This window comes from Blautia sp. JLR.GB0024, assembly GCF_037000545.1.
Taxonomy (GTDB): domain Bacteria; phylum Bacillota; class Clostridia; order Lachnospirales; family Lachnospiraceae; genus Blautia; species Blautia celeris.
On the sequence record NZ_JBANBF010000005.1, the window covers coordinates 1 to 348,898 of the forward strand.

Below are 348,898 nucleotides of genomic sequence, written 5' to 3' on the forward strand. Positions count from 1 at the left end.
AGAACAACAGTGATGCAAGGGTGGGTTCTGCCTGAAACTCCCGGGCGCATCTTACCCATGCTTCTCTCTGCTGTCTGCTGACTGTTTTGTTTTCATTTTTCACTGCACGTATGAGCAGATTCTTGGGCGTGTGCTCCACATCAATAAACTCCAGGATCTGCGTGTCGTACCCTGCGCTTTCCAGCATCTGCGCCCTGAGCCCGTCTGTGAGGATGGCCGCAAAACGCTCCTTTAATATGCCGTACCCAAGTACAGGGGCCAATGTGTCATTGGAGATCTGCCTGTTCAGCTCATGCTGACAGCAGGGCACAGACAGGATGACAGAGGCACCCCATCTCACTGCTTTTGCCAGGGCATGGTCCGTAGCGGTATCGCAGGCATGAAGCGTCACAACCATATCCACATGGCTGCACCCTTCATAGGATGCGATATCTCCCTGATAAAAATGCAGTTTTTCGTAATGATATTTTTCTGCCAGACGGCTGCATGTCTCAATGACGTCCGCCTTCAGATCCAGACCGATCACCTGGATATCATAGCCTTTCAGCTCATGCAGATAGTGATACATGGCAAATGTGAGATAGGATTTGCCGCACCCGAAGTCAATAATATTCACTTCTCTGTCTTTCGGGAGCCTTGGCAGGATGTCCTCAATAAACTCCAGAAAGCGGTTGAGCTGCTTAAATTTATCATAACGGGCATGTTTCACCTTACCCGCCTCATTCATGATTCCCAAATCTATCAGATAGGGCACCGGCACCCCTTCCTGCAGCAGATATTTCTTCTGCCGGTTGTGGGTCAGCATAGGGACAAAATCCTCCCTGCCCTGTATTTTCTTAGTCTTGATGGTCAGTCTGCCCTTCTTGCTGGCAAGCACTGTCCCCTGAACGCCTTTTGCCTCCAGCTGAAGCTGGCGGAACTCCTGCTGCATCCAGTTGTCTGTGAGACAGAGGACTTCATCCCTCTGATGGTTTTCATGAAGCTCCTTCTGTCCCACAGTCCTTGTAACCTGATACATAACCTGGCCCTTTAAAAGCAGAGGGCGTATCTGTATTTTAGACGGCCCCTCTTTTTGGCGGGGGCCGCTGATGATAATTCTGATCAAATCTTCATTTATATATAAATCCAGAAATTTTTCCAGTTCTGTCATATTTTCTCTCCTAAATAAAATGCTTTCCTCAGCATCATTACTATTGTAAAAGTTTTATGACAAAACCGCAAGCCCCAAGTGCAGTTTTCTTGAGACTCTTCTTACTTTTGCTGACACTCAGCGGTATAATCTTCTGCAGCGCCTGCGCCGGCATCTGCGTCTGTACACTTCGTTGAAGAACAGGACCTCTATCAGATCCTGCAGCGCTTCGTCCGGAAGGTTGCCGCATCTTCTGCAGAAACCGGATTCCACTCCCATCCTTCCGCTATCTCTGCGTATCTGGCTGTGGATGGAATCGCAGACTTTGCGCATCATGTATTTGTCCGGATATTCATCGTACATCCTGCTGCCCTCATAATCCATACGGTCACATGCATCCTCCACATAACACTGGATGTATGCGGCGTTTTCCGGGTAATTGGCGCGCAGGCGCCGCATATCCTGCTGCATCACCCGCTCCTGCCCCAGTATCTCTTCCCTGGGGTCCGCTTTCTTAACTGCCATAAAAAACCTCACTGATTCTTCTCATAGTCAGTATATGCAGAAAAGAAACCCGCGTCACTGTTCCACAGCGGTCCTGGGCGTGTAGGGCGGTACCTGCCCCCCGGGTTCTATAGTGTTGGACACATAGGTGAAACCATCCCCGTCATCTGCCCCGCGTATGGTGACCTGATGGGTAAAGAGCCTGTCATTTTTAAGCTGTGGACTGACCGCATCAACTGTCAGGGTCAGGGTTCCATCCCCGTTATCCTGTAAATCCACCACCTCCGGAATCCTCTCTGTCCAGTCAGCAGTGTTGCTGCCCGCGATCTGTATCCAGGGATATGTCCCTGTTCCGCTGTTATATCCTGCCTGCACCCTTAACTGCTCCACAGGTATACTGAAATATTTCTCGATCAGATCTTCAAATTCACTGCTGCCGATCCCCTCCGGATACTGGGCACTGTCCGGCAGGCTCCCCTGGTCAATTCGGTAGAGCACATCATACAGGTCGTTGAAGTTCACCTGCCGGAAGTTGGACTCATCCCATTCCACAAGGAACAGATTGTTTCCCTCATAACCGATGGGCTCTATGTACTGCTCACACATTTTGCGCAGCTCTTCGTCCAGGGGGAGCACGCGTATGGCATCGGTACCGTCTGCCTCCATCCCCTCCGGAATATATCTCTCATAGAAAAGGTAGCCTTTCTTTGTATACGCCCATTTCCAGGCTTTGTACCGCACCATATCCACCACATATGGCTCCTGCTTTTTATTCCAGTCCACGATCGTGGAGGTGATGGTCACTGCTCCTGTTTTGTCTGAGGTGAAATCTATCTTTTCCATTCCTCCGTCATCGTGAATGCGGTAGATGGAAACAGCTGCATCCTCTTTTTTCTCCTGACCTGCCAAAAACTTCTCCGCAAGCTGGTAGTTCTCCATGTTCTCCCTGTTCCTGTTATCCAGGGCAGCATACCCCTGGCTTCCCATCTTCTTTACCAGGGCTGCCACAGTGTCCATGGAAAGCACCTCCTCCTTGCCGCTGTTCTTCTTTGCCTGAACTAAAAGGTCCTGATAGCTCTTTGCAGCCTGGACAGCGGCCTCTGTCAGGGTTTCTGACTCATCGGCAGGTATTTCCATCTCATAATAGCTGTTTTCCTCTTTTACAGCCTCCCGGTCCTCTTCTTTGGCGGTATCGGCACTGACAGTCACCTCTTCCTTCTGCTGTACCTTGTCTCCGCATCCGCCCAGGATCAGGCTTACTGCTGTCACACACATCATAACCCCTTTTAATCTCACACCACGTCACTCCTTTGCCAGCATTTCATCCAACAGTGGTCTGTCCAGATCCACCACATAACCGCTTCCTCCGCGGTCTTTCACATCCTCCACCATGTTGAGCATCAGGAAACTGTTTGTCTTGTCCCCGTCCGTATTGAATACGGCAAACCATCCAAGCTCCGTACCATTTTCATCATCCTGGGATGCTTTGATCTCCGCGGTTCCCGTCTTGCCGGCCAGGTTCGCTCCTTCTGTATAGGCACCGTGGCCGGTCCCGTTCTCATCCTCGATGACTGCCGTCAGATCCTCTTTTATCACAGCGGCAGCCTCCTTGGAAAAGGCACCTGCGATCCAGTATTCCGGTGTTTTATTGTCTGTCATCTCCAGATATGGCTTTATCATATTTCCGTCGCCTATAAACGCGGAGTAAATACAGGCCAGATGGAGGGGATTCATCAGAATCTGTCCCTGGCCGTATCCGCTGTCCGCAAGCTGGATCTCCGAAGTGATTCCGTCTTCATTGGAATACTGGGATTTGCTCATACCGATCTCAAATGGTATCTCCTGCCCGAATCCCAGTTTTTTCAGTTGTTCCGTCAGTGTATCTGCCCCGATTTTCAGCGCTGCCTTGGCAAAATAAATGTTGTCTGAGTAGACAAGGGCATTCCGCAGAACCGCCTCATCCCCGTACTCATGCAGCGTTGTGATCCGGTAATCCCCCCAGCTCTCATCCTTCTGCCAGGAAAGGCCGCTGGCTCCCAGGTTCTCGTCCGCCGAAAGGGTTCCCGTTGTAAGGCCCACCGCACCGATGACAGGTTTGAAGGAGGAACCGGGCACCCAGCTTTCTCTTGTCCTGTTGTACAGGGGCTTATCCTCATCGTTGTTCAGGGAATCCCATTTCTCCTGAGACATTCCCAGTACAAAGTCCATGCTGTTGAAGGTGGGTGTGGATACCATTGCCAGCACCTCACCTGTCTTAGGGTTCATGACAATGGAACTGCTCTTGTCGTTCTTATACTGCTCATACACACTCTGCTGCAGGTGGCCGTCAATGGTCAGGGTAATATTCTCCCCGTCCTTCGGGGCTGCCATGGCAAGTGCCTCCTTTTCGCTGCCCTCTGCGTCCACAATGGAAATCTTATAGCCTTTCCGGGCCTTCAGCCTGTCCTCGAATAATTTCTCCAGACCGCTTTTTCCCAGAATGCTCTGTTCGTCATAGCCTTTGTCCCTTAATTCTTCCAGTTCCTCTGCGTTTATCTCCTGGACATAGCCCAGAAGATGAGATGTGCACTCCCCATAGGGATAAACCCTGCTTTCCGCATCAGAGATCATCACACCGGGAAGCTCCAGCAGTTTATCCTTCAGGGTGGCCTCCCCCTCACCCACAGGGGTCTCCAGCTGGCTGCTGCTCATCTTCTTCACAGGGACAAAGGAATCATCCTTCACCCAGGAAGCATCCAGCTTTTCGGAAATACTGCCGGCTGTGGTCCCCAGAAGCGCTGCTATGGTTTCCAGCTCCTCCTGGGGCTGGACCGCCATTTTGCCCGGAACAAGCCCTACATTGGCAACCGTCCCCTGGCCTGCCAGAAGCTCACCGTTTCTGTCATATATCTCTCCCCGCTTTGCGTCTATGCTGACAACACTCACCTTGTCCGCTGCCTTCAGATTGGGGAATATCATGGAATCACTCCACTTAATGTGCCATTTTCCGCTCTCCTTCTCAAAAAAAGCGTCATTGTCGAAGGAGATTTCCCCTGCCACGGTATCCATGGTGACTTTATAGGATATGGGCTGGCTTTTCTCCTGCTCCTCGGAAATGTCCAGACGGATATTCTCTGCCTCTATGCCCTCATATATTTTCTGGTTCCTGACGACAAAGTCCTCTGCATTCACGGTATTTCTGCTGGCCTCATCAAGCAGTGCATACATTTTGTCATATCTTCCCTTCTCGATATAACCCATGTACTCCTTCAGCACATCCTCACGCTTCTCCTCAAACTTTACCTTGTACAGAACCAGGCCCGCCGCACACACGGCGATGGCCGCCGCGATGCCTATCACTGCCGCTGCTTTCTTTCGCTTCATAAAATAACCTCCTTCATGTAAATACACTCCCTATACAAAAATCCTACAAATGTAAGATATAGTTTCACCCAATATATTACACCTGTAGGACTTATTGTCAAGTATTTTCTTTATTCGGTTTTCGCGTCCCCGTCACCGGTGTTCTGCGCATCTGCAGGCACATCGGTCACTTTTGCAGTCTCCTGGAGGATCTCACAGGATTTGCTCCAGAGTACATTGGCTTTCACCATGGTCTCATCGCTGTACGCGCTCTTGAGGGCCTCAGCATCCTTAAAGCCATAGTCTTTGGCAAACTTCTCAAGCTCTGCCTCATAGTCTTCCACAGAGATCTCTACTTTCTCCGCATCGAAGATAGCCTGCACGATCAGAGACTGCTGCAGGATGTTCTGGGCCATCTGTGTCATGGTCTCCTCTGCCTGTTCTGTGGAAATGCTCTGGGATTCCCAGTATTCCTCCAGAGTCATGCCGCTTGGGCTGGCATACTGCTCCTGGATCTTGTTCTTTACATAATCCATGGTCTCGGACATGGGTTTCTCCGGATATTCCGTGATCTCTGAGCTTTCCACAACTTTCTGGAACAGGTCGGATTTGAGCTGACTCATATAGTTCAGGTCAGCATTCTCCTTCAGGGAATTTTTGATCTCCTCTTTATACTCATCCACGGTCTGCTTGTCTGTATTGTTCTTTACCCACTCATCTGTCAGCTCCGGCGCTGCCTTGATGGCATTGATCTTCACCTTGAACTGCACCGGCTTGCCGGCCAGGTCAGGATTGTTGCTGTACGGGTCCGGGAAGGTCAGGTCAAGGGTGACTTCCTCCCCTTTGCTCTTACCGATCAGGCCGCTCTCAAATCCGTCGATAAAGGAATTAGAGCCGATGAGCAGATCTGAATCCGTGGCGGAACCGCCGTCAAATGCCTCTCCGTCCAGGTATCCTGTGTAATCAATATTGACGGTATCGTTCTCCTGTACCGGTCTGTCCTCTGTGATCTCCTCTGCCTTGTAGGTGAGCTGCTGGCTGATGTAATCCTCCACATCAGCGTCCGTAATCTCTGTCTTTGTCTCTGTGACTTCCAGGTTCTTATAATCTCCCAGTTTCACATATTTGCTGATATCATCCACATCGACAGCCACCACCTTGCCCTTGCTGTTGGTATCTACTGCCGTATCCTCCGCGGATGTCTCAGTCTTTTTATCATCGTCTTTGCTCTTGTCACTCTTCTTGTCACCGCATCCTGCTGCCATCACTGCAATACTGAGAGCCAATAGCGCCATGATCAGTTTTTTCTTCATATACAATTCCTTTCGTCTGTGGTTTCTGGTTTCCGCATAAGGAAGTTATACCACACATGACCTGAAAAAGGAACCCTTTCTTTCACATTTTTATTGCCTTTTCACAGAAACAATGCTAAAATAATAGTTGCGTTATCAGTCCAGATTTTAGGAGGTCTAACACAAATGGTGTGGAAAGTTCTACTGATTATTTTAATCGTTTTGGTAGTCGTTCTTGCCGTTTTATATTTTCTTGGCAAGAGGGCACAGAAAAAGCAGGAAGCACAGCAGGAGCAGATAGAAGCAGCAAAGCAGTCCGTCTCTATGCTGGTTATCGATAAAAAGAGGCTTCCCATTAAACAGTCCGGTCTTCCCCAGATGGTGATCGATCAGACACCGAAGCTTATGAGACGTTCCAAACTCCCCATCGTAAAGGCAAAAATCGGTCCCAGGATCGTTACCCTGGTGGCGGACGAGCAGGTCTTTGAGATCATCCCCGTAAAGAAGGAAGTCAAAGCAGAAGTAAGCGGTATCTATATCACCGGTGTCCGCGGACTGCGCGGTGCTTTGGAAGCTCCCCAGAAGAAAAAAGGGTTCTTCAAGAGAATGCGCCTCAAAGCGGAAAACATTGCCAAGGGAAACAAAACAGAGAGTAAGGATACGAAAAAGAAAAAGTAAAAAACTGCCGCCCGGGAAACGAAACCCGGACGGCTTTTTTATGATGCCAGGTGGAAATTGCCTGCGGCCTGGGGCTTCACATTTACACAGATCTGGCAGTCCGCTGTATGTATATCGTTGATCTCCAAAGCGTAGTCAATGAGGATATCAATGTTCTCCTCCTGCTCCTGCACATCTATCCTGGTTGCTGAGATTCCCATCTGCATATCTCCGAAAGGAGTTGCATAATAGGTCAGGTTCTTCTTGGCCTCCTCAAAGATCATGTGCGTGTTGGTGAGGCCCTTTTTCTGCACCTCCACATAGCCCTGCATCACTTTGATCATATTTTTTGTGATAGTGTCATATCCTTCCTGCACTTCCTCATAGCAGATGAAATGATGGCCATTCCTGTAGTAATAATCTCCCTTTGCCACCACTTCCACTTCTTCCGGCTTCTCCCCGGCTTCAATCGCCTGCATCCCTTTTACTGTTATCAGTACATCTTTTGTCATGTTCAATACTCCTCAATATTAATCTGCTTGGTCATCCTCACATCGTAGGGCAGGATAGAACCTGCAAACTCCTGGAAACGTTCCTCCGCGTCACTGACATAGAAGCGGTAGGGGAACTCCTCCTCCTCGTGTCCGTCATTCTCAATCCCATGTTCCTTTAACAGCTCCCGAAGTGCCCTGGCAGTCTCATAGGCGGGGTTTACCAGGGTAACGCTTTCCCCTGCCACCTGACGCATCAGGGAACGCAGCAGCGGATAGTGGGTGCAGCCCAGGATCAGGGTGTCCACGCCCTGTTCCAGAAGGGGGTCCAGATAGCGTTTTGTCACTTCAACCGTCACTTCATCCTTCAGCCATCCCTCCTCCACCAGGGGGACCAGCAGGGGACAGGCCTGGCCGATTACCTGGATCCGGGGATCATATTCATGTATAATGGCAGGGTACAGCTCGGAATTCACCGTTCCTCTTGTACCAATCAGGCCGATCTTCTTATTTCTGGTAGTCCGGGCAGCCACTTTTGCTCCCGGTTTCACCACACCGATAATGGGAATATCTATCTCCTCCCGTATGGTTTCCAATGCCATGGCACTGGCGGTGTTGCACGCTACTACAATGGCCTTTACCTCCTGTGTCTGCAGGAAACGTACAATCTGACGGGAATATTTCAACACGATCTCTTTTGACTTGCTTCCATAGGGCACTCTTGCAGTGTCCCCAAAGTATACTATCCTCTCACTGGGCAGATTGCGCATGATCTCTCTGGCAACTGTAAGTCCGCCCACGCCGGAATCGAAAACACCGATCGGCGCCTGTTTATTCTGGTTCATATGAAAACCCTCTTAAAATTTATTTTCTATTTTAACCGTGTTTCCATTTTACCCTCATTGAGGCCAGAATGCAAGCCGCAACCTTTAAAACCACTTAAATCCTATTTTCACCTGATCCCTTTTTTCCGGATCATTCAGAATTGTCAGGAATTCCTCCTCTGTGAGGACTTCTCTCAAATCTTCTTTTTTCTCCTCAGAAACAATGCCGTGGGACTCATCGAGAAAGCACAGGCTCGGATAGAGGACGCACCACCAGTTGTGCCCTTCTGCCTTCCCGATCTTCACATTCAGGGCCTCATACTCTCCTGCAGGAAAGGTACAGTCCCCGTAGGTCTTGTCAGGGAAATACGTCTTTTCCACGGCGGCAGCAACAGGGTAATCATACCCTTCATCCGCGATCACCTGTCCGGCAGCCTCCTCAATCTCATCCAGATGCGTTTTGACAGCCTCTCTGGTCGCTTCCAGGGATCTGTCTTCCCCCAAAATTCCTTCCAGATAGTCCACAATCTTGGTCTTAACGTGAAGCTTCAGGTTCTGGTCCTCCTCCGTATCGCTGTTGGCAACCACGTGCAGGCGGAAGATCTCCTTTGCGATCCCCTGCTGTACTTCATTTTCCAGACGTGTCTGAACGGTTTCTTTTTCTCTCTTCAGTGTATGTATACGCACAGCGCCGACCAGCACAGTGGCAAGCAGGCCTATGATTGTAGCGGCGATCCAGATATTTCTCTGCATTCTTCTTCTCACAGCAAATCCCTCCGTCTTATCCGGCATACCGGCGCGGAAAACTTTATGCCTCCGCACCGTATGACCGGTATTTACTTCTCATTTATTGTTACTGTTCACTGCGTGCCCAGCAACACGCTTCGCGATGCACAGATATGGAGCATTCTGCTCCATATCGCGCTGGCTGCCTCGGGATTTTCATGCCTTCGGCCTGAAAACACCTCGCGGGACAGTGGCGTGTGAACAGTAACCATTTATTTTCTATAGACAGAGTATTGCCGCATCTTTACAGGCCTATTCCTGATTCAGCATAATTTTATCATCCAATGCGCTTACCTCTCCCAGAACGGGGCGCTCTTCCCCGTTGTGCCATGCGTTATATAAGTCCTGAAGGTCTGTCTGATCCTGTGCCCGGCTGTCGGGCCGGTTCTCCACAATGCCGGTGAGATAATCCCCAAGGGAATCCATCTGCTGCCCGTCCATGCTCATAACATCCCCCAGCTCACTGCAGGAGAACACGTAAATATTTCCCGCCACCGAAGGTTTTTCCTCCAGATAGTGGAGCAGGTTCTTATATGCCTCCTCATGGTCAAGCAGGCCCTTTCCCAGAAGCAGAACCTTCAGGTGTCCCGTATCCAGGTAGTCCTCCTGGCTGTTCTGAAAGTCTTTTTCCGCGTCCTCCATGGTCTTTCCCTGATAAAAATCCGCCTTTTCCCCGGCTTTCTGGTTCTCCCCGTCCTTATTCTGCCCGGTCACACCGGACAGGTCGGGAAGGCCGTAATAGACCTGGTATGCACCGTCCTTAAAATCCACACCCATGGAGAGGGGAAAGCTGCGGTTCTCCAGGGCCACCCCGCAGGCCGTCAGATTACAGGCCAGGATAACAGCCAGGAGCACTGTCTTACTTTTCTTCCTTATCATGATGTTTCCCCCTTCCGTACGCGATTCCCGCCCAGAGTGCCAGCAGAAGGAACAGGGGCGCGCAAATATTCTGCAGAACCTCCCGGTACCATTCCAGGGAAATACCTGCCTTTTCACATCCCAAAGCACACACCAGAATCCCTGCAGCAAGATAAGGCGCCCCCTTTTCCATATGGCCGCGTTTTAACAGTTCATGGTTATAGAAAAAAATGCTGCCCACAGCAAAAAAGATGCAGAACATAACTGCAGCGATGAAAAAGATGTCCACGCGCTCCAGAAAATCACCGGGCAGGTCCACGCCTGCCATCATATCAAACAGCGGGTAGGATTTCTGCACATAGCCTCCGGCGCCGAATGCCCCCTGCAGAAGTATGAGGGCTGCAGAGAGAATGCCAAGCAGCAGAAACACGGAACCGTTCAGCGCCTTTCCCGCGTTGCCCGCCCGGTCCACATTCCCCAGGGTAAAGGGAAGGAAAAATACAGGCAGGAAGGTACAGAATACCCGGTAACATCCCTGTATAAGCCCCTGCAGTGACAGAGACCCGGTCTTCTCCAGATAGATACCTTCGACTCTTGTCACAGACAGCAGAAACATGGCCGCCAGGACAAATAAAATGATGGGAAAGCATATCTCAGCCATACGCGCCCTGCGCTCCAGCCCCTGGTGGCTTCCCAGATAGCATACCACAGCCGTAACGGTGATGATCACAAAGGGCTTGCTGCTCTCAATGAAAAAACGGCCCGTTATCCTGCTGGTCACAAGAAGCAGGAAAACACCGGTAATAAAGAGATAGGAAAGATGCAGAAGACAGAAAATCTTTCCCGCGTATTTTCCCATATACCGTTCAGGACATAAATAGCAGGGCTTCATGCGGATAAAAAATATGCTGGCTGCAAAGAAGAGAACCCCCATCAAAAGAAGGGAGAGCACCCCCTGCCTGCCCTCCAGATATGAGGTGACAGGGATGGTGACCAGATAGATGCCGAGCTGCCCGAGAACAAGCTGTCTGAAAAGCTGTCTGTGGGAAATCCGTTGATTGTCAGCGAACATGCTTCTGTCCTCCTTTTGTTTTCAGGCGTACCTGTTGTTCCCTTCTGGCATAGAGGGGTCTCCTGGTCATAAACCGAAGCGGCGCCAGGACAATGCCGTCTGACTCTCCCCTGTATCCCGCATTTCTCTGTGCGGCAAATGGGGTCAGATAAGGGATACCAAAGCTTTTCAGGCCTGCCAGATGGCTGATGACCAGGTAAAGGCCCAGAAGCATGCCGAAGACGCCCATAGTGCCTCCTAAAAGGATAAAACCGAATTTCAAAAGCCGGAACGGGGCGGTAAACTCCTCATTTGGAATGGCAAGGGTAGCCAGCGCAGTCACTGCCACCACAACCACCACGATAGGACTGACCAGATTGGCTTCCACAGCCGCCTGTCCGATGATCAGGCCTCCCACAATACCGATGGTTCCGCCCAAAGGCCCGGGTGCGCGGACCCCCGCCTCCCGGATACTCTCAAATGCCACTTCCATGAAGAAGACTTCCAGGATTCCCGGAAAAGGAACCCCTTTTCTGGCCTCCGCAAAGGAGAGAATCAGGTTTGTGGGCAGTACCTGTGTGTGGAAATTCGTCACCGCCAGATAAGCACCTGAAAAGAGCATGGCAAATGCAGCGGCTATATACCGGATGATCCGCAAAAAGGACGCCAGCTCAAAATGGTTGTACTCATCCTCACTCACCTGCAGAAAATCATTGAAGGCAGCCGGGAGCAGGATACCCATAGGGGAGTTATCCACCAATACCAGGACTCTGCCGTTTAAGATTTCCATGGCGCACTTGTCAGGGCGCTCAGAGGTCTGGAACTGCGGAAATGGAGAGAGCCAGTTTTCCTCTGCCAGATGCTCCACTATGCCGCTGTCCATGACACCGTCGATCTCAAAACTCTCCAGCCGTCTGTCCAGTTCATCCAAAAGCTCCGGACGCACCAGCTCTTCCATGTACAGAATCTGCACCAGGGTCTGGCTTCTGACGCCCAGGGTCTTTTCCTTGACTTTCAGCTTCGCATTCCTGATCCTTTTCCGCACAAGGGCAGAGTTGGTCTTGACTACATCGGAAAACCCTTCCTTGGAACCGCGCAGCACCTTTTCCCTGGATGCCTCCTGTACGCCCATGTTGGGATACCCCTTGCTGGATACCTTGATGGAATGGGGATAGCCGTCAAAAAAGAAAATAGCATTTCCCGCAAACATGGCTGCCAGGGCTTCTGACATGGTGTCCAGTGTTTTAACATCGGAGATTCCCAGGCCGTTTTCATCCACGAACTCCAGGATCTCATCCTTCGGCATTTCCCACATATGGTTTACCAGCTTGCCGATGACGGAGTCCTCCAGCATCATATTGCTGACTGCCACCTCAATATAGACTACAAGACAGCGTATCTTCGGTTCCTGTCCCAGAATCATGGGACGGATAATGATGTCAGCACAGTCTTTCAGTGTATTTCTGATGTGGTCTTCATTTTCCTGTATATGAATGGATATCTCGTCTTTATTTTTCATTTGAAAGGCCCCTTTCCGCTCTCATAATGCTGTGGTATATGCGGTATCAGACCGCATTTGCAGCACAAAAAAGAGAGACGTAATTTTTACATCTCTCTTAGAATATCCATTTCTTCTATTATTATTCCTGCTCATTCAGGCTTCGGATGATGGCCTTCTGCTGGTTGTCCACATGGACATAGACGTATTTCAGTGCGGACTCCTTGTCCTTCTTGCGCAGTGCCTCGCAGATGGCCCTGTGCTCCTGGGCAAGGGTACGGCGCACGGCAATATCCTTCAGATATTCGATGCGGTAGCGGTACATCTGTTCCCTTAAGTTGCTCAGCAACTGTACCAGCCGTTTGTTATTGGTGGCCTTATAAATGATATCGTGAAACGCCACGTCCATCTCCGCAAGCTCAGTCAGATCCCCGTTCTCGGTCAGGCTCAGGAACCTCTGCTCCACCTTATCAAGCTCCTCCAGCTCCTCAGGGGTGATCCGCTCACAGGCCAAACGGATGGCCAGCTCCTCCATACCTTTTCTGACTTCCAGCACATCATTCAGGTCACGCTCTGTGATAGAAGCCACTTTTGCCCCTTTTCTGGGAGCCATGACTACCAGGCCCTCCAGCTCCAGCTTCCGGATAGCCTCCCGGATGGGGGTTCTGCTCACACCCAGTTTCTCAGCCAGGGCAATCTCCATAAGCCGCTCACCGGGTTTTAAATCACCTTTTAATATTGCCCTCCGCAGAGTATTGAAAACCACATCCCGCAGCGGAAGGTATTCATCCATATGCATTTCCAAATCCGTTGTCATCTGTGTCTTCCTCCATTATTGAATACTGTAGTCAAGAAAACGGTTCTGGCGATCTTGCTCTCGCGCAGTGCCTCACAGGCCTGCTCTGCTGTCGCCTTGTCATCAAAGAGTCCGAAGACCGTAGGACCGCTGCCGCTCATCATGGCATTGACTGCGCCGTGGTCCTTCATATGTTGTTTGATCTCCTCGATCACAGGGTATGCCGGAATTGTCACGCTCTCAAGAACATTTCCCATATGTTCGGCAATCCTGTTCAAATTGTGCCATTGGAGCCCCTCCAGCATTCTGTCTATCTCCGGATGCTGCACGATCTCCGATGCATCCAGCTTCTCATAGACAAATTTCGTGGACACGCTGACAGGCGGCTTCCCAATGAGCACGTAGCAGTCCGGACAGGGCGGCAGAGCACGCAGCTTCTCTCCGATTCCCTCTGCAAGCGCAGTGCCCCGAAGCAGGCAGTACGGAACATCCGCACCGACTTTCACGCTCCGCTCCATAAGCTCCCGCACAGTAAGCCCCAGTCCGAACAGTCGGTTCACTCCGATCATGGCAGCGGCGGCATCCGAACTCCCGCCTGCCATGCCGGCAGCGACCGGTATGAATTTCTGCAGATCCACAGTTATCCCCTTCTTCACTTTGAACTCATCCATCAAAAGCTGCGCTGCTTTATAGACCAGATTGTTCTCGTTCGTGGGAATAAACGGCAGATTTGTAGTAATGGAAATCCCCGGTTCCTCTTTGATATCAATTTCTAACTGGTCATACATGTTGATAGTCTGCATGATCATGCGGACCTCATGATAACCGTCTTCACGTTTTCTGACTACATCCAATCCCAGATTAATTTTCGCCAGTGCCCTTAATCTCATCTTTATCTCCTGTGTTTCCTTCCATGCGCCCAAAGGCGAATCGTTAAATGTTTATTGTATATTGTATTCGTTTTTATACACTTTATTCTATACGATATGCCTCCTTTTTTCAACACCTAAAAATATTATGATTGCACTTTCACCTGTTACGATTCCACTTTCTTTGTTAAAATCAAGGTATCATACGGTCTTACCTCATCACTTTCCAGATTATTGAGCTGCACAATGGTTTCGATCGTCGTGTAGAATTTCTTGGCGATGTCCCAGAGTGTATCCTGGGGCTGTACCTGATAGCCCACAATTCCGGGCATGCTCTGGAGCTTCTCCCTGTCCAGCTCCCGCTCTTCTATTTCCCGGATAATGCCTGTGTCTGTCTGCTTTAACACAAGGGCATTTAGATTCATAACGATCTTTACTTCTATCTCATCGCTGTCAATCATGGTGGTTGACAGTTGTTCCAGATCCGTCCGCAGGTGATAGGTGCAGTTTTTCCCTATTCCCGGAGCTTCCACCACATGGGAGAAGGGGATCATGGCATCCATGGAATAGAACGGCATATCATCATCCCCTATAATATAGAGGATTCTCACCTGCACAATGCCCTCCACCTCTATGCCGTTTTCCACAGGATGGGTGTCGTCTACTTTCACATTCCCGTCGCTGTGGCAGATCTGGAGGATTTTTCCCTGGTTCTGTTCCATTTTAATGCGGTCGCCTACCCGGCATTTGGAATTATTTTTTACCAGCAGGCTTTCCAGCTTTCTGTTCTCACGTATGGGGACGCATTCTTTTACCGGGGTGTATACGTCCAGAAGAAGGGACATTTCCTCTTCCTCATAGATCTTCATCTCCAGTTCCAGAACAGCGTCCACGCCTATAAGGCGTTCCTCCCCGTCACTGTCTGTTTTTACCTCCAGCTTGCTCTGAGGCATTGTCACATCTATGTTTGGCACCATATCCACAGTGCAGCCCACGCACTCCAGCTCCTGGTAGAAGGGGACAGAGTGCTCCAGCCACTGCAGGGAATTATTGTCATCATCACCCCGGTACAGGGCAAATATGAAGAGTTCGCCTTTTACGCCTATCTTATCATTTTCAGCCCGGATATCCATGCCGCGGACCTCCACGGTGTTCCACAGCAGTTCGTGGATATTGGGCTTGTTGGATGCAAGGGCAATATCCTCTTTTACCCGCATGGTATCCTTTTTATGCACCGCGATCCCCATGACGGAGATGTCCCTTTTTTTCTGGGAAATGCCCTCTGCATCCACACCTGCAGGCAGGTCTGTCTCCTGCATTTCCTCCACGGATGCGGTAAAGGTGACCAGGGCTTTGATGTTCAGCTTTCTGGAATTGATAAGCTGGACACTCAGGTCCTCAATGTCCCATTTTACCCGAACCTTGTCACCATTTTCCAGACCCTCCAGATGCATGGTCTCCCCAATGGGCAGGGTGCCCAGGAGACTTTGGATCTTACGCTCCTCGCTGTCGCTGACATAGAGGAGATAGACCATCAAAGCGCCTGTCAGGAAAGCATGGCCCTCGGATATCTGGACATCATCTATATGGATCTCACCTTTTTTCTGGATCATCCGGCCTACGTCCGGCTTGATATCCGGCACATTTAAATCTTCGTCAAAGGTAATCTGGCTGACAGCTTCACATTTTGTATGCATCATACGCATCTGTTTTGTTATTAATTCCACAATAAGCCCTCTTTTCTATTCAAAGATTACCGGTTCTTCCCGATATTTCATTTTCACCACCAGATATGGATAGGATGGCTCGTCTTTTAGGTCTTTGTCCTCCTCCGGCCCTATTAGGGTGGTCTGTAGATGGATGGCATTGTCCCACAGGGACAAGTCCTCAATTTGGATACTGTATCCTCCTGTCTCTTGTTTGCCATAGCCTTTGAGAAGGTATAGATAGGAACCGTCCTGATATGTAAGCTGGAATTCTGATTCTTTGTTTTCTTCTATCAGTTCCTTGACTTTATCAGGAAAATCCTCTTCCTTCATCACTGTGTACTCTGGCTTGACTCCGTCCTGGGCTTTGACTTTTTCTATGCTGCAGGATGTCAGAGGGAGGGTCAGGAGGCAGATGAAACATAGTGTTAGGATTAATTTTTTCAATGTTGGGGGGACCGCCTTTGGTTTTGGGTGCTCTTAGCAATAGTGTATGTGGAGGGTTGATATAATATGACAGAAATGAAAGCTTAGATTTGAAATCCGGATAAATAGGAGAACACCCCTTCTGCAAATTCATCATTCACAGAAGGAGTGTCCTCCTATTGTGTTGCTTATCCGTCACATATCCAACTTTATTTCAATCCAGGTTTTCAAATTTTCTCCTGGCTGTATCCAAAGCAGGGTCTCCTTACTGTTCAGTGCATCCGGCTTTCCGGTCCAAGGTTCCAGGCAGATAAATTTCTCTGTCTCTACATACCATATCAGTAAGTATCGAAACACATCGTCAAACGCTACTGTAAGTTTATAAGCTCCAAAGTCTGCTCTTACTTCTTTCTCCTGGTTATCCAAGACCAGATAACCTGCTTCCTTTTCCACATCAGGGATTTTTTTAGGACATTTTTCTATTTCATTTGAAATAGTATTTAATACTTTGGAAGCCCGGATCCGTACATCTACCTGTTCCGGAATTCTGAAATATGGATGAAAACCGCTGCTAAATGGCATTGGCTTTTTTGATAAGTTTTTATACTCCTGCAAAATTTTCAGCGAATTTTCCTGAAGAATATACGTAAAGTTCAGGTTGAACTCAAAAGGATATATCTTTAAAGTTTCCTCCGTACTATTCAGTTCCAGTACCATTTCTCCCTTTTCCTCATTTTTACCCACCAGTTTCCAGGGGAAATTTCTGGCTAATCCATGGATTGGAAGATGATATTCTTTTTCATCCAATGTATAGGTATCGTCTTTCAGTTTACCTACACATGGAAATAAAATAGGAACTCCTCCTCTGATGTATTTTTCTTTGTCTTTATAAATTTCCCCGTCCAAATGCAAAAGATCTTTTCCCTGCAGTAAAATCCGGGTAAGTATTCCTCCTCTTTGGTCATTTATTTCCACAGCACTGCCTGTTTCGCTATTATACAAACTATATACAGGATACCCATATGGGTCATGGATTCTTTCTATTTTATACATGCTTTGCTCCATTCTTATTCTATGTCAATGGGCTTTCCTGTTTTGACAGACTCATGAATTGCTGCAATAATTATCGTATTTCTCAGTCCGTCTTCTTCTGTTGCCAATGGCACCCCGTCTTTCTCCAGCACATCAATATAACCGTTAAGCATATGTGCCGGCGGCGCATTCAGGTAACCATTTACCGGTGTTCCCAGAATTCTGGGGTTCTGAAACTTTTCCGGTGACGCCAATTTTACCATCTGTTCACACAAATCAATACTTACACTGCTTTTTTCTCCTACAATCATCATTTTCTGGTCTGCCACTACAGGATAAGATTCAGGCAGTACCCATGTTGTTGTAAATACCCCTGATGTTCCATCTTCATAAGTTAAAATTGCTTCTATAGAATCATAGGTATCAATATCCTCGGCCAGCAGTTTCTTTTTCACACCGGTTGCATAAACTCTTTTTACTTCCTTTCCGGTATACCAGGATGCCATATCAATAATGTGGGGGAACAAGAACCAAGCAGGTGTGGATTTTCCTGCCCAGGGAAGCATTTTCTTAGGTACATATTCCGTATCATTCAAAAGTGAATAAATATTCAGAATATTTCCCACATCCCCTGCGTCAATCATTGCTTTAGTATTGATAAACGGAAGACTCCAGCGGTTTTCAAACGCAACCATGCATTTCACCCCGTTTTCCCTGATTACATCTGTCATCTCTCTGCATTCTTCCACAGACGTGGAAAAAGGTTTTTCCACCATCATATTCAGCTTATGTCTGGCTGCGTACAGAACCGCTTCCCGATGCATAAAGTCAGGTGTAGCTACAATCACTACATTAATATCAGCCTTATCAATCATCTCCCGAAAATCTGTATAGGCTTCTGCACCATAATTTTTTGACATCTCCTGCGCTACCGTTTGATTGGTATCGCAGACCGCTCTCACCTCTGCATTAGGATTTTGGCTGATAACACCTGCATACATCTTTCCACGGATTCCCATTCCGATAATTCCAAATTTCTGCACCTTTTTATCCTCCTATTCATTTTCAATTTTTATGATTTGCATCATACGCTTCCTGCATAATATCAAACAGTACATAATTGTCTACCGGCACTTCTTTCGTCAGTCTTCCAGAATCTATAAATACTTTCTGCTGATTTTCATAATATTTCTTGATTGTTCCATCTCCTAATCCTTTAGCAACAAAATCAGAAGTGATCCAGTTTCCTGTATCAATAGTATCCAGCATGGTCTGTTCATCGGCTTCACAGAACTGAGCTGTCCACTTGGCAACTTCTTCAATATTTTCAGCTCTGTAGTCCATAGCTTTCTGAATCGCTCTTGTGAAACGGACAAGCACATCATGATTTTTCTCTGCGTACTCTTTTGTAGTGGCAAAGCTGTCCGGAAACGTGACCTTGTCTATATAATCTTCATTTGTTGCAAGTACAACTGCATTGTCTCCCAACTGTTTCTCGATGATTTTATTATTTGGTGCCCAGGTTGCGCAGGCATCCACACTTCCGCTGACCATTGCAGACACCATACCATTCGTGTCCATTTCCACAGTTTCCACATCATCAGGACTAAGTCCGTTTTCTTCCAGCGCAATATTAAAAATTGCTTCTGCTGATGTTCCGGCGCTTGTAGCCACTCGTTTGCCTTTTAAATCTTTTATGCTGTTTACACCTTTATCTTTGTTGCCTATGATTGCATCCGCTAAACTGGTACTTACAATTTGAAAAATATCTGCCTGTCCTTCGGCACACAGAGCATGGGCGCCATGACCAATCTGACAGATTTGAATATCTCCGGAAGCCATAGCTGCGATTTCCGGCGGTCCGGATTGAAATTGTATGGTTTCCACGTCCAATCCCATCTCTTTAAAATACCCCATCTTTTCAGCCGTAATATAAATAGCCGCACTTCCTAAATTCGGCATATAACCAGCTTTAATCTTGGCTGTCTCAAATTTTTCCTTACTTGTGTTCTCTGTGTTCTCTGCCTTCTTCTGTGTCTCAGATTTCTGGCTTCCTCCTCCACATCCGGTCATGATAACTGCTGCCACAACAATCGCCGAAATTAACCCATACATTTTTTTTCTCATTTTCTTTCCTCCTCGCTTTTACTTTCTTACCTCTAGGTACTCTTTATAAACTTCCGACCAGATGTGGTTTTTGATTTCCAGAAATCTGGGGGACATTTTTGTTTCCTGTGTTCTCGGATAAGGAATATCAACGTCTACAATCTCTTTGATTCTTCCTGGTCTGGCACTCATGATCACTACCTTAGTAGCTAAAATTATAGCTTCTTCCACATCATGAGTGATAAAAAAGCAGGTTTTCTGTTCTTTTTCCCAGGTTTCTATTAATTCTGACTGAAGCTGTGTCCTGGTCTGGGCATCCAAGGCTCCGAATGGCTCATCCATCAATAGGACTTGAGGCCTCGCCGCATAAGCTCTGGCAATAGCCACTCTCTGTTTCATACCACCAGAAAGCTCCTTGGGATAGGAGGATGCAAACTGCTCCAAATCTACCAGTTTCAGATATTTCATAGCTTCTTCCTCTAGTGCTTTTCCCCGAAGTCCCTGTAATTTGGGAGCATACTCCACATTCTTCAGAACGGTCAGCCAGGGGAACAATGCATATTGCTGAAAAACAACTCCCCGCTCCTGTCCTGTGCCCTCTACTTCTTTATCATTTACGTAAATATGCCCTTCTGTGGGTTCCAGCAAACCGGCTATCATATTTAAAAGTGTAGATTTACCACACCCTGAAGGCCCTACTACGCAGATAAATTCATTTTCTTTGATGTCCATATTGACATTACTTAAAGCCAGGACTTCGCCTTTCCGAGTCTGATATTTTTTATTCACATTATCTATCTTTATCACTGTGCGCCTGTCGTTTCCTGCCATCCCGTAAGCCTCCTCTCTAAGAACCGAATACCCTTCTCCATAAGTAATCCAATCACTCCGATAATGATAATACCTAAAAGAACCGTTGACATATCATAATATCCCTGAGCCTTTTGTATCATCATTCCCAGTCCTTTAGACGCACCTGTTAATTCTGCAGCAATTAATGTTGTAAGAGATGCGGACACTCCCAACCTTGCACCTACTAATATAAATGGGGTGGATGCCGGTATGACTACATGGAAAAAAATTTCTCTGCTCCCGGCCCCCAATACCATAGCCGCTTTAATTAATGTTGTATCCACATTACAGACGCCCTGATAAATCGTTACCACCATAACAAGAAAAGATGCGATAAAGATTACTATGATCTTTGCTTTTTCCCCAACACCTGCTCCGGTAATGACCAGCGGTATGTATGCCAAAGGCGGAATGTTACGTAAAAACTGTATCCATGGTTCTACGATTTTCCTGAATGGGGCGTACCATCCCATAAGAATTGCAATTGGAACAGACAGAATAAAACCTATACAAAATCCTGTCAGTACCCTAAATAAACTGATTCCTACATGTCCCCAGAGCGTCCCGTCCCTGATCTTATCTACTGCCTTCTGAGCAACCTCCCATGGCTCAGCAAAAATGACTCCGCCTGCTTCTGAACTTGCTATAAGTATCCATAATGCCATTGCTGCCGTCAAAGATATGCACATCCATATCCATGACGGAACTTGAATGAATTTTCCTTTCTTTACTTTTTTCACGTTGTTACCCCCTCGTATATTAAGCTTTTTGTTTAACATCATCATAGCACTTTCCTTCTTTTTTAATAGTATGAAGTTTTTTCATACTTTTTCTGAAAAAATGGGTCCCCGGAGAGTATTCCCGACTCCCCGGAGACCGCAGCTTCTTTTAAAATAAATGTTCCAGATTCAGATCACGAATCATCTTTACAATTTCTTTTGTTCTGGAACACTTGAACTTTCTAAGCAGACCTTTAATCTGTGTTTTAACTGTCACAACTTCTACGCATCGAATGGAGGCAATCTGAGCAACCTTTTTACCATCCAGCAAAAGCTTCACCAATTCCCTCTCCGCAGCTGTTAATGCAGACAGGTTATTGACAAAATACAAAAGGCTTTGCTCCGATCTCCTCGCTCTTGTATATTCCCTTAAAACAACTTTCCGGACTTTATTATCCAACAAAGTTTTTCCATTAAACGCTGCCCGGATATGAAGCAGGGCCTCCTCCTCGGAAACTCCTTTAACAATATAATCAACCGCTCCCGCCCCCATGGCCGTTATAATAATCTGTTCTGTATCATGAGCTGTAAGAAAAATAATTTTTAAATCCGGTCTTATCTCCCGCAGGTTTTCTGTAACAAGAATCCCTGTATTTTTTTCTTCCATTTCAATATCCATAAGAACAATATCGCACTGAAGAGACTGTAGTTTTGACAAAGTCTCTCTGCCGCTGCAGGCAGTTCCCACCACACACATATCCTCCTGTTTCCCAATCATATCCTCCAAGTCTTCTACCAGAATCCGAAAGTCGTCTGCTATAAATACGCGTATCATAATAAATCACCCCGATTCTTTTGCCTTATGCCCCTTGTAAATTGGAATGTAGATATAAAAATCCGTACCTTTTCCGGGCATACTCTCCACCCGAATCATACCCAGATGTTCCTTCACGGTCTGCATTACATATGCAAGTCCCATTCCCCAATTATAATTTGTATTTTTACTGGTATAAAAAGGTTCAAAAATTTTTTTACACTCTTCTTTATCCATTCCTCTGCCATTGTCTTTAATATGAATTAGCAGATATAGTTTTTCAGCTTTAACTGTACACCAAACAGATACCGCCTGCCCCGGAATTCCTGCCTCATATGCGTTTGTCAGCAGATTACTCACTGCTTCTCCCAGATATTTCTTGTCTGCCAGGACCAGGTATCCTTTTTCACATTGATACTTTACCATACCTTCCGGATATTTTTGATGAAACCGACTGTCAGCAGTTTTTAATATCTCTTCAGGAGAAACAGGTACCAGATGAATATATCCTGTTTTAACACTTCTATAGAGTTCTTCCATACGTTCCAGCATGTTCTGATTCATGGTATGTAACTGTCCCAGCATATTTTTCAGGGATTCTTTATCTGGTACATCTTTCTGAAGTTCTGTATCTAGTCGCTTTTGTATAACTCTTTCAGCCAATATCTGGTTCTTTATACTGTGAACAAAAATCGGCACTGTAGTATGTGCATCCCTGATTTTTTTCTGCAGTCCCAACTCTCCCTTTTTCTCATCAAATTTCAGTTTTCCGTATTTCCGTATATTCCAAATCCCGACTGCTATAACAACAACTGACATAATGGTGATCGCATACCATACCCGAACATTTGAAATCAAGTTTAGATAGGTTGTTGCATAAAAGCTGCTGTATTGTATGGAATACATGCGGTATACCTGTACAGGATCTTGGATCGCATAGGCAAAATATACTAAAACCACACTGAATAAAAAAATAATTATGTTGCGAAACATCTTCTTTGAAAAACGGATAGTAGCACAAAAATATTCCTGCAGCAGCATAACCGCAGAAATTAGAATGTAAACAGAAATCCATCCAAGCATAAAAAAGATTAAAAATTTCTGATTTTCGGAATTACCGGAAAACAGACGATAAAAGATGCTGGGATAATAAATGATCAGGCTAATCCCAGGCAACAGACAGGCAAGTAGTCTGTACTTTCTATATTTCGGCCTGGACGCCCCTGTATTATACTCACACACCAGAAATAGAAGAAGAAGGGGAAAAATATATCTCCCCACAGCAATCATATAACCGATTTTCGGCAGAGAAAGATTTAAAAAAGAAATTTTTTGCTGAATCCGATTATCCAGGAAAAAAAATCGTCTCTGTTCCACAGTCAGCCCGCCGGTCTTGGCAAAATATATGATGATTCCTGTAAACATCAGCAAAAACATAGCGCAAAGCATCAACATATACAACGATTTTTTATCCCGGTTAACAGCTACTAGAATCATAGAAGAAATTAAGAAAAGCATTAATACCAAAAAAAACATAAGAATACTCCATCAGGCATTCACAATAAAAGTTTTTAGAATAATAAAGACAGCATATTATTTATCATATACTTTAGGGTATATAACAACCAAACAATTGTCAATATGGTTTTTAATTCCAATTATTAGGTGCTGCTGTTCTCTCCGGTCTCAGCAGTACGCATCGCATAGCAAATTTATCCCATGCACGGATGGCAGTGTCCATACGCGTCCATGCAGTCATCCTGTGGATTCTTCATGCAGAGATGAACTGCAGCCTTTTTAAATGTCATCGGAAGTGCCAGAACGTTTGGATTTTCTCCAACATATTTTTTCTTTGCATCTTCCAGCGCCTCTTCAAAACATGTTCTTGTTTTAAGCCCCATTCCTCTTGCATATCCCGGTTCCTGTGCGCCTACAATATAAATTGCGCTGGTATTCATTTCCGCAATATGTCCGCAGGAAATCATACTGAAGCCGTGAAACGGGTGGAATGCGTTTGTAAATCTGTATTTTCTGATATACTCTTCATTGGTAGCAAAATACTCCCCATACCGGTTCATATCCGGCAGAGTATTCATATAATCATGCTGAAACATCTCATACATTTCTCTTAGATACGGCCACAGTTCATCATGAAAAAATCCATTGCACAAAGAAGAACAGATAATGACACAGTTATCGCTCATAACTCTCTTAAAGCGAAGTACTTGTGCGCTCAGCGCCTGCATCATCATAATTGGATTAGTCCCCATGCCGTCTCCGTAATGGAACTTCTGCGGCATGCCGAATACCAGTACATCATATTTCTTCTCAGCCCAATGTACATACGTTCTCTTATCTGCCACTTTCCAGCTTTCCGGCATCATTTCCTTTGCATACCCTGAAAAAACAGCAATCTGTCTGGAATTTGTGTCCAGAACAGCATCACAGCAGAAGAACGGATGCCCCATTTTTTCTTCCATATACATAGATATCTCATCAAACTTTGTTCTCATAAGGCTTCCGCCGTTTACAGGAGTAAAATCTTTTCTGTGCATAATAGAGGGGACGTGATGACTTGCAATACTCTGCCAATTGGTAATACCGGTAGCGCTGTGCTTGTATCCTCCTGAATAACCGCCGTAAGGGTTCCCCTGTACATGCCCGATCAGTATTGGAATATCACTTTGGAAGACATATTTATTCATATAAACCGGATCCCCTCTTCTGGTCGTACCCAGGTTCACCATATGCTCCTGATCTTCACTGTCATGACTAATAATCTGTCCCGTATGCCAGAACTGGGAAAAAAGCTCTTCTCCAAAAATCGCTTTTGCATCCGCTTCCTTACTTCTTGGATGCAGACCGTTGGAAATAATAAATAAAATATCTTTTTTCTCTACACCTGCAGCATACAACTCTTCCAAAATATAACGGATGCTCAGCTTTCTGTGGCTGGTCGGCTGTTCCCCTCCCTTTACCCTGTCAGGCACTACAAATGCTACTTTGCTTCCTTTATGAGCCACTTCTGACAAAACAGGCATACCGATGGGATGGGCAAGACTCTCCAGATATGCCTCTTTCAATTTCCCCTCCGGAATATAATCGGGATCTTTCACCGTCTCTCCCGGTATGAAAATATCTGTATTATCTGGAAGGACTGCCTCCATGGTGCCATGTCCGTATTCAAATGCTAATTTCATGCTTACGCCTCCGTTCATTTTCCTTTTTGCTATTAATTTATCTTCCAAGATATAATGATATTATCTCCAGATACTCTTCCGGATAAAATCCTATCTCTCCCTGGAACCGGGTAAGGGCGATCAGCCCCCCGTCGATTTCCGGTATAGATGCTATCATAGCGGCGTTGTCCTTTTTTAACCCGCCTCCGTAGACAATATTCATACCTCCAGTTTTTTCCTTGACAAATCTGGCGATTTTACTTATATAATCTTTATCTGCCGGTGTCTTTCCGGGTCCGATCGACCACACAGGCTCATAGGCAATGACTATTTTAGACCGGTCGACGCCTTTCAGGCCCACCTCCAGCTGTCCGCTCAGAATTTCCTTCCATCGCTCCTGTTCTACACTTTTTTCTCCGATACAATAAAGAACCTTTAGCCCTCTCCCGACGGCAGCCTTAACCTCTTCGTTTAAAATCCGATTCACAATTTGGGAATTCCCTGAACCGGCCATTTCCAGAATACCGCCTATGTGGTTTCTCTCCTCACAATGACCGATCAGAACTGCCTCACATCCCGCCGCCTTCATAGCGGCTGCAGGGCGATCTGTGGTAAAGGCTCCGAAATTCCCTCCCAACTGCACATCCTGCCAAAAAACCCCCTGACAACCAATCTCTATCGGACTTCTTTCTGATCTGGCTTCCAGTGCTCTGAAAAGATGCAGTTCGGGAAAAAACATGGCAAATTCCGCTTCTTCTGCATACTTTTTCAGTTGTTCCTGAGTATTCTTTATAATAAAACTTCCCCATTCTTCTATCTTTACAATACGGTTCACGCCGCCCAGCGCTTCCGGCACATCAAATCTTTTCAAATTCAGATATATATATTTCATTCTATTGTATTCCACCCCTTGCGTTTGCTATCTTCCCGGCCTCTCTGTGTTAAAAGAAACCATTTGGGGAAGTCCTTCCCCAATCAGCGGTCTGCACCACTTTATAAAACTCTGTGTCACACCGTTACCCTCTGCGTTGATAAAATTATCTGGCATCTTTTTCTCATACATCATGACCTCGTTGATATCAGCCAGGAAAATCTCCATCCGGTAAGGATTATCAGAAACTCTATGAAAAGCCACCATTTTTCCCGAATCTCCCGCCAAAGCCGCTCTGCAGGCCGTCCGCCCGGCATTCACAGCTTCTTCACAGTCTATCTGGCTCTGCATACCTATGGAAGCTCTGCCCAACAATCCCGGTTTCTCACCTCTGGCTTTGTAACCTAGTTTCTGAATGACCAAATTTGCCAGATGAGAACTCACATCGCCGAAATACGTTGCCCTGTCTGTCTGAAATATTGGTTTACTTATTGGTTTTCCTTCACAATCCGTCAGACCTTCGCTGGCAACCACCACAATACCGCTTTTTCTTTTTAGAAGTTTTTCCACATCGGCAATAAATTTTTCTTCATTAAAAGCTCTCTCCGGAACATAGATCAGATCCGGGCCATAACCCATTTCTCCTGCCAGAGCGCTTGCCGCTGTAATCCATCCCGCATTTCTGCCCGAGGCCTCCAGCACTGCCACATGAATAGGAAGAGACCTTACATCTGCACAGAGTTCCTGTGTACAGGCCGCTATATAGCGGGCCGCGCTGCCAAATCCGGGACTGTGGTCTGTCACTGCAATATCATTGTCTGTAGTTTTAGGAATTCCCATGATCCGCACATCTAGCTTTCTTCGGATACAAGTCTCATGCAGTTTTCCGCAGGTATCCATGGTTCCGTTTCCTCCATTGAACAATACGTATTTGATTCTCTCTGCCTCCAGTATATCTGCCATTTTCTCATAATCTTCCTGCCAGATGGGATCTCTGGAAGTACCAATAGCCGTTCCCGGTGTCTGCAAAAGGAGCCGCAACTTTTCTTCCGGTATGTTTTCCAGTTCAATCCATCTTTTTTCTAAAAATCCTCCGGTTCCATTCTCAGCCCCGTAGATATGCTGGATATTACCGGAATTCTTTGCTTCCTCTATTGCCCCATACAAGGAAGCATTCAGAACTGCCGTGGGCCCACCCCCATGTACAATCAATAAATTCTCCGCCATAATCGCTGCTTATATTCCCCTTTCTTAAACAATGTTAACCGGTAGAAAGCTGACTGCTTCAAAGAATAAACATGCCCTGCATCTAACTGAAAATTTTATTTTCTTCCTTATATCTAACTGCCATCTCTTCTAAAGATACCGGTTCAACAAGAGGCGCTTTTCCATAGGAGCCAAATTCGACAATAAGGGTTCCTATTGCTTCTTTAACCCCTTTTTCAATTACTTTTACCAGCTCGGCAGTATCCGCATTCGGTATGTTTCCGTACATTACGGTATCCATAATGGGAGGCAGAAATACTCTTGGGTCAAACTGTTCCTTCTTCTCTTCCAGCAATTTATATATGCCGCCAACAAAAGGGCTCGTTCTCTTATCCTGATGGAAGTAAAAATATTCCTTCAAATTCCGCGTCACAGCCAATCGGATATCCGTATCAACATTTATCTTCCCGATTCCGCATGGGATTGCCGCTTTCAGTTCTTCTACGGATATTCCGCCGGCGTTCTGTATATTTCCGCCCAAAGCATTGATCTCGTCCACAATATATCCGGGAACTGTAGAAGACCCATGGGATACCAGCACTCCAAAAATCTGTTCATGCATCATACACTCTTTAATTGCAATAGGAATTTCTTTTCTTAATTTTACATCCTTTCCCTTTGAAGCTCCATGCATAGTCCCATAGGATATCGCCAATGCGTCACATTCTGTCTTCTTAAAAAATTCAACGGCTTTAAGCGGATTTGTATAAGAAGAAGTTTCAGAAAATACATGATCTTCCACTCCCGCCAGCACTCCCAACTCACCTTCGACGGAAACACCTCTCTCATGGGCATACTTTACCACTTCTCTTGTAAGCTCCACGTTTTCCTCAAAAGCAAGGGATGACCCGTCAATCATCACTGAAGTATATCCCCCCTCTATGGCAGCCTTACAGGAATCAAAATTTTTACCGTGATCCAAATGCAGTACAACCGGTATCTGTGAGTATTCCGAAAATTTTTTCACAGCAGCCGCAATATTTGCAGCTCCAATTTTTTTATCTTCCAGGGTCGCGTTCTGAAAATCCGTACGCCCGCCCATAAATCCGTTGGCAAGATCCGCTCCCTGCAAAATTGCCGCGGAGCGAAACATTTCATGTACTTCAATGGCTGCCTTTGCCTGAGTCACTGCATTGATGTTAAAGGCTCCCTGGGCAAAATGATACTTGTCTATAGTTTCCAGTAATGGCCTTAATGGTATTAACGGCATATTTTTTCTCCTTCTTTTTGAATCTTATTTCCTTTTACAAAAGTATCCGTCACATTGTATTTCTGATCCAGGATTACTACATCAGCATCTTTTCCTTCCTCCAGGCTTCCTATCCGGCTGTCTTCCCCTATAATTTTTGCCGGATTTATTGTGAGAAGCGGAAGAATATCTTCCAAATCTTTTCCGGTAAACTTCATGAAATTTATTAAGGCTTGTCCAGTAGTAAGGGTACTGCCTGCCCTGACGCCAGTTGCTTCTAATTTTGCATCCCCGTGTTCTACCACCACATCATTTACACCTAGTTTATATTTTCCGTCCGGAAGACCTGCTGCCATAATAGAATCTGTAACTGCTGCCACCCGGTCATACCCTTTCACCTTTAAAAGCATCCTTACCGTGCCGGGGTGCAGATGCTTCCCGTCACAGATCGCCTCACAGTAAATATCAGATTCCAACACAGCTCCCATAAGTCCCGGGCGGTGCTGATGGAACAATCCCATGGCATTGAATGTATGAGTACATGCCCTGGCTCCCTGTTTGATACATTTCCATGAAGTTTCATAATCTGCTCCGGAATGCCCTACAGAAATAGTAATCCCCATTTCCCGAATCTGAGGGATTAGTTGGGGAATGTCTTCAACTTCCGGCGAAACAGTAATATAGCGTATGTTTCCTTCTGCCTCCATCTGATATCTCTCCAGCAGATCCATATCCGGCTTTTTAAGCAAAAATTCCGGCATCGCGCCTTTATACTGGCTGGACAGAAAAGGCCCTTCCAGATGAATACCAAGTAAATTTGCACAATTCTCGTTCTCTTTTTTGTGTGCTATTACTTCCCTGATACAAGCTATAGTCCGTTCTTCTGTATCTGTTAAAATGGAACAAAGCCATGTGGTAGTACCCTGCTTCGCAAAAAAATACCCGATTTTTTGAAAATCCTCCTTTGAAGCAGCATTAACATCTATACCACAGCCCCCATGAGTATGCAGATCTATAAAACCCGGAACTACATACTTTCCTTTGGCATCATAGATTTCACCATCTCTGGCACCTTCCCAGGGAGAAAAAAAGCCGGAAATCTTACCATCTTCTATACACAAGTCTTTTCTTTCCATGCGTTTTTTATCCAGCCTGTAAATATATCCTCCTGTTATCCAGGTTTTCACTCCTGTCCCTCCAGTCCGGCTACAAATTCTGTGATTTTTATATTAATATCCGGGTGCCCTGTCAGCAGAGAAATCGGAAAATCCGATGTTGCTTTCCCGTATGCAGCTCTTCTGACAACTGCTCTGTGCCAGTTTCTGAAACAGGCCAGCCTGATCCTTTTGGAATGTGAAATCTCATACATACCGATAGTCACACAGCAACGAGGCATGTCTTCCAGCGCTCCGTTAAAATCCCCTATAGCATTCGCCGCCCTTGTTTCTTTAGTAATCTCAAGAATTCTTGTCTTCTGATTCAGGAATTCTTCTTTTGTCAAATCAGGATCCGCTTCATTAAATGCCACATGTCCGTTGATTCCAACACCCCCGAAACAAATATCCACTCCTCCAAGCTCTTCAATCAGCTGCGGAATATACTCCAGGTTCTTGGGATTGGGAAATACTCTCTGTTCTTCGGGCATAAGAAGTTCCTTTTTGATCTTTCCATAGACATTTTTCTGCATAAACCCACGGAAACTCAATGGATGCTCTGTACTAACCCAGTTTTTCTCATCATCAAGATATTCATCCATATTGATAAACCATACATTTTTCAAAGAGATCTCTTCTTGATTTATTGTATTGACAAAATAAGGATACTGACCCACAGGACCTACCGGACAAATAAAGACTGTCCTTTTACCCTGAAGATTGTTTTTTCTGATCTCCTCCGTCATCTCCTGTGCCATAGACTGAAACACGGCAGCATTATCTTCCATTACAATAACTGAAAGTTTCGGTCCGTTTTTCAAAAGTTCTTCTTTCCCATAGTCATAGTATATATGCTTCATTTGTCTCTCCATCCTTTCCATCGTTCTTTGTTACTCAAATTATATGATAATCCTACTGATATTTTCAACAAACTTTTGTTATAAATCCCCCTTTTTCATGTCTTATTTACGCAAACGTTATCCTAACTCAGCTTGCTTGTTCTGGTCATTTCAGCTATAATATATATATCTATTAACCATTATATTGTGAGGTTTGAATATGACTTTAAAAGAAATTGCCAAAGAAGCTAACGTATCCATCTCTACCGTTTCCCGGGTAATTAATCAAAATAACACAAAAGCCGCAAGTCCTCAAGTTCAGGAACGCATATGGGAAATTGTAAGAAAAAGCGGTTATACACCCAACAGTTCCGCTAGAGCGTTAAAACTTGGGCCAAATGTCCCTGTTTTAGAGACAAAGGCTAAGGCCATTGCCTGTTTTTATGCCAGAGGAGATGTGGCAGTCTCTGATTTATTCTTCTCTCATATTGCAAAGGCCATCGAACAAGAAGCCTTTAAGAGTAATTTTTTTATGAAATATTCCTTTACTGCACTTGAAATTTCAAATCCTGAGATTGTGTCAAGAATTGCAGCATTTCAAGTAGATGGTGCTGTAATTTTGGGACGTTATGATAAACAATTGCTCCAATTTCTAACGGAACATTACAAACATATTGTTTATGCCGGTTTAAATCCTATGGGTAACAAATATGACCAGGTAGTTTGTGAAGGTACGGATATCACCTTCAGCGCCATATCCTATCTTCATGAACTTGGTCATACAAAAATCGGGTATATTGGGGAACAGAACAATGAAGTGCGCTATACTGCTTTTAAAGAGTCACTGGAGAAATTAGGGCTGCCTTTCCTGCAAAAAAATACCGCTAACGTAAAACTTTCTTATGAGGGGGGCTATCAGGGTGCCCTTCATCTAATGAATGCAAAATCGGACATTACTGCTATATTCTGCGCTAATGATAATACTGCTATAGGCGTTATCAAAGCACTGAGAGAACGTGGATACCGAATTCCGGAAGACATTTCCGTTATAGGAGTAGATGATATTGAAACTGCACAATACCTTTCGCCAATGCTCACTACTGTACATATTCCTACAGAAGATATTGGACGCGTAGTAGCAAAAATTTTAATTGACCGCATCAACGGCGGACATAAGCTTCCTATGAAAATTGTGCTTCCCTTTTATATTGCGAAACGAGACACCTGCGCCCCGCCGTCTAAACATAGAAAAACCTTTACAACCCCGGATTCTCCCACCTGATCTATGACAAAAAGCCTTATAGAAAACTGTACTTCTTATACAGTCTCTATAAGGCTTTCTCTTTGGTATCTATTTTTCTGCCATAGACAATTTTATCTGCGTTCCTTTCACAGATAACAATACGGAATAACACTTATATTTAATCCGCCACAATATTCTGCAGCCATACTCCCTTTTTCACCAATATAAATCCAATGAGACATTTTATCATATCTCCCATCTGCACCAGTATATAGATTGCCACTACGGGCAGCAGGGTAAAATGGCTCAGAGAGAAGGCTATGGTCACACTCACTGCCCAGATGAACACACTGTCAAACAGGAAGGTGACAATTGTCTTTCCTCCTGAACGCAGGGTGAAGTAAGCGGCGTGGAGGAAGGCATTCTGCGGCATGAAGACCGCGGTTGCCATGATAAAGTATTTCGCCAGCTCCCTGGCCTCCTGGTTGGTGTTATAAAGCATGGGGAAAAGCGGCGCAAGAAGGAGCATCAACAGAGCCACACCGGTACAGCAGAATACGGAGAAGGCTATCATCTTCGTATCTGTATCCCGGGCCTCCTTCATCTTGCCCGCACCCAGAAGCTGTCCCACCACAATGGCCACGGAATCTCCCAGGGCTATAAATACTATGTTGAATACATTATTGATGGTATTGGCAATGTTCAGGGCAGCCACCACGTTTAATCCCCTGATGGAATAGCACTGGGTCAGCATAGCCATCCCGGCCGCCCAGAGAGCTTCGTTCAGAAGAAGGGGCGTACCCTTGATCAGAATTTTCTTCGTCAGCAGCGCCGGAACTTTCAGCGTGCGGTACAGCCCTTCAATATATTGGTTGACCTCTTTATGCTTGTGTGTCCAGTGAATGACAATGGCAGCCTCCACATATCTGGAAAGAACGGTCGCTATGGCTGCACCCCGCACTCCCAGTACCGGAAATCCGAATTTTCCGTAGATCAATATGTAGTTGAACACCAGGTTAATGACAACGGCCGTGATACCGGCCTTCATAGGTGTAACCGTCTCCCCGCACTCACGCAGAGTGCTGGCGTATACCTGAACCATCATAAACGGCGGAAGCCCTATCAGCATAATGTAAAGGTACTGTTTCCCGTAAGCAAGTGTAGCCGCCAGATTCTCCGCGCTGCCCTCCCCGTGAAGGTACATGCTGATAAGCTGTTCCCCTCCAATGAGGAAAACGATGACAGTGCCCACTGTAAGGATCAGAGCCATCCACAATTTATACCGGAAGGTATTGCGGATACCCTCATTATCCTTCTGTCCAAAATACTGTGCCGTAAATATACCGGCACCCGACACACCTCCGAAAATACAGAGGTTATAAACAAAGATAAGCTGGTTTACGATCGCAGCACCTGACATCTGCTCCGTACCGATTCTTCCTACCATGATATTATCCAGAAGACTGACAAAATTGGTGATGCCGTTCTGTATCATAATAGGTATGGCAATAGCCAGGATCATCTTATAAAATTTTTTATCTCCGATGAATTTCTTCATCACTCCGGTCTTTCCCATTTTTCTCTAAGCCCCCCTAAAATCAGCGATATACTACATAACTTACTACAGGAAATCTTCTTTGTAAAGAAAATAATTTGGAATATAATGACGATTTTTCGCGGGGATTTTCGTTAGAATAACAGGATTTGTTAAAAACTTCTGTATATGGAGAGATGCTTTTGGCCGGAGTTGTGTATTTTCTGTATATTAGGGCTAAATATGGCTTGCATCCCTTTCCTGTTTTCCGTATAATATAAGAAGTTCCAGGTATTGGATACGGCACATCATATATAAAATTTCCGGCCAGGTATGCCTACGGCATATCTGGTTTCTTATCCAATAACATATACCATAAATGGCATCCCGTAATTTATGGCACAGCAAGTGTGCCCCGTAAGGTATACCAAACGGTATAGAAAGGTGAGTGTTATGTTCCGCTTTATTCTTGTATGCATTGTAGTTGTAGGATTTCTTATTTTATCCATTCCGATCCTGCTGGTTGAATGGGTGATCGGTAAATTTAACCGGAGGGCAAAGGACATCAGCTCCCTGCGCATTGTCCAGGCAGTTTTCAGATGTGTCCTTAAGATTACAGGGTCTGATATCCAAATCATCGGCCATGAAAATGTCCCCCATGACACGGCAGTCCTTTACATAGGAAACCACAGAAGTTTCTTTGACATTCTTCTCACCTATGTCCTGTGCCCGGATCTGACCGGATATGTTGCCAAAAAAGAAATGGAGCCGATTCCCCTTTTGTCCAGCTGGATGAAATACCTGCACTGTCTGTTTCTGGACAGAAAGGATATCAAAGCGGGTATGAAGACCATTCTGACTGCCATTGATGAGGCGAAAAACGGCGTTTCCATCTGCATCTTCCCCGAGGGAACCAGAAATAAAAATGAAAGTGAACTGGATATGCTTCCCTTCCATGAAGGCAGCTTTAAGATAGCCACCAAATCAGGATGTCCTATTATCCCTATGGCGATCACCAATTCCGCTGAAATTTTTGAGGCACATTTTCCTAAGATCAAACCTGCTAAAGTGATCGTGGAGTATGGAAAACCCATTTATCCGGACCAGCTTTCAAAGGAAGATAAAAAACGTCTGGGGGCGTATACACAGGAAACTATTTTGAATATGCTGAAGAAACACAGGGAAGACTTCTGAAGGTAAAATTTTATAGTTTATACTGCAGTTTATCGTAAAAAACGCTGTTTCGGTTATTCTATTATTATAGAAGGAATACCGAGGCAGCGTTTCTGGATTAAACAGAAGAAAAATGCCGCAGAAGAGAGGGACAAAAGAATGATGAAGAAGAAAACATACAATATGCTGACAGACCCGCCCGGGCGCTCGCTGCTGTTTTTTGCGCTGCCTATGATTTTAGGGAATCTTTTTCAGCAGTTTTATAATATCGCAGATTCTGTGATTGTTGGAAATTTTGTTGGGGAACGGGCGCTGGCCGCTGTAGGTGCCTCTTATGCGATTACAAATGTATTTATTGCCATTGCTATCGGCGGAGGGATTGGAAGTTCTGTGATCATCTCCCAATGTCTCGGCGCAGGAAAGAAAGGCAAAATGAAGACAGCCGTATTCACCACGCTTATCAACTTCCTTGTGGTGAGTATTTGCCTGGGAGCGCTGGGACTTTTCCTGAATCACCGGATTCTGGGATGGGTGAATACGCCCAGAGAGGTTTTTTCGGACGCAGCGCTTTATCTGGCTGTATATTTTGCCGGGCTGCCGTTTTTGTTTATGTATAATGTGGAGGCGTCCATTTTCAATGCGCTGGGAGATTCCAGGACGCCGCTGTATCTGCTGATATTTTCCTCTCTGCTGAATATTTTCCTGGATATGTTGTTTGTCATACGGTTTCAGCAGGGGGTGAGAGGGGTTGCTGTGGGTACTCTGATTGCTCAGGGAGTGTCTGCTGTAATTTCGTTTGGGCTGCTTCTGCGGAAGCTGAAGAGGTATGAAACAGATGAACACTGGCGTGTATATGATGCCGGGCTTATGTTTTCCATGGTAAGGATTGCGGTTCCCTCTATTATCCAGCAGTCTATTGTGCAGATTGGGATTCTTCTGGTTCAGTCGGTTGTCAACAGCTTCGGAGCTTCTGTGCTGGCCGGTTATTCCGCGGGAATGCGAATCGAGTCTATCAGCATTGTGCCTATGCTGGCTATGGGAAATGCCATGTCCACCTTCACTGCCCAAAATGTGGGTGCCGGACAATTGGAACGGGTGAATAAGGGATATCGGATGTGTTATGCAGCGGTGCTGAGTGCCGGGGCATTTCTGTGTATTCTCTATCAGTTGTTTGGGAATGTGTTCGTCTCAGCGTTTTTGGACGCCGGAAACGGAAGTGCCGCTTTTCAGACGGGGCTGGATTATGTGAAGTTTCTTTCGTTCTTTTACGCTTTTATCGGGCTGAAAGCATCCACAGACGGACTGCTGCGCGGGGCCGGGGATGTGAAGGCTTTTACAGTGGCTAATCTTGTGAATCTCTCTATCCGGGTGATCGTGACAAATGTGTTCGCGCCGGTGTATGGCATTCAAGTGGCATGGATGGCTGTGCCTATGGGGTGGGCGGCCAATTATGTGATATCGTTTGGGTGGTATTTGACGGGGAAATGGAGGAGGAGATGGGAGACTGTTGGGGTAAGATGAAGTTTTGCTGAATGCGGGTATATATGATATAAATGAAAGACCTGGGTTTATCAGGGGGATACCGGTATTTCTCGGGTCTGCACTGCTGTTAAGATTGGTTTGAGGATTCCCTTCCACTATGGGGGTGGGGAATCCTCGTTTATTTTGATGGAACTATCTCCAGTGGTTATGGTACTTGATTATCTTTACGTGAGCTTTAAGACGGCCTATGATATTGATCATTCTACTAAGTTATTCATAGACTGCGTAAATAAAATGCAGGCGGTTCATTCCACCATAACTTTGCAGCGCTTTTTGCAGCATGCTATTCCAAATTTTAATATGTGATTTAGCCCGATTGCTTTTAGCTCTTCTGTATAGTTTTTCTCCTTAATTTGCCGCAATGCCTGTCTGCATCCCACCTCAAGGTTGGAGTCCTCAGAATATTTTAACTCTACCACAATGCCTAAATCTTTTTCTTCAATTTCTACAAGTATATCGCTGTAACCATCTCCGGATTCACGATTGGACCATACACCCCAGCTATCCTTAAATCCAAGCAGTCCCAGCAAAATCCCATGATAAAAATTCTCTTTTCTATATTTTCCCACAAAAGTATCTCTGATACTGATAGTTTTTCTAAGATAGGCATTAAAGTACATTTCCACTCCTGCTGCATCACCATTTTCAAATGCATCGCAGAACATATTTAATGTATCTCCATCTCTCTTCGTCATATCCTGGAACCATTCCATAATCTGTCTCGTAAATATCTTTCTCACTTCCTGGTTAGGAATTACCAGGTTAAATATATCATCATCAGATTTTCCCTGCTGTGTCAGATACCCTGTAGTAAACAGAACACTCCATATATTATCTGTATCGCTGTACAATTCACGATAGGTTAATTCCTGCCGGATTTCTTTTCTAACTGCTTTCCCCTCAACCAGGCGCTCAATCTCACGTTTTGTTGTATTGCTTTCCGCATTTTCTATAAAGTATCTGACAGACTGATTGCTGCTGGTATTGGACCAGTAATCCTTTGGCTGTACTTTGGGATCAAATCTGAGTTCATCACAATAGCATATCACATCCCAGGGACAATAAACATGAACATCACCAAAACGATAACCGTCATACCAATCCTTTATAGTTTCATAGGACGCAGTAAGTCCATAGTATTCCAAAAGTTCTCTTACTTCTTTATCTGTAAATCCAAAGTATTCATCAAACCGGACATCCGTGATGGAAAGCACTTTCATATTATTCAGCCCGGTAAAAATGCTTTCCTTTGACACCCGCAGACAGCCTGTTAACACAGCAAACTGCAGGCTGTCGTTAGTTTTTAATACCTGCTCAAACAGATTGTGTATCAACATAATCATCTCTTCATAATAGCCATTATCAAAGGCCTTTGCCAGGGGGACATCATACTCGTCAATCAGTATAATGACTTTTTTGCCATAATGTTTCTGCAGCAGCATGGATAGCGTCTGCAGACTTCCCATCAGCAGCGTGTCTGACATAGTAAAACCCTGCCTGTTGCTTTCATCCACTGCAGTCAACTGATTGTACTGCATTTTTTCTTTCTCGTTCAGGTTATTGCTTTCGGATAAAAAATAGAACCTCAGCGCTTCATTCCCAATAATGGAACGCATCATATCCCGCGCAGCTGCAAAATCTATGCCGTTTACACCTTTCAAGCTAATTGAAATAACTGGAAATGTGCCCATATATTCTTTGCAAAGGCTTGTTTCTTTTGAAATTTCCAATCCATTAAATAACTTTTCTGTATATGTTATGTCACCCTCAATGTCCAAAAAGCTTTTCAACATACTCATGTTAAGGGATTTGCCAAAACGTCTGGGGCGTGTAAAGAGATTTACTTCTCCCCAATTATATAGAAGGTCTTTGATCAGACCTGTTTTATCAATATAATAAAAATCTTCTGTCCGAATTTTTTCAAAGTTCTCTATTCCAATTGGGAGTTTCTTTTTTATTGCTGTATTCATCTTTATGCTCACCTCTTTCTGCAAGGTCTGGTCACTAAATTTGAATTCACGCTATTGCGCAGGTGATGACAAAATTCAAACAATTCAAACTTTTCTTTGATAGAGGCAAGACATTTCAATCCACACCACCGCGTAGATAGTGACATAGTAATGTATACCAGAATCATGACCGATTCCGATTTCAATCCACACCACCGCGAAGGTGGTGACAGCAAAAATGCCCAAATTTCATAGCTATTTTTGTATAAAACTCCTAATTAATAGACTCTTTCACACTAATCTCACCACCCCTTTCCCTTCTATTCCTCCTTTTTCCATCACCCAACACCCCAAAATATGGTGCGAATCTCCCAATGTTTTTCTGTTCACTTCCTATTCGCACTAGAAAATCAAAGTCGAGTCCGCTGCTATCCCCCTGTCAACTCCCATATGCTCCACTTTAGTCTTATAGTTATTCCCCAAATAATAAAACCTGAGGCTGTCAACTTCCTTATCAATAATATCCCCCAATACAGCCTTCAATGAAACACACTGTGTGTTATCAAGAATGCATTCAAAAACAGAATTCTGCACCCGTCTTCCATAATTAACACATTGTTTTGCAACCTTTCTTAGACGTCTTTTCCCGGCATCTGTCTCAGTATTTACATCATATGTAATCAAAACCAGCATCCTCTCACCTACTTCCAGAAAAATGGCGGGTACTCATCTAAATCTTCCCTCAGATAACGAGCCAAAAGCATTGCCTGGGCATATGGTATCATTCCCCACTCCACTTTATCACCCAAATACGGATGTGTGATAACATCTTTCTTTTTATTCTGCCACTCTGTCAGCAGCAGCTTCCTGCATTTATCACTGATCAATACCGCGCCATCTTCCTTAACAGAAAAATCCTTCTTATTCACCATCTTTCTATTGATCATGGTGAGCACAAAACGATCCACTAAGACAGGCCGCAGTTCCTCCATCATATCAAGTGCCAGCGAAACCCTTCCGGGCCTATCTGTATGCATGAATCCCACATACGGGTCCAATCCCACACATTCCAGTGCCGAAGCGCACATGTTCGTCAGCAAAGTATAAAAGAATGAAAGCATTGCATTTACATTATCTAATGGTGGTCTCCGGTTTCTCCCTTCAAACTTAAAGTCTTTTTTCTGCTGTAAAATCAGTTCATTAAACACACCAAAATAAACGCTTGCCGCTTCCCCTTCATATCCTCTCAACTGTTCCATACTTGTACAGCTCTTCACATAATTTAAGGACTGCTGCAAATTGACAGAGGCACGTTTTACCTCCTCAACATCAATCTGAAGTGCGTGATCCCTTATTGCTCTTTCAAGAACCCACCGGGAATTATATATTTTCCCTAAAATGCAATTACGGGCAATTACAAGACTTGCCTCATCTTCTTCGGAAACCTTGTACTGCTTCTTTCTCAAAACAACATTTCCTCTAACATTACCAGTCACTCTTGCCAGGAATCTGCCCTGGGGTGTCATAAAACAAAGTGAAATATTTCTTTCCGCACATCCTCCCATAAGTGCCGGGCTTGCACCTCTGTAGCCAAAAGAAACAATGGCTTCCAGATTATGCAGCGGAACTCTTCCCACTTCCTTTTCCTTATCAAGCACCACTACATTTTCTCCATCCAGGGAAAGGTATCCGTCGGGAGAGGTGATATATAACGTATTCAGCAATTTCTTCATTTGTCATCCTCCCCAATGGCAGATTTTATATATTCTTTTACTGAAGCCGCTTTTCCTAATTTCGGCAGACAGATGTCTTTCAGGGAACATGCGTTACAGCTTTTCGACCATTTAACCTTTGGGGTATATTTTCTGTCAAAATACTGATGCATTTCTGAAAACATGGTTCTCACCTGTTCCTTCAACTCATCGGTAAATTCTATTCTTTCCCGCCTCTTTATCTCTCCATAGAAAACGGCTCCCTCAGCGATCGTACACGACAGCATTTCCTCCAGACACATAGCCTGGGCTGTCAACTGGAGAATATCTATCTGCGTATCTTTCGGTTTCCCCCTTTTATACTCAACGGGATAGACCTGAAAGGTCCCTCGGTGCCCGTGAAGCGTGATTCCCTCCTCAGCCCGACGGAATTCCACAATATCACATACACCGCTGACCCCCATCTCCCTGGAATGTACGGGCAGCCCTCTGCTGATTACCACATCATTCCTTTTCTCTGAAGAATATGTGTCATGTGCTCTCTTATGAAGTAATTCCCCCTCCACAGTCCGGACATTTTCCTGCCACTGCTGCTCAACATGTATTAATGCCCACTGCCTTCTGCAAAAAGCAAAATGCTGGATTCCTGAGAGCATCAGGTAATCCTCTTCTTTATATTCCTTCATATTTTTCTTGAAATCTCCACTGTTTCCGGAATCTGATCTTCATGGATTTCAACGCTGTAATCCTGATATTTTCTGGGATAAATCACATCCTCATGTTTTCTGACCTCAACTGCGTCAAATAATTTATATGCCGGACAGTCTCCGAATTCTTTGCTGTGTTTAAAAATAATAAGCTCACGCACCGCCATCTTTCCTCTGGCGGCAGAATGATCGATCTCAAACATATTGATAATGGCCTCCCAGAGAAGTTCCAGATCATCCTCTGTAAATCCGGTCACCTTTCTGGCCAGGTTCGCTGAAATATATCCTTCCATTCTGTAAAGCGCATATGGAATAATATTCTTCCTTCCCATCTCTGTGCTCTTATTTTCTGCATCCTTTTCTGTTGTGATCGCAACGCGGGTTATGGTCACTTCCTGACTCACGACCGGGTCAATACTCCTGGCAAATCCAAGCTGTACAGGGCCTCTGACCTGCCCGCAGTTGAGGGCAGCTTTTACAAATGTGGTCATGACAGCTCCAAACGTACGGATATCAAAGAAGTTGCCGCACATAAAATCGCGTATCTTTTTATCCACATCCGGATCCTTCTTCTTTAACTCCTTGATTTCCTTCTCATTTGTCTTCAAATATTCGTAGGCGGTATTATCACTCCGATTAAGCGGTATATCCTCTTTAATATAAATTTTATACCCTTCCTCTTCTTCCTTTACTGCCTCCACATAATTTCTTATCTTTCTTTTGATACACACATCTGTGACAATCCCATATCCGCTTTCCGGATCGATACGGGGCAGATTACCTGCATCCGGGTCCCCGTTTGGATTTCCGTTTTCCACATCAAATAAAATCACGAACTCATACCTGTTTTTAATTATCTCTGACATCCTGTGCTTCCTCCTTATCCTTTTTCTCATAACGTTTTTGGTTCTGATGATAATATCCCAGTATGAACATTCCCTGTTCTTCCAATGAAAGCCTTCTGGGACAGGGAACCATCTGCTCTTCTGTTACCGGCATTTTATCCTGCAGTTCGCCCAGCAATTTCTCAAAATAAACAACTTTACCATGGTTAGAAATCTTTCTGATATGGCTGTTCTTTAATTTGAACAATACAGGGAAAATGGCTGCCGGTGTGGCACAGGCTGAATTAAAATATTTGTCCTTGATAGTCGCATTGATTCCCGGGTTTGCCTCTTCCTGAATTGCTTCCAGCACCGCAAATTCCCGGCCCAGTGTATAAGCTACATTTTTGCTGTTCTCGTTCAGACTCACAGTTATCTCCTCCTCCTTATCATATCCATTACGGATCAAATACGCCTTGATAATAGATGCCCTGCCCTTTGTGATCTTATGTATATGGCTGTCTTTATCATCCTGCTCTGCCCTGATCCTGCCCATTACGCCCTGGAACAGGGATGCCGGATACTGCCCTCCGGAAATGATTGCCCGGTATACAGCTCCGGCCATATTTGCGGTTGGCTTCTTATCCCTGGATTTTTTATTTACGGTTTCCTGAAGCATACGCCAGACACCCATATAACGCATTTCATCTGCTGCCGGCCGTACAATATCCATCCTGTCATAATGTTCTTTCAAATGTCTGAGGATGTTTCCGAAACTGTCCTGGTAGAAAAAACGCACTGCAATCCTGGCCGCATTCGGAGCAAGTCCCAGGATATAAAAACGCTGGTCCAAGGACAAACTTCCTTCCACTTCCTCCACGACAATAGGCTTACCCATTTCCAGACTATTAAACACACCCGCTACAATCGCCTGATTGTCAACTGTAGGTTCAACCGCTCCGCCGAATATATTTTGATATATTTCTTCACCATCCTCAGCCCAGTATACAACTGTTGTATCACCGATCTGGCTTGTATGGGACTTATCCGCAAGGAGATGATTAAGGGCTGTTGTATATGCATATGCCGCATAGGTCCCCACAGGCGCATTGTAGCCCTGTTCTTTCCCGAAAGACTCAAATGCCGGTGCGTTAAAAGATACAAGTGCCGCACCGCTGGACTGTGCCCCCGGCACTCCTTTGATCAACCCATGAATTCTGGATATTTCTGTCTTCTGCCCGGTCACAAGACAGATTCCTTCATTGTCCGTTTCAGCGCCGTCTCTGTAGATTTCCCAGGCTTCTCTCACATCATAATCATTCTGCACCCAGTCACCATCTACACAGAAGATCAGATTTGCCCCGGCTATCATCTCTTCCAGGCTATCTGCAAGCGCAGGATGTTCTGCGGCACCGCCCGGATTCCAGCTTTCAAAAAAATTCCGGACTGCGGCAGCAGCGTTTCCTTCCACCCCATCCAATATTTCCAAATGTTTTTTCTTTGCCGCAGCGAAACATTCTTCTGAACGCTTAGGTTTCCCTTTATTATCGATTCCCAGGAAATATCCCGAATTATCACACAAAAAGTTAGATGATACCCCGGAAGAACGCGTCACCATCTCGGGCACTCTCAACAGCTGCGGCTCCATTACCGTTTTCTTGCCCTTCTGCTTTTCTAACTTAAGAGGAATCACGCGTAAAAGCTCACCTTTTTCAGAAATATCCAGCGCAAAGGAGACTTTGGCTGTACACCATCCCGGGCTGGTGATTTTCTCTTTCTTTTCCAATGCCTCATAATATCTAACCAATGACTGCAGGATCATCTGACCACCTCGCAATCCCGTACGTCAAGTACACCATTTTCCATGACTGCCCTAAAAAACATAGGGGTGATATCCTCCGGGTTCGAGTAGTCAAAATCATACAGCATGTACCCTAAATCCTTTACTGTATCCGGATAAGCCGTCTCTACCGCCTCTTCCTCAAAAAGCTCAAAGTTCACCGGAAATTCCCTGCATCCGAAATACGGCATATGATAACATTGCCCTCTGCGCAGACGCCTCATAATAATGTCCTTAAATTTGCCGCAGTTGTCCGTCTGATTTGCCTGGTCAGTCATGTCAAAATGCGCCTCAATCACATATTCCACATCCTGCAGCAGAATGGCAGCCCTCTGTACGATCTCTTCCTTAGTGCTCAGGTACAACGGTTTATTTGCCCCATTTATAACACTCAATACATTTCCGGCCTGCACTTTGCTTTTTACTTCATTACGTCGGATACTGGTAAACTGTATGGGTTTTCTGACGTAAATCTTGTCTATCACCCAGCGAAGGCCGGGATGCCAGTAGATGGCTTCCAGAATCCCTCTTGCAGCCGACGGTGTAATGACATCGTAACTGCAGCGCTCAACTTTCATTTCCGGCCGGGAAAACAGTGCCCTGTCCCCCCAGACTCTTACGCGCACACCATGGCTCATGTCTCTCCTCCTCCCGTTAATCTATTGGAATCTATATTCTGAGTTCTGCCTGCATACCTGGTATGGATGCTGCCGGGATCACACTGCAGAAATCTATTTTTCTGTCCGTAATCACCCAAACAATGCATCTCCTCTCTCGGCTTTGACAGTCAGGCCTCTGTCTTCTGTGTAAAACTCTTTGCTGCGCAGCACATAGAAATCCGTGTCAATATCTGTGCACAGCGCTTCCAGCATACCCGCCCCGTCCAGATTATTGAAATCATTTTCATAAACATTTACACAATACTGCCCTGCAGCCCTGAATAATTCCCTGGAATGTTCTCCCCTTCTCAACCGTTCCGCAATATCTGCGGCTTCCTCCTCCATATCCACCAGAATCGTCTTGGTTTCTGATTCAATAATATGGAATTTACCTGCCACATCTGCAAACGGAAAACTAAAAGACGGGATTCCCTTTTCAAAATCCTCAAGAATACTTTTGGTATCCAGACCTTCTCCCCGGAAACGGTAAAGTCTCTTGAAATATTCGTGGATTGCCTCCGGCGATGTGATGTCTTCATATTTTCCCGTAATTTGTTTCGCTACAGATATGGGCAGCTTCAACTGCGCAGGAATATGAATATCCTCATCCTGCTCCAGGGTGAAAACCATTGTATCACAATCCACTCTGTTCCTGTTCCCCTCCCTATTGCATCGGCCTGCTGCCTGAATCACAGAATCAATTCCGGCAAGCTCCCTGAAAACAGAGGCGAAGTCAAAATCAACACCGGCTTCTACCAGACTCGTTGCAATCAGCTTACACGCCCTTCCATCCTTCAGCCTCTCTGTTATTTCTTTTAATATCCTTCGTCTGTGCGCGGGATACATATAGGTGGATAGGTGATATACATCTTCTCCCTTCAGGGATTCAAAGACTCTCTGAACACGTTTTCTGCTATTTAGGACGCATAATACCTGATCTTTTTCTTCAAGATATGAAATCAGATCTTCCTCTGATATCTCACCAATATTTATGACTTCTGTTCTTTTGAAGAACTCATACTGTCCCTTAACATTTGGGCATATCTCCTCTGCTTTCATAAAGTCCGGGAAAAAATCTTTCAGTGCCGGCTGTGTCGCTGTGCACAGAACCGCGGTACAGTGATAATTATAGATCAGTTCACTTATTGCCCGGATGCATGGCTTCAGGTAATTCACCGGGAGCATCTGCGCCTCGTCGAAAATGATAACGCTATTGGAAATGTTATGAATTTTACGACATTTAGAAGATTTATTTGCAAAGAGGGATTCAAAAAACTGGACGTTTGTGGTGACTACCACCGGTTTATCCCAATTTTCTGCCGCCAACTGCATGTTTTCCAGTTCCTCGGTATTGTCACAGACTACACTGCAGTGGTTTTCCAGGACATTCCTGCTGCCCAGGATTTCTTTAAAGACCCGGGCGTTTTGTTCTATGATGGACGTATAGGGAATGACGTAAATAATACGTTTCAGATTATGCTCTCCTGCATGCTGCAGGGCAAATGCCAATGACGATATGGTTTTGCCTCCACCGGTGGGAACTGTCAGCTGATAAAGCCCCTGCTGCTTTTTACCTTTTTCCAGACACGCCCGCAGAATGGCTGAACGTCTTCCATCCACTGTATTTTCATCATAATTTGTCAGCCAGGAGGCTATATGCTCATACAGCCTGTCAAACAACTGCTCTATAGAATCATAATTTCCTCTGGTATTGCTCTCCGGCCTCATAAAATGCTCCGTATCCAGATAATCTGCATCTACCAGACAGGAAAAGAGCATACGGATAAAAAAAGCTGCGCTAAACCCTCCTCGTCCTATAGGTTTCAGCGGCAGGGCCGGAAATGCCGGTATTTCAATCTCTTCCTTAAAAGCCTGATAATCTTTCAGTTCTTTTTTCATTCTTCCATAAAATGTTGCCGGTTCTGCAGGTGAACCGCCGTCTGGCAGACCGGAATGATGACCGGCTACACAATATGCCTGCATGACATTTTTATTGCGGTATAGTTCCTGAGCACCCGCAGTTGCATGATCGACTTTCGCACCTCCGCGCAGACGCTTCTGAAATTCAGCGGAATATTTTCCGATATCATGAACCAGACCACAGCCGTACCCCCATTCTTCACTGTCAAAAGAAGCTGCAAATTCAGCGCTTAATTTAGCGACTCCCTCCAAGTGTTCTCTGATGGTCTGTTCTCTTAATTTATCATCACTTATATGGGCTAAATACATTTATCTTCCTCTATTTTATCTCTCGGTTACATTTCCATTATACACCATGTATACATTTTGCACAATATTTATTGTATTTCATTGCTGTATTACGTCACTTTTACTATATTAATCGTGTACTTATTCAAAATTGAGTGTTTGGTGGTCTTTGATATTTATTATATAAGCAGAATTGAGGAATACGCCCGGAAACAAACAGATAAATGCCCCTTCATAAAGCCAAAGACATTCTGCAGTGCCTATAAAGTCCACTGCTATTCCGAAGAAATGAAAAGATGTGATAAAGAAGTGATGAAATATGCCTGACTCAGAATGCTGTTCCATCATCCTGTTTTTGCCGTCCTGCATGGATATGTAACTTCAAGGCAAAACACAAAGAGTAAAAAACACAAATGCCAACAGATGAACCCGCCTGCAGACCATATACGGCAGATTCATCTTTTTTTACAGACATCCATTATCTTTTTACATATCCAGCATCCTAAATATACCCCTAAGGTATTATGGATCATGTCATCCCACTCAAAAAGCCCACGTTTTAATACTAACTGTAAAAATTCAATACAAAATGACACTGACAGTCCTGCCGCGGTTATCCTCATCACCCCAACACGTCTGCCAAATGCCGCGTACAGCAGCACTCCCATGGGCATCAGCAGAAGCACATTCAAAAATATTTCCTCTGCCATGGATACGCTGCGATACTGTATGGTAAAAACATAGGACCAAAAAGGCATCAGTTCATATTTCATTTCCGGATAAGGATTCCGTGAGAAAACGGTGGACAAAAAAACAATATACAACCAGACAAATACACCTGCTATACAGACTGCCTGCCCTGTCTTTATTATTTTTCTTTGTACCATGAAGATGAGGACAGCAGCCAGCAGGATACTTAGAATCAGGAACAATACAATCTGCTTCTGCGATATCTTCGGAAAATGATTATTGAATATTTCTATTAAGTCCATATATCTGACAACTGCCTTTCTTCTGCTGCTAATGCGCAGATTTTTTCCTGCTTCATGTAAATAAATTCCTGTGACAGCTTTATTTTTATTTTACTCCTGGTTTTTAGATAATAAACAAAACAACGTGGGAATAACTGCAAATTTTTCAGTTCTGGATTTTACTTTTAACCCCGCCTCTATAAATTATACGCCGGAGTGATATTTAGAAAATCTCTTCCATTTTAACGTCTGGTCATCACGATGTCAACTTTTCATAAAAGCACATCACTTTTCAGCATTGTCCGCATATAACAGTCCATCTCTTCGCACTTACACCAAAATCATATTTTATTCTGCAGTATATAACACAGCAGACAACATTACCCCCAAATGCATGAATATGCAAAAATATTTATAAGCCTTCCTTAATTTCCATCATTACACCTTACTTTTATCCACTAATCTGCAACAACAGTAGCATAAAATAGTAATAAATGGTATACTGAAACAAAATATAAAAGGAAGTGTACTCATGATTTTCCATAAAACACCCCCTATTTTGCCATTCACAGCCCGAATCCGCCAATCATGCCTCCGACAAAATCAATGGCCCCCTCCCCAAATGTAAATACCGCAGGGATATTAATACACAGCCGATAATCTACGGCCTATCATACCAAGGAGAATTTCATATGACAGAGAAATTGATCGTAAAAAATCTTGTAAAAGAATACGACGGAGAACAGGTTCTAAAATCCCTTTCCTTCGTAGTAAAGGAAGGGGAATTCCTCAGTGTCCTCGGCCCCAGCGGCTGCGGCAAAACAACACTGTTAAGAATCCTCATCGGTCTGGAATCCCAGACTGCAGGAGAAATACTGCTGGACGGAAAAGACATAAGCAAGCTTCCCGCATCCCAGAGAGGAATGGGAATCATATTCCAAAATTATGCCTTATTCCCCAATATGACAGTTCTGGAAAACGTAGAGTATGCCCTGAAGATCAAACCTGAAACAAAAGCAGACTCAAGAAAACGTGCCGAAAGAACCTTAGACATGATTGGCATGAGTGACCAATTGAACAAAAAGCCCCATCACCTCTCAGGAGGCCAGCAGCAGAGAGTTGCAATTGCCCGCACTCTCGCCTTAAACCCATCCATTGTTCTGCTCGACGAGCCGATCAGCGCACTGGATGTTGAAAATAAGGAGATCATGAAGAGGGAACTGAAAGACATTCAGAAAAAATTCCATTCCACAATGATCTATATCACCCATGACCAGGAGGAGGCTTTCTTCCTGTCCGACAGGATCATGGTAATGAGCAACGGGACGATTGAACAGCTGGACAGCCCTCTGGAAATATACAATAACCCTGCGAATGAATACATCCGAACCTTTGTGGTAAACCATTTAAACCAGAAATTTGATTCTTTATCAAAATGTATCGGCAGATTGTAGGACGGAGGAGATATGAAGAACAGAACCTTTCAGAGCCTGAAACTTTTCATAGGCATATTTTTAATTCTGCATGTTTTATGCCCGATCATCGCCTTAGCTACTCATATTTCCTATGGTGATATCAGTGAAGTCCTGTCAAGCGCACAGTTTGCCCCAATGCTTTGGAATTCATTTCTTTCATCGCTTGTGACTACTATTGTCTCTGTAAGCATTGCCCTGCTTCTGGCATGGTGTGTCAACAGGTCAAATATCCGGCATAAGGGTGTATGGTCCGTGATATTCACGCTGCCAATGCTGATCCCGTCTATTTCCCATGGTATGGGGCTGACACTGTTATTTGGTGACAATGGCTTTTTTACAAATTTAACCGGGATCAACATCCATTTATATGGATTGACGGGAATTGTGATCGGCGCAACTTTGTATTCCTGCCCGATGGCATTTTTAATGCTGACAGATATCTTTCAATATGAAGATTTTACGGTATATGAGATGGCAGATGTGCTGGGGCTTTCTAAGAAACAGCAGTTAAAGGCAATTACACTTTCAAATCTTAAAAAACCGTTAATCTCCGCTTTCTTCGCCGTGTTTACCGTCGTATTCACGGATTATGGTGTGCCGTTAATAGTAGGCGGGAAAATGATGACTCTGCCGGTCTATATGTATCGGGAAGTTATTGGTCTGCTTGATTATTCAAAGGGCGGAATCATCGGGGTCATTCTGCTGATTCCGGCAGTGATCGCCTTTATTATTGATCTGTTAAATAAAGATAACGGGACAAACAGTACAATCACGAAACCGTATGTGATTGGGAAGAACAGGAAACGAGATATTTTTTCCAGGATTGTATGTGTTGTAACTCTTGTTTTGATCAGCCTTCCGATTATTACGTTTGTCATTTTGAGTTTTGTGAAACAGTATCCTGTAGACTTTAGTTTTACCTTTGACAATATAACGGAATCTCTGGATCTGGGGATTGGCGGGTATCTGCTGAATTCGCTGTTTATCGGGCTGACGACAGCTCTGGCCGGTACATTGATTACATATTATGCTGCATTTGTGACGGCGCGCTCAGGGAAAAACTTTTCTTCCATGGCTATTCATTTGATTTCTCTGGTTTCCCTGTCATTTCCCGGTATTGTGCTGGGTTTGTCCTATGTACTGTTCTTTCAGGGAAGCTTTGTTTATGGAACGATCGCTATTTTGATCACAGTAAATATCACTCACTTTTTTGCATCGCCGTATCTGCTGGCTTATAATTCGCTTTCTAAGTTTAACAGTAATCTGGAGGATGTCGCGTATTCTCTGGGAATCTCTAAGATGAAAATGCTGGTTGATGTGTACATGCCGTGTACAAGAGGAACGATTCTGGAAATGTTCAGTTATATTTTCGTAAACTGTATGGTGACCATTTCGGCGATTTCCTTCCTGGCGAATTTCAGAAATATGCCGCTGGCACTTCTGATCCCGCAGTTTGATTCTCAGTCACTGATTGAACCTATTGCATTTATTTCCATTATTATTTTGCTGGTCAATGTAATTGCAAAGGGCGTGATCTATTTCCTGAAAATGTATTTTGCAAGGAAGGAGAATTGAGGGATGAAGAAAATATTAGCGGGGTTAGTTGTTGTAATCATGGTTTTATATTTTGCGATAAATAAGCAGGAAAGCAATACTTTAGTGATTTATTCTGCGCTGGAGCAGTACAGGAATGATGATCTGAAGGCTCATCTGGCCGAGAAATTTCCGGATTTGAATGTGCAGATCATGTATATGCCCACTGCTAAGGTTGCTGCTAAGATTCAGACAGAGAAAGAACACTCCGATGCGGACATTGTGCTGGGGGTTGAGACCGGGTATATGGAGAAAATGAAGGACTCACTGGCTGATGTGGCAGAATATTCACATTTGGATTATATTGACGGTATGCTGCCGGAGCATGGGAAGTATTTGATATGGGAAAGTTATGGGGGTGGATTTGCGGTAAATACGGAGATTTTGAAGAAATATGGGATTGCGGAGCCGAAGACTTACGAGGACTTACTGAAACCGGAATTTAAGAATAAGATATCTATTCAAAATCCAAAATCCAGTTCTACGGGGTATAATTTCTATCTGAATCTCAGGAATATATGGGGGGAGAAGAAGACGCTGGAGTATTTTGATAAGCTGAATGATAATGTGAAACAGTATTCCGAGTCGGGTTCCGGTCCGGTGAAGCTGCTGATCCAAGGGGAGTGCGCTGTGGGTACGGCGCTCACTTATCAGGTGGTGACGGAAATCAATAATGGCAATCCGCTGAAGATGATCTATCCGAAATCCGGGTCGCCGTATTCGCTGGATGGGGTTAGTGTTGTGAAGGGGAAAGATGATAAGGGGGATGTGAGGGATGTGTTTGAGTATTTGGTGAATGAGTATTTGGTTTATGATAAGGACCATTATAATCCGGGAAAAATATTGAAGGGGCAGAAAAGTGAGATGGAGAATTATCCGGAGGATATTAAGTATGCAGATATGACGGGGATTGATGATTTGGGGTTGAAGGATGAATTGCTTGGGAAGTGGAAGTATTGAGGGGATTATAAAATGGGAAGGAGTTCAGCAGGGCGATGGCCCTGCTGAAACTGTTTTCAGGATTCTTTTATTGATGTAAATAACGATAGATTAGTGCATACTGCACGGAGTTTCAGTGCACACTTTCCGACGATAGCGTGCATCCTTTCCGCTACATAGTGCATTCCTATATTGGATATACTGGTGCGGTGAAACCGCTGTTCCGGAAAACTGGAAACCGCCAGTCCGGTAAATGGAAACCGTTAATCCGGAACAGGGTACCGCTATTAAGTACTTACTGAGTGCGAGTTTACTCGCTTAATGCCGGATCCAATCCATATACCTCCCGCATAGACCGATAGTTTACTGAATCTGTTGGAATGATATTGATCTTATAGGCATCATGTTTAATGCGGTCGAGGATTGACTCCGCAAGAGGACTGTCATCGCCTCCAAGCTGGTCGTGCCATCCACTCTGATCGTACTGCGAGCAGAAGATCGTGGATGAGTTCCTGCGTCTTCGATGAAGAAGTTCCAAAATATCATGCTGTTCAGACTCTGTCGGCCTGAGAAGGAGCCATTCATCAATGATCAGAAGTACAGGATTGCCATACTTGGCTTGTACTTTTTTATAAGTGCCGTCATTACGTGCCATTTCCAGGTCAAGAAGTAGGTCAGGAAGACGGACATATTTGGTTTTAAAACGCTGCTTGCATGCTTCCATGCCAAATGCGCAGGCCATATATGTCTTTCCGCTTCCGGTGGCTCCGGTGATGAAAAGATTTCGATGTTCTGTAATGTACTCACAGGTAGCCAGTCTTTCAATCATAGTGCGGTTAAGTTTGCGCCCGGATAAATAGTTGATATCAGAAATGTGGGCTTCAGGCTGATCAAATCCGGCATTTCGGATCAGACGTTTCAGGCTGTTGCTTTTCCGGTTGCTGTACTCAATATCAACCAGCATCGCAAAACGGTCCTCGAAAGCAACTTCTTTCATTTTGGGGTCATCCAGTTGGGTACGGAAAGCGTCAGACATTGCTGTCAGCCGCATTTCAATCAGTTTATCCATTGTACTTTGTGTAGTCATAATTCCTTACCTCCGATAGTAATCAGCGCCTCTTGTGAGCGCATGGTTGTTAGTTGCGGGTGTGGATGGCTGCTCCTTATTGGCTGGATCTACCCTGTCATTTCCAGTATCAAGGATGTTCTTGATGCTTTTATAGCTGGGTGTTGCCGTAAAGGAAAGAGCCTTTTTGCAGGCCGCCTCAAGGCGTTCAACAGAGTACTTGTCTGCAAGCTTTAAAAGCCCCATACAGCTTCTGTATGACTGTTGCTCCACACGTTTGGAGGTAAGGATGTTATCTATTACTTGGTAGGTACTATTACCGATACGTTCCGCCCATTTGCGGAAACGATCTCCATTCCATTCGAGGTATTATTGGTGGGAAACCGGCATATGGTCGGTAATTGTGCTGTATTGTCCCTTTCACCCATAAAGCCGGCGATGGGATGCGATACGGTTGTTATTGTAAAAAATCTCAATGGTCTTATCTGTAACCCGCATATCGACTTTGCGCTTTATATATTCATGCGGAACTGAGTATAGCATTCCGGCGCAAGATATGTGATAATTGAACTGAACGGTGGCTTGTTTCCATTCTGCCAGTTCATAAGGGGCAACAGGTAAGGGCGCCAGCAATGGCAGTTCTTCGTCGCGGAAGATCTCGTACCGGCTGCCCTCTTTCTTTTGAAATGGACGGCGGCTGAATGTTTCCAGCTTTTTTCGTATAGCCTGATTTAATTCACCCAAAGAGAAGAACTGTTCATTGCGTAGGGCTGCGGTGATCCATGTAGAAATATTTCCTACACAGCCCTCGGCATTTGGCTTGTCCTTAGGGGCCCGGACACGGGCGGGGATGATGGCAGTGCTATAGTGTTCAGCCATTTCCTGATAAACAGTATTGATCCGCTGGTCTTTCCAGCCTTTGTTATGGTCAACCGCTGTACGGCAGTTATCAGGCACCAGAATCTTGGCAACCCCGCCGAAGTATTCATACCTATGTACATGGGCTGCAATCCAGGAAGGCTGCTTTTCGTCGATGAACGCTTCAACATAAGGATACTGGCTGTAAGTCATAACACCGACAAAAAGATAAGCATTGATGATCTCTCCTGTATCAGGATTAGTGATGTAGGCAGGATCCCCTGCCCAATCAACCTCTACCTGTTCTGCAGGTTTCCGGTTGATGTGCATGGTTGCCCGCCGTTTTAGTTCGTCTTGTTGGATATAATAACAAAACTGTGAATATATCAGCGGTTCGTCGCCGGCAAGGCGGCATTCTTCAAGGTATTCTGTCCACAGAAGTTTTTTATTAACTCCATTGCGGAGCAGTTCCTTGCGGATGTGGGCATAATCCGGCATATGTTTGTTGGTATGAGCCTGCTTCCCGTTCGGTTTTGGAAACAGCAACTGCTCAATTACAGGGTCAGTCTGATCTGCATCAAGTGGCCACGAAATATTTTGCTCCCGGGCAGCCTTTAGAACCTTATTGACAGTTTTCTTTGAGACACCGCAGCTGAGCACGATATTGGTTTGGCTGAGATTCAGACTGGCAAGTCTGATAATCTCTCGGTACTTAGTCATAAAAGATGACCTCCTTCAAATGTATTTACGCCATAGACGTATGAATACATTATAAAGGACTCGCAGTAGCGGTTTCCGCCAGAACGGAATAACGGTTTCCATCAATCCGGAACAGCGGTTTCCAATCTCCGGAATGGGGGTGTAAAATCATCCGGAATACTCAGGGGGCACCCGGGAGCACGTTTATCACTCATAATGAAACCTCTAAATATAGTGAATTTCTATCTCCTATCAAACGGAGTGTAGCAAAAATCTATTTACTATACATTATGAGTTCAAAAACGTAAATGGTAAAGCTACCCAAGATTTAAGTGCTTACGATAATGCTACGCTTTCCTTCCGTCATTTGTACTCTGTGTACTGGTTTCTTTTGTCTTGCCATAATAAAAGGCCCTCCTATGATTTTTATTTTATCATAGAAGAACCTTATAAATCCTATTTTACAGAAAAAGTTTCACACTCTCATGTTTTACCGTATACCATGATACGAGCGAACACACATCTGTATGGTTACTGTAAAAGTACAAATCAACCCAACGTATTTTTGAGAGTATTTCAATTCCCGAAGCACATAAAATTACTATCTCCAGAAAGTCTTGTAACAGAATGTATACAAAAAGCCCGATATATCATAAATACGGACAGTCCCTCTTAATAAAAGTTCATTACTTTCTAAGGCGTTTCAAGTATGAAACAATTGCCTTAAATTGTGATGTCCTATAATAGCACAAAATTAACAACACATTAGGTACTACCAATACAACTATTGCGCGATAAAAAAGATTAATAACTGAGTACTCATGTAAAAATTTTATACAAATCAGATATGTAAAAGCTCCAATTACAAGAAAAAAGCCTGTGTCAACAATACTAGGTAAAAGTACATTTTTCAATTTGCATTTAAAAATACCCTTCGAAATAACCAATGATTCGACAGGAAAGTACAAAAATGCAAATACAAAGCATGTCGGAATCAAGACAAAAATTATGTTTTTTGTTATATATACCAATGAAATACTGAGTAATGCATTAACTATCATTCCAATATATGGTTTATACCAATCATTCTCCCACAGTCCTCCAGCATCCTTAAATGTCATTCCAATTATTCTAAATTGCCATAAGTAAAAATAAAATGCCAATGCTATTGCAATCGAATCGGCTAGCAAATAATCCCTTCCCAACCAAATCGTTATAAAAGGCTGAATTAAACACAATAAAGCAATAGTACACCATCCAATTATCCAATGCCAAACAAATGCACAATTATTATACATTTTTAACATTTGCTCGGGTGATAACACGATTATCCTATTTCCAATTCCTGCAATTAATGCCTGCTGAATAATTGAAATAATACCAATAAGTGCAGTAATAATATAATAATAATTATTATACTTTCCAAGGATAGACAACCCAAGAAAAGCCGATATAACAATACTATCAATTGAAACCAGAAAAGCCCCTCCTACTTTATGTCCTAGTAAAGGTAATACTTTTCTAAATATCCCCTTAGCAGTATCTGCGGTTGGCATCGTTGACGGATTAATTCTAGGAAAATGCTTTCTCGACGCATATAAATACATAATATTTCGCGGAATAATTGTTATCAACATAACACCGATATACAGATAATAATTCTCAAACGAAAGCAATACAATTATCTGTAAACCATATTGAAAAATATCTGAAACCAATTGAATTCTTGCTTTTATATCATTTCTTTGATACGCAGCAAAAACTGATGTTCTGTATGATGCAAATAAGTACCCTGAAACAGTATTTAATAGAAACATATAGAACAAAATATAGACATTAATGCCTACTGGTGTTTCTCCGTGAATTAACGATTTAACGAATAATGAAACAATTACACCAATACATAAAATAAAACCAGCTATCAGCAAATAGGCTTTACGGTAAAGATAAAGTAATTGATTTATTGTATCGTAATCTTTTTTTACAATACTACTATACATGCTAAAAACAATTGCACTTCCTATCCCTAATTCACTTAAATTTAACAAAGACAATACCGACGTAAATAATCCATCTAATCCAACATACTCTACTCCCAATTTGTATACAATAACTGATCGTACTATAAAAGCACAGAAAAGCATTACTATTTTTGAGAGAATTCCCCACAAAGAACTTTTAATTGTATTCTGCAAAACATTAATTTTCATATATCACACTTTCTTTTTACATGATTTTTAACATTGTTAATTAATGATTAATCTTTACAGATGATATTTTCTATCCAACAATTAATTATCTTATTACGTTCCATTTTATACAACTCCCTATGACTACATTTCGAAAATATCTTCCGTCTTTCAGCACTATCTATCAATTCACAGAGCTTCTCTGCGTACATTACAACATCAAATGCAGGAACTAAATATCCATTCACACCATCACAAATTAGTTCATCAGGTCCTGCATTAATATCAAATGAAACAGAAGGAAGGCCAGCTTGTAAAGCTTCTATCAAAACCATACCAAGCCCCTCAAATCTTGATGTTAATGCAAAAATCGAATAATCCTTGTACCGGTCAAGCATATTATCCGCATAACCTCTTAATATCAAACGTCCTTCTAAGCCATTAGCTCTAATTTTTTCCTCTAACTGCGTTCTTAGTAGCCCATCACCTAAGATTTCCCACGTCCACCCTTCGTGTTTTGCTAGCACTAGTTTTGCTATAGAAATGGCATAATCAAATCCTTTTTGCTCAACAAGGAATCCACAACTGAGTATTTTTCGACTTTCAACACTATATTTATTCGAAAACGTGTCCAAATTTTCAATAGGATTATATATTTGTATTATTTTATTGCTATTTGTAAAATTTCTAATATAGTTCTCACGATCTCTTTCTGTTAACACAATTATCCTATCGAATAGCATCCTAGCGATTTTTCTACCCAATCCAATTAAGCTATATGGTTTCCCTACATAAAAATTCATATGCTCCCATGCAACCTTTTTTGTTTTTCTTAATAAAGGTAAAGATAAAAATAAAAGTGGAACGAAATCCATTCCAGATACCACTAACACATCATACTTATTATTGCGAAAATGATTGTTTATTATATACTGAATATGCATAAATTCTTTCTTTAGGCTCTGAACATCATGAGTAATACTTATTACCTTCACTTTTTCATTCAAAGTAAAGCTTTTTTTCCTATATTTAATAATATCTTTGAGTGTTATTACCGTTATTTGACAATCTATTCTCTCGATTAATCCATTAATGATATTTACTGCAACACGGGTATCTCCACCAGATCCGTTAATATTATGAACAAAGAAACATATTTTTTTCATCGGACTATCTCCTTACTTTCCAAAATAATATATCTTTTTTACTAAAAGAATACATTTGGACTTACATCTCCCGGACCTCGCTCTTTTATACTTTTCCGCTATTGCTTTGTAACCCTTTTTTTTATATTCTTGCATTAATTGTTCATTGTCATTAGGTTTTGTGCAAGGGTGACTAAGCTGTGGATTGTCTGCCAATGCCCTTTCATCATTAATCTCATGAACCTCAATGCTTTTCATAATATTTGTCATTACTCTGTTTCCTAATTCATTATTGACAATTACCAACGAAAGCCCATGCCGTCTATGCAATTCAGGTCTAATAGCCTTAATTCCCCAAAAGTCGCCTAATGTAATGTCTCCAACTCGTTCTTTTGTAGAATACTTACACTGATAACAAGATTCTCGATACATATAGCCCATCATAAAAGTATAAAAATACGAAGACATGTTCCACGTTCCAATATATTCACATAATCTCATAGTATTCTTTTTTTTATATGTTATCTTGTTTAGATACTGCCCCATTCTTCTATCTTTATGCCTGAAGTCAAACGACAGAATATCAATGTTGTATCTATTCTCTAAATAGTCAATATACGTTTCAAACACTCTTCCTGGTATAACCCCGTGACATACAATATCCAACAAAACTAGTTTGTCTTCATACTTTTTCTTGTATCTCTTCATTCCCGCCACTTGGCACGGTGTTCCAGAGAACAATACTAAGCGATTGGATTTTAATGCATTCTCTATCTGTAAAAAAATAGTCTTTGATATGCTGCTTTGAAGATACTTACTTTTCTGCAATAGATTAATATCCTTAAGATTATCTATAATAATATGCTCAACATTTTTATTATTAGTCCATGCCGCTCCCACAACTATTCCACCTTGAGAAATAACATACTCTGCTAAACATGCAAAAACGCCTCCTGATGATGCCCGCATATAAGCATCATTTTTCTTGTTGAATGCAGCGTACACTTTTCCTGTTTTTTCTTTTACAACATCATTTACTTCTGGACAAATCCTAATACATCTATCACATTCAATACATTCTGAGTAATCAATCCAAGGTACTTTTCCTCTTAAAATATCATCTTTCACTGAGATTGCGTTGACTGGGCATGAACTTAAACACATCATGCATCCCGTACATGTAGTTACTCTATCAATCGTCACAGTTCAATCCCCCTTAAACTTAATTAGTCACTTAATATTATTGAATCTAATTTCTTCTTCGAATTATCAATAAAACATTTAAAATCTTCATTCACTTTTACATAATTAATCTTATCGATAAACTGATCAACTATATTTCTCTCAGTAATCATTCTATTAGTTACGCTTTCTGATACAGAAAGAAGTGATTCAATTCTTGAATGATTCCTTTGTGGATTTAAAACAGAAAATTCTTTATTAAACAAAATCGAAAATGCTGTCGCGTGGAAAGAACTTGAAACAACGTAATCTGCATATTTAATATAGCTCAAAAAATCTAACGGATCCAATTCTTTAATATGTATATCGCAATCGCACTTTCTTCTAAATCCACCAATTTGAATAACTTTTCCTCCACGTTGTTTCCTATATTCTTCAATATATTTATCCAACAACTGAGAATTTTCATAAATCAGATACACCAGTAAATATTTGTCCTTTACCTGCCTAGTTGTCATCATATCTAAATATACAGATTCATCAATTAAAAATACAGGATCACATACCCACTGAACTGAGTGAGTAAAAATATTATCAACTATCTGTTTTTCTCTCACGGTAATTGAATCAAATTTTTTAGTCTTTAATTGCAATTTTTCAATTTCTTCAGCAGTAAGCGAATCTTTTCCAACACTTGCTGCATATGCTATTTTTTTCACTTTGTTGTTACCAATAAAAGAAAGATAATAAGCGTCATCTAACCCGCAAGCATAGCTTGGATTCCATAACTGATCACTACCAGATATTACAATATCTACATCAAAATTGTGGTTTAGAAGATCAGAATATGTTTTAAATAACTCCGGTGTAACTTTTAAATAGTTTTCTCTAAATGCCTTCAGTTTTTTTTCAATTTCAATATGCGTAAATAAATTCAAAGTTAAATTCAATATAATTGATTTAAACTTGTTTCCATTATATCTCAAATAGTCCGGACAGTAATTTATAATACTACAGTTGCATCCTCTTGATTCAATGTACCTCTGAAGCGCAAACGCCTGTAGTGATGAACCACTATTATCTGTACAATGCAATGTAATCGTCAAAACATCTTTCATAAAAATTATACCTCTGTTTTCCCATATTCAAGAATATCTGCAATTCGACGACAAGTCTTTCCATCTCCATAAGGATTAACTGCATGTGCCATAGCATCGTAACTTGCCTTATTCTCCAGCAATTCTTTGAAGTTCTCATATATAACTTCTTCATCTGTACCAACAAGCTTAAGTGTGCTGGCTGCGATTCCTTCTGGACGTTCCGTAGTATCTCTCATAACGAGTACAGGCTTACCAAGAGAAGGAGCTTCTTCCTGGATTCCGCCAGAATCTGTAAGGATGAGATATGAATTGGCGAGTAAGTTGTGGAAATCAAGAACTTCCATCGGCTCAATGATACGTATTCTATCACAGCCACTCAGTTCCTCAACTGCAGTCTGACGAACCACTGGATTCATGTGGATTGGGTAAATAGCCTTCACATCTGGATGCTCGTCAATGATTCTACGTATTGCACGGAACATATGGTGCATTGGCTCACCAAGATTCTCTCTTCTGTGAGCGGTGATAACAATCAATCTGCTTCCCTCTGCCCAGGCAAGAACCTCATGCTTGAAATCGGAACGGACTGTGGTATGTAGTGCATCAATTGCGGTGTTTCCTGTGACATAGATTGTCTTCGGATCCTTTCCTTCCCTTATCAGATTATCTGCACTTCTTTGTGTTGGTGCAAAATTATACTTAGATATAATGCCCACAGCCTGTCTATTAAACTCTTCTGGATAAGGACTGTAAATATCATAAGTTCTCAGCCCCGCTTCAACATGGCCAATCGGAATCTGCTTATAGAAGCAAGCTAGTGCTGTTACAAAAGTTGTGGATGTATCACCATGAACCAGAACGACATCCGGCTTTACTTCCTCCAACACACCGCCAATTCTGTTCAAGATATTTGTAGTTACATCAAACAGCGTCTGACGGTCTTTCATTATAGAAAGATCATAATCAGGGACTACCTTGAATATCTCAAGCACCTGATCTAGCATTTGACGATGCTGACCAGTTACGCAAACAACCGTCTTAATTCCTTCTCTTGTTTTTAGTTCATTTACCAATGGGCACATTTTTATCGCTTCCGGACGCGTGCCAAATACCAACATTATAGTTTTCATTTTTTAATTCAACCCCTTATATAAACTCATTAATCTTTTTTCCATAATTTCCCATGAAAATTGTTCCACGAAAAATTTTTTCTCCTTATCTGACATATTACATAATTTTACCAATTCTTTTGCTCCTTTTTTTATAGAAGTTTTATTGCATTCAACTGCAACTCCAAATCCATTTTCTGTTAAAACATTGTCCATGCCAGTATTCTTAAACATCATCAAAGGCTTGCCTAAAGCTAATGCCTCATAGAATTTATTAGGTGCAGCATATTTGTGATTATTAATTAAAGGATCATAAAATGCAAACATTGCATCGCATTGTATCTCCAGCGAAATAACATTTTGATAATCAAGTTTTCCATAAAAGAAAACATTTTCATTTTCTTTAGCTATTTTTTCTATTCGCTCTGCTAATGGACCCATTCCGCCTATATGCAACTCTATATTTTCAATATCTTTTGTTGCATCTATTGTTTCTACAATAAATCGTTCAGAAGTTAGATTTCCAACATAACATAGTTTAAATCTATTTCTATTTAATTTGTAGTCAACTAAATCACACCTTAATTGCCTTTCAGATGGTGAATTATGAACAACTAGTAATTCTCTATAATTTTTAGTTTCAATTTGTTCTTCACGCTTTTCTGTACATATTATCGTGCATTTTGCTCCTTCAATGGCTTTATGTTCTAACTTTCTAAGTATAAAATCAATTGGTTTTGGGAATTTTTTTGTATCTGGAAAATAATCATAAATGTCATATATGTAATCTTTGGAAAACCGCTTAATGGTTTTACGTGACGGCAAATATGTAAACAAATCACATGCGTGAATGACATCATAATTCGCTTGATTATCTATCAACCATTTCTGAATTGTGGCAAGAAATTTAATTAAGGGAAACAAATTTTTCTTTACACCACCTCCCCAAACGGAAGGAATACCAAACCTGATAATATTTACATTATCATATTGGTCAAATTTTTGATCCAAAATTTCTCCGGCTTTTCCTCCACGATTCCAAGCAAGAATAGTAATTTTTATACCCTCTACCTGCGCAATAGAAGAAATTTCTTTTTCTACTCTTGGATCAGGATCAACTGCATTAGTTCTTATATATATCACTCTCATATCTATCTTGTATGATAATCAGTAACCTAATTACCATCCTTTCCTCTCATTATATGGCAGTAGTTATTTTAGATTCTCTTCAATGTCTGTCGTCTTTTCCATTCAAAAACAAAATAGTCATCAAAAAGACATAAATTAAATTCAAATAAATAAAACTAGATAATAAAACTAAAAACACCGATATTGTTAAAACTTTTTGGTAGGTACTACTAAATAATCTTTTTCTTTTAAAAAACGGAACAATATATAAGCATATACCTATTAATCCAGTAGAATTCAAAATGTAAGTAAAGCTACTCATATACTCTAAATATTTGGTATCCATTATATGAATACTATTCTGTTCTAGAAAAGTTCCTATGTTGCCAACACCAACACCTGCTACTTTATTAATAACCGGCAATTGATTGAAAATCATAAAACCTCTTAAAATACGCATTTTCCCTGATGAATATGATGCGTCAGTAAATATCTCTGATACGCGACTGATAACGGAACCTTCATTCAGTGCTGTAGCATAAACATATACTGAAACACCGATTACAAACAGTGGTACAAACAATATCTTTACAGAGATTTTAAACCGTTCATTCAAGATAAAATAGATTCCCCAAACTACCATTAGTAAAATATATGCAGTTCCTGACTTTGCCAAAAATAAAATAATTGAAGAAAAAATTGCTATTTTGTAATCTTCTCTTTCAAAAGCAAATAATGCCATTACAATTACAGGTACAAAATATGCAACCAAACTGGCTGGTTCAAGAAATATAGATTCCATTCTATTCATATTAACACGCTGCAAAGCAAGAACAATGGGAGAGGTCTCAGCATAGTTAAGTTTTAAAAATGGCAAATATAATGTTATATGTCTTCCAGTAATGTAATAGAAAACAAATTGAAACAAAAACACCATTCCAAGAATATATACTATTTTTTTATATATATTCCAAAAAAATTGAATATTAAAATGCCTTTTGAAAATAATTGTAAAACTTAATATATACACCAAATCTCTAAATAATCTAATCGCACTTGCTGCATATGAATAGTTTGTGTAAAATACTAACGACAATACTGTTGTTATGACTGCAAAACAATAAAAAGCAAGAAAAGGGGCTTCTTTAGGAATAGTAATTCTGGTATCTTTAATCAACGTGGTCATAATTATTCCTAATAATACAATCTCTCCTATACTTAAAACCCCAAAAGAAGGCATACAGTATATATCCAGTATAGGCAACATTGCAAATAGAATTATTACACACTTATCATACTTACTAATTTTGTTTTGGTAATAGATTCCTGTATTTATCATTAATACTTTCCTTTCACGATTTAGTTCAAATAATTTGATGGAATATTCTATTATACCCATCAACTATTTTCTTCCATGAATATTTCTCAGACATTCTATTCTTTGCTCTATTTCCTATATCCCATATTTTTTTTTCACTCATCATATCCACTTCTTCAATTAATTTCTTTAAAGAATCCTCATCTTTAAAATATACTGCTGCATCTCCACCCACATATCTATTAAATGACACATCATTAAGTAGGTTTACATTAGTTTCAGCCATTGCTTCAAGTAGTCCTGGATTTGTCCCTCCTACAGAATGCCCATGAATATATCCTCTTGCATACTGTCGAACATAGTGAAGTATTTCCTTATCATACAAAGTCCCCGCCATAATTACTCGATCATCATCAGGATAATGAGTACTATCTAAAATATGCTGATGAAACTTTTGGATTTCTGTTTTATAATTTGTAATAATCAAAAGCTTCTTATTTGTCTTAGACTTCATAAAGCCTTTAATCATCATTTCATAATTATTTTCTGGTATATATCTTCCAAGTACTAGATAATACTCATCCTTTTCGATTCCCCACTTATTGAAAAAATCTTTACCTTTTTCAGGCATTGGTTCTGCTACAGCGGGCACTAGGTCAACTCCGTAGGCAACATAATCAAGTATTGGTTTTTTTCCAATTAATAATTTTTCATATACTTCTTGAATTCCTTCATTATCACACGCAAGTAAATCCATTGACTTTGCCATCATAATCGCCGAAACGAATGCGTATACCTGAACCAGCTTATTCCACTTTGTTCTTTTCCACTCTACTCCAGCAGGATTTTCCATGAGCTTTATGCCCAGATTCTTGATTTTTTTCTTTTTAAGCCAAACATACGGTCCTACTCTCAGACCCAAATAGAAAAATATTGGATTCTCTATTTTTCTTTCCTGAACGTATTGAATCGCATAATCTGTGCAATTTTTATCATACTTCATCATTGCACTACTGCCGGTAGATGGTTCGCATACTCTTATGCAAGTAATAAACTCATTATATTCAATAATCTCCTCTGCTTCCTTTTTGTCTACCTTCTCAAAAGCATAGAAATGAACACCATCATCTTCCCAATTATCTAAAAGACCATGCGCAAAAGTCTCCCAACCACCATAGTTTTGTGTATATCCTCGAAGACCGATAATAAAAACATTCTTATTAGCTATAGCCATTATTTGCTCCTAACCGAACCGCACCATGTTCACTTACATCAATTTTTCAACCAATAAGCTATCTGATTCTTTCTCAATTTCCTTAATAGAATCCGTATAACTCACTATACGATAGTTCTCTTTGTACTCACTCAGTTTCATATCATACGCAAAGCTTCCAAATGCTTTATCTACAGCTGGTAAAAACTTTGCCGCAATTCTAAATATCCATCCAAATCCACTCATCAATAACATGTTCTTCTTGTTTACAACTGCTATATCTTTTATAATCTGTGCAGTACAAGTGTACTCAGCATTCTGTGGCCAGAATGTACCCGTTTCTTCATTCTCTATCAGTAATCGTACAAATTCAGCTAAATTCTTGTTATAGAGCATGCTTCTGGTGTTCTTAATATTAGGAAAAATTGGAAATTTTCTTGCAAAGGAAGAAAGGTTATTGTAATGGCTCTTCATTCCAAGCCCATACAAAGCTGGGGCACGAATAATCGCAACTTTGAAGCATTCGTCTTCAAGCTTCTTAATCCCCTCTTCAGCTTGCAGCTTACTCATTCCATAAAAATTAGCCGGATTGGGTTTTGTATCTTTTGTAATAATAAATTGCTCACCAATATGAGAGCTGTCACCATAGACAATACCACTACTCATAAAGATGAATTGATTGACTCCGCTTTTTTTGGCTTTCTTTGCAGTTTCAATTGTAAGGTCACGGTTAACTTTGTAGAAAAGAGATTCCATAGAAGGATCTAGTGTCACATGTGCAATTCCAGCAACATGATAAACAGTATCATACTTTGAGAAATCGAATGACTTCCAAGCATCATCTCGCATATCTAAACTGTCTACTGAATACTTTTCGGGCCACTTAATCAGCCATTTTTCTATACACATTCCAACGCAACTACCTGCGCCTGTTATCAATACTCTTTTCATTGTCAATCCTCTTTATTTTTTATCGTCTTCCATTATCTCTGCTGCAATTCTCCCATCTGTGGTCTGATTCTCAACATCCTTCTGAGAGAATACCAAAGCTATAGTTTTGAAGAATATTTTCGCATCCAATGCAAAACTTATATTATTCACGTAGTATATTTCCTGATTGTATTTCTCCTGGATGGTCTGATTATTTCTGCCATGGATTGCTGTCCAACTTGTAATACCTGGAAGTACTTCAAATCGGATAAGCTGTTCCTCGTTATATGTACCAAGGTCATTAATCAAGAACGGTCTAGGACCGATAAAACTCATTTCACCCTTTAAGATGTTGATAAGCTGTGGAAGCTCATCGATACTAGTTTTTCTGACAAAATTTCCTGATTTTGTCATTCTCTCTGTATCACTTAAAGCACGACCATTTTTATCCCTAACTTCCGTTCTCATCGAACGCAGTTTATAGATATGAAATATCTTCTGATGATAGCCAGGTCTTGATTGTTTATAGATTACAGGACCTTTAGACTCAAGCTTAATCCAAATAGCCGAAAATCCCATTAGAATTGCAGAAGGAATCAAAAGTAGGATTGCACAAAAGCAGTCCAAAAATCGTTTTACCTTTATATAGCTCTTCTGCTTTGCCGTAAACTTATGTGTACTCTTATATTCAGAATAATTTATCTCACTCATTTTGCAGGATTCCCCTTTACAATCGCTCCATCAGGAACATTCTTAACCACAACAGAACCCATACCAACCAGAGACTTATTTCCTACATGATGACCTTCACGGATAGTAGAATTTCCAGAAATATAGGCCCTCTCTCCGGTGCTTGAACTACCAAACATAATCGTCTCGCCAACGATAAAAGAATGTGCACCTATCTGAACGTTATGAGAAATAAAACAACTACTATCTACCTTGCTGTCAGTGTGAACTACTGTGTCATCAATTGCACCTCTAGCTATGACTGTATTAGCACCTATCTGCACCTTATCTTCAAGTATAACTCCTCCGAATTGAGGAATTGTTGCTGAAGAGCCATCTGCTTTTCTCATTGTGGTAAGACCATCTGCACCAACAACAGTGTTCGCACGAATTACAACGTTATCACCCAAAATAACTCTTCCAAGCAGTTTTACACCCGTATCAATATAGCAATTCTTACCAGTTACAACTTCATCACCAATGTATGCTCCTGGGAAGATTACAGTCCCCTCACCAATCTGCGCGTCTTTTGCGATGTATGCTCCATTAATGACCTCATACTCACAAGGCTTTGGCAAATATGTAATATCGTTATCAACAAAAAACATGGCATACGCCTGTCTTGGATTTTCTACAAATACAAATACATGCTTTTTAGCTAGCTCAGCAGGAATCTCTTCGCCCTCTGGCCAGAAAACCAAACAGTTATTAACATTATTCAAACTTACTGCTTCAGACAGATGTTCTTTTGTACAGAACATAACCGAATTATTTGCGGGTTTGTTCAGAGAAGCTGCTCTAGTAAGAACATAATCTCTATCTGAATCGTATTTATTTATATTTACACTAAAGAACCTCTTTTCCATTGTTTATTCCTTTCCAACGATAAAAACATAGTTTGTTGTAGCCGAACCGCCGATATTTAACATCAATGCATTCTTAACCTCACCATTTTTAACCTGGTACTTACCAGCTTTACCAGCTACCTGTTTATAGATATCAAGGAACATTCTTGCGCCGGAAGCACCAACTGGATGACCACATCCAATCAAACCACCAGATGGATTTATAGGCTTCGCACCGTCAAAGGCGATCGTTCCATCCTCTACTGCGTTCCACTCCTCTCCTGGTTCAGTAATACCAAACGCAGATATTGCTGCATATTCAGATGATGTAAAGCAGTCATGAGTTTCAAAAACATCAATATCATCGATAGTCAATCCGCTTCTTCTATAAGCATCAAGAACTGCCTGTCTTGTCCACGGAAGAATGTACTTATTGTCCTTACTCTCTTCCATCTTCTTATCAAAACGCATCGGAGCCACTCTATGACCGTACCCCTTAACAACCGGAGCCTTTTCAATGTTTCTCTCATCAATAAATTCCTTTGAGCAGAGAATTACTACTGCTGCACCGTCTGTAACCTGTGAACAGTCAGAAGTAGCCAGTCTTCCACCAACAAGCATATTCGTTGCTGTTCCACGCATATTTGCTTGCTCATAACTCATAAACCATTTACGAGTCTGGGCCATTGAATTGCGCTTCGCATTGGAATAATTAATGTTTGAAATCTGGGCCAGTGCGCTCATATATCTATTTTCATCCAAATTATATTTCTTTATTGTTTCATCTGCAAGTTGGCCAAATAGTTTTGGAAATGGGAAATCAATGCCTTTTCCTTCTTTCTCATAATAAGCAGCACGACCGAGAATATCTCCCCCCGCCTTACTATCAACAGTCTTCATCAACTCCCAGCCAATAACAACTGCAACATCATAATCACCATTCTGAATCTTTGTTATTGCTGCATCAAGAGCGACAGAACTGGAAGCACAAGCTGCCTCGTAACGTGCACAAGGCACTCCATAAAATGCAGGACTTACTTCAGTAATAAACGCCCCAAGATGTCCTTGACTGATATACTGTTCAGCAATGAAGTTTCCTACATAACAAGCCACTCTGTTATCCTTGTTAAGAGAAATAATATCTTCATATGAAAGACCTGCATCGTTCAGACCATCTGTGAGTGCCTCTTTCAGAATACCAACAACATTCTTTCCTTCTTTTGTCCAGTTACGTTCAAAATCGGTCTGGGCACCACCGAGAATATATACGTTGTTCATTCCTACACCTCACTTCTTAGCTTTGAAATAGATTCTGAAATCATACTTGGAAGGTTCAATCAATGACAATAAATAATCAATATCTACACCACCAAGCTCAAGTCTCTCTTTTACTAGTTCCTTAAAATCTGTCACCTCTAAAATTGCATCAACAACAGCCATAGGCGGGCACCAGTTAAATCCAGCTGCCATTACATCATCTGCGTCATGAACACTGAATCCAACTTCTTCTGAAGCCGCTATTGAATAAATAACATATTTAAGTAAGAAGTGCAGACACATCTCAGCTTCCTGAGAATGATTATCAATCAATGCCTGAAATGCAGATCTGTAGCTTCCTTTTCTCAGCTTACGTATCATTGTTTCAGCAAACGGAAACACATATTTATTTGCTTCTCTATAAGAATCAGACGCAATATCATACACATACATCTGCTTTACACCACTATCAAATTTTTTCAGATAATACAAACCGCCACCAGATTTTCTACCAAGCTTTCCTTTCTCAACTAACTTATTGATGTAACCGGGACAGATAAACGAATTATGTGAAAAGTCATTAGTGTTGGCATATATGTTATCAACTATAGCCTTATGAACATCCAAACCTACGAAGTCAGCTGTAGTGATAGGTGCCATTGTTCTACCCGTGTATGCCCCCAAAATAGCATCCACATAATCAATACCACCATTATCTTTATACTTTTCTGCATACTGGAGAGCTTCATTGATAAACTGAAAACCAATTCTGTTACCCAAGAAAGCAGGGCTGTCTTTAACTACTACTACAGTACGAAGAAGTTTATCTGAAAGATATTCCTTAAGATCGGTGAAAAGACCCATATCGCTGTATTTCGTTGGAATCAGTTCGCATAAAGTCATAGCATATGGCGGATTAAACATATGTACGCCAAAGAAATGACTTCTCAAATTATCAGGGAAACATTCTGCTAATGTAGTAATCGAGAGTCCCGATGAACCAGAACAGGCAATAGCATGAGACGACATCACTTTTCCAATTTTCTGCATCAACTCCACTTTTGCTCCAAGTTCTTCTTTGATATGCTCAACGATAATATCCGATTTTGCTACGCATTCATCTAGCATAGCATAATCTGCTGGAATCAAGCGTGATGCAATGCTATCTGCCCTTACAGATGAAACCGACTTTGCTACTGTTGCTTTTGCCTTATTAATATCTCTGCAAACAAGATAAACTGTGCAACCACCGAAGGCTGCATAGATTGCAGCTACATTACATCCCATCGTTCCGTTTGCACCAACAATAGTAACTGTCTTTATTTCTCTCACAAGTATTTCCTCCATATAATTATCTGTTTTTTTATTCTCTCTTAAACGCACATTCAAAAGCTTCCGCATAGTTACATCCAGCCTGCACCCCTCGATACGCTGCTAACCCTTCAAGTGCTTCATTACTCCTTGGATGGGGATATGGTCTCATAACTCCTTTATAAGCAGATAGAGCCTTAATCTTTATCTCAACGCCTTCCTTACCGATCTCCACAAAATAGTTTGGAGAAAATCTGTTAGCCGAAGTATCAAAAGACCATTCAGTGCTCGAAGGTACTTCCATGTAAAGGAGTTCCTTTAATGCCGGAAGATTATCTCGTCTCTGAAATAATCGACATGCAGCTTGAGCTGCGTAGGAAGTCTGAACATGGTCATTGTTTGTATCAGAAGGATGATGAGTAAAGATTGCTTCTGCCTTCCAATCCTCAATACACGACTCAATAAACTGAACCAACTGAAGATGAGGTACCGTGTTCATCTGAATGTTTGGAAAATCAGCATGGTATGCCTTTTCCACACCAACAATAGAAAAGGCCTTTTTTTCGTCCTCCAATAAAGTAGATGACAAGTCTTTTCTAGCCGCGGCCTGACTTACCATAATTGCTACTGCAACGTTGTGTCCTTCTTCAACCAATTTATGTATTGTTGCGCCTGCACCCAAAACCTCATCATCTGGATGTGCAACTACCACTAAATAATTCATGTCCATTCTCCCTTATTATTTCTTAAAAGAAACTCTCGTCTCCAACAGCCTTTTGTGGCCTCCTATATTCCGTACAACTATGTACTTTATAGCCATCCGGCACATAATTCTCACATGCCACGACAGCATTGCAGTCGAGCTGAGCAAACTCACCTACAACAGAATTATGATTAACAATTGCTCCTGCACAAATGAAAGAACCTCTTTTCACTTCCGCATTAGTGCTAACTACTGCTCTTACTTCAATCACACACCCGGCACCAACTGCGGCACTTTGACTCACCACTGCTTTTGGGTGAATCAAAGTGATTGGTTTTTTCAATCTTTCAAATATTTTTTCTCTGATTTCCGGATTTCCGATAGCAACAATCGATCCATCATATCCACCTTCAATTTCTTCAATTTCATTTATCTTCCCGATTGCTTCTGGAGAGTTATCATCCAGAAAATCAATCTTTTTATAGCCAATCATTTCAGCTATTTCTTTTACTAGCCGACCATAACCTCCAGCTCCTATAATCAATAAAGATCTCACTTAACCACCCTCCGTATGAGACTAATGTGCTATTCTTTTCTATGTGAATACCATTCTTATGACAATTATGCTTTTACATTTTTTTATTACTTTGTTTTGCGGTAACTATTCAGGAAGCTCTATTCGAAAATAAAACCAGGGCATCTTGAACTCGCGTTTTTGATTGCGTCATATCCCTGCTTATGAGCAGTTCCAACATATGACATGATTTTCAGATAATCTCTAGCACCGTCTTTGCTGCAAAAGCAGACGTACACCTTGGTCTTGACTTTTATCATCCAAATATCACGTTCCGCCTGATTATTATCGAATAATACCATAAATTTGTGGATAAATATGCCTATGGATGCCTTTTATTATCAAGGCTTTCTACCAAAGCAAGGATCTTTCCTTTTTTCTTCCGGCCACTCTTTTTCTCTGTGGTGACCGGAAGAGGATTCTCTTCCCAGGTTTGTTTGATAAGTTCCTTGTATCGCTTATCAGACATATGATAGTGATATAGTTGAGAGTCTCTTTCCTGCCTCAGCACCTTTCTCTTTGACCTTCTTCATTTCTAACAGAAGGTCTATAAATACAAATGCCTATTTCTGTTTGGGATGGATCTCTATAACACTAGTCAATTCCCGTAATAAGTGGGCACAGCAGATGGTATGCTGACAGTCCTCGTAGTTCCAATACAAAGCCCAACAGTCATGCATTTTTATATGAAGGAACTATCACTTCGTTCCCAGCCTCGATTCCAAATAATCTAAGGATGTTGATGCAGAATTAGCTCCCATTGGAAGTCAGGCTCAAATTGATCTTGACTTAAACAACAACGACCTGCGTCCGCGCCGCTTCAAGATAAAAATCGCCAGCACCATTCTTCACAAGCCCGATGCCTACAGATATAAGGAGTACTCCACCACCAGTAGATCACATCACATTCTTTTATTGACCAGTCACATCGAGTAATCATTTTCATCCGAGCTGCCACAGTACAACTGTGGTAGCTCTTTTTTTATTTTATAAATCATCCTTCTCAGGAGATCTGATTAACATGCCAGTGCATTGATATGCTCATCAAGTCTTCTGAAAATAGCATCCAACCAGTGCTTCATAAATTGACACAGTTATCTGATTTCTTCTATTATTTTCATCGGTAATTCTCCCTTACATAAAGATAGCCCCCCGGAATCTCTGAGCATTTAATTAATGAGGTATTTCGTTCTAGCAGCCGCTGGTTCTAACTTATTAATTGGAGGTGTATTTCATTCAAACCTGTTAACATTGGTGGAGATTCCGAGAGCCTATAAATTTCTTATTTTTAGAACCATTGTTCCTTTTATATACTTGCTTATTAAAAAACGATAATATGCCTATCTAATAATAATATTTTCAAAAGAATTCTCTAAATTTTAACAACAATAAGCTTGCCTGGTTAAATTCCTCTACAGAAACAGGCTTAGCCGATTATCTCCTTATTCTATTTTTGCTCTGTAAATTGGGTTAATAGAACGGCAGCAAAAGGTCACGTATATCGACTAAGACTAGCAGTCCTCCCCATTTTAAACAAAAAATTATAAAGATGAGACTCGACTAAGCCACCAAACCCTTGTGGATACTGGTTTTTCTCTGATTGTCCCTATTATATAATTATCGATAGACTTTTTGATTAAAGCTTTCAAACGCGTTGCCGTCGAAATCCAACAGCATAATACATAATTTTACACATTAGTCAAATAAAATTACGCTAATTTAAGCAAAACTCATTGTGAAATAGTCCTATCCTGTTTGTAAGTTGGCACTACACCTTGCACCATATCACAAATGTCCTCCCGATTAGAGTAACTAGCAATAGCTAATTCCTCTAAATCTCCTAAAAATTTCCCAGAGTCAAACGGAATCGGACTCCCAATATGTATCAACTTATTCGGCGTAGTCTTCATTCCTTCCTCCGCCATCAACTTCTCTTCATAAAGCTTCTCCCCAGGCCTCAACCCAGTATACACAACCGATATGTCCACATCCGGCTTATACCCCGACAACTTAATCAAGTTCCTTGCCAACGTATCAATCTTCACCGGTGCTCCCATATCCAGCACAAAAATCTCTCCACCCTTCGCATACGTTCCCGCCTGCAGCACGAGACTTACCGCTTCAGGTATCGTCATAAAGTACCGAATAATATCCGGATGCGTAACCGTAACCGGCCCGCCAGCCTCAATCTGTTTCTTAAAAAGCGGAATCACAGACCCATTACTTCCTAAAACATTACCAAATCGAACCGCCACAAAATCTGTAGGCTTCCTCTGACCGTCTTCATGTTCCCCAAATTGTTCTCTGGTAGCAGCAACCATATCATAATCTGCACCTTCATCATGCCCATTCAAATCCGGCAAAACAATCGGCTTCCCTTGTTTACTCAGCCTGTCCATAGTCTGAATCACCATTTCACACAGCCTCTTGCTCGCCCCCATAATATTCGTAGGATTAACCGCCTTATCTGTACTGATCAGCACAAACTTCTCACACCCACTCTGCAGTGCTGCGCTGGCAGTCTTATACGTTCCCAGAACATTATTCTTTATCGCCTCACAAGGACTTGTCTCCATCAAAGGCACATGCTTATGTGCCGCCGCATGATAAACCACATCCGGCCTATACTCCGCGAACACACTGTTAATCCTTCTGCTATCCCTCACCGACCCAATCAAAACAACCAAATCAAGTTTCGGATATTTCCTCCTCAACTCCTGTTCAATGTCATAAGCATTATTCTCATAAATATCAAATATAATCAGCCGTTTCGGACCATGCGCTGCAATCTGCCGACACAACTCACTGCCAATAGATCCACCTCCACCGGTAACAAGAATCGTCTTATTCCTTAACGCATTGAAGATTTCCTCCATGTTTACCTTAATCGGATCTCTCCCCAGCAAATCCTCCACAGCCACACTCTTCATTTTACTGATCGACACTTCCCCATTCACCAACTGGTAAATCCCCGGAAGTATCTTCATTTCACACCCAGTCTCCTTACAGATATTGAGAATATCTCTTTTCTCCTCAGCCGAAGCACTGGGAATCGCCAGTAAAATCTGGTCAATCTTATATTTTTCCGCACTCAGCAGAATATCATCCCTGCCTCCAACTATCGGAATACCTTCTATGTAACGCCCCATCTTATTCGGGTTGTCATCAATAATACAGCAAACCTTTGCCTTCACTTCACTGGCCCGGTTCAAATCTCTGATTATAATCTGTCCTGCGGCTCCCGCACCAATCAGCATCACCCGATGCAGCACGGCATCCTCTTCACTCTGTTTATTCCGACTGCGCTCCAGCAGAATAAACCGATAAGAAAACCTAACAGCAACCGAAAACACAAACTGCAGCATTATTCCAAACAAATAATAGGAAACGGGCATTCTCTTCACAAACAAAGTAATCCCAACAATCTGCACCAACCCGGTAATCACATTCGCCGCCCCAATCCGGAACAGCTCACTAAAACTTGCAAACCGCCAAACGCTCTTATACAACCTAAGCGCCCAATACACTCCAATACAAACCACCGTATACCAAGGTGCAAACTTCAAAAACGCCCCCAGATAAACATCCGGAATCATAGAGTATCTGCAGTCAAACCGAACCCACAGAGCCAGCATAAACGCCGCGTTCACAGCCACAACATCATACAGCATCAGCCAAAGCGCAATCGCCTGCCAATGTTCCATGAATTTTCTTTTCTTACCGGCCTTCCGCATCAGCTCTTCCTGAATCTTATCCCTCTCATCATTGGCCTCTGCTGCCTTCCATTTTCTCTCCTCGTCACCGGTCATACCAGAGCGGTTTCCCCTGCTCTCGTCATCTCCCGCATCCTTACCGCCTCGAATAAACGCTTCCTGCTCTTTATCCTCTCTCTTTCTGTCTCCGGAGTTGATCTTCGCCAAAGCAAACACCATCACAAACAGAAACAGTACCAGCAGAAGCAGCAGCACAATGATTATCTGCCACATAATATCTCCCCTCGTATTTTCTATTTCTTTTATTTCTGTTATTCTTTTTATTATTACTTTGAATATTCTCTGCCCCCAAAGAGCAATTCTTCGCCGACACCAAAAGGAGCCGACCGGCGATATTCAACCGGAAACCATGCGTCACTGGCGCACGGCCTCTTGCCGGTTTCCCGGCATCTATATAAGAGTGAATATTCACACTTATTTCCAAATCATTTTCGCTTTCGCTCGAAATCTTTCTGGCATTTCACCCCAAGATTTCTGGCGCTGTTCAGGAAACGGCTTCCCTGATGTCCATTTTCGCATTCGAACATGGCTCCGTTCTTCCTGATTTTTCCTCCGCAGACAAAACATCTGCTGCTTGTCCCTTCCGCACTGAGCTCCAGAACCACAATCCCGGCACTCCATGCCTTGTATTTCAGAAACTCTCTTATCCGGCTTCCCAAATACAGCGGCGAATACATCCCGGAACGATACTGCACCATCTTTGAAAATTCCTTGTCATAAGACGGAATCACAATGACCCTTGCCTCTTCCCTCACACAGAAATCCACGATTTCCCTGCTCACCTGGTGCGCATAGTGATCAGAAAGATTTTTTAACCGCAAATAATATTTGTGGTTGGGCTGCGTCACATTATCTTTGTCCGTATAAACTCTGGACTTCTCAATCTTCTCCAGAAGGACTTTGCATTTGCTCCTGTAAGCATCCCCGCCTCTGCAGGAATACACTGCTTTCTGTTTCCCATCTGCATCCAACACACAGCACATGGCAAAAATGTCTGTGTTCGTAAACTGAACACTGCATACATTCTCCCGGTCCTTCATCCGCTCTTTCGCGTTCCTGGCATCCTCTGTCTGCTGTTTGACGGGCACGTGAAGCCAGAACTCCTTCTCCTTAAAAACAACCGTCGGAGAGAGCATCAGAGCTTCTTCCGGAATCGACTGCCCTTTTAACCTGCAGTCCATCCAATTCCACCTGTTTCCGTCCCATACCTTCAGGGAAATCCTGTTTTCCTTAAAATCCTTATACATCCCCTTAAAGTAGGTAACAGACGCATCAATGGTATCCGGTATGGTGTAGACCAGATCATCGCCGGAGTTTTTATACTTTTCCGTATAACTCTTCAAACTGGCAGATGCCTTGTTAATCGCCGAGCGCCTGAAATAGACAGGAACCCTGCCAAAAGGCAGCGGCCGCTCAGGTATTCTTCCGTCTCTTCCCACAATCGTCAGGCGCTCTAATGCGCCCTGCATCTGAAGAACGTTCAGTTCCCAGATTTCCTCATGCTCCAGAAGCAGGCGGAAATAAAAATCCAGGACCTGTCTGTAGTATTTCTCAGTCTCTGTCAGCCACTCCGGATGAGAACAGCGAAGTTTGTATTTTATTGTCTTAATGCTGTATCCTGTTTTCATTCGTTTATTCCAATAAATGGGACATATTTTTTTAGAAATGCGACATAAGAGGGAAAAGACAGGTCAGAAGGCGCATTTCGCGGCTTCTGACCACTTTGATGACCATGAATGAGTTGGTTTCATAGATTTGTGAGCTGGTTCATATATCTGCGCTTGGTGTCGGGCTGGATGTGGACGTATAAGTCCAGCGTTGTCTTTACGGAAGTGTGGCCCAGGATTTCGGAGAGGGACTTTGTGTCAAAACCCTGTTCGATCCAGCGGCATGAGAACTGGTGGCGCAACGCGTGAATCTTGATGTGGGGAATCTCACATTTTTTCAGCAGGGCTGCGTATCGTCGTTGTATGGTTCTTGGCTCCATGCATTTTTCCGTGCCTGTCAGGATAAAAAATCTGCCGTCTTTTTTCAGAGGAGCTGCCAGTTCCAGAAGCCTGTCGGGAAGAGGGATTACGCGGATGGAGGTTGCTGTTTTTGGTGTGCCGATGTTTAAATGGGTGCGGGAACATTCTTTTTTTCCGTCGGTCATGAGCATGTTCAGGTTTTTGACGCGTGTCACTGTGCGGCGGATATGGAGCCTGCACCGGGTGAAGTCAATGTCTTCCCATTTGAGCCCGCTCAGTTCTCCGACCCGGATGCCGGTATACATACACAGCAGGATGCCGAAGGAAAAGGAGTCCATATCACTCTGCAGGCAGGCATCCAGTTTTTTGTAATCCTCACTGCTCATGATCTGTATATCGCTGCTGCTTGAGGGAATACGGGGGAACTTAAGAGGTTCAGCCGGGAAAAAGCTGAACTCCTGGGCATACCGGAGGATATTTTTGAGCACACTTATGATAACATGGATACTGCCGTATGCCATGCCCTGCTCCAATTCCCTCTGTACAAAGCCTGATATGGTGTGGTTTGTGATCTTTCTGACCTGCATATTGCCCAGAATAGGGAGAATATGGTTGTCCAGGATTTCTTCGTAGTTTGAATATGTGCTCTCCTTTACGGTATAGCGGATATGTGCTTTCCACTGTATACTTACTGTACGGATCCGGTCATCCTGGGGTGGGGCGGAGGACCGGCTGGTGTACATAGGCAAATTAGGAGTCTCAGATATGATCTTGGCTTTCTTGTCTTTTACTTCCGTGTAGGATTTGCCGTACAGATATCCGTAATGGATCTTGCCGTCTATGTCACGCCCTTTTATATATCGGGCTTCCCAGCGGCCGTCTTTTCGTTTTCTGATATTTTCGCCTCTTCTTGGCATATTGACCTCCTTAAAATTAAGAATTTCTTAAATGAATTCAGACCATTTTTTTGACCACTAATGATTATCTATTAATAATGAAAAAATACCGTGGTTTTCATTTTATATCCGGTAAAGTTTTCCAGAAGTCCAGAATATACTAAAAATAGCCAAAAAATTGCCATTATTTTTTGGCATATTGACTTTAAAGACTTTTAGCGTTAAACTTAGTTTTGACTAAAGACCGGAATATTATTTTTGTTAATACTTTTTCTTGTCTTTAGATGTCGCATTTCTAAAATAATGCGGTTCAAAAAAAGGAGCCCGCCTCCGCGCGAACTCCTGCAAATACCAATTACAATGTTACCAAAGTGAAAGCCCTCGCCGACATCTCTGCCGGCAAGGGCTTCCACTTTTTAAGACTATTCTTATTATCAACTTCAGTATCTCACACACTTGAAGTTCTTGTCAATCATTTTTCCTGTATTTTAAAGCTTCTCCAGGCATTCCACCACTTTTTCAAACTCCATGAAATGTGATGCCTTCACCAAAATGGTATCTCCATCCTGAATGATACCCGGCAGGGCCTCCAGAAGAGTTTCCTTTTTGGCAAAATGTACAATGTCTTTTGCAGGCGCCGCCAGCCTGGCTGCCTCAGCCATATCCCCTGCCAGTTCACCTACACAGATGATCTTATCAATATCTCTCGCCGCGGCATATACCCCGACTTCCCGGTGCATCTCCACCTCGTCTTTTCCAAGTTCACCCATGTCTCCCAGTATGGCCACTTTTCTTCCCAGCGCATCCTGCAGCACATCCAGGGAAGCCTTCATGGATACCGGATTGGCATTATAGCAGTCATCTACAATGGTCTTTTTTCCGGCCTCTATAATATGGAAGCGGCCGCTCAAAGACTGCAGACTCTCAATCCCTTTTTTTATCCCCTCCAGGTTCATTCCATAGATAAGACCTACGGCAGTTCCGGCCAGTGCATTGTATACCATATGGCGTCCGGGAATAGGTACCAAAACCTGGAAACTCTCATTTCCTGCGTGGATACGGCAGGAAATTCCTTTTAATCCCATGCTCCTGATCTCATCCGCCCAAATCCCCTGATGGTTCATCACGCCGAAGAATACCGGCGCAATTCCGTTAACTTCTTTGACTGTGATCAGCTTATCGTCATCCCCATTCAGGACAACATGACCATCCGGCTCCAGGTAATCGAAGATCTCTGTCTTGGCTTTCAGGATGCCGTCTCTGGATTTCAGAAACTCCAGATGGCACAGGCCGATATTGGTGATCACACAGGTATCCGGCCGCGCGATTTTAGCCAGGCGGTGCATTTCTCCGAAGTCGCTGATTCCCATTTCCAGGACCGCGATCTCATGCTCCGGGCGCAGGCCGAAAACGGTCAGAGGAACTCCCAGTTCATTGTTGAAATTTCCTTTTGTCTTTAACACCTTGTACTTCTGTTCCAGCACAGCGGCGATCATTTCTTTGGTGCTGGTCTTGCCCACACTCCCTGTGATCCCCACCACCGGAATGTCAAGCTGCTTCAGATAGAACTCCGCAATGTCCTTTACAGCCTGAAGAGAAGAATGCACCTTTATATAAGGAAAGCTTTTTTTTCCGATGTCCTTCTCCGTGAGGGTGCACAGGGCTCCATTTGCCATCACACTGTCAATAAAATCATGGGCATCCACACGTGCACCTTTAATAGGAACAAACAGGAACCCCGGCTCTGCTTTTCTGCTGTCCGTTACGATTCCCTGTACTTCCCGGTCCTTCATCTCTTCGCTGCCCACATATATGCCGCCGCAGGCTTTGGCTATATTTTCTAATGTCAGATTTTTCATGGCACACCTCTGGTTATTTATATTTTTTCAGGGAAACCTCGATCAGTTTCTCGCACAGTTCCGGATAATCCATTCCCAGTGCCTTTGCCTCCTGGGGAATCAGGCTTGTGGGGGTCATTCCCGGCAGGGTGTTTGCCTCCAGGCAGTACATGTTTCCGTCTTTGTCCATGATGAAATCCAGTCTGCCGTAGGCCTGCAGTCCCAGTGCCTTGTAGCCCTGCTCCGCGTATCTCTGCATTTCCCTGGTCAGTGACTCGGAAATCTCCGCCGGACAGGTCTCAATGGTGGATCCCGCCTCGTATTTGTTCTTATAATCATAAAATCCCTGCAGCGGAGCGATCTCAATAACCGGATAAGCTTTGCCGTCCACGACAGCCACAGAGAACTCACGCCCCTCGATAAACTGCTCCACAACCGCCTCATTTTCATAGGAAAAGGACTCCTCAAGGGCAGCCTCATATTCCTCCTGATTCTTGGCAATACAGACACCCACGCTGGAACCTCCGCAGCATGGCTTCACGATGACCGGGAAGTCCATGTCATAGTCTGCCAGCTCGCTGCTGCATTTTCCCTTCTGCAGAGTTACGCCTTTTGGAGTGGGCACTCCCTTTGCCTCAAATACCATTTTTGTGATTCCCTTGTCCATGGCCATTCCGCTGCTCAGCGGACCGGAGCCGGTGTAGGGAATTCCCATGAGGTCGAATACGGACTGTACCTTGCCGTCCTCCCCGTTGGAGCCGTGCAGAGCCAGGAACACCATGTCTGCCGCTTTGCAGATGTCAAGTACGCCGGGACCGAAGAATTCTTTCCTGCTTTTTACGGTCTCCTCCAGTTCCCTGCTCTTTTCCTGCATGTAAACAACTTCCGCATCTATATCATATGTCTGAGGGAATAATTCCTCTCCCCAGCTTTCTTTTCCAAAATAAGCGTCTACCAGTACCGCTTTGTGATTTCTTCTGCGCAGAGCTGTGCAGATGCCCTGTCCGGACACAATGGAGACTTCCCTCTCTGTACTGCTGCCACCTGCTAAAACAACTATATTCATACTCTTTCTCCCTTATGCAGCCATTCGGTTTCTTTGCTCTTTTTATACTAATCAATTTAAACTTTTTTGTCAATGATGATGCCGTCTAAGGACATGATCTGCAATAAATATGACACGGCATGTGCGTTACTTTTTTACCTGCAGAAATACTTTTTCACATATTCTCCCCAACATTTCTCCATCATTTTATCTATTATATCTATATTTTCTCCACCACTTTTATCCATATTTACCAACTTTATTACATATTTTTTCTGTCAAAAGTATATTTTGACATATAAACAGGATAAAAAGTCATATATTCTATGCACTTTTTACAGTAAACTATATGGTAGTCCAACAAGTCTGATACTGGTTGGGTCATATTCAGAATGGATACTGAAATGTATCGGGGAATATAAGGACATATGCACAAATGTGCTGTTTCCTTCCTGTCATGCATTTTTGGTATGCGACAAAACAAGGGTAGCTGAGGAATCCCGGAATGCTCTGGGGCTGGTTCCTATTTTCTGCTTAAACGCTTTGGAAAATACCAGCGCGTCTTTATATCCCACCATTTCCGCGATCTGCTTGATCGGCAGCGCAGTGGTCTGCAGGAGCAGGGAGGCTTTATTCATCCTGACACCCAGCAGGTAGTCATAGGGGGAAACGTGATGAACCTGTTTGAATATCTTTGTCAGGTAGCTGCGCGTAATGCCGATATAGCTGCACATGTCATTGACACTGATATCTTTATGGTAATTTTGCTCAATATAGGCAGCTGCATAGTCCGCATATTCCTGCCGGTGGTAATCATTGAACTGCTGTCTGGTATTATGTGAAGTCTGATATTCCCGAATCATACCTGCCAGAAAAAGGGCAAGCTGGCTCTGGCGCACTAGGTCATTGGCATAGGTAAGCTGATGGGCTGCCAGCATGGCATCCACGCAGGCAGTCAGTGCTTCCTCCTGCTCAAAATGACCGACTCTCTGCTCAGCAGAAAAACCGGCATGTTCCAGGCATTCATACGCCCGGATGCCGTCAAATGCTGCCCAGACATAAGACCAGGGTTCTTTGGCATCCGCCCTGTATACAGTAGTCTCCTCCGGCATGATCAGAAACGCATCATGGGCTCCAAGCTCTGTTGTCTTTCCGTCTGCCGTAAAAGTGCCCTTCCCGCTTATAACATAGTGCAGAAGATATTCCTGACGGACAGCCGGTCCGTACGTATGCCCGGCCTCGCAGATTTCCCTGCCGCAGTAAGCCAGATAGAGCTCCACGGAATTCTTTCTGAGAAATTCCAGGCATTGATATTTTGGAGACTCCGTATATTTTACCTCGGTATCCTTATGTCCGCTGTCCATTCTGAATTTCCTCCTTTGCACCTCTGCATTCATAAAATCAGACTATATTTATTATAGCATTATGCATGTCCGGTGAAAAGGGTAATGTAAAGCAGTATTAAGAAAGGAGCGCAAGTATGAAAAGAAACAAGAAAGCCTCTAAAGCCCTGTCATTCTTCATGGCACTGGCACTGACCGCCGGAAATCTATCACCTGTCGCAGTCAAAGCCGATACCATAACCGTGGATAAAAATATCCTGCAGGGTCTGATTCCCACCACAAATGCTGAGGGAGGCATCACGAATCCCGAAGCTGCCACAGACGGCATCAACTACGACAGTGATGTGGATGCCAACAACACCCGGATCGATGCCGGGGCCGAAATCGGCGGTGATGACAATGGCTATTCCCAGTGGAATCCGGTATACCTTCAGTATGATTTCGGTGATGTATACAGCGTAAAAGCTGTGGATCTGTACCGAAACACTTATCCGGCTGCAACTTCCACCTTTAAGGATGTAAAGGTAGAAGTATCAACCTATGAGGATTTCTCAGACAGTACCATCCTCTATGGAGATCCTGACGGGGAAGACTTTTTGGAAACCGTTGATACCAAAGGCGAATCCCAGTATCTGGCGCCTGAAACAGCGATTGAAGCCCGCTATCTCCGTGTATGGGGAAAAGGCCACTACATAGAAAACACAAACAGTGCATGGAAAGGCTACAGCAGCGGCGTCCTCTTTACAGAGATCGAAGTCATCGCTTCTGTGGAACAGGAACAGCCTGCCCCTGATCCGGATCCCGGTGATGATGAGGAAATGGTAGACGCCAACATTATGACCGGCCTGATTCCTACCTCCAATACACCTCACCAGATCGTAACCGGAGGTTCTACGGTTCCCCAGGTACAGATCCTGAACCCGGAAGCAGCCACCGACGGTGTGAAATCAGGCAGTGAGGATGATTCCAACAATACCAAGATCATTGCAGGCCAGGAAATCGGCGGTAATGACAACGGCTATTCCGGATGGGACCACGTCTATCTCCAGTATGATTTCGGTAAAGTCCGGGACGTAAAAGAGATCGACCTATACCATAACACTTATCCCAATGCGGTTTCTACCTTCAAGGATGTAAAAGTAGAGCTCTCCTCCACAGAAGATTTTGCAGAGAGCACCATCGTATCCGATACGGCTGATTATGAGGAAACCACCTCCAACAAGGGACAGCCTCAGGTTATCACACTCCCGGAAACCGTATCTGCACAGTATATCCGTATCTGGCAGAGAGGACATTATATCCAGAATACCAACAGCTCATGGAAAGGCTACAGCAATGGCATTCTCTTTAATGAAATAGAAGTCATTGCCAGCATTCCGAAATCCGAAGTTCCCGCTCCGCCTCCCGAAGAAGAAGCGCAGAACATCGCCCTGGGCAAACTTCCATACGTCCGCGGTCTGACCCCTACTAATATAGAGGCGATCACAGACGGCGCAGTGGATGACAACTATGCAGTTCACAACAGCACCGGTGAACGCTGGCTGCAGTTTGAATACAAAAACGCATATCAGATGAAAGAGATCTGCTTCAAGCTTGAAGAGGGCACCTACCAGTCCGTTAAGGTCTCCGTATCCTCTTCTCCGACAAGCGCAGGCCAGACTGTATTCCAGGAGTATAACTGGACACAGGGTCCTGACATGCAGACCATCACCCTGGACACACCGGTCACGGGAAAATGCGTGCGCTTCACAGTAAACAAAGACAACAACAACCCCACCAAATATTCCGAAGTGGAAATCTGGGCTACGGGAAAATCCTACGACGAATCCAAACCGGAATACACCGCACCGGATTCCAAATATGATACCCTTGTATGGGCAGATGAGTTTGACGGCGACAGCGTTGATGAATCCAAATGGAATATTATTGACGGCATGGCAAACCATGCAGCCATTTACAACAAAGGCGCAGTCAGCATCGTAAAGAATGGAGACAAAAGCTGCCTGGCTATCAACTCCAAAAACTATGAATCCACAGACGCGCTGATCGACGCTGTAGGCTGGGATCAGTACGGCTCACAGGAACTGGCAGAGAAAGTCACATGGTCATCCGGCCGTCTGGAGTCCAAGAATAAGTTCTCCTTCCAGTTCGGACGCATGGCAGTCCGCGCGAAACCAAACGATTCCAAGGGTATCTGGCCTGCTATCTGGATGCTGTGCCAGGATGAGACAGGACATGACGAGATCGACGTGCTGGAATACCTGGGACAGGATGCATGGTCAGCCTGGACCACCAACCATTTCGGTATTCTGGGCTACAACAAAGGCTCTCACGGTATTGCCACCAACAATTATGAAGCATGGTGCCAGGATTTCCATGTATTTGAAGTAGAATGGGATCCGGAGGCTATCACCTTCTTTATCGACGGTAACCAGGTACACAAAACTACCCAGGCCAAAGATGACGGCAGAGACGGCATGCACACACGCCCCATGTTCCCGATTCTGGAAACACAGGTAGGTGACGGCTGGGTCGGCGATGTGGACTACAGCAAACAGGATACAAAACAGGACAGTGATTTCCTGGTTGACTGGGTACGCGTATACCAGACCGAAGGTCAGGCAGTTGCACGCTTTGACGATCTGACAGATATTTCGGGCGGAACAAATGACGACTACTTTATCAGTGCATCCTCCGCAACAGACGGTCTTATGACACTCACAAAAGGAGATGCTCCTTATGAGGACAAAGACAACTTCTATTACGGCGGACAGCCAAGATACGAAGACAGCAGAGTTGCCGTAAAAGAGAACGCAGAAGACCAGTCCCTTGTATATAAAATCCCGGGTGTAAAAGACGCGCATCTGACAGCTTACTATCAGACGCTCAGCGACTATGCCGTATGGGACGGAAGCGCATGGACAGACAAAGGCAAATGCATAAAGGAAACACTGCAGAATGGCGCCTCCCTTGATTTCCGGGTATACACTTCTCCGAACGGAAAAGACTGGACGCAGTTTGAAAACGTAACAACTGTAAACAACTTCCCGGAAGCTTATCCGAGCTATGCCCGCATCACATTTGACGCTTACGGACTTCCGGAAGATACTAATTATGTAAAAGTTACCTTCCCGAATTATAAAGGTGTCACATACACTCTGAATTCAGGCGAAGTGAAAGAAGTACAGAACACAGATATCCAGCTTGCAAAGGTAACCTTCCTTCAGGATCAGCAGGAAGCGGCTGATAAATCTGCTCTGGAAGCAGTCATCGCAGAAGCTGAGGCATTAAATGCTGAAGATTATACCACAGAAAGCTGGAACAGCTTATCAGATGCCCTGACTGCGGGAAAAGCACTTATGGACGATGCTTCGGCTTTCGCTGAAGAAATAGAGGATGCTGCCGCAGCGATCCGCAGTGCCATCGACGGCCTGGAAGTTAAGCCGGAAGCAGACAAAACCGCACTGAAAACACTTCTGGACAAAGCGGCAAAATTAAAGAAAAGCGATTATACCGCTGCATCCTGGAAGACCCTTACAAAAGCTGTCGAAAAAGGCAGACAGGTTCTGGATGATAAGAAAGCTTCTGATAAAGACATTGCTGATGCAGCAACTTCTATCCAGAAAGCTATGGACAATCTCAAAAAAGTCACCAAGACAAATACTGCATCCTTAAAAGCCGCACTGGACAAGGCTGCAAAACTGAAACAGAGTGACTACACTGCATCTTCCTGGAAGAATCTCACCAAAGCAGTCGATGCAGGCAAAAAAGTATTAAATAACAAAAAAGCTTCGCAGAAAGATATTGATAAAGCTGCCAACAGCATTCAGAAAGCCATCTCTAATCTGAAAAAAGCCGCAAAAGGTGTTTGGAAACAAAATGCCAAAGGCTGGTGGTATGACTACGGCAACGGAAAATGGCCTGCAGGCAAATGGGAATCCATTGACGGCAAATGGTATGCATTTGACGCAGACGGATACATGCGCACAGGCTGGTTCCGCGAAGGAAATACCTGGTACTATCTGACAAATTCAGGCGCTATGGCTACCGGTTGGGTCAAAGTAGGCTGCTGCTGGTATTATCTCCACAATAACGGCGCTATGGCTACCGGATGGGTCAGCGTAAACGGTACCTGGTATTATCTTACAAATTCAGGCGCTATGGCTACCGGATGGATCAAATCAGGCCAGACCTGGTATTACCTCACATCCTCAGGCGCTATGGCTACCGGATGGATCAAACCGGGAAATGACTGGTATTATCTCACAAGCTCAGGTGCTATGGCTACCGGATGGGCGAAAGTAGACGAAAGCTGGTATTATCTCACAAGCTCAGGTGCTATGGCTACCGGATGGATCAGACTGGGAAATAACTGGTATTACCTCAACGCATCCGGCCGCATGGCTACCGGATGGGTCAAACTCGGCAGCAGCTGGTACTATCTCACATCCTCAGGTGCTATGGCTACCGGCTGGATCAAAGACAGCGGAAAATGGTACTACCTGACATTCTCAGGTGCTATGGCTACCGGATGGATCAAGGTAAACGGAACCTGGTATTACTTAAACGGCTCAGGCGCTATGGCTGAAAACACATGGATTGGCAATTATTATGTCAACTCAAGCGGTGCCTGGACGAAAACCCGATAAATAAATTTTGGCAGCACCACTCACTTTCCCGGGGGAAACGGAATCCACAAAGTTCCCTTCCTCCGGGGAACATGAAAGCAGGCAGGCAGGTGAAAATTCACCTGCCTGCCTTTCTATCAGTATACCACAACCGGCACACCTTTTTCTATGTTGTTATAAATCTTCTCCGCATTGGACGGCGGCGTATTGACACAGCCGTGGGAGCCGTTGTTGATGTATTCAGAACCTCCGAAGCTGTCTCTCCAGTCCGCGTCATGAATTCCCGTGTTGGCATAGAAGGGCATCCAGTATTGAACCGGTGAGGAATAATTCTCGCCTACCAGTGTGGCATTTCTTTCTTTATACATAATGCCGTAGATTCCCGTATGGGTATCCCATCCCTGGTTGTGGTTTCCTGTGACTACATCGGTGCTCGCCAGAAGCTGTCCGTCCTTGTAGAACCACATGTGCTGTGCCTGAAGGCTGATCTCCACGTATGTATTTCCAATATCATTGGTATCCCTCACATAGCCTCTGTAGGTATACTCAGGCTCCATGGTCTGGGACTGGCCGCTCTTTATAGCCTCAACCAGTTTGGCAGTGGTGTCATTTCTTGCGATGAGCCAGCCGTAATCACCGCCGCTGACTGTGATGGTCTCCCCTGTGGAGGTCACAAACTGACGGGGATAGCCGAAGGTGTCATATTTCTTTGCCATTTCCACCACATACTCTTTTGCTTTCTCCTCATCCAGAACCACATCACCGTTCTCGTCCGTGGTAAGCCAGTTCTTGATCACATCCTTGTTCACCACTTCCTGCCTGTCAGAGAAATCAAAGGTCACGGTAACGCCCAAATATGCATTGCTCTGATCCCGCTGTTTGATCAGATTCTCGTCCGTGCTGTATACTGTGGGCTTCAAATAACAGTCCTCAGCCTCCAGATCCAGCTCCGTCTTTCCTCCGTCAATGGCTTTCAGGATCTGTTCTTTTACCTTGTCCTTATCCAGGGCATTTCCCATCACCTCAGGGACGATCTCATATCCCGTATCCGTATCACCCAGGTAAGCATCTGCGGGCTGCGTGATATTCGCCTCCTGGAATGCCTCCAGGGCATCCACTGCCGCGTACAGCATATCTTTGTCATAGGTCGTGGTGGCTGACATATCATAATCGTTCTGATGCGCAAATGACAGGAACCATAGAAACGGATTCTGCTTGTCCTTCAGCTCCTGGATCTTGCCGTCATCCACATACTGCATGTTCATCTGTGACGCCACTATGGATTCTGTCCTGCCGTCCCGCTCCTTTAAATGCAGGGTATAGGATGCGATCTCATCCACAATGCTGTCCTCCACAGCCTCCACGCTCTTGCCGGAGGCATTCATTCCGTTTATCTGGGAACCCAGATAGAAATGTTTGGTAAAGTATACGACACCGGCTATGTATCCAAGCACCATAAGTGCAATATATCCAATCAGTATGCCCAGTACAATTTTCTTTGCCTTCGTGTACTTACCCTTTTTCCCTTTCTTTTTTTTCATAACCTCTACCCCTTATGTTATAACTTTTTCTATCCGTAACGGTCCAAACGTCTGTTCCGCCACGTGTATCCGCCCATTGTAAATTGCTCTGCAACGGGACAAATACCTGTCCTTCGTTTTCTATTCTATTTCATTTTGATTGTCGAAGTAAAGTGTTTTATGCAAAATTCATTAAAATATCACATTTCTGTAAATTATCCGAAATTTACAGATACTTCTGTAACGAAATAGAAATACTGCTTCACACAATAAGGCAGAACCTCTGCTGTTCTGCAAAAGTTCTGCCCTGTTTTATCATACGCTATGTCTGTTCTGCAGGATTTATTCTGCCAGAAGTTTGTCTATGCTGACCAGTTTTACACTGAGTACAAAAATCTCTGTAGCAAGCTGCAGTTCCTCCGGTGTAGGGAAGCTGGGTGCAATACGAATGTTGCTGTCATGAGGGTCAACGCCGTATGGGAAGGTTGCGCCTGCCTCTGTCATCTTCACGCCTGCCTCTGCTGCCTTGGCTACGATATCCTTTGCACAGCCCTCCATGGAGTCAAAGGAGATGAAGTATCCGCCCTTGGGTGTGGTCCATGTTCCGATTCCTGCCCCGCCGATTTCTTTCTCCAGTGTGTTCTCCACTGCCTCGAATTTCGGACGCAGAATCTCCGCGTGTTTTCTCATATGCTCGTGCATGCCCTCAATGTCCTTGAAGAAGCGCACATGTCTTAACTGGTTGATCTTGTCATGGCCGATGGTCTGGATCGCCATATGTTTTCTGAAATCAGCCAGGTTTCTCGGAGAAGACGCAACGGCTGCAATACCGGAGCCAGGGAAGCTGACTTTTGAAGTGGAAATGAATTTGTACGCCAGGTCCGGATTGCCTGCTTTCTCACATTCCTCCAGAATCTCCAAAAGGAAATCCTGCTCCTCATATAAATGATGGATGCAGTAAGCGTTATCCCAGAAAATACGGAAATCTTCCGCTGCCGGTTTCAGTCTGGCAAAGCGTTTTACAGTCTCCTCAGAGTAGGTGATACCCTGCGGATTGGAATATTTCGGCACACACCACACACCCTTGATGGCCGGGTCAGCGCTTACCAGTTCCTCTATCATATCCATGTCCGGGCCTGTGGGAGTCATGGGAACTGTGATCATCTCTATGCCGAAATATTCTGTGATTTTAAAGTGACGGTCATATCCCGGTGCAGGGCACAGGAATTTTACTTTATCTAACTTGCACCACGGAGTGCTGCCGCATACACCGTGAGTCATGGAACGGGAAACGGTGTCGAACATAACGTTCAGACTGGAATTGCCGAAGATCACGATCTGGTCTGCAGAAACCTCAGTCATGGCTCCCAGCAGTCTTCTTGCTTCCGGAATACCATCCAGCAGACCGTAGTTACGGCAGTCAATCCCTGTTTCACATTTCAGTTTATCGGTGCTCTTTAACTCCTCCAGCATATCCATTGCCAGCTCAAGCTGCTTCTTGGACGGTTTTCCTCTGGACATATCCAGATTCAGTCCTTTTGCTTTTACTTCCTCAAATTGTTTTTCCAAATCGGCTTTCATAGCCTGCAGCTGCTCTCTGCTCAGTTCTTTATACGGCGTCATGGCTCTCCTCCTGGTAATCTTCATAATTTTAATCACTGCCCCGGTAAAGTGTTCCGTGCAGCTCTCCTGCAATTATGCTTCGTTATGTGGTATTGTATGATAGAATATGACTTAATGTCAAGAACTTCTTGCATTTTTGGTAATTTTTTCCCCTTTTTATCGGGTTTATGGTTTTTTATATGCAATTTAACAAATGAAATCCTGCATTTTCCTCACTGTCGCTTTCTTCTGCCGCTGATAAGCCCGGGCAGGAGCAGTATCTCGTGCATAAGAAGCGGAATAGCGGAAATGCCCAGCAGCCACTGCCACTCCCCAAAGGAGAGTTGCACCGTCTGAAATGCCTGCACAAAATACGGTACCTCCGTGACCATGACCTGAAGGGCAAGCCCCAGGAAAAATGCCAGTATCATGAATGGATTATCCAGATGGTTCATTCTGAGTACGGACTTATCCCTGTCACGCATTCCTATGGCGTGGAAGAGCTGGGATACCCCCAGTACGGTAAAGGCATAGGTCTGCCCGCCCCTGTGGAAGGCATAAAGAGTAATGGCGCTGATCAGCATACCGTAAAATACAGTGAACAGCCAGCCCCCATGGGCAAACAACCCTTCATTGGGGTCTCTGGGCTTCTTCCTCATGAGAGACGCTGGATCATTTTTATCAACTCCCAGGGCCAGCGCAGGCAGGGAGTCTGTGATCAGGTTCACCCAAAGGATATGACTTGCCTTCAAGGGCGTCTCTAGGGAAAGCAGGACTGCCACAAACATAGTGATGATCTCGCCAAAGTTGGAGGACAAAAGGAACAGAATGGATTTCTTGATGTTCACGTAAATGCCTCTGCCCTCTTCCATGGCCTTCTCAATGGTGGAAAAGTTGTCATCTGTCAGCACCATATCCGCCGCATTTTTCGCCACATCCGTGCCGTTTCTGCCCATGGCAATCCCGATGTCAGCGGCCTGCAGGGACGGTGCGTCGTTGACACCGTCTCCGGTCATGGCTACGATCTGTCCGTTTTTCCGGAAACGGCTGACGATCTTCACCTTATGGGCTGGGGTCACGCGGGCAAATACCCGCAGGTCTTTCATTTTTTTAGCAAAGCGCTCCTCGCTCATATTGTCCAGCTCCGCGCCGGTGACGCACTGGTCCATGGAGTCCGCGATACCGATTTTTTTGGCAACCGCCAGGGCTGTGTCTTTGTAATCCCCAGTGATCATTGCCACCTGTACCCCTGCCTTTTTCAGAGTGCGGATGGACTGGGTGACTTCTTTTCTGGGCGGGTCCATCATGCCGGCCATTCCTGCGAACACCAGGCTGCCTGTGAGGGCTGACTCGCTCTTATCTTTTACATGTTCCTTATAAGCAAGGGCCAGCACGCGCAGTCCGTCCTGGGCCATTCCCTCCATTGCCATGCGGATCTTCATGCGCTGCACTTCTGTCATGGGAACCGCTTTGCCCCGGACTGTCACAAACGCGCAGCGTTCCAGAAGGTAATCACAGGCCCCCTTCACATAGACCGTCTCGTTGCTGCCGTCTCTGTGTACGGTTGCCATGTATTTTCGTTCTGAGTCAAAGGGGATTTCATAGGTACGTGGATATTGTTCCTTTAATTTCTCCCGGTTATACCCCATTTCCTCACCCATATGGAGAAGGGCAAGTTCTGTGGAGTCACCGATTTCCTGTTTTCCCAGCATACTGTTGTTGCACAGAAGAAAGCCCTCCATCAGGCGGGGAAATTCCCTGCGGCGGACTTGTGACAGAGGAAGCTTGCGGTCATCGCCGTAGATTTCCACTACCTTCATCTTGTTTTCTGTGAGGGTACCTGTTTTGTCGGAACAGATGATGCCCACTGAGCCAAGAGTCTCCACTGCGGGAAGCTTCCTTATAATGGTGTTGACCTTTACCATGCGGGCAACGCCCAGGGCAAGGACAATGGTAACCACAGCGGGAAGGCCCTCCGGTATGGCTGCAACAGCCAGGGAGATGGCTACCAGAAGCATCTGCAGAATGTTCCTGTGCTGGACAACGCCCAGAAGGAAAAGGGCTGCGCAGAGGACAACTGCCACAATGCTGAGGATTTTCCCCAGGTCACCCAGGCGTTTCTGCAGGGGTGTCAGCTCTGTCGGGGTGTCGTTGATCATGCCGGCTATCTTGCCAAGCTCTGTCTCCATGCCGGTGGCTACCACAATGCCCTCGGCACTTCCCTTCATAGCTTCGGTTGACATAAATGCGATGTTCTTCCACTCTGCCATAGGGATTCCCTGGGACAACACGGTATCTGTCTTTTGGACCGGCATAGATTCTCCGGTGAGTGCGGACTCGTTTGTATGGAAACCTTGTACTTTTATGAGACGGATATCTGCCGGTACCTGGTCTCCTGCCTCTATCTTGACCAGGTCTCCGGGGACGACAAAGGATGCAGGAATCTTCTTGTAAATACCGTCACGTTTGACGACTGCGGATGGGGCTGTCATTTTCTTTAAGGCATCCATGGCTTTTTTTGCTCTGCCCTCCTGGATGACGCCTACGGTGGTGTTCAGGGCTATGACTACAAAAATAATAGCTGTATCGCTGAACTGGCGGAGGAGCATGGAGATTGTGGCGGCCATGAACAGGATAAATATCATGGGGTCGTTGAGCTGTTCCATGATCATGTCCAGAATTGTCTGGTCTTTGCCTTTTTTGAGTATGTTTTCTCCGGACTGGCGGAGTCTCTCGTCAGCCTCGGTGGAGGAGAGGCCGATGGATGAGTGGGTGTGGAAGGTTTCTTCTAATTGGGGGGTTGTAAATGATTCGTACATGGGTTCACCTCCTTGGATAATGTATGCTTGACTTTTTTGGGTTAGACTAGGTATAGTTATATAGATAAGGGGGGACGGGAGCTTGCGCGCGGGAGGGAGGGGGATGTCGTTTGCTTTCGTATGAAGCCGATTTCTACACTTTGCGGAGATTGTGCGTCTGTATCGGACTTGAAAGTCCGCTTCAGACGCACAATCTCCGCAAAGTGTAGCCTCGGAATACATACAGCAATGCAAATGACATCCCCCTCCCTCCCGCGCGCAAGCTCCCTGGTTACGATAAACTGGAGGAAAAAGAAAAAGAGAAAAGATTTTTTAGATTCTGGTTTGGCAGAAGATAGGGCGTAGTGGTTGAGGAGCTTAAGGTTTTTGAAAGATGAAAAGGGAATGGAATACTTGTAGGGAAGAGGGCAGTTTGGAGCTGCGGAATAAAGAATAAAGGAAGATTGAGAGGATTATAGTATGTGGATTGCTGATGGATGGAAGGATTATGAGATTATTGATACTTCTGATGGGGAGAAGCTGGAGAGATGGGGGGATTATCTGCTGGTGAGGCCGGATCCGCAGGTAATCTGGGATACGCCCAGGAAGAACAGCGGGTGGAAGAAGATGAATGGGCATTATCACCGGAGTAAGAAGGGGGGAGGGGAATGGGAGTTTTTTGATCTGCCGGAACAGTGGTGTATTCGGTATGGGAAGCTTACGTTTAACCTGAAACCTTTCAGTTTTAAGCATACCGGGCTTTTTCCGGAGCAGGCGGTGAACTGGGACTGGTTTTCCAAAAAGATCCGGGAAGCCGGAAGGCCGGTTAAAGTGCTGAATCTCTTTGCCTATACGGGAGGGGCAACTCTGGCTGCCGCTGCCGCCGGGGCTGCGGTCACGCATGTGGATGCCTCTAAGGGGATGGTTTCCTGGGCTAAGGAAAATGCTGTGTCCTCCGGGCTTGGAGATGCGCCGATCCGGTGGCTGGTGGATGACTGTGTGAAATTCGTGGAACGGGAGATACGCAGGGGAAATCATTATGATGCCATTATCATGGACCCGCCGTCTTACGGAAGAGGACCTAAAGGCGAAATTTGGAAGATTGAAGAAGCGATTCATCCGCTGATCAAGCTGTGTGCACAGCTTCTCAGTGACAAACCGCTTTTCTTCCTGGTGAATTCTTATACCACCGGACTTGCGCCGGCAGTGTTGACTTATATGCTGGCTACAGAACTGAAAAAGTTCCATGGCAGGGTGGATTCCCAGGAGATCGGGCTGCCCGTCAGGGAAAGCGGACTGGTGCTGCCCTGCGGCGCTTCCGGTCGCTGGGAATGTGTTGATAAATAAGTGTTATGAGATGAATTTCAGGCCCTGCCTCAGAAAGTCTGTGACTTTTTGACCGCGGAGCAGATACTCATCACCGGCGTTTTCTATATGCCGGTAAAATTCGTTGAACTGATCTATGAGTTTCTTTGAGAAAAAACGGTAGTAGCCGGATATTCCATTTTGGACAGCCATGGCAAATACGGTGTCCCGGCAGAAGTAAATGGTACTCTGCAGGTCGTCGTATCCGATATATGGATTGTTGTTTTCCAGAAGGAAAATCCGGATGCTGCTGTTTTTTTCTAACTCTTCTATGAGGTGGGTGATGTGACGAACACGCCATTCCCGCTCCACTTCCGCCTCTTTCCCGAAAATGTTGATCTTGCCATCAAAGATATAGTCCATGAGTGTGGACTTATATACCACCGCTGTGACCGGTGCCTGGAAGGAGTTCCTGTTCATGTTGTACTGAAGAAGGGCACTTTCCTGATCCCCGGTGTATTTCCTGCAGAGCTCCCAGAGCATGTCATCGGGCAGATGGATGATATGCATGGAGCGCAGAAGATAGCGGTATTCGTTCTGCATCATATAGTCAAAGATATATTTTTCCTGGTACATTTTATGTACGGAGTATTCTTCCACCAGAGGTTTCCTGGAGATGAGGCAGGCATATGCCGCTTCGTAGTAGGCATTGACCAGAGGGAGGCTTCTTATGACCGTGGTATATTTTTCCCTGGTGAACGGCTCCTGTATCTCAGTGACAAGAAGGCCGTTCTTTATGACCAGCACGGGAATGTCCGCGTGCTCGTGGGGCAGTTCGTAGAAATCATACCGGACGGAATGGATGGCATTCAGGTACATGGCTATACAGCGGCAGTAGGCGTCTGTCTGGTTTTTGAATTTCTCCATGTCTATGAACTGATGGATTCGGACTGTGATGCCTCTTTTCTCAAGCGCCTCCAGCTTTTTAAAAAAGTCATTTTCCTTTGTCACGTACTCCTGGAAGGGGCAGGTCACTATAATGTCCACGTCCCTCTCCGCACGGCTGCAGAGCTCATAGATCATTCCGCCCACGGCACCGGCCACAGTCTCCTGGTCCTGCCAGAGGGAGTCATAGGAAATCCGCTCCTGCACCTTTCTGTGCTCTTCCTTTTGTTCCTTCTGCTTCAGGAGCGACTGAAGAAGGCATTTTTCCAGGGCCTTTTCCAGTCCTGCTCCGTCATATTCCAGTCCCAGAACTTCTTTTATTTCTTTTTGCTGGGCTGCCTCTGTGTTGACGGCAAAGAAATGAGCCATTTTCCCAAACAGCTCCTCTGCATTTCTGGACGAGGGCAGTTTTGCACCGCTCTGCCATTTGCTGATATAGGAGACATCGTATCCCATTCTGTCTGCCAGGACCTGCGGTTTTACATTCGAGATACGGATCAATTTCTGTAGTAGTGCACTGAATTCCATGGCGTTCCTCCTCCTGATACATCAACCGGCTCTTTAATTGGAATTATATCAAATTCGTGTGATAAAAGCAATTTCACCTGTGAAATTATTGACAATTATTGACTTAAATGAAACTTTGACAATTCATTTTCCTCTGCTTTCCTTCATCCTCAGTCCTTTGTATTTCCGCCGCGCCTGGGATATGCTTGGTACATAGGGAAAATAAAGCAAAATATCTTCCCTGACAATGCTGGACTTCAGCAAACATAAAAAATGAGGAGGTAACTATTATGGGTCGTATGGAAAACAAGGTCGCTGTCATTACAGGTGCCGGCGGGGGACTGTGTGAAGGGATCGCCAGAAGCTTTGCCAGAGAAGGGGCAAAGGTCGTATTGGTGGACAAGAAACCCGTTGTTCTGGAAAAAGCTAAGGAAATCTGTGAAGATGGGGGCGAAGCTCTTGGACTGAACCTGGACATATCCGTGGAAGCGAACTGGAAAATCATTCTGGAAGAAACGCTCAGGAAATTCCAGACCTGCAATGTGCTGGTGAACGGTGCCGCCGAATTCTCACTGACAGGTGATTGGAACAGCGGACATCCCGGATTCCTGGAAAACTGGGATATTGTCTATAAGGCAAATGTTATGGGGCTTGTGTACTCTGTTCAGACCTTTGTGCCGTATTTTATCGAACAGGGAGGCGGAACTGTCATGAACTTCACTTCCTCCACGGGTATCACTTATGTGGGAAGCGGCTGCCAGGCTTACCCGGCTTCCAAAGCTGCCATCAAGATCATCACTCAGGATATGGCTGCACAGCATGCCAAAGACCATGTGCGCTTCAACTGTGTGGCCCCTAATTTCTGCTATACACCGGAAAATGATGAGATTTACACAAAGTTCCACGATTGGTTCCTGAAAGATACCCCTCTGGGATTCCTTGGTTCTGTGGAAGACGTGGCAAACTGCGCCCTTTACCTGTGCTCAGATGAATCCAAATATATCACAGGCGTATGCATTCCCATCGACGGCGGATATACAGCCTGCCATTAGGCGTTCATCACGAGGGAGGATACTTTTATGGCACAGACAAAAACTAAGAATTTCTATGGGTGGAAGATCGTAGTCTGCTGTTTCTTGATTTCCATGTTCGCCATGGGTATCATCAGCAATACCATATCCTTTTATATGAAACCCGTATGTGAGACACTGGGATGCTCTTATGTACAGTTTTCGTTCATCAATGTGGTGAGCTGCATCACCAGTATGCTGGCTGCCATCCTGCTGGCTCCTAAGATTGAAGGCGGAAATGTAAGAATGATCATGCTGGTATCCGCGGCAGCCGCCGGGCTGGGGTTCGGACTGCAGGGCATGGCTACACATATCTGGCACTTTTATGTATTATTCGGTATCACCAATCTGGGAATCGGGGGACTGACCTCCCTTCCTATCAACTACCTGATCACAAACTGGTTCAAGGACAAAAAGGGACTTGCCACTTCCCTGGCCTTCTCCGGAGCCGGCATCGGCGGAATCTTCTGGTCCCCTGCAGTGTCGGCTATGATTGGGAAACTGGGCTGGCGGAATTCCCTCTTCCTGTCAGGTGCGGCTGTTGTGATCGTCAGTATCCTGGCATGTCTCTTTATCCGGAAGACGCCGGCTGAAATGGGACAGGAACCTTACACCAACCGTGATTCACAGCCGAAGGAAACACAAAAAGCTGCCAGGGCACCCGCATGGGAAGGCGTTACAAGAAAGACAGCAGTGGCCTCCCCGGCATTCTGGGTCTTTGTCCTCTCCCTGATCTGCATGGGAATGCTGGCCGCAGGCGTCATGACCCAGGTTCCCACCTATTTTTCAGAGATTGGCCTCAGTTATGCGGGAATCATGGCCCTGTTCAGCGGAGTCTCTATACTCGGCAACATACTGGGCGGTATGATCTTTGATAAACTCGGCCTCATGGGGGGCATGGCATTTACCTGTATCTGCAATGTGCTGGCACTTGTATGCCTGCTCATCTCAGGTAAGAACACATTCTTTGCATACCTGTTCGCCGCAGCGATCGGTATGGGCATGGTGATCTCCATGCTGGGGCCGCCGCTTATGACCTCAGGGCTTTTCGGTACAAAAGAATACGCCAGGATCTACAGCATCAGCAACGCTTTTTTCCTGGCCGGCTGCATGATCGGCCCCATGCTCTCCAGCGGACTGCGGACAGCTACCGGCTCTTACACTGCAGCGTGGAGTGTTTACATAGCTATTTCTATTTGCTGCTTCGTATTTGCGTTCATTGCGCATGGACTGAGCAGGTCATTTAAAAATAAGGGATATACAGACAACATATAAAACAGTGATTGATTAAGGAGGAAAATATTATGAATATACCGGCTGACGAACAGATCATGAGTTTGGCAAAAGAGGTTCTGGCATTTGCAGGACACGACTACACCCCGGAACAATTAACAGAGATTCCCAAGATTCTGGCTACCAAGAACAAATATTGGTGGTGCGTGGATATGCAGCTCTGGGATATGATGCCTGAGGTTTATGTGGAACCCTTTGAATTTTATTCCAACGGGCATAAGGTTCCCGTCAAAGATATCGCTGACCAGGTAAAACGCGCCAGCACCGTATGCGATGATTCCATGGTCCCCATACATATGGGCCACAATCCCATCGTGCAGTTCACCGGTGAAAAAACAGCCCGCGTACTCACCCGTCTCAATGACTACCACACCTATAAGGATGACGATTCCACTTATGAGGGATGGGCATTTTATGTAGATGATTTTGTAAAATGTGATGACGGCGTATGGCGCATACAGACCCTGCGCCTGACTTACAGAAAGATCCTCGGCGCGCTGAGGACACAGGGATAAAGGAGGAAATCTAATGAAGCTCACACAGCCTGTTTCTATTGGAAACCTGACACTGAAGAATCGCATGGTCATGGCCCCCATGGGGGTTGACCTCGGGAATTATGACGAACGCACCAGGGCTTATTACCTGGCCCGGGCAAAAGGCGGTATCGGCATGATCCTCTGCAACACACTGGCCACACCGGAGATCGAGGGGATGTGCCCCTCTTCCCTTCTCGATGCGGACAGTTATGAAGATTTCCGGGACATGACAGAGAATGCCCATCGTTTTAACTGCCGGGTCTGCGTACAGATCCATCCCGGCAACGGAAGGATCACCACACCGCCGCCGGGAAGAGACAAACCCCTCGGTGCCTCGGCTGTACCCTGGATGGACCCCAGGGTCATCTGCGAGGAGATCACAAGAGATGAGATCCGAATCATTGAAGACGGATTTCGCAGGACTGCCCGCTATGCCAAAAAGGCCGGCGCAGATGCCATTGAAATTCACGCTTACGGCGGATATCTCACTGACCAGTTCCTGACAAAACGCTGGAATGTCCGTACAGATGAGTACGGCGGTGACCTGACCGGAAGAATGCGCTTCCTTACGGATCTGATTGAAATTGTAAAGACCGATTTGGGAGAAGATTTCCCGTTGATCGTAAAATTTACGCCATGTCATTATCTGCCGGCGGAAGCAGGTTACAGGGATATGGACGAGGGTCTTGAGATTGCAAGACGGCTGGAAGCCCTTGGTGTACATGCACTCCATGTGGATGCCGGATGCCATGACAACTGGTTCATGGCTATGCCGCCTGTATACCAGCAGGAACAGGTACTGCAGCTTCGCAGTGCGCACGCTGTCCGAAATGCAGTGGGCATACCGGTCATCTCCCATGGCCGCCTGAGCAATATCTCCAAGGCAGAATATGCTCTGGAACATGGAGATCTGGATATCGTAGCCATTGGCCGCGGACTGTTAGCTGACCCGGAACTCCCCAATAAACTGACAGCCCATGAAACGGATAAGATTCGTCCCTGCATCTCCTGCAATGAAGGATGTATTGCCAGAGTCTGCGCAGGACAGAGCGTCCAGTGCGCGGTCAATCCCAATGCCGGGCTGGAAGGCGTTAATGATCTGAAGCCTGCCGAGGCACCAAAGAAAGTCCTCGTTGTAGGTGCCGGCCCCGCAGGCTGTACGGCGGCAATCACGGCGGCTCGGGCCGGTCATCAGGTAGAACTCTGGGAAAAGAGGGAGCGTATCGGCGGAAATGTACTTGCCGCATCCCGTCCTTCTTTTAAAGCAGATATGGCAAACCTGCTCTCCTATTACCAGAACGAGCTGACAAGACTGCAGGTTCCGGTGAAATTCTGTATGGAAGCTGACAAGGCTGCTGTGGATACCTTGAAACCCGATGTGGTCATCTGGGCAGCCGGAGGCAGACCAATCGCTCCCGGCTCCATCGAAGGCATTCACGGAGACAACGTGTGCACAGCCATTGACGCCCTGCTCAATAATGCGCTTCTGGGCGAAAATATAGCCGTTATCGGCGGCGGCCTTGTAGGACTGGAGACAGCAGTTGACCTGACCCAGAGAGGCAAGAAGGTGACTGTAGTGGAAATGGCACCCAAACTTTTGCCGGAACCGGTATTTATGCAGAACATGATGATGATCATGGGACTGGTGAAAAAATATCAGATACCTTCACAGGTCAATACCAGGCTGCTGAAAATAGAACCTGACGGTATTGTTGTCCAAAAGGAAAACGGCGAGGAGAAAATCCCCTGTGATACCGTAGTCCTTGCCATGGGCTTCCGGCCGGATGACTCTGTATATGAGGAAATTGCCGGAGACTACAAGACTGTGAAAGTGGGAGACTGCGTATCCGCAAGAAAGGTTTATAATGCGGTACATGAAGCTTATGACGCAGTGAGAGAACTGTAATAATTGACACTTTACATACGACAGGGGAGGACTTCCGTATATGGAGATCCTCCCCTGTTTTTTGCTGTTTAATTCCGCTCCTCGCTCCATTCCAGGAAGTCACCGGTGGCGGCGTCAATCTCGAACTCATATTCCGTACCGTTGTAGTAGATATCACCTTCGTAAATCATCTTTCCGTCATCATCATCCAGCTTTATGCGCAGATCCTTCTCACTGGCTCCCTGCACCTTTGCAAGAGCCGCGGCGGATGCCTCCTCCCGGCTTACTGCCGGGTTCAGGTCTGATGCGCTGTCCTTGTTAAAATCATTTTCAATCTCAAAATCAGAGCTTAATATTTCGCCTGTAGAAGCGTCGATCTCATAATCATATTCCTTATTATCGGAATAAAATTCCACATCGTAGACCTGACGACCGTCATCATGGTCTTTTTTCACGCGGATTCCCGTGATCTGTTCCTCCGTCACACCGGCATCGGAGAGAGCTGTCTTCCTGGCCTCATCCTCGGTGACTGCAGAGGCTGTGCCGCTCTGGGAATCACTGCCGGCTGCCTGACCTGCTCCATTCTGGGAATCACTGTCGGCTGCCTGGCCTGCTCCATTCTGGGAACCACTGCTGTTTCCTGACTCCTGGCCTGTTTTCTTCCGGGAACTGCTGCTGTTCCCAGACTCCTGGTCCGTTCCATTCTGGGAACCACTGCTTTCGGACGTCTGGCCTGTGCCCTGCGCGGCATTCTGGTTGGTTCCCGTACCGCCGCAGGCTGTCAAAAGCGCTGCGGAAATGACTGCTGCCATCATAAATGTAATATATTTTTTTCTCATACGATAAACTCCTTTCATACTTTGTATATCCAGCGGACACATCCGCTATTCTTTGTATACGGTAAGTTTATCAGAGAAAGATTAAAAACAGATTAAAATCCTTAACTTTTTTTCTCTTTCGGAATTCGGAAGGTAAATCTGCTTCCCCTGCCCGGCTCACTTACAGCCTGTATTGTCCCCTTATGCACACTTATGATCCACTGCACCATGGAGAGCCCCAGCCCTGAGCTGCTGACATTGCCCTGCGAGCTGTCGTTATTGTTCTGCGAACTCCCGTTATTACTCCGCGAGCTGTCGGCCCGGTAAAAACGTTCCCAGATGTGGGGCAGATCCCGGGCACTAATCCCAATTCCGTCATCTTCCACATATCCGGTAACCGTATCCTCATCTTCCCAAAGCCCCATATGGATGCAGCCTCCTTCTTTCCCATATGTGACTGCATTCTGAAGAAGGTTGAGCCAAAGGCGGATCAGCAGGGTTTCATCTCCACGCACCATGATATCGGGGCTGATTGCCGTTTCCAGCCGTATCCCTTTTGCCGCCGCGATACCTTCCATCTCCGCTGCTGCCATCTGGGAAAGCCCGGTAAAGTCCAGTATCTCCATTGTCACCTTCTCACGGCCCTGGTCTGCTCTGGACAGGAGAAGAAGCTGGGAGATCATCCGTGACAGGCTGTCTGCTTTTCTCTGGATAACCGTGATTTCCTCCCGCACCTCCCCGGAAAGCCCGTCACGGGCAAGAAGGGCATCACACTGCATCAGAATAACGGAAAGAGGGGTACGCAGCTCATGGGAAACATCCGAAGTGAACTGTTTCTCACGTTTCATACTGTCTTCAATCTGCCCAAGCAGACTGTCAAAAGTGGAGGCAAGGCGGTATATTTCATCCCTTCCCTCCCCCAGTCCAATCCTTCTGGACAGATCCTCCTCCTCCCGGATGGCACAGACTGTCTCCGTTATATGGGCCACCGGACGAAGTGTTCTTCTTGTCATAAAGTACCCCAATACGGCAGTGAGCACCACCAGAAGCGGAAGACAGATAAGCGCCAGGCGCAGGGTGATACGGAAACTCTCCTCCGCATCTGTTATGGAAATGATTCCTCTCACCATCAGGTTCACATTCTCTTCCGGCGCATAGGACATATCAAGGACATAATATTCCACGCTCCCGGTCTTCTGTCTCCGCACCTGACCGTCCCGAAAATCCATGGACTGGTCAAATCCGTAAGGGATCTTGCCGTACAGTAGTGTTCCATCCATATCATACACAGAGAGATACACGCCGTTTTCCAGCTCCAGGATATCCGAGTCAAAATCCAGCCTTCCATCCTCCCAGTCAATGTCATCAAAAGCTCCGGTCACACTTTCCCGCAGCCGGTTCTGGACAGAACTTAGTATCTCCCTGTTGCTGAGAGAAAACAGGACCGCCAGTACTGCACAGATATTCACGGTCATCAGAACTGTATAGAGAATCGTCAGTTTTTGTTTCAAAGACAGATTTTTCATATGGGTTCCCTCAGAACATACCCGGCACCCCGTACCGTATGGATGAGTTTTGGCTCAAATCCCTCGTCAATCTTCTTCCGCAGATACCGGATATAGACATCAATTACATTGGATCCCCCCGCGTAATCATAATTCCAGATATGCTGTTCCAGCTTCTCCCTGGACAGAACAATGCCCGCGTTCTGTATCAGATATCTGAGCACGGCAAATTCTCTGGACGAAAGGGTAATCTCCTTCTCTCCTCTGAAAACACGGCGGGTATCCAGATGCACATGCAGGTCCGCCACAGAGCACACGCTGCTCTTTTCCTTCTCAGGCTTCCGCAGCATGACGCGTATCCTGGCGGAAAGCTCCTCAAAGGCAAAGGGTTTTACAAGATAATCATCCGCCCCCAGATCCAGCCCTCTCACCCGGTCCTCCACGCTGTCCCTTGCGGTGAGAAGCAGCACCGGCGTGGTCTCCTTTTTCCTCCGCATGGTTTTCAGAACCTCCAGCCCATCCATCTTCGGCATCATAATATCCAGGATCACCGCGTCATAACGGGCACAGGCCAGACAGTCCAGTGCCTCCTCCCCGTTGGTGCAGGCGTCCACGCTGTAGCTCTCAGCGGTCAGCTTTTTCACCAGCAGGCGGTTCAGATCACGTTCATCCTCAGCGATCAATATGCGCATCCTGTCACCTCTACTTTCCTATGATGTACCCTGCCGCTGCCCGGAGAACTTTCCTTCCATCTCCGTGTCATCTGCTGTACCACAGCCATCCCGCCGCAAGCAGGACCTGGACAGCCAGGATAAGTGGCAGGCCCAGCCTGAATTTTTTGTGCAGGGTCTTATGCCGGAAGAAATCCATGCCGCAGACAGCTCCCACAGAACCGCCAAGTACGGCCAAAAGCAGGAGCGTGGACTCGGGTATCCGGTACTTTTTATGTTTTGCCTTCCACTTGTCCATACCAAACATGGCAAAAGACACCACGTTTATGACAAGCAGCCAGGCGGCTATGAATTTTATCATTCCATCTCTTTCTCAGGTATTTTGATCTCACCTGCCAGATTTTTATAGAACATCTCCTCGATTTTCTTTCTTTCCCAGTGTTTGCCCAGTATCCACATAACCTTGGTGACAATGGCCTCTGTGCTCATATCATATCCCTGGAAAGCACCGGCCTTGAGAGCCGCTTTGCCGGTCTCATATACGGAAAGGTTGCTGCCCTCATAAGGACACTGGCTTTTCACTACAACAATCATTCCCTTGTCGATCACCAGGCGCAGCTCGTCCAGCACCTCGGAGGACAGAGTGGGAATCCCTCCCATTCCAAATGCCTCTATGATCAGTCCCCGGTACCCCTGTTCATACAGAAACTGAAAAATCTTACCGTCAAATCCCGGTACCAGCTTGATGAGAAAGACCTTCTTCTCCAGCCTCCGCTCCAGAACGCAGGGGCCTGACGGGGCCGGAATGATATTTTTATAGATTTCCAGTCCCCTGGAATCCACCTCACCCACATAGGGATAATTGATACTCTCAAAAGCGTGGAAACTTCTCGTGCGCATCTTGCTGGCCCTGGTCCCCAGCATGATTTTTCTGTCAAATGCCAAAAATACGCCGGGCATGCCGCTGCCTGCCATATGGATAGCACATCTGCAGTTCTCCACCGCATCCGCCAGAGGATTTGTAATGGAGAGCTGGCTTCCGGTGATAACTACCGGAATAGGGATATTCAGCAGCATAAAGGACAGCACAGAGGAGGTGTAAGCCATGGTGTCCGTGCCGTGGAAGATGACGATCCCGTCGTATTCCTTATATTTTTCATAGACGGCCTCTGCCATGGCCTGCCAGTTCTCCGGCTGGATGTTGGCGCTGTCAAGCTGGAACAGTTCGTAGAAATCCACCTCATAAAGGCTTGTGATATCAGAGATATAGGACAGGATATCTTTGCTGTTCAATCCGGGCAGCAGGCCGTTTTCGCTGCTGACACAGGCCAGAGTTCCGCCTGTTGTTATTATCAGTATTTTCTTTTTCATTCGTCTTTTCCTCTTATTTTTTACTGTCCCCCCGGCCACGGGGATATATACATCCCAAAGCAGGATGGAAACCCGGCGGCCAAGGGGAATACTGCCTCAGGAATTTCATGTCTTCGGCCTGAAAACACCCCGCGGGGCAGTGATGTGGATAGCGGTCAATATATTTCAGTGTAACGTAACAACAAGCAGTTTTCAATGGATTTTATATAAAAACCATGCTAATATAGGAAAATAAAGATAAACTTATTACATTCACAACAGGAAATATCAGAAAGAATTCAGAAAACGAGGTGTATAGTATGTATGGTTCCACATTCGGAAATATATTGAAAATATCGACCTGGGGAGAATCCCATGGTGCGGGGATCGGCGTTGTCATTGACGGCTGTCCCGCAGGACTTCTGCTCTCCGCGGAAGACATTCAGGCTTACCTGGACCGCAGAAAACCGGGCCAGTCACGTTTTACCACCCAGAGAAAGGAAGCGGACGAGGTAGAAATCCTCTCCGGCATTTTTGAGGGGAAGACCACAGGCACCCCCATCTCTCTCATGGTCCGCAACACAGATCAGCGCTCCCACGATTACAGTGAGATCGCCAACTATTACCGCCCCGGACATGCGGACAGAAATTATGATATCAAATACGGATTCCGGGACTACCGGGGCGGCGGACGCTCTTCCGGGCGTGAGACCATCGGACGTGTGGCGGCAGGTGCCGTGGCCGCCAAAATACTTGCAGAGCTGGGCGTGGAGATCACCGCCTACACCCTCTCCATCGGCCCTGTCACCATTGACAAGAGCAGATTCGACAAGGAGGAGATGGGACGCAATGCCCTCTATATGCCGGACGCAGAAGCCGCGAAGAAAGCCCAGGCATATCTGGAAGGCTGTATGAAGGAGAAAAATTCCTCCGGCGGTATGGTGGAATGTGTCATTAAAGGTGTCCCCGCAGGTATCGGAGAGCCTGCCTTTGAAAAGCTGGACGCCAATCTGGCGAAAGCCGTCTTTTCCATCGGTGCAGTAAAATCTTTTGAAGTGGGGGCCGGCATCGCTGCCGCCTCCTCAGATGGTTTACATAATAACGATGCATACCGCATGGACGAAGAGGGAAATGTAAAGAAAAAGACAAATCATTCCGGCGGTATCACCGGAGGGATCAGTGACGGCGCGCCAATCCTTATACGCGCTGCCTTCAAGCCAACCCCTTCCGTGGCTGCGGTCCAGGAGACTGTGAACCGCCAGGGAGAGAATATTGAAATATCCATCAAGGGCCGCCATGATCCCATTATTGTACCGAGGGCTGTTGTAGTGGTGGAATCCATGGCTGCCCTTGTGGTGCTGGATGCCATGCTGGGCAGTATGACCACACGCATGGATGCGGTCAAAGGTTTCTTTAAAAATCTTTAGAATTTTTTTCGATTTATACCACGTCACTTTTTAATTTTGATTCCTATACTCAGTATAGTAACAGCAGGAGGACCGCAGCGTAAGCGGCCTTCTGAACACAGGAGAAGAGATACCATGGAAATGAATCACATTTTAATCGTAGAAGACGACAAGGACATCCGGGAGGCAGTTGCCATTTATCTGAAAAGCCAGGGATATGAAGTATTTCAGGCAGGCGACGGCGTAGAAGGGCTGGAGATGCTGGAGCGGGAAGAGATCCATCTCGCAATTGTGGATATCATGATGCCCCGCATGGACGGTATCACCATGACCATGAAACTCAGGGAAAAACACGATTTCCCGGTTATCATGCTCTCAGCCAAATCCGAGGAGGTGGATAAGGTTATGGGGCTGAACATCGGCGCCGATGACTATGTCACCAAACCATTTACCCCAATGGAGCTTATGGCAAGGGTGAACTCTCAAATGCGTCGGTACAAAAGATTCATGGAAAAACTGCAGCAGAAAGAACAGGAAAACACAGATACCATTTACACCATGGGCGGGCTCGAGCTGAACGAGAGTACCTTCGAGGTGCGGGTAGACGGAGCCCCTGTAAAAATGACCCCCATGGAATTCAAAATTCTCCTTCTGTTAATCAAAAATCCTGGAAGGGTATTCTCCGCGGATGAAATTTATGAACGTGTGTGGAATGAGCGTGCTGTGAACACAGAGACGGTCATGGTGCATGTCCGCAACATCCGTGAAAAGATTGAGATCAACCCTAAGGAGCCAAAATATTTAAAGGTGGTGTGGGGAGTTGGATATAAAATTGAAAAATTCTCGTAAACTTGCAGTCGTGCTGGTGATCCTCGTCATATTGCTGCCTTCACTGGCTATGATGATCATCCGCCCGCACTATATCAAAGGCCAGGGTAATTCTGAGCCGAATTTCAACACTTCCAGCTTCATGAGCACACTTGTGCAATCCAATTATGTGCTCTATGCGGAAGAAAAACAGAGGGAAAACCAGGCGGCCATGATTCCGTTTGACATCTTTTTCCCTTCTGCAATAAACGACAAACAGACAAAAGAGAACGAAGAGGACAAAAATTCAGGTTCCAAGTCCAATACTTCCTCCCGGGAAATATCAAAGGAGTCCCTGGACGAAGAGAATTTCCCCTCTTCCAAATACAAGAACAGCTACGGAGATGAATACGGAGGATACTCTTCAGAGGAAGCCATCATCGCATCCGCCAATGAGATTTCCAACTACTTCTCCAGATGGGAGCATAACTTCTCCACCCTGCGCTCTTATCTTCAGTATGAAGTGAGGGATGAAAACGGAAAAGTGATAGACTCCAACGCAACAGAGGAACTGGATCCGCTTCTCTCCCAGACAAAACCCGAGGCGCTGGATAAGAAATACGCTTTCGGCGCTATTGTCAAATATGATGAGAGCGGAAATGTATCGCAGGCAGAGTTTTTCTACGGAAAACCCGGCAACGCCACACAGCTTCTCAACGAACAGGTCCGTCAGAACCCATGTTCCAGCTTTGACGACCAATACGGCATGGATGCGCCTTTCCAGAAACCACAGGGCCGCACCTATATCTATCTGATGACAGCAGAAAATCTGGCATCCTTTATGGAAAGCTCAAACGGATATATGGAATACCTGGGCGTTGACACTTACCGCTCAACCGCCGATCTGTCCATTGTCTTCATTACTCTGCTGGGTCTGGTAGCCGCTGCAGCACTGCTTCTGCCGTTTATCAAACCGCTGCAGCTGGGAGACGAGAAAATATTCCAGGTACCTTTTGAACTGGTCTTCATAACAGCCAGCTTTGTTCTGGGATTTTCCCTTTCCATGTCCGTGAACGGCAATACCATGAGCAATGAACCAATTTACAATGTACTGCACAGCATCGGTGTACCCAAAGGGCTGGCCTCTGTGCTTCAGTATTTCTGGGGATTCATCGGGTGGGCGTTTATCTTTGCAGTGTGCTACTGGGCGGCAGGATGTATCAGAACCGTCTTTGTCATAGGACCGAAACGATACATCCAGGAACGGGTGATCATTTACCGCATCTGGCCCTGGGCAAAAGGCACGGTCAAAAACATTTACAACAGTATGCTCCATATCAATCTGAAAGATGATACCACAAAAGTTCTGATCAAAGTGGTACTGATCAACTTTATCATACTGGGATTTATCAGTCTGATGTGGGTCTGGGGCATCGGAGCACTGATTATTTACTCCCTTGCACTGTTCTTCCTTCTGAGGAAATACTGCAATGACCTGCAGAAACAGTATCACAGACTGCTGGACGCAACCAACCAGCTTGCCGAGGGCAACTTGAACGGTACGATTCCTGAGGAACTGGGCGTATTTGAACCGTTCCGCGGCGAGATCACCAAGATACAGAGCGGCTTCAAGAAGGCTGTGGACGAAGAGGTCAAGAGCCAGAAAATGAAAACGGACCTAATCACCAACGTATCGCATGACCTGAAGACGCCATTGACAGCCATCATCACTTATGTGGACCTTCTGAAGGATGAGAATCTGCCGGCCGAAGAGAGACGTCATTATATTGACGTTCTGGAACAAAAATCTACACGGCTGAAGCTGCTGATCGAGGATCTCTTTGAGATCAGCAAAGCGACCAGCAGAAATGTAACACTGAACATTATGGATGTGGACATTGTAAGTCTGATGCAGCAGGCAAAACTGGAGCTTCATGATAAGATTGAGGCATCCAACCTGTACTTCCGCTGGCGTCTGCCCGAGGATAAAGTAGTCCTTCCTCTTGACAGCCAGAAGACCTACCGTGTATTCGAGAACCTGCTGGTGAACATCACCAAGTACGCCATGCCGCGGACCCGGGTGTATGTGGATATGGAGAACGACGAGAAACGGGTACGCATTTCTATGAAGAATATCTCAGCCTCAGAGCTGACCTTCAACCCGTCGGAGATCACCGAACGGTTCGTCCGGGGTGATGCCTCCAGAAATACGGAGGGAAGCGGGCTGGGCCTGGCGATTGCCAAGAGCTTTGTGGAACTTCAGGGCGGAAGCCTGCAGATTATGGTGGATGCGGATCTGTTTACTGTGGAGATCGTGTTCCCGAAACCTTGATACAAATCACCCCGGTACTGCTCATAGACTGCAGTACCGGGGTTTCTTTTTTCCTTATGCCCAGTAGATTCTCATTCCTGTCTCATGGCTCATGCGCTCCGGATGCCCTTTGACCCTGGAGGATAATGCAAAGATATCTCTGTAGGAATTCTGCGCAATACAGTTTCCTTCATGATCCGTCATGCTGACATACAGATTCCACCTCTGCCCTTCCCCATATCCTTCCGGAAAATGGATGATCTCTCTGACGGAATCCGGCTCCATATGGATTTTTGCGGTATTCTGCTCCACCACTTGCCCGCTTTCCGTCTCTGTTATCACCCAGAAAACTTCGCAGTCCCCGTATTTTTTATCTGTATCGTTTACGGCATAGAGGCCATCCAGTGCATCTCTGTATTTTGCAAAAACACCTACCGGGCTGTTGCTCTCCAGCATGGCCTGAAGTCCTTTTTTCGGAATCCCCCACCAGTCGTACAGACCATAAAAGCTTTGGGGACACAAATCAATGAACATGAACTGCACATACCCGGAACACGGCGCATATTTCTGGATTCTGTAGTGTTCTGTATAGTATTTCAGCAGTTTATACTGATAATCCTGGATGGCAGGGATCTCCTTTTCGATACCTGCGAGACGTCTGTATACAGCCGGGACTTTTTTCAGGCTTTCTGCACAGGCAGGCGCATCAAATCCATACTCTGTATTCAGCTTCTCCGTTGTCCCATAGATTTCCCTGTACTCGCCCCCGCTGAGTGATCCCAGATAATTGTGGCTGTCCCCGCTGAAAATGTCCTCATCGCAGAAAGAACCCTTGATGATGGGACGGTCAGGGTCCATCTCCTGCAGTTCCCGGTAAAGCCTCGGCCCCGGATTTTCCTCCATGAATCTTCTCCTGGTGTCCCCATCCGGGTCCACACAGCCGGGTTCATTCATGCCGATCCAGCAGATAATGGAGGGATGGCGCATCAGCATCCTGACGTTTTCCTTGTAAATGCCGATGAACTTCTCTGCCCACTCATCTGTAGATGGGTGCGTCCAGTTATACTCTGAATCCTGGATGACCGCAATGCCCATTTTGTCGCACAGGTCATAAAACATATCCTGTTCCACATGGACATGAACCCTCACAAGATTAAAGCCTGCTGCCCTGATGTTAAGCAGGTCCCGGTAATACCGCTCCTCTGTCATGGCAGAAATATAGCAGTCAGGAAAATAAGAGGTTCCACGGACAAAAAAATCCCTGCCGTTCAGACGGAAACGTGTGATCTCTTTCGTCCGCACGATCACTGTTTTCCGGAATGCAAAAACAGACTCTTTTCCGCATACCCTGCTGCCGTCTCTCTCAATCCAAACTTCCGCGGTATACATCCACGGCTGGCCGTGATCCCAGGTGTTCCAGAGAAGAATATCCTCCATATTGACGAAACACGTCCTCTCCTCCTCACCGGCCTCCGCTGTAAAATCCAAAACCGCTTCACTCTTACAGATTCCGGATCTCTCATCCCTTATCTTCAGTACCATCCTGTACTTGGCACCGGGTGTAAGTCCTGCAAGTGCCGCCTTTGCCTTTACCAGTGCGCTGTCCATGTCTTCGGAAAGCTCATAGGATATCTCCGGCCGATGCTCCATGAACTCCTGTTCGGTCATTATGAGTTCCACCCTGCCGTAAATCCCCACAGGGTTCACATCGCGCTGTATGAATGTATCTGAATGCTCATAGGTTCCCTTCACCATTCTGCGCTTCACAAGAATGGTCCTGGAATCCTCTCTCTTCTTCTCCACTTCATCGTCCCAGGGAGAACTCACCTTAACGATGAGAAGATTCTTCTCTCCCGGTTTTACAATGTCTGTGATATCAAAGGAAAACGGCGCGGAATATCCCTCATGTTCCCCTGCAAACTGTCCGTTCACCCACACTTTGCAGTAGTAATCCACGTTGGTAAACCTCAGCCGAATCCTCTGCTGATCTCCTTTTGGTAAGTCAAATTCATGCCGGTACCACCAGGGAGCCTGGTTAAAATATCTGAGTTCCCTTCCGAAATAAGGCTGGCCGGCAAACAAAAGCTGCAGATGTTTTAACCCGCTTAGTTTTTCCCATTCCGAGATCTGGGGGCCCATCTCCGTAAAAGCTTCTCTGTCTGTATACAGGCCCAGCTCTTCCCCCGTATCATGTACATCCTGGAGAATATACCAGCCATCCTCCAGATTCTTTACTGTCTCCATATCCTGCATCCTCCTTTGTATCAGCTCTTCACTGCGCCTGCAGCCATACCCTCTATGATATTTTTATTCAATATAAAATAAACAATCAGTGTCGGAAGAATAGAAATGACAATGGCGGCAAATGTGCTGCCCCAGTCCACTCGTCCGAACTGCCCCACAAAATCGTTCAAACCGATGGGAAGTGTCTTCATCTCCGACGAAGATATGAATGTATTGGCATATGTAAATTCATTCCACACAAAAACAAAATTGTAAGTGAGCACCGTCATGGTGGTATTCTTCGCCATGGGAACTACGATCTTCCAGAAAACAGTACCCATCCCTGCGCCGTCGATCACTGCTGCCTCCAGCAGGGAATCCGGCAGGAACTTAAAAAATCCCGTGTAGAGATAAATACACATAGGAAGCCCAAATCCCACCTGCGGCAGTACCAATGCCCAGTATGTATTCCTCAGCCCCAACGCATTGTAGATCTGGAACATGGGGATCAGACAGGCGAATATGGGAATCATCATTCCAAAAAGGAAAAATCCCATCAGCGCATCCGCATGTTTTATTTTCACCTTGCTGATCACAAAGGCCACAGGACAGCCCAGGACTACAATACCCAGCAGGGTCAGTACAGCAACGATGGTACTGTTTAAAAAGTATCTTGGGATTGCGGAGATTGTCAGAGCGCTTATATAGTTCCCCAGATAGAAGCTTGATGGGAGGGCGTATTGAGCGGTGTATGTCATCTCCTCCGATGTTTTCAGGCTGGAACAGATCACCCAGAAAATAGGATATATCTGTATCATTACTATGATAAGCACTATAAAATAAAAAATACCTCTTACAGCCTTGCTTTTCCCTGCATGTGTCATTCTGATTCCTCCCCCTTCGCAGTCCCCAGCAGTCTCTGGATAACGAATACCGCCGCCAGACATTCCACCACAAGAAATACCGCCAGGGTACTGCCATATCCAAAGTCAGCAGAGTTAAACGCTGTTTTGTACATATAGGTCGCTACCATTTCCGTCGATTTTGATTTATTATCCAGTATATAGAAGACATCAAAGGTCTTCAAACATCCATTGATCAGCATCACCACTACAATACTGAAAATATTCTTTATCAAAGGCAGTTTGATATATCTGTACTGCTGGATGAGACTGCACCCGTCCATAATGGATGCTTCCAGTACATCCTTGGAAATGGATACAAAGGCAGAATAAAATATGATCATATACAAACCGCAGTATTTGTACCCGTCAATCAGTGTTATAGTGACAAGGGCAGTCTTTGAATTTGCCAGAAGGGCAATGGGGTCCATTCCCATTTTCTCCATCAGATAACAGACCAGGCCCTGTGGCTGTGCGGAAAGCATCTTGGAAAATATCTGACAGATTGCCATGGACGATATGATACAGGGTATAAAATAAATGACACGCAGCACATTGGACCCCTTGATGATATGGGATAACAAAATTGCCAGGAACAGACCCGCAAGAAGCTGGAACGAACTTCCCAATAGTACAAATTTCAGGTTATTCACTACAGCCGATTTAAACGTCCCATCAGAAAACATCCTTACATAATTGGCAAGACCTACAAATTCCATATCTTTAATGCCGTTCCAGGAAAAAAAACTATAACCCACAGACCACAGAATAGGAATGATCACCGTAAGAAAATATACGAAAAAAGCCGGAAGTACAAAAAGCGCAGGCTGTATTTTATTTCTGGGTTTCATCTATACTCCTCTCCTTCCTGAGTGATAAGGGTCCGGTCTCCCCTACAGGTTCCGGACCCTTCCTTTTTATTCCACATCAAAATAGTCCGGCGCATACTGCGCTACCGCTTCATCCATTCTCTGACAAAATTCTTCTGGAGTGGATTCGCCCATACCCAGATTAGCCAGTTCTTTTCTGTAAACTTCGTTTGTGGATGGGTCCAGACGGACATCCCAGCACTGAGCAAAGGTGCCGCAGTTTTCCAGATCCTTCAGAATCTGCTGTGTCAGTTCCGGAAGTTTATCCGGGTCACTAGGCATCATGGACGGCAGCATATCAAATTCATACATAGCCATATCCGCGAAATTGTCCCATACAAATTTAATGAAATCCTTCATAGCCGGAGTCATGGAATCTTTCAATACCGCAGTTCCGATGCCGCAGTTGGCATAATAGTCATTCTCTGTTGTCGCATCTTTATCACTGTCTATTGGAAGCTTGAATGTAGAAATATCATCTTTTAATTCTTTATTCTCATCCACAAGATCCGGAGTATCCCACGTCCCTGTGTATAACATGGCAGCACCTTTATTCAAAAACAGGTCCATCTGTGCTGTGGCATCCGAATTTGTCCAGCCTTCGCTGAAATACTGCGAGATCTGCTGTGTATATTCTGCTGTGGCGATACCCACCTCTGAATCAAACTTTTCTTTACCCATTCTGGCATTATCAATAAATTCATTCCCTGCCATACGGAATGCCTTAAATGCCGGATATCGCATGATCATATCATAGTTGCCGGCTGAGATTGGTGTGTACCCGGCTACTTTCAGCTTTTCACATGCTTCAAGCAGTTCTGTCAGGGTCTTGGGCGTCTCTGTGATTCCGGCATCCTCGAACATTTCGGTATGATACCAGAAATACTCCACATTTCCCTGCCAGGTCATCAGATAATTACTTCCGTCGCTCAGTTTCGGATAATCCAGTGCAATGTCAAAGAACTTATCCTTTAATCCCAGTTCGTCATATAGGTCATCTATGCTGTAGATAATTCCCTTTTTGCAGATACCTTCAAAAAAGGCCTCCGGGTCCGCATCAAACCAATCCGGCAGTTCGTTGCTGGATGCCAGAATTTTTATTTTCTGGAGATAGGTTGCCCTGTCCGCTATGGATTCTACATTAAATTCAAAACCGGGATGATCCTCCTTATACATCTCCGCAATCTTCTTCAGTGTCTTAAGAGCTGCATCTGTCTCACCTCTTGCACTGACGTAATTGATCACCAGATCTTCTGAGTCAGTATTATCACCGGATTCCTTTTCCTGCGTCTTCTGTGTATTTTCTTCCTTTTTATCACCGGTTCCCCCATTGCCTCCGCATCCGACTGCCGTTACACACATGACTGCAGCTAAACCTGCAGCTGCCAGCTTCTTCAGTTTCATCCTTTTTTCCTCCTTTAAATTTGCCTTATCATCATGACGTCCTGAGATTCGGTTTTTTCTGTTTTTTGTTTGTAGATTCATTATAGAAAATTTTTTCGACAAAATATATGGAAAATTTTAAGTACACTTGGAATATTTTCCTATAGTTCTCAGATTGCTTGTGACATAAATCCGATTATTGTATAATAACTTGTAGCCAGACGGCAATTCTACGCATCTAATGTGCTGGCTGTAAGAAAAGATTCTGAAGCCAGGTAGAAGTCCTATTGCCAAAGTGGCTGTGAAAATATTCATATGAAACCAATGGAGAAAAAAAGGAGCTTTCTATGAACAGGATAAAACACTCTGTATTCTACATTTTTTCAACTTTTCCTATTAAACACCGGCTGCTGATCACCTACCTTTTTCTGAGTGGTTTTATATTAGTCATCACAGCAGTCGCATTTTATAACACTGCTAAAAATGCGCTGGTTGAACACGCTACCTTATCCAGCCAACAGCAGCTTACGATCATCACCAACAATCTAAGTGAAAAAATAGGCCATATTTCCGACTATGCCATTACCCTGTCCATCAACAGTGATATTGGTGAAACCCTGAAGGAAAACCCCACGGTACCTGAAAACGCACTGTCACGCTTTTTTGTAAATTCCACGCTCACCAAACAGGCACAAAGAATTATTGGTTTACATAAAAATATATCTAATTGGGATATTCTTGACACAGAAAACAATTGGTATCACAGCAGCACGGATATCACAGAAGAATTGACCCCTTGCCTGTCACCGGAATTTCTGCAGGTATTGCAGACGGATCCTTCCTTCCACTTTTTAGGTCCTTACACGATTGACGGCACACCAACATTCGCCGCCTTAAAACCAGTTACGGACATTGACACCACAAAGTATCTGGGCACCGTCGCCCTTCTGATCCAGGAATCCAGCATATCCTCCGCCTTCCGGGACCTGCCGGACAGTGATCTGCGGAATTTTTACATAACGGACTCTGATAACAGGATATTGTCCTCCTCAACATCCGAGGGAATCTATGAATCTTTTGCCTCCTATACGGGAATCAGCACCAAAGAGATGAAGAAACTGGAAGATACGAATATGGCAACCGCCTATATCCACGGAACAGAGACACTGCTCATCAGAAAGGAATATCCCGGGCTGGACTGGTATGTGGTGAACCTGATACCTCTGCAGAATCTTACCATGGAGCACAGGACTGTGCTGCAGACCATTGTTCTCATATGCGTACTGCTGTTCATCCTCTCCCTGTTCTTCTCCATGCTCTGCACAAGGACTGTGACAGCCCCCATCCAGCGCCTGGCCTCCAAGATGGAGACAGCTTCCATGGGCAACCTGGATATATCCGCAAGCTATCACTCCAACGATGAACTGGCAGTTCTGTACAAGCAGTTCAACCTTATGATGCAGCGCATACAGACTCTGATCGATCATGTATATGAAGAACAGAGCGCAAAACAGGAGATGGAGATCCGGCTGCTCCAATCCCAGATAAATCCCCATTTCCTGTACAATACACTGAGCACTATCAAATCCCTGATTGAACTGGAGATGAATGAGACCGCCGTAAAAGCAGTGGCCGCAATGTCTGTCTTCTACCGGAATTCCCTTTCAAAAGGACGGTTCATCATTCCTCTGAAGCAGGAACTGGAATTGACAGAGCAATACCTGTACATACAGAGCCTCCGCTATATGGAATATGTAGATTATGAGTTCAACCTGACAGCCACATTTCCCATGGACCAGATCGACATACCTAAGCTTACGCTCCAGCCTATTGTAGAAAATATATTTGTCCATGCCCTATCCACAGAAAAATGTCATATCTGCGTCAATATAACCGAGGATGACGCAAACGTAGCAATAACCATAACCGACAACGGAACCGGTATTCCCCCAGAAAAGCTGAAAGAGCTGCAGACATCCATTTATTCCGGCAGTGTGGATGGCAGATCCTTTGGCCTTCCCAACATTCACCACAGGATCATACTGTTGTACGGAATGAACTATGGCCTTACTATAACCAGCCGGGAGAAAGAATTTACCGCAGTCACAGTAACTCTGCCCAAAGGAGGAGCAAAAGATGAAGACCCTGATAATTGTTGATGATGAACTGTTTTTCCGCAAATCCATCTGCAGCCTCATCAAAAAACAGGAAAACTATGAGATTATCGGCGAAGCCAACAACGGAGCTTCCGGTGCTGAAATCATCCGGGAACTGAAGCCTGATATTGCCCTGGTGGACATTTCCATGCCTGTCATGGACGGCCTGGAGATGATCCGTTCCCTTGTTCCGGACTGCCGGACAAAATTCATCCTCTCCACAGGTTACAGCGACTTCGCCTATGCGAAGCAGGCCATTACTCTGGGGGTAAAGGAGTATCTTCTGAAGCCGGTGGACAACCGGGAACTTCTCGACTGTCTTGATAAACTGAGTCTGGAAATTGACAGCGAACGCCACAGACAGGATGTAATATCCGACTACTATCAGTCACGGAGCATCTACCAAAAACACATGGCTCTTAACTTCTTCAGCAAAGCCATATCAGGCGACTGCCAACCGGAGGAATTCGCCGTGCTGAAAAAGCAGGCAGAGCTGGAAGGCACAGACTGGTTCCTGGTACTCTCCCTGAAACTGAACAGCACCAATACCTCTGTGTGGAACTGGGAAACCGACCTGGCACTCTGTCATTCCATTATGGAAAATATCTGTACGGAAGTCCTTCACGGAACATATGAGCATCTTCTTTATGTGGATTACTCCCTTTCCCACCAGTATATTATCCTGGGGCTGAAGGATGGCTCCTGCCAGGTTCCCCGTCTGGAAGAACTGTGCGAACACCTGATAAAGCTGCTGAAGGATACGGTCCATATACCTGTGAGCATTTTCAGCGGAACACCGCAGCATGGTGCCCAGGGAATCAAAGCTTCCTATGAGGAGGCACTTTCTGCCCAGCATAACAGCAGCTATAAGAATCTCACGGTATTTAAGTATTACAGCCGGGAAGTCCTTTCCCAGGATATGGATATCACATCCGATATCTGCCGTGAACTTCTGCTTCTGCTGCGCAGAAAACAGGGGGAACAGGTGATCCAATACATCTGCAGCACCTTTGACAGAATGCAGGAGACGAACTGCCATATCCGCAAGACCCGGCTTACGGCTGCCTTATTTATCACAGTGCTGGATGATTTCATTACGGAATGCGGCTGTTCGGACATGGAATTTACAGAACTGCAGAATGCCCTGGATTCCTACCGTAACTGCGAAAATATTGACCAGCTCAAAAAGCTGATCACAGACACCTACATCTCCGCTTTAGAACGTTTCGGAAAAAATACGGAGTCCGGCAAGACTCACCTGATATCGGATATCCAGGATTATATTGGTCAGCACTACATGGACCCTGAATTAAGACTGGAAACCATTGCCGCCCATTTTTTCGTCAGTCCCCAGTACCTGAGCACACTGTTCAGCCAGGAAAGCCACAGTACACTGAGCAGCTACATCAATACTTTCCGAATGCACAGGGCCAAGGAATTTCTGCTGCAGCAGTCTCCTTCCATACAGAATACAGCGGCACTGTGTGGTTTTACGGATGCAGGGTATTTCAGCAAATGTTTTAAAAAATTTTACGGGATATCGCCTAAGAACTTTTTGGCACTCCGGTCCTCCTGAACATGCAGGGGAACTTCCGGCTGCCGGGCGCGGAGCAAACAGCGGCTATTTCTGTGTGAAAAACGGTTGGATATTGCCAAACCCTTTCTTTTGTGCTAATTTAAGTAGTATTGAAAAAGAAAGAGCAGCTTTTTTATGTACGGCCAGCGCAGCAAATGTGCAGGCCTGACCAAATAGCTGCGGGAAAGGACCCAAAAATGGCAGACATACTAACCAGGGCCGCTGCACTTATCTGCATGATTGCCCTGGCGTTTACATTGAAAAAGATACATATTTTGAAAAAAGAGGACTTCCGTGTGGTGTCCGCACTGGTGGTTAAGATCACACTGCCGTGTGCCATCATCAATAATTTCAGCCAGATGGATTTTGACACCTCTCTCTTTTTTCTGGTTCCCATTGGATTTTGCGGAACCTTCTTTCTGATCGGAACGGGATATTTTATGGCGAGAAAGAAAAGCCCGGATGAGAAGGCTTTTCAGATGATCAACCACTCAGGGTTCAACATCGGCACCTTTGCCATTCCCTATCTGCACAGCTTTGTAGGTCCCTCCGGGGTGATCGCCGCTTCCATGTTTGACATCGGCAATTCCCTGCTGTGCACAGGCGGAACCTATGCCTTGGCCTCCAGTGTGCAGAACCCGGATAACAGAACCACCATAGGCTCCCTGTTAAAAAAGACCTTTTCCTCCGTACCCACCCTGACCTACCTGCTCATGACACTTTTAAGCCTGCTGCATCTCAGGCTGCCGGGGGGCATACTCACCTTTGCGGGAATCGGGGCGGAGGCAAACGCATTCATGGCTATGACAATGCTGGGAATCGGCATGGAACTCACCTTAAACCGCAGACATTTTTCATCCATAACCCGTATCTTAAGTGTCCGCTACCTGGTGGCCCTCATATTCTCCCTTGCCGCCTGGTTTCTGCTTCCCTTTGACAGAGCCCTGAAAAAAACACTGGTCATCCTGCTCTTCTCACCGCTGGCATCCTTTGATCCGATCTTTACGGAAAAATGCGGGGGTGATGTGGGACTTTCCAGTGAAATCAATTCCATCAGTATTATTATCAGCATTGTGTGCATGACACTGCTTTTGATCATTTTGTAAAAAATAACGGTGAACATAGCTGCCTTCCGGGTACGCTGTGTTCACCGTTTTCATTTTCTCTATCCGACCTGAATCTGGCAGACCTTCATGGCCTCCAGTGCATTCTCATGGCTCTCTTTTGTAACTCCCGCGCAGCAGGACGCATCCACAGAGATCACTGCCTCGGGGAGCGCGGCTTTCAATATCATGGCATTGGAGATAATGCAGATATCTGTGCACAGACCCACAAGTTCAATCTCATCATACCCTTCTTTTCCTGCCAGATGCGCAAGAACCGTACTTCCAAATGTAGGCTTCTCCACCAGTCTGCATCCGGCTGCAAGCCTTCTCAGCTCCGGTATCAGCTCCCACCCTTCTGTATCCCTGATGCAGTGCGGAACGGGCAGATTCTTTCCCTCCTGGGTGTCCATGTAATTCTTCTCATGTGTATCAAGGGTGAACACCACCGTTTTCCCCATCGCCTTAGCTTCTTTGACCTTTTTAACCACATTTTCCACAATGGCTTTGGCTTCCGTTGTGCCCAGAGCACCGGTCACGAAATCAACCTGCATGTCAACCACCACTAATAACTGCTTCATTGTCCTCATCCTCCATTTCTCATATGATACCACAGAATATCCGGCTTTACCCATAAAGGGCATCCCTGTAAATATTGGCTTTCTCCTGTCCCTGCAGGATCCGAAGGGCGCCGTAGGCCAATGCCTCCAGTTCCATCTCACCGGGCATGATCCTGACCGGTCCCAGGAAATCAATATAATCGGTGATCCAGTCCGTCAGCATTTTGGAGTGTGCCATACCGCCTGTGAGAATTATGGCATCCACATTCCCCTTCAGTGCAGGGGCAAGCTGTCCGATCCCTTTTGCCACCTGATATGCCTGCGCCTCATACAGAAGCTCAGCCTTTTCATTTCCCTGACGTATCATTTTCTCGATTTCCCGGCAGTCATAGGTTCCCAGATACGCTTTCAGTCCCCCGTCTCCGCGGATTTTCCGCATCAGCTCTGCCTTGGTATATTTCCCGCTGTAACACATGTCTACAATATAAATAATGGGCACACTCCCGGAACGCTGCGGGGAAAAGGCTCCGCCGTCGTCACTGAGGGCATCCACTATTTTCCCGTGTCTGTGAGCTGAGAAAGAGATCCCGCCGCCCATATGCGCCACCAGAAAATTCATCTCCTCATAGGACTTCCCCGCTTCCTCCGCTGCCTTTCGTGCCATTGCCTTACTGTTTAACACATGGCAGAAGCTCTGCCGCACCACCTCCGGAATGCCGGTGATACGCGAAATTTCCATAAATTCATCCGAAGACACCGCATCATAAATGAAGGCGGGAATCCCAAGCGGTGCAGCCACCGCATCTGCGATCAGTGCGCCCATATTTGATGCATGGGGACTGACGGGGCCTTTTAAGATCCTGTCTTTCATTGCCTGATTCACGGTATATCCGCCTGCTTTTACAGGAGGAAGAAGTCCGCCCCGGCCAACAACAGCGCTTAACTGTTCCACCTGATAGGAATGTGCCTCCAGACAGGCCAGAACCATATCTCTTCTAAAAGGAAACTGTTCTTCTATATCCGGATGGCTGTCCAGAAACGCAGGATCATGCTCAATGTCTTCCCGGAACATTTCCTGCCGGTTTCTGAATACAGCTATTTTCGTAGATGTGGAGCCCGGATTTACTGCAAGTATATCGTATACCATTTCCTTACCTTCCTTTACAAATGCGTCTTTTTCCTCAGCTCCTCGCCCAGGGCCCTGCCCTTAAATATAGCCAACGCGGACAACATGAGCACCGCCCCTGCCACACACAGCACCGACGGAAGCCTCACGCCGACTGCGCCGCACAGAAGAAGAATCAGGGGGATCAGACTTCCCACGGACACTATGACCATGTAAATCATATAATGTGAGACCGGCGCCCTGGTCACGAACACCACCACCCACAAGATCACATAGACAGCCAGCAGCACAATAGGTATCCCGAAATCCACAGACCATCCTCTCCACCCTGTAATAAAATCCCAGAACAAAAAGACTGCCCACAAAAGCACTGCCTCCCAGACTGCATTCTTGAACAGATTCCTGCGCTTTACGATAGCGACCGCTGACAGGATCCACATGCAGCCCACACCGGCCAGCACATAGCCTGACCAGAAACTGTGAAAACCCATGGTCCAGTTCACAGAAACCGCAGCAACACATACCGCAATGCAAACAAAAGAAAATATGCGGAATCCCATGGCCATGCGGGAGTTTTCCCTGGTGAAATCCGGGAACATCTGATTCTCCTCCTCCGGGATACCCTCCAGATTCCCCTGGCAGAGAGGGCATTTTCTGTGGGGATTCCTGACTGTAATTTTGCAACGTTTACAATACTGCATCCTCAATCCCCTCCTTTTTCCCCGCCCAGTGCTATGATCTCCACCGGGATACCCTGTCCGGTCAGCATCCGGAAGAAATTCCGTTCAATCCTTGTATTGGCATAACCGGATGTGAAGCTGACAGTCAGCCTGTCTTTCCAGGAACACATACACAGCTCCATTTTAGGTGTGCTGGTGTAAAAGTCAAACCAGTCGATATAGGGTTCACACTCCCGGGGCATCTGTATTTTTCCGATATTGGAGAAAACGGCTGTGTCCGCGGAGGTGGATAAGGCAGCTCCGGCCTGCATGCCCCACAGTTTGAGGGGAAGAGGCAGAATGCGCATAAAAGGATTTTTCTCCATCCGCATAAACCCGTTCATCCGGGCTGCGATGCGCTCCGGCGTCAGCTCCCTTTTGAAAAAATCCGAGGTGAACGCAATGACATCCTCCAGCTTTTCACTCTGTTCGGAAAAATTATATCCGATATCGATCCATCCAAAGAAATTCCGCACAGAGGAGGAGGGAAAGTAACTCCTGAGATTCACAGGTATCATGAGCGCCACCGGGCGTTTTTTCTGTCTAGGACTCATATCCATGGCAACCGCGCAGAGAAAAACAGCGGTAAGGTATACGGTTATGGTAGTCTGAAAACTGCGCGCAGCCCGGATCAGGGCATCTGTGGGCACAATTCCCTCCACAAGTCTCATCTGGCCGTATTCCAGGCGGTGATATTTAAGCTGATGGGATTTGTATTTCGGAATGTCCTTCACCAGCGCCTTGTCGGAATAGTATTTGTCAAAGCTGTCCTCTGCCATCTCCTCATCCGTGGCATCTGCCTGTACCTGGGAGACAGGGCCTGTGACCATATCCGGATATGCCTCCATCAGATAATAGTACACAAGGGTTCTGAGAAACTGAAGGGCCCCGGTGCCGTCCGTGAGGGCATGGTATGTCTCGAAATTTATGCGTTTTTTATAATACGTGACCTCAAACAAAAGATTTTTCTGGTCCCTCACATAGATCTGGCTGCAGGGCGGGCGGTATTCCTCCCTGACAACAGGCTTAAGCTCCGACTCCTCCAGATAATTCCAGAAAATGCCGCAGCGAAGGACACAGAGAAAAAGGCTGTAGTCCTCCATACACAGATCAAGGGCTTTCTGCAGCTTTACCTGGTCGATCTCTTCGGTGAGCTGACAGGAAAGCCGGAAGACGCGCTCATCCTTCTTCCCGCTGGTAGCAGGAAATATCTTTGCTGTATTCTCCAGGGTTCTCCACTTTTTTCTGCTGAAATGGGCCATTCTCTCACTTCACTTTCCATAACCTAACTTTTTAAAAATGCATTGATGTAATCATACGTCTCCCGCACAGCGGAATACACGGGTTCCAACAGGAAAAATCCATGGATACCGTCCGCGATCCGGTGCAGTGTCACATCCACGCCTGCTGCCTTCATCCGCCGTGCATAATCCTCCCCCTCATCCCGCAGCGGGTCCAGTTCCCCTGTGATCACCAGGGCTCTTGGAAGGTTTGAAAAATCCTCAGCCAGAAGAGGCGCAAAATAAGGGTTCTGCGTGTCCGCTTCACAGCTCTGGTAAAAATCCAGATAATCTGCCATGTTCTGTCTGGTCAGAAGATAATCCCTGCCGTTTTCCAGAACGGACGGATACGCATTTTCCTCACTATAATCATTATTGACACAGGGATAGATCAATATCTGTCTTTTCGGAATAAATTCCCCTCTGTCCCTGGCCATCTGGCAGACAGCCGCAACAATATTCCCCCCGGCGCTGTCCCCCATCAGGGTGATCTGGTCAGGTTCCGCATTTAAAATCGTCCTGTCTCCAAACACAGCCTTTGCCGCAGCATAACAGTCCTCTATCTGGGTGGGAAATCTATGCTCAGGTGCCAGAGGATAGTCTATAGACACTACCACATGGGCCGTGTTTTTCGCCAGGTTCCAACACACCCGGTTATAAGATTCCACGCTCTCTGTCACAAATCCGCCTCCGTGTATGTAGAGGATGACCGGATAGATATTGTCTGACATTTTGCCTGTATCAAGGGATTTATTCTTTTCCTGGAAGGCTTCGATATCCACGGTGTCGTAGGATTCCTCATTGGGAAAATAGATGCGCACAGGCACTTCCCTTCCTTCATTGTAGATCTTCGTGTCCAGTGTCCGGTAAAAGGGCTTGAAGGGATCCAGGATCTTCAGATTCATGATCCGTCTGGATTTCTGCAGGTCCAGTTTCGTCTCAGGGTCAGACAGCGCTTTCAATACCAGGTGCATTGCTTTATTCATAAATTTTCCTCTATTCTACTAGTATACATCCAACCAGTGTCAGTGTCCCCGGACCGTAATAATAAAGAATATCATTTTTCTGGCACACCTCACTGACAAGCATGCCGTAGGCCTCCATTGCGGATGACTGGCGCTCCGGAAACCGGCACGGCGCATGGGGGTAAGTGCACTCCTTACAGTTTTCACAGGCCCCGTCTCCCAGAACAAGAGCACCGGGATATTCCTCACGGACCATCGCAGCAAACTTGTGGAATGCCTCCTTGTGGCGCTCTCCAAGCTCCTGCATTCCCTCTATATCAAAGCTGTCCTCCAGTTCCCCTGTTGTCTGTACGATCAGTCCTCCCGCATATTTGTGGATCTGCTCGCTGCACTCTTCCAGTGTGCCGCATCCGGGCGGACAGACCCAGTTCTTATTGTAATGCTGACATTTGTTCTCCGCACATGCGCTGCGGACCTCACTTCTCACCTGGATCGTGGATGCATCCAGATCTCCTACGTGTGAAAAACCGCAGGAAAGCGCTTTTTGTTTTAATTCCTCATACTTTTCCGGCATTGTTTGCCCTCCTTTATCTGTGGTAATTTCAGACAACTGTAATGAGCAGGTTTGACCTGTATTCTTATATTGATTGTTGCAGATAATCGGGCTGGTGTCAATGTGAAATACAAAGGAAAGGGACTGCTGTGTTTATAACACACAACAGCCCCTCTCCGGAAACTCATATTTAACTCATTGAGAACATATTACCACTTCTAAGGGAGGATATTTCTAAGTAAAGTCTATTTTTTAACTACTTCATAGCCCTGAAAATCTGCTGCCTTCTGCAGGTATTCCGGATCCAATCTCGGCATAAGTTTACCAATCTCCCATGGAAATACGGTATAGAACCATCTGTTAATACGGTCCACATAGTTGAACCAGCTCCACAGCAGGCTCTTCAGCTCTTCTTTTGTCTGGATCGTATCATAGGAATCCTCGATATCCAGCGTAAACTGCCACATCAGTTTCAGGTTCAGCCATGGTGCGGGGCATCCCTCGCCAAACTGTCCGCCCATAAGATTTGCCATCTCGTGGTTCAGATATACAAACATCTGCTTGCAGTGTTCCAGTGAAAATCTTTCATCTCCTAAGATGCAATACATTGCCGGTTCAATCGTCCACCATCCCATAGCCTGTGTATCACCTGTCAGGAAAAAGAGATTACCTAATGTCTGCCCCTGTGTACCTGCACCACTGGGGTAAACTCCCATCTTTGACATAGTTATATATTCCGGCTCATCAAACCAAATTCGGTCATTTTCGGCTTCGATTTCTGCCTTAACGTCTTTCCAATGTTTTCCCATTTTTTAACCCTCCATTCTACTGATTGTGATAGTTCCCAGTTTATGATACAGGAAGCTGTGATTCCACAGGTCCTCCCGTGCTTTTTCCAGGTCATCCATGCATTCTTTATCAACCTGGAGCACATATGCCCCGCCTGATCTAAGCGGCTCTGTACAACTCGGACCATAACAAAACAGGATATTCCATCCGCACCAGATCAGTTCACCTGCCTGAACTTCAAGTTTTCCCGGTCCTGATACCAGATAGGGGCTGTCCTCAACAAGAGGGCTTGTCTGGTCACCAATGTATTTCGGCGGATCAATTGGGGGCCTTGGGAATAATACGGTCAAATCCCCCGTAGACAAAGTTGGATGTGAAAAGAATTTCACTGGTTTTTCGAGGAATTCCCAGAAATTCTCAGCCATCACAGGTTCTTCCTTGTCCCTAAGTGTTCCCGTGAACTTGATTCCACAGCTGGGAACCTCAAACAATACTTTTCTCATAGTTTTTACCTCCATTTTTTTGTATATGTAAATCCTTTGCAGACCTACATTCAGATTAAATTTTTTCCGGCGTCCACAGGTATAACCGCGCCGTTTATATAATTACTGCAGGCTGACAGAAATAGTATCAGTTCCGCCACCTCTTCCTTACTTCCCCTGTGCAGCGGTATGCCTCCTATTGTTATGACACGTTTCTCTTCATCAACGATTTCTCCTCTGGATGAAAGAATATCATTACCCTCAGCAGAATCCAAAAAGGATGCCGGGCACACTGCATTGCACTGAATGCGTGGAGAATATGTAACTGCTAACATCTGCATAAGTTTTGCAAGTCCGATCTTTGCTATGGAATGGGGAATAAAATCCGGCCAGTTCTCATAATATGAGTTCCCTATGATAGCCAGCATCCTGCCCCCGCCGTTTTTCAGCATTAAGGGCGCTGCTGCCTGGCTGAGAAAAAAGGCCCCTTTCAAAATGATTTCCATAGAACTGTCCCACACAGCTTCTGTCACCTGATCTATTGGCTGTTCATTAAAATTACTGGCATTGTGCAGAAGGATATCCAAACGTCCATAATATTCTTCCATCCTTTTGACTGCCCTTCTAAGCTGCGGTATATTTCTGTTGTCCGCATCCACAGCCAGGCACCTGCGTCCCAGCTTTTCAATTTCTTTCTCTGTCTCTTCCGCTTCTTTCGGCATATGGCAGTGCGTTATCACGATATCTGCACCTGCCTCTGCATAACTGCGCGCAAAATATCTACCCGCCTTCTCTGCCCCGCCGGTGACCAGCGCTACTTTTCCTTCTAATTGAAAATCCATCTGCACCTCCTATGGCATGGGCATGATTTCTCCTCCTGCCGCGAATATAGTCTGTCCTGTCAGATATCCATTTTCGGGAATAAGGAATACCATAATGGCATATGCAATATCCTCCGGGGATGCAAATCTTCCGAGAGGATTGGCTTCCATCTGCTTTTTTTCAATTCCGTCCCAATCCCCGCCCCGGTTCTGACCGGACGCGGCAATCTTTCCCGGAGCCACTGTATTCACAGTTATATTATATTTTCCTTCTTCCAAAGCCACCGTTTTACTAAATGCATTCATTCCCGCTTTTACTGCCGAGAATGGTGCACACCCTTCAAAGAAGCGGCATGACAGACCGCCCGATAAGTATACGATCCTTCCATACTGCTGTTTTCTCATATACGGGATCACTGCCTTACAGACATGAAAATGTGCCTGCATTGCTTCCACATGGGGTTCCCAGTTCTTCCAGCTCATGTCTGCTGCCCTGCATGGTTCAAATTCTTTATCTCTGTGGATAAGATTCACGACCCCATCCACACGTCCCAGAAAACCGCATGCCTCCCCCACACATCTGTGCATATCCGCTTCGGCTGCCGCATTCCCCTGGATCACAACAGCTCTGCATCCCAGCGCCCTTACACACTCCGCTGCATTCTCTGCCTTTTCTCTTCCGCGGTTACAGTGGACCGCAATATCTGCCCCCTGCTCCGCCAATATCCGGCAGACCGTTATACCCACTCTTCCTGTGGCACCAAACACTATGATTTTTCTGCCGTCCAGAGCACTTTTCATCTCCATCCCTCCAGTTTACTGATACATATTGCTCAAACCAAAGATTCGCTCAATAACATAGATAACAACAAACGATATCAGTATAAAAACTGCTGAAAACGCGGATACCATGGGTGAAAACTGTTCCGTTATATGTGTATACAGCCTGAGCGGATATGTTACAGTCGAAGCATTTCTTAAAAACATGATAATGACAGCTTCATCAAAGGAAACAACAAAAGCGAATATGATTCCCGATATGATTCCTCTTTTTATACATGGAAGTGTAACCTTATACAGCGTCTTCATGGGCCTCGCCCCCAGCACCAGGGATGCCTCCTCAAAACTGACATCCAGCCCGTAAAGTGCCGCTGTCACACTTCTGATCACATACGGAATCTGTATAGCACAGTAGGATAAGACAAGTTTCCAATACGGCACCACGAACTTCCAGGAGGAAAATGCCAGCAGAAAGGCCACTGCGTATACTACAGTCGGCACCACCATAGGGGCCATAAAAACCAGTTCAAATATCTCCTTTAACCTTCCCTTTGTCTTCCAAAAATAAAGGCTGACCATTGTTCCCAGGACAGCAGAGATCAATGTGCTGACTACAGCTATCTTTAAGCTGATGAATACGGATTCAAAAAAATCCACATTATGCAGTGCTTCTGAATACCATTTTAGTGTAAACCCATGGGTGGGAAATACTGCCCGGTTTCCCTCTCCAAAGGATGTAATGATCACTACGATCAGGGGCAGGAGGAGAAACAGATAAACAACGGAGTTGAAGATCGTCCCTGCCACTTTATATTTACGCATAATTCCACCTCTCCCTCCGGCTATTCCTGTATCCTCATCTTATTTGAGAGGAAACTGGATAATGTAACAATAAACATTGAGACAAACAATAATACCACTGACAGTGCCGCTGCAAAATTCCAGTCAAAGATAAACATAGTCTGTTGATAAATCATATTTGTCATGACCATTACCTTTCCGCCGCCAAGCATCACCGGCACCATAAAAGCTGCTGTATTCAGTGCAAACACTAAGAGTGCGCCGGATACAATACCCGGGGATGTAAGAGGGAGTGTCACCTTGAAAAAGGTCTTTACAAAGCCTGCACCAAATACATAAGATGCCTCCTCCACATACGGGTCCACATTTTCAATCGGGCTTATCATGATCATAGCAAAGTATGGAAGTCCACAATGGATCAATCCCATGATCACACCAACATTACTTCCCAGAAAGTTCTGTGGTTCGGAAATAATATGCAGTGCCTGCAGGATGATGCTGAACACACCGCTCTTCGGCAGAATCGCCATCCATCCAAACATACGAATGGTTATGGATACCCAAAGAGGAAGCACCAGAAATGTTGTTGCAATACTCCTCTTCCAGCCTTTCATATGGGCAATCTTATAGGCAACCGGATATCCCATAATAATACAAAACACGACTGACCAGAGGCTCAGTATAAGTGTCCTTGACAAAACCCCTATATAATACCCATCCTTAAAAAAGGCCATAAAATACTCTGCTGTATACTCTCCTGTCTCTTTGTCACAGATACTCAGCCACAGCATCCTGCCAAGCGGTATCAGATAAATCACCATCAAAAAGGCCAGGGGAAGAATAATGTACCACTTATTTACATAGGTCCACTTTTTTTCTTTTTGTTTCATACACACCCTCCTGTTCTGGTTTCCACCCGCCCGTCTGATATACAGACGGGAATCGGGCGGAGGGCTGAGTCTTAATTCTTAAACACCTTATTCCAGCGGTCAACAAACTCTGCTCTGTCTTCTTCTGTTATCATCTCCTGGTCAAAGAATATCAGTTTCTGTATCGCCTCTTCACCATATGGCATGAATGGCTGCAGTTCCTCGGGAACTTCGCATTTCCTGTTGGATGGTGCATAGAAGTTATTTGTGGCATAAGCGTATTCTGCTTCCACTCCAATCAATTCATTGACCAGTTCATTGGCCAGTTCAGGCACCTTTGTGTTTTTGGCTACCGCCACATATGTTGGCATTCCCGGAAGACCTTCTTCCAGATCTGCATAAGAGATCTCGTCATGTCCGTCATTGGACAGCATAGCTGTTCGTCCGTTGGTATGAATAGCGATCACTGCGTCTCCATTGATAAGAGCCGTATCCGTGTCACTATGCTGGGTGGATACCATATATACATTGGGTGCCAGCTCTTCCAACTTTTCAAAAACACCATCCCAGCACGATTTGTCTGTAAGGCTGGTATCAAAAAATGCATGTGCTGCCATTTCCGCCAGTTCGTAGCCGCCGCCAAAAGTCACGTCGCTGACAATTACTTTACCGGCATACTCCGGATTCCAGAGATCCTTCCAGCTTGTGGGCGCATCGATCAGGTCATTGCGGTAAGCAAAACCCCTTGTTCCCCAGTTTGTGATAACGCCATATTCATTTTCCTTTGCCTCATCATATAAATCCGGTGCATTAGACATGGCATCATAATCCAGCTCTTTCGTCACACCCAGTAATTTTCCGTTCATCATCTCATAATAGTTCACATGCAGGACATCCACAGAAGGGTCATCGCCTTCCGCTTTCAGTTGGGCAAGGGGCGCTGAGCCAAGCACGATTTCCATGGTGGCTCCGGTCCTCTCCTCAAACGCAGGTTTCACAATATTCCTCAATGTCTCTTCATATGTGCCGCCCCAGGATGTGACTCTTACCGTCTGACCTGCAAAAGGTTTTTCGGATGTGGTGTCATCTGCATTGCCGTCTGTTTTTTCACTGCTTTCTGTCGGTTCCTTCGTCTCTGTCTCTGCCGGTTTCTGTTCATCTTTCCCGGAATTGCCGCCGCACCCTATACATCCCAGGGCCACAGCCGCACTAAGAGCCAGCATTGCCATTTCTCTTTTCATTTGTGTACCTCCTTTGTGGAATTTTATATTTAAAAACTGTATCCTTACAGCTTTTAACCGCATCTCATCAACCCACAAGTACCATTTTCTCCTTATTAAACTGAACCTTGACAGCATCCCGGACTTCAGCAAATGCATAATCCGGATGAATTTCGCATTCAAGCGCAATACCACTTGCCAATCTGACTTTATACCTGACTACAGACCCGAGGAAATTTCGTTCTTCCACTACGGCATCAAACAGATTCTCTTCTGTGGATTCAACGGGAAAGAGATTGATATTTTCAGGACGGACCAGAATAAACCTTTTATCCCCCACATGAATCTTCGCAGGTGATATACAGTGCACCAATATACCGTTATGGAGCATAACCTCCACATGCCCCTCTGAAATCTTTTCTACTACCCCTTCAAGAAGATTAGCATGACCGATAAAGTCTGCTACAAACTTTGTTTTCGGCATACTGTAAAGCTCTGTCGGAGATGCAAGCTGCTCAATCCTGCCTTTATTCATAACCGCGATCCAATCTGAGATGGTCAGAGCCTCCTCCTGATCATGAGTCACATAAATGGCAGTGATATTTAACTGTTTTAAAAGATTACGAATCTCAATTCGTGTCTGGACTCTCAGTTTTGCATCCAAGTTGGAAAGAGGCTCATCGAACAGCATGATTTTAGGTTCTACCACCATAGCCCTTGCCAGTGACACTCTCTGCTGCTGCCCTCCTGATAACTGTCTCGGAAAGCGGTCCTCCACTCCTTCCAGCTGCACAATGGAAAGAACCTCTTCTGCCTTCTTTCTGAGAATTTTCTTGTCCTTGATCCCCCTGTTTTTCAAGCCATATACCACATTGTCGTAGACGCTCATGTGGGGAAACAAGGCGTAGTTTTGGAAAACCATGGCTATATCCCGCTTATATGGCGGTTTTTCTGTAATTTTCTCCCCGGCTAAAAATACATCGCCTTCTGTCGGTGTAAGCAGACCGGCAATCATACGCAGGGTTGTTGTCTTTCCGCACCCACTTGGTCCCAGCAGGGAAAGAATATCTCCTTTTTGTATCTGGATATTGATTTTGTCTACTGCCCGGAAGCCTTTATACTCTTTTACCAGCTCTTTGAGTTCCAGTTGACTGCTCATTTTATCCCTCCTTTATTGGATTATATATGTATATATTTATGTATAGTCCAAATTACAAGTAATTTCTGTTGTTATCCTTTTTCGTCCGTTCACAATTACCTTTGATGGTTTTGATTATAGTCACGCCATATGAATTTGTCAATCATTTTTTCATATTTTTTGCAATTTGTTTACTTATTATCCAACTATTACCTATTTAATGCTGTTTTTTTAGTTTATTTATACGCTCTTTTTCAGTCATATTGATATATACAATTTCATTTTATTTTATATTCCTATTGTTTTATCAAATCTATTATGCTATAATACCCCCAAAAGATATACATATATACATTTGATTAAATTTGTATACTTCTATGAAAGGAGACGGTCTTATGAAAAAAATCATTAACGATCCATTTAACTTCGTCGACGAGTCAATGGAGGGAATCCTTGCAGCCCACAGCAATCTTTTGAAGGCAGCAGAAGGAAATGTAAGGGCGATTGTCCGGGCTGACGCACCTGCAGCCCATAAAGTAGCTGTTGCCACAGGGGGCGGATCAGGCCACCTGCCTGTATTTCTGGGTTATGTAGGAAGAGGCATGGCAGATGGATGCGCCGTGGGCAATGTCTTTTCTTCTCCCACCTCATCACAGATGAAACAGGTAACAAAAGCAGTGGACAGCGGCAGAGGGGTTCTCTACATCTACGGACGATATCAGGGCGACATGATGAACTTCGATATGGCTGCAGAGGACTGTGCGGAGGACGGCATTGAGGTCCAAACGGTTCTGGTCACTGATGATGTAGCCTCTGCCCCCCGGGAAGAATGGCAAAAGAGGCGAGGCGTGGCCGGTTTGTTTTTTGCTTACAAAATAGCCGGTGCGAAAGCGGAAACCGGAGCCGATCTGTCATCTGTCAGGACTGCTGCTGAAAAAGCCGTCTCCAATATGAGAAGTATGGGAGTTGCACTTGGTTCCTGTACACTTCCCACAGTAGGCAGACCTACCTTTTCCGTCTCAGATGATGAAATGGAAATTGGTATGGGTATCCACGGAGAGGCAGGCGTACAACGCTGTAAACTTGAAAACGCTGATCAGATTGCAGCGACTCTGGTTGATTATGTGGCAGAGGATCTGCCTTTTTGCAGAGGAGACGAAGTGGCTGTATTGGTAAACAGTTTAGGCGGCACCCCTCTGGAGGAGCTTTATATACTGTATCGGGAAATCAACCGGTTACTCACTGAAAGAGGCATTCAGATATACCGCCCTTATGTCGGACGATATGCTTGCTCAATGGAAATGCCCGGTGCGTCCCTGACCCTTATGAAACTTGATGACGAGCTGAAGGAACTGCTGGATGCCCCTGCCGAGACACCTTTTTTTGTACAGAATTGAAAGGAGATACCCATGAAAAACCAATTATCCACAGAAGATATCCGTCAGATGATGCTTCAACTCAGCGATCATATGATATCCGCGGAAACCATGCTCACAAATCTGGATTCTGCCATCGGAGACGGCGACCTGGGCATGACCATGGTAATAGGCTTCACGGAAATCAAACAGAGAATACTCGGAGAGAGCTTCGGGTCTATTTCAGAGCTCCTGCTCTCCTGCGCAGATGCCTTTGCCCAAAAAGCAGCATCTACATTTGCCACCCTTTTGATTTCCATGATGAAGGCAGCCGGAAAAGAGGCAGAGGCCCTGACCTTTGTCGACACTCCAAAAGCCGCACAGTTGTTTGATGCGGCAGTTGCCAGTGTACAAAAAAGAGGAAAAGCGCAGCTTGGCGACAAGACCCTTCTGGATGCACTGATACCGGCCGCTGATTCCCTGCGCTGCTCATCCGAATCAGGGCTGCTCCTTCCGGAAGCTGCCCTGCGCGCTCAGGAGGCTGCCTCTGCCGGGGCAGAAAAAACAATAAACATGAAAGCCAGAACCGGGCGCTCCGGATATCTGGGGGACAGAACAATCGGGCAGAAAGACCCCGGTGCCGCTGCAATCGTTTTAATTCTTCAATCCTTTACGTCATACATCGTATAAGCAGAAGAAAATACAGAAAGGTTCCGTTTATGCGGAACCTTTCCCGAAGACGGAGGTAATGAATATGAGACAGGTTTCTGCAGAAAGTATGGGAACCCGGCCTTTACTGCCGCTTATTCTGACACTGTCATCTCCCATTATGCTCTCTTTACTCGTGCAGTCCTTATATAACATCATTGACAGTGTATATATATCTCACTATGACAGCAACGGCCTGACAGCCTTATCTCTGGCGTTTCCTGTGCAGACCCTGATTACCGCTGTGGCATCAGGAACCGGTGCCGGCACTAATATAATAATTGCAAAAGCATTAGGTGCAAATGATAAAAAAAATGCATCCTCCACTGCATTTAACGGGTTTGTTTTGTCATTGATTAATTGGAGCTTTTTTGTTATAATAGGCATACTGATTTTAAAACCATATTTTTCCATTTTTACAGCCAACACAGAAGTGGCTTCTTTGGGGCTTAAATATTTAAACATTATACTTCTCTTCTCAATTGCTCCATTCACTGAAAATGTCGCTGTCAGAATTCTGCAGGCAACAGGCAATACTATCCTGCCTATGATATTTCAATCGACTGCTGCCCTGCTGAATCTGATATTAGACCCTGTTTTCATATGGGGATTCGGAGTCATCCCTGCAATGGGTATTTCTGGGGCTGCAATTGCAACTGTATTATCGCAGTTTCTCTCGGCAACTCTGGCAGTGATTACAGTTTTTTTTAAACAGACTGTTCTGACTGTATCATTCCGTATTCCCAGTTTTAATTTGATAAAGGAAATCTTTGTCACGGGGCTTCCTTCTGTATTGGGAATGGCTCTTGTCTCGGCTTATATCTCAGGGCTCAATGCTGTCCTTGCACGTTTTTCCGAGGATGCGGTATCCTCCCTTGGTATATACTATAAGCTGCAGACCTTTCTGCTCATTCCCACTTATGGCTTAAATCAGGGAGTAACTCCCATTATGGGATTTAATTATGGTGCGAAAAAATACAAACGCATGTGGTATACTTTATGGTACAGCCTTGCCATATCAACAGTCACACTTGTTGCAGGTACTCTGTGTTTTTGTCTGTTCACACGGGAAATACTGCTTCTCTTTCACGCTTCGGACAGCCTGATGTACACCGGGATACCTGCATTGAGAATCATAAGTACAAGTTTTCCGTTTTTTGGACTGACAATTTTAATGCCTACCCTGTTCCAAAGCACTGGCTATATTCGACAGAATATAATCATAACCCTGTTAAGAGAAGTTTTTCTGCTTGTGCCGATTGCCTGGGCATTCTCGCATTTTGGGCTGATATACACATGGCTGACATTTCCCATATCAGAAAGTATTGCAGCTTTTCTAACCTGCTATTATACTTATGTGTTGTTCCGGGGACCACTGGCTTACCGGCGTCTGTCCCCCGAATAATTATGCTGTATTTCATTACAATGAAGTGGAGGATTTTTCTTGAAATCAACAGATATCGTCATCGACAAATCATCTGACCAGCCTATCTATCAACAGATAGCAGACAGGATCACCCAGTCGGTGCAAAAAGGATTTTTAAATCCAGGGGACAGACTTCCCACCAGCCAGGATTTCTTCGATAATTACGGCATTGCGCGCGGAACCGTAAAACACGCCTACAATATTCTTGAAAAGAACGGAATCGTAACGGTAATTCAGGGCAAAGGCTCTTTTATAAAGGACAAAAACAGCTCTGTTCAAACCATTGACGCAGTAGACCAGTATCTGGATGAACTGCTGACACTGGGCTTTTCCCTGGATGATATTGAAGGGCTTATCAGCCAAAGATTAAAAGCACTTCAGGACGAACAAAATGTCTTTAAAATCGCAGTAATGGAAAGCTGTCCGGAACTGCTTGACTGCCTGATCACAGATTTAGAACAGTTTCCCAATACAAAGGTTTATCCTTTCCTGGTAAATGATATGGGTGGTAAGCATACCTTTACACTCTGGGAATATGATTTGATCGTGATAATGGAAAAAAACATACCTCTGTTTCTGGGAACTGAGATTGAACATGAAATAAAAAATAAGATTCTGCCCATCTCCACGATCCTGTCTTCGGACACACTTAAACTTCTGGCAAAAATAATCCCCGGAGAGTCAGTAGGAATCTTATGCCAGACAAAACGTTTCGCAGGGATTTTAAAATGGGAGCTCTCCTCACTGAATGCAATGCTGTCCCCAAAAGAAGTGCTGCTGTACAGTACCTGCTCCGCAGACGCTCTGCTTTCCTTTTTAAAAACCAAACGTCATTTGCTCATATCTTCAAACTATGAACAAAACTGTTCTTCGGAGCAGAAAAAAATACTCCAGGCATATGAAGAGAACGGCGGCAGACTTTTACCGGTTCAATATACAATAGACAACGGTTCCGCGCTCTATATTGAGGAGTTTATAAGAAACTATCATTTCTCACATTATAATACTTCACGTTGAACAGGGGTATCATTATGAATATCAGTATAGATAAAAACAGTTCTGTACCAACCTATTTACAGATAACAGAACAGATCAAAGAAAAAATAAGCAGCCGGGAACTAACCCCGGGAGACAGACTGCCCACAGAACGGGAACTGTCCGAGGCGATCCATATTTCAAGAGGTACCATTAAAAGAGCTTATGATGAGTTGGGTGATGTAGGGATTCTGGAAAGAGTTCAGGGAAGCGGGACATTCGTTGCCCAACTGCAGGATTTATCCATTTTAGATAACAGTGACAAAGCAGCCCGGGTAATTGATAAGATGATCACTACCCTTTCCCACATGCATCTTTCCTATAATGAGATGGAGGACCTTATCAACTCAAAGCTTCAGTGGAAACGCCAGGAATCCCGTAATATACGGGTAGCTGTCGTGGATTGTAATATGGAGACACTGAGCCTTATCAGCAGCCAGCTCTATAACATCTCCGATGTGGATGTCACGGAACTGATACTCAGCGACATTGTAAAATCACCGCAGAAGCTTACTTACGGCTATGACCTGATACTCACAACAAAAAACCATTATCTGCAGGTAATCGATCTGGCACCCAGCCTCGCCAGCCATGTTATGAAAGTCGCCATTGTACCTTCACAAAAAGTCCAGTATGAGCTGGCCGGTATCCACGAAAATATGTCTGTCGGAATCTGGTGCATGAGCCAGGAATTTGCCAGTGCAGTCTACGATAATACCATGAGACTTGGCCAGGGAACACCGCGGATTGACTTTCAGCTTGACAATGCGCCATACTCTCTGTCCGATTTCCTTGAGGGTAAAGATGTGCTGATCCTTCCATATGATTATCTAAGCGGAAGCAGAACAGATGAACCGGAGGTCATCCAAAAATTTATGCAAAGCGGAAAACAGGTGATTTTCTTTGAGTATCACATCGATCAGGGTTCCCTGATCCATATTACACATGAACTGGAATTGTGCCGTGAAAACAAAAAACCTGTTTCACTGTAGTTCTGCAGTTCTCATCACCGAAAGGCGGCTCCTGCCGCCTTTCTCTCACTCTCTTTGACATCTCCTCATTATTTTCCCCATTTCCGGCAACAATATAAAATAAATCGTAACTTTTCAGCCATCTGAACAGTTCCGATCAATCAAACCATTGGAGGCCAGAAATGAAATTATGTAAACTTATCCCCATATCCCTTGCCGCCTTTCTTCTGCTGACCGGATGCGGCTCCGGCAAATCCAACATCGAAGATTACCTGAAGGAGGAAAATGCCATCATGGGCAGGATGATGGAGGAAATGGACAGTGCCCGGAACACCGGCAGCGCTGAGCTTGACTTTCTGCACGGCATGATTCCCCACCACCAGTCAGCCGTGGAAATGTCCAAAAGTTATCTGGAATACGCCGGAAAAGGCGGAGAGTTCAAAGGCCTGGCAGAAAACATTATAAGTGCCCAGAATAAAGAGATTGATCAGATGAACACCATGATAGAACGCTTTGAGAAAGTGAAAAGCCCTGATTCCGACAAGGAGGAGGCCTATCTGGAAGAATACCGCGCCATGATGGACACACACCACAGTTCCCACACAGCAGCTGAGACCACTGACCTGGAGGCAGCATTTGCCCAGGGCATGTCCATGCATCACCAGATGGCAGTGGATATGGCAGAGATCATCCTTAAATATACGGATGACGAGGAGCTGACCCGGTTTGCCGACAATATTGTCACACAGCAGGAAAAAGAAATTGACGAAATGCAGTCCTATCTGGATAAAAATACAGACAGCGGCAGCCATGAGCACTGATTTGCTCCTGTAAAATAAGATAATCACTTATCTGTTATTGATTTTTGATATCTCTGTGTTTGATTTTTTTGTATTATTATAAGTAATGTTACGGAATATAGAAATGGAGACAGTCTGTTTGGGAGTTAAAAAAACAACATGTAATAAGATTTCAAATAAATATGGATTATCGGGATCTTTAAATCCAAGAAAAACAATTGATTTTCCGTTGTTTTTTCTTATAACCTATGCTATATTATGTATAGAAAAAGGTTTAGCCATATCCATTTAGGTGGCAGCCTTATTGGATGATTGGAGTCCTTTGGACTTCCGCCTACCTTGTTTTTGGGAACAGGGTAGGCTTTTTTATTTCCGCTTGTTTCTACTCTCTATGTAGGCAAGCAGTGCTACGACAAACAAAGCAAAAGGCAACCCTGTATATGGATAAACCGTATTAACAGTCTATCATGGGTACCGCAAACATTGCAATCTCTTTTTATACAGACAGCGCTACTGCCTCTCCTTATACTGCGTAGGCGTCATCCCCTTATTCTTCTTAAAAGCAATGCAAAAGCTGTTCACACTCTGGAACCCACAGGCATATGCTATCTCCTTTACGGGCCTGTCCGTTGTCTTAAGATAATATCCGGCCTGCTGCAGGCGCACTGACACAAGGTAGGCATGGGGAGTCAGACCAGTCTCCCGTTTGAACAGTCTGAGAAAATAGGAGGCATCCAGGGATACATGATCTGCCAGCTCTTGAAGCGTAATATTGGACCGGAATCTTTGCCGTATATAGGATACTGCCCGCTCACACGGGGTCATTGACTCTGTATACGGCAAAGTATAATCAGGCATTCCCAAAAGAAAGGACAGCATATCCGTAATATATTTTGCCATCCATATTTCCTTGTAGGTTATCTTACTTTCCAGAAGCTCCAGCATATACCTGAGCGGCCGCAGCACCTGCGCCGCCTGCCTTTCTGTAAGCGAAAAAACATTGCCGCTCTGTTTTACTATCATATCATAATAGCTTCCGGCGCATCTGCCGTCAAAATGAATCCACTCTATCTCCCATCCGCTGTCCGAGCCGTAGGCGTGGGGCTGATAACAGTCTATCAGACATGCCTGCCCCTTGCTTAAATGATACTTCCTGCCGTCAAATTCCAAATATCCTTTCCCCTCCCGCACGTAAAAAAACAGGTAGCTGTCGTATGCATTTCTGGCAATATGGTAATCCCTTTCATATGTAAAATCCCCCAGACACAGCGGATACAGCACTTCTCTGCAGGCCGCTGTGGTGGGAACACAGAAGTATATTTTCTCTATCATCTTTCTCCTCCTAAATGTCAATTTTTTTATATAGAAAGTCAACTGCCGCTGATGAAATTCTCCCTTGTTTTTTATAGAATAACTATAAGAATACACCAGGCAAAGGAGAATGTAAATGAAATATGAAATAAGCGCCGAGGACAGAAAGATCCTCCGGGAGACAGCAAAAAAGCAGATGGATTTCGCCTGTCAGGAGCGCAACAAAATCCTGAAAGAAAAATGGTACCTCCACAATGCCCTCCGGGGCGAAACACCCATGGTTGTTCTGGAGTCATGGGGATTTAATGATGAGGTCATCACTCCACGCTTAAAATGTACCGGAGAATTTGCCAGAAAAACCGAGTTTGAGCTGTACCAGAACTTTGTAAACCAGGAGCTCTTTGACGATGACCGGGTAACGCCTGACCGCTTTGAGATGGGATACCATACGGAATTCAAGCTGTATGACCTGGACATGCACAAAGAATTCGCAACCGGCAGAGAGGAGGAAGACACCTCCGGTGTCAGCATGCGTTTTCTGCCCGTGATCGAAGACCTGGAAGATGACTTCCATAAAATCAAGCCCAGCAGATTTTCTGTAGATATTGAGGGCACCGAACAGGAATTTCAGCTTCTCACAGATACGTTTGGCGATATCCTGCCGGTAAAAATGAAAATGGACTGCCTCTACAGTGTCCCCACACAGTTGATCATCCATCTCATGGGAATGGAAAATATGATGCTGAATCTGGCACAGTATCCTGATCTCTTTAAAAAACTCATGGACCAGGCCGCTGATGACACGCTTGCATACTACGATATGCTGGAAGAAAACCATCTGATCCTGCCCACCACAGAGTACGAAAGCGTGGGACAGGGAACCTTCGCATTCAACCATGAACTGCCGGACACGCCCACTGTGGACGGAAGATACCTGACACGCCGCGATGTATGGGGCTACATGGACTCCCAGGAGACACTGAGTATCTCCCCTAAAATGTTTGAGGAGATCATCTTCCCGTGCTACGAAAAAATCGGTTCCCAGTTCGGCCTTCTGTCCTATGGCTGCTGTGAACCCGTGGACAGGGTCTGGGATAACTGCATCAGCAAATTCAAAAATCTCCGCAAAGTTTCCATCTCCCCATGGTGCAATGAAGAGTTCATGGGCGAACGCCTCCGGGGAAGCAGTATCATCTACCACAGAAAACCTGCAGCTACCTTCCTCGGTGTCAGCGGCAGGGATCTGGACGAGGAGGCTTTCCGCAAATATATCCGCAGAAGCCTTACCGCCGCCAGGGGCTGTAAGATGGAAATCACGCAGAGGGATATCTATACGATTGACAATAATGTACAGAAAGCCCGGAGATATATTCAGATCATCCGGGAAGAAATTGAAAATAACTGGAAATAGATATCTGCCCGGCCAGCGAGGCCGGGCAGATATCTTTTTGCTGTATCAGTTGATTTTATAAGTACCGCACCTGTCACCATTTCCTCTGTAAACAGAAACACTGCTGCAGTCTGCATCTATTATCCATTCATCTCCTGGTTTCAGATTCGGAATATTGCTTCTGCCGCACATCTCTTTATCGGCATTCATCCATTCCACATAATATCCTCTCATCTCGTAACAGGGCAGATCCTTTCTGCATCTGATGGCAGCCCTCCCTGCCTTCCATTCTATAGCAAATGAAGCGCACTCCTTTTGCTATGATTTGTGGGAAATTTCTTCCAAAATCTGAGCATTGCTGTAATCCGGATGTCTTTCCTGCAGTTCTGCAATTCTCATTACAAATCCCTCTTCCGCATCAAGCCAATGACAGATCGTTATTGCCGTAAGTCTTTTATTCAGCATTTTACGAATGATATTGACTTCCTCTTCCTTCTTTCCTTCTATCTTACCTTCTGTCTTTCCTTCCTCTTTTAACTCTTCTAATGCCCTGCACACTGTGATTCCCTCCTTCCCCTCATTTGCATCAATATCCTGCCCCAGCATTGTAAGTAACGCTCTGCTGGCCTCTGCAGACAATTCCTCCAGTTCCTTTCTATGTTTTTCTACATATCTTTGAAGATCTTTTTTATGGTTTCCGCACTTTAAAGTTTCCAATATCAATCTCCAATCACCCGGAAATTTACTCGGATCTATATTCCTGGGATCGATCAGATGTACTTTATATTGGGGGAAATACTCCTTTAACTCTGCCGCACCATCCGGCAGCCGGATCATCTCCTCCACTGTGAGCGGACCATCCCAGGGCCTGTCCCCATAATAGAAAACAATACTTACCACCGGCATGAGCTGTTCCCCTTTATGAAGTCCTGACAAAAACTCCGCTGGTGTTTTCAGATTTCCTGCTTTCCTGTTTTCTTTTTGTATTTTCTTCATCTGGTCTCCGTACTGAACGGAATCATATAAAAGCATGCGCACCGGCATCCCATAATGTATCTCACTCTGGTTTTCACAGATAAAGATCACATACATCGTGTGAAAATATGCCTGTTTAACCGTATCTCTTATCAAGGTTTTTTTATTGGATCTGCCATCGGCTTCCCAGGGAAGCTGATGAATCATTTCTCTCGGAAGCCGCTCTGCATACTCCGGCCTCAATACCTGTTTCCCTCCGAAAACCGCACCGTTCATAAAATCACAGAACACCTGGGGGTTATCAAAATACGGCGTAATATTATCATCCTTTACTCCCATTTTTCCTCCTTATATAATTTTCATTTCCCGGAAATCAACTGGCCGAATGGCCGGAATAGATAAATATACATGCTGCCTGTCGCGGCGATTTGCTGATTCCAGAATATCACAAAGAGGGTAACAGGGCAAATGAACTTTTTATAAATTCAATAAAAATACACGAAAACATTTTTATGTTATTATCAGTATATAATGCAACTATATATTTTGCAATACCATATTCACATATTAAATATTCCCCAAAGCTATTCACCAAATGATCCTTAACAGCCCAAAATCACTGCTTTCTCGCATATATCACTGTAATATTGTCCATCAATAACCAGAATATGATATTCCTATTCAACAGGCAGGATAGTAAAATAATGGCAGAACAAATGGAACGGCGGATACCTTTCAGCCCCTCCGCCTTATCAAAAATAAAGAAGTCTAACATATGTCACAAAAATCACAAGTAAAAATCTGGGAAGCCCCCTGCGTTATCCCCACCAATAAAGTCTATCCCCCCGAAAAAAGCCCTCTTTTCATTGAAAAACGAGCCTACCAAGGCAACACCGGAAAGTTCTACCCCCTTGCGGGGCTGACAGGCCCCTGAATCTCCGGCGGGATCGAGTTCAACCGGCCCCAGCACAGAAGACACTGGTGGGGTACAAAATATACCAGAAAGAACTGATGCCCCCCCCAGCCAGCCGAGCCGCTGAAAGCGCCAAAGGACATGAACTCCCTGGAGGAACTGTATCTGGCCGCCTCTCATCTGGAGTAATACCGCCATGCCACCTGTGACCCTGCGGATTACTATCAGGAGGGACTACGGCGTGACGCTGCAGATACCCACCTGAACAACGGCTATAACCTGCTTCTCTACCGCAGGGCCACATTCATGAGAACATTGCCCACTTCCAGGCTGCCGTAGACAAACAGACCACGAAAAATCCCAATCCCTATTCCGGAGAATATTATTTCAACCTTTGCCTGGCTCTGGAGGCGGACGGGCAGGATGAAAAGGCCTTTGATTCCTAGATCCGCACCTTAAAAGCCGCTGCTGTCGGTACCGGGAAGGCGCTTGAGGAATGGAAACGGCTAATGCGCGGAAAATACGAAAGCTGCCTCCTGTGATTATTGTTTTCCGAACAAAACCGAAGAGATTCGTGTTCTGGAGACGGCCATTCAAATGCTGAACTCTGCACCGATGGCAAAATATTACCTTGGAAATCTGCTCTACGATAAAAAACAGTATGACAGGGCAGCCCCCCTGCGGGAGGGCTGGAATATGACCAACTGGCAGCAAAACTGAACCAACCTGTAGAGCAGCGGCTTGCCGTATCTGGACAGACAGGCTGATTATCAGGAAGCTATTATGCTCCTGGATAAATAAACAGAACACAAAAACCGGAAAACCACATTCTCCATATGGTTTTCCGGTTTTTTACATCCATTTCTTATGCCGTTTTAACGCTCTTTCCAAAAAGTGTTCTGATTCCATCAATAGCCATAATCACTGCCAGAACCACAATGGGCACGATCAGTACACATTGCAGGCCTTCCACCAGCGCCTGCCCTGTTCCGCCTGCCAGTTTCAGCACATTATTCTTAAATGTGAGTACCAGCGTGCTCAGTGTAGCTGCCAGCATAAAGAACATGGGGAAGTAGAACATCCTGTTGTTCTTCCCGATTCTCTTTAACCAGCATGACACAGCCAGGAATGCGGGCACAGATACAAGCTGATTGCAGGCTCCGAACAATGCCCATATCTTCTGATATCCCGCGATCGTCAGAAGGGCTGCGCAGGCAATTGTGATAACAGTCGCCACATACATATTGCTGAGAATATTCATCTCCCCGTTCTTCTTTGAAGCAAACAGCTCCTGGAACAGGAAACGACCCAGACGTGTTGCCGTATCCAGGGATGTGAGGGCAAATGCGGAGATCGCCAGAAGAATGATCGTCTTCATGGTAGTCACAGCCATATCCCCCATTCCCATGTTTGCGAAAAAGGTACTGATTGCTGTCGCAAAGACAACAGGCGGCGTGCCAATCTCCGCATAGGCACCGTCGGAAGTCAGATAGCCCACTGCAATTAAAGCAATTACAGCGAGGACACACTCGATCAGCATGGAGCCATATCCGATCATTTTGGCATCCTTCTCACTGTTGAGCTGTTTTGATGTGGTGCCGGAACCAATCAGGCTGTGGAACCCTGACACTGCACCACAGGCAACTGTGATAAACAGGAAGGGGAACAAGGTCTGTCCTCCGATATTCCATCCGGTAAATGCCTTGAGCTGTACATTCGGATTGGTGAAGAAAATACCAATGGCAGCGGCGATCATCATAAAGTACAGCAGAAAACTGTTCAGATAATCGCGAGGCTGCAGCAAAATCCACACAGGTGCCACTGAAGCAATAAATATGTAAATAAAGATGACCACGAGCCATGCTGTCTTGGAAAAGTAGATTGGGCTTTTCAATCCCACAAAGATGCACAGCGCCAGAAGAAGGACACCCACAATTGTGGAGACACCCAGATTTACATTCTTCCGGTTCAGGAATCCGAATCCCACAGCCAGAGGAATGAACAGCATGGATGCCATCGCAACAGAACCGTTAGCTGCATTCTTCACCATCTCCCCGTCCGTATTTGCTGTAAATCCGGCAAATGTTCCTGCCACAATATCCGCAAACGCCGCAACGACCAGTATCAGCACCAGCCAGGCAAACACAGTAAAGCAGACTTTGGACTTGTAAGAAATATTTTCCTCTATCACCTCTCCCAGGGATTTTCCTTTGTGGCGGATGGATGCAAACAATGCGGAAAAGTCCTGCACTGCTCCAAAGAAAATACCGCCGATAACAATCCACAGAAGCACAGGCACCCAGCCAAAAATAGCTGCCTGAATGGGCCCGTTAATAGGACCTGCCCCTGCAATCGATGAAAAATGATGGCCCAGCAGCACAGGCGCTTTTGCGGGAACAAAGTCCACGCCGTCCTCCTCTGTGTGGGCCGGTGTCTCCCGTTTCGGATCCACGCCCCACTGCTTTGCCAGCCAGGAACCGTAGGTCACATAGGCAATCAGAAAAATCACAATTGCCGCACCCAGAATGATTACTCCACTCATAACTCTTTGCCTCCTCTTTTTTGATGAATATTTGATAATGAAAAAAATAGCAACATCTTTTGTACCTATTCAGCAGGCCTGCGCATTTACTGCACTGGCCGTAAGAAAAAGTTCAGCAGCGGGCAAAATTCCTATCACCAAAGGCGATTCTGCATGGATTTTGCTCCTAACTGTGAGGGTACTGAAAAGTTACCATCTTTTTATATCCTTTAATCAAATCCTTTGCCGCAGGATTACCGTATATCCTCCTGTTTTCCATATCAAGAAGCACAAGCCGCTCCTCTGAGAACCCTCTCACGGCAAAACGATAGTTTTTCCGGAACTTTAATTTTTTCAGTGTCTGTAATGTCTCAGGAGATACCGCTTTTTCTGAGACGAACACACCTGTCAGATATGTATACATGTGGTCCTTAACAGGCTCTGCCTCCCCTCCCCTGACCAGCTCCGGCTCCATATGCTCCAGGAGCTGCTCCTGGAAACGCAGAAGATCTCCAGCGTGTATCTCCTCCCTGCACTGAAAAAATGCGTGTTCAAAGCAGTGGGCACGCCACAGCTCCGCGCGTTTCACCAGCACATATTTGGCGCTGGTCATGCTAAACCCGGCATAGGCATCATAGACTTCACCGTGAAACTCATACGGCTCCTCCACATCAAAATTCGGCCGGTAAGTATCCATTATTTTATCAAGTACCATCTGTCCATTCATTTTATTCTCCACATGAAATCAGTATATGATTTAAAGTAATATCCTATTAACTTTATAAAGTAATTATAAAATTTGTATAAAAATATAACATTATATTCTCTTTTTTACAACCCCTTTGTTTCATTTTTCATATCTGCCATAACTTATGGTTATATCTTTTCAGCGCACAATAAGCACCGAAAAAAACCGGGAAACCACACTTTTCTATGCGGTATCCCGGTTTTATGCGGTATTTCTGAAGGCTGACGCCTGTTCCCAAACGGCGGTTACATAATCTGCTGCACATACTTTGAACCCTTAACGGACTTCAGCCTACTCTGCTGGAAACAGGGAAGGATTATGCCGGAAACAGTGCTGTCTCACTTGGCCTTCCCGGTTATTTCTTCTATATGAATCTTCCATACTCCCGTTATCTTAAGGCTCCTCGCCACTTCCTTGTCAAATTGTCCCATATTTGCAGGCGTATGCCGTTCACAGAGGATTCTGAGTGCATGGATTTTTTCTTCATCCTCCGTCACCTCACAGATGGTTCCGTTTATGACTGCCGATTCATACAATGTGGTAAAGCTGTCCGTCTGCCTTTCCGTATCACCTACACAGACAAGGCATACCTGCGGATGCCTGTTTAAAATATCTATTTTTTTACCTGCCTTTGCCGTATGGAAATAGACGAAGTCTCCGTCTCTTACAATGGTCACAGGAACTGCATAGGGCATTCCCTCCTGATCTGTCATGGATAATACCGCCCATTCACATTTGTCTGTTACCTCCAAAGCAAATTCCCGTGATTTCTCCCTGTCTTTCCTTCTCATGTGAATCCTCCTTATCTTTTTGTACACAGTTTATAATTGTTCAGCCTTTGGCTGCCCCGCCGGATGCTGCCCTGAGATTTCAAGGCAATTGCAAGACAGATGTGCACAGACCACATAAAATGCAGTCTGTGCACATGCCTTTTTGCTGTAAAATTTTATAACCGGATAGCAGCCTAGCTTTTGTTAGGATGATTCTATCATATTCTCACAAAAATGTGTGATTTTTTTATAGGGAGTCCACCCCTAAACGGATATACTGCTCCTGCGGTGCCTCAGCCTCCTTCATTCCTCTCACCAATTTTTTGCACATTATCATCTCCAGTTTTTCATCCTTCAAAGGATGCATTTGATAGTAGTCCTCCTCCTGGTCAAATAGCTGCGATTCTGAAACAAATGCGATATCTCCCGAATAATCCTCCGGTTTCTTGATTGGTATCTTATAGACCGGATATCTTGTATATGAGAGATATCTCCCCATCTCAATCTCTTCCGCATACTCCTCCCCAAAATAACGCCATACCGTACTTGGAATTCCGCAATACTGGTGAAGAGGCTGGTTCTCCAAGCTCTTAGGTGCCCGGAAATATACATATTTTCCGTCACAGACGTTTACCGCACGTCCGAACCATCCATATATCACCTGTTCTCTGGCTTCTGCTCTGCCATCCATAGTTTTTACCAGGGAAATGCCTTTTACCCGTTCAGGTATCCTGCAGTTGTGATGTTCTAAAATTGTTGGCATCAAGTCTATATTCTGTGTCAGCTGTGTCACCCTTTTCCCCCTGTTCTCTTTTCCGGGCCTCTTCATCATCAGAGGAATATGGGCCATCTCATTATAAGCATGCATAAAATTTTTTCCTGTAAATCCGTGTTCCCCAAGCATATGCCCATGGTCCGTGGTGAGTATGATCAGAGTATCTTCATACAGGCCATTTTTCTTCAGAGAGTCTATGAATCTGCCAAACCATCTGTCCGTCATGGTAAGTGTAGCAAGGTAACATTTTTCAAGATGCGCTACAGCATCAGGCGGTTCTGTAACCGGCGCATAGGAAGACCAGTTAAACTCCCTGCCCTCATAAGTATCGTGGTACATCCTGAGATATTCTTCCGGACAGTCAAAAGGTTCATGTGGGTCAAAGCTTTCCACCATCAAAAAGAAGTCATCACACCCCCTGTTGTCCTCCGCCCAATCACAAGCTGACCGGAAAGTCTTGGGTGTAGGAAATTCTTCCTCTGTCAGGAAACGACTCCGGTTCAACAGATACTGCGGCGATTTCCTCCCATATCCCTCCGGGTCCACCCACGGCTGCCTGACACTGGATACCCAGGCATCAAACTCCTGACCTCTGTGATAGTCCCATGTGTTGAACAGATCACAATAATTTTCTCCCCCTATCTCAAAATAGTGAGTATGGTCTGTTGTAATATGTGTGTAGACACCATTCTCCCTGAGGACCTGGGGAAGCGTGATATCAAAAGGTTCAATACCTCCCCATCCTCTCTCCAAAAACTGCATTCTGCCTGTAAAAATATCACGCCTTGCCGGCATACACGGTGCGGAACCGATATAATGGCTGTCATATATCACGCAGTCTCGGGAGAATCTGTCTATATTCGGTGTGATTCCCACCGCATTTTCATCGTAAGTCTTCAGATACCGCCTGTTCAGTGTATCCATCAAAACAAGAACTGTCCTCAAATCCTTTTCCTCCTATCCTTTGATTCCTGTGGTCACGATGCCCTCCACAAAATATTTCTGCATAAAGATATAGAGCACCAGAAGCGGCAGCATGATGAGTGTCGTAGCTGCCATCAGATAATTCCACTGGGTCACAAATTCCTCCTTGAACACGCTGAGCGCAAGCTGGACTGTCCACATATCCTTTTTAGCTGTTATGATCAGCGGCCATGTATATTCATTCCATGTACTCGTGGTCTTAAAAACGATCAATGTGGCAAATATCGCCTTGCTGAGTGGAATATAGACTCTGACAAAAGTACCGAATCTGGTCAGTCCGTCTATCTTTGCCGCTTCATCGAGCGCCTTTGGAAAATTGAGGAAAAACTGACGGAACAGGAACACACCGAAAGCCCCAGCAATATACGGGGCGACCACTCCCGCATATGTATTGATGAGTCCTGTTCCTCCCTGCCCCAGGATATTGTTGCCGCCTGCCAGCGGAAAGTATTTCATAGCTACAAAATTCGGAAGCATTGTAACCTGCTGCGGAATCATCATTCCCACAAGTGCCAGCATAAAAAGCATATCCCTGCCCTTAAAATTTAATCTGGCAAAAGCATAACCCGCCATAGAATTGATGACAAGGCTGATGCCCGTTGCCACTACAGTGACAAAAAACGTGTTATAGAAGAATCTTCCCCAATCTGACGACTTCATGGCGTCTGCATAATTGGAGAACAGCCATTTCTCGGGCAGCAGACGGAATACCGGAGCTGCAATCTCCGAGGAGGTCTTCAGGGAAGTAAAAAACATGATCAAAAACGGCAGCATGATGACTGCACAGAAAAATACCATCAGCAGGAGCAGCAGCCCCTGTCTCACTCTACTTTTTTTCATTTACCACCCTCCTGTCAAATATCCAGATCCTGGCCCTGGTTGCCGTATTTAAAATTCAGTATTGTGAATACAAACACGATCAGCAGTAAAAATACCGCCTCAGCAGCTCCATAACCCATCTTATATTCTGTAAATGCCCTTGTATAAATCTGATGCACAATTGTCGTCGTTGAGTTCATAGGGCCTCCTGATGTCATTACATTCACCTGCTCAAATACATTAAAGGCACTGATCACTCCTGTGATCATTATAAAAAAGGTCACAGGTTTCAGCATCGGCAGTGTGATATGCTTAAAACACTGAATGGCATTGGCCCCATCTATCTTGGCAGCTTCATATAAATACGCCGGGATATTATTCAGCCCTGCCAGGAATAAGGTCATGTAATAACCAATCCCCTTCCAGATGCCCATGACGATCACAGCACCGAGAGCCAGCTTTTCGTCATACAGCCACTGCTGTGCCGAAATTCCCAGCATCTCTGTCAGTACATTGATGACTCCGTGGGTCGGGTCATACATCCACAGCCAGACCATGGACATAGCCACCATGGATGTCACATATGGCATATATATGATCCCTCTGAAGAACTTTGTCCCCCACAGCGCCGCACTTCTCAGCGCAAGTGCCAGCAGAAGCCCCAGTACCATGGTAAAAAACACAGTAAACACCACATATATCAGCGTATTCTTCACTGAAATCCAAAATAAACTGTCTGATATCATAGTCACATAATTCTCCACCCCCACAAAAGAGATGGATTTAAGATTAAAATCCGTAAAACTAAGCCCGATATTCACCAAAATCGGAAACAGCACGAACATCACAAAAAATATATAATAAGGTGCAATGAACACATATCCGCAGCGGTCATCACCAATCCTCTTTGTCCTCCTCATAATCCGTCCTCCCAGCCAAAAAAGCGTAAAAATAGACTGCGGACAAGCATCCGCAGCCCGTTTCACATGATTTATTTTGATATCTCTTTCGTAAGCAGATCATTTGCGTCATTGAGTGCTTCCTGTGCTGTCTTCTTTCCGTTGATGACTTCCTCATATGCCACAGATACGTATTTGTTCAGCTCGCTTACCCACGGTACCGTTGCCTTTCCCTTTCCGTTCTCCACATAATTCAAAATAGCGCTCTTCAGCTCCTTATCACCGGATTCCATATATTTGTCCTCCAGGGATTTCTTGACAATAGGAGTATTGAATGTCTCGGTCCTGTCCCACACTACATCATTTGACATCATATGCTCCATAAATAGCCATGCCTCATCTTTATGCTTGGAACTTCCGCTCATGGCTATGAGCTGATATCCGCAGAAACAGACGCCGTCACCGGAATTCTCATCCTTTTTCAGAATCGGCAGGTATCCCAGTTCCGCGTCAGGATAATTTGCACGGAATGCCTGGATATTGGCAGTGGAGAGATTACTGATCGCTGCGTTTCCGTTTACAAAAGGATGCTCCTCCCCTTTCTGCTGGTCGTGTGGTATAGAGATGTTCATCTGAGCCATTTCCCCAAGGAAATTCAGAGCTTCCACAGCCGCCTCATCTGTAAATGCCGGCTCCCCCTTTTCCTCATCCACCACCTTGGAGCCTGCGGTACGCATATAAGGTTCTGTGAATACAAGAGAACTGTCTATGGATGGGATGTCCAGCCCCGCGAATACAACCTTATCCCCTTCGCGTTTTGTCAGCTTTTCCGCAGTGTCCTTCAGTTCTGCCCAGGTTGACGGCGGATCTTCCGGGTCCAGACCTGCCTCCTTAAAGACATCTTTGCGGTAAGTATAGATCTGCGGATTCGGCAGCACACCCAGTGCCACCTGAGTCCCCTGGTATTTCCCCATCTCGTATGCACTGTCGAACAAATCCTCTTTTTCTTTCCATTTTTCTATATATGGCTCTAACGGCTCAAAGTCTCCAAGAGACCCTCTTGATCCCACCTCCGCCAGGACCACTGCTATCACGTCAGGATAGGTGTCACTGAGCGTCGCTGCATTCAGCTTTGTCTCCTGGTCTGAAATAGTGGTAGACATCCCCGTGGCCTCCACCTTGATATCCGGATATTTTTCGTTAAAAGATTCCACACAACGCTGGGCAAATTCTGTGCTCAGCTGGTCTGTACCCTGATACCAATACTGCAGTGTAACCTGTTCTTTCTCATCTCCCGTCTTTTCCTCCTGGCTCTGTCCGCACGAGCTCAGAAGTCCGGATACGACGATTGCTGCCATAGCAACGCTTATTGTTCTTTTTCCTTTCATAACTTACGCTCCTTTTCATCAACTTGATGATAATATCTTACCAGATGTGATACGGGAATCACGTGAATTTTTTCGGCAGATTTATTCTTATTTTTTGATTGTGCCGTTTTTTCCTACGCAGAAACAACTGTTTCGGTAAAATCTTCAGGTTCATTTATAATTTTTTTGGTTTTGTGCATTTTACACAATTTAACAGCTATTTTCATTTGATTTTCGTATATTTATATTATATAATGAATTCGGTTCCTGAAAAGTCGTATTTTGTCGAAAGGGGGAGAAAAATGAAAAACAGCCGCCGGATTTCTTCACAAATTCTATGTATTGTAATCATTGCTTTTCTTCTCTTCTTTCTGTTCACCACCTCCATCATTTCCTATCAATACCGGAAGAATACGTCTGAACTGATCACGCTTTCAAGCCAGCATTCTGTCCAGCAGCTGAATGAGGGTTTTAATACCTTTTATCAGCAGCTCATATATATCATGGTACAGCTCTCTTCCGACAGCACGATAAAATCCTATCTCGAGGAGACACCGGAAGATACTTTCTGTTACTATCAAATGCAGAGATATGTCAATACCTATCTGCAGAGTTATAACGGTTTCTTCAGCTATTCCAATGTAAATATCATCCTATACGGAAAAAACAACTGTACTTACACTACATATAATGAAACCGTGGCCCTGGAGGATACTGGTATTATGGATGAAGATTTCATGCAGAAGGTACAGAAGAATCCTAAAAGAATGGGAATAGACTACTATCACAGGGGCATCACCAGAGAGACCCGGGATAAGTATTATACGTTTACCGCCTGCTCCCTTTTTGATCCGTATTCCCAGTCTCCCTATGGATATATCCTGATTGCCATTGATGAATCCTGTTTTTCCAGCTTATATTTCAATCTAAGGCAGGATGACAACCGCTTTTCTGTGATGACGCATGACGGACTGATCCTGTCCGACTCCGACCCCAGACAGATTGGAAGGACGGACAGAGAACTCCTTGACATCTCCGGTTCAAAAACAGCCAGCATTGCAGTGGATTATCAAGACAAGAAATACATTCCTGTCTCCGCTGAAAATGCTTTTTTCGATGTCAGGATCGTGCAGCTCACAGACTATTCCACTATAACATCAAAAGTATTTTCCAACACCTTGATCGTTGTCTGCATTACAGGACTGATTCTGGCTGCGGCACTGCTCTTTTTAGTCTTTGCCGTGCGGCGTATCACCCGGCCCATACAGAATCTGACAATGGCCATGTACAACATTGACTGGGACAGAGCCTCAAAACGACCTGCTGCTGTAAACTGCGGCGGATGTCTGGAAGCGGAACAGCTTGGTGCCGCATTTGACAAGATGTTCCTGGAACTGGACACATATCTGGATAATCTGGCCCGGGAACAGAACGCCAGAAGACTGGCGGAACAGAATGCCCTCCAGAGCCAGATCAATCCTCACTTCATTTATAACACTCTGGCCTCCATAAAGTATCTGTCAGCAGCCGGCCGCAGCCAGGATGTCATAAGCGGTATCACTGCCCTCATAGATATTCTCAGAAAAACCATTGGAGATACCAGAGAGACGATACCGCTGGAGGAGGAATGTGCCCTGTTGGAGAGCTACTTCAAGATACAGCAGCTCCGATACGGAAACGGCATACGGCTGATGCTTCAGATATCTGAAGACTGCCGTAACTTCCTGGTCCCCAAATTATTCCTGCAGCCCCTGGCCGAAAATGCTATTTTCCACGGATTCACCGATAATAATCCGCTGGGGGATATCAGTATCTATGCAGCCAAGATGGAGGACACACTGATCATAGAGGTCATCGATAACGGACAGGGTATCCCCTCCCATATCCTTGCTACCATACTATCCGATGATGCAGCCCTAATCCGTAATAAAGGGTTCACAGGCATCGGTGTAAAGAATGTAAATGACAGAATAAAACTGATTTACGGCGCTGCCTATGGCCTGCATATCGCCAGCCTGGAAGGCTATGGCACACAGATTACTATAAAACTGCCTCTGATTGAACCCGGTACAACCCACTGTATATAAACTGCCGTTTGGTCACTGCTTTAAAGGGAGGAAACTGGAAATGGAACAGCATCTGACTAAAATATTGATCATCGACGATGAACTGCTATTGAGAAATGGAATTAAATACCTTTGCAACTGGGAAGAAAATGGATTTACCATCGCCGGCGAAGCCTCCAACGGTCTGGAGGCCCTGCACATGATAGAGGAAATACAGCCAGACATCATTTTGACAGATATCATCATGTCTGTCATGGACGGAATTGAATTCACAAAGAAGCTGAAAGAACAATATCCATGGATACATATTATCGTTCTGAGCAGCTACGATGACTTCGAGTATGTGAAATCCCTGTTTAAACTCGGAGTTGCCGACTATCTTTTAAAACCTGCTCTCGATAAGGATGAACTGCTTGCCCTTATGAACAGGCTCAGGTCCGCCTCACCCGGTATCAGAAGCCATGCATCTGCCGCCCAGACATTAAAAGAACTGCTCCATGGCGGTACTCTGTGCTGTCTTGATGCCCTGCAGCGTTTCCGTGATGCGCATACGGATTTCCTGGAAACAGAACCCTATCTTCTTCTAACCGGAAAAATCCTGAGCGATATCTCTTTCTACACTTTGGAAAAAAAGATAGCCCCTGAAATTGCCGGACAGTTTGCCCCTCATTCCCACGCTTTCTGTATTTCCGACGAGGGGTATCTCTGCATCCTTTTGCAGACAGTTCCGGAAAACAAAGACCTGGTGCCCGCTCTGTCAACTGCACTCGTGACAATGCTTGAACGGAAGACAGGCAGAAAAATGATTTTTACCCTGTCCGAACCGTACAATGACCTGTCCTGCACACTCACCAGATATAAGGATTGTATCAGGCTTTTGGAATACAGCTTTTATTTTCCGGAAAGAGAATTACTATACCCTGAGGATATAAAGGCTTCTGCACTTCCATTCCCTCAACAGGAGTATCAGAAAAATCTTGATCCCCTGTATCTCCCCGGGGTCCGCCACCTGCTCAGACAATATGTACGCCGTACTGTAGAAAGCCCCTCCACAGAGGTATTTGTATTTAAAAAACAGATTGAAAGTGCTCTATACTCTCTGATTCTGGCGCTGACTATGGCCGGTTTTGACACTTCCGGCATTAATATGGAAAAAGTGAAATATTTCAAGATGATAGACAAAGCCCCTGACTATGCTGTCCTTGACAAGATACTGGATGACTTCTTCCTGCTTGTGAACAATCTGGTGCAGCGTGAAACTGCCAGACGTGACCTTGACCTTTTTTATCAGATCAAAAGTTATATAGCTGATAACTGCAATCAGGACCTGAAGCTGTCTGATATCGCCCAGGCATTTCATCTGAACTATACCTATCTGTCCACCCTGTTCTATCAGAAGACCAACGAGCATTTTTCGGATTATTTGAACAAGGTGCGTATAGAAAAAGCCAGGCACTTGCTGCAGACACAAAAATTGTCCATCGCTCAGGTCAGCGAACAGGCGGGTTTCATAAATCAGGGATATTTTTCTAAGATTTTCAAAAAATATACAGAAATGTCACCAAGAGAATATCAGAAAATATACCAGCGGGGCAAATGAATGCTCCGCTGGCCCTTATCTGCAGCAAGACTATCCTAAAATCTTCTTCAGATCTTCCTCCGGCGTACTAACAGGCGAAATCTGAAAATTCTCCACCAGATAATTTAACACATTCTCAGAAACAAAAGCAGGCAATGTCGGCCCCAGATAGATATTCTTGATTCCCAGGTGCAGAAGTGTCAGCAGAATGCTCACGGCCTTCTGTTCATACCAGGAGAGCACCAGAGTCAGAGGCAGTTCGTTGACGCTGCAGTGAAAAGCTTCTGCAAGGGCGACTGCCACCTTGATAGCGCCGAATGCGTCGTTGCACTGGCCCATATCCATAAGTCTTGGCAGACCGCCAATCTCACCCAGGTCCAGATCATTAAAACGGTATTTTCCGCATGCCAGTGTGAGGATAATGGAATCCTTCGGCGCCTTCTGTACAAACTCTGTATAGTAATTCCTTCCTGTTCTGGCGCCGTCACATCCTCCTACCAGGAAGAAATGGCTGATCTGTCCTGCTTTGACAGCCTCCACAACCTGACCTGCAGCACTTAAAATGGTATCGTGTCCGAAACCTGTAGTCAGTGTGCTGCCCCCGTTGATGCCTGTGAACGTTTTCTCCTCTGTAAAACCGCCCAGCGCAGCAGCCTTCTCAATGACCGGTGTAAAGTCCCGGTCCTCGCCTATATGCACCATACCCGGATAGCTGACAACACCTGTGGTAAATACCCGGTCCCTGTAGCTATCCTTAGGCGGCATAATGCAGTTGGTGGTAAAAAGCACCGGGGCCGGAAGTCCGGCAAACTCTTTCTGCTGGTTCTGCCATGCAGTGCCGAAGTTTCCTTTCAGATGCGCATATTTTCTAAGCTCCGGATAAGCATGGGCAGGAAGCATCTCTCCATGTGTATAAATGTTGACGCCTTTACCCTCTGTCTGCTCAAGAAGCAGTTTCAGATCCCTCAGGTCATGACCTGAAATGACGATAAACGGGCCTTTCTCCACTTTCATCTCCACTTTAGCCGGAGCGGGAATTCCGTAAGTCTCTGTGTTTGCCCTGTCAAGCAGCTCCATGCATCGGAAATTCACTGCGCCTGCCTCCATAACAAGAGGGAGCAGATTGTCCATATCCCTGTCCTCCCCGATGGCAGCCATCCCCTTGTAGAAAAATGCATTTACCTGTTCATCCGTATAACCCAGTACCATAGCGTGATAAGCATAAGCCGCTGTTCCTCTGAGTCCGAAAAGCAGGAGAGATTTCAGGGAACGGATATCCTCCTGGTCTTTCCAGAGCATCTCCATGGGATAGTCTGATGTGCGGCCGCAGGGTTCCTGGCAGGAATTACAGCCGGGTACATATTTTTCCTTCTCCTGATGCACGGAAGCAATCTGTTTTTTCAGGGATTCATCATCAAAATTAACATTTGTAAGGGTTGCAAAAAGTCCTTCCATCATCAGACGGTCTGTCTCCGGTTCTGCCTTATCCTCTCCCACGGCATGTGCAAGTCCAATCAGGGCGCCTGTCAGCTCGTCCTGAAGCTTTGCAGTGGTATCCTGCTTGCCGCACACTCCTCTGTTTCCTTTACATCCGCTGCATCCTGCAGTCTGCTCACACTGAAAACAAAACATTTTTTCTTCCATAATTGATTTCCTCTCTTTTCTTAACTTTTTTATTTGTACAGCACTTTTTCCATTCAATACCGCATAACTGCTATATCAAATCTCCCTGTGTCGTTACCGTTACCACCTGAAATGGTATTTCCTTTTCTGATCTTGAAAGGGCATTTTTCACTGCGCGCTCGATTCCGCCGCAGCATGGAACCTCCATACGCACCACTGTTACACTTTTTATATCATTTATCCCCAGGATCTCCCCCAGTTGTTCGGAGTAATCCACACTGTCCAGCTTCGGGCACCCGATCAGAACCACTCTGTCTTTCATAAACTCCCGGTGGAATCCCGCATAGGCATAAGCCGTACAGTCAGCCGCGATCAGCAGGTCGGCCCCTTTAAAAAAGGACGCTGCCGGAGATACCAGTTTTATCTGTACGGGCCAGGGGCGGGAGCCGCTCTCCTCAAAGGCTATGGCCCCTGTGGGACATACCGGAAGGCAATCTCCGATGCCGTCGCATAATTCTTTTTTCAAAAGCTTTGCCTTGCCGTTCACCATACCGATGGCACCCTCATGACAGGCACTTGCGCACAGCCCGCAGCCGTTGCATTTGCTCTCATCTATCTGAACCAGTTTTCTTGCCATTGCAATTCCTCCTCTGTTCTTGTCTTTTCATGGATAATATACTATAATTAAAAAAATCATTCTGTTGTAGGTACAACAAATAAGAAAGGATTCTAACATTTATGAGTGAATTTCCCGTAAAAGAATTAAAACACTCCCCATTATTCAGAGGAATCACTGAGGATGAACTCACCGCCATGCTGGACTGCCTGTCGGGAAGTATCCGCCAATATAAAAAGGACGCCTCCATCTTCCGGTGGGGTGACCGAATCTCACAGATTGGACTTATCCTGAAAGGTAATGTACACATAGTCAGGGAAAGCTACTGGGGAAAGGAATCTCTTCTGGCCAGACTCGGCCCGGGGGACCTGTTCGGTGAAACCTATGCCTGTGTTCCTCAGGCAACCTTTGACGGGACAGCGCTTGCCGCTGCTGATACGGAGATCCTGTTTCTGGATCTGAAGCGCGTGCTGACCACCTGTTCCTCTGCATGCCGCTTTCATACCAAACTTATTCAGAATCTGCTGGGCGTTCTGGCGGAAAAAAATCTGCATTTCTCCCGGAAAATAGACTGCCTGACGCCGCACACCATCCGTGCCAAACTGCTGGAGTATTTTTCCCAGCAGATGAGGCTTCAGAGCTCCAAAAAATTTACCATTCCCTTTAACAGACAGCAGCTCGCTGACTATCTGTCCGTTGACAGAAGCTCCATGACCGTTGAATTATATAAAATGAAGGATGAGGGGCTGATCGACTTTGATAAAAATAATTTTACGGTCTGCTGAGATTCCCTTTTGCGGCACAGGTACAAAAAAACTGCCATAAAATGAAAAATAAACTTTCACATTTTATGGCAGCTTTACTGCTGTACATTTCCGTTTTTTCTTTTTTAATCCAGCCAGCACTGTCCCTCACCGATTTTGCTGGTGAAGATACGTCCTCTGTCCTTCTCGTACTTTGCCTGATGATACTTGAACAGCATATTGCCGTCCCCTGTCTCACCCAGAATCTCAATCTTGCCCGTCACATGGGAAAGGACATAACGGAAGCATTTTCCCTGGCCGCTCTGCATCTGTTTTGCATCTTCCACTACACGGTAAGCTTCATGGAGAGGTACCTGGAACTGGCTGTGTACGCCTGTTACCGGCCTGCACTGGAATACGTAGTAGGGAATAATCCCCATGGCTGTAGTTTCCTGCAGAAGTTTTCCCAGAACCTCCGGCCTGTCATTCACCCCTTTTAACAGCACGGTCTGGTTTTTCACCACGATCCCCGCACGCATCAGTGTATGTACTGCTTCCCTGGCCTCAGAGGTCAGTTCATTGGGATGATTGAACTGGGTCACAACGTAGATCTGTATTTTCTTTCCATACTCTGTCAGCATGTCCACCAGTTCAGGGTCTGTTGTGATCCTTTGGGGAAGCACTACCGGTGTCCTGCTGCCGAAGCGGAGCAGGTTCAGATGTTCAATCCCTGAAAACTCCTCCAGATACTTTCTGATGGTCCCATTGCTGTTGAGGAATGCATCACCGCCGGACACAAGTACATTGTTGATCTCCTTGTGCTCCCGCACATACTGTGCCATATCACTGATATACTCCGCGATTTCATCCCCTGACAGGCCCACAAGACGCTTGCGGAAACAGTGGCGGCAGTACATGGCGCACTGGTTTGTGGAGAGTATCAGCACTGTGGCATCGTACTTATGCTGCATTCCTGTCATGACAGTGTTGTCGTGTTCACCGCTGGTATCCATTTCACCCCCTGCTTTCAGCTCCGCGTCCGCCGGGATGCAGAGTTTCCTCACAGGGTCCTCCGGGTCATTTTCATCCACCAGAGACAGGTAATAAGGATTCACAAACATGGGAAACATATCCTGAATCTTACAAAGCGCAGGGAGTTCCTCCTCCGTTATATGCAGGCGTCCTGCAAGCTCCCTGACATCATCGTATCCGTTATCCAATAACTCTTTCCAATCTGTCATAATCATGTCTCCCCTTTCATCTTCCTGACAGCCGAATGCTGCCTTTTATCACATTGTAAACACTGTATAAAAGTATTGTACTAAATTTCTTAAAAGATTTCATCTATTTTCCTTTAATTTTTATGCAATATTTACAAAATGTTTATATTTTCCTGCATGATTATGGCAAAAGTACCGTTTTTCAACGGCCTGTTACGCCCGCCGGACCATGATTCCTCCCCCGTAAATGTCCCGCGCCCGATAAACTGAAAGCCGGCCTAAAAGTTATATTCATATAAATACATCTCCAGTCGGAACCTCTGTCCGCCCGGGCTTACCAGCAGTTCTCGGCAGTCCAGGCGCTCAAATTCCTGACTTTCATAGAATTTATAGTTACAGGTATTATCCGTATAGACATAAATGCTCTCCGCGCTTTTTGCCCGGAAGTAGCCTCTTAACTGTCCCCACAGTTCTTTTCCCACACCGCAGCCCCTGACGGCCTTTGACACGGCAAAGAACACCACCTCACCGTCAAATTTCTTTCCGCAGCTCTCCAGCATATCCCTGTCCGTTTTCTCAAATCCCCGGAACTGCTTTGCCACTTTCCTTCCGTCTCCGGCCATCATCAGCCTCAGGCCGCTGAAAAAACTGCTTATATGCATTCCCGGATTCATTTTCCTGTCCTTCCCGTATTGTCCCACAATGATTCCCACGACCCTGTCCCTGCAGACTGCCACCCTGGCATAGGTTTTCTGTGCCAAACAGCCCCGCAGATATACCTTTGCCATCTGTTTTGCCGTGGACGGCCTGTCGCAGATACTGTCATAGTTCCATGTGTCCCTGATAATCTTCTCGATATAGGGATAATCCTTTCTCTCCAGATCCCTGTATGTTACATTCAGCTTTCTCTGTTTCATCTTTCCACCTCATTAAGTGCCGCACCCGTTTTTTCCGGTACCCGGCTTTTTTGCTGTTATATGACATTCTAAATGATACAGCTACTGTAAGGTCAAGAAAAAAACTATGAAAAATGCATGAACGTAACGTAAAAAGGCATGGAACCCGGCTGTACCGCCGGGCCCATACCCTTATCCCACTTTCTCTCAGGAACAGTAAATGTTCAGCGCATCTCTGAGAAATTCCGCCGCTCCGTCCTGAACCTTGTCGTAATATGCCTTAAACCTCTCATCCGCGGCGTACATCTCACCCATCTCTCTGTGGGCCTCCCTGGAATACGCGCCGTCTCCCCAGAACATGCAGAGCCACTGTCTGTGCAGATCGCAGGCCTTCTGCGCAGTCTCTCCTGCGGGACTGCCGTCCTCCATGGCTGCCTTCAGGGTTTCCAGAATCTCCTTACTCAGCTCCTCCTGTCTGTTCCACTCTTCCCGGCTCATACCTGCAAGCCTTTCGTTGGATGCATCAACAGCATCCTCCCCATAGGCCTTCCGCACCTCCCTGCCGTATTTTTCTTCATTTTCCTTTATCAGATCACGTTTAAATCCTTCAAATTTTTCTTCGTCACTCATCATCGCTCTTCCTTTCATAGAATCCAGAGTCTTCTTTACATTTGATATGAGAATCTCTGTCTGCCTTTTTTTCTGCAGAAGGGCTGTAAGATGGTCCTCCAGAGCCTTTTCCCTGTCAAATCCGGGATTTTTTATGATCTCCCTGATTTCCTCCAGCGGCAGGCCCAGCTCCCGGTAGAACAGAATCTGCTGCAGCAGATCCACCTGCATCTGCCCGTAGATGCGGTAGCCGTTTGGATTTACCCGTTCGGGCCTGAGTAATCCAATCTCGTCGTAATACCTGAGCGTACGCTTGCTGACTCCGGATATCTGTGCCAGCCGGTTCACTGTATATTCCATCTTTCCACCTCCTTCACCTGAAAGGATAAGGGTTTACGCAGCGTAAATGTCAATACTTTTTTTCAGGAAATTTTATTTCTTCTGTTTTCCAGAGCGTTTACCATGGTTCCATGCTTCTTATCCAGGTCAAAGAACAGGGCTGCCAGTATCCCCAGGCCGGAGAGGAGCACGGGGATCCAGAAAACATTTCCCTTGATGGCTGCCAGCGCTCCTGCTGACTGCACACCGCCCGCCGCATAACCTCCCGCCCCCAAAACAATGGAAGAGATAATGGGCGCAAAGGCGATTCCCAGCTTATTGGTGCACATCATCACAGATGTCATGATTCCCTGGGGACGTTCCCCTGTCAGGTACTCCACCTCATCCATGGTGTCAGAGCACGCAGAGTACAGCGGCCCTGTACAGAGATTGGAGGCCACGCCGCAGAGGAAGTTAAACACGACCTGTCCCGCTACATTGCTGCCGGAAGCAGCCATGCCCAGTATGGAAAGTATCATACCCAGACTTCCAAGCACCATGCATTTCCGGTTTCCCACCCGGTCCAGCACCTGTCCGATGAACGGCGAGCTGACCAGCATGGAAATAGGTGACATGGCAAGAAGCAGGGTTGCCAGGTCTTCATTTTCCAGCACATATCTGGCATAGTAGACGATTCCGGAAGTCCGCAGCGTAAGCGCGCAGGTGATGAGAAGTGCGACCACACACAGAGCCATCCAGGAACGGCTTCTGACCGCATAGCGCAGCTCGTCCGTAATCTTCACCTTGTCACTCTGCACGGCAATCCTCTCCCGGCATTGTACAGTACAGTTCATAAGAAACACTGCACTGATCACCGCAAATACAAGTCCCGTAAAAATATACCCTTTTCTGCCGCCCCCCAGAAACGCTACAAGGGGAAGGGTACAGGCATTGGATATCATGGTTCCCACCCCGATCCCCATAAGCTTGTAATTATTGATGCTTCTCCTCTGCTTCACATTTCCGGTCATCATGGACAGAAGTGTCCCGTAAGCCGTGTTGTTCACCGCATACAGCACACAGAATGTCAGATAGGTAAAAAAAGCGAACGCCGTCTTTCCCGCTGCCGATACATCCGGTACCGCGAACATCAGAAAGAAAAACAGCATGAGCGGTATGGTCGTTGCATACAGAAAAGGCTTTGTCCTGCCCAGCCGCGAGTGTACTTTGTCAATCGCCACGCCGGTAGCGAGATTGGCAAATGCCTCTATGATTCTGGCCGCACCCAGAATAAGCCCCACTGCAGCCACAGAGATGCCCACTGTGTCTGTGTAATAATAGGACAGGTACGCCGATGTAACCCCAAAAGTAACGCAGTTGGCAACATCGCCGCCGCCGAAACTCAGCTTCTCCATTGTTGTAAGCTGTCTCATTGTCATGGTTGAATCCCCCGTATCATTTCCTGTTTTGCCTGCGCATTCCTGATAAAAGCAAAGGCCTCCTCCTCCGGAAGCGGTTTTGCAAAATAAAAACCCTGGATGTAATCAATCCCGCAGCTTTTTACAAACGCCTCCTGCTGGGCATTCTCCACTCCCTCCGCAAGAACCTGGAGCCCCATCTCGTGAAAAACAGTTGACAGGCTCTTAACCATGGCTGCCGTCTCCTTTTTCTCCATGGCAGACCAGACAAGGCTCTTGTCCAGCTTGACGGTATCCAGGGGAGTGTTCATCACGGATACGATGTTGGAGTAACCTGTTCCGAAATCATCCAGCTCGATCAGAATGCCCCTCTGCTGCATTTCCAGGGCGAACTCTTCTACTGTCTCCGCATTGTCGGCAAGTATGCTCTCGGTTATCTCAATCTTGATCTTGGAAAAAGGTGTATGGTTTGCCTCAATGATCCCCTCCACCTTTTCCGCCAGCCCAATCTGGGAAAACTGCTGTCCGGAAAAGTTCACATGCACTCCGTCAAACTCAATGCCGTTCTCAGACAGCCGGTTCACAAATTTGCATACCTTATCAAGTATCTGGTAGGTGATCTCCACGATCATCCCTGTCTCCTCCGCAACAGGAATAAACTCATTGGGAAAGAGAGGGCCAAGGGGGGAATCCGGTATGCGCAGCAGAGACTCTGCAACCGTATATTTACCTGTGGCTGTGGAAATGATAGGCTGATAATAGACAGAAAAGCTGTTGTTCTTCAGGTTCTCCTCCAGTATCTCCACTATTTTCCGGCGCCTTCTCAAGGAGGCAAGCATCTCGTGGCCGCAGTAATAGACATTCGTGTCAGATGCCGCCTTTGCCATGGAGACAGCGTATTCAATCCCGCTGATCAAATCCTCCGCTGTGTTGGCGCATTCCGGATATCCCACAACACCGATGACCGCCGGAATGACACAACTGTTTTCCCCTGATATCCAGGGCTGCTGCATTCTCTGCTCCAGTTTCTTCACATTATAACTCATACTGGCATCAAACGGCCCATAAGACAAAATGACAAACTCATCGCCGCCGAAACGGTACAGACAGTGAGGTTCTGAAATGCTTTTAAGGTAAGATGCAATCTCCTGCAGAAACAGGTCCCCGTTATGCTGCCCATAGGTATCATTGATCCGCTTAAATCCTCTTAAGGAGAGGACCGTGATATTAAAATATTTGGACTTTCTGATCAGCAGCTCTATCATTTTAAGGAACTCCTGCCGGTTGGGCAGCCCCGTGAGATAGTCTACGGAATTTTGTTTGTTCTGGAGATAGAGATAAATGATCAGCAGCGCGCAGGTCGCCGCCGAGCCGGAGAGGATCACAGTGGGATAAAGCTGCTGTACAATGATGACCAGCAGCGCGATCATGGGAAATATGACAAGTATCCTTCTGATCGCCGGTTCCATATATTTTCTCCATATCACAACCACCGCCATGGCTGCCACACCATACAGATAAAAGATAATATATGTAACGGATATCAGAGGTCCCCGTGTATATGTGCCGTCGGAGCAGATGCTGAATAATACATTTGAAAACAGATTCATGATCACCAGCAGGAAATACACTGTCCCGGGCAGAGATGTCCATATAATGATCTTCATGGTATTTCCTTTATTTTCAAACACAGCAGCCAGAGTGTAGAAAAAATAAGCCATGCCCATGAGAGGGGTGGCAACAAAATAAACCGTTGTGACCAGCCAGGTCAGAAAACAGGGGAATTTCTCAGGATAGGCGATCATGACTGTTGACGCAATGTTGAAGGACATGGCGCAAAAAGTCACAAAAAAGCAGAACTGAAACAGACGGTTCCTGAGTGAAGGAACCAGATTACTTTTCCTTGAATAAAACCAGATGATGATAAGGTTGATTTCGGAAATACACTCCGCCACTATATTCCAATGCATAACTTTTCCTCGATTATGTGCGACTTATAAAGTTATTTTATAATTATTCCTTTACTTAATCAACCTATAAATAAAAAATCGTACACGGAAACAAACCGATGGTTCCGGCTGAGATCCGTCTAAACCATCGGTTTGTTTCGTTCAGGTCAGGCCTTGTGGTCACTGCCCAGAACATTCACTATCTTATGTGCCACCAGTTCTTTGACATTGGCTCTTCCGGCTTTCAGATATTCCCTTGGGTCAAAGGCTGAGGGCTTCTGCACCAGTACCTGCCGGACGCCTGCTGTCATGGCAAGGCGCAGATCTGAATCAATGTTTATCTTGCACACAGCGGATTTTGCAGCACGACGAAGCATATCCTCCGGGATCCCTATGGCGTCAGCAAGTTCTCCTCCGTTTTCCTGTATGATCTTCACATACTCCCGGGACACACTGGAGGCTCCGTGGAGGACAATGGGAAAATCGGGAAGGCGTTTTGTGATCTCCTCCAATATATCAAACCGAAGCTGGGGTTTCTGGCCCGGCTTGAACTTGAAGGCGCCGTGGCTGGTGCCTATGGCGATGGCCAGGGAGTCCACGCCTGTGCGCTCCACGAACTCCTGCACCTCATCGGGATGCGTGTACATGGCGTCAGAGGCGTCCACTTTTACATCGTCCTCCACACCTGCCAGTTTTCCCAGTTCCCCCTCTACCACTACACCTTTTTCGTGGGCATATTCCACTACCTGTCTGGTGATCTCCACATTCTTTTCAAAATTGTACTGTGAGCCATCGATCATGACGGATGTAAAACCGCCGTCGATACAAGCCTTACAGGTTGAAAAATCCGGGCCGTGGTCCAGATGGAGGGCCATGGGGATATCATTTTCTATGAGGGCAGCCTCCACCAGTTTCACAAGATAGGTGTGGTTGGCGTATGCCCTTGCGCCTTTGGACACCTGGAGGATGACCGGAGACTTCAGCTCTCCTGCCGCCTCTGTGATACCCTGTACGATCTCCATATTATTTACATTGAAGGCTCCGATGGCATAGCCGCCCTCATAAGCTTTCTGAAACATATCCTTTGTTGTCACTAATCCCATGATAAACTTCTCCTTCTCCTATTTTCTGCAGACAAACAGCGGCAGGCCGTCCTCATCCATGGGGACCTGCACGTTTCCTTTTACAAGCGGTTTTGCATATGTCAAAAATTCCTCTCCCAAATCTGTCCCGTCACCTGTGATCCAGGACAGGGGAACCGTTTTTTCCCGGTTGCAGATATGATCCACATCCTCCAGACCACAGGACAGGCTGTAGGGTGCATCGCTTTTTCTGATGAAGGAAATCATTTTGCCTGTTTCCCCCTCAAGAGCTGCCTGCACACCGTATCTGCCTGCCATGACAGCCTCCTGCTGGTCCGCGGCTGACAGCATGGAGACAGAGCAGCGCTGGCTTACATTTAATTCCACGGAGCGGGCTTTCACACCCAGTCTTCCCCGCACCAGACGCTCCAGGTATTTCCCGCAGCCTGCCAGCATCTTGTGGCCAAAGCTGTCCAGTCCGGCCTCGCTGTCGTATTCGCATACAAATACACCGTCTTTGTCACGGATTCCCTCTGAGACGCACACGACCACCGCATTGTTCACGGAAAAGCACTCCTCCACCTTTTTCAGGAACGCCTCCTGGTCAAAGGGCACCTCCGGCAGATATACGAGCAGAGGGTTGTCTCCCCTGAATTTCCTTGCCAGCACCCCTGCGGCTGTCAGCCAGCCTGCATGACGGCCCATGATCTCCACGATCGTGACGGACCTGGTGTCATATACGCCTGCGTCAACGCAGATTTCCCGCACTGTGGATGCCACATATCTGGCAGCGCTGCCAAAACCCGGCGTATGGTCTGTGAGGACAAGGTCATTGTCAATGGTCTTCGGTTCCCCAAGCACTACAATACTGCTGCCCATCTTTCTCCCGTACCGTGACAGCTTGCTCACGGTATCCATGGAATCATTTCCGCCGATATAGAGGAAATATCCGATGCCCATGTCCTCAAACTTTTCAAACAGTGTCCTGTACACCGGGTCCTCCAGATCCTCCGGCAGCTTATATCTGCAGGAACCAAGATAGGCTCCGGGGGTGGTCAGAAGCCCTTTCAGCTCATCGCCGGGAAGCGCCTCGTCAAGATCCAGGACTTTTCCCTTTAAAAATCCTTCAATTCCGTTCACCATGCCGAAGCATTTTCCTATCTTTTCCGGGTGCAGCCTCGCCTGGGCCGCAGCACCGTATAGGCTGCTGTTGATGACAGCCGTCGGCCCTCCGGACTGGCCGACCAGTATATTCTTTAACTCCATGTTCAAAAATACCTCCGTTTTTCACAGCCTGTCTGTTCAGGCTTTGTCCCCTTCTATCAGATCAATTCTCCTCTGGTGCCGTTCGGCCCCTGAAAATTCCGTGTGGAGGAACGTATCCGCGATCTTCACCGCCAGGCCGGGCCCCACCACTCTGCCGCCCAGGGCCAGGACATTGGCATTGTTGTGCTGCCTGGTGGCCTCCGCGCAGAAACAGTCCGTACACAGGGATGCCCGGATGCCCGGCACCTTATTGGCAGCTATGGAGATTCCGATGCCGGTTCCGCAGATCAGGATTCCTTTCTCACAGGTGCCGCTCTTTATGGCGTCTGTCACTTTTCTGGCATAGACAGGATAGTCCACTGCATCCCTGCCCTCACATCCCAGATCTGTATATTCTATATTTTCATCTTTCAGGTAACGGATGATCTCCAGTTTCAAATCGTATCCGCCATGGTCACATGCGATCGCTATCATGGGCCTCCTCCTTCTCTCATTACATATTAATGTAAAAATACCCCGTCCACTCACCGGATTGCGTTTGCATACAAACATACTCCGGGCAATGAATGGACAGGGCATCAATCAAATGGCTGTAAGCGGAAATTGTTTTGAACGAGGGCTATTTCTCTGTATCCGTAAATGGAATATCAGCAAAATATGTTTTTCTTACAGCCGTATTCAGATTGTCTGTTACTTTGTTTGCCATCATCTCATAGATTTTCTGGTGCGCCTCAAATAATTCCCGGCCTCTTCCAGTCTTGATCATTGTCTCCACTGTCTTCATCCTCATGGAATATGTCAGCACCCGCACCACCTGGTTGATCTTATTCACCAGGGGATTCTTTCCCATATCTGATATGGTATTATGGAATTCATTGTCAGCCAGGAAAGCATTCTCTACGTTCTCCGGCCCTTTTTCTATCTCTTTCTCCATGCGGTTCAGCTTCTCTTTCAGTATATGTAAATCGGCCTCCTGAATCTTCTGCATGGCGAGCTGCATCACACCAACTTCTATCAGTTCACGCAGTTCCATAAGATTTTCATATGAATCCTCTTTGTCTAAAATAATACCGTAAATCATAGGGTCTATCATGCTCTCAGAAAATCCCTCACAGACAAAGGTTCCCTCTGCCCGCCTGATTTCAAGCACTCCCAGATATACCAGGATCTTAATGGCCTCCCGGATGGAATTTCTTCCCACACCCATGCTCTCAGCCAGTTCCGCCTCTGTGGGAATCTTATCCCCGGGGCGCAGTTCCCTGTTGAGCATGGCCTCCGTCAGCGCATTGATCACCTGCTGCACTACCGATTCACTGTTTACTTTCTTTAAATAACTGATGTTCTGCATTCTACTCACCCCTTTATCGGTTTATCCTACAACCAACATACTACCATAAAAATCAGATTTTGTCTATTACAGCCGGATAAAATAAGGGGGTGTCTGCATTTGGTTAATCCATATGGGAACCGCCGTTGATGTCGATCTCTTCGCCTGTAATATAGGACGCTTCTCTGGATGCCAGGAATACAATGGCATTTGCCACTTCCTGTGTCTCACCGGGGCGGCCCATGGGGATTCCGTCAATGATCTTATCTGCATCTTCTTTGGGAAGTGATTTCCAGATCTCTGTGTTGATCAGTCCCGGGCAGACACTGTTCACGGTGATGCCTTCTGCAGAGATCTCTCTGGAAAGGTTTTTGGAAAATGCAAGTACAGCCGCTTTGGATGCTGAGTAGTGTGCTCCGCCGAATACGCCGCCGCCTCTTTTGGCAGATACAGAGGACAGGTTAACGATCCTTCCGTATTTCTGGTCACGCATTACCTTCATGCACTTCTGTGTGCAGAGGAACAGGCCGAACATGTTGACTTCAAAAATCTTTCTCATATCTGCCAGTGTCATGTCCGCAACCGTCACCTTCTGGGAAATACCTGCGTTGTTTACCAGCACGTCGATTCTGCCATAGGCGTCCATGATGTCATCCACCATTTTCTGTACGGATGCTTCATCTGTGACATTTACGGTCACTCCCATAGCCTCTCCGCCCTCTGCCCTGATCTCATTTACGGTGTCCTGTACACCGGCCTCATTCATATCCGCGATCACTACGGCTGCTTTCTGTTTTGCAAAGGTTTTTGCAATGGTCCTGCCGATTCCTTTCGGTGAGCCGCTTCCTGTTACGATTACTACCTGTCCGTCAAAATCAAACATTTTCTTATCCTCCTGATAATTCTTCTCATACTTATTTCACTAATTCTTTTGCTGTCTCCACAATATTTTCCACTGTGATTCCGTTCATTTCCAGCAGTCTCTCATAAGGAGCAGACTGTCCGAACTGATCCCGGATACCGATGCGTTTTACCATGCATCTGCCTGTCTCTGCTGCCACTTCGCTGACTGCACTGCCCAGGCCGTTCATGATGTTGTGGTCTTCCACTGTGATGATCTTACCGGTCTCATTTACACACTCCATAACCGCATCTGTGTCCAGAGGTTTGATGGTGTGCATATCCAGCAGTTTCACGGATACACCCTGTGCCTCTAACTGCTCTGCCGCTTTCAATGCGATGGAAACAGTATCGCCGTTGGCAATGATAGAAATATTTTTTCCTTCTTTTAATTTGTTGGCTTTTCCAATCTCAAACTCCACGTCTTCCGGGTAGATGACCGGGATCGCGTCCCTTGTAAAACGCAGATACACAGGCCCTTCATATTCTGCCGCTGCTTTTACCAGTTTTTTTGCTGCATGATAATCTGCAGGCATGAGCACGGTCATGTTGGGTATGGTGCGCAGAACACCCATGTCCTCAATGCTCTGATGGCTTGCGCCATCATTGGCAGGGGTAACGCCGCCATGGGAGCAGGCGATCTTCACATTCAGTTTCGGGTAACAGATTTCCTGGCGGATCATCTCGCACATCCTCAGGGAACCGAATACCGCGTAGGTCACTACAAACGGGACTTTTCCGCAGGTCGCAAGACCTGCCGCAACACCGGCTGCGTTCTGCTCCGCTATGCCCACATTCAGATACTGCTTGGGAAGCTGTTTGCGGAACTCTCCTGTCTTGCAGGATTTGCCTATATCTACGTCCACTACATATATATCATTGTCCAGTTTGCCCAGCTTTACAATCTCTTCACCAAAGCCATCTCTGGTCGCTTTCTTTACTTCGCTCATATTCTTATCCTCCATCCGCTTATGCTGATTTTCTGACTTCCAGTTTTTTAAGCTGCGCGTCCAGCTCCTTCATTGCCTGCGCATACTGCTCATCATTTGGTGCCACTCCGTGCCATCCGCACTGGTTCTCCATAAAGGAAACGCCTTTTCCTTTTACTGTGTTGGCAAAGATGCATTTTGGTTTTCCGTTCTTTCTCATGCGGATTCTGTCCAGAGTGTCCACGATCTGCTTCATATCGTGTCCGTCAATCTCATAGGTATCGAATCCGAATGCCTTGAATTTATCACCCAGGTTGATGTTTGGCATGACTTCATCTGTGGTGCCGTCAAGCTGCAGATTATTGTTGTCTACGAATACTACCAGGTTATCCAGCTCGTATTTGTGCGCAGTCTGGGCTGCCTCCCAGATTTCACCTTCCTGGCATTCGCCGTCACCCACGACTACGAATACGCGGTAGTCCCTGTTGTCCTTTTTCGCTGCGATTCCCATTCCTACGCCGCAGGCAAGTCCCTGGCCGAGAGAACCTGTGGAGATATCAATGCCGGGACATTTTTTCATATCCGGATGGCCCTGCAGAATGGAACCTTCCTGGCGGAGGGTGCCAAGCACGGATTCATCGAAGAATCCAAGCGTTGCCAGAGCCGCATACTGTACAGGGCATACATGGCCTTTTGACAATACAAAGCGGTCTCTGTCTTCCCATTTCGGGTTCTTCGGGTCCAGATTCATCTCCCTGAAATACAGGGCTGTCACAAAGTCAGCAGCGGAGAGGGAGCCGCCGGGATGTCCGGATTTTGCTTTGTGGATCATGGTGATCACCTTTTTCCTCAGTTCAATACTCTGTCTCTCCAGTTCTTCAACACTTACATTTTTCATATTCCTCGCTCCTTTTTATAAGAATAATAATGAGATTTTAGGTATATAGGTTACTAACAGCAGTACGATCAATGCCGCTATGATCAGTGATACAACTGCTTTTGATATCTGCTTCAGATTTACATTTCCCACACCGCAGGCCACATAGAGGTTTACACCTACCGGAGGTGTGAAAAGTCCGATTGCCAGGTTGACGATCATCACAACGCCCAGGTGGATCAGATTCACGCCCAGCGCCTGTGCCACCGGTACGAACAGCGGGGTAAAGATATATAACGCTGAGGTCGAATCCAGGAAGCATCCTGCGATCAACAGGATAATATTTACTATAATAAAGAAAACAATTACATTTCCGCCTGTGGCATTCTGAAGTGCGGAACTGATTGCCACGTCGAGTCTTGCCCTTGTGAGCACATAGGCAAACAGGCTGGCTGCCGCTGTGATGAACATAACGGTGGCTGTTGTGGATGTGGTATCAAGAAGCAGGGCATAGAATTCTTTCAGCCTTATTTTCTTGTAAATAAAGATTCCTACAAACAGACCGTATACCACAGATACCGCCGCGGCCTCTGTGGGGGTAAAGATACCGCCGTAGATACCGCCCAGGATGATGACCGGCATCATGAGTCCCCAGAAAGCATCCTTGAATGCCAGCCAGCGCTCTTTCCTGCTGGCCTTCGGCAGTGTCTTCAGATCGGATTTTCTTCCTACCAGAAGCGCCACTACCATGAGTGCGAATCCCATCAGGAGACCCGGTACCAGTCCTGCGATAAACAGGTCCCCGATGGATGTATCGGCGATGGAGCCATATACCACAAAGGTTATGGAGGGAGGAATGATGACCCCTATGGCTCCGGCCGCTGCCATTAACGCTGCGGAAAACGCAGGTTTATAGCCTGATTTGATCATGGCCGGCACGATGATAACTCCCAGTGCCGCCACGGTTGCCGGGCCTGAACCGGAAATTGCCGCGAAGAAGCAGGCAACGATGACACATACAATGGCAAGTCCGCCTCTGATATGTCCTACACAGGCCTCGGCCAGTTTGATGAGTTTCTCAGATATTCCCGCTTTCTCCATGATGTTTCCTGCCAGGATGAAGAAAGGAATTGCCAGTAATACGAATTTGCTGGTTGACGCCGACACGATCATGGGAAGACTGCTCATTACCGTGTCAAGCGGTCTTCCTGCCCCCTGGGCAATCATAGCTACCACGCTGGAGGTACCGAGGCACACAGCTATGGGCGCTCCCATGAGAAGCAGTACGGCGAAGCTGATAAATAGAATTGCTGCTACCACTATTTGCTTACCTCCTCTTCCGGATTTCTCTTAATCTCTTCTATCAGAACCTGTATAAACCGTATTGTCGCAAAGAATGCACCGATCGGTACAAAGGAACCGAAGATCCATTCCGGCCACTGCATGCCTGCTGTGACCTGTCCCAGAATCCTCTGATTCCTCACCATAAGGATTCCATAGTAGAAAATAGCTCCGGTAAACAAAACTGCCACAAAGTAACCGATGATCTTCAGCACCTTCTCTGCCTTCGGCCCGACCGCGTCGGTCACAATGCTCAGTCCCAGGTGCGCTCTCCGCTTTGCCGCTATGGCTGTACCCAGCATACTCAGCAGTACGAAGAGATATGTGGTGATCTCCTCCGAGAAAGAAAAGGATGCACTGAACAGGTATCTGGCAACCACGTTCGCAAATGTGAGGATCGTCATAACGATCAGGCAGGCCGCCGCCAGTATCTCCTCTATCTTGTCAAATATCCGCATTTTATTTCCTCCCTCTCCTATTTGCTCTCTATCCGGAAAGCTTCGCAGGCTTTCTCGCCGTATTTTTCAATAAATTCCTGTTTCACGCCGCTGATCTCTTCCTTGAAAGCATCCAGTTCTTCCTCCGTCAGTTCTGTCACGGTCATACCCTCGGATCTGAACTCCTCCACAATGTCAGCCTCCTCCTGCTCCACAGTATCCCTTCCCCACTCACAGGCTTCCTTTGCCTTCTCCTGGAGAAGGTCCCTTGTTTTTTGCTCCAGGGATTCCCAGATCTCTGTGTTGGCTACAAACAGGTCGTTCTCATATGTATAGTTCCATAAAGTGAGGTAGTCCTGGATCTCATCCATCTTGGCGGACTCTGTAATGCAGATACCGTTCTCCTGTCCGTCGATGGTTCCCTGCTGGATAGCTGTGAAGACTTCGCTCCAGCTCATGGCTACCGGATCTGCCCCTAAGGTCTTAAAGAATTTCATATAGACTTCACTGCCCGGCACACGGATCTTCAGTCTCTTCACATCCTCCGGTGTACGGACCTCACGCTTGCTGTTGGTGATCTGGCGGAAACCGTTGTGGAAAGAGCCCAGATAGGTGATTCCCTTTGCCTCCAGCCGCTCCGCGTAGTATTCCCCTCCGGTGTTGTCAATGATCTCTCTGGCATGCTGGTAATCATCAAAGATCCACGGGATCGTTGCCACGGAAAGCTGTTCGTCAATGACTGCCATAACACATGTGGCATAGGCTGCCAGATCCACGCCTCCGCCTGCGATCATCTCAATTCCCTTTGTGGAGTTTCCTCCTGCAAGCTGGTCGTTGGGATAGACGGCTATGGTCACATTTCCATCGGATGCCTCCTCCACCAGTTCCGCAAATTTGTCCGCCACTCTGGAGTCGATCTGAATGTCCGTTCCGTTCACTGCCATGACCAGTTCAATCTTCTGATACCCTTTTCCGGCTTCCCCGGAAGCCTCCACATTCTTCGTTCCGCCGCTGCACCCCGTAAGCAGCCCTGTCATAACGGCTCCGGCAGTCAGCAGGCTTAACACCCTAGCTTTCATAAATACCTCCTTTAGTGTCCCCCCGTTTTTTAACATCCTACGTTGGTTGTTTTTCTATGATTACATCCTAACATCCCATGTTCTAAAAGTCAACTGTTTTCGGTAGATTCCATTATATGTACAATTTTTATCTCTATTTTCTGTACATTATGCACAGAAAGAGAATCAGACACCCCTGATTCTCCTTTGCTGCAATCTGTTCTTATCTTCTAATTCTGTTCTGAAGAGGATATGTTCTCTTCACTGATCAGTTTTCCGTTTCTGATCGTGATGGTCTTATCGGAAAACTCCAGGACCCATTCACAGATGTAAGCATCGCCTGCCATCTCATTTTCCCATCCCATGCTGCCTTGGACAAAGAGTCCTTTTCTAAAGCGCAGGGCCTTCAGGTAGGTACGGGTGCCGATGATGTTGCCGCTGCTGTCCTCTATATTTTCTGTCATTCCATTGAATTCCAGTTCGCCTCCTTTTGGCGTCAGCTCCAGATATGCTCCGTTTTCCTTCAGGCCGTAAGACAATTTTACATCACTGGACAGAACATTTCTGCTCCCCATGCTGTACCCTGTAAAAGTCCAGACCAGGGCCGCGGCCAGAATTATGACAGCAAACGCCGCAGCGATCAGTACCTTTTTCCTCTTCTTCCTCATTCCCACGATCAGAGCTGCATCCGTCACGTCCGCTTTCGGCAGGATCTCAGGAACTTCCCCGGTCATCTCCCGGTAATATTTACTGCATTTTTCACATGTCTTTAAATGTTTTTCAATTTCTCTGTTGCTCTCCTCGCTGGTCAGTCCGTCTGCATAGGAAGGCAGAAGGTCCTGTACTACATCACATTTCATGCCTGTTCTCCTCTCTGATTTTCTGCTTGCCCCGGTAAAATGTTACCCGCGCCCAGTTCTCGTCCCTGCCCAGTATCTCCCCGATTTCCCGGAAACTGAAATCCCCGCTGATTCTCAGATACATGACCTCACGTACAGGTTCCGGAAGCTGATGCAGTCTCTTGTACAGGTACAGCCTCTCATCCCTGGCTATCAACTCCTCATCGGGCTGCATGGCATCTGAGGGAATTTCCTTTTCCGGCTCATACACTGCTGTCCTCTGTGACTGTTTCACTTCTTTTATCCAAAGGTTCTTTGCAATCTGGCAGAGCCAGACATAGAGTCTGCAGTCACCCCGGAAGCTGTCTATGGATTTCATGGCCCTGAAAAACGTCTCCTGCGTCAGTTCTTCCGCAGTATGGGGATCATGGCAGAGGCTGAACAAGTATTTGTATACCTGGACAGCATATTTTGTGTAAATCTGCTCTATATCCTGCATCTTTCGTCCTCCTTATCCATAAGAGTTGCCAGCGTTTCTTTCGTTACAGATAATTTTAAAATTTATATTTTATTAGTTGTAAATTGTGGTAATAAACAAGACAAGTATATCTTGAATTAATATCTTGAATCTGTTATGATAAAAATATAAAAAGAACAACCGCCCACAAGGTGGGTTGACCAGGAAATAAAGGAAAGAAAAACCACCCTCAACTGGCCAAGTATTCGGGTGGTTTTTCTATGTTAAGTCAATGACAAATCAAATAATAGTGTCAATAAAACCCTGATGATTCAGCACAGCCCGTTACACCTTAGCTTTGAAAAGTGCAATCAACCTTTCAAAGCCAGGGCGTAACGGGCTATATTAATGAAACCTGCAGATTATCTGCATAAATTGCAGGCAGCGTCAGTCCGCATATCTTCGCAGACGCTCCGTTATGCTCTTTCCCGTCATCCGGCTGTACATGAAGACTGCGGTCAGTATACAGATTGCAGGCAGGCTTGCCGCAATTACTGCCGTCCATGCCCAGGGATAATAGAATTTAAAATAGAGCAGGTCCTGTTTTATGGCCTTTCCCAGAAACCAGAGGACAGCGGAGCCCAGCGTAAGAAGAATCCCAATCACACTCAGGCCATAGAATGCACCTTCCAGGACCACCAGCCTGCCAAGCTGTTTTCTGGTCATCCCCACGCTCTCCATAACAGCCAGTTCCTTCTGCCTGGATGACAGACTTGTATAAAGTGTATTGAAATAGTTTGCAATTCCCATCACCATCAGCAGAACGCTCAGTACCCCCATAACAATCCGGCTAGCGCGGATATAGGAGGAGGCGTCATTCAGGGCATCTGATTTGCTGTTCATATAGATGTAGTGCTTTTCATCTCTGGTCCTGTTGTCCTGCTGTATAATTCCGGTAATCTCCTGTTTGATAAGCGGTTCCTTCTGCCTGTCCACATCAATCTGTATACCGAAGATTTTTTCCTTGAAATTCAGGCTCCTGAAAGCCTTCTCTGTCATGATAAAATAATTGATCCCGCTTCCGTGGGTTGTCATATTCAGTTTGGGAAAGTGTTTTTTTGATATATCCAGGTATCCGGCGCAGGAAAGTTCCCCTTTCAGATACTTGTCATCCACTTTATTCTCAAATAGTGAAAGGCTGTAAAAATGCAGAGGCATTCCAATCGTTTCATCACCATCTTCCTGCAATTCTTTTGACAGCTCATGCGTATGCAGAAGCATGGTGCCTGTACCGTTTTCGAGGCTGTCCACATCCGCATTTATCCCATATTCCTCCACATATTCTCTCAGTTCTTCAACAAACGCATCGTCTACAATCTGTAACGTGGCAAAAAAACTTACGGCTGTGGTGCCGTATACAGATTTCAGACGGGGCAGAAGGGCTTCGTCCCCTCCCTCCTCTGTTCCGTTTGTCTCAGAGGGCATATTGATCATGGCAAAGCAGCCTTTTGTATATCCCATTTTGTCTTCAGACACACCATCAACTGCAAGTATTCTGTCTCTTAACTCTTCTGTAATGACCGGTGTGTTATCATCCCAATCATATGATGCATATCCCGCGTCACGGTCAATGTTTGTAAAAGTACTGATTTCAAAGTCGTGCCGCTCCTCAATACTGTTTGTAATATCCGTCCCCCTGCTTATGACTACTGCTCCCAGCGCACAGATACACCCCATGCTCAGGGACAGCAGGGTGACTGCAAATCTTCTCCCGGAACGTGTAATATTCCGCCATGCCATCCCTGCAATGGATGCCCCGTCACTGCAGTGTTTCCTGCTTCCACGTCTCTGCAGGATACTGCTCCGCGGCTGCCGGGTGCGCCTCTGACGGCGGTAGGTATGGCTGGCTGCCGCAGATGCAGTCTCCTCGTAACGGACAGACTCTATGGGACTGAACTTCACCACTTTTCTGACAGCGATCCCTGCGGCCAGAAGCGTTGTCAGTCCTACGAACACCACACTGGCTGCCAGAAATGCGGGATAAAACACAGCCATCCCTCCGGCACTTCCCATACCGTGGAGATATAATTCTCCCAGCGTCCCCGGAAGCAAAAATTTCACCACAAAAGAACCGGCAGCAGCCCCTAAAAGGCATCCTGCAAGAATCATTCTCCCGGTCTGGCAGAACACAATCTTTCTGATCTGTCCGCCGGTCGTGCCAATGGTTTTCAACAGACCATACTGGCGGATATCATTGCCAAGAGTGATGGACATTACATTGTAAATCAGCAGAAAGGCTCCCCCCAGAATCATAACACTGCAGAGAAATGCCACCATATAGCTGCCGATAAAATCCTCCACCACCGTAAATGCCAGGGAATTCATCCCAATAAACTGCTGGGCAACAGATTCCGTGGACACATCCTCATAAAGTTTCGCCTCCATAAGTTCACCGTCTGCAAAAAAACCGTTCTGTTCCATGAGAATATAGCTGGCCGGAAATAGGGGAATCCCCAGACTTTCCAGATATTTCTCAGAGAAGTAGGCCACAGGGGCATTCAATATGGGGTTTACATAATCTTTATAATAACCGGATAAGACGAAACTGCTCTCTATGGCATCCCTGTTCTCCTGAAACCGGAGTTCTGCATCCAGTGTCATTCCTATATGGGGATTTTCAATGCCAAGCTGCTCTAATCCACGAAGGGGGAGCATAACTTCATTCGCTTCTTCCGGGTAATGGCCTGTGACATCTGTGTAGGCCGGTCTTATCAGTTTTTCAAATGCCGTATTGTCGAGAACCGTACAGCCCAGTACAGGTGCTCCGCCCTTATACCAGACGGCAAAGTCTTTTTCCAGGCCTGTATTTTTCACATAATCCAGTGTTTTTATTTTTTCATACTGCTTTTCTGAGCCGTCTTCCAGGGAGAGGCTGGCAACGCTGCCGTCATTTCTGGCGTATAAGAGATAGTCTGCCTCCATTTTCCCCCTGGCAATGCTGAATGCTCCGAATACCATGAACACAGCCAGGGCAACTGCCAGCGTCAGGACACGGTTTCTCCCCCTGTTCTTCCTGTAATTGGCCCGCGCAAGCTCCCGGATGACTTCCCTGTTGTTATTCCTTAATTCCATAGTCATTCCTCCCTCCTGCAGATCCGCCCGTCTTCCATCCGGATCATCCGGTCGGTCATCTGGGCAATCTCCTCATTGTGGGTGACTATGACTATGATCTGGGAATATTCTTCCGCCATGGTCTTCATCAGACCAATTACCTCCAGACCGGTTTTGGAATCCAGGTTTCCGGTGGGTTCGTCCGCCAGAACGATGGCCGGTTTTGTCACCAGCGCCCTGGCTATGGCGACTCGCTGCTGCTGCCCGCCGGAAAGGGTGTTCGGCATCTGGTGCACCTTCTCATCCAGGCCCAGGGAATGAATGATCCTGTCCACAAATTCTTTGTTGATCTTCACACCATCCAGCTTCAAAGGCAGAACAATATTCTCATACACATTGAGCACGGAAACCAGATTATAATTCTGGAAAACAAAGCCGATGTTCCTGCGCCTGAATACGGTCAGTTCATCGTTATCCATGGCTGCCAGCTCATATCCTCTTACCATCACGCTTCCGGTGGTGGGATAGTCCAGACCTCCCAGCATGTTGAGAAGGGTGGTCTTGCCGCACCCGGAGGAACCTATGACTGCGATAAATTCTCCCTCACTGATATCTATGTCCACGCCGTCCAGCGCCCGGACTACCAGCTCCCCTGTTTTGTAAATCTTCTCAAGGCCTCTTGTCCTTAATATTTCCATACTTTCCTCCTTGCCTGCCCGTTTATTTGTAAAATATGGTCCATATATACACCCTATATCTTTACATACCCTCAAGATAACAAACAAATCTAACAATCTTCTAACAGGGAAAAAACTTTGATAAAATTCCGGGAAACTCTTTTTTATCTTTCCGTCTCAGCATAGACAATCTGTACTCTTCTGTCAAACATATTTCTGTTGAAACCAAGGACAAAAAAACAGGGACAGATCAAATGAAACCCGCTATTCAGTACTTTTATAGTCTGTTTCCGCATTGCGGGACACCCCGTACTGAACAGTTGCTTAAGAAGAGTCTGTTCCTGTTTTATTATTTATTTTAACTTTATCATTTTTCGATTAGGATATTCTGTCAATTGTAATCGGGGTTTGGTCTCCGGTAATCGCTTATAGTTACTGCATATATCCGAATCGACCGCATAAGCAAGCAAAAATTCCTTTGTAGTACCCGGTCTTAAGGAAAAAGCAATGCCCGGAAAACCCGGATTCAGTACCTCAAACGCATTTTCATCAGGCAATATAAAGTAATTTGTCCCTGTCAAAGTAAGATAATAGATTGCCAGTCCTCTTTCAGTTCCCTCCATATTATCTATATTACCTCCCGATACTCTGACTAAATAAAAATACTCAGTTGCTTCATCCGGTGTAAATTTATCGCTGAGATTATATTTTTCCAGAAATTCATCTACAGGCAAAAATTCATTGTCCAGAACTTCCAGTGTATAACCATCCAGGCAGTCCCCTGAGTTATCATTAAAATCACTGCCGAAAGGAACAACCTCATGCTCATTGTACTCTTTAACAACTGCTCTCTTAATATCTGTATTAACCATAAAAACACGAATACTGAAAAGCGTCAGAAAAGCCAGAATGGAACCTGTAATAATAACGTTCTTTTTCTTCAACAGCAACTCCCTCCATCCATAAGAATAGTTAAGAATCCGTATTTACTATCTTCCCACCCTCTAAAAGAAAAACTTCATCTGATATTTCCTTCAGCAGATTAAGATCATGACAGGATATAATAACCAATGCACCACGCTCCTTCTGCTGTGCCAGAATCGTCTTAACCATACCTATTCCTTCTGTATCCAGGGCATTTGTGGGCTCATCCAGAATCACTATATCCGGTTCTCCCATAATAGCTGCGGCTATTCCCAACCTCTGCTTCATGCCAAGTGAATATTTGCGGTATTTCTTTTTATCATACGGTTCAAGTCCTACCCGGCTTAATGTATCTCTGATTTCCTGTTCAGACAAATCACGCTTAATATCTGCCAGTATTTTTAAATTATCGAAACCCGAATATCTGTCTAAAAAAGAAGGCGTTTCCAAAAGAAATCCGATGCTTTCCGGAAATTCAATATCTTTACTCAAAATCTTATCGTTAATCAATACAGTTCCTGATGAGGGACGTATAAAGCCAATAATAGCCCTCATCAGCATTGTCTTTCCTGAACCATTGATACCCTGCAGCCCGTATATTTTACCGGAATACATTTTCATTGTAACATCCTGCAGGACAAGATTTTTATGAATTTTCTTTGTTAAATGATTTATCTCTATCGTTGTCATCATATATTCACCTGATTCTTATTTAAAATATCATAATGCTGAAATCTTATCAGACCCGTTATCAGGGACACCGTAATTATCATAACAGATATAAATAAGCCTGTATTTACAGAAACCCCTTTGTTCCAAAACCATACATGCCTGAGAATCATTGCATAATTACCAAATATATAAGGCTGGGCCCAATATGCTGATACAATCCAAAAAACGCAGCACAGCAGAAAACTGAACATAGGACCAACAAACAGGGCGAAAGTCATCTGCGCCAAATTAATGGCTGCGGAAACCAGCACTGGCAAAAGAAAGGCTGAAACCGGTATTGCACTGCATTCTTTTATTCCTGTCTCCATTCCAAATGCAAATAGTATACTTTGCAAATCCATATTAAAAGAAAGTGACAGTAAAATTTTATTCAACATACACAGTAATACGCCAAGGCATCCTATAATTAGATGAAATAGAATTGTACAGATAAAATTCCAAAAACATTTGGACATCCACCAAGAAGAACGGCTTTTACCATATACCAGTATCTGTGTCCCTATATCCTGCATATTTCTAACCGGATAATTTAATACCAGAAATGCCGGAGTAACAAACAGCAAAATCCAGACAACAGGGAAAAGAAAAGGATTCCCGGGTGAAGGAATATATTCCTTCATCCCTCCATAAAGAAAAAACCAATAATCAGCAAAAGACGCAGAATTGGGGTTAAGCATATGTAATACCTCTAATTGCTTTACTTGATTCCTGAAATTTACAAATGTTATTATAGCAATGAATATGGGACATAAAAACAAATCTTTATTTTTTAAAATTCCATTTTGTATATCGAATCCTATATTTTTAGTAAATTTCATGTTTTCGCTCCCATACCATAGTTATTGTAAATGTAACGAAAAATATTACAGCCATTTCTATTAAAACAACAGACCAGGAGGCATCATATGCAGCACGTACCGGTCTAAGAAAATACAAGGGTGATATTTCTTTATAAGTAATTCCATAAGAGGTATAAACAAACTGTCTGGTATAATGAAGAATCAGAAATATAAATAGCGGCAGAATAACAACAACAGACTTATACTTTACAAATGAGGATAACGAAAAACTGATGCAGGAAATAAATCCGCAAAAAACAAAGTCAATACAAATATACAAAAACACATATAAAAAAGGAACCGTGTAATAGAACATAGACATCAGTGAATTTCCAAATACTCCATAAGCTGTATCGTATATTACGACTGGTGTAACAGCCGGAAAAAACATAGCAGTTAATATGAAATTAAATAAAAGAGGAACTACCATAGCCACAGCCCCTGAAAGAAAAACCGCAATGTACTTGGATAGTAAGTATGTTTTTGCTCCTGATTGGACTACAATTATTCTATTATATCCATTGTTTTTTTCCTCACAATAAGACCAACCATAAGGAATCGCAACAAGCAATGGAAAAACAAAAAAATACATGGAGGACCCAAGTGAAAATGGCTCCCCGCCGATCCAATGATTAAACAATGAAAACATCTCCGGTACAGGGTTTTCGATAACAGATGTTGTTTTTGATAATTCTTCCAGCATATATAGATGTCTCTGATATACGTCAATATTATATACCAGGCTAAGCATAGTAATGGCACATCCTATTATTACGGAAAAAGCGAAAAATTTATTTAGGATCGCTTTTCTTATTTCTATTCGAACCATCTTTTTCATATATAATACCCCGACTATAAATCCAGTTTAATATATTTTACTACAGATTCATCACCGCCATAGGAAGTACAGAGATAGAAATTATTTTTATCATATACATCTGTATCTACAGCCCAAGCAACTTTTGCATCCATGCTGTTACCTTTAGAAAGCTCATAATGAAAGTAGTCTGAATTATCCGGTTCAGCAATACTAATTGATTTTGAAAAATAACATGGATCTGTTATACATTTTGTTTCTTTACTGTCCGGATCCATATAAATCAAAGATAACGCTGCTATATTGAGATATTCAGCGTCAATATTTTTAATATTAATATCACAAACCAGAAGGCTGAACTCTGCAACATCTTTATATACTATTTCTCCATCTCCGGAAGGCAAATTATAAAATGAAGCGTTCACCATCTGCTCCCTTTGTATAGCGGCTTCTTCCGGTGAGGAATAGAGTTTTGCATCAGTAAGCTCATAATTTAAAATATGATGGGGTACTGCTTCTCCCCTAAGCTCAAAAGCTTCAACAATTTCCCCCAAAAAATAAACACTATCTGCTCTTTCATCTATTTTTATTTCCTCCTGCAAGATATCACTTGATCCCTTTCCATATTCTCCATAGGTTTCCTTTTTGTTTTTTTGTGAACATGCTGTCAGACAGATAGCTAAGACTGTTATGGTCATTACAAATATATGAGTTTTCTTCTTCATGCGGGATACTCCTCTTTTGATTTATGCCGGAAATAAACTATGTAGTTTATTTCCGGCATAAATCTATTGACTTTTAGTTAATTTGCCGCTGGATAATCTCCTGCACAGTCTGGACTCCAGCAACCCGTTAAATAACCTGTAGTTCCTGATTTTGTTGTATTAATCCATAATTTGCAGCTTCTATAACCTGATTCATATATATTATTGCGTACTCTTCTTTTGGCAGTCGGTACAATAGCATGTCCATTAACTGTCAAATTTTTACCACTTGGTGTACGCGATTCAACCCATAAATCAAATCCTGATGTATTTTGAACATAATTTGATGAAGCATCACTTTTAGGACGTTCAAGTGTTATGGCAGCCTGACTATAGGAAAAACCTATAAGTTTATTTGGAAGCGGCATATCTCCTGTATTAGCAGCACAAACTGGCACTCCCGCCATAACAGATATACTCAAAGCACATAACATACCCAAAATCTTTCTTTTTTTCATAAGCATTCTCCTTTTCTCATACCTACTACATTAAGCACCATTAAATTTATATAAGAATACAGTTTATATACTTACATAAATCTTTTTAATAATCCGAATTATTATGTATTTATAATACATAATAATATATATATTGTCAATGCATATATTATCTGTTTTAATAAAAATATATATTGATTTTTTATGTTTAATGATGTATTATTGATGCATCTATAAATAAGTATTATCTCACTCAATAAAGAAAGGACGAACAATGAAGCAGCTTTTCCAAAAAGAAGAAGATGTTATGGATGCGATATGGGATATCGGCCATCCCTGTGTTATTTCTGAAATTTTAATGACTCATCCAGAATTAAAAAGAAATACTGTAGCAAAATTGCTTGTCACTTTAGAAAAAAAGGGATTTCTTGAAGTGGACTCCATTGTTCAGACAAAGACCAGAACAGGAAGGGCATATAAACCGACAATAACAAAAGCTGCTTATGAAGAACAAAAGCAGCTCTTTGATACTGTGATTCACGAAGACAATGCCCGAAAAGGTGTTTTTTCCTTTATTTCAGCTTTGGTAGAATCGCAAAATATTGACGATGATTTTATTCAGGAAATGGATTCATTAATTAATAATTACAAAGAGAAAATAAGGAAGTGATATATGGAAATTTCGTTCTCATCGTTTTTTGCATGTTCGATTTCACTTACACTGTTAATTGGTATTTTATATCTGTTACTGTTTCATAATCATATTTTATCAAGATTTGGTATCGTATGTATTTATGTTTTCGCTTTGTTCATCATATTAAGAGGATATCTTCCCCTTGATTTTCACTCCATTCACCTCACTAAAAGTTTTTATTCTGATGGACTTTTGCTGGATTTGCAGTATATGTTTAATACTACTTTATTTTCCATTAAAACCTTTGCAATTACACCCAAAGTTATCTTTACAATAATCTGGATTTCAGGAACGTTTTTTTATCTGTTTAAAAGAATAACCGGCTATCTATTTTATCATAATTACCTGAATCACATAAAGTCAACAGTTTCTGTGGAGATACAGACAGCTTTCGACGAAACTTATTATTCTATCTTTCCTCATGGAAAAAACAGATGCCGAATTATAATCTCTGATAATTTGGGAACCCCCGCTATTTTTGGTATACGGAATCCTATTATAATTTTACCTGATATTTATGCCAAAGAAGATTTGAAATATGTTTTTAAGCATGAATTACTTCACTTGAAGCATAAAGATTTTATCATTAAATTTCTGGCTGATATAGTGACTGCATTATACTGGTGGAATCCATTGTTATTACATTTTTTATTTCCGCTTTTAAATCAGACACAAGAATTATTCGTGGATTATTCATTGACCCAAAACCTGTCGCAACAGGATAGGACGGAGTATTTGGAGTGCATATCTAAATCGTTAAAACATCTAAACCATCGTCAAAAAAATCGTATGAATGTTTACGCATTGGCAGATGGACACTCCCGTTCAAGGATGATTCAGCGTTTGAATTGTATTATTCATGGCAATGTTAAAGGCGGTTCCATTTTTAGTCTGTCATTTATTGCAGTTTTATTTATACTGTCATTCAGTTTTGTATTGGAACCGGTTTACTTTCCAGAATATGATGAAGATGGAGATAAGATATACTATTATGACGAAAACAACTCTTATTACATAAAAAACGGACATGAATTTGATTTGTATCTTGGTGGAAAATTTGTGTATACTACATCATCAATTGTTGATGAATTTAAAAATTTCCCAATATATGAAAGTGAGGAGGACATTAAACAACATGAAAAATAACTACTTAACTATAATAATAACCGCATTAACATTATCAACTGTTATACCTGTTCCGGTTTCAGCAGAGTCCACAATTACGCACCCTGCTGATGAAAAAATGCTTACCGAAAACGCTCTTACAAGAGCAGATAAAATAGCATATCAATACAAAGAAATAAACGGTATCCTCTATAAAAGATTATATAATTTTACGGCACATAAAGCATTAAGTGATTGGATACGTGTTTAGCGCAATGACATAAAATATATCCGTATTTCTCTTTTATACAATGCAATAGTAGACTCCAGGATTTAGAACATGATATACTCTGCTCTAAATCCTGTTTGTGTATATTTATTCCTCAGGTATTTTTACCATATTACTATAATAAAATCTAATATGTCTATTCAACAGGGAAGATAAATGGAAATGGAAGTACCGTCCGCTTCCTTTTTCACTTTCAAAAACCCTTCATGCTGTTTCACGATCTCTCTTGTGATATACAGTCCTATACCGAATCCCTCCTGGCTGTTCACGTTGCTCCCCCTGTAAAAACGACGGAAGATGCGGTTCTCATCATCAACGATCCCCATGCCGAAATCGCGGACTTCAATCTGTGTGAACATTTCATTTTTCACTGCCCGGACAATGATTTCTGAATTTTCAGGGGAATATTTAATGCTGTTGTCCAGCAGATTGGCTGCTGCCTCGGAGATCCAGTTTCTGTCATGGGGAAGAGAGATGTTTTCCGGACAATCCAGAGTTATTTCCATGTGTTTTTCCTCTGCCTTCCTCCTTACCTGGAAAATGGCTTTTGCCAGGGTCTTTCTGAGGTTCTGTCTCTCTTTTCTGATCTGGATAATGCGGTGTTCCATGCGGGATGCGGAAATGAAGCTCTCTGTGAGAAACTTTATCTTCCGCTCTGACTGCTCCACTGCCCGGATGCAGGTATCCTGCTCCTCTGCTGTCAGCTCCTGTTCACGCAGAAGGGAAAGGTAGGTCTCCATATTGGTGAGAGGGGTTCTGATCTGATGGGCAATCTCTGACAGAAAGCGGCGGACCTCCTCCTGTTCTTCCAAAAGTTTTTCATTGTATTTTGTCACAATGGCATGGATTTTTACAGTCTGTGCCTGGAGTTTTGATACCAGGCTGTCAGCGGTTTCTGTTGTGACAGGGCTGCCGTTTCCCTGAATAAGCTGTTCCAGAATATCGGATATCTGTATCAGATCATCCTCGTATTTTTTTCTTATACCTGAAAACACCGGGAGATAACAGCAGAGAAAACAGGCCGTCAGAAGCAGATATCCGGCATCCGCGGTCAGAAAGGAAGCCAGAATCCCCGCGGCAATGGGCAGGATTCCTGCTGTGTAATATATCTTTTTCTTCATAGGCTAATCTCCGAAAGTGTATCCCAGGCCGAATACATTTTTCACAAATATGGGATGGGCATTGTCCGGTTCTATTTTCTTTCTCAGGCGGTTGACGGTGACGCTCACTGTATTTTCCACCACAAACTGACCGTCAATATCCCAGATTCTCTCCAGTATGATCTCCTTTGTCAGAATTTGTCCGCGGTTTTGGACCAGAAGTTCCAGAAGACTGTACTCCTTTGCCGTGAGATTTATCTGACGCTCCTGGTAAAACACCTGTTTTTTCTTCCAATTGATCTTGAGGCCGCGAAACAGAAAACTGTCTTCCTCCCCGCCGCTTCGGCGCAGAATGGCCTCAATCCGCTTTTTCAGCACACTCATCTGAAAAGGTTTGACCACATAATCATCACATCCGGCCTCGAATGCCTCCAGCATATCGCGCTCTTCATCCCTGGCAGTCAGAAAAAGAACCGGTATCTTACTAAAGCGTTCCGCCTCCCGGCAGATGGAGATTCCATTCCCATCCGGCAGATTTATGTCAACCAACATCAGGTCAGGGTTATCCTGCAGCAGAGCGATCCCATCCCTGCATGATTTTCCGGCGGTCACCTGATACCCCTCTTTTTCCAGAGTGATGACAAGGGCTTTATTCAGAAGTTCGTCGTCTTCAATCACTGCTATTTTCTTCATCTGTACTCCTTTTTTTCGTTATCTATCCTGAAATTATAACAAATAGCAGAGATTCTGAACAGAGGGAACTATCTCGACCTTTGGTCTGTTGCAAATAGCAGGAGCCAAAATATAAAATTTTTATAACCCATTGACAGAACATCCGAATGCTGTATCCTGTCACTATCTGTTATTTAACCCTGCAGTATATAGCGGGCTATAAGGCAGGCTGCCCGATACGGGTATGGCTCATTTGCAGCCAGATCATTCATCTTAGCAGGCTTTCCTGCATTCCGGCGTTTCGCCAAAAATCTCAATTTATTTATGAAAACAAAATATCCGGATGCGGAACTTATGTCACTATTTTGCCGTGTCTGTTTGAAAGCGTGGTGCTGCTTTTGACATAATTTTTGATTGAATATCTTGTTATAATTTGCTAAAATAAAAGGAGATAATGCATGAGTGATATTGCATATCAAAATAAAGATATCGTATCAAAAATATTCGGTCACGGGCTGAAGGAAAAATCCCTTGAGGTCTATGGCATTCCTATGTCCCGGGTTGTGAATGTCCTTCCGGTGAATCTGCCGGCAATCGAGGCCAGCGAACTCAGTACGGATAATCTCTTTGAGCCGGAAGATCATTCTGTGGCACTGATCGACTATGAAAGCCAGTATACGGAGCTAAGCAAAGTAAAATATATCAATCACATAGCCAGGTTTCTAAAACGGTATGGGGCAGGGAGCCCAACAGGAAAAACTCGCATTAAAACTGCTTCTAAAAGGCCAAAGCCCGGAAGAAATCTCCGCAAAAACAGGCCTGCCCATAGCTGCATTAAATCAAATCAAAAATTAGCATATCTGTCATTTACATTTCTCAGGCTGAAAATCCCTGCATCTTCCCAATCTAAAAGATTATAAGCGCAGGGATATTCATGTCTAATATATGTTTTCTTCTGTTATCTGCTCCGGAAAATATATCTGATTATAAGAATCCATCATATATTCAACCGGAAGTACACAGAGCATGCAGTATAAAACGGCTCCCGTTATAACACTGATCCGTACCATGGGAAACGTTCTCCACTGGCGCACAATAACCAGTGTAAACACCACTGCCATCCAGATCATAAACACCATTGTCAGTACCCTCTTGATGGTAAAGCCAAAGGCGGCTATATAAAGCACCATTTTACTCATGGCAGTCAGTATAAGAAGCAGAGTGAGTACAGAAAGAAGGACATTGAGCCAGCGCAGCACTGCACTGCTCTCTTTTCCTTTTCTGGAAAACAAATTGGCTCCCAGCAGAAGGACCAGATTCAGCGCAGCGATCTGGCAGAGTTCAAAAAATCCTCTCCTGGCATATTCCGCATAGGTAAAGTTCTCCGGCCGGATTCCGGCAAAGGCGGAAAACAGATATTTTCCCTGCAGCCCTATGAACAGCAGATAAATGGCGCATACGATCAGTATGGCTGTAGTGACGGCCGTATTGGGCACGATCCGGATAGAGCGGGAGGTTTCCCGGAGCTCCTCTTTGTCAATGCAGTCCGTATTTCTCTTATGGATTCCACCGTAAATCAGTCCGAATAAATATGCCGAAACAGGCAGGGAAAGTATCATCCTGGCAAGAGTATACAAAAAGTGCTCCTGGATATACAAACCACTGTTCTGCATCAGCCTCTGAAACCCTTCATCCGCACTAGACAACAGGGGAAGCACAAGGAGCAGAACAGGGACAGCTATGATAATGCCCAGGATAATATAGCGGATATCCTTCCCTCTGCCCTTCTTTTGAAACTCCTCGTCCGTATCCCTGTCCTCGTGTATTCCCGTTATAATCTTAAAACCACATCCGAAGTTACCGAAAGGCACCCGCAGCAATGCATTCCATCCGTCAAACACAACCCACTCCGACGTCTTATCCTTTTCCAGAAGACTGCCGGATATAAGCAGTGTCCAGTAGGCCGCACATACGATCAGCATTGGGACCTGCAGAAACGGCATGGCGCTCCAAAAGGCATACGGCACTCCAACGCCCAGCATAATGACCATCCAGAACCAGCTCTCCCGTCCCGGACGTCCCCCCTTCAGGAAAATATAGGCCAGTACTGCAGCCGCATATGCAGCAGTATAAAATGCCAGATGACTGCCGAACTCCATGCTGGTAAAGGTATATACAAACCCATATCCCACCAACAAATACAGCCAGGCAAAACATTTATCTTTTCCATCCGCCTCTATGGGTTTTGCCTTTATCCACTCATTTTCCTCAAAAACAGGCGCACTTTCACAGGGCAGACCGTTCTCACTGCCTGCCGGCATTTGTTTTTCCGTATTCATATTTTACTGCTCCTTTCTCACTTCTGATTTTTTAACCCCAAACTGCCGTGAGCGTTTGATAACTACCCATATATTAATCGTCCACATACTCCAGAATATCTCCGGGCTGGCATTCCAGGGCCTTGCAGATACTGTTTAATGTGCTGATCTTTATCGCTTTGGCTTTGCCGTTTTTCAATACCGAAATATTGGCCATTGTGATTCCCACACGCTCAGACAGTTCCGTGACGCTCATTTTCCGCTTCGCAAGCATAACATCTATATTAATAATAATCGCCATCTTCTGTCCCTCCTATATGGTCAGATCCTGGTCTTCCTGTATTTGGCTTGCATTATAGACCAAATGGGACAGGGCAGCACACAGGACTGTGAGTGTAATGCAGATAAACAAAATCAAAACAATGCCGAATAAATAGCCGATCCCCAGAGAATACCACCCCAGAACACAGAACATTGCCAGAAACAGGGCGTAAAGCACACTGTCAGCCAGTGTATAGTGGCTCATCTGCTTAAGCGCCTCTGCGTTTTCCCGGCAGAAAGACTTGTTCTCCCCGATCCTGCTGCATACGCCCCAGAATTTGACCAAACATAGGAAACAGGGAATCGCTGTTATCCAGATGAAGATACAGGTTCCCCAATACACACCTTTTCCCGCCTGTCCGTCCAGCACCTGCCTCAGTACCGAGGGCAAAAACCACGCCACCAGCGCCAGAAACAAGATTCCGGTTCCGGCTGTTATTAATTTCAAATACTTTGACATTTCTGTTTGCTTCATGATTCTCCTCCTGCAGTTTCAAAATAGATAAATGATTTCTGTCCTTTCTGGCTCCATTATATTGCTTGCGAATCGTAAAGTCAATATGTTTTTATTGTTTTACGATAAATTTTATTTGTATTGGATTAAAATCCGTTCTACAGACAGCGTTTTCCGTACAGCAAAACCCAAAATAATTCTCCCGAGCAGCAGCAGAAAAAAAAGCCAGGCACCGGTGTGCCTGACTCCTTTGGACAGATGCTCCCTTTTTCATTTACAATTCCCTGTAATATGGACATATATCTTCATAGTGCCCATCCTTCATCAGAAAGCCGCCGGGAATGACGCCCAGTTGTTTAAATCCCAGTTTTTCATACAGATGCCGTGCTGCCCTGTTAGTCCTCACAACAGCATTAAACTGCAGAATCCGGAATCCGCACATGCGGCCCTGTGTGAGACAGTCCTTTACCAGCATCTCCCCGATGTGTTTTCCCCTGGCTGCAGACTTCACCGCATAACTGGCGTTGGATATATGGCCGCATCTGCCCACATTGTTCGGATGCAGAATATACAGTCCCAGAATCTCACCTGTCTCTGCGTCCTCCGCCACCCCGCAGTATGTCTGGCAGCAGAAAAATTCCGCGCCCGTTTTCTCATCCAGCAAATCCAACTGCGGGTAAGCCACGCCCTCCTCCACCACTTCGTTCCATATGGAAATCATACTCTCTATGTCTTTTTTCTCAAACTTTCGGACATTAATACCCATAAATTCTCCTCCTCTGTGTCTCATTTTTATCCGTAATTTTATTATACAATCCCTGTCAACCATAAATCCTATATTTCCTGCATTACAACTCTTTTTTTATTATATTTTTGTGTTAGAATAGTAATAAAAGGGGGAAATTTTATGGGCAAAACACTGGTAAAAATATTTTTAGTACTGGTATTTCTCGGGGTGCTGCTGAGTCTGCTGCCCTACGCATGGATACTGCTGATCCCGGCAGTCTTTTTGTACCGGAGAAAATTCAGGGAGGAACCGCTCAGGAAGAAAAAATACACTGCGGCACTGGGCGTTCTTTCTCTGTTGTCACTTGGTACCTTCGGCTACGCCCAGGCATCCGGCCCTGCGGTTGAAAAGATATCCATATCTCCCACATCCAACTATGAGATGGATGTGAATGCAGAATATCCAATCAACATTCAGGTCCAGCCTGAGGATGCACGCCTCAAAAATCTTGAACTGGTAACAGATAACGGCCTTTTGACCCTTGATTATTCTAAGGGCGAGACCTCCGGAGTTATCAAAAGCTCAGGAAAGACAGGGGAAAGCAATGTCTATCTAAAGACAGAGGACGGCAAAAGCAGCAACGCCATACATATCTCTGTTACGGATAAGAAAGCCGAAGCCAAGGCACAGCAAAAGGCCGAAGCCGAGGCTAAAAAACAGGCCGAAGAAAAGGCTAAACAAAAGGCAGAAGCCGAGGCCAAAAAGCAGGCCGAGAAAGAGGCAAAACAAAAAGCAGAAGCCGAGGCCAAAAAACAGGCCGAAGAAGAGGCTAAACAAAAGGCAGAAGCCGAGGCCAAAAAACAGGCTGAGGAAGAGGCAAGGCTCCAGGCTGAAGCTGCCGCAAAACAGCAGGCTGAGGAGGAGGCAAGGCTCCAGGCGGAAGCCGAAGCCCAGCAGCAGGCGGCTGAGGAGGCAAGACTCCAGGCTGAAGCAGAAGCTGCAGCCCAAGAGGCAGAGGCCGCTGCAGCCCAGCCCGTAGAGCAGATGGTCTGGCTCTCGGCGACCGGCGAAAAATACCACAGCATACCCAACTGCGGCAATATGAATCCCGACAATGCCCGCCAGGTTCCGCTTTCCCAGGCCGAGGGCCGGTATGAAAGATGTAAAAACTGCTGGTAAATGCCGCAAAGTAAAATTCCTGTGCACCATGAAGGCGCACAGGAATTTTACTTCGTCTAGTCTGTTATTATAAATTTTTTCTGTCCTTTATAAAGCCATCCACTTCATCAGCGGAAATGTCGAGCGCATATGCGAATTCACTGTACAGCGCTTTCTCCGCTATCTGGCGGTACTTTTTATCCATACTGGTAATAGAGCCTCTCTTCGTGGTTCTCTGGTACAGTGTTTTCAGAATTTTCACCCATGCTTCACATTCGCAGCTTGAAATGCAGGTCTTGTATTCCCGCTCCCTCATCCGCTCATTTGTAACCCAGAGAATATCAATGTCATCCATCTCGTCAATCAATGTCAGTGCCTCTTCTCTTGTCGCAGGTCTTCTGATATTGTGTTCACCTTCCACAGGGATGTATGCCTTCTCCTTTTCATCATCCACAGACTGCATGGTATAGTATATTTTCTTCCTGTCAGCCCCCGAAAAATCCAGAGTTCCCACTTTTTGAACCTTATACAATCCCCTGCATTTAAAAACTACAATATCGCCTTCCTGTATCATACGGCACGCTCCTTCCATATCCAGAAAAGCCCTGACCTGCCGAAAAGGGCAAGACAAGGCTTATCAATGCGAGTTCCTACAGTCTTAGTATAGCACCTTTCAGAAATTATTGTAAGTGTTATTTTAATGTATTGACAATTTTCAGCGATTCTCCCAATAGAAAGGCAGTTTTAGCTTGTACAAATCACACATATGCCCCTCTCTGTGACCTGTCCGCCTGCCCAGGCTTCCGGAGAGCGGCGCATTGGCAAACTAAAAAAGCGTAAATCCAAAACCTGGATTTACGCTTCCTGCCACTGGGTAATCTCATTTTATCTGTGGTACAGCTTATTATAATACTCCAGAGAATAGTGATACAGCTCGTCTCTGGCAATCTCTTCTTTTACAGGGTCCGGGGTCTCTGTCATGATCCACGCCATCATTCTGCCGTTCTCTCCGAAGTGATCCACATAGTCGCGGATTGCCGCACGGATCTGCTTTTCATCCCAGTCCGCACCGATATTGACGGGGAAACAGAAGGTCATCTGTTTTCCATAGGTGTTGTGCAGGAAATCCGGATCATTTGCGTTTGCCTGAGGTGTCCACATATCAATGCCCATCTCCAGCATTTCCGGCACATACTGCATATTGCGTCCGCAGGAGTGCAGTTCTATGAATTTGCCCTGGTCTTTTACGAATTTCAGATAACGGGATGTAGCCGGCATAAGCTGTTCCCGGAACATTTCGTTGGAGAAAAATCCGCTCCGCTGGGTTCCCCAGTCATCGTGATAGAGAACGCCGTCCACTCTGCCGTAATATTTGAAGATCTGCTCTGTACTCTCAATCTTATAGTCCGCCATTTTCTGGAAAAACTCCTCCAGAAGCTCCGGCTCCTCATAGAAAGCCACCAGGGATTCATCAAAAGGAATCAGCTCATGCAGCCTCTCAAAAACACCTTCCACGCACTCGTAAATATGAGGCCTGTCAGGGTCCAATGCCTTCTGCAGCTTCTCGCCGTCAGCCTTGAAATCCACAACTGACAGATCCGGCCACGCAAGCTCTTCCTTCCATTTTGCAAAGTCAGAGATGGTACGGGTTCCGGGACGGGTGATCATACCGTTGATTCCCTCCACCATGAACCAGTCAACGCCCCACCAGTCATAACCATCCACCTCCGGAACCGGGTGTTCCTCCATGGCGTCCGGCCAAACTGTATTGGATTCATAAAAATACGCCGGCATCCAGTAAGGCTCTTCCCCTTTTACGCACCGGATATAGTTTTCCCTCACGCTGATGGGCCGTTTCTCAATGGGTGGCTTCGGCTGCTGGAAAATCCACGGAAAACTTCCCTCTGCCTGCCAATGTTTGGAATAATCCCTGTTTGCCGCTGTCTGCATAAATTTCGATACCATACAAAATACCTCCTGTCCTTTTTACACCAATAATACACTTCTCTCTTAATAATATTATTGTAGTCAATCAGGACAGAAGATGATAGAGCACTGCATTACAAAAATGGAAAATTTGAAAACTGCATTTTTGTATGGAGCATACCAACCTTTTTATTTAACCCTGCCTGTGCTGCCGCGCACGATAAGCCTGGCGGGCACAATGATTTTCAATCCGATCTCTCTGCCGGAGGCTATGTGTTCCTCCAGGATACGCACTGCTTCCTCACCTAAAAGTTCCATGTGAAGCCGCACGGTGGTAAGGGAGGGAACCAGATAATTGGCTACGGATATGTCATTATATCCCACCACACTCATATCTCCCGGAATCTGCAGCCCTTTTTCGCTTATGGCCCGATAACACCCCACTGCCAGCGCATCGTTGCTGGCGAATACAGCCGTGGGCCTCTCCTTCTCCTCCAGAAGCTCACGGCACAGCACATAACCGTCCTCAGGAGTAAATCTCCCGAGTCTCACAAGAGACTCCCGAAATTCACCTGTCCGGTCCATATATTCTTTATAGGCCACAATTCTGCTGTCATACACTTCCTCGCCGTCCCTGTCCACCTCGTAACCGCCAATGAACGCTATTTTTCTGTGGCCCAGTTCGGTCAGATAGTCCAGGACCGCTTCCACAGACCCTGCCAGATCATTGACGACGCAGTCAAACCTGTCCGACTTTGGCATGGCGTCCAAAAATACGGTGGGCTTTCCAAACGCCTCAATCTGCCTTACCATGCTCCTGCTGAATGTTCCCAGACACAGAAGCCCGTCAAGCCCCGCCAGATCCTTCAGTTCCTCCAGATTCTGTATCTGGCGGTATTCTATATTTTCCGCCTCCAGCTTTCTCTCCACTGCAAGACGGACGGTAAGATAATAGATATCCCGCAGTTCCTCCTCCCTGGTATAGGAGTAATAGACTCCCACCGCAAGGCGGCGCTTTCTGCTCTTTCTCTCTTTTAACTGATACTGCAGTTCCCTGGCCGTGTCGAATATCTTCTTTCTGGTCTCTTCCTGCACATTCAGTGTATCATCGTAATTCAAAACCCTGGAAACAGTTGCTGTGGAAAATCCGGTCCGATCTGCGATGTCTTTTATTGTAGCCATCTTAGTTACCTCTCTGTATGATACAATTGTAAACACTTTAGCATCATCTTATCATATCACCCGAAAGCCCGCAACGGATTTATACGGTTCCCTCCGTACCCGGCGGAACACTTCACGAAGATTCCTCTCACATATCCCGCGCCTCTGCCGGCATCTCCGGCTCCCCGGCAGAATTCGCAAGTATGACAGCCCCCAGGATTATGACGCATCCAAGTATCATGCGCAGGGTAATGCTCTCATGGAGAATGATTACGGAAAATAAGGTTCCGAAGACAGATTCCATGGACAGGATAATGGCCGCCTTGGTCTCATCCACATATTTCTGGCATGCGGTCTGAAGAAGATAACATATGGTCGTGCTTATGATCCCAAGGTAGAGTACACTGCCCCATCCCTTTGCAGTGACCTGAAACTGTACCTGCCCGGAGGCTGCCATGAATACCAGGGACAAAACAGCGGCTGTACACATCTGAACAAAATTCAGCACAGACGCCCTGTATTTCTTTACAAAGATACTGGTCAGGAAAATCTGGAAAGCAAATCCCACTGCACATATGAGCGTCAGCCCGTCCCCCAGGCCCAGGGATAAGTCCTTATCCAGGGACAGAAGACCAACCCCCGCAATTGCCAGCACTGCGCCTGCTATCCCCTTCAGCCCCACCTTCTTTCTGCAGATCAAAAACGCGATAAACGGTACGATCACCACATTCGTCGCAGTCAGAAACGCATTCTTTGACGGCGTGGTATACTGAAGCCCTATGATCTGAAGGGAAAATCCGAGAAAAAGCGCAGTCCCCATAAGCGCACCTGCCTTTAATTCTTCCCTTTTCACACCTTTCAGGCTGCGGATGCTGATCCCTCCCATGAGCACAGAGGCCAGAAGAAAACGGATCGCCATGATCTGAAAAGGCAGAAGGCTGTCAAGGGCCATATCACTGGCTACGAATCCACCGCCCCAGATGACCGTGACTACGATCAGTCCTGCAATTGCCATGTATTTCTTCATAACAGCCTCACGCCTCCAGGGGCTTCAGACAGATATCCGGCCCGATACTGCATAAAAATTCCGCCAGCACGTCAATACATGCCTGTACATCACTCATACTGCACACCTCTGCCGGATTATGCATGTAGCGCAGGGGTATGGACAGAACCGTAGTCGGTATCCCCCTTCCGGCAACGTGGATAGCATCCGCGTCTGTGCAGGTCCTGCCGCAGCCGTTCTCCCACTGGCAGCTTATATCCAGATTCTCCGCCGCCTTTTTCAGGCGCCCCACCAGCATTTTATGGCTGAAGGAGTTCTGCAGAAATACAGGTCCGCCCCCAAGCCCGATCTCTCCGTTTTCAATGGCCCTTGTCCCTTCATAGTCGCTGGTATATGTCACATCCACTGCAACCGCCAGAGTGGGGGCGATCCGGGATGCGCACCAGGAAGCGCCGTGTTTTGTAAGCTCTTCACCCACCGTGGCCGCTGCATAGACGCCGCATGTACAGCCCTTTTCTTTTGCCTTTCTGGCTGCTTCCAGTATAATGTACCCGCCCAGCCGGTTATCCAGTCCGCGGGCACAGAGCCTGTCATTCAGAAGCTCTCTGTAATCTGTGTCAAAGATCACCGGATCCCCCGGTGCTGCCGCCTCCATGGCGTCCTCCCTGGAAACCGCTCCGATATCAATGATAAGATCCGTGATCTCCGGCTCTTTCTTGTTCAGGGAGCTGTGATTGCGGACTGCGCCGAAAACAACTTTTCCGTTATGGATGACTCTGACTTTCTGCCCCGGATATGTGCCGGGATAGATACCGCCGGCTTTTGATACATGGAGCATTCCCTTCTCCGTTATATGTGATACCATCAGGCCGATCTCGTCCATATGGGCGGACAGCATGACCTTAATTTGGGATGCCGGATTGATGACACTCACCACATCGGCGATCTCATCCGTATAGATCTCATCCGCAAATCCCTCCGCGTATTTCATAACTTTTCTCTGTATATCCTCCTCAAACCCTGAGACGGATGCTGTTGAAAGCAGCTCATATAAAAATTCTCTGCTCATTTTCTCCTCCTTTCCTCTACACTGTTTGAAGCGCTCGCTCCCGCTTTTTATTGATCCGGTAATACAGGACTGCACTGAGCAGGAATCTGGATACCTGGTCCACTGCAATGATCAGCCAGACAGCCGTAAGCGGCAGTCCCAACACATAGGCCGCCAGCATACACAGCGGGATCCTGACGATCCAGATACCGAATCCCGCCACCAGCATGGGGGCATTTTTGTAGCCCATGGCCCTGATGGTCCCATTGTATATCCTGGACAGGTTCTGGGGAATCTGGATAAATCCCATGACAAACACATACACAACGCCAATGGCCTGCAGTTCCGGCTTGTCTGTCATCAGCGTCATAAAGAACCTGGGCAGGAAAATGAGAAGCAGAGAGGTAATGGAACTGATCACAACCCCGACCTTCAGCAGTTCTTTGAAATATATTTTCCGCAGTTCCTCATCCTGCCTGCCGATGGCTCTCGCTGCCAGTGTGGTGGATGCTGTGCTGAAGCCGATGGCCGGCATCTCCGTGATCTCCTCTGCCTGTATGCCGAGCTGGTATGCGGCAAACGCCTGATTTCCGTAAAACAGGATCACCTTGCTTAAAATAATGGCAGAGAACTGCCAGAACATACTCTCCAGCGCTGCCGGAATCCCTGTTGTGTATATGTCATAAATACATCTTCTGTCAAAGCTGAAAAACCGGTGCGCTGCAGGCATTTTCCGGAACAGCCCGCCCTTCTTTTTATACAGCAGATAAAGCCCGGTGCACGCCCCCACCGCCTGAGCAGTCACAAGGGCAGCCGCAGCCCCCTTGATTCCCATGCCTGGAACGCCGAAAGCGCCGAAGATAAAGCAGTATCCGCACACAATGTTGACCACATTCATGAGCACCGCAATATACATGGGCACCTTGGTATTGCCGTACCCCTGGAAAGATGCCGTTACCACGGTCATGATCACCACAAAGGGAAATCCAAACACAATGGTCTTCATATATCCCTGAGCCAGGGACAGAATCTGGGCATCCTTTGAGAAAAATCCCAGAAAAAGCGGTGCCTGAAAATACAGCACCACCTGAAAGATAAGTACAATGATCAGCTCTGTCAGCATGGTCTGCTCCGCGATCTTCCTGCACTCCTGATGTCTCCCCGCGCCGTATGCACGGGCGATCAGGACCGTGGCACCGATTGCCACGCCCTTGTAAAAGCACCATAAGGTATCCGTGATCCGGATACAGATTCCCTGTGCGGAAATATCGTTTGCAAGCAGTCGTCCCACCATAGCCGTGATCACCAGGTTAGCTGAGATCTGAAGTATGTTTTCCAGTATCATCGGAATAATGATTTGATAAATTTCCCGTTTTATAGCCTTTTTTCCGTACACAGAAACCTCCATCCTTTTGAAAACGGGTGTCATAAGGCACCCGTTTCCAGTTTATGTGCTGTCTATTCTTTTATTTGCCGAATTTTGCTTTCATTTCCTCCTGTTCCGCATTGAGAACTTCTGTGGGGTCACCGTTGTTCAGCATAACCTTTGCCATGGAGTTCTTGGACATTTCCAATGCCTCCGCAAAGTTGGCTGTGTAATTTACCTGTGGGACAGTCTTTCCTATCTCTGTGAACAGGTCAAAGATCTTCTGGCCTCCGAAGAACTCATCTCCCTCTTTGAACACGTCAGATTCCAGCGCTTTTAAGTAAGAGGGGTACAGGCCGTAATTCTGGAATCCTTCCACATTGGCATCCACGTCCTCCATGACGTATTTTACGAATGCCTTTGCCGCCTCAGCGCTCTTGCTGGCTGAAGGCACGGCAAGAACGGAACCGCCGTTTGACGCGCCCTGGCTTTCCGAGTCTGCCTGGAACTTCGGCAGCGGCATAACTGCCCACTTGCCATCCTGGTCGGGAACCGCATCCTTGATGGAACCAACCATCCAGACAGCGTCTGCGATACATGCGAACTTGTCTGCGCCCATGCCGGCTACCATGTCATCCCATGAGGAGTTGTTGAAGGTAATGCCCGCGTCGTACATTTTCTTACAGGTCTCCATAGCCTGGATGGAAGCTTCTGAATTCACCTGGGTGTTGCCGTCCTTGTCAAAGTAGAAGCCGCCGCCCTCCATCATGAGAAGCCTGTATGTAGTATCATTTCTGGATTCCGCCATGCACAGCATGTCAGCTCCTGTCTTGTCTTTTAAAACTTTTCCTGCTTCAATGAAATCGTCCCAGGTCACAATATCCTCTGCCTTGATCCCTGCCTGCTCGAACAGATCACTTCTGTAGAACATGCCGCACGGGCCGGAATCCCAGGGATAGGCAATAACTTTGCCGTCAACCGTGCACTCTGACAATTTGATGGGGAAGAAATCATCGGGGTTGATCATATCTGTGAACTCTTCAAATTTTCCCGGGAATTTCTCTCCGAACTTTGCCATCTGTTCGCCTTCAATGGACACAATGTCAGGAAGTCCGATACCTGACTGCAGGCATGTGGTCATCTTCTGATACACCTGGTCTACGCCCATCTCCTCAAAGTTAAAACTCACATCCGGGTTTTCCTCCTGGAACTTTTCCGCCCACTCTTCCAGATGGGCCAGTGCCACGTCCCAGCTCCAGATCGTGATCTCACCGGAGAGTGCGCCTTCCTTATCACCGGAAGCCTCCTTTTTCGCTCCGCCGCTCCCGCCGCAGGCTGTCAGGGACAATGCCATCACTGCTGCTGTTACCAATGCCGCTGCTTGTTTCTTTTTCATTTCTTTATTCCTCCTTAAATTTTTTTACAGAATCAGATACACTACTCTTTCACCGCACCGCCCATGACGCCTGCCACGAACTGCTTCTGGAATACCAGGAAGATGATCATAATAGGCAGAACCGCGCAGACGGTCGCCAGCATGATCACACCGTAGTCTTTTCTCCACGCCACACCATCCAGCATAGCCAGGGCTACAGGGAAGTTGTACATGGATTTTGTACTGAGAATGATCAAAGGCCACATAAAATTGTTCCACATACTCATGAACATATAGATTCCCAAGGCACCCACCGCAGGTTTCTGTGAGGGGAGCACCACTTTCAGGAAAATACCAATCTCCCCGCAGCCATCTATTCTGGCAGCCTCAATAAGGGAGGTTGGGAACGCCAGCATATTCTGCCGCATCAGGAAAATACCGAAGGCTCCGGCAAGACCGGGAAGCACAACCGCCTGATAGGTATTGGCCCAGCCGATATTGTTCATCAGCGTGAACAGCGGCACATACATTACCTGTGCGGGAATCATCATGGTTATCATGATAAGGCCGAACAACAGGCCCTTTCCCTTAAATTCAAACTTCGCCAGCGCATATCCCGCCATGGAGTGCAGCACTATGGCAAGGGCCGTGTAGCTGACTGTCATGATGGTAGAATTGGTAAGGATCCTCACAAGGTCCATTTTCTTGTTCAGGTTCGCAAAGTTCTCTGCCAGATGGGAGCCGAAAAACAGTTTCGGCGCTGCGCTCAGGATCTCCGCATTGGTGTTCGTGGCTGACACGAACATGAAATAAAAGGGAAACAGGGAGATCAGTGCTGCTATGGTCAGGAACACATAGGTGAAAACCTTGCGTCCGCTTATCTTCTTTCCTGTTGTTTTCACGAATTGTCACCTCCATTTGTAGCCTTGAACTGGACAAAGGACAGTATGCCGATAATGATCACCAGGGCATAGCTGAGTGCTGCCGCATACCCGAATTTGTAATACGAAAATCCGGTGTTGTACAGGTAATGCCCAATGGTTATGGTGGCATTGTCCGGCCCTCCTTTTGTCAGTACAAAGGACTCATCAAACAACTGCAGGGTTCCGATCGTGGAGGTAATGCTTACAAACAGGATGATGGATTTTACCATGGGAATGGTGATCCGGAAAAACTTCTGTAAAAAAGAGGCCCCGTCCATATCCGCTGACTCGTAAAGCTCTGTGGGGATTCCCTTCAGCCCGGCGATCATGATAATGGTGTTATAGCCGGTCCACCTCCAGGTGATGCCCATAATGACAACAGCCCTTGCGCCCCACACGGAATTCAGCCAGTCCACACCGCTCCATCCTACAGAGCGGAGAAAATGGTTTACCAGACCGAAATCGGTGTTGAACAGCAGTTTAAAGATCATAGCATAGGCAACCAGTGCTGTCACAGAGGGCAGAAACACGCTGATTCGGTAACAGGTCCTGAATTTCAGGAAATTCTCTTCCACCAGAACTCCCAGGATCAGGGACAGGATCACCATAACAGGCACCTGGATCGCCAGATAGATAAATGTATTGCCCAGGGACTTCCAGAACACCGGGTCCCTGAACATGGTCACATAGTTGTTGATTCCGCAGAACAGGTACTCCCCGCCCTCAAAATCATAGAAGCTCAGCGCCAGCGATTTGATCACCGGATAGACCATGAACACCCCGAACAGGACTATCATCGGCAGTAAAAATATGTACGGCGCCGTTTTTTTGTTCACAAAGTTTCTTTTTCTTTCTTTTCCCCCAGCCATTTTTCTCTTCCTTTCTTACCTTCTCCTGTATTGCTCCGCCTTCTTAGCAAGGTCTTCCCGCTCTGCTCCGAAAATCTTCCAGGTAAATGCAAAGGGTTCGGGATAAAGCCTGTCCTTTTCCAGACACTCAGCGCCCCAGCTCGCACTTCCAAGCCCATGCTGTGCATAGTCTACGGACAATTGGATATGTTCTGTCCTGTGCAGCTCGTTTGTGTGGGAGGCCTGTGTCAGATCTTCCTGGGTGTAGTGCAGTGCGCCAAAGGAGAATACTTCTTCTGATGCTATGCAGATTCCGCTGCCTGAATCTGTGAGAAACGCGGCCCAGCGGGTATCCTGATGGTTTCCTGTCTCCTGGGGCACCACGTAGGGGAAGTAAAAATCCTCCACCTGTTTTTCCCATAAGCCCACCGGATTTCCATCCCTGCAGTCCGGGTATGTCTCCAGGGGTCCTCTTCCATACCAGACAGCCTGCTCACAGGATTTGTCCAGCACGAACCGCATACCGATCCGCGGGAAACTCTCCGGAAGCTGGACACCTGTGGGAACACCGCTGTATCTGGCGGTCACCAGTCCATCCGGTGTGATGCGGTATTCCGCCTCCACGATCACTTTCCAGTCCACGGTAATAGGCGCGTATATCTGGGAAACCAGGATGGAAACAGCCTGTTCCTGTTCTCTCACCGTCACCTTCTCCACCATGTTCGTCATGGATTTCAGCATGCCTTTTTCCCAAATCTGTGCAGCGTTCTTGTCATTGTCAACAGGAGCTCTCCAGAAGTTCAGGCCAAGGCCCTTTCTGATCAGGCGCTCCCCGTTTACTGTATAGCCGCTGAGATATCCGTGGATTCTGTCAAACTCGGCGGTGAAGTTTTTCCCTTCTATATAGATGGTTCCGCATTTTTCCGTGAGACAAAGACCGCCGGATTCTGTTCCCTCCGAAACTGGATGTGCTGCCGGTTCTGCCTCTTTTATGCACTCCTGATGGAAGGCTGCTTCGTAGTGTTCTTCTTCGGTCCATTCCTGCTTTTCTCTGAAGCGTACGGATATTGTGAGCCAGATATCCTGTGTCTCTGTCCAGTCCTCTGCAGTCTGCGGGTCATACAGCGCAATGCGCCTGCTGCCGTGAGGGGCAATTCCGCCCAGATCTGCTTTTCCTTCCGATAAAACTCCCTGCAGTGTATGGACCCGGAAGGTTCCTTCCAGATGGGACAAATCCGTAAAATCGTATTTGTTGTGTACTGTGATCTCTCCGGTGTCCTTATCAAACCCGGAAAAGGTCACCGGCTCCATCACTTTTTTCACCTGCAGGACAGCCGGAGTCGGTCTTCTGTCTGCCTGCACCAGGCCGTCACAGCAGAACGCGCCGCTGTTTGGATAATCCCCGTAGTCTCCGCCGTATGTAAAACAGCTTTTGCCTTCCCTGTCATATTTTTTGATTCCGTGGTCGATCCATTCCCAGATAAAGCCGCCCTGCAGCCTTGGGTACCGCTCAAAGATCTCCCAGTATTCCTTCAGCCCGCCGGGGCCGTTTCCCATGGCATGGGCATATTCGCAGACCACATGCGGTTTCTTCCTGGTAGTGTCTCTTCCCAGGTCTTCCAACGCTTTGTGCCTGGTGTACATAGTGCTGTAAACATCTGCAATGGAGGCATCCCTGTCCTCCTCATAGTGCACCAGTCTGGTGGGGTCATACGCTTTTATAAACCTTCCGCTGGCAACAAAGCTGCTTCCGAATCCCGATTCATTTCCCAGTGACCAGAACAGGATGCTGGGATGGTTCTTGTCTCTTCTCACCATGCGCTCAGCCCGGTCCACATAGCTCTTCTCCCACAGGGTATCATCACTGATCCGGTTCATGTTTTTGGTGTAAGCCATCTGGTTGCATTCCAGGTCAGCCTCCTCCATGACATAAAAGCCGAGACGGTCACACAGATCCAGGAAGTCCGGGTGCGGCGGATAATGAGCCGTGCGTACGGCATTAATGTTATACTGTTTCATCAGATACAGGTCTGCCAGCATATCTTCCTTTGTAATGCATCTGCCTGTCTTTTCATTCCAGTCATGCCGGTTTATGCCTTTTAATTTGATTGCTCTGCCGTTTACCCAAAACAGGCCGTCCCTCAGACAAATCGTTCTGAATCCCACCCATTCGCCGTAGGATTCCACCACCTCATCTTCTCTCTTAAGCGTGATGACCAGCCGGTACAGATTCGGCTGTTCCGCTGACCAGGGCCGTATGTTGTCCGGTCCTGCCTCTGCAAGATAGTCTGTTTCTCCTCTGCTGCCGCGTATCCGGCGGGTGTCTTTAAAAATAACCTGTTCCCCGTCAAGCAGCTCGGTCTCTACGGAAAGCTCTGCCTCATCTTCCGTATGGTTCTCAAAGACAGCCTCCAGCCGGAACTTCCCTCTCTTTCCCGGCACACTGCAGGTGTCCTGCTGTTCCGTCAGCAGCTCTGATGTGATACGGCAGTCCAGCATGTGTATTTTCGGCCTGCTGATCAAAGATACATCCCTGATGATTCCGGCAAACCACCACATATCCTGGTTTTCCAGATAGCTGCCGTCACAGAATTTGTAAACCTTTACTGCCAGAACATTGTCCCCGTCCTTTAAGGCCTCGGTCACATCAAACTCCGCCGTATTGCGGGAGCCCTGACTGTATCCTATAAAAATGCCGTTGAGCCATACATGGTAAGCGCTCTCCACACCGTCAAACCGCAGGATATATTCCCTGTCCTTCTGCTTCTCTTCACAAAAGGTATGGCGGTAGACGCCTGTGGGGTTGTCCGCCTGTATCCCCGGGTCATCCAGGATGGGAAAAAGTGCTATGGCGTCATTGTAATGGGGAAAATCACAGCCATTTAACTGCCAGTGTCCCGGAACCGGTATAAATGCAAATTCCCGGTCATCATAAGTTTCCTCCACACATTCTTCAGGTACATAGAAAGGAGACTCATAATATGCGAATTTCCACTGTCCGTTCAGCAGACGGAAATTTCCGCTCTCCTCTCTCTTTCCTTTCACGGCTGATTCCCTGTCCGGATAACCGCAGTAAAACGGTCTGACCGGAAGGCGGTTCCTGCCAAGAACCTCTACATTGCTCCAATCCCTGTGTCTGTATAAGTATTCCATTTCTTCCCCCTTCTTTTATTCAGGACAGCTTTCCCTGAGTATCAACTGATTCGGGACCACTATTTTCAAGCCCCGCTCCCTGTCGGTCCAAAGGCATTCCATCAGTGTTTTGGCTGCCATCATACCAATCAGGTCATTGTGCAGCTTCACTGTGGAGAGAGCCGGTGTCACAAAGGACGCTGCCTGGTCATCATTACAGCCGATGATCGCCACGTCACCCGGAACTGCTATTTTTTCTTCCTCCAGAGCCTTTAAAAAGCCGATCGCCATGGTGTCGTTCTCCACAAACACAGCTCTGGGGAGCCTTCCCTTCCGGATGATCTCTTTTCCCAGACGGTAACCGAACTGGGTATGATTGGACTGGGCCAGGTAAATATATTTTTCATCGTATTTTTCCAGGCTTTTCATGATCTGGCGGAAATACAGGAACCGTTCATCCCTGTGGAGCTTTCCATTGACTTCAAGCCCATAAGTACCCATATATCCAATGGTGTCAAATCCCTTTTTCAGAAAAAAGTCCAGCGCTTTTTTCACAGCCTGTTTAAAATCATTTACCACACAGTCGGCTTCCAGCTTCTCGTCTTTGAGCTGAAAGTCAGCGCATACCACCGGCAGCCCGGAGTCCAGCACAGCCCGGCGGAATATCTTTTTCTGATACCAGAGCGTTGAGTAACCCACAAAGACAAGCCCCTGGTACCCTGAAATCCTGGATGCATTGGCATCCAGCATGGGCTCAAACACCTCTTTTACCTTGAAACCGTTTTTCTCCAGCTCCATTTTAATGTTCATGCGGATGACCTGGTAAAACCTATCCTCCACTTCCTCTGTCTCGCCGTACAGGAGCATGACGCCTATGGTGCCTCTCGTGCCCTGGATGGCGGAATATTCAAAACACCGATTGTATCCCAGCTCGCCTGCCGCCTCCAGGATTCTTTCCTTGGTCTTCTGTGAGACCGAGAAAGTAGTGTCATTTTTCAAAACCCTGGATACGGATGCGGCTGATACTCCGGCCCTCTGTGCAACATCCCGTATTGTAGCCATATCCCCACCTCTTACTTACTTAACGCCTGTTTTGTTTAGTTAATATATTATTTGTTTAGTAAATATATGTATCTTCCTTACATCCTCACAATACTTGAATTAATGGGGTTTGTCAACAATATATTTCGTATTTTCCCGCATTTGTTGTGCATATCTGATATTTTTATGACTTTTATATAAATTCCTACCCCATATATTTAGTAAATATACATAAAAGAAAAGGGCTGTTTTCCATGGTAAACAGCCCTTTTCTTATGCAGTTAGTAAATTTATTTACTATATCAGTATTCCACCACACCGTAATATCTCCGGTCATCAGGATTGTGATCCCTCACCACGGAGAAATAGTAACAGAACCACTCCAGCGGCACGAACATGACAAAGGGTGCCAGATCCGGGTGAAGCCCCATAGCGAAATCCGCGTAGTCAAGCACAATGGCGGTTCCTTTCCACCGCTCCACAAACTGCAGTGCCCTCTGTGTGATCTCCCTGGCAGAATCTGTGGGAACCAAAAATAAAAACGGAACGCCTGATTCCACGATCTCCAGGGGACCGTGACGGAATTCACCGGCCTGGATCACCGCCCCGTGAGACCAGAGAAATTCCATGCCGGTGATAACGCCCTCCTTATAAGCAAGAGGGACCATGGAGCTGGCTGACACTGTGTAAAATCCCTTCAGACTTCGCAGGGGTTTTGTCATTTCCAGGGCCTTCTTTTCAAAGTTTTCAATGTGGTATCCAAGCACCTCGGGCAGGCGCTTCATATCGGACAGTATTTTTTCCATAACCTCTGTGCTCTCGCCGCGGTCTATGGCAGTGCGGGCGATCAGGGTGTAAAGCGCCGCAAGCTGGCATTCCCACATGGCCTCTGCGTGATAATCCACCACAAAGTCTGCCTCCTGACCCAGAGGATTCTCCTCCCTCTGATTGCAGACACCCACTGTCATGATTCCCTGCTTTCCGGCTTTTCTGAGTCCTTTTACGATTTCTTCCGTGGTGCCTGACTGGGATATGAATACCGCCAGCATTTTTCTGTCACCATAGACCGGCATGGAATCTATGAATTCCCACCCGGTGTAGGCATTTACTGCCAGTGTCGTGTATTTGTCCGCCAGGTATTTTGCTGTACTGCCGGCAGCGCTGGAGCTTCCGCAGCCGACAAAACAGATACGCTCCACCTGATTCTCTTTGATATAAGCCAGAATGGGGGCTATTTTAGCGTCCGCTGTCTCCAGAAAATCCGCCACCTCTTTTTTCATGTCTGCTGTTACTAAAAAATGTACCTCTTCTTTGTTTAGATTCAACATATCTCTTTTCCTTTCTTCAGTCACTGTGTCAGTTCTATTTCCAGTTTCACTTTGTCCGTCCGCATATAGGCCCTGCAGTATTCCACCACCTTTCCCTGCCTGTCGTATGTTTGGAACGTAAAGAGAAAAACACTGCTGCCCTCCGGTATTTCAAGCCATTTTGCCTCTTTCTTCCCTGCTTTGACAATCGTCACTTCCTGTCTGGATTCGTGGAGACGGACGCCTCTCTGTTCCATGATCTCATACAGAGAAGACGCCTCCGGACTGCAGGAACGGACCTCCCCCAGTATCTCTTCCGGAACATAGGTGTATTCCACAGAGACGGGAAGGCCGTCCCCCAGACGGAGCCTCACGATCTCATGGATTCCCCCGCCCTGTGCAGGCATCTCCATATGGGAATACAGAGGCGCACAAGACAGCATTCTCCATGAAAGAATCCTGCTGCCGGCCTTTCTGCCCTGTTCTCTCATTGTCTGGGTAAATCCGCAGAGGCGGCACACATCTCCTTTTCTGGGGACTGAGGAGGCATAAGTTCCGGAACCTTGTCTCCGCTTTATCATGCCCTCACTTTCCAGAACAGCAAGCGCGCGGCGTATGGTCATTCGGTTTACATAAAATTTTTCCGCTAATTCCCGCTCTGAAGGGAGTCTGCTGCCCAGCGGGTATTCCCCGTCTTCTATTTTCTTTCGGATAGCCCCGGCTATGCCGGCGTATACGAAACGGTCACCCCCCGCCATATCACCAGGCTCCAAAGTGGCCGATCGTGAGGGCTGCTTTGTCTGCCCCGGCCTGCATACAGCGTTTCAGCGGCTCACCTTCTAATGCTCTGCTTAAAAATCCCGCAATGTAGGAATCTCCCGCCCCCAGGGTGTCCACCGCCTGCGCGCCCGTAATGCCAATGGCTGTGTATTCTTTTCCGTCGTAGGCAACACTGCCGTTCTCTCCCAGTGTTGCTATTACGCAGCCTGCCCCCTGTTCTTTTACGCGTTTTAAAAGGTTTCTGGTAAATGTGTTGTCTTCCCGGCAGGAGAAGAAGGCATAATCTATATATGGAGCCAGAGAATCTATCTTAGGGGCGTCATATTTGTTTGAGAAATCATAAGATGTTTTTACTTTGGACGGCAGTCTGCCCAGACAGGCATCACACTGTCCCCAGACTGCCATATGTACACAGTCAAAGCCCGCCAGATACCGCAGATCCTCGTCAGACAGCACAAATCCCTCCAGAACATTCAGAAAGTCCTCCCCGAATTTTCTGTCTCCATCCACAAGTTCTATGTATGTGACTGCTGTCTTCCCCTCTTTTCTCTGCATACGGACAGTCTCCACCCCCTGCTCCTTTAACTTTTCCTGCATCATGTCACCAAAGGTATCTGTGCCGATCCAGCCCAGGTACGCGGTGTCCATGCCAAGCTGCCGTCCGTAGACAGCCACATTCACCGCGTTTCCGCCGGGATAGGCCCATCCCTGCCGCTCATAGAAATCCACGCAGTTGTCACCGATCGCTGCCAGCCTCATAATCTTCCTCCATCCTTAAAATACTGGTAAATCTGCATCTGTCACCTCTTGTGAGGGAGCAGGCATATTCCACCTTAACTCCGTTTTCATCAAATGCCCGCATTTCCATCACTGCCAGGGCATCTCCCCGGCTGCAGTTTAAAATCCCCGCCTCCCTTGCATCGGCTGCCCTGACGCTCATAGTCTGCTTTCCCCGGATCAGGTGTATTCCGTACTCCTCTTCCAGAAGGCGGTACAGGGAACCGGTCAATGGTTTTGTCTGCAGATCCGGGGCAATGCAGACGGGAATATAAGAGATTTCAAGGGCTGCCTCCTCCCGGTCCACGCTGCGCAGGCGGACGGTCTCTGTGATATCCGACCGGGGCGTCAGCCCAAATTCCTCCGTCAGCGCGTTCCCTGCCGGAATCACCCTGCAGGACAGAAGCTTTGTGGTCACGGTACTTCCGTTTTCCTGTGCCATTTGGGAAAAAGATTCAAAACGCTCCATGTGCCTGAGTATTTTCTTTTCCGCGGCAAAGGTTCCCACCCCTTTTACACTGTATACGATTCCTTCCTCCTTCAGCCGTTCAAGCGCTGCCCGCACAGTCCCCTTCTGTACTTTGAACCGCTCTGCCAGTTCCTCATTGGACGGCAGACGCCCGCCTCCTTCCAGATGGCTGTTCTCTATATACATCCGGATTCGGTCTGAAAGATAAAACCTGTCTCGGTGCATTGTATCCCCCTTTCAGTATGTATACCAATTAGTTATTTTTCTATACTGCAGACTATACACGCTAAAACACAGAGGAGCAAGAGGGGGAGGGAAATATCGTGAATGTGCATAGTAAACGTGATTATTTCTTCTTATATAAATGGATGGTGGGATTTTTGTATCATATTTTCAGATGTGGTAAAAGAATTTACTTTTAGGTCTCGCCGCCCGCCAGAGCGTGTTTGGACTGATCACTGCAGGAAATAAACCAATGCCAAAAGGGAGATGCTGTGCAGTCTCACAGCATCCCCCTCTGTTCCTCTTTTTCCCGACTCCTTCTTCTGAAACGAAGCGCAAGCAATACAAATGGCAATACAATCTCAGCCAGCATGATAAGGGCAGGGAAATGAAACTCCCAGGTAAATTCCCAGTATCTGAAAATCTCTCCGTTGTTATAAATCCAGGAGACAGTCCCGGCAGCAGCAAGTCCTGCGGAGATTATGGATAAGAGCAGGCTGTTTGTCTTCCTGCTTCCCAGAAAACGATACATATCCAGACATGCCAGAACAAAACCGCCTGACATCATCCAATTTCCAATCATGCCTACCGTATAGCTGACAAATATGGAAGTGGGGCCATCCGCACCGCCAATCAGACTGACAGACTCTCTGAACTGTCTTTGAACCATACTCTTCATATAAAGATTCATAGCAAGGATATATACCGCATAAACAGCCGCCGCTGCACCGAGCACTAAAAATATATACCTGAAACCGCCGGGTTTTCTCTCCGCTCCCAGCTCCGCGTTAAACCGATCCGCCACCTCTTTCGGGCTTCCCAGATCCTCCAGTATCTTATCCACGGACCAGCCGGCTTCCATTCTGGCATGGATATCCGTGCCCAGATCCGCATTGATCCTGACTTTCATTTTCAAAGGAACCTTCAGTTTTCGCTCCACTGCGTTTACATACTTTTTGATTTTTTTCTGGTCTTCTGTCATTCGTCTCCCTCCCCGCATAATTTTGTGATACAGCTCTGGAAATGGGTCCACAAATTTCTGTACTCCCCGTATGTCTCGCGGCCCTTTTCTGTTATGGTATAATATTTCTTCGGTGCCGCTCTCCCCTCTCCGTTCTGCCAGAAGGATTCTATGAGTCCGCTGTCTTCCAGACGGTAGAGAACAGGATACAGGGTACCCTCCTTCAAATCAAAAAATCCTTCTCCTCTCTGCTCCAGGTTCTGAAGAATTTCATATCCGTAAGTGCTCTTCTCCTGCACCAATCTGAGGACCACCATATCCAGGACACCTTTTTTAAGCTGCTGCGCAAACTTATTATCCATACCTGTCCTCCTTTTTATAATACTTAGTATTACTAAATACTATTATATACTAATACTATCTCATGTCAATCATTATATTTTGACACGCTCAAATTTCTGAAATTGCTGCCCGCTCTTACTTATTATATTTCCGCTTAACTGCCCTGCCCGCCAGGAATAAAATAAGCCCAGGCAAAAGGAACTCAATCCCCCTTACAGCCACGAACAGACGAAACGGAGCGGAATTACTCATCTCATCATATTGATAAAAATCCACACTGCTTCCCACACAGAACCCCACTGCCAGCAGCACGGCAAAACCATAAAATACTTTATAGATATTTTTTCTGTCCATTCATACCTCCTGCTAAGTATCTGCTGTCAATCACAGTATAACAAATCCCCCGTCAAAAAGATACAGCCCGGCATGTCTCTTTCCGAACATCCCGGGCTGTTGCCGTATACTGCGCAGTCAAGCTGCTCTCTTTGTGGGCAGCTCCGCCTTAGGCAGTACCTTATCGTGCCTGTGCATATGAAGAAACGTCCCCAGAAGAATATAATAAAGATAGAGGGCACCCCCATTGCTGAACCTGTTGACAGAAAAAAACGGAAAAAACACCTGGCTGATATCCCCAAATCCCATCATCGCCAGAAGAGAATATAATACCATCATACTAAAAGCGGTCAGCACACCGGTGCATATGATATTGCAATACTGGTTCGTCAGCTTCCTGATATCATACAGCATCCACAGAAAAACACCGATGATCAGCAGGATCATAACAAATATCCCCAATATTCCCGCACTGCCGAATAACCGCAGAAGCATTCCCGGGGTATCATCCATATCCAGGTATTTTCGGACACTCTGTGCGATCCTGTGGTCCCGGATGGCCCTGTATACCATGGGAACCCCAAAAAGCGCCAGCAGCCCGGGAAGACTCCATAATTTTATAAGGAACTCACGCCTTTTTATCCGGAACCATCCCCTGCGGACAGCAATCGTTAAGATGATCACATGCGCCAGTACGACCATGAACGTAAAAAAGTATTGCCGGGAAATCATACTGAGCAGACACACTACACCGGCAATTGCCAGCAGCCGGCGCACTTCACCATATCCGCCCTTCCGGTAATAAAATGCCAGCCCGCCAAATCCGGCCACGTTACTGAACAGCATGGTCTGATATGCCATGTCGGTCAGATGAAAGCCTGAATCCTCAACAGCCGCACCGCCGAAGACACTTATCATCATAAATACGGCACTGATTATAAAAAAGAGAAGCCAGAGCTGATAGGGCTTGGAGAAATATTCCTTCCTGTAACCGCCAAAAGAGAACATGAGCAGAAAAAACAGCCCGGTACCGCGCCAAAGCATATACTTAGAAACGTCGTCCGGCATTTCACCCTTAAAATACGCAATCGCAAGCACTACAGTCAGCAGGTCGATCCCTATAAAAAACAGCAGAAGCTTTACATCCAGCCGTGTTCTGTGCACCTTGTCAAGCTCAATCCCCGTCTCCACCGGGTCGCCCATCTCCTCCACGGCCCTTTCCACAGCCTCCTCCCGGCTCATTCCCTTTCTCCGGAAATATTCCGTATCCTCCTCAATATGTCCCAGCAGCTCCGTTCTGATATCTTCCCATATACTCTTGCACCGGATCTGTTCTTCCACAGTCTTCAGATACTCATGAACCTTCATAGGCCGGCCCTCCCAGTACACGTCTGACTGCCGTTTCGTATGTCTCCCATTCTTCCTTTTTTCCGTCCAGATGTCTGTGCCCTTTTTTTGTGATCCTGTAGTATTTTCTTGTCTTTCCGCCTGCTTCCCTCTCGTACGCCTCCAGAAATCCCTTCTCCTCCAGTCCGTGAAGAAGCGGGTAAAGGGTGCCTGCTTTCAGTTCAAATACATTCTGCGACCTATCCCTCAGCGTTTCGATCATCTCATATCCATACATTTCCCGCTCCGACAAAAGCTGAAGCAGCAAAAGCGTTGTACTGCCTGACAGCAGGCTTTTATCCAGTTTATTTGCTTCCATTACTGTTCCTCCTCTCAGCAGATGATGCCGTCTGCAGCGCCGCAATACTCACTTTCTGAACAGAGTGGCGATCATAGCTGCCACGAATATGGGCACCCACATAAAACAAAGGCCGCACAGCAGCCGCATCACAAATGTCAGGCCCGAGTCTGCCAGAAGTCCCATTCCGATACACGCCGCCAAAATACTGAAGATGAGAGCGGCTGCACTCAATATGATTTTTCCCATCCTGGTTTTCATAAGCATTCATCCCCTTTCTTCAACCCTGACTGCAGAGGCAGAAATGAAGATCTGTCGCTGTCCGTCACTATATAGATAATCTATATATCGTTCATCTATATAGTATCACTATCCGCCCCTCTTGTAAAGCCCCACTGCTTCATTTTTACACAAAACTATTTTGTCAGCGTCACTGTTTGCTCCGTACCCGGCAGCGCGTTTTGCGATAGTGCAGATATGCTTCTTTTTTTCCTGTATTCAAGAGGCGTATCCCCGGTCTTTCGCTTAAAAGCCGTAATATAATAGCTGACTGTACAGAACCCTGTCATCTCCGCGATCTCCGATATATTCAAATCCTTCTTTTCCAGAAGCTCCATACTCCGGGAAAGCCGGTATTCCAGCAGATACTCCCAGGGAGTCATGTGCACCATCTTCTTAAAAAAACGGCAGCACTCCCCTTTGCTGATATGGGCAGAGGCCGCAAGCTGCTCCAGGGTGAATTTCTCCCTGTAATGTTCATGCAGGAAATTGAGCAGTACGGCTGTGCGCTGCTGTTCCTGCGCGCTGTAATCAATCTTCCCCCCGGCATCAAACAGATTTTCACACAGCAGCAGCCACAGACGCTGCAGATGCTCACAGACCAGCAGCTCCCTGTGCGGGGAGGCCTCTCCGAAATGGGCAAAGATCCAGGACAGATTCTCCACTGCCTCTTTTTCCCAGCATTCTCCCGTATCGGCAAAATGATAGAAGGGCCGGGCTTTGGCAAATGTCCGGTAATACTTTTCATAATAAAAGCTCCCTTTATACCCATACAGCAGAACCGGATCAAATATAATGGTGCGGTATCTGACCGTCTGCCCGCTTCCCTTTTTCAGCGTGTGGAGCGCATCCGGAAATATCAAAAAGGCCTCCCCTGCCCTAAGTCTTGTCTTTTTCTCCAGAACCTGTACCTCTGCCTCCCCTTCCAGGATCAGTGATATCTCCACCTGCTTCTGCTGGTGCCAGTTCACAAAATTATTGGCATACTCATCCAGATTGTCATAGAAAATTTCAGCCGGAAAGGAGTATGTGCCAAGCAGAAGCGTAGAACACAGATCCTTGTCCACAGGTACGATTTTATCCAACATGGTTTTTCCTCTTTTCATCAATATTTTGCAATAAATAACCGATATTTTTAAAGTTTTTCATATGTAAAGTTAATATAATTATATCTATAAATATTTTTTTACACAAGGAGCAAACATTGAAAATAAAAGATGATTTCATAAAATCCCTGTTGTTTATCACGTTTCCCATTGTTCTGCAGAGTCTGCTCACCACGGCCGTAGGCTCGGCTGATGTGTTGATGCTTAGTTATGTCAACCAAACTGCTCTCTCTGCGGTTTCACTGGCCAACCAGGTACAATTTGTACTGAATCTGGTTTACGTGGGGCTTCGGACAGGCACAACGGCCATGTCAGCCCAATACTGGGGCAGGCATGACACAGCTTCCATACGGCGCCTTACCCTGGTTGTACTCCGCTTTTCCATGGGCGTTTCTCTGCTCTTCTTTCTGCTGGCCTTCTGTATGCCAAGGCAGCTTATGCACATCTTCACATCAGAGCCGGAGCTGATCCGGACAGGGGCAGAGTATCTGCGCATTATCGCTTTCTCCTATCTCTTCATGGGAATGTCACAGATCTATCTCTGCGTCCTGAAATCCATCCAGCAGGTGGGTAGAAGCGCTGTCATCGGTTCTTTCACACTGGCTGCCAATGTATTACTAAATGCAGTCTTTATCTTCGGACTCCTGGGATTTCCCAAACTTGGGGTGACAGGAGTTGCCATAGCCACGGTCATTTCCAGAGCAGCGGAGCTCGGTCTGTGCGCAGTGGATGCGGGCCCGGTAAAAAAGATCCGCCTTTCCCGTACGGATTTTCACGACGCAGGCGCTGTTCTGACTAAAAACTTTTTAAAATACTCCCTTCCCGTCACTGCCGAGGGCTTTGTATGGGGCGGCGCCACTGCTGTCCTCTCCGCTATCATGGGACATCTCGGCTCTGACATTGTGGCCGCCAACTCCGTGGCCTCTGTGGTACAGGGACTGGCTACTGTGGTATGTTTCGGGTTTGCCGAGGGCGGTGCGGTTCTGCTTGGAAAAGAACTGGGAAAAAGCAATTATCAGAAAGCAGGCGCCGATGCGTCAAAGCTTATGAAGGCTGCCCTGCTGAGCGGTCTTGCCGGCGCTCTGCTCATGCTCCTTTTAAAACCACTGGTCACAGATATGGTCCGCCTGTCACCCCAGGCCCTCATCTATCTGAACAGTATGTATCTGCTGCAGGCTTTAAACGCAGTGCTGGCCTCCTTCACAAATACCGCCATCTGCGGCATTTTCTGTGCCGGAGGGGATACGAAGTTCGGGCTGTACTGTGATTTTCTTGTAATGTGGGGTTATTCTGTACTGATCGGACTTTTTCTGGGATTTGTCTGGAAACTGCCGCCGGTCACAGTTTACATAATTATGAATCTGCACGAACTGGTTAAGACGCCGTTTGTCCTGAAACATTATAAGGGCAGAAAATGGCTGAAAAATATTACTATTTAATTTTAAGGAGGATATACAACCATGACAATGGAAGAAAGAAAAGCAAAAGGACTGCTCTGGACAGACACACCGGAGGCCATGGAAGCCCAGGCGAGAGCCCGCGGACTGGTTTATGACTTTAACCACACAAGACCTGAGGAAAAAGAAAAAAGAATGGAACTGCTGCAGCAGATCTTTGGCTCCCTGGGAAAAGACGTATGGATCGAACCGCCTCTTACCCTGGCATTTGGCAAAACAGTTTCCATCGGGGACAACACATATATCAACTCTAATCTGACCCTTGTGGATGACTATACCATAAAAATAGGCAGCGGTGTGCTCTTTGCCCCCAATGTCACCATCAGCGCAACCGGACATCCCGTACACCATAAACTGCGCACCCACGGAGAAATGTACTCCTTCCCTGTCACCATCGGGGACAATGTATGGATCGGAAGCGGTGCTGTTATCCTGCCGGGAGTGACCATTGGCAATAACTCGGTCATCGGAGCCGGAAGCATTGTGACAAAAGATATTCCCGCAGACTGCATTGCTGTGGGAAACCCATGCAGAGTTCTGCGGGAAATTACGGATGATGATTTGATCTATTATTATAAAAACCGAAGGGTGGACGAGGAAACTTCAGAATGATCACAGAACAGGCGCTGCCGGAAAGCATGCAGCCTGCTGTCTGAAGCAGCATCTCCCTGTCGCGGCAGTCAAGGGCCCGGGTCATAAGCTTACTGATATCCCCGGCCTTCTCTGCCGCCAGATTGGCAAAGAAAGAAAAGTCTGACCAGGCTCCGGGTATATAATCATCGGAAAAGCGGAAACTGAAAAACACCAGAATGCTGATTCCGGCAATCACTGCCACAGGAAAACAGATACTGCAGATTTCCTTTACCCAGCTCTTCCATTCTGCACTGCGATATGTCCGCCGAAGCCTGGCTGCGGCCAGTACAAATAAGACCCACAGGGGAGCCATGAGGAACAGGCCCCCCAGACCACAGAACAGATCACCCTCTGACTTTACTTCCGGTTCCCCCGGAAGAAGCCCCAAAAGCGTCTGCAGCGCACCGGACGCAGGCATATCTTCATATTTCACCTGCACCCTGCTGTACGGTGTTCCGGTGTCTCCCTGAATGATACATACAGCATCTGTCACATCCAGAATTCCTCTGATCTGGTATTCTCTTCCCAGTACCTGTAACTCTCCCCCGGTTCCATCCAGGTTAAGCTTCCCGGCAAGTCCCCTGCTGATCACACATCCGGCCCGGTCACCGGAGGATACCAGGCTTCCTGCACAGAGTTTTCCGGGCATGATCAGATTCATATTTCCTGCTGCTCTGATAAGCTGCGCTTCTGTCCTCTGTCCCAAAGACGCGTTTGCCGCATTCACTTCCTCCGGCTCTTTCCACAGCGTTATATCTTTTATATATCTCTTCTCATTTTCTCCGGCGTTCTTCCACCAGATTTCCATCTGCTCTCTGGTTATGGGCGCATTGCGGTACACAAGGCCAAGCTCCCCGGCGGCATGTTTTTTAAGGCCGCTGCTGCAGGAGAGGCCCATACCCGCGAAGCATACCAGGATGACAACCGCCAGCAGAAAACTTATATCTTTTCTTCTCACTCTAACCGTACCTGATTCCCCTCCTCCACATATTTACTGGATTCTGTTATGATAAGGCTGTTTCTGCCTATTGCTGACTTCACTGCCGCATTTTTATCGTCTTTGTCCAAAACAGTTACCGGAACGGACACTGCGGTGTAAACCTTGCCCAGGATGCCGTCTCTTACCTCTGCTGTCAGCACAAATGCCTGTCCCTGTGTCTCATGCAGACTGCCAAGGGGAATCACCTGTTCATAGGAACCGGATTCCCTGGATGCCTCATACGTGAAGGCTGTGCCAAGCTTCAGCTGTTTTCCTTCTATCTGTCCGCACCAGACCATTCCGCCGGATTCTGTCTGGTTCTCTCCTGCCGGGGATGCTGTATTCTGAGAGGATGCCTGTTCAAAACGCTCCGCCCTCACTGTCACAGCCTCCGTACTCCCCGAAAGCTTGACGCTGATCTTATCACCTTCCTGTATCTTACCTGCATCTTCAGGTGCTATCTGACCTTTTGCCTCCATGGTTTCAGACGCAATTATGATCTGTTCCGTACCGGCGGTCACAGCGCCTTGTGTCACACCTGCTGACTGAAAGATACCGGAGGCGCCGGCACTTACAACCCCATCTGCACTCTGGATATCTGTCAGCTTTTTAAATTCCGCCTCTGCGCCCTGGATATCCACCTGGATTCCTTCCACACTGAGGCTGTTTGACTTTTTCTTCTTTTCTTCATTCTGCTGCGCGTTGGCTTCATTTTGGCTGGCCAGATCATACTGCTCAACCGCCTGGTTATAGGAGATGACCTGATTGTTCAGGGCGTCTGCCGCACCCTGCATTTTTTCCTCTGCTGCCTGCACTTTCTGTTCCCACTGTGCGTATTCCGACACAGAAGTGTCCTCATTCTGAGGCGCTCCGGTTCCCGTATCGGGATATTCTCCCTGGGCGTCATTCCGGCTGTCATCTCCCTCTGTACCGCTGTCTGCAGCCGGAGGAGTGTCCGGTATATTGCCGGTTTGGGCAGGCGGAGGGTTATTTGCCAGCTCCTCATACTCCGCGGCTGCCTGATCGTAGTCCGCCTGTGCCTGGGCCAGCAGTTCCTCCGCATTATTGAGGGAAATCTGTGCCTGGGCAGTCTCCGGTGTACGGGCATCCTCCTGTCCTGCCAGCTTCTGCTGTTCAAGCTGCAGATTCAGCTTTTCAATCTCCCTGTTCTTTGTCTCTATCTTCTCTGCCAGGTAATCCATATCCAACTGTACCAGTGCCTGCCCCTCCTCCACTGCTGTCTGTGGTTTCACAAGGATCTCTTTTATCTTCTGTCCCTCAGGCAGAGACTGGCTGTACTCTTCCTTTGCTGTGATCGTTCCGCTGCCCGTCACCGTCTGGGTCAGCACCCCTTTCCCCACCTTGGCTGTCTTTACCTTAGCAACGGTTATGGAGGAGGCTGCCCTTGCCACCACAGTGCAGCACAGCATCAGCACTAAAAAATATATCACTGCTTTTCCCGCTTTTTTTCTCATAACTACTCCTTTAACCCCGATGCCACGATTCCCTGCTCCAAATACTCCTGCCCCCATAAAAAGATCAGCACTGCCGGCAGCATCATCACAATAGATGCCGCGAAGGAACTTCCCACCTGATCCGTTGTGATCTGCGGAAGATAGAGGGAGAGCGGCAGTTTTGCCTTTGTCTTCAGAAATGTCATAGGTGCCTCAATGGCATTCCAGTATTCCAGAAAATTCAGCAGCACTGATGCCATGATTCCCGGCATCCCAAGCGGCACTCCCACATGAAGAAAAATCTTAAGCTGCCCGGCTCCGTCCACCATGGCTGCCTCCACAAGGGCATCCGGTATGGAATGAAAAAACTTCTGCATGATGAACACCGGAAACGCCGAGAAAACCCCGGGCAGAATGATCGCCAGGTGGGTATCCATGAGTGATAAATTGGAAAGCACCAGATAACTGGATACCATGGTAACCTGGAAGGGCATGATCATTAAGATCATATATAATAAAAATAAAATTCTCCGCCCTGTAAAACGGTATCTGCCAAATGCCCACGCCGCCGGCATACCGACCAGCACCTGCCCCAGCAGAATAGGTACCACCTGTTTGACCGAATTCCAGAACATCACGAAGAAATCCGGAGAATCCAGCAGCAATTCCACATAGGGTCTTAACGTGGGATAGACAGGCAGCAGTTCCATCTGAACCGCCTGCCCGCCTCCGCCCAGCACCCCGCCGTAGGCTGCCTTCAGTTCCTCCGGTCCCATAAATGAGTTTGGAAACATGACCAGCACCGGCACCCAGAACAGAAGGCAGAACATGGCCAGCACTGCCGTGCGCACTGTCTTTTTTTTATTCACTGCTCTCCTGCCTTTCGTTCCACCATTCCACTAATACCAGTATCACACTCACCGCAATTGCCATTAAAACTGCCGCAGCGCTCATTTTCTGTATATCCAGCTTGGTAAACCAGTTATTGAACAGGTGCTGCAGCATATAAATGCTCTCATGGGGATAGTCCCCCGCGATCAGATACGCCTCCCGAAACACCCTGAAGGCATTTACAAAGGACAGGACCCCTATGAGGAAAATACTGCCCTTCATCTGGGGCAGTGTAATATACCGAAAGCACTGAAATGCCCCGGCACCACTGACTCTGGCCGCCTCATACTGCTCCTCCGGAATAGCCAAGAGCGCGGCGATCCACAGCACAATATCATACCCCATATTCTTCCACAGATAAGACCCCACCAGGATCCAGAAGGCATATCCTGTATTCATCCAGTCCTGCCCGGTCAGATGCAGCATTTCCAGCATCTGATTCACAGCGCCGTTCTGGTCAAATAAAAGCTTCCAGAAAACTACCACGGAAGCCACCGGAATTGCCATGGGCAGGAGAAATCCTGCCCGCAGTACCCTGGCAAACCCGGTGATGCTGTTTAAGAAAACCGCCGCCACAAATGACAATGCCAGAAGCAGAGGCAGACAGATGCACAGAAACCGCACCGTATTGCCCAGTGCCTGCCTGAAAGCACCGTTTTCCAGCACCTGTCTGTAATTATCCATCCCCACAAAAAGCCCACCCACTGCCTGAAAAAAGGAACGGCGTATCACATCTGCGAAGGGCAGAAGGACAAAGACCAGCAGGCCCAGCAGACTGGGTGCCAGAAATGCGTATGCTGTTTTATTCTGACAGGTAGGTGTCCATTTTCTGGACAATTGCCTTTGCCGCTTCTGCGGATGTCTCTGTACCTTCATAACATTTCTCCACTTCTTCCATAACTGTGTCATACAGTGTCCGGTTTGGAATGAAAGGATTATCCAGTGTGCGGATCAAATCCAGATAGATTTGAAGGGTCTGACTATCGGCATTCCCGTATTCCTCCATGACTTCCTCCCCTGTCTTGGGATCTTTGAAGGAACTGCTTACAACGTCCTGCTGCGCAGCTTCTGTATCTGCGTATGCCAGCATATTCTTAAATGCGCTCTCTGTAACGGGATAGCCGTCCATTGTCTCGCTGCCCTGCACATCATCCGCCAGAAGCGCTTTTATAAATAACTCTGCTGCCTCCTGCTGCTTGGACGATGCGTTGATTCCCGCAATGGTGTACGGCACATAACAGTTATTGATAGTCTGTGGTTCAATCCCTGCTTTCTTGATGCTGTAGGCAGGATACATCATACTGCTGTAACCCTGTAATTCATATAATGATACCCTTCCATCCTTTAATGCGCTGAAATAACCCGCTGAAAAATACACATTCTTGTCTTCGTTCTCCTCCGGATCATATCCGTAAGCTTCCTCCAGCATTTTCGTATCCATATTTTCAAAAATCTTTAAGCAGTCATCTAAAAACTGTGTCATTTTCTCCTCATCAATGCCCCCATCTTCTTTTACGAGGTCCTGATACATGATAGAAAGCAGTGACTCCGCAGCAGGGGTGTGTATCGAATCTCCCAAAACCTGGGCATCCGGATTCTCATTCAGATAAGAAGTCAGGGATTCCAGACTCTCCAGAGCTTTGCCGCTGTCATCCTTGGCGGCCATAATCGGAAGTCCCACACGGGCCGGAATGCCGTAGACCTTCCCGTCTCTGTCAAGCGCTTTTCCGATATTCTCCAGCATACCGCTGTCTTTTACCAGCTCGTCCCTGAGACCGCTTATATCCATCAGGACTCCCTTTTCTATGTAGGAGTCCACCGGAAGTCTGTCTAAGATCAGCACGTCAGCACCCTCACCGTTTAGAAGTTCTGTGTTCAGGCTGCGGATATCATCCGAATTTGGCTTTTCATACTGTCCGACCGCGTAGCTGTAGTCCACTCTTATATCCGGGTTCTGGGTCTGGAACAGGCTTATGGCCTGCTCTACGGTTTTGTTCTCTTTCAGGCTGTAAACGGTCAGTGTGTTTTCCGCTGAAACAGGCATTTCCTTGTTGTAGGTGTAATGTGCCATATACAGTCTGCCCTTGTCATACTCGTTGTACAGAGCGTAAAAATCATCTTCCTCCCCGCAGAAAAATGACGAAACACCAACCTCTGATGCCCCCATTTTCCCGTAAGACCCATCAAGCAGTGTCTCTATCAGATCGCCTGTTTCCTGAAAACGGATAAGCCCTTTCTCGGTCAGTGAGTACCATGTCCCGTCAGATCCGGCGGCAATATTATAAGACTCCCCTTTCTCTTCAAGCGGTACATTTCCCACCGCTGAATAATCCTCTGTGTCATAGAAATCAACACTCTTTCCATCCTTTGCCGTCACGGCCAGTCTGTTCTGTGATGCACAGATCGTATTCTGATAATTTGACATCATGGGTTCCATATCAGCCGAAAAAACTTTTTCACCGTCTTTGTAAATCTCAGCCTGCCCTGAACTGCCATTTCCCACACACAGACTTCCGTCTGCCAGCGCATCTATATCTACCAGCATGGCTGTATACCCGCTCTCATCTGCTTTCAGCAGATTTTCAGGGGTAATATCTTCCCATGTATCCCCATCCGAATTATTTTTTAATACATGCCAGCCATAGGGAACATCCTCAGATGTATTCGTGGGGGTTCCCATTGCATACAGGTTTCCGTCCTGTCCATACTCAATATGGTTTACATACATCTCTGCAGATGTCAGCCCTGTTTCCTCCTGGGCTTCAGACCATTTTCCATCCTGATACTGATAGAAATAATACTTCATACCTGTTTCCGCATTTCCGCTGGAAGTATACAGCCAGAGGGTTCCATCCTTTTCATATGCCCCCACAGGCGTTTCCCCATCCTGTACAGGCGGCTTTAAATCCTCCTCCACATAGCGCCCCATGGCCTTCTCCTGGCTGTCCTTTTTATTGTTGTCCGCTTCCTTTGTCTGTCCGCCGCATCCTGACATCAGGCCTGCTGCCATCACAAGGCCCATTCCTGCGGCCAATATTTTTCTCCACTTCATATTAAAAACTCCTCTCTGCCGGTGATTCTGTCTGATTACCCGGCCCCTTCATCATTTAGGATATCAGATAAATCTCAAAAAGACATTTAAAGCCTGTGAGAATTTTTAAAGATTTTTTTGAGAAATGAATGGTATAATATTTGAGAGAAAAGAAACGTACTTAAAAAGGAAAGGAATGATTACCCATGCGAATTTTATTGATAGAGGATGACCAGGAACTCTGCCATGTGCTGAAGATTTCTTTAGAGAAGGCCGGATATCAGACGGATATCTGCCTGACCGGAACCGATGCGCTGTATTATGCCCTGCAGCCGGTTTACAATCTGATCATTTTAGACCGTATGCTTCCCGGCATGGACGGGCTTTCCCTCTTAAAATTGATCAGGAGCAGTGATATTGCCACCCCTGTTATTCTGGCAACCGCCATTGATGCCGTACCGGAACGGATCGCAGGCCTGGACTGCGGTGCTGACGATTATATTGTAAAACCTTATGATATAGAGGAACTCATGGCACGTATCCGGGCGCTTATCAGACGACCGAAACCCATGGAGGACCACCAAAATATGGAATACGGGGATCTGACCTACCACACTGCCACCTTAAAACTCACCTGCGGAGCGCAGACACAGCAGCTTTCCCGCAGGGAATCCATGCTTATGGAGTATTTTCTGCAGAATCCGGACCAGACCATTTCCAGACAGATGCTGTATTCCCGGGTATGGGGGCCTGACGGGGAGGTGGAGGACGGAAATCTGGATACCTATATTTATTATCTCCGCAAAATTCTCAAAAAGCTGAAAAGCCGTGTCCAGGTCACCACCGCACACGGAATCGGCTATCGATTGGAGTGCCCGCCATGCTGACAACCTTCCGAAGACGGCTGACCCTGCTTTTTGCCGGGACCACCAGCCTGATCCTGACTGTCATATTCCTCATTGTCTGGGTATACCAGAACCACCTGTACCAGGCACAGCAGGAAAATCTGTTTCAGAATTATCTTCTGGAACTTTCCACTAAGCTGGAAGCTGATATACATTTTTCAGATAACTGGCTCGCCTTGATGGAGGCGGAGAACCGCCTGATCATTCATATAGAAGAGAACCGCGTTCCTCTGTTTTTCCCCGGCTCCTGGGAACCGGCCTCCGGCCGCAGCGAATTGATTGAAAAGGCCAGAAAAAAAGCCTTAGATGAGCAGGTGGATATCAGCCGCCCTCCCCTCACTACCTCCATGAGGAAGACTTCTGTCATGCAGATTGAGGGGGAAAAGGGGGATATCTACCAGGCGGCCGCCCTCCTGATGCCCTCAGGCAGTACCTCAAAGGCCCTAATACTTCTGCGGGATATTACAGAGATGAGGCAGCGAAAGCTTTCCCTGGGTATTTTCTTTCTGCTGCTGGATCTGGCCGGATTTGCCGCGCTTTTTCTGGCGGCCCGCCTGATTCTTGGGCGTGCCATGCAGCCGATCGCGGAATATCAGCAGAGACAGACTGACTTTATTTCCGCTGCCTCCCATGAACTGCGCTCCCCGCTCACCGTCATCCAGACCAGCGCTTCTGTCATAGAGGACGACCCGGGACAGGCAGCAGCCATGTCCCAAATCATCCGACAGGAATGCAGCCGTTCCGGGAAGCTTATCCGTGACCTGCTGCTTCTGGCCTCCTCAGATTCGGGTACGCTCTCCAGGAAACTGGAGGAGGTGGAGGCAGACGCCCTGCTTCTCCGCCTGTTTGAATCTTATGAGACAGTCTGCAGACAGAAGGATATCTCCCTCAAACTCCATATGCCGGATGATATTCTGCCGCCGGTCCTCTCAGACCCGGCGTATCTGTACCAGCTCTTGTCCATTCTGCTGGAGAATGCCATAACCTACGGCATACCGCCTTCCGGGGAAAAGCCCGTGATAGAACTGTCTGCTCATCAGTCCGGACGGCATATCACCCTGTCCGTCACTGACCACGGACCGGGCATTCCGGATGAAAAAAAGGAGGCCGTATTCCGCCGATTTTACAGGGGGGACCCCTCCCGAAGCAAAAAGGAACATTTCGGACTGGGCCTGTCCATTGCCAGTGAACTGGCCCGCCAGCTAAAATGCCGCCTTACGGTCCTGGACACCCCGGGAGGCGGTGCCTGTTTCCGAATAGAATTGACGAAAACGGGAACCAGCAGCTCTTAACGCTCTGGTTCCCGTTTTCTGTGCATCGTTTCAACTTCCTCTCATAGGAAAAGCCTGTAAAAACAAAAATAACCCGCTGCAGCCACAACAACTGCAGTTCCTGTATAAAGAATTTTGTTTTCCGCCCTTTTCCAAAATACATACCCGATAGCAGCCATCCCGGCCAGATCAAAAAGGAACTGAAAAAGAAATGTCTTATTATGGAACAGATATATTGCCACCGCTACAGTCTCAGCTCCAAGCCCTCCAATGGGCAGGCCGTACAGAAAACTGCCGGGGCTTCCCCCTTTATTCCAGAAGTACAGTACAAATCCCCCTATACTGCAGAGGCACGCCAGCGCCGTATAAAGTGCCAGCAGATTCCAATGGAATCCCTCGTTGTCAAACATGGGAAGAAACAGACCCAGTATATATTTCAGTAAATAGAAGCTGATATTCATAGCCGTGAGGTACAGCATCACATTCACCGCGGCATTCCGATTGGAACGGCTGAAAAGCACCACAAGGGTAACCGTTACCATCCAGAAGCCAAACAACGTTGCGATGGAACTCAGGCTCCATAAACTGTCATACGGAAAAAAATCCGTAAGTCTGGTCAGGATTCCTGCCAGACATCCCAGCCCTGCCATAAGAATATATGACTTTAAAGCACGCGGTTTACGTTTCGTTTCACTTCCCCGGTTTCTCATCCTGTCCTCCATCTGCTTTCTGGTTCCGGCGGTTTCTATATTCTCTCCTTCTCTTCTCGTCCACAGGTGCCAGCCATTTTTTCAAAATCTCACTCAGCTTCTGGAGCATAATGGGTTTTGCCAGAAAGTCGCTGAATCCTTCTGCCAGAAACATGGCCTGTGCACTGCCGGACGCGTTTGCTGTAAGCACTACTACGGGAATGCTGCAGCAGTTCTTGTCCGGCAGCGCGCGTATCTTTTTCAGCGCCTCCATACCATCCATTCCGGGCATCATGTGGTCCATGAAGACCAGATCATACCTTTCCTTTTTGACCGCATCCACTGCCTCCTGACCGGAGTGTACACAGTCCACCTGCATGCCGTAAGGTTTCATAAGCTCCTCTGCGATCTGCAGATTTAAATCATTGTCATCCACCAGCAGCACCCTGGTATACGCATAGTCCGGGGCCGTCTCCGTGGATAATGCGGTTCCGGCTGCGGGACCGGATGCTTCCAGTTTTTTCAGCAGAGCTGCAGCCTGTATACTGAAAAGAGGCACAAATATGGTCAAATCCTGTGCCTGTACTGACATCAGGGTATGTTCCTTCATTTTCAGCAAAGTGATCAGGGACACCTGGGCCGGCACTTCCTTTCGGTCCAGATTTTGTATGGTCTCTCTGTCTGCCATGGCATATCTGTATTCCCCCGCCCGCAGCTCCTGCACAAACGTTTCATGATCTGTGCAGATTCTGTAAGACATATTCATACGTTTCAGGCATTCTTCATAATACTCCCTCATCAGGGAGTCCGGTTCCATTATCAGCACACTTCTCTTTTGGGGAAACCCCGGTTCCAGAAGGGAGGTCCCCTTCTTCTCTGCCCTCTGCGTAATGCAGGCTGTGAACACGGAACCTTTTCCATATTCACTCTCCACAGAAATATGACCGTCCATCATTCTGCACAGAGCACTGGTTATGACAAGACCCAATCCGGTTCCTTCCCCATTATGACTGTATTTGCTGTCCACCTGGCTGAAACTCACAAACAGTTTGTCCATATCCTGTTTTCTGATACCCACACCGGTATCCTCCACACGCATGGTCAGGAACGCATTCTCTCCCTCCTGCCGGCAGCAAAGAGTCAGGCGGATATGTCCCTCTTCCGTAAATTTCACGGCATTTCCCACAAGGTTCACCAGGATCTGCCGGACACGTGCGGCATCACCGGTCAGACGGGCCGGAACGGATTCATCCACATCCACAAAAAAGCGGACAGGCTTTTCATCTATTTTAATGGCAGCCATATAGATCAGGTCGTAAAGAATATCCTCCAGCTCATATTCCTCATTCCGGATTATAAATTTTCCGGACTCTATTTTTGAAAAATCCAGTACATCGTTGATGATCGCCAGCAGACCTTTACCGGAGTTCAGGATACTGCGCACATACTCCCTCTGCTTGCTGTCCAGGGCAGTGCGCATCAGAAGTTCCCCCATTCCCACAATGGCATTCATGGGAGTCCGTATCTCATGGCTGATGTTGGCAAGAAATTCTGACTTGGCCTGCGCCGCATGTCTCTGGCTCTGGGAGAGCGCCCACAGCACAGCCGCAGCAGCCAGAAGCGCCAGAAAGACCACTCCCGCCGTGATGCTGATCGTGGCAAGCTCCTTTGTCAAAAGATCTGTCTTGGCGGTGATAGCCTCTTTGGAGACAATATTCACAACCGTCCAGTCATGTATTCCCAGGGGACAGTAATATGCATACCGACTGCTTCCAAACTGTTCATAGAGGATCATGCCGGATTTTCCTGCCTTTATATCTGCTTCCGTCCGGGAGAGGTCTGCGCCCTCCCTGATCTCCGCATTCTGCAGGACCCGGAAGAAGTTATTGTAATCCATGCTCTTATTATGCAGAACCAGACTGCCGTCCGTGTCTATGATGTAGGAATAGCCTTCCCCGCCGTAGCTCTCTATGCCCAGCACTTCCTGAAGCTTTGAGGCCTCCAGCATGGCGGCCAGAACGCCTGCCGGTTTTCCTGCTTCGTCCTTCAAAGGAACACTCATTATAATACCGGATACAGCCCGGTTCGTTAGGATATGCCTGACAAGACCGCTGATCTGGCTCTCCCCTTCCATGGCTGCCTGAAAATAGGCTTCTCCGGATACGTCCCCATCCCTGGAAGATTCCGTGGCCTTCAGCATACCGTCTGCCTCCGCGTACCCCACATAGGCAAACTTATGTCTCCTGGCAATATCCTGCAGATAGGGGAGCCGTTTTTCCTCCGGTATGGCAGGCAGTGCGTTCCCGGCGGTCTCCAGGGAAACCTGAGTATCCTGCACCACGTTTTGTATGTAGGAGACAATGTGGTCCGCCGTCTCTGCCAGATGTGCCCGGTTCTCTTCTTTGATGGTACTGTCAAATTTTCTGATATAGCTTGCGGCAAATGCTGCAAACAGCAGAATCACTGCCAGCAAAGCTGCCAATACAGCCACAAACGGCATCCGTTTCCGGGCCTCTGTCTTTTTCTTTCCCACGGGATTTCCCCCTCACTTCATTTACATTTCAGCCGTTCCTGCCTAAGCGCCTCCATCTTTGCCAGGCATTCCTCCGCGGTTTCCTTCCCATCCGCATCCATATATTCCAGAATACAGGAGGCATCCATCTGGGAGAACCCGCGTATGCGCAGCCATGCGGTTGAATCCCGGTAATGCCGCTCGATCAGGCGCTCCGCCTCCAAATACTGCGGCGTGGAAATACTGGCTACCTGATTTTTGAACACAGGCGCTGTGTATATTCCCTCGAATACAGCATTGTAATTATAAGGGTCCGCAAGAAATGTGATAAAATCCAATGCGGCATCCAGCCGTTCACTGTTCTTATTTACAATAAAAAGGCCAAGATTCGGTCCCTCAAAGGTTCCCTCCTCCGGTATCCCTACAAAAGCAGGCATGATTCCGAATTGGGAGGCATCCCCTGTAAAATCCGTATACAGCCAGGTATCCCAGCACAGCATCATGGCGTATTTTCCGCTGTCCATGGCTTCGCTCATTCCGTTCCAGTCATCTGTCCGGTAAGTCTCTCCCAGATAACCCTTCTGCGCCATGGTTTTGTACCAGTCTGCCACCTCTCTCATCTGAGGCAGATCGTCATAGCCCAGAGTGCCGTCGTTCAGGCCATTCAGTATGTCCGTATCCTCCACCAGACAATCCATAGGAAATTGGTAGAGAAGCATGGAAATCTCTTTTCCGGGCATATACAGAGGGGTAATCCCGTTCTGCATAAGGGTCTCGCAGACCTGCAGGAACGCTTCCTGCGTACCGGGAACTTCCAGGTTATATTTTTCAAAGATTTCTTTATTGTATAAGGTGCCGGAAACCGACGCCTCCCAGTGGGGAAGACCGATGATCTTCCCGTTGTATACTGTCTGGTTAATGGATGTATCGGTCAGGTCATCCACCCAGACGGCATCGGAAAAGTCGTAAAAGTTCTCATCCGGCTGAAAGGCTTCAATATTGGTTCCGCCGTAACTCAAAAGAATATCCGGCTTCTCAATCTCCCCCGCCACGCTTGCCAGAACCTGCTGTTCAAATTCTTCCTTTGGTATCTGGACAATTTCCAGCTCATTGTCCGTGAATTCCTGATAGCGGTCAAAGGCTTTTGTTATGTAGCTGCGCTCCATCTCCGGGTAGATTCCCCAGATCACCAGCTTTTCGCCGCTGATGCTGCCCCAGTCATACTGCGGCTCGTCAAAAGCTGCTGCGCTTTCTGTGTGAGCCTGCCTGCTCTGCGCACAGCCTGATAAAACCATGGCCAGTCCCATAACTGCCAGGACTCGGACTCCCTTTTTCATATACCTTTTCACCCCGCCTTTGGACTGCTTTTTAATCTGTATTTATTTGTAACTGTGAGGACACTGAACCATTTATATTTATTTTAACATTTATGGGGGGATATGTCGATATGAGTGAAGAATATAAAGTTTCTTTATAGAATGAAGAAAGGTGACTGCAGAAACGTTTCCGATCCGCTTGAATCGATTGCGTTATAATTCATTACCTTTATAAATATAATCATTAAGGCATATTTTCGCCTTTATCTTATCCGGCAGAATAATATGATTAAAATTCAGGCCTTTTGCCACATGCTTAATCACACTATATATTTCTGTGTCCATATCTTTTTCCAATATAGCCAGAACCTGAGATGGAAACGCTGTCAGTTTCTTAATGTCTTCAAGCAACGCCGATGAAGGTACATAGTGATTACCCTCCCTGCTTAAACCCAGACAGAAATTCACATTGCCCACCACTTTATCAACAAAGAGATAAGGACGCACATTATTATAATCCCCGGTAATCTTTGTTATTTTTGTAATATTCATTATCGAAGGCAGGGCTGCCAATTTTAAATATGTAGTTCCATCCTTTTTAAATTGAAACTCATTTACACTTAATTTATTTTCTATACACTTTCTATAGAAGTTTACCGACTGATTATGTAATACTCGACCATCTCTTTCAATTAACTCTATTCCAGTAAGATGTTGGTAATTTCTCTCATAGAAGGCCACCTCTATGCTTCGTATGCAATTATCCTGCCTCTCACGATAAATAATCAAAAATTTTTTATTTGATAATCTCTTCCTGTACTGTTTTGCACAGTTCAGAACCATTTTTTTAGCTTCCTCTTTTGTATATTTCATATATTAATCCTACATTTCCATAAATTTAAAAAGAGAGTAATAACACCACTGTGTTACATACCCTCTTTTCATGGCTAATTTTAGTGTTGTCTGCCAACGACCAGTAAAAGACTGGTAAACATATCGGATTTTAGTGTTGTCCGCCAACGGCCAATCATATGAACATGATTGACAAATATTTCAGATTTAAGTGTTAGCCCACTAGAAAAGCACGCTTTTCTTCTAACTATTATTATATACAAATGCAGTTTTTATGTCAAGAGACTAATCTCTATTTTTTCTTTGTTATTGCAAATTTTTAATTATCATATGCACTTAATCGCATAGAAATATGTGTATCTATTTCCCCTATGGTGAATATTTTACTCCCTGTATTCCACCGGATATCTCCTACATATCTCATCATACAAAAAGCAATTCTCATCATGGTCATTTATCATCCCGCATGCCTGCAGATGGGAGTACACGGTAATAGAACCCAGATATTTAAAGCCCCTCTTCTTCAGATCAGCACTCACTGCGTCGGATAGTTCATTTTTCGCGGCACCCTCAGTCTGATGGCTTCTGTAAACAAGTGTCTTTCCCCCTGTCCAGGACCACAGATAGGTGTCAAAGCTGCCAAACTCTTCGATTATCTGCAGGAACCTGCACGCATTATTAATGACTGCCTGAATTTTACGGAGGGAACGGATCATTCCGGGTGTCTCCATGATTTCCTGTATTTTTCCCTCATCATACACAGCAATCTTCCTGTAATCGAAGTCATCAAAACACTGGCGGAATATATGGCGTTTTTTCAGCATCATATTCCAGTTCAACCCGCACTGCATGACCTCCATCATCAGAAACTCAAACTGTTTCCTGTCATCGTGGAGGGGAATTCCCCACTCCTCGTCATGGTATTTTTGTAAAATCCCATTGTCCTTACACCAATCACATCTCTCGCTCATGCCTTCTCCTTATATGTGCTTTTTATTCTGTATCTGTTCCGCTCTCCCTTTTTCCCCATCTGCTCCTGCGGCATTTTGAGGGCTAATCTTGAAAATCAAACAGTCTTTCTGCATTCCCGGTTGTAATAGTTATAACTTCCTCATAAGTTAACTGTTTCAAATCTGAAATTGCTTTTACGACTTCCATAAGATTCAGGGAAGTATTTCTGCTCCCGGGGGCTTCTTTGGGTTTTACGTAGGGGGAATCCGTTTCAAGCAAAATGGCCTCCATAGGTATCTGCCTGACTGCATTTCTTACTGCTTCCTCCTGCGGATATGTAATTCTGCCTCCGATTCCGAGAAAAAGTCCCATATCCATATATTCCGCCGCTCTGGCAGTGTCGCCGCCAAAGCAGTGTACCACGCCTGAATGCTGCAGAGGATGTTCCTTTAATATCTGAACAGCCTCGTCATCCGCATCTCTGATATGAAGAATCACCGGAAGTTTTATGTCCTGGGCAATTTCAAGCTGTTTATGAAACCAGACCCTCTGCCTGGCTCTCATTTCTGTGTCCTGAACGCGATAATAATCCAGCCCGGTTTCACCAATGGCAACTGTCTTACTATCTCCTGCCAGTTTCCTGAGTTCCATTTCCCATTTTGTATCCTGCTCTGCATTTTCTTCACCGAGACAGTTGGGATGGATTCCCACGGCATAATAGATCCAAGGGAAGTCATCAAAGAATTTCCGCATCATATGATTGGAATCAAATGTTATAGCAGGATTTACAACCTTTTCCACCCCTGAAGAAACTATTTCCTCCAGCAGACTGTATCTCCCGCAGTCGAACCTCTTATGATCGTAATGTACGTGCGTATCAATCAATATTTCTCACCTATCTTCCAAACAGCCCGGAAAGTGGTTTCAAAGCCTCTCCCAGATTCTCGATTGCCTGGTTCAGGCTGTCTATATCCAGGTTTTCCAGAGCGGGTACTACAGAGTCATTAAAGGTCTTCAAGGTCTGCCGCAGATCCGTCACCAGCCCCGATATATTGATGACCAGTACCACGCCCACTGTGATCAACACCACTGCTATGATTCCAAGCAGTACAGCGATCATCCTTGATACAAACAACTGTTTTCTGAGAAGTTCTGTCTGCTCCTCCTCAAATGTGATCCTGTTATCGTTCATGCTGCCCCTCCTCATTCATATTCTGTTACAAGTATTCTATCACATTTTGCTGTATCTGATGTAAAGATTTACAGATTCTAAACAGCAAAATATCACCGGCCAAAATCCCACCGGTGATATTCTCTGTCCTGCTGAATGTTACTGCGCATTTTTCTCTGCCGGTTACTAATAATGCAGTTCCGCCGGCAATTAAATCATGGTCGATTGTCTTGCCTCGATATACAGGTCAATATCTTCCACAATATACTTTTCTCCGGTTGTATGCAGAGCTTCAAAACAGGAAAAGATATAATCCCATACTCGGTATTTTGTGAATAGTTCAGAAATCTGTCTTCCGGTCAGGCCTTTTGCTGATTTATACTGCTCGGTACAATAGATTAAAAAATTACCTTCTTTACTCATAATCATGCCTCCTCCGGAAATATAAATGTACCTGTCTTTTTTTCTTCATCAAACATATTAAACAGGGTTAGAGCGCTCAAATGCCACAGCTTCGTATCTTCCTGCTCCAGAAAGGAATATACCTCAGAATCATAAAATTCTTTAGTGGCAGACACTTCATCATACGGATAATTCTCAGTGATCAAGTGAATCACCTGCGGTACAAGAAGCATAAGCATAGCTTCAAATTTCTGCTTTTCCATTAAAATTCCCCCTCCGGCACTGTGCCGATAAACTTTAAGTAGTTTAACGCCTTTTCTGAGGTAAGCACTAACTGGTTATATAACTTTTTGATTTTAAGAGCCTCCAATGTCTGCTCCTTAGTTAATACTCCCGCAGTATAAAGGGTAAATGTGGTATAAACATCATCATTAGCAACAGGACCAAAGATAAATTCAAATGTTTCGCCCTCATAGCTGCCTGATCTGTTATCCGATACGAAATCAAGCCATACCTCATCAGCAGTATCAAACCGTAAAATGGAACATTCTGCAAAGGCTTTCTGTTCATCAATCTCATAGATATTGACAATCCTGCGTCCATTTTTTCTGCGCCTGTAAACCTTGTCCGCAAAGCCTATGGCCTGCTTTTTGTTTGTGGTGGTATAGAAACCAAAACCAAAATCCAGAAACCGGTTCTGCTGAATCAGCTTCGGTTCGGAAACGACCACATTACTTCCATGATACAAAATCATAAATTCCCCTCCAATACCTTTGCTGCAAGTTTTTGTTCTTCCAGCAGTGATTTAATCATTGCCTCAATATGATGACGCCTGTCAATCTGCTGTTTAAGTGTTTCAATTTCCTTCTTCCCAACGTACTTGGAAATAATCTTTTTTCCATCCCGGTATTTCAGGTAGTAGTAAGTATTACCTTTGACCTGCTTTTCAGAAATTGTGCCCTTTGGCAATTCCGCAAGAGCCTCCTGGTATTTTGCAAGCATATAATCAATCCGCTGCTTTTCCTGCAGCAATGTACTTATAATTAAATTCATTCTTTTCACCCATCTATATTATACCCAACATTTCTCAGAATATCAATGGATGTTGTGTAAATATAATTATACAGCCGCAGCACCTGAGTTGCAGTTCACTGAATGTTACTGCGCATTTTCCTCTGCCAGTTTCTTAATGGAAATCTCCTCTGTCTTATCTCTGTATTTCACTGTGATCACTTCCTGTCCGGTCAGCTTTATTTCCTCACCGTCTGCTCCCAGAATCGTATTTCCATCCGTAAATGTATAGCCGCAGGATACGCCTCTGTTATCCGGAAGATTTCCGGTGTCATCATAGTGCTCTATGATCTCTATTTCATATTCCCCTTTCTTTTCTGCTGTCAGGGTAAGCCCCATTAGTTTTGGCCGGAAGTCAATGGACACCATGCCATTCTCCATCTTATTGTATGTCATTTCCACGTCTTCAGAAGATGCCAGCTTCTCCCTGCACGCCTCCTCTGCCATTTCTTTCAGGCTGAGTTCTTCTGTTTTATCCCCATACTCTATCCGCAGAACATCATCCTCTGAAATCTGTTCTGCCTTTCCCTCCGGTGTAAGAACTGTCTCCTCATCTATAAAGGTATAACCGCAGTATGCATTTCTGTGATTGGATTTATTCAGTGGGTTTATTCGGGAAGCCCTGACGGTTATCACATTGGTATCTCCCGGTTCTGTCTCCGCATAAAGACATATATTTTTATCCTTTGGCGCAAACTTGATCGTCACAATTTTTCCAACATACTCTTTTGAAAGGTTCACGTCCCCGGACTTTACATTCCAGCTCTTTCCGTAATAGTAACTGAGTCCGCCGAATATCAGCGCGCATATGAGAACCGTCAGTCCGACGGCCTTCCAGATTATCCTTTTTACCTTCTTAAACGGCCGAATCGCCTTCCTATTCGCTTCTGTCATTTCCGGTTTCTGCACTTCCTGTTTCATCTCGTCCAGATACGCCCTGCATTCCCTGCAGTCCTTCAAATGCTCCTCAATCGCCCTGTCACTCTCTCTGCTGGTCAGCCCGTCCACATAGCTGGGAAGCAAATCCCTGATAATTTCGCACTTCATAGTCTTACCTTCCTTTCACAATTTTCTGCTTTGCCCTGTAAAAAGTCACGCGGGCCCAGTTTTCATTTTTACCGAATATCTCCCCTATTTCCTTAAAAGAAAATGCACCTGTTATGCGCAGAAGCACCACTTCCTTTGCAGTCTCGTCCAATATATGCACCTTTTTAAACACATCCATCTTCTCTTCTCTGATACAGAGCTCATCCTCCGGTCCGGCCTTGTCGGAGACCATACTTTCCTCCAGCATGGATGTACCCTTTCTCTTTCGTTTGTCCAGCTCCTGATACCATAAATGCTTGGCGATCTGGCAGAGCCAGGTAGACACCTTACAGGTTCCGTCATATTTATGGGCTGAGCGCACTGCCCGGTAAAATGTCTCCTGGGTCAGCTCCTCCGCGGTACACTCCTCGCGGCACAGGGTCATCAGGAAACGGAACACCGAATCTGCGTATTCCCTGTAAATGACATCCATGTCTAACATCTCTTCCTCACCTCTCTTTACTCATATATCCGGGAAATAGAGTTTTCGTTACAGAAAACGTGAAATTTTTTCTTTTTGATTATACCATATACCATTAATGGCATCCCGTTCGGTACCAAGGGGGTTCTCTAGTTTTCACAGACTTTCAGATAATAGTCCTACATGGAGATATATCCCAGCTGGGCTATTATTCTGTTCGTCAAACCGGAGATTCGTCTACACCTTCCTTCAGACTCGCAGTTACCCACGACGCCCTTGGTGTTCAACTGCATCCTTCCCACTACCGGGCGGATTTCGAGACTTTCACCCTATAGAACGCGCGCCCGCCGGGCGCACTAAAAAGCACTCTGTATCTTTTGATACAAAGTGCTTCAATGTACAAGAGCGTGTTTGAAAATTCATACTGACAAGCTGCAGGATATTTATCTTTGCAGTTCCACCAGCAATTCCCATCTGCCATTCCGCTTTCCGCCCAGCCGTTTGATATAACCCTTTTCCTGCAGCACTTTTGTCCTGTTCTTCACGGTTCGTTCTGACTTTCCAAGCTTTTCAGCTAACTGCTTCTGCGTTATAACAGGATTCTTAGAAATGTTTTTAAGAATTTCAAATTCATCCAAAGTGCAATCCAAAGTGCAATTTTTGCACTTTGAAATCTCTTCTGCTGCACTTTTAATTTCCTTTTCATCTGAATAATCTACATGAAGATAACGATTTTTTAATTGATGATGCCTGTCCATCAGAAAATTCTCAAAAAACAATTCCAAATACTTCGTTGTTGCATGGATATCATTTTTTAAATCATTATAATTAGCCCGCACTAAAGCATTGCGGAAATACCATGAGTGTTCAGCAAATGCTTCATTACTTACCTCAAATCCCAGAGTCTTTAGATACTTTATAATAAATACTGCTGTTGCCCGGGTATTTCCCTCGCAGAAGGGATGAATCTGCCAAATATCAGATGTAAACTTTGCAACATGTTTCACTGCATCTGATACAGTCATTCCCTCATAAGAAAACCGTTTTTCCATATTAAAATCATAGTCCAATGTATCTTTTATACTGTCACATGATGCATAAAATACCGTCTCTCCTTTTAGCACCCATTCTTTTTTTGTAATATTATATGGTCGGATTTTCCCGGCATGATCAAATACACCTTCAAATAGACGTCGATGTATCGTCAGCCATTCAGCAGGTGAAAACTGAAAAGTATGCTCGCCCAAAATTCTTGTGATCCGTGTTGAAACAATATCCGCCTCTTTTGTATCATCTTCTAAGTCTCTGCGTTCGTCCCGCTCTTCATAGTAGCTTTGAATTCTCTTTTGCGCTGCATCAATATTTATTTTTCCCTCAATATGTTCTTTTGCTGTTTCCAACAAATATTCCGATATCTTAAGTCCGTCTACATCCTGAAGACCAATAGCAGTCTGCCAGGACTCACTTTTCTCTGCCTTATCAGGTTCTCCCTGCCGAATATAATTTTCCAGTTCAAACTGCCATTTCTTTTCCTTTGACACTCCCTGTACCGCCTTCCCTGTTATGACATGGCAATATACCTACAAGTACATTATATATTTCTGTTCATCTCCGGTCAATACGGAACAGTCCGTCACAATACAATCCTCTCCATCCTCCGCAGTGACACCCTGTACATCACATACATAAACAGTGCCACTCCAAAAATCAGCCCCAGTTCCATCACAAACAACTGTACCTCCGCTGCATCCAGGTGCATATCATTAAAATAAATCAGCAGCATGGAAAACACAAGAACAATCGTGCTCCCGGCAGCTGTCGGATATGTGAAGATCTTCCGCAGTTGTCGGCGAATCACCCTTTCTATATAATTCCTGTCCGCTCCAAGTCTTCCCAGATCGCTGAAGAGCTGCCTGTTGTCCATTGCGATAGTCACGCTTCTCACATAGGTCATAACACCCACGGCTGCCAGGGAGATCACCGCAATATACACACTCAGCAGCACAAAAACAGCAACCATCTGCATGGCGTCAGCCTTTATCAAAACTTTAAAAAAGGGTGCGTATTTCCAGTCACTCATAAGCTCCGGATTATCCACGGAAAGACCGGCTTCTCCGCTGTAAAAGTATTCCTGTCCCTCCTGTTCGGCGCATTTTTCCTCATAGGCATCGTACAGCGCCAGATGGTCCGACAGTGCTCCCGCATGGGCAATGTATTCCTTTTTCAGTTCCACGGCAAACTCATATGTGCTGTATACATCCTTCACACGGAAGAAGACCAGCTTCTCCCTGTCGGTTTTACCCGCTTCCGCAAAGCGCCGGTAATCCTCATCGGAAAGGATAAAAGTAAAAGGTTCACTGGTATTTGTCAAATTATCGAACTCCTCCGTCCCCTGATAGGACAGTTCCCTGTTCTCTACAGACAGCAGACAGTCCGGTTTCACCCATATGGACGGGTGGTATCCGCTGGGAACGATGGTCTTGTATTCCCCGGGTTTAAGCTCTGTCCCGCGCCCGGCAATCCTGGAAAAATCAGATGCCCGGACAAACGAGGCCAGTTTCCCGGAATTCAGATCCACATATTTCCCGCTGTCTGTCAGATCCCGCATCCGGTAATCCACATACAGCACCACTGCTTCTGCCTCCTCATATGTCTCTATATCCACGTTATACTTTTTCGCCAGCCCGAAAATATCATCCCTGGTGATCTGCTTTTCTTCTGCGGGATAATGCATGGAATAGTCATACGGCGCGTCCTCTCCCCCGGCATAGGCAGAACGGTAATACATGGCTCCCCAAAACGCGGACAAGAGCAGGACAAACACCAGAAGTGTGATCACACACATATTTTTTGTCGTCTGTCTTGCCGTAAAACGCATCAGATTGGCAGACACAATATTCTTATAGTATTTTTCCGGGTTCCTGCCCTTGCCTGTGCGCCCTATCGCACTCAGCATAAAGAGATACAATCCGGCCGCGCTGATACAGTAAGTGACATTCCAGAAAGAGGGCATGACAAACAGAAACCCTCTCATGCAGACTGCAGGCACTGCCATTGCCAGCACAAGCCCTACAAGGATGAGAAAGATGCCGGCCCTGCCCGTCCATGGCTTTATCTCTCTCACCATCTCTGTCTTCCTCTGTTCATTTAATATATCTATAAGATTGACCCGCCGAATAAAACGCAGACCCAGCAGGAAAATGCACAGGACCAGAAAAAGCGCGAATACAATGCCGATAACCAGTCCTCCGGCCCCCACCCGGTATTTCATCCCTGCTTGTGTGAGGATCAGTGCCTCAAATCCCTTCCATATAAGAAAAGAGAGGGGAACCGCCAGCACAAGCCCCCCGAGCGCGTACCGGGCCGTCACTATCCCCACTTCCACGGCAAGGCATTTTCCCAATTTTCTTTTTCTCTCGCCCAAGGCTAAAAGCACTCCGATTTCTCTGCTCTTATGCCGGAAAAACAGATTTGCACCGTAGACCGTAAAAACCGTACACCCCACAAATGTGACTCCCATCATAAGCCATGACAGCTTTCTGGTATCTCCTCCCTCCGGCAGCAGCCCCTGCACGGTGGGGGAAAAATACATAAGTGTAAAGGAAGTCACCAGCAGCACGGAGAGAAACACGCATATTCCCAGCAGGGTATACTGATTCTTATTGTGCCGCCGCAGTTTCCCCATAATTTTATTCATTGTCATCAAAGTCCCCTCCCAATACACGTATCGTATCCAAAAGCTCATCCATAAACGCTTTTCTGTCTCCTCTGTTCTCCCGTATTCCGCTGACCTGTCCGTCCTTCAGGATAATGACCCTGTCGCAGAAGGAAGCCGCGAAGCTGTCGTGGGTCACCATAAATACGGTTGCCTGCATGGTATCCCTTGCTTTGAGAAACGCATCTATCACTGCCCTGCAGGATTTGCTGTCCAGATTTCCCGTTGGCTCATCCGCCAGAATCACCAGCGGGTGGTTCATAAGCGCCCTTGCCACAGCGGTCCTCTGCTTCTCCCCTCCGGATATCTCAGCCGGATACTTCTGCATGATCTTATCAATCCCGAATACCCGGCAGATATTCTCCGCCTTTGACTCCATCTGGGCAGCCGGGCGCTCATCAATGATCTGGGGAAGACAGATATTTTCAAAGACAGTGAGGCCGTCCAGCAGCATAAAATCCTGGAAGACAAACCCCATCTTCCTGTTTCTCACCTTAGCCAGTTCATCCTCCTTCAGTCTGGATATATCCTCCCCTCCCAGAAGAACTGCCCCCTCATCATAAGGAATGAACCTGGAAATGCAGTTTAAAAGGGTGGTCTTTCCGCTGCCGGAAGGCCCCATAACAGCCACAAATTCCCCCTTCTCCACCTCTATGGATATATCCTTCAGAACCGGGTATACCTGGTTACCAATCCTGTAGCTCTTTGACAAATGTTCCACCTGCAGCATAATATTCTCCTTTCACTGATAAAAAACCTGCTGTCTGTCTACACTTTAAATGGTAATACAGAAAGGAAAAACCCGCATTCGGCCCATTGTAAAGTTTGACACTGATTTTGTAAAGTTCCGGGAAAGAATCGACAACCGCCCGGACTTCCTGTAAAATGCAGATAACAGGATTATAAAGGAGTGACTTGCTATGGTAAAAATAGGAATCTGTGATGATGAACCGGAGATGAGAAAACCTCTCCGCCAAATACTGGAACAGGTCTTACAGCTTCAGGGCGTGGAATATCTGATCTCTGAATCGGAATCCGGTGAGGAACTCACTGCCGGAATCTCCTGTCTTGATATTGATATTCTCTTTCTGGATATTGAAATGAGGAGCCTGGACGGCATAGAGACAGCCAAACTGCTGCGCAGAAAGGGGATGAAAGGCATTATCATATTCGTAACCGCTTACCCGGATTTTGTCTTCCAGGGCTATGAAGTCCATGCCTTTCATTACATTCTGAAACCTTACCGGAAAGAAAAAATAGAAGAGGTTCTCAGACAGGCCCTGCATGAGCTGGATCTGTCAAAGGAACAGTATTTCGTAATAGAACAGAAAGCAAGAGTCATCCGCATCCCTCTCAGTCAGACCATTGCTTTTCAGAGCGACCGCAGGAAGGTGGAGGCCCTTTTGGAGGAAGACTTTGTTGCCTTTTACGGCAGGATAGATGAAGTATACCGGGAACTTCCCTCCTGCTTTATACGGATCCATAACCGGTATATCGTAAATCTGAATTATGTGACTACGCTGGAGAGGGACCGGTGCATACTGGGCAGCCGTTCCTTTCCGGTCAGCAGGGCCTTCCGGCAGGAACTGGAAACGGCCTTTGCCAGGGCAATGCTGAAATAAAACAGGGAGGGAAAAAGTATGGACAGTCAAATCATCATGGAAAGCGCAGGGCGGCTCATAAGCATGGGGCTGTATGTGGTCACGTCGTTTTTCTTCTGCCGTATGCTCTGTTGTATCCTCCCTCAAAAAGAGGGACGTTTCTATGATATTCTCATTTTTATATCCGGCATTTTCATTCCCGGCATGGTCATTGACCCTGAGGACATGTTCAATGTCACACTGGATCTGGTCTGGCTGCTGCTTCTGACGCTTTTTTGCTTTAAAGGCTCTGTAGTCTCCAAGTTCTCTGTGACGGCTGTCATCTATCCTCTGATCATTGCCCTGAACTTCCTGGTATCCGACATTTCCCTGAGCATCTGGCTTGCCAGCGGGAAGAGTTTGCCGGTAGATCTGGCAGTCACTATCCTGGACGGCTGTATTCATATTCTCTTCTGGTATCTGATCTACAGAACCTTTGTCAGCAGAGTCCGGCAGGCCAGCCGACTGTACAGCCGCAATACCTGGATTCTTCTGGGAATCATCTGCCTTGCCTCCCTTGTGAGCATCACAGGGTATATTTATTATCCCCCGGAGGAGACCTATAAAATATGGCCCTGCGCCATTGCCTGCATGGCAACCAATATAGGCAGCCTCTATCTGGCAGGGTATTTTGTGAATACCATTCAGCAGGAAATGGAGCAGGACAACTTGAAACTTCAGCGTGTTTATTATGAAGAACTGGAGAGAAACCAGACAGAAATACGCAGATTCCGCCATGATATGAACCACCACCTGCTGGTCATCCGGGATTTGTTTGACCGGGAAGACAGGGAGGCCGCCCATGCCTATTTTCGGGAACTGGAATCCCAGATAACGCCCAAAAACCGGTGCTTCTGTAAAAACAGCGTTCTGAATGCCGTACTGAACGCAAAATACAGCCAGGCTGAAGACAGCGGCATTGACTGCTTTTTCCACATTGATCTGCCGGAAGTCACAGCCATTGACCAGGTCAGCCTGTGTTCCATATTCGCCAACACACTGGACAACGCCATTGAGGCCTCACGGAAAATACCTGAACCGGAAAAGCGCAGCATTTCCGTCAAGGCCAGAATAGCGGACAACGGATTCTTCAGCTATGAGATCAAAAATGAAAAGAGAAATAAAGTCCTCATGGATAAAGGAAACTATATCTCGGATAAGAAAAACAAATCCGAACACGGCCTGGGTCTCTCCAATGTACAGAGGACTGTGGAAAAATACAATGGAACACTGCACATTTCCTATGATGATACCTCTTTTACCGTGGTCATACTCATCGGAAACGCTCTGTAGCTAATCCACATCCGCCCGCAGCCTCTCAATCACGCTTTCCTTCTGTGTCATCTGATAAATAAGAGGCGGAACCATAACACATACCGCGATGATGACCGCAAATAAAATCAGGTTATAGAGGACAGGCAGAGAGTACCCCATATTGTACACCTTTACACTCTGGAAGACTATATAACTAAGGGGCAGTCCCACGGCCATAGAGAGCAGGATAGACAGTATTCCGTAACCAAGTCCCTCCTGGACCAATACCTTCCTTATCTGCCCCGGCGTCATGCCCAGGCTCTCCAGAGTGGCAAACTCCTTTGCCCGGTTCTGGACACCGGCTGCCATCATGTTGATATAATTCAGAATGGCGAGCACTGCCAGGATTATGCCCAGTCCGCCGCCCAGGACTTTCACCTGCTGCTCCGATGACTTCATCTCCTGGTACCGGGTCAATTTTGAATCAAAAGAAATTTGTTTTTCATCCCGGAAGACACTTTTTACTGCTTTCTCCGTCTCTTTGTCATACGGCTTCTCATACTCTATCCGTACCACTTCAGTTAAAATATTATCCCCCATAAGTTCCTTCGCCAAAGTATTGCTGACCAGCAGATTCGGGCAATAGCCTCCGGAATATTCAGACGGGTCATCTATTACATTTCCTCCGTCCATACTGCTTTCTCCAGTTGCTGCAACAGTTATCTCATGCTCTTTCTCCGGCTCCTGACCATCCGGAAGGAAAAAACGAAATTTTTTTCCTACTGCCTCCTCTGCAGATGCCCAGAATGGCACTGCGATGGCAGTCTCTCCCTTTTCAAAGGCTTCCTCGTCTAAATTCCCTCCCAGAGTATCATTTATCTTCCGGAATTCCTCGGGACTGATTCCCACGAAACGCCCGTCGAATATGCAGTTTAACGCACGCGGATCTTTTTTGTATTCCTCTATATCTTTTTCATAGTCCCCCGGTGAGTATCTGCTCTGATATAGTCTTTTATAATACGGACCTAATAACTCCTCCTGATATGGGACAATCATCTGTGCCGTAGTCACCGGCCTTATCTCCTTCACGCCCTCTATGGCGCGGATCTCATCCAGTCTCTCTTCCGTAATAAGAGGCAGTTTTTCTTCCAGGGTTGTCTGATTATTAACCGTAATATCACACGAACGGATCTGATTCAGGATATTTTTCGCGTCATTTCCCCTGATCACTGCATTGACACAGAGAAATACAGTCAGAACTACGAAAAAAGAGCCCAGGATCACAGCGGCCTGCTTCCTGTCCCGGAACATATTCCTGCGGGCCATGTCCTTCAGACCTCTCTCCCGCTCCTTCTGCTTCTCCCTGCCTTTTGTAAGCCCCGTGTAGCTGACAGCTTCAATGGGGGAACACTCCCCTGTGATAACAGCCGGTTTTCGGCAGCCGGCAATGACTGTAGCTGACGAAAACAGGGCGGCTCCCACGTAAATAAGAGGATGTACCGTGACAATCTTCATTCCTGACATTTCAGGGTCTATCAATCTGAGCGCCGTAGGGATGAGTCCGGCCGAAACCGCTGCTCCAAGCGCCATCCCCACCGGTATGCCCATACAGGAATTCCAAAGCGCCTGAAGATAGACCAGACGTTTTAACTGCACAGAGGTCATGCCCAGAGTCTTAAGCTGCCCGTAATACCGAATGTCCTTTGAGACAGAGATATAAAGCGTATTATAGACAAAGAGATAGCCGCTTATAAGAATCATCACAAGCAGTCCCCCAACGCCCACTGCCATCCTGATAAAATTCTGCATAATATGGTCATCTGCTATGAGCATCTGCCTGTCCTGCAAATCCAGGGGTTTCTGTATGTTCATAATATCTTTCGCGGAATAAAGAGATTTCTTTAAGGTGATCTTCAGCGCTCCCTGGGTAAAATCTGTCTGCTTCACACCTGTCGTCTCATAAAACGACTGTGACACATAGCCATACTGCTTTCCGGAATAGTCCCTGTAATATCCGCTTAAAATAAACGTTTTGCTGATATTTTGCTGTGCAGACACCGAATCTTCCAGCTCCTGTCTCTCGGGGTCCTCGGCTAAAGAATAGTAGGTGAGGGGTAATTCCATTCCGATCTCCGGCTCCTTGATTCCCATGTCCTCCAGAGCCGCAGTGGAAAGTACCAGTTCCTCCTCTTTTTTCGGATAACTCCCTTTAAAAAACTCGTATGCCGGAATGCACTGCTTTTCCCAGCAGGTGTCGTCCACCCAGTAAAGCCTTGTTTTATCAAGGGATACATCCCGGTATGTCTCAGCAATGGCACATTTGACAGCGACTCCCGCATACTTTACGGATTCCATATCCCTTACCAGCTCCACCTGGTCTGCGCGGGGTTCCGTCAGTTCCATGTCAAAATCCATTCCGTTCATGCGGATAGCGCGCTGGGATACGGCATCCCAGTAACTGATACCGATTCCCAGCACTGCCGTTATCAGAAATGTAGTGAGGATAACCGCAAAAACAGTGAGCGCATTCCGTTTCTTATTTGCCCTGTAAGTCCTCATTGCCACAGAGGCGATGATTTTCCTATTGTTCACCTTCATCATACAGCATCACCTCCGCAGATTCTTCCATCCTCCAGACGTATGATCCTGCCTGCCATCTGGGCGATTTCCTCGTTGTGGGTGATCATGACCACCGTCTGGCCCAACTGCTCGCCGGATACCTTAATGAGTCCCAGGACGTCCTGGCTGGTGCTGCTGTCCAGGTTGCCGGTTGGTTCGTCAGCCAGGATAATGGCCGGCTTTGCTGCCAGCGCCCTGGCAAGGGCTACCCTCTGCTGCTGCCCGCCGGAGAGCTGATTCGGCATGGCAAACTTTTTCTCTCCCAGACCCAGCATCTCCAGAATATTCTCCACAAATTTCCTGTCGGGCTTGATGCCGTCAAGCTGGATGGGAAGTATGATATTCTCGTATACATTCATAAGCGGGAGCAGATTGTAGTTCTGAAATACAAACCCGATCTTCCTGCGCCTGAATATGGTCAGCTCATCCTTTGTCATACCGGATATGTCCCTGCCGTCCACGATCACCGTTCCGGATGTGGGCACATCCAGACCGCCCAGCATGTGGAGTAAAGTAGATTTTCCGCTCCCGGATCTGCCTACAATGGCTATAAATTCACCTTTTTCCACAGTAAGGCTGATTCCGTCCAATGCCCTGACCGTTGCATCTCCCAACTGATAATATTTCCTCAGATTTTCCGTAACCAGTATTTCCATATGAAAAGTCCTCCTCGTTCTTGGTTCTCCTACAATATAACAGAGAAAGCTTTCCACATCCTTTCTCAAATATGACAAGATTGTAATATTCTCAATTCCTTCTCAGATAAACAGAAAATTCCGCTCCGCTGCCCGGTTCTGATTTTACCTTGATGTAACCTCCCTGCTTTTTTATGATTTCCCGCACAAGATACAGACCGATTCCAAGGCCTTTTTCCCCGGATACTTCCGGGGATCGGTAGAACCTCTGGAAAATCAGTCCCTGTTCTTCCTCACGGATGCCGATTCCCTCATCCTTCACACGAACACACAAAAAGGATTCATAGGGAACCGACAGGACACGGATCACAGACTGGGCCGGTGAATACTTCACCGCATTGTCCAGAAGGTTGACCAGTGCCTCCACAGTCCATTTCATATCAAAGAATGCGCTTTCCGGGGAAGACTCCGCCTCTATGACAATCCCCTTTTTCAGTGCCTGCATCTCCACAGCCTGACATGCCCTGGCGATCAGCTCATCCACGGAAGATTTCTCCACATGTACGGCGATCATCTCTGTTTCCAGATAGGAGGAACGCACCAGTTCCTTCATAAAAAAGTCCAGCTTATCGGCCTGTCTGTGAATCTGGGAAGCCATTTTCCCCGCCTGTTCCGGAAGCTCCTGTTCCTCCAGAAGACCTGCATAGAGCATAATATTCGTCAGAGGCGTACGTACCTGATGGGAAATGTCTGAGATCAGTGCCTTTACCAGATTCCGTTCCCTGTCCGCCTGTTCACAGTTCATCCGTGACATCTCCACAAGCTGGTTCAGCCGCTGTATGACAGCAGAATCCATAGATTCATCATAACTGCACTCCTGGATGGTTCCGCCGATTGCCCGGTCAAGCTGCTCCAACACTGTGTCCATCTGCCTTCTGATACGCCTCCGGTACCGGAAAGTATAACCGGCAGCCCCCGCAAATGCAGCGCAGGCAAGGACGACGGCAGATATCAGCGCCCCGCTCATAAGGAGTTCTCCCACTGATATCCTTTTCCATATACGGTCTTGATATGCTCCGGTTTGGAGGGATTATCCTCCAGCTTATCCCTGAGGCGGCGGATCCCGACAGAAAGAGCATTGTCCTCCACATACTCCGTGCCGTCCGGCCACACCCACTCCATCAGACGTTCCCGGGTCAGAATCTGTCCCGGATGAAAGACCAGCAGATATAAAATGCGCTGTTCTGTCCTGCTCAAATCTACGGGTATCCCGTTCTTTAAAAACTCCATGGTTGCAAACTGAAAACGGAATGGTCCCTGTGCATAATCCGTCTCCTGTTCCGGGGCCGTCCTCCGAAGAAGCGCCCGTATCCTTGCCCGCAGGACCATGGTTGAAAATGGTTTTGTGATATAGTCATCCGCGCCGCATTCCAGCCCCCGCACAATATCCAGCTCCATATCCCTGGCAGTGAGGAGGATAATGGATACCTTGCTGCTCTTCCTTATCTTCCGGCACAGTTCAAAGCCGCTGCCGTCCGGCAGGTTCACATCCAGTATGAGCAGATCAAATGTCTGCTGACGGAACTTTTCCTCTGCCTCTTTTATGGTACTGCAGATCGTAAAGGAAAAGTCATCACTCATGAGTGCCATCTCCATCCCCGCTGCCAGATCTGCGTCGTCTTCCAGTATGAGAATATATTTCAAGTTTTTTCTCTCCTTTCTTATGGCAGAATGTCTGCTGTCTCAGCCGCCAAAAAGGTACACGAAAGAATCGCATACCTTTATAACGTCAATATAAATTTTAAATACTTTCCTTCTTTTGCAGCCGTCAGCGTACCTCCCATTTTCTCTGTCAGACATTTGGCGATGGTGAGTCCCAGCCCTGTGCTTCCCTGGTTTCTGGAACTGTCCGCAGTGTAAAAACGCTCAAACAGCCTTCCCGCTGTCTCCTCTGACATTCCCTCCGCATCGTTCGTAAAAGATATGACTGCCCTGCCGCCCTCTCTATCCAGGCGGACGGACAGCTCTCTTCCGGCATATCTGCATACATTCTGCAGAAGATTCTGGAACACGCGCTCTAACCCGTCCTTGTCTGCCCGGACATTCACCGGCCCCTCCATAATATTTATGTCAACCAGAAGATTCCTGGCAGTCAATTCCGGATAGTAATCCACAATGGTCTCTCTGAGAAGACGTGCAATATCCACATGTTCCACCCTGGGGGTGTAGTCTTCCCCGGAGAACCTGGATAACTCATAGAACTGGCCCACAAGCTGCTGCAGAAAGCGGGCTTTTCGTTTTACCACCTCCAGTGCCTCCCGGTCCTCCGGGTCCAGAGCTGTTTTGTCCATAATATCCAGATATCCGATCATGGAGGTAAGAGGCGTGCGCAGGTCATGGCTGATATTTTCAATCTGTCTCTGGAATTCCTGCTCTCTTTTGGCATATTCCAGGTGCTGCTCCCGTATCTTCCTGAGCGCCTCATTGATGGTTACAAGAAGCTCCTCCATCTCTCGGTCAGGCGCAGGCAGTTTCAGCACCCGGTTGGCCTCCAGTTCGCCGCTGATTTCCTTCAGCGCACGATTGGTCCGTCTGACTGCTCCTGCCATGGTTCTGCATCGCAGGAAAAAATACAGAGAAGTCAGGCTCAGCAGACCCAACACGAAATACAGCAAACTTTCCACACCCCTTTCCTTCACACGGTTCGGACAAACTCTATCCGATTTCCTTTTTCCTGCTTACTAAAATACCCGCTGCGCCAAAGATAAGAATCCCGGCAGCCCCTGCTATGATGCATTTTGCCAGTCCGGAGGGAGTATCCCACAGACAGTGGTACCCCGACATATTGGCACTCACCTCAAAGCGGAAGATGTTCCAGGGCATCCATCCGGCGATCTTACGCAGAATTTCCACCTTAAACCCCGCATAATAACAGATGACAGGAATCACATTCATAACCGCAAACCAGACGATCGCTGCCACCACATCCTTCTCAAAAAGGGTGAGTAAAGCCACCCCCAGAATCACAGCCGCAAAGGCACTGGGCATTGCCGCTCCGATTCCCCCTGCCATCTTTCCCAAAGGCTCGGCCGCGGGACCACCCAGCAGCAGATAGGCACTTCCCACGTAAAAGACCAGGATAACTGCCATACAGCAGAGAGCTGTGGCGATACTGACAACACATTTTCCGATAAAAATATGTATCCTTGGAATCCCATAAGCCACCACGTTCTTCAAAGTACCGTTTTTTCTCTCATCACCAAACAGCAGCGCCGCTACGACAAAACCCGATATAAACAGAATCTGCAGATTAGCGATCAGATTATTCAGTGAAAAGCTCATAAGGCCGTATGGAAAATTTGTAATATTCTGATTGCTTATATACAGCACCAGATTCATCAGCACCAGCAGCCCTGATGCGATTCCTGCTGCCACGTACATTCCCCTGCTGTGTGTAATGCGGTATCCCTCACCTTTTATATAATTAAGCATATTTCCGCCCTCCGTTCTTCAAATCCATATAATACTCCTCCAGCGTCACCTGTCTTCTCTCCAGCCTTGAGATATCCATCCGGTTCTCGCTGGCAAGGCGGCTGTACGCGCCGATATCCATCATGGGATTGACAATATGAATGGTCTTGTCCGGAAGGACCTTGTAGCTTTCCGTGTGAAATTTCTTTTCCAAAACAGCAGTATACCGCTCCGGTTCTGACACATTGATCTCAATGTAGTCCGAACACTTTTCTTTTATCTCCTCCGCGGTGATCTGCTCAGCCAGTTTTCCGTCCGTAAGGAACCCATAGACTGTGGCAAGCTGCTCCAGCTCTGTGAGTATGTGGCTGGACAGGATAATGGTAATATTCTTCTCCCGGCTGAGCCGCTGCAGCAGATTCCTGATCTCTATGATCCCGCTTGGGTCCAGGCCGTTGATCGGTTCATCCAGGATCAGCAGCTCCGGTTCACCGATCAGGGCAATGGCAAGGCCAAGCCGCTGCTTCATGCCCAGGGATAAATCCCTGCACCGCTTCTTTTTCCGGTCTGCAAGCCCCACCAGCTCCAGGACTTCATCCACTGCCCTTTTGCCCGGAACCCCTTTTAATATCCGGTAATACTCCAGATTCTTCTCCACGGAAATCTGGGGATAGAATCCCGGCGCCTCTATGACAGCTCCGGTCCTTCTCCTCTGTTCCTCCATATCCTTCCGGCTGTGGCAGCCGAATAAGGTAAGCTCCCCTTCATCCGCATAAATATGGCCTGACAACAGTTTCAGAAATGTAGTTTTTCCTGCCCCGTTGTCCCCTACCAATCCGTAAACGGCTCCTCTTTTTACAGTTATGTCAACCTTATCCAGTGCAGTAAAACTGCCGTACCGCTTGGTGACTTTTCTCGCTTCCGCTGCATATGCTGTCATATCTTTTTCATCCTTTCCTGAACTTATCTCTTCATGTGGCTATATTATAATCGGCCGCTTTTTAATAAGTCTTCAAGAAACTTTAAAGAAATCGTAAAGACGGATTCACGCCATTTTAAATCCGATGCCCCAGACTGTACGGATATACTCCGCCTCCGGGTCTATGGCTGCTATCTTTTTCCTGATATTACTCACATGGACATTGACGGTGTTATCCTCCCCGTAATACCCGTTTTTCCATACCTGTTCATAGAGGCTTTCCCTGGAAAATACCTTCCGGGGCTGCTGTATCAGAATGCACAGAATCTCATATTCGTATCTGGTCAGGGAAATCTCCCTCTGCTTTACCGTGACGGTTCTGGATGCCTGATCCAGTATCAGGTCTTTATACGTGTATCGTTCAGATTCCGTTCCGGCACCCAGACTGCCGCAACGCCGGAAAGCAGCCATGACGCGTACCAGCACCTCCTCCGGCTCAAAGGGCTTTGTGATATAATCATCTGCCCCAAGCGTGATGGTCTCCACCTTGTTCTTAAGGGCAGTCCTGGCAGACAGGACAAGGATTGGAATCTGCAGTCCCATCTCCGTACGCGCCATTTTGATAATCTCCTCCCCGCTGATTCCAGGAAGCATCAGGTCCAGCATGATCATGTCCGGCGTTTCCCTCTCAAGCCTCAGCTGTGCCTCTGTTCCCGAATACGCAGCCGTTGTCTCATATCCCGCCTTCGCAAGAATCCGGCACAGCAGCCTGTTTATATCCGTGTCATCCTCTATCACTAGTATTCTCTGCATAAAAATCTCCTGGTACTTTATACTTTATCAAGGATTATAACAGATTCCTCAGTAAACATCAAAGAAACTTCCCTCAGGTTTGCAGCCTATTCCCTATTCCTCCACTTCTATTTCCAGGCCCTCCATGTGGTGTTTTCCCATCTTGTGACGAGCCTTTCTGACCTCCACAGTGTCAAATATAATGGAGAAATCATAGTCCTCAGGATAGAGTTCCGCAGCCGCCACCTTCAGCCTAAGCCGTTTATGGCTGATGAGCATCTTTTCATTTCTGAGCTGTACCAGGACATTTCCGTTCTTATCTGCCGGTTTCACCACAATTCCGATCTTTTCATCCGGCAGTATGGTCACACTGTCGCCTCTGGTAAATTTACGCACAGCGTCCATGCTGTCCCTGACCACGGCTGCTTTTTCAATACGCGGCGCGTGAAGCTTTTCCAGCCTGCTGCTGCCGCCGTGCAGGTGCATATTTTGAATCAGAGCCTCACTTCTCTCCCCATATGCCTCCCTGGCTGCAGCAGCCAGCATTTTGTCCGGAAATCCCAGTCTCTTTGCAATATACAGGGCACAGCTCTCCCCCGCCTCACCGACTTTCAGCCGATATAAAGGCTTCAGGCTGTCTCTGTCAAACTCCATTCTGGCATTCTGCACGTCCCCGTACCTGTCCGCGTATTCTTTCACCTCAGGATAGTGGGTAGTGACCAGAAAGAGGGCACCGCTCCTGCGCAGTTCCTCCAGTATGGAAATGGCGATTCCCATTCCCTCCTGAGGATCTGTTCCGGAACCCAGTTCGTCCATGATCACAAGGCTGTCCGGTCTTACCCGTTTTAAAATGTCCAGCACATTTTTAATGTGGGCTGAGAAGGTTGACAGATTATCCGAAATATTCTGCCCGTCACCGATATCACACAGGATCTGGTTCTGCATACATATATCGGCTTCCCTGCAGGGAACGTGCAGGCCCGAGCAGGCCATTGCACTCATCAGCGCCACTGTCTTGATAGCCACCGTCTTACCTCCGGTATTCGGTCCCGTAATGATCACGCCGCGGATTCCCCTGCCGATCTGAAAGTCCAGCGGTACACAGCTCTCCTTCTCCAGCATGGGATGTCTGGCGCCTTTCAGCTCCATATACTGTTCCAGGTTGATCTTCGGTTCCACGGCATCCATTTCCAGGCTCAGTTTTCCCTTGGCAAACATGAAGTCCAGCTTTTGGATGACCCGGATGTCCTCCATCAGCTCTGCTTCCCTCTCAGCAGTCATATTGGTGAGAGTGTACAGGATTTTCCGTTCCTCCGCGTCCTCCTCGATCCTGTATATTTCCAGCTCCTCCCGAAGGTTTGCCACTGCCTCCGGTTCTATGAACAGTGTGGCGCCTGTGGAAGACTGCTCCACAACGCTGCCCGGAACCATGGACCTGCACTCTTTCTTCACAGGGATACAGAATCTTCCGTTTCTGGTGACTACAAAGGAGTCGTTCAGATACTGTCTGTTGGTTTTCAGTGCCCTCTCTGCCCTCTCACTTACTTTTTCCTCCAGGATCTGAATCTGTTTTTTGATATCTTTTAAATAGGCGGAGGCATAGTCATCCACTCTTCCGCCTCTGATACAGCGCTCTATCTCTTCCTGCAGTTCCTCAGGAAAGGCCAGGTTTTGGTTATAATAGGCAAGGCTGATCCGTCCCTCCTCACCTCTTAGCAGATAGGATTTCAGCCGCCGCACGGCACTCAGGAACATGCCGGTCTCCTCAAGCTGTTCCGGCAGGAGCATATCACCTCTGACCGCCTTCTGCAGATATTCCTCCACATGCTCCATGGCCGGTATGGGCGGAGTTCCCGCCAGCTCTATCATAGCTCTCGCCTGGGTGGTATCCCGCTGCTGCTTTCTCAATTCCGTCTCTGACAGGATGGGAACCATTTCCATGATTCTGTTTCCCGCATTCTCTGTGGCGGCGCATTCTTTTAATTTTTCTAATATATGATAATATCCGATTGTTTCCAATGATTTTCTGCTCATGTTTTTTCCTCTCTAAAAAAGACGTAACCGTTCCGACAAGCTGAACACAGACCCGTCTGAACTATTACAAAAAGACCACAGATACATCGCCCCGAACGGGTATACGACTTCTGTGGTCTTCCATGAGAAAAATCCATACAGCAGCGCAAAAACAAGCCGCCTTCAAAGCAGCCAAGCACTGTATTCTCTCCATCATTCCAATATATTTGAAGTGTATGATAAGGGTTCGTAAGCGAATGTATCAGCCATCAGGGTACACTGATACAAGGATAGGGTATCAGAAAAAATGATATACTATCCCTACAGATTATTCGATTATTCTGTAATCTCCACTACGGAAACCCTCAGCACAAAGACACCTCATTTCTAAATTGATATTTATTTACTGTAACTGTTCAGCGGCCTTACAGTTACGGGCAGACCTGCTGAATCGTTACGGTTCTTCCTGCATTATAACCGCCGGACGCGGCTTTGTCAAACCTGAAATCTGTTATATTCACGATAACAGTCCCTGCAGAGAATCTCATCCCCCTGCAGATGCATCATATTTTCCGATGCAGTCTCCCCGCAGCGGGAACAGCAGATGGATTTGAAGATCCTTGCATTTTCCGGCAGTGCGATCTTTGTCTCCTTTACATCAAACATTTCCTCGAAACTGCACGCCTGATAATACCGGAAGGATTCCCCTTTGCTCAGGCCTTCCGGGCGTGGTTTCAGAACCAGGCGTACGGATTTGCCGGTATCTCTGTTATAGAAGGAAAATGCCTGCTTTCCGCACATATGAAAGAGCAGATTCCCCTTTCCCACACTGCATCCCAGTATTACCTGAATGGCATCCACGCCGCAGGCGTCATTTTCTGAAATACACACAAGCTGTTCATCCCGGGAGACACAGCAGTCTTTCCCCATCTTAATGTCCAAAAGTTCCATGGCGTAAAGAGCTGCCTTATAGCCAATGGTAAGGCCGCCGCACTCATGACCATGAAATTCCACACATTTTTTCCAGATTTTATCGTTCATTTTTCTCCCTTTCTATGAAATATCCTACCGAAGCGTATTCTGACTCTTATCTGCCGAAATACTCCCTCTGCTATCTCCTGCCTCTCTCTTTTCCCGGCCCTGCTGTTTCCACCTGAAGAATTCTCCGCCTTGGACCTGTATCCTCCACCTTTACCCTCTGGGTGATCAAAAATCCCACAGCGGCAAACACAACGCAAAGCCCCAGCGTGGGTCTCAGTCCGATCCTGTCCATGAGAAACCCGCCCGCCAGATTCCCCACACAGCTTCCCACTCCGACTGTCACCATACCAAAGATGGTCTGTCCCACGATCCTGTCCTTCTCCTTCAATTCCTGGTTGATGAAGAACACGGAGACCGGCGTAAAGATACCAAAGGACAGTGACTGCAGCGCAAATCCCAGAAATGCCACCGCCAGATTCGGCGCCAGAAAGATCACCAGCGGGCGAAGAACAAAGAACACGCTGCTCAGCTTCAGCAGTTTCTTACAGGATACCTTACGGATGAGATAATTGCACAAAAACATGGCGGGCATCTCACTGGCTGCACAGAAGAACGCTGCGATCCCGAAAGTACCGTCCGTTCCCCCAAGCTCACGCACGATATTGATCATATAGGTACCGAGGATGGAGCTTGTCATATAGCAGATTCCGAACCCGGCTACAAACAGCAGCAGAGGCCTGTTTCCCCTGAGGATCTCCATCACACTGCTGGACAGCTCCTGTTCTTCCCTGACCACGGAAGATTTGGGGTCCTGCATGGAGAGCACCACCACAAAAAGCAGAAATTCCATACCTGCAAAGGCAAAGGTGAGAATCCCCGGATAAAAATGTTCCACAAGCTGCCCCAGGATCACGGCGCTGACAGCATAGCTGACTGAGCCAAGCCCTCTGGAAATGCAGAAATTCACCTCGTATCCCTGGTTCATGTATTCCATTCCCATTGCCGTGATCAGCGGCGTAATTGAGTTGTACAGGGTGTTCAGCACAAGATACAGCCCTACAATGGCCATTTTCGGCAGGGGTACCGTCCCCAGGACAAGATACCCCGCCGTCACTGCCAGTATGATCAGCAGGATCATTTTCTTTAAGCTCAGCCCCCGGACCTTTTCCACCACTCCGGCCAGAAACGGCTGCATCCATATGCTGATAAACGCCGCACCGCCCACGGACATTCCCACAAGCGTGTTGGACAATCCCTTATACTGCAGAAACACCGCTGCAAATCCCATGATCGCGCAGCTTGATACCCAGTAAAAACACTGAAGCAGTGTATATTGATGACGCACCTGCACACTCTTTATCCGTTTCATCTCATCCTTATCCTTCCGATCATCATGCATCTTTCACCCTTTATATACCAAATGCTGACAATCGTCAATAGAAAAAAGAACTAAAGAAATGGAGAAATTTTTGTTAGTTTACCGAAGGGATTCTACATCAATATCCGCTGATAAAACCGCCTGATTCAACGCTTCACTGTCTGCGCCCTCTTCTGCTGCCTGTACCCACAGATCCATGTCATCGAAAACATAAATTTTAAGTTCCGATATATCCATTCCCCGGACAGCATTCACAGATTTCCCGTAAAATTCCGCCGTGGGTGTCAGTCTCTCCCCGTCCTGATTAAATATGATGGTTTGACACTGCTCGTATGTCCGGCCCATCTGCTCAGCAAATTCTTCATATGTAATGCCGAAATCATCCGAACCTCCTGTCTTTTCCCTCATAACAGATTCGTACTCTTCCCTGGTGATCTCTCTCTCCGTATAGGGCGCGTCTGTATATGTGATCACCTGATACGGCGATACAAATACTTTATTCAGGCTGTATCCGTTTTCCTCTTTGTTTACAGGTATCTCCTTTACTGCCTCCGTGTCCACTTCAAACGGCAGTTCCAGGCTCCACGCACCCTGAATCTTATGGAAAGCTGATATGTCCTCCGCATCTGTTTCATTGATATCATCATATCCGACCATGGAAAGCTGAAGTTCAAGAGTACCTGCCTGCAGGTCCTGTTCCTCCAGATCCAGCTTCAGCATGCCCACGAAGGTATTGTCATCCACAATATTTCCTTCCAGGTTATTGTTCATCAGCCTGATTTCTTCCGCACTGTCAGAGAGCTTCCAGTCTCCCTCCAGATACAGGATATTTCCGGGGATGTTGTTCAGTCCTCCCTGCTCCACATCCACCTCTGCCGTCACAAATACGGAAAGCCCGTCACAGTAAATCTCCGATGCGGTGATTGTCACACCTGCATCCTGAACCGTATAACCGGAATCAGCGGGAATTGTGCCGTCAGCCTCCTCCCTGGACAGGACTTCGGCCTTATCACTGTAATCTCCCGAAAACGTGGACTGATGCTGAACCTGTTTAAAAATTTCACCGAGGATCGGTATTCTGGCCGCAAATGCAGGATTTGCAAAACAGACTGTTGTCACGGTAACGGCCGCCGCTGCTGCTGCCGCTGTATATTTTATCCAATTTCTTTTGCCGGGTTCCCGTTTTCCCTCTTTCTCGGGAAGGTTTGCAAGTGTCGCTGTATATCTCTTCCATACCTCTTCCGGAACCTTTGTGTCTTCCCTGAGACCTTCGATCATATTATCAAAATTTTTCATATCAGATACCCCTTTCCAATCCGCAGTGTACTGCTTTTTTCTGAACATCCGGCATACTACGGGGTGGCTCCCCGCTCATGTTGTACTGCTGTTCCAGCTTTTCCCTGGCTTTCGCCAGTCTGCCTCTCACTGTGCTCTGGTTTATCTGGAGGATTTCCGCGATCTCCCTCGTCTTGAATCCCTGCACATAGTATAAAATGACTACAATCCGGTATTTCTCATCAAGACTGTTCAGGAAATCCCTCCACTCCACATTTGCATAGCTTTCATCCTGCGCCCACGCCTCCGGCAGGGATTCCTCTGAGACCAGTCTCTTCCTCTGCCGGTAAATGGAATTGCAGTGATTGATCAGAATTCGTGTCAGCCAGGTTGCAAAATACTCATCCTTTTTCAGAGTATCTATCTTCTCCCAGCATGTAAGGGCTGTCTCCTGCATGGCATCTGCCACATCCTCGTCATTTTTCAAAATGGCTTTGGCCGCCTTATATAAAGCAGGCCCCTGCTGCTCCATAAGTTTCTGGAACGCGGCTTTGTCGTGCTTCTTGGCCCTTTTGATCAGTAATATGTTCATACTCATCCCCCTTTGTGGAGTCCGGAGCTCCTGTTCGCTTTGTACACTTATTAGATGGGCGAGGCGGGGATTTTGTCCACCCGGGTATCTGATTTTTGAAACAGGCAATCATGCCTGCAAATTTTCACTGATATCTCTTATATAATATCACGTATCAAAATGTGTTCCCTTTTACGAAATTTCCAGCTTTCCCTGTCCTGCGAATGCTCAATTAAAAATTCTATGGCATCTCTGTAATTTTCCTCTGCGCTCTTCTCAATCAGCAAAAGTCCTTTTTCCCTGTCCTGCTCAAATTGATATTTTCCATAGTAACAATACAATCCATAATCATAATCAGCCATATAAAGCCCCGCTTTCTGCGCCTGCTCCAAATAACCCGCTGCCTCCTTCAGATCCATCCGGTTTCCGGCATCTCTGAACAAAAGTCGTGACAGATAACAGGCTGATACCGGATCCCCCTTTTGAGCCGCCTCCTCCAGATAATCATATGCCTCCTCGGTTCTGTTTTTTATACTGCAGATACAGCCTGCGAGTCTTGCACAGGGAATACTGCCGCATGCATATCCCTCCATGGCTGACTCCTCCGCTTTTTCATAGTTTTCCTGAAAAAAGAAACCTTTTGCCTTTTGATAACAGGAAAACCCATACTCCTCCTTCTTTACAGCCTGTTCCTGGGTTCTCTTTACTTCCTGCAGTGCTTCTCTATATTCTTCCGCATTTTGAAATCTTTTCTTTGGATCTGCGGATATCATCTTAAGCACCATTTCTTTCCACCCGGCAGTCCCCAAAACAGGAGGCGCCGGCTGTTTTTTCTCCATCAGAGCCTTCAGACCGGAATAGGGATACCGCATCCCATTCAGGACATAGTATAGCACCGCGCCCACAGAATATATATCACAGGTAAAATCCGATTCTCCTCCCAAAGCCACTTCCGGGGCACAGGTGCCAAGGCTCCCAAGCTGTGTTACTACCGTCGCATGGGTCAGCTCCCTTGCGATTCCAAAGTCTCCCAACTTGAATTCGGGTTCTTCCCATCCGGTCACAAAGATATTTTCCGGCTTAATATCCCGGTGGATTACATGGAGTTTTTCCATAGCGCCCAGAACAGCACACATATCAGAAGCCAGCTTCCATAAATCTCTCAAGGATATGTATCCTTTACCTATGATTTCCTCCTTCAGCCAGCAGGGAAACGTTTTAAGATATTCCATTTTCAGTGCCAGATAAGCGCTTTCCTTTCCGGCAAATTCCCGGTAATCATATATTTTGACCACATGAGAATTTTCTGCCAGAAGTTTCATGTACTCAGCTTCCTCCCGCAGATGCTTTTGGTATATCTGATGTTCTTCTAATTTCATGATTTTCAGAGCATAGATGTCCCCGTCTTCTGAAAGCACAAGATAAACCTCGGCAGACTGTCCGCATCCAATCTGTCTGATCATTTTCTCATTTTCTTTCAGCACACCTTCCTGATAAAGCATGGCCCTCATATCTCTCATTGCAATATCCATAAATTCTCCTTAATCATTTCCACCATAACCGCTGCATCTACAGCAGCTGCAGAAACAGCTCCAAATCTTCCTCCGGTTCCCTCAGTTCCAACTCACGGATTCTTCTCTTTACATAATCCGCTACGGATTCTAACTCCCCCTCTTCATAAAACTTTTCTATATCAGGGGCACCGGATTTCTTTTTCTGCACCAGCACATCTTCAATATTCTGGAAACTGCACGCTTCTTCATTCCATACAATATCCGGACAGCACCGATCGATCAGCTCTTCCAGGCCGGCAGTAAGCTTTCTGCCGGCATCACTGAACAGAACAGAATCATTCAGATACAAATCTTCCAGGACAAAAATCACCGCTGATTCTATCCTGTCCTTTGGACACAGGGCTTCCATCCCGGCAAGCTCTAACATGCGGTTAATATCCTCCACCGGCATGGTCAGATGAATGCCCATGGCAATCAGAAGATTTCTTCTGGGGACAATACCTTTTCGCTTTAAGTGTGAAAAAGCATTGTTATATGCATTTTTCAGCTTTTCATCATCCACCAGACTGTTTATATTGCGCTCCTCCAGTTTAAAGTACTCTTCCAGGAACTTATAAAGCTTACGGTTTCTCCCTTCAAATACTTCCATATGTTCTTCCAAAAACTTCTTAAACTCCTGATCTCCCATTACTTCAAGAAGCGCTGCATTGAGCTCAAAGGTTTTCTCTTCCGTCCCATCCAAATGCTTCTGTTCCGGCTCCTTTTCCTCCTGCATTTTCCTGTATTCCTCCATATAAAATTCATACATGGAATAATCCTTTTTATTGTGAATCAGGTAAATAAAGATGGCATCTTCAGGGTTCTTAACATATAGTGCGGGATATTTTGCATTTCTGGTAAGCAGCCGGTTAATCTGCTCCAGCTGAAATCCCCAATACATGCCGATTCCCACAACCTGTTCCCGTTTTGTGGGAATTTTCTGTTTCCACTGTCTGGCAGTATTGCGGGTAACTTTGCAGTAAGCCGCAAGTGCAGCGATCGTACCGTTTTTTTCTTCCATCCAATAAGCAAATACATCTGCCCACACGGTCATCGCATCCTGATGTTCCTCCATCAATTTCAAAAAGTTCTCGTTATCTTCGCAGCGTTCCAGAATATCTCTGAATGCCATAGTCCTAAGTTCTTCCATAAAATCCTCCTTGTATTATACTAGAAATTCCATTTCTATTGAATTTCCAGCAGCACTGCCGTGACATTATCCCCGGCCCCTTTCTTGACTGCCTCTTCCGTCAGCACATCCGCCCCACAATCCTGCTGCAGAAGCCCTAAAATCTCCTCCGGCTCTGTCTTATCCAAAAGACCATCTGATGACAATAAGAGTTTATCACCTGCCTGATATTTATTTCTGCTGTAAAACAAATGGTCCACAGACACTCCGGAGTCATCTCCCAGGTAACCGAGAAGAAGGTTTCTCTCACGGCTTTCTCTGTATTCTTCCCGGGATATTGTCCCTTTTTTTAGTTTTATTCCCGCCATGGACTGCTCCTCACTCAGCATGGTAATTTTACCGTTTCTCACCAGAAATATGGGGCTGTCCCCTATATTAAATGCCTCTATAGTTCCGTCCGGGTTCAGCATCACCAGAGCAATGGTCGTTCCGCCTCTGGCCTGTCTGCACCTGTAATAATCCACGATTTCCTGGTTTAGCCTGCGTATCTCTCCGGCAATATCCATTGGCGTAAAGGGCCTCTTTGCCTCCCGTAAAAGTCCTTCAAAATATTCTACTGCCTTACGGGACGCATCCTGCCCATACTGTTCTCCCCCCATCCCGTCACAGACTATGTAGATCTGCTGTTTTGTTAATTCTGATGTCCCTTTATAGCAGAATTCTCTGCTCTGATCGCTTATTTTCTCTGTATCAATCAGAAAATCATCCTGATTTTCCGACCTGCCTCCCACTCTGGAACTGGCTGATATTTTAACACTGTTAATAGTCTTCATAGTCTCCCCATTCTTTATCACACTTGTCATTGCTTCTTATTGTTCCAAAATAGCTTTTAGCTCTTCTTTCCCCAACTGATTCTTAGCCAGGAGCTGCCTGACAAGAAGGTCGATGGTATTCCGGGACTCTTTGACAATCTCGATGGCCTTTGTAAGCTCCTGTTTCAGCATCTCATTAACTTTCTGCCTTACTTCATCGCCCAGTGTTCCATGCTGCATTTCTTTCTCTGAATACACGGCCAATCCGAATTCCTCATCCATTCCGTAACTGCAGATAATACTCCTGGCAATGCCGGTAGCCTGGCGCAGATCACCTGATGCTCCGGTGGAATTACCGTCTTTTTTCCCGTAATAAACGATTTCTGCCGCTTTTCCTCCCAGTGCCGTGCGAATCATGCCCAGCATCTCCTCATAGGTACGGATAGGCCTTTCACCGGAAGACTTCTGCATATAACCCCCATGTCCGCCTCTGGCTGCAATAGTCAGATAACAGGGCAGTTCCCCGTTCTTCCAGCTCAGAAGTGCATGGCCGGCTTCGTGCCTGGCTACACGTTCCAGATATTCCCTTCCCCAGTCTTTCTTTTCTCCGTGCATCGTGAGTTCAAAAGCTTCATCCAGAATCCTGTCTGTGACAGCCGTTCGCATTTTATGAGCATTTCTTTTTGCCAGCTCCACCACAGATTCCAGATTCGCCAGACTCATTCCCACAGAACGTTCCGCAATCTGTTTTAAAATATCTTCTGATATCGCTGCCTGACATTTCCCTGTCTGCAGTTTCAGATACCGGTATCTGGCAGCCTCGTCCGGCAGTCCTACGCGTATCTTCCTGTCAAATCTGCGGGACAGGGCCTGGTCAATCACACCGATTCCCTCTGCCGAACGGTCTACCTCATAATTTGTGGCTGCCAGTACGAATATGGGGCGCCGGGGATCTGTCTTTATGCCATCCATTTCTGCAAGCAGGGCATTCAGTGTTGCCTCCTCTGCTCTTCCGGACTCTCCACCGGTGCGCTGCCGCCCAATCGTGTCTATTTCATCAATAAAAACTACAGAAGGCGCATATTTTCTGGCTTTTCCAAACAGTTCCCGTATGGCTGCCGGACCGGTACCCGTATACTGTTTAACAAAACTGCTGGCCTCCGCTGCCAGAAAAGTCACTCCTGATTCTCCCGCCATAGCTTTTGCCAAAAGTGTCTTTCCTGTACCCGGAGGACCGTACAGCAATACACCTTTTGGGGCAGTCAGCCCTTCTGCCAAGAATCTTCCGGGTTCCTTCAGATACTGTACAAAAAACTTCAGCTCTTCTTTCGCCGCATCTGCCCCAATCACATCCTCAAAACGGACTTTTGGTCTTTCCGCATCAGTCATCACATGCTTCTCATCTCCGGCTGACAGTACCTGCTCCAGGGCAAAATCCCGAAGCCGGATTTTTATGGTTTTTCCGCCTTCCTCAATAATCGGCGCCGTGTCAAAAGTAAGAATTTTAGCCTGTTCCTTCAGCTGCCTGGCCATTCTCTGCATATATGTGGCTTTCGCTATTCTGCGTATCTGTTCTGCTGCACCATCCCCGCTTTTCTGTCCTCCGCGTATCACCCCGCACACGCCTTCTGCTGCAAGCCTGCGCTCCAGCTCTTTATCTATGACAGCTTTCTGCCCGGCTCCTTCCACTTCTCCTTCCATCAAATAAATGGGAAGTTCCGGTATCTGTCTGTGGAGCATCCGGATCCATCCCCTTATTTCTGCCAAATCGGAAGCACCCAATGGTACATGGTCAAAACAGCATATTGTTTTGGACATATCTGCATCCCGGCCGCTTCTGCAAAGAGGCTTCATCTGCAGCACAGCAAACTGTATATTCTGCGCCTCTACGATACCTGCAGCTTCCTCTTCATCTTTCGCTGTATGGATACGCAGCTCTTTCAGTTCCTTTTCCAGATCCTTTTCCCCTGTGCCCAGAAGCAGCATGTCCGTCTGTCCGGGATTCTTGTAAAGCCGCCGAATCTCTTTCTTATCTTCCGGAATCTCGGTGACAAATTTCACGGTCTGAAGCGCGGAAAGGGACTTCTCTATATTTTCTTTTGTAAACAATTCAAACACTTTGCGCAGCTCATCCCGCAGAAAGTTTCCTGCTTTTGCGGACAGGTTCCTGGCATCCGGCTGACCTCCCTGGGCAAAAAGAAGACTTGTAAAAATGCTCTTTTCTCCCACAACTTTTATCTGATATGTATCTTCAAACTGCTTGGCAGCTTTGACAAAGGATTGTTCGCATATATTTTCCAGGTCTTTTGCCTGCAAATGACGGAACATCAGTACATACCCTGTACTCATTCTGGAACAGACTGCCTGAGGAAAGTAGGGAATACCGGTTGCCGGATCCACATCTGCGCCCAAAGCATCCAGTATTTTCTTTGGTGATAAATCTGCCGCATCCGGAGCATCCTCCGCCTCATATATGGTCCTGCCCGCATTCGTGGTAAAGATAATGATAGTGTCTTTGAAGGAGATCTTATTTCCTTCATATAAATCTGTCAGACTTCCTGCATCCAGAATTTGAAGAAAAAGATGAATAACTCCCCTGGAAGCCTTTTCCACTTCATCAAAGAGCAAAACACACCTGGGATTTTTTTCTACGAATTCGGTCAGAATACCTTTTTTCGCATTGTTGTACGTTTTTGCAAATCCTGCCAAATCGCATTCGGAATCCTTGTGTGAATAACCACTCATATCCAGACGTAAAAATGGCAGTTCCATTTCTTTTGCCGCTTCCTCTGCAAGGAATGTCTTACCGACCCCCGGAGGACCTGCGAATAGGAAAATACCGCTGGGTTTTCTCCGCTCCGGGTTGACAGCCTCTGTTATGCCGGCGTTCCAGATTCCGTCTGCAAAAGCATTTACCGCATGTTCCTGCCCATGTACCCGTGCAAGAAGTGTTTCCCTGAGTCTGCCTACTTTATCCACAAGGTGTTGTATCTGCTCTTTCCTGTGTATTTCCACCTCACTCAGGGGGGTTGTATGGTTTATATATGTTTTCAGCACTCTCACCGAAGTCAGCACTCTCTCCCCACACCGTTCCGCACCTGCAATACACAGGGCCAGAAAAAGCTTGCAGCTCTCCTCTGCCCTTTTGTCATCTGCTGTCTCCTGGTTTCCGTGATGCCTGATATAGCGAATAATATCCTCAGCCGGTACTTCCTTCAATACACTGTTCAAATCAAAAACTTCCTGCAGCATCGCATCATCCGGTGCCAAATGCAGATATCCGGCCATAAGCTCTACAGGCATTCCTGCAGCTTTAATAATTTCCAGAAGGATCCGGTCCTCTCCACTGAACCCGGCATTTTCTCTTTTATGATTTTCCGCCATTTTGATGGCATAAAGAAAAACTTTTGAATATTTCATAATATTCCCCCTTAATTTTATTTCAAAGCCTCCAGAATCTGATTTTTAAATTCTCTGGCTGTTGTATAGGTACTGCTCTCTTTCTCTTCCTCTTTGAGCACTTTATCAATTACCTTTGCCAGTCTGACCGGGATTCCGGGGTTTCTGGTCAGGATAGGCTGAACATCATTTTTATAGATATATTCATAAATATCTTTACAGCCGTTTTGGTCGCGCACATACCTTCCTGTAAGAAGATAATAATATGTAGCTGCTGCTGACCATACATCCACCTCAGGCTTTGCGTCCCGATAGTGATTAAGCTGCTTTCTGGAGCAGAATAAGGCGGAGCCGCAGTACTGTCCTGACAATGTAGGTAATCCCCCTGCAGTCTGTCCTGCAAGTTCAAAGGCTTTGGCAAGACCAAAGTCAGAAAGTTTAACCGTGCCGTCCTCTGCCAGCAGTATATTCTGAGGTTTAATGTCTCTGTGCACCACACCTCTTACCTGCCTTTTACCTCCCTTTGATTCCATGATAATCTGCGCATTATGAGCATAATCCAGGGCATCTAATATCTGGCATATGATTTCCGTTGCAAGACGCAGCCCCAATTTGCCTCCATTGTTTGCACACAGATCCTCCAGGCTGCCCCCTTTGCAGTATTCCATAAGAATGTGAAAATCCCTGCCGCTGAAAAGCAGCTGATGGGTTGTTACAATGTTTGGATGCTTCAGCTGCATCATAACAGATGCTTCCCGCATGAACCAGAAGCGTTTCTGGGGATTCGTCTGCGCAGCGGGATGCATGAGCTTTAATGCCATCTGTTTATGGGTCTTTACATCCTCCACTAACTGTACACTGGCAAACCCTCCATGCCCCAGCGTTTTCAATATTCTGAGACCCACAACTGCATTGGCATACTCCCGTTCTGCCTCTTCCTGTTTTTTAATGGCTTCATTGACTATATCGGAAATCTGCATTTTTCCGTCCGGCTTCTCTTCTTCGATATTCACGATGAACTGTTCCCTGTAACCTGCAGTTCCCATACCTATCACGTCACTGTCCTTAAGCCTGACCTCACGGTAGGAGCCTCTTCTTCCCTCCTCCGCTGACATGCCGTCCTCTCTTTTTCCGATGATCCTGCCGTTTACATAGGTTCCGTTAAGGCTTCCCATATCTCTGACAACGACATATGGAGGGTCAATTTTGAAAAATGTATTAAACCTGGAAATCCTGTCATTACCTGTTACATTTATTTTATTTACAATGGTTCTGTCTTCTTTTGCCGTTCTTCCGATGATTGCTGTATCTACGCAATGAAATGTCCATGTCTGTCCCTTCAGACTTCCTTCTATACATTTGATGGTTACCATATCACTCATGATTCTTCCTCCTCCATATCTGTTTGTTATCTTACTGGTAACTGTTCCGTACTCCCGCCTTTGGCGATGGAATTTTTACTGCTGCTGAATAGTAACTATTATTGTACCATATACAAATTTACTCATATCATTACTTTCAGGCAGATCACGGAAATATTATCTCTTCCTCCGGCAGAATTTGCTGCCTGAATCAAACCTGTACATATTTTTTCCGGCTTCTTTCTGTTTCTGATTATTTTAAGCATCCGGGAGTCCTTCACAAGCCCATGAAGGCCGTCACTGCAGAGTAGAATGGTCTCTCCCGGTTTGGTATCCGTAACAGTTACGTCTGCTGTGGCCGGACTCTGCATCCCCACATATCGTGTAAGCATGGAAGAGAAATGCTCTCTTTTTATCTCTGTTTCAGACATATCTCCATGCTCCCGGGCAGCCTGTGCAAAATTATGGTCTACTGTAACCTGACGCATTTTCGTATCATAGCGGACAATTCTATATCCCCTGCTGTCACCCATGTGAATCCAGATGGCCTTCCCGCCCAGAAGCATGACACCTGTAAAAGTGGCACCGTACTGGATAGCTCCATGGCAATTCCCCTTTTCATAAATTTTATTGCTGACCTCCTCCAATCCCTGTCTGAGTTCTTCTGCTGCCCGGTTCACATCCTGATGTTCTATATAGTTTTTCCGTACCTCTTTTGCCACCACAAGCATTGTCTTAACTGCTAATTCTGCTGTAAGCGTCCCATACAAAACGCCTCCCATTCCATCCGCCACCGCAAAGAATTCTGCCGCCGGGGAACAAAGAATCCTGTCCTGGTTTTCTGTTCTTACTTTTCCTATATCTGTTCTTACAGCCGCCAATACTCCGCATTGTTTTTTCATCTTCATAATTCCTGCCTGTCCTTTCTTATCACTGACTGTTTCTATGGATTCTTCTGATTCAATCTCTTTTTATTTCAGACTTACCGCCTTTTACCTGCGTACCACTTCCCCATACTCGTGTGTGGCCTTCATCGTTTTGGGAAAAATCATCCATGATATTTGCCCTGGATATCCTGCAGGCTACATTTCCAAGATAAAGTGTCATCCTGTCTTCCAAATCTATCTGATATACTTTCTTATTCTTATAATATACACCATTCCTGGAACCGCAGTCTTTTAGAAAAAAACCTTTTTCATCACTGGCAATAACCGCATGCTTTTCTGACACATAGGAACTCCTGATTCTCAGGTCACACATCCTCCCCCTTCCTATATAGAACCCTTTCGTTCCCACATCACCGATTTCCTTTCGCTTTACCACATTTCCCTTCGAATCCAACACTTCTATTTTCCAGAACCCCATAATGTGTGTCTCCATCATTCTGTCTTTTACTTCCTGAAACTCCTCCCCGAGCTCTCCCATCTCCGGCGGAATTTTTCCCAGCCCACCGCATACCCGGGTGATCACAAAAATAATCACTCCCAATATTAAAATAACGGTTATCTGACCTAATAAACTTGACATGCTCCTTACCTCCTGTGTGGATTATTTTTTAACTGTCCTCATTATATCTCTTTTGATTACAGGACTTTATTTATAAATAACCACCTAAAAAAAGAGGCGCCCCCCGGCAGCCTCTTTTCCGTGATTGTTCCTTAATTTTTTTTATTTAACTCCCTGATTTCCTCCATCTTTTCCTTCATTTCCTCTTCGCTCCAAAAGGGAAGCTGCATATAAGAAGCCTCTTTGTGTTTCTCTTCAAATGCTTTGGAGTAATTTGCCTGCTGCTCCACAGGCACTCCCACAAACCAAAGCCCCTTTGTATAAGAGGATTCCATGATCGCTGAGTAATCCAGATCCTCTGTATAACTGATAATTACTCTGTCCTGACTGCTATTCACCTTTTGAAGACTGGTGAGGGGAGTATAGTCAGCTATTGGATTGCCCTGAAGGGCAAGCACTTTATACTCGATGCCTGCAGGAAGTCCGGAAATATCCGTTATCCGGTTCTGATCCAGCAGAAGCCCCTCCACGTCTGTTCCAAGTGCGCTCAAAACCGTAATATCCTGTATCCGATTTCCTCCCAAATCCATATAAGACAGTTCCTTGCTGTCCTTCACCGCTGTGATATCTTCTATCTGATTTCCCCGGACAGACAGTATCTTCAGATTCCATTTCTTCTCAAGCCCTGCAAGGGACGAAAGCTGATTGTTATCTGCCCTTATTTCGGACAGCTTCTGACATTCTGCCAAAGGTTCCAAAGCCGTAATCTGATTATCCGAAATTCTCAGGGTCATAAGCTCAGTAAAGGAATTATCTAAGGCGGAGATATCCGCAATCCGGTTTTTTTCCAGATTCAAATGTTCTAACTTACTGCAGCTTCTGATCGGGCTGATATCCGTAATCCGGTTCCTGTCAAGTTCCAGGTTCACAAGTCTTGTCATTTCCGAAAGGACGGAAACATCCTGAATCTGGTTTTCCCCTAAATCCAGCAGCCGCAATTCCCTGCATCCGTTCAATGGTGACATATCCGAGACCTGATTGCCTCTAAGCCGCACTGAGCTGAGGTCCTGACAGAACGTCAAAGGGGTAATGTCTGTAATTCCGGCCTGGCCTGTTTCTTCTGTCCGGCTTACATTTAATTCTTTTAATTTTCCACATGCCTCCAATGCTGACAGATCATCTATGCCTGAGTTTTCTCCGCTAAACCTGGTAAGATTCGTACAATATCCTATGAAGGACCAGTCACACCCCTGTATAAATGTATTGTCCAGCTCCAGAGTGCGAAGATTTCCCATCCCTTTCAAAAATTCCAGGGTACGAATCCCCTTTGTATCGGACAAAACCAATGTATCCAGGCCGGTAAATCCCGCAAGAGAAGCACCAACCTCCGATAAATCAGCATAATTTATCCTCAATTTTTCAATCTGAGGATAACTGCCGTCCGCAAATATCTGCCCGTTAAGACTCTGAAAATTTTCCCGGTCTCCGATTATCTCCAGATATTTCAGATTCTCCAGCTTCTCCAGGGGTTTCAGCGAAGTAAATCCGATACAGTCTCTGATTCTGATCTGCTCCAGATTCTCCATAGCAGCCATCCCTTGGATTGCCTGATCATCCAGCCTGCAGGATTCAAGATACAGAGATGTCCTTTTCTTGTCTTTTCCCACTTGTTTCAGTATCTCCGGTGTTACTGTCATATCCCGTATAAGAGATGACATATCTGTATACTTATAAGGATTGGCTCTCCACGCAGTGATAATACTGATCAGTATTATAAATAGTATAAGCCCTGCTGTTCCCATTAAAAGAAATTTCTTATTTCTAAATATTCCTGTTTTCTCTCTTTTTTCCTTTCTTTTTACTTCGTATACTTTAGTATCCGCTTCTGAGCTCTCTTCGTTTTTTGCTTCTATGACCTCTGCTTCTGCACTCTTTTCTTTCTCATTCTCCCATCCCTCTCCCCCTACTGTAGCCAGGTCTTCTGAAAATTTCTCCGCTCCTCTTTCCCCGGCAGTTCTTTCCTGTTCCCCCAAAGCAATTTGTATTTTGTCAAGCAGTTCCTCCATGGACTGTATACGGTCCTCCCTGCGGACTGCCATTCCTTTCATCAGCACCTCTTCCAGTGCGGGAGCAATCTCCACGCCAAGGTCAGAAGGCCTGGAAATCCGGTCCTCGTGCAAGCGCTGCAGGCTGTATTGGGGGGTAACCCCGGTTATGCATTTATAGATTGTGGCACACATTGCATATACATCGGTCCATGGTCCCTGATCGTGACCACCTCTGCACTGCTCTTCCGGAGCATAACCCGGTTTATAAATGATACTGAGTGTCCCCTCTGCATTTTCCACATCCCTGGCCGCCCCAAAGTCCAGCAGTTTTATCTCATTTCCTTCCAGCACCATAATATTGTCCGGACTGATATCCCTGTGTATCAACCCTTTTTTGTGAATCTTCTCCAAAACCCGCATTACCGGTTTCATGTAATCAAGAGCCAGAAAAACGGGCAGCCTTCCGTACTTTTCTATATATTTTTCTAAGGTAATACCATCCAGATACTCCATGACAATATAGACTGTCTGATTGGCTTCAAAATAATCCCTTACATTTACAATACCCGGATTACCGGCAAGCCTGGCCATGGTTCTGGCTTCCTCCAAAAATCTCTGTTTCTCTTTTTCCGAAACATAACTCTGCTTTTTATATTCTTTGACTGCTACCGGCATCTTCAGAACCAAATCCTGCGCCAGATATGTAGTCCCAAAACCACCGGAACCGATCACTTTCTGAATCTCATATTTTTCATTCACAACGGTTCCCAATGGCAATCTTCCCAGTATAGCTTCATCCAACACTTTTTCCCCCTCACACTGTCTCAACGTGCAATGTTCTATGGTACATCTAAAACTTTTTTTAATCATACTATATTTTTCACGCCTGTTCCATATATTTCTATTATCTGCTATACAATTTATTATACATATTCATGACTGCCCCTTTTAATTGGATTCCGTATCCGCTCTCCTCCAGTTTACAGGCAGCCACTACATAATCCTCATTGAATGTGACCAGATAGCACTTGTTTTTATCACCGACCACTTCTGCCGTCCCGCTCTTTGCACAAATTCCGTATTCTGTCATTCCGTAATACTGACCTGCTGTTACCTGCATAAGATTTTTTAATGTTTCAGCGTTTTCTTTACGAAGGGGAATCGCCAGTTCTTCTTCCTTTCCCTTATACAGTGTCTTTCCGTCCAGAGTAATCTCGTCAACCAGGTAGGGGCGCAGCATGACGCCTCCGTTTCCAATACTCTGGGCTATCATTGCCAGATGAAGAGGCGTCACCAGAGTTTTTCCCTGACCGTAACCGGTATCTGCGATCAGGGCCTCACTGTAATCCCCCATATCCAGATGTGATTCCAGTGTAGTAAAATCCAGTTCTATATCCTGCCCGATCAGATACTGAGACGCTTTCCTCTCCAAAGTGCTTCCCCCAATCCTGAGAGCCATAGTACCGAAATATACATTTGAGGAATTACCTAAAGCTTCCTGCAATGCAATGGTACCAAAAGCCGCATTTCCACTGTTTTTCACCACATGACCTCCAAGGACAGTATTTCCCTTATCTTCTATGATATCTTTTTCAAGCCCTTGCTCTAAAAGGGCAGCAGCGGTAACCATTTTAAACGTACTCCCCGGTTCTGCTGCATCCTTAAACCCATTTGGGAGGAAAAACCCCTCCGTCTGATTCCACTCCTCCATGTGGTCAGCAATCTGATTCGCATTAAATTCTACTGTTTTTGAGGAAGCTAAAGCAAGTATTCTGCCGGTACGGATATCCAGAACTATCATAGAACCTTCCATCCCTTCAATCAGGCTGTATGCCTTTTCCTGAATCTGATGGTTTAAGGTAAGTGTTATATCTGCTCCCTTTTTATTTTCTCCCTGCATATAAAGATAGCTCTCATATCTTCCCCGCAGCCCATATTTGCCATAAACCGGGTCATTATACCCAAGAAGCCAGGAGTAAGATTCCGGATAAAACAAAGTACCGCTTTTCCCCGGCTCTGTTCCCTGGGAAAGAATAGTTTTGCTGCTATCCCAAATCGCACCTTCTATGGTCTCCTGACGATACATATTTTTTAATGTACTCTTCTTTAGTTCATCTGTGCCGGTGTTGAGCCCTTTAACTGCAGAGGTTCTTCCCATAAGAAAATAGCAGAATACCACCACCAAGGCCAGGATAACTGCCAGCAATACTTTAGTTCTCTCTAATAACTTTTTCTTCTCCATATCTTTCCCTCTCCTCTTTTCCATTTGCTTTTCTTCCAAAGTTTCTGTGGTCTGTACTGCCACACCCCAGGTACAAAATCAGCGCTGCCATCATAAATGCGGCCATAAGTGCTGTTCCCCCATTACTGACAAATGCAATCGGAACTCCTGTCATCAGGAAGAAACCTGTGGAGCCCAGAATCATGAGCATAGATTCTGCAAACAAATAATAGACACATCCAACCACAATACCGGTATTTTTCCCTGATTCTGCCCCCAGATAAAGTTTAATACCTTCCACCAACAATGCCAAAAACAACAAAACCATAAGAATTCCAACTGCCAGTCCCATATGCAGCAATATGGATGTAAAAATGTAATCAGAATCCTCCACAGGTATCTTAACCGGATAGTCACTGCCAAACCAACCGCCCAGAGCCATGGCTTCTCTGGCTTTCATTCCCTGGTATCCGGTCCCCAGAGGATCATTCTCCGGATGCAGCCATATAGTAATTCTGGACTGGACTTTTATGACCACGCTACAGCACTTTTGTAAAAACGCAGAGATATCTGCCCTGCCATTGGCATACCAGAGAATCCCTGCTCCAATACCTGCTCCTGTAATTCCCACACCTGCAAAAGAAACCAAAAGACCCAATAAAAAACGCCACGATTTTAAAAACAAAATGCAATAAACACCATAAACCAGAAGCATGAGAAGAAAAGATCCCATCTCGCTGATACCTACGGAAAATAATAAATTGATGCCCAGATATCCTCCGGAGACCAGCAGTTTCATCCAGTCTTTCCACTCCATACAACAGAAAATCATTGTATTCACATACACAAACAGTATTTTTATAAATTCTGTTGGCTGGATGGAAAACGCTCCAAATGTAATCCATGCCCGCGTTCCCTGGGCATCTGTTCCCAAAATCAGCAGTACAAGATAAATCATCACTGTGGCAAGCACAGCAGACACAAGTATTTTTTCAGGTTTCCAGATACTGAGCCATTTGTAATGGGTAAATATCATAATTCCTGCTGCCGCCACTGATGCAAGAAATATAATCTGTTCTTTTACCGCATAAGATGAAGATTCATTCTGGATGATACACTGCATGGCAATTCCCATATACAGCAGTAAAATGCAGAAAACAGGAAATTTGAAACTTGTTTTATGATAAAATGAAAATATAAGGGCAAGAGCTGTCACTGCCAGCATAGGCAGAAACAACGCCAGATAATGCTCCAGGCTTCCTCCTCTTGCTTTCACAAAAAAAACCGTTACCGTTTCTGCGCCTAACAAGGACAGCATTATTCTGCTAAATGCTGGGTTTCTTACTGCGGATTCTATTTTTCTTCTCATATTGCAACCTCCCGGCCTCATTGCCTGTGTTTTCATTTCTTTTATATTTATTATATATAATTTATTTTGAGGTTCTGTTTTTATTTGACCACTTTACCCGGCTCATGTTTATGCACTGCACTCTGAATAGGTACGGAACAGGGGGAAGGAAATTTTTACGCAACAGAAAAACCCCGGAAACCAAACGGTTCCGGGGCATCTTATACTTGGGCGCTATGTACCGCCCAAATAGAATCAATCTATTATTTTCTAAAATTCATTAACCATTTCTGCGGCAAATTGAAGAATCACTACTGCATCACTACTGTCTGAAACCGCATCCCGGTTCACATCCCCTGCCTGCAGCTGCTCTTCTGTCAGCTCATAAATCTCCGCGCTGTAGGCAAGAACTTCAGACGCATCCTGGGTATCCACTGTTCCATCATGGTTTACATCCCCAAGAAGCCGCGCTTTCAGAACTTCTGCCACCAGGTTCTTCAGGGCTTCTCCTATATTATCCCGGTTTGCTTCCTGATTCTCATACACAGCTCTGGCCTCTATCACTACAGCTTCCAGACCTGCAATGCTGCTTTCCACATACTTCATAGATTCCGTCAGGATTTCCTCTGCCTTTTCTAATGCATTCTTCAGCTCCTCTTTGTCCGCCTTTCTTACAAGGGAGGTCATGGCCTCTGCCAGGCTGTTATAGGCTTCATTCTGTTCTGTTTCTGAAGCATTACTGTCATCGGCAACGGCCTGGGCTGCCGTCAGAGCAATTCTTAATTTTTCCACACTGGACGGCGTATACTCCTCCTCCCTGGTAAGCATGGCTTCTGCTGTCTGAATGAGAATATCCAGTCTGGTATTGCTGTCCGCCGTAAGAAGACTGGTAACAGCTGTCAGCAGTTTTGTGGTAGCATTGTTGATAGTTCCCTGGTCTGCTGCAGTATTGTTATAGACTGCCTGGGCTTCCAGAAGAGCTGTCCTTACAGCATCCACACTTTCCGGCGTATATCCGGACAGGCTGTCCGTATCTGACAGAACTGCCTGAGCCCCATCAATAGCTGCCTTTAATCCCACTTTCTGACTGCAGTTTTCCACCCGGTTACATGCGGTGATAAGGTCAAGAAAAGCATTGTCTGCATCTTCCTGTACAGCATCGGGATTCTCAAGGACTGACCTTGCCGTATCCAGGGATTCCTGTACTGGCTGCCAGCTTTCCTCTGTGTAGCTTCCTTTTTCTGACTGCTCTTTTTCCATCTTTTCAGCCATGGATACCGCCAGTTTCAAAGCAGATAAATCAATATCTGAAGGTTCCGGTTCAGGTTCTGGTTCTGGCCCCGGCTCTTCACCGCGGTCATAATCACGGAATATGCGGAATGCATCCAGAGATACCTTTGGTCCGTTTCCTTCCGGATTCTTTTTGTCCAAAAGTGTGATTTCCACTGTATGTCCGCCATACTCCAGATCCGTGCATTTGATAATACTCTGCTGCTGTCTTCCGTCCCCGTAAGAGTCATAGAGGCTTACCTCTTCTCCATCGGCGACAACTTCACCGTCCACCGCAATCTGAATATACCCCAGTCCCGGATTCTTGTTGCTGAACATCTCAAATCCTGTTCCTTCAAACCCAAAGGAAAAGGCTGCGCCTGCCTCCTCTGAATACATCTCCACTTTAGAATACTGCCTGTCATCCTCCCATTTTTCCCATCCTCCTTCTGTCTGTACAGAAGTGTCGTAATTATAGATAAGGTATGGCTTTCTCAGGCTTTTCAAAGCATCAGATACTGCGTCTTTTGCTTTCTGGATTTCTGTTTCCGATGAAGCTTCTGTTATCTCCTCCGCTGCTTCCACAGCCGCCTCCAGGCGTTTTACACCTGCCTCTTCGTATGCTTTTTTATCTACCTTCTCTGCTGCCCGCAGAATATTGTCCAAACCATCTGCAGGATTAACTGCCTGTCCGTAAAACTCAACTTCAGCCACGTTACAGTAATCTGACGAACCGCTGCTGAGTCTATAGAAAGTATAAGCCTGATCTGAATTGCCTAAATAAACACCATTGTAGATTGGATTGGTGTACATCTCCTCAATTTTATAAATCGTTTCCCAGTTTTCCTGGTCATTGGAACCCTGTATTTCGGTGCCGATGATTCGGTCATCATAGCCGGCTCTGGTCACAAAACGGAAACCTTCCAGGATAAAAGGCCCGGAAAGCTGTATTCCTGTATAGCCGCCGCCTTCTCCATCATATATGGTGTCTGTATTCTGGTCAAATGCATTGGACGGAGGATTCTGTGTTTCCCACTGGCCCTGTGTGCGTCCGATGACTTCACCTGTCAGAAGGTCCTGCTCCATCATGCCTTCCTCGACGACAATTTCCTGTTCCTGTACATTATCGGGCAGTTCTTTTGGGAATACCTGTACAACGACACTGCCTGCTTTCTCTCCGGTCAGTCTGCCGTCTTCTGTGATCACGGCTTCACCGTCTTTGTTCTTAACGCTCCATGACATTTCCATATCGTCGCGCACGCCGAATTCTGTTTCCACGGAAGCGTTTAACTGAAGAGTTTCACCGCTGCGCACAGATTCTCCGCCGGTAATCTGAATCGTTCCTACTGCAGTCTGAGCCTCTGTGTCATCTTTCTTGTCAAAAAGGAACACTGCTGCGGTCTCTGCATTGGTAAGGCAAAGCTTTGCATCCTGGATTCCCACACCCAAAGTGCCGTCCTTTGTCAGAATATTACATCCTTCCTCCACAGACCGGATCTGCCACTGGTTCCCCTCCATAGCATGAACCAGTTTATTGTCCACACAGGCCAGTTCTTTACCGCTCTTTACATTTGTGAGCCTGAAAAGTCCCATTCCTGCATTTTCAACATTCCATTTCTGTGAAACTCTCTTATCGGATGATGTACTTATTACAACCTCCGTATTTTCCTGCATGGATACAATATCCAAACTGTCTGCTCCATTTTTGATCTCGTATGTACCATCCCTGAAGTCCTCTGTGTAAAATACAATTTCCGCACTTTCATTTTCCTTCAGTTCCAGACTGACCACAGACTCCTCCCTGCGTATCTCTCCGTTTCCTGATAGAATTTCAACATCGGATACATGAATTCCGCAGCTTACATCCAGAGTCTGATCTGCATCGGATGTAATGACTGCCTTTACGGTTCCCGCTTCCAGGTTCCACTCAAGGCTGTTGATCTCTGCCAGGCTTCTGGATAACATACCCTGGATACTTCCGCTGTTCCACTCCTTTGGAAGTGCGGGAAGAAGCTCAATCTCTCCTGTATCGGAGTAAGCCAGAGATTCCAGAATCATAGCAGGTATGGTGATCAATGCATCTGTACAATAAGCACTGTCACGATTTCTGTCATGGTTGGTCATCATAGAAGAATAGTACAAATGACTTCCTGTGAGCAGCTTGTTCAGGCATACCTCAACGCCCTCACCATTTTTCAGCCTGGCTTCTGTCAGTCCCTGATGAAGCCATCCGTGGCTGGCATTGTCATCTCCTGTATTGCCGTTTTTACGGTTTTCCAGAGCTTTTTCTGCCCCTTTCACCAACTTTTCATCTTCTGTATCATGGGCAGGCCATACACCGTACATATGGCTTACATGCCTGTGGTTATTCTGCTCCCAGTAATCTCTCAACGCCCACTCTTTCAGTGCGCCGTCTGAGTCATACATATATTCCGGAAGCTGCTCCTTCAGCATTTCCCATTTCAGGACTGCCTCCTCGTACCCCGGTCTCTTTACCTTTTCTTCCAGGGCAATGGTCATCTCCAGACCGCTTCTGGCTGCCGCAATATCCATAGTGGAGTTGGCTGATGTGGCGATCCAGGTATTGCCCGGGGTGTTCTCCGGTGAATACCCGGGCAGGATCAGATATCTCTCTCCTTCTTCCAAAGCCGTTTTTCCCGCATCGAAATGTTTATATCCATCTGATCCCACATAATATCTGGGGTCTACTATCTGTTCCCAGAAATTGGCCTGTTTGGTGAGCAATGGCAGAAGCAAGTCCTGCTCCAGGTCAAAATACCCTCTGTCCTTTATTTCCTGAATCTCTGCGTCGCTCAGATCTTCGTCTGTCACACTCAGTACAGAGCGGAGTGCGTCCAGATCGATATCTTCTCCCAAAGGTATCTGCTGATTTCCATAACACTGCCAGTATTCATAAATGGGCAGCAGCAGCCAGCTTGCCCCTGCGTTCCAGTAATTAAAGGGGTAATTCTTGTCAAAATGCACCAGATTTCCCCTGTCTCCGTCAGTCCTGGGAGGTGCCATAATGGCATCGCTCATCCCATATACCTTTGCCGCATTATCCTCAAAATCAGGCAGAATCCGCAGAAGGAAATTCATATAACCCTCTGAAGCATTCTGCAGATTTCCGATATTAACGCCTGAGATCTGCAGATTCACATTGGCATCTGTAGTATAATCAGCCTGCCAGTATCCATTCCAGGCGCCCATCCACATTCCGCTTAATCTGGATGTACTATAACCAGAAGCGCATATCTGGGCATATCTTCCCGCATAAAAAGCCCGCTCCAGCATAGCATGGTTTAATGTGCCGGAACTTCGCTGTTTACTGATCAGCGCTTCGTTTGTCAGCCCATTGTCTTCCTCATTCCCTGCCAGGTCAAAGGTAACTTTATTAAATTCCCTGCTGTGCAGTTCCTTATGCGGTTCCAGAGCCTTCTCATAGTCAAAGGCACCCTCTGTCTGATATGCCTTTTTTTCCGCCACTTTGCGTGTATCTTCCACTAAGGTATCCACCAGAGCATATTCTGTCTGTTGTGCAAAGGCTTCTTTTGTCCCCATTTCTATATCCCGGTCAGACTTTGTAATGAGAATCAGTGTCTTGGCATCCTTAACCCGGATACCGTAATTCTCATTTTCGCCTGCATTGAGATAATCATCAATGGTACCCAAATTTACTCTTTCCTGGCTTCCTCCTATGGCAATGACTCTTGTGATCCCGGCAAATCCGCCGTTTTTCAGTTCGCTGTTTTCATAAACCGGGTAATGTGCCGCCAATCCCAGGTACTCACCCTTTTCGTCCGCCAGTTTCTTATATTGAAGCCCGGAATCAATTTCCCTGTTCTGGTCAATGGCCATATCCGACAAATCATCTATAGATATGGTGGTATTGATTCTGCTCCCGCCATCGGAACTGTTCAGACATGTAACTGTCACGTTGTCTTCTCTGGAAGTGAAGGTGGACCTGGTCCACATCTCACCCTTTGCAGTAAACTGTACTCCCACCTCAGCGGTTTCATAATCTGTCCACCTCTGATAATCCTCTACGGCCCCTTCATCCAAATCGTCCATTTTTACTCTGAGCTGATGCCCCGGATGCAGGGTGTAGTCATATTCCAGCCATGGCTGGGCACTGCTCTGCCACTGCCAGTTGTTCATTACTGCCTGCCGGGCATCCTCAAGTTCCCCTGACATATCTCTTGTATCACGGTAGTCATTGGTGGGCATATTGAACTTTGTATTCTGAAATATAAAAGTATCGTTTACCGGATGACAGGATACCATGACCCCGTTTTCCCCATTGCCGCTTACCATTGCCTCCCGCCAGTTAAGAGTGCCTTTCTGAGGGTCTTTATAAGTATCAGACACTACTTTTTTTGCACTGCTTACTGCATCTTCCTTTGTTTTTGACGAAAGACGGGTATCTGCCGCCACGGAGAGCGGCGTTGTACAGAGCAGGATTCCCACCAATCCCATACACAGGCCGGAAAATGCCGGACTATGTACCATTTTCCCTACCGGTTTTTTTGCCTTCTTTTTCATTTTGTCTTCCTCTTTCACTGAAGCATATCTGGAGTGCATTTCAGAATCCACTCCAGATATAGCTTTCTATATTGTGCACTTAAAACCCGCTTATTTTTTCTGCTGAAAATTCAAGGATCATCGATGCATCACCAGTGTCAGATACACTATCCCGGTTCACATCTCCTGCTTCTGCCTGTTCCTGAGTTAATTCCTTTAACTCCGCATTGTATTCCAGCAGCTCTGCTGCATCCTGAGTATCAACGCTTCCATTCAGGTCCACATCACCAAGAAGACGTGCTTTTAATATCTCTGCGATCAGCTTCTTCAGCGCTTCTCCTGTAGTATCGGCATCTGCTTCCTCGTCTTCATATACAGCCTGCGCATCTGTTTTTACACCTTCCAGTCCGCTTATGGTGCTTTCCACATATTTTGCGGACTCCGCAAGGATTTCTTCTGCCTTATCCAGTGCATTCTTCAGCTCTTCTTTATTTGCCTTTCTCACAAGTCCGGTCATAGACTCTGCAAGGCGGTTATAAGCATCACTGATTTCCTGTTCACCTGCCTGTGCGTTATCACGAACTGCTTTTGCACTTTCTAATGCTTCTTTTAAGATCTGTACACTGGATGACGTATATTGATCTTCGTTTTCCAGCAGCTTTTCGGCTGTCTGAATCAGAATATCCAGTCTTGTGCTGTCCTGTTCTGCCAGAAGACATGTTACGGCGGTCAGAAGATTTGTTGTGGCTGCATTAACTGTTCCCTGGTCTGCGGCACTGTTTTCATACACCAGTCTGGCCTCTGCAAGAGCTGCTCTCACTGCTTCTGCGCTCTCAGCCGTATATTTTTCCAGGTTCTCCGTATCAGCCAAAATTGCTTCCGTTCCCTTTATTGCAGCCTCCAGCCCTACTTTCTGTGTACTGTTCTCCAGCATGCTGCACGCGGTGATCAGGGAAATAAAAGCTTCGTCTGCCTGTTCCTGTGTCAAATCTGATGACAGCAATGCTTTTGCAGCATCTAAAGCTTCCTGCACGACTGCCCAGCTCTCCTGAGTATAGCTTCCCTTACCTGCCTGCTCCTCTGCCATCTTTTCCGCCATGGCAACTGCGAGTTCCAGGCTTGCAGTATCAACGCCTTCTGTTTCCTGTGTAATTTCCTTTAATATCCACTGCTGTCTGTCTCCATATTCATAATTCCATAACTGTACATTTGCATCATCTGCCGGAGAGGCTGCTGCTTCATCCATACAGAAACTGCTGTTTCCTTTGGAATGAATAGAATAATATCCTCCCCCTGTAGGTTCCAGTATCCAGTGGCGGTTATCTGCCCCGTTTCCATATTCCCACAGCAAAAGATTCGTACCATTCTCATATCTCCCGCCGTCAATATCAATACAAACGTCCGGATTGGCTGCGGGACTGATCTTATAACTATCTCCTACAGGTGTGAAGATCCACTGCTGATTTTCTGCTGTATCATCTTTGGACGCAATCTGTACATTCGCATTATTTTCTGCCCCCTGGGCATATGCTAATACATAGTCCGGATTGTTTCTCAACTGTATTTGATAGGTCTTTCCTTCCTCTGGTTCAATTGCTTCCGGAATCTCTGTATTTTTTATGATTTTCACCGCAGCAACTTTATCGTTCCACGCCCCCATAGAAGCGGCATCCCCGTCAAAAACGCCATACGCGCCTGTTGTCTCTCCTTCATCATAAACATAGACTGTATAGCCTTCCGGAACCTGAATGGAAGACGTCGCGTCAGCGGTGATACCTGCTGCCTGTAAATCAGCAGCACTGTATACTCCCGGCATAAGTGTTGCTGCTGTTCCTTTAAAATCATTGTCTGACCAAAAGGTAACTCCCTGAATATCCGGTATCATTTCATTAAAAACAATTTTTACAGCTCTTCCATTTTCATCAACAGCATCCAGTGCTTCCGGTAATGTGATATGAAGTCCCTCTTCATCCTGAGTATACGTAAGAGGCATTTCTGTTCCATCCGCCATATATACACCTGCAACAGTCGAACCATCTAACACATCACTTTTTAAAGTTTTTATATCCATGATCCCATTTTCCGGATTTCCAAGGGCGATCGCATACAGGGTGGTATTATCCTTGCTCCGCGTAAACCGGATATCATCACTGGTTCCTGACATAGGAGTCTGCCAAACACCTCCGCCCATCACGGTTGGGCCTTCACCATAAACGGACCATGCCCGTGTACTGTATACAGCCTCCCCATATCTTTCCAGCCAATCACCAATTTCCAGCAGAATATCCTGCTGTCCCTGCGGAATAGAACCATCCGCTCTGGGCGAAATATTAAGCAGTAAATTTCCGTTCTTACTGATCTTGTCTGCCAGAGCATTGATCAGTGTTTTTGCACTGTAATATTGCATTCCGTCTGTATAACTCCAGGTGCCCTGACTTACGGAATCGTCTGTCAGCCAATAAAAATCTCTCATTCCACCCGGGCCGCCTCGTTCATAATCCGGCACTGCACTTTGCTCTGTAAATCCATCATTTATTTCGTGATTATATTTGTATGTAGCTACAACACCATCCCCATTCTCTTCCACATCCTTATTGTAAAAGTATGAAAGAAATTCGAGCCTGGCTTCTTCACTCAGCAATCCAACCTGAAAATCCTGCCAGATAATATCAGGATCATATTTATCAATTACCTCCTTCAATTTTGCCAGCCAGTATTCATCTCTCTCTTCCTCGGTTGAGAACTGACCATATAATTTTTTCATATCATCCACAGTCATTCCCTCCACAGGGGTTTCCCATGGTTTTTCATCCCAGGCAGAACTGTAAAATCCTCCGGTAACATTATAGGCATGATGCATAGCAGATAAGACCTTCATATCCTCACCACGGATCGCCTCAACAAAAAGCTCCGCCAAATCCAGCTTTGGACCAAGATCTACAGAATTCCAGGGATTTACATCACTGTCCCACATAGAGTATCCGTCATGATGCTCCATAACCGGTCCTGCGAACTTAGCTCCTGCTTCCTTAAATAATTTTGCCCATGCATTGGGATCAAACTTACCGTCCTCACTTCCCTGGGCATAATCTGCTGTCAATTTTGGCGCAAACTGCACCCAGTTTCCGGCCTTGTCCTCTGCTCCCACGATAAAGTTATGGTATGGCCATTCTGTCGGCCACCCATAAGTGTTTACATGATAATCATAGCCCGCTCCGGATCCGTTATACATATGCTGTCCGTACCATTCATCCACATGTTCCGGAGTTGTAAATGCTCCCCAATGAAAATAGATTCCGAATTTTGCATCCTGAAACCATTCCGGTGCCGCAGTAACCTGCTCCACGGAATCCCAGCTTGGTTCATATGAATTTACTTCCAATCCTTCTGCCCGTGCCTCCGTAGTCTGACCTGCCGGCAAAACACTGCCTGCCACTGCTGCGGTCAACGCCAAAGCACACATTTTTTTTCCTCTCTTCTTTTTTGCCATAATTCCCTCCTATTCAGTACCCTCACAGTTACGAGCAAAACCCGTGCAGAATCACCTTTGGCGATGGAATTTTTGCCTGGCTCACTCCTGGAGTCCCTATTATCTTTGATCAGAAATAGTGTTTAAATTATTATATCATGGCAAGATTCAAACCTTTTAGTATTTATTTCCTTCTATTTTTTACTATTTTAATATGTCATTTTCCACTTTTTAAAATTTTTAAGAATTTGGTAATTTATTTGGAACTTTAGTAACTATTCAGCAGGTCTGCGATGGTACTAAACAGTTATGAAATTTATTATAAAAAAAGAGTATGGCCAAATCTCCATACTCTTCTTAATCAACATTCTGTTTTTAATTCCCTGATACTTATCAACTTCCAAAAGATTTTCTATATGACATTTTTTAAATTATTACTTTGTTTTATTTGCATTAGAATTATTTTCTGTTTTTTGTATTTTTTATAGCCGGCAGGGATACGGTTACTGTAGTCCCTTCATTTTCCCGACTGTCGATCTGAATCCCGTAAGCATTACCATACATCAGCTTCAGCCTGTCATCCACATTATTGATTCCGATTCCGCTGTAGTGTTCTGTCTTCGCCGTTCTGGAAGTCAGCTCCTGCAGACGCTCTCCTGTCATACCCACCCCGTCATCTGCAATCTGAATCTGTAGTTTTCCCCCCAGCGTACGGACCATAACCTTAATATTCCCCTTTGTTTCCCCTGGAAACGCATGGAAAAAGGCATTTTCCAAAAAAGGCTGCAGTATCATTTTAGGCAGCGTGTAATCCTCACACCCATATGTAACAAAATATTCCACCTGCACTTTATCACCATACCTGGTATTGTTAATGAATACATAATTTTTCAGGTTCTGAATCTCTTTATCTATAGTTATGTATTCATCCATATTGCTGATAGTGTTCCTTAAAAGGGCTATGAAAGCATCCAATGTTTTTGTAGACTTTTCCACATCTCCCTGGAATATCAGCCATTTAATGCTGGCAAGAGTGTTGTAAATGTAATGCGGATTAATCTGCATCTGAAGAGCTGAAATTTCCGCTTTTCTCTTCTCCTTCTGTATCTGCATCACCTCTTCAATATACCCGTTCATCTCATCCAGCATGGCGTTATATGTAGAAGATAATTCTTCTATTTCCCTGGATCCTGTAAGGTTAATGTGTTCATTGTATTTCATCTTTCTGGCATTGGACATCTTTTCCACCAGATTGGAAAGCGGACTTGCTGTCTGATGTACAAAATAGAAGACAACCACACAGGATATCATCATAATAATTACGCAAATTATGAGAATAGTTGGGGTATCATATATTTGTTCCAGGGCTTTTTCGTTATTAATAATTCCGAATGCCGTACACTTATAGTAGGGCAGATTTATGTTAAGAAGCGTATTAGTACTGGAAAACTCAGTTACCATCTGCGTTCTTACAGACTCTTTATCGGAGGAAGAGACAACAATCCCATGTTCATCTACCAGATAAAAATTTGCGTACTCTGAGGCAAAATAATCATAGAATCCCATGAAATCTTTCTCTTTCATGGTTACATAAGCCACCCCGTAAGGTACCTCACTTCCCGGGGACTTCAAAGCTTTTACCGCCATGACAACCGACGTATTTCTGGTGGTAGCAGTATAGCCGTTCTCTTTAAATACATACTGCACAGACTCAGGGTTCTCCATAGCGTATTTAGCTTCCTCTGATTCTATGATTTCCTCCACCGGCGTGGTTATCGTCTCCTCACGATCCAGATAACTTCCCCCATTTTTGCTTACAGCCAGCACATTAATATCGTCCATACTGGATGGTATGGCTTTTTTCATATCATAGTCCGCGTTGTAAGCATTTTTAAAAGCGATCTGAGGATTAGGGGCCTCCTGCTGAAGATAAAGTTTCAGATTCCAGCTGCTATTCATTTCACTGTACAGCTTCATCAGATCTTCATGGTAGGAGTTCAGTTCATCCTCAATACGTAAAAATACCTGCTCCTGAGAAAGCCCGTATGTTTTCACAAATGTATTTTTGGAAAGGCTTACGATCACCGATGTCACCATCAATACAGCTCCCAGAATCCCCAGGCTCACCACTGTAAGAATCTTAATAACCATACTGTTCGCATATATTTTGCCTTTCATCTCTGTCACCAGTTTTCCCTTCTGTATGTACTGGGGGTTTTCCCTGTAATTCTTTTAAACACTCTGCAGAAATAACTTTGATCCGCATATCCCACAGCGGAACTGATCTGGGAAATAGACATTCTGGATTTCACAAGTAACTCACATGCTTTCTGGATACGGATATTATTCAGATATTCACTGAATCCTTCACTTACATGCTGGTTAAAATACGCTGACAGATAAGAATAGCTAAAATTAAACTCTTCCGCAAGTTCCTGCAGATTCAGATCCTCTGCTGAATGCTGCTGAATATAATCCAGCATTTTTCCCAGGTAAAGGTTTTCGCCTGTATTATCCAAAATCCTCCCCAATTTTCCCAGCATTTCTTCATATACTTTCAGGAAATCATCACAATATGAAGCCTCCTCCATCTTTCGGAAGTATTCTCTTCTTAAGTCTTCAAGCTCTTCCACATGTTCCTCAGAACTTCCGACAATATTATATAAAAGATTCTTAGTCTGATTCTTAAGTTTGAATTCCTGCATCTGGTTTTTGACAGCTTTATAAATGTATTCACTGAATAAAGCCATAGCCTCAGAATATTTCCTAACGGCTATGGCTGAGGTGAACTTCCTGAAATCAAACTTTCCCATAGGCTGTTTTTCAGAATATAAATTCAGCTCTTTGTACAGATGAATTCCTTTATTATAAAATGCATCATGCTCAAGAAATCCCGGCCTTCGGAATTCCTGCCTCAATTCCTCCAGGTGTATGTGGCGCTCCCCCAGAATTCCCAGCACACGGTCAGACAAAAGGGATGCCTCCTCCAGAAAGTTTTCCAGAGCCTCTGTAATTTCATCCTCATCTTTTCTTCCATAATTGAGTACCACACACATGGTTTCCTGACGATACAAGAACTTCAGATATCTGCAGCAGCCCAGTTTTTTTAAAAATGCTTCTGTTTTCTCATACAGAACCGGTGAAACAACTACTCCGCTCTGGTTCCTGTAACTCAGCGGCAAAACAAAAAGTCTGAAACAGCTGTAAGGGAAGGTATCCCTGAAATCCTTTCCGCTGCCCTTTCCTTCCGTGAAAAAATCTTCCATCTTTTTCTCAATACTGGAAGACTTTTTTCTCCCAAGCTGGAGTCCCGGAATCTTCTCAGCTGTCCGGCTCAGTATCTTCAGCAGTTCTTCCGGATTGAGTGTAGGTTTCAGCACATAGTCTACTGCGCCGTTTACCAATGCCTCCCTGACATACTCAAAATTATCATAGCTGCTGAGAACAACTATTTTTATATCCGGGTATTCCCTGTTGACTATCTTAATGAAATCAAGACCGTTCATGACAGGCATTGCGATATCACATAGAATAATATGAGGATTTATCTGAGGGATCAAAGCAAGGGCCTCTTTCCCATTGGACGCTTCCCCTGCGATCTCGTATCCCTCTTCTTCCCATCTCATCATAAAACGTATTCCCTGGCGCATAATGAATTCATCATCTATCACCATTATCCTGCATGTATTTTCCATAGTCTTTTTCCCATCCTCGTTCCTTAAAAATAAAAGCCCCCAAGTTTCATTACATTTAAAAATCCGGGCATATCTGATTTTAGACACACCCGGATTCTGTATCCTTCATTTTTAGAAAGATACGATCTTCTCAGCAGCATACTGCAGTATAATAGCTGCATCACCGGAGTCCGCCGCTCCGTTCCTGTCTGTATCTGCTGCTTTTAACTGTTCATCTGACAACTCTGTAAGTTCCGCATTATATTGCAGCAGGACAGCAGTATCTTCAGTATCTACTGTACCGTTAAGATTCACGTCTCCCATCAAACGAGCCTTCAAAATCTCGTCTATGAGCTTTTTCAGTGTCTCTCCCACACGCTCTTTATCTGCTTCGCTATCATCATAAACTAATTGTGCTTCATCTGTCAATATCTGAAGTCCCGCAATACTGGAAGGAACATATTTCTCCGGCTGTGCCAGTATTTCTTCTGCCATATGGATGGCATTTATAAGCTCATCTTTATTCGCCTTTCTCACAAGTGATGTCATAGCTTCTGCAAGCTGAGCATATGCCTCATCTGCATTTTGAGCAGTTTTTGCATACTCAATGGCGTTCTTGAGACGTTCCACACTGGATGGTGTATACTGATCTCCTCCGGCCAGCAGTTCTTCTGCCTTTTGGATGAGAATATCCAATCTGTCAGCCTCCTCTTTTACCAGCATACCCGTTACCGCATCCATAAGTGTTCTGGCCGCCTGGTTTACGGTTTCCTGGTCCACATCCTTTTCAAACACAGACTGTGCATGAGAAAGTGCCTCTCTAACGGCCTGAACGCTTTCTTCTGTATATTCCTTCAGCGCCTCTTCATCCCTGAGAATCGATTCTGTTCCCTGGATCACTGCCTTTAATCCCACCTTCTGCACTCCGGTTTCCACCATATTGCAGACAGTGACCAGATTCAGAAAAGCAGTATCCACCTCTTCCTGCAGGGCCTGTGGATTCTCTCTGACAGTTCTGGCTTCCTCAAGAGCCTCTGCTGCTGCTGCCCAGCTTTCCTCTGTATAACACTGGTTCTCCGCCTGTTGTGCTTCCATCTTTTCAGCCATTAGAATTGCCAGGTTCAGGCTGGTCATATCGGCTTCTGTCTGTACTTCCCCATTCATCTCTTCCAGTTTGGCTGTAATATCTTCTGCCGCACAATCAAAATCCTCCTGAACAGTAGTTGCCTGATAGAAAAGAGGTTTTGCATTCAGTACAAGTTCATCCAGAGCAGCCAGCACGTCTTCCCCATACTGACTTCTGTCGAGTGCCTCTGCCTGTAAAATGGCATCTTTTAAGGGCTGTGTTTCCAAAATCCCCTGAATTCTGATATAAGACAATACCGGATCGGGACCTCCGTCGGAAGCCACTGTTACCGTCACATTTTCTTCTTTACTTATTGTAAATTCATAAGACTCCTCATTCCACGGATTGCCGTTATTCCATGTATTTGCCTTTCCAAGCTCTGTGGTCCCTTCCTCCGTCATAAGTGATACTTTCATAGGCCGGTCCTGGTTCCACCATTCCTTGAATCCCAGATTCATTCTATAGGTACCTGCATCAAGAGGAACTGTATATCTGATTTCCTGTCCTGCTTCTGCATACCATCCCATATCGTAGCTGTCTTCTTTATTTCCGTTATATGCGCCATAGTCGTCCAGATAGCCCCAGGTTCCCTCTGTATATTTCTGATCAGGGGTTTCATTTATGAGTCCTGCATAGCTGTCTGTTTCACTGTATACCGGAGATTCCGGATTATTACAGTCAATAAAATACCTGATATTTTCCGGAACTACCTGTACTTCTGCGGATGCTGCTACAGAAGTCCCCTCCACATATCCATTCAGTACCACATCCTCTGTGAAATCCGTGCCTTCCAGTTCCCAGGTCACTGCCTTTTCCACGATATTTCCCATATTAGTCTGTGCAAATACAGTATCAGGAAGCACAGGAATCACACCGTTCACCGTATATACCGGCCCTAACTCCTGAATTTTTTCAATCTTTTCTTCCAGGGTTCCATGGATGATCTTGGCATAATTAATCTCCAGCAGTCTGCCTTCCTGTCCTTCTTTTTTTGTGATGGCAACTGTGTGGGTTCCCTGATCGAGCTGTCCTGTATAGTAAAGCAGTGCCTCCCCGTCCTTATCCTCTGCCTCCAGAGAGACTTCCACCGGTTCTTTACCGTCGACAGATATAAGGACCGATGCCCCTTCCGGCGCTTTACTTCCATAGATCATAGCCTGCGTTCCATCGAAGGTAAATGTAACAGAGGCATTCTCTTCATTGCTGTATTTACCTCCGCCATACTCCTCTGATGATTCTCCCCAGCTGCCCTCGTATGAGAACTTATTGCTCTCTGAAGCCCATGGTTTTTCAGGGTTTTCAATATCTGCTTCTATTATCTCACCATAATTACCCGGATCGCAGATAGCTGCACCGTCAGAGTTCCTTACCACATAAGTAGAGACAGAGTTTGCGGGAAGCATTATATCAAGCATACCGTCTGTCACATCCTGGGTTTCTGCCAGCTCACAGCTTTCTGTATCCGATGTTCTGTATAATTCTGCTGTATCAGCTCCATGAAAAGCCCCCAGATCCAAAGTCTCCTGCCGGTCACCGCCGAAGTTCTGGGCAACAACCACCAGTTCATCTCCTTCCGGAGAAATGGCTGCACACATATCAGCATCATCTATATCAATCATAATATATCCCGCCTTCAGATACTTACTGTACTGCATCATGGTGTAGAACTGTTTTGTCACAGCCCAGTATCCCTCACCGGGAACCCCTTCTTTCCTGTTTCCGTCTGCATCTACCAAATTGGTATGATAGTCAGGCACAGGCTGTCCGTCTTTTTCAAACACCGCATGGAGCAGACCCCAGTTGGAATTTGTCTGGAGATATTCATATTCGCTGTCTGCCACAAGCCATGCGATCCATGCGGAGGGCTGCATATACTTAAGGTCTGCCATGATACCCTCGCTCTGGGAGCGGGTATTAACCGCGTCCATGGATTCATGGCACCCCTCATAATGGCTTCCGCCGCCCTTTGTCACTTCTGACATCCACAAGCCTTTATCATTTGACTTTGCTATTCTGTGCAGTTCTTTTCTTTCACTGTCATTGCCGCTGTAGGTATGGGCACTTATGGTCTCCATATTGGCCTTCACATCATCATCCAGCCGGTTGAAGGAGTTGATTGCACTCCACAGACTGGTTTCGTCTGTACCCGTGATCATCACATCATCAAGAGTGCCCTGGAACTCATCTGCATCCATTGCATTCTGCATCTCTCTATAGGCCTTTGACTGTACTTCACCGTTGTTGAAAATACATCCCTCCTGCTTTGTACTGCCTTCATACCAGTAACTGGTGTCGGGTTCGTTCAATGGTTCCACATAAGACACCCCCACACCAAATTTACTCTCCAGGTTCTCATCCACCCATTTTGTGGCTCTTGCCATATACATGGCAAAATCGTCATAGCAGTCGTCTTTCAGGTTGTTGGGATTCCCCCAGCTTCCTCCGGTGGATGTCCCTGACTTTGTCATATAATAAGGCGGAGAGTTAGAAAATACTTTATTGATAACATCATTCTCCCTGCCGAGTTCTTCTGCATAGGCCTTTCGATATTGGTTCGCCTGCTCCAGCATCCAAAGCTGCCCCGCATCGCTCATCTCCTCTGTGGTCTTACCGTAAAAGAGCTCCGGGTCAAAAGCCGCCGTACCGTCCGCCGTTCCTGTCATATCTTCTGTCCACCCGGGTACCAGACCTTCACACCTTTTCATACTGGAATTTTCCCGGTCACCGCCGCCCACGTTGTAACGGACAATGTTAAGATTTAAATATTCCGGTGAAAATGCCAGTTCTGCAATTTCTTCCCGGTCCGGTCTGCCGTCGCCATTCCAGTCCGCATCTCCCCATGAGCCAATCACGTTGCCCCACCAGCAAAGTGAGGTCCCCCAGCCTTCTAAAGTCTGGTGGTGAATATCCGGGTCTGCGGTGATGCTGCCCGCTTTTGTCTCATCTATACCTGCCAGCACAGGCGATGTACCTGAAAGAATCATGGACGTTCCCATAACAAGTGCCGATATCCCGGCTGTAGTTCTTCTGAGTCTTTGCTTTTTCCTCATATGTCTCTCCTTTATTTTCCGGCATTATTTTTTCATGTATCAAACAGGACGGATACAGAAGTGCAGGGATATGGGCTGGTCTGCCTTTACCTTGAAGGGCTCATGCACCGGGGCTCCCCAACTGTCATCGCCGCCTACGCCAGTCTGGACTGCCAGCAGCCGCAGCCAGGTATAATGTACCTGCGGAAGTTCTTCCCTGTGCATGGCATTCTCCAGTTCCCAGCAGCTGTAGGGAAGCACACTTGCCGTAAATGGTTCCTCCGCTGCCTGTACGCGGATACCTTTCCCATTTCTGTCCGTAATGTCTATATACCGTACTCCTTCTCTGCTGCCGCACTCCTGGGGAATCAGGTATTTTGCCATATTCTGTTCTGCTGTACTCCGGTGAATGCCCAGTTTTGCTCCGCACCTTCTGTCCGGATAATTTTCCTCGGGTCCATATCCATAATAGGAGAAGCAGTTCTTTTCTTTTTTTAGTTTAAAATCTATTCCGAATACAGGAATATACTCTTCAGCATGAATCCCCGGATAATAAAGGGACACTTCCAGTTCCCCTCCGGCAGTTATAGTATATTCCACCCTGCACCGGAATTCCTCGGGAAATCTGGCTTTATACTCTGTAGATATCTTAACTGTATTTTTGCTCTCTTTTACACGAAAACTATCAGATATATACTGAATCCCCATAGAAGCGGCAATCCATCCGCTGTCCCTGTAAAGAGACTGCATGCCTTTGTCATTGTCTGTAGAAGCCCTGTAAAAAGAGGGTCGGGGAGTTCTGGTAATATACTCTTCCTCATTATATACAAGGGAAATGATCCCACCTTCTCCTTTGGAGAACATACAGGAAAATCCCTTTCCTTTTACCCCTATATTCACATCTCCATATACCACTTTGAACTGCTGTGTTTCCTCTTCTGCGATTTTTCTCTCCTCAGGTTTCCATTTTCCTATAACTGTCTGTCCAAATGCCACCTCATGTCCGGCCAAAAGCAGAGTCTCCCCTTTCTTTAACACCGCAGTGACCGTGACCACATATTCATCCTGTATAGAGGGAAGATATTCTGCAATCGGTACAGAAACCATTTCACCCGGTGCTGCCTGGATCTCAAGAACTTTCTTAGTCAGGCATACCCCTTCCTTTTCGGCTTTTAAAAGGAATCCATACCTGCTCAGATCCGTGAACAAATTCCTGTTCTCCACTGTCACCTCTTTCCGGCTCACTGTAATACGAATATTGGAAAAAAGCTGTTTTACCTCCTGGACTTTAGGGGAAACAGTTCTGTCAGCATATACGATGCCATTGGTGCAGAAGCAGTAATCTGTGGCACGCTCATCAAAGTCTCCGCCGTACACAAGTCTCTCTTCCCCATTCTCTTCTTTTTTAAAGACAGCCTGGTCAATATAATCCCAAATAAAACCACCCTGATATCCCGGGAACATATCTTCCAATTCTGTATATAACTCCATCCCTCCCAGTGAGTTGCCCATAGCGTGCATATATTCGCAGCTTATATAGGGCTTTGCTCCCGGAGTTCTGAGATATTCCGCGATTTCCTGCGGCTTCGCATACATTCTGCTCTCCATATCGCTGATATGTTCATATTCTCTTCTCCAGAATACCCCCTCATAATGGACCAGCCGGGAATTGTCCCTCTCATGAAAATAACGGCTCATGGCAAGAATATCTTCCCCTGCATAGGATTCATTTCCGCAGGACCATATTACTATGGAAGGGTGGTTCTTATCCCTCTCCAGCATGGATTTTGCCCTGTCAAGAACAGCTTCTTTCCACTCCGGAAGAGAACCAGGTACATTCCAGGATGGTTCACATACACTTAATTTCTGCCAGGAACCGTGGCTCTCAAGATTCGCTTCGTCAATAAGATAGATCCCGTATCTGTCGCAGAGTTCATACCACAGGCTTTGGTTTGGATAATGTGAGGTTCTCACTGCATTGATATTGTTTTCTTTCAGAAAACGAATATCCCACATCATGTCCTCCTCAGTAATGGAACGGCCTCTGTGGGCATTGAATTCATGCCGGTTGACCCCATGGAATACAATGCGCTTTCCATTTATACACATAACGTTGTCTATCATCTCAAAATTCCGGAATCCCACGTTCTGGCAGACTATCTCCACAGTCTTTTCCTCTATATCACTGATGGTAATTTCAAGTGTATACAGATAAGGGTCCTCTGCAGACCATGCATGGACCTTTCCCGGTTTCATGGTGATCCGCATATTTTCCTTTACCGGCAGTACAGACTCTCCCATACAACAGTGGTCCCTGTCCCATAACACTGCCCGTACCACTCCCCGGGACTCTCCCATGATCTGAAGTTCTGCATCCAGGATTCCATCTGTGTAATCGTTTTCAAGGCCTCCATGAATGAATATATCTCTTACATGCACAGAGGGTACTGCATACAGGAACACATCCCTGAAAATCCCCGAAAAACGCCAGAAATCCTGGTCTTCCAGCCAGCTGGCACTGCTTCTTTTATACACTTCCACAGCCAGCTTATTGTCACCCTCATGCACAAAATCCGTCACTTCAAATTCCGAAGGAGTAAAGGAATCCTCACCATATCCCACAAATTCACCATTCAGCCATACATAGAATGCAGTCTCGACCCCCTGGAAGTTCAAAAATATACGTTTTCCCTTCAGTGCCTCTTCCAGACGGAAATATTTCACATAAGATGCCGTGGGGTTATATACTTTTGATATGTATGGAGGCCTTAATTCTTCCTGGCCATCCCATGGATACATGGTGTTAATGTACTGGCATCTGTCATACCCCTGAAGCTGTATGTGTCCGGGTACCTCAATATCCGAAAACTCCCGGCAGGAATTTTCCATTTTATAAAAATCCACGGCCCTCTTTGACGGATTCTCTGCATAAGAAAACTTCCATCTGCCGTTCAGGCTCTGGATAAGAGCTGACTCTCCCTGTTCCATCTCTTCCCGGTTCAGATAAAATGTGTGATCTGAATGGGCCTCACATCGATTTACCTGAAACACTTCCGGATTCTCCAGCCACTCTAACATTGGTTTCATTTTATGTCTCCTTTTTCCTGAAAAGGGGCAGAAACCATTAAGCTTTCCGCCTTATAATTTCTGCCCTTTATCATACATTAAAATACAGTTATTTTTTCTGCCGCGTATTGAAGAATGGATGCTGCATCATTGCTGTCTGCCATTCCGTCTTGATTTACATCAGCTACCTGATTCTGCTCATCTGTAAGCTCTCCCAGTTCTGCAACGGCTTTCAGCACTTCTGCTGAATCTTCCGTATCAACAGCTCCATCCATATTCACATCACCCATGAGACGTGCTTTCAGGATCTCGTCAATCAGTTTTTTCAGGACCTCACCAACAGCTTCCCCATCTGCATCCTCACTGTCATATACAGCCTGAGCTTCTGTTGTCACGGTTTTCAGTCCGGCAATGCTTTCCTCCAGATATTTTTCAGACTCATTCAGAATCTCATTGGCTTTATCCAGTGCATTTTTCAATTCTTCTTTATTACCTTTTCTTACAAGTGTGGTCATAGCCTCTGCCAGTTTGTTGTAAGCTTCATTGATCTCTGCTTCTGTTGCCTGTGGATTATCATTTATTGTCTTTGCTGCGTTCAAAGCGTCCTCTAATATCTGAATACTGGATGCTGTATATTTATCCTTGTCTTTAAGAAGGCTTTCTGCTTTCTGGATCAAAATATCCAGTCTTGAGCTTTCTTCATCTACAAGCATTCCGGTGACTGCATCCATTAGGCTCCTGGATGCCCGGTTCACTGTTTCCTGGTCTGCGCTGTCTTCTGCAAATACACGCTCTGCCTCCGCAAGTGCATCTCTTACTGCCTGTACACTTTCTGGTGTATACTGCTCTAAAGAAGCCTCATCCGCCAGAACGGCTTTTGTTCCTTCAATGGCAGCCTTCAGACCTACCTTCTGCACACCGTTTTCCAGAAGATTACATGCTGTCATCAATTCAATGAATGCGCTGTCAACCTGTTCCTGTGTAGCTTCCGTATTTTCCATCAGTGTTCTTGCGCTGTCCAGGGCTTTCTGTACATTCTCCCAGCTTGCTGCAGTATAACACTGGTTTTCCTTCTGTTCCTGCTCCAGTTTTTCTGCCATGGCTACTGCCAGTTCCAGGCTTTTGCGATTCACTTCATCAGAAGGTTCTTCCTTCTCAGTGCCTGCAATTCCCATCCAGCTAAGTACCGGATCTCCGCCGCCTCTTTTACTGATACTTGCCATAACCTTACCTGCTTCAGTTACCTCAAATGCCTGATCGATCTGCAGATCCTTGTCACTGGATGCCAGTGAAAAGTCCTGTTCTGCCAGCACCTTTTCTCCCATGCTGATCGTCAGTTTCATATCTCTGTTGGTATTCCACCATTCCTGGAAGCCGGCTGAAAGTGTATAGGTTCCGGGCTGAAGTTCAAATGCGTATTCAATATTTCTGCCGCTCTCTGCCCACCAGCCGTTTTCAAGACAATTGTTTCCGTCGTGGTATCCCACATCATAGCTGTCAGGGGATTCTGCATCTGTTGTACCTGCAAATCCGGCTTTATTTTCTTCTGTGTATTTGGGGTCTGCAGTTTCGTTCTTTACCTTGCTCCCCAGTTCTTTCTTCACTGCGTCAAAATATTCTGATGTCTCTGCACCGCTGTCGAAGAAATACAGCGTGTTCTGGTTGATCACATGAATATCATGTGTAAAGGTTCTTCCTTTTTCTGTCATGGTTCCTGTTACAGTGACAGTCCCCATTTTGTTTTCATCATATTCCGGTACTTCCCATGTTACCGGTGTGGTCTCTTCCTCTGTTCCGTAGGTAATGGTGATTTCCGCCGGAAGCTGCTCCATAATAGATGCAGAGGAAGAAACTGCAGCCGGAAGCTCAGTCTTTATCTCAAAGTTTCCTTTGCCGTCCAAAGCGCTTAAGTCCCAGTTTTCATATCTCCTAAGAGCAATTCTGTTATCCGGCTGGAACTCTACCGGGAGCCATACATATCTGGATTCACTTAAATCTCCTGCATTCCATCTGTCACCCATGTAGATATATTTTCCGTTTTCTGCATCAACAGGGAATACGCAGGTACTCTGTGTATGATATGTGGTATCACTTTCCCAATCTGTACATGGGTCTCCCATATCTGTCCAGGGGCCCATTGGATGATCTGCGACCGCATATTTTGCAGGGTTCGGACTCCATCCGGTACATCCTGAATTTACCATATAGTATTTATCACGGTATTTGAACATAGCCGGAGCTTCTCTGGACCAGCCTATAAAGTTACGGGTAAAATCAACGCCTTCTTCCGCCTCATCACGGTCAACTGCCAGCTGTGTATAATCTTCGCTTAACTTAGAGATAAATGTAGTTTTGTTTCCCTCAGAAGAATAAATCACGTATGCAGTTCCGTCATCGTCTTTGAACAGGTTCATATCACGGACAGAGCCGCGGCCTTCCCATCCGTCATAACCGTGATCTGCATTCGGATCATTGTGGTAATTCAATTTATAGCTTCCCAGAAGTTTGAACGGACCTGTAGGACTGTCGCTGATGGCTACGCCTGCTTTTGCCTTTCCATAGTCTGCATCACTTCCCGGATAACGCCCATCTGCATGGAACCAGATGACATATTTTCCTGTCTTTTCGTTATAAAGCATTTTAGGGCGTTCCATTACTCCGCTGTTTTTATCCAGATCAATAAAAATCTGTTCTTTTTCTTCTTCCGTACAGTCACCATACAGGCTGCTGAAATATTCGTCTGTCTCAAACTGCTCCGGATTTTCCATGGTACGCAGAACCACGCCCTCATCGGTCCAGTTATACAGATCCTCAGAGCTGTACATATGAATACCGCCTACAGGCCGGTAATCATTGGTTTTGTCTTCACCGATCCAGTACCATTTTGTAACCCCATCTATAGTGAGCTGCTGTATCTGTCCGCCATGTGCCTGAATCTGGTTTCCGTTGGTGTCATACATAGGCTCACCTGCCACACCTGTAAAAGAAGTGTAATTTGGAGCCTCTTTGTTCTCCTCATCCACTGCCCTTACCTTCACATAATTCAGAATAGGGTCCTGATTGGTGCCCGTCCTTCTGGGTGATTTTACCTGTAAGTTCAATTCCCCATCTGTGACTTTTACTTTAAAAGTTCTGCTTACCCATTCACCGTATTTTAATTCTACATCTGTAGCCACGGTCTGATCTTCCATCATGACATTGACCATACGGTTATCCCAGTAATGTTTGAAGGCAACCGTTACCTCATAGGTGTCCTCCTCCAGTCCTTCAATGGGACTCGTGGGGACCTCAAAAGAATACCCCAGAGCACTTTTATACTTATCAAACTGAACTGTATCTGACATATAAATAAAGCTGTTTCCAATATCTGTTGCATCATCGCCGCTGTTGACTGCCTGGGAATATTCATTTTCAGCATCACGCCCCCATATAGTGCTGGTACCGGGATCTGTCCCATACTCCTGGTCAACAGAGGACTGCATAAGCCCCATACGCTCTGACTCCTGATTAGGTACGACAGAAGGGTCCGGGGTACCGCAGTTTACAGTATAGAGCACATTATCATTTGCTTTGATTTCATCATAAGTCAATTCAACGCTGCTCTCCTGCTGCATGGGCATCTCCTGCTGTTCCGCCGCCATAACAGGCGCAGCCGGAGCTATCACGGATGCACTCATGGCAAGCACTGACATTCCAGTGACTGTCTTCTTAAAACATCTTTTGCTTTTCATAGAAACCTCCATCTTCTGATTATTTGGATTCTTTATCTTTCCTTTTCTTATTCAGCACAACTTTACTTCCCAGAATAACCGCTATGGCTCCTGCACCCAGCGCCAGGTAAAAACCTACCGGTGATTCGTCACCTGTTTTGACGCCACCACCTTTTTTGCTGCTGCCTCCCTTTTTGTCATTGCCGGAAGGTGTGCTTTTGCCATCATCTTTGTTATCCTTGTTGTTGTCTTTATTGTCGTCCTTGTTCTGACCTTCTTCTTCCTGTTCTCCCCCTACCGTATAAATGATTTTAGGAGTGGATGCCTCATGATTACCCCGGTCACCTGCCAGTTTCTCGGCCTCTATCTGAAAGGTGATCTTATCGCCTTCCTTTACATCATCTTTCAGTTCAAACGCAATGTCCAGAAGGCTTCCATCTGCGGCAACTGCCTGGGCCGAGGCAAATGCCAGGACCATCTCCCCCTCCTCTTTGTTGCCAGTGAGGCAGTCGTTTACCTCCACCATGCCACCCGAGAGTGCTTCTCCGGATTCGCTTGATACAAGTGTTATTTTTTCAGCCTCGTAAAACACCCGAAGTTTTCCGTTTGTCACATCATCCCCATTTTCCATCATACAGCTTACCTGAAGGGATTTATCTTCTTTCTTGTAATCCTGAATTTCCATAAAAACCTTTGGATTTTCCGCTGCATGAATGGATACCGGACGTGGTATCAGCATTAACGAAAGAAGTCCCACTGCTGCTATCATCCCTTTTTTCATCTTCCTTCTCCTTCCTTTACCGGGATATGATTATCCTTTTACAGAACCTGTCATACCTGCCACAAACTGCTTCTGCATTAAGAAGAATATCAGTGCGGTAGGCAAAGTAGCAAGAACAACGGCAGTCATCATCATGCCGTAGTCCGGTGTATAAGAAGATCCCATAGCTGATATGATCAGCGGCAGGGTTCTCTTCTGCTCTGACTGCAGTGCGATCAACGGCCACAAATAATTATTCCAGCTTGTCATAAAAGTAACTACAACTGCTGCTGCATAAGTAGATTTCATGGTCGGCATATATATCCTTGTAAAAATACCGAACTCTCCCAATCCATCAATTCTGGATGCTTCAATCAGCTCTTTCGGAAATGTCTTGGTATTCTGCCGAAAGAAAAAGATCAAGAAAGCGGTTGCAACAGCCACAATAATAACAGCTCCGGAAGAATTTAACCCAATCCAGCTAAGAACCGGAATCTTGTTGAATTTACTGAACAGGCGAAACAAGGGGACCATCAATGCCGCGAAAGGCACCATCATAGACAGAAGCACAATGCTGAATACCCTGTCTCTTACTTTTGACTTATAAACTTCAAATGCATAACCAGCAGCAGATGATATGACCATGGCCAATGTGGTGGTAACCACAGCTATGATCAGTGAATTCTTAAATGCAGTCATATACTGCAGATCTGACTCCATGAGATGTTTCAGATTCTCCATGAGATAGGTTCCCGGAAGCAGTGTTCCCTTCGTAACATCTACTGATTTGTTGGTTGCCGCAATTACCATCCAGAAAAATGGAAATATGGATACTACGGTAAGGATTATCAATATTATGTACTGAACCACATTCATGGCTTTTGTTTTCTTACTCATCCTTGTCACCCACTTTCATCTGAATAAATGATAATAATACAATTAATACTACTATTACATAGGAAACTGCCGCAGCATATCCAAAATTAGGCTGATATTTGAAAAGCAGGTTGTATATATACTGTGAAATCGTAATGGTGGCATTCGCCGGACCTCCCTGCGTTATGTTCATAGGTTCATCAAACAACTGAAGTGTTCCGATCGTTGAATTGATTGTAGTAAATAAGATGATCGGTTTCAGCAGAGGAAGTGTCATGTAACGGAATTTCTGGAAACCATTGGCTCCGTCAATAGAAGCTGCCTCATACACAGAATCATCAATACTCTGAAGACCTGAGAGGTAAAAAATCATATTGTATCCTGTCCACCTCCAGGTAATGGCAAAGATGATCAAAACTCTCGCAAAAATATTATTGGTCAGCCAGTTGATCGGCTCTGCTATCAGATGCAGATTCATAAGCAGACCATTGATAAATCCGTCATTTGCAAAAAGACTCTTAAAAATAATAGAATAAGCAACCAGTGATGTCACACACGGCAGGAAAATAGCTGTTCTGAAAAATCCTCTGCATTTCAGCTTTTTGTTATTTAGCATGGAGGATATACCAAGAGCCATGAGAATCATCAACGGAACCTGTACGATCAGAAATAAAACGGTGTTAAATAATGCTTTCTTAAATGTAGAATCCGTCAGCAGACGTTTATAGTTGGCAATTCCCCCAAACTCCAGATTATTGGCAACCCCTGTCTGGAAGGAAGTAAGAAAAGCCTGTACCATTGGGTAAAATACAAATGTGCAAATTAAGACTAAACTCGGTATAATGAAAAGCCATGCTCGTCTGTCTAATTTACTATACACGTTAGTTTTTTTCATAGTATGCTCCTAAAAATAGGGGTACCGCATTTCCTGCAGCACCCCTCTTACTTTTGCTTTATTGTGCTGTGGCAGCTTCTGCCTGAGCCTGATAATCCTTCAAGGTACTGTCTATATCAGCTCCGCCGACAATGGCCTGTACTGCTTCTGTCATTAAGTCTTCAATCGCATATGTATTTAAACCATAATTTACTGAAGGCACATTTCCTGTCCACTCGGCAAAGTCCCCGAAGATTTTCTGTCCGCCGAAGAACTCACTGCCTGCTTTATAATTTTCACCCTCAACCGCCTTGTTCATTGTACTTACCAATGTAATGTCAGATGCCAGTGTATTCATCAGTTCTGCACTGCCTGCAAATGTATTCTTAAGAAAATCTTTTGCCACATCCTCATGACCCACATTTTTCAGTACATACCATCCGCCACCGCCGATAGATGATGCATTCACAGATTTGTCATTGGCTTCCATTTTCGGGAACTGAGCCACAGCCCATTTTCCGCTCTGGTCCTCTGCTTTCTGGATAGATGGAGCAATCCAGCATCCTGTTATAACAGAGGCAACATCTCCGTTATTAAATGCACCTACAAACTGATCCCAGTCAGAAACCTGTTTTGTACAACCTGAATCAACTAATGCTTTGTATACGCTAATGGCATCTTTCAGGGCATCATTGCCGGCAATTGTCACCTTTCCGTCTTCTCCTGTGTACCATGCTCCTGCGCTCTGCATCATCATGCGGATCTGACCGATATCACTTGGATCCAGTGTACACATATCAACCCCGCATTTTTCTTTTACAGCTTTACCAATCTCCATGTATTTTTCCCATGTCAGGTTCTGCATATCTTCCTGTGTATATCCGGCCTGTTCAATATAGTCTGTACGGTAAAAAGTTGCAGCCACACCACTGTCAAAAGGTACTCCGTAAGTTTTACCATCTACCTGGTTTACAGCCGTTTTATAACTGGCGAAATCCTCCGGATTTACAATATCAGATAAATCGGCAAATTCATCTTGGTAAGATGTCAGATATCCCTGTGCTTTATAGTCTTCTATCAGAACGATATCAGGAAGTCCCTCATAAGAAGATGATGAAAGGCTTGTATTTAACTTTGCTACAATATCATCCTGTGCCATTGTTACAATATCTATTTCCACATCCGGATTGGTTTTTAGATACATTTCTTTTGCATCCTGTGCAGCTTTGATATTAAATGCCTCATCCCATGCCCATATAGTCAGCGCATCCTCTTTTTTATCAGAATCTGCTTCTGTTTTTGTCTCAGTTTTAGTTTCTGTTTTATCGCTGCCTCCACATGCTGTTATTCCCATAGCCATTGATGCGGCAAGCATAACGGCAAATACTTTTTTTACTTTCATTTCTGTCTCTCCTCTTCGTATTACTTAATTTCTATTGATATTCTAACACGTCCTTCTGAAAACCCTTTAGGAATATATTAATTTGATTTTTTTAATATTTTACGATGCTTCTACGAATTTAGGATTTTTTTCTGATATTTGTACTTTTTCTATAAAGTAAAAAGATAGTATCCATGAAGTGTGTACTCCACGAAATACTGTCTTTTTACTGCAGTCTCAACAGAAAAACCCGCAGAACCTAAGTTCTACGGGCATCTTATGCTTGGACACAATGTACCATACGATCCTCTATGTGATAAAATATCAGCAGATACTTTTAAAACATTTTTTTTGCGGTATTCTTTCTGATCATCTTTCTGATAAGCAGTATGAGCAAAAAATAAACTGCACATACTATAATCCCCGCAACACAACTCCATGACGCCAATACATACCAAAGACTTTTTACTCTTTGAATTTGATAATTGGCTATCTCTCCCCGTTCGAGAACCGTAAGCCCTAATACAGCAATTGGAAAACATGCACCCAAAATAAAAGCTATAATTGCCCCCAAAGCCGTCAGCGCTTTTTGATAAAATCTAACTTTTTTTAAAGGATTATTTTTTAATTCAACATCAGAAGTTTGAACATCTATCTGCATTTTCATATCATCCATCTTTTTTTTACAATCTTTGCATTGGCTTAAATGTCTATCAATATCCTTTTTCGTTTGTTCCGATAATATATCATCCTGATACAGCGGTAATAGATCCGAAATAATATAACATGGAAGCTCTTTATTCATCTTTCAAAATCTCCTTTACAATTTTTTGTTTTCCCCTAAAGAAAGTGACCCTTGTCCAGTTTTCTGTTTTGCCGATAATCTCACCGATTTCAGCAAAAGATAAATTACTGATCAACCTCAGATACATGACTTCACGCACCGGCTCATTCAAATCATGTATCAACTGTAAAATCTCTTTTTGTTCCCATTGAACATTTATATCTTTTTTATCTTCTATTTCCAGGATATCATCCTCTATGGATAAAACCTCCTGATGTTTTCTTACATATTTCAGCCAAACATTTTTAGCGATTCCACACAACCATGTCAATATGGAGCTATTCCCCTTAAACCGGTCAATACATTGAACAGCTTGAAAAAAAGTCTCCTGCGTAAGCTCTTCTGCAAGATGTTCATTATTTGTCTTACTCAATAAAAACAAAAATACTTTTTTTGAATACATCTCGTATATTTCTTCTATCGACTGCACGTTTACCCTCCCCTCCTTCTACTCGTTAGTACCAAATTCTCCTATTTTGTTACAACCTTATATTATATTTTTACACAACAGAAAAACCCCGGAAACCTTACGGTTCCGGGGCATCTTATGCTTGGACACAATGTACCATAGATACGAATCTATATTTAGATTATATTACTCGATGATTGCAGCAACACGGCCTGAACCAACAGTACGTCCGCCTTCACATTTTAATCTGACCCAAAACGCGGACCTTTAAGGACAGTTTTTATCCTAATCGCTGCTATTACCGCTATTTTTACGAATTATAATGTGCCACCGCAATTTTTTTAGAACCATATTAGAACCACGGCTTATATCACTATACCTCTGTTCTGCTCCAGATAAATCCTTACACTAACCACAATGTCCTCAGCAGAATGTAATTGCTCCGCAGTCTCATCTAATGAAGCAATGTAGAAATCATCATAATCGCTGGCTTCTCTTTTCCGTTTTAGGCGCCCCAGCTTTCTCCCAATCTCTCTAGGAAAAATATCTGTAGCCACAAAATACTGATTAAAATATGCAACCGCATCTTTGTGTCTTTTAAAATCAACCTCCCCCAAAGCTAATACTGCCTTTATTGCATAAAATGCAGCATAATAGCCCCGATTAATAGCATCCTTATAATGTCGGTTTTCCATACACAATTTTGCTGTTTCTAAAGTCTCCAACGCGGTCCGATACCTGTATATGCATAAATCTTCCGCTTTGCTATCCATTTATCACTACCCCTTCATCTCTTACATTTCTGTAGAAAGGCAAAGTGTCCACCCAATATTCATACTGTGCTTCATTCTTTATTATCGGAGAAATATCTATGCCCGTCTCGATTTCTATTTCAAAGGCTATATCATACACATCATTTTCAATCCGCTTAATTTCCGAATCACTCATTTTAACCAATATCATTAAATCCACATCGGAAAAATCATGATTATCCCCCCGAGCATAGGAACCGTAAAGAATCACCTTCGATAAGCTGCTGCCCAACAGCTTTCTCAACTGCAAAGAAAACTTATATACTACATTCCTTACATCATCTGGCATATCACATCCTCCTTTCATTTTTATTATATCCCATCCAATTTCCTTTGTATACAAGAATATATGATCATCTTACTAATGCCGCTTGTCCAACAATAACAATTTGCCATTAAAACATGCTGAATCCACATCAGCTATCAAAAATAGAACCAAAACAGAACCACGCCTTACGTTCTGTCGCCCACACACTGCTCTGCTGCAAACACTGAGTGCCGAATCTTTTATTCTTTTACACAACAGAAAAACCCCGGAAACCTTACGGTTCCGGGGCATCTTATGCTTGGACACAATGTACCTACGGTACAAATCTATATTTAGATTTAATTACTCGATGATTGTAGCAACACGGCCTGAACCAACAGTACGTCCACCTTCACGGATAGCGAAAGTAAGACCCTGGCTCATAGCGATCGGGTGGATCAGCTCGATTGTCATCTCTACGTTATCACCAGGCATGCACATCTCTGTGCCTTCCGGTAAGTTGCAGACACCTGTAACGTCTGTTGTTCTGAAGTAGAACTGCGGACGATAGTTGTTGAAGAACGGTGTATGACGGCCACCCTCGTCTTTTGTCAGAACGTAAACCTGAGCTGTGAATTTTGTATGGCAGGTGATGGAACCTGGTTTAGCCAGAACCTGTCCTCTTTCGATCTCGTTTCTCTGAACACCACGAAGCAGTGCACCGATGTTATCACCAGCCTGAGCCTCGTCTAACAGTTTACGGAACATCTCGATACCTGTTACAACTACTTTACGTGTCTCTTCTTTCAGACCAACGATCTCAACTTCTTCAGATACGTGAAGAACACCAGCCTCTACTCTACCGGTAGCAACTGTACCACGACCTGTGATAGAGAATACGTCCTCTACAGGCATGATGAACGGTTTGTCTGTGTCACGCTGAGGATCCGGAATCCAGCTGTCAACTGCAGCCATCAGTTCCATGATCTTGTCGCCCCACTCGCTGCTGGGATCTTCCAGAGCTTTCAGAGCAGAACCCTGGATGATCGGTGTGTCATCGCCCGGGAAGTCATACTCGCTTAACAGCTCACGGATCTCCATGTCAACCAGCTCAAGCAGCTCTTCATCGTCAACCATATCACATTTGTTCATGAATACAACGATGTAAGGAACGCCTACCTGACGGGACAGAAGGATATGCTCTTTTGTCTGAGCCATAACACCATCAGTTGCAGCAACAACCAGGATAGCGCCATCCATCTGAGCAGCACCAGTGATCATGTTTTTAACGTAGTCAGCATGGCCTGGGCAGTCAACGTGTGCGTAATGTCTGTTTTCTGTTTCATATTCAACGTGAGCAGTAGAGATTGTGATACCACGTTCTCTCTCCTCCGGAGCTTTATCGATATTAGCGAAATCTACTGCTGCGTTACCTGCAACTCTCTCAGAAAGAGTTTTTGTGATAGCAGCTGTCAGAGTTGTTTTACCATGGTCAACGTGTCCGATGGTACCAATGTTACAATGCGGTTTGCTTCTTTCAAATTTAGCTTTTGCCATTTTGAATTTCCTCCTTATTCACATGCGCCCCGTCTGGGCAATTTTATTATTTTTTTGTTGCCTCATAACGAGGCGGTTGGAATATCAATATATTCAACCTGCTATCCTTGATTATATTGCAAATCAAGGATATTTGCAAGTTTTTAATTATTATTTTCCTGTTTTTACTGAAAGTACTTTTTCCTGTACGGATTTCGGAACCGGCTCGTATTTCTCGAAGAACATGGAGTAGTTACCACGGCCCTGTGTTCTGGAACGCAGGTCTGTTGCGTAACCGAACATCTCAGCCAGAGGAACGAATCCGCGGATCATCTTGCCTCCGCCGATATCATCCATACCCTCGATACGTCCACGACGGGAGTTGATATCACCGATAACATCACCCATGTAGTCTTCCGGAGTAGTAACCTCTACACGCATGATAGGCTCCAGGAGAACCGGTGCTGCCTTCGCCATAGCTTCCTTGAATGCAAGAGAACCTGCAATGTGGAATGCCATCTCGGAGGAGTCGACCTCATGGTAAGAACCATCATATACGTTTGCGTGGATACCAACAACCGGGAATCCTCCCAGGATACCAGCCTTCATAGCTTCCTCGATACCTTCGCCGACAGCCGGGATGTATTCCTTAGGAATAGCGCCACCAACAACTGTGGATTCAAACTTGAACAGTTCTTCACCGTTGGCATCCATAGGCTCGAATTTAACTTTACAGTGACCGTACTGTCCACGACCACCGGACTGTTTTGCGTACTTGCTGTCAACATCAGCGTTCTTGGTAAAGGTCTCTTTGTAAGCAACCTGAGGAGCACCAACGTTAGCTTCTACCTTGAATTCACGAAGCAGACGGTCAACGATGATCTCCAGATGCAGCTCACCCATACCGGCGATGATTGTCTGACCTGTTTCTTTATCTGTATGCGCACGGAAGGTCGGGTCTTCTTCGGCAAGTTTTGCCAGAGCCTCACCCAGTTTGCCCTGTCCTGCTTTTGTCTTAGGCTCAATAGCCAGCTCGATAACAGGTTCCGGGAACTCCATGGATTCCAGGATTACCGGATGCTGGTCATCACAGATTGTATCACCTGTTGTGGTGAATTTGAATCCGATGGCAGCAGCGATATCGCCGGCGTAAACCTTATCCAGTTCCTGTCTCTTGTTAGCATGCATCTGCAGGATACGTCCAACACGCTCTTTTTTGCCTTTTGTTGCATTCAGCACATAAGAACCGGAGTTCATGGTACCGGAGTAAACTCTGAAGAATGCCAGCTTACCAACGAACGGGTCAGTCATGATCTTGAATGCCAGTGCTGCGAACGGTTCGTCGTCAGAAGAATGCTTCTCAACTTCGTTTCCGTCCATATCCTGACCTTTGATAGCCGGGATATCTGTAGGAGCAGGCATATATTCCAGAATGGCATCCAGTAATTTCTGAACACCTTTGTTTCTGTAAGCAGTACCACAGCATACAGGAATGGCTGCACATTCGCAGGTTCCTTTTCTCAGGGCTGCTTTCAGAGCTTCAACAGAAGGTTCTTCACCTTCCAAATATTCCATCATTAAGTCATCATCTAACTCGCAGATCTTCTCAACTAACTCTGTGTGATACAGTTCTGCGTCATCAGCCATATCCTCCGGGATATCTGTGATGGAAATGTCCTCGCCTTTTTCATCATTGTAGATGTAGGCTTTCATTTCAAACAGGTCGATGATTCCTTTGAATTCATCCTCTTTACCGATTGGGAGCTGAAGACAAATTGCATTTTTACCTAAACGAGTCTTAATCTGTTCTACGGCACCATAGAAATCTGCACCCAGGATATCCATCTTATTGATGAATGCCATACGTGGTACATTGTAGGTATCTGCCTGACGCCATACATTTTCAGACTGAGGCTCAACGCCGCCTTTTGCACAGAATACACCAACAGCACCGTCAAGTACACGTAAGGAACGCTCTACCTCTACGGTAAAGTCAACGTGACCTGGGGTATCGATGATATTGATACGATGTTCCAGTGCGCCCGGTTTGCTTTTACAGTTTTCCTGTAAAGTCCAGTGACAGGTGGTAGCGGCGGAAGTAATTGTGATACCTCTCTCCTGTTCCTGCTCCATCCAGTCCATGGTAGCAGTTCCTTCGTGAGTATCACCAATTTTATAATTAACACCAGTATAGTATAAGATACGCTCTGTAAGAGTGGTCTTACCGGCATCGATGTGAGCCATAATACCAATGTTTCTGGTTCTATCTAACGGATATTCTCTTCCAGCCAATGGATTTTCCTCCTCTAGAATCGATAGTGAGCAAATGCTTTATTTGCCTCAGCCATCTTATGCATGTCTTCTTTCTTCTTAACAGATGCACCTGTGTTATTCATAGCATCTAATAACTCATTAGCCAGTCTGTCCTCCATTGTCTTCTCTCCTCTTTTACGAGAATACAGAGTTAACCAACGAAGAGCTAATGCCTGACGTCTTTCCGGTCTAACCTCGATCGGCACCTGATAGGTAGCACCACCGATACGTCTGGCTTTTACTTCCAGAACCGGCATGATGTTGTTCATTGCTTCTTCAAAAACTTCGATTGCCGGTTTGCCGGCCTTTTCCTCCATTTTAGCGAACGCACCGTATACGATCTTCTGAGCTACACCCTTCTTACCATCTAACATAATGTTATTGACAAGTTTGGTAACCACTTTATTTCCGTATAACGGATCTGCTAAAACGTCTCTTTTTTGAGTATGTCCTTTACGTGGCACGTTACTTCCCTCCTTAATCATTATCAAAATTCGGACAACGGTCATTGCCCTTAACGATTAGATCATCGGTACTCACACAACTATTTTGTATGTCCGTACTCGGTAAATCCTATATAGAAACCCGCAGCCACAACCTGGGTCTATGGAATCCCGGTACAAAATCAGTCTTAATAGTTATATCTGTGACTTCAAATGATTCTAATTAATTATTTTTTCGGTCTCTTAGCGCCGTATTTAGAACGGGCCTGACGTCTGTTAGCAACGCCTGCTGTATCAAGTGTACCACGGATGATGTGGTATCTTGTACCTGGTAAGTCTTTTACCCTGCCGCCACGGATAAGAACAACACTATGTTCCTGAAGGTTATGTCCTTCACCTGGAATGTAGCTTGTTACCTCGATTCCGTTGGAAAGACGAACTCTGGCGATTTTTCTAAGAGCAGAGTTAGGCTTTTTCGGTGTAGCAGTTTTAACCGCTGTACACACACCCCTCTTCTGCGGAGAAGACATATCTGTGGTCTTCTTCTGTAAAGAGTTAAAACTCTTCTGAAGCGCCGGAGCTGTGGACTTCTTTACGGAAGTCTGACGTCCTTTTCTTACTAACTGATTGAATGTTGGCATTCCATTTCACCTCCTGTATTATTTCTCTTCTATATTATTATAGAAGAAATGAGTGGCTGCCAGTTATTCATTATCATGAATAAATGATTTTACGCGCAAAAAAACTGCGTCTCCATGCACGCTCTCTCATTATATCCATGGAAAATCGTGCTGTCAAGGAAATTTTTCAAAAAAATACAATTTTACGGGTATTTCTTCATTTTCAAACGCAGAATGCGCTCCACAGAGGCGTCGATTCTCGCTTCGCTCAAATCTCCCTCCTCCACGGCATCCAGCACACCATGGTAGGCGGCCCTGAAATCATCCGGCATCAGAAGCATGTCCGCACCGGCCAGAAGCGCTTTCACAGAAGCTTCAGCCGGACTGTACACCCCGGATACCGCCTTCATATTCAGGGCATCCGTGATAATAAGGCCGTCATATCCGTACTTGTCCCTGAGAAGTCCTGTCAGAACCTGCTCTGAGAGTGACGCGGGCGTATCATCCCCCAGGGATTTCGGTATGGAGATATGCCCTGCCATGATGAAATCAGGCTCTGCCTTGATTCCTTCCTGAAAAGGAACCAGTTCTTCTGCCTCCATCTCCTCCAGGGTCTTGTCCGTGTAAGCCCGCCCTTCATGGCTGTCCTCCACAGTGCCCCCATGCCCCGGAAAATGCTTCAGGCAGGCGGAGACTCCATTGTCCTGCAGCCCCTTAACCACCTGTGACGCCATAGCACCAACCAGACGGGGGTCTTCCCCAAAGGAACGGTTCCCTATAACAGTATTGCCAGAATTGGTAATTACATCCGCATCAGGAGCAAAATCTATATTAAATCCTAATTCTTTCAAATAGGATGCTAAGTTTTTTCCCACATCATAGGCCCGGGAAGTATCCTTACTGTCCCCTATGGCCCGCATACTCTCATATCTGGTGACAGAGAAATTTTTGTTTCCCGCTACCCGGGACACTTCTCCGCCCTCCTCATCCACCCCCAGAAATACCGGAACCCCCGCAATCTCCTCCGCGTAGCTCTGGGTCTTTGACAGCATTTCCTTCAACTGATCCGGTCCCTGGATATTACGGGAAAAATATACGATCCCGCCCACAGGGTACTGCTCATAGGCTTTCTTTGTATCCTCACCGGCAACGGTAGCCGCATCCACCTGGGTGATGTCCTCAGGTGTGACAAAGAAAAGCTGCGCTGCCTTCTCCTCAAGGCTCATGCTCTTCACTTTATCCTTAACCTCACGGGAAATATCAGGTGATACATAGACCTGGGACGGCCCTGTATCCGTCTCTTTGGGGTTCTCCTGTACCGTATCTGCCGCGTTTACAGGCTCTTCCTCCTTTTCCCCGCTTTGGGTATGGGAGGCAGATGCTGTCTCTGTTCTCTGGTTTCCTGACTTTAAGGTAATGACGATCAAGACAATGGATAAAACGACGATGATGACTCCCATGGGAACCAGCATCCATAAAGGTGACTTTCTTTTTTTGTTCATACTTGTCCTCCTTTAAAAGACTGCATAACCTGAATATACAAAACCGCTCCTCCGGTCATTTTCCGGAAAAGCGGTCTTTTGTATGTTATAGCATTATTCTTCTGTCAGTTCGGCTTCCTCTTCCTCCTCGGAAAGTTCCACCTCATCAACCTCATCTGTCAGCTGAACAGCTTCCTCTTCATCCTCCGCCGGAAGTTCTTCCAGGGCTTCAGCAAGTTCAAGTTCATCCTCGTACTCCTCTTCATCCTCAGCCAGATCTGTATCCAGCTTAATGTTGGAGTAGCACTTCATGCCTGTTCCTGCAGGAATCAGTTTACCGATGATTACGTTCTCCTTCAGACCGATCAGCGGGTCGATCTTGCCCTTGATGGCAGCTTCTGTCAGAACCTTTGTGGTCTCCTGGAAGGAAGCTGCGGACAGGAAGGAGTTGGTCGCCAGGGATGCCTTGGTGATACCAAGCATAACCTGTTTTCCATCTGCCGGCTCTTTGCCCTCTTTGATCAGTCTCTCGTTCTCTTCCTCATAGTCCAGAACGTCAACCAGGGTTCCCGGCAGGAATTCTGTATCTCCGTTGTCCTCGATGCGGATCTTCTTCAGCATCTGGCGGACAATAACTTCAATATGCTTATCGTTGATCTCAACACCCTGCAGACGGTATACACGCTGTACTTCCTGGATCATATAATCCTGAACAGCGCGGACGCCCTTGATCTTCAGAATGTCATGAGGATTGACACTACCTTCTGTCAGCTCATCACCGGCCTCCAGATACTGTCCGTCCTGAACCTTGATACGGGAACCGTAAGGGATCAGGTAAGTCTTGGAGTTGCCGTCCTCATTGTCTGTGACGATGATCTCACGTTTCTTCTTTGTATCCTTCAGTGTGGCGACACCTTTGATCTCTGTGATGATGGCAAGACCTTTCGGCTTCCTTGCCTCAAAAAGCTCCTCCACACGGGGAAGACCCTGTGTGATATCGCCGCCGGCAACACCACCAGTATGGAAGGTACGCATGGTAAGCTGTGTACCTGGTTCACCGATAGACTGGGCTGCAATGATACCTACGGACTCACCCACCTGTACCGGTTCACCGGTTGCCATGTTGGCACCATAACACTTGGCGCAGACACCGATGTGGCATTTACATGTGAGGATCGTACGGATCTTAACGGAATCATATGGTTTCCCATTCTCTTTTACCCCTTCTTTTACCACACGTGCGGCACGTTTCGGAGTAATCATATGGTTTGCTTTGACGATCACTTCGCCTTTGGCGTTCTTGATGGTCTCGCAGGAGAAACGTCCTGTAATACGCTCCTGAAGGCTTTCAATCTCTTCCCTTCCGTCCATGAAGGCTTTCACCCACATACCCGGAATCTCGCCTTTGTCTTCACAGCAGTCCACCTGACGGACGATCAGATCCTGGGAAACGTCAACCAGACGTCTTGTCAGGTAACCGGAGTCAGCGGTACGCAGAGCTGTATCGGACAGACCTTTACGAGCACCATGGGCGGACATGAAGTATTCCAGTACGTCCAGACCTTCACGGAAATTGGACTTGATGGGCAGCTCGATGGTGTGACCTGTTGTATCGGCCATCAGACCACGCATACCGGCAAGCTGTTTGATCTGCTTATCGGAACCACGGGCACCGGAGTCAGCCATCATGAAGATGTTGTTGTACTTATCAAGTCCTGTCAGCAGGGCTTTGGTAAGCTCATCGTCAGTCTTCTTCCATGTCTCAACGACTTCTTTATATCTCTCTTCTTCCGTGATAAGACCACGTTTGAAGTTCTTGGTGATAAGGTCAACCGTATCCTGTGCCTTCTGGATCATCTCAGGTTTCTGAGGCGGCACAGTCATGTCGGAGATAGATACGGTCATGGCAGCTCTGGTTGAGTATTTGTATCCTGTGGCTTTGATCTTATCCAGCACCTCTGCGGTTCTGGTAGCGCCATGGGTATTGATTACTTTCTCCAGAATCTGTTTGAGCTGTTTCTTGCCTACCAGGAAGTCAACCTCCAGCTTCAGCTCATTGCCCGGAACGGAACGGTCCACAAAACCTAAATCCTGCGGAATGATCTCATTGAACAGGAAACGTCCCAGTGTGGAATCCACAATGTCTTCCAATACTGTGCCATCCGGCTGAGTCTTGCTGCAGAGTACATGGATTCTGGTCTGCAGTGTGATATATCCGTTCTCATAAGCCAGAATGGCTTCGTTTACACTCTTGAAATACTTGCCTTCACCCTTAACGCCCGGTCTCTCCTGTGTCAGATAGTAGATACCGAGAACCATATCCTGTGAAGGAACAGCCACCGGACCACCGTCAGACGGTTTCAGCAGGTTGTTCGGAGACAGAAGCAGGAAACGGCACTCTGCCTGCGCCTCAACGGACAGAGGAAGATGAACCGCCATCTGGTCACCATCGAAGTCGGCGTTGAACGCGGTACATACAAGGGGATGCAGCTTGATCGCTTTACCCTCAACCAGAATAGGCTCAAATGCCTGGATACCCAGACGATGCAGGGTAGGAGCACGGTTTAACATGACCGGATGCTCTTTGATGACATCTTCCAGTACATCCCATACTTCCGGTTCCAGCTTCTCCACCATCTTCTTGGCATTCTTAATGTTGTGAGCAGTACCGTTGCTTACCAGCTCTTTCATAACGAAGGGCTTGAACAGCTCAATTGCCATCTCTTTCGGCAGACCGCACTGGAAAATCTTCAGTTCAGGTCCAACCACGATAACGGAACGGCCTGAGTAGTCAACTCGTTTACCCAGAAGGTTCTGACGGAAACGTCCTGATTTACCTTTCAGCATATCGGAAAGGGATTTCAGTGCACGGTTACCCGGTCCTGTGACCGGACGGCCGCGGCGTCCGTTGTCGATCAGGGCATCGACAGCTTCCTGAAGCATTCTCTTTTCATTGCGGACAATGATATCAGGAGCGCCCAGTTCAAGCAGTCTCTTCAGACGGTTATTTCTGTTGATGATCCTTCTATATAAATCATTTAAGTCAGATGTTGCGAAACGTCCGCCGTCTAACTGAACCATAGGACGAAGGTCCGGCGGAATGACAGGTACCACTGTCATGATCATCCACTCCGGACGGTTTCCGGATTCACGGAAGGCTTCCACAACCTCAAGACGTTTTACAATACGAGCACGCTTCTGTCCTGTGGAATCCTTGAGGCCGGCTTTCAGCTCCTTGGATTCTCTTTCCAGGTCAATGGCTTCCAGCAGTTCCATAATGGACTCCGCGCCCATTCCTACGCGGAACGCGCCGTCGCCGTATTTTTCTCTGGCATCCTGGAACTCTTTCTCTGTCAGTACCTGTTTGTACTGCAGCTCCGTGGTGCCTGCATCCAGAACAATATAGTTGGCAAAGTACAGAACTTTCTCCAGGGACCTTGGGGAAAGATCCAGGATCAGTCCCATTCTGGACGGGATACCCTTGAAGTACCAGATGTGGGAGACCGGTGCTGCCAGTTCAATATGGCCCATACGCTCCCTGCGGACACTGGCTTTTGTTACTTCAACGCCGCATCGGTCGCAGACAACGCCTTTATAACGGATCTTCTTGTATTTACCGCAGTGACATTCCCAGTCCTTGCTCGGTCCGAAAATCCTCTCGCAGAACAGGCCGTCTTTTTCCGGTTTCAGGGTTCTATAGTTAATGGTTTCCGGTTTTTTAACCTCGCCTCTGGACCAGTCCCGGATTTTCTCCGGGGACGCCAATCCGATTTTGATGGCATCAAAGGTCATTGGCTGATATGCCTCTTTATTTGCTGTTTCTGGCATTGTGGACTCCTTTCCTTACTCCTCGACAAGAGTATCATCATCTAAGCTCAAGAATGCTTCTTCATCCTCTTCCGGCTCATCCTCCACGTCTACTAATTCTTCACCCTCGAATTCCTGTTTTGAGAATCCGTAGTCTCCGTAATCTTCTTCGCCGCGGTGTTTGGAATCACCTTCAATGATGGAGCGCATATCTGTCTCGCCATAGTCGATATTCTCCATGATTTCCACTTCTGTCATGTCTTCTCTGAGGACTCTGACATCCAGACCCAAGGACTGCAGCTCCTTCAAAAGCACCTTGAAGGACTCCGGAATACCAGGCTCCGGAATATTGTCGCCCTTGATAATCGCTTCATAAGTTTTTACACGTCCGATCACATCATCGGATTTCACTGTCAGGATCTCCTGCAGTGTGTAGGAAGCACCATATGCCTCCAGTGCCCAAACCTCCATCTCTCCGAAACGCTGGCCGCCGAACTGAGCTTTACCACCCAGAGGCTGCTGTGTTACCAGGGAGTATGGGCCTGTGGAACGTGCGTGGATCTTATCATCTACCAGATGATGCAGCTTCAGGTAGTGCATGTGTCCGATGGTTACAGGGCTGTCAAAATATTCACCTGTACGTCCGTCACGGAGCCTTACTTTACCGTCACGGGAGATCGGCACGCCTTTCCACAGTTCTCTGTGAGCTCTGTTATCGTAAAGGAACTGTAAAACTTCCGGACGCAGCGTATCTTTATGCTTCGCCTCAAAGTCTTCCCATTCCATGTTCACATAATCATTTGCAAGATCCAGAGTATCCTGGATATCATTCTCGTTGGCACCGTCAAATACCGGTGTGGCAATGTTGAATCCAAGGGCTTTTGCCGCAAGACTCAGATGAATCTCCAGCACCTGTCCAATATTCATACGGGAAGGCACGCCCAGAGGGTTCAGTACGATGTCCAGTGCACGTCCGTTCGGAAGGAACGGCATATCCTCAACAGGAAGCACACGGGAAACAACACCCTTGTTACCATGACGGCCGGCCATCTTGTCACCAACAGAGATTTTTCTCTTCTGGGCAATATAGATACGGACTGCCTGATTTACGCCCGGAGACAGCTCATCGCCGTTCTCTCTCGTAAATACTTTTGCGTCCACAACGATACCGTACTCACCGTGAGGAACCTTCAGGGAAGTGTCACGCACTTCACGGGCCTTCTCACCGAAAATAGCACGGAGCAGTCTCTCCTCTGCAGTCAGCTCCGTCTCTCCCTTGGGAGTTACTTTGCCGACCAGGATATCACCTGCGCGGACTTCAGCACCGATACGGATAATACCGCGCTCGTCCAGGTCTTTTAACGCATCATCACCAACACCCGGAACATCACGTGTGATCTCTTCCGGCCCTAACTTTGTATCTCTGGCTTCCGCCTCATATTCTTCAATATGGACAGAAGTATAGACATCATCCTGTACCAGTCTTTCACTTAACAGGACGGCATCCTCGTAATTGTAGCCTTCCCAGGTCATGAAGCCGATCAGCGGGTTCTTGCCCAGCGCCAGCTCACCGTTTGAGGTGGACGGACCGTCAGCGATCACCTGGCCTGCTTCCACATGCTCGCCTTTGGTCACGATAGGCCTCTGGTTGTAGCAGTTGCTCTGGTTACTTCTCATGAACTTGGTCAGGCGGTAAGTATCTTTTGTACCGTCATCATTGCGCATAACGATCTCTTTTGACGCTGCGCACTCTATGGTACCGGCTTTTTTCGCCACTACGCAGACGCCGGAGTCAACGGCTGCCTTCACTTCCATACCGGTTCCTACAACAGGAGCCTCCGTGGTGAGAAGAGGCACAGCCTGACGCTGCATGTTGGATCCCATCAGCGCACGGTTGGCATCGTCATTCTGCAGGAAGGGAATCAGGGCCGTAGCTACAGAGAACACCATCTTAGGAGACACGTCCATGTAGTCAAACATATTACGTTCATACTCCTGTGTTTCATCCAGATAACGTCCGGAAACGTTTTTATGGATAAAGTGCCCTTCCTCGTCCAGCGGCTCATTGGCCTGTGCCACATGATAATTATCCTCTTCATCTGCTGTCATATAGACAACTTCATCTGTAACCCGCGGATTCTTCGGATCTGATTTGTCAATCTTACGGTACGGCGCTTCCACAAAACCGTACTGGTTGATCCTGGCATAGGATGCCAGGGAGTTGATCAGACCGATGTTAGGACCCTCAGGAGTCTCGATGGGGCACATTCTTCCGTAGTGGGAATAATGTACATCTCGAACCTCGAAACCTGCACGGTCTCGTGACAGACCGCCGGGGCCCAGTGCGGAAAGACGTCTCTTATGGGTCAGCTCACCCAGCGGGTTGTTCTGGTCCATGAACTGTGACAGCTGGGAGGAACCGAAGAATTCCTTCACGGCTGCTGTAACCGGTTTGATATTGATCAGGGACTGGGGAGAGATACCTTCCATATCCTGTGTTGTCATTCTCTCGCGAACCACACGCTCCAGTCTGGAAAGACCGATCCTGTACTGGTTCTGCAGCAATTCACCCACTGCACGGATACGTCTGTTGCCCAGATGGTCGATATCGTCATCATTGCCCAGACCATACTCCAGATGCATGTTATAGTTAATAGAAGCAAGGATATCTTCTTTTGTAATGTGCTTTGGAATCAGCTCATGGATCTCACGGCGGATTGCGTCCTTGATATCCTCAATATCCTCATTCTCTTCCAGAATCTTAGCCAGAACTGGATAGTAAACAAGTTCTGTCACTCCCACAGAAGAAGGATCAATGTCCACATAGTTGGTGATATCCACCATCATGCTTGAAAGGACTTTGATGTTGCGCTCCTCACCCTGAATCCATACATAAGGAACTGCCGCGTTCTGGATCTGGTCAGCCAGTTCTTTTGTTACAACTGTGCCGGCCTCTGCGATGATCTCACCTGTTGTGGTGTCCACAACCTCCTCAGCCAGCATATGGCCTGAGATACGGTTTCTCAGCAGTAACTTTTTGTTGAATTTGTAACGGCCTACTTTTGCCAGGTCGTAGCGTCTTGGGTCAAAGAACATGCTGGTGATCAGGCTCTCTGCGCTTTCCACAGCCAGCGGCTCACCCGGACGGATTTTCTTGTATAACTCCAGCAGACCTTCCTGATAACTCTCAGCAGTGTCTTTTGTAAAGCTGGCTAAAATCTTCGGTTCTTCACCGAATAACTCTATAATTTCTGCATTCGTGCCGATACCTAAAGCACGAATCAAAACTGTAATAGGGACTTTTCTAGTTCTGTCTACACGTACATAGAATACGTCATTGGAGTCGGTCTCATATTCCAGCCATGCACCCCTGTTCGGGATAACGGTACAGGAATAAAGGGTTTTGCCCAGTTTGTCGTGAGCGATAGCGTAGTAAATACCCGGAGAACGTACAAGCTGGCTGACAATAACTCGTTCAGCGCCGTTGATTACGAAGGTACCGGTTGCAGTCATTAACGGCAGATCACCCATGAATATTTCATGTTCACTGATTTCGTCATTCTCTCTGTTGTATAATTTTACCCTTACTTTCAGAGGAGCTGCAAAAGTAGCATCCCTCTCCTTGCATTCTTCGATGGAGTATTTTACCTCATCTTCACACAAAGTAAAGTCAACAAATTCCAAGCTCAATTTACCGCTGTAGTCGGCGATTGGAGAGATATCTTCAAAAACTTCTTTTAGACCTTCGTCCAGAAACCACTGGTAAGAGTCTTTCTGTACTTCAATGAGGTTCGGCATTTCCAGTACCTCTTTCTGGCGCTGGTAGGTCATTCTCATGCTCTTACCGGTTGTAATGGGACGGATTCTATTTTTCTCCATTGACGTTTCACCCCTTGTATGTTTTAATTTTATTATGCTTATACCTGAGCCCCCTGACCGAAAGTTTCCTTTAATAAGGTTAATTTCAATCATAAATAGAACGACAGGCATAACTTGCCATAATAGTGCATTTCTCACTATAACACACCCTGTCAAGCCTGTCAACCATTTTTTGTTAAAATATTTTCCCGCTTTTGGGGAACAATTGTCTTATATATTCTGTCGAATTTCACAGCATTTCCTGCAGCCTTTCCACATCTTTGATATGCATTTCCTGACCCTGTATGCTGAAAAATCCCTCTTTTTCCATCAGTTTTAATTCCTGGTTCAGTGACGACCGGCTCACATGGAGCATATTAGCCATTACAGACTGAGAAACCGGCATGGGAATGGCCGCCCCCGCCACAATATCATTCATTCCCACGATCCAGTAGGCAATTCTCTCACGGATTGTCTGGTAATTGAGACAGTTGAGATAAAGCTGGTCTTTCAGCCCCCGCTGTGATATATAGAGTAAAAGGGAATACATCAGCAAATTATCACGCTCCAGCATCTCCTCCAGAATCTCCACGGGAATCCAGGCCACCGTGGATTTTTTGGCAGCCACCAGGGTATAGGTGTAATACCTTTTACCGGAAAAGTAGAGAAGCTCCGGGAAAATATCATTCTTTTCAAAGTAAGCGTTGCAGAGCTCATCCCCATTGACAGTATGGCTTACTGCCTTCAGAATGCCGTCCAGCACAATCCCAAAAGAGTTGATCTTACTGCCCTGAGGATATATGATCTCTGACCTCTGATATGTCTTACGGTTCATATACGGCCGGTAAATGCAGCTTCCCACACAGAGATCTGCAAAGGGTACCGGACAGCTTATCTTCGGATCTTCAAAAAAACTATGCATTTATACCCCTCCCAACATTCCCCGCAAAAAAAGAAACGCAAAGAGGGGCTGTCAAAACAGCTCCTCCCTGCGTCTTATTCTGCTTATTCCAATGGTCTGTCCAAAATATCACACAAATCATCATAATCCTTCTCGCCATTAAATCTCTGGACCTCTTCCCCGTTTTTGTAGATCACAACGACGGGAATTCCTCCGATATGGCACGCATCCAGCAGATCCTGGTTGGAATCCACATCCACATAGCGCACCTCGTACATTCCCTCATACTCTTCTGTGAGGGCTTCCTCCAGAACAGGATGAAGTGCCTTGCAGTGTACACAGCGCTCTGCACCGAAGAGCACAAGCACGGGTTTTCCTTCTACTTTAAGGACATCGTCATTCCAGCTCGACATGGTCACCGGTTTGAAGAAATCTTTGTTCACCTCAAAGACTTTCTCCCTCTGTGTCACATCTTCTTCGTCGTCTGTGGCCACACAAAGTGCCACATCTTGATAATACGGCAAAGTTCCTTCAATATCAATGACTTTTTTTGCCCCAAACGCTCCGGCACCCGGTACCCGGTATGTCACATTGTCAATGGGTGCGATGGGAACCTCCGTGGGAACCGGCTCCTGCGGCACATAGCTGTACGGATAACGGTACGCGCGGTAGATCATATTGTTCTTCGGTCCTTTTTCATTGTGTGTATAATACGGTGAAATCCATTCCCACACGATCTCATGATCCGGTGTCACTTCAATGACACGGCCGTCTGAGCCTTCCGTAACCATGGTATTTCCATTTGGCAGGCGCTGTGCGCTGCTGACATAGGGGCTGTAGAATTTGCTGGCGTCGGTGGGAACCGCATGGCCCAGTTCCTTTGGTGTCAGCTTCCAGACAACCTCCAGGGTTACCGGGTTAAACTCCAGCACACGGCTGTAATCGCGCAGAGCGTTCTTAACACCGATAGGAGCAGATGGATTGGGAACCCCGTAGCCGCCCCAGCCGCCGTTGTCAAATACCATCAGATTGCCTTCACCCGGCAGCCCTTTCGGAATCATATGAAAATGATGCTGGCCGATGATCCAGCCCAGCTTTTTCAGTTCCGGGGTGGCATTGAAGTCAGGTCCGATGCGCCATACAATCTTTCCTGTCTCTTTATCAAGGATAGCCAGAATATTGGCCTCCCTGCAGTCAAAAATAATATTTTCCGGTTTGAACCGCATATCACCCTGGTCATACCATTTGTTCGGGCCAAGGTAGCTCATGCAGTTTACATGAAGATAGTCGCCTACACCGCCGTCTGAGGAGCGCATGTTCGGATCTCTGAACAGTGCGTTTTTGGCGGCCTCGTCAAATCCCAGTTCGTCAAAGTGTTCACTGATGGACCATTTCCAGAGGATGTTGCCCTCCCAGTCCACTTCGATCATGGCATCATCCAGAAGCTTTTTATCGGATATCTTCGGGTTTCTGATCGTCTGGTGTACCAGGATCAGTGTGTTGCCTTCCAGGGGCTTTGCATCCATACCCGGAACATAGTATCCGACGGGATTTCCCTCCCTCTGATAGTCATGGTGCTGACGCGCCATCCAGCGATGGTCCCTGCCCGGGTCATCAATGTTCTCAAAGTGGTCAAATTCCCAGACAATATTTCCGTCATAGTCGATCTCGATCAGGTTGACACCGTCCTGCATACCGTAATCAGGATGACGGTATCCTGACAGACCCATCACATACCCGCCCGGAAGAAGTTTCGGCGGCATGGCATGCATATTCCAGCGTCTGATCTCATTTCCGTTCATGTCGAACAGCAGAACGCCGTCGTTGATAAGCGGAACGATCGTATATCCGCTCCAGCATTTCTCCGGATTGTAAGCAGTGACTCCGTGTGGAAAAACAAGTGGCTGACCCATAATCAATTACCTCCTGAAGTTAATCATTATATTTTTTAAATAGGTTCCTGTCTGTTGATAATACTTACTTTACTTCCAATAATTTTCCGTTTTCATAAAACGCAGTGGATACCGTGTGCTCTATCTTCAGATTCTGATAGAGAAGGTTCTGGCGTGTAATGTCCTGACGGTAAACCTTCCACTCTCCCCTGAGCTGCTGTTCCAGGTCTGATACTGCCTGAATCTCTTCATTGCTGTATGGATTGTAGAACACAAAGGCAATTTTCCCTGAATCCGGGCTTAAAATGCCCTCAATCTGCTCAAGCTCCTTCACGTAACGCTCAGAAGCCACCGCAGCCACTGCGCCGTCTGCCGCGGAGGTGACAACCTGGCGCAAAAATGTCTGCCTGCAGTCGCCCACTGCATAAAGCCCCGGGATGCTGGTTTCCATCTTGTCATTGACCTTGATGTACCCGCTTCTGTCACAAGTGACCATATGGCGCACGGGCTCTGTCTGAGGCACCATACCCACAAAGAAAAACAGTCCGTCCGCTTTAACTTCTCTGACCTCACCGGTCTCAACGTTTTTCAGCACAAGAGCTTCCACATGGTCTTTTCCTTTGATCTCCTGGACAGTGGAGCTCCAGCAGAAATCAATTTTAGGATTTTTATAGGCATGTTCTGCGGACACCTCGTTGCAGTCAAGGTGGCCTTTCTCATGGAGCACAATGATCGTGACTTTAGAGGCAAACCCGGTCAGATAATCCGCTTCCTCAACAGCCTGGTCTCCTGCGCCCAGCACGTAGATCTCCTTGCCTTTGAAAAATTCCGCATCACAGGTGGCGCAGTAGGCAACACCATGGCCCACAAATTCTTTCTCTCCGGGAATCCCCAGTTCCCTTGGACGGGTGCCCAGATCCAGGATCACACTGCGTGCCTTGAAATCTCCTCTTCTCTTTGTGCTGACAATGAAAAGATTGTCTTCTTTGCTGATCGCCGTCGCTGTGGTCCGTTTCAGCTCCACTGTGGGATGGCTGGATGCGTGCTCCCGGAACCGCTCCATCAGGTGCTGGCCGCTGTCCACGATCGTGCCGGGATAATTCCGGACTTCATAGGTATCGTTGATACGTCCGCCATAGCTTCCTTTTTCCAGAAGAAGCGTTTTCCGCTCCGACCTGCCTGCGTAAATAGCAGCCGCAAGACCGGCAGGCCCGCCGCCCACGATAATCAGATCATAAATTGATTCCATAATTTTCATCTCCTATTCTAATTTTTCTTTCACTTTAACCGTTTTTAAAGAACCCTCTCTTCCCACGCCCGTGACCACCCAGAAGATGCAGACTCCTGTGAGGATCAGGCAGTAAAAGGAAGAACAGAAAATCTGAAACGGTGACACAGTGGGCAGATAACTGTGTTTCTGCACCATCTCATTAATGATCGTCACACTTCCCATAACGAATGCGCTGTTAATGGGAATGATGGAGCTGAAGTTCGTCGCATTGGCTGTCAGCAGGATACTCCGTCGTTCCGGAGAAATACTGCTCTCCTGTCCGATCCTGTCCGCTATGTCACCGAACAGCAGGATTGACGGCAGCACACAGCCGGCAAGAAGAATGTTAACTATAACTATTCCTAAAGCCAGAACTGTCTCAGCGCCCCGTTTTGTCTTTGTAAATTTCCCTGACAGGATAATGCTGCAGCATCTTTCCAGCATTCCTCCGTCCACTGCCACTGCGATCAGTCCGTAAAGCAGGATGGTGGACACTGTCACGTCAATAATCCCATAAATACCTTCAAATATAATTCCGTTCAGCCCTGCCGTTTCATAATCAATGCTCACAATATCGGAAAATGTGAACAGACCGGTGATCAGCCCTAATACAAAGCCCGTAATAATTGCAAAAGAAACTCCTTCAAATAAGTTTCCTGTCTTAAAGCAGATACACAGAAGGACCACAACAGGTACCAGCATCCAAAGTCCTCTTGCATCTGAGAACTGGGAAAGCTGTGTCATGTCTCCCACACTGCCCTCCCCGGCACCGAATATTAAGTACAGAACCGTTGTGACTGCTCCCGCAGCCAAAATATAAGGAGTTCTCTGTTTCAAAACAGTCAGAAGCTTGGCCGGTCTTCCCGTTCCCCGTTCATGTTGTATCATTACTGTGGTGTTGATCACCTGTGAACTGGGAGACAGCGCATCCCCGAAAAAGATTCCGCTGATCAGCGCTCCGCTCAGCATAGAGGGACTGGCCCCCAAAAGTATTCCCGGAGGATAAAAAATGGGAATCACCGCAAACAATGCCGCGATCGGAGCACCTGCTCCCATAGAAATCACTGCTGAAGCCAGGAATGCAAAGACCACAAACCCGCTTTTTGTAATTCCAAGCTGAAGGCTCAGCCAGATAAATCCGCCCCCTATATTTCCCGTCATCATAAGCTTGGAAAAAATCCCTATGACCAGGAAAATAAAAATAAGCCTTGAATTTCCGTACTGCGCCAATCCATGCACAACAGAATCCCAGTATTTCCCTTTGTTCCTGCACAGGAAAAACCCTGTCAGAAGAGAAATCACTGCAGCAAAAATCAGCCCTTTCATTGAATAATAATGTAACCCCACCGAAAATATTCCGCCTATCAGTATGTACAGCACAAAGGGCATCATGGCAAATGCCTGTGTCCCCCAAAAAACCAGTTTTGGTTTTTCTGTTTCCATGCCGCCACCCCCGTTTCCTTTAGATAGTTAAAAGTATAACACACCTGGAAAACAATACCTGTTTCCGCGCCAACACTTACACAATTTTTTTTAAATTCTCACAGTTTTTTTGACATAACCGACAAAAAACCGGCGATGTCAGGTTCTTTTATCCTGTTATCATCGGTCTTTAATTTAACAAGAACATTTTCTGCATCCCATTCCATTCACTGGTATAAATAGACAATTTTATTGTACTTTCTTATACATATATATACATTGACATATATTTAAATATGTTATATGATGAAGATAGTATTTATGTAACTATTGTGTACGTATTCAGTTGACTGAATAGGTGCACTATTGTCAAGTAATCTTCTGATCACTGAGATAAGGAGGGGATCTGATGAAGAACATGGAAGGCAGCAGTTACAACGACAAACTGGACAGGCTCGACAGATGCGCCGGTCTAAAGAAGGTTGACCGGGTGCCCATCGGCGCGGCCACCTTGTATTTCCCCGCAAAATACTCGCATATTTCCTACGAAGACATGTATTACGACCAGGAAAAATACAAAAATGCTTCTGTCAGATTTGCAAAAGATTTCAACTGGGACGCAGCATGTATGCTCAGAACTTTTGAAACAGTCACACTTGGCTTATCCCTGGCAGGGACTGATCCGCAAAACGCAGTAAACACAGCAGTAGCCTCTGTTCTAGGAGGCGGATTCGCACACGATATTCTAAAAGACAATTATTCATCACATCCAGGAAGAGAAATTCCCTCAGACACAGAATCCCAGTTTAAAATCAAAAATCCGGTCATGACCTCCGAAGAGTATGATGAGTTTATTGACGACCCCCTCGGTTTTCTGAACCGCAAAGTGGTTCCCAGGGTATATGGTGCTCTTGAAGAGCCCGGCAGCTCTCAGTCTATATGTGCGCTCATGAAGTTTGGCATGAAACTCGGAACAGCGCTTGACGACCTGCAGGTATTTACACAGGAAATGAAAACAGCGGACTGTCCGCCATGGTATATGGCCATCTGCCCCAATCCCCTGGACGTGCTGGGGGCATTTCTGCGAGATTTTGATAAAGTCATTCTGGATATCCACCGGGTACCGGACAAAGTCCACAAAGCCTGTGAGGCTCTGCTTCCCATTCTTCTGGCCGTAGGAAAAGCCACAGGTGAAATATCTTATCAGCTCACCGGATCCAGAAGAGTATTTTTCCCTGTCTGGTATAACAGTTTTCTGTCGGAAAAACAATACAGAGAATTTCACTGGCCCTATCTCAAATACCTCTGCGAAGAACTGATCAAAGCCGGGTACACACCCCTCCTGTCCTTACAGGGTACATATGATCATCTGCTGGAAACACTTCTGGAGCTTCCCGCAGGTAAAGCGATTGCCTGGTTCGACAGGACAGACCCGGTCAAAGCCAGAGACATCATAGGAGACCACATGTGCATCGCGGGAGGAATCTCGCCCTCACTGCTGATCGGGGGCAGCGTTCAGGAAATTGACCTGCAGGTCAAGAAACTGCTGACCGAGATGAAAAAAGCCGCCGGCTTTATATTTACTCTGCCGTTTAATGCCATAGGTCCGGCGAAAATTGAAAATGTACTGGCAATGACAGAGGCAGTACACAGATATGGCGGTTATACCCAACCGTGAAAGGAGGTCCATTATGATTGATTTAACATCACTCACAAGTGCAGTCGGCGAACTTGATGAAAAAAAGGTTATGTCCATGCTGCAGGAATTTGTTGCAGGTGCTCCTGAGACAGAGGAAGCAGCCCAGGCCATCACTGCATGTCAGAAAGGCATGGAGAAAGTCGGCCAGCGTTTTGAAACAGGAGAATATTTCGTAGGAGATCTGATATTTGCCGGAGAACTCCTCACAGAGGCAATGGAAGTCTTAAAACCAATAATCGGCTCTGCCGCAAGACAAAAGGTCGGCAAAATTGTATTGGGAACTGTCCAGGGCGATCTGCATAACATTGGCAAAAATATTTTCAAGAGCATGGCGGAAGCAGCCGGATTCACTGTATATGACCTGGGTATCAACGTATCGCCGGAAGCCTTTCTTGACAAGATAAAAGAAGTGCAGCCCGATATTCTGGGTCTCAGCGGTGTCCTCACCATGGCTGTCGAATCTATGAAAAAAACTGTTGACCTTGTAAAAGAAGCCGGACTGAGAGAACATATCAAAATCACGATCGGAGGCGCATGTGCAAGCTATGAAGCCATGCAGGTCTCAGGCGCTGATGCCTGGTCCACCAACGCCGCAGAGACTGTGAACGTATGTCTTGGCTGGGTCGGTCAGCACCAGGAGTGAAATCATATGATAATTATCGGTGAAAAAATAAATGGTTCCATCCCCGGCATCAAACAATATATCACCACTCAAAACAACCGGCGCATCAGGGAACTGGCAATCAGACAGACCGAAGCAGGTGCGGATTATCTGGATATCTGTGCAGGGACTGCCGCTGCCCATGAAGCCGGAACTCTGAAATGGCTGATTGCCCAAGTACAGGATGCCGTGGATACTCCTCTGTGCATTGACAGTCCGGACGCAGAGGTTCTGGAAAAAATGCTTACCCTTACAAAGAAACCCGGGCTGCTCAATTCAGCAGCTCTGGAAAAGGGAAAATGTGACCTGCTGTTTCCCCTGATATCAGACACACAGTGGCAGATCATCGTACAGACAACGGATGATGACGGGGTTCCCGAAGATGCAGAAAACCGGATCAAAATTGCAGATGCCATACTTGATAAAGCAGCCAGGTACAGCGTGAAACCGGAACAAATACATATAGATCCTCTGCTCACTGCAATCTCTGCGAATAACCAGTCCATGGTGGTTTTTACAGAGGCCGTCCGGGGTATAAGAAAACTATCTCCGAAGCTTAAGATAACTGCAGCCATCAGCAACCTTTCCTTTGGTATGCCGCTCAGGCAGGTGATCAACCAGCATTTCTACGCAGTTGCCGCTTTTCTGGGGCTGGATTCAGCAATTCTGGACCCATGCAGCCGAGAGCTGTATACATCCAGACTTGTCATGGATGCGCTGCTGGGAAAGGACCGTCTGTGCCGCAGGTTTACCAATGCCTACAGAAAAGGCATGACCGGCCGCAAAAAACCCGACTGTTAATATGCAAAACCAACGCCCGCATAAGTATCAGCCCCATTATAAAAGGAGTCCCCAAATGGCAAAACTGTCATTTGAGGACTCCTTCTATTATATTCATTGTCTCAACAATTTACACTGATTTTTCCCGTAAAATACCACACCACTATGGCAGTCCATGAGGGATATCAATTTACTAAAATTCTTATAGTTACCAGGATTTTCAAGGGAATATGGACATATCCCGATAACCGGCATATCCTGTATTGCCTGGTTCAGCCTGGCCTCAAAAGAAAGCAGGGCTTCCGCATTACCGCCTATGCAGTCCATTGCAGGAGAACCGGATGCCCACAGCCGGGTATGCCCCTTTGCAACGGCACTTTCAATGCCGGCGCTCCAGGCCCGGAGTGGTCCTTCTACTCCCTCCTTGCGATACAAAGACTGAAAATCAATCACATTAAGCAGACCTTCTTTTTCCAGCGTCTTCACATCCAGCCCGTTTCTCTCATACTGCTCACAGACCTTATCCGTCTCCTGCCACCAACATCCTTTCATGATACCGGCCCCCTCACTGAGAGCCCGGCGGAAAAATGAGACTTCAAATTCTGTAATTTCAGAATCTTTCTCTGTAATAAGAAGCAGGTGTTCCTTTTTATTCAGTTTATCCCACAGAGAATTGGATATCTTGCTGCCGCTGCTCATGACAGATTTTAACTGTTCCTCACTGATTCTCCATTCTTTTCCAATCTTAACAGCAGACAGCCTCCCCTGCTTCAGCCATCTGTATATCGTAGTCGTAGTGGTCCTCAGATACGCTGCCACTTCAGTCACCGTCAAGAGTTTCTCCATGATTTCTGCTCCTCCTGTGAAACAAATATATCTGCCTCTATCATATCACAGATGATTTTTCTTGTCGACGACAAACAAATCCCTCTGCCAAGGTTACCCTATACGCAAAAAAGCCCTGGTACCATATGGATACCAGGACTTAAATGATTCATTTTTACAAGCTTTTCTACGCTTAAATTATTTAAGTGTAACTTTAGCGCCTTCGCCCTCAAGTTTAGTTTTGATCTCCTCAGCCTCAGCTTTGGAAGCAGCCTCTTTAAGAACTTTCGGAGCACCGTCAACAACTTCTTTAGCTTCTTTTAAGCCTAAGCCGGTAACTTCACGAACAACTTTGATAACTTTAACTTTGTTAGGACCAACCTCTGTCAGTTCTACGTCAAACTCATCTTTCTCTTCTGCTGCTGCTGCACCATCACCTGCTGCTGCAACTACAACGCCTGCTGCTGCGGATACACCGAATTCTTCTTCGCAAGCTTTTACTAATTCATTTAACTCTAATACAGATAACTCTTTGATAGCTTCAATAAACTCAGCTGTTGTTAATTTTGCCATTTTTATTTACCTCCAATTTTTTGTTTTATTTTCGTTTGATTGTACGTCTGACTTTGTCAGCGTATTAAATTACTCTGCTGCTGCTCCACCCTGCTGTTCAGCAATCTGGTTAAGCACACGAGCAAAGTTTGTGATAGGAGACTGGATACTTCCAAGCAGTTTTCCAAGCAGTTCTTCTCTTGAAGGAACTTTGGAAAGTGCCTCGATTCCTGCCTTGTCGTAGTAAGCGTCTTCAACAACACCTGCTACTAATTCCAGAGTCGGAACATCCTTTGCGTATTTTGCAAGGATTCTTGCCGGAGCAGTTGCATCTTCCATACATACTGCCAAAGCGTTTGTTCCCTCTAAATGCTGGCATAATTCTTCACAAGGAGTTCCTTTGAAAGCAAAGTTCATCATTGTGTTTTTGTATACTTTGTAAGTAACACCAGCTTCTCTTAATTCCTTACGCATTTTTGTATCCTGCTCAACAGTGATACCTTTGTAGCTTACTAACACTACAGATGCGGCATCTTTAATACTGCTGGCAATCTCGTCTACGACCGGTTTTTTGAGTTCTACTTTTGCCATGAATTAGTGCACCTCCTTATTTTTTTAGGCTGCGCTGCTCATATATCGAAAGGTACTTCAACGATTAGTACGAAAAAAACCTCTCTGCATAGACAGAGAGGCTTCATCAATCCTAATAATTGCAAGAATGAATCTTTCCTCGGCAGGCGTTTTGTCCTTATGCCTAACGGCACCTGCTGTCTTCGGCAGCTATTCCTGTATTAAAATACCATGCAGGACAAGTATTGTCAAGCATTTTTTCAACTTTTTTCATCTGTGTCCTCATGTATCCTGCTCCATGAGAACTTCTTTTGCTGCCGCTTTCAATTTGCTGTCTTTTTTCTTTACCTCTGCTTTTTGTACTTCTGTCCGGATTTCCTGTTTTGCCGCTTCTGTTTTGATCTGGCTCTCCAGTACACCTTTTACATCCTTCAGCGGCAGATATCCGTCCTCTTCCCTCTCAAGGCATTTCATGACCAGCATATTCTGCCCGGCTGCAAAAGGCTCGCTTATCTCACCTGCCTGCATGCCGGCTGCCAGCATCCAGCGCAGACCGTACACGCCGCTTTTTCCCTCCTGGGTATCAAGGGAATTCATCTCCAGCTCATAAAAGCTGATATCAGGGAATGTTTCTGCCAGCTCTTCCTTCTCCATGCCGCTCTCCATAGCTTCGGCCGCATGCCGGAGTATTTCTGTGTTCTCTGCCTTTGTCTCTGCTGCCAGCACATTCACTTTATTTTCATACCGATAGCTTTCCAGGTTCTCTTTGTATGCGGATTCCAGTTCCTTATCTGTGATAGTATGCTCTTTTTTCAGCGCCTCCGTCAGTTCTGATTCCAGTTCTGTATAGAAATACTGATAATAAGCTTCTTCCGTATAGGTGATAAGTCCATAGTTCACCTCACCGGAAGCTTCCTTCCGGCTGCGGGACGCATTCTCCTGCTCCATGGAATCCTTCAGCGATTCGTAATCTGCATCTGCACGGATTCCCCGGGTCTCTGCCATGGATGCGATCACCTTGTCCCGTATCAGTTCCTCCTCCGCAAGACCCATGATCTCTTCTAAAGGTGTACTGCCATCTATCCTGCCGGTCCAGAAGTCCTTCCTGTTTGCCTCCTCTGTGGAATACCCGCTTTTCACCTGTGCCCGGAGTCTCTGCAGTACGAGCTGGTACTCTTCCCGTACAACGTCCTGACCGTTTACTTCCATCACGGTACGCATCTCTTCCGGCTTCTGAAATCTGATATAGATGATCAGACCTGCCAGCAGCAATAGAACCACTCCGAAAACAGCATTCACAATATATTTTTTCCGCATCTGTCGCTCCTGAAAATGGGAGCTGCCGAAACAGCCCCCATACATGTCTTTTAAATTCTGTATCTTAGTTTCTGTATTTCCGTTTCTTTCCGAAAATCACCACTGCTCCTCCTGATAATACCAGAAGTCCGGCCATAAGTGCAAGCGGTGTTTCATCGCCTGTCTTGGCACCGGAAGATTTTTTATTTCCGTTTGTTGTGGTGGTATTCTTCTTTTTGGTGCCGGGAGTGCTGGTTTTCTTCAGGTTCCTGACTGCCTTCTCCAAAGCCGCCTGCGCCTTGTCTACCTGAGACTGTGTTGCATCCTCATCCTCCAATACCGTCTTCGCTGCCTCCAGTGCCTTTTGGAAGTTCTTCCAGCTTGTGCTTGTATAACTTCCCTGCTTGTCATCTTTATGCTTATCATAGAGTTTCTGCAGTTCTGTCTTATCAGCCTTTTTGGAATCCGTCTTCTCCTTCAGTCCCTTCACTGCGCTTTCAAGAGATGCGGCTGCCTCATTGATCTCTTTCTGGGTTGCAGAATCATCTTTCAGGACCTTATCCGCCTTTTTCAGGGCAGCGGTAAATGTTTTCCAGGACTCATCCGTATAATTGCCCTGCTTGTCATCCTTGTGGGCTTTATAGAGTTTTTCCAGAGCGGTTTTGTCGGCTTTGATCTCCGGATTTTCCTCAAGTGCCGCGATCGCAGATTTCAGGGCTTTCTCTGCATCGTTCACTGTATCCTGGTCCACATCATTGTCCAGAGCATTCTTTGCATCTTTCAGCGCGTCTGTAAATGCCTTCCAGCTTGCGTCCGTATAATTGCCCTGCTTGTCATCCTTGTGGGCTTTATAGAGTTTTTCCAGCGCCGTTTTATCGACTTTGACCTCCGGATTTTCCTCAAGAGCTGCAAATGCATCTTCCAGCGCTTTCTTAGCATCATTTACTGCTTCCTGGTCCACATCACTGTTTAAAGCTTCCTCGGCTGTTTTCAGCGCGTCTGTAAACACCTTCCAGCTTGCGTCCGTATAATTGCCCTGCTTTTTATCCTTGTAGGCATCATATACTTTCTGCAGTTCTTTTTTGTCTACAGCCGGAGCCGGTTCGTATTTCTCCAATGCATGAAACGCCTCTGTCAATGTATCTGCTGCTGCCTTGATGGAATCTTTTGTGGCATTTGCATTTACTTTCTCCAGTCTGGCAGCCAGAACCGCATTCCGGTATGCCTTCCAGGAGGCTTCTGTGTAATAGGACTCTTCCTCTGCAGGAGTAAGGGCCAGAGCTGTATCAATGGCGGTTGTATCCAGCTCTTCTTTTGCTATTGTATATCTCTCGTACAGGGAAACATCATCCAGCAGGACAGACGCCGCGTCACTGTTGACGCTGAGGCTTATCTTATTGTATTCCTTTGTGGTAAATGCAAGTTTTACCTTTCTCCATCCTTTATCGGAAGCTTCTGACTCGGGTTTGGCATTTCCAAGCTTGATGTCACCTGTATGAGTAACATTGTTATGATGTTTTGCTTCAATAGCAACTTTGTCAACATCGGAATCATTGCATTTTATCCAGGCTTCACATATATATTCTGTATTAGCCTTAACCGGAACCTTGCCGATCTCCGAGTACGCTGTCCCTTCACCGGTCTTCTCCACTTTAAGACTCTGTTCACCACTGTGGGCATCCTCTTTTGTGACTCCTACACGGCTCTGCCATTCTCCCCAGTCGGATTCTTTTTTCTCAAAGCCTGCATTATCATTATCAGGATTATACTCTTTCAGGATATTGTCTGCTGAATCCGGAGTATTTTCCTTTATGTCATCCTTCTTCATCAAGTCTTTTACCGCATTTTCCAGCCTTGCTGCATAGCTGTCGATCATATCCTGTGTCACAACAGGGCGGGCAAGTGCCGTTTTCGCAGCTTCCAGAGCCTTCTGCATTGCGGTAAAACTGCCGGATTCAAAATCAGCTTCCCGGTATGCTTCTGCCATGGCTGTCAGGGCTTCCAGATATGTCTTGTCCACTTCCGGCCGCTCTGCTTCGCTTTCACCCTGGTATTCAAATGCACCCATATCCAAAACTGCTGTTCCGCTTTCTCCCGTATAAGGAGCGGGATTGCCTTCATAGTCCTTATTTTCAATGGTGATCTGTGTCGGTACCAGTTCATCCGCTACTTTCGGCATAGATTCCTGGGGAACCGGCATATAATCCATACCTGCATCAATACAGGGTGAGGTGGATTTAAGCTTGAATCCATCCGGACTTCCCAGGGTCACCGTATTGTCGGAAAAACTTCCTTCTGTATAGTTTGTCGGATCTGTAAACTGAGGATCTGCGATGACAGCACCCTGGTCCTCATCTACCGGATATATATCCGCAATACTTCCGTATACACAGTTATTGGCATAGGTGACACCGTCGTTATTTACGAATTCATCACTGTCGCCGCAGAAGATATTGTTGTAAATATCGGTTCCGCTGGACGGAGGAGTTCCCCATGATGCCTGCTCTACTGCATTTATCTTGTACCCATGGTTCCAGTACATGGTATTGTTGTAGAACTGGTTGCCGATACTTCCGTATTCACCGATACGCAGAATGCGGGCGCCGTTAAACAGGCCGTCGTTTACACTGACATTGTATCTTGCAACTGCATTGACCGTGTAGTTCGGTCCCGGACAGGACATCCAGAAGCCGCCTTTGTTGTCATGGCTGTAATTGTACTGATACATAACATTCTGGTTGCCGTAGTCAAAATCAAATGCCATGCCATCCTGATAACTCTCCGTATGGGCCGCCTCATTGTACTGCATGGTCACATTATTGCAGTCCCACATCCAAATAGCCGCATGCGCAGGGTTTCTGCTGTAATCCCAGTCCTCGCTGGCGCTTTTCACGATCAGGTTCTTCTCTGCAATGCCGCCGTCTGCATTGATCAGGACGATGCCGTCACCGGCTACATCATAGACATAGTTCTCTGCCACATATACATTTGGCCATCCGACCCATCTTCCTTTTCCGGCTTCCTGTGAACCGCTGCCGCCGACTAATACTCTGGATGCCCAGGAGCTTTCCATATAAATAGCCTCATGGCAGACATTTTCCACCTTATTGCCAACGATAGTCAGGTCTGTAAAACTGGATTCAACCACATCTCCGGTCACCAGGGCAATCACGCCGCCTGAGCCTTTCTGGGCACCGCCCTGCATGTAGCCGTTGACATCATGTACATAGTTATTTTTCACAACAACACCCGGCAGATCCCCTGCATCGTGGTTTTCCACAAGGATACCAGTGAGCAGATACCGGCTCTGTTTCTTATTGGCATTGTCTTTTACCAGGTCTGCCTCATCCGTCTCCCAGTTGGTCACTTCCAGGTTCTGGACTGTGATGTAACTGGAATTGTAAATGTGGACTGCTGCCACATCCTGCTTCGGTGCGTTCTTATTGGTCTGCCACGGATTACCGCTGCCGTTGATGACCGGATCTGCACCCTCGCCGTATCTGTCCACATATACGGGGTTCTCCGGGGTTCCTGCTGCCTCCTGCAGTTTAAGCTGCTCACCGTTCCATGTGCAGCCTGCTTTTAAAAGGAGTTTTCCCCCTGCCTGGAGACGGAGTCTCTTTACGTTTGCAAAGGTCTTCCATGCCTGCTCCGGTGAGGTTCCGGTATTGGAGTCATCCCCGCCAGCCGCATCAATATAGAAGGAATCGCTGCTTATGATCGGGGTATCCTCGTCCGGGATATCAGGAGTGTCAGGATTGTCCGTCTTTACGAGCCTGATATTTCTGGCCTTGGCAGTTCCTTTATCCAGCCAGACACTGATATTCTTTGAAGTTTCCCCTGCCGGCATCTGGAATTTAACAGAAATGGCCTCCCACTCATTTGTCTTTGTATTTTCCGCAAAAGACTTATCTGTCTTGTCTGTCCCTGGTTTCTTCTGGGCTATGGAAATGGCATTTGCAGTGTCCGCATACACCTCTCCGCTCAATTCATACCAGGCTCCCGGTTCCAGGCCGTTTACATCCCGGTTAATACCATTGGCTTCTTTGCCGGCATCAAATGCACTGTAGTTAACGCCATCCTCCTGCCCAATGGTGATCACTGCAGTATTCGGCCATTTTCCCCAGCCGTTTAACCCATCTGAGAAGTCACCGTTTGTCAGAAGATTGGTCTCCTCCTGTGACCCCTGCTGTTTCTCCAGGCTGCTGACAGTGTTCACCAGCTCTGCTGTAATGGCGTCCACTTCATCCTGGCCTTTCTGGGCTGCTTCATAGGAATTGGCATCTAAAAATGTCTTTGCCTCGTCTGTCTTGCTCTGAAGCGCTGCAAGAGATTCCGGTGTATAGATATCTGTCTGTCCCAGCTTCTCTTCCGCATCGGTGACTGCTGCATTCAGGTCAGACAGATTCGGTGCTTCATACAGTTTTACATCATCTGCAAAAGCATCGCCCGCGTTTGCGTTCAGCCAGGTATACACATTTGGTTTCCGGGCGCCTTCCCACATGGTAAAACGCACAGCAACTTTAACCCATTGGTTCACTTCACTCTGTGACTGTACGGCAAACTGCGGGTCACTGCCTTTTCCCTCATCCTCATGAAATCCTATAGAATAAGAACCCGGAACAGTCTGGTAAATCTGTGCTGTAAGCCAGTAATCCTTTCCCGGTGTCAGTGCAATATCCTGTGTCACCTGTGAGCCGTTGCCCTTTGCATTTTCTCTCAGACAGAAGCTGCCCTCCGCAGGCTGGATAACATCGCTGCCAACCCGCTCCATGCTGGCCCCTCCGTCCTGGCACCAGCCATTTCTTATCCATCCGTTTAAATCTTCTTCTTCAAATCCTCCATTTACAAGCAGGCCTGCTGCAGGTTCTGCTTTGACCGGCACAGCTATTGTTATATTCCCCATAATCATAGCTGCTGCCATCAGAATGGAAACTCCTGATTTCCATTTTTTCATCATTTTGACCTTTTCCTCCTTCAATTTGAGTTTTTGTTTATTCACTTCTTAAAGTACGCATCCCTCCTCTGCATTTTTTTACCGTCATTTGCACTGCTAATGGGGAAATTTATCCCATTTTTTATATAGTATCACAAGGGATGTATCTGTTTTTTTCAAATTCAACCATATTTTTAACAAATTCAACCATCTTTACTAAAATTTTATCCAATCCTTCTTTTATTAGAGTTAAACTTTTACGACCGTACACATAAACTAAAAGAAAAGGCCATTTTTATGAGTATACATGTTGTTTCCCAAGGCGAAACCATCGCCGACATCGCCGCAGAATACGGCGTATCCCCAAACCGTCTTTCCTTTGACAACCAGTTAAGCGAGCAGGACCATCTGGTGGCAGGCCAGGCTCTGCTTGTACTTCAGCCTGATGTGATCCACGAGACCGCCCGGGGAGAAACCATTCCCTCTATTGCAGCCCGGTATGGTGTCCATCCCCTGCAGATTGTGCGGAACAACCCCTTCCTCACCAGCCAGCCTTTTCTCAGACAAGGACAATATCTGGTCATCCTTTACCGGGGACAGTCTGACAGACCTCTGACGGCTGACGGATATGCTTATCCTTTTATCAATAAGAGGCTTCTGGGGGAGACGCTGCCCTACCTGGGATATCTGTCGATTTTCTCCTACGGTTTTACTGAATCCGGGGAACTGATCCCCATTGATGATGAGCCTCTTCTTGAGGCCGCAAGGGTATACGGAACAAAAAGTGTATTTGTGCTGACGCCTTTTTCGGAGGCAGGGACTTTTAACAGCAATCTTGTCACGGTCGCTGCTCAAAATATGGAGGTTCAGGAAAATCTTATAGATAATATACAGAGAACCGTACAGAGTAAGGGATATTCAGAAGTAGATGTGGATTTTGAATATATAAGGGCAGAGGACCGCCTTGCCCATGTGGAATTTGTCCGCAGACTGACACAGAGAATGAACGCCATCGGCATTACCGTCTCCGTGGCCCTGGCCCCGAAAGTATCCGCAGATCAGCCGGGGCTGCTATATGAAGGAGTGGATTACAGGCTTCTGGGGGAAGCTGCCAACTCGGTACTGCTTATGACGTATGAATGGGGATACACCTACGGGCCGCCTATGGCCGTAGCTCCTATTCCATCTGTGAGACGTGTCCTTGAATACGCGGTGACAGAGATCCCTCCGGAGAAGATATCTATGGGCATACCAAATTACGGATATGACTGGCCTCTGCCCTTTGTCCGGGGCGAGACAGCCGCCGTGAGCATTGGCAACCAGGAAGCCGTGGCTATTGCTGCCGCCAACAACACGGTCATACAGTACGACGAAGTCTCGCAGGCACCGTTTTTTGAATATGAGGCCCAGGGCATATCCCATATTGTATGGTTCGAGGACGCGCGCAGCATCCTCGCCAAATTCCAACTGGTAAAGGAGTTCGGATTTCCCAGAGTGGATTACTGGCAGCTCATGCGTCCGTTCCGTCAAAACTGGCTGCTTCTCTGCACGGAATTCTCGCTGTCAAACCCGGCTTAAACAATTGCAGAGATACCGGCGGGCCGCCTGGGCAGATTGGAAGTACGGTGTTTTTCCCCCCAGAATATATCCGGCAGCCTCCTCCCACTCTTTCAGTGAGTATTCTTCTGAAGATATTCCGCATACGGCATCATAGATCTTCCCCCTGCTGATATAGCCGTGCAGATCCGACAGCATTGCTGTTCCGCTTTCCCTTGCCAGTCTGTCCAGTAAATTCTCCTTCACGCCCCGCACCTCCTCTGTCTTTCTTCATAAAAACCACATAATGGTGGTTATGTGGTCACAAATCTGAAATCCAGACTTCTGTGCCTCCCGCTAAAGATAACAATCATGAAAAAAGACACAGGAAATAAACCGGCGCTGTCGCAGAGATGCCTCCGGTTTATTCGCTGTGTCTTTTCTCATCTTACCCCGTATAAAATATTGTATTTTAAACGGAAGCATGATAAAATTGCTATGTATTCAAGTTGAAATCATAAGTTCATTTGACCACATAACCACCATTATGTGGTTTTCTATATTCTAAGCACTACAAGCCCCATCCTGTCCACCTGTTTCGCATGTTCTACCCCGCTTTCCATTGTATAAATACGGGTGGTTGTCACACTGGAATGCCCCAAAAGGTCCGCAAGCCTGGACAGATCCTTTTCCATGCGGTAATAGGTTCTTGCAAACAAGTGCCGCAGGTTATGGGGAAATACCTTCTCCGGCTTTACACCGGCACTGCAGCACAGCCTTTTCATGTCTCTCCAGATATTGGAACGGTCCAAAGGCTTTCTGTTTTTTGTACAGAACACAATCCCCTCTTTGATCTCATGTTCCCGGCAGTATTCCTGCAGGGCGCGGCTTAATGCACCGGGCAGAAAAACCGTACGTTTCTTTCCTTTGCAGTCCACCACAGTCCGCCCGGTCCTGGCTGTTTCCAGCGTGATAAACTGCAGCTCCGAAACACGGATGCCCGTGGCACAGATTGTCTGCAGAATAAGGGCCAGACGGCAGTTCTGCTTTTCCTCGGCTGCTTTTACCAGACGGATGTACTCCTCCTTTGACAGCTCTTTCTCCGGTTTCGTAAATATCTCCCTCTGTATTTTCAGCGGTTTTACTCTGTACTGGGGATAACCGGCCCATTCCAGGAACCCATTCACTGCCGCCAGCATGGAATTTACACTGGCAGGAAGATACGTCTGTGTCAGCTTTTCTTTCCAGCACACCAGGCTCTCCTTTGTCACCGCTTCCCCCTGAAGAAAAATAAAGTAGGATTTCAGGTCACGCATATACTTTGTGATGGTATTTCTGCTTCTCTCTTCTTCCACCAGATAATTCTCATAGTCCCTCACAAGACCTGTTTTATCCAGCCTCAACATACCCGGTACATTTCCATACTCCATGATTTACCAACCTTTCTGTCACATTCCAAACCTTGCGTCAATATCTGTCACCTGTTATTGTACCGAACATCTGGTATATATATACATTTAATTTTTCTCCAAATGGCGCACGAATTCGATATTTGTTGTTGAAATGGTAAACGCAGCGAGATGATTACATGGTATAATAATAGTGGAAATTTATGTCTGGAGGTGTAGCACTTGAAAATTGCAATTGTAGATGACCAAAAAAAGGACCGGGAGGAGTTAACGGAAACTCTGATTCCCTATTTACATACATTAGATTTTGAAACAGAATTGTGCGAGTACGAAAGTGCCGAAGCGTTCCTGGCAGATTTTGAGAAGGATGAATTTGACATATGTTTTATGGACATTTACCTGAAGGGAATGGATGGAATGACTGCAGCCAGATTCATCGCCCGCAAAGATCCTAACTGTTTTATCATTTTCCTCACAACCAGTCCTGACTACATGGCTGAAGGATATGATGTGAGGGCATGGAGATATATTGTAAAACCCCTGCACAAGGATGCCGTCAGAAAAATACTGGAACCATGCATAGAACAAGTTGTGCTTTCCCGGCGCTACCTTCACGTAAAATCAGACAGACAGGAGCTGGACATTCCCTATTCCAAAATTTATTATATTATCACTTCATGCAGAAACACGATCATTCATCTGAATGATATTCAGATCACAGTCTCATCCAGAACCTCATTTTCCGAGCTCACGGAGCCGCTGCTGAAAGACTATCGTTTCTTTTGCTGCAACAGGGGGATTCTGGTCAATCTTTCAAAAATAAAAAGTATGGACAAAGATACCCTCATCCTTATGAACGGAGAGCAGATACCTGTGAGCAGAAACAAAATCAGAGATACAAAATCCGCATATCTCCAGGTAGCCTTTGAACATATATAGGAGATACCTATGAAAAAAAAATATTTCTCTCTTCTCACATATATTTTGTTTCTGACCGTCGTTTTCATTAACCCGGTACAGGCTGAACCCGCTGATATTGTACTGTATTCTTTTGACCCTCAGGACGATTATGACTGCTTCATGGAATATTCCTGCTATGCAGGCGAAGATATGTCCTACATAACGGAAGAACTCTCAAATCTCAAAGTAAATGCCTGTACAAAAAATCCATTCTCTGCTTCTCCGGATACTGTATATTATCTGCAGGCAGACTGGTCTATAGAAGGACAGGCACAGACAGACACAGAATATGATAATATCCACTTTACACTAAGCAGCACACCCGGCAGGTATGAAATAACAGGGAAAGTTATCATTCCCCGTGGTTTCCGGCTTGCGGAAGACTTACAGCCGCCCACGGTCCGGGTTTACATCAACGTTCTGGCTGAAGAGGAAAAGAAGGAGATCACCAATCTGAACATATCATCCAACCTCACCGAGATACTGCATCCGGAAATTGTATATAAGGATAACGAAAATTATATGGATGATCTCTCTTCTTCGTTTTACAGTGATTGGATTGGCACTACATCTGATTTATCGCAGTTTGCCCTTCTGGATATAAACTGGGATTTCAGTTCAGTGGATATCAGCCATGAAGGAACTTACGAAGCCCGTCTGACCTTATCCATCAATGAGGAATTTGAAAACAGGTTTTATATCGCGGACGAAAATGCCTGCTATACCAAGACTATATATGTATCTGATGCAGAAAGCTGGAATTTTTATGTTACCATAATCAGTCCTGAATTTTTTTCCGCCGAACTTTCCAGAACCCCGGCTGTATGGTATGACCTGGAAGTCTACTGCCTCCAAAGCGAGAAACCGCTTGATAAAAACGCTGTCCGTTACAGTGAGTTTTCACTCTGTGACACCCCCGAATTTATAAGGTTAACTCCGGGCTATATCTCTTTTAAACGCAGCCAGATTGATCTGAATACATATTATTATTTTTTCTTTAAGGCAGAAGGGGAATACAGCAATGTTATATGCATTCTGGATAACGGAACGAATCAGGTATTCTCTACTATGGAAGGCAACCGGGACGGCGGCGACTCTGCAGAGAGGCCGGATACCCCTGAAATTAATCAGCCTGTGCCTGACCCACCCGATACAGAGAATCTCCCTCAGTCACAGCCGGATACGGACATTCCCCCTCAGTCACAGCCGGATACGGACGGCACTCCTCAGCCACAGCCGGATACAGACACTCCTCCTCAGCCACAGCCGGATACGGGCACTCCTCCACAGCCGGATACGGACATTCCCATTCCGGACAGGCAGACAGATACCAGCGGCAGTGAGGATGGAACAGAACCGGATGATTCCTCATCAAATGGCAGCAAAGTACAGCCGGTCAAAGACAAAACGGCCCCTGCAGACAGAATGGCCGAATCGAAGAGCACCCAACAAAACACAGGCTCTGACTCCCCTTCAGAAAAAGCGGGAAAAGGCATAACCGGGATCTCAGGGACAAGATTGTCCTATCTGTATCAGGAATACGGGGATTACATTCCATTTTCAGCCCAAAATATAACAGTAAAAATCCCTTCCTCATTTTTAAAGGGATTAGATATGAAGGACTCTGATATCCTTACCGTAGACATCCAAAAATCGGATGACCTGTCCTTTCGACTGCGTATACTGGTAAACAGCAGGGAAGTATTTCCCCATACCGACATGAAGGTTACCGTACGGATCGGCAGCAGTCAGATGCCTGATACCCTGTTTTTTGAGGGAAAAGAAACCGATATTGAGATAACGGAAGTAAACGGTTACGCATCTTTTGAAATACAGACCTCCGGTTTCTACGAGTTAAAATATCAGGACGATCCCTCATTAAAGTGTCCTAAAAAAAGAAAGGCAGTTCCCGCCGTCATACTGCTGGTATCCGCCATAGTTATACTATCCGTTTATTTTCTGCATTCCAAAAGAAAGCAGGTGAAAAACAGAATATGAAGCTGCGCAAAAATCTAATACGTACTATTTCAGCCTTTTCCCTCAGTGTCATTTGTTTCTTTCTGTTCCTTTTCTTTCTCTATGAAAAGGACAATAAATATACAGACAGTTGTCTGCAGCCAATCAGCGGCATACTCTGTCCAGATGAGGAATCCCTGGAAAAAGACATCTTTTATCTCACAAATCAGTGGCAGTTTTATCCTGACGCGAGCCTGACACCCCGGGACTTTAAGCAGGGATTGCCTGATATGCCGATGGAATTTATCACAATAGGAAAATACAATGATTTTTCTCTGGGAGACAGGGACAGGTCACCATACGGGAGAGCCACATACCGGATGTCAGTGGAGCTTCCTCAGAAAAGCAGGGTATACTCCCTGTATCTGCCGGAAATCTTTTCCTCCTATCGGCTGTATGTCAACGGTACATTGCTTACTTCCATGGGAAACCCGGATTCAAAAGACAGAAAAACAGGAATACAATCCGTCTCCTTTTCTGCCCGGGGTTCTGTTGAAATACTGATTCAGGCTGCCAATTTCAGCCACTACTACAGCGGTATGACATACCCGCCCATTTTCGGACTGGAAAAGAATATATGGCGATATCAGTATACCCGGCTGTTCCTGCACAACGTAGTTATAATTCTTGTCTTTCTGCTGTGCCTGTTTTCTGCGTATTTCTTCCTGAAACTGCGGGACAAGAGAGCAGGGACTTTCTCTCTGATGGCTCTGTTGGTGACCGTTTACATTTCCTACCCGGTCTTCTATACATTTTTCAGCCCGGGCAATACTGTGTGGTACGGGCTGGAGCTGTTCACTACATATGCCATATATTTTTTATATGTCTATCTGCAGAATACTTTTTTAAACTGCCAGGCAAGGGGATATCGGATTTTCTCTGTGTTTCTGCTGCTGTTCAGCGCAACAGCCTTTCTATACGGCACATTTGGAAGCGCATTGCCTGCCGTACATGCTGCTTTCCCCTATGCTGTAACTGCTGTAAAGATTCTTGTATCTCTCTATCTGGCAGCTAATGTAGTGTATGCCGCAGTCTGTGGGGAGAATTTCTCTTTCTTTGTCCCTGCCCTGACCGGAATCGTATGCGTCTCCCTCTGGGCTGACCGCATTTTCCCTCTGTATGAGCCAAAATACGGAGGATTCTTTCCGGAATACTGCAGTCTGGCTGCCGTCACAGCCGGCGCCTTTTTCCTGTGGTCACAGCTCGCAGACGCTTACAGGCTGAATCATTTTTACGAAGAAGAAAGAAAGCGCCTGTCAACACAGGTGGCAGTGCAGAAGGCACACTACGGTGAACTGACCGAAAAGATAGAGGAATCTGCCAGGCAGAGACATGATATGCGCCACCATATGCTCACTCTGTATCAGTTTCTGGAAAAAGGCGAGGCGGAACAGGCCATGCATTATCTGGCAGGCTGCGATATCAACCAGGCAGCAGCAAACAGGGTAACCTACTGCAAAAATCCCATTGCCGATGCCCTGCTGCAGTATTATAAAAACATGTGCAGCCAAAATCACATTGCCTTTCTGGTCACCCTGGAAATGCCCCAGGACCTTCCCATTGAGGATATTGATATCTCAATTCTCTTTGGCAACCTTCTGGAAAACGCCTACGAATCCTGCCAGGAGTACCAGGGCGAACATCCGTTTATAAAAATAAGGGGAAAATACGGGGAGAACGGATTCCTTGTACGTTTTGAAAATACATTTTCTAATCCGCTAAAGGAAACGAATGGAAAGTTTTATTCAACAAAACATAACGGACCGGGAATCGGAACAGAATCGGTAAAGAAAGTAGTACAGCAGTACCAGGGGACTGTGGAGTTTGCTAGGGAGGGGCATGTCTTTCAGGTCTCCATCATACTGCCCATTTAAAAGAAGCAGACGGCCATTATTTCACAGGCCGCCTGCTTCAGTCACTCAACGATAACCGTCAGTTCATCATCTCCAAGGACTTCCCAGGTAAAGTTCTCATTTCTTCCTTCCACTCTGAGTTTAATGGCAGCGCCTGTCCTCTCCGCTCTTACTTCCATGACTGTACATCCTCTAACATCTGTAACAGAGGCCTCCGCCTTACTTCCCTCATCCGGAAAGTACAGAAGCAGGTTTACACCGTCTGCATAGTCGTAATCCGGCCTGTCACAGTTTCCACCCGCCGGAATAATACTGCCGGGACGTACAAGAAGGGGAAGGGTAAAGTAATCATGGCTTTCTTTCTGCCAGCCGCCGCCTGTCAGAGTCTTCCCTGTCAGTATATTTATCCAATTCCCTTTCGGAAGATAATATTCAACTTCCCCGGATTCCCTGAACACAGGTGCAACAAGAAGCGAGTCGCCCAGCATATACTGCTTATCCAGTGTTTCACAGCAGCGGTCCTCCGGAAATTCCAGGAACATCGGCCTCATCAAAGGGATTCCTTCCTCATGGGTTTTTACCGCCTGACTGTAAAGGTAGGGCATCAGCGCACATTTTAACTTAACAAATCTGCGCAGCACATCACACGCCTCCTGGTCAAACACCCAGGGAACCCGGTATGAGGAGGAACCGTGCAGACGGCTGTGTGTGCTCAAGAGTCCAAACTGGCACCAGCGCTTGTATATATCAGCGGAAGCTGTGTTTTCAAATCCGCTTATATCGTGGCTCCAGAATCCAAAACCGGCACACGCAAGGGAAAGGCCGCTGCGGATGGTCTCTGCCATGGACGGATATGACGCGGAACAGTCACCGCCCCAGTGTACAGGGAATTTCTGGCCTCCCACTGTAGCTGAACGGGCAAAAAGAACGGCCTCGCCCTCTCCTCTTTCCCTTACCAGCAGCTCAAATACTGCCCTGTTATATAAATAAGTATAATAATTATGCATTTTTACGGGATCTGAGCCGTCATGGTATACAATATCCCTGACCGGTATGCGCTCACCAAAATCCGTCTTAAAACAATCCACTCCCATGTCCAGCAGTTTCTTCAGTTTGCCCTGATACCAAGCCGCTGCGTCCGGATTGGTAAAATCCACAATTCCCATACCTGCCTGCCACATATCCGTCTGCCATACATCACCGTTCTTCTTTTTCAGAAGATATCCCTCCTTCATAGCCTCCTCAAACAGGGGGGATTTCTGGCCGATATAGGGGTTGATCCAGACACATATTCTGAGCCCTCTCTCATGGTACCGCTTAAGCATACCCTCCGGGTCCGGAAATGCAGCCGGATCCCAGGTGAAATTACACCATTCATAAGCCTCCATCCAGTAACAGTCAAAATGGAACACATGAAGGGGAATATCCCTGTCAGCCATTCCCTGTATAAAACTGCCGGTTGTCCCCTCATCATAATCTGTTGTAAAAGAGGTGGTAAGCCAGAGGCCAAAAGACCAGGCCGGAGGAAGTGCAGGTCTTCCCGTCAGTTTCGTGTACAGTACCACCGTTCCTTTGGGGGTATGCCCGTTCACGATGTAATAAGCAAGCCGCTCGCCTTCCACGGAAAATTGTACTCTCTCCACCTTTTCACTTGCAATTTCATACGAGGCATCCCCCTCCTCGTCAAGAAGTACTCCATACCCCTTATTCGACAGATAAAAAGGGATATTCTTATAGGTGATCTCACTGGCTGTTCCGCCGTCCTCATTCCACATCTCTACACTCTGCCCGTTTTTTACAAACGGCGTAAATCGTTCTCCCAATCCGTAAATATATTCATCTACATCAAGGGCAAGCTGTTCAACCATATATACTCTGCCGTTGTTTTCATTCTTCATGTATGCCATATTTCTGAATCCTGTATTCGTCAGCTCCCTGTCACCGTCCAGAAAACGGATTCCCCAGGATTTCGGCCTTTTGTCTACAACAGCCCTGGTCCTGCCGCTTTGAAAACTTATGATATTCTCATCTTCCTCTATCACTACACGAGGAGCACACTGGACAGTTTCAGCAGATGGCCCTCTTGAGACCGTCCCCTCAAAGTGAGTAACCGAAACTTTTATGATATTCTCTGCAGGGCTTGTCAGACGAATGGTGAGAAGCCCCTGATTCAGACAGTCACCTCTGTCAGCAATGTGTCTGCCCGGAGCATAGATGACCAGTTCCCCATTCTTTACTTTATGTGAGGAATATTCTGCCGCGTAAAGCGGCGTGATTCCTTTTTTTACACACCAGTATCCGTCCGTAAATTTCATTTTCCGTCTCCTTAATTTCCGAATGACAGTTCCTCTGCGATTCTGCACAGTCTGTCATAACATCTGTCAAAAAACATCTGATAAGATTTGCAAAAGCAGTTCACAGCCTGTCCCTGTTCCTCCTCCACACGGTTTCTGCGGCAGCCGCCCCGGCACACAAAATAGTACCGGCAGTTTTTACACCGTGCAGTTTGATTGCGGGAATTCTCCACAAACCCGGATACTGCTCTTTTTTCGTATATTTCCGCAAAGGAATTTTGATTGAGATTTCCAATGCCGTATCCATCCAGTACATAAAAATCACAGGGATATACGCTGCCGTCCGCCTCCACCACATTCTGCAGACCACAGACGCCGTTCTGTTCACATGCATCAGGATAGCTTCCCATTAATATAGCAATATAGTTTTCAAACTGACGTATATACGGTTGTCTTCCCTTTCGGTAATCCATATACCACAGCTCAAATAAATCTATCAGAAACCTGCCGTACACTTCAGGTTCCAGTCCAAATTCACCGCCTCGTCCGTCATTTTCCAGGGAGTCCAGACATGCGATATACTGCTGGTAAGAAAAGCCCCATTTCCTGTACTGCTCATAAATCCTGGAGATTCTGGGCGCTGTTTTTTTGTTGACTACAGTCAGGACATTAAACTCCACATGATATGCCTTCAGCATCTGCGCTGCCTCAAATACTTTTGAAAATGTACCGTTTCCGTCTTTATCCCTTCTGCAGGAATCATGTGTGCATCGGATTCCGTCTATGGAAAGCCCTACAAGAAAATGGTTTTCATGGAGGAAACGGCACCAGGATTCATCCAGAACATATCCGTTGGTCTGCAGCGCGTTCTGAATCACCAAAGAATGCCTGTTATATTTTTTCTCAAGCCTTATCACATTTTCAAAAAATCCAAGACCGGCAAGCGTCGGTTCTCCGCCCTGAAAGGCAAAGGTACATTGCCCTTCCGCGAATTCCAGTGATTTTCTGATCACATTTTCCAGGGTCTCTGGGGACATGAGCCCCAGATTCCCTTTCTCCCTGTGATTTACTTCATCCGTATAGAAGCAGTAGGTACATCTCATGTTACACAAACCTGACGCAGGCTTTATCATCACATTTAACGCAGGCACTTTTCTTTTCCCTCGCATTCACTCTTAATTTAAACGGTACGCCATCTCCATGGTGAAGCGGGCGCTTTCCCTGTCTGTTTCAGGGATTACAGTATCTATAAAACGTTCTATCACATTTCTGTCAATGGAGCGGATACCTCCTGCACTGCAGAATTCTTTGAACTGTTTTACCAGTTCCTCTTCCTTCATATAAGGTGAGGCTACATTTTTCAAAGCCGAGAACTGCCATTTTGCAGGTTCTTCCCACTGATACTCCTCCAGCCCGCTCACGGGGTCGTAGGTTTCCTTCTCTTTTCTCATCTCAAGGACCATCTCTGCGGTGACACACTCCTCAACCGGAAATCCCATGCGGCAAAACTGTTCCTTCGGTGCATCATTCTCCTTCATAAGCCGTATCATCGCATTTATCAGCTCTGCCTCTTTATCCGGGTCATCCAGAGGATGCTTCTGTTCGGGATCATTTTCCAGATCAAACAAAAGGTCTCCGTACCGGAAGCAGGATGCCACCGCTCCCCATTCCTCAGAGGACGGAATCTCCAGAACCGGACAGCCTTTTGTAAAGGAGAATGGCTGTCTCAGCTTCATACCCTGCAGTTTCTCCGGTGCCATTCTGGAACGCATGACAGTGGGCATAAGTGTGTATTCCGCCAACGGCTGATTTTCCTTTTTTGCCGGCCCCCTCATGTAAATATACCTGCCGTCAGTGATGTTGATCATTGACCCAAAGAGGCCGAATATTCCGTATTTCCTTACAGGTTTATCCGTTTTGATCACATCTCTTAATGCAGAGCCCTGCATATCCTTTGGAATATCGGTTTGGAAATAATCCAGAAGTGTTGGGGCCAGATCAATATTCTGCACAAGAGACTGCCTGCGTTCTCCTTTCACACCGCTTCTTGGGTCCCATATGAAAAGAGGCGTCCTGGCCATCTCATTGTATAGAGGCATAACCCCCTTTGCCCACCAAAGATGTTCGCCCAACATAAACCCATGGTCTGTATTCACGATCAGCATGGTGTCATCCCACATCTCATATTCATCCATCAGATCAAGGACCAGGCCCAGATAATGGTCACACATACTCAGAAGCGCCCGATATTTATTGCGTACACCGGATACCACCTCTTTACTTTCTGTGACAGGACCGTAGGGTGGCCAGTCAAGAGGACACAGCTCCTCCCCCTCCATCCTGTAAAGTTCCTGATACTCTTCGGGCGAGAAGAAAGGTTCATGCGGGTCAAAGGTTTCAATCTGCAGAAACCAGTTGTCACAATCCTGATTCTCCCTGATAAATGCAAGGCCGTTTGAGAAGGTCTTCGCCTGCGGGAAATCCTTTTCTTCCTTTATATGTCTGCGGTTTGCACAGTCCTGACGCCTCATGTTATTTCCAATGGGATCTCTTGGAAACGGCCCGAAAGACCCCGGGTGATCCTCTGCCCGCACTTTCAAGTCAGCTTTCCATGGATCTCCCTCCTGGCCTCTTGAGCACTCCCAGGAATTATAACGTGTGTGGTAAGTAGCACCGCCATCCTCCCAGTAGTGCTGATGGTCTGATACCAGGTGGGTATAGATACCGTTTTTCTTCAGTATCTCCGGCATAGAATCATCAAAGGGTTCCAGAGGACACCATCCTCTGTGAAGAAAATTCAGTCTGCCTGTATGCAGTTCCCGTCTGGCCGGCATACACGGCAGGCTGCCCACATAGGAATTGTCAAATGTCACACACTTTTCCCCAAGGCGGCGGAAATTAGGCATCTTCGTCAGTTCATTGCCGTAATTGGGAAGGAAATGACGGTTCAGAGAATCGTACATCACCATAATTGCTTTCATAATTCAGTCTCCTCTCAGTTCTTCATTCCGGATGATACGATTCCCTGCACAAAGTATTTCTGCGCGCAGGCATATACGATCACCATAGGTATTACTGTGATAATGGTAGCTGCCATCAGGTAGTTGTAATGGGTCATGGAACTGCCCCGGAACATCTGCAGCCCAAGCTGCACAGTCTTCATCTTCTCAGACTGGGTCATAATAAGCGGATAGAAAAAATCATTCCATGTGGCAACAGACTTCAGGATCGTCAGTGTTGCCAGTATAGTCTTGGAAAGAGGCAGGTAAATAACAAAATATGTCTTTATCACACCGCATCCGTCTATCCTGGCCGCATCGTCCAGAGATGTGGGGAATGTAGAGTAAAACTGTCTGCACAGAAAAATACCGAATGCCCCTGCCAAAAACGGCACGATCAGGGAACCATAAGTATCAAGAAGACCTGTCCCGCCCTGACCCAGAATGTTATTGCCTCCGAAAAGCGGAGCGGAGCGCATCATGACATACTGAGGTATGATAATGGACTGGGGAGAGACCATCATTCCCAGCAGAACACTCATAAACAAGAATTCCCTGCCCTTAAACTTCAGCCTTGCAAACGCATACCCTGCCATTGAGTTAAAGATCAGACTTCCCACCACAGTAACCGCGGTTATGAACAGGCTGTTCTTGAAATACTGGAACCAGTCCCCCATGGCAAATGCCTGCCGGAAGCTTTCAATATTGCCGAAACTCTCGGGAAGCCATTTGAAGCTTGCCATGGAAATCTCAGGATCTGTCTTAAATGCTGTCAGCACTGTAAAAATAATAGGCACCAGCGTGATGAGAACCCAAATGATCAAAACAGCATAGCTGATTCCTTTCACCAGATTTTCCTTTTTCTTTTTTCCCATATCAGCCAAGGTCATTCTCGTCACCTCCACCAAATCTCATATTAATCAGAGTGATCGCAAAGATTATCACCATAAGCACCACAGCCTGCGCGGAGGCATAACCCATTTTATAGTATTCAAAACCGTTTCTGTATATCTGATGTGCAATTGTCGTTGTGGAGTTCATAGGGCCTCCGTTTGTCACGATCAACACCTGTCCAAAGACCTGGAAAGAGTTGATGCACGCCATGACGAACACAAAAAAGGTCGTGGGCTTTAACATGGGAATTGTCACATGAATAAACTTTTCCCATGCAGTGGCCCCGTCAATGCTGGCAGCTTCATACAGGTAATCCGGTATGCCCTGCAGCCCGGACAGGAACAGGATCATGTTGTATCCGGTGGTGCTCCAAATACTCATAATGGCTATGGAGATCATTGCCATGGAAGCACTGCTGATCCACGGCACAGCCTGCATTCCAAGGTCTTTCAGTACCTTATTGAGAATACCTGAGGTGGTATCGTACAGATACAGCCAGGCCATGGATACCGCTACCATGGAAAAGATATTGGGCAGATAGAAAAGCGTCCGCAGAAATCCTTTTCCTTTTAATTTCTGGTTCAGGAACATTGCCAGCGCAAGTCCCAGCAGCATAGCCGGGACAATCGCAAGCAAACAGTAAAACAGGGTATTTCCAACACTTTTTATAAAAATAGGGTCTTTTGTAAGCTGAATATAATTGCTGATTCCTACAAAATGGGCTTTGCTTAGGTTATAGTCTGTAAAAGACATGGCAATGGTCCAGATAACTGGAATCAGAACAAAAAACAGGTATATGAGATAACTGGGAGCGATCAGCAGATACGCCGCATTCTGCTGTTCCAGCTTTCCCCTCTTCTTTCCGATCCTCTTCATAATCATAGCCTCCTATTTACCGGCCTCCACAACTGCGTTCCACTGCGCTGCACTGTCCTTCAAAGCTGCCGCCGCATCTGTACCGTTAAACACGGATTCCATTGCCGGACCTATGTTAGACTGCGCCTCACCGAAATTGGGATGCATGGGTTTTCCGTAAGAAAATGATTTATCATATGAATATACAATATTCTCATAGTCCGGATTAATCTTAATATAATCCTCATTTAAGGACTTTCTTCCTGAATAGTGGCCTGCAATCTCAGCAAACTGTTTCAGGGATTCCTTTGAGAACATATGAAGGAGCATGTCTGCCGCCACATCGGGGTTTTTGGAGTTCGCATTTGCTGCCAGATAATCTCCGATCAGCAGTGTAGGCATTTCATTCTTTATACAGCCTATCTGTCCCGGGAAAGCACTGTCGTCTGTCACATATCCCTGGTTAGCATCAATCGCCATGGCTGCCACACCTGATGCCACACCTGTCGTACCTGCCGCGGCGTCCTGGAAGCATACATTTCCCGACTCATAAAGTTTGTTCATATACTCCATTGCCTGTATGCCCGCATCCTGGTCATAAACTGCCAGATAATCATCATCCCACAGCGCCGGTTCATCTGTAAACATTCCCATATAGGTAAAGAGCTCCTGTACTTCATCCGGGTCAATCTCCAAACCATAGGTCACAACATTGCCGCTGTCATCCCTGACTGTCATCTTTTCAACCAGTTTTTCAAAATCTTCGGGACTCTTAATATTAAGCTCCTCCTCTGTAACACCGTTCTGCTCAGCGATATCTTTTCTGTAGAAAACGGTTCTGTTGGACGGTTTGAATAAAGCATAGTAATCACCGTCGCGCTGACAGATCTCCAGGATATTTTCATAAAAATCGTCGTATCCGTCCCAGTCCTCCGGAAGATATTCACTCAGGTTCAGAAGGTTTCCCGCTCTCTGTACAGAACCGATCTGTCCGTATCCCAGCATAAAAATATCAGGACCGCTGGCGCCTGCAAGGCCTGTATTCAGCTTTGTAAAGTAATCGCTCCATGGTATGTAAGTGAGCTGATAGTCCACATCTGCGTTCTCCTCACAGTATGCATCCAGAACTGTTTTGTATGCCTTGTCTGCATCGGCATCACCACTGCCTGCAATCCAGATATTCATGACTGTTTTTTCTGTCTCTTTCCCACCTTCGGTTTTTGCTTTGTCAGAACCCCCCTGACATCCGGTACACAGCATCATGGCAGCCATTCCCAATGCGATCAAACTTTTTTTCTTCATACTAATTTCCTCTCCATTTACCATTATTTGGTTAAGCGCTTTCTCATTTAAATTTTATTAATATTTTTATATATGGCAGCAACTTCACAAGATTTCCCCTGTTTCATGTGGCAATTTATTCCTTTTATCCACGAATCGTTGTAAAGAACACTGTCTTCGCTTTAGGTTAAGCGCTTTCTCATGGTGTTACCATACATCAATTTAGACAATTAGTCAATATATTCTTTTTATATTTTATTTTTTTATAATTTATGCACAAATACAGATATTGTTTTTTGTTAATAATGTTTTGATTCTTTTGCGTAACCGTTTACACAATTTTATTGACAAATAAGGCTTTCTCATTTAAAGTAATACTAACAAGATTTAACTGCCCGTGCCGCGGGCGGGGCATCAAAAGGAAAAGGATAAAAATATGGAATCTCAAAAAAACATAACGATATATGATATAGCACAGGCAACGAATCTGTCTATCGCTACCATTTCCAGGATCATTAATAAAAAGGGCCGTTATTCGGCAGAGACGGAGTCCAGGGTTATCAAGGCCATGGAGGAATTAGGCTATACCCCCAGCGCCAGCGCGCAGAGCCTGGCCTCCAACCAGACACATACCATCGGACTGGTTCTGCCGTTTTGGAGCATACAGCAACCAAATGATGACTTTACCATTCAGTTTCTGAGCGGCGCCACGATTGCAGCCAATCACCTGAAATACGACCTTCTGCTGGACAACCGCTCTTTTGTTCCGTCAGCCTCTACCAGCCAGATCATAAAACGCCGGAGGGTTGATGGCTTTATCTTTGCGTCAGTGGGAAACAGTTATCAGCACTTCATGGCAGAACTCATCGCTGCTGACTTCCCAACCATTTACACCGGAGTGCAGCTCCCCTTTGACAGGAACGGCAACAATGTCTACGGCGGACATGAAATATACAAACAGGATTTCCTGGAAATCTGTTATCAGAAAGGCTACCGCAACACAGCGCTGTTCACCAGCTACATGCAGGCACAGGAACTGCAGATGGTGGAGATCAGCCGGCAGATTGTGGAGGATTTCCGGCTGAAGAAGGGGCTTACTCAGGAGCAGTGCCGCTTTATCATGTATGATTATTACAATCCCAAAAGCTTCCAGTATGCGCTGGAAGAACTACTGACTCAGAAAAACCCTGTGGAGGCAATCTATCTGGATCAATTCCCCACCTGCAGCCAGGCCTATAGTATTATAAAAGCCATGGGGCTGCGCATCCCTGAAGACGTGGCTGTGGTGGCAACCAGCCACTACTCACGGGGAGGAGAAGAATTCTCTCCAAAACTGACCACTACCTATGTACATTCCTATGAAATGGGATACCGGGCAGTGGAACTGCTGGTCAACAAAATAGAAAAGAAGGGACTGGAGATCGAACACGATGTCCCCTACTCTTTCCTGTACAGGGAGAGCTTTTCCCCGTCGAAAAAGACCCAGAATC

At 46.0% G+C, this 348,898-nt stretch carries 285 protein-coding genes, 1 pseudogene and 1 other annotated feature; of the genes and pseudogenes, 50 read left to right on the plus strand and 236 right to left on the minus strand.

Going from position 1 to position 348,898, the window contains the following annotated elements; genetic code table 11:
- From V8Q34_RS13175 to tig, 5 genes are all read right to left on the minus strand, one after another.
- A partial coding sequence (locus V8Q34_RS13175) for a class I SAM-dependent methyltransferase (protein WP_335835626.1) occupies nt 1-1,150 on the minus strand: 1,150 nt, incomplete at its 3' end.
- 117 nt (nt 1,151-1,267) lie between these two features.
- On the minus strand, nt 1,268-1,654 hold the full coding sequence (locus tag V8Q34_RS13180; RefSeq protein ID WP_335835627.1) for a hypothetical protein: 387 nt from the start codon (nt 1,652-1,654) through the stop codon (nt 1,268-1,270).
- A 54-nt stretch (nt 1,655-1,708) separates the two neighbouring features.
- Nucleotides 1,709-2,929, minus strand: coding sequence for a DUF6070 family protein (locus V8Q34_RS13185; RefSeq protein ID WP_335835628.1), 1,221 nt, complete (start codon nt 2,927-2,929; stop codon nt 1,709-1,711).
- A gap of 6 nt (nt 2,930-2,935) precedes the next feature.
- Nucleotides 2,936-4,996, minus strand: a complete 2,061-nt coding sequence (locus V8Q34_RS13190) for a penicillin-binding transpeptidase domain-containing protein (protein ID WP_335835629.1) — start codon at nt 4,994-4,996, stop codon at nt 2,936-2,938.
- Nucleotides 4,997-5,106: 110 nt separating this feature from the next.
- On the minus strand, nt 5,107-6,288 hold the full coding sequence (gene tig, locus V8Q34_RS13195; protein ID WP_118743655.1) for a trigger factor: 1,182 nt from the start codon (nt 6,286-6,288) through the stop codon (nt 5,107-5,109).
- Nucleotides 6,289-6,453: 165 nt separating this feature from the next.
- Here tig and V8Q34_RS13200 point away from each other — a divergent pair, with 165 nt between their 5' ends.
- Nucleotides 6,454-6,945, plus strand: coding sequence for a hypothetical protein (locus V8Q34_RS13200; RefSeq protein ID WP_033141995.1), 492 nt, complete (start codon nt 6,454-6,456; stop codon nt 6,943-6,945).
- A gap of 38 nt (nt 6,946-6,983) precedes the next feature.
- On the opposite strand, the gene V8Q34_RS13205 is transcribed toward V8Q34_RS13200, so the two are convergent.
- From V8Q34_RS13205 to V8Q34_RS13315, 23 genes are all read right to left on the minus strand, one after another.
- Nucleotides 6,984-7,436, minus strand: coding sequence for a DUF1934 domain-containing protein (locus V8Q34_RS13205; RefSeq protein WP_033141994.1), 453 nt, complete (start codon nt 7,434-7,436; stop codon nt 6,984-6,986).
- A 2-nt stretch (nt 7,437-7,438) separates the two neighbouring features.
- Complete coding sequence (murI, locus tag V8Q34_RS13210) at nt 7,439-8,260, minus strand: glutamate racemase (RefSeq protein ID WP_118743656.1); 822 nt, start codon at nt 8,258-8,260, stop codon at nt 7,439-7,441.
- A gap of 84 nt (nt 8,261-8,344) precedes the next feature.
- Entirely contained in the window at nt 8,345-9,004 is a 660-nt protein-coding gene (gene spoIIR, locus V8Q34_RS13215) for a stage II sporulation protein R (RefSeq protein ID WP_335835630.1), read from the minus strand.
- Nucleotides 9,005-9,277: 273 nt separating this feature from the next.
- Nucleotides 9,278-9,904 (minus strand): Ger(x)C family spore germination protein, encoded by a 627-nt coding sequence (locus tag V8Q34_RS13220; RefSeq protein WP_225305194.1) that lies wholly within the window; start codon nt 9,902-9,904, stop codon nt 9,278-9,280.
- Nucleotides 9,885-10,955: a GerAB/ArcD/ProY family transporter gene (locus tag V8Q34_RS13225; protein ID WP_335835631.1), complete on the minus strand. Its 1,071-nt coding sequence runs from the start codon at nt 10,953-10,955 to the stop codon at nt 9,885-9,887. Before V8Q34_RS13225 ends, V8Q34_RS13220 begins: the two co-directional genes overlap by 20 nt.
- Nucleotides 10,945-12,453, minus strand: a complete 1,509-nt coding sequence (locus V8Q34_RS13230; RefSeq protein ID WP_335835632.1) for a spore germination protein — start codon at nt 12,451-12,453, stop codon at nt 10,945-10,947. Before V8Q34_RS13230 ends, V8Q34_RS13225 begins: the two co-directional genes overlap by 11 nt.
- A 121-nt stretch (nt 12,454-12,574) precedes the next feature.
- Entirely contained in the window at nt 12,575-13,249 is a 675-nt protein-coding gene (locus tag V8Q34_RS13235; RefSeq protein WP_033141991.1) for a GntR family transcriptional regulator, read from the minus strand.
- A complete protein-coding gene (ispE, locus tag V8Q34_RS13240; RefSeq protein ID WP_255786244.1) occupies nt 13,246-14,151 on the minus strand; it encodes a 4-(cytidine 5'-diphospho)-2-C-methyl-D-erythritol kinase in 906 nt (301 codons plus the stop codon). Before ispE ends, V8Q34_RS13235 begins: the two co-directional genes overlap by 4 nt.
- A 113-nt stretch (nt 14,152-14,264) precedes the next feature.
- Complete coding sequence (locus V8Q34_RS13245) at nt 14,265-15,824, minus strand: DUF3794 and LysM peptidoglycan-binding domain-containing protein (protein ID WP_033141989.1); 1,560 nt, start codon at nt 15,822-15,824, stop codon at nt 14,265-14,267.
- Nucleotides 15,825-15,839: 15 nt separating this feature from the next.
- Nucleotides 15,840-16,250, minus strand: coding sequence for a protease complex subunit PrcB family protein (locus tag V8Q34_RS13250; RefSeq protein ID WP_018595706.1), 411 nt, complete (start codon nt 16,248-16,250; stop codon nt 15,840-15,842).
- 174 nt (nt 16,251-16,424) lie between these two features.
- On the minus strand, nt 16,425-17,282 hold the full coding sequence (locus V8Q34_RS13255; RefSeq protein WP_335835633.1) for an aldose epimerase family protein: 858 nt from the start codon (nt 17,280-17,282) through the stop codon (nt 16,425-16,427).
- A gap of 14 nt (nt 17,283-17,296) precedes the next feature.
- Nucleotides 17,297-18,304: a Gfo/Idh/MocA family protein gene (locus tag V8Q34_RS13260; protein ID WP_335835634.1), complete on the minus strand. Its 1,008-nt coding sequence runs from the start codon at nt 18,302-18,304 to the stop codon at nt 17,297-17,299.
- A 22-nt stretch (nt 18,305-18,326) separates the two neighbouring features.
- Nucleotides 18,327-19,388 carry an ABC transporter substrate-binding protein gene (locus V8Q34_RS13265; protein WP_335835635.1) on the minus strand — a complete coding sequence of 354 codons (1,062 nt, stop codon included), beginning with the start codon at nt 19,386-19,388 and terminating at the stop codon, nt 18,327-18,329.
- Nucleotides 19,389-19,406: 18 nt separating this feature from the next.
- Complete coding sequence (locus V8Q34_RS13270) at nt 19,407-20,198, minus strand: ABC transporter ATP-binding protein (protein ID WP_335835636.1); 792 nt, start codon at nt 20,196-20,198, stop codon at nt 19,407-19,409.
- Nucleotides 20,171-20,959, minus strand: coding sequence for an ABC transporter permease (locus tag V8Q34_RS13275; protein ID WP_335835637.1), 789 nt, complete (start codon nt 20,957-20,959; stop codon nt 20,171-20,173). Before V8Q34_RS13275 ends, V8Q34_RS13270 begins: the two co-directional genes overlap by 28 nt.
- Before the next feature lie 148 nt (nt 20,960-21,107).
- A complete protein-coding gene (locus V8Q34_RS13280) occupies nt 21,108-21,773 on the minus strand; it encodes a response regulator transcription factor (RefSeq protein ID WP_335835638.1) in 666 nt (221 codons plus the stop codon).
- A 6-nt stretch (nt 21,774-21,779) separates the two neighbouring features.
- Nucleotides 21,780-22,571 (minus strand): sensor histidine kinase, encoded by a 792-nt coding sequence (locus V8Q34_RS13285; protein ID WP_335835639.1) that lies wholly within the window; start codon nt 22,569-22,571, stop codon nt 21,780-21,782.
- An 893-nt stretch (nt 22,572-23,464) separates the two neighbouring features.
- The gene (locus tag V8Q34_RS13290) at nt 23,465-24,952 is read right to left on the minus strand and encodes a lactate racemase domain-containing protein (RefSeq protein ID WP_335835640.1); all 1,488 of its coding nucleotides are present in this window, start codon (nt 24,950-24,952) and stop codon (nt 23,465-23,467) included.
- 37 nt (nt 24,953-24,989) lie between these two features.
- Nucleotides 24,990-25,823: a triose-phosphate isomerase family protein gene (locus V8Q34_RS13295; protein ID WP_335835641.1), complete on the minus strand. Its 834-nt coding sequence runs from the start codon at nt 25,821-25,823 to the stop codon at nt 24,990-24,992.
- Nucleotides 25,824-25,850: 27 nt separating this feature from the next.
- Nucleotides 25,851-27,029, minus strand: coding sequence for a diphosphate--fructose-6-phosphate 1-phosphotransferase (locus V8Q34_RS13300; RefSeq protein ID WP_335835642.1), 1,179 nt, complete (start codon nt 27,027-27,029; stop codon nt 25,851-25,853).
- Between the two features lie 82 nt (nt 27,030-27,111).
- Nucleotides 27,112-28,278, minus strand: a complete 1,167-nt coding sequence (locus tag V8Q34_RS13305; protein ID WP_335835643.1) for a class II fructose-bisphosphate aldolase — start codon at nt 28,276-28,278, stop codon at nt 27,112-27,114.
- A complete protein-coding gene (gene nagA, locus V8Q34_RS13310; RefSeq protein ID WP_335835644.1) occupies nt 28,269-29,444 on the minus strand; it encodes an N-acetylglucosamine-6-phosphate deacetylase in 1,176 nt (391 codons plus the stop codon). The genes V8Q34_RS13305 and nagA overlap by 10 nt, the downstream gene beginning before the upstream one ends.
- Nucleotides 29,441-30,271 carry a glucosamine-6-phosphate isomerase gene (locus V8Q34_RS13315; RefSeq protein ID WP_335835645.1) on the minus strand — a complete coding sequence of 277 codons (831 nt, stop codon included), beginning with the start codon at nt 30,269-30,271 and terminating at the stop codon, nt 29,441-29,443. The genes nagA and V8Q34_RS13315 overlap by 4 nt, the downstream gene beginning before the upstream one ends.
- A 199-nt stretch (nt 30,272-30,470) precedes the next feature.
- Between V8Q34_RS13315 and V8Q34_RS13320 the strand changes: the two genes are divergently transcribed.
- On the plus strand, nt 30,471-31,532 hold the full coding sequence (locus V8Q34_RS13320; RefSeq protein ID WP_335835646.1) for a LacI family DNA-binding transcriptional regulator: 1,062 nt from the start codon (nt 30,471-30,473) through the stop codon (nt 31,530-31,532).
- A 139-nt stretch (nt 31,533-31,671) separates the two neighbouring features.
- On the opposite strand, the gene V8Q34_RS13325 is transcribed toward V8Q34_RS13320, so the two are convergent.
- Nucleotides 31,672-33,069, minus strand: a complete 1,398-nt coding sequence (locus V8Q34_RS13325) for an MATE family efflux transporter (RefSeq protein WP_081960410.1) — start codon at nt 33,067-33,069, stop codon at nt 31,672-31,674.
- 411 nt (nt 33,070-33,480) lie between these two features.
- Here V8Q34_RS13325 and V8Q34_RS13330 point away from each other — a divergent pair, with 411 nt between their 5' ends.
- Together V8Q34_RS13330 and V8Q34_RS13335 are read left to right on the plus strand one after the other, a co-directional pair.
- Nucleotides 33,481-34,221 carry a lysophospholipid acyltransferase family protein gene (locus V8Q34_RS13330; RefSeq protein ID WP_103731459.1) on the plus strand — a complete coding sequence of 247 codons (741 nt, stop codon included), beginning with the start codon at nt 33,481-33,483 and terminating at the stop codon, nt 34,219-34,221.
- Nucleotides 34,222-34,362: 141 nt separating this feature from the next.
- Complete coding sequence (locus tag V8Q34_RS13335) at nt 34,363-35,721, plus strand: MATE family efflux transporter (protein ID WP_335835764.1); 1,359 nt, start codon at nt 34,363-34,365, stop codon at nt 35,719-35,721.
- Nucleotides 35,722-35,987: 266 nt separating this feature from the next.
- Here the strand turns inward: V8Q34_RS13335 and V8Q34_RS13340 are convergent, their stop codons facing one another.
- From V8Q34_RS13340 to cas3, 8 genes are all read right to left on the minus strand, one after another.
- On the minus strand, nt 35,988-37,712 hold the full coding sequence (locus tag V8Q34_RS13340) for an AAA family ATPase (RefSeq protein WP_335835647.1): 1,725 nt from the start codon (nt 37,710-37,712) through the stop codon (nt 35,988-35,990).
- A gap of 381 nt (nt 37,713-38,093) precedes the next feature.
- A complete protein-coding gene (gene cas2 / locus V8Q34_RS13345; protein ID WP_033141982.1) occupies nt 38,094-38,384 on the minus strand; it encodes a CRISPR-associated endonuclease Cas2 in 291 nt (96 codons plus the stop codon).
- A gap of 8 nt (nt 38,385-38,392) precedes the next feature.
- Nucleotides 38,393-39,424: a type I-C CRISPR-associated endonuclease Cas1c gene (cas1c, locus tag V8Q34_RS13350; protein WP_335835648.1), complete on the minus strand. Its 1,032-nt coding sequence runs from the start codon at nt 39,422-39,424 to the stop codon at nt 38,393-38,395.
- Nucleotides 39,421-40,089: a CRISPR-associated protein Cas4 gene (cas4, locus tag V8Q34_RS13355; protein ID WP_118743660.1), complete on the minus strand. Its 669-nt coding sequence runs from the start codon at nt 40,087-40,089 to the stop codon at nt 39,421-39,423. The genes cas1c and cas4 overlap by 4 nt, the downstream gene beginning before the upstream one ends.
- Complete coding sequence (cas7c, locus tag V8Q34_RS13360; protein WP_335835649.1) at nt 40,086-40,976, minus strand: type I-C CRISPR-associated protein Cas7/Csd2; 891 nt, start codon at nt 40,974-40,976, stop codon at nt 40,086-40,088. The genes cas4 and cas7c overlap by 4 nt, the downstream gene beginning before the upstream one ends.
- Nucleotides 40,960-42,756, minus strand: coding sequence for a type I-C CRISPR-associated protein Cas8c/Csd1 (gene cas8c / locus V8Q34_RS13365; protein ID WP_256129517.1), 1,797 nt, complete (start codon nt 42,754-42,756; stop codon nt 40,960-40,962). Before cas8c ends, cas7c begins: the two co-directional genes overlap by 17 nt.
- Nucleotides 42,753-43,412 (minus strand): type I-C CRISPR-associated protein Cas5c, encoded by a 660-nt coding sequence (gene cas5c, locus V8Q34_RS13370; RefSeq protein WP_033141978.1) that lies wholly within the window; start codon nt 43,410-43,412, stop codon nt 42,753-42,755. Before cas5c ends, cas8c begins: the two co-directional genes overlap by 4 nt.
- Before the next feature lie 111 nt (nt 43,413-43,523).
- Entirely contained in the window at nt 43,524-45,662 is a 2,139-nt protein-coding gene (gene cas3 / locus V8Q34_RS13375; protein ID WP_335835650.1) for a CRISPR-associated helicase Cas3', read from the minus strand.
- 141 nt (nt 45,663-45,803) lie between these two features.
- Here cas3 and V8Q34_RS27545 point away from each other — a divergent pair, with 141 nt between their 5' ends.
- A complete protein-coding gene (locus V8Q34_RS27545) occupies nt 45,804-45,968 on the plus strand; it encodes a nitrous oxide-stimulated promoter family protein (RefSeq protein ID WP_158587334.1) in 165 nt (54 codons plus the stop codon).
- A gap of 128 nt (nt 45,969-46,096) precedes the next feature.
- Here V8Q34_RS27545 and V8Q34_RS13380 read toward each other — a convergent pair whose 3' ends face one another.
- Nucleotides 46,097-46,633, minus strand: coding sequence for a VanZ family protein (locus V8Q34_RS13380; RefSeq protein ID WP_335835651.1), 537 nt, complete (start codon nt 46,631-46,633; stop codon nt 46,097-46,099).
- Between the two features lie 671 nt (nt 46,634-47,304).
- Between V8Q34_RS13380 and V8Q34_RS13385 the strand changes: the two genes are divergently transcribed.
- Genes V8Q34_RS13385 through V8Q34_RS13395 form a run of 3 tightly spaced genes read left to right on the plus strand, consistent with a single transcriptional unit; the run spans nt 47,305 to nt 50,640 of the window.
- Nucleotides 47,305-48,066 carry an ABC transporter ATP-binding protein gene (locus V8Q34_RS13385; protein WP_335835652.1) on the plus strand — a complete coding sequence of 254 codons (762 nt, stop codon included), beginning with the start codon at nt 47,305-47,307 and terminating at the stop codon, nt 48,064-48,066.
- A 12-nt stretch (nt 48,067-48,078) separates the two neighbouring features.
- Nucleotides 48,079-49,662, plus strand: coding sequence for an ABC transporter permease subunit (locus V8Q34_RS13390; RefSeq protein ID WP_335835653.1), 1,584 nt, complete (start codon nt 48,079-48,081; stop codon nt 49,660-49,662).
- 3 nt (nt 49,663-49,665) lie between these two features.
- Nucleotides 49,666-50,640: an extracellular solute-binding protein gene (locus V8Q34_RS13395; protein WP_335835654.1), complete on the plus strand. Its 975-nt coding sequence runs from the start codon at nt 49,666-49,668 to the stop codon at nt 50,638-50,640.
- A gap of 289 nt (nt 50,641-50,929) precedes the next feature.
- On the opposite strand, the gene V8Q34_RS13400 is transcribed toward V8Q34_RS13395, so the two are convergent.
- From V8Q34_RS13400 to V8Q34_RS13510, 23 genes and pseudogenes are all read right to left on the minus strand, one after another.
- Nucleotides 50,930-51,706, minus strand: coding sequence for an ATP-binding protein (locus V8Q34_RS13400; RefSeq protein WP_335835655.1), 777 nt, complete (start codon nt 51,704-51,706; stop codon nt 50,930-50,932).
- Between the two features lie 6 nt (nt 51,707-51,712).
- A pseudogene (gene istA, locus V8Q34_RS13405) lies at nt 51,713-53,263 on the minus strand (IS21 family transposase).
- 665 nt (nt 53,264-53,928) lie between these two features.
- Nucleotides 53,929-55,452, minus strand: coding sequence for an oligosaccharide flippase family protein (locus V8Q34_RS13410; RefSeq protein ID WP_335835656.1), 1,524 nt, complete (start codon nt 55,450-55,452; stop codon nt 53,929-53,931).
- 47 nt (nt 55,453-55,499) lie between these two features.
- Nucleotides 55,500-56,597 carry a glycosyltransferase family 4 protein gene (locus V8Q34_RS13415; RefSeq protein WP_335835657.1) on the minus strand — a complete coding sequence of 366 codons (1,098 nt, stop codon included), beginning with the start codon at nt 56,595-56,597 and terminating at the stop codon, nt 55,500-55,502.
- A 12-nt stretch (nt 56,598-56,609) separates the two neighbouring features.
- Nucleotides 56,610-57,779 carry a Coenzyme F420 hydrogenase/dehydrogenase, beta subunit C-terminal domain gene (locus V8Q34_RS13420; protein ID WP_335835658.1) on the minus strand — a complete coding sequence of 390 codons (1,170 nt, stop codon included), beginning with the start codon at nt 57,777-57,779 and terminating at the stop codon, nt 56,610-56,612.
- Nucleotides 57,780-57,802: 23 nt separating this feature from the next.
- Nucleotides 57,803-58,876 carry a polysaccharide pyruvyl transferase family protein gene (locus V8Q34_RS13425; RefSeq protein ID WP_335835659.1) on the minus strand — a complete coding sequence of 358 codons (1,074 nt, stop codon included), beginning with the start codon at nt 58,874-58,876 and terminating at the stop codon, nt 57,803-57,805.
- A gap of 5 nt (nt 58,877-58,881) precedes the next feature.
- A complete protein-coding gene (wecB, locus tag V8Q34_RS13430; RefSeq protein WP_335835660.1) occupies nt 58,882-59,988 on the minus strand; it encodes a non-hydrolyzing UDP-N-acetylglucosamine 2-epimerase in 1,107 nt (368 codons plus the stop codon).
- 3 nt (nt 59,989-59,991) lie between these two features.
- Nucleotides 59,992-61,116 carry a glycosyltransferase family 4 protein gene (locus V8Q34_RS13435; RefSeq protein WP_335835661.1) on the minus strand — a complete coding sequence of 375 codons (1,125 nt, stop codon included), beginning with the start codon at nt 61,114-61,116 and terminating at the stop codon, nt 59,992-59,994.
- Nucleotides 61,117-61,195: 79 nt separating this feature from the next.
- The gene (locus V8Q34_RS13440) at nt 61,196-62,494 is read right to left on the minus strand and encodes a hypothetical protein (RefSeq protein ID WP_335835662.1); all 1,299 of its coding nucleotides are present in this window, start codon (nt 62,492-62,494) and stop codon (nt 61,196-61,198) included.
- The gene (locus V8Q34_RS13445) at nt 62,460-63,647 is read right to left on the minus strand and encodes a DUF1972 domain-containing protein (RefSeq protein WP_335835663.1); all 1,188 of its coding nucleotides are present in this window, start codon (nt 63,645-63,647) and stop codon (nt 62,460-62,462) included. The genes V8Q34_RS13440 and V8Q34_RS13445 overlap by 35 nt, the downstream gene beginning before the upstream one ends.
- A gap of 33 nt (nt 63,648-63,680) precedes the next feature.
- Nucleotides 63,681-64,577, minus strand: a complete 897-nt coding sequence (locus V8Q34_RS13450) for an NAD-dependent epimerase/dehydratase family protein (RefSeq protein WP_335835664.1) — start codon at nt 64,575-64,577, stop codon at nt 63,681-63,683.
- A 12-nt stretch (nt 64,578-64,589) separates the two neighbouring features.
- The gene (locus V8Q34_RS13455; protein WP_335835665.1) at nt 64,590-65,267 is read right to left on the minus strand and encodes a sugar transferase; all 678 of its coding nucleotides are present in this window, start codon (nt 65,265-65,267) and stop codon (nt 64,590-64,592) included.
- On the minus strand, nt 65,264-66,151 hold the full coding sequence (locus V8Q34_RS13460) for a UDP-3-O-(3-hydroxymyristoyl)glucosamine N-acyltransferase (RefSeq protein ID WP_335835666.1): 888 nt from the start codon (nt 66,149-66,151) through the stop codon (nt 65,264-65,266). The genes V8Q34_RS13455 and V8Q34_RS13460 overlap by 4 nt, the downstream gene beginning before the upstream one ends.
- Nucleotides 66,152-66,154: 3 nt before the next feature.
- Nucleotides 66,155-67,408, minus strand: coding sequence for an acetyl-CoA acetyltransferase (locus tag V8Q34_RS13465; protein ID WP_335835667.1), 1,254 nt, complete (start codon nt 67,406-67,408; stop codon nt 66,155-66,157).
- 9 nt (nt 67,409-67,417) lie between these two features.
- Nucleotides 67,418-68,719 (minus strand): 3-hydroxyacyl-CoA dehydrogenase family protein, encoded by a 1,302-nt coding sequence (locus V8Q34_RS13470; RefSeq protein ID WP_335835668.1) that lies wholly within the window; start codon nt 68,717-68,719, stop codon nt 67,418-67,420.
- A gap of 31 nt (nt 68,720-68,750) precedes the next feature.
- Nucleotides 68,751-69,422, minus strand: a complete 672-nt coding sequence (locus V8Q34_RS13475) for a PIG-L deacetylase family protein (protein ID WP_335835669.1) — start codon at nt 69,420-69,422, stop codon at nt 68,751-68,753.
- Between the two features lie 22 nt (nt 69,423-69,444).
- Nucleotides 69,445-69,957 carry a PglD-related sugar-binding protein gene (locus V8Q34_RS13480; RefSeq protein ID WP_335835670.1) on the minus strand — a complete coding sequence of 171 codons (513 nt, stop codon included), beginning with the start codon at nt 69,955-69,957 and terminating at the stop codon, nt 69,445-69,447.
- A 1,748-nt stretch (nt 69,958-71,705) separates the two neighbouring features.
- Nucleotides 71,706-73,709 (minus strand): polysaccharide biosynthesis protein, encoded by a 2,004-nt coding sequence (locus tag V8Q34_RS13485; protein ID WP_442893849.1) that lies wholly within the window; start codon nt 73,707-73,709, stop codon nt 71,706-71,708.
- A gap of 464 nt (nt 73,710-74,173) precedes the next feature.
- Nucleotides 74,174-75,376, minus strand: coding sequence for a transposase (locus V8Q34_RS13490; RefSeq protein ID WP_335835672.1), 1,203 nt, complete (start codon nt 75,374-75,376; stop codon nt 74,174-74,176).
- Nucleotides 75,377-75,495: 119 nt separating this feature from the next.
- Nucleotides 75,496-76,632, minus strand: a complete 1,137-nt coding sequence (locus V8Q34_RS13495; protein WP_335835673.1) for a tyrosine-type recombinase/integrase — start codon at nt 76,630-76,632, stop codon at nt 75,496-75,498.
- Between the two features lie 467 nt (nt 76,633-77,099).
- Nucleotides 77,100-78,470 carry a UDP-N-acetylmuramoyl-tripeptide--D-alanyl-D-alanine ligase gene (locus V8Q34_RS13500; RefSeq protein ID WP_335835674.1) on the minus strand — a complete coding sequence of 457 codons (1,371 nt, stop codon included), beginning with the start codon at nt 78,468-78,470 and terminating at the stop codon, nt 77,100-77,102.
- Nucleotides 78,471-78,483: 13 nt separating this feature from the next.
- The gene (locus V8Q34_RS13505) at nt 78,484-79,515 is read right to left on the minus strand and encodes a D-alanine--D-alanine ligase family protein (RefSeq protein ID WP_335835675.1); all 1,032 of its coding nucleotides are present in this window, start codon (nt 79,513-79,515) and stop codon (nt 78,484-78,486) included.
- A gap of 434 nt (nt 79,516-79,949) precedes the next feature.
- Nucleotides 79,950-80,858 (minus strand): AraC family transcriptional regulator, encoded by a 909-nt coding sequence (locus V8Q34_RS13510; RefSeq protein ID WP_158587271.1) that lies wholly within the window; start codon nt 80,856-80,858, stop codon nt 79,950-79,952.
- Nucleotides 80,859-80,974: 116 nt separating this feature from the next.
- Here V8Q34_RS13510 and V8Q34_RS13515 point away from each other — a divergent pair, with 116 nt between their 5' ends.
- Nucleotides 80,975-85,486 carry a family 16 glycosylhydrolase gene (locus tag V8Q34_RS13515; RefSeq protein WP_335835676.1) on the plus strand — a complete coding sequence of 1,504 codons (4,512 nt, stop codon included), beginning with the start codon at nt 80,975-80,977 and terminating at the stop codon, nt 85,484-85,486.
- Between the two features lie 116 nt (nt 85,487-85,602).
- Here V8Q34_RS13515 and V8Q34_RS13520 read toward each other — a convergent pair whose 3' ends face one another.
- The 3 genes from V8Q34_RS13520 to V8Q34_RS13530 form a co-directional block, all read right to left on the minus strand.
- Entirely contained in the window at nt 85,603-87,006 is a 1,404-nt protein-coding gene (locus V8Q34_RS13520) for a L,D-transpeptidase family protein (protein ID WP_335835677.1), read from the minus strand.
- 321 nt (nt 87,007-87,327) lie between these two features.
- On the minus strand, nt 87,328-88,608 hold the full coding sequence (locus tag V8Q34_RS13525; protein WP_033139811.1) for an aminotransferase class I/II-fold pyridoxal phosphate-dependent enzyme: 1,281 nt from the start codon (nt 88,606-88,608) through the stop codon (nt 87,328-87,330).
- 212 nt (nt 88,609-88,820) lie between these two features.
- Nucleotides 88,821-91,406, minus strand: coding sequence for a cation-translocating P-type ATPase (locus tag V8Q34_RS13530; protein WP_335835678.1), 2,586 nt, complete (start codon nt 91,404-91,406; stop codon nt 88,821-88,823).
- A 459-nt stretch (nt 91,407-91,865) separates the two neighbouring features.
- On the opposite strand from V8Q34_RS13530, the gene V8Q34_RS13535 reads away from it, so the two are divergent.
- A complete protein-coding gene (locus V8Q34_RS13535) occupies nt 91,866-92,732 on the plus strand; it encodes a class I SAM-dependent methyltransferase (protein WP_033139813.1) in 867 nt (288 codons plus the stop codon).
- 3 nt (nt 92,733-92,735) lie between these two features.
- Here the strand turns inward: V8Q34_RS13535 and V8Q34_RS13540 are convergent, their stop codons facing one another.
- Nucleotides 92,736-94,163, minus strand: a complete 1,428-nt coding sequence (locus V8Q34_RS13540) for a hypothetical protein (RefSeq protein ID WP_227245671.1) — start codon at nt 94,161-94,163, stop codon at nt 92,736-92,738.
- Between the two features lie 269 nt (nt 94,164-94,432).
- Between V8Q34_RS13540 and V8Q34_RS13545 the strand changes: the two genes are divergently transcribed.
- From V8Q34_RS13545 to V8Q34_RS13560, 4 genes are read left to right on the plus strand one after another with little or no spacing between them, the layout of a single operon-like run.
- Nucleotides 94,433-95,194 (plus strand): SDR family NAD(P)-dependent oxidoreductase, encoded by a 762-nt coding sequence (locus V8Q34_RS13545; protein ID WP_054351520.1) that lies wholly within the window; start codon nt 94,433-94,435, stop codon nt 95,192-95,194.
- 27 nt (nt 95,195-95,221) lie between these two features.
- Complete coding sequence (locus V8Q34_RS13550; RefSeq protein ID WP_335835679.1) at nt 95,222-96,487, plus strand: MFS transporter; 1,266 nt, start codon at nt 95,222-95,224, stop codon at nt 96,485-96,487.
- Nucleotides 96,488-96,516: 29 nt separating this feature from the next.
- A complete protein-coding gene (locus V8Q34_RS13555; RefSeq protein WP_033139817.1) occupies nt 96,517-97,020 on the plus strand; it encodes a nuclear transport factor 2 family protein in 504 nt (167 codons plus the stop codon).
- Between the two features lie 13 nt (nt 97,021-97,033).
- Nucleotides 97,034-98,947: an NAD(P)/FAD-dependent oxidoreductase gene (locus V8Q34_RS13560; RefSeq protein WP_335835680.1), complete on the plus strand. Its 1,914-nt coding sequence runs from the start codon at nt 97,034-97,036 to the stop codon at nt 98,945-98,947.
- A 68-nt stretch (nt 98,948-99,015) separates the two neighbouring features.
- On the opposite strand, the gene V8Q34_RS13565 is transcribed toward V8Q34_RS13560, so the two are convergent.
- The 5 genes from V8Q34_RS13565 to V8Q34_RS13585 form a co-directional block, all read right to left on the minus strand.
- On the minus strand, nt 99,016-99,765 hold the full coding sequence (locus tag V8Q34_RS13565) for a PepSY domain-containing protein (RefSeq protein WP_335835681.1): 750 nt from the start codon (nt 99,763-99,765) through the stop codon (nt 99,016-99,018).
- Nucleotides 99,766-99,866: 101 nt separating this feature from the next.
- Nucleotides 99,867-101,270, minus strand: coding sequence for a sensor histidine kinase (locus tag V8Q34_RS13570; protein WP_335835682.1), 1,404 nt, complete (start codon nt 101,268-101,270; stop codon nt 99,867-99,869).
- A complete protein-coding gene (locus tag V8Q34_RS13575) occupies nt 101,267-101,941 on the minus strand; it encodes a response regulator transcription factor (RefSeq protein WP_335835683.1) in 675 nt (224 codons plus the stop codon). The genes V8Q34_RS13570 and V8Q34_RS13575 overlap by 4 nt, the downstream gene beginning before the upstream one ends.
- A gap of 67 nt (nt 101,942-102,008) precedes the next feature.
- Nucleotides 102,009-102,281, minus strand: coding sequence for a DUF1294 domain-containing protein (locus V8Q34_RS13580; RefSeq protein WP_256129550.1), 273 nt, complete (start codon nt 102,279-102,281; stop codon nt 102,009-102,011).
- Entirely contained in the window at nt 102,278-103,291 is a 1,014-nt protein-coding gene (locus V8Q34_RS13585; protein WP_054351514.1) for an asparaginase, read from the minus strand. The genes V8Q34_RS13580 and V8Q34_RS13585 overlap by 4 nt, the downstream gene beginning before the upstream one ends.
- Before the next feature lie 299 nt (nt 103,292-103,590).
- Between V8Q34_RS13585 and aroC the strand changes: the two genes are divergently transcribed.
- The 3 genes from aroC (at nt 103,591) to V8Q34_RS13600 (ending at nt 107,815) form a co-directional block, all read left to right on the plus strand.
- Nucleotides 103,591-104,697 carry a chorismate synthase gene (gene aroC, locus V8Q34_RS13590; RefSeq protein ID WP_033139823.1) on the plus strand — a complete coding sequence of 369 codons (1,107 nt, stop codon included), beginning with the start codon at nt 103,591-103,593 and terminating at the stop codon, nt 104,695-104,697.
- Between the two features lie 114 nt (nt 104,698-104,811).
- Nucleotides 104,812-105,525, plus strand: a complete 714-nt coding sequence (locus V8Q34_RS13595; RefSeq protein ID WP_033139824.1) for a response regulator transcription factor — start codon at nt 104,812-104,814, stop codon at nt 105,523-105,525.
- The gene (locus V8Q34_RS13600; protein ID WP_054351513.1) at nt 105,497-107,815 is read left to right on the plus strand and encodes a sensor histidine kinase; all 2,319 of its coding nucleotides are present in this window, start codon (nt 105,497-105,499) and stop codon (nt 107,813-107,815) included. Before V8Q34_RS13595 ends, V8Q34_RS13600 begins: the two co-directional genes overlap by 29 nt.
- 54 nt (nt 107,816-107,869) lie before the next feature.
- Here the strand turns inward: V8Q34_RS13600 and V8Q34_RS13605 are convergent, their stop codons facing one another.
- The 4 genes from V8Q34_RS13605 to V8Q34_RS13620 form a co-directional block, all read right to left on the minus strand.
- Nucleotides 107,870-110,038, minus strand: a complete 2,169-nt coding sequence (locus V8Q34_RS13605) for a glycoside hydrolase family 2 protein (RefSeq protein ID WP_335835684.1) — start codon at nt 110,036-110,038, stop codon at nt 107,870-107,872.
- Nucleotides 110,039-110,058: 20 nt separating this feature from the next.
- Nucleotides 110,059-110,901, minus strand: coding sequence for a carbohydrate ABC transporter permease (locus V8Q34_RS13610; RefSeq protein WP_103731011.1), 843 nt, complete (start codon nt 110,899-110,901; stop codon nt 110,059-110,061).
- Nucleotides 110,898-111,770 carry a carbohydrate ABC transporter permease gene (locus V8Q34_RS13615; protein WP_033139828.1) on the minus strand — a complete coding sequence of 291 codons (873 nt, stop codon included), beginning with the start codon at nt 111,768-111,770 and terminating at the stop codon, nt 110,898-110,900. The genes V8Q34_RS13610 and V8Q34_RS13615 overlap by 4 nt, the downstream gene beginning before the upstream one ends.
- A 66-nt stretch (nt 111,771-111,836) precedes the next feature.
- Nucleotides 111,837-113,192: an ABC transporter substrate-binding protein gene (locus V8Q34_RS13620; protein ID WP_227245689.1), complete on the minus strand. Its 1,356-nt coding sequence runs from the start codon at nt 113,190-113,192 to the stop codon at nt 111,837-111,839.
- A 326-nt stretch (nt 113,193-113,518) separates the two neighbouring features.
- Here V8Q34_RS13620 and V8Q34_RS13625 point away from each other — a divergent pair, with 326 nt between their 5' ends.
- From V8Q34_RS13625 to V8Q34_RS13635, 3 genes are all read left to right on the plus strand, one after another.
- Nucleotides 113,519-115,330, plus strand: a complete 1,812-nt coding sequence (locus tag V8Q34_RS13625; RefSeq protein WP_335835685.1) for a cache domain-containing sensor histidine kinase — start codon at nt 113,519-113,521, stop codon at nt 115,328-115,330.
- On the plus strand, nt 115,308-116,903 hold the full coding sequence (locus V8Q34_RS13630; RefSeq protein WP_244806844.1) for a response regulator transcription factor: 1,596 nt from the start codon (nt 115,308-115,310) through the stop codon (nt 116,901-116,903). The genes V8Q34_RS13625 and V8Q34_RS13630 overlap by 23 nt, the downstream gene beginning before the upstream one ends.
- A gap of 197 nt (nt 116,904-117,100) precedes the next feature.
- The gene (locus V8Q34_RS13635) at nt 117,101-118,009 is read left to right on the plus strand and encodes an AEC family transporter (RefSeq protein ID WP_227245693.1); all 909 of its coding nucleotides are present in this window, start codon (nt 117,101-117,103) and stop codon (nt 118,007-118,009) included.
- 59 nt (nt 118,010-118,068) lie between these two features.
- Here V8Q34_RS13635 and V8Q34_RS13640 read toward each other — a convergent pair whose 3' ends face one another.
- The 14 genes from V8Q34_RS13640 to V8Q34_RS13705 form a co-directional block, all read right to left on the minus strand.
- A complete protein-coding gene (locus V8Q34_RS13640) occupies nt 118,069-118,587 on the minus strand; it encodes a cysteine hydrolase family protein (protein WP_103731021.1) in 519 nt (172 codons plus the stop codon).
- Nucleotides 118,588-118,633: 46 nt separating this feature from the next.
- Nucleotides 118,634-119,713, minus strand: a complete 1,080-nt coding sequence (gene buk / locus V8Q34_RS13645) for a butyrate kinase (protein ID WP_335835686.1) — start codon at nt 119,711-119,713, stop codon at nt 118,634-118,636.
- 14 nt (nt 119,714-119,727) lie between these two features.
- Nucleotides 119,728-120,393 carry a DUF6320 domain-containing protein gene (locus V8Q34_RS13650; protein ID WP_103731014.1) on the minus strand — a complete coding sequence of 222 codons (666 nt, stop codon included), beginning with the start codon at nt 120,391-120,393 and terminating at the stop codon, nt 119,728-119,730.
- 2 nt (nt 120,394-120,395) lie between these two features.
- Complete coding sequence (locus tag V8Q34_RS13655) at nt 120,396-121,673, minus strand: hypothetical protein (RefSeq protein ID WP_335835687.1); 1,278 nt, start codon at nt 121,671-121,673, stop codon at nt 120,396-120,398.
- 23 nt (nt 121,674-121,696) lie between these two features.
- Entirely contained in the window at nt 121,697-122,677 is a 981-nt protein-coding gene (locus V8Q34_RS13660) for an alpha/beta hydrolase (protein ID WP_335835688.1), read from the minus strand.
- A gap of 10 nt (nt 122,678-122,687) precedes the next feature.
- On the minus strand, nt 122,688-123,230 hold the full coding sequence (locus V8Q34_RS13665; protein WP_148393342.1) for a DUF2284 domain-containing protein: 543 nt from the start codon (nt 123,228-123,230) through the stop codon (nt 122,688-122,690).
- Nucleotides 123,231-123,454: 224 nt separating this feature from the next.
- On the minus strand, nt 123,455-124,018 hold the full coding sequence (locus tag V8Q34_RS13670; RefSeq protein ID WP_033139838.1) for a hypothetical protein: 564 nt from the start codon (nt 124,016-124,018) through the stop codon (nt 123,455-123,457).
- 3 nt (nt 124,019-124,021) lie between these two features.
- Nucleotides 124,022-124,501 carry a hypothetical protein gene (locus V8Q34_RS13675; protein ID WP_033139839.1) on the minus strand — a complete coding sequence of 160 codons (480 nt, stop codon included), beginning with the start codon at nt 124,499-124,501 and terminating at the stop codon, nt 124,022-124,024.
- Nucleotides 124,502-124,551: 50 nt separating this feature from the next.
- On the minus strand, nt 124,552-125,322 hold the full coding sequence (locus V8Q34_RS13680) for an SDR family NAD(P)-dependent oxidoreductase (protein WP_335835689.1): 771 nt from the start codon (nt 125,320-125,322) through the stop codon (nt 124,552-124,554).
- Nucleotides 125,323-125,331: 9 nt separating this feature from the next.
- On the minus strand, nt 125,332-126,102 hold the full coding sequence (locus V8Q34_RS13685; RefSeq protein ID WP_033139841.1) for an SDR family oxidoreductase: 771 nt from the start codon (nt 126,100-126,102) through the stop codon (nt 125,332-125,334).
- 15 nt (nt 126,103-126,117) lie between these two features.
- Nucleotides 126,118-126,903: an ABC transporter permease gene (locus V8Q34_RS13690; RefSeq protein WP_103731018.1), complete on the minus strand. Its 786-nt coding sequence runs from the start codon at nt 126,901-126,903 to the stop codon at nt 126,118-126,120.
- Nucleotides 126,904-126,923: 20 nt separating this feature from the next.
- Nucleotides 126,924-127,772, minus strand: coding sequence for an ABC transporter permease subunit (locus tag V8Q34_RS13695; protein WP_052099000.1), 849 nt, complete (start codon nt 127,770-127,772; stop codon nt 126,924-126,926).
- 71 nt (nt 127,773-127,843) lie between these two features.
- Complete coding sequence (locus tag V8Q34_RS13700) at nt 127,844-128,992, minus strand: ABC transporter substrate-binding protein (RefSeq protein WP_033139843.1); 1,149 nt, start codon at nt 128,990-128,992, stop codon at nt 127,844-127,846.
- Between the two features lie 67 nt (nt 128,993-129,059).
- Nucleotides 129,060-130,130, minus strand: coding sequence for an ABC transporter ATP-binding protein (locus V8Q34_RS13705; RefSeq protein WP_256129558.1), 1,071 nt, complete (start codon nt 130,128-130,130; stop codon nt 129,060-129,062).
- Between the two features lie 374 nt (nt 130,131-130,504).
- Here V8Q34_RS13705 and V8Q34_RS13710 point away from each other — a divergent pair, with 374 nt between their 5' ends.
- The 6 genes from V8Q34_RS13710 to V8Q34_RS13735 all read left to right on the plus strand — a co-directional run bounded on the left by V8Q34_RS13710 (nt 130,505) and on the right by V8Q34_RS13735 (nt 136,425).
- Entirely contained in the window at nt 130,505-131,506 is a 1,002-nt protein-coding gene (locus V8Q34_RS13710) for a dihydroxyacetone kinase subunit DhaK (RefSeq protein ID WP_335835690.1), read from the plus strand.
- Nucleotides 131,507-131,518: 12 nt separating this feature from the next.
- Complete coding sequence (gene dhaL / locus V8Q34_RS13715; RefSeq protein ID WP_335835691.1) at nt 131,519-132,154, plus strand: dihydroxyacetone kinase subunit DhaL; 636 nt, start codon at nt 131,519-131,521, stop codon at nt 132,152-132,154.
- A 139-nt stretch (nt 132,155-132,293) separates the two neighbouring features.
- Nucleotides 132,294-133,577, plus strand: a complete 1,284-nt coding sequence (locus tag V8Q34_RS13720; protein WP_335835765.1) for an MATE family efflux transporter — start codon at nt 132,294-132,296, stop codon at nt 133,575-133,577.
- 39 nt (nt 133,578-133,616) lie between these two features.
- Nucleotides 133,617-134,615 (plus strand): GntR family transcriptional regulator, encoded by a 999-nt coding sequence (locus V8Q34_RS13725; RefSeq protein WP_335835692.1) that lies wholly within the window; start codon nt 133,617-133,619, stop codon nt 134,613-134,615.
- Between the two features lie 14 nt (nt 134,616-134,629).
- Nucleotides 134,630-135,625 carry a GntR family transcriptional regulator gene (locus V8Q34_RS13730; protein WP_033139847.1) on the plus strand — a complete coding sequence of 332 codons (996 nt, stop codon included), beginning with the start codon at nt 134,630-134,632 and terminating at the stop codon, nt 135,623-135,625.
- 161 nt (nt 135,626-135,786) lie between these two features.
- Complete coding sequence (locus V8Q34_RS13735; protein ID WP_335835693.1) at nt 135,787-136,425, plus strand: DUF305 domain-containing protein; 639 nt, start codon at nt 135,787-135,789, stop codon at nt 136,423-136,425.
- Between the two features lie 489 nt (nt 136,426-136,914).
- On the opposite strand, the gene V8Q34_RS13740 is transcribed toward V8Q34_RS13735, so the two are convergent.
- The gene (locus V8Q34_RS13740) at nt 136,915-137,736 is read right to left on the minus strand and encodes an AraC family transcriptional regulator (protein ID WP_335835694.1); all 822 of its coding nucleotides are present in this window, start codon (nt 137,734-137,736) and stop codon (nt 136,915-136,917) included.
- 115 nt (nt 137,737-137,851) lie between these two features.
- Between V8Q34_RS13740 and V8Q34_RS13745 the strand changes: the two genes are divergently transcribed.
- On the plus strand, nt 137,852-139,126 hold the full coding sequence (locus tag V8Q34_RS13745) for a hypothetical protein (protein ID WP_033139850.1): 1,275 nt from the start codon (nt 137,852-137,854) through the stop codon (nt 139,124-139,126).
- Between the two features lie 45 nt (nt 139,127-139,171).
- Here the strand turns inward: V8Q34_RS13745 and V8Q34_RS13750 are convergent, their stop codons facing one another.
- A complete protein-coding gene (locus tag V8Q34_RS13750; protein ID WP_156120808.1) occupies nt 139,172-139,324 on the minus strand; it encodes a hypothetical protein in 153 nt (50 codons plus the stop codon).
- A 99-nt stretch (nt 139,325-139,423) separates the two neighbouring features.
- Nucleotides 139,424-140,419 (minus strand): Rpn family recombination-promoting nuclease/putative transposase, encoded by a 996-nt coding sequence (locus V8Q34_RS13755; RefSeq protein ID WP_335835695.1) that lies wholly within the window; start codon nt 140,417-140,419, stop codon nt 139,424-139,426.
- A gap of 1,171 nt (nt 140,420-141,590) precedes the next feature.
- Between V8Q34_RS13755 and V8Q34_RS13760 the strand changes: the two genes are divergently transcribed.
- On the plus strand, nt 141,591-141,713 hold the full coding sequence (locus tag V8Q34_RS13760) for a hypothetical protein (RefSeq protein WP_255786224.1): 123 nt from the start codon (nt 141,591-141,593) through the stop codon (nt 141,711-141,713).
- Between the two features lie 145 nt (nt 141,714-141,858).
- Here the strand turns inward: V8Q34_RS13760 and V8Q34_RS13765 are convergent, their stop codons facing one another.
- The 7 genes from V8Q34_RS13765 to V8Q34_RS13795 all read right to left on the minus strand — a co-directional run bounded on the left by V8Q34_RS13765 (nt 141,859) and on the right by V8Q34_RS13795 (nt 149,897).
- Nucleotides 141,859-143,535 (minus strand): carbon starvation CstA family protein, encoded by a 1,677-nt coding sequence (locus V8Q34_RS13765; RefSeq protein WP_335835696.1) that lies wholly within the window; start codon nt 143,533-143,535, stop codon nt 141,859-141,861.
- Between the two features lie 166 nt (nt 143,536-143,701).
- Nucleotides 143,702-144,241, minus strand: a complete 540-nt coding sequence (locus V8Q34_RS13770) for a hypothetical protein (protein WP_033139853.1) — start codon at nt 144,239-144,241, stop codon at nt 143,702-143,704.
- Nucleotides 144,242-144,600: 359 nt separating this feature from the next.
- Nucleotides 144,601-145,053, minus strand: coding sequence for a pyridoxamine 5'-phosphate oxidase family protein (locus tag V8Q34_RS13775; protein ID WP_052099008.1), 453 nt, complete (start codon nt 145,051-145,053; stop codon nt 144,601-144,603).
- Between the two features lie 226 nt (nt 145,054-145,279).
- Nucleotides 145,280-146,752 (minus strand): sulfatase, encoded by a 1,473-nt coding sequence (locus V8Q34_RS13780; RefSeq protein WP_033139854.1) that lies wholly within the window; start codon nt 146,750-146,752, stop codon nt 145,280-145,282.
- 12 nt (nt 146,753-146,764) lie between these two features.
- Complete coding sequence (locus V8Q34_RS13785) at nt 146,765-147,631, minus strand: carbohydrate ABC transporter permease (protein WP_033139855.1); 867 nt, start codon at nt 147,629-147,631, stop codon at nt 146,765-146,767.
- A gap of 14 nt (nt 147,632-147,645) precedes the next feature.
- A complete protein-coding gene (locus tag V8Q34_RS13790) occupies nt 147,646-148,530 on the minus strand; it encodes a carbohydrate ABC transporter permease (protein WP_052099012.1) in 885 nt (294 codons plus the stop codon).
- Between the two features lie 71 nt (nt 148,531-148,601).
- Nucleotides 148,602-149,897 carry an ABC transporter substrate-binding protein gene (locus tag V8Q34_RS13795; RefSeq protein ID WP_033139856.1) on the minus strand — a complete coding sequence of 432 codons (1,296 nt, stop codon included), beginning with the start codon at nt 149,895-149,897 and terminating at the stop codon, nt 148,602-148,604.
- Between the two features lie 281 nt (nt 149,898-150,178).
- Between V8Q34_RS13795 and V8Q34_RS13800 the strand changes: the two genes are divergently transcribed.
- Together V8Q34_RS13800 and V8Q34_RS13805 are read left to right on the plus strand one after the other, a co-directional pair.
- Complete coding sequence (locus V8Q34_RS13800; protein ID WP_335835697.1) at nt 150,179-151,963, plus strand: sensor histidine kinase; 1,785 nt, start codon at nt 150,179-150,181, stop codon at nt 151,961-151,963.
- A 40-nt stretch (nt 151,964-152,003) separates the two neighbouring features.
- Nucleotides 152,004-153,542 (plus strand): response regulator, encoded by a 1,539-nt coding sequence (locus V8Q34_RS13805; protein WP_335835698.1) that lies wholly within the window; start codon nt 152,004-152,006, stop codon nt 153,540-153,542.
- Nucleotides 153,543-153,572: 30 nt separating this feature from the next.
- Here V8Q34_RS13805 and hcp read toward each other — a convergent pair whose 3' ends face one another.
- Both hcp and V8Q34_RS13815 read right to left on the minus strand, forming a co-directional pair.
- Nucleotides 153,573-155,165: a hydroxylamine reductase gene (gene hcp, locus V8Q34_RS13810; RefSeq protein WP_335835699.1), complete on the minus strand. Its 1,593-nt coding sequence runs from the start codon at nt 155,163-155,165 to the stop codon at nt 153,573-153,575.
- 70 nt (nt 155,166-155,235) lie between these two features.
- Nucleotides 155,236-155,781, minus strand: a complete 546-nt coding sequence (locus tag V8Q34_RS13815) for an ATP-binding protein (RefSeq protein WP_335835700.1) — start codon at nt 155,779-155,781, stop codon at nt 155,236-155,238.
- Between the two features lie 101 nt (nt 155,782-155,882).
- Between V8Q34_RS13815 and V8Q34_RS13820 the strand changes: the two genes are divergently transcribed.
- Nucleotides 155,883-156,545 (plus strand): Crp/Fnr family transcriptional regulator, encoded by a 663-nt coding sequence (locus tag V8Q34_RS13820; protein WP_033139859.1) that lies wholly within the window; start codon nt 155,883-155,885, stop codon nt 156,543-156,545.
- 104 nt (nt 156,546-156,649) lie between these two features.
- On the opposite strand, the gene V8Q34_RS13825 is transcribed toward V8Q34_RS13820, so the two are convergent.
- The 25 genes from V8Q34_RS13825 to V8Q34_RS13945 all read right to left on the minus strand — a co-directional run bounded on the left by V8Q34_RS13825 (nt 156,650) and on the right by V8Q34_RS13945 (nt 181,748).
- Complete coding sequence (locus tag V8Q34_RS13825) at nt 156,650-157,744, minus strand: KamA family radical SAM protein (RefSeq protein ID WP_298076531.1); 1,095 nt, start codon at nt 157,742-157,744, stop codon at nt 156,650-156,652.
- A gap of 257 nt (nt 157,745-158,001) precedes the next feature.
- Nucleotides 158,002-158,640, minus strand: coding sequence for a GNAT family N-acetyltransferase (locus V8Q34_RS13830; protein WP_335835701.1), 639 nt, complete (start codon nt 158,638-158,640; stop codon nt 158,002-158,004).
- A 186-nt stretch (nt 158,641-158,826) separates the two neighbouring features.
- A complete protein-coding gene (locus tag V8Q34_RS13835; RefSeq protein ID WP_033139861.1) occupies nt 158,827-159,588 on the minus strand; it encodes a MerR family transcriptional regulator in 762 nt (253 codons plus the stop codon).
- Between the two features lie 62 nt (nt 159,589-159,650).
- Complete coding sequence (locus tag V8Q34_RS13840; RefSeq protein WP_033139862.1) at nt 159,651-160,985, minus strand: MFS transporter; 1,335 nt, start codon at nt 160,983-160,985, stop codon at nt 159,651-159,653.
- Nucleotides 160,982-162,934 (minus strand): putative bifunctional diguanylate cyclase/phosphodiesterase, encoded by a 1,953-nt coding sequence (locus V8Q34_RS13845; protein ID WP_335835702.1) that lies wholly within the window; start codon nt 162,932-162,934, stop codon nt 160,982-160,984. The genes V8Q34_RS13840 and V8Q34_RS13845 overlap by 4 nt, the downstream gene beginning before the upstream one ends.
- A 146-nt stretch (nt 162,935-163,080) precedes the next feature.
- On the minus strand, nt 163,081-164,016 hold the full coding sequence (gene fba / locus V8Q34_RS13850; RefSeq protein WP_335835703.1) for a class II fructose-1,6-bisphosphate aldolase: 936 nt from the start codon (nt 164,014-164,016) through the stop codon (nt 163,081-163,083).
- A gap of 18 nt (nt 164,017-164,034) precedes the next feature.
- Nucleotides 164,035-165,261 (minus strand): 6-phosphofructokinase, encoded by a 1,227-nt coding sequence (locus tag V8Q34_RS13855; RefSeq protein ID WP_335835704.1) that lies wholly within the window; start codon nt 165,259-165,261, stop codon nt 164,035-164,037.
- A gap of 36 nt (nt 165,262-165,297) precedes the next feature.
- Nucleotides 165,298-165,735: a ribose 5-phosphate isomerase B gene (gene rpiB / locus V8Q34_RS13860; protein WP_335835705.1), complete on the minus strand. Its 438-nt coding sequence runs from the start codon at nt 165,733-165,735 to the stop codon at nt 165,298-165,300.
- Between the two features lie 145 nt (nt 165,736-165,880).
- Nucleotides 165,881-166,609, minus strand: coding sequence for a FadR/GntR family transcriptional regulator (locus V8Q34_RS13865; protein ID WP_033139866.1), 729 nt, complete (start codon nt 166,607-166,609; stop codon nt 165,881-165,883).
- A gap of 103 nt (nt 166,610-166,712) precedes the next feature.
- The gene (locus V8Q34_RS13870) at nt 166,713-167,471 is read right to left on the minus strand and encodes an SDR family NAD(P)-dependent oxidoreductase (RefSeq protein WP_227209767.1); all 759 of its coding nucleotides are present in this window, start codon (nt 167,469-167,471) and stop codon (nt 166,713-166,715) included.
- Between the two features lie 31 nt (nt 167,472-167,502).
- A complete protein-coding gene (locus V8Q34_RS13875; RefSeq protein WP_335835706.1) occupies nt 167,503-168,438 on the minus strand; it encodes a transketolase family protein in 936 nt (311 codons plus the stop codon).
- A gap of 19 nt (nt 168,439-168,457) precedes the next feature.
- Entirely contained in the window at nt 168,458-169,315 is an 858-nt protein-coding gene (locus V8Q34_RS13880; protein ID WP_103732612.1) for a transketolase, read from the minus strand.
- Nucleotides 169,316-169,330: 15 nt separating this feature from the next.
- Nucleotides 169,331-170,614 (minus strand): TRAP transporter large permease, encoded by a 1,284-nt coding sequence (locus tag V8Q34_RS13885; protein ID WP_054351468.1) that lies wholly within the window; start codon nt 170,612-170,614, stop codon nt 169,331-169,333.
- The gene (locus V8Q34_RS13890) at nt 170,614-171,093 is read right to left on the minus strand and encodes a TRAP transporter small permease (protein ID WP_033139871.1); all 480 of its coding nucleotides are present in this window, start codon (nt 171,091-171,093) and stop codon (nt 170,614-170,616) included. Before V8Q34_RS13890 ends, V8Q34_RS13885 begins: the two co-directional genes overlap by 1 nt.
- A gap of 17 nt (nt 171,094-171,110) precedes the next feature.
- Nucleotides 171,111-172,151: a DctP family TRAP transporter solute-binding subunit gene (locus V8Q34_RS13895; protein WP_103732613.1), complete on the minus strand. Its 1,041-nt coding sequence runs from the start codon at nt 172,149-172,151 to the stop codon at nt 171,111-171,113.
- Between the two features lie 209 nt (nt 172,152-172,360).
- The gene (locus V8Q34_RS13900; RefSeq protein WP_335835707.1) at nt 172,361-172,990 is read right to left on the minus strand and encodes a zf-HC2 domain-containing protein; all 630 of its coding nucleotides are present in this window, start codon (nt 172,988-172,990) and stop codon (nt 172,361-172,363) included.
- On the minus strand, nt 172,980-173,468 hold the full coding sequence (locus tag V8Q34_RS13905; RefSeq protein WP_033139874.1) for an RNA polymerase sigma factor: 489 nt from the start codon (nt 173,466-173,468) through the stop codon (nt 172,980-172,982). Before V8Q34_RS13905 ends, V8Q34_RS13900 begins: the two co-directional genes overlap by 11 nt.
- Nucleotides 173,469-173,873: 405 nt before the next feature.
- The gene (locus V8Q34_RS13910; protein WP_335835708.1) at nt 173,874-176,558 is read right to left on the minus strand and encodes an ABC transporter permease; all 2,685 of its coding nucleotides are present in this window, start codon (nt 176,556-176,558) and stop codon (nt 173,874-173,876) included.
- Between the two features lie 2 nt (nt 176,559-176,560).
- Nucleotides 176,561-177,235 (minus strand): ABC transporter ATP-binding protein, encoded by a 675-nt coding sequence (locus V8Q34_RS13915; RefSeq protein WP_335835709.1) that lies wholly within the window; start codon nt 177,233-177,235, stop codon nt 176,561-176,563.
- Nucleotides 177,236-177,567: 332 nt separating this feature from the next.
- Entirely contained in the window at nt 177,568-178,158 is a 591-nt protein-coding gene (locus tag V8Q34_RS13920; protein ID WP_335835710.1) for a DUF5028 domain-containing protein, read from the minus strand.
- A 28-nt stretch (nt 178,159-178,186) separates the two neighbouring features.
- The gene (locus tag V8Q34_RS13925; RefSeq protein WP_335835711.1) at nt 178,187-178,831 is read right to left on the minus strand and encodes an ATP-binding cassette domain-containing protein; all 645 of its coding nucleotides are present in this window, start codon (nt 178,829-178,831) and stop codon (nt 178,187-178,189) included.
- Entirely contained in the window at nt 178,828-179,688 is an 861-nt protein-coding gene (locus V8Q34_RS13930) for a hypothetical protein (RefSeq protein ID WP_335835712.1), read from the minus strand. The genes V8Q34_RS13925 and V8Q34_RS13930 overlap by 4 nt, the downstream gene beginning before the upstream one ends.
- Nucleotides 179,675-180,547: a hypothetical protein gene (locus V8Q34_RS13935; protein ID WP_227209758.1), complete on the minus strand. Its 873-nt coding sequence runs from the start codon at nt 180,545-180,547 to the stop codon at nt 179,675-179,677. Before V8Q34_RS13935 ends, V8Q34_RS13930 begins: the two co-directional genes overlap by 14 nt.
- A 14-nt stretch (nt 180,548-180,561) precedes the next feature.
- A complete protein-coding gene (locus V8Q34_RS13940) occupies nt 180,562-181,251 on the minus strand; it encodes a DUF5027 family lipoprotein (protein WP_335835713.1) in 690 nt (229 codons plus the stop codon).
- A 77-nt stretch (nt 181,252-181,328) separates the two neighbouring features.
- The gene (locus tag V8Q34_RS13945; RefSeq protein ID WP_227209756.1) at nt 181,329-181,748 is read right to left on the minus strand and encodes a DUF2712 domain-containing protein; all 420 of its coding nucleotides are present in this window, start codon (nt 181,746-181,748) and stop codon (nt 181,329-181,331) included.
- Nucleotides 181,749-182,001: 253 nt separating this feature from the next.
- Between V8Q34_RS13945 and V8Q34_RS13950 the strand changes: the two genes are divergently transcribed.
- The 3 genes from V8Q34_RS13950 to V8Q34_RS13960 are packed head-to-tail and all read left to right on the plus strand — an operon-like array spanning nt 182,002 to nt 183,796.
- Nucleotides 182,002-182,397, plus strand: coding sequence for a BlaI/MecI/CopY family transcriptional regulator (locus V8Q34_RS13950; RefSeq protein ID WP_227209755.1), 396 nt, complete (start codon nt 182,002-182,004; stop codon nt 182,395-182,397).
- A gap of 3 nt (nt 182,398-182,400) precedes the next feature.
- Nucleotides 182,401-183,567, plus strand: coding sequence for a M56 family metallopeptidase (locus tag V8Q34_RS13955; RefSeq protein ID WP_335835714.1), 1,167 nt, complete (start codon nt 182,401-182,403; stop codon nt 183,565-183,567).
- On the plus strand, nt 183,557-183,796 hold the full coding sequence (locus tag V8Q34_RS13960) for a hypothetical protein (protein ID WP_335835715.1): 240 nt from the start codon (nt 183,557-183,559) through the stop codon (nt 183,794-183,796). The genes V8Q34_RS13955 and V8Q34_RS13960 overlap by 11 nt, the downstream gene beginning before the upstream one ends.
- A 158-nt stretch (nt 183,797-183,954) precedes the next feature.
- On the opposite strand, the gene V8Q34_RS13965 is transcribed toward V8Q34_RS13960, so the two are convergent.
- Complete coding sequence (locus V8Q34_RS13965) at nt 183,955-184,935, minus strand: sensor histidine kinase (protein WP_335835716.1); 981 nt, start codon at nt 184,933-184,935, stop codon at nt 183,955-183,957.
- 3 nt (nt 184,936-184,938) lie between these two features.
- Nucleotides 184,939-185,607, minus strand: a complete 669-nt coding sequence (locus V8Q34_RS13970; protein WP_335835717.1) for a response regulator transcription factor — start codon at nt 185,605-185,607, stop codon at nt 184,939-184,941.
- Between the two features lie 437 nt (nt 185,608-186,044).
- On the opposite strand from V8Q34_RS13970, the gene V8Q34_RS13975 reads away from it, so the two are divergent.
- Complete coding sequence (locus V8Q34_RS13975; RefSeq protein WP_227245761.1) at nt 186,045-186,506, plus strand: hypothetical protein; 462 nt, start codon at nt 186,045-186,047, stop codon at nt 186,504-186,506.
- Nucleotides 186,507-186,524: 18 nt separating this feature from the next.
- Here the strand turns inward: V8Q34_RS13975 and V8Q34_RS13980 are convergent, their stop codons facing one another.
- The 4 genes from V8Q34_RS13980 to V8Q34_RS13995 form a co-directional block, all read right to left on the minus strand.
- A complete protein-coding gene (locus tag V8Q34_RS13980) occupies nt 186,525-187,925 on the minus strand; it encodes a DUF4153 domain-containing protein (RefSeq protein ID WP_335835718.1) in 1,401 nt (466 codons plus the stop codon).
- A 73-nt stretch (nt 187,926-187,998) separates the two neighbouring features.
- Nucleotides 187,999-188,205, minus strand: a complete 207-nt coding sequence (locus V8Q34_RS13985; protein ID WP_033139879.1) for a helix-turn-helix domain-containing protein — start codon at nt 188,203-188,205, stop codon at nt 187,999-188,001.
- A gap of 12 nt (nt 188,206-188,217) precedes the next feature.
- A complete protein-coding gene (locus tag V8Q34_RS13990) occupies nt 188,218-188,700 on the minus strand; it encodes a DUF2975 domain-containing protein (protein ID WP_052099028.1) in 483 nt (160 codons plus the stop codon).
- A gap of 253 nt (nt 188,701-188,953) precedes the next feature.
- Complete coding sequence (locus V8Q34_RS13995; protein ID WP_335835719.1) at nt 188,954-189,445, minus strand: GNAT family N-acetyltransferase; 492 nt, start codon at nt 189,443-189,445, stop codon at nt 188,954-188,956.
- 141 nt (nt 189,446-189,586) lie between these two features.
- Between V8Q34_RS13995 and V8Q34_RS14000 the strand changes: the two genes are divergently transcribed.
- Nucleotides 189,587-190,585, plus strand: a complete 999-nt coding sequence (locus V8Q34_RS14000; RefSeq protein WP_052099029.1) for a hypothetical protein — start codon at nt 189,587-189,589, stop codon at nt 190,583-190,585.
- Nucleotides 190,586-190,652: 67 nt separating this feature from the next.
- On the opposite strand, the gene V8Q34_RS14005 is transcribed toward V8Q34_RS14000, so the two are convergent.
- From V8Q34_RS14005 to V8Q34_RS14110, 22 genes are all read right to left on the minus strand, one after another.
- A complete protein-coding gene (locus tag V8Q34_RS14005; protein WP_033139881.1) occupies nt 190,653-191,138 on the minus strand; it encodes a CarD family transcriptional regulator in 486 nt (161 codons plus the stop codon).
- Nucleotides 191,139-191,449: 311 nt separating this feature from the next.
- On the minus strand, nt 191,450-192,529 hold the full coding sequence (locus V8Q34_RS14010) for a uroporphyrinogen decarboxylase family protein (RefSeq protein ID WP_033139882.1): 1,080 nt from the start codon (nt 192,527-192,529) through the stop codon (nt 191,450-191,452).
- Between the two features lie 150 nt (nt 192,530-192,679).
- Nucleotides 192,680-193,672 (minus strand): LacI family DNA-binding transcriptional regulator, encoded by a 993-nt coding sequence (locus V8Q34_RS14015; protein ID WP_227245769.1) that lies wholly within the window; start codon nt 193,670-193,672, stop codon nt 192,680-192,682.
- A 127-nt stretch (nt 193,673-193,799) separates the two neighbouring features.
- Nucleotides 193,800-194,678 (minus strand): DMT family transporter, encoded by an 879-nt coding sequence (locus V8Q34_RS14020; RefSeq protein WP_033139884.1) that lies wholly within the window; start codon nt 194,676-194,678, stop codon nt 193,800-193,802.
- Nucleotides 194,679-194,685: 7 nt separating this feature from the next.
- Nucleotides 194,686-195,726 carry a M20/M25/M40 family metallo-hydrolase gene (locus V8Q34_RS14025; RefSeq protein ID WP_033139885.1) on the minus strand — a complete coding sequence of 347 codons (1,041 nt, stop codon included), beginning with the start codon at nt 195,724-195,726 and terminating at the stop codon, nt 194,686-194,688.
- A gap of 16 nt (nt 195,727-195,742) precedes the next feature.
- Nucleotides 195,743-197,101 (minus strand): MATE family efflux transporter, encoded by a 1,359-nt coding sequence (locus V8Q34_RS14030; protein ID WP_158587275.1) that lies wholly within the window; start codon nt 197,099-197,101, stop codon nt 195,743-195,745.
- Between the two features lie 70 nt (nt 197,102-197,171).
- Entirely contained in the window at nt 197,172-198,467 is a 1,296-nt protein-coding gene (locus V8Q34_RS14035) for an ABC transporter substrate-binding protein (protein WP_033139886.1), read from the minus strand.
- 41 nt (nt 198,468-198,508) lie between these two features.
- Complete coding sequence (locus tag V8Q34_RS14040) at nt 198,509-199,348, minus strand: carbohydrate ABC transporter permease (protein WP_081960153.1); 840 nt, start codon at nt 199,346-199,348, stop codon at nt 198,509-198,511.
- Complete coding sequence (locus V8Q34_RS14045; protein WP_033139887.1) at nt 199,345-200,238, minus strand: carbohydrate ABC transporter permease; 894 nt, start codon at nt 200,236-200,238, stop codon at nt 199,345-199,347. Before V8Q34_RS14045 ends, V8Q34_RS14040 begins: the two co-directional genes overlap by 4 nt.
- A gap of 15 nt (nt 200,239-200,253) precedes the next feature.
- Nucleotides 200,254-203,370 carry a glycoside hydrolase family 2 TIM barrel-domain containing protein gene (locus V8Q34_RS14050; protein ID WP_227245774.1) on the minus strand — a complete coding sequence of 1,039 codons (3,117 nt, stop codon included), beginning with the start codon at nt 203,368-203,370 and terminating at the stop codon, nt 200,254-200,256.
- A gap of 15 nt (nt 203,371-203,385) precedes the next feature.
- Nucleotides 203,386-204,411: a LacI family DNA-binding transcriptional regulator gene (locus V8Q34_RS14055; RefSeq protein WP_033139889.1), complete on the minus strand. Its 1,026-nt coding sequence runs from the start codon at nt 204,409-204,411 to the stop codon at nt 203,386-203,388.
- 281 nt (nt 204,412-204,692) lie between these two features.
- The gene (locus V8Q34_RS14060) at nt 204,693-205,718 is read right to left on the minus strand and encodes an SIS domain-containing protein (RefSeq protein WP_103731316.1); all 1,026 of its coding nucleotides are present in this window, start codon (nt 205,716-205,718) and stop codon (nt 204,693-204,695) included.
- Between the two features lie 20 nt (nt 205,719-205,738).
- Nucleotides 205,739-206,455 carry a GntR family transcriptional regulator gene (locus tag V8Q34_RS14065; RefSeq protein ID WP_335835720.1) on the minus strand — a complete coding sequence of 239 codons (717 nt, stop codon included), beginning with the start codon at nt 206,453-206,455 and terminating at the stop codon, nt 205,739-205,741.
- 1 nt (nt 206,456) lies between these two features.
- The gene (gene frlD, locus V8Q34_RS14070; RefSeq protein ID WP_335835721.1) at nt 206,457-207,236 is read right to left on the minus strand and encodes a fructoselysine 6-kinase; all 780 of its coding nucleotides are present in this window, start codon (nt 207,234-207,236) and stop codon (nt 206,457-206,459) included.
- Nucleotides 207,214-207,948, minus strand: a complete 735-nt coding sequence (locus tag V8Q34_RS14075) for a GntR family transcriptional regulator (protein WP_103731318.1) — start codon at nt 207,946-207,948, stop codon at nt 207,214-207,216. The genes frlD and V8Q34_RS14075 overlap by 23 nt, the downstream gene beginning before the upstream one ends.
- A 277-nt stretch (nt 207,949-208,225) precedes the next feature.
- Nucleotides 208,226-208,927: a hypothetical protein gene (locus V8Q34_RS14080; protein WP_054351436.1), complete on the minus strand. Its 702-nt coding sequence runs from the start codon at nt 208,925-208,927 to the stop codon at nt 208,226-208,228.
- Nucleotides 208,924-209,268 carry a PadR family transcriptional regulator gene (locus tag V8Q34_RS14085; RefSeq protein WP_033139895.1) on the minus strand — a complete coding sequence of 115 codons (345 nt, stop codon included), beginning with the start codon at nt 209,266-209,268 and terminating at the stop codon, nt 208,924-208,926. The genes V8Q34_RS14080 and V8Q34_RS14085 overlap by 4 nt, the downstream gene beginning before the upstream one ends.
- A 115-nt stretch (nt 209,269-209,383) precedes the next feature.
- Complete coding sequence (locus V8Q34_RS14090) at nt 209,384-209,602, minus strand: hypothetical protein (protein WP_054351435.1); 219 nt, start codon at nt 209,600-209,602, stop codon at nt 209,384-209,386.
- 117 nt (nt 209,603-209,719) lie between these two features.
- Nucleotides 209,720-210,949: a permease prefix domain 1-containing protein gene (locus V8Q34_RS14095; protein WP_033139897.1), complete on the minus strand. Its 1,230-nt coding sequence runs from the start codon at nt 210,947-210,949 to the stop codon at nt 209,720-209,722.
- Nucleotides 210,936-211,286, minus strand: a complete 351-nt coding sequence (locus V8Q34_RS14100) for a PadR family transcriptional regulator (RefSeq protein WP_033139898.1) — start codon at nt 211,284-211,286, stop codon at nt 210,936-210,938. Before V8Q34_RS14100 ends, V8Q34_RS14095 begins: the two co-directional genes overlap by 14 nt.
- A gap of 48 nt (nt 211,287-211,334) precedes the next feature.
- Complete coding sequence (locus V8Q34_RS14105; protein ID WP_054351432.1) at nt 211,335-211,526, minus strand: hypothetical protein; 192 nt, start codon at nt 211,524-211,526, stop codon at nt 211,335-211,337.
- 155 nt (nt 211,527-211,681) lie between these two features.
- Entirely contained in the window at nt 211,682-212,632 is a 951-nt protein-coding gene (locus V8Q34_RS14110; RefSeq protein WP_158587276.1) for an AraC family transcriptional regulator, read from the minus strand.
- 116 nt (nt 212,633-212,748) lie between these two features.
- On the opposite strand from V8Q34_RS14110, the gene V8Q34_RS14115 reads away from it, so the two are divergent.
- Together V8Q34_RS14115 and V8Q34_RS14120 are read left to right on the plus strand one after the other, a co-directional pair.
- Entirely contained in the window at nt 212,749-214,089 is a 1,341-nt protein-coding gene (locus V8Q34_RS14115; protein WP_033139900.1) for an MATE family efflux transporter, read from the plus strand.
- Nucleotides 214,090-214,110: 21 nt separating this feature from the next.
- Entirely contained in the window at nt 214,111-214,719 is a 609-nt protein-coding gene (locus tag V8Q34_RS14120) for a maltose acetyltransferase domain-containing protein (protein WP_227209732.1), read from the plus strand.
- Here the strand turns inward: V8Q34_RS14120 and V8Q34_RS14125 are convergent.
- The 5 genes from V8Q34_RS14125 to V8Q34_RS14145 are packed head-to-tail and all read right to left on the minus strand — an operon-like array spanning nt 214,655 to nt 221,116.
- Nucleotides 214,655-215,698, minus strand: a complete 1,044-nt coding sequence (locus V8Q34_RS14125; protein WP_227209730.1) for a hypothetical protein — start codon at nt 215,696-215,698, stop codon at nt 214,655-214,657. The two genes, V8Q34_RS14120 and V8Q34_RS14125, sit on opposite strands and share 65 nt — an antisense overlap.
- The gene (locus tag V8Q34_RS14130) at nt 215,695-217,194 is read right to left on the minus strand and encodes a hypothetical protein (RefSeq protein ID WP_335835722.1); all 1,500 of its coding nucleotides are present in this window, start codon (nt 217,192-217,194) and stop codon (nt 215,695-215,697) included. Before V8Q34_RS14130 ends, V8Q34_RS14125 begins: the two co-directional genes overlap by 4 nt.
- A gap of 2 nt (nt 217,195-217,196) precedes the next feature.
- The gene (locus tag V8Q34_RS14135) at nt 217,197-218,003 is read right to left on the minus strand and encodes a carbohydrate ABC transporter permease (RefSeq protein WP_052099068.1); all 807 of its coding nucleotides are present in this window, start codon (nt 218,001-218,003) and stop codon (nt 217,197-217,199) included.
- 31 nt (nt 218,004-218,034) lie between these two features.
- Nucleotides 218,035-218,940, minus strand: coding sequence for a carbohydrate ABC transporter permease (locus tag V8Q34_RS14140; protein WP_335835723.1), 906 nt, complete (start codon nt 218,938-218,940; stop codon nt 218,035-218,037).
- Nucleotides 218,867-221,116: an ABC transporter substrate-binding protein gene (locus V8Q34_RS14145; RefSeq protein ID WP_118743584.1), complete on the minus strand. Its 2,250-nt coding sequence runs from the start codon at nt 221,114-221,116 to the stop codon at nt 218,867-218,869. The genes V8Q34_RS14140 and V8Q34_RS14145 overlap by 74 nt, the downstream gene beginning before the upstream one ends.
- Nucleotides 221,117-221,301: 185 nt before the next feature.
- On the opposite strand from V8Q34_RS14145, the gene V8Q34_RS14150 reads away from it, so the two are divergent.
- Nucleotides 221,302-221,982 (plus strand): response regulator transcription factor, encoded by a 681-nt coding sequence (locus V8Q34_RS14150; protein ID WP_103732589.1) that lies wholly within the window; start codon nt 221,302-221,304, stop codon nt 221,980-221,982.
- Nucleotides 221,976-223,292 carry a sensor histidine kinase gene (locus V8Q34_RS14155; RefSeq protein ID WP_335835724.1) on the plus strand — a complete coding sequence of 439 codons (1,317 nt, stop codon included), beginning with the start codon at nt 221,976-221,978 and terminating at the stop codon, nt 223,290-223,292. Before V8Q34_RS14150 ends, V8Q34_RS14155 begins: the two co-directional genes overlap by 7 nt.
- A gap of 41 nt (nt 223,293-223,333) precedes the next feature.
- Here the strand turns inward: V8Q34_RS14155 and V8Q34_RS14160 are convergent, their stop codons facing one another.
- From V8Q34_RS14160 to V8Q34_RS14235, 16 genes are all read right to left on the minus strand, one after another.
- Complete coding sequence (locus V8Q34_RS14160) at nt 223,334-223,981, minus strand: hypothetical protein (RefSeq protein ID WP_335835725.1); 648 nt, start codon at nt 223,979-223,981, stop codon at nt 223,334-223,336.
- Nucleotides 223,962-226,493: a hybrid sensor histidine kinase/response regulator gene (locus tag V8Q34_RS14165; RefSeq protein ID WP_335835726.1), complete on the minus strand. Its 2,532-nt coding sequence runs from the start codon at nt 226,491-226,493 to the stop codon at nt 223,962-223,964. Before V8Q34_RS14165 ends, V8Q34_RS14160 begins: the two co-directional genes overlap by 20 nt.
- 17 nt (nt 226,494-226,510) lie before the next feature.
- The gene (locus V8Q34_RS14170; protein ID WP_335835727.1) at nt 226,511-227,809 is read right to left on the minus strand and encodes an ABC transporter substrate-binding protein; all 1,299 of its coding nucleotides are present in this window, start codon (nt 227,807-227,809) and stop codon (nt 226,511-226,513) included.
- A 192-nt stretch (nt 227,810-228,001) separates the two neighbouring features.
- Nucleotides 228,002-228,661 (minus strand): PBECR4 domain-containing protein, encoded by a 660-nt coding sequence (locus V8Q34_RS14175; protein WP_335835728.1) that lies wholly within the window; start codon nt 228,659-228,661, stop codon nt 228,002-228,004.
- A 362-nt stretch (nt 228,662-229,023) separates the two neighbouring features.
- Nucleotides 229,024-229,611 carry a DNA-3-methyladenine glycosylase I gene (locus V8Q34_RS14180; RefSeq protein WP_335835729.1) on the minus strand — a complete coding sequence of 196 codons (588 nt, stop codon included), beginning with the start codon at nt 229,609-229,611 and terminating at the stop codon, nt 229,024-229,026.
- An 82-nt stretch (nt 229,612-229,693) separates the two neighbouring features.
- On the minus strand, nt 229,694-230,476 hold the full coding sequence (locus V8Q34_RS14185) for a TatD family hydrolase (protein WP_335835730.1): 783 nt from the start codon (nt 230,474-230,476) through the stop codon (nt 229,694-229,696).
- Nucleotides 230,477-230,486: 10 nt separating this feature from the next.
- Nucleotides 230,487-230,783 (minus strand): hypothetical protein, encoded by a 297-nt coding sequence (locus V8Q34_RS14190; RefSeq protein WP_033139912.1) that lies wholly within the window; start codon nt 230,781-230,783, stop codon nt 230,487-230,489.
- 189 nt (nt 230,784-230,972) lie between these two features.
- Nucleotides 230,973-231,185 carry a DUF3791 domain-containing protein gene (locus V8Q34_RS14195; RefSeq protein ID WP_033139913.1) on the minus strand — a complete coding sequence of 71 codons (213 nt, stop codon included), beginning with the start codon at nt 231,183-231,185 and terminating at the stop codon, nt 230,973-230,975.
- Nucleotides 231,186-231,187: 2 nt separating this feature from the next.
- On the minus strand, nt 231,188-231,427 hold the full coding sequence (locus V8Q34_RS14200; RefSeq protein ID WP_033139914.1) for a hypothetical protein: 240 nt from the start codon (nt 231,425-231,427) through the stop codon (nt 231,188-231,190).
- Nucleotides 231,427-231,918 (minus strand): DUF3990 domain-containing protein, encoded by a 492-nt coding sequence (locus V8Q34_RS14205; protein ID WP_335835731.1) that lies wholly within the window; start codon nt 231,916-231,918, stop codon nt 231,427-231,429. The genes V8Q34_RS14200 and V8Q34_RS14205 overlap by 1 nt, the downstream gene beginning before the upstream one ends.
- Nucleotides 231,915-232,166: a hypothetical protein gene (locus V8Q34_RS14210; RefSeq protein WP_156120809.1), complete on the minus strand. Its 252-nt coding sequence runs from the start codon at nt 232,164-232,166 to the stop codon at nt 231,915-231,917. Before V8Q34_RS14210 ends, V8Q34_RS14205 begins: the two co-directional genes overlap by 4 nt.
- 156 nt (nt 232,167-232,322) lie before the next feature.
- Nucleotides 232,323-233,282, minus strand: coding sequence for an anti-sigma factor family protein (locus V8Q34_RS14215; protein WP_335835732.1), 960 nt, complete (start codon nt 233,280-233,282; stop codon nt 232,323-232,325).
- 4 nt (nt 233,283-233,286) lie between these two features.
- A complete protein-coding gene (locus V8Q34_RS14220) occupies nt 233,287-233,763 on the minus strand; it encodes an RNA polymerase sigma factor (RefSeq protein WP_054351407.1) in 477 nt (158 codons plus the stop codon).
- A gap of 422 nt (nt 233,764-234,185) precedes the next feature.
- Nucleotides 234,186-235,283, minus strand: a complete 1,098-nt coding sequence (locus V8Q34_RS14225) for a winged helix-turn-helix transcriptional regulator (protein WP_103731002.1) — start codon at nt 235,281-235,283, stop codon at nt 234,186-234,188.
- A gap of 92 nt (nt 235,284-235,375) precedes the next feature.
- The gene (locus tag V8Q34_RS14230; RefSeq protein ID WP_335835733.1) at nt 235,376-237,445 is read right to left on the minus strand and encodes an ABC transporter permease; all 2,070 of its coding nucleotides are present in this window, start codon (nt 237,443-237,445) and stop codon (nt 235,376-235,378) included.
- Nucleotides 237,432-238,187 (minus strand): ABC transporter ATP-binding protein, encoded by a 756-nt coding sequence (locus V8Q34_RS14235; protein WP_148391883.1) that lies wholly within the window; start codon nt 238,185-238,187, stop codon nt 237,432-237,434. The genes V8Q34_RS14230 and V8Q34_RS14235 overlap by 14 nt, the downstream gene beginning before the upstream one ends.
- 190 nt (nt 238,188-238,377) lie before the next feature.
- Between V8Q34_RS14235 and V8Q34_RS14240 the strand changes: the two genes are divergently transcribed.
- Together V8Q34_RS14240 and V8Q34_RS14245 are read left to right on the plus strand one after the other, a co-directional pair.
- The gene (locus V8Q34_RS14240; protein ID WP_033139921.1) at nt 238,378-239,079 is read left to right on the plus strand and encodes a response regulator; all 702 of its coding nucleotides are present in this window, start codon (nt 238,378-238,380) and stop codon (nt 239,077-239,079) included.
- Nucleotides 239,080-239,097: 18 nt separating this feature from the next.
- Nucleotides 239,098-240,390: a sensor histidine kinase gene (locus V8Q34_RS14245; RefSeq protein ID WP_335835734.1), complete on the plus strand. Its 1,293-nt coding sequence runs from the start codon at nt 239,098-239,100 to the stop codon at nt 240,388-240,390.
- On the opposite strand, the gene V8Q34_RS14250 is transcribed toward V8Q34_RS14245, so the two are convergent.
- The 49 genes from V8Q34_RS14250 to V8Q34_RS14490 form a co-directional block, all read right to left on the minus strand.
- Nucleotides 240,391-242,952, minus strand: a complete 2,562-nt coding sequence (locus tag V8Q34_RS14250) for an ABC transporter permease (RefSeq protein WP_335835735.1) — start codon at nt 242,950-242,952, stop codon at nt 240,391-240,393.
- On the minus strand, nt 242,949-243,626 hold the full coding sequence (locus V8Q34_RS14255) for an ABC transporter ATP-binding protein (RefSeq protein WP_227246036.1): 678 nt from the start codon (nt 243,624-243,626) through the stop codon (nt 242,949-242,951). Before V8Q34_RS14255 ends, V8Q34_RS14250 begins: the two co-directional genes overlap by 4 nt.
- Nucleotides 243,627-243,717: 91 nt before the next feature.
- On the minus strand, nt 243,718-244,632 hold the full coding sequence (locus V8Q34_RS14260; protein WP_227246033.1) for a sensor histidine kinase: 915 nt from the start codon (nt 244,630-244,632) through the stop codon (nt 243,718-243,720).
- Nucleotides 244,629-245,309, minus strand: coding sequence for a response regulator transcription factor (locus tag V8Q34_RS14265; RefSeq protein ID WP_033139926.1), 681 nt, complete (start codon nt 245,307-245,309; stop codon nt 244,629-244,631). Before V8Q34_RS14265 ends, V8Q34_RS14260 begins: the two co-directional genes overlap by 4 nt.
- 77 nt (nt 245,310-245,386) lie before the next feature.
- On the minus strand, nt 245,387-246,289 hold the full coding sequence (locus tag V8Q34_RS14270) for a sensor histidine kinase (protein ID WP_146051657.1): 903 nt from the start codon (nt 246,287-246,289) through the stop codon (nt 245,387-245,389).
- A gap of 31 nt (nt 246,290-246,320) precedes the next feature.
- A complete protein-coding gene (locus tag V8Q34_RS14275) occupies nt 246,321-247,097 on the minus strand; it encodes an ABC transporter permease (RefSeq protein WP_033139927.1) in 777 nt (258 codons plus the stop codon).
- Nucleotides 247,090-248,016, minus strand: a complete 927-nt coding sequence (locus V8Q34_RS14280; protein ID WP_033139928.1) for an ABC transporter ATP-binding protein — start codon at nt 248,014-248,016, stop codon at nt 247,090-247,092. Before V8Q34_RS14280 ends, V8Q34_RS14275 begins: the two co-directional genes overlap by 8 nt.
- Nucleotides 248,017-248,121: 105 nt before the next feature.
- Entirely contained in the window at nt 248,122-248,808 is a 687-nt protein-coding gene (locus V8Q34_RS14285; protein WP_227209656.1) for a response regulator transcription factor, read from the minus strand.
- A 93-nt stretch (nt 248,809-248,901) separates the two neighbouring features.
- The gene (locus V8Q34_RS14290) at nt 248,902-250,821 is read right to left on the minus strand and encodes an endonuclease MutS2 (protein ID WP_033139930.1); all 1,920 of its coding nucleotides are present in this window, start codon (nt 250,819-250,821) and stop codon (nt 248,902-248,904) included.
- Between the two features lie 474 nt (nt 250,822-251,295).
- Nucleotides 251,296-251,841, minus strand: a complete 546-nt coding sequence (locus V8Q34_RS14295) for an FmdE family protein (RefSeq protein WP_227246029.1) — start codon at nt 251,839-251,841, stop codon at nt 251,296-251,298.
- Nucleotides 251,842-251,911: 70 nt separating this feature from the next.
- Nucleotides 251,912-253,150, minus strand: a complete 1,239-nt coding sequence (locus V8Q34_RS14300) for an MFS transporter (protein WP_335835736.1) — start codon at nt 253,148-253,150, stop codon at nt 251,912-251,914.
- Nucleotides 253,151-253,258: 108 nt separating this feature from the next.
- Complete coding sequence (locus V8Q34_RS14305) at nt 253,259-254,455, minus strand: DUF4179 domain-containing protein (protein ID WP_033139933.1); 1,197 nt, start codon at nt 254,453-254,455, stop codon at nt 253,259-253,261.
- Nucleotide 254,456: 1 nt separating this feature from the next.
- The gene (locus tag V8Q34_RS14310; protein ID WP_033139934.1) at nt 254,457-255,026 is read right to left on the minus strand and encodes an RNA polymerase sigma factor; all 570 of its coding nucleotides are present in this window, start codon (nt 255,024-255,026) and stop codon (nt 254,457-254,459) included.
- A 137-nt stretch (nt 255,027-255,163) separates the two neighbouring features.
- Nucleotides 255,164-256,537, minus strand: a complete 1,374-nt coding sequence (locus V8Q34_RS14315; protein ID WP_335835737.1) for a protein kinase domain-containing protein — start codon at nt 256,535-256,537, stop codon at nt 255,164-255,166.
- A gap of 37 nt (nt 256,538-256,574) precedes the next feature.
- Nucleotides 256,575-257,708 carry a hypothetical protein gene (locus V8Q34_RS14320; protein ID WP_033139936.1) on the minus strand — a complete coding sequence of 378 codons (1,134 nt, stop codon included), beginning with the start codon at nt 257,706-257,708 and terminating at the stop codon, nt 256,575-256,577.
- A 35-nt stretch (nt 257,709-257,743) separates the two neighbouring features.
- Nucleotides 257,744-258,520, minus strand: a complete 777-nt coding sequence (locus V8Q34_RS14325) for a PP2C family protein-serine/threonine phosphatase (protein WP_227246026.1) — start codon at nt 258,518-258,520, stop codon at nt 257,744-257,746.
- Between the two features lie 36 nt (nt 258,521-258,556).
- Nucleotides 258,557-261,919, minus strand: a complete 3,363-nt coding sequence (locus tag V8Q34_RS14330; RefSeq protein ID WP_335835738.1) for an AAA family ATPase — start codon at nt 261,917-261,919, stop codon at nt 258,557-258,559.
- Nucleotides 261,920-261,936: 17 nt separating this feature from the next.
- Nucleotides 261,937-263,280: a protein kinase domain-containing protein gene (locus V8Q34_RS14335; protein WP_256138791.1), complete on the minus strand. Its 1,344-nt coding sequence runs from the start codon at nt 263,278-263,280 to the stop codon at nt 261,937-261,939.
- 122 nt (nt 263,281-263,402) lie between these two features.
- Nucleotides 263,403-264,167, minus strand: coding sequence for a PP2C family protein-serine/threonine phosphatase (locus tag V8Q34_RS14340; RefSeq protein ID WP_335835739.1), 765 nt, complete (start codon nt 264,165-264,167; stop codon nt 263,403-263,405).
- Between the two features lie 52 nt (nt 264,168-264,219).
- Nucleotides 264,220-264,786, minus strand: coding sequence for an FHA domain-containing protein (locus V8Q34_RS14345; protein ID WP_148391866.1), 567 nt, complete (start codon nt 264,784-264,786; stop codon nt 264,220-264,222).
- A 131-nt stretch (nt 264,787-264,917) separates the two neighbouring features.
- The gene (locus V8Q34_RS14350; RefSeq protein ID WP_335835740.1) at nt 264,918-267,614 is read right to left on the minus strand and encodes a leucine-rich repeat domain-containing protein; all 2,697 of its coding nucleotides are present in this window, start codon (nt 267,612-267,614) and stop codon (nt 264,918-264,920) included.
- 103 nt (nt 267,615-267,717) lie between these two features.
- Nucleotides 267,718-269,055: a penicillin-binding transpeptidase domain-containing protein gene (locus V8Q34_RS14355; RefSeq protein ID WP_335835741.1), complete on the minus strand. Its 1,338-nt coding sequence runs from the start codon at nt 269,053-269,055 to the stop codon at nt 267,718-267,720.
- A complete protein-coding gene (locus tag V8Q34_RS14360) occupies nt 269,024-270,403 on the minus strand; it encodes an FtsW/RodA/SpoVE family cell cycle protein (RefSeq protein WP_335835742.1) in 1,380 nt (459 codons plus the stop codon). The genes V8Q34_RS14355 and V8Q34_RS14360 overlap by 32 nt, the downstream gene beginning before the upstream one ends.
- A gap of 249 nt (nt 270,404-270,652) precedes the next feature.
- Nucleotides 270,653-276,193, minus strand: a complete 5,541-nt coding sequence (locus V8Q34_RS14365) for a glycosyl hydrolase family 95 catalytic domain-containing protein (protein WP_335835743.1) — start codon at nt 276,191-276,193, stop codon at nt 270,653-270,655.
- A 79-nt stretch (nt 276,194-276,272) separates the two neighbouring features.
- The gene (locus tag V8Q34_RS14370) at nt 276,273-279,662 is read right to left on the minus strand and encodes an alpha-L-fucosidase (RefSeq protein ID WP_335835744.1); all 3,390 of its coding nucleotides are present in this window, start codon (nt 279,660-279,662) and stop codon (nt 276,273-276,275) included.
- Nucleotides 279,663-280,100: 438 nt separating this feature from the next.
- Complete coding sequence (locus V8Q34_RS14375) at nt 280,101-281,819, minus strand: cache domain-containing sensor histidine kinase (protein WP_335835766.1); 1,719 nt, start codon at nt 281,817-281,819, stop codon at nt 280,101-280,103.
- A 5-nt stretch (nt 281,820-281,824) separates the two neighbouring features.
- Entirely contained in the window at nt 281,825-283,336 is a 1,512-nt protein-coding gene (locus V8Q34_RS14380) for a response regulator transcription factor (RefSeq protein ID WP_335835745.1), read from the minus strand.
- Nucleotides 283,337-283,447: 111 nt separating this feature from the next.
- Complete coding sequence (locus V8Q34_RS14385; RefSeq protein WP_335835746.1) at nt 283,448-287,491, minus strand: glycoside hydrolase; 4,044 nt, start codon at nt 287,489-287,491, stop codon at nt 283,448-283,450.
- A 39-nt stretch (nt 287,492-287,530) separates the two neighbouring features.
- Complete coding sequence (locus tag V8Q34_RS14390; RefSeq protein ID WP_335835747.1) at nt 287,531-290,557, minus strand: glycoside hydrolase family 2 TIM barrel-domain containing protein; 3,027 nt, start codon at nt 290,555-290,557, stop codon at nt 287,531-287,533.
- Between the two features lie 77 nt (nt 290,558-290,634).
- Nucleotides 290,635-294,267 carry a family 43 glycosylhydrolase gene (locus V8Q34_RS14395; protein ID WP_335835748.1) on the minus strand — a complete coding sequence of 1,211 codons (3,633 nt, stop codon included), beginning with the start codon at nt 294,265-294,267 and terminating at the stop codon, nt 290,635-290,637.
- Between the two features lie 19 nt (nt 294,268-294,286).
- Nucleotides 294,287-295,027 carry a hypothetical protein gene (locus V8Q34_RS14400; protein WP_335835749.1) on the minus strand — a complete coding sequence of 247 codons (741 nt, stop codon included), beginning with the start codon at nt 295,025-295,027 and terminating at the stop codon, nt 294,287-294,289.
- Between the two features lie 30 nt (nt 295,028-295,057).
- Nucleotides 295,058-295,903 carry a carbohydrate ABC transporter permease gene (locus V8Q34_RS14405; RefSeq protein ID WP_335835750.1) on the minus strand — a complete coding sequence of 282 codons (846 nt, stop codon included), beginning with the start codon at nt 295,901-295,903 and terminating at the stop codon, nt 295,058-295,060.
- A complete protein-coding gene (locus V8Q34_RS14410; protein ID WP_335835751.1) occupies nt 295,896-296,777 on the minus strand; it encodes a carbohydrate ABC transporter permease in 882 nt (293 codons plus the stop codon). Before V8Q34_RS14410 ends, V8Q34_RS14405 begins: the two co-directional genes overlap by 8 nt.
- Nucleotides 296,778-296,835: 58 nt before the next feature.
- Entirely contained in the window at nt 296,836-298,158 is a 1,323-nt protein-coding gene (locus tag V8Q34_RS14415; RefSeq protein ID WP_335835752.1) for an ABC transporter substrate-binding protein, read from the minus strand.
- A 316-nt stretch (nt 298,159-298,474) separates the two neighbouring features.
- Nucleotides 298,475-298,942 carry a zf-HC2 domain-containing protein gene (locus tag V8Q34_RS14420; RefSeq protein WP_227246010.1) on the minus strand — a complete coding sequence of 156 codons (468 nt, stop codon included), beginning with the start codon at nt 298,940-298,942 and terminating at the stop codon, nt 298,475-298,477.
- Nucleotides 298,935-299,384: an RNA polymerase sigma factor gene (locus V8Q34_RS14425; protein ID WP_390425922.1), complete on the minus strand. Its 450-nt coding sequence runs from the start codon at nt 299,382-299,384 to the stop codon at nt 298,935-298,937. The genes V8Q34_RS14420 and V8Q34_RS14425 overlap by 8 nt, the downstream gene beginning before the upstream one ends.
- 371 nt (nt 299,385-299,755) lie before the next feature.
- Nucleotides 299,756-300,163 (minus strand): HEPN domain-containing protein, encoded by a 408-nt coding sequence (locus tag V8Q34_RS14430; protein WP_033139944.1) that lies wholly within the window; start codon nt 300,161-300,163, stop codon nt 299,756-299,758.
- Nucleotides 300,156-300,491: a nucleotidyltransferase domain-containing protein gene (locus tag V8Q34_RS14435; protein ID WP_033139945.1), complete on the minus strand. Its 336-nt coding sequence runs from the start codon at nt 300,489-300,491 to the stop codon at nt 300,156-300,158. Before V8Q34_RS14435 ends, V8Q34_RS14430 begins: the two co-directional genes overlap by 8 nt.
- Nucleotides 300,492-300,812: 321 nt before the next feature.
- On the minus strand, nt 300,813-302,006 hold the full coding sequence (gene tuf / locus V8Q34_RS14440) for an elongation factor Tu (protein ID WP_033139946.1): 1,194 nt from the start codon (nt 302,004-302,006) through the stop codon (nt 300,813-300,815).
- Between the two features lie 150 nt (nt 302,007-302,156).
- Nucleotides 302,157-304,277: an elongation factor G gene (fusA, locus tag V8Q34_RS14445; RefSeq protein ID WP_033139947.1), complete on the minus strand. Its 2,121-nt coding sequence runs from the start codon at nt 304,275-304,277 to the stop codon at nt 302,157-302,159.
- A gap of 14 nt (nt 304,278-304,291) precedes the next feature.
- Nucleotides 304,292-304,762 (minus strand): 30S ribosomal protein S7, encoded by a 471-nt coding sequence (gene rpsG, locus V8Q34_RS14450; RefSeq protein WP_206539809.1) that lies wholly within the window; start codon nt 304,760-304,762, stop codon nt 304,292-304,294.
- A 206-nt stretch (nt 304,763-304,968) separates the two neighbouring features.
- Entirely contained in the window at nt 304,969-305,382 is a 414-nt protein-coding gene (gene rpsL, locus V8Q34_RS14455; RefSeq protein WP_018596937.1) for a 30S ribosomal protein S12, read from the minus strand.
- Nucleotides 305,383-305,564: 182 nt separating this feature from the next.
- Entirely contained in the window at nt 305,565-306,863 is a 1,299-nt protein-coding gene (locus V8Q34_RS14460; RefSeq protein ID WP_244806794.1) for a glycoside hydrolase family 3 protein, read from the minus strand.
- Between the two features lie 93 nt (nt 306,864-306,956).
- Nucleotides 306,957-310,670, minus strand: a complete 3,714-nt coding sequence (gene rpoC, locus V8Q34_RS14465; protein WP_033139949.1) for a DNA-directed RNA polymerase subunit beta' — start codon at nt 310,668-310,670, stop codon at nt 306,957-306,959.
- A gap of 15 nt (nt 310,671-310,685) precedes the next feature.
- The gene (gene rpoB / locus V8Q34_RS14470; protein WP_103731424.1) at nt 310,686-314,528 is read right to left on the minus strand and encodes a DNA-directed RNA polymerase subunit beta; all 3,843 of its coding nucleotides are present in this window, start codon (nt 314,526-314,528) and stop codon (nt 310,686-310,688) included.
- 229 nt (nt 314,529-314,757) lie between these two features.
- Nucleotides 314,758-315,429, minus strand: a complete 672-nt coding sequence (locus tag V8Q34_RS14475) for a Crp/Fnr family transcriptional regulator (RefSeq protein WP_335835753.1) — start codon at nt 315,427-315,429, stop codon at nt 314,758-314,760.
- A gap of 83 nt (nt 315,430-315,512) precedes the next feature.
- A complete protein-coding gene (locus V8Q34_RS14480) occupies nt 315,513-317,321 on the minus strand; it encodes an aryl-sulfate sulfotransferase (protein ID WP_335835754.1) in 1,809 nt (602 codons plus the stop codon).
- Between the two features lie 64 nt (nt 317,322-317,385).
- Nucleotides 317,386-318,549: an NAD(P)/FAD-dependent oxidoreductase gene (locus V8Q34_RS14485; protein ID WP_244806793.1), complete on the minus strand. Its 1,164-nt coding sequence runs from the start codon at nt 318,547-318,549 to the stop codon at nt 317,386-317,388.
- A 12-nt stretch (nt 318,550-318,561) separates the two neighbouring features.
- Nucleotides 318,562-320,013, minus strand: coding sequence for a membrane protein (locus V8Q34_RS14490; protein ID WP_033139954.1), 1,452 nt, complete (start codon nt 320,011-320,013; stop codon nt 318,562-318,564).
- Nucleotides 320,014-320,401: 388 nt separating this feature from the next.
- Here V8Q34_RS14490 and V8Q34_RS14495 point away from each other — a divergent pair, with 388 nt between their 5' ends.
- Genes V8Q34_RS14495 through V8Q34_RS14505 form a run of 3 tightly spaced genes read left to right on the plus strand, consistent with a single transcriptional unit; the run spans nt 320,402 to nt 323,153 of the window.
- Nucleotides 320,402-321,670, plus strand: coding sequence for a uroporphyrinogen decarboxylase family protein (locus V8Q34_RS14495; RefSeq protein WP_335835755.1), 1,269 nt, complete (start codon nt 320,402-320,404; stop codon nt 321,668-321,670).
- Between the two features lie 13 nt (nt 321,671-321,683).
- Nucleotides 321,684-322,334 (plus strand): cobalamin B12-binding domain-containing protein, encoded by a 651-nt coding sequence (locus V8Q34_RS14500; RefSeq protein WP_054351372.1) that lies wholly within the window; start codon nt 321,684-321,686, stop codon nt 322,332-322,334.
- 6 nt (nt 322,335-322,340) lie between these two features.
- Nucleotides 322,341-323,153, plus strand: a complete 813-nt coding sequence (locus V8Q34_RS14505; RefSeq protein ID WP_335835756.1) for a dihydropteroate synthase — start codon at nt 322,341-322,343, stop codon at nt 323,151-323,153.
- 93 nt (nt 323,154-323,246) lie between these two features.
- Here V8Q34_RS14505 and V8Q34_RS14510 read toward each other — a convergent pair whose 3' ends face one another.
- The 5 genes from V8Q34_RS14510 to V8Q34_RS14530 all read right to left on the minus strand — a co-directional run bounded on the left by V8Q34_RS14510 (nt 323,247) and on the right by V8Q34_RS14530 (nt 331,335).
- Entirely contained in the window at nt 323,247-323,978 is a 732-nt protein-coding gene (locus V8Q34_RS14510) for an MEDS domain-containing protein (protein ID WP_033139958.1), read from the minus strand.
- Nucleotides 323,979-324,155: 177 nt separating this feature from the next.
- On the minus strand, nt 324,156-324,530 hold the full coding sequence (rplL, locus tag V8Q34_RS14515) for a 50S ribosomal protein L7/L12 (RefSeq protein WP_018596966.1): 375 nt from the start codon (nt 324,528-324,530) through the stop codon (nt 324,156-324,158).
- A gap of 69 nt (nt 324,531-324,599) precedes the next feature.
- Entirely contained in the window at nt 324,600-325,100 is a 501-nt protein-coding gene (rplJ, locus tag V8Q34_RS14520; protein WP_033139964.1) for a 50S ribosomal protein L10, read from the minus strand.
- 63 nt (nt 325,101-325,163) lie between these two features.
- Nucleotides 325,164-325,304: a sequence feature (ribosomal protein L10 leader region), on the minus strand.
- A gap of 57 nt (nt 325,305-325,361) precedes the next feature.
- Entirely contained in the window at nt 325,362-326,396 is a 1,035-nt protein-coding gene (locus V8Q34_RS14525) for a peptidyl-prolyl cis-trans isomerase (RefSeq protein WP_335835757.1), read from the minus strand.
- A 64-nt stretch (nt 326,397-326,460) separates the two neighbouring features.
- The gene (locus V8Q34_RS14530; RefSeq protein WP_335835758.1) at nt 326,461-331,335 is read right to left on the minus strand and encodes a carbohydrate binding domain-containing protein; all 4,875 of its coding nucleotides are present in this window, start codon (nt 331,333-331,335) and stop codon (nt 326,461-326,463) included.
- Nucleotides 331,336-331,608: 273 nt separating this feature from the next.
- On the opposite strand from V8Q34_RS14530, the gene V8Q34_RS14535 reads away from it, so the two are divergent.
- On the plus strand, nt 331,609-332,889 hold the full coding sequence (locus V8Q34_RS14535; protein WP_103732484.1) for a glycosyl hydrolase family 18 protein: 1,281 nt from the start codon (nt 331,609-331,611) through the stop codon (nt 332,887-332,889).
- On the opposite strand, the gene V8Q34_RS14540 is transcribed toward V8Q34_RS14535, so the two are convergent.
- Together V8Q34_RS14540 and V8Q34_RS14545 are read right to left on the minus strand one after the other, a co-directional pair.
- Nucleotides 332,875-333,114: a hypothetical protein gene (locus tag V8Q34_RS14540; RefSeq protein ID WP_052099066.1), complete on the minus strand. Its 240-nt coding sequence runs from the start codon at nt 333,112-333,114 to the stop codon at nt 332,875-332,877. The genes V8Q34_RS14535 and V8Q34_RS14540 overlap by 15 nt on opposite strands.
- 290 nt (nt 333,115-333,404) lie before the next feature.
- Nucleotides 333,405-334,253 (minus strand): tyrosine-type recombinase/integrase, encoded by an 849-nt coding sequence (locus tag V8Q34_RS14545; RefSeq protein WP_442893850.1) that lies wholly within the window; start codon nt 334,251-334,253, stop codon nt 333,405-333,407.
- Between the two features lie 225 nt (nt 334,254-334,478).
- Between V8Q34_RS14545 and V8Q34_RS14550 the strand changes: the two genes are divergently transcribed.
- The 3 genes from V8Q34_RS14550 (at nt 334,479) to V8Q34_RS14560 (ending at nt 339,106) form a co-directional block, all read left to right on the plus strand.
- Complete coding sequence (locus tag V8Q34_RS14550) at nt 334,479-335,195, plus strand: LytR/AlgR family response regulator transcription factor (RefSeq protein WP_033139672.1); 717 nt, start codon at nt 334,479-334,481, stop codon at nt 335,193-335,195.
- A gap of 9 nt (nt 335,196-335,204) precedes the next feature.
- A complete protein-coding gene (locus V8Q34_RS14555; protein ID WP_335835760.1) occupies nt 335,205-337,214 on the plus strand; it encodes a hypothetical protein in 2,010 nt (669 codons plus the stop codon).
- 248 nt (nt 337,215-337,462) lie between these two features.
- Nucleotides 337,463-339,106, plus strand: a complete 1,644-nt coding sequence (locus tag V8Q34_RS14560) for a GHKL domain-containing protein (RefSeq protein WP_158587280.1) — start codon at nt 337,463-337,465, stop codon at nt 339,104-339,106.
- Between the two features lie 41 nt (nt 339,107-339,147).
- Here V8Q34_RS14560 and yicI read toward each other — a convergent pair whose 3' ends face one another.
- From yicI to V8Q34_RS14590, 6 genes are read right to left on the minus strand one after another with little or no spacing between them, the layout of a single operon-like run.
- On the minus strand, nt 339,148-341,400 hold the full coding sequence (yicI, locus tag V8Q34_RS14565; RefSeq protein WP_335835761.1) for an alpha-xylosidase: 2,253 nt from the start codon (nt 341,398-341,400) through the stop codon (nt 339,148-339,150).
- Nucleotides 341,401-341,411: 11 nt separating this feature from the next.
- Nucleotides 341,412-342,530, minus strand: coding sequence for an anaerobic sulfatase maturase (locus tag V8Q34_RS14570; RefSeq protein ID WP_335835762.1), 1,119 nt, complete (start codon nt 342,528-342,530; stop codon nt 341,412-341,414).
- A 24-nt stretch (nt 342,531-342,554) separates the two neighbouring features.
- Complete coding sequence (locus tag V8Q34_RS14575; RefSeq protein WP_103732912.1) at nt 342,555-344,360, minus strand: sulfatase; 1,806 nt, start codon at nt 344,358-344,360, stop codon at nt 342,555-342,557.
- 14 nt (nt 344,361-344,374) lie between these two features.
- A complete protein-coding gene (locus tag V8Q34_RS14580) occupies nt 344,375-345,268 on the minus strand; it encodes a carbohydrate ABC transporter permease (RefSeq protein WP_118593919.1) in 894 nt (297 codons plus the stop codon).
- Nucleotides 345,255-346,148 (minus strand): carbohydrate ABC transporter permease, encoded by an 894-nt coding sequence (locus V8Q34_RS14585; RefSeq protein WP_225305200.1) that lies wholly within the window; start codon nt 346,146-346,148, stop codon nt 345,255-345,257. Before V8Q34_RS14585 ends, V8Q34_RS14580 begins: the two co-directional genes overlap by 14 nt.
- A gap of 12 nt (nt 346,149-346,160) precedes the next feature.
- Nucleotides 346,161-347,429, minus strand: a complete 1,269-nt coding sequence (locus V8Q34_RS14590) for an ABC transporter substrate-binding protein (RefSeq protein WP_165392340.1) — start codon at nt 347,427-347,429, stop codon at nt 346,161-346,163.
- A gap of 415 nt (nt 347,430-347,844) precedes the next feature.
- On the opposite strand from V8Q34_RS14590, the gene V8Q34_RS14595 reads away from it, so the two are divergent.
- Nucleotides 347,845-348,898 (plus strand): LacI family DNA-binding transcriptional regulator (locus V8Q34_RS14595; RefSeq protein WP_335835763.1); only part of this gene is annotated, 1,054 nt, incomplete at its 3' end.

Coding starts and splice junctions, on each gene's coding strand:
- V8Q34_RS13620 (WP_227245689.1), bottom strand. CDS start 113,192: ATGAAACTGAAGAAGCTGGCAGCTGCAGGTTTAGCTGCAGTCATGTGT.
- V8Q34_RS13835 (WP_033139861.1), bottom strand. CDS start 159,588: ATGGAATATACAGTGAACCGGCTGGCACAGATATCCGGAGTCAGCAAG.
- V8Q34_RS13545 (WP_054351520.1), top strand. CDS start 94,433: ATGGGTCGTATGGAAAACAAGGTCGCTGTCATTACAGGTGCCGGCGGG.
- V8Q34_RS14105 (WP_054351432.1), bottom strand. CDS start 211,526: ATGAAAACCAGGATGGGAAAAATCATATTGAGTGCAGCCGCTCTCATC.
- V8Q34_RS14420 (WP_227246010.1), bottom strand. CDS start 298,942: ATGAATAAAGAGCTTCCATGTTATATTATTTCGGATCTATTACCGCTG.
- V8Q34_RS14135 (WP_052099068.1), bottom strand. CDS start 218,003: ATGTTCTGCCTTCTGTTCTGGGTGCCGGTGCTGGTCATGTTTCCAAAC.
- V8Q34_RS13225 (WP_335835631.1), bottom strand. CDS start 10,955: ATGTTCGCTGACAATCAACGGATTTCCCACAGACAGCTTTTCAGACAG.
- wecB (WP_335835660.1), bottom strand. CDS start 59,988: ATGAAAACTATAATGTTGGTATTTGGCACGCGTCCGGAAGCGATAAAA.
- V8Q34_RS14500 (WP_054351372.1), top strand. CDS start 321,684: ATGATTGATTTAACATCACTCACAAGTGCAGTCGGCGAACTTGATGAA.
- V8Q34_RS13285 (WP_335835639.1), bottom strand. CDS start 22,571: ATGTCAGTTGTTGTTATAGCAGTCGGGATTTGGAATATACGGAAATAC.
- V8Q34_RS13775 (WP_052099008.1), bottom strand. CDS start 145,053: ATGAGAAGGAAAGACAGGGAGAAATCACGGGAATTTGCTTTGGAGGTA.
- V8Q34_RS13525 (WP_033139811.1), bottom strand. CDS start 88,608: ATGACGCCGTATAAAGAACTGAGCAGAGAGCAGCTGCAGGCTATGAAA.
- V8Q34_RS14475 (WP_335835753.1), bottom strand. CDS start 315,429: ATGCATAGTTTTTTTGAAGATCCGAAGATAAGCTGTCCGGTACCCTTT.
- V8Q34_RS13930 (WP_335835712.1), bottom strand. CDS start 179,688: ATGAAATTTACTAAAAATATAGGATTCGATATACAAAATGGAATTTTA.
- V8Q34_RS13705 (WP_256129558.1), bottom strand. CDS start 130,130: ATGAGCAGTCAACTGGAACTCAAAGAGCTGGTAAAAGAGTATAAAGGC.
- V8Q34_RS14020 (WP_033139884.1), bottom strand. CDS start 194,678: ATGAAGAAATACATGGCAATTGCAGGACTGATCGTAGTCACGGTCATC.
- V8Q34_RS13455 (WP_335835665.1), bottom strand. CDS start 65,267: ATGAGTGAGATAAATTATTCTGAATATAAGAGTACACATAAGTTTACG.
- V8Q34_RS14385 (WP_335835746.1), bottom strand. CDS start 287,491: ATGAGGAAAAAGCAAAGACTCAGAAGAACTACAGCCGGGATATCGGCA.
- V8Q34_RS13700 (WP_033139843.1), bottom strand. CDS start 128,992: ATGAAAAGAGAAATGGCAATGCTGGCTCTTAGTGCGGCTGTGGCCCTG.
- V8Q34_RS13585 (WP_054351514.1), bottom strand. CDS start 103,291: ATGAAAAAGAAAATACTGATAATAACAACAGGCGGAACTCTGGCCTGT.
- V8Q34_RS14210 (WP_156120809.1), bottom strand. CDS start 232,166: ATGCTTGCAAAATACCAGGAGGCTCTTGCGGAATTGCCAAAGGGCACA.
- cas2 (WP_033141982.1), bottom strand. CDS start 38,384: ATGCTGGTTTTGATTACATATGATGTAAATACTGAGACAGATGCCGGG.
- V8Q34_RS13605 (WP_335835684.1), bottom strand. CDS start 110,038: ATGGAGACAGTAAAGAATCTGGAGGATGGCTGGTATATTCTCCAGGAT.
- V8Q34_RS13385 (WP_335835652.1), top strand. CDS start 47,305: ATGACAGAGAAATTGATCGTAAAAAATCTTGTAAAAGAATACGACGGA.
- V8Q34_RS14285 (WP_227209656.1), bottom strand. CDS start 248,808: ATGCAGAGAATACTAGTGATAGAGGATGACACGGATATAAACAGGCTG.
- V8Q34_RS14320 (WP_033139936.1), bottom strand. CDS start 257,708: ATGGAAGAACTTAGGACTATGGCATTCAGAGATATTCTGGAACGCTGC.
- V8Q34_RS14100 (WP_033139898.1), bottom strand. CDS start 211,286: ATGGAAGCAAATAAACTGGATAAAAGCCTGCTGTCAGGCAGTACAACG.
- V8Q34_RS14025 (WP_033139885.1), bottom strand. CDS start 195,726: ATGAGCAGAGAATTTTTATATGAGCTGCTTTCAACAGCATCCGTCTCA.
- V8Q34_RS13550 (WP_335835679.1), top strand. CDS start 95,222: ATGGCACAGACAAAAACTAAGAATTTCTATGGGTGGAAGATCGTAGTC.
- V8Q34_RS13235 (WP_033141991.1), bottom strand. CDS start 13,249: ATGACAACGGATTTGGAAATGCATATGGATGAATACCTTCCGCTGCGG.
- V8Q34_RS14180 (WP_335835729.1), bottom strand. CDS start 229,611: ATGAGCGAGAGATGTGATTGGTGTAAGGACAATGGGATTTTACAAAAA.
- V8Q34_RS14055 (WP_033139889.1), bottom strand. CDS start 204,411: ATGGCTACAATACGGGATGTTGCACAGAGGGCCGGAGTATCAGCCGCA.
- rplJ (WP_033139964.1), bottom strand. CDS start 325,100: ATGGCAAAAGTAGAACTCAAAAAACCGGTCGTAGACGAGATTGCCAGC.
- V8Q34_RS14535 (WP_103732484.1), top strand. CDS start 331,609: ATGAGTATACATGTTGTTTCCCAAGGCGAAACCATCGCCGACATCGCC.
- V8Q34_RS13615 (WP_033139828.1), bottom strand. CDS start 111,770: ATGAAACCCAGAAATAAAATACAGCCTGCGCTTTTTGTACTTCCGGCT.
- V8Q34_RS14510 (WP_033139958.1), bottom strand. CDS start 323,978: ATGGAGAAACTCTTGACGGTGACTGAAGTGGCAGCGTATCTGAGGACC.
- V8Q34_RS13945 (WP_227209756.1), bottom strand. CDS start 181,748: ATGAAAAAAAGAAAGATTTTGGGTATGTTATGTGCTTTGAGTATATCT.
- V8Q34_RS13770 (WP_033139853.1), bottom strand. CDS start 144,241: ATGAATGGACAGATGGTACTTGATAAAATAATGGATACTTACCGGCCG.
- V8Q34_RS14485 (WP_244806793.1), bottom strand. CDS start 318,549: ATGGAATCAATTTATGATCTGATTATCGTGGGCGGCGGGCCTGCCGGT.
- V8Q34_RS13740 (WP_335835694.1), bottom strand. CDS start 137,736: ATGATAGAGAAAATATACTTCTGTGTTCCCACCACAGCGGCCTGCAGA.
- V8Q34_RS14335 (WP_256138791.1), bottom strand. CDS start 263,280: ATGAGTGATATGGTAACCATCAAATGTATAGAAGGAAGTCTGAAGGGA.
- V8Q34_RS13880 (WP_103732612.1), bottom strand. CDS start 169,315: ATGAAAAATGTAAGTGTTGAAGAACTGGAGAGACAGAGTATTGAACTG.
- V8Q34_RS14160 (WP_335835725.1), bottom strand. CDS start 223,981: ATGAGAAACCGGGGAAGTGAAACGAAACGTAAACCGCGTGCTTTAAAG.
- V8Q34_RS13220 (WP_225305194.1), bottom strand. CDS start 9,904: ATGATAAGGAAGAAAAGTAAGACAGTGCTCCTGGCTGTTATCCTGGCC.
- V8Q34_RS14145 (WP_118743584.1), bottom strand. CDS start 221,116: ATGAAGTGGAGAAAAATATTGGCCGCAGGAATGGGCCTTGTGATGGCA.
- rpoC (WP_033139949.1), bottom strand. CDS start 310,670: ATGCCAGAAACAGCAAATAAAGAGGCATATCAGCCAATGACCTTTGAT.
- cas3 (WP_335835650.1), bottom strand. CDS start 45,662: ATGTATTTAGCCCATATAAGTGATGATAAATTAAGAGAACAGACCATC.
- V8Q34_RS13755 (WP_335835695.1), bottom strand. CDS start 140,419: ATGGGAGTAAAGGATGATAATATTACGCCGTATTTTGATAACCCCCAG.
- cas4 (WP_118743660.1), bottom strand. CDS start 40,089: ATGAAGGAATATAAAGAAGAGGATTACCTGATGCTCTCAGGAATCCAG.
- hcp (WP_335835699.1), bottom strand. CDS start 155,165: ATGGAAGAAAAAATGTTTTGTTTTCAGTGTGAGCAGACTGCAGGATGC.
- V8Q34_RS13720 (WP_335835765.1), top strand. CDS start 132,294: ATGCTCTCTTTACTCGTGCAGTCCTTATATAACATCATTGACAGTGTA.
- V8Q34_RS13955 (WP_335835714.1), top strand. CDS start 182,401: ATGGAAATTTCGTTCTCATCGTTTTTTGCATGTTCGATTTCACTTACA.
- V8Q34_RS13675 (WP_033139839.1), bottom strand. CDS start 124,501: ATGAGAAAAGTATTGTTTGAGGTTCCCAGCTGTGGAATCAAGTTCACG.
- dhaL (WP_335835691.1), top strand. CDS start 131,519: ATGAAAAACCAATTATCCACAGAAGATATCCGTCAGATGATGCTTCAA.
- V8Q34_RS13975 (WP_227245761.1), top strand. CDS start 186,045: ATGAGTGATATTGCATATCAAAATAAAGATATCGTATCAAAAATATTC.
- V8Q34_RS13625 (WP_335835685.1), top strand. CDS start 113,519: ATGAACAGGATAAAACACTCTGTATTCTACATTTTTTCAACTTTTCCT.
- V8Q34_RS14295 (WP_227246029.1), bottom strand. CDS start 251,841: ATGAACGATAAAATCTGGAAAAAATGTGTGGAATTTCATGGTCATGAG.
- V8Q34_RS13785 (WP_033139855.1), bottom strand. CDS start 147,631: ATGAAAAAAAGTAGAGTGAGACAGGGGCTGCTGCTCCTGCTGATGGTA.
- V8Q34_RS13330 (WP_103731459.1), top strand. CDS start 33,481: ATGTTCCGCTTTATTCTTGTATGCATTGTAGTTGTAGGATTTCTTATT.
- V8Q34_RS14005 (WP_033139881.1), bottom strand. CDS start 191,138: ATGATACAGGAAGGCGATATTGTAGTTTTTAAATGCAGGGGATTGTAT.
- rplL (WP_018596966.1), bottom strand. CDS start 324,530: ATGGCAAAATTAACAACAGCTGAGTTTATTGAAGCTATCAAAGAGTTA.
- V8Q34_RS14035 (WP_033139886.1), bottom strand. CDS start 198,467: ATGAAAAAGAAACAAGCAGCGGCATTGGTAACAGCAGCAGTGATGGCA.
- V8Q34_RS14130 (WP_335835722.1), bottom strand. CDS start 217,194: ATGAGAAAAAAAGCGGGAAAAGCAGTGATATATTTTTTAGTGCTGATG.
- V8Q34_RS13830 (WP_335835701.1), bottom strand. CDS start 158,640: ATGAAACAGAGAAAGCTGAATGTAACATACAGGGATCTGGAGAGAAAG.
- V8Q34_RS13940 (WP_335835713.1), bottom strand. CDS start 181,251: ATGAAGAAGAAAACTCATATATTTGTAATGACCATAACAGTCTTAGCT.
- V8Q34_RS13680 (WP_335835689.1), bottom strand. CDS start 125,322: ATGGATTTTCAATTAGAAGGAAAAGTAGCGCTGGTCACCGGCGGGGCA.
- V8Q34_RS13400 (WP_335835655.1), bottom strand. CDS start 51,706: ATGACTACACAAAGTACAATGGATAAACTGATTGAAATGCGGCTGACA.
- V8Q34_RS13440 (WP_335835662.1), bottom strand. CDS start 62,494: ATGGGTATAATAGAATATTCCATCAAATTATTTGAACTAAATCGTGAA.
- V8Q34_RS13500 (WP_335835674.1), bottom strand. CDS start 78,470: ATGAAAAATCTGACATTAGAAAATATAGCCAAAGCCTGCGGCGGCATA.
- V8Q34_RS13710 (WP_335835690.1), top strand. CDS start 130,505: ATGAAAAAAATCATTAACGATCCATTTAACTTCGTCGACGAGTCAATG.
- V8Q34_RS13530 (WP_335835678.1), bottom strand. CDS start 91,406: ATGTACGAATCATTTACAACCCCCCAATTAGAAGAAACCTTCCACACC.
- V8Q34_RS14480 (WP_335835754.1), bottom strand. CDS start 317,321: ATGGGTCAGCCACTTGTTTTTCCACACGGAGTCACTGCTTACAATCCG.
- V8Q34_RS14555 (WP_335835760.1), top strand. CDS start 335,205: ATGAAAAAAAAATATTTCTCTCTTCTCACATATATTTTGTTTCTGACC.
- V8Q34_RS13230 (WP_335835632.1), bottom strand. CDS start 12,453: ATGAAAAATAAAGACGAGATATCCATTCATATACAGGAAAATGAAGAC.
- V8Q34_RS13265 (WP_335835635.1), bottom strand. CDS start 19,388: ATGAGAAAAAAAATGTATGGGTTAATTTCGGCGATTGTTGTGGCAGCA.
- V8Q34_RS13925 (WP_335835711.1), bottom strand. CDS start 178,831: ATGATGACAACGATAGAGATAAATCATTTAACAAAGAAAATTCATAAA.
- V8Q34_RS14175 (WP_335835728.1), bottom strand. CDS start 228,661: ATGAAATATACAAAAGAGGAAGCTAAAAAAATGGTTCTGAACTGTGCA.
- V8Q34_RS14395 (WP_335835748.1), bottom strand. CDS start 294,267: ATGAAAAGCAAAAGATGTTTTAAGAAGACAGTCACTGGAATGTCAGTG.
- V8Q34_RS14345 (WP_148391866.1), bottom strand. CDS start 264,786: ATGTCAAGTTTATTAGGTCAGATAACCGTTATTTTAATATTGGGAGTG.
- V8Q34_RS13895 (WP_103732613.1), bottom strand. CDS start 172,151: ATGAAAGCTAGGGTGTTAAGCCTGCTGACTGCCGGAGCCGTTATGACA.
- V8Q34_RS14085 (WP_033139895.1), bottom strand. CDS start 209,268: ATGGATAATAAGTTTGCGCAGCAGCTTAAAAAAGGTGTCCTGGATATG.
- V8Q34_RS13415 (WP_335835657.1), bottom strand. CDS start 56,597: ATGAAAAAAATATGTTTCTTTGTTCATAATATTAACGGATCTGGTGGA.
- V8Q34_RS14090 (WP_054351435.1), bottom strand. CDS start 209,602: ATGGACAGAAAAAATATCTATAAAGTATTTTATGGTTTTGCCGTGCTG.
- V8Q34_RS13875 (WP_335835706.1), bottom strand. CDS start 168,438: ATGAGCGAAGTAAAGAAAGCGACCAGAGATGGCTTTGGTGAAGAGATT.
- V8Q34_RS13435 (WP_335835661.1), bottom strand. CDS start 61,116: ATGAGAGTGATATATATAAGAACTAATGCAGTTGATCCTGATCCAAGA.
- tuf (WP_033139946.1), bottom strand. CDS start 302,006: ATGGCAAAAGCTAAATTTGAAAGAAGCAAACCGCATTGTAACATTGGT.
- V8Q34_RS14375 (WP_335835766.1), bottom strand. CDS start 281,819: ATGAAAGGCAAAATATATGCGAACAGTATGGTTATTAAGATTCTTACA.
- cas5c (WP_033141978.1), bottom strand. CDS start 43,412: ATGAGCCATGGTGTGCGCGTAAGAGTCTGGGGGGACAGGGCACTGTTT.
- V8Q34_RS14525 (WP_335835757.1), bottom strand. CDS start 326,396: ATGCGGAAAAAATATATTGTGAATGCTGTTTTCGGAGTGGTTCTATTG.
- V8Q34_RS13255 (WP_335835633.1), bottom strand. CDS start 17,282: ATGTATAAAATAGAAAGAATCCATGACCCATATGGGTATCCTGTATAT.
- V8Q34_RS14215 (WP_335835732.1), bottom strand. CDS start 233,282: ATGAAGTGCGAAATTATCAGGGATTTGCTTCCCAGCTATGTGGACGGG.
- V8Q34_RS14050 (WP_227245774.1), bottom strand. CDS start 203,370: ATGGAATACTTATACAGACACAGGGATTGGAGCAATGTAGAGGTTCTT.
- V8Q34_RS13950 (WP_227209755.1), top strand. CDS start 182,002: ATGAAGCAGCTTTTCCAAAAAGAAGAAGATGTTATGGATGCGATATGG.
- V8Q34_RS13540 (WP_227245671.1), bottom strand. CDS start 94,163: ATGGAATTCAGTGCACTACTACAGAAATTGATCCGTATCTCGAATGTA.
- V8Q34_RS14430 (WP_033139944.1), bottom strand. CDS start 300,163: ATGGATAGCAAAGCGGAAGATTTATGCATATACAGGTATCGGACCGCG.
- V8Q34_RS13180 (WP_335835627.1), bottom strand. CDS start 1,654: ATGGCAGTTAAGAAAGCGGACCCCAGGGAAGAGATACTGGGGCAGGAG.
- V8Q34_RS14400 (WP_335835749.1), bottom strand. CDS start 295,027: ATGAAAAAAGGGATGATAGCAGCAGTGGGACTTCTTTCGTTAATGCTG.
- V8Q34_RS13565 (WP_335835681.1), bottom strand. CDS start 99,765: ATGAGAAAAAAATATATTACATTTATGATGGCAGCAGTCATTTCCGCA.
- V8Q34_RS13335 (WP_335835764.1), top strand. CDS start 34,363: ATGAAGAAGAAAACATACAATATGCTGACAGACCCGCCCGGGCGCTCG.
- V8Q34_RS14495 (WP_335835755.1), top strand. CDS start 320,402: ATGAAGAACATGGAAGGCAGCAGTTACAACGACAAACTGGACAGGCTC.
- V8Q34_RS13205 (WP_033141994.1), bottom strand. CDS start 7,436: ATGACAAAAGATGTACTGATAACAGTAAAAGGGATGCAGGCGATTGAA.
- V8Q34_RS14220 (WP_054351407.1), bottom strand. CDS start 233,763: ATGTTAGACATGGATGTCATTTACAGGGAATACGCAGATTCGGTGTTC.
- tig (WP_118743655.1), bottom strand. CDS start 6,288: ATGAAGAAAAAACTGATCATGGCGCTATTGGCTCTCAGTATTGCAGTG.
- V8Q34_RS14460 (WP_244806794.1), bottom strand. CDS start 306,863: ATGAACAAAAAAAGAAAGTCACCTTTATGGATGCTGGTTCCCATGGGA.
- V8Q34_RS13635 (WP_227245693.1), top strand. CDS start 117,101: ATGGCAGACATACTAACCAGGGCCGCTGCACTTATCTGCATGATTGCC.
- V8Q34_RS13340 (WP_335835647.1), bottom strand. CDS start 37,712: ATGAATACAGCAATAAAAAAGAAACTCCCAATTGGAATAGAGAACTTT.
- V8Q34_RS13475 (WP_335835669.1), bottom strand. CDS start 69,422: ATGAATTATTTAGTGGTAGTTGCACATCCAGATGATGAGGTTTTGGGT.
- V8Q34_RS13995 (WP_335835719.1), bottom strand. CDS start 189,445: ATGGGTATTAATGTCCGAAAGTTTGAGAAAAAAGACATAGAGAGTATG.
- V8Q34_RS14435 (WP_033139945.1), bottom strand. CDS start 300,491: ATGCCAGATGATGTAAGGAATGTAGTATATAAGTTTTCTTTGCAGTTG.
- V8Q34_RS14195 (WP_033139913.1), bottom strand. CDS start 231,185: ATGAGTAAAGAAGGTAATTTTTTAATCTATTGTACCGAGCAGTATAAA.
- V8Q34_RS14425 (WP_390425922.1), bottom strand. CDS start 299,384: ATGTATTCAAAAAAAGTATTTTTGTTTTTATTGAGTAAGACAAATAAT.
- V8Q34_RS13580 (WP_256129550.1), bottom strand. CDS start 102,281: ATGATAAAATTCATAGCCGCCTGGCTGCTTGTCATAAACGTGGTGTCT.
- V8Q34_RS14095 (WP_033139897.1), bottom strand. CDS start 210,949: ATGAAGGTTCATGAGTATCTGAAGACTGTGGAAGAACAGATCCGGTGC.
- V8Q34_RS13610 (WP_103731011.1), bottom strand. CDS start 110,901: ATGACACATGCAGGGAAAAGCAAGGCTGTAAGAGGTATTTTTTATTTT.
- V8Q34_RS14380 (WP_335835745.1), bottom strand. CDS start 283,336: ATGGAAAATACATGCAGGATAATGGTGATAGATGATGAATTCATTATG.
- V8Q34_RS13730 (WP_033139847.1), top strand. CDS start 134,630: ATGAATATCAGTATAGATAAAAACAGTTCTGTACCAACCTATTTACAG.
- V8Q34_RS13890 (WP_033139871.1), bottom strand. CDS start 171,093: ATGCGGATATTTGACAAGATAGAGGAGATACTGGCGGCGGCCTGCCTG.
- V8Q34_RS14360 (WP_335835742.1), bottom strand. CDS start 270,403: ATGAGAAGAAAAATAGAATCCGCAGTAAGAAACCCAGCATTTAGCAGA.
- V8Q34_RS13760 (WP_255786224.1), top strand. CDS start 141,591: ATGCTGAACTCTGCACCGATGGCAAAATATTACCTTGGAAATCTGCTC.
- V8Q34_RS14190 (WP_033139912.1), bottom strand. CDS start 230,783: ATGAACGATAACAGGATCACATTTGAGGAGGAGCAGACAGAACTTCTC.
- V8Q34_RS14245 (WP_335835734.1), top strand. CDS start 239,098: ATGGACAGTCAAATCATCATGGAAAGCGCAGGGCGGCTCATAAGCATG.
- V8Q34_RS13870 (WP_227209767.1), bottom strand. CDS start 167,471: ATGTTTGATTTTGACGGACAGGTAGTAATCGTAACAGGAAGCGGCTCA.
- V8Q34_RS14545 (WP_442893850.1), bottom strand. CDS start 334,253: ATGTTGAGGCTGGATAAAACAGGTCTTGTGAGGGACTATGAGAATTAT.
- V8Q34_RS14530 (WP_335835758.1), bottom strand. CDS start 331,335: ATGATGAAAAAATGGAAATCAGGAGTTTCCATTCTGATGGCAGCAGCT.
- V8Q34_RS13425 (WP_335835659.1), bottom strand. CDS start 58,876: ATGAAAGATGTTTTGACGATTACATTGCATTGTACAGATAATAGTGGT.
- V8Q34_RS14260 (WP_227246033.1), bottom strand. CDS start 244,632: ATGAGCGGGGCGCTGATATCTGCCGTCGTCCTTGCCTGCGCTGCATTT.
- V8Q34_RS14370 (WP_335835744.1), bottom strand. CDS start 279,662: ATGGCAAAAAAGAAGAGAGGAAAAAAAATGTGTGCTTTGGCGTTGACC.
- V8Q34_RS14110 (WP_158587276.1), bottom strand. CDS start 212,632: ATGTTGGATAAAATCGTACCTGTGGACAAGGATCTGTGTTCTACGCTT.
- V8Q34_RS13200 (WP_033141995.1), top strand. CDS start 6,454: ATGGTGTGGAAAGTTCTACTGATTATTTTAATCGTTTTGGTAGTCGTT.
- V8Q34_RS13855 (WP_335835704.1), bottom strand. CDS start 165,261: ATGGAGTTAAAGAATATACTGGTCGGCCAGTCCGGAGGGCCGACGGCT.
- V8Q34_RS14355 (WP_335835741.1), bottom strand. CDS start 269,055: ATGGAGAAGAAAAAGTTATTAGAGAGAACTAAAGTATTGCTGGCAGTT.
- V8Q34_RS14155 (WP_335835724.1), top strand. CDS start 221,976: ATGCTGACAACCTTCCGAAGACGGCTGACCCTGCTTTTTGCCGGGACC.
- V8Q34_RS14205 (WP_335835731.1), bottom strand. CDS start 231,918: ATGATTTTGTATCATGGAAGTAATGTGGTCGTTTCCGAACCGAAGCTG.
- V8Q34_RS14575 (WP_103732912.1), bottom strand. CDS start 344,360: ATGAAAGCAATTATGGTGATGTACGATTCTCTGAACCGTCATTTCCTT.
- V8Q34_RS14585 (WP_225305200.1), bottom strand. CDS start 346,148: ATGAAGAGGATCGGAAAGAAGAGGGGAAAGCTGGAACAGCAGAATGCG.
- V8Q34_RS13305 (WP_335835643.1), bottom strand. CDS start 28,278: ATGCCGTTAATACCATTAAGGCCATTACTGGAAACTATAGACAAGTAT.
- frlD (WP_335835721.1), bottom strand. CDS start 207,236: ATGAGGCTGGCAGCGATCGGTGACAACTGCGTGGATTTCTATGAGCGG.
- V8Q34_RS13325 (WP_081960410.1), bottom strand. CDS start 33,069: ATGGGAAAGACCGGAGTGATGAAGAAATTCATCGGAGATAAAAAATTT.
- V8Q34_RS13665 (WP_148393342.1), bottom strand. CDS start 123,230: ATGCCGGAAAAGTATGAGGAATTAAAACAAAAAGCGCTTTCCTGCGGT.
- V8Q34_RS14250 (WP_335835735.1), bottom strand. CDS start 242,952: ATGATGAAGGTGAACAATAGGAAAATCATCGCCTCTGTGGCAATGAGG.
- V8Q34_RS14060 (WP_103731316.1), bottom strand. CDS start 205,718: ATGTTGAATCTAAACAAAGAAGAGGTACATTTTTTAGTAACAGCAGAC.
- V8Q34_RS13390 (WP_335835653.1), top strand. CDS start 48,079: ATGAAGAACAGAACCTTTCAGAGCCTGAAACTTTTCATAGGCATATTT.
- V8Q34_RS13745 (WP_033139850.1), top strand. CDS start 137,852: ATGAAATATGAAATAAGCGCCGAGGACAGAAAGATCCTCCGGGAGACA.
- V8Q34_RS13695 (WP_052099000.1), bottom strand. CDS start 127,772: ATGAAACAAAAAGAAAAAAAGTGGACCTATGTAAATAAGTGGTACATT.
- V8Q34_RS13280 (WP_335835638.1), bottom strand. CDS start 21,773: ATGATACGCGTATTTATAGCAGACGACTTTCGGATTCTGGTAGAAGAC.
- rpiB (WP_335835705.1), bottom strand. CDS start 165,735: ATGATAGCGATCGCATGTGACCATGGCGGATACGATTTGAAACTGGAG.
- V8Q34_RS14590 (WP_165392340.1), bottom strand. CDS start 347,429: ATGAAGAAAAAAAGTTTGATCGCATTGGGAATGGCTGCCATGATGCTG.
- V8Q34_RS13290 (WP_335835640.1), bottom strand. CDS start 24,952: ATGAAATTAGCATTTGAATACGGACATGGCACCATGGAGGCAGTCCTT.
- V8Q34_RS13915 (WP_335835709.1), bottom strand. CDS start 177,235: ATGGAAATATTAAGGACAAGAGGCCTTGAGAAGATTTACAAAACAGGG.
- cas8c (WP_256129517.1), bottom strand. CDS start 42,756: ATGATCCTGCAGTCATTGGTTAGATATTATGAGGCATTGGAAAAGAAA.
- V8Q34_RS14490 (WP_033139954.1), bottom strand. CDS start 320,013: ATGGAAACAGAAAAACCAAAACTGGTTTTTTGGGGGACACAGGCATTT.
- V8Q34_RS14410 (WP_335835751.1), bottom strand. CDS start 296,777: ATGAAAAAAACTAACGTGTATAGTAAATTAGACAGACGAGCATGGCTT.
- V8Q34_RS14330 (WP_335835738.1), bottom strand. CDS start 261,919: ATGAAATATTCAAAAGTTTTTCTTTATGCCATCAAAATGGCGGAAAAT.
- V8Q34_RS13520 (WP_335835677.1), bottom strand. CDS start 87,006: ATGAAAAAAAAGAAAGGGAAAAAGGGTAAGTACACGAAGGCAAAGAAA.
- V8Q34_RS13910 (WP_335835708.1), bottom strand. CDS start 176,558: ATGGAATTAAGGAATAACAACAGGGAAGTCATCCGGGAGCTTGCGCGG.
- V8Q34_RS14075 (WP_103731318.1), bottom strand. CDS start 207,948: ATGCACCGAGACAGGTTTTATCTTTCAGACCGAATCCGGATGTATATA.
- V8Q34_RS14140 (WP_335835723.1), bottom strand. CDS start 218,940: ATGAAGGTACAGAGACATCCGCAGAAGCGGCAAAGGCAATTGTCCAGA.
- aroC (WP_033139823.1), top strand. CDS start 103,591: ATGTATGGTTCCACATTCGGAAATATATTGAAAATATCGACCTGGGGA.
- V8Q34_RS13655 (WP_335835687.1), bottom strand. CDS start 121,673: ATGGCCCATTTCAGCAGAAAAAAGTGGAGAACCCTGGAGAATACAGCA.
- V8Q34_RS14310 (WP_033139934.1), bottom strand. CDS start 255,026: ATGAACATATTACTGATCAAAAGGGCCAAGAAGCACGACAAAGCCGCG.
- yicI (WP_335835761.1), bottom strand. CDS start 341,400: ATGAAATTTACGGACGGATACTGGTGTGTAAAAAAAGGAATCACGCCG.
- V8Q34_RS13395 (WP_335835654.1), top strand. CDS start 49,666: ATGAAGAAAATATTAGCGGGGTTAGTTGTTGTAATCATGGTTTTATAT.
- rpoB (WP_103731424.1), bottom strand. CDS start 314,528: ATGGAGAAAAATAGAATCCGTCCCATTACAACCGGTAAGAGCATGAGA.
- V8Q34_RS13490 (WP_335835672.1), bottom strand. CDS start 75,376: ATGAAAACAGGATACAGCATTAAGACAATAAAATACAAACTTCGCTGT.
- V8Q34_RS13485 (WP_442893849.1), bottom strand. CDS start 73,709: ATGCGGAAGGCCGGTAAGAAAAGAAAATTCATGGAACATTGGCAGGCG.
- V8Q34_RS14080 (WP_054351436.1), bottom strand. CDS start 208,927: ATGACAGAAGACCAGAAAAAAATCAAAAAGTATGTAAACGCAGTGGAG.
- fba (WP_335835703.1), bottom strand. CDS start 164,016: ATGGGATTAGTGACAACAAAGGATATGTTTCAGAAAGCTTATGAGGGC.
- V8Q34_RS14045 (WP_033139887.1), bottom strand. CDS start 200,238: ATGGCTGGGGGAAAAGAAAGAAAAAGAAACTTTGTGAACAAAAAAACG.
- V8Q34_RS13840 (WP_033139862.1), bottom strand. CDS start 160,985: ATGACAATGAGACAGCTTACAACAATGGAGAAGCTGAGTTTCGGCGGC.
- V8Q34_RS13495 (WP_335835673.1), bottom strand. CDS start 76,632: ATGCCAAGAAGAGGCGAAAATATCAGAAAACGAAAAGACGGCCGCTGG.
- V8Q34_RS13805 (WP_335835698.1), top strand. CDS start 152,004: ATGGAACAGCATCTGACTAAAATATTGATCATCGACGATGAACTGCTA.
- V8Q34_RS13800 (WP_335835697.1), top strand. CDS start 150,179: ATGAAAAACAGCCGCCGGATTTCTTCACAAATTCTATGTATTGTAATC.
- murI (WP_118743656.1), bottom strand. CDS start 8,260: ATGAACCAGAATAAACAGGCGCCGATCGGTGTTTTCGATTCCGGCGTG.
- V8Q34_RS13380 (WP_335835651.1), bottom strand. CDS start 46,633: ATGGACTTAATAGAAATATTCAATAATCATTTTCCGAAGATATCGCAG.
- V8Q34_RS14170 (WP_335835727.1), bottom strand. CDS start 227,809: ATGAAAAAGGGAGTCCGAGTCCTGGCAGTTATGGGACTGGCCATGGTT.
- V8Q34_RS13450 (WP_335835664.1), bottom strand. CDS start 64,577: ATGAAAAGAGTATTGATAACAGGCGCAGGTAGTTGCGTTGGAATGTGT.
- V8Q34_RS13595 (WP_033139824.1), top strand. CDS start 104,812: ATGGAAATGAATCACATTTTAATCGTAGAAGACGACAAGGACATCCGG.
- buk (WP_335835686.1), bottom strand. CDS start 119,713: ATGGTATACGATATACTTGCAGTAAATCCGGGCTCCACATCTACGAAA.
- V8Q34_RS14305 (WP_033139933.1), bottom strand. CDS start 254,455: ATGAAAAATTTTGATAATATGATCGAAGGTCTCAGGGAAGACACAAAG.
- V8Q34_RS14340 (WP_335835739.1), bottom strand. CDS start 264,167: ATGAAGATGAAAAAACAATGCGGAGTATTGGCGGCTGTAAGAACAGAT.
- V8Q34_RS14505 (WP_335835756.1), top strand. CDS start 322,341: ATGATAATTATCGGTGAAAAAATAAATGGTTCCATCCCCGGCATCAAA.
- V8Q34_RS13575 (WP_335835683.1), bottom strand. CDS start 101,941: ATGCGCATATTGATCGCTGAGGATGAACGTGATCTGAACCGCCTGCTG.
- V8Q34_RS13825 (WP_298076531.1), bottom strand. CDS start 157,744: ATGACAGATTGGAAAGAGTTATTGGATAACGGATACGATGATGTCAGG.
- V8Q34_RS14015 (WP_227245769.1), bottom strand. CDS start 193,672: ATGGCTACAATAAAAGACATCGCAGATCGGACCGGATTTTCCACAGCA.
- V8Q34_RS14000 (WP_052099029.1), top strand. CDS start 189,587: ATGGGCAAAACACTGGTAAAAATATTTTTAGTACTGGTATTTCTCGGG.
- V8Q34_RS13865 (WP_033139866.1), bottom strand. CDS start 166,609: ATGCAGAACATCAGTTATTTAAAGAAAGTAAACAGTGAATCGGTAGTG.
- V8Q34_RS14315 (WP_335835737.1), bottom strand. CDS start 256,537: ATGGATATTGCAATGAGAGATATGAGGGCCATGCTTTATCAGGAAGGT.
- V8Q34_RS13660 (WP_335835688.1), bottom strand. CDS start 122,677: ATGAATAAAGCAATGCACCTGGTATTGAAAGCGCTGTCTGACCCTGAG.
- V8Q34_RS14560 (WP_158587280.1), top strand. CDS start 337,463: ATGCCGATGGAATTTATCACAATAGGAAAATACAATGATTTTTCTCTG.
- V8Q34_RS14255 (WP_227246036.1), bottom strand. CDS start 243,626: ATGGAAATACTGGTTACGGAAAATCTGAGGAAATATTATCAGTTGGGA.
- cas1c (WP_335835648.1), bottom strand. CDS start 39,424: ATGAAGAAATTGCTGAATACGTTATATATCACCTCTCCCGACGGATAC.
- V8Q34_RS13640 (WP_103731021.1), bottom strand. CDS start 118,587: ATGAAGCAGTTATTAGTGGTGGTTGACATGCAGGTTGATTTCGTGACC.
- V8Q34_RS13460 (WP_335835666.1), bottom strand. CDS start 66,151: ATGGAAAAGAGGTTCTTTAGTGTAAATATAAATAAATACGATTCAGAT.
- V8Q34_RS13560 (WP_335835680.1), top strand. CDS start 97,034: ATGAAGCTCACACAGCCTGTTTCTATTGGAAACCTGACACTGAAGAAT.
- V8Q34_RS13985 (WP_033139879.1), bottom strand. CDS start 188,205: ATGGCGATTATTATTAATATAGATGTTATGCTTGCGAAGCGGAAAATG.
- V8Q34_RS14290 (WP_033139930.1), bottom strand. CDS start 250,821: ATGAGCAGAAAATCATTGGAAACAATCGGATATTATCATATATTAGAA.
- V8Q34_RS13905 (WP_033139874.1), bottom strand. CDS start 173,468: ATGCAGGATATAGAGCAGATTTACACAAAATATGCTGTCCAGGTATAC.
- cas7c (WP_335835649.1), bottom strand. CDS start 40,976: ATGTCAGAGATAATTAAAAACAGGTATGAGTTCGTGATTTTATTTGAT.
- V8Q34_RS13190 (WP_335835629.1), bottom strand. CDS start 4,996: ATGAAGCGAAAGAAAGCAGCGGCAGTGATAGGCATCGCGGCGGCCATC.
- V8Q34_RS14365 (WP_335835743.1), bottom strand. CDS start 276,193: ATGAAAAAGAAGGCAAAAAAACCGGTAGGGAAAATGGTACATAGTCCG.
- V8Q34_RS13630 (WP_244806844.1), top strand. CDS start 115,308: ATGAAGACCCTGATAATTGTTGATGATGAACTGTTTTTCCGCAAATCC.
- V8Q34_RS14065 (WP_335835720.1), bottom strand. CDS start 206,455: ATGGCGGGGGGTGACCGTTTCGTATACGCCGGCATAGCCGGGGCTATC.
- V8Q34_RS14580 (WP_118593919.1), bottom strand. CDS start 345,268: ATGACCTTGGCTGATATGGGAAAAAAGAAAAAGGAAAATCTGGTGAAA.
- V8Q34_RS13465 (WP_335835667.1), bottom strand. CDS start 67,408: ATGAACAACGTATATATTCTCGGTGGTGCCCAGACCGATTTTGAACGT.
- V8Q34_RS14390 (WP_335835747.1), bottom strand. CDS start 290,557: ATGAAACCAATGTTAGAGTGGCTGGAGAATCCGGAAGTGTTTCAGGTA.
- V8Q34_RS13765 (WP_335835696.1), bottom strand. CDS start 143,535: ATGAGTGGAGTAATCATTCTGGGTGCGGCAATTGTGATTTTTCTGATT.
- V8Q34_RS14405 (WP_335835750.1), bottom strand. CDS start 295,903: ATGAGTAAGAAAACAAAAGCCATGAATGTGGTTCAGTACATAATATTG.
- V8Q34_RS14240 (WP_033139921.1), top strand. CDS start 238,378: ATGGTAAAAATAGGAATCTGTGATGATGAACCGGAGATGAGAAAACCT.
- V8Q34_RS14010 (WP_033139882.1), bottom strand. CDS start 192,529: ATGGTATCGAAATTTATGCAGACAGCGGCAAACAGGGATTATTCCAAA.
- V8Q34_RS14150 (WP_103732589.1), top strand. CDS start 221,302: ATGCGAATTTTATTGATAGAGGATGACCAGGAACTCTGCCATGTGCTG.
- V8Q34_RS13320 (WP_335835646.1), top strand. CDS start 30,471: ATGACTTTAAAAGAAATTGCCAAAGAAGCTAACGTATCCATCTCTACC.
- V8Q34_RS13535 (WP_033139813.1), top strand. CDS start 91,866: ATGTGGATTGCTGATGGATGGAAGGATTATGAGATTATTGATACTTCT.
- V8Q34_RS13670 (WP_033139838.1), bottom strand. CDS start 124,018: ATGGGAAAACATTGGAAAGACGTTAAGGCAGAAATCGAAGCCGAAAAT.
- V8Q34_RS13815 (WP_335835700.1), bottom strand. CDS start 155,781: ATGGCAAGAAAACTGGTTCAGATAGATGAGAGCAAATGCAACGGCTGC.
- V8Q34_RS14200 (WP_033139914.1), bottom strand. CDS start 231,427: ATGGAAAAGCAGAAATTTGAAGCTATGCTTATGCTTCTTGTACCGCAG.
- V8Q34_RS13445 (WP_335835663.1), bottom strand. CDS start 63,647: ATGGCTATAGCTAATAAGAATGTTTTTATTATCGGTCTTCGAGGATAT.
- V8Q34_RS14230 (WP_335835733.1), bottom strand. CDS start 237,445: ATGACAATGAATAAAATTATGGGGAAACTGCGGCGGCACAATAAGAAT.
- V8Q34_RS13295 (WP_335835641.1), bottom strand. CDS start 25,823: ATGAAATATATATATCTGAATTTGAAAAGATTTGATGTGCCGGAAGCG.
- rpsL (WP_018596937.1), bottom strand. CDS start 305,382: ATGCCAACATTCAATCAGTTAGTAAGAAAAGGACGTCAGACTTCCGTA.
- V8Q34_RS13410 (WP_335835656.1), bottom strand. CDS start 55,452: ATGAAAATTAATGTTTTGCAGAATACAATTAAAAGTTCTTTGTGGGGA.
- V8Q34_RS13270 (WP_335835636.1), bottom strand. CDS start 20,198: ATGGCAGGAAACGACAGGCGCACAGTGATAAAGATAGATAATGTGAAT.
- V8Q34_RS13555 (WP_033139817.1), top strand. CDS start 96,517: ATGAATATACCGGCTGACGAACAGATCATGAGTTTGGCAAAAGAGGTT.
- V8Q34_RS13970 (WP_335835717.1), bottom strand. CDS start 185,607: ATGAAGAAAATAGCAGTGATTGAAGACGACGAACTTCTGAATAAAGCC.
- V8Q34_RS13505 (WP_335835675.1), bottom strand. CDS start 79,515: ATGAATATAGTTGTTTTAGCAGGTGGCAGCAGTACAGAGAGGGAAGTC.
- V8Q34_RS13960 (WP_335835715.1), top strand. CDS start 183,557: ATGAAAAATAACTACTTAACTATAATAATAACCGCATTAACATTATCA.
- V8Q34_RS13300 (WP_335835642.1), bottom strand. CDS start 27,029: ATGGCGGAGAATTTATTGATTGTACATGGGGGTGGGCCCACGGCAGTT.
- V8Q34_RS13735 (WP_335835693.1), top strand. CDS start 135,787: ATGAAATTATGTAAACTTATCCCCATATCCCTTGCCGCCTTTCTTCTG.
- V8Q34_RS13900 (WP_335835707.1), bottom strand. CDS start 172,990: ATGAAATGTGATGTAGTACAGGACCTTCTGCCTTCCTATGCAGACGGA.
- V8Q34_RS14325 (WP_227246026.1), bottom strand. CDS start 258,520: ATGAAGACTATTAACAGTGTTAAAATATCAGCCAGTTCCAGAGTGGGA.
- V8Q34_RS13820 (WP_033139859.1), top strand. CDS start 155,883: ATGAGTGAATTTCCCGTAAAAGAATTAAAACACTCCCCATTATTCAGA.
- V8Q34_RS13510 (WP_158587271.1), bottom strand. CDS start 80,858: ATGGACAGCGGACATAAGGATACCGAGGTAAAATATACGGAGTCTCCA.
- V8Q34_RS13795 (WP_033139856.1), bottom strand. CDS start 149,897: ATGAAAGGAAAAAGAACAATAAGCGTTGCTATGGCAGCAATCGTCGTA.
- V8Q34_RS13570 (WP_335835682.1), bottom strand. CDS start 101,270: ATGAAAAATCTGTCTTTGAAACAAAAACTGACGATTCTCTATACAGTT.
- V8Q34_RS13690 (WP_103731018.1), bottom strand. CDS start 126,903: ATGCGTAAATATAAAGTGGCAGGGACGATCTTCAACTCCGTTGTTTAT.
- V8Q34_RS13980 (WP_335835718.1), bottom strand. CDS start 187,925: ATGAATACGGAAAAACAAATGCCGGCAGGCAGTGAGAACGGTCTGCCC.
- V8Q34_RS13315 (WP_335835645.1), bottom strand. CDS start 30,271: ATGAAGCATATATACTATGACTATGGGAAAGAAGAACTTTTGAAAAAC.
- V8Q34_RS14235 (WP_148391883.1), bottom strand. CDS start 238,187: ATGCTGCAGGTGGAACATTTGTCAAAGAGCTACAGGATTGGTAACCAG.
- V8Q34_RS14415 (WP_335835752.1), bottom strand. CDS start 298,158: ATGAAAGTAAAAAAAGTATTTGCCGTTATGCTTGCCGCATCAATGGCT.
- V8Q34_RS13965 (WP_335835716.1), bottom strand. CDS start 184,935: ATGAAGAAAAAGATATATTACACAGCAGGAATCCTGCCCATTGCCGCG.
- V8Q34_RS13845 (WP_335835702.1), bottom strand. CDS start 162,934: ATGCATTGGAATATAGTGGCGGAGTGTATTTCCGAAATCAACCTTATC.
- V8Q34_RS14120 (WP_227209732.1), top strand. CDS start 214,111: ATGACAATGGAAGAAAGAAAAGCAAAAGGACTGCTCTGGACAGACACA.
- V8Q34_RS13790 (WP_052099012.1), bottom strand. CDS start 148,530: ATGAGGAGGACAAAGAGGATTGGTGATGACCGCTGCGGATATGTGTTC.
- V8Q34_RS13935 (WP_227209758.1), bottom strand. CDS start 180,547: ATGAAAAAGATGGTTCGAATAGAAATAAGAAAAGCGATCCTAAATAAA.
- V8Q34_RS13685 (WP_033139841.1), bottom strand. CDS start 126,102: ATGAAAAGTGCTCTGGACGGCAGAAAAATCATAGTGTTTGGTGCCACA.
- V8Q34_RS13990 (WP_052099028.1), bottom strand. CDS start 188,700: ATGAAGCAAACAGAAATGTCAAAGTATTTGAAATTAATAACAGCCGGA.
- V8Q34_RS13515 (WP_335835676.1), top strand. CDS start 80,975: ATGAAAAGAAACAAGAAAGCCTCTAAAGCCCTGTCATTCTTCATGGCA.
- V8Q34_RS14275 (WP_033139927.1), bottom strand. CDS start 247,097: ATGCTTAATTATATAAAAGGTGAGGGATACCGCATTACACACAGCAGG.
- V8Q34_RS14280 (WP_033139928.1), bottom strand. CDS start 248,016: ATGACAGCATATGCAGCGGAAGCGAGAAAAGTCACCAAGCGGTACGGC.
- V8Q34_RS14300 (WP_335835736.1), bottom strand. CDS start 253,150: ATGAAACGGATAAAGAGTGTGCAGGTGCGTCATCAATATACACTGCTT.
- V8Q34_RS13650 (WP_103731014.1), bottom strand. CDS start 120,393: ATGCAGTATTGTAAACGTTGCAAAATTACAGTCAGGAATCCCCACAGA.